This is a genomic window from Rosenbergiella epipactidis, from assembly GCF_018494055.1.
Lineage (GTDB): Bacteria > Pseudomonadota > Gammaproteobacteria > Enterobacterales > Enterobacteriaceae > Rosenbergiella > Rosenbergiella epipactidis.
Genome location: NZ_JABBFQ010000003.1, coordinates 115,343 through 510,141 on the forward strand (window position 1 = coordinate 115,343; position 394,799 = coordinate 510,141).

The following is a 394,799-nucleotide window of genomic DNA, read 5'->3' on the forward strand; positions in this document are numbered from 1 at the left end:
AAAGTTCCGAGGAGATATCTCGGCTCTTGTACAGTCTCCGGATCAACATTCGCAACTCATGGCCAAGCTTGTTTTACCGCCAGAAATCGGGGGTTTTACCGTTAGGGAAATTGGACTACTAACCGATAAAGGTGAACTTTATGCTTTAGCTAATTGCGCGGCGATTGAAAAACCTAAAGGCGGTGTGAGTATACATATCCAGTTCAGATTAGCGGTTTCCGAGACGGCGAATATTTCGTTGAATGTGGCAACCGGTGAAGGTTTATTTCTCCGTATTGATCAAGCATTAGAGGAATTAGCTGTACAAGGGCCAGAGATTCAGCAAAGGGCTAGGGAAGCACTGGCGGTATTAGAAGGGAAGGTAGGCAAACGCGGTTTAGTCGAGTTGAGTAATACGATCGATGAAGCAGATGATAAAACAGCCGCTACGCCTAAAGCATTAAGCTCAGTAAAGTCCGTAGCGGATGCCGCGGCCAAATCGGTGAATGACAAGAAACCCGATCCAAAAGGTAATATCCAGCTAGGAAGCGCGGCTGATGCTGAATTAATCGAGTCGGAAGAGACAAGCGCTAAAGGACAGGTGCTTACTGTGGGAGATTTCGGGTTAGGGCTAAAACAAAGTCAGCCGATCTCGATAGATTTTAATACTTATGTGTTTCATAACGGCGCGCATATTCTGCTCGATGTGAGTAACTGCCGAAATGTCCCGCATATCTTAACCGGTGGGCACCTTTATGCATTATGTATAGGTAACGATCACGAACAACGTAGCTGCACTGTTCTATTTATTGATAAAGCGAATATGGCCCGTATTTATATTGGTCTTCGTTCAAGCAAAACTAATGGTTGGAAACTCCTAACGATCGCCAATCAAGATTATGTAAAAAATTATCTCCCCCTGATTGGAGGCAATATAGAAGGTGACCTATCTATCTCGGGAACTCACACCGTCAGTGGTCGAAGTTATATTGAGAAATCCGGAGTAGGGTTAGTTTTTGATAATCAGCGTCAGACTAATGGTTTAAGGGTTGCGGGCTATGGGAACCTAAAAGCTGAGATTTTTCATCTAGAAAATATTGGGCATTACCATTGCTTGGGGATCCACGTAGCAAATGGTGGGGCGAACGGTTGGTTTGAGTTTCGCAATAACGGCGAATTCGTTGCGAATGGCAGTGGGTACTTCGGCGGAAATGTAGTCCTCAACTACGGTGGTCAAAGTCATTGTCTTCAATCAAATGGAGATATTGTAGAAACTCAAGGAAGGGGGAGTGTATTTCGCGCATTTTGGAACGCTACTACCTTACAACAAGCGCTGCAGCACATAACCAACAGAGCGAACGATGCATGGAACAAGAGTCACGACGCACAGGTGAATCGTGTCCAAGATATTAGACTATCAGGCATCGCTTATTTGTACGCCGGTAGGAATACGGGGAGAAGCATAGTTCCTGAAGGCGCCGTTTTCATTGGTTGTGATGTACAGGGTGAATGGGACAATAACGAAGGGTTTTACTATAGCTATATTCAAAAACTTATAAATGGAAATTGGGTAACCGTAGGACGCGCTTAAATGAAATTACTCACTATCAAAAACTTCGAAAAAGTACACCCAAGTACACCTGAGCAGCTAAGGCACTCCGAGGAATGTGGGGTATCTTACTTGCAATCCGCAGATGGCCAAGATTGGTATGAATGCCAAAAGAGGTTTAGGCAAGATACGATGAAGTTGTGCTTTGATGCAAATAACGTCATCCGCATGATAACCCGTGCAGAAACAGGAAATGACATATCTAGTCTTTGGCCAGAAGGAATGAGTGTAACCGAGCTCAAAGATACCCCACAAAATCGCTGCGCTGATATTACAGGGGGGTGGGTCTACATTGATGGAAAAGTCGTGGAAAGAGAGCTAAGCGATGCAGAACGTCTCGAGCGAGCCACCGACCAGCAAAGAAAGTTAATTAAAACCGCTGCAGAGAAGATAGCGCCATTGCAAGATGCCCAGGATCTAGAAATAGCGACTAACGAAGAGATACAGAGATTGAAAGAGTGGAAAAGGTATCGAGTAATGCTTAGTCGGGTAGAGCTGGGTACTGATGCAGTGACATGGCCAGATAAGCCGGCTGACAGCTGAGAAACATTTAGGCTCTTCACACTCATTAACTCCCGCCCATAAAAAAGGCCTTAGACCGAATCTAAGGCTCTTCTCAAGCTTTAAAAATGATATCCAATATTAGTAGGGGGGAGGGTTTTATCTTGATTTAGAATTATTTTTTCTAAAAAATATAAAAATCTAGTCATCGCCAGATGATAATGCTTAATGTAATCAAGCTTTCATTATGGTCGTGTTGGGGTTATGTTGTGAAGTATTAAGTCAGTGTAATCTCTAGGGTAAATCTGTAAATCAAATACTTCGAATGAGTTACTCTCATCAAATAGTAACGAATACTCATTTTCATCATGAGTTTCAAATTGAGCTGAAACATCATCTATACCTAAAGGCTTTAAGAATCTATCGAATGTTTTTTTGTATGATTCCATTATATCAAAATTAACAACTTCATATGAAACCCCTTCAACTAAGTTACTAGATCCATTCATTATTTCACATCCATTTTTACCTACTGCACAATAAATTTTAGCATGGAAATTGTTTTTATTTTTTAATTCCTTGATGATTTTAGACCCTAAGTTAAACCTTACCATTTCATCATAACTATTTTTATTTGTTTTTGAAAATGATTCTTTAAATATTTTTACCTGGCCACTTTTAACTAATATAGATGTTTTTTCATCATCTAACCTATTTATTATCGATAGCCAAGCATCAACTTTTTTTTCGTCGCTTAGAAAAAGATGGCCGACATAAGGAGATATGATATAAACTTTTTTAAAAAGTATATTCCATCGTATTATTAACTTATGAAGCCACGTCATTATATTTGATTTTGTATAAACACCAAATATAACATCTGGTAATGACCTTGCCCCGAATATGTTAACAAGCGCAAAAACATGCTTTTCAAATGATATATTTTCTTGATATAGACTGACAAAGTTGGCTGTATGTTCTTGGCCGCAGTTGCATAAAAAAGGGAATTTTATAAATATATATTTTGGACTCGGTCCCCTAGATTTTCCCAATGACCAATTTATATAACCCCAATATTCTTCTGATATTAACCCCCATTTTTCTTTCAATATTTTAAACGAGATGGTTTCTAAGTTTTGTTCGCATTCATTACAAATGTAAAGTGGGTGGTTAAAGAAATCATAATCGGTTTTCCTGTCTATTAGTATATTGTTCTGATCAATGAAATCGGTTAAAGAAGGTGTTTTTTTATACATCATCTCCTTTTGTTTATCATTATCAAAGTAAAAATCCGTTTTAATGTATTCCAACTTAAATCCAGAGCAATCTGGGTTTGCAATGTTTACCTTGAAGATTTCTTTACAATTATTACAGGTCCCTATTATAACACCATAATCCTCTTCTTCGGGTACAGTTATATTGTACTCTCTAATTGCGGATAAAGATGTATGAGTTTCGTGATATTCGATAGTGACTTCACAGTGAGGGCACTTGCCATGATATTGTAGTGTTTTTTCTCTATCCACTAGCAGGTGTTTTAACTTTCTTAACTTTTCGGTATCTAATTTAAAATTCATTTTATTTTCTTGCGTTGTTAGGTTAAGGCTAAAATTCTATCTTACTAAGTTAAGAAAGAATAACCTAAAAATTAAATCAAATTATAGTATTAATAACTATAATTTCGAGATTTAGTCGAATAATTTTTTTCGTGGAAAATTTCTGTGCTAGGGCTGTTTTCAAGAAATATGCACGCTTTCTGGCATACCTGCCAAAGGAATCCATAAACCTCTGTACTGCCAACAGGGTGAGCCGGAGTAAGCGTTTAATTACCAAGATGGTAGTGATGGCAAATTCAGAATAACGTTTAAGTCGTCTACATGATGTGAGAGCTGCAGACTTATACCATGACTGCGTGGCATCTTAATCCAATCACTGATTTCGAATTTCTGTTTTGCCACAGTAGTACCAATGTTATCAGGATGACAGGAGGTCCGATACTTCCATTAAACTAAAGTTCGATTTATTCAACGAAGCTCTCACCAAAACGAGAATAACTTATGCTAATTTTCAAGCACTTAGTTTAGCTGGTCACTAACCAGTTTTATGGTGATTTTAGTGATAAAAATACGAGGTAGACAATCGGTTATAGAGATAATGTGATCCTACTGCTCCGTAATATCTGATGAGATTTTTGATAGAGTAGGGGGGGCGTTCGACAAACATAAAAAAAGCCTTAGACCGAAATCTAAGGCTCTTCTCAAGCTTCAAAACCAAGTGCATTTCAAGTGCAGATTGTTTTCACTTCTCTGTCTTTTTATCGTCCAACCTATTTCACTAAGTTGTTGATTCTTAATGCACTGTCCTGTCGCTGTCCTACTATATTTGGTGGAGCTGGCGGGAGTTGAACCCGCGTCCAGAATTACTACACCGTCGGCACTACATGCTTAGTCCAGTCTTTACATTCGCCAGTTAGCTGCGGATGGACACGCCACTAACGGACTAGCCTGATTAAGTTTAATGCTTCAACCCCAGGCAGGGCATCCACACGATCTCTTTTGGGTTTGACCTCTCTTGATCCCCGTCCTAAGAGCGGAGGCTAGGGAGAGAGGGCTCTATGCAGGTTATTAAGCTGCTAGTGCGTAGTTTTCGTCGTTTGCGACTATTTTTTTGCGGCTTTTTACGAGGCCAACCGCCCCTCGGCATGCTCCTAGGGCTTCGCGAATCCTGTCGAATCCAGAATCAGCCCCAAGTACTAATACGTAGTGTAGCAGAAAATTACGCTGCTGCACCAGTAATTTAACGATTTGCGTTCTTCATAATACGTGCTTTATCTAACTGCCACTCGCGGTTTTTAATATCATCGCGCTTATCGTGTTCTTTCTTACCTTTCGCTACGCCGATTTTAAGCTTACACCACGCATTCTTCCAATAAAGAGAAAGGGCAACGATAGTGTAGCCTTCGCGGTTGACGCGGCCATACAGTGAATCAAGTTCACGTTGCTTCAGTAGCAGCTTACGGTTACGTGTGGGGTCGCATACCACGTGGGAAGAGGCGACCGTTAACGGCTGAAAGGTGGAACCGAACAGATAGGCTTCGCCATCGCGTAATAAGATATAGCTTTCGCTAATGTTTGCTTTGCCTGCACGTAGGGATTTGACTTCCCATCCCTGTAGTGAAAGCCCCGCTTCAAACTCTTCTTCAATGAAATATTCGTGGCGGGCACGTTTATTCATTGCAATGGTCGCGGAACCAGGTTTGTTTGATTTTTTCTTTGTCATAGTATCCCTATTCTACACCACTTTTTGAAGGCGTCGCTGACTTCCTAATGTAAGAAAGTTAAGTATTGGTGCTATTCTAGCACGCTGATTCCGATTAGACATTTCTGTTTATTTGCTGAAACTGCTATGATCAAGGTGTTTTTTTTAGACCAGGAACTCCTATGGCCCAGATCACTCGTTCAGCGTTGGTCCCTTTCAGCGCGGCTAAAATGTATCAACTTGTCAACGATGTTGATAGCTATCCACAATTTCTCCCTGGCTGCACCGGTAGCAAAATTTTAGAGCAATCCGAGCAGCAGATGACCGCATCGGTCGATGTCTCCAAAGCGGGCATTAGTAAAACCTTTACGACACGTAATACCCTGACAGAAAATCAACGTATTGCGATGCAGCTGGTGGATGGTCCTTTCCGTAAACTTACTGGTGGCTGGAGCTTTACGCCTCTCGGTGACGAGGCTTGTAAGGTAGAACTTAGCCTCGATTTCGAATTTTCGAATATGTTGGTGGAAATGGCCTTCGGTCGCATCTTTAAAGAGTTAGCGAATAACATGGTGAAAGCTTTCAGCGAACGAGCTCAAGAGGTTTATCGTGGCTGATATTCGTGTTGAGGTGGTTTACGCATTACCTGAAAAACAATATCTCCGACCGGTTACCGTGCCAGAAGGCAGTACAATTGAAGAGGCGATCATAGCCTCGGGTCTATTAGAACTGCGCAAAGATATCCAATTAACGGAGAATAAAGTTGGCGTATACAGCCGTCCCGTTAAGCTTACTGATCAGGTTGAAGAGGGAGATAGAGTTGAAATTTATCGTCCACTCTTAGCGGATCCAAAAGAGATGCGTTGTCAACGAGCAGAACGCTCCGCCGCCAATAAAAAATAACAATATCGCTACCCGAACAGTGATCGAGTAGCGAATTGATTTATTTGGTCTTGCTTAAGGCTGGCTTGTTATCGATATTAGTCAGAATACCACTGCTGTTGAAGGTCAACGTCAGAGTTTGTTGCGTGACTTTTTGATGACCTGGCTCTTGACGGAAGACGTAATACCACACATTGCTACCAAAAGGATCGCTCATCATCGGCGTGCCGAGGGTGTAAGCAACCTGCTGCTGTGTCATACCAGTATGAATTTTACTGACATCGGTCGCGACCAAGTAATTACCTTGGTTGATATCCGGGCGATAAACTACACGTTCCAACGTTGAGCAACCGGCGGTGGTTAATAATAGCGCCGCGGTCGCAGCAGTCAGTATTTTACTGCGCATGAATCGTTTCCTTTTTCTTGACCAGTTGCCGACAGGCATAACTTGCCATCACAATAAGTTCACCCTGATCGCAGGGAAGCTAGATGTCGATAATAATAGACCTTACGCCAGATGAAAACCTCTGGCGCAAGATATGACTGTTATACAGAGAAAAAGTGCCCGATTAGGCGGCTAAAAGTTCTTTAGCGTTGGCTAAGGTGTTGCGGGTAACTTCACTGCCCCCCAGAAGGCGAGCTAATTCTTTTAAGCGAGCGGCTTTATCTAAATTCACCATGCGAGTCTCTGTCATCGCACCATCGGTGAGTTTACTAATGTAGAAATGACCATGACCACATCCAGCGACCTGCGGTAAGTGAGTGACGCATAGCACTTGGGTCGACTCGCCTAATTTACGTAACATTTTGCCAACGATGGCAGCAGTTGGACCACTAATCCCGACATCAACCTCATCGAAAATCATGGCAGGCGTTTCCATTTTCTTAGCCGTAATGACCTGAACAGCTAAGGCAATACGCGAGAGTTCCCCACCTGAAACAACTTTACCTAAGGGTTGAAGTGACTGCCCCGGGTTTGCCGAGACGAGAAACTCGATACTGTCAGCACCCTCGGCGGTAAGTTTCTCTGGCGCGTGGGTAATCACGATATCGAACTGACCATGCGGCATCGCGAGCTGCTGGATAGACTCGGTGATCAATCCTGCTAATTCGCTGGCGAAGTGCTGCCGTTGCGAAGAAAGTTGTTCAGCCACTGCCACTGCACGTTGATGATAATGGGCGACTTCGGCAGTCAGTTGCTCGATATCCGACTCTACATTCTCTAACTGCGAATATTCATCCAACAATTGTTGATGCGTACTGTACAGTGTTTCCGGCGTGACATGGTGTTTGCGCGCGAGTGAAACATAACGAGATAGCCGCTGTTCTAGGCCTTGCAAACGATTAGGGTCTAAATCGATCGCTTCATGATAATGGCGTAGCTCATCGCTCATTTCGCTCAATAAAATAGCGGCATTATCCATCATGCCCTGCACGGGAGCTAAGCGATCATCCAACGAAACCAGTTCTTGTAAAAGCTGTTGAGATTGGTAAACAAGAGACTGTAAAGAGGCCTCTTCACTCTCAGAAACCAAATGGACAATTTGTTGGCTTAACGTAATACGTTGGCCACTGCTGGCAAGTTGTTTGTACTCTTCGTCGATTTGCTGATATTCGTCTTCAACCGGCGCAAACTTATTGAGTTCTTGTAATTGATAATCAAGCAACTCACGGCGTGCCGCGCGATCATTTTTTTGTTGTGTAAGAGCCGCAAGATGGCGACAGCTTTTGTGCCAGTGATTATAAGCATCACGCATTGCTTCAAGCAGTGAGGGATGGTGGCTGTAAGCATCGAGCAAAGTACGTTGATGATCGGCCTTTAGCAGGAGTTGGTGGGCATGTTGGCCGTGGATTTGAATAAGCAATTGGCCCAGTTCACGCAATTGTGAGAGAGGGACTGCCGTACCATTGATAAAGCCGCGTGAACGGCCATCGGCACTGATCACTCGACGCAGCAAACATTCACCTTGGTCATCGAGATGATTATCAATTAACCACTGTTGAGCGGAAGGCGATTTTTTAAGCTGAAATCTGGCACAAATATCTGCACGTTGCGCTCCTGGACGAACGGTGTCGGCGTCAGCACGGTTGCCTAAACATAATCCTAAGGCATCGATTGCGATAGACTTACCCGCACCGGTTTCGCCAGTGATGGCTGTCATACCCTGTTGGAAATCGATATCCAGTTCGCGAACAATAGCAAAATTACTGATAGTAAGTTGTGCCAGCATATAATCACCTGTATAGAAAAACATGACTGTTTTTTTATACAGTATAATCATCTTTTTTACTGAGTAAAGACCCGCAGAGAGATTTTCAGAATAATTTTTCTGACCATCCCAACTTCCCAGTAAGCGTGGTGAAATAGTTGTAATCTTTTGGATGAAGGAGGAATAATTCATCTGGACTACGACGAATAATGACTTCTTCACCTTCTTGAACGGGTAGGGCAAGCTGGCTATCACAACTCACCTCCAGCTCGCTGCGTAAACTGGCAAACCGCAAGCTTATAGTACTACGACTATCGATGACCAAGGGACGGGCAGAGAGGGTATGAGGAAACATCGGTACGATAGCTATCGCTTCCAAAGATGGCATCAGAATTGGGCCGCCAGCTGAGAGCGAATAGGCGGTTGAGCCTGTCGTCGTCGAGATAATTAGACCATCGGAACGCTGCGAAAAGGCAAACTGATTATCGATATACACTTCAAACTCGATCATATGCGCGACCTTACCGGGGTGCAGGACGATCTCATTTAACGCAGCAGCGACTCGGGGCTGAGGTTGACTACCGCGTACTGAGGCTTCCAGTAACGCCCGAGAGTCAGTGATGTACTCTCCGGCTAGCACTTTACTTAGTTCTTCAATTGCGTTGTCCGGATTTAGGTCGGTGAGAAAGCCTAGGTTACCCCGGTTAATCCCTATCACTTTGATATCGTAACGGGCTAAGACTCGCGCGGCACCCAGCATATTGCCATCACCTCCGATCACCACGGCGAGATCCGCGCTTTGGCCGATTTGGGAAAGGGTAGCAGTACGTACATTGGGTAATTGCATCTCTCGAGCAATTTGCTCCTCGACGATGACGTCGTATCCTTGTTCACTCAGCCAACAACATAATTGTTCATGCGTAGACAGTGCGCTCAGATTCCGCGGGTGGCCAACAATTCCGATACAATTAAACAACTTATTCATTAGGTAAGGCTTCCTCTTTACGCAAAACTCTCGACAATCGATGAGAGTCCCTTGAATCCCAGAATTTCATCCCCATAATAGCCTTATTGCCGAGATGACTATGAAATGCGGAGATTTTCATGAGTAGTAAAGAACAGAATACCCCGAATCAACAAGATCCTGAAGTGCTGAATGCCGAGCAAGCTGAGCAGCAAAATCAACAGGATGCATCAGAAAGCATCGATCCTCGCGACGAGCGTATTGCTGAGTTAGAAAAAGCGCTGGCGGAATCACAAGGCGGCGTGCGTGAAGCACAAGTTCGTGCGCAGGCTGAAATCGAGAATATTCGTCGACGCACTGAAATTGATATCGAGAAAGCGCACAAATTTGCGTTGGAAAAATTCGCTAATGAATTATTACCGGTCATCGATAGCCTAGAGCGCGCGTTAGAAGTGTCTAATAAAGAGAATCCAGAACTGGCTTCGATGGTAGAAGGGATTGAGCTGACGCTTAAGTCTCTGTTAGACGCGGTACGTAAGTTTGGTGTGGAAGTTGTGGGTGATACCCATGTTCCCTTTAACCCAGATGTACACCAAGCGATGTCGATGATCGAATCGGCTGACGTTGCCCCGAATCATGTCATTATGGTGATGCAGCGTGGCTATACCTTAAATGGTCGTTTATTACGTCCAGCCATGGTTGCCGTTTCTAAAGCTTAATGCTGGTGAAAGATAAGAAAAGCTGCCCTAGGCAGCTTTTTTTTTGCTAGTAAACTGACCAATCGATCTCTGCCAAACCTTGTGTAGCGAGGATAGCGTTGGTTTTAGAGAAATGCTGACAACCGAGGAATCCGCGGTGTGCCGAAAGCGGAGAGGGGTGCGGTGCTTTTAAGACATGGTGACGTGTCGTGTCGATAATTTGCCCTTTTTTCTGAGCATGTGCGCCCCAGAGTAGAAACACCACACCATCATGATGCTGATTAATCATACTAATCACATGAGAGGTGAAGGTCTCCCAGCCAAGCCCTGCATGGGAATGGGCTTGACCCGCTCTGACCGTGAGCACAGTATTGAGTAGCAAGACTCCCTGCGAGGCCCACGACGCAAGATAGCCATGATTGGGACGGGTAAATCCAGGGATATCGGTCACGAGCTCTTTATAGATATTTACGAGCGAGGGCGGTGGGGCAATGCCGGGTTGCACCGAAAACGCCAAGCCATGTGCCTGGTTCGGACCGTGGTAAGGATCTTGCCCTAAAATTACCACGCGAATATCGGCAAAATTGGTCAGTTTAAATGCGCTAAAGACTTCAGCTGCGGGAGGATAAATCACTGTCCCTTCGCTGCGCTCTTGCTGCACCTGTTGCAAGGTATCGGTGAAATAAGATTTTTGTTTTTCATCGCCCAGCACGTCGTGCCAAGTCAGGGTTGTTTTCATCACTGACTCCTGTCATCGGATATAAAAAAAGAGGCGCGATGCGCCTCTGCTTTCTACTCGCTACGTCCTGACGTCTCTTTCACGTCCTGAACGGCGACTTTCTCGGAAGGTTTACGACGCTTACCAACGTTTTTCGCATCACGATGACGGTTTTTAACGCGAGGTTTATTGTCGTCTTTTAACGCGTCACGTTTTTGTTTGCGGCGTTCCATCTCTTTCTTCGAGGCTTTCTTCGGCCCTTTATCCGATGGTGCGCGCGTGGTTGGGCGGAGCTCGTCGATGGTTCGTGCTTTCAGCGGCTCGTTAATGTAGCGGCTGATCTTGAGTAACAGCGCGTTATCGTGTGCTTCGACAAGGGATAATGCCGTTCCTTTACGTCCTGCGCGTCCCGTCCGACCAATACGGTGCAGATAGATGTCAGCGGTGCGTGGCATATCGAAGTTAAAGACATGGCTGACGTCATCAATGTCGATACCACGGGCGGCAATATCGGTCGCCACCAGAACGTTTACAGTTCCTTCTGCGAGACGCTTAATAGCTTCGTTGCGTTTGATCTGTACCATTTCGCCTTCAAGATAGGTACAGCGAATACCGGCTTCACGTAACCATGCTGCCACTTCATGCACACGGTCTCTTTTTCTAATAAAGACGACTGAGCGAGTGACATCTTCTTGTTTAAGGAGATGAATCAATAATTTACGCTTGTGATCTAAATCATCGGCACGGTAGTACCATTGAAGAATTTTTTTACGTTCGCGGCGGCTTGGATCGGCATCTAAGGTAACCGGTTCGTTTAAAATGCGCTGTGCGAAATCTTCAATGTCATCGCCCTCTAGGGTTGCAGAGAACAGCATGGTCTGCTTGCGCCAGCGAGTCTCAGCGGCGATAGTTTCAATATCGTTAGCAAACCCCATATCCAGCATACGGTCTGCTTCATCAAGGATCAGCGTTTCGACTGCGCGGCAGTCAAAGTTCTCTTCTTTGATATATTGTAAAAGACGGCCAGTGGTCGCGACGACAACATCTTGGTTGGTACTGAACACTTCAGCGTGGTTCATGTACGCGACGCCACCTGTGATGGTAGAGATATCTAAATGCGTGTGCTTCGCCAATTCTTTGGCTTGATCCGCAACCTGCATCGCCAATTCACGCGTAGGAGTCAGGATCAGGATGCGCGGAGGCCCTGACTTTTTACGCGGGAAATCGAGTAAATGTTGTAAGGCAGGCAATAAGTAAGCCGCAGTTTTTCCAGTGCCGGTAGGGGCTGAACCAAGGATGTCACGGCCTTCGAGGGCGGGTGGGATCGCAGCTGCTTGGATAGCCGTCGGGCGCTGGTAATTTTTATCCTGTAGGGCTTCTAGCAGGCTTTCATCAAGTTCTAATTCGGAAAATGTGGTTACAGTCATGTTCTACCTCTGGTTGGGGCGCCGATTATAGACATTTCACCGCAATTGTTCACCTTTTCCTGCCGATTAATTCTGCGTCATACAGGTAAAAGGGCATGAATACTGATAAAGTTCGCGCAAAAAGGGTGACCATTGGGCGAATAGAGACGTTTTGGAGACCGATATGACAGCCAGCATAGCATCGCCACCGCGACGTGGGGGCTTTACCTTCAAACAATTTTTCGTGGGGCATGATCGATGTGGCATGAAAGTGAGCACGGATGGCGTATTATTAGGGGCTTGGGCGCCACTTCCTACCACACGCCGCGTATTGGATATCGGTACTGGCAGTGGATTACTGTCCTTGATGTTGGCGCAGCGTTTAGCAGCCGAGGTTGCCCCCTTCGAGATTGATGCGATTGATATCGACCTCGCTGCAGTCCGACAGGCTGAAGAGAATTGTGCCCAGTCTCCTTGGCAAGGGCATATCAATGTCTGGCAACAGGATTTACTGACGTGGGATACCTCATCTCGACAATCTTATGGGCTGGTGATCTGCAATCCGCCATATTTCGAACATGGGGCGGCCTATCGAGACGCTCAGCGAGAGAAAGCCCGGGATAGTCGTACGTTGGACCATCGTTCATTATTACGAAAGGTCGCGGAACTGCTTACCGATGAGGGTTTTTTTTCGGTGGTATTACCCACTCAAGAAGCCGAGTACTTTGCTGAGTATGCGCGCACGACCGGGTGGTTTTTATATCGCCAGTGCGATATCTGTGAGAGGGCAGGGCGTTCAGCAAAACGTCGTTTGATGGTTTGGCGACGTTGCCCAACAGAGTGTAGCTTAGAGTGTTTGGTGATCCGCGCTGAGCATGGGCAGTACAGCACTGATTTTCAACGCTTAACAAAAGAATTCTACTTAGCGTTCTAGTCCATCAACTATACTGATAAAAACATGAAACTTCATGGTTAATCAGGTAAATTGGCCTGCAGATAACGCGATTGTTGTTAGGATTAATTCATTGCTAAAACTTTAAATAGCAATTTACCTAAATTTTAGTGAACTTTTGATCATTATTCAGTTCCAACCTTGGGCTCGCCAATGGCAGTAACGTTATGGCACTGGGTGGTTTTACATTGAATATTTTATGAGGACAGAGCCTCAGATGAGCGAGCAGTTAACGGATCAAGTTCTGGTGGAACGGGTCCAAAAAGGCGATCAAAAATCGTTTAATCTACTGGTGCTACGCTATCAGCATAAAGTGGCCAGTTTAGTGACGCGCTATGTTCCGCCGGGGGACGTGCCAGATGTTGTGCAAGAGTCATTTATTAAGGCTTATCGTGCTATAGCCTCTTTCCGTGGTGAAAGCGCCTTCTATACTTGGCTTTACCGTATTGCAGTTAATACAGCAAAAAACTATTTAGTCGCGCAAGGTCGCCGTCCGCCGTCCAGCGATGTCGATGCGAGCGATGCCGAAAACTATGAAGCAGCGAGTGCTTTAAAAGAAATTTCGAACCCTGAGAACTTAATGTTGTCAGATGAACTGAAGCAGATAGTTTTTAGGACAATTGAAACTCTTCCTGAAGATTTACGGATGGCGATCACGCTTCGTGAATTAGATGGGTTGAGTTACGAGGAAATCGCTGAGATCATGGAGTGCCCTGTCGGCACTGTTCGTTCACGTATCTTCCGCGCACGAGAAGCGATTGATAATAAAGTTCAACCACTGCTGCAGCGCTAATCGCGTAGCAGAGTGACTACCTAAAGGGTATTAAGGTATGCAGAAAGAGCAACTTTCCGCTTTAATGGATGGCGAAGCCTTAGATCAGTCTTTACTCACTGAACTTTCTAAAGATGCTGAGTTGCAAGCGAGTTGGGAGCGTTACCATCTGGTTCGTGACACGCTTCGCGGTGATTTGGGTCAGGTCGTGCATTTCGATATCTCGGCTAAAGTGGCTGAGGCGATTGCAGCAGAACCCGTTTCCGCTACCACGGTCACACCGCTTATTGTTGAAGAGCAACCTGAACCGTCTCGCTGGCGCAAGATGGGCTTTCTCTCGAAGACGGGTGGCTGGGGCGCGCAACTTGCTCAAGTCGGTGTCGCAGCTTGCGTCTCGATGGCGGTTATTGTCGGCGTACAGCACTACAATCATGGCGGCGATGCAGCGCTATCTGATAGCCAAGATACCCCTGCTTTTAATACCTTACCCATGATGGGTAAAGCTTCTCCTGTAAGCTTAGGCGTACCGGGGGATATGTTTGAAAACTCGTCCACCACCGGACAAGTACAAGAACAACGTGCTCGCATTAATGCGATGCTGCAAGATTACGAGTTGCAACGCCGTCTTAATGATGGTGATAGCTTGCCACCGACATCTTCGGTTCTTGATAAACAACAGTATTCGGGCACTGTCCATCAATAATGAAAGAAAAATTTCTTCTCTCTGCCGCATTATGCGGCAGTCTGCTTTTTTCCATCTCAAGTTTTGCCGATAATAGCGCCGCCTCGTCGGACACAAAGCCCATCCAACCCTTTGTGATGCTAAAACAGATGGATAAAGCGACTAATATGCTCAATTACCAACTCTCCTATATCACTATCAGCGAGCAAGGTATTGAGTCGTTACGCTACCGTCATGCGCGGGTGAATAATCAAGTCTTTGCTCAATTGCTGCAGATGGACGGCCCACGTCGAGAGGTTATCCAACGTAATCGAGCGATCAGTTATTTCGATGCCAGTTCGGGCGTTGATCCTTTCACGCTCCCCGGCGACCATATTATCGATGGTCTACCCTCGATTTTGTTCGCGAATTTTGATCAACTGAAAGACTACTACAACTTTATCAGTGTCGGGCGTTCTCGGGTGGCAGACCGGTTGTGCGATGTGGTGCGTATCGTCTCGAAAGACGGTACCCGTTTCAGTTATGCCGTTTGGTTAGACAGCGATAGTTCGCTCCCTTTACGTGCTGATTTGTTATCACAGGAAGGGGAAACCATCGAGCAATTCCAAGTTGTTGATTTTGCTGTTGATGATCAACTACAACAAGTCATGGCACCGCTGGTGGATGCGAAGCTTCCTCCGGAAATGACCTCATTGCCGAAAAATTCACACGCAAAACTAAGTTGGACGCCGGGATGGCTACCGGCAGGGGTTCAGGTGTTGTCACAAAGCCAGCGTCAAGTGCCCGCTTTAGCGAAAAAAATTGAATCTCGTCTCTATTCCGATGGTCTCTTTACCTTTACTGTCAATGTTTCTGCGGCGACAGGGGCAACCCCTCCGCAATCCTATAGCACTGGGCGTCGCACGCTCTACGTTGAAATACGTAATAATAAGGAAATTAGCGTTGTCGGTGAGCTACCTCGTGAAACGGCAAAGCGTATTGCAGATTCGGTTAATACGGGTACTTAATAATGATGAGAGAATGGGCGACTGTCGTGTCGTGGGACCAAGGTGTAGCGACACTGCATACTGAGGCGAAAACAACCTGTAACAGTTGTTCTGCGCGTAAAGGGTGCGGTAGCCAAATGCTGAATAAACTTGGTCCTAAAAATGCGCATGTCATGCAAGTGAATAGCGATAAGCCTTTGCAGCCCGGTCAACGTATTGAGTTAGGGATTAAGGAAAGTAGTTTATTGAGCTCAGCCTTGATGGTCTACATAACGCCATTAGTCGGTCTCTTTATCGGTGCAGGCTTGCTGCAATATTGGTTTAACACCGATATGGCCAGCGCGGGAGGGGCCCTGCTGGGGGGCGTGGGGGGGTTCCTCATCGCCAAGTTGTTATCTAAGACCTTGGGTGAAAAGCACGCCTTTCAGCCTGTGATATTAACGGTTGCATTAGGCCCAGATCAATTACGCGTCGACTCGGTTCATCCTTCTCATTCTTCGTGACATATCAATTTATGTCGGCAAGCAAGCGGTATAATGCCATTTCAGGGTTTGCTTGCCGAACTCCTTGGGAATTCTTCCCGTAAATTGTCTTAAAAAAAAGCCATCCAAGGCTGTTGATATGCTGACGTCTTTGCCGCTGTCGTGTAATATGCTCCGCAGTAAAAAAGTGGGTACATGCATCATGGGTCCATTTATGTGTCCACCTGAATAAATTTTGCAGGAAACTATGAAAAAATCCCCGGATATGAAGAATATAAGAAATTTCTCCATCATTGCGCATATTGACCATGGAAAATCCACGTTATCTGATCGCTTAATCCAAACCTGTGGTGGCTTAAGTGACCGTGAAATGGCTGCCCAAGTTTTGGACTCCATGGATCTTGAGCGTGAGCGTGGAATCACTATCAAAGCACAAAGCGTGACCCTTGATTATCACGCACAGGATGGTGAAATTTATCAACTTAACTTCATTGATACGCCGGGGCACGTAGACTTCTCCTATGAAGTCTCCCGTTCTCTTGCCGCCTGTGAAGGTGCGCTACTCGTTGTGGATGCAGGGCAGGGCGTAGAAGCGCAAACCCTGGCTAACTGCTACACCGCAATTGAAATGGATCTGGAAGTTGTACCTGTATTAAACAAAATTGACCTCCCGGCAGCAGACCCTGATCGCGTTTCTCAAGAGATTGAAGATATCGTCGGGATTGATGCAACGGACGCGGTAAGATGTTCAGCTAAAACAGGATTAGGTGTTCCTGAAGTATTAGAACGCTTAGTACGTGATATTCCCCCACCGGAAGGCGACATTGATGCACCGTTACAAGCGCTGATTATCGACTCATGGTTCGACAACTACCTAGGCGTTGTCTCCTTAGTCCGTGTTAAAAACGGCGTGCTGCGTAAAGGTGATAAAATCAAGGTGATGAGTACTGGGCAGGTCTATAATGCGGATCGCCTAGGTATCTTCACGCCAAAACGTGTTGACCGTGATGAGTTACGCAGCGGGGAAGTTGGCTGGTTAGTGTGTGCCATCAAAGATATCCTCGGTGCGCCAGTCGGAGATACCCTGACTGCAGCGAAGTATTCGGCGGATAAACCGTTACCAGGATTTAAAAAGGTTAAACCTCAAGTTTATGCGGGACTTTTCCCTGTCAGCTCTGATGATTACGAAAATTTCCGTGATGCGCTGGGCAAACTGAGCCTAAACGATGCCTCGTTATTCTACGAGCCAGAGAGTTCGACCGCTTTAGGCTTTGGCTTCCGTTGTGGCTTCCTTGGGTTACTGCACATGGAAATCATCCAAGAGCGTTTAGAACGCGAATACGACTTGGATCTGATTACCACGGCCCCTACCGTAGTCTATGAAGTGGTGACGACCAGTGGTGAAACACTGTATGTGGATAGCCCGGCTAAATTACCCCCACTTAACAATATTGAAGAGCTGCGCGAACCGATTGCAGAATGTCATATGCTGTTGCCACAAGAATATCTCGGTAACGTGATTACGCTTTGTGTTGAGAAACGTGGCGTGCAGACCAATATGGTTTACCACGGAAACCAAGTTGCGTTGACGTATGATATTCCAATGGCTGAAGTTGTCTTGGACTTCTTTGACCGAATCAAATCCACGTCACGGGGTTATGCATCGCTTGATTATAACTTTAAGCGTTTCCAAACCTCAGACATGGTACGTGTTGATGTCATGATTAACTCAGAACGTGTCGATGCGCTTGCACTGATCACTCACCGCGATAACTCACAATCTCGTGGTCGCGAGTTAGTCGAAAAAATGCGTGAACTGATTCCGCGTCAACAGTTTGATATTGCTATCCAAGCCGCAATTGGTAACCACATTATCGCCCGTTCTACCGTCAAACAATTACGTAAAAACGTCTTGGCGAAATGTTATGGTGGTGACGTGAGCCGTAAGAAGAAATTATTACAGAAACAGAAAGACGGTAAGAAACGCATGAAGCAAGTGGGTAACGTAGAGTTACCACAAGAGGCGTTCTTAGCAATTCTGCATGTTGGGAAAGATTAATTAATTAAGGATTGGTCATGGCAAATATGTTTGCACTGATTTTGGCAGTTGCGACCTTACTCACCGGTATTGTGTGGTGTCTGGATAAATTTAAATGGGCACCGGCGCGCCGAGCTAAGCGTCAACAGGCGCAAGATCACGCGAACACTACGTTAGATAAAGCGACGCTAGACAGCGTTGCACGTCAACCTGGTTGGGTAGAGACCTCAGTATCGGTATTCCCGGTACTGGCTGTGGTGTTTATCGTGCGTTCATTTATTTATGAACCTTTCCAGATCCCATCTGGATCGATGATGCCAACCTTACTGATTGGCGATTTTATCTTGGTTGAGAAGTTTGCCTACGGATTAAAAGATCCCATTACGCAGACTACGCTGATCCCTACTGGGCATCCTAAGCGTGGTGATGTCGTCGTGTTCAAATATCCGAAAGATCCTTCTGTTGATTACATTAAACGTGTGATTGGTTTACCGGGAGATAAAATTGTTTTTGATCCGGAGAGTAAAACCGTAACCGTTACCCCAGGCTGTGGCGAAGGCCATTGTGACAACCCTGTCGCGATTACCTACTCGTCGATGGAAAAAAGCGACTTTCTACAAACCTTCAGTGGTTTTGATGGAAATGAAGTGGGTAATGGCTTTTATCAGATCTCTAAAGCAGGTATGTTACCCGGTGGATTGCAGTTGGGTGAGCGTCAAGAAAGCCTAGGCAATGTCACCCATAACATCCTATTAGTTAACCAAGCACAGAGCCAAGTGGATGCTTACTACCAGCAAGAAGGTCAACCGCAATCAACATGGGTGGTCCCGGCTGGAGAATACTTCATGATGGGTGACAACCGCGATAACAGTGCGGATAGCCGTTATTGGGGCTTTGTTCCAGAGAAAAATCTGGTCGGAAAAGCCGTTGCTATCTGGATGAGCTTCGATAAACAAGAAGGTCAATGGCCAACAGGCGTACGATTAAGCCGTATTGGTGGTATCCATTGATAGGGAGTGAGTTCAAGGACGAACTCAACCCATAATTTTCACTACTGCACATGAAACCGTGAGTTGATACAGCCCTGTTTCATGTGCAATTAACAGACGCAAAGAATAACTGGAACAGCATGAACCCCATTCTTATAAATAAGCTGCAGCGTAAACTAGGCTACACTTTTACTCATCCGGAACTTCTGCAACAAGCCTTGACGCATCGCAGTGCCAGTAGTAAACATAATGAAAGATTAGAATTTCTTGGGGATTCAATCTTAAGCTATGTCATCGCGAACGCGCTTTATTGTCAATTTCCTCGTGTTGATGAAGGGGATATGAGCCGGATGCGTGCGACCTTGGTTAGGGGGAATACCCTTGCTGAGATGGCACGAGAGTTCGAACTGGGTGAGTGCTTACGCCTAGGCCCCGGTGAGCTTAAGAGTGGTGGATTTCGCCGTGAATCCATTTTAGCGGATACCGTTGAAGCACTGATTGGCGGAATTTTCTTGGATAGCGATATCCAAAAAACCGAAAAATTAATCCTCAATTGGTATCAGTCGCGGCTGGAAGCGATCAGCCCGGGTGATAAGCAAAAAGATCCGAAAACACGTTTACAAGAGTATCTTCAAGGGCGTCACTTACCGTTACCGGCCTATTTAGTGGTACAGGTGAGGGGAGAGGCCCATGATCAAGAATTTACGATTCACTGCCAAGTGAGTGGTATGAATGAAGCGGTGGTTGGCATTGGTTCTAGCCGTCGCAAAGCAGAACAGGCTGCTGCAGAGCAAGCCCTGACTAAGTTAGGAATTGAATGAGCGAACAAGTAACGCATTGCGGTTTTATCGCAATTGTCGGTCGCCCGAACGTGGGAAAATCGACACTATTGAACCAGTTATTGGGGCAAAAAGTCTCGATTACTTCACGTAAGCCGCAAACGACACGCCACCGCATTATGGGGATTGATACCCAAGGTGCCTACCAAGCCATCTATGTGGACACCCCAGGTCTTCACATCGAAGAAAAGCGTGCGATTAACCGCTTGATGAACCGTGCAGCGAGCAGCTCGATTGGTGATGTTGAGCTTATTGTCTTCGTGGTAGAAGGTACTCGTTGGACTGAAGACGATGAGATGGTGCTTAATAAGCTGAAATCGGTCAAAGTGCCGGTGATCTTAGCCATCAATAAAATCGACAATATTCAAGATAAAACCATTCTATTGCCACATATCCAACAGATCAGCCAAAAAATGAATTTTGCTGATGTGGTGCCACTGTGTGCAGAAACGGGGCAGAACGTCGATGCCATCGCGCGTATCGTACATAATACGCTTCCTGAAGCGGACCATCACTTCCCAGAAGATTATGTCACTGACCGTTCCCAACGCTTTATGGCGTCTGAGATCATCCGCGAAAAGTTAATGCGTTTCTTAGGGGCTGAACTGCCGTATTCGGTTACCGTTGAAATCGAACGTTTTGTTGCTAATGAACGAGGCGGTTACGATATCAATGGCCTTATCTTGGTCGAACGCGAAGGCCAAAAGAAAATGGTGATCGGTAATAAAGGCAGCAAGATCAAAACCATTGGTATTGAAGCACGTCGTGATATGGAAGAGATGTTCGAATCACGTGTTCACCTTGAACTGTGGGTGAAAGTGAAGTCTGGCTGGGCAGATGACGAACGTGCTCTGCGTAGCCTAGGCTATACCGACGATCTTTAATTGATGGAGGGCTGGCAGCGCGTTTTCGTTTTGCATGCTCGCCCTTACAGCGAAACGAGCCTGCTGCTCGACATTTTCAGTGAAAGCGATGGACGCGTCACTGTACTGGCGAAAGGGGCTCGTTCACGCCGTTCTAACCTCAAAGGGGCTTTACAGCCCTTTACTCCTCTGCTTATGCGATGGGGGGGTAAAGGTGAAGTTAAAACGTTACGCAGTGCCGAGCCTGTCTCGATGGGACTGCCGTTAAGCGGGACTTACCTTTACTGCGGACTGTATGTCAATGAACTGTTGATGAGAGTCCTCGGCCAAGAAATTGGTTACTCAGCGCTTTTTTTTGATTATCTCCATTGTCTGCAATCGCTTGCTGCGCTTGATAGCTCCCCTGAGCCGGCCTTACGACGTTTCGAATTTGCGCTATTGGCGCATTTGGGGTACGGCGTAGACTTTTTACATTGCGCCGGTAGCGGTGAAGAAGTCAGTGATGAGATGACTTATAACTATCGGCAAGAACGAGGCTTTATTGCCAGTGTCATGCCGACAGCACATACCTTCACCGGCCATCAGTTACGCGCCTTTTATCAGCGCGAATTTCCAGAAATTGATACACTGCGGGCGGCAAAACGTTTTACGCGTATGGCGTTGAAGCCGTACTTAGGGGGGCGTCCCTTAAAAAGCCAAGCACTCTTCCGGCAATTCCAGCTTCCAGTGAACAAACCGCAAGAGTGAGTAATAGTGTCCTTTTTCGCGATTATCTATGAGGTTTAGCATGGCGGAAGTTTATTTAGGCGTAAATATTGACCATATCGCTACCGTGCGTAACGCACGAGGTACCCACTATCCGGATCCCGTTCAGGCCGCTTTTGTCGCAGAACAAGCCGGTGCTGATGGCATTACCGTGCACTTGCGTGAAGACCGCCGCCACATCACGGACCGAGATATCGCCTTACTGCGACAAACGATTCAGACCCGCATGAATTTAGAAATGGCGGTGACTGAAGAGATGATTAACATTGCTTGTCAAACACGTCCGCATTTTTGCTGTCTCGTACCGGAAAAACGTGAAGAAGTCACGACCGAAGGTGGCTTAGATGTCGCCGGTCAACAAGCGAAATTAAATGAGGCAGTGGCGCGTTTACAGCAAGCGAATATCATCGTGTCACTCTTTATCGATCCTGACGTTCAGCAGATTGATGCAGCGGTGACTGCGAAGGCGCCTTTTATCGAGATCCACACCGGTGCTTACGCAGAAGCACAGAATCCTGAGGATGTTGCAAAAGAGTTAGAACGCATTCGGGCAGCCGTGAGCTATGCCGCATCGAAAGGCTTGAAAGTGAATGCTGGCCACGGGCTGACTTACCATAACGTTCAGGCCATCGCCGCATTACCAGAGATCTATGAGCTGAATATTGGGCACGCGATTATTGGTCGTGCGTTATTTAGCGGTCTGGCGGATGCCGTACGCGAGATGAAACAGTGCTTACAGGATGCACGACGCTAATGGCTATCGTGGGGCTGGGGACTGATATTGTCGAAATCTCGCGCATCGAACAGGTGATAGAACGTTCAGGTGACCGGTTAGCAAAACGAGTGCTAACCGATAGCGAATGGCAACAATATCAACAACACCATCAACCCGTGCGGTTTTTAGCGAAGCGTTTCGCGGTGAAAGAGGCGGCAGCTAAAGCTTTTGGTACGGGTATTCGTAACGGCTTAGCCTTTAATCAATTTGAAGTGTTTAATAATCCGCTCGGCAAGCCTTGTTTACGATTACTTGGGCAAGCGGAGATTCTTGCTGAGCAATTGGGTATTCAGCACCACCACGTGACGCTCGCCGATGAGCGTCGCTACGCCTGCGCGACGGTGATCTTCGAAAGTTAACCGTTTAGGTTAGGATAGAGCTGTACAAACTTTTCCCACAATTGATCGGGTGTCTCTCGCCATATCGCATCGTGAATAATCGTATGTGAGATGGGGCAGACACTCTGGCAGGTCGGTGCCTCGTAGTGTCCGATGCATTCGGTGCAACGGGTCGGGTCAATTTCATAGATTTCTACACCTAATGCGATGGCCTGATTAGGACACTCTGGTTCGCACATATCACAATTGATGCAGCGTTCAGTGATCAGTAATGCCACGTTTTTTTCTCACATTTATTTTTATCCGGCTTAAATAGTGTTAGTGACCGAAATAAAAAATTAATTAATACGATACGAGTTAATTAAAGTGTAATACAATAAAAATAAATTATTTTGATGTAAATTAATTTCCTCATAAGTTTTTACTTTATTATACTGTCTTATTGATGATTTTTATCTCTGTCGACAATATCAACTAACTATGCGGTGATGTAATTAATATAAGAGAGACGTAATGAATGATTGTTGGTATAAAGATCTTAACGATTACGAGGGTAACTGGCAGGGACTCTAAATAACAGTTATATCGGGAGGATTCCGCTCTCTAGAGATGCGGACAGGGAAAAATGGAAGAATGGCCTTGTATATTAATGGTTCAATACAGTTTTGGGCAACTATGTTGAAGGATCACTCTGGTATATGGCTGGTCAATAATGTAGACCACCCTAATCCAAGATTATCACTCCCACCTATACGCTCATCCGACATTGAGAAAGCTCATAGAGAATCTACTAGCAATACTATTAACTATTGGAGTCGGTATTTTGCGCGGTCTCTGACTGAAGATTCCTCAATGTTTCTATCCAGTGGAAACTGGATACTACAACCTATGGAGCCAACTCGACTCATCACACCCTATGAAATAAAACAAAATAAACTTAGCAAATCTTGGCAATTTTATTCCCCGAAAGAAAAAGCTAATGTTAGCTTACCCTGATCACTTCATAGCGAAGACTTCCCTAATTTACTTAATCCTGAACATATCTATTATATCGACTGGTGGTGGGAAAGAGATAAATTGCTTTCTCGATATTCAGTTTCTTCTGATAGCGCAAGGGTTAAGTGGTGGCGTAAAAAAAGCCGAGAAGGTACACTCCCTCCCATCCTTGTATGGTTTGTTACGGGTTTAGCATCATTTGTAATTCTCGATGGCCACGAGCGTTTACAAGCTGCGTTATTAGAAAATATTCCGCCAAGATTTTTAGTACTTAGCCAGTTAGGTAATAGAGTATATTCACCTAATGAAGATAATAGGAGTAGAGTTCTTAATTCGTTGGCTATTCAACAACAAAAATGTAAAAACAATATATCAGCTATTGATGCCATCAATAATACACTAATTAAACTTTATGATACTCGCTATTTTTTTCCTATAACCTTCAGTCGTGTCTTATTAGGTGATGGTAGTATATGGGAGGATGAAGTTAGAAATTATCTATTACATCATCGCCAAGAAAAACACTTAAAAAATATTTTATGCAGAGAAAGGTAGCTGATCTTGTATGGGAGTAATTCTACCTAAAGGGAAGGAGAAGAAAAATCTATATCTACTGATACATTGCTATATACACAGCCAGTCAAACTCACTTGCGGTATGCTGTCCTATGGCCTAATTAAGGTAATAGTCAATGATAACAAGACGTGCCCCAACAGCGCTAAAAATTCTTATTAGCCTCGTCACTTTTACAGTAACTTTCCTGCTGCTGCGCCCTGCGGATCCGGCCACACCAGAACAGATTGTATTTTGGAGTAATGCTGCACGATTTTTCGGAGTACGTAATCCCGAAGAATTTGTCGGAATTGCGTTACTCATTGTCTGCTCCTTTGTCACCCTCATCGGTTATCAGATCGCAGTTTACCTGACCAAAAAAATGGGTTAACTCGATTGCGACAATTAGATTCAGGTAGGATATTACCGTAATTCAACCTACTAACCAGTGAAACTATAGCCTCTCAGTCCACGTGATTGCTTAGATATAGACTATGCTGAGTAGCAGAGTCCCACTTGTTATGGTGGATATATAATTAAGAGGCAGGCTATGAAAATTCTCATCACCGGTGCAACAGGGTTGATAGGGCAGCGTCTCACCCAGACGCTGTTAAAGCAATCGCATCTTATTACTGCGTTAACGCGTTCGCCTGATCGGGCGACTAAGCTTCTGGGCCCTCAAGTGGAACTGTTGACTTCCCTCGAGGGGTTAGCGTCATTAGACGGTTTCGATGCGGTGATTAACCTTGCCGGGGAGCCAATTGCTGATAAACGCTGGACGACGGCTCAGAAACAGAAACTCTGTGACAGTCGTTGGCAATTAACGGAAAAGATTGCCGAGTTAATTAAGGCTAGCGCCCAGCCACCATCAGTGTTGATCTCGGGTTCAGCGGTAGGCTATTACGGTGATCAAGGGCAGGCAGTGGTGACCGAAGACAGCTCGCCACATCAAGAGTTTACTTGGCAGCTCTGCTCACGCTGGGAAACCTTGGCGCTTGCCGCGCAAAGTCCCCATACACGAGTCTGTCTATTACGAACCGGTGTCGTGCTATCGAGAGAGGGCGGTGCGCTCGCAAAAATGGTGATGCCATTTCGTGTGGGTGTCGGGGGACCTTTTGGGGATGGCCAGCAATATATGCCGTGGATACATATCGACGATATGCTCAATGCGATTCTCTTCCTACTAAACCAGGCTTCCTTGAAAGGGCCGTTTAATATGGTTGCTCCGACGCCAGTTCGTAATGAACAATTTAGTGCTCAGCTAGCGAAAGTATTGCACCGCCCATGCTTTATGCGTGTCCCTGCCGTTGCAGTCCGCTGTCTGATGGGCGAATCTGCTGTGTTAGTGTTAGGTGGGCAGCAGGCTATTCCTCAACGACTTATTGATGCGGGTTATACGTTTCGTTATACCGCACTGCAACCCGCACTCGAAGACGTTGTGGGTAAGTAGAACAGGGGGAGGGTTCTCCTCCTCAAACGAGTTATCATGATGAATCCAGATTTTGTAATAGAGATCATTTTACAAAAAAGGGTTTAACCCTATTATCCCACCAAGCGTTAGTAAACGCTTTCTAAATTGATAACACCCATCTTATTTAACTTAACGACAAGTTATTGTTGGCCCCTCTTTGAAGAATCTCAGGCTATAGCACTTTTATCTACGTCATAATCCGAGGCTTCTCCTTAGATCCTCATGCCACACGTTGCGGTCTGAACAAAGGGCTACATTTCAGCCCCTAACTGCCGATAGGCGACTACCCTGCATCAATAATCTCGCCCTAAAATAGTTAGCAATGCGTATAATGCCCCGTTATTTACTGCTTTAAGGATTGCGACTGTGGACAATACTATTCCCCCTAATGATGACGAAAAATGGATGCGCCATGCAATACAACTCGCGCAACGCGCTCATACATTGGGTGAAGTCCCTGTGGGCGCGGTACTGGTCTATCAACAGCAGGTGATTGGCGAGGGGTGGAATCTGCCGATCAACGACCACGATCCGACTGCGCATGCGGAGATTATGGCAATCCGCCAAGGGGGTCAGGCCCTAGGGAATTATCGCCTACTTGATACAACGCTCTATGTCACGTTAGAGCCCTGTGTGATGTGTGCAGGCGCGATGATCCACGGTCGTATTGGTCGTATCGTCTTTGGGGCCAGTGATGCAAAAACGGGTGCAGCGGGATCGCTTGTCGATATCTTACGCCATCCTGGAATGAATCATCAGCCGACTATTTGTGGGGGAGTGTTGGCAGAAGAGTGTGGTGCTTTACTCAGTGATTTTTTCAGGCAACGCCGGGCCGAAAAAAAAGCCGCACGCCTTGCGGCGCGGGCTCAAAAGAGTTAGTTCATCACTAATTGTGGTTCTACCGGGGTGGTAGAGATACCACTTGGTGTATGAGGCGGATCAAGAGGTAGTTGTTCCATCTCTTGTAGATAACCGACTAAACTCAAATTGTATTTACGTACTTTTTCAACATAATCGTAGGCTTCTTGCCCACGGGCATAACCGTAAGTGGTTTGCGAGTAGTAGCGTTTTTTGCTGAGTAACGGCAAACGTACTTTTACATCGCTCCAGCTATTCGGATCGGCTCCTTGATTCACCGTCAATTGCCGTGCATCCATCAGATGGGCTAAGCCGATATTGTAAGCGGCTAGCGCAAACCATACGCGCTCATCCTTTGGTATATCAGACGGTAATCGTTGCATCAGTCGCTGCAGATATTCGCTACCTCCTCGAATACTCTCTTCGGTATCGAGTCGATTACTGACATCTAAGCTACTTGCCGTGGTCTTGGTGAGCATCATGATCCCTCGGACTCCCGTTGGGGAGGTTGCGTGAGGATCCCAATGCGACTCTTGCCAAGCCATCGCGGCCAACAACTGCCAATCAAAGTTCTGGGCATATTTCTCGAAAACCGGCTTAAGTGTCGGTAATCGTGTATCTACGGCTTGCAAGAAACTCCGGGTATCGACGTAGTCGAAATGTCCTGAATGCCCTAAATATTTTTCTTCTAAACGCGCTAATGTCCCTTGCTCGTTTAGTTGACTGAAAAAATCCAACATGGCGGCATGCAGACTGTCACTCTTATTGCCTGCGATGTACCAATTTACCGGTTGTTCTTGCGTTACCGTAAAGGCGACAGCAAGTTTGGGATAAATACGTTGCATCATTTCTACCGTCGCTGAGTCGGCGATGGTGTAGTCAATTTTACCTTCTACTACCTCTCGTAAGATTTGCTGAGGTCCTAGATGCCTTTCGGTTACCCAGTGTAGTGTAGGGAAGCGATTGGCCTTCTCTGCCTCGAGCGTACTCGCAAACGTTGACCCATCGAGAATACTCAAGGTCCCCTGCAAGTCATTTAAGCTCTTAGGTCGCAGTTTATCGACACGATAAACCAGTTGCTGCGAGGTGCTGTAATAAGCCGGTCCAGCGACGTATTCCTGTGCACGATGCTCATCCCAGTTTAAGCCAGCGGCCAAAAGGTCTGAATGTTGCTCAGATAAGTCGTTAAACAAACTCTTTATATTGGGACGGACGGTGACCTCTAACTTCACGCCTAGGTAATCTGCAAAGCGCTTAGCCAGTTCGTAGTCCATTCCCTGCGATTGATCTTTAACCTGTTGGTATGTCAGCGCCGAATTCAGGGTGCTGATACGCAACACTCCGCGCGATTGGATCTGCGCAAGAGAATCTTGTTTCCCAGTGTGCCAGGGTATTGCTGGCCATAAAGCTGATGCTAGTAATAAGGTGACAAGACCGATAAAGAAATAATTAAATTTTATACATTTCAAATAGTTATCTCTCGGTTCTGCTCGCGATTCCCCTAGTGTTAGGGAGTGAATCTTTTGATTTCTTAACGCAAGACGGAGCGTATTCTGAGCAATTTAACGCCAGAGAGCAACTTTTTAAGCAATAAATGTTCATCAAATCGGAGGAGGGCTCATACGATAAATTCCGCGCAAACGGTTTCGTATTGCGAAGAGATTCATTATACTAGCGCCGTTTTCCCACTGTAGCGCCAGTGTATGTCAGCCAGACATACCGACGACGAGAGATGATTAATGATGGAAATTTTGCGTGGTTCGCCTGCCCTGTCTGCCTTTCGAATTAACAAGCTAGTCACCACTTTTCAAGAACTTCAGTTACCTGTCCGTTCACTCTATGCCGAATATGTGCACTTTGCTGACGTGACACAACCGTTAACCGATGAGCAAACAACGCGCTTAGAAAAATTATTACGCTATGGTCCGTCATTGGCCGAGCATACGCCGCAAGGGCAACTGCTCTTAGTCACCCCACGTCCAGGTACCATCTCTCCATGGTCATCGAAAGCTACTGACATTGCGCATAACTGTGAATTACCGATGGTGAAGCGCTTAGAGCGTGGATTAGCTTTCTATCTCGATGCCCCTGAGCTTGATAAAGCACAATTCGAGCAGGTCGCGGCTTTACTTCACGATCGGATGATGGAAACCGTCTTTACTGATCTTGCTGACGCAGCACAACTGTTTACCCAACATACGCCGCACCCGCTAACCACCATTGATATTCAACAAGGTGGTCGCCAAGCGCTCTCTGCAGCGAATGTTCGTTTAGGTCTTGCGCTCGCGGAAGATGAAATTGATTATCTACTCAACGCCTTTACACAGCTGGGTAGAAATCCCAATGATGTTGAGTTGTATATGTTTGCTCAAGCTAACTCTGAGCACTGTCGCCACAAAATATTTAATGCGGATTGGGTGATTGATGGCGTCGCGCAACCCAAGTCGCTGTTTAAAATGATCAAAAACACCTTCGAAACCACGCCAGAGCATGTGCTGTCTGCCTATAAAGATAATGCGGCGGTGATGGAAGGTTCTGTTGCGGGGCGTTTTTACGCAGAAGCAGAGACAGGTCAGTACGATTTCCATCAACAACCTATTCATATCTTAATGAAGGTTGAGACGCACAACCACCCAACCGCAATCTCTCCATGGCCAGGTGCCGCTACCGGTTCGGGTGGCGAAATTCGCGATGAAGGTGCAACCGGTCGCGGAGCGAAACCTAAAGCAGGCCTAACTGGATTCTCGGTATCAAACTTACGTATTCCTGGTTTTGAGCAACCTTGGGAAGAGGATTTTGGTAAACCAGAGCGTATTGTTACCGCACTGGATATCATGCTTGACGGCCCGCTAGGGGGCGCTGCGTTTAATAATGAATTTGGTCGCCCGGCGCTAAACGGTTATTTCCGTACCTATGAAGAGAAGGTGAGCAGCCATAATGGTGATGAGATCCGTGGTTACCATAAACCTATCATGTTGGCGGGCGGCATCGGTAATATCCGTGACGACCATGTTCAAAAGGGTGACATTACCGTTGGTGCAAAACTGATTGTCCTCGGCGGCCCGTCAATGAATATCGGTCTGGGCGGCGGGGCAGCCTCCTCGATGGATTCTGGTCAATCTGATGCAGATCTCGATTTTGCCTCGGTACAGCGAGATAACCCGGAAATGGAACGACGCTGCCAAGAAGTTATCGACCGTTGCTGGCAACGTGGTGAAGAAAACCCCATTCTGTTTATCCATGATGTTGGCGCAGGGGGACTTTCGAATGCCATGCCAGAGTTGGTTTCAGACGGTGGACGGGGCGGACGCTTTGATCTCCGTAAAATTCTAAATGATGAGCCGGGCATGACGCCGTTAGAGATCTGGTGTAATGAATCTCAAGAGCGTTATGTCTTGGCGGTCGACACAGATAAATTAGCCGAATTTGATGCCATTTGTCAGCGCGAGCGCGCACCTTATGCCGTTATCGGTGAAGCGACAGAGCAACAGCACCTAACATTAGACGATCCGCACTTCGATAACCAACCTATCGACATGCCACTGGACGTTCTATTGGGTAAAACCCCGAAAATGACCCGTGACGTACGTCGTCAGCAGGCGAAAGGGGATAGCTTTACTGCCGAAGATATTGATCTGGCCGAAGCTGTAAAACGCGTTCTTCACCTACCGGCGGTAGCGGAAAAAACCTTCTTAATCACTATCGGTGACCGGACGGTAACCGGCATGGTGGCGCGTGACCAGATGGTGGGGCCGTGGCAAATTCCGGTTGCAAACTGTGCCGTGACCACGGCCAGTTTAGATAGCTATACAGGTGAGGCGTTTGCCATGGGTGAGCGTGCGCCAGTGGCCTTACTTGACTATGCTGCCTCAGCACGATTAGCGGTGGGCGAAGCATTGACCAACTTAGCCGCTACGGCGATTGGCGATTTAAAGCAGATCAAACTCTCTGCAAACTGGATGGCTGCAGCGGGCCACCCAGGCGAAGATGCGGGGTTATACGATGCGGTAAAAGCCGTCGGCGAAGAGCTTTGCCCGGCATTGGGCTTAACTATCCCTGTAGGCAAAGACTCCATGTCGATGAAAACGCGTTGGCAGGAGCAGGGGGAAGGCCGTGAGGTTATCTCTCCAATGTCACTCGCGATCACGGCCTTTGCGCGTGTCGAGGATGTGCGCTTAACGGTTACCCCGGAACTTAAAACGGATCGTGATAACTTACTGCTACTGGTTGATCTTGGTCAGGGGCAGCAAGCCCTCGGCGCGACAGCCTTGGCACAAGTTTATCGTAAGTTGGGACAACATCCGGCAGATGTCCGCGATACCGAGAAGCTTCGTGGTTTCTTCAATGCTATTCAGCAATTAGTCAGTGAACGAAAACTACTGGCCTACCATGACCGTTCCGACGGGGGATTATTGGTCACGCTGGCAGAGATGGCCTTCGCCGGCCATTGCGCCATTGATGCAGATATCAGTACGCTGGGTGCTCACTCCGTTGCCGCGTTGTTCAATGAAGAGCTGGGGGCGGTGTTACAAATTGCGCGTGAAGATCTCGATACCGTTCAAGCGGTGTTTGCAGAGCAAGGACTAGGTAACGAACTTCATGTTATCGGCTCCGCTTGCTCAGGGGACCATTTTACGCTGGTCGCCGAAGGGCAACCTGTCTATTCAGAAAAACGCTCACAACTGCGTGAATGGTGGGCGGAAACGACGTGGCAAATGCAGCGTCTCCGTGATAACCCGGCTTGCGCGGATCAAGAACATCAAGCGAAATTAGATGAGCGCGATCCTGGGCTGAATGTGTCACTGAGCTTCGATCCTAGTGACGATATCGCGGCACCGATGATTGCCACAGGCGCTCGCCCGGTATTAGCGGTATTACGTGAGCAAGGTGTTAACTCTCACGTGGAAATGGCGGCGGCTTTCCACCGCGCCGGTTTCGACACGCGCGACGTTCATATGAGCGATTTACTGGCAGGACGCACGAATCTTGATGGATTCCATATGCTCGCGGCGTGTGGTGGCTTCTCCTATGGGGATGTGCTCGGAGCGGGAGAGGGCTGGGCGAAGTCTATCCTGTTCAATCCACGTGTGCGTGATACCTTTGCCGACTTCTTCAACCGTGACCAAACCTTAGCCCTTGGGGTCTGTAATGGTTGCCAGATGGTCTCTAACTTACGTGAGATCATTCCGGGCAGCGAATTGTGGCCACGTTTCGTTCGCAACCAGTCTGAGCGCTTTGAAGCCCGTTTCAGTTTGGTTGAAGTGGTCGACAGTCCTTCACTGGTATTAGAGGGAATGGTCGGTTCACGGATGCCTATCGCGGTTTCTCATGGCGAGGGCTTTGTGGAAGTGCGTAATAACGAACATTTACAGCAACTTGAAAATAGTAAGCTCGCCGCTTTACGTTTTGTGAACAACCAAGGGCAAGTGACGGAACAGTACCCGGCTAACCCGAATGGCTCGCCGAACGGTATTACGGCGGTGACCAATACCTCTGGGCGTGTCACCATCATGATGCCGCACCCAGAACGTGTGTTCCGTACTGTCAGCAATTCATGGCACCCAGAAAATTGGGGTGAGGATAGCCCATGGATGCGTCTGTTCAGAAATGCACGTAAACAACTAGGCTAAGTTGATTCTGGAAAACTCCTAAAGCGTTGTGGGGCTATTCGCCCTGCAAGGCTTTGTTGATATGATTCGCTGAATTCATTTACTGTTATGATGACTTTGTGATTCATAAATAAAAATGATGCCAATAAGGTGCCTTCTGTCCTAGAGTTGATAACGCGTTATCTTATCTGGACATCACAGTCGTGGGGCACCTTATTTTCTTGTCCAGTGACTTCCCTGAGCAATTCAGCAATAATACGCGTCTCTTACCCGCATAACGCATTCACCCTATGAGTAGCCCTTGTTTGGCGACGCAACGGATAATAAGGTTTTGTCATGAAGAAAATAGAAGCGATCATTAAACCGTTCAAATTGGATGATGTCCGTGAATCTCTTGCTGAAGTCGGGATCACCGGAATGACCGTCACGGAAGTCAAAGGTTTTGGACGCCAGAAAGGGCATACCGAACTGTACCGCGGCGCTGAATATATGGTCGACTTTTTACCGAAAGTAAAAATTGAAATCGTGATTGCCGATGATATGGTAGACACTTGCCTAGAAACGATAATGAAAACCGCTCAGACCGGTAAAATCGGTGATGGTAAAATCTTCGTGGTGGATGTGGCGCGCGTAGTGCGGATCCGTACCGGTGAAGAAGACGAAGACGCCATTTAATCCTGATTTCCGTCTTAGCAGCGCGAGGAGTAAGCGTAAATCCTGTTCGTGCTGCTTTGCGTTATCCCCCCGATACTCTGCTTTATCTCACTCCCTCCCATGTGAAGTATTCTTTGTTTTCTTACCCGCTTTCGTATCACTAGATGGCATACTTGGCGGTAATATCAACGCTCAGAATGAAAAGCCAAACGTTTGCGTAAAAAGACGGGCTTCTCTCTACCACCCAGCTTGAAAAGAGTTTACACTAACCGCCATTACCCGTTGTGGGGGAATTTTGATGTTAAAAGCAAGCTGAGTGGAGATGGGAATGTTAAAGCGAGAAATGAACATAGCCGATTACGATGCGGCATTATGGCAGGCAATGGAGCAGGAGAAAGTGCGTCAGGAAGAGCATATCGAACTGATTGCTTCAGAAAACTACACCAGTCCACGTGTTATGGAAGCGCAAGGATCACAACTGACCAATAAGTATGCCGAAGGTTACCCGGGCAAGCGTTACTATGGTGGTTGCGAATACGTTGATATCGTAGAACAACTGGCGATTGACCGTGCAAAAGCGTTATTCGGTGCAGATTACGCTAACGTTCAGCCTCACTCAGGTTCTCAAGCTAACTTCGGCGTGTTTACCGCCCTGTTAACCCCAGGCGACACTATTCTTGGAATGAACCTGGCACATGGCGGCCACCTCACTCACGGTTCTCCCGTTAACCTATCCGGGAAACTTTATAACGTCATCCCTTACGGCATTGATGAAAGCGGCAAGATTGATTATGACGAGCTTGCAGCACTTGCTCAGCAACACAAGCCTAAAATGATCATTGGCGGATTTTCTGCCTATTCAGGCGTCTGTGATTGGGCAAAAATGCGTGAAATCGCGGACAGCATCGGCGCATGGTTATTCGTTGATATGGCACACGTTGCAGGCCTCGTCGCAGCGGATGTCTACCCTAACCCATTACCGCATGCTCACGTGGTGACCACAACGACCCACAAAACCTTAGCCGGTCCACGCGGTGGCTTGATCCTGGCTCAAGGCGGTGATGAAGATCTTTATAAGAAATTGAACTCTGCCGTATTCCCAGGCGGTCAGGGCGGTCCATTAATGCATGTTATCGCGGGTAAAGCGGTAGCATTCAAAGAAGCGATGGAACCCGAGTTCAAAACTTACCAACAGCAGGTTGCTAAGAACGCTAAAGCGATGGTAGAGGTTCTGCTTGAGCGTGGGTATAACATCGTCTCGGGCGGGACGCATAACCACCTGTTCTTATTGGACCTGGTTGAGAAGAATATTACCGGCAAAGAAGCCGATGCCGCGCTAGGTAGCGCGAATATTACGGTCAATAAAAACAGCGTACCTAACGATCCGAAAAGCCCGTTCGTCACTTCTGGTATCCGCATCGGTACCCCAGCAGTAACGCGTCGTGGCTTTAAAGAAGCGGAAGTTCGCGAGCTAGCAGGATGGATTGCCGATGTATTGGATAATATCAACGATGCAGCGACGATCGAACGCGTGAAAGGCCAAGTTCTGGCGCTTTGCGCTCGCTTCCCTGTTTACGCTTAAGAGAGCGAAGCAATAAAAAAGCCGCGATAGGTCACTATCGCGGCTTTTCTTTATTTAGAGGACTTAGCGTTTTAACGCATCACTCAGTTGGTCGCGCATAACCGCTAACATTTCACGTACAACGCGTGAGTTACCCGCGACGATGTTGCCTGATTGCAGGTAACCATGACCGCCAGTGAAATCAGTCACTAAGCTACCCGCTTCGCGAACCAGCAGTTCACCTGCAGCGAAATCCCAAGGTTTCAAACCAATTTCAAAATAGCCATCGGTACGACCTGCTGCCACATAGGCTAAATCCAAAGCAGCTGACCCGGTACGGCGGAAATCTGCACATTTAGTGAATAATGCGGTGACCACGTTGAGGTAACTGGCTGAATGCTGTTTCGCTTTAAATGGGAAACCTGTTGCGATAATCGTACCGTCTAAATCGCGTGCAGTGCTGCCACGTAAACGGTAACCATTAAGCTGTGCGCCTTGGCCACGTACCGCGGTGAAGAGTTCGTTACGCATTGGATCATAAACTACAGCCACTTCAGTACGGCCTTTGATACGCACGGCGATAGAAACGGAGAAGTGTGGGAAACGTTTAATGAAGTTACTGGTGCCATCCAGGGGATCGATAACCCATTGTATGTCCTTATCTTCACCACCTAAATCTCCGCTTTCTTCCGTCACAATACTGTGTTGCGGATAAGATTTACGGATAACTTCGATAATTAAACGCTCGGCGTCACGGTCAACGTTGGTGACAAAATCGTTGGTGCCTTTTTGATTCGTTTCTACTGCGTCAGGCGTTTCATAATTTTTGGCGATAAGATTGCCGGCCTTGCGCGCTGCGCGCACGGCGATGTTCAGCATCGGATGCATCGGTTATTCCCACTGGATGTTAAAGAACGAAAAATCGCGGGCAGTATAGCAGAAGGTTAAATAAAAGTCTTAGTTTATGTTAGTATCCTGTCATTATTTCTTTTGGCGACATGAATCCTGCTTATGTTACAGAATATACGAATTGTCTTGGTTGAAACTTCTCACACCGGGAATATGGGCTCAGTCGCCCGTGCCATGAAAACGATGGGTCTTTCTAACCTTTATCTGGTTAACCCATTGCTTAAACCTGACTCGCAAGCGATCTCGCTTGCTGCCGGTGCGAGCGATCTGATCGGCAACGCTACCATTGTCGACACGCTCGACGAAGCGATCTCAGGGTGTAGTTTAGTGGTTGGCACCAGCGCACGCTCTCGTTCACTGCCTTGGCCGATGCTGGATGCCCGTGAGTGTGGGATGAAAAGCGTTGAAGAAGGGCAGCAAGCACCGGTCGCGTTGGTTTTTGGACGTGAGCGCGTGGGCTTAACCAACGACGAGCTACAAAAATGCCACTATCACGTTGCCATCCCTGCAAACCCTGATTACAGCTCATTAAATCTCGCCATGGCCGTGCAAATTATCGCTTACGAAGTCCGCATGGCATGGCTGGCGAGTGAACAGTCTCCGGCAGCGCCGCAAACGGAAGAGTCGCCTTACCCACTGGTGGATGATTTAGAGCGTTTCTATCAGCATATGGAAGGAATGATGCTGGAAAGTGGCTTTATTCGTCAGGGCAACCCTAGTCAAGTGATGAGTAAACTTCGCCGTCTCTTTACCCGTGCACGCCCTGAACGGGATGAATTGAACATTCTGCGTGGGATGCTCTCTTCCTTTCAGAAGGGTGAAAAGCCTAAAGGTTAGGGTGCCGTGATACGCACATTCGGTTAAATACCTGAGTAATTTAGTCAGGTAAATAGTTGACCAAATCACTCAGGAATGTCAGACTGTCAGCATCAATTATTTAACATTCTGACAACTGTGAAAACCGAGGTCGTATCACAATGAGACTGACATCCAAAGGGCGTTACGCAGTCACCGCTATGTTAGACGTTGCGTTACACTCTCATGAAGGGCCGGTTCCGCTGGCAGATATTTCAGAGCGCCAAGGTATTTCGCTCTCTTACTTAGAGCAGTTGTTCTCGCGTCTGAGAAAACATGAGTTGGTGTCCAGCGTACGCGGACCCGGTGGTGGCTATCTTCTTGGTCAACAAGCGGCTAATATCTCGGTCGGTACCGTGATCATGGCGGTAGACGAGTCGGTTGATGCAACCAAGTGTCAAGGCAAAGAAGGTTGCCAAGGTGGCGAGCGTTGTTTAACGCACGCATTATGGCGCGACCTGAGCGACAGAATTAGTGACTTTTTAAATAATATTTCGCTGGCGGAGTTAGTTAACAATCAAGAGATCTTGGATGTTGCTGGACGTCAAGCGACTGTTGATAATCGTCGATTTCAGCAATCTGGCCGTATCGCCGAGAAAATCGATGTTAAATTGCGTGCAGTAGGCTCGTAATGATTCCATCTTTATCGACTGTCAATTTTAATAAAATATAACATGCAATGAAGTGATGTACGGAGCTTAAGAGCAATGAAATTACCGATTTATCTCGACTACTCAGCGACGACACCTGTTGACGCTCGCGTTGCTGAAAAAATGATGCAATGTATGACCCAAGATGGCAATTTTGGTAACCCCGCATCACGTTCACACCGTTTCGGTTGGCAGGCGGAAGAGGCGGTTGACATCGCTCGTAACCAAGTTGCTGAACTGATTGGTGCGGATCCGCGTGAAATTGTTTTCACCTCGGGTGCAACCGAATCTGACAACTTAGCCATCAAAGGTGCTGCTACGTTCTACCAGAAAAAAGGTAAGCACGTGGTAACGGTTAAAACCGAGCACAAAGCCGTACTGGATACTTGCCGTCAGTTAGAGCGTGAAGGATTCGAGATTACCTATCTTTCTCCGCAAGCTAACGGTCTTATCACCTTAGAGCAGTTCATTGCCGCACTGCGCGACGATACCGTGCTAGCTTCTGTGATGCACGTGAATAACGAAATCGGCGTAGTACAAGATATCGCTGGCTTGGGTGAGATTTGCCGCGCTAAAGGGATTATCTTCCACGTCGATGCGACGCAAAGCGTTGGTAAATTACCGATTGACTTATCAACTCTAAAAGTTGATTTGATGTCCTTCTCTGCACACAAGATCTACGGTCCTAAGGGAATTGGTGGCTTATACGTACGTCGTAAACCACGTATTCGTTTAGAAGCCCAGATCCATGGCGGCGGTCACGAACGTGGTATGCGTTCCGGTACTCTGCCTGTTCACCAAATCGTCGGTATGGGCGAAGCGTATCGTATTGCTAAAGAAGAGATGAGCACTGAAATGGCTCGCCTTAGCAAACTGCGTACCCGTCTGTGGGATGGCCTGAAAGATATGGAAGAAGTGTATCTGAATGGTGATCTAGAAAATGGTGCGCCAAATATCCTTAATGTCAGCTTCAACTATGTTGAAGGCGAGTCATTAATCATGGCGCTGAAAGATTTAGCCGTATCGTCCGGTTCAGCTTGTACGTCTGCAAGCTTGGAACCTTCCTATGTACTGCGTGCATTAGGTATGAACGATGAACTGGCTCACAGCTCAATTCGTTTCTCTTTAGGGCGCTTTACCACTGAAGAAGAAGTCGATTATGCTATTGATTTATGCCACAAATCTATCGGTCGCCTCCGTGACTTATCTCCATTATGGGAGATGTTCAAAGCCGGCGTAGATTTAAATAGCATCGAATGGGCGCACCACTAATTTTTTAGATTTTGGAGAAATATCATGGCTTATAGCGAAAAAGTAATAGATCACTACGAAAATCCACGTAACGTCGGCTCCTTTGATAATGCTGATCCCAGCGTAGGCAGCGGCATGGTCGGTGCGCCAGCTTGTGGTGACGTAATGAAGCTACAAATCAAAGTTAGCGATACAGGTATCATCGAAGATGCGCGTTTCAAAACCTACGGCTGCGGTTCTGCGATTGCATCAAGCTCGCTGATCACCGAGTGGGTAAAAGGTAAATCCCTAGACGAAGCGCAAAGCATTTCTAATATGCAAATCGCTGAAGAACTGGAGCTTCCACCGGTGAAGATCCACTGTTCGATTCTTGCAGAAGATGCGATTAAAGCGGCTATCGATGACTACAAGAGCAAGAAAACCGCTAAGTAAGTTAGGGAGTTAACATGTCAATTTCCCTGAGTGATTCAGCGGCAGCTCGTGTGAGCGCCTTCTTAACCAACCGCGGGCAGGGCGTTGGCCTGCGCCTCGCGGTGCGCACCTCAGGGTGCTCGGGCATGGCTTACGTTCTAGAGTTTGTCGATGAATTACAGCCTGACGATCTTGTCTTCGAAGACAAAGGCGTTAAAGTGATTGTTGATGGTAAAAGTTTAGTTTACCTCGACGGGACGGAATTGGATTTCGTCAAAGAAGGGCTTAACGAAGGCTTTAAATTCAACAATCCTAATGTCAAAGATGAATGCGGTTGCGGCGAGAGCTTTAACGTATAACTTTGATGTCATACACTGATTTAACTCATCGCCCCAGCTCGCTGGGGCGATGAGTTTGTCTTACGCGAACTGATAGCTTATGAACTTTTTTACGCTGTTTGACCTGCCAGAAAGCTTCACGCTCGACACTTCGTCACTCGCCGAGCGGTATCAAGCTTTGCAACGTCGTTATCACCCCGATAACTTTGCCACTCAGCCAGAAGCCGAACGCTTACAGGCACTCACTACTGCGGCAAATATCAATCAAGGGTATCAAGCCTTACGTAAACCGTTACCTCGTGCTGAATATATTCTCTCGCTGCATGGTTATGACATCAATAACGAACAACATACTATGCACGATACCGAGTTTCTTATGGCGCAACTGACGCTTAGAGAAACGTTGGAAACGATCGAACAGCAACAGGATAGCGAGGCGTTAACGCGTTATTTGAGCGATATCAAACAGCAGCATAAATCGTTGATGAGTGTTGTCGCGCAGCAACTTGCCGAGCAACAGTGGCAGCAAGCCGCCGATACAGTCCGTAAACTCCGTTTCTTTACCAGGCTCGCCGAGCATGCTGAGGCACTGGAAGAGAAATGGCTCGATTTTTAAGGATAAACGATGGCGTTACTTCAAATCAGCGAACCTGGATTAAGTTCAGTTCCGCACCAGCGTCGTCTCGCGGCTGGTATCGACTTGGGGACCACTCACTCACTGGTTGCTACCGTGCGCAGTGGCGAAACGACGACCCTGGCCGATGCACAAGGGCGCGATCTGCTGCCGTCAGTGGTACGTTATACCACTGAGGAGACTATCGTTGGCTGGCAGGCCCGTGAACAAGCGGTGACCGATCCGGCTCATACCTTTAGTTCGGTTAAACGTCTACTCGGTCGCTCGCTGGCGGATGTGCAACAGCGTTATCCGCAACTGCCTTACCATTTCTATGCTAGCGAAAACGGCCTACCGCTGATGTCCACTCCCGTTGGGCAGGTGAACCCTATTTCTGTTTCTTCGGAAATCCTATCGACCCTCGCTAAGCGAGCGGAAGAGACTTTGGGCGGAGAATTAGAAGGCGTCGTGATTACGGTTCCTGCTTATTTCGACGATGCACAACGTCAGGGAACCAAAGATGCGGCGCGCTTAGCCGGTCTGAAGGTATTACGCCTGCTGAATGAACCGACCGCCGCTGCCGTCGCTTACGGTTTAGACTCTGGTCAGGAAGGGATTATCGCCGTTTATGATTTAGGCGGTGGCACCTTTGATATCTCTATTTTGCGTTTAAGCCGTGGTGTCTTTGAAGTATTGGCGACAGGGGGCGACTCCGCGCTGGGCGGTGACGATTTCGATCAGCTGGTGGCGCAATGGATTCAACAACAAGCCGGTATTACCGACCTCTCTGACCGCCATTTACTGCGTGAAGTGCTGGATGCTGCGACCCAAGCAAAAATTGCGTTAAGTGACGCGTCAGAAACGACGATTACCGTCGGCGACTGGACGGGCCATTTAACCCGAGAGCAGTTCGAACAGCTGATTGCGCCATTAATTAAGCGTACCTTGCTAGCGTGCCGCCGTACGGTTAAAGATGCAGGTATTGAGGAAGATGAGATCGCGCAAGTGGTTATGGTCGGTGGATCAACCCGCGTTCCCGCTGTCCGTGAGCGTGTAGGCGAATTCTTCTCTCGTGAGCCGCTAACCTCTATCGATCCTGATAAAGTGGTTGCCTTAGGCGCTGCGATCCAAGCGGACATTCTTGCCGGTAACAAACCGGATAGTGAAATGCTGCTACTGGATGTGATTCCGCTTTCTCTTGGTTTAGAGACTATGGGTGGCTTAGCGGAGAAAGTGATCCCGCGTAATACCACGATTCCCGTAGCACGTGCGCAGGAGTTCACTACCTTCAAAGATGGCCAAACAGCAATGAGTATCCACGTATTACAGGGCGAGCGTGAATTGGTGGAAGATTGCCGTTCACTCGCACGCTTTGCCTTACGGGGAATACCAGCAATGCCTGCAGGGGGCGCGCATATCCGTGTCACCTTCCAAGTCGATGCCGATGGCTTGTTGAGTGTCAGCGCGATGGAGAAATCCACCGGAGTGGAAGCGTCAATCCAAGTTAAGCCATCTTATGGCCTGACGGAAAATGAGATTGCGACAATGCTTACCGACTCGATGACCCATGCACGGGACGATATTTCGGCCCGTAAAGTGGCGGAACAGAAAGTCGACGGTTTACGTGTCTTAGAAAGTTTAGACGGTGCATTAGCAGAAGATGCGGCACTGCTGAGTGAAGAAGAACAGCAAGCAATTTCGTCAGCGCAAGCCGCCCTACGCGAAGCCCTCGCTGGGTCTGATGCGCAACCTATTGCAGAAGCAATAAAACAACTCGATCAAGTTACCCAGAATTTCGCCGCGCAACGAATGGATAAGTCTATTCGTCAAGCGTTGACCGGACATTCTGTGGATGAGGTTTAATTATGCCAAAAGTAGTGATTTTACCCCACGCCGATTTATTACCGGATGGCGGTGTTTATGATGCGACACCTGGAGAAACGATTCTGAATGTCGCGTTACGCAATGGAATCGATGTCGAGCATGCTTGTGAAAAGTCTTGCGCCTGTACTACCTGTCACTGTGTGGTACGCGAAGGTTTTGACTCCTTAGCCGAAAGCTCCGAGTTAGAAGATGATATGCTTGATAAGGCCTGGGGACTTGAACCAGAAAGCCGGTTAAGTTGCCAAGCACGGGTGACTGATGAAGACCTCACCGTCGAATTCCCTCGCTATACCGTGAACCACGCACGGGAACACTAATTTATTCCTTATCGGGCCAGACTTATCCTCTGGCCCGATTGCTATGGAGAAAATAAGCATGTCGATAAAATGGACAGATAGCCGTGAGATTGGTGAAGCCTTATACGATCTCTATCCAGATACCGATCCTAAAACTGTAAGGTTTACTGATCTGCATGCCTGGATCTGTGAATTAGACGGCTTTGATGACAATCCTGACGCATCAAACGAAAAAATCTTAGAAGCGATTTTGTTAGTCTGGATTGACGAATACGAATAAGTTTAGGAGTCAGCGATGACCACAGCGATGCATTTACAACTAAGTCAGCAACCCGCAGCAGAATGCTGGGGTGCCAAAGCCTTGATGAGTCCTCATGCTGAAGGGATGACAATCCATCTTGCCGAGGCAGATAAAAATGGTGCGATACAGCGCGCCGCGCGTAAACTCGACCAACAAGGTATTCGCCACGTTGTGTTGAGCGGTGAGGGATGGGATCTGGAAGCCTGTTGGGCGTTCTGGCAAGGTTTCCGCTCGCCGAAAGGGCAGCGTCAGGTCACTTGGCCGACGCTGTCTGAAGCGGATCGCGCCGAACTCGACCACCGCTTGACGATCATCGATTGGGTTCGCGATACCATCAATAAACCTGCGGAAGATCTGGGACCTCAAGAATTGGCCCGTGCTGCGGTTGACCTGCTGAATAATGTTGCCCCCGATGCGGTCACCTACCGTATTCTAAAAGGCGACGAGCTTCGTGAACAAGGCTATCTGGGTCTCCATACCGTTGGTCGTGCTTCCACCCGTTCCCCAGCATTGTTAACCCTCGATTATAACCCGAGCGGCGACGATGCAGCGCCGGTTTTCGCTTGTCTAGTCGGTAAAGGGATCACCTTCGATACGGGCGGCTATAGCCTTAAACCAAGCGTTCCTATGGACTCAATGAAGTCAGATATGGGCGGTGCAGCTACCCTGACCGGTGCGTTAGCCTTAGCGATTGCTCGCGGTTTAACAAAGCGTGTGAAGCTAATTCTTTGCTGTGCAGATAATATGGTCAGCGGTAATGCAATGCGTCTGGGCGATATCATCCACTATCGTAACGGTAAGTCGGTTGAGGTGATGAACACCGATGCTGAAGGCCGTTTAGTCTTAGCGGATGGGTTAATTGATGCCAGCGCACAACAGCCTGAATTGTTGATCGATGCAGCGACCCTTACCGGTGCAGCGAAAATGGCACTTGGTAATGATTATCATGCGCTCTTTAGTTTTGATGATATTGCGGCACAATCACTGCTGCACAGTGCAGGTATCGAAGGAGAGAGCTTCTGGCGCTTACCGGTTGAGGAATTCCACCGTCAGCACTTGCCTTCCAATTTCGCTGATCTCAATAATATCGCAAGTCCAGCGCACACGGCTGGCGCGAGCAGTGCAGCTGCCTTTCTTTCTTGGTTCGTGACCGAGTATAAAAAAGGGTGGTTACATATTGACTGTTCAGCCACCTATCGTAAGGCTGGTGTCGAGCAGTGGTCAGCGGGGGCCACGGGAATTGGCGTACGTACCTTAGCAAATCTGCTATTAAAATAATCTGCGGGGCAGGCGTAATGCCTGCCGATTTTGAGAGCCTATTATGTCCATTGAATTGGAAAAACTGTTGGCGCAGGCGGCCACTGAACCAGCACATCGACCTGCTTTTTTTCAGGCATTATTGGATGCTGATGCCTGGGTTTTAGGTCGTAGCGTTGCACAACAATTGACTGCCGACTCGGGCGTCGAATTAACGCATTGGGAGAAGGCCGATGGCGAAAGCGTCATTCCTTTTTTCACCTCTGAACAAATGCTTAATGAGGTATGTGAATCGGGAGAGCCTTGGGTTAAGCTCCCCGTGAAAACGCTCTTCGAGCTAACGCGAGGCGATAACCTATTCCTCAATCCCAAATGCAGTACAGGCAAAGAATTTTCTGCCAGCGAAATTGCCGCCTTATTAGATAATCGCGGTGATGCGCTCTCTGAACAACAAATTATTGAAGGCGGGGAAACCTTACTGGTCTCGGCAATCGATGAACTGCCTGCACAGCTCGTCAGCTCCCTCACCACCCTGTTTGCGGGACTCAAGCCAGTACGCCGTGCCTTTCTGGCCGAAATACGGGAAGGAGAGGGGTTACCGTCCAATTTACTGCTAGGGATTGAAGCCGACGGTGAGATTGACGCGATTATTCAGCAGGCGGGTCAAGTCGCGGTGGACACCTTAGCCGACGATGCCTTAATTGATCTGTGTGAAATTACTGATCAGCCTTCCGGCGTCAGCCACTTCTTTACAGCGCATATCACCCCATTCTATGAACGACGTTGGGGCAGTTTCCTGCGAGATTTTAAGGGTAGCCAGCGAATTTTATAGAAATGAGCGAACCCCGAAAGTTGGATAACCAACCCTAAGGGGTTTGTCTTAATAGCAAATACGTCCACCGCTTGATCCTAGACTGCTACCGCTATTTATCGACTATCAATGTGATCATCCATGGCTGCCAGCCAAAAACTCTAATACTTCATCAAATTTTGATAAGTAGAGCGACGGCTTACTCGCGCTCTTCGGTGACGGTTCTTTCTAGGGTTTTGACTGCGCCATGGCAGCAGGAGGGGCATCTGCTACCAGTCGGCGTAAGTGAGACGTATCAACCGACGATTCTGCGTGGTATAGGCTGTAGTTAGCTTGTAGATTAAGCCAAAACTTAGGGGTATTCCCTAACACGGCAGATAACTTAACCGCCATATCAGGCGTTACGACTGTTTGGCCGTTAAGTAATCGGTGTGCAGAGGATGGAGAGATGTTCATCGCTCTAGAAAATTCACGAGTGCCTATATTTATGCCCTCAATAATCTCTGCAACAACCTCCCCAACATGAGGGGGATTAAACATTTCGCTCATTAGTGGTAGTCCTCATAGTTAATGATCTAGGCATCGCCATCTTTGAATTCGAAGGTTATACGCCAGTAACCCGTTACCGCTATGGACCAAATGCCTTTTCTGGTTCCCTTGAGTGCGTGAAGATCATAACCCTGAATGTTAATATCCGATACTTCGGCAGCGGCGTGGATGACGGCAAGCCTCAACCTGAGTTTTGAGACGTGATCCGCTTGAATACCTGCTGTCTGACCCGTCTGGAAAAACCTTTTCAATCCTTTGTGCTTAAAAGACTTAATCATGCAAGGACCCTCTTCCTTGATAGGGGATAACCTAGACCGTTCCTTATTAAGGAACAAGCGTTTTTAATCTTCTATACAAAATACACGCCTCCTGTATGAGATAGGTCGAGAAATGGGCGGGAGTAACGATGGGATCCATCAAAAGGGGCGAGTCATTATTAAGTTAACCGAGATGTTAAGGGCGTCTACGCCTCAAGCACCTCGGTCAACAGTACAAAGCCGACTAGCAAACAATGAAAAGAAGGGGATTGAGAAAACGCTGCAGGCGGTCGCCTAATCATTCGCTAGACACTGTTGGAAGCTGCCTCTAAGTGGGTAAGACACGATGGCCATTACCACCGTGCCTAACGCTAACCGAAACGGGATATTTTGAAGGCATAGACCCTTAACGTTCCAAATAAGACATTAACTGGCCCCGTTACGCTCACTTGGTTTCCATCTTAACCACTTGTCATTCCCGCGGTTGCATGCCTAAGGCCTTACAGGTAAATCGTCGCGGCTTCCCCATTCGCCCCAAGAACCATCATAAAGGCTGACCTGATGCTGACCCAGTTGGTATAAAGCGAGTAACACTACCACTGCGGTAACGCCTGATCCGCAGGTGACGACGGCTGGCTGCGTGGTATCGACGCCTGCCTGCTGGAACAGGGCTTGTAACTGTTCGTTCTCTTTTAAACGACCTTCGCTAACCAAGTGATCCCAAGGTAGGTTAAGGCTGTTAGGGATGTGCCCGCGTCGTAATCCGGGGCGAGGTTCATCGGCTTCGGCGTTAAAACGTGGAGCAGAGCGTGCATCGATAATCTGCATGCCACCTTCGTGACTCAGGACTAACATTTTAGTCAGGGGAACGACGGCGTCATCAGCTACTTGAACCTCGAATTGGGTTGGCGGTAAGGTGACTTGGCCGGTGGCAAGCGGTAAGTTCGCTTGTTGCCAAGCCTTCAAACCGCCAGCCAATATCGATACCTTTTCGACACCAAAGTGACGTAGCATCCACCAAGCACGCGGCGCAGAAAAGAGATTTCCCTCATCGTAAACGATAAGATGCTTTTCATGATCGACCCCAAGTTCTCGCATCGCGACGGCAAAATGATCCGCACGAGGTAACATATGGGGATAGGGGCTATGGCTATCAGAGAGATGTTCGATATTAAAGAAGACTGCCTCAGGGAGATGCCCCGCATGATATTCATTCTCAACGTCACGAACCCGATCTTGTCCTGGGGGGAATAATCGGGCATCGATGACCTGTATCCCGGTATCGTTGAGGTGGTCAGCCAGCCAGTGCGGCGTAACGAAAACAGTATGACTCATTGTCTCTCCACTCCTAAAAATATCAAGATGAACAGAGTGACAAAGCTTGCTCAATTTGTCACGGAGCTTTTTAGTCCGCATCGGGTTAAGGTCTGAACACTGTGAGATACCACGAAGGAAGAAGATAATTAGGGCAAAATGATAAAAAATAATGGATTAACCTAGGCAACGAGGCGTTTGCCACCTATAATCGGCGCCGTTTCTCACTATCGTCGTTCGTCAACTGTGACAGGACGGCGTTAGGGTATTTTGCAAGCTCAGACTGAGGTCACTATGACAATCGAACGTACTTTTTCTATCATTAAGCCAAACGCCGTTGCTAAAAATGTAATTGGTGCAATCTACAACCGTTTTGAAAGCGCTGGCTTCAAAATCGTGGGCGCTAAAATGCTGCAACTGACTAAAGAGCAAGCAGAAGGCTTCTACGCTGAGCACAAAGGCCGTCCATTCTTTGATGGTCTGGTTGAGTTCATGACTTCTGGTCCAGTTGTTGTTTCTGTTTTAGAAGGCGAAAACGCTATTCAACGTCACCGTGACCTGATGGGCGCAACTAACCCAGACAACGCATTAGCAGGTACTCTGCGCGCGGATTACGCTGACAGCTTCACCGAAAACGCAACACACGGTTCTGACTCTGCTGAGTCTGCAGCACGTGAAATTGCTTACTTCTTCTCTGCTGAAGAAGTGTGCGCACGTACTCGTTAATTTTTTAACGCGTCGCACGCAGTACATTCGCATCTGATTGCAGATGGATGTACACTACGCACCCCCTTGCTTTGTGAGGGGGTGCGTTTTTTTACATTATCAATTCCTTTTACGTGCCATAACGTGTAACAACGAGGCCAGAGATTATTATGTCAGACTCTATCACCACCCCAGAAATTTTCGCGCCAGCTATTACGCCTGTTAAATCCACCAAGGTTAACTTACTCGACCTGAATCGCACAGAAATGCGCAAGTTTGTCGCATCCCTAGGCGAAAAGCCTTTCCGTGCAGATCAGATTATGAAGTGGATTTACCACTACTGCTGTGACGATTTTGAGCAAATGACGGATATCAATAAAAAATTCCGTCAAAAACTGAGCGACATGGCGGAGATCCGTGCACCAGAAGTCGCGGAAGAGATGCGTTCTTCAGATGGGACGATCAAGTGGGCGATACGAGTCGGCGACCAGTTAGTTGAGACCGTTTATATTCCAGAAAAAGACCGTGCGACATTATGTGTTTCCTCACAAGTCGGCTGTGCTTTGGAGTGTAAGTTCTGCTCGACTGCGCAACAGGGATTCAACCGTAACTTAAAAGTGTCGGAAATTATCGGACAAGTTTGGCGCGCGGCGAAAATTATCGGTGCGGCGAAAGTGACTGGTCAGCGCCCAATCACCAACGTAGTGATGATGGGGATGGGCGAACCCTTGCTTAACCTTACTAACGTCGTCCCTGCGATGGAAATTATGCTCGACGATTTCGGTTTTGGCTTATCTAAACGCCGCGTCACATTATCCACCTCAGGCGTTGTCCCTGCGCTGGATAAGCTCGGTGATATGATTGATGTAGCCTTGGCCATCTCTTTGCATGCGTCGAATGACAAAGTCCGCGACGAAATCGTACCGATTAATAAGAAGTACAACATCGAAGCTTTCTTAGCCGCCGTGAAACGTTATATTGGTAAGTCTAATGCTAACCAAGGCCGAGTGACCATCGAATACGTGATGCTCGACCATGTCAACGATAGCACCGATGACGCCCATGAACTGGCCGAGTTATTAAAAGATACGCCGAGCAAAATTAACTTAATCCCATGGAACCCCTTCCCGGGAGCCCCTTATGGGCGCAGCTCTAATAGCCGTATCGACCGCTTTTCAAAAGTGTTAATGGATTACGGTTTTACTACCATTGTCCGTAAGACCCGTGGTGACGATATTGATGCGGCATGTGGCCAGTTAGCCGGTGATGTTATCGATCGGACTAAACGGACCTTGCGTAAGAAAATGGCAGGTGAACAAATTTCTGTGAAAGCTCTCTAGCCTTAAGCGAAAGGGAACTCCGCCACTGTACTGATTCTGTCATGCTAGCGCTTGGTCAAGGATGATAAGGGCTAGTAAATGACTAAATGGAAAAGGGCAGTGGTGGGGGTGAGTTTACTGGCAGGCTGTCAGCATTACTCAGCGGTAGAACAGAGCGTGGCCATGCGGCTTTATCTTGGGGAGCAATACCTTCAGATAAAGCAACTCAGCCACGCCGAACGGAACTTTCGTAAAGTGGTGGCCCTCCAGCCGAATAATGTTCAAGGATGGTGGGGGCTAGCACAGATAGCCGCACAGCAAGGGGATACCTTAAAGGCTGTTTCGTATTATCAACGTGCTTTTAAGATGGCTCCAGAAAATACCCAGCTAAGTGATAATTACGGTGCTTTTCTTTGTACTTTAGGGCAGTATGATGAAGCTCGACGTATTGTTAAACGTGATGAAAAAACAGTAGGTAATCAAAACAGTGGAAAAGAAAATCCCTGTTTACCGGACTCGTCACGGTAGCGACAGCATCATGCTAGTAATGCCATCGCCAGAATGATTAGTGATGAGTGGGAAGGTAACATGAGTCGTATCCGGATAAGCTTAACGCTATTCTAGAAACGCACTATCATTATACTTATTCACTGAACAGAATGATGTAAACCATGAATTTATCGCCGTGCAACGCCGTACTCGGTCGCCAGCGTCACAGACCCATTACCGTTAGCGCGAACTTTTCACCCTCGATACAGTACTGACGTTATATTGCGAATGAATACTGAAGCCAACCAAGACACCATCAAAAAATCTGCGGGTGAGCGTTTACGTCAAGCCCGTGAAGCCAAAGGTATGACGCAACAGAACGTTGCCGATAGACTCTGCCTCAAGCTCTCTACAGTGCGAGATATCGAAGATGATAAAGCGCCTGCTGAACTTGCCGCGACCTTTTTACGCGGGTATATCCGCTCTTATGCACGCTTAGTGCAGATCCCAGAAACCGAATTACTGCCCGAAGCCACGCAACACGCGCCAATACATCCGGCGAAAATCACGCCGATGCAGAATTACTCGCTCAATAGCCGTCGCAGTAGAAAAAAACGCGATGGCCTACTCACGACGTTCACTTGGTTAATTATTTTTGTCGTGGTGGGACTCACAGTAGCGTGGTGGTGGCAGAATCATAAAGCCGCGCAGAGTGAATTAACGAATAGCGTGTCGACGCAAGAAAACGAAGGAACCGGTACTAGTCAGTCCATTCCGTTGTCCACCGATCCGTCGTCTCAGCAAGCCACACAAAGTGAATCTCAACCTGCGGCGACCGATACGCAGCCAGAACCGGCCGCACAATCCGAAGCGACGCCTTCCGCGTCAACCGCACCCGCTAACGATAATAGCGCAGCAGCGCCAGCGGCGGTGACGTCGACACAAACCTCGCCGACGCCCCAAGCGCCAGCAGTTTCAACGTCTCTTCCTGCGCAACCTGCCACGACGGCTGATAATGCGCAACAGACTCCTGCTAGCCCAGATGCTATCACCTTACAATTTACCGGCGACTGCTGGTTAGAAGTCAGTGATGCGAGCGGTAAAAAATTATTCAGTGGCTTACAACATAATGGTGGTGCATTAAACCTCACTGGTAAGCTTCCCTATCATCTAAAAATCGGCGCTCCTGCATCCGTCTCGGTCCAGTTCCGTGGTCAACCTGTTGACCTCAGCCGTTTTGTTCATCGTAATCAGGTAGCACGTCTGAATGTTGGCGCCTAAGCGCTAACCTTGAGACAAGTGGAGAAAAGCTATGCATAACGAGGCTCCCATTAACCGTCGTAAATCGACTCGTATTTATGTCGGTAAGGTGCCAATCGGCGATGGGGCTCCCATCGCTGTACAATCAATGACCAATACCCGTACCACCGATGTTGAAGCAACGGTCAATCAGATCAGAGCGCTTGAGCGCGTCGGTGCGGATATTGTTCGTGTTTCTGTTCCCACTATGGATGCGGCAGAAGCCTTCAAGCTGATTAAGCAACAAGTGAATGTGCCCTTAGTGGCTGATATCCATTTCGATTACCGTATCGCTCTTAAAGTGGCAGAGTACGGTGTTGATTGCTTACGGATCAACCCGGGAAATATCGGTAATAACGAACGTATTCGTCAAGTTGTGGATTGCGCTCGGGATCATAATATCCCCATCCGTATCGGCGTAAATGCCGGATCATTAGAAAAAGATCTGCAGGAAAAATACGGCGAACCGACGCCACAGGCATTGGTTGAATCTGCACTGCGTCATGTTGAACACTTAGATCGTCTAAACTTCGATCAGTTCAAAGTCAGTGTTAAAGCGTCGGATGTGTTCTTAGCGGTTGAATCTTATCGTCTGCTGGCACAACAGATTAAACAACCGCTGCACTTAGGGATCACAGAAGCAGGGGGCGCACGTGCCGGAGCGGTGAAATCGGCGATTGGGCTAGGTTTACTGCTGTCTGAAGGCATTGGCGATACGTTACGTGTCTCGCTGGCGGCTGATCCAATTGAAGAGATCAAAGTGGGCTTTGATATCTTAAAATCGCTGCGTATTCGTTCACGTGGGATCAACTTTATCGCTTGCCCAACCTGCTCACGTCAAGAGTTTGATGTTATCGGTACGGTTAATGCTTTAGAACAGCGTTTAGAAGATATCATTACGCCTATGGATGTCTCGATTATCGGCTGCGTGGTCAATGGACCGGGCGAGGCGACTGTCTCCACCCTCGGCGTTACCGGTGGTAATAAAAAAAGCGGCTTCTACGAAGATGGTGTGCGTCAACGTGATCGTCTAGATAATAACGATATGATTGACCAACTCGAAGCGCGTATCCGTGCAAAAGCCTCGATGCTGGACGAAAATGCGCGGATTGCGATCCAGCACCTAGATAACTAATCATTTAACTGGGCAGTAATGCCCTGTTTTTTTAGCATTTGAAATAAAGAGATTGTAACGTGGCGAAAAATATTCAAGCGATACGGGGAATGAACGATTACCTGCCAGCAGATACTGCAGTATGGCAGCGCATCGAACAGAGTCTGAAACAAGTCTTGGCAGGCTACGGCTTTAGCGAAATTCGCTTGCCTATCGTAGAACAGACGCCATTGTTCAAACGCGCCATTGGTGAAGTCACCGATGTGGTCGAAAAAGAGATGTATACCTTTGATGACCGCAACGGTGAAAGCTTAACTTTACGCCCTGAGGGCACCGCGGGCTGTGTCCGTGCGGGAATCGAACATGGTCTGCTTTACAACCAAGAACAGCGTCTATGGTATATGGGGCCGATGTTCCGTTACGAGCGTCCACAGAAGGGGCGTTATCGTCAATTCTACCAACTTGGGGCGGAAGTCTTTGGACTAACAGGCCCTGATATTGATGCAGAGCTGATCATGATGACCGCGCGCTGGTGGAAAGTGCTCGGTATTGCTGAGCATGTCGAGCTAGAGCTTAACTCCATTGGTTCACTTGATGCACGCGCCAATTACCGTGAAGCATTGGTTGCGTTCTTAGAGCAGCATAAAGACGTGTTGGATGAAGACTGTTTACGTCGCATGTACAGTAACCCGTTGCGGGTACTGGACAGTAAAAATCCAGAGGTCCAAGCGCTACTGAATGACGCTCCTAAACTGCATGACTACCTCGATGACGAATCTCGTGAGCACTTCGCGGGTGTCTGCCAATTCTTAGACGATGCAGGGATTACTTACCGCATCAATCAGCGCTTAGTCCGTGGATTAGACTACTACAACCGCACCGTTTTTGAGTGGGTGACCAGCAGCTTAGGGGCACAAGGTACCGTCTGTGCCGGTGGACGTTACGATGGGCTTGTTGAACAGCTGGGTGGGCGTGCCACACCTGCCGTGGGCTTCGCGATGGGGCTTGAGCGTTTGGTTCTGTTAGTACAATCTGTTGTGCCAGACTTTGAACCAGTTAACAAAGTGGATGTCTACGTCATATCATCGGGACAAGGCGTGCAATCTGCAGCGATGCAACTTGCCGAAACGCTCCGTGATCAAGCGCCTAGCTTGAAAATTATGACTAACTTTGGTGGCGGTAACTTCAAGAAGCAATTCGCTCGTGCGGATAAAAACGGTGCGAAAGTGGCACTGGTGCTGGGCGAAGATGAAGTCAGCAACGGACAAGTGGTGATTAAAGACTTGGCGCGTGGCGAACAGAAGTTAGTCAGTTCTCAGGATGTACTGGCCGAATTACAGGCGGCGCTTCTCGCTGAGTAAGCGTGTGGCAGGTAGAGAGTAATACAGGAGTAGGACGGGTGGAAGTTTACAACAACGACAATCAACGTGATCAAACTGAAGCAGTTAAACAGTTTTTTGCGAACAACGGTAAGGCCCTTGCAGTCGGTGCAGTGATTGGGATTGCCGCATTAGTGGGTTGGCGCTTTTGGGTGAATCATCAACAAAATGATGCTTTAGCGTCATCGGATCGCTACCAGCAGCTCACGTCAACGCTGAGAGCTGATAACCCTGCGTCAATTCAGGCGCTTGCCAGTTTTGTCGACCACGATAAAACCAGTTATGGTGCTTTAGCGTCACTGACGCTGGCCAAAACCTATGTCGATAAGAACGACCTGCAGAATGCAGCGAAAATCTTAGAGCAAGGGCTGCAAGACTCTGCAGACCAAAGTCTTCAAGCGGTGATTCGTCTTCGTCTTGCTCGGGTCCAGTCTGAGCTAAAAAATCCCGATGCGGCATTAAAAACGCTTGATGCGGTCAAAGGGGATAACTGGACCGGCCTGGCCGCAGATATTCGCGGCGATATCCTGTTAAATAAAGGCGATAAGCAGGGCGCAGCCGCTGCTTGGCGTCAAGGGATAAAATCAGAGGTATCACCTGCAGTGAAGCAGATGATGCAAACTAAATTGAATAATTTTAGCTAAGCCAGTGAGAGAGCGCATGGAATTACGTAAATACCTGCTGCCGGCATTAATTTCGGCCACCCTGTTAAGTGGTTGTTCGCTGTTCAGTGGTGAAGAGGATGTCGTGAAAATGGCCCCTCTGCCCAAAGTACAAAATCAGTTTACCCCTTCTACCGCATGGAGCACCTCGGTAGGTGATGGTGTAGGCAATTTCTACTCTAACCTGCACCCTGCTTGGCAAGAAGGTACCGTCTATGCAGCGGACCGCCACGGTACGGTTAAAGCGCTAGATGCCGCGAGTGGTAAAGAAAAATGGTCGATCGATCTTTCTGAGAAACAGGGCTTCTTCTCCAGTAACCTATCAGCCTTACTGTCTGGTGGTATCACCGTTGACGGCTCAACCTTATATATCGGTAGTGAGCGTGGCGCTGTCTATGCGTTAAACGCGGCGGACGGTAAAACGTTGTGGAAGACCCAAGTCACCGGTGAGGCGATGTCGCGTCCTGTGGTTAGCGATGGTTTAGTCTTGGTTCACCAAAGTAACGGCATTCTGCAGGCACTTGACCAACAAACGGGTGCCATCAAATGGTCAGTTAACCTTGATATTCCTTCGCTGTCACTGCGTGGCGAATCTGCGCCAGCAGTCGCATACGGTGGCGCGATCGTTGGCGGAGATAACGGACGTGTGAGTGCCGTGATCCTAAACCAAGGTCAGATCATTTGGCAGCAACGTATTTCGCAGCCGAGCGGTGCAACAGAAATTGATCGCTTAAGTGACGTCGATACTACGCCAATTATCGCTAATAATGTGGTCTATGCTTTAGCCTACAACGGTAGCTTAACCGCGATGGATTTACGTTCTGGACAAGTTATCTGGAAACGTGATGTTGGCGGCGTAAAAAATATTATTGTCGAAGGCAGCAATATCTATGTGGTTGACCAAGACGACCGTGTGATTGCCTTAAATACTGACGGCGGTGTCGCAATCTGGCGTCAAAGCGAGTTACTGCATCGTAACTTAACTTCGCCAGTTCTGTTTGATGGATACCTAGTCGTTGGGGATAGCGAAGGCTACCTACACTGGATCAATACCGCAGACGGACGCTTTGTCTCTCAGCAAAAAGTTGATAGTTCAGGCTTCCAAACTGATCCGGTTGTCGCGGGCAGCAAATTGCTGATTCAAGCGAAAGGCGGCGAGGTTTACTCTATCTCACGTTAAACATCCTCAGCAATTTCGCTTAGGTGTGTTATATTGCACGGCTCCTGTTCTACAGGAGCCGTTTATTTTTTATGGTAAGCCACTTTTATTTGATTAAGCGTGCTTGCGAATAAAAGTTGGGTTAGCAGATTTATTTTGTCATGAGGCTTTATTATGGTACCTGTGGTCGCGCTGGTTGGGCGCCCGAATGTTGGAAAGTCAACATTATTCAATCGGTTAACTCGCACACGTGATGCGCTGGTTGCGGACTTTCCCGGTCTGACGCGCGATCGCAAGTATGGGCGAGCTGAAGTTGAAGGTCGTGAGTTCATCTGTATCGATACCGGTGGTATTGATGGCACCGAAGAGGGTGTTGAAACGCGGATGGCGGCACAATCGTTATTAGCGATTGAAGAGGCAGATGTCGTCCTATTTATGGTGGATGCCCGTGCCGGCGTGATGCCTGCGGATGAGCAAATCGCTCAACATTTACGTTCACGTGAAAAAGCGACTTTTTTAGTCGCCAACAAAACCGACGGTTTGGATGCCGATGCGGCAATCAGTGATTTCTGGTCACTGGGCATGGGCGAAATCCATGCTATCGCAGCATCGCATGGTCGTGGCGTGACATCGCTATTAGAAACGGCGTTGTTCCCGTGGATGGATAAGAAAGAAGAACAAGCGCCGCTGACTGAAGAAGAAGAAAATGCCGCGTATTGGGCTGATCTGGAAGCGGAAGAGCTAGAACAACTCGAAGAAGAAGAAGAGTTCGATCCAACGACGTTGCCGATCAAATTAGCCATCGTTGGTCGTCCTAACGTGGGTAAATCGACCCTCACCAACCGTATTTTAGGTGAAGACCGAGTCGTTGTGTATGACATGCCTGGCACCACACGTGATAGCGTCTATATCCCGATGGAACGTGACGAGCGCGACTATGTATTGATCGACACCGCCGGTGTGCGTAAACGCGGTAAAGTGCATGATGCGGTCGAGAAGTTCTCGGTAATCAAAACCCTGCAAGCAATCGAAGATGCTAACGTCGTATTGCTAGTGATCGATGCGCGGGAAGGGATCTCTGACCAAGACCTCTCGCTGTTAGGCTTTATTCTTAACAGTGGGCGTTCATTAGTTATCGTCGTCAATAAATGGGATGGCCTATCGCAAGAAGTCAGAGACGAAATCAAAGAAGCACTGGATTACCGTTTAGGCTTTATCGATTTTGCTCGCGTTCACTTTATTTCTGCCTTACATGGTAGTGGCGTCGGCAACCTGTTTGAATCCATTACCGAAGCTTACGATAGCTCGACGAAACGCGTTAATACGGCAATGCTGACCCGTATCATGCATATGGCACAAGACGATCACCAACCGCCTCTGGTACGTGGCCGTCGCGTTAAACTGAAGTTCGCGCATGCGGGGGGATATAACCCACCTATCGTGGTTATTCACGGTAACCAAGTGAAGGATTTACCGGATTCCTACAAACGTTACTTGATGAACTACTATCGTCGGACCTTAAACGTGATGGGAACGCCGATCCGTATCCAATTCAAAGAGGGTGAGAACCCGTTTGCTGGAAAACGTAACCTACTTACGCCAACGCAACAGCGTAAACGTAAGCGTTTAATGGCGCACATGAAGAAGAATAAGCGTTAATCATTAGGGCCACAGAAAGTGGCCCTTTTTTATTGCGAAGAAGTCGATTTTTTCGGACTGCGTTTACGGGTTTTCTCAAGGTTGACGACTTCACTCTCCGCCCAGCCATCTTCCAAACGGGTACGAAGCGTATCACCAACACGTAAATCCTTAGTCTTACGTACGACCTCACCTTGTGCGCCGGTGGTAACACTGTAGCCTCGTGCCAGCGTCCCGAGTGGACTGACTGCTTCTAACTGCACGGCAAGATTTCCAAAGCGCTGCTTACGTTGTTCGACCTGCTGCTGCAGGGCAATCTGCAAACGATAGCGCTGTTGTGCGAGATATTGCTGATGCTGAGCAATTTTGGCTGAAGGCAGGTGGCGGTTCAAGCGACGGGTCAGGCTATCATAACGCTGTTGCGCACTCTGCACTTGACGTTGTAAAGCATCTTGCATGCGGCGTTGTTGTTGTTGCAGCTGTGACTGTTGGCGTACCAGTCGTAATTGTGGGTGCTGCTGTGTCAGACGGTGTGTCAGCGCCGTTAAGCGGCGTTGTTGGCCGGTATGATAATAATCGAACGCCATCTCTAATCGTTGTTGCTGCCCTTGTAATTGCCGTAAAAGTTCAAGTTGATTACGACTCACCATTTCCGCCGCGGCAGAGGGGGTGGGGGCGCGTAAGTCTGCGACAAAATCAGCGATAGTGATATCAGTTTCGTGACCGACTGCACTGACTATCGGGAGTGCGCTGTCGGCAATGGCGCGGGCCACACTCTCTTCGTTAAAGCACCACAGGTCCTCCAACGAGCCTCCGCCACGTCCGACAATCAACACATCACACTCTTTACGTTGATTGGCTAAGGTGATGGCGTTAACGATGGCGGCAGTCGCCTCTCGTCCTTGCACTGCTGTGGGATAGATCACCACGGGGAGCGCGGGATCACGTCGACGTAATACATGCAAAATATCATGTAATGCCGCGCCAGAAGGGGAAGTAATCACCCCCACGCGTGTTGCCGGGACCGGTAAAGGGCGTTTGCGAGATTGCGCGAATAGCCCCTCGCTGTCGAGCTTAAGTTTTAAGGCTTGGAATTGTTGCTGTAACAATCCTTCGCCAGCCGGATGCATCGACTCAACAATCAACTGATAGTCGCCTCGCGGATCATACAGCGTCACCGACGCCCGGACGAGAATCTGCATACCGTTTTGCGGCTGAAAGGTGACGCGTTGATTGCTGCCGCGAAACATTGCGCAGCGGACCTGGGCGGCATCGTCCTTCAGGGTGAAGTACCAATGTCCGGATGACGGTCGGCTAAAGTTCGAGACTTCGGCAGTTAGCCAGATGCGGCCCAGCTGCTTTTCCAGAAGCTGTCGCACGCTACCGTTTAGCTGAGCGACGGAATAAATTGTGCTGTTTTCTGTCGGTAACATGTGATCAAGATCAAACTTTAAATCAGAGGGTTAAGCAGTGATAGTAACCTTCTACTTACAACTATCAAGTTTTTTCTATAAATAAAGCTGGAGCGAAGGGCAATGCGCCTGTATAATGCATCGGCAATATTTTATCCGTTCTCACTAACCTTAGGTTGAGATATTGCCATGCTACGAATTGCAAAAGAAGCCCTCACGTTCGACGATGTTTTACTGGTTCCTGCCCACTCTACAGTGCTGCCTAACACGGCTTCGCTGACTACTCAATTGACGAAAAACATTCGCCTGAATATCCCAATGCTGTCTGCAGCAATGGATACCGTGACCGAAGCCCGTTTAGCAATTGGGCTGGCTCAAGAAGGCGGTTTAGGTTTCATTCACAAGAACATGACCATTGAGCGCCAAGCGGAAGAAGTGCGTAAGGTGAAAAAATACGAAAGTGGTATCGTCACCGATCCACAAACTGTATTGCCGACCACCACGCTACGTGAAGTGAAAGAGTTAACCGAAATTAATGGTTTCGCGGGTTACCCAGTGGTTAACGCACAAAATGAGCTGGTGGGGATCATCACTGGCCGTGATGTCCGTTTTGTGACCGACCTTAATCAAGCGGTTAGCACTTTTATGACGCCAAAAGAGCGTTTGGTCACGGTGAAAGAAGGCGACGCACGCGAAATCGTCCTGCAGAAAATGCATGAAAATCGTGTCGAAAAAGCGCTAGTTGTCGATGATGCCTTCCACCTTCGTGGCATGATTACCGTTAAGGATTTCCAAAAGGCTGAACGTAAGCCTAACGCCTGTAAAGACTCCCAAGGTCGTTTACGCGTTGGCGCAGCCGTCGGTGCGGGTGCAGGTAACGAAGAACGCGTCGATGCCTTAGTGGCTGCAGGGGTCGATGTGCTACTGATCGATTCGTCACATGGCCACTCTGAAGGTGTTCTACAACGTATTCGTGAAACCCGTGCGAAATACCCTGACTTAGAAATCATCGGTGGTAATGTCGCGACAGCAGCAGGCGCTAAAGCTCTTGCTGATGCTGGCGTAAGCGCCGTTAAAGTCGGAATTGGCCCTGGCTCAATCTGTACTACGCGTATCGTCACTGGCGTAGGTGTTCCACAAATCACCGCGGTATCCGATGCCGTTGCTGCCCTTGAAGGGACAGGTATTCCAGTCGTCGCAGATGGCGGGATCCGTTTCTCCGGTGATATCGCTAAAGCGATCGCCGCGGGCGCCGCAGCCGTAATGGTCGGTTCAATGTTAGCGGGTACTGATGAGTCCCCGGGCGAAATCGAACTTTATCAAGGCCGTTCTTATAAATCCTACCGTGGTATGGGCTCTCTAGGCGCGATGTCTAAAGGCTCTTCTGACCGTTATTTCCAAACTGATAACGCGGCAGATAAATTAGTGCCAGAAGGGATTGAAGGTCGTGTCGCTTACAAAGGTCACTTAAAAGAGATTATCCATCAGCAGATGGGCGGCCTGCGTTCATGCATGGGCTTAACCGGCTGCGCGACCATTGATGATTTACGGACCAAAGCAGAATTTGTCCGTATCAGTGGTGCAGGTATCTCGGAAAGTCACGTCCACGATGTTACTATTACCAAAGAAGCACCAAATTATCGTATGGGGTCATAATCCCAACTGATTTTGCGCCCGGCGATTGCCGGGCGCGTCATTTCATAACGCTATCGCCTGGAAAATTTTAATGACGACAGAAAATATTCATAAACACCGTATTCTGATCCTCGACTTTGGTTCCCAGTATACGCAGCTGGTCGCACGTCGCGTGCGTGAGCTGGGCGTGTACTGTGAATTATGGGCTTGGGATGTGACCGAAGCGCAGATCCGCGAATTTAACCCGAACGGTATTATTTTATCGGGTGGTCCGGAGAGTACGACGGAAAACAATAGCCCGCGTGCGCCAGAATATGTGTTTACCGCCGGTGTCCCGGTATTAGGTGTTTGCTATGGTATGCAAACCATGGCGATGCAACTGGGTGGCCAAGTTCAAGGTTCCAACGAGCGTGAATTTGGTTATGCGCAAGTTGAAGTTGTGGCTGACAGTGCATTAGTTCGTGATATCAAAGACAGCCTAACCGAGCAGGGCGCACCGATTCTTGATGTCTGGATGAGCCATGGCGATAAAGTCACCGCCATTCCTTCTGATTTCACCACCGTAGCCAGCACTGAAACGTGCCCGTTTGCCATTATGGCCAACGAAGAGAAGCGTTTCTACGGCGTACAGTTCCACCCAGAAGTGACCCATACGCGTCAAGGCCAGCAACTGCTGGAGCGTTTCGTGCGCGATATCTGCCAGTGTGAAGCGCTGTGGACGCCAGCTAAGATCATCGACGATGCCGTCGAGCGCCTGCGTGAGCAAGTGGGTAACGATAAAGTTATCCTTGGCCTGTCCGGTGGGGTTGACTCCTCAGTGACGGCGCTGTTACTTCACCGCGCCATCGGCGAGCGTTTAACCTGCGTCTTCGTCGACAACGGGCTGTTACGTTTAAACGAAGCGGAACAAGTGATGGAGATGTTTGGTGATCGTTTCGGTCTAAATATCATCCATGTCGAAGCGGAAAAACGTTTCCTCGATGCTCTCGCAGGAATTGATGAACCAGAAGCTAAGCGTAAAACTATCGGCCGTGTCTTCGTCGAAGTGTTCGATGAAGAAGCGTTAAAACTCGAAGATGTAAAATGGTTAGCGCAAGGGACTATCTACCCAGACGTTATCGAATCTGCCGCATCAGCGACGGGTAAAGCGCACGTGATTAAATCACACCACAACGTGGGTGGTTTACCGAAAGAGATGAAGATGGGACTGGTTGAGCCGCTGAAAGAGCTGTTCAAAGACGAAGTCCGTAAAATCGGTCTCGAGTTAGGCCTGCCGTTCGAGATGCTATATCGTCATCCTTTCCCAGGTCCAGGCCTTGGCGTACGTGTACTGGGAGAAGTGAAGAAAGAGTATTGCGATCTGCTGCGTCGTGCTGATGCAATCTTTATCGAAGAGCTGCACAAAGCCAAGCTATACGATAAAGTCAGTCAAGCCTTCACCGTCTTCTTACCAGTACGTTCAGTCGGTGTAATGGGCGATGGCCGTAAATACGATTGGGTTGTCTCGCTGCGTGCGGTAGAAACCATCGACTTTATGACCGCGCATTGGGCACATCTGCCATACGATTTCTTGGGCCGTGTTTCTAATCGCATTATCAACGAAGTTAACGGTATTTCCCGTGTCGTTTACGATATCAGCGGTAAACCGCCTGCTACGATTGAGTGGGAATAATTTAACGTCTAGCAATAGCTTGCACCACTAAGCGGTAAAACACTCTAAGCCCGCGTCATTGCGGGCTTTTTTGTTTTTGTATCTGGCATTTTTATATAACGCATCCAATAACAGAAAGTTAAGTACCTTCTCTGTGTTTTTTACAACATGGCATTTTTGATTAGGGAAAACTCTACGCCTTTACCGAAAGCAGCCCATTATTGTGAGTTGTACTAAAAAATAAAGGGTTAACCAACAGAAACCTGAACAGGTTTACCGATGCGGCTTAACATATCCACCAACGCATCAATAGTAAATTTGTTGGTCTTTTTGTTTACCACATCAGAGACACGCGGACGTGAAATATGTAAAACGGTGGCAACGTCTGCCTGTTTCATGTTTTTGTCAGAGATCCAGAGGGTAATCTCTTCCATCAATTTCTCTTTGATGGCAAGTGTATTTTCAATTTTGCGTAAGGAGTTAGCGTGAAGTGCTTTGGCCTCCTGCTCGTCAAAACCTAGGTCGGCAAAGATGTTGCCGCCACCAGGTGTGATATGACGAATTTCAGTGTCTATTTTTGCGGTCATTTACTGTTTTCTCCGCTGTTGAATTAATGTGTTGTAACGCATTTTAGTGATGTCTTTATCATACTTACTGGTTTGCCGCGTTTTTTTCTGGAAGCTATGTAAAACATAAATAGCCTCTTCAAACTTTGCTACATACATGACGCGATAGATCCCACTGGCATCACGTACTCGAATTTCATTAACACCTGCACCGATATCTGAAAAGGGTTTCCAGTCTTCGGGTTCAATACCGAATTGAATGTTATGTAGTTGAAAACCGGCTTCTTTACGAGCCGAGAGGGGAAAGGTCAAAGATCCTCGAGAGAGGAACCTATCCATATAATATCTTTCTCTTTAGGTGTTGTTGTCTTTTTTGACATATGGCTTTCCATTTGTACAAAATTTTATACACAGACCAAATAAAAGCAAGTGAATTGTTCATTTAATGTACGCCAGAAGAGGGATTAATCAATATAACGTCCAGTGCAACTGGAGCGAGGTTCCAGTCTGTCCACATGCTTGTGCAAAAACAGGCTTTTACCATTGCGTCCCGAATGTGACGGGCTGTGTCTGTCATTGGCCGGATTTGGTGGTATGGATAGACGTTATATCTCCTATAGGTTCTATCGTTGGGAACAAACACTCACTCTGGTGGCGAAGGGGGCCCAGCGCTCAGGCAGGACGGCAGGATAATACATGTCGCATACCTGTACTCATTTATGCCAGGACAAGCATACTACGCAGCTTGCTTAGAATGCTCCACAAGGCAAAAGAAGCGTTAGATCGTCGGCGAAGCCTTCTTTTTTTCCGCCAGTTAGATGCCGTATACGGTAGCATCAAGGTTGCGATAGCATTCCTGTAGGTTAGTGTGGGCAGGCTGTACACGGCGTAAAGCGAGTAGGGTAACCAAAATCATAATAAATATTACCGCTCGTCATGTTAAGCCCAGATTCTTTGACTAAATTATAGTGAGTTCACTCACTATAAAGTATGACCCTTGATGTCGAACTGGCCTCCTCATAACGGTAAGGAATCATCATGACAGATAATCAAAGCAAAGCACCACAAGTCGATCACGCTGAACAAAATGCATACTTTCCATCGCCCTATTCCCTTTCCCAGTTTACGTCGTCGGTGTCTGACCTCAAGGATGCTGAATACCTGAATAAGTACCAAGGTAAAGCAAAGATACTGGTCATTGCGGCCGATGAACGCTACTTAACGACTGATAACGGGAAATTATTTTCGACGGGCAATCACCCTGTCGAAACATTGTTGCCGATGTATCATTTGCATGCAGCGGGATTTGATTTTGATATTGCGACGTCATCGGGAAGGATGACTAAATTTGAATATTGGGCGATGCCTAATGATGACGAAAAGGTTATTCCATTTTTCGAGCAATATAGAGAAAAATTCCTCAATCCATTAGCGCTTTATGAGGTTGTCGAACAGTTATCAGAGCATGACTATGCCGCCGTTTTTATTCCTGGAGGTCATGGCGCGTTAATTGGTTTACCAGACGATCTTAACGTCGCTAAAATCTTACGTTGGGCGGTGGATAAGGATAAATTTATCCTGTCGATTTGCCACGGCCCAGCGGCTTTCCTCTCTCTGCGTGACGGCGATAATCCACTGAAAGGCTATTCAATCTGTGCTTTCCCAGATAGTGCCGACAAACAGACACCCGATATTGGCTATATGCCCGGTGGATTAACCTGGTTCTTTGGTGAGCAGTTAACCAATATGGGACTGACCTTAGTTAATAATGATATTACTGGCAAAGTTTACGCAGACCGAAAAGTCATCACGGGCGATAGCCCCTTTGCTGCAAACGAGTTAGGTAAAGTCGCGGCCAATACGTTACTCGAATTTTTTAATAAAGGATAAGGTATGAGATTCGTTGAGATCACTCAGCCCGGTGGCCCCGAAGTCCTTAAGATTGTCGAGGGTGAACGCCCCACTATTGAAAAGCACGAAGTGTTGATAAAGGTGCATGCTGCGGGCGTTAATCGACCCGATATTTTACAACGTCAGGGTAAATACCCGATGCCTAAGGGGTTAACCCCCATCCCTGGCTTAGAAGTGTCAGGCACCATCGAAGCTGTCGGTGAAGAAGTGACAACCTATAAAGTGGGGGATGCCGTCTGTGCACTGACGAATGGTGGCGGTTATGCTGAGTTTTGTGCCGTTCCTGCCGCACAGACACTGCCGATTCCTATGGGGATAAGCTTCGAAGAAGCGGCAGCGATACCAGAAACATTCTTCACTGTCTGGGCGAATTTATTTCAGCTCGGTAAGGCTCGTTCTCAAGAAACTGTCCTTATTCACGGTGGAGCCAGCGGTATCGGTACAACTGCCATGGCTTTATCTAAAGAATTCGGCCTAAAGGTATTGGCTACGGTTGGAGACGACAAAAAAATTGAGCAATTAGCAGACTCGGCAACGCTAATCAATTACAAAAAAGATGACTTCGAAGAAAAAGTAAAAGCGCTCACTCAGGATCAGGGCGTTGATATTATCTTAGATATCGTCGGTGCATCCTACTTCAATAAGAACATAAATCTACTGAAAAAAGATGGCAGGTTGGTGATTATTGGCTTTATGGGGGGAAACTTAGTCAATAATTTTGATATCACAAACATGATGGTTAAGCGTATTACGATTACGGGTTCAACCATGCGTGGCCGAAACCTAGAGGAAAAAAGAGTTATCGCTGAACAGTTAAAAGAAAAAGTCTGGCCAGCTTTAGAGAAGGGGCATTGTAAACCCATTATTTACGCCACTTATCCATTAGAAGAGATCGCTAAAGCACATGAGTGCTTAGATACAGGTACTCATATTGGAAAAGTTGTCATTACGATGTGATTATTGATACCGCTTATCCCGCACTATGCGGGATGAGTAATAAATTGATAACCGTTCTCACTTTTAATAATAAATATAGAGAGAAAAGCCCCTATATCCCTGGGTTATTAAAAATCGTAGCTTTCAATTATACTCATGGTTTTTTTATCGACCGCTTGAACTGAAAAACATAATGAAAGTGAAATAGGGCAGATTATATATTTAACCATTTCACTCCCTATCTTTCTTCGATGTAATTAACCAAGATAACCAATAAAAAAGAGGCCACAGAAAAACACCAACAGAAGCATTATTATTCGCTCAAAACGATTAAAGAGAATTAATGAAATAATCGAAGATAAAGACACGAAGAAAATAATAGTGGTCATTAATATCGAAGAGATAAATTTTCAACATAGCCTAATTAATCTTAATGTCACCTTTCACACTCCGATAAATAATTTCCTGAAAGTAGTTTATTCAAAAAACCATAATGGTAGATAGGCTTATCAAATAAAAAGTACAGCATATCGAGCTCTAGATTATATAGCTCTATCCATAAATTAGGGTGTTTAACTTTTAAATTCCTCGAAGATTCCGCTGCACGGGAAAGTAATCCCTGAATTAATATCCCCCCAGTCAATGAACCCATTCCTCATAAATCTCGCCTTATTCAATAAAAAAGAGAGTTAAAATAACAGATTGATATATAAATACATACAGGGTATTTGCATTTATCTAAACGTTTTAAATATCAGTAATATGCTTTTTATTTCTTGATTTTTAACTTTTAACCGGTGCACTGTTTCATTATTACACTCTTATTTCACTTTCCCTTAGGACATTAAAATAATACATCTTGTCACATTCAATAGTTACTATTGGTACTCGTGAATGGCTAAATCAGAACGTATAATTCTTTTAATTAATGTGACAGTTATTTATCCACTGCTCTCTTAATAGATAATCATGGTAATAGCTTACCATCGATTATCCATTCTTATTCCATCAGACTCGAACCTTATAAAGGCAGGAATGTTTCGTGCAAATGTCGCCACTGTAATCTGCCTTGTTCATGAGAAAAGACCAAGGTGGAATAGCGTAAGGTACTAGGCTTATCTGGGAAGTCTTGCCGTTCTTTATAGGCAATAATCGCATTTTTTTCGTCTTCAGCGATCAGAATAAAGTCAAAAAGCGTGATCTTCAGCCCAGGGCGTGATCCTTGTTGTTGCTCGAAAAAGTCGACGAGTCGTTGATGGTCAAATATCGCTCCAGTGGGCGCAATCATGGTAAACCCAAGATCGAATCGAGAGAGCAGCTGTAAGCGTTTATCGCCACTAGTCTCCTGTTTACCCAGCACATCACTGATTAGATGGTGGGCATCAATCACTTCTTGGAAATAACGATTCATTATGTCCTCTATTGTTGTCGGAATAGTTAAAAGGGCAGTGGACTTTCCAGCGCCATGGTTATGCCAGAGAGGGGATGCTGGAAGCGTATCGCGCTGGCGTGAAGCATCAGCCGTGGGGGCGGTGCTATGTTTGGATAATCACGGCCACCATACAGGTCACAGCCCAAAATGGGATAGCCCAAATATTGGCAGTGGATCCGTAATTGATGTGTACGGCCTGTTAACGGCGACAGTTTCACTTGAGTAATCGGTAGTGACAGGCCGGTACTCAACGGATATTCAATGCGTTGCTCCACCTCATAACGAGATTGCGCCGGTTTACCTGTCATTGCGTCGATTCGCATGAGTGGGAAATGTTGCGGATCTTTTGCAATAGGTGCATCAATGATCCCGCTATGATTCGAAAGATGGCCGCAAAGCAGAGCATGATAAGTTTTGTCGACAGAACGTTCACTGAATTGCTGGCTAAGGGCCGCCGTAATGGCTTTATTCAACCCAACGAGCATAAGACCTGAGGTCCCAAAATCGAGTCGATGCACCAGCGTACACCCCGGAAACTGTTGAAGTAGACGGTAATGAACCGAATCCCAATTGAGGGGGTTTTTACCTGAAAGGCTCAATAATCCGCTGGGCTTATTAATAATAAGTAATGATTCATCCTGATAGAGGATCTCGATTGCGGCCTCGCAGGGTGGGGCGATAAAAGTATCGATAATACTCGCCATGATGGTCTCAGTGATGACAGATTAAGGTAAAGAGGATAAGTGATTTTACGCTTGAGGTGAAGCCTCGTCGTACACCGTCGAGGCGTACAACAGGTTATCTTTCCACTGTTTTACTGAACTAGACTGAAAATTTTAGCTAATTTAAATCTAATTATTTGAATAAGATTGGCAATTGTTTTCGATATTCAATCCCAATTTCAATGCTTAATATAGCGGGTATCGCAACGATAAATTATTCAAAACCAGTAAAACTAAGGAATATACTCATGAAATCAATCAAAAAAATTGTCGCCATTTTCACCCTAACTCTTGCCTCATTTGCAGCTTCTGCGCAAAGCGTTACCGCATGTGCCGCTACCATCGATGAAGCGGAAAGTATCGTCGCCGCGCAAGCCAAGCAAGCAGGTGCCTCTTACAAAATTACGGAAGCACATTTTAATAATGGCGTGCATATGACCGCTAAATTGCTGCCTAAGCAGTAGGGTATATCTAGCTTGGCATTGTCAGCAAACTATCACCCTTCATCTATACTTATTATTTATACCAATGATTGAGGAGGTAGTATGGCTGGGGGATGGGCGGAAGATGGCGCGGTTCAAAAGCAAATTGATGACACCGTCGACGATGCCATCGCGCAGGCGAGGAGTCAGCTCCACCACGGTGAAAGCGCAGAATTTTGCGAGGCCTGTGGTGAATCTATACCACTCGCTCGCCGCCAAGCATTACCGGGAGTGATCTATTGTGTTAACTGCCAAGATGCACAGGATAAGAAAATGTCTGCGTCGAGTGGTTTCAATCGCCGCGGAAGTAAAGATAGTCAGTTGCGCTAGGCGGCAATATGCCGTTGAGGCGCTCTTTGATGGCTATAATATGCCGATTATTACGGCTTCTCACTTGTTTGTAGTGCAGGATAGATGAGAATAGAAAATTTAAGGTAAATTCACCTTTGGATATATCAATACTCATGCCACGACTTACCAGTGAAAATAAGGGTGATAAAACCTTCTAATTCCTACTCTACATAGGAGGATGTTATAATTAAATAAATATTATTTAATTATAGGGGGTGTTCTGGCGCCTTATCATTTCTCATTCACTTAATAAAAATTTACCGTAATAATATTTTATGGTTTTGATGTAAAAATATATATAGCAGTTATAGATGTTTCCCCTACTGCTTACCAATCTTAGATAGCCCTTCTTCTGCATTTTATTTGAATACACACATGGACGCTTAAGTTAGTCTGATGCTGTACTCTATTGGACGATGAGTCGCTTGATTTTAAAACCGAAACAATAGGTGAAAACAGTATCGGTTATCGATAATTACAAAAATGTTATCTACATCACTTGAAGTCATCGCCTAGCTGAGTTTGCAGTACATGTTGTGTATGAGTAATTAGTATAGCGCTGGATAATGGCTATTGATAATAATTATCAAAACACAGTGTCGATAAGGTAGAGAATATTGCCGATTAAAATCAAGTGAAATGAAAAACTCCTAAAGTATTTTCCCGCAGGTACATTAACTAGCGTGAAATATAATAATGGTTTGATTGATTTACTCTTAACTTTATTAGAAGGGGGCATAAGGATATGCTAGAACCTAAAAAAGGAATCTTAACGTTTAGAGTAGAAGGTAACAATATAAAGTCAAGCAAAGATTACTCACAAAAATTACATTGGCCAGGTATCTCATCCTTATGCAGTAATAGTAATTCTGGCGTGACGATTGGAAGAGGTTTCGATCTTGGTGATAGAACGAAGATAGAAGTATTGATAGCCTTAAAAAAGGCAGGGATAGAAATAGGAAAAGCTGAAGCAATATCTGAAGGAGCGAAATTAAAAGGATGTTCAGCTTACAATTTCGTTGTAAAAAAAGGGATTTAGTTGGCGAGATAACTGAACAACAGCAATTAAATTTGTTTATGATAAGTTATGAAGAGGCGAGGAAGGATGTTGAAAGGATATGTAAGAGTAGGTGGGAAATAAAAAATATCACACTAACCCGAATATATCGCCCATTCAAGCATGGGATAATATTCCTGATAAAATAAAAGAGTTACTCATAGATTTACGGTACCGTGGGGATTACAGTAAAAGGACACGGGGATATATACAAAAACTCGCCTACGATGGTGACGTAAAAGGGTTTGGAAAAGTATTAGTAGATCGGAATGTTTGGTTTACCGTCCCCAAAGATAGGTTCAAAAGAAGGATTGACTTCTATGAAAACAATTAGTTTTATTTTTCTTCTATCAATAGCTTCCTTCAATTTGTCTGCGGCATTTACTGAGCCAGAGATGAGTCAATTAGCGGAAATAAACAAAAAATCGATAGCGAAAACAGAAATGGGCAGAAAATATCTTGATGATAGGGTTAATGTTGCGATTAAGAATCGCCCAAAAGAAAAAAATCAATTAATTGATTTGAGGAATTCATGGGATGCAACGATTAGAAAAAAATGTAGGCTCGCAATATCTGAATCGTTAAATACCGACGCGGAAGTAGCAGAGGAAAACCTTTGCTTATATTCTGAATACAAGTCTGCGGCAGATTTCTTCGAAGGCCTTAATTATTGAGTGATGATATGAGATGCCTAACAACATCTCATTCACCTTTAGCGACTACAGAGATTCTAGTTTCTGTACTTTGCTTTAAACAGTTAAATTGATTTTTAATCCATTTCATAAGCACAGTTGAAATCTCTTATTCAGCTGCTGGCACAAGGGTGATTTTTTTAGCGGTCTAGCACTACTCCCTGGCTGATCTCCTTGTTCAACCCATTTTTAAACATGTACAGAGTGTGGGGTATTACCCTACATTCATTAATGTTATTAACCAACTAAACTGCAATATCCCCACTAACTAACAGCAATAAGAAAATCATATATCCGCTAACTATCTGTTTTTAAATCTATTTAAATTATTTTTCGGAAACTGTGAACTGAAACATTATAAATATAATCCTTTATGTTTTATAAATGGGTTCACCTTTTTGAATGTATTGTGCCAGCGAGAGACTCTACAATGGAAAAATCGACACAACCCCCTGCACAAGGTGCACCGGAAGCTGGTAAAGAACAGTTCCAACGTTCTATTGGGCTTATCTCCAACTTCTCGTTAGGCTTTACTTATCTTTCACCGTTGACGGCGGTCTATTCACTGTTTGCCTTAGCCATTACCCTCGCGGGGCCTCCGGCGATCTGGTGGATCGTTATCGCTGCGGTAGGGCAACTGTTAGTGGCCTTAGTGTTTGGCGAAATCGCCTCGCAATATCCCATCACCGGCGGTTTGTACCCTTGGGCACGTCGGCTTTGGGGTAAAAAATATGCTTGGATTGCGGCCTGGGTCTATTTATGGGCGTTGGTGGTGACCATTACCTCAATCGCTGAATATACCTCGACCTTCGTAGCCAGCCTCGTCTCGTTCAGCGCCACACCGCTTCATCTTCTGATGACCTCGGTTATCTTACTGGCAGTGATGATGGGAGTGAATCTCTCTGGAACTAAAAACCTTGCTCGCGTTGCAAGAATCGGTTTTTGGTGTGAAATTGTCAGCGTGATTGCCTTAGGGATCTATCTGTTAATTTTTCACCGCTCGCAACCTTTCTCGGTCATCTTCGATTCAATGGGGATCCTATCGAGTAGCGGCAGTTACGTCGGAGCCTTTATGGCTGCTTCGCTAATGGGGTTGTTTATGTTCTTCGGTTTTGAGGCCTGCGGTAACGTTGCGGAAGAAGTGCAGGATGCCAGCCGAAAAATCCCGGTCGCGATGATTTTAAGTATTGTCTTCGGTGCCATCTCGGCGATTATTTCGGTATTAGGGTATCTGCTTTCTTCACCTAATTTACGCAATATCGTCAGCGGTAAAGTGAGTGATCCTATCCCAGCCATCCTTAACCAGGCTCTGGGGCCGGTGGGGGCAAAAGTGTTTATCGTTATTGCGATTATCGCCATGCTCTCTTGCATCTTGTCGCTACAAGCTGCGCTAAGCCGCCTTATCTTCTCTTTCTCTCGCGATCAGATGTTACCGGGTAGCCGTTGGATGGCGAAAATCTCCGCCCATAATGTGCCGGATAACGCGATGATCATCAGTTGCTTGCTGCCAGTAATCTTCTGTGTCTGGGTCTATTTCCAACCTGATAATCTGGCTCGAATTACGGCCTTTGCCGTCATTGGTATCTATCTTTCGTTTCAAATGGTCGTGTTGGCTGCGCTTCGTCAGCGGATCAGAGGTTGGAAACCGGCTGGCGAGTGGCATATCGGTGCCTTCGGTTTACTGACTAACGTACTGGCGCTGGCGTATGGCATTGTGGGGATTTATTTACTGGCTCGACCTGCGGATAGCCCCAACTTTATTGATAAATGGACCGTACTGATTGGCTTGGCCGTGGTGTTGATTATCGGCTTGTTTTATATGCTACTCCAGCGGCCCTATGGTAAATCAAACGCACCGGAAAACGATGCGATTGAACACGCGGAAGCGTTAAGGGCGCTGCGTCGCCATGAGGGATCACATCGGTAAGTAGAGCGAAAACAGAGGGTGCTGGTGGATGACGGCCAGCGCCTCACTGTGCAGTATATCGCCCACACGATAACCCGAGAGGGTAGAGAAAATGACCCTTCCAAAGGTATTGGTTAATACCATTTTGGGGCGAGGCTGAGGCAGAACGCTTAAGATTTCGTCCTCGATGCGGCTAACCAGAATATCGACGGCAGCGACCCCGTAAAAACACTGTTGAATAAAGATAGGGGCGGCAGAGGTCATGGTATACGACGTATTACAGATATAGTCGACATAAGGACCATGAAAGTAGGGGCCTTTTAGCGATTTGGTTTTTAGAAACCACTCGAAAGTTCGAAAATCGAGGTGCTGATGGGTAAGAGGTGTAAGTTCGAGTGCAGTGTCGTGACTTGCATCTTTGTACATCCAATAGAGCGACCATATCGCCTGAGGATTCAGCGGCGCATCGGCATGATAGGCAAAGCCTGCACCGGAACAGAAGCGGTTATCAGAAAGCGTACGATTGATAAGGGCCTCTATCGCCGTTTTCGGAAAAGCCGTCGTCTCAAGCTCTGTTGGCGTGGCAGCGCTAACCAGTGGGCTAAGTAATTGAGTCAGTTGTTGCGCTAACTGCTGGCTTGAGTGAGAACACTGGGTGAAGAGCTGTTCAAGCGGCGCAATGACGGCGTGGAGTGGAGTGGATGAGTTCACTTATAACATTCTCCCAGACTTAGAGGCAGTGGTGTTGAGCTTACAGTCAACAAGGTGTTCGGCTAAAAATAGAATAAGCTCACTGACCGCTTTTGCAGCCGCTTCAGTGCATTGTTGAGATAAGGCTTCCATCAATCTTCGATAATGTTGCACGCATTGCTGATGAAGTGTGTCATCACCATAGAGCAGGGCAATAAACGAGGCCCACTCGGTTTGTAGCGTCAACTCACTATTGGCTAAGCGCGCCGACTGTGAGCTGGCAGATAAAAAAAGTAGGCAGCGCATATCCGCTTGGGCGCGTGACTCGGCGGTGTTAGCTTGCTCAAAGTCATCAATAAAAGAGCTGAAGGTAAGCTGTTCCGTTTCGCTCATGCGTTTGGCCGCGAGCCGCGCGCTGTGTGCCAGTATCGCGCAGTGCATCTCGCCGAGATCCAGTAAGTAATCACTGCTCAATAAGTTGAGAGGATGGTAGTTATGGGCACGACTTTCAATATTATCACAGACAAAGCTGCCACCGTGGCGCCCTCGGCTGGTGTAAATCAGCTCCTTGGCGCGCAGGGTATTCAACGCCTCGCGTACCGTGATATGCGAAACCCCCAGCATTTTGGCCAGCTCTGCTTCGTTGGGCAGCTGTTCATGGGCCTGCAACAGCCCAGTCATGATGGCATTGGCGAGGCGGGTCACAATCTGTTCCGCCCGGCTTGCCTGTCCGATTGGCGCGAATATTATCGCATGCGTCATCATCGTTATGCTTTCACCGGTTGTCCACGAGGAAAACAGTCTTAACACAGCAAGGGTATTTTTCAAAGCACTGCGCCACGCCTACCAGTGAGAATTTCCGGCGAGTGTATTTTTCTTAGGTTTGAAGTGAACTTATCAAGGATAAAACGATGCAACGACTGAAACATTTTATTGATGGTCAATACGTTGAGACGGCATCAACGGCCTACTTTGACTTGATTAGTCCGGTGGATGGTAGCTGCTATGCCCAAAGCCCGAAAGGAGAGGCTGCCGAGGTAACCTTGGCGTATCAGGCGGCGACGCGCGCCTTTAAGCAATGGCGGCGCTCCACGCCCTCCGAGAGACAAAAAGCGTTACTGCAGTTGGCCGAGGCGGTGGAGGCCAATACACAGCGCTTTGTCGAGCTACAATGTCGGGAAACCGGGCAATTAAAGCACTTTATAGAGAAAGAAGAGGTCGCCGCGTCCTGCGATGCTTTGCGTTTCTTTGCCGGGGCTGCCCGTCATTTAGAGGGACGGGCCAGCTATGAATATCTGGACGGTTTCACCTCAACCATTCGCCGCGAGCCGTTGGGTATAGTCGGGCAAGTCACGCCATGGAACTATCCTTTTATGATGGCTATCTGGAAAATCGCGCCCGCCCTAGCTGCTGGCAATACGGTAGTGCTTAAGCCGAGCGATACGACGCCAATGAGTACCCTATTATTGGCCGAACTGGCAGCAGCGTTTTTCCCGAAAGGAGCCTTTAATGTGATCTTAGGGCAAGCGGAAACCGGCTCGCTGGTGGTGTCTAATCCCAACGCGTCACTGGTCTCCATTACCGGATCGGTGCGCGCCGGTGTCCAGGTCGCCACCTCTGCGGCGGCCAACCTCACCAAAGCCCATTTAGAGTTAGGCGGTAAAGCACCGGCCATTGTGTTTGCCGATGCAAATATCGAAAAGGCAATTGAGGGTATTACAACCGCGGGCTTCTTCAATGCGGGCCAAGACTGTACCGCCGCGACGCGTATATTGGTCGAGGCCTCAATTTATCCAACATTCTTACAACAGCTGGTCGCCAAGACTGAACAGATCCGTTTCGGCCAGCCCGATGACACCGATGCCTTATTCGGGGCGCTTAATAGCGCGAATCAGTTGGCGCAAGTCGAAGGCTTTATGCAACGGCTACCCGCCCATGCCAAAGTGGAAATCGGCGGCAGTGCGGCGCAAAGGGCAGGGTTTTATTTCCCCGCGACCATTATTTCGGGTTTAAAGCAGGACGATGAAGCGATTCAACAGGAAGTGTTTGGTCCAGTGATGACCATACAACCCTTCGACGATGAAGCCGATGCCCTCGCCAAAGCCAATGATGTTGATTATGGACTGGCGGCCAGTGTGTGGACCGGCTCAGTAGCGAAAGCCCATCGACTGACGCGCGATCTCGACTTTGGCACCGTATGGGTCAATAACCATATTCCGCTTTGTGCAGAGATGCCTCATGGCGGTTTTAAGAAGTCAGGTTACGGTAAAGATCTTTCAGCCTATGCGCTGGAGGAATATACCCGAGTGAAACATGTCATGATCGATCTTGAGCAAGACTAAGCGAGGTGATAATGCGTAAATTTGCAGCGTACACTCTTTTTACACTCTGCCTGACGAGCGGGATAAGCTATGCAGAAGCGACGCCGCTCACGGTCGTTACGCAGTATATGCAGGCGTGGAACCAGCACGACAGTCATAAGGCAGGGACGTATTTCGCGGACAAAGTCAGTTATTACGATGCCTCGGTCGGTGAGCCGGTGGTCGGTAAGCAGCAGGCCACACAACAGGTCGTCAAAACCTTCGTCGATGCGGTACCTGACTTACGCTGGGTGATGACCAGTAAACCGGTCTATAACGGCGATACTATCGCATTTCAATGGCGTTTTACCGGAACTAACGATGGGGCATGGGCCGGTACTCCGGCCACCCATAAAAAGATCAGTTTTGATGGCGTTAGTTTTATCAAAGTGTCACAGGGTAAGATTACTTATCAGGGCGATTATTATGATTCGCAAAAATTATCGGATCAGTTGAAATAGTTGTTAAGGGCTGCCGCTCGCGCGGCCAGCCTACTAAATCAGATTAACGTAGTGCTAACTCGTTCAGTACTTTTGCTACCTCATTCCTCGCTGAATCAGATAGCGGTTGAATTGGGCGAGGCAGGCAATCCCTCTCGGTAAGCCCCATAATACTGGCTGCAGCTGCGATAACACGTAAACTGCCGCGGTATTGAGTAAATAACTGCCAAAGTGGCGAAAGTTGTCGGTTAATTGCTTCAGCGCGTTCGCTCTCCCCGGATAACGCAGCCTGGGCAAGACGCTTAGCCACTGCAGGGAACACGCCCGCGCAGACGGAATACCAGACAGCGCATCCGCTCAATAAGCCATTTTTTGCATAGGCATCGCCACTTATCCCTAAAGCAATATCCGCAGGTAGCTGCTGGCGTAATCCGCTGATTTCATGCTTAGCATCAACTAGCTGTGTCGAGGTGCCAGGGATTTTTATCGAGCGGACCTGCGATAAACTGGCTAACTCAGCATAGAGCTCAGGGGTGAAATGAAAGTGAGTGGTACCGGGATTATCGTAGACGCAAATGGGAATAGAGCTGTTACGGTTGACCGTTTCAAACAGCCCGAAGACTTCTTCGTGGGTTAAACTGTGATAAGAAACGGGGGCTAATAATAGTGCATCGACCCCGAGTCGCTGCGCTTGCTCCACACGTTGGAGAACCTCTTGTGTACTGATTGCTCCTACACCGGCGATAACGGGTGTCGTTCCTGCCAGCGACTTGGCCAGCTGAATAATACGTTCACGCTGCTGTGGGGTGAAGTAAGCATAGCACCCCGTCGATCCCATCAGGCCGATTGAGTCGACTTCTGCCTCAACTAAACGAACAATAAGCTTTTCGAAAGAGACTTCATCAACGTATCCCGCTTTACAAGGCGTGAGTGGGAAGGCACTTAGACCAGAAAACATCTTGTTATCCTTATTAAGGTGAAGGGGAGTATCAGAGTAGTCTTTTTTATTTTTTGGTCAATATAATGATCAACTGTTTGGTTCATGTACTGCCATGGTAAAAATAAGCGCTTCGCCGTGCTGGTTAGCGTAACGATGAGTATGGTCGGTATTCGCAACTACTGCATTACCACGCTTTATCAGATATTCCTGCTCATCAATTGTTAGGGTGAGTGTCCCTTGCTGGACATAAATCAACTCTTTGGTACCTGCTGAATGCGCAGGGGAGTTGTAGTATTCATTAGGGGAAAGCTGCCATTGCCAAAGTTCAAGCATATCGGGGCCAGGGGTTCCTGCTAAGAGACGAGCACTTCCACCTTGTTCTCCTTCCCATAATAGAGGCATCGTATCGGCTGTAATTTGATAGACTTTGGGCGTATCCGCGACGTCGACTAAATCCGCTACAGAGATTTTTAGAATATTTGCAACTTTGCATAGAATGGCGATGCTTGGATTGGCTCGACAAGCTTCGATCTCAACCAGCATACCCTTGCTAACGCCTGACATTCGTGAGAATTCATCTAACGAATATTTTTGCGTTTTTCGGTAGTGCTTAAGCTTAAGCGCTATCGCTCCACTGATCGATGAAGACTGACTAACTAAATCGGTCATTATATTGACTATTCCAGTAGGGGTTATTACCATGGTAAAAATTTACCGATAAAGGATTGTGCTATGTCAGTTGTCTCCCCGTCAATCTCTCCGTCCGTGATAAGTCTTGCTCCCGATTTCACTGCAATCAGTATTGCCGTTACCGCGGCACCGGTTACCGACGAGTCGGTAGGGCGTCGTCGACTTATGCAAGCGGTTGCTGCGGTGCTTGACGGCCAGCCTACTTGGGCATTGGAACATTTTGCGCAATGGGGTGAGGTTTTCCGCGCATTCGGTGCCAAGCCTAAGCGAACCCCCTGTTCTGCTGAGGCTCTGCATAAAAGGGTGATACGAGACGGAAACATGGCGAGTATTGATCCCATCGTCGATTTATACAACGCGGTTAGTCTTTTCTTCGCGGTGCCAGTCGGTGGAGAGAATCTTAGCGCCTATCAAGGTTCCCCTAAGCTACTGCGGGCGACGGGGAGTGAGCCTTTTGATACCGTACAAGCCGGCAATGACGTCATCGAATATCCTGAACCGGGTGAAGTGATTTGGACTGATGATCATGGTGTCACTTGTAGACGCTGGAACTGGCGACAAGGTAGTAGAACGCGTCTCAGCGTAGAGGATCAGCAGATGTGGTTTATTCTTGAAAGCTTGCCCGCAATGCCTTTCGACGCGCTCCAATCTGCAGCCAAAATGTTAACCGATGGCCTGGATGAAATGATGCCAGGGTGCAACTATCAACTCTCGGTTCTCAACGCGGCGTCAGCGAGCTGATTTAATCTGTAAAAGGGTAATCACTGGTTATTACCCTCCTCGAACGGAGGCCTCTTCAGGGTGATAACGCCCATTCCACTCTTCGCGTGTGATCTCCCATAATGTCGAGGGAATATCGCCAATATGGTATTCACCTATCTCTTCTCGGATCATTCGCATACCGCTCTGCTGTGAGATCTTAAGAGAGCGCTGATTCTCCCTCGCTTTGGGTGCACGCAGGACCGGTTGCTTTAGCTGATTAAACCAAAAGTCAGTGGCAGCGTGGCAGGCTTCGCGCATATAACCTTGGCCTTGCCATTCAGGCACTAACCAAAATCCGCGATTATTATCCACTTCTAAGGAGAGCCGGATTAAACCGATAAATTCGGTAGGCGAAGTGAGAGGGCGCAACGTCCAAACCCACTCCGTTTGCTGATGTATCGCGTGTAAGGTCTTTTCACAAAAGAATTCTGCTCCGTTGGCAGGGTAGGGCCAAGGCACTTTACGCGTCAGATATTTCACTATATCCCAACGTGGGAAAGCTTGCTGAATAAGGGGAGCATCTTCTTTCACCAAGGGGGCGAGGATAAGACGAGCAGTTTCTATACGAGGCAGCATAACGACTCCATTCCAAATCAACACTAGACGTTATTTTTACGACACTTATTACCTTTGCTTTGAACTTAGCGCGCGCTTCATTGTATTGGATAGCACCAAGCTCAGGAGCATCACAACAAGTCCCACTTACTGGCCTACTATTAAACTTAATTCCCAAAAGCCCGATTCAGGATTAAACGAGTAATCGTTCGCTGATGCAGTACGGAATAGACTCATATAAAACCCTCTCTCAATGTCACTATCGTGCGTAAGTGCCTAAGGTATTAACTACAATATTCCGGTCCTCGCTTTAATAGACGTCGCGAGTCAAAGACTAGGGTGAGCGTTGGCGGCATGTTTAGAAGTTACCCATACGTTCTATACATAAAAAAGCGTTAACGCTAAAGCAGTAAGAGCATTTTACCCTAGGCTCCGCCCTCTGACGAGTTTCACAACAACGATATGCTTTCGGTACTCAACTCAGTGGGCGGTGAAACTGAACGCTACTTAAAAAAATATACTTTCCGTACGTTTTCGTACGATTGGTTTCAGCCCCCACCAATAGGGCCTGGTGTGTATCCTCATTTAGGATAATTTATTTCTACGATCAGGGCGGGTCATCGGGTAATTGCTGGGCTTTGCGCTGCTGTGCACGGCCCAAAACAACGCTCAATGCTGCCCAGCCTGCTGCCAAAATCATACTAAATAGCGTTAAGGGTAGGGCGGCAACCCCCATTAGGCTCACGGCCTGATAGCTCCACGCCCCGACCTGATCGCCGACACGGTAGACGAGAGTATCGATAAATACCTTGGCATGATATTTCTCTGAGGTGGGGACCACGGTAAATAAGATCTCGCGGCTGGGGCGGGCCAAGGCAAAGTTGATTGACCGTCGCACGATAGTAAAGCCGACCAGAACCGATAAGCTCGGGGCCACCCCTAGCCAGCCGAAGCCTAGGATACTGACTAGCGGTAACAGGGCTAAGCTTAGCGCAACCCCCCAGCGTGAGAGGATCTTACCGCTGGCCGTTAACTGGCAAATCAGGGTTAATACGTTTATCGCCAAATCGACATTGGCAAAAAAAGTGGTTCGTTGTGCTGGTTGGCTAAAGGCGTGTTGCACGATAGCGGCCTGTTGAAAATAGAGCAGGGTTGAGGTGACCGAATAAAATAAAATATACCCGCAAATGCCCAATAAATAGGGGGAGGCTAATGTCTGACGAATACCGATTAACAGCGGCGTGAGTCCACCCGCTGAAGAAGAGTGACTTGCCTTCTCTTCTGTTGCTGACTGCGACAGCCGACGGCCACAATGTGATAAACGTTTAGCACTAAAGACGGACACTTGGATTAGGCCAACGGCAATAATCAATAATACGGGGGTTGAGAGATGGTTGGCGACTAAACTGGTTAGACCGGAACCGCCAATTGCGCCGATCGTCGCCGCCGCGGCCAATAAGCCAAATAGTCGTTTGCCGCGCTCGCTATCAAAAATATCGACAATTAGCGCCCAGAACACGGATACCGCAAATAGATTAAACACCGATATCCAGATAAAAAACGCCCGGCCTAAGAACAGATCGTGCAGCCCACCGTGGCGCGCAAAACCCAGCGCGAAAGCGCAGAGAATCAGCGCACAGGCTTGATAGCTATAGCTAATAAAGCGCTCTCGAGGGAGCCGCTGAGACAGCCTGTTATAAGGCCACTGTAGCAACAGCATGGTGATCAATACCGCCGTAAACAACCAAGGCAATGAGTGTGCGCCGGTGAGGGTACTGACCGTATCGCGGATTGGGCGCAAGATATAGTAAGCGCATAGCAGTGAGAAGATATATAACCAGCCCCAACAGAGGGGGGCCAGTTCTTCTTGCTTAATCGAAACTAGGCGCTGAAAGCGCCCGAGTAACGGCGACCTAGTAGGCTCAGTCATCACTCATTACCGTGCGTCTGCCAATTGCGCGCGAAGCGCTTTCTCGTCTAATACCTGTAAGAACAGCGAGGATCCTGGTTGGAAACGGGTCGCGGTCCCGAGGTCCCCTGTCTTCACTGGCGCAAAACCGGTTTTCTGGATTAACGTTTTGGCCTGCGCCAAGGCTTGTGGGTTATCGCCCGCATAAGGCACAGCAATCAGCGGTGAGTGATGCGCATTCAAGGCAATGGCAGTGGCAGCCAATGAATTAAAGGCTCGCACCACATGTGCGCCCGATAGGTATTGCGCCGATGCCTTGCCGCTTCCCAGACTCAGCGCTTTGGCTGCGGTTGCCCCGTCACGACCAGGATAAGGGTTACTAACATCGATCACGGTTTTCCCAGCAAGTTGCTGATGAAGGGATTGACCCAGTTGAGGCAGGGCGCCATAAGGGATGGCCATCACCACGACATCGCCAAATTGACTGGCCTGCTCGGCGGTGCCCACCTGAGTACCGTGACCGATATTCTTGGCAGTGGATTGCAGACTGTCGGGGTGGCGTGAGGCGAGCATCACGTGGTATCCGGCATCGGCCCAGAGTTTTCCAAGGGTTTCCCCCATATTACCCGCCCCAACAATGCCAATATTATGGACCTCGGGTGCAGAGGAAGGCGTTGCCGCGAGGGCTGCATGGCCTCCTAGCGTGGTGGCGAGTAAAAAGGAGGCAACAGCAGTGATTTTTTTTACAGACATAATATCCTCGTAGTAATGGTATCGGTTCCAATTAAGCGCGAAAAATTAGGCTTTCCACAGGGTTAAGATACCGCCTTGTTTGCCGGTCACCGGATCGGTGGTGGGCATAGCGATATTCGCGATATGGCGCTGAGCTTCGGCCAACTTACTCGGGTCGTCGTGATAGAGATCAGGGCTTAAGCCTTGAGGATAGGCCCCCAGTACTTGGAAATCCTCACTGGCCGAAAGTTGTTTATGGCCAACCCCCGCCGGGATAAGGATAACATCGCCTTGTTTAACCGTTACCGTTGGCCCAGTCTCGCCGCCAAGCTGCACCTTGGCACTGCCCTGGCTAACGCCTAATAGCTCATGGGTGTTGGAGTGGTAATGAGTAAAGGGGAAAATTTGGTAGCGCCACTGTACCGGCCTACCATTCTTAGCGAAGAGATCGCTTAGGTACTCATCGGTATTCGAGGCCGATGCGGGGACCGCTTGCTGATAAATGAGTAAAGGCAGTTTATCGTTCGGCACGCCATTCACCACTTTCGTCAGCGAAAGGGGTTGGATAGCAACATGGGGAGACGCTGATGGCGACTGCGCATAACTGCTTAGCGGCATGGCCAAAGCGGCGAGCAATAATTGGCAGAAGTTGCGTCGAGAAAACTGTGAAGGAGAGGTCATCTTCATCGTTCGCTCCTGTGTGAGATAAAAGGGAATACCTCTTAAAATATGTGACCTAGATCGCTATTCTGTCAAGTTAACTACGGAAATTGCTGCATCAGCAAAACTGACTTCGGGGCAGGTAAAGGGGAATTAAGGGGGTTTCCCCCCTTAGCGGCTCAGCGATGAATGTGTGCGTGCCAGAGCGCAAGACGAAAGGCCACACGTTTTATATATTTGGGATACTTCGCAGAGAGTAGGTAAGCACAGAGACGTTGCATGGTACACCTCACTAGTCATGGGTCAGAGAGAGTACAACAGATAGAGATGTCAGAAATATGGCAATAAAACGCCCAATATTGGGCGTTTTGCTGCGTTAGGCATTTTCAATCGTGGAGGGAACAGCATCTTCCTTACTGTAACGCTTGCGCATCATGGTCTCGATCTCTTCCAGAGATTTATCTTTGGTTTCGGGCAGACAACAGCAGACAAAAATTAACGACACAAGGTTTACGGCGGCGAACACATAGAATGTCTGATTACCCATCGCCGATAACATCGGTGGGAAGGCGAAGGCTACGGCGGCATTACAAATCCATTGGCAGGCTACCGCAGTACCGGTTAACGCACCGCGTAATTTCATCGGGAAGAGTTCAGACATCAACAACCAATAGATTGGCGCGACGCACATCTGCATAAAGAATAAGAACAGCAGGATACACGCGAGCGCTAAGTAACTTTGGGTCAGATCCTTCGGTAGGAAGATCAACACAGAGCCGAGGGCGATCTGCATCAAAATAACCGCGATCAAGCCGAAAATTAGCATCGAACGGCGCTTAACGTGTGAGACGGCTTTTAACGCAATTAAGGCGGCGATCACGGCGACCACACCATTGCCGATGGTGGCGGTAAGTGAGGCGTTAGTCCCCATTCCGGTTGTCTTTAAGATGATCGGGGTGTAGTACATAAAGGCGTTTACACCGGTAAATTGTGCAACGGCCCCCATACCAATACCCAGTAGCAGCAGACGCACCACCCAACGTTCCTTCAATAGCTCTTTGGTCGTTGGCCCTTCGCGTGAGGCTTTAGCTTGTTCACGCATCTGGTTAATCTCTTTACGGACCTCTTTGTGCGAGCGGCGCAGGCGACGCATAATGCGCACGGCTTCACGTAATCGGCCTTCGGCGACTAACCAGTGAGGGGAGCCTGGCACAAAGAAGGTGCCGATAAACAGTAATAATCCTGGGATGGTGGCGAGCGCCAGCATATAACGCCACAGATGATTATCGTGTAGCAATACACTCATCAAGGCGCTGACGATATAGGCGGTCAATTGTCCCGCGACAATCATAAGCTCATTTCGACTCACTAGCGGGGCGCGGTGACGCGGGCCAGCGATTTCGGCGATAAAGACCGGAACAGTGGACGAGCCTCCGCCGACAGCAATCCCCAGTAAGAAGCGCATTACCACCATAATATGGACGTTCGGGGCTAGGGTCGTCCCCAACGCACCTAAGACAAATATCAGGGCCAAAGTGCGTAAGGTGATGCGACGGCCGAAACGGTCGGAAACGAAGCCGCTAATAAAAGCACCGATTGCGGCACCGAAGATCAAGGCTGAGGTGACTAAGCCCTCGGTGAAAGGGGTAAGGTTAAGTCCGCCTTGATCCAATGGTTGGGTCATAAAAGGTAAGGCACCGGAGATAATCCCAGTATCATAACCAAAGGCGAGGGCGCCCATGGTGGCAACCAGAACAATAAAGAACAATCGTTGTTTTATCGTATCCGAAGATACGATTTTTTCGTCGCTAGACGTGGATGGTTTAGGCATCGCTTATCCCTGATGGAGCATTGTTATTATTAGAGAAAGCTTAAGTATAGTTCAGCGCCAAAAACCGAAGGGTTAATTTGTTCGGAATTACCCTATTTCTTTGAGGCGGTATTTTTTAGCCCCCGATGTAATTCTTGTAGTCTTTTCATCGACTTTACCGCCCGTTGCGACATCGAGGCGGCGGTGGAGACCACCAAAATTTCGAGGCAGGCCAATACCGGCCCATGTAATGGCATATTGCCTTGCTCTGTACCACGCGGGACATGAATCACCACATCGGCCTGCTGGACGAATTTAGACTCTTTAGCGCTGGTCAGTAATATAATGGGAACGCCCAAGCGCTGGGCTTCACGTAGGGTAGTCATTCCTTCACGGTGGGCAGATTTTTGCGCCATCATAATCAGCACATCGCCACGTTGCAGTGACAGCAGTTGTTCAGCAAGGCCGATACCAGAGCGATTTAGTGGGAGTGCCGGTAAGCCGTTGCGATGGAATAGGCGTGCCGCATACTCGGCCAGGATCCCTGAGGCGTTAATCCCAAAAATCGCCAACTGTCGGGCATTGACCAGTAACGAAACCGCTTGGGCGATGGCTTGACGATTTTCACTGCCACTCAGCGCTTGGGCGGCAGTGAGGTGACCCTCGACCACATAATCGATCGATTGGTTCACATCTTCGGCCAGATGGCTCAAGGTGGTGTCCATTTTATCGGCAGAGTTTAAGGGCGGATCGAACCATTGCTCTAGGACGGATTTCAATTCTCGTAAGCCGCTAAAGCCGATCGCTTGGATAGCGCGGACCACGGTTGCATCCGAGGTTTGCGTCGCCGCGGCGATCTCTAATGCGGTGCTCTCTATCACTAACGCACGATGTTGATCGATATAGAGCAGCACTTGTTGCAGCCCTATCGAGAGACCATCGATGCGTGCGCGTAAGCGTTCAGAAAATAAGTCGTGTCGCATAGACATAGCATTTCCTCAATGATTGGCTGGCGGTAAAGTCAGTGCGGATAAGCTGGTTTCAACCACGGCGACCATTTTCGACAGCGAAGCAAAGCTATTAACAATGGCATCCTCTCGGGCGACCATTACCCAATGTCCCCGTTGGCACGCTTGCATAAACTGGCACCATCCAGGCAGCACTGCATCCATCGCCTTGCGCTCATCCTGCGCAGTTAAGTCACCGTCTCCTCGCCATGTATCGAAAACAAGGTCGGCATCCAGTGCTGGCAGTTGCTCGGCATTGAGGTTTGCGCGTCCCTCTTCAGGTAATTGATTGATAAGGGATGGGAAGCTAAATCCGGCATCGCGCAATACTTGGCCCAGCGCATGATAGGTATGCAGAATGTTGACCTTACCGTTATTGGCCTGCAGGACGGAGACTGTCACCTTGCGTTCGCCGCGTAAGCGTTGTAACTCAGCGATTTCCGCCTGATAACGGCTGACTAATTGTTGATATTTGGCTTGGGTATGCGTGAGGTCGGCTAACCGTTGGTAGAGCCTCACCGGCCCACCTTGGCGGTTATCGATACTCACCGTTGGGGCAATACTCTGCAATTGTTGAAGGTCGGTGGTACGGCTTGGTTCAGTAATAATCAAATCGGGATGCAATGCCGCGATCTTCTCAAGGTTAATGTCTGCAGTGCCTAAATACTCAATAGAGGTATTACTGAAATCGAGGCCGGTTAAGCGTTTTGCTGAGCGCAGATAGGGTTTTCCCTGCGCCGAGAGGCGGCCATGACTGCCGACAGGCGTGACGCCGAGTTCCAGCAATGGGATGGTAATATCCAAGTCATGTAATGAAACAATACGCAGGGGGTGCTGGGGGATGACCACATCGCGTTGGGCATCATCCAGAAAATGGCGGGTGGGGGGAGAGGCCGCCGAGCAGACGACACTCATACAAAGCCCTAACAATACAATCACTGAGCGCATCCTAACTCCTCGTCACTAACGCTGTGTGGCGCGTTTCCACAATAAGATGAATAAAAAAGGGCCGCCGAGTAAGGCGACGATGATCCCCGCGGGCAGTTGTGCCGGGGCGAAGGCTAAGCGGCCGACGCAATCGGCGAGTAGCAGTAACAAGGCTCCAACCAGTGCGCTGCCACACAATAGGTAGCTCTGCCCACCGTTGACGATTCGCCGCGTGAGGTGGGGGGCCATCAAGCCAATAAATCCTAGGCTTCCGACGGTTGAGACTGTCAGTGCCGTCAAGATCACCGCGCCTATCACTCGTAACCGATTTATCGGTAAGGGGTTGACGCCAAGCGACGTTGCCGTCGCATCGCCGAGTTGTAGAATCGTGCTGGCACGACAGCTATAGAGCAGTAGCGCGACAATAGGCAGCGCGATAACGATCATTAGTTGCGCCGTTTCGAGCGTGGCGTGTTGCAGGCTTCCCGCCATCCACAGCATCAACTGTTGTGCTTGCTTCGGGTCGAGCGTCGTCAGGATAACGCCGAGCAGCGCATTCAGTCCCCAACTGATGCCAATACCAATCAAGATAAACCTTGAACCTGATGTCCCTCGGGCCAGCAACATAACAATGCCGGTCACCAGTAAACCCGCGATCATGGCGGAAATTGGCCGCCATAGCGGGAAAAGCGTTGGGAAAAATAATAATTCGATCCATACCACTAAGCAGGCGGCCTCTTTAATCCCCAAGAGCGAGGGATCAGCAAGACCGTTACGGGTCGTGGATTGCATCACCGCACCGGCGGCACCCAGTACGGCTCCCGCAATGATGGCGACCACACTGCGTGGTAGACGCATTTGCCAAAATAGCGTTTGGTTGAGTGAGGCGGGAGCCTGCGCGTGGGTGAGTTGATAATAAACTTCGCGCAGCGTGAGCGGAAGCGCTCCCTGGGTCAAAGCAAAAACCAGTAACAACGTAATGCTCAGCGCGAGTACGCCTCCTGCTAACAGGGCGTGAGGAGAGAGCAGAATGCTCTTGCCCCCTAAGCGAAGCGCTTTTTCTGCTGGACGGAGTAACGAAGACCTCATCGAAAATACCTTTCCGCTAAGATTACAAAGACTGGTGCACCCAGCAGCGCGGTGACTGTACCGGTGGCCAAAGATTGGCTCTCAAGCAGATGTTGCGCGCAGAGGTCTGCCGCGAGTAACAGCACCGCCCCCATTAAGGCATTGACCCATAAGGCACTCCGCGGTTGTACAGTAATCAGCTGGCGGACGATATTGGGAACGATTAACCCCACGAAGCCAATTGGACCCGCCAATGAAACAGCAATCCCACAAAATAGTGCAATGGCACAAAGCCCGATCATCCGTGAACGCAGTACGCGAACCCCAAGTCCTTCGGCAACCTGTTCGCCAAGAGTGAGTGTGTTGAGTGCCGGTGACACGAGAAATGCCACGACTATGGCCAGCAAAAAGGGCGGTAAAATGGCGTAGACCGCTTGCCAGCTCAAGCCAGCAATATCGCCATTCAACCAGAGTAGCGTTGATTGCAATGTCTGCTCATTGAACAGTAACAGCAGCGAGGTCAGGGAGGCGGCAAAGGCAGAGAGTGTGATGCCACACAGTGTGGTGGTGACGACAGCGAATCCTTGCCGACTGAGATAAGCGGCGAGTAGGACAGCACTGAATAGAACACCGCCGCCTATCGCGGCAATCAATGGACGTAAAAATGGCGAGAATAATAGCGCGTTACCGAGGGCGCTGCAGGCGACGACAGCCAATGAGGCCCCGGCATTAAGCCCAAAAATATGGGGTTCACCTAGGGGATTACCGATGATTGTTTGCAGCAAGTGGCCGGCCATCGCTAAACAGGCTCCGACTACGACGGCGACCACTACATGCAACAAGCGAATATCAATAATAATGCGATCACTGAACACCGTGGGTTGATAGTCGAAAAAAGCGTGCAGGACGGTCTGCAAAGAGAAATGCATCGCGCCTATGCTCAACTCGGCAAAGGCTAACAAGACCAGCAAGAAGAATAAGGTGGCTGCCACCCAGGGCAAAGGTAAGGATTTAGCATTCATTGGCTGACCAAAGCGGAATAACGATTGGCTTCTGGGTGCGCGGATCGGTGACCAAGTGGGTACGTACGCCAAAGGTCTCCTCAATCAACTCGGCAGTACAGTCGTTAGCCTCATCAAGCTCTGCGATGACTTTGCCAGCTTTGATAAATAGCAGCCTATCGGCGAAATGTAGGGCGAAATTCAGGTCGTGTAGCACCATGACCACGGTTTTATTGTGTTGCTGGGTGAGGGTTTGTAATAGGGTCAGCACATCGACCTGATAGCGTAAATCAAGGTAGGTCGTTGGCTCATCCAATAACAGCAGGGGCGTCTGCTGTGCAAGCGTCATCGCAATCCAACAGCGCTGGCGTTGCCCGCCAGAAAGTGACGTGACCGGATAATCCCTAAAGGCAGATAGCCCGGTGAGCTGCAGGGCCTCATCGACTGCCTGCTCATCTTGGCGCGACCATTGATGGAGCAGACCTTGCCAAGGGTAACGTCCACGAGCCACTAAGGTGGAGACGGTTATCGCGTCCGGAATAGGCGAGGATTGGGCGAGAAAGCTCATTCGTTTCGCGATATCCCGGCGTTTACGCTGGGAAAGATCGCTTCCTTCAAGTAACACTTTGCCGCTCTGGGCCGCATTCAGGCCAGCGAGAGTATGGAGCAGTGTCGATTTTCCAGAGCCGTTTGCCCCAACAATAATGGTGGTTTTTTGTGCGGGAATAGTCAGGGTAACATCATGAATGATCTGATGTTTATCGTAACCCGCGCAGAGGTTTTCAGTGGCAAGCGGAAATGACATGAATACATTGACTCTATTTAACTAAGAATGACTCTCATTCTCTTTGTAGTGATTTTGATAATAATGGCTGTAGTAGTCAAGATGTAATTGAATATTCACTACTCAGTTAACTATAAAGATAAATGGAATACTGCTATTTTTTCTGTGGAAAAGCGATGGAATCGGTTTTTTATCCACCGTTTACCGGACGGGAAGGGATGTAGTGAATTAATTTTAAAATAACTATACTACTACATTACTTCATGATTGAATGATTCTCAATTACATCAAGGTTGCTGTTATTTCTGCTAACGATAAACCTTTCAATCGTTAAACCCTTATTCTAAACAGTATGCTTCTGGGTAAGGGACGTTCCTAATTATAAAAAGACCTTTTTCGCCTGGGATATAGTAGATATGAATTACGACAAAGAATTGTCCAATCATCAGCGTTCATTAAGAAAAGTATGGCTTGCGGTTTGTGGCGGAGCATTGGTCTCTTCACCAGTAAGTTATGCTGCCGATAGTACCGAGACAACTAACAATAAAACGATAACGGTTACGGCAACAGCAGCAGACGACGGAGATGGCTATTCAAGTCCAACAACGTCTATTGCTAGTAAAACATCTACTTCAAAATTGGATGAAGCTCAATCGGTCAGTGTCGTGACTTCGAAGCAACTTCAAGATTATCAAACCACAACTGTTTCTGAAGCGATGCGTTTTGTTAGCGGTACTTCAGAGTCGAACACTTTAGGTCAGACTGAAGATGGCATTATTCGTCGTGGTTTTGGACTCAATTCTGATGGTTCTGTGTTTCGGGATGGTATTCGTAGTAGTGAGGGATTAAATTTCGATCAAACCACAGATCATATTGAGGTGTTGAAAGGTTCTTCCTCACTTTTATACGGTATTTTGAACCCCGGTGGCATGATCAACGTTGTCAGTAAAAAACCCGAATATCAATGGCGAACAATTGTTGGTGGCCATTATAACGGCACAGGGGGCGGTGCTGGTAATATCGACATTACCGGCCCCTTAGGAAATGGTTTCGCTTTTCGTTTTATCGCTGAGAAACAAGATCAGGATTATTGGCGCGGTTATGGTAGTAATAAACATAGGTTGTTAGCGCCCTCATTGCAGTGGTACGGTGAGAAGGCGAGCTTTAACATTACCTATGAAAATTTCCAGTACGATATTCCCTATGACCGTGGTACAGCGTTTATCAATGGCAAACCCATTAATATCGGTTATAAAACACGGCTAGATGATTACTCTAACCGTGCTTGGGGTCGTACGCAAACGCTCAGTTCACACTGGGATTATCAGTTCAATGACACTTGGTCGACACGGTTTACCGGTGGATTTAACCAACGAAAATATAACAGCGATATTGTGACAACTACGGCGGTGAATACGACAACCGGAGTAGTGACCCGGCGTGCGGATGCCTTCCGGGGTTTTAACCATCAAACTAAATATTTGTCTTGGGATGTGATTGGGACGCCAAAATTATTGGGAATGACGCATAACCTTGTCGTTGGGGCAGATTATGAAATGGACCAAACGTACCGAGCACACGCTTATAATGGTAAAAAGAACAGCGATTTTACACTCAGCAACCCCGTATATGGCCTGCAGACCATCACTAATAGTACAACAGAAAAAACAGCGGATAAGCACTTACTAAACAGGATCCACAACCATTCTGTTTACTTCAAAGATAATATCGAATTAACTGAAAAGTGGAACCTCGTTGCAGGGGGGCGTTATCAACATTACGAACAACGAGAAACGAGAGGGATTCCAACGACGCTTAGCTATGACGATGAAGGAAATAAATTTCTCCCCCAAGCAGGTCTTGTCTATAAGCTTACACCGGATGTCTCTTTCTACGGTAGTATGAGTAAATCCTTCACACCGTCAACTAACCCCGATGATAACGGGAATGTTAGCGCGTCAGAAGAAGGTACTTCTTATGAAGTGGGGAGCAAGTGGCAGCTGACACCGTCATTATTAGCCACTGTCGCACTTTATCGGATTGATGAGCGTAATCTTTCTTTAACGTTAAACGGCGATACTTATGCAGTGGATAAAGCCCGTTCAACAGGTATTGAGTTTGAACTAAACGGTGAAATTTATCCAGGGTGGGATTTAAGTGCGAACTATAGTCATGGCAAAGCCAAAATAGTTAACGATAAAAATAACTCGGAAAACGATGGCAATCTTCTTCAAAATGCACCAAAAAATTCAGGTGGGATTTATTTAAGCCACAATATCACTATTTATCCATTACCAGGGAGTTTTCGTCTTGGTGGCGGGGTGCGTTATATGGGAACGCGTGCGGGAGACCCTGATAATAGTTTTACCCTGCCGGCTTATACAGTCGCGGACACCTTTATTGGCTGGGATAATCAGTTGTTAGGGAAGAAAACGCATTTACAGCTCAATTTGAATAATCTCTTTAATAAGCACTATTACACATCGAGTGGTGGAAACTTACGAGTTTCAGAGGGACAAACGCGAAATGTAGTACTAAGTGCAAGTGTGGAATTTTAAAGTCAATTCTCAAATAACTGCTTAAAGGCTTAGATGAGATAGGGTGGGGTTATATCATATCTCCTATTTTTTGGATAAAAATTACCAGCAGAAACTGATATAGCTTCCACCTATAGAGGTGTGCAGTATGTGGGAAGTCGAGCGGGTGATCCCGATAACAGCTTTACCTTACCGCATTATTTAGTAGCCGATAGCTTCTTACGCTGGAACTCTCGCGTGCTTGGACAAAAAACGCAGCTACAGCTGAATCTGAATAATCTGTTCAATAAACATTATTACACCTCAAGCGGCGGTAACTTACGCGTGGCAGAAGGGCAAACCCGTAATGTGACATTATCGGCAAGTGTTGAGTTTTAAAGGGTAGAGATGAGGGCAGTAGCGGCATGATGTTAACCCACTGTCCCTGTTACACAGCAAGTATTATTGCAGAATAAAAAAAGGCCCCTAATCGGGGCCTTACTTTTGACTACAGCGTTTTTGCCGTTTGCAAGACTAATGCTAACAGCGTTTTGATGTCGTCTAACGTCACGGTAGGGTTCAGTAATGTCAGTTTTAGACAGGTCACGCCATTGTGTTCAGTGACACCGACATTTGCGCGTCCAGAATCAAGCAGTGCATCGCCAATCTTCTGATTGAACAGCGCGAGCTGCTGATCGTCTAAGCCTTCACGACGCACACGGAACAGGACACTCGCTAGCTGAGGCTTCATCACCAATTCTACTTCGGTCATGCCCTCAACATAGGCGGCAACGTCTTGCGCTAAGGTGACACCATTATCAATGATCGCGGCATACTGTTTTTGTCCTAGCGCTTCGAGTCCCATCCACAGTTTCAACGCATCGAAACGGCGGGTGGTTTGCAATGATTTCGACACCAGGTTAGGGACGCCCTGTGCTTCATCGAACTCTGAGTTAAGGTACGCGGCTTGATAGCGCATTAACTCATAGTGCTTCGGATCTTTCAGTAAGAACGCGCCACAACTGATGGTTTGGAAATATTGCTTATGGAAATCTAACGTGACAGAGTCAGCCTGCTCTAAACCGGCTAACCAGTGACGATATTTCTCCGAAAGCAGTAAGGCGCCACCCCATGCTGCATCGACGTGTACCCAGATACCTTGCTCCGCTGCTAAGGTGGTGATAGCGGTAAGATTATCAATGGCACCTGCATCGGTTGTCCCGGCGGTTGCCACGATAGCCATCACTTCTTCACCTTGGCTTTTCGCGGTTGCGAGCTTTTCCAACAGATCATTCAGGTCGATACGCGAACAGTCATCGGTTTTGATCTGCACCACCGACTGGTAACCATGGCCCATTAGCGCCATATTTTTCTGCACAGAAAAGTGCGCGTGCTCAGAACAGAACACTTTGTAGTTACGCAGGTTATTCGGTAAGCCATCTTGTTGGATTGAGTGACCACGGCGAGCGAAAAACGCATCGCGGGCTAGCATCAGTCCCATCATATTGCTCTGGGTTCCACCACTGGTGAAAACCCCGGCGTCACCCGCCGGGTAGCCGATTTGGCTGCGGAGCCATTCGACCAGTTTTACTTCCATAATCGTGGCAGACGGGCTTTGATCCCAAGAGTCCATACTTTGGTTTGTGGCATTGATAAACACTTCCGCCGCTTGGCTAATCACCAAACTCGGGCAGTGTAAATGCGCCACACACTGTGGATGATGGACCGCTAGACTGTCTTTTAAGAAATATTCGACAGCACGATCAATCGCTTCTTTATTCCCTAACCCTTCAGCCGTGAACTGTAAGGCGATGCGCTCGCGTAGTGTCGCGACGGATTTACCTTGATACATTTCCGGCTGTTGCAGCCAAGCGGCAACCGCTTGCTGGCTCTGGGTCATCACCTCTTGGTAGGCCTGGAGGCTCTCTGGCGATCCCGTCAGAATCGTGTTAGTGGTTGACATTGTTGTCTTATCCCTGAGGTTGAAGGCCAGCGCTTAATAGCGCTTGCTCGAATTTTTCGAGGAATAAAGTCAATTCAACTTGGCTGATCAGCAGTGATGGCAGTAAACGTAACACGCAACCGTGACGTCCGCCGCGTTCTAAGATCAGACCCGCTTCGAAGCATTTCTTCTGTAGTAGCACCGCTAACTCAGGATCAGCAGGGTGGCAACCTAAGTGGTCGGCAGCGTCTTGCGGTTTCACAATTTCCATACCAATCATTAAGCCTAAACCACGGATATGACCGATTTGCGGGAAACGTTTTTGCAGTTGGCTTAACTGTGCCTTTAACCACTCGCCTTTGACCGCGACTTGACCCGCAATATCTTGCTCTTTCAAGATTTTCAGCGTGGTAAGACCGGTGGCCATCGCCAGTTGGTTACCGCGGAACGTCCCGCTGTGGTGGCCCGGGGACCACGCATCGAATTCTTTCTTAATGCCAAGTACTGCGAGCGGTAAACCGCCGCCAACCGCTTTTGACATCACGATAATATCCGGTTCGATTCCTGCGTGCTCGAAGGCGAAGAAACGGCCGGTACGGGCGAAGCCTGCTTGCACTTCGTCGACAATTAACAAGATGCCGTGCTCTTGGGTCACTTTACGAATACGTTGTAACCACTCGACCGGTGCTGGGTTAACCCCACCTTCGCCTTGAACGGCTTCTAAGATCACCGCAGCAGGCTTGCGAACGCCGCTTTCGACATCATTAATCAGGTTTTCGAAGTAGTAGCTTAATGCATTGATACCGGCTTGACCGCCAATCCCCAGCGGGCAGCGATAAAGGTGTGGGTAAGGCATAAACTGAACTTCTGTCATCATGCCGCTGGTGGCTTCTTTCGGTCCCAGGTTTCCGGTAACCGATAGCGCACCGTGGGTCATACCATGGTAGCCGCCAGAGAAGCTAATGACGCTGTTTCGACCCGTGGTCTTTTTCGCCAGTTTCAGGGCAGCTTCGACAGCATCTGCACCGGTTGGGCCGGTGAATTGTAGGCAATAATCTTTACCCTGGTGAGGGAGCAAAGAGAGGAGATATTCTGAGAATTGATCTTTTAACGGAGTCGTTAGATCAAGAGTGTGTAACGGTAAGCCGCTGCTTATAACATTTTGGATGCTTTGCAGGACATCAGGATGATTATGGCCTAATGCTAAGGTTCCTGCTCCAGCCAGACAGTCAAGATAATCTTTGTTCTCAACGTCGGTGATCCAGACGCCGTTGGCCTTAGCAATGGCTAAAGGCAACTTGCGTGGATAACTTCTGACATTCGATTCAAACTCTGCTTGACGCGCCAAGAATTGATCGTTGTTCCCCTTGAAAGAGGTGGCATCTAAAGTTTCAATACGGACCTTATCCGTCATCATATCTCTCCCACAACCAAGACTGCGCTCAGTCCCAATTGATTAAATAAAATAATTAAAAGTGTGTGCTAAAAAAAGCGCGGCCAATATAGAGCCTTTTTAGTGGGGGGGCAATGATTAGTTAGCCTGATTTGGATTAATTATTCATTTATTTGAATAATTAAATTTTGAAACATTTTTGCCACTAAGCGTAGCAATGGTTCTGATGACCAATCACAAACCGGTTCCATTTTTCAGTGAATAAAAAGTTAAAAGCGGGGGCACGGCGCGAACCGTGCCACAGGGGGGATTAGTGCAATAAGAACAGGGTGGCTAATCCTAAGAAAATAAAGAAGCCGCCGGTATCGGTGGTGGCAGTAATCAGCACGCTAGAGCCGATGGCTGGGTCACGTTTTAGTTTGGTCATAATCAGTGGGATCATGACGCCCATAAAGGCTGCGAGTAACAGGTTAAGCACCATCGCCAACATCATCACGCCGCTGAGGGCTAGATTGTGGTACATCAAGTAAGTGATACCGCCCATTACGCCGCCCCAGAGAATACCGTTAATCAGCGCAACGCCAATCTCGCGTAAAAACAGGAAGGAGAAATTACTCGGTTCGATCTGATGCAGGGCCAAGGCACGTACAATCATAGTGATGGTCTGATTACCGGTGTTACCGCCAATCCCGGCGACGATTGGCATTAACGTGGCCAACGCGACAAGGTGAGCAATAGTATTTTCGAATAACCCGATAACGCGCGAGGCGACAAAGGCGGTACAGAGGTTGAGAGCTAACCACGCCCAGCGGTTTCTAACCGACTTAGCCACCGGGGCGAACACGTCTTCTTCTTCACGTATCCCACCCATTTTCCGGATGTTATTCTCGTTCTCTTGGTTAACTAAGTCGATGATGTCTTCAATCGCAATCCGACCAATTAATTTCCCTTCATTGTCGGTCACTGCCGCGGAGATAAGGTTGTACCGTTCAAAGGCACTGGCAGCATTTTCAGCTTGTTCATCCAGCTGGAAGGTCACCGGATGCGGGTTCATGACGTCCAATACCTGCGCATGAGGAGTATGGAGCAGAATATCGGTGAGCAGCAGCTCGCCAAGCAGTTGATTTTGGTGGTCGATAATAAAGATTTTATCGGTACCATTTTGGATTTTCTTCAGGTGGCGCAGATAGCGCTGTACCACGCCAAGCGTAACATTTGGCCGTACAGTGATAATATTGAAGTCCATCACCTGTGCCACGCCACCCCGATCTTTACCGATCAGTTGTAGAATACGCGCGCGTTGTTTCGGCTCGAGACCGGTCAGTAATTTTCCGGTCAGATCGCGTGACAGAAAGCGTGATAACCACGCTTGGTCATCAAGGTCGAGGGGAGCGATAGCTTGTAGGGTCTGCTTATCGCTCATACACTCAATCAGGCTTTCCCATACCGTTTCAGAGGCCTCGACTAAGATTCGCCCGCGACTCTCAACGGGAATAATCTGCCATACCGCTTGCCGCGCTTCTTCAGGCAGTGACTCCAAGATATCCGCAATATCCGCGGCATGCAGCAGCAAAATCGTCTCGACGAGCAATTGCTTCTGTTGGGCGACCTGTTCGATCTGTGAGTCGTTTAATTTTTTTTCAGGCTCAAGCAGGCTATCAACCAACAAAGGGTTGTTAAGCACTAACTCTAAAATTTTCTGGCGGCGTTGAGCCAGTAACTGACTATAGACTTCTGACATATTACATCCTTTGTGATTCTCAGCAGGGCTAAGGTGTCCTTACTGTCATTAATTAGGGGCTAGACTTAGCCTGAGAGGGGGCTGAGACCTTGGTTTCCGTTCCGGTGCTCTCCTGTTTTGCCCGATGATGATCGAACGCAGCAGGGAGGGCCCAAACCAGTCGGGCCACCAGTAATACTAGACTTAACCAGAAGACAATTCGAATCAATGATCCGCTTTTCTTTTTCTGACGACTTAAGGGTGAGTTACTCATCAAAAAGATTCCAAGGTTAGGGATGGGTTGACGCTAAACGGTTTTACCCCTCAAATGATTACAACTCTTTAATCGAGATTTTCTGTGCCAATAAAGTGGCAAAGCGAAGGGTAATTGGCTCAGTCGGTGCGTCGGGGGAAGTCCACGTCGCTCGCTGTTCATGATAGTGAACAATATGCCAACGTCGATAATAGTGGCTTAACTCCCCCGAACGGAAACTAAACGGGAAGGCGATCGACCCGGCTGAGCCTTCATCGTGCATCGGGCAGATAATAAGGTTATAGCCGCCTTTAAGGGTGGCCGCTTGCATATCAGCAATCAACTGGCCGATAGCCGAGGGGTGTAAATACATTAAAGTATCAATGGCCAGAATCGCATGGTATTGGCCGTTGAAGCGATGATGATTCAGGTCCGGGGTTGCAACAGTGATTCCCGCCGCTGCCGCTTGGGGCATCTGTTGCGTTAAGCGTTGTACCGCCAGCGGGTCATTGTCCCATGCAGTGACGGCAAACCCCTGCTGCTGGAGGTAAAGGGCATGCCGACCCGACCCGCAGCCAAGATCCAAAATCTCTCCCTCGATTAATCGAGGCACTAACGCCACCACTTCGGGATGCGGAGCCGTTAGATGATGTTGTTGGAGTGGGCGTGTTGTCATACTTACCTCAGCGTAGCGCTATTTTTCTTCGCTTAGATTTAACTGCCAGCCGGTGACCTCAGACCAATAAGCCTGTTCGCGTTCCAGATCTAATTGCACCAAGGCATTTTGGTTGAAATACTCTTTCGGGAAGATCAGGGTCCAGTGACCTTCGTCGGTATGCAGTAACAGTTTTTCTGGACGAGTCGTGGCTTGGCGCTGGTTATTCAACAAAATAGCTAAGCGTAATAGGAAAATAAGCGGTAAAAATTGCTTACGTTTAAAGGCGGTAAAACGCGGTACATCGTCGGTTTTAATGCCTTTACGGTGAAAACGCACTAAGGTGGCCAGTAAGAGTTGCTGTTGCTGACTGAAGCCCGGCATATTCGAATGCTGTAAAATATAGGCCGAGTGGCGCTGCATGGCGCTGTGATTGATGGTCAGCCCCACCTCATGCAACATCGCAGCCCACTCCAACAACGCAGTGAGTGCCTTGTTGGCCAGCTTCGGATTCTGTTTTTCCCATTGGCGGTGCAGTAAACGGGTCGTTTCCAGTACCTGTTTGGCTTGGTCGCGATCGACGACATAATGCTCAGCCAGGCTCAGTGCGGTGCGTTTACGAATATCCTGATGACGAAAACGGCCTTCCATCTCATAGAGGACACCTTCACGTAGCGCACCATCTGAATAAAGTAGCTCTTTGATTTGCAACGCATCGAAGATACCGCTAAGGATGGCTAATCCCGGAACAAAGACCGATTTTCGGTCGTCTGACAGACCAGGTAAGTCCAGTTCATCCATATTATCGAATTGGCTGATCTTCTCCCAGAGCAGGGCGAGGCTGTCGCGGGTGATCACTTTCTCTTTTTCACCTAACGCGGCCAACACTTCACAGGCAGCCTTAATGCTGCCTGAGGCACCCATTGCCACTTGCCATCCCGCTTGGCGGTATTGGCAGGCGAGGGTTTCTAATTTATGAACTGCCGCGAGGCGAGCACGACGGAAATTATCATGACTGATCTTACCGCCAGGGAAGTAAAGTTTACTAAAACTCACGCACCCCATGCGGCGACTTTCGATAAGCTGCGGTTCGAAATCTTCGCCAATCACCAGTTCGGTCGATCCGCCACCGATATCGATCACTAATTTGCGACCTTTCTCGGGCTGGGTATGTTCTACGCCCATAAAGATAAGGCGTGCTTCTTCGTTACCCGAGATCACATCGATAGGGTAAGGAATCACTTCTTCAGCACGCTTAAGAAATTCTTCTGCGTTATCGACGACCCGCAAGGTGTGTGTCCCCACAATCGACACATTGGCGGGGTCAAAGCCCTGAAGACGTTCTGCAAAAAGCGCGAGCACGCTTAAGCCACGCTCAATCCCTTCTTCGGTGAGTTGATTATCGAGGGTAATCGCATCAGCGAGATGGACGCGTTGTTTTAAACGGCCAAGAACTTGAATGGCACCATCAACCACGCGTGCGATGACCATATGGAAGCTGTTCGATCCCAAATCAATGGCTGCAAATTCTTGAGGTTTTTCAGGGCTATTTTGGCTTATAGGCATAAGTTAGTCGGTGTTTTCAATGGTATTAATATAGTTGTAGATGGCAATCTGCGCCCGAACCTTACGGCGGTTACCGCGCGGACGATAGCGGTTTGTTAGCTCTTTATCAATAATTCTTGCTTTAACCGTGTCACTAAAGAGGATTGCGATGATATCTAAAATCTGCTGTTTGACCTTTGGATCGAGGATAGTCACCGCGACTTCGATACGGTTATCGATATTGCGCGTCATCCAATCTGCCGACGAAAGGAAGACCTTTGGGTCGCCATTATTCTCAAACACATACACGCGGTCGTGCTCAAGATAGCGGTCGATAATACTGTAAATATGAATGTTTTCGCTAATCCCTTCGATATTGGGGATCAGTGAGCACATGCCCCGGACTAAAAGATTAATTTTTACGCCAGCACCGGAGGCAGCATACAGCCGATCGATTAAGCCGTTATCGACGAGGTTGTTAATTTTTAAGGTAATCGCCGCCGGTAGCCCTTGTTGAGCGTGGGCGATTTCGGCATCGATCAGTCGGTAGAGCGTCTGCCGCGTATTCTGCGGTGACACCATGAGGTATTCAAAATTGACCGGTCGATAAGGGTTTTCAATAAAGTTAAAGACCCGCCGCACTTCATTAGTAATCCGCGCATCACTGGAGAGCAAAGAGTAATCGGTATAGGTTCTTGCCGTGCGCTCATTAAAGTTACCAGTACCGATATGCGCATAGCGGATCACTTTGTCGCCTTCTCGGCGAGTAATCAGGAAAAGTTTGGCGTGGATTTTTAATCCAGGGGCAGAAAATATAACGTGAACCCCAGCTTCGGTGAGGCGTTTGGCCCAATAGATATTAGCTTCTTCATCGAAACGCGCTTGGAGTTCGACCACGACCGTGACTTTTTTGCCATTATGCGCCGCATGGATCATCGCATCCATAATGCGGGAGTCTTTAGCGACCCGATAAATATTGATCTTAATGGCTAAGACGCTAGGGTCAAACGAGGCTTGGCGTAAAAACTCTAAAACATGCTCAAAGGTGTGATAAGGGTAATAGAGCAAAATATCCCGGTCACGGATAGCATCGAAGCCATTACGAAACGGATTAAACCCTTTATGACGAATAGGGGGGAGGGCTTTATTTTCGAGATTCGATTTTCCGACATTGGGAAATTTTATGAAATCTTTAAAGTTATGGTAACGCCCGCCGGGAAGAATCGAGTCGAAGTTAGTGATCGAAAGCTTTTCACAGAGCAAGGAGACCATTTCTGACGGCATATCCCGTTGATAAACAAACCGTACTGGCTCGGCAGTAAGACGCTGCTTCAGGCTGGATGACATAAGCTCCAGCAGGCTCGACTCCATTTCCGTGACCAGATCATATTCAGCATCACGGGTCATCTTCATCGAGTAGGCATTGAGCTGGTCGTAATCGAAAAAGCCTTTAAAAATATCGTCTAAGCAGTAGCGCATGATGTTATCTAACAGGATCATCGGCTTACGACGTCGAGGTGGCTCGGCCGGCAGATCGATAAATCGCGGCACTTTATCCGAAGGGATTTCCAATAAGGCGTATTGGCGATCTTGCTGATGAATAATTTCCACTGCGAGATAGGTGTAGTCGTCCTTTAAAAACTGGGTTAAATCGGTTTCGGCATTGAGGACGATAGGGGTGACATGCTGACGTAGCTCTTGGTTGAAATAGATCTTTAACCAATGCTGTTGATTAGCGGAGAGCTGGCGTTCATTTATCAAGAAGATTTGATTTCTTGCCATCTCTAGCAGCAGATCGTTATACAGGATATCAAACTCCTGATCGGCCACCACCACGCGCTGTTGGATTTTCTTTAACAGATGACGAGGAACATTATGGCTACCTTGTTCTTCGCCAATCAAAATGCGCCGTTTTAAATCAGCGAAACGGACTTTGTAGAATTCTTCTAAATTGCTGGAGTAGATCCCCAAAAAGCGCATACGTTCAATAAGCGGATTGCGTTTATCGGCGGCTTCTTGCAGCACCCGCTCATTAAAGGCTAACCAACTGATTTCTTTATCTAGATACAGCTTTTCTTGACCCATCCTGACTCCGTTGGTGATAACAGAACGCAGACTGCAATTTCTCTTCACCATTATGGCGATCAATCACCGCATTTGTCTACGGATGATTAATCAGGCATTTTTATTTGCCAATTACGACGAGTTACGCCACTCTTAAGTCTTGTTTAATTGTTAGGAAATATTAATGAAAAAATACCTAGGGATTACCGCAGCACTTATTTTCAATCACGCAGCCAGCGCCGACGAAGCGCGATTATTAAACCAACAACCTGCCGTGGCTGAACAAACCTTCTTAGTCGGATCTTGGACTGGTGAGGCACAGGGCGCTCGCGTTCAAAAAGCATTTTATCCAAGCCAAGGTATCTATACCGTGCGCCTAGCGGCGAACGGCAGCATGATGCCTATCGCGTTAACCCCGGCAGAAAGCCCTTCGTGGCTGACCATCGATGCCCCACATCAGCGCGTCTATGTGGTTAACGAAGTCGATGACGGTAAGGTCAGTGCTTATCATTTAGAGAAAAATGGTGAGTTAACCTTATTGAATACCGTGGACAGCCGCGGGATGCACCCCACCCATTCTGCGTTAAGCCGCGATGGACGTTTCTTATTAGTGGCAAACTACTCCGCAAAAGATGGTCAAGCGGGCGTGAGCGCCATTCCAGTTATGAGCGATGGCCGCTTAGGCAAGACGCAACAATTCTTCCCTTATAATCAAGGCAGCAATAAAGTGGTTGGGCGTCAATCTTCTGGGCATGCGCACTCTGTGACCTTCAGTATTGATGGCCAGTATGTGTTAGCCGCGGACTTGGGCGCGGACAAGATCCACGTCTATCACTATGACCCGAAAGCGAAAGAACCTTTTAGCCTCTTAAAGGATAAAACGATTAGCTTCCCAGAAGGCGATGGCCCACGTCATAGCTTATTCTCTGCTGATGGAAAATATCTCTACATCACCACAGAGATGTCGGCACAGGTTAAGGTCTACTCCTTTAACCAAGGCAACACTGCGCTGCTGCAATCTGAGAAGTTGACTGACTCGACGAAACCTGACGATATGAGTGGGGCAGGATTGTCACTGTCACCAGATGGTCGTTTCTTATATGTAGGTAACCGTGGCGAGAAGAACCAGATCGTTCGTTATGCGGTAGACAAGGCGACAGGTAAGTTGTCTGCGTCGAAAACCTATTCCGCGGGTGGCGTAGAGCCGCGTGACTTTACCTTCGATGCAACGGGCCGTTATCTATTCGTGGCGAACGTTTATTCGAATAATGTGGTGGAGTTCGCACGCGATCTTGAGACCGGTGAGCTGTCACCAACGGGGGCAACCTTACAAATCGGTACGCCAACGCATATCCGTTTTGTGAATTTAGCCAAGTAGCCGTTAACGGCATAGCTGAATCAATTACCTGCGTAAGGTGGGTGATTTTTTATTAAGACTGAGTGCTGTTTTTGGGGCTCAGTTTTTTTAAGCTTAGTCATAACGTTCTAAAAAAACACCCCAATCTGACTTCTCAGTATAGGGGTGCAGTGAGATCAAGATGATTGCCTTAGGCATCGACTTAATTGGGAGTCGCATTCGCTCCCGAAACACCTAGCGGTTCACCATCAAACCAAGCTTGGTCATCTCTTAAGTTCACGCGTCCCTCAACCCACCACTGAATAACCTGCGGATAGATCAGGTGCTCTTGGCTCAACAAACGGGTGGCGAGATCCTGTTCAGTGTCGCTAGGCAGCACAGGGATGGATGCTTGTAGAATCACCGGCCCGCCATCGAGTTGTTCAGTGACGAAATGAACACTGGCCCCATGGTGGCTATCACCGTTCTCTATCGCCCGTCGATGCGTATGCAAGCCAGGGTATTTAGGGAGTAATGAGGGATGGATATTGAGCAGTCGGCCTCGATAGTGCGTGACAAACGGTGCACTTAAGATACGCATATACCCTGCAAGTACCACTAAGTCCGGCTGATAACTATCGATCTGTTGCAGTAAGGCTTGGTCGAAAGCGTCACGATCCGCATAGTCAGCGATAGCGAGGCTTGCTGTAGCGATACCGGCCTGCTGCGCGCGCTGTAAGCCATAAGCCTCGGCCTTATTACTCAATACCGCGACAATCTCAGCTTTGAGCCTGCCGAGTTGGCAGGCATCAATAATGGCTTGCAAGTTGGAGCCTGATCCGGAGATCAGGACAACAATTCGTTTCATGCAATAACGACCTGCTCAGTTTCGCCGCCTTCGGTGATATGGCCAATCTTCCAGGCGTTCTCACCGAGTTCTTGTAGGTAAGCGATAGCTGCCTCGGCTTCTGCCGCAGGAAGGGCAATGATCATGCCGACGCCGCAGTTAAAGGTACGGTACATTTCGTGACGGCTCACATTGCCTGCTTTTTGTAACCATTCAAAAACGGCCGGCCATTGCCAGCTGCTTTCATCAATGACGGCTTGCGTATTTTCAGGCAGCACGCGAGGAATATTTTCCCAGAAGCCGCCACCGGTTAGGTGAGCGATAGCATGGATATCGAATTTTTCGATCAGCGCGAGGGTATTTTTAACGTAAATACGTGTCGGCGCTAAAAGATGATCGGCTAAGGATTGACCGTTCAGTTGCTCGGTGAGGGGATCGGTCTTGCTCACTTCCAGAATTTTTCTTACCAGTGAGTAGCCATTAGAGTGTGGACCACTTGACCCAAGAGCGATTAATGCATCGCCCGCACCCACTTTAGTGCCATCGATGATTTCAGATTTCTCAACGACTCCGACACAAAATCCAGCTACGTCGTAATCATCACCGTGATACATTCCTGGCATTTCAGCGGTTTCTCCGCCAACCAGTGCGCAGCCTGATTGTTGGCACCCTTCAGCAATACCGGTGATAACTGACGCGGCAGTCTCGACATCGAGTTTTCCGGTAGCATAGTAATCTAAGAAAAAGAGCGGTTCGGCTCCTTGTACCACCAGATCGTTGACGCACATCGCGACCAGATCAATACCGATAGTATCGTGACGGCCTAAGTCCATCGCTAAGCGTAGTTTGGTTCCCACGCCATCCGTTCCAGAGACTAATACCGGTTCGCGGTACTTGGTTGGCAATGAACACAGCGCACCAAATCCGCCTAATCCGCCCATGACTTCAGGACGGCGAGTCTTTTTCACAACACCTTTAATTCGATCGACCAGTGCATTTCCAGCATCAATATCAACACCGGCGTCTTTATAACTAAGAGTGGTTTTATCGGTCACTGCAGAATCCCCACGCGATTTGCGGTTGGTAGTAAAATGAGAGCGGGGCTATTCTAACAGTCGTCGCAAACGTTTGCGAGCCTCAGTTTCGCCGGAAGTGTAAGAAGCAGACAAGATAAGAATCTCCTCTCAGCGAAACCGGCTATTTTTCGCCGTAAGCATACCGCCCAGGGCTTAAAAGCGGTATAATTCGACGATTTTTTTGCAGTATATTTTTTTTAGCTCGGGGAGAAAAGATGAAAATCGTTGAAGTAAAACACCCACTGGTAAGACATAAACTCGGATTAATGCGCGAGAATGAGATCAGCACTAAGCGTTTTCGCGAGTTGGCTTCTGAAGTCGGCAGCTTATTAACCTACGAAGCGACCGCCACCCTTGAAACGGAAGTGGTGACGGTTGATGGCTGGAATGGCCCCGTCGAGATCGAGCAAATTAAAGGGAAAAAGATTACCGTTGTCCCTATTCTGCGTGCCGGACTGGGCATGATGGAAGGGGTCTTAGAGCATGTTCCGAGCGCAAGGATCAGTGTGGTTGGCGTATACCGTGACGAGAAAACCCTTGAGCCAGTGCCTTACTTTCAAAAACTTGCCTCTAATATGGATGAACGGATGGCATTAGTCGTCGATCCAATGCTGGCGACAGGCGGCTCGATGATTGCGACGATCGATTTACTGAAGCAGTCTGGTTGCCAAGCGATCAAAGTCTTGGTTCTTGTGGCAGCACCGGAAGGGATTGCTGCGTTGGAAGCGGCCCATCCCGATGTGGAGCTGTATACAGCGTCTATCGACCAAGGTCTTGATGCGCACGGCTACATCATTCCAGGATTGGGTGATGCAGGCGATAAAATTTTTGGTACTAAATAAGCGCACTATTCTTTAATGCCGACCCAATGGTCGGTTTTTTTATGTCTTTTTCAGGGAGTTACTATGCGTCGTCGTACTATTGAAGTCGATGAGCGTTTGCCGCTGCACCAAACGCTTCCTCTAAGCCTACAGCATCTTTTTGCGATGTTTGGATCGACCGTGCTGGTGCCGGTATTATTTCATGTTAACCCAGCAACAATTTTGCTATTTAATGGAATCGGCACACTGCTCTATCTTTTTATCTGTAAGGGGAAAATCCCCGCCTATCTGGGCTCGAGTTTCGCCTTTATCTCACCCGTACTCTTACTGCTTCCACAAGGTTATGAGGTGGCGCTAGGGGGCTTTATCGCCTGTGGTGCATTATTCTGCTTAGTCGGTCTGATTGTTAAGTTCGCGGGCACGCGCTGGTTAGACGTTTTATTCCCACCTGCGGCCATGGGGGCGATTATTGCCGTGATCGGTCTTGAGTTAGCCGGTGTTGCGGCGAAAATGGCCGGATTAGTGACCGAAGCGGGGGCAGTGAGTGATAGCCATACTCTTATCGTCTCGATGATTACCTTAGGGGTTACGGTATTTGGTGCCGTACTGTTCCGAGGCTTTCTGGCCATTATCCCTATTTTGATTGGGGTGGTAGCCGGTTATGCCGTCGCGGCCAGTCTAGGTATGGTTGATTGGCAGCCGGTTGAACATGCGGCATGGTTTGCCTTACCGACCTTTTATCAGCCGCGTTTTGAGTGGGTCGCTATCCTCACCATACTGCCTGCCGCGCTGGTGGTGATTGCCGAACATGTCGGCCATCTGGTGGTCACGGCGAATATCGTTAAACGGGATCTGATCCGGGACCCCGGCCTACACCGTTCCATGCTAGCGAACGGCCTGTCAACGCTCTTTTCCGGTTTCTTCGGTTCAACCCCGAACACCACTTACGGTGAAAATATCGGTGTGATGGCGATTACCCGAGTTTATAGTACCTGGGTGATCGGCGGGGCAGCGATCATGGCGATTGCGCTATCTTGTGTCGGTAAGCTGGCGGCGATTATTCAAGCCATTCCTGTTCCAGTAATGGGCGGTGTTTCACTACTGCTGTATGGGGTGATTGGTGCCTCCGGCATCCGGGTATTGATTGATGCGAAAGTCGACTACAGTAAAGCTAAAAACCTCATCCTTACTGCAATTATTCTTATTGTCGGGGTGAGTGGTGCCTCGATTCATATCGGTGCAGCCGAACTGAAAGGCATGGCCTTAGCAACGATCGTCGGTATCGTATTAAGCCTGATTTTCTATCTTATCGAACGCTGGTTACCTGAAGCAGCGGTGGAAGAGTAGTGAAACAGGGGGAGGTGAGTGGCCTCCCCCATGTAGCCTAAGATCGAACAGTGATCTCGGCCATTCAACACTTGCCAAAATCTATGCTAAACTGGCTGGGATTTTAACTGGCTCCCATTATTGAGGTTATTCTGAACACGCCAGCACAACTCTCTTTACCACTCTATCTACCTGATGATGAAACCTTTTCCAGTTTTTGGCCCGGGTCAAATTCCGCATTACTTGCGTCGATGACAACGGTACTGAATCAGCCTCAGGGGGGATACATCTACTTCTGGTCGCGAGAGGGGGCAGGGCGCAGTCATTTAATGCATGCCGCCTGCAGTGAGTTATCGGCGCGTGAGCAGGCTGTCGGATACGTTCCACTGGATAAACGGACGTGGTTCTCGCCTGAAGTGCTGGAGGGGATGGAGCAACTCGCCTTGGTGTGTATTGATAATATTCACTGTATAGCTGGGGATGAGGAGTGGGAGATGGCGATCTTTAATCTCTATAACCGTATTCTTGAGGTGGGTAAAACGCGGCTACTGATTAGCGGTAATGCGCCGCCTCGGCAACTTGATCTACAACTGCCCGATTTGGCTTCCCGCCTAGATTGGGGACAGATCTACTGGTTACAACCGCTTAATGACGATGAAAAAGTCCTCGCCCTGCAAAAGCGTGCTGGGATCCGTGGTTTTGAGCTTCCGGAAGATGTTGGACGATTTCTTATTAAACGCCTTGATCGTGAAATGCGAACGCTGTTTGAAACCCTTGATCAACTCGATCGCGCTTCCATCCGTCTGCAACGTAAATTAACGATTCCCTTTGTGAAAGAGGCGCTCGGACTTTAGGCGGCAAAGCATATATACAAACTCTGACGTGTTATCGTTTATCAGTATTCAACCTACAGGATGGCAGAAAAGGCTCCTTAGAAAGGGAATCTTTATGATGATCCTGTAATTACCGAGAGTTTCACTTTTCCCCTACAATAACGATCCTTGCGCCGCTTGTATTGAGCTTAATAAATATTCGTACTAAAAATTCTACCTTTTTTAATAATCGAAAGAAGTATAATTTAGAAACTGGCCATCTATAAATAAATATAAAGGTATTAATTAATTTTCTAATTTATTTTCCATCACTCAATTAATAGTTAATCTGAGTTTTTTAAGAATATTTCTGGGCGTTGGTGTTAATTCCATAATGATAAGATTTGAGAGGTTGGTGCTTGGTTTAGGTTATTAATTAGAATAGTATTCCTTATCTCCCTAATGGAGAAGGAATTCTTTATGGAAATTGGCAATTTTACTGGGACTGGAATATACATTATTGTAGAGAGGTTGTATGATTTCTTGAGCCCAAAATGGAACAATATTGGAATGTCAAATACCCAAGTGCATAGAGTTGTTTACCAACTCTATAAAAAGGTAGATGTCTACCTCGATGGTCAAAAAATTGATACCTCGACACTCTCTTTATGGCAAAGGGTTAAAATATTCTCTGGTCACCCATTAGTTAAGAATCCTTCGTTAGATAATTCGGCACTCTTTTCACTAGATTACTCTGGTTCAATAATCTTTACCTCACCCTTGAGCTTACCAGGTATTCATGAAAAAATTCTTCCAAGATTTATAATGGAAAATTATAGAATCCCTACCGGAAACTTATTCGCTTACGGAACTGATCCAAATCCAACTATACTACTTTACAAGCGTCTGGAAGCGAGGTTTATAAAAGATAATGGAGGGAGGGGTGATCCTATTTGTGCCGCAAAATACGATAGTCACACGAAACAGATTAAATTCATTGACCCTATTAACGAGCTTCCATCGCTGATGAGAGCATTGACTCAATTAAAATAAATGCTTGAGACTCTTATGCAACGGTTACTGGCAGTTTTACGATGTTACAAACGGACGTTTAGTTATCAGGGGGTTGAAGATAGGGGAGTCTATACGCTCTTTTTACTCCTTCAATCCTCTTGGTTTGCGCTCTACCTAAACACTCACACCTCCACGCTGAATAAGATCTCTCTATTACCCTTATTATTTTTTTTACTCCCCCTTATATCTTTAGCCAGTCGAAGAATTAATGATGCAGGGTATTCACACTGGATAATCCTTTTGGTTTTTTTTATTCCCTATTTATTTTTTATTTTTCTCTGTTTTCCAAAAACAGTTGATAAATAGCGCCAAGACATTAACAAATCGTTATTCTCTCTTTTTCTGCTTGAAAGGCTTAGACGTTAATGAAAAAGATCGGCACGGGTTATAGGGGAAGTTAAGAGGGATAGCTAAATACAGAGTTGTTAATTGAACAAACCCGTGCCATTACCCTTTCTGATATTGCCTGAAGCGCTGCTGTAATAACCGCAGTTGATCGATACGCGCATCATAGCGTTGTTGGGCGAGGCTGCCGGTCTTCTCTTGACCGCTAGCATCGCTTAAGGCTCTAATCGCTTGGTCAATCTGACCGCTGAGGGCTAATCCTTGGGCTTGGGCAAAGCGCTGTTCGTTGGTCATCCCTAAATCACCCGTGGCCTTCACCATTAAATCCCACCCAATAGGATCATCTGGATAATTCCATGTATAGCGATTCAACACCTTAAGGGCATCAGCGGGGCGTTTAGCCTCGAGATAGGCATTGGCTAGGTTAACGCTGATGACGGGGTTAGTCTGATCCGCGGAGGCTGCCGTTAATAATTTCACGGCTTGGTCGGGGTGTTTCAGGCCGATATTAACGTCGGTCGCTAAGTCGAGAAACCAAGGGTTGGCCGGTTGTTGGCTGAGTAACTGTGTGACTAAACGTTGGGCATTATCGTAACTTTTTGCCTGCATAAACATCACCGCACGGCCATAGGTTGCCGCTAATTTTTCGCGACTATTACCCTTTTCGTATTGGCTTAACAGATCGTTTAAAAGGCCATTTTCACGTTCTGATGCATACATCGCCAGAATCCTGACCTTAGCAAAATAAAACCCTTGAGAGGATTGGAGTATCCGATGCGGCATCTGGTTAGCACGGTTACGTGCATCGGCGAGTCGGCTGTCTGGTAAGGGGTGAGTCAGTAAAATCTCTGGCGGAGCAGTAGAATAGCGCGTTTGGTCGGCCAATTTTTGAAGGAAATCAGGCATCGCTTGTGGATCGAAGCCTGCACGCTGTAAAACTTGTAAACCGATGCGATCGGCTTCTCGTTCATTTTCTTGGGTAAAACTAATCATACCCTGCTGGGACCCGGCGAGCGTGCCCGTTAAGGCTGCCATACCGACTTGTGGGTTAGCCATCGCCAATAGAATCGAGCCTAGCGCGCCTACCCAAGTTAATGGCGCATTACTTTTTTGGTCCGCCATCGCTCGCGCTAAATGACGCTGAGTGACATGCGAAATTTCATGGGCCATCACCGATGCTAACTGGCTCTCATTATCGGTGTAGCGGAAAAGGGCAGAGTGTAAGACAACGTTGCCACCAAAAAAGGCGAAGGCATTAAGTTTATCGTTTTGGATAAGAAAGAAATGGAAAGGAGTCTTTACCGACCAAGCATGGGCGACCAATCGTTGACCTAAGCCGTTAATATATTGGGTAAGTAATGGGTCATCGATAAGTGGTGCGCTACCGCGTAATTGTCGGACGTAGAAATCGCCCATTTGCAGTTCTTGATTGATGGATAGGGTTTCACCGGCGGTGGTGCCCATATCGGGCAAGGTATCGGTTACGTCTGCCCTGGCAACACTGTTCCAGCTGAGTAACGCAGCGATCACTGTTGTGACCAGCTTCTTATTGAATAAAGCCACTGCGCCTCCCCGCTGGAACACCGTCATTAATGCGTTTGTACGTAGTCTAAAACGATATCATGGTGGTTCGATGTTTTGAAATTATCAAAAACTTTTTCAACCTGTCCTTTGCCATCGATCAAGAAGCTTACGCGGTGGATGCCGTCGTAGGTTTTCCCCATAAAGCTTTTCTCACCCCAAACGCCAAAAGCTTCGCAGACTTTATGATCTTCGTCGGACAATAGGGTGAAGTTCAGCAACTCTTTCTCGGCAAAGCGCGATAATTTCTCGGGTTTGTCTGTGCTGATGCCTAATACCTGTACGCCAGCACTTTTTAATGATGACATATTATCCCGCAGACCACAGGCTTGTACGGTACAACCCGGCGTCATTGCCTTAGGATAAAAGTAGACGAGAACACGCTCACCACTAAAGTCAGATAAACTCACCTCTTCGCCATCTTGGTCGAGTAAAGTAAATTGCGGCGCGGTATCGCCTACAGTTAAAAGGGCCATACGTCATCTCCAATCATTGTTTGCCTAATACTGATGTTAACGATCAGTTTCTACTACTAGATTACGGCGGAAAACGGTTTTTTCAATCGTAAGGATAGAGCCTAATTTTATCTGCTTTCAAGTTAATTATGCGTGTTACTACAGAAAGAGCGCGTTAAAGTCGTTCGGTATCTTGCCGGCCATCGGCTTGCAACGTTCCCTGTGCCGATAACTCAATGCAAAGCTGCTGAAAATTTTTCTCCAAATCTGCCAAGGCTTGAGCCGAACTGCCATAAGCGTGGATTCGAATCGAGAGCATCGCTGGGGTACCGGGCTGGGCGCGGGTCATTAATTCCGCGATATGCATACGATGATGGGTAAGCAGCGCGGTAAAGCGTTCAATAATACGAGGCGAGTCAGGGACTTCGACGGCAAGTGAAAAGCCTTCATGACGCACTGGCGTGGAGCCCGTAGGGGTGCGCTTCATCACGATTAATAATTCCAGTTCCGCGCCTTTAATCGGCAAGGTCGATTCGATCATGTTGATGGCATTAGCCGAGCCAGACAGCAACATCACAAAAGTAAACTCCCCGCCCAGTAGAGCCAGTCGGCTATCTTCGATATTACAGCCACATTGGCTAACATGGCGGGTGATAGTATTGACGATTCCCGCCCGGTCGCTGCCGAGTGCGGTGATGACTAAATGCACAGGTGAGGATGACAATGTGATATTTCCCAATGTTTTACTAATTATCTTAAGGTAAACATAAAAAAAACTGCTGACAAGCAGTTGAGTGCATTCACTGTCTTGCTTTTAGTGTGATTGACACCTTACCATGAAGACCTTGGGAAATGAGGGGATAGCTATGTTTACCGGAAGTATTGTTGCACTCGTCACACCGATGGACGAAAACGAGCAAGTTTGTGAGAGCAGCCTTAAAAAATTAATCGATTACCACATTGATAGTGGCACTTCTGCGATCGTTGCCGTTGGCACGACAGGTGAATCGGCAACCTTAACCCACGACGAGCATATCGACGTTGTCTTGCGTACCGTCGAATTGGCAGACGGACGTATCCCAGTTATTGCTGGAACCGGTACGAATGCTACCGCTGAAGGCATCGCGTTGACACAGCGTCTCGAAAAAAGCGGCGTAGTTGGCTGTTTGACCGTTGTGCCTTATTATAACCGTCCAACGCAAGAGGGCATTTTCCAACATTTTAAAGCGATTGCACAGAGTACCGATTTACCGCAATTACTCTATAATGTGCCCGGGCGGACAGGCTGTGATATGTTGCCTGAAACGGTCGCACGTCTTGCCGAAATAAAAAATATTATCGGAATTAAAGAGGCGACAGGGAACTTATCTCGCGTTAGTCAGATCCAAGCGTTGACCAAAGAAGATTTTATTTTACTTAGTGGTGATGATGAAACAGCGTTAGACTTTATGCAGTTGGGGGGGCAGGGCGTTATTTCAGTAACCTCGAATGTGGCGGCACGGGAAATGGCACAACTCTGTGCACTGGCTGCCACGGGACAATTTACTGAGGCACGTGCCTTAAACCAACGACTCATGGCGCTTCATCAGCACTTATTTTATGAACCAAATCCTATCCCAGTGAAATGGGTGGCTAAACAGCTGGGATTGATCGCAAATGATACCTTGCGTCTGCCTATGACACCGTTATCGGCAACTTCAGAGCCGATACTGTTACAGGCGATTCGTGATGCAGGACTGCGATAAGTTAGGGAGATTTAATGGCTTACTCAGTTAAAAATTCGGCGGTAGTAAAGGTTGCTGGATTATCCGTCGCAATGCTATTAGCGGGTTGTTCGCATGATCAACACTACAAGCGCGAAGTGAATGGCAATGAAGAATATCTCGATGCGCCAGCACTGAGCCAATTGAATGTTCCTCAGGGAATGATTCTACCGCTCGAATCCGCAAACTATGCCGTTCCGCAAGGACGTGCGCAAGGGGCAGTTGGTAAGCAATTAGATATTCGCCCACCGGTTCAGGCTCTGTCTTTGCTGAACGGTAGCCGTGCGCAATTCCAAGGCACCACCGGGATGTTGCAAATTGCCAATACGGGAAGCTCTTTATGGGGGCAAACGGTCGCGGCGCTGCAAGCGAACAAATTTGCCATTGCTCAACAAGATGATGCTCGTCAGCAACTCACCACTGATTGGATTTCTTGGAACCGCCAAGACGAAGATCACCAATACCGTGGTCGCTACCAGGTTGCAGTCGTCGCTCAAGGCTATGAGCAAACCTTGATGGTTAAGCCAATTGCCTTAGAACAGAAAGGCCAAGCGGTCACCAGCAACACTGAAATTCAGCGTTACACCGCTCAGTTACTTAACGATATCTCAGCGCAGCTGAATACCGCAGAAACTGATCGTCTGAACGCGGCAGCGGCTAATCGCGCTGGCAGTGTTGATGTACAAAGCGGTGCCGATGAGACAGGGTTACCTAACTTAATCGTGCGTGCACCTTTTGATGTGACGTGGCAGCGTCTGCCTAAAGCGTTGCCGCTTGCGGGTATGACGATTTCTGACAGCAACCGTGCAGACGGTAGCTTGCAGCTGAGCTACAGTGATCTGAGCAGCAGCCAATGGGCCGCACTGGGAGCGAAAGATCCTGAGCTAGCAGAAGGTAAATATAAACTGCAAGTGGGTGATCTGGATAACCGCAGTAGCCTGCAGTTTATCGATCCTAAAGGGCATATCCTCACGCAATCGCAAAATGATGCGTTGGTCGCTGTGTTACAAGCCGCCTTTAATAAATAAATATGTCATAGGCCGGAAATTTCCGGCCTTTTTTTATTTAATTTTGGCATAATAGCGCCCAGCAAGGTAAACGATTGCGTAGTGATAGATTCAGACGCTGCGCAGAGTCATTTTCAGAGTCGACCATGAGTGGAGTTAACAAGATGCAAAAGCAAGCTGAGCTGTATCGCGGAAAAGCAAAAACAGTGTATAGCACCGAGAACCCGGACCTGCTAATTCTGGAATTCCGCAATGATACATCAGCCGGAGACGGAGCGCGTATTGAGCAGTTTGACCGTAAAGGAATGGTCAATAATAAATTTAACCATTTTATCATGGAAAAATTAGCACAAGCCGGTATCCCAACGCAGATGGAAGCGTTACTGTCAGACACTGAAGCCCTTGTGAAAAAACTCGATATGGTGCCTGTGGAATGCGTTGTCCGTAACCGCGCAGCAGGCTCATTGGTCAAGCGTTTAGGCGTAGAAGAAGGGCGGGTATTAACGCCACCGCTGTTCGACCTCTTCCTGAAAGATGATGCTCATCATGATCCGATGATCAACGAATCCTATTGTGTCACTTTTGGCTGGGTCAGCCCTGAACATCTAGCGCGTATGCGTGAATTGACGCTGAAAGCCAACCAAGTACTGACCGACTTATTTGACCAAGCGGGTCTGATTCTGGTCGATTTCAAGCTTGAGTTTGGACTGTTCAACGGCGAAGTGGTCCTGGGTGATGAATTCTCCCCCGATGGCGCGCGTCTTTGGGATAAAGAAACATTAGATAAAATGGATAAAGACCGTTTCCGTCAGAGCCTTGGTGGCGTGGTAGAAGCCTATGAAGTGGTCGCTCAACGTCTTGGCGTAACCTTAGACTAATGATTTGAGCACTCGCTACCCCTCGGCGAGTGCTATCCTTCCTTCCCATCCCCTTCAGCAACTTTAGTTTTTCTACTGGTTATCTCCGCGTACTGCGATTACTATTTATCATTATACGATAATAGAGATGGAGAGGTGTGCTATGCGTTGGCAAGGACGTAGAGAGAGTGACAATGTAGAAGACCGTCGTGGCGATAGTCCAACGTCAACTGGCGGGGGTTCTGGTTTTCGTATCCCAGCAGGTAAGGGCGGAATTGTACTCTTAATCGTAGTCGTGGTAGCTGGCTACTATGGTTACGACCTAACTCCCCTACTCGGTGGCAGTGGTGGGCAAAGCACCTCCGTGAGCCAGTCGCACACGCCAGCTCCCGCGAATAGCGACGATGCTCAAGCCGCTAAATTTACCTCAGTGATCCTCGCCTCGACAGAAGATACCTGGGGCGAGATTTTCCAGAAGATGGGCAAGCAGTATCAAGCGCCGAAATTAGTGATGTACCGTAACGCCACCCGCACGGGCTGCGGCACGGGTCAATCCGTTATGGGACCGTTCTACTGTCCCGCCGACAAAACTGTTTATATCGATCTCTCTTTCTATGATGAGATGAAGAATAAGCTGGGCGCAGACGGCGACTTTGCACAAGGTTATGTGATTGCGCACGAAGTCGGCCACCACGTGCAAAACCTTCTTGGGATTGAAAGCAAGGTCCGTCAACAAATGCAGCAAGGCTCGCAAACCGATGCCAATCGTCTGTCTGTAAAACTCGAACTGCAAGCTGACTGCTTTGCCGGGGTCTGGGGCCATTACATGCAGCAGAAAAATGTTTTAGAAACCGGTGATCTGCAAGAAGCCTTAAATGCGGCACAAGCCATCGGTGACGATAAGCTTCAACAGCAAAGCCAAGGGCGTGTCGTGCCGGATAGCTTTACTCACGGAACCTCACAGCAACGTTACAGCTGGTTTAAACGTGGATTCGACAGCGGCGAACCGGGCCAATGTAATACCTTTGCTGGGTAGTTGAGTATGCAGTCTGCGTTTATCGCTGAACAAATGCGTCGCAAGGGGTTGCGGCGCATTTGTGTGATAAGCGGTTCACAGCCATTTCGCGATAGGGCGACATTACAGTGGCAAGCGGCGTATCCCGGTGACTGGCTTCGTGTTGCCACAGCGGCCACCGGCCATGCTGACGAGTATCTCGCCCAGCGTGCGCAGCAATTTCTCGGCCAGGAATGGCTACATGCTATTTATGATGCCTCGCAAGGTCTTCACCTCGAGACATTGGCGGCGCTGGCGGGCACCTTAGTGGCAGGCAGTTGGCTGGTTCTGCTGTTACCTGAATCCTCTGCACAACAGCCGCTGATCGATGTCGATAGCCTGCGTTGGGCGGAGTGCCAACAGCCGATTGCTACACCGATCTTTTACCGCCATTTATGGCGTCAACTCCTTAGTGATAGATCTCACCTCATCTGGCGTGAGGGCGAGCCAGCGCCAACCGACTCACCACTGATGATGCCCGATTGGACGCCGCAAGGTGGACAAGCGCAGCAAGCGATTATTGAAGCGTTACGGCAGTTGCCGGCGGGTAACTACAGTGTGACGGCGCCACGGGGCCGCGGCAAATCCGCCTTAGGGGGAATGTTAGCCGCCTTGGAACCGCCTTGTTTGATCACGGGCCCTGCCAAAGTGGCAACGGCCGTGATGGCGCGTCACGCGGGGGAGCACTACCATTTTCAGGCGCCTGACGCCATCTTAGCGGCAGAGGATACTGGCACATGGCAGTGGCTGATTATTGATGAAGCCGCATCGCTGCCGACCCCTCAGCTACACGCTTTGATTGCCCGCTTTCCTCGCTGTTTATTACTGACCACGACGGAAGGGTACGAAGGGACCGGGCAGGGCTTTTTATTGAAATTTGCCGCATCGGGAGCAGTGACGAAGCATTATACCCTGACCACGCCACAGCGCTATTCGGCTCACGATCCACTGGAAAGCTTTATTGAACGATTATTGGTGTTACGCGATCGTCCTGCATCGGTGGTGAAACCCTCTTGCGAGCTGTCACTGCGCGTCTATCAACCAGAAGATTGGCAGCAGCACCCGGTGTTAGCCACGACGACATTTCAACTGCTACAATCCGCGCACTATCGTACGACGCCTATTGATTTACGTCGTATGATGGATGCCCCACAGTGCGGTTACTGGCAAATGGTCGACGATCAGTGCTGTTATGGCGCGCTGGGGTGGGTAGAAGAAGGTGAGCAGTCAGCCGAACTTGCCCAAGCAGTATGGCGCGGCGAAAGGCGGCCTCGTGGTAATTTAGTGGCACAGTCGTTAGCCGCTCACAGTCGTTTTCCCCAAGCGATGTTGCTGGCAAGTCGACGAATTAGCCGTATCGCAGTCAGTCAATCGTTGCGCCGTCAGGGTATTGGCCACCGGTTGGTTGCAGCGTTACGGCAGAGCAGCCAAGATAAGGATTTTCTTTCTGTCAGCTTTGGCTATACGCCAGCGTTGTGGCAGTTTTGGCAGCGCTGTGGTTTCCAGCTGGTAAGAATGGGGACTCAACGTGAAGCGAGCAGCGGATGTTATGCTGCCATGGCGATCGCTCCGCTTACCGAGGCAGGGCAGCAGTTATGTGAGCAGGCCGTGGCGCATTTTCAGCGAGACTGGCCGATCCAGCAAGCGCGTTATTCGCCAGAACTCTCGCTAAATGAACAATCCAGTGGAGATCCTTTATTTTCTGCCGACGATTATCAGGAACTGGTTGGCTTCGCGCAGGCGCATCGTCCGTTGAGTGTTAGCTTCCCCGCACTTTGGCGGGCGTGGCAATGCTATCCCCATTTAGTATTTGGGCAATATTTACAGCATTGTTTACATTCCCCACAGCTTCCCGCTGGCTGGAGTCGTAAACAGTGGCTGGTTCAATTACGCCGTGAAACGGCAGAATTTTTAACACTTTTACCTGATACGTCGTGTTAACCGACTCAGGATGGATTGCCAGAGAGAGGTCATTTATGGCACATATCGATTATGTAATGGTTCAGCAAGGCAGTGGACCGCAACCACAACTTTTTGTGTTATTCCATCGCAGCGGTGATGATCCGCGTTCAATGGCTGAGATCGGCCAGTGGTTTGCCAAAGATTTTCCTGCCGCTTTTGTGGTATCCGTCGGATCACCTATTCCGCTTGCACAAGGTGGCTGTGCCTGGTTTGTTGACGAGGTGCCAGATGCCTCAACCACAGTGACACAGCAGAAGATCGACCAGATTCTGCCGCTGTTTACTCAGACGATTCGTGAATGCCAAAAACAGTGCGGCGTCAGTCCAGAAGCGACGGCACTGATCGGTTTTTCGCAAGGCAGTGTGATGATCCTTGAAGCGCTGAAAAGTGAAGAATTATTAGCCGGGCGGGCGATTATATTCAGTGGTCGCTACAACAGTGCGCCTACCGTGGCGTCTCTGAATACCACTATTCACCTGATTCACGGTGAGGATGATGAGCAGATCCCATTGATCCATGCGGTTAATGCCGAGCAGTGGCTAAATGAAGCCGGGGGGGATGTGACGCTGAATATTATTGAACAGTTACCCCATGCGATCGATGAGCAGGGCATTGCTATCGCATTAAAACATCTTAAAGAGACCATCCCGCAACGTTATTTCGATGATGCTGCGCAAGGGCAGGCACCGGATAACGACGATGTGATCCCGATGATCTAACGAAAATGGACTGCGGTGAGCCCGCAGTCCATCAATAATGGCTTATTTTTTCTTCGGCCAGTCATCCTCTTCGTCATCCCACTTGTCGTTAAAGTCACGATGCGGGGGTAACTTAGGTTTATTATCTAAGTATTTTTTGACATCAACGCGCTTCAAATCTTTATACACATTGACCAATAATCCCACCATAAATAGGATGATTAATACCCACCAATACTCTTTAACCCATTCCATGTAAGGCTCCTTAGGTCAGCAGTAACTGCATAATCCGTTGATACATCCGGCTGAGGGTTTGGAGGTCGGCTGCACTGACACATTCATTAATTTTATGGATGGTAGCATTCACCGGCCCTAACTCAACGACTTGAGTCCCCATTCTGGCAATAAAACGTCCATCAGAGGTTCCCCCATTCGTGAGTAACTCTGGCTTAATTTCATTATAGTGCTGAACGGCGTCGACGACAGCATCGACTAATGCCCCTTTTGCTGTCAGGAAGGGTTGACCGGATAAATTCCACTCTAAGGTATAACGAAGCTGATGGCGATCAAGCAGGCTGGCGACGGCTTCGCGAATTTGCTGGTCGGTGAGTTCGGTACTAAAACGGAAATTGAATTGTGCGAATAAGTCGCCCGGGATCACGTTATTACTACCGGTACCGGCCTGAATATTGGCGATTTGCATACTGGTCGGTGGGAAAAATTCATTCCCTTGATCCCACTCAGTTGCCGCTAATTCCTGCAGTGCAGGGAGTGCACGATGGACGGGATTATCCGCAAGGTGAGGGTACGCGACATGCCCTTGTACGCCATGTACGGTTAAGTTGGCGGTGATCGACCCACGGCGGCCGTTTTTCACCACATCGCCGACGCGCTCAGTACTTGAGGGTTCACCCACTAAGCAATATTCCACGCGCTCTTGTCGCGCCATCAGTTGCTCAACAACTTTGACCGTACCGTTGATACCACTTGCTTCTTCATCAGAGGTGATCAAAAAAGCCAGCCGTCCGCTATGGTGAGGATGTTGCTCTACGAAGCGTTCAGCGGCCACCACCATGGCGGCTAAGGAGCCTTTCATATCCGCGGCACCGCGGCCAAACAACAGTCCATCACGAATCGCGGGTTCAAACGGCGGGTTAATCCATTGGCGCTCATCGCCGACGGGAACGACGTCGGTATGGCCGGCGAAAGCAAGAGTTTGGCCTTGACCCCGAGTCGCCCAGAAATTTTGGGTATCGCCAAAATGCATTGGCTCAATATGAAAGCCTATCGCTTCAAGGCGAGCGATAAGTAACGCTTGGCAGCCCGCATCGTGGGGACTTAACGATGGACAGCGAATCAGTTGTTGTGCAAGTTCGATAACCGGGCAAAACATATTAGTGATCTCCTTGGATAAACGTTGACCACACGGCAGTATCAAAGCCTACCAGCATCTCGCCATCCGCACGGACTAACACAGGACGTTTAATCACAGCAGGGTGTTCAAGCATGATCTGACGGGCCGCCGCCGGATCGCTAGCGCGTTGCTTTTGCTCGTCGGAAAGCGTGCGCCAAGTGGTGCCTCGCGTATTAAGTAATGCCTTGATACCAAGACCTTCAATCAATTGGTCCAGCAAGGCTTCGTCTAAACCTTGCTGGCGGAAATCATGATAAGTGGCTTCACAATGATGTTCAGAGAGGTACTTGCGTGCCTTTCTTACGGTGTCACAGGTTTTAATACCATAGAGGGTAAGGGTCGGCGCGGTTTGTTGAGTCATGAGACAGTACTACCTAATTATTAAGTCAAAAGATCACGGTTAATCAAGGATAATGCCGCATTTAGCCCGTATTTTCTACTCTTCTAGAGGGTGGGTAACCATTATCTCAAGACGTTTTTTGGTCAATGAGGGAACTGTGAACAACATCATGAATTTATACAAAGCTTTTTATAAATAAAAATCTCGTTTTATCAATGGATTAACCTTATTTTTACCTAAAAAAGCAAACGGTAACGTAGATTAATTCTTTACAGGGCTTTACGAATTCAGCGACTTACAGGTAGGATTCATCACCCTCTGGATAAATTCGCCAATATTTACCTGTGCTGATGCGGTAGAGGGGATTAGCTGTAGAAGTGGACAAACAGGAAACCTATGAAAAATACAAAAAAAACAGCGGCTGATTTACAGCACGCCAGACGTAAGTGGTTAAACTCCCATGACTCCGGATATCGTAAGGAGATGGGCAACCGTCAAGTACAGATGATAGCAATTGGCGGAGCAATTGGTACCGGGCTTTTTCTCGGCGCAGGGGCACGATTACAACTCGCGGGTCCAGCCCTCGCACTGGTCTATTTAGTTTGTGGCATCTTCTCATTTTTTATCTTACGCGCATTAGGGGAATTGGTTCTGCATCGCCCATCAAGCGGCAGTTTCGTCTCTTACGCTCGTGAGTTTATGGGTGAGAAAGCCTCCTATGTAGCGGGCTGGATGTACTTTGTTAACTGGGCAATGACCGGCATCGTGGATATCACCGCGGTTGCGCTCTATATGCACTACTGGGGAGCCTTTGGCGATATTCCACAGTGGGTGATTGCATTAGGTGCGCTCGCGATTGTGGGCACCATGAATATGGTCGGCGTTAAATGGTTTGCGGAGATGGAATTCTGGTTCTCCCTAATCAAAGTCTTGGCCATCGTGGTCTTCTTAGTCGTGGGGGTAGTCTTCTTAGGAAGCGGCAAGCCACTGGACGGTAACACGACTGGCTTCCACTTGATCTCTGATAATGGAGGCTTTTTCCCGCATGGGATTATGGCTGCCTTTGTCTTAGTGCAAGGGGTGGTGTTTGCCTTCGCATCAATCGAACTGGTCGGTACGGCGGCAGGGGAGTGTAAAAACCCTAAAATCATGGTGCCGAAAGCGATTAATAGCGTGATCTGGCGAATTGGCCTGTTCTACGTCGGTTCGGTAGTCTTACTTGTTCTATTACTACCTTGGAATGCCTATCAAGCGGGTCAGAGTCCTTTTGTGACCTTCTTCAGTAAATTAGGCGTGCCATACATTGGTAGCATCATGAACATCGTGGTGTTAACGGCGGCATTATCGAGCCTTAACTCGGGCCTCTATTCAACTGGACGTATTTTACGTTCTATGTCGATGGGCGGTTCAGCACCACGCTTTATGTCGAAAATGAGTCGCCAGCAAGTACCTTACGCGGGCATTCTCGCGACGATAGTGATCTATATCTTCGGTGTAGTCCTCAACTATTACGTGCCAAGCCAAGTGTTCGAAATCGTTCTAAACTTCGCCTCACTGGGGATCATCAGCTCATGGGCCTTTATCGTGCTATGCCAGCTGCGGTTGCGTAAAGCGATCCGTGAAGGTAAAGCGGAAGATATTTCCTTTAAGCTTCCAGGCGCGCCATTCACCTCTTGGTTGACGCTACTGTTCTTAGCCAGTGTCTTGGTATTGATGGCGTTTGATTACCCGAACGGGACTTACACCATTGCCTCCGTACCACTGATTATCATTCTGCTTGTTATCGGATGGTTTGGCGTACGTAAGCGTGTTCATGAAGTGTCATTGCGTGAGCAGCAACATATGTCTGCGCATCACGAAGAGTAAGACTAACAGGGATTAACGCTGGGTAGTCAGAAGGTTAAAACGGTGTCGTAGATTACGGCACCGTTTTTTTTATCTCTGTTATTAACGATTATTCACTAACGCCGTCACCAGTTGGTTAGCGCCTTGGCTCATAGGGGTAAAGTGACTGCCTGGTGCACGAGCAACTGCGATAAAGACCCCGACGTTACTGCGTGGGTCCATCACGATATAGGTCATGAAACCGCCGCCGCCACCCGTTTTTTCGACCAATGCCGGTTGGCTACCTATTGCATCCATATGGACCCAGCCTAATCCTAATCCGCTGGCAGGACCGGCAACGTCCATGCCGTTCATTCGCACTAATTGGCTGCGGGGATAGACCACGCGCTGTAAGGTGCTGGCGAGCGGAGAACGAGGCCGGATTGAACTGGATAGGAATTGCTGCATCCAGCGTTCCATATCATCGGCCGTTGAATAAAGGCCACCACTGCCAATAGCCGCAAGGGTATTGTTACAAGGGCTAGCATGGTCGCGTGGAATGATTAATCGACGGCATTGATCGGGAGAAGGGGTGAAGGTCGTATCCTTCATTCCTAATGGACGCGTGATTAATGATTGTACTAACTGAGGATAAGGCTTACCGCTGGCACGGCTCAGGGCATCAGCTAAGTAGTCGAAGCCTAAATTCGAGTACGCGGCAACGGTACCGGGGATCGCTTTCAACTTAGCATGCTGTAACCACTGCCAGCGCGAAGATTTTTCTGGCCAGATAAAGACAGGACGATTTGCCCGTCCGCCTGGCATTTCGCGGGGAAGTCCTGCCGTATGGGTAGCAAGATTTTGTAACTTAATGGTGTAGCCGCGAAAAGAAGGTACCGTCATTCCTTTAGGCGTGTATTTACTGAGCGGATCGGAAAGCTTGACCACGCCCTGTTGGTCCAGTTTAACCAAGGTTTCGCTGGTAAAGAGTTTACTGATGGAAGCGAGGCGGAAAACGCTCTCCTTCGTCGGGCGAACACCGGTTCCTCGCCGAGTCTCTCCCGCACTAGTGAAATAGTGCTGGTTACCATCAATCACCACCATCGTCATGCTGGCCGCTGCGGTTTGTTGATAAATTTGTTGTGCATAGCGCTGCACGATATCGGCGCTAACTTGCGGTGCGACTCTCGGGGCAGCAAAGCTGGTACTGGTTGCAGAGAGAACAAGCGCTGCAACGAGAGCTAATGTTAGTTTTTTCAAGGGAGAGCGGTCCATACACAGTGAATAAAAGTCAGTGATGATAATAGCGGGTTTACTCCATGCTTATTAGAAAAAGGATTAACTATTATGTTTCTTTTTATAAGCAATGGTGATGGCTCGGCGTGCGATACCGAGCCGTGGTTTTATAGCCAGTCACGGACCGTTAAAAAATGCTCGGTCAGTGTCGCTTCGGGTGAGCCAGCGGGCGCTTGATAGTCGTACTCGAAGCGGACAAGCGGCGGCATCGACATCAAGATCGATTCCGTGCGTCCACCACTTTGAATACCAAACAATGTGCCGCGGTCCCACAGCAGATTGAACTCGACATAGCGCCCACGTCGGTAAAGCTGGAATTGGCGTTCGCGTTCACCGTAAGGCGTAGTATGGCGTTTCTTAACAATAGGCAGATAAGCTTCTAAGAAGCCTAGGCCGACTGCTCGCGTAAAGGCGAAGCAGTGCTCGAAACTTGGCGAATTGAGATCGTCAAAGAATAATCCCCCAATCCCGCGCTGCTCGTTGCGATGGCGTAAGAAGAAGTAGTCGTCACACCATTTTTTATAACGTGGGTAGACCTCTTCACCAAATGGGCGGCACAGGTCTGCTGCCGTTTGATGCCAGTGTTGGGCATCTTCTTCAAAACCGTAAAACGGTGTGAGATCAAAGCCTCCGCCAAACCACCAAACTGGCTCAGCACCGGGTTTTTCAGCAATAAAAAACCGTACGTTGGCATGGCTGGTCGGGACATAGGGGTTATTGGGGTGAATGACTAACGATACCCCCATAGCTTGAAAGCTGCGTCCGGCTAACTCGGGGCGATGCGCAGTCGCTGAGGCCGGCATCTGGTCGCCATAGACGTGGGAAAAATTGACGCCCGCTTGCTCGAACAACTTTCCTTGGGTGAGGACGCGAGTGCGCCCACCACCACCTGCTTCACGAACCCAGTCATCTTCGAGGAAGGAGGCTTGGCCATCGAGATCGGCCAATTGTTGACATATCGTATCTTGTAACGATTGGAGGAACTGTTTTACTTGCTCAATGCTTTGCGTGCTCATGATATTTCTACAACCTTCGTTGAACATTACGTGAATCAACTGACTCGGCGGTTACGGCGTTGCTGTTCATTATAAAAGTTGACGATACCATCAGAAATAGCCCCAGCAATTTTTTTACGAAAAGCCGTGGTGCCGAGCAGTTTCTCTTCACTTGGATTAGTGATAAACGAGGTTTCAACTAATACAGAGGGAATAGAGGGGGACTTTAATACGGCAAACGCAGCTTGCTCAGTGTGTTGACTATGCAAGTGGTGCACGGGACGAATCGTATCTAAGACGTGTTTACCCAGTGTCAGGCTATTTTTAATGGTATCGGTTTGAACTAAGTCGAATAAAATTTGCTGTAAATATTGGTCTTTCTGCTGCACTTTAAGGCCACCGACGGCATCGGCATTATTTTCGCGATCAGACAAATACCGTGCCATTGCACTGCTCGCGCCGCGGTTAGAGAGCGCGAACACCGAGGCGCCACGCGCAGAAGGATCGGTGTAGCCATCGGCATGGATTGACATAAAGAGTGATGCACCATGTTGCGAAGCAATCTCGACGCGTTGATAAAGTGGGATAAAATGGTCACTGTCACGGGTTAACCGCGCTTCGATATGCGGGTGGCTGCTTAATAACTGGCGGACGGTATTGGCAATTTCTAATACCACGTGCTTTTCCATTGAGCCTTCTTCGCCGACCGCGCCAGAGTCGATACCGCCATGGCCGGGGTCTAGCATGACAATAAATTTCCCCGATTGACTCTTTTTTGCTGCCGAATGGCGTTGACGAGATACCGGGATCCGCGACTCTTCGGCCAGTACGGCGCGTGGCGAAAGCACTGCCAACGCGAGACCGGAAAAGAGTAATTGGCGGCGATTGACTAATTGTTTCAGTGAGGCCAATTTTTTCATTAGATTCAGATCCGTGAAGAGTTAATGAGAATTACTATTAATAATTAGGTTATATAATAACATTAGCCATATTGCTAACATTGAAATATTTCAGCCTTTTACTGAGTATTGCCTTTTCTAACACCCTCACTCACACGCATAATGGTGTGTTTTCGCCAAGGGGAGGTCAAAAAATGGAAATTCGTGTTTTCGAACAACAAGATATCGACGAGGTTATTACGTTATGGGAGCGATGCGACCTACTACGACCTTGGAATGATCCCGAACTCGATATCGAACGTAAATTACGCCACGATGCTGACCTTTTTCTGGTTGTTGTCCTCTCAGGGCAGATCGTCGGCAGTGTGATGGGCGGCTACGACGGCCATCGGGGTTCAGCCTATTACCTTGCAGTACATCCTGATTATCAAGGCCGTGGCTTTGCCAATGCGTTGATGAATCGTCTTGAAAAGAAATTGATTGCTCGAGGCTGCCCTAAGCTCAATCTGCAAATCCGTGATGATAATGACTTGGTGCTGGGTTTTTATGAAAAACTGGATTACGAAATTAATGAAGTGACCAGCCTCGGTAAACGGTTAATTGAAGACCGTGAATATTAATTCCAACCGATGATGGAAGATTTCGATACCGAAGGTGAGGGGGGAGCAGCCCCTTTACCCTTTTTGCTATGGGCCATTTTGCTGTATCAAGCCCGGGCGTGGATACTGCTGATTATGGCTGGGGCCTCACGACAACAAGGCGATACACTCTTACGTCTTTTTGTACCGGACCCCTCGACGTTTTATATTGGTTTAGCCCTAGGCTTACCCGCGCTGCTATGCATGGCGTTAAGCGGTTACCGTCAACGCTTTCCCCGCAGTTGGCGGCTTTGTCGTATCAGTATACTCATCGGTGGTGCGTTGCTCTGCGCTTGGCAGCTGAGTCAGTGGAACCAAATGGCGTTAGAAAGCTCGCCGTTGTTACTGATTTTGACCTTATTTGATGTATTAACCGAAGCCGCGTTACTGACGATGAGCCGCCTAAAACGGTGTTTCATCCAATAAAAAAACGGTTTACAGTAAACTTTTTACTCGAAGATCACTCCTAGTAGCATTGATCAGCTCTGCAAGAGGAATTGAAATGAAAGCGTTACCCTGTGCACTGCTTGCCAGTGTGGTATTGCTCAGCGGCTGTGCGGGTTCCAGCCATCAGGCAAACACGTCGAACAGTAGCGTCCATTGGTGGAACCCCTTAAGCTATTCGTGGTCCTCCGCACTGCCATGGAACTGGTTTGGCTCCTCAGTCGCCGTGAGTGAGGAAGGCGTGGGGAAAATTACTCGCTCAACCCCTTTTAATGCCGAGGCAATCAGTGAAGGTATTGGCAGCGATTACCGTATCCGTCAAGGAATGGGCACGCGCAATGGGCAAATTGAAAGCTATATTCAAGCGATGAACGATCAACAGGTAGCGATGACCTTTTACGGCGATGGCACGGTGAATAAAATCAGTGTATCGGATACCCAGATTGCTACGCCTAAGGGTATCGCATTTGGCGCACCGTTCTCTGCGTTATTCCAGAAAGCGTATGGTAACTGTCAGCCAGGCCGTGATAGCCAGCATGTGCAGTGTAAAGTCCCGAATAGCCAACATCTTGAGGTTATCTACCAAGGCGAGTTCAGTGGTCCTTCCGGTATCATGCCTGCCGATGCCACGCTCAAGCAGTGGACACTCTCTGAGATCGTCTGGCACGCCTAATCGTTATATATTTTTTAGCAATTACACAGCAGTAATCGGTATATAAAACCATTACTGCTTTTTTATCCTTATTAATACACTGAGAACTTCTAGATTGACTGAGGTTGAGATTGGAATTTTCAGGTATGAAGAGACGTTATACATCATCGGTGGTGGGCCTATTACTGCTCGCTGCACCGTCTGCCTATCCAGCTCAATTACTCAATAGCTCCTACGATGTGTCACGCGAGCTGTATGAACAATTGAACCCGGTATTTATTCAGCAATGGGACGCTCAGCACCCACAAGATACCCTAACAATCCGTCAATCCCATGGTGGTTCGTCCAGACAAGCCCTTGCCTTATTACAAGGGATGCGTGCCGATGTGGTGACGTTTAATCAAGTGCCTGACGTTCAGATACTGCATGACAGAGGGCAGCTGATCCCCAGCGACTGGCAACAACGTCTAGCCAATAACAGTTCACCTTATTACTCAACCATGGCTCTAGTGGTACGTCGCGGTAATCCTTTAGATATCAAAGGTTGGCAGGATCTGGTCAAACCGGGTGTTAAGCTTATCTATCCTAATCCTAAAACCTCAGGCAATGGTCGTTATGCCTGGTTGGCCGCTTGGGGGGCGTTAAGCCTCTCTCATCATCAAGATATTTCAGCGGTGCGCCGGGCAATGCGTCAGTGGGTAAAAAACACTCAGGTCGCCGATATTGGCGGACGTGGGGCGACCCAAAGCTTTGTGAATCAAAAATTGGGCGATGTACTGATCACCTTTGAAGCCGAAGCACGCGCTTTACAACAGCAATACCCCGATGAGCATTACCAAGTCATTATTCCGCAGACTAATATTAAAGCTGAGTTTCCTGTTACTTGGATTGATCGCAATACTGAGCGCGATCACTCCACCACGGTGGCAAAAGCTTACCTTAATTTTCTTTACCAACCCGAGGCGCAAAACATCTTAACGCGTTTTTATTACCGTACTTATCACGCGACACCGAGCGTTGTGGCGCAACAGCATTTTGCGCCGGTTCATTTTTTCACGGTTGAACAGCAGTTTGGCTCATGGCAGAAAGCCATGCAGTCACAGTTCGCACCGCAAGGGGAGTTCGATACATTGCAGGCAGCAGGATCAACACTATGATTTTTTCACGTCAACGTCGCGTTTTACCCGGGTTTGGCCTGAGTCTTGGTACCAGCCTATTCTTTACCTGTTTGATTTTACTGTTACCGGTCAGCGCGTTATTGATGCAGTTATCGCACATGACTTGGGCCGAGTATTGGCGGGTTATCAGCGAGCCGCAGTTAGTCGCCGCCTACAAAATTACACTGCTATCGGCCGCGGTAGCGTCACTCTTTAACGCGGTGTTTGGAACCTTAATGGCGTGGGTATTAACGCGCTATCGTTTCCCAGGCCGGACATTTCTGGATGGCTTGATGGATCTCCCCTTTGCCCTGCCGACGGCGGTGGCAGGCTTAACGCTTGCGGGATTATTCTCGTCGAATGGTTGGTACGGCCATTGGCTGGCGGAGCACGGTATTAAGGTGACTTACACCTGGTTGGGGATCGCGGTCGCCATGGCGTTTACCAGTATTCCTTTCGTGATCCGAACCGTTCAGCCAGTATTAGAAGAGCTTGGCCCAGAGTATGAAGAAGCCGCCGAAACGTTGGGTGCACGGCCTCGACAGGCTTTCTTCAAGGTTATTTTACCGGAAATTGCGCCATCGCTGCTCGCCGGGACTGCGCTCTCTTTTACCCGCAGTCTGGGAGAGTTTGGTGCCGTCATCTTTATCGCCGGGAATATTGCATGGAAGACTGAAGTAATCTCGTTGCTGATCTTTGTTCGCCAACAAGAATTTGATTTCCCAGCCTCTAGCGCTATCGCCTCGGTCATTATGGGGGCATCGTTAATACTGCTATTTACTATCAATACACTACAGAGTCGCTACGGGCGTCGTTTAGGGGGTAAATAATGGCTGTCTCATCACGCCCTTGGACGAAATGGATACTGATCGGTTTGGCCCTGCTCAGCGCCGCACTCTTTCTACTAGTACCACTGATCTATATTTTTTGGCAGGCGCTTAGCGAAGGGGTAGGGGTTGCCTTACACAATTTGCGTGACGGTGACATGTTACACGCCATCTGGCTAACGGTTCTGATCGCATTTATCACCGTGCCGGTAAACTTAATTTTTGGCACCTTGTTGGCGTGGTTAGTCAGCCGCTTTAATTTCCCAGGACGGCAGTTCTTGTTAACCTTGTACGATATTCCGTTTGCGATTTCACCGGTCGTGGTCGGTTTACTCTATCTGCTGTTTTGGGGGATTAATGGTCCTGCGGGGAGCTGGCTGGACGCGCATAATATCCAAGTGATGTTTACCTGGCCGGGAATGGTACTCGTGACAATTTTCGTTACCTGTCCTTTTGTGATTCGAGAGTTAGTGCCGGTGATGCTCAGTCAGGGGAGCCAAGAGGATGAGGCGGCGATCTTGCTGGGGGCCAATGGCTGGCAAATGTTTCGTCGCGTGACGCTACCGAATATCCGTTGGGCATTACTGTACGGTGTGGTCTTAACCAATGCGCGAGCGATCGGCGAGTTTGGCGCAGTGTCGGTGGTTTCTGGCGCGATACGCGGCGAAACCTATACGCTTCCGTTACAAGTAGAACTGCTGAACCAAGATTATAATACCGTTGGGGCCTTTACGGCTGCGGCGTTACTCGCCATGATGGCGATGGTCACCTTATGTTTAAAAAGTGTATTGCAATGGCGCTTAGAACGTCAGCAGCACGGCGCACAGGCAGGCGAAAATGAGCATTAATATTAACCAGATCTCTAAATCTTTTGGTCAGACTCAGGTACTGAACAACATCAGTCTGGATATCCCCTCCGGTGAGATGGTAGCGTTACTAGGGCCATCTGGATCGGGAAAAACCACGTTACTGCGTATTATCGCTGGGTTGGAAAACCAGAATGCTGGGGAGATCATGTTCCATGGACGTGATGTAAGCCAAGTCCATGCTCGGGATCGGCAGGTGGGGTTTGTTTTCCAACATTATGCGCTATTCCGCCATATGAACGTCTTCGATAACATTGCCTTTGGTCTGACCGTGATGCCGCGCACTACGCGTCCGAGCAAAGTCGTGATCCGTGAAAAGGTAATGAAACTCTTGGAGATGGTGCAGCTTAAGGAGTTCGCTAAACGCTATCCTGCTCAGCTCTCCGGTGGGCAAAAACAGCGTGTGGCGTTAGCCCGTGCGCTGGCAGTTGAACCTGCAATTTTATTACTCGACGAACCCTTTGGTGCCCTAGACGCGCAAGTGCGTAAAGAGCTGCGTCGCTGGTTACGCCAGCTACATGAGGAGCTGAAATTTACCAGTGTCTTTGTGACGCATGACCAAGAAGAGGCGATGGACGTTGCTGATCATATCGTGGTGATGAGCCAAGGAAATATCGAACAACATGGTACCCCGCAGCAAGTTTGGCAGCAGCCAAAGAGCCGATTCGTGTTGGAATTTTTAGGTGAGATCAACAAACTCCCTGCGACGATTGCCGGACAATCACTGCAAGTGGGGGGGCAGCAGTGGCAACTGAGTCAACCTTATCCTGCACAGGGCAATATCGACCTCTTTCTTCGCCCTTGGGAACTGACCTTGTCAGCGATACCGGATGCATTACATCGCCTGCCGGCGAAGGTCCTAGATGTCACCCCTCGGGGCCACTTTTGGCAACTCAGCCTAGAGGTCGAGGGCTTAGCCATTGATCCGATCTCTGCCGTGAGTCAAACGGTGATCGCGCCTGAGCGGGGCAGCACAGTCTATCTTAATGTCGCGCAAGCACGGGTGTATCAACAAGACAATCTCTTAGCGCCACTTGCCTTTGATTAACCGTACTGATAATTTCAAGGTTAGCATTGCCATCAGCCTAGGTTTCTACCTAGGCTGATGGCGTTTAAGCGATAGGAAAAAAACGTGACCACCCTAGAAAGCACGATAGGTAATACGCCCTTAGTTCGATTGCAGCGTCTGCCCGCCGCCGGCGCGGGTGAGGTGTGGGTGAAACTGGAAGGTAATAACCCTGCAGGGTCGGTTAAAGACCGCGCAGCCTGGTCAATGGTGCGCAAGGCCGAACAACGGGGTCTTATTAAACCGGGTGATACCTTAATTGAAGCCACCAGTGGTAATACCGGTATTGCGCTCGCGATGATCTGTGCGGTGCTAGGTTATAAATTGAAGCTATTAATGCCCGATAATATGAGTACTGAACGCCAAGCGGCGATGCAGGCCTATGGGGCTGAATTGATTTTGGTCGACCAAGCTCAGGGTATGGAATATGCGCGGGATTATGCACAAATTCTGGCAGCACAAGGCGTGGGAATCGTATTGGATCAATTTAATAATCCAGATAATGCGTTAGCGCACTACCAGACTACTGGCCCAGAAATTTGGCAACAGACTGCCGGCCGTATTACTCACTTCGTATCCAGTATGGGGACAACCGGTACGATCAGCGGCACTGGCCGTTATCTTAAGCAGCAAAACTCGGCCATTCAGATTATTGGATTACAACCTGCCGCGGGAAGCCAGATTGCGGGGATCCGCCATTGGAAAGAGGCGTACCAACCGACGATTTATCAGCCGCAATGGGTTGATGATATCGTGATGATGACCCAAGAGCGGGCGGAGGATTCAACGCGCGCGCTGGCACAGCAAGAAGGGATTTTCGGCGGGATAAGTTCGGGGGCCGCGGTATCGGCGGCGTTAAGCCTTGCTGAATCGCATCCTGAACGGGTAGTAGTCGCGATAGTCTGCGATCGCGGTGACCGATATCTCTCGACCGGCGTTTTTAATCAGTAAGACGATTAAAGCGTAATTATTGTGTAAATCTAACAGAATCTCGGCAGAAAAGACGTCATTATACGCAAAGTGAGTTAGAGGCCATAGTATGAAAATTTTATTAGTTGAAGACGATCAAGAGTTAGGACAGATGCTCAGCCAATACTTGGCGGGCGAAGGAATGAATACTGATGTCATTACCCACGGTAAACGAGCCTTAGAGGTCATTAATCAGACGCATTATGATGCGATGATCTTGGATATCATGCTACCTGATATCAGTGGGATTGAGGTGTTACGTCAGGTACGCCAGCACCACCGATTACCTATCATTATGCTGACCGCGAAGGGCGAAAATATCGACCGTGTGATTGGCTTAGAGATGGGGGCGGATGATTATATGCCCAAGCCGTGTTATCCACGAGAGCTGGTCGCCCGCTTACGTTCGGTTATGCGTCGTTTTGAAGAGATTCCGGTCGCCCCTAGCGATAATCAACCGCTAATCTTAAAAGAACTCGAGCTGAATCCAGCGATGCGTTCAGTGACATGGCAACAGCAACCAATTGATCTCACGGCATCAGAGTTTAACTTACTTGAACTGCTCTTAGTGGCAGGGGACCGTGTGGTATCGAAAGACGAACTTTCGGAAAAAGCATTAGGCCGAACACGTGAAGCCTATGACCGAAGCGTCGATGTGCATATCAGTAATATTCGCCAGAAAATTGCCAAAACCACTCAGGACCAAATCTTTATCGAAACCGTGCGCAGTATTGGTTACAAAATTCGATGAATCAACGTTATCCAAGGCGCTTATTCACCAAGATGCTGGTGGCTTTTCTATTTGTATTTCTATTGATAAGCCAAGTCATCTGGTTAGGATTTTCGCTTTTTTCCCATGATGATGGCTCGCCGTTTGCTAGACAACAGCGTAGTTTACAACAAGTTCAACTGGCGTCTATCACTCAGCTACTGGCGCACTCGTCAGGCCCCGCGGCCGTGAAAGGTTTAGTCGAGAGTTGGGAACCGGAGGTTAGGCCGCAGGTGACGCTGACTGACACCTCGGTTACCCCGAACAATAGCGATGAAGAGGCACGAGGGGTCCCCACTCAGATCAGCCAGCAGCTTCACGATAATGCGGGGCATCGCTATCAAGTCATACTGGATTACAGCGGGTTGGAGCGCTTTGACGAACGAAACCACCGCTCGTGGCACGATTCCTTGCATATCCCTACGCCGATCATGTTTTTCGCGCCTTTTCTTGGCATCTTCTTCAGTTTGCTCTTAGCCTGGAATATGACTCGACCAATTAGACAGCTGCGGGAAGGATTTGCCAAAGTCTCACGCGGTGATCTGACTGCACGACTTTTCCCCGCCATGAAGCGTCGTTATGACGAGTTATCAATAGTGGCAAAGGACTTTGATGCGATGGTTGAACGTATCGATGTGCTGGTTAAAGCCCGGGAAGCGCTACTTCATGATATTTCTCACGAGCTGCGTACACCTTTGGCGCGAGTACAGCTTGCAGTCGGTTTAGCACGACAGAGTGAGTTGAATATCCCTCAATCGCTGGATCGTATCGATCTTGAGACTGAACGGCTTGATAAAATGATCGGCGAGCTACTGACCTTATCGCGCGCTGAGCACGACGGCATTGATATTGACCAGTATTTCGATTTTATAGCGCTGCTAGAGGCGATCTTGGTTGATGTGCGCTACGAGGCTCAACGACCGCAGGTCGATGTGGTGGCTCATTACGATAGTCTTAAGTCGGTAACGGTCCGAGGCAACGCTGAGCTTATTCGTCGTGCTATCGAGAATGTATTACGTAATGCCTTACGCTATTCAACACAGGGACAGGTAATAGTGGTCAAATTAGAGGTCGACCGCGATACACTGCTCCTCACGATTTGTGACAGTGGACCCGGCGTGGCAGAGGATAAAATATCCAGTATTTTTGATCCCTTTGTTCGCTTACAATCTTCGCTCTCTGGTAAAGGTTATGGATTAGGCTTGGCGATCGTGCGCAAGGTGATTACGGCACATCATGGTCAAGTCTCGGCGTCCAACCGTCAGGAAGGTGGGCTTAAAATTTCAATACGTCTGCCACGGTGGCCTGAGTAAAAAAAAGCTCATCCAAGGATGAGCTTTTTTATCACTATTTCTGAATCCGCATAATCGGTGTTTCGCCGACTGTCACGTGCCCCGACAGTTTGGATAGCGACTTGATTTCATCCATATTAGAGATGACGACAGGGGTCAGCGTTGATTTCGCTTTCTCTTCAAGGAAGGCTAAGTCGAACTCGATGATAGGATCACCTTTCTTAACCTTTTGTCCTTCCTCTGCGAGGCGCTTAAAGCCTTCACCTTTTAACTCAACCGTATCGATACCAAAGTGTACGAACAGTTCGATGCCGTTATCCGACTCAATAGAGAAGGCGTGATTAGTTTCGAAAATTTTACCAATTGTTCCCTCGACTGGGGCCACAATTTGGTTGCCGTTAGGACGAATAGCGATACCATCACCAACGATTTTTTCCGCGAAAACAACATCCGGTACATCTTCGATATTGACAATTTCGCCCGAAAGCGGCGCAACAATTTCAATGTTGCTTGAATCGCTATCCGATTTGTCGCCAAAAAGTTTAGAAAACAATCCCATGATCTTCTCCTAAGCAATAACGTCGAAACACTTGTGACAAGTTAGCAAAGTGTTTTTTCTTTAATAAACTTATCAACGATATTCGTTAAGTCTTCGGCAGTTGGTTGCGCAAGGGCTTCCGCGGCTAAAGCTTTAACGTCTTCATAATTAGTGTTACGAATAATTTTTTTAATTCTAGGGATAGAAATAGAACTCATACTAAACTCATCTAGTCCCATGCCTAATAGTAATAGTGTAGCACGTTCATCGCCAGCTAACTCGCCACACATTCCCGTCCATTTTCCAACAGCGTGAGATGCGTCAATAACTTGCTTGATTAAAAGCAGTACGGAAGGGCTCATTGGGTTATATAAATGGGAAATTCGGTCATTCCCCCGGTCAACGGCTAAGGTATATTGCGTCAGATCGTTAGTTCCGATACTGAAGAAATCGACTTCTTTCGCTAAGTGATGGGCAATCGCGGCTGAAGCAGGGGTTTCAACCATAATTCCGACTTCAATCGCTTGATCAAACGCCTTACCTTCTGCGGTTAATTGCGCTTTTAGCGTATCGAGTTCAGCTTTTAAGCTACGCACTTCTTCAACGGAAATAATCATCGGGAACATGATACGCAGTTTGCCGTATGCAGAGGCACGCAGGATAGCGCGAAGCTGTGCGTGAAGGATCTCTTTACGATCCATGCCTATACGAATCGCGCGCCAACCGAGGAAGGGGTTATCTTCTTTGGGCAGGTTCATATAGGGCAGGCCTTTATCGCCACCGATGTCCATGGTACGGATAATAACGGCTTGCGCCCCGACTGCTTCGGCGACGGCTTTATAGGCCTCAAACTGCTCTTGTTCAGAAGGCAGTGACTCACGGTCCATAAATAAGAATTCGGTACGATATAGTCCGACACCTTCTGCACCATTACGCTCAGCACCGGCGACATCACGTACCGTTCCGATATTGGCGCAGACTTCAACGTGATGACCATCTAGCGTAATCGCCGGAAGGTCTTTCAGCTTCGCCATCTCGTGTTTTTCATCTAACCAAGTGGTTTGAATTTCACGCAGTTCCGCGATTTCATCTTCTGAAGGGTTAATCAGAACTTGGTTATTGACGGCATCCAGAATGAGAAAATCACCGTTTTTCACCGATTGGGTGATATTACCAATCCCCACGATGGCAGGTAGCTCTAGAGAGCGGGCCATAATCGAGGTGTGTGAGGTTCTGCCACCTAAATCGGTGATAAAGCCCAAAACTTTCTCAAGGTTTAGCTGTGCGGTTTCGGATGGCGTCAGGTCCTTCGCAACCAATATCGATTCGTCAGCAATTGCGCTGAGGTCAACGATGGTCAAACCAAGAATGTTTTGCAGCAGACGCTTACCGATATCCCGCACGTCTGCCGCGCGCTCTTTAAGGTATTCGTCGTCTAATTCTTCTAACGCAGAGGCTTGGTCTTCGATAACGGCATGTACTGCCGCATCAGCAGTTTGATGATTTTTACGGATAAGATCGATGATTTCTTGTTCAAGCTCTTCATCTTCCAGCAGCATAATATGCCCTTCGAAGATAGCCTCTTTCTCGGTACCAAAGGTTTCGCCTGCTTTTGTTTTGATCGTCTCTAATTGTGCAGAGGCTTTCTGGCGACTTTCAAGAAAACGATTAATTTCTTGATCAACTTGGCTCGGATCGATTTTGTGGCTATTGATGACGATGTCATCTTCTTTTAGAAGGAGTGCTTTACCGAATGCAATACCGGGTGACGCAGGGATACCAGAAATCATAATCTTACCTTTAAATCAACGATGCTTAAGTGTAAATACTGGAAGTAAGCGCCCAAGTGTAGCGGCTCAATGGAGCCATTGAGTGTAAAGCTACGCTTGACCAATAATCAATGGGCTTATCGTATTGCAGGCCAGTTATTCAAGTTCAGCCATTAATTTTACTAAATGTTCGATCGCTTGCTGCTCGTCTTCGCCTTCCGCGCTAAGGGTTACCACGGTTCCTTGAGTTAATCCCAAGGTTTGTAATTTGAAGAGGCTTTTAGCGCTGGCCGTTTTACCTTGAGAGGTAACGGTAATATCAGACTGAAACCCTTTAGCTTCTTTTACGAATTGTGCAGCGGGACGGGTGTGTAGACCATTTGGTGCAGTAATTGTTACTTCTTGCTGAAACATATTTTTCCCCAAGATAATCAAAAGGTTTATTACTTAACGTGATTATTCAAATGTTATAACGCATTGAACCTGCCTAAGGTGACGGTTCAACTAAAAGTTATACTTCAATTGCGACGATAACCCTACCGTTTTTGCAATGTGATGTTGATCAAAAGCAAAAAAACGAGCGCATTATTTTTTGGCTCGAAATAAATCTCATCGTTGATACCAGAATCAGCAGGAGTAAAGCAAATGCGAACCAAGCAAAATTGAGATCTACTGCACAAAAAAAGCACCCTTAGGTGCTTTTATAGACAGCTTTTTTTAAGGCAAGAAGAAAGTCTATTAACCGTTGTCTTTTTCTGTGAACAGGTCTGCAAACAACGCTGTGGATAGGTAACGCTCACCAGAAGAAGGGAGGATAACGACGATATTTTTATCGGCAAACTCTGGCTCTTGTTGTAACTTCAGTGCTGCCGCAACCGCTGCACCTGAAGAGATGCCCGCTAAAATCCCTTCTGACTCCATTAAATTACGGGCAGTGGTGATGGATTCATCGTTGGTAATAGTCATGACGCGATCGACTAAACTCAAGTCCAAGTTGTCAGGCACAAATCCTGCGCCAATACCCTGAATTTTATGGGGGCCTGGCACAACTTCTTCACCCGCGAGGGTTTGTGTAATTACCGGCGAGTCTGTCGGTTCCACCGCCACGGCGTACAAACTGGTTTTACCTTGAGTCTGTTTTAAATAGCGCACCGTACCGGTCAGGGTACCGCCAGTGCCAACACCGGAAATTAAGACATCCACTTCACCGTCAGTATCTTCCCAGATTTCAGGGCCAGTCGTTTTCTCGTGAATAGCCGGGTTAGCAGGGTTACTGAATTGTTGTAGCATCAAATATTTTGCGGGATTACTGGCAACAATTTCTTCGGCCTTGGCAATAGCGCCTTTCATACCTTTTGCGCCTTCAGTTAAGACTAAGTTAGCCCCTAAAGCTTTGAGTAGTTTACGGCGTTCCACTGACATGGTATCGGGCATGGTCAGCGTCAATTTATAACCGCGGGCAGCCGCCACATAGGCAAGGGCAATGCCAGTATTACCGCTCGTGGGTTCGACCAATTCGACGCCCGCTTTCAATAACCCTTTTTCTTCGGCATCCCAAATCATGTTCGCGCCGATTCGGCATTTCACGCTAAAGCTCGGATTTCGTGACTCAACCTTAGCAAGAATACGTCCATTACCGAGGCGGTTTAACCTGACTAAAGGCGTGTGGCCGATTGTTAACGAGTTATCTTCGTAAATCTTACTCATATCCTTTCCTTAACTCTTTGAATTTTGGGGAACCTAGTGAGAATACGCTTTATACGGTCGCAGTGAAGTGACGAAATGATATATCGATATGTCAGAGTGCAATAACTACGGGCGATCATTATTGATGAGCGTTTGACGGTAACGATCTACCCAAAGCGCAGTCGCGCCGCAGACGGCAATCGGCATAATGACTAAATTGATAATAGGGATCATTGTAAGAACACTAATCAGTCCCCCAAATTCTAGATTAATTTTTCGATCACCGGCAAGATTTCTACGCATATTCGCAAAAGCGATCTTGTGGTTATCGAAAGGGTAATCGCAATATTGAATAGCCATCATCCAAGCTCCGAAGATAAACCAAAGAATGGGTGCCAGTAGTTGACCTATCCCAGGAATAAAGTGGATAAGCAGTAAACCCACCGCGCGGGGGAGGTAATAACAGAGCTTGAGCCATTCCCTTTTCATAATTCTAGGCAGGTCGGCAATTAAGGACCACCAGCTCATGTCATCGGGTGTATGACCGGTGAGATGCTGTTCGAGCTGTTCAGCCAATAAACCGAAGAAGGGCGCGGCTATCCAATTGGCGAGGGTGGAAAAAAAGTAGCCAAAGACCAGCACAATAGAGATAACGGCGAGTGGCCAGAGGACGAAATTCAACCACGCCAACCAATGCGGTACGTAGCTCATTAACTGGGGGATCCATTGATGGAGCTTAGTGAATAACCAATAGAATGCAGTGCCGAGTAAAAGAATGTTAATCAATAACGGAACGATGACATAACGGCGAATACCGGGTAAACAAACGAGATGGCACCCTAATCTTACATAGGTGAAACCGGAAGAGGGGAGAGGTTGTTGACGCTGTGTCATATCCAATTACTCATAATTATAATCACCTTCTCATAGTAACGTTTTTTTTGTCTCGGCGTAGGCCTTGCTGCTGTTAATTTAATCAATCGCACCAGATTAGTGATATTATTCAAGATAAATGGCAGTGTATGCTTGCACTTATTCGCGCTGACCAATACATTTAGTGGTATATAGGTGCCTTTTTTAGGCAAAGTGTTTGAACAACAGAGAATATAGTGATGCAGGATTTGCGTCTGATCTTAATAGTTGTTGGTGCTATCGCGATTATCGCGTTACTGGCGCACGGTTTATGGACTAATCGTAAAGAGCGGTCTAGCGTTTTCCGTGATCGTCCTCATAAGCACTTTATGCAACGTCGTGATGAGAGTCTCGACGAAGATGAAGTAACGGCTCCTGCTCAGGAAAAATCTCCTGTTCATACGCCACACTCTTCTACTCCTCGTGACGCTGCACCTGCTCAGCCTCGTGCTAACGTCCAAGAAAAACCTTCTGAACCTCAGCAAAAGATACCAGCGAAAAGCAGTTCATTGCGTGACGGTATCGCTCTACAAGGTGACCCGCTCTTGGGACCTGAAGAGGCTAAGCAGAATCCGACTACACCTCCTGCGCCGACTCATCGCGAAGCGGCGGCTGAACCCGTGGTTAAGCCGACAGCGCCTGTTGATCCAGTTGAAGCACCATCACGTCAACCTGTTGAGAGCGAGACGCCTAAGCCTACGCCTGCACCGACTGTGCAAGAGCAGCCCGCCGCTGAGCCAGAAGAGAGCAAACCTGTTGCGGCTGAAAAACCGCTCACTGAAACTGTCTTGGTATTCCATGTGGCGGCCCATGCAGGCAGCGAATTAAAGGGTGAACCTTTACTGCAAGCTATTTTACAAGCCGGTTTCCAGTTTGGTGAAATGAATATCTTCCATCGTCACCTTAGCCCGACCGGCAGCGGCCCGGTACTCTTTAGTTTAGCGAACAGCGTAAAACCAGGATCCTTCGACCCGGATACGATGTCTGACTTCACCACGCCAAGTGTCTCTATCTTTATGATGGTCCCGTGTTATGGTGATGCACTGCAAAACTTCAAGTTAATGCTCCAATCCGCGCAACGTATTGCCGATGATGTGGGGGGAGTCGTGATGGACGACGAACGCCATATGTTGACCCCGCAGAAAGTGGAAGTTTATAAAGCTCGAATTCGTGAAGTGATTAGCCACTCGTAACTTATCGCTTCTGTCAGACTATCAACCCCCGCCTGTCGGGGGTTTTTTATCATGGTGCATTATGGCTAACCTCCAACAACAGGTAGACGGCTTACGTCGGGTACTTCGTCATCACGAATATCAATATCATGTCTTAGACGCCCCAGAAGTGCCCGATGCAGAATACGATCGCTTGATGCAGCAGTTACGCCAGATTGAGTCAGAGCACCCCGACTTAGTGACGAGCGATTCGCCGACCCAACGTGTGGGCGCACGGCCCCTGAGTGCCTTCGAGTCGGTCCAACATGAAGTCCCTATGCTCTCTCTGGATAACGTGTTTGACGAAACCAGTTTTTTGGCGTTTATTCGCCGAGTGAATGAGCGCCTATCGGGGGCGAGTGGCATCGAATATTGCTGTGAATTAAAGCTAGATGGCTTAGCCGTGAGTCTGCTATACGAAGAGGGGATTTTGACCCGTGCCGCGACCCGAGGGGATGGTGCGACCGGTGAAAATATTACCCAAAATATTCGAACCATTAAGTCCATCCCACTCTCGCTGACGGGGGAAAATTTACCTCGTCGTCTGGAAGTGAGGGGGGAAGTCTTTATGCGACAAAAGGGGTTCGAAGCCCTGAATGAGAAAGCTCGGCTAAAGGGTGGAAAGGTCTTTGCTAATCCGCGCAATGCCGCAGCGGGCTCCTTACGTCAGCTCGACCCAAGTATCACTGAGCAGCGCCCTTTGAGTTTCTATTGTTATGGCATCGGTGTTCATGAAGGCGGTGAACTGGCTGAAAGTCATTATGAGCGATTAACGCAGCTGCGCCAGTGGGGATTACCGATGGAACCGCATGTGACGGTATGCCAATCCGCCGAGCAGGTGATGGCGTTCTACCATCGCGTCATTGCGCAACGTGAGCAGCTTGGTTTCGATATTGATGGTGTTGTGATTAAGGTTAATGCCCTCACCCAGCAACAGCAACTGGGTTTCGTCGCCCGTGCCCCCCGCTGGGCCACGGCATTTAAGTTTCCCGCGCAAGAGCAAATGACCCAGGTCCGTGATGTCGAGTTCCAAGTAGGCCGTACGGGAGCTATTACCCCTGTTGCGCGTTTAGAGCCAGTACAAGTCGCGGGAGTATGGGTAAGTAATGCCACATTACACAACGCGGATGAAGTTGAACGTCTAGGCTTGAAAATCGGTGACCGTGTGGTGGTAAGACGGGCTGGAGATGTGATCCCGCAAATCGTCAGTGTAATTACCGCAGAGCGACCTAGTGATACACGGGAAGTTGAATTTCCCAGCCAATGCCCAGTCTGTGGATCGGATACCGAGCGGGTTGAAGGCGAGGCGGTGCTACGTTGTACCGGCGGTTTAATCTGTGGCGCTCAGCGCAAAGAGGCCTTAAAGCATTTCGTATCGCGCAAAGCACTGGATGTCGATGGCCTTGGCGATAAACTTATCGAGCAATTGGTTGATAAAGAGTATGTCACTACGCCTGCGGATCTGTTTCGCTTAACCGCCGGTAAGTTAACCGGGTTGGAGCGAATGGGGCCTAAATCGGCACAAAATATCATTCAGGCACTGGAGAAATCTCGTCAAACCACGTTAGCGCGCTTTATCTATGCTTTAGGGATCCGTGAAGTGGGCGAGGCAACAGCCCTTGCATTAGCCACTCACTTTGTCACCTTAGAGGCGCTGATCGCCGCCTCGATGGAGGATCTTATTGCGGTTGATGATGTCGGTACGGTCGTAGCCACCCATATTCGTCATTTTATGGATGAAGAGAGTAACCGTGAGGTGATTCGTCAATTGGTGGATGAGGCACAGATTCATTGGCCAGCCGCAGTGGTTGCGCAGGCAACGGAGTCACCCTTCAATGGTAAAACGGTGGTGCTTACCGGGACCTTATACCAGATGACCCGTGACGAGGCGAAGGAACAATTGTTGCAACGCGGTGCTAAGGTAACAGGGAGTGTCTCGAAAAAGACCGATCTATTGATAGCTGGTGAAGCGGCAGGCTCTAAACTCGAGAAAGCGCAGGCTTTAGGGATTACTGTGATTGACGAGCAACAACTTATTGCGATGTTGGAGGCGTAATGCCGGATAAAGAGCAATTAGTTGAGCTGGCGAACTGGCGTATGCCTTTTGGTAAATATCAAGGCAGGCGGCTGATCGATCTCCCCGAAGAGTATTTATTATGGTTTGCTCGAAAAGAAGCCTTCCCAGAAGGGCATCTTGGACAGTTACTGCAGTTGGCTTTAGCGATAAGAATCGAAGGGCTTGAACACCTAGTGACACCGCTTAAAGTCTAAACAATTCGCCCCGGTTACGGGGCGAAAATATTAGGGGGAGGTAACGCTTGTCTTCTCCACGTCACCAAATACCGAATAATGAGGCAGCGTCACTGTAGACTGTTGTTCCCAGCCACCGCCTAGTGCTTTGTACAGCGCAACTAAATCGACGGCCGTTTGCGCTTGCGCCTGGATCGCCCGCTGTTCGGTTTGCGCTAACTGACGCTGTGCATCGAGCACGGTGATGTAGGTGATAAAGCCTTTTCTGTAGTTTTCTGAAGCGAGTTGATAGGCGCGTTGTAATGCATCACGCGACTGCGTTAAGGCTGAGTCTTGTTGTTGCCCCGTACGGTAACTGACTAAAGCATTCTCCACTTCTTGTAGGGCCGTTAACACGGTTTGTCGATAATTGAGCGCGGCGGCGGCTTGTTGCGCACGCGCCAATTTCACGTTGGAAACGAGGCGACCGCCCTCAAAGATCGGCAGATTTATCCCCGGCCCGATGCTGTAAAAATGGCTGCTCCAATTATCCATATAGCTGATATCAGTGTTACGCACACCCAGTTGTCCGGTAAGGGATAGGCTAGGGAATAATTGCGCTACCGAGACACCAATATTCGCCGTTTGGGCATGAAGATTGGCTTCTGCCGCCCGAATATCTGGCCGACGGCGCGTAAGCTGGGAAGGAACGCCGACGGCAACTAACTGCGGTAATGTCGGCAACGGTTTAGTTGCCGCCAACTCGCAATCCAAGGCACCGGGTGGCTGGCCAATCAGTACTGCCAGCGCATTTTTTGCTTGGGCGATTTGTGATTGATATTGCGGCAGTTGCGCCTGTAAAGCGGTCAATTGCGCCGTTGCACTCTCCACATCACTACTCGGTGCGAGGCCGTTTTGCATCTGGCTTTGCGTCAATTCGAGGCTCTGTTGCGCGATAGCGATCTGCTGACCCAATGAGGCTTCGGTCGCCTGAGCCGCGCGCAGTTGAAGATAGGTCCGAGTGACCTCGGCTTCGAGAGAGACCAGTGCATCATTATGCTGTGCAATCTGTTGCTGTTCGCTGGCACGCGCCATCTCGATCTGTCGGCGGGTTTTCCCCCACAAATCAAGTTCCCAGCTGGCATCAAATCCACCCTGGTAAAAGTTTACGCTACCCGTCGCTTGGTTGGCGATATCGCTGGGAATTGCATCATAGATCCCCTGAGATTGTAGCTCTCCTTTTAATCCCAACTGCTGGCGAGAATAAGAAGCTTGACCATTCAGTGTGGGTAATAATCCCCCCTGTACACTGGTCACCTGCTCACGAGCGCCAGCAATACGCAGTACGCTTTGCTGTAAGGTCAAATTGCCCTTTGTCGCCCGTTGGATCAGGCTATTGAGCTGCGGATCGTTAAAGTTTTCCCACCAACTGACCTGGGTGTCGGTCATTAATGGGTGGGAGGCTTGGTCTTGTTGATTCGCGTGCCATGCGCCAGTTAAGTGGTTTTCAGGAGCATGATAATCGGGCCCGACCGCACAGCCGCTGAGGACTGCAATCAGCATCGGCAATAATAATCGCTGCGATTTCATGAGTTTTCCTTTCATTTAGTGGCCTCCTGCGCTGCCTTCACTCTTCACTGGGGCGAGTAAAAGACAGAAGGGGATCATGATCAGGGCAATGATACACAGCCCGGTAAAGACATCGACATACGCCAAGATACGGGCTTGGCTAATCATCTGTTTATAGAGTTGTGCCGTAGCCAATTGGGTACTATTTCCGACCAAGGTGGTGAAATTTTCTATCGCCGCGCTCATCTTTTGAACCATTTGCGAGAAAGGTTCATCAAATACGGTGGTGTGATCGGAGAGATACGCCGAACGCGCCTGTTGTCGCTCAGTAATCGCCGCAGTGGACAGAGAAATACCGATTGAACCGGCCACATTCCGGAACATGGTAAAGAGCGCTGAGGCATCGGCATTCAATTGCTGAGGGATAGTAATGAAGGCGATGGTGGTCAAGGGAACAAATAAGAAGCCTAATCCAATCGACTGTACGCTGCGCATAATGACCAACGATGTAAAATCGAGGGTAGGGGTCATTTGAAAACCTGAGTACAGGAAGGACCCCATCAAGCAGATAAAGCCGAACATAATAATGAATCGGGTCTGGACGATCGGCATTAATTTCAACACCAGTGGAATGGTCAAGATAATAAAGAAGGCGCCGGGCGTTAACACTAACCCTGCCAGAGTGGCGGTATAGCCCAAGTCTTGCTGAGCCAATTGTGGGATAACGACAGAGCTGCCATAGAGGATAAAGGCCATGGCGGCCATTAACAATCCCGCGACCCAGAAGTTACGATCGCGCATCACCAATATATCCACCACCGGTCGGCGTGCGTACATTAGCCAATAGACGGTTCCAACAAGTCCAATCGCCGCGAGCACGGCAAAGGTAATGATAAAGGAGGAGTTGAACCAATCTGCATCTTCACCACGGTCTAGGAAGACCTGCAAGCAGCCTAATCCCAGTGTAATAAGACTGATACCGATATAATCGATACGCAGCTGGCCTTTCTTCGCTTTGCGTTCCCAAGGCGGATCTTCGAGTAGTTGATAAATGGCGAAAGCCGCTAAGATACCGACCGGAATATTGATAAAGAAAATCCAACGCCAACTGAAGTTATCGGTAATCCAGCCGCCTAAGGTCGGGCCAATCACCGGCGCGACAATAATGGCGATTGAAGAGAGTCCGAAAGCCTTGCCACGGTCTTGCTTACTAAAATAATCGAGTAGTACAGATTGCTGGACGGGCTGTAATCCTCCGCCGAAAAAGCCTTGTAAAATACGAAACAGTATCAGTTGCCATAGCTCGGTGGCGATACCACAGAGAAAAGAGCAAAGGGTGAACATCACGACACAGATTAAGAAGTAATTCTTACGGCCAAAGAGGCGACTGAAAAAGGCGGAGATGGGCAGAACAATACCGTTGGCGACCAGATACGAGGTTAGCACCCAAGTCGCCTCATCATAACTGGAAGAGAGTGAACCGGCGACATGGGGGAGAGCAACGTTAACGATAGTGGAGTCGAGAACCTCCATAAATACCGCTAACGTCACCGTAAGGGCAACCAGCCAAGGATTACAGCGTGGTTGCCAGCGTTGTGCTTCACTCATCAACATGAACCTCAGGCTCTACCGATAGGCCCAAGGGTAGAGGGTGACGAGGATCAAGTCCCTTATCGATAATGATTTTTACAGGAACGCGTTGCACAATTTTGACGAAGTTACCGGTGGCATTTTCTGCTGGGAAAGCTGAGAAATGCGAACCTGAACCCATTTGAATACTGTCCACATGCCCCTTAAGTTTTAGGTCAGGCCAAGCGTCAACACTCACCGTCACCCTATTCCCTGGATGCATATGTTCAAGTTGTGATTCTTTGAAATTGGCTGTGACCCAAATTTGCGGCGAGACCAGTGAAAACAGGGCGGTACCGGCTTGAACTAAACTGCCGACCTGAACATTACGCTTGGTGACATATCCATCGTAAGGGGCACGTACTTCGGTATAAGAAAGATTAAGCTTGGCCGTGGCCAGTTGTGCTTCGGCTTGCGCAACTTGTTGTTGACGTGCGGCGATAGCCGTTTCCTGTTGATGTAATTGCAGTGGAACCTGAGAAGCAATCTCAACTTGCGCTTGCGCTTGCTGGTAATCAGCCTGTGCGGCGCGGTATTGTGAGGTCGCACTATCTATATTACTTTGGGTCGTCGCGCGTGGGTCAACGCCGTGCTGACGTTGATACACTGATTGCGCATTGGCCAAATTCGCTTTCGCTTTGGCTTGATCAGCAAGTGCCTGATGCAGTTGTGCGGGATATTGGACTTTAGCGAGTTGGTACTGCGCTTGGGCTTGTTGCAATTGCGCTTGTGCGCTACCAAGTTGTGCTTGAGCCTGTTCACGTTGGGCGGTAGCGTCTCGGGGATCGATGACGACCAATAAATCACCTTGATGGACAAACTGGTTATCTTTTACGTTGAGATTGACCACATATCCGCTGGTCTTCGGCGCAATTGTCGCCGCGTTACCATCGGTGAAGGCATCGTCTGTCGATTCAATCCCGCGATTCATAAGCCAAAAAACGACTGCCACACAAAGAATAATGATGGCGATAATGGCGAGAATAATGAGGGGTTTTTTACCTGGACGTTTTCGCGGTGGCGCATCGTTATTTTCGTTTTCGGTAGACTGTGCATCCTGAGCTTGTTCAGCTGCATCCTGTTCGCGGTCATCTCGCGTATTGTCTGTCATGGTATCTTCCATCCTAAAAATTACCCGAAGGTGACATCTTCAACGTTTATACGTTATGAGTGTAGATAAAATATGACGAGTTGGCGTTAAGAATAGCGATAAAGTCATCACCCAAGGGTAAACCCATTGGGTGAAGGGAGAAAGATTATTATTCGGTAGACGATTGCTCACCGGCTTTTTTATAGCGTTGTGCAATCCACGAACAGGTCATCAGCTGAATCTGGTGAAAGATCATTAACGGTAATACGATAATACCAACGATGCTTGCGGGGAAAAGGATATTGGCCATCGGCACGCCATTTGCCAAACTTTTTTTCGAACCGCAGAATAGAATGGTGATTTCATCGGGACGGCTAAAGCCGAAGAGGCGCGCGACCACTATGTTAATTAATAGTGCGATAGCGAGCAATAGAATACAGCCGACGACGATCCAGCCAAGTGTTGTGGCATCGACCTTATGCCAAATACCATTGACGACTGCTTCACTGAAGGCGGTATAAACTACCAGTAATATTGAGGTTTGATCCGTCTTACCAATCAAACTGCGATGGCGCTCCACCCATCCGCCAATCCAACGACGCGCAATATGCCCCAGCACAAAAGGTAATAAGAGCTGCAGCATAATTTTTCCAATTTGCTCGAAGCCATTCCCCGGCATTGCACTGTGAACATTCATTACCAAGCTGACTAGTAAGGGTGAAATAAAGACACCCAGTAAGCTGGAGGCCGAGGCACTACAAATGGCTGCAGCGACATTCCCCCCCGCTAAAGAGGTAAAAGCAATTGCCGACTGAACGGTGGCCGGAAGAATACAGAGATAAATAAAGCCAGTGTAAATGTCGTTACTGACGTTGACTGGATGCCACCACACCAATAAGCAGCCCAAGATAGGGAATACGACAAAGGTGCTGCACATGATCCATAAATGTAAGCGCCAGTGGCTACTTCCGGCGATAATTTTTTCACGGGAAAGTTTGGCACCATGCATGAAGAATAACAGTGCAATGGCTGCAGTGGTGAGTCCCTCGACAATCGGGACAAATCCCCCGCGCGCAGGAAGAAAGGTGGCGAGTAAAACAGTGATGATCAGTTTCACCATCATCGGGTCGAGTCGCAGAAAGCCCATATATTGTATCCGTGCAATAAGTAATGATTGGATTGTGCTTGAAATCAGATTAGAAATATAATTGATTTATTACATGAATATATGAAGAAAATAGATGAATTATAGTTTACGTCAGCTACGCATCTTTGTCGCGGTCGCCGAGCAGCAGAGTTTTAGCCGAGCAGGGGAGTTGATTGGCTTAAGTCAGTCGGCAGTCAGTCATGCCGTTAAGGAGCTGGAACAAACGCTTTCATTACGGCTTATCGATCGCACGACTCGAGAAGTGGTACTCACCTTAGCAGGTAAACAGTTGGCTTCACGCATGGCGTTATTGATTGATGATATGGATAGTTTAATCAAAGATCTCTATAGCTACGGTGAACAGCGGACCGGCACCGTGAGAGTGGCAGCAAGCCAAACGATTTCTGCGCAACTGATGCCAAAGTGTTTGGCGAGCTGTCAGCAACGTTACCCAGAAATACGTTTACTGTTGCAAGACAGTGTCCAGCAATCGGTAGTTCAGGCGGTAAGGCAAGAAGAGGTCGATTTTGGTATCGTGATAGAGCTTCAGAATACGCGTGAATTCGAGACACAACCCCTGCTGCAAGATCCTTTTCTATTATTATGTCGTGACGATGACCCGCTGGCAGAGAAACCCAGAGTCAGTTGGGCCGATATCGGGCTGCGCCAATGTGTGTTACAAGATTATGCCTCTGGCAGCCGGGTGTTGATCGATGCAATTTTTCAGCAGCAAGGGGGGCATCCTGAGGTGGTTCAGCAAGTCGGCCATCCTAGTACGCTGTTTACCATGGTCGATGCAGGGATTGGCGTCAGTATTCTTCCGGCGCTGGCGCTGCCTTTACCGCAAGAGAGTCGGCTAGTGGTGAGAAAAATTTCACCAGAAAGAGGACGATTGCTGACCTTGATACGCCGTAAAAATCGGTCACTGTCTCCCGCTGCAGAGGTGATTTGGCAACTTGTTGCCGAGCAAGCGCAACAGTTGGCACTAAAACGGCAGATTAGCGTGCGCTAGAAACGAAAAAAGCACCCAGAGGGTGCTTTTTTACTGAATTTGGTGGGTCGTGCAGGATGACTCGCTACGCTCGCCCTGCGGGTCGTTGCCTAGGCAACGTTGTCTCACTGCGTTCGACTCGGCCCTGCAGCAGGTTCTCATCCTGAACGATTTTACTCTTGAGTACTAGAAACGAAAAAAGCACCCAGAGGGTGCTTTTTTACTAAATTTGGTGGGTCGTGCAGGATTCGAACCTGCGACCAATTGATTAAAAGTCAACTGCTCTACCAACTGAGCTAACGACCCGAAGTGGTGGGTGATGACGGATTCGAACCGCCGACCCCCTCCTTGTAAGGGAGATGCTCTACCAACTGAGCTAATCACCCCCGCTGTGTGGAGTCGCATTATAGGGATAGTTGATTTTGAGTCAACGCTTTTTATCACTTAATTTTCTGTTCGGTTTAATTTTCACCACTCTGTCGGCCATTTAAGCAGTTTGGTGAAAATAGCCACATAATTTGCGTTACCCCGCAAGAATTAGTCATGTCTTATTATTGAGGAAAAAGCGCTAACTGTTACACTGTGCGAAGAATAATACGATTCCACAAGGTTTTATCGGGTGTTCTACCCAATGTACGTTAAGGCAAACCTCAAATGAAAATCAAAACACGTTTTGCACCAAGCCCTACAGGCTACCTTCATGTCGGTGGCGCTCGCACCGCTCTCTATTCTTGGCTATACGCCCGTCATAACCAAGGCGACTTCGTTCTGCGTATCGAAGATACCGATCTTGAACGCTCCACACCGGAAGCTATCGAAGCCATTATGGACGGGATGAACTGGTTAAGCCTAAATTGGGATGAGGGTCCTTACTATCAGACCAAACGTTTTGATCGCTATAACCAAGTGATTGACCAGATGCTCGAAGCCGATACCGCTTATCGCTGTTACTGCTCGCGTGAGCGTCTAGACGCATTACGTGAACAGCAAATGGAAGCGGGTGAGAAGCCTCGTTATGACGGTTGTTGCCGAGATACCGAACATGGCCATACTCCTGATGAACCTCATGTCGTACGTTTTCGTAACCCCCAAGAGGGGTCGGTCATTTTTGATGATCAAATCCGTGGACCTATTGAATTCAGCAACCAAGAACTCGACGATCTGATCATTCGCCGTACCGATGGCTCACCTACCTATAACTTCTGCGTAGTGGTTGACGATTGGGATATGGGCATTACTCATGTGATCCGTGGGGAAGACCATATCAACAACACGCCGCGTCAAATTAATATCTTAAAAGCGATTGGCGCAGAGGTTCCTATTTATGCGCACGTCTCGATGATTTTAGGTGACGATGGTAAGAAACTCTCCAAGCGTCATGGTGCTGTCGGCGTTATGCAATACCGTGACGACGGCTTCTTACCCGAAGCATTATTAAATTATCTCGTGAGAATGGGCTGGGCACATGGCGACCAAGAAATTTTCTCTGTCGATGAAATGGTGCAACTGTTCCAGCTTGATGCAGTGAGTAAGTCAGCCAGTGCGTTCAACACCGAAAAATTATTGTGGTTGAACCATCACTACATTACCACGTTGGCCCCTGAATATGTGGCGACACAACTGCAATGGCATATCGATCAACAACAGATCGATACGCGCACCGGTCCAGAGTTGGCTAAATTAGTGACATTATTAGGTGATCGCTGCAAAACGTTGAAAGAGATGGCGGAAACCTGTCGTTACTTCTACGAAGACTTCAATGAGTTTGATGCCGATGCGGCGAAGAAACACTTACGCCCAGTCGCTCGCCAGCCGCTTGAATTGATTTCAGCGAAATTAGCTGCCTTGACCGAGTGGACGACGGAAGCCATCCATAATGCTATCGAGCAAACGGCTGCCGAGCTTGAAGTGGGTATGGGGAAAGTGGGGATGCCGTTACGCGTAGCCGTGACCGGAGCAGGGCAGTCACCTGCCTTAGACGTTACGGTTGAGGCAATTGGTCAACAACGTAGTGTTAACAGAATTGCTCAAGCTCTCGCTTTTATTAGTGAGCGCGAAAACCAAGCGTAGTATTTTAAGCCCCGGCAGTTTAGGCTGCCGGGACTTCCTACGAAGTGATGCCTAATCGACCTAGAATACCACTAATACCTTCTCGTAATAGAAGAGAGGTAAGCTGCGCTTTTTCATCAGGGCTCATTTGCTGGACTGAACTCAGCAAAATCTGGGTGAGTTGATCTTTACGAACCGTATAGTGACTTCGTGGTTCAGCCGCATGGCGCACTGATTTCAAAAACTCAGTGACCTGTTGGTCAATGTGCACTAATCGCGCCTTACCCCCTTGTACACCGGGTTTAGCAACGGTGGTCCATCCTTCACGTTTAATCCACTTATTAATAGTTTGACGCGAGTAGCCCGTTTCCTGCGCAAGTTCTTCAGGTGTCATCCATTCCTTGTTCACAATCAGTTCCTTCTAGTTGATTGTTTTACGTTAACTCGTAATTATGAAAATAACTTGAAGTGGAATAAAATAAAAGAGCTAATCATACAGATTATGCGTTCACTCATACTTTCTCCAATTATCACCGCTAATTAATTAGGAAAGGTCAATAAAATTTGAGGGTGATGGCTTTCGCAGCACTTTGCTGTAATTTTCAGCGATTGCGCGAGGATATAAAAAATGACGTTGACAGTTATCAGCCAGTTACCTATTATTCCGGCGTCAGTGACACTGACACCTTCATTGAAGGGGCTATAGCTCAGCTGGGAGAGCGCTTGCATGGCATGCAAGAGGTCAGCGGTTCGATCCCGCTTAGCTCCACCAAACTCCTCGAGTTTGTGCAATGAAATTCCTAGATGTGGGGGTATAGCTCAGCTGGGAGAGCGCTTGCATGGCATGCAAGAGGTCAGCGGTTCGATCCCGCTTATCTCCACCAATTCTTAATGATTTTCCTTTCGATTTAATCCCTTATTAGATTTTTATTTCTTCAGTTAAGTGAAATTTATTACTTATTAAGCAATAATTACGCGGTGAGCCATTGACGGCTTTACGACACATATCTGAATTTTTATTTGTCAATTGAGATTACGCTATGAAGCTTAAGGGAATTAATGAAGGTTTCTTCATTCTATTACTGTTATTAACGACGATTGCATTTTGCTTTGTCCTTAAGGCCTACTACTCTTCGATTTTTTGGGCAATTATCCTAGCGGTACTGTTTTATCCGCTTAAAACCCGTATCAGAGCATGGTTGGGTGATCGTAATGCGCTCGCTGCGTTTCTTACCCTACTGGTGATATGCCTGATTGTTTTTATTCCATTAGTCATTGTCACTACGTCGCTGGCGTACGAGGGTAACCAACTTTACCAAAGTGTCTCTCAAAACCGAGGGAATTTTGCCGGGGACATCACTCAGCTAATCCAGCATATGCCAGCTTTCGTTCAGAATTTCTTGGAACGCTACGGATTGACCGATGTTAACACCTTGCAGCAGAAAGTCTCCGCATTTGCTATGCAAGGCAGCCATACACTTGCTAACAGTGCGCTAATGATTGGCCAGGGAACGTTTAGTTTCACCGTCGGCTTCGGCATTATGCTCTATCTACTGTTTTTCACCTTAAAAGATGGTTCATACTTAGTTAGCCTACTCTTAGACGCTGTGCCGTTAACGCAACATGCTAAACATCACTTACTTCTAAAGTTTGCGGCAGTCTCAAAAGCAACTGTTAAAGGCACCGTAGTGGTAGCTATCGTTCAAGGTGCTTTAGGCGGCATTGCCTTCTGGTTCTTGGGCGTCGAAGGGAGTGTGCTCTGGGGAGCATTGATGGCCTTCTTGTCCCTAATCCCTGCCGTGGGATCGGCGATTATCTGGGCGCCTGTCGCGATCTACTTCTTGGTATTAGGCCCGGTTTGGAAAGGGTTGTTCCTAATCGCCTTCTTTGTTGTGGTGGTCGGGCTAGTGGATAACTTCCTGCGTCCACTCTTAGTGGGTAAAGAGACCAGAATGCCTGACTACTTGGTATTGATCTCAACCTTGGGCGGAATGGAACTGTTTGGGATTAACGGATTTGTGATTGGCCCGTTAATCGCCGCGTTGTTTATCGCTTGCTGGAATTTACTCTCAGGCCGAGAAAATCAAGATAACGCTGAGCAGATTGATCCTGACTTTATCGCCGAAGGGAAAGATGAAACTGAGGCGTTAAAAGCGAAATTGGCTGAACAGCAGCACAGCGATCAGTCGCCATAATCGCTATTCTTTTTATTGACTCTCTAAGAGCTCATCGTCGATGGGCTCTTTTTTTTGCCTTTGATTAAGCGGACTGAACAGATAAAGACGCTCAGTGCGAAAGGATTATGCGTTCTATGCTAGGCTAAAGTCATGAGTAATGATTAAGTGAATAGAAATGAATACATTTATTGGTTTTAGTCTAGTGGTAGGCATTGGATCAACCTTGGTGTTGGATCTGTGGGGACTCATACTCTTTAGGCTAAAGGGAATGACGCCCACCGATTGGGGCAGCGTTGGCCGGTGGCTATTAGGGCTGCGGCAAGGGAAGTGGGTCGTCACCCAAGGAGATAATCGGCCGCCTTCGGTAGTTGAAAAAGTCAGCGGCTGGTCGTTCCACTATCTGGTTGGTATCGCCTATGCGGTAATAGTCGTGATCGGCTGGGGAATGCCCTTTATCCACACACCGACATTTCCGCCTCTTTTTCTAGTGGGCATAGTGCTGAGCTCTATTGCAGGGCTGACGCTGTTTATGCCTGCGATGGGGGCGGGATTCTGCGGCAGAAAAATACCGCATCAAGCTAAAGCAATTTTAATGATGCTGATTGCCCATACTATTTTTGCGCTTGGTCAGTACGGATTTGCATTGCTCTACGCGAGCACATGAGCGGAGATAAGCGGCTTATTCAGCCGCTTGTAAAGAGCAGAGTGTTAGAGCACCAGGCCGACAATCGCTGCGGAGAGTAAGCTGACTAAGGTTGAGCCGTAGATAAGTTTTAGCCCGAAGCCTGAAACAACATTTCCTTGTTTCTCGTTTAATCCCTTAATCGCCCCGCTAATAATACCGATAGATGAAAAGTTAGCGAAAGAGACTAAGAAGACGGAAAGTATTCCCTCGGAGCGTGGTGACAGCTGCCCGGCCATTTTTTGCAAGTCAATCATTGCCACAAACTCATTCGACATTAATTTCGTCGCCATAATACTGCCGACGCGTAACGCTTCATTGCTCGGCACGCCAATGACCCAAGCGAGTGGATAGAAAATGTAGCCGAGGATATTTTGGAAACTAATACCAAAAATAGCGGTAAATAGAGCATTGACCGCTGCAATAAGCGCGATGAAACCAATCAGCATTGCCGCTACGATCATCGCCACTTTAAAGCCTGCAAGGATATATTCGCCGAGCATCTCGAAGAAACTCTGCCCTTCATGAGTGTTCTTCAGCGACAGGTCTTCTTCTTGTTTAGCCGAGTAGGGGTTAATAATCGATAACACAATGAAGGTGCTGAACATATTGAGGATCAAGGCCGCGACAACATACTTAGGTTGCAGCATGGTCATGTAGGCACCGACGATAGACATCGACACAGTCGACATAGCGGTTGCAGCCATGGTGTACATCCGCCGCTCAGACATCTTGCCGAGAATGTCTTTATAAGCGATGAAGTTCTCAGATTGACCTAAAATAAGTGAGCTAACGGCGTTAAAGGATTCGAGCTTCCCCATACCGTTAATTTTCGAGAGCACTGTCCCGATAAAACGGATGATAATCGGTAGGATTTTGAAATGCTGCAAAATACCGATCAGGGCAGAGATAAAGACTATCGGACACAACACATTCAGGAAAAAGAACGCCATTCCCTTATCGTTTAAGCCGCCGAACACGAAATTTGTGCCTTCTGCTGCATATTTAAGAAGCATGGCGAAGAAGTTTGAGAATCCTTGAACCACACCCAATCCCACGTTGGAGTTGAGGAAAAACCAAGCTAACGCCAGTTCGACCACTAAAAGCTGCAAAATATAGCGGTAAGCTATACTTTTACGGTCTTTGCTAACAATCAACGCTAGAACGGCTATAACTATCAGAGCGAGTACAAAATGAAGTGCTTGTGACATGCATAGTGCCTTAAAACTAAAGGGATAGATCGTAGGGCGCTATTCTAGGGGAGAGTGAAAGTAAAAACGAGTAAAGTTACTTATTATAAGCATTAGATCTCATATTTTTTTGCTAATTGTCGTGGGAAAGATCGATTTGTTATCGATAAAGGGATGTTAGGTTATAGGTAAGCGATCTTCAGTGAGATCAAGTAATAAAACTGTTGCTGATGAGCAAATGAACAGGTACCTTACTACAAGGTATAGCAAAGGCTATACTTTGTAGCGATTGCTATCAGAGTGATTACTTATACCGATTTCTTTTCACTAAGGGGATCGCCTAAAGTTGGACATCATGTTAAACAGGACTCATTTATGTCTAGTCGCCAGAAAACGACAATGCCTTTTATGACTCAACGCAAAGCTAAAATGTCGTTATTAGGTCCGGCTTTTATTGCGGCTATCGGCTATATCGATCCCGGCAACTTTGCGACCAATATCCAAGCGGGTGCCAGTTATGGTTATCAGCTGTTATGGGTAGTCGTATGGGCCAATATCATGGCCATGTTGATCCAATTACTCTCAGCAAAGTTAGGCATCGCGACAGGGAAAAATCTCGCCGAGCATATTCGCGACCGCTTCCCTAAGCCTTTAGTCTGGTTCTATTGGGTACAGGCAGAGATCATTGCGATGGCAACGGATCTGGCTGAATTTATTGGTGCCGCACTAGGGTTTAAACTGTTATTCGGTATAAGTCTTCTTGAAGGGGCAGTGATTACCGGGGTGGTAACCTTCCTGATCTTAATGCTACAAAGCCGAGGACCGAAGCCGCTGGAATGGTTAATTGGGCTGATGCTGCTTTTCGTTGCTGGCGCTTATATTGCTGAATTATTCTTCTCACAACCTAATCCACGTGGATTGCTGGTGGGAATGGCGGTGCCCAAATTACCTGATACTAATGCACTCTATCTCGCGGCAGGGGTGCTTGGTGCAACGATTATGCCGCACGTGATCTATCTTCACTCTGCGTTGACGCAACGTGGTGACGATAAAAATAAAGCGCAACGTTATGCCTCGACAAAACTAGATGTTGCGATTGCGATGACTATCGCAGGTTTTGTGAATTTAGCGATGATGGCGACCGCAGCTGCCGTGTTCCACTTTAATGGTCATACTGGGATAAGTGAACTCGATCAAGCCTATATGACATTAAAACCTTTGCTGGGTAATGCTGCCACTGTGGTGTTTGGCTTAAGCTTAGTGGTTGCAGGGCTTTCCTCAACCGTGGTAGGGACCTTGGCGGGGCAGGTGGTGATGCAGGGCTTTGTCCATTTCAGTATTCCATTATGGCTACGCCGTACTATCACCATGCTGCCTTCCTTTGTCGTCATCTTGGCGGGCATGGACGCAACGAAAATATTGGTATTGAGTCAGGTTGTCTTAAGTTTTGGGATTGCACTTGCTCTGATACCATTGTTGATGTTTACTAACCGAACCGAAATTATGGGTGATCTGGTCAATACCCGCTGGATAAAGCTAGCGGCATGGGGGATCATTCTGATTGTTGTTTCGCTTAATTTGGGATTATTATTCGGCGACTTGATTGGATTATAAGAAAAATTGTCCTCTTAACCTTTTATTGAGTTAACTGGCCTGCGCTTGTTTGGCGTAGGCGTAACGGAGCTCATTGAAACTTAGCTTAGGTTGTTTGACGACTTAAGATGATTTATCCCGAGTGGAGCATTAAAAATAATGACTAAATATGCATTAGTCGGTGATGTGGGTGGCACCAATGCACGGTTAGCACTTTGTGATGTGGCTAACGGATTAATATCGCAAATTGATACTTTTCCAACATCAGACTACCCGAGCCTCGAAGCGGTGATTCGGCACTATTTAGATCAACAACACATCGACGTTGTTGATGCTTGTATCGCTATTGCTTGTCCAGTTAAAGGTGATTGGATTGCAATGACTAACCACCCTTGGGCTTTCTCGATCCAAGCTATGAAAGAAAACTTACACTTCGAACACTTCGAAGTGATTAATGACTTCACTGCAGTTTCAATGGCTATCCCGATGTTAGGGGAGAACGACGTATTAAAATTTGGTGGAGAAGAACCTGTCGCCGATAAACCTATTGCTATTTATGGTGCGGGTACCGGTCTCGGCGTTAGTCATTTAGTGCACGTAGATAAGCGTTGGGTCCCTTTGCCGGGAGAAGGCGGACATGTTGACTTCGCGCCGAACAGTGAAGAAGAAGACCAAATACTTGAAGTCTTACGCGAAGAGATGGGGCATGTTTCAGCTGAGCGCGTATTATCTGGTGCAGGATTAGTGAATCTCTATCGCGGTATCGTTAAGGCCGACAATCGTGAGCCAGCGGAACTCAAACCTCGGGAAGTGAGTGAACGTGCGTTAGAAGATAGCTGTATCGACTGTCGCCGTGCACTTTCTCTGTTCTGTGTCATTATGGGCCGCTTTGGTGGCAACTTAGCGTTAACCTTGGGGACCTTCGGTGGTGTTTATATTGCCGGCGGGATTGTCCCACGTTTCCTTGAGTTCTTTAAGGCGTCAGGCTTTCGCGCTGCTTTTGAGGATAAAGGGCGTTTTCGTGATTATGTTAAGGATATTCCTGTTTACATGATCACCCATGAACAGCCTGGTTTACTTGGGGCAGGGGCGCATATACGCCAAACTCTCGGTTCGATATTGTAAACCGAGAGCTTAACAGGGCTTACGCCCTGTTATTATTTGAGCAGTAGAACGAAAGTCGCTAGCCACAGCACAACAAAAAACGAAATTCCCATCAGTGCATACTTCATAAGATATCCTCTATTATCATTTTATTCCGCTGAATACCTTGGTTACAGCTTATCGTGATCGTACTACGTGATGCATATCACGATTTTGATCCCGCATAATGTACGTTGATTTAACGTAAAAAGAAATATTTCCTTACTGAGAATTAACATCATTGACGCCGCACTGACATGATATGGCTGAACCTCAGCTCATTTTTTTTGATTAAATAACTTGAGAGAGTATTTAAAAAGGCAGTAGAGTAAAAATATCTTCGACTCAGGGATAATGTGATGAATACAGTGGTAATGGCTATCGATCACCATAACAATCTTTCGGCTACGATCGGTCAATTAACGTTACAAGAAGCCCTTCTGCGTAATGCGTCTGTGGTGGTACTTTGCTGCCTACCCACTGAGGGTGGCGTCGAGGGAGAGGTGATGAATATTGAATGCGCGATTGACCAAGTCGTCCAACAGTATGGTCAGCCTAAAGATCCTTTAAACTGTGCTGAGACCGCCGTTCGAGCTGCATTAGTTCCTTTTCAGCAATCTGGTATCCCCGCGCGGGGCCTTCTCTGTCGTGGGGAACCGGCAGCAGTCATTGTTGAGCAAGCGAATAAGCTTTCCGCTTCCATGATTATTATGGGACGTCGGCATCTATCTCCCTTTAACCGACTGTTTAAAGGCTCTGTTAGCGCTGAAGTGCTCGAAACCGCGAGCTGTCCGGTGTTAATTGATTTATGTGCTGGTCTCAGCGATAGTTAGTGGCTCATTTTCCGTGGTTAGAAGAGAAAATTAACAATTTCAGGCTTATTCTCCCGATAAAATTAGCTATATTCTAAAGATTGAGGGCTGGGTTATGATCCAGATTATCTTTCTCGTCTAATGCTCTAATTACCCACTATTTCCTCTTTGACTCATTGTTATGGTGAAGATTAGACAGAGTAGTGAAATTAACGGATATCATTTGTGCGTAAAGCGACTCTTATTGTCATTTTTATCATCATCTTAGGTGCTATTGGTTATCGTTTACACTCTCGTTCAACGGATTCGCACCAGCTTGCGCAGCAACAGGCTTTAGCCCAATTCGCCGCATTACCAGGCTATCGTTTACTTAAACAGCAAGAGCCGCAACTATGGCAAGAAGTGAGAGAGTCTTTTCTCCATTCATTAGCAGCAGGGCATAGTCAGCAACAAGCGATTGGCGAAGTACGTGGCCAGCTAACGGAATTAGTGAATCTTAGAATTGTTAAGGCAGATGACCGTGCGGTAACGGATTACATTGCTGTCGCAGTGCAAGAGATGCAGGCATTAAATTCGGTCTCGGCAGAAAGTTGTTATCGTTTTCTTTATCCGCAGGTCTCAGGTGGCGTAAATATTGGTACCCTCTTGAGCGCTCAGATGAATCAAGCTGATCAACAAGCTTTAGAACAACTTTTCCTTCATAGCCTAGGCAGTGATCGAACACGCGATATCAAGGCCGCGCATACTGCGCTGAACGAGGTAGTGAAAAGGCTTTATCCACACTGGGGTAATCAATTACAGCAACTTAATCAACCGGAAGATTTAGCGACAGATCACCAGAAGCTTTGCGTGATGTCTATAGACCTTTACCGCACGATTTTAAAACTTCCGCAGCCCGAGGCCGCGAACCTCATTCGACAGATGGTCGTCGGCTGATAATTAGTAAGAATCTACTGATAATGAACTTCAGGCCCCTATAACACGGTATTGGGTGCCATTATCTCGGTTATAGTAGCGAGATATCAGGTTTGAACTCATTATGGAAGGCTTACATGTCGAAGAATAGGGCACTTTTGGTCGGAATAGTCGTCAGTGTATGTACCCTGATAGCCGGGTGTGCGAAGCAACAGCCAGGAGGCTTTACCGAGATTGACCACGATAAGGTTGCTCATACTTATCAATTCCGTTATCAATCTCATAAGCTCGATCACGCTGCTCTTAACGCCTACATTACACAACGTTGTGCTCAACAAGGTTTTGATAAAGTGGATCCTTTACCAGAGGAAGCTGGCTCACTACCTGGTTACACGACCCGTTGGTTCCAATGCAACTATAAGATCAAAAATTAAGGATGTTAGCCAGCGCTTCGCTGGCTAATTGTTGAGATTATTCACACTTAACTAACACTGTCGTTCCCCTTACTTCTATTTTCCTTCTTTCCCGCTACACTTTAATTACTTTCCATTTACTGCACATCTTTAGGTAACAGTTGGTCCACTAAAAACTCTTAAATTATTATGATTAATTCTGTTCATATCAGGCGATAAGCGTAAAATAGTTTGATAAAAATCAATGTGTTAAATGATTTTACTATCTGTTAAGTTTTATCATTAATTGTCTTTTAATTGTAATGTAAGAGGTGGCAATGTTCGGGCTTGATGCATTTCATCTGGCAAGATTACAGTTTGCGTTTACTGTATCTTTCCATATTTTGTTTCCGGCGATCACGATCGGGCTAGCGAGTTTCCTCGCCGTGCTAGAAGGGTTGTGGTTAAAAACGAAAAACGAAACCTATCGCGATTTGTACCATTTTTGGATCAAAGCTTTCGCGGTTAACTTCGGTATGGGTGTCGTTTCTGGGCTAGTAATGGCCTATGAATTTGGGACTAACTGGAGCGGATTCTCCCAAGTCGCAGGAAGCATCACGGGTCCCATGTTGACCTATGAAGTGCTGACAGCATTCTTCTTGGAAGCTGGCTTCCTTGGGGTAATGCTATTTGGCTGGAATCGCGTAGGGCCTGGCTTGCACTTCTTCGCAACCTGTATGGTGGCATTGGGTACCATTCTGTCGACCTTCTGGATCCTAGCCTCCAATAGCTGGATGCAAACGCCGCAAGGCTTCAGTATCCAAAACGGTGTAGTGATACCTGAAAGTTGGATGCAAATCGTCTTTAACCCTTCATTCCCGTTCCGATTGCTGCATATGAGTACCGCCGCTTTCTTGGCGACAGCGTTTTTCGTTGGGGCTTCAGCGGCTTGGCATCTACTGCGTGGAAATAAAACGCCTGCCATCAAGAAAATGTTATCCATGTCATTATGGATGGCTTTGATCGTTTCACCTATTCAAGCATTCTTAGGTGATGCACACGGTCTGAATACACTTGAGCATCAACCCGCGAAAATTGCCGCGATTGAAGGTCACTGGGAAAACCCTCCGGGTGAGCCGACTCCACTGATCCTGTTTGGTGTGCCAGATATGCAACAGGAAAAAACCAAATATGCGCTGGAAATCCCTTATTTAGGGAGTTTGATTCTGACGCATAGCCTCGATAAGCAAGTTCCTGCATTGAAAACCTTCCCGAAAGAGGATCGTCCTAACTCGACGATTGTTTTCTGGTCATTCCGTGTGATGGCCGGGTTGGGCATGCTGATGATCCTGTTGGGAGTCGCCAGCCTATGGATGCGTTATAAAAAACGTCTTTATGATTCTCGTCCATTCTTGTGGTTCACTTTGTTAATGGGACCTTCTGGTTTGTTAGCAATGTTAGCTGGTTGGTTCACGACTGAAATTGGGCGTCAGCCTTGGGTTGTTTACGGTGTGTTACGTACGCGTGATGCCGTTTCTCCTCACAGTGCATTACAAATGACCTTTAGCTTGATTGCCTTTATTGTCGTCTACGCATCGGTATTCGGCATTGGGTATGTGTATTTGATTCGCTTAATCAAGAAAGGCCCGGTCGAAGGCGAGGGAAGAGAAGAGATCCATGGTGGTCCAGGTCAACACCACACGCCGGCTCGTCCACTCTCTGCCGTAGATGCCTCTAAGAAACCAGAGGAGAAAAAATAACATGGGTATCGATCTCTCAATTATTTGGTTCACCATCATCATTTTTGCCATCTTGATGTATATCGTGATGGATGGTTTTGACTTGGGGATTGGCTTAATCTTTCCTTTTATCAAAGACCCTGTTGAACGTGACATGATGGTCAATACTGTCGCGCCCGTGTGGGATGGTAATGAAACGTGGCTCATCCTGGGGGGCGCTGCGCTTTACGGTGCATTCCCGCTTGCGTATGCCGTGATTGCTGACGCGTTATCGATCCCTATTACGCTAATGTTATTCGGATTAATTTTCCGCGGTGTGGCGTTCGAGTTCCGTTTCAAAGCGACAGAACATCACCGTCCTTTCTGGGATAAAGCCTTTATTGGCGGCTCTTTCCTTGCGACTTTTATGCAAGGTATCTCGGTCGGTACCATTCTCAATGGTATTCAGGTGACAGGTCGCGTCTTTACCGGTGATGTGATGGGGTGGTTATCACCGTTCCCGTTGTTCTGCGGTGTTGGATTGGTGTTAGCCTATGCTCTATTAGGCAGTAGCTGGCTGATCATGAAAACGCAGCATGCGTTGCACGATAAAATGTCACAGTTGACCAAGCCACTGACTATTGCGCTATTGATTGTTATCGCGATCATTAGTATCTGGACGCCGTTGGCGCACAATGCCATTTCTGAGCGTTGGTTTACTCGCCCGAATCTTTATTGGTTCTTGCCAGTACCTGTTCTAGTGATCATTTGCGGGTTAGGGATCTTGAAGGCAGTGAAACGTCGCGCGGATTACGCACCTTTCCTTTTAACCTTGGGATTAATTTTCCTTGGCTTCACCGGACTGGGTATTAGCTTGTGGCCAAATATTATCCCACCGTCTATCTCCATTTGGCAGGCCGCGTCGCCACCACAAAGCCAAGGCTTTATGTTAGTGGGGGGATTACTGATTATCCCGGTTATTTTGATGTACACCTTCTGGAGTTATTACGTCTTCCGTGGGAAAATTTCTGAAGATGAAGGGTATCACTGAGTTGGCGGCTAAACGTCCAGTCCCAATGTCGGAGGGCGCTAAGCCCTCTAGTCAGCTAGGTCAGCTTCGTTGGTTATTGCTGATCTGGCTAGGCAGTATTGCTGCACTGGGTGTGGTAGCGGTTATCCTTTGGCTACTGATGCACAGTGCAGGGATGACTCGCTGAAAAAAAGGGCTCACACTGTGAGCCCTTTTTTTATTGTAAACTTAAATCGGTATAGCGCTGCATTTTAACAAATTCTACACCGTCTTTAATAAACGGCTCGCTGCAGATCTGAAAGCCCGATTTCTGATAGAAACGGATAGCAGTACGACGGCTATCAAGGCTGACTTTTTTTATTCCTGCTTGGTCAACAATCGCCAAAGTCTGCTGCAGTAACTGAGTACCATAGCCGCGAGACTGATACTCTTCTAGTGTGGCGAATTTACGAATAACCCAACAGTCATTATTGGTCATAAATAATGAAACACAGCTGATTAACTTATCCTGAACGAATAAGCCGAAATGTCGTGCCGTATCATCGTTATCTTCAGCAAGACGCAACGATTCACGAGGGCGGTCCGGCCATAAAACGTGTTGGCGGAGATCTAAACATTGTTCAAGAGTAATCGGCTCAATTTTCACAGTCATCTACCACTAGCAAAGAGTTAAGGACACAGGCTAATGTGGACATAAGTGAGGTAAAATTCAAGTAACTTATGCTCAGAAAAAGAAAATTTAATTGAAGAGTGTGAGAGGGCGAAACTCATTGGGTGAAAAAAGAGGACGAGGAGGGGGCCTCCCCGTCATTAAGATTAGAAATCTGCTTTTAGAACAACACGGAAGTTCGCTTTACCCGCACGCAAATGCTCCAATGCATCATTGATTTTAGACATTGGGAAGGTTTCAATTTTAGGGGTAATTTTTTTACGTGCTGCCAGTTTCAGCAATGAACGTAATTCCCCAGGTGACCCGGTTGAGGAGCCGCCAATTGATTTATCGCCTGCAATCAGGTCAAAAGCCGCAACTTCGATAGGTTTCATCACAGCACCGACGGTGTGGAATTTTCCTTCAGGTGCTAGCGCATCAAAATAAGGTTTCCAATCCAAATCTACAGCTACAGTACTGATAATAAGGTCAAAACGTCCAGATTGGGCCTTTAAGGCTTCCGCATCACGGCTATTGACGACTTCATCAGCACCTAATTCGAGGATAGAGTCTTTCTTGCTTGGGTTGGAGCTGAAAGCGACAACTTCGGCACCCAGCGCTTTCAGTAATTTGACGGCAAGATGGCCTAATCCGCCAATACCAATGACACCAACACGGCTCATCGCATTGATTTGACTCATGAGTAAGGGTTTGAACACGGTAATCCCGCCACAAAGTAATGGACCTGCGAGGGTAGGATCTAACGCCTCAGGTAAAGGGATTACCCATTGCCAATCTGCGCGAATTTTTTCGGCGAAGCCACCACGGTTCAGAATAGTGGGGGTTGTACCCGATTCACAGTTTGAGTGATTACCGCGAATACAAGCATCGCAATGTAAACAGCTTTTCGCCGACCAACCGATACCGACCGCTTGGCCAATTTTTAGGCCTTTATTTTTTGCACTTTCACCCAAGGCTGAGACACGGCCAGACACTTCGTGACCTGCAATCAGTGGGTAGCTCGAAATGCCCCATTCGTTATCGATCATCGATAAATCTGAGTGACACAGACCGCAATAATTAACTGTGACTTCGACTTCTTCTTCACCGAGTGGTGCCGCATCGTATTCATAGAGCTCTAAGGGTTTACCGGCAGCAGGAGCAGCATAGCTTTTTATTTTCATCTCTTTTCCCATTTTGGTGATAAGTATCAAAAATTAGTCAGAATCATTGAACTGATATTTTGCCATCCTCAAAGTGTAGCTGACAAAGTCACTTTGTGCGGCAAATTGCGTATTAGTCGAGCGTCATCTAGCCTTAACGGTAACTGAATATCGAACGACAATTATCGCTTAGCACGGATCGTGCCGAACTTACCTTTAGGAGATGTCATGAGTAAGAAAACTGTATTAATCACCGGAGCGGGTAGTGGATTTGGCCGAGAAAGTGCCTTTCTGTTGGCAAAGCAAGGTTACGATGTTATCGCGACCACCGAAATTGTTGCTCAGATTCAACCTCTGAAAAATGAGGCGAGTTCGCTGGGATTAACCCTGCAAGTAGAAAAGCTTGATATTAGCGATGAGAATGATCGGCTCCGTGCAGCGCAATGGTCAATCGATGTCTTAGTCAATAATGCTGGGATCTCGGAAGGCGGTGCCGTCGTTGATCTACCGGAAGACAAGCTGCGTCGGCAATTTGAAGTCAATGTGTTCGGCACAATATTGCTCACACAACACTTTGCTCGCCAATTCATTGAGAAAAAACAGGGGAAAATAGTATTCATCTCCTCAGTAGCGGGCATCACTACGGATCCCTTTGCCGGCGCCTATTCAGCATCCAAACATGCTTTAGAAGGATTCGCTGAGGCACTCAACAGTGAATTACAAGAATTTGGCGTGCAAGTCGCTACGGTCAACCCTGGACCCATCCTTACCGGCTTTAACGATAGAATGTTTGAAGCCTGGACTCATTGGTGGCCAGAGGACAAAATCGATACGGTGTTTGATTATGAGGAAATTGCTTTCCCTCATGAACAGTTCCATCCTTTCCAAGTATCCGATGTGATTGCGCGAGTGGTTAGCGGTGAGATCTCCCAATATCGAAACGTTGTGCCAGCAGAGATTATCGAAGGGACACAGCAACAGATGAAAGAGGTATGGACCCGCGAAGTCACGACCGAAGCCTCGCGCCATCCGCTGGTTCAAAAAGCTTACGAGATCGATCCTGAAACCCCTAACGGTCGGTAATCTGCCTGCGAAAATTGGGAGAGCGTTGAATGGTTAGCCCTGTTTACTTTGAGCAGTGATACTAATCATTCTTGTACGGGACTTAATGCTCTGATATAGATTATATTTTCTTTTGAGGATCAATCATGAGCGTTAAGATTCGTGCTGTCACTCGAGAAGATGCTGCACGCCTGGCCGAGATTTACGGTCAACCTGCTACTCAGCAAAATACCTTACAGCTACCTTGCCCTTCCGTAGAGCTTTGGGAACAGAAAATCATTAACTACCCTAATGTTGGGCACATTGGGTTCGTTGCAGAGCTCGACGGGGTGGTGGTAGGAAATATTACTTTATTTACAGAAAAAATCGTTCGATTGAGGCATGTTGTTTCTTTTGGCCTTACCGTTGATAGCGATTATGCCCGCCGTGGTATTGCACGCCAGTTAATCAACTTCGGTTTGGATTATGCTTTCAATTGGTTAGCTGCGCAGCGTGTTGAGCTGAGCGTCTTCGCCGATAATCAACCCGCTATTGCACTGTATCAGCACTTAGGGTTCATTGTGGAAGGCACTCAACGACAAGCCGCATTTAAAAATGGCCGCTATCAAGATACGATTATGATGTCCAAGCTCGCCAGTGAGTATTTTGGTGAAGCATTAAGTTAGCCGATAATCGAGCCATTTATTTATCGAAAATAGTAAATGGCTCCATTGCGGAAATTATCGCAATAGTGACGACAGCATGTTAATGCTGATCAACTCGGTTTAGTACATTGCTGATAGTGTAGAAATCAGAATGGCTTAGATATAAGCTATCCCGTTGTTGAGAGAGGTAAAGTAAAAGGTCATCTTTGGTGAGTGTATTATTGATACTAAGTAACGCTACGGTCGCTTGACCGACAAGTGCATTAAGCGTGCTTTTAGTGCTCATAGAATAACCCTTCGTTGAGTCAGATTATTAATGTTATTTTCCTTTTAGTCAGTGACTATTACATAATAAGACATCTTCGTAAACGGTATTCATTATATCGTTACGCTATAAGTGTTATTAACTTTATCCTTAGCACTGCAGAATAATGCTATCTCCCCCTATATCGGGCCTAGGATTAAGTTACACATCCACTCTCGACGAGAATGGCAGGATTTCAAACTGATAGAGGTCTTTTTATGAAGAAAAGTGAGCGTCCAACAAAGATTTGTACAGTCTGCGGTCGTCCCTTTAGCTGGCGAAAGAAATGGGAAAAATGTTGGGATGAGGTAAAAAAATGCTCCGAGCGCTGTCGGCGACAGTAACATAAACTATGTTCTTCTATCCCTAATGACAATTATGCAGGGGCAGTGGCTTGGCGTAATATGCCATCATTGCCGTAAATTTTGCATTATTGTGCTAGCGTACTCATTAATTGAAAATAATTCCCATAAAAATCTTATCAATAGGTTTATTACTTTATAAAAGTATTTAGTATCAACTTTCTGAAATTTATCTACATTATTTTCATATTGTGATTTAACGCTAATGATAGGTATAAATATATTTTTAGTGCTATTTACTTTATAGAAAACGTATTAGTGTATTCACTCCTCATCTTATTAAAAGGAGTTAATATGTCAGAGATCATCAATCCCATCACCGATGTCCATGCCGCAGCCCAACAGCTAATTGTAGAACTGATCAGAGCTGGGATTTTTGCAGGAAAAACGGCCGCCCAAGCGGGTGAGATGGTTAGTACCCTTTATGCAGATATATTGAAAGGGTATAAAGCCAATAATCGCTAGTTCGTACCTCGTTGTTTAACGCGATAACGGAGGAGTTAATGTGTTATGCATTGACACTCCGTTTTTTGGCTATGAAGTAAGCAATCGGAGTCTGTTTTATAGCCATGCATAAGCTTGCGGTAAAAATGGCAGCGTCAATGATTGATAGAAAGCCAACAAACGCGGTATCATTAGCATTCTTCCACGAAGTGAAAGACTTACGTGCAAGGTCTCCTTAGTTAAATGGATATAACGAGCCCCTCCTAAGGGCTAGTTGCAGGTTCGATTCCTGCAGGGGACACCATCTACTCCTCTCCCTTGACTACTCACCGTCTTGGACGGAAAAAATCTGGCACTACGCGACACGCACAGCATAAATTTCACCCTCGCCAACCACTATCTTACTAAAGCTTTCCTCACTGAACATTAACGTTGACGGGCTGTACGAATAATATCGCCAGCGTCAGTGCTGAACTTGATAGGCGGGTAAGCATTAACCGATAGCATGATAGTCAGTGTGACTGCTCAGGAACAGCTTATCGCGGCCGACGAAACAATGGTAACCCTAAGCGTAACCGGCAACGTTTCAGCTAGAAGCGTTAGTCCGGTCATAAAAGTTACCGTTGCACCCGAAGACTCTGATTTTCTAATCATCGAAAATAACCTGTCTGAAATCGCTGATGCCGGTGGTGAGGCACAGGTCGAATCTCGGTAGTAGGTTCAGGGAGCCGCTGATGTTTTCCGCATGAAAAGCAGCATGATAGAAATTCCGAGGGAATGATCCCCTGTAAGCGATCTATGGAAAAAATTCATATAGCATTTTTTCTTTACCCAAAGTGAATATAAAAAAATCACTCTCTTTGAATCTATGTTCTTTGATGAGCTGTTGTTTTACGGTGTTAAATTTTTCCATGTCGGTAAAGAACAGGGCAGTGATATAATCTGAATCGATCAAATTCTTTTTTTCAGAAAGCTGTACAATATCGTCGTAGCAGCTTCTTTCCTTGCCTCCTAATCTTTCTTTTAACATGCATTGTGTCAGTAAATAGGTGCGCATGGGTTTTTTTTCATAGAGGATCTTAAGGGTGTCAATTCCCTCTCTATAGCGCTTTTCGCCGATCAGACTATGAGCATACATTAACAAAATATCGGTATTTTCGGGGTACTTATCTCGGATCGTGTTAATTTTTGAGAGGATTTCAGTACTCTGCTTAGAATCCGCCATAACCAGTTTTTCAACTAAATTCGCTACCTCAGAGGTAGGACTGTTTTCGATCGAAAGAGCTTGGGGATAGGAATTTGTATCACTGCATAGAAGAAAAAACAGTGCCATGACTCTGAAAGGGTATAATATTATTTTCATATTAAACCTGCTTGAATTTATTCAATGAAATATAATGTGTTGCTTTCTTGGGGATTGGCGCCAGCGAACCGGTATATCCTGTGTTTAAAAAATATCCTGTTTCTATTTTTAATACGGGCTGGATGTTTTTGCTCGCTTTAAGAGTGAATTGAGTACCTCCAATAAGAATTTCATTCTGCGTGAGAGCAAAAGCGCTATCCTTTGAATCTAAAACGTACTTTTTATTGTCGATATTATTTTCAACTGTGCACCAAGGTTTAATTACGCCTGAACCATAAGCTCTGGCTGCGTTACATAACATCGATGCAGATAAAAATAGTTTTTTCCCTTCTTTACCCTCGCTTTCCGTTACATTCAGAAGCAAAGTATAAGATGCATGTAAAGCTCCGACCCCTTCGAGAGCCAAATAACCTAAAGTCGAAAACCTAAATGATTTTGTTGTCATGATATCCTCCGTGATAAATCGATATAACGCTTTGCGTCCCTTCCCAGAACGCTAATCCTCTGAAACGCCGAGGTTTACTCTATTACAATTCAGGCAATTGGGCTGTTAAGCAGTCGATGTTTATTGAAGTTATTAACTTCTGCTGCCATTACGCAAAAATTTCACCTACAGATCAGATAATCATAACGATCAGACTGCTGTGTCGATATGCCAAGTTATTGTGACTTTGCAGTTGATCACACATTCCTGACCGGATCAACCAATCCCCGGCCAAAGCCCTTAAGGTTTTTCTTTGACAATGTCGGGGAATAGAAACGCTGCGTTAGAGTCGTTTAATTTTCCCTATTGAAAAGCTATTTCGCTGACTTCTCAGCGTAAAAAGCTGTTAAATATGCCCTCGCTTCAGACCCGTCTTAATTTTCCTCTCTCCTTTGCCACTTTTTAGCCATGTTGGGTCATTGGTTAATTCATTGTTCAGTCTCTAACCATCTGTTTTTATGAAATTAAATAATAGTATTTAGTGAATAGATAGTTTTTAGCGATTGTTATAACTTATTTAATCGGCAATTATTGTTAAATAAGCTCTTTCTGCTCAGTAAAGTGCCTTAAATAGGACTTTATACATTTTCTGAACGGTACTTACAGAAATAATGAAAGGGCAAGGATGAGAAACCTCACTGTATTGACGGCCGGCATATTGCCTCGGCGTTGGCCAGCACTATTATGCTCGCTTCCGCTCCTTTTACTCGCGGATGCCAAGGCAACGTCTTACGACGAGCTGATCTTGCGAGCGCGGGACGGAGAGACTGCCGAGTTGATGAGCTATTTTGTCGATGAATCGCAGCGCCATCCACTGAGCAGCAGTCAGATTGCGGATTGGTTACAGGTCGCGAGCTGGCAACAAGATAATGATACGGTACTTTTGGTGTGGCAGCGCTATGGCACACAGGCGACGCTTCCGGCCAGAGCCTTTGCTGCAGTGGCGTCGGCAGAGCGTAATTTGCACCATTGGCCTAAGGCCATTGCATATTGGCAGCAAGCGCTTAAGCGTGCCCCTAATGAGATCGATTACCTCTCAGCGCTCTCCATGACAGAAGCCGATGCTGGGCAATTCGCTGCAGCCAGTGAAACAGCAGAGCGGATTAATCATTTAGGGAAAACAACTGACTACCGATTAACATTAGCTTATCTGCGTTTACGTGAACGAAAAAACGCAGAGGCTTTACTGTTACTGACTCAGGCAGAGCAACGTGATCCTGATGATCAACGTATACAGCGGCAACTTAGCGAACTTTATGCGATAAATCGTCTTTCCCGGCCCGCGTTACAGGCCGCGCACACTTTATCACTGCCCACGCAAAGATTAAGAGAAATTCAACTTGATAGCGCTGCGGAGCTAGTCCGCAATGCACTAATCCAGACCGACGATTTGCGAACCCGTTTTGATAATGCTGACCGGGCATTAGCCCTTTATCGTCAACTCAGCACAGCGTGGCAAGGGGTAGCCGATGCCCAACTCTCGTTGCAGCGTTTACGTTATGATCGCTTAGGGGCGTTGGTCGCGCGTGAAGACTATAGTCAAGTCATTGAAGAATATCATCGATTGCGGGAGGCTAGGGCACCGTTACCTGACTACGTCAAACCCTGGATCGCGACGGCATTATTGGCACGTAAGCAACCACGTCAAGCATTAACCATATTATCGTCGATTCCGGTTTCCATTGTGCGGCAAGATGATGATCGTTTTTCAACCGAGTTTTACGCACTTTTGGAAAGCGGTCAGTATCACTTGGCCGGAGAAGCGTTAGCCGCGCGCGCGGCACATACCCCGTGGAAAACTCAGGTATGGGGATTGCCACTGCAACAACCCAATGATAGTTGGCTTAGCTTACAGTCTTTGAAGACTGATTACCTCGTTGATACTCAAGATCTTATCGGGGCACAGCAGTTAAGTCAGCGATTAGCGACCAGTGCCCCAGGTAATCAGGGGCTTGCTATTCAATATGCCAGGGTGCTTTCTGCACGGGGAGCTGATCGCCAGGCTGAGAGAATACTCAAGCGTGCTGAATGTCTTATGCCGGATGATATTTCATTAGAAACAGAGCAAGCGTATGTTGCGGGTAATCTGCAAGAGTGGCAGCAAATGGACCTATTAACGGACGATCTTGTTGCCCGTTCGGCGAGTTCACCGGTTATCCAAGAATTAGAGGCGTTTCGTAGCATTCATCATAGTTGGGAGCTGCAAGTAGGGGTAAATCACGGCCTCCACTCCAATAGCCCGGTAACGGGAAGTCGAGACGTCACCACGTCAAGTCGACTCTATACTCCGCCAATCGCGACTAATTTCCGACTTTTTAGTGGCTATCAATTCGAACAGAGCCATTTCGAAGAGGGCAAAAAACATGCCTCGACCCCTTCGGTCGGTGTCGAATGGCGCGAACGAGACTATCAGGCGGAAATTGCGGTCAATCATCAACAGGTTTCCGGAGAAACGCATACTGGCTTTCAGCTAGCAGGCTGGCACGACGTCGATGACCACTGGCGTATCACCGGCCACCTAGCACGTTTCTCAACTCAGGCTCCCTTACGTGCGCGCGCCAATCACGTTACCGCCGATGATGCGGGCTTAGGGCTTGAATGGCGGCAAAATGAACGACGTGAATACCACTTCTCACTGAGCCCGACTCACTTTTCTGATGGAAACCACCGCATTGAATATCAGCTCTCAGGTAAAGAACGGCTATGGACTGCACCGAGAGTTGTACTCGATTTTACCCCGGCACTGAGTGGCAGCCAAAATAGTCAGCAAAACGTCGCCTATTACAGCCCTAAAAACGATCTCTCTGTCATCCCAGCGTTGACGCTAACCCATCAGATTAGTCGGCACTACGCGCGAGTGTGGCGCCAGCAGCTAAGCCTTGGCAGTGGAATTTATCAACAGCATGGGCAGGCAACAGGTTCAACCACACAAATCAGTTACGGCCACGAAATAGAATGGACTAGACGTTTGACTACAGGGCTGACTTTACTCTGGGGCCGTCAGCCTTGGGATGGTCAGTATGAGAATACTCTCTCTGCACAGCTTGATATGACGCTGAGGTTTTAAGGATGAAAAAATTAACGGATTGGGCCTTATCGCTGGTTTTTAGCCTACTGGCCACCTCACATTTTGCTCTGGCCGCATCGGTCCTCTTCGTACCGCCATCCGAACGTGGGCATCCTTTATCTCAACAGTCGTGGCCGACCAACAGTTTTCTCACTATTGCCTACCACGATGTCGAAGATGGTGGGGCGGATCAGCGTTATCTGGCAGTAAGAACCGGCGCGCTGATCGAGCAGATGAATTGGCTTCGTGATAATGGCTATCAGCCAGTGAGTGTTCAACAAATTATTGAGGCACATCAGCATAAAGGTACGCTCCCCCCTAAAGCTGTTTTGCTTAGTTTTGACGATGGCTATAGCAGTTTCTACACGCGAGTCTGGCCAGTGCTTAAAGCCTGGAATTGGCCTGCACTGTGGGCGCCGGTCGGAAGTTGGGTCGATGCACCTGATCATCAGCCGATCGACTTTGGTGGTCTCTCTACCGCAAGGGAGAAATTTGCAACGTGGCAGATGGTGAAAGAAGTCAGTGATTCAGGCTTGGTCGAGATCGGTTCTCATACTTGGAACGCTCACTTTGGTATTCCAGCCAATCCACAAGGCAGCCTAGAGCCTGCCATGACGAGTCGCTATTACGATACGAAAGCGAAGCATTACGAGACGACCACGCAGTTTCAGCAGCGTATCAGTGCCGATATTAAAAAAATTACCGATAAATTAACCCAAGTTACCGGTAAGGCACCGCGGGTGCTGGTTTGGCCTTATGGTGCAGAGAACGGTGCTAGCTTAGCCTTGGCGCAACAACAGGGCTACGAGATGGCCTTTACGTTAAACGATGGACTGGGTAATACCAGTAATATGATGAGTCTACCTCGGGTATTGATTTCAGGGAATCCTTCCTTACAAAGCTTTGTCACCGATATTTCGCAGACTGGCGACAGAGCACCGGTCAGAATGATCCATGTGGATCTGGATTACGTGTATGACCCTAACCCACGACAACAACAGAAGAATATCGATCAACTGATCCAACGGGTCGCAGATCTGCGGGTGACGCACGTATTTTTACAAGCTTTTGCCGATCCGAAAGGCGATGGTCTGGTCAAATCGCTCTATTTTCCGAATCGCCATCTTCCGGTCCGAGCGGATCTGTTTAATTTTGTCTCGTGGCAGTTACAGAATAGGGCGAATGTCAAAGTCTTCGCCTGGATGCCGGTGCTTGCCTTTGGTCTGGATAAAAATCTTCCTCGAGTAGAAGGGGAGAAGGGGCGCTCTACCGAACAGGGCGACTATCAACGTCTGTCACCCTGGAGCCCTGAAGTGAGAAAGCAGATAACCGAGATCTATCAAGATCTTGCAGCAAATACTGCCTTCAACGGTATTCTATTTCACGACGATGGCGTGCTTTCGGACTATGAAGATAACAGTCCGCAAGCGATAAAAGCTTACCAAGAGGCGGGGTTCGCATCATCCATAAGCGACATCCGTCAGTCACCGGAAGCGTTATCTCGCTGGAGTACTTATAAAACCCAAGTGCTGATCGATTTTACCCAGCAACTGATGCATGCCGTCAGGACAATACGGGGACCCCAGATCGAATCGGCGAGGAACCTCTACGCCCAGCCGGTCCTCAACCCAGAGAGTGAGCAGTGGACGGCGCAGAATCTCGCGCTCTTTATCAAGAACTATCGCTGGACGGTGCCGATGGCGATGCCTGAAATGGAAAATATTCCTGCCGCTGAACAAGCTCAATGGCTCAAGCAAGTGGTGGCGCGTATCAAGCAACTGCCTGGGGGGCTCGATAAGACCATTATCGAATTACAGAGTGTCGATTGGCGACATCCTGATGCGGCGCAATCGATAAATGATCGGCAGCTCGTTCAATGGATTGAAGCCTTGCAGTTACTGGGTGTACGAAATTATGGCTATTACCCAGATAATTTTTTAATGAATAAACCGGCACTCTCGACTATTCGTCCTTATATCTCATCGGCTTGGTATCCTGCTCATGACTGATCGCATTTTAACATTCACCATTCTTTGCTTAGTGTTGAGCTTCCCACTGGGATTCGCGGCGACCTTTACTGGCGAAATTATGCTCAACTTCGTCTTTCTGTGGCCACTGTTTATGGCGGCGTTATGGATTACCGGTGGTATTTATTTTTGGTTTCACCGTGAACGGTATTGGTCACAAACACCGGACATTGGCGATCAGGCAGGCCTCGCTTCACCGCTTATCTCATTGCTGATCCCTTGTTATAACGAAGGGCCGAATGTGCGAGAAACTGTGGAGGCAGCGTTACAACAGCGTTACACCAATCTAGAGGTTATCGCGATAAATGATGGTTCTTCCGATAATACTGGGGAGATTTTGACTCAGTTGGCAAGAGAGTTTCCTAAGTTACGGGTGATTCATCTAGCTGAAAACCAAGGTAAAGCTGTTGCCTTACGTACTGCTGCCGCCGCGGCGAGAAGTGATTTTTTAGTCTGTATTGATGGCGATGCACTGCCTGACCCCGATATGGCAGCATTTTTGGTTGCACCACTGATCACCTACCCGCGTGTCGGCGCGGTAACCGGTAATCCGCGGATTCGAACCCGCTCAACATTGGTGGGGAGGATTCAGGTCGGTGAGTTCTCATCAATTATTGGTTTGATCAAACGAACGCAGCGAATTTACGGACATGTCTTTACGGTCTCTGGTGTGATTACCGCCTTTCGCCGAACCGCGCTAGAAGAGGTCGGATACTGGAGCCCGGAAATGATTACTGAGGATATCGATATTAGCTGGAAGCTCCAATTACAGCACTGGTCGATCTTCTTCGAGCCACGGGCTATTTGTTGGATCTTGATGCCAGAAACAATTAAAGGCCTGTGGAAACAACGGTTACGCTGGGCGCAAGGTGGGGCCGAAGTCTTTGTCAAAAATATGAAAAATATCTGGTCTTTTGAACACAAACGCATGTGGGTATTGCTAGGGGAATTTATGCTATCCACCTTATGGGCATTCTCCTACGCCATGAGTGTTTTGCTCTTTGTAGTGGGGCTATTTATAACCTTGCCGACTAATCTACAGGTTGAAACGTTATTTCCTCCGCATTTCACCGGGATTACCTTGGCAGTGGTGTGTTTATTCCAGTTTATCGTCAGTATTATTATCGAACACCGTTATGAAAAGAAAATTTTCCAGTCACTATTCTGGGTGGTTTGGTTCCCTGTTGTGTATTGGATGTTAAGTCTATTTACTACGTTAGTTGCCTTTCCTAAAGTAATGTTGAAAAAACAACAGCAACGTGCGCGGTGGAGTCATTCAGACCGAGGGATCGAGAGGACATCAAAATGAATTCGCAACCTATTATTATTACCGAGCCTCGTCGCTCAATCAGGATAGTCGATAGTATATTAACTCTTATTGCTTGGGGGGGATTTCTTTATCTCATTATCCATGAATATCAGCAATTATTTTCTCGGCAATATCGTCCAGAAGTTTCTCCTGCAATCACGCTGCTTAATTATTTTTTATTCGCTATTATTTATGTTTTGCTCTTTATATTATGGGCGAAATACAATCAGTTATTTTTTAGCAGAGAGAGAAGGAAAAGAAAAGGCATGCCTAATCAAAGAAAATTGGCAAAAAGCTTTGCTATAAGTATTGCTGAATTAGAGAAGTTGGAAAGTCATAAGGTGATAAAAGTGTTTCATTCACCTTCTGGAGAGATAACACAAAGTGAAATAATTATGCTCTCAGCAGAGCCGTGAGAGAAACAGTCTAGCTGAGGACTTCATTATATAAACCCATATAATGAGGATCGGTCAATTCATCAATTGATGGCACTGGTAGCGGTTAAATGATAAAATCTTCTGATGTGGTTCTGAAGGCTATTAAGCGAAAAAATAGTGAAATTTATCAGTAGGCTTTTAATTTTTATCTCTCTTTTTATATCCCACGTTGCTTTGTCGATGACTGGAGACCGAGAGGTGCAAGTCTCTACCAATAAAATAGTTGAGGGAATATTAAGTTTCTCTCATTGGCCGAAGGTTGAAGGACATCCCTTGCTGTGCGTATCAAAGCAGGCAAACTTTTTTAATATAGAGAAGGCCGCGGGTAATCCAGTTTTCAGAGTGGTTGCTATCAGTAATCCCACTGAATTTCTTTCAGCAGGGTGCGATGCTATTTATTTTGGCCGAGAATCGGTTGAAGAACAGAACGGCATTATCAACGCTCTCACAGGTAAAAATATCCTCACGATTAGCGAAAATAATGCCGATTGTGTTGCAGGTGCTGCTTTTTGTCTAAACAGACGTCAACAGCTATTTAAATTTTCGGTAAATTTAGATTCACTGAGTCGCTCTGGTGTCAGAGTTAATTCAGATGTCCTATTATTATCCAAAGATGGGGATGAGTAGAATGCTCCATCTGAAAAGAAAATCGAAAAGTTCAATTAGAAAGAAAATTAGAAAGGTGAGTTTGCTCAATTCACTTTTAAATCTGTTCGCCTGTTGGGTTTTATTATTTTCGACGGCAATCTATTTTATAAAAGATTACGAACAACGTAATATGGATTTGCTTTCGACCAGTTTAAGCAGCAGTTTAATCGCCGCAACCGTTTTTGAAGATAGCTATAACGCTAGTCGTAAAATCAATGCATTAGGTCAACAGCAAATGTTTGACTCTGCGGTACTTTATGCAAAAGATGGCCACGTTATTGCGCGTTGGGAACATAGCCAAAAGATGTCATATTTCTGGAGTTATCTTCATAGTTGGCTCTACCCAAATAAAAAGAAAATTGAAATTATTCATGACCAGCAGGTCGTGGGCTGGTTATTTATTGTTGGGAATGATAGTTACCTGTTTAATTTTATTCTCTACTCAGTGTTAATTTTAACGATTGGAATGGTGCTGATATTTCTATTCTCTTTCGTATTGAGTTCTATTATGTACAGAAAGATCTTGGTTGCGATGAATCAAATCACGACAAAGATAAATCATGTCATCCATACCAAGGATTTTACAAAGCGTTTACCAGATAATTCTTTGAAAGAGTTTCAAAATTTCTCTGATAATGTTAATAGCCTCATCAGCGAAATAGAAAGACTTAATGGCGATCTCGTCCATGAAAATAAATCATTAGCCATTAAAGCTTACCGAGATTCACTGACCGGGCTTGATAATCGTGCCGCGTTCATCAGTCAGTTACAGTTTATGTTAAGTGAGAATGGCCCTTGTCCTTCTTTTTACATCTTATTTATGGATGGAAATAAGTTTAAGCAAATCAATGATACATGGGGCCATGCCGCAGGCGATAAGGTGTTACAGGAAGTCGGTAACAGATTAAAAATCTTGGTGAAAGGTGAGGACTGCGTCGCACGATTGGGCGGAGACGAGTTCGCAATGATTCTGTCTGAAATGGAAAGCGATCATCAAGTGGAGGCCTTTATTTCGGGGCTACATGAGAGATTCCAGTCGCCAATAGAGATTGCTGACGGCCAAACGGTTTCTTTCTCGTTGACGATCGGTTTCACCTTGGCGAACAAGGATGAAGAAGTCAGTGACATATTATTGAGAGCAGATTCTCATATGTATCGGAACAAAAAAACGGAAAGGTAAATGATATGCGAGTTATGTTAATAGGATTTTCTTTAGCTCTGACATTATTATTGTCAGGATGCCAAACTGATGGCCCCTTTAACGCGGCGCAAAAGAAAACGCTGCAGCAGCAAGGATTTCAGTACTTAGGTTCTCGGTGGGAATTGGGACTTAACGATAAAATTTTATTCGGAATTGAGCAATACAAACTCACCCCGGAGAGTCGTCAAAAAATCACGTCAATCGCCAATAATTTGAAGAGAGTCGGTATTTCCCATGTGGCGATTAATGGTCATACTGATAATTATGGCAAGGCCGACTATAACCAGCAGCTTTCATATCTGCGTGCAAAAAGCGTCGCACAGGTATGGATGAGCAGCACTGGCGACGATGCAAGTCATGTCTCGGTGAATGGTTACGGAATGTCTAAACCGATAGCGAATAACAAGACGGCCCAGGGCAGAGCAATGAACCGTCGTGTTGCGATTGTGGTAGAGGCACCTTGATGGGGGGAGAGGGGATGAAGTGTCCCCTCGAGTAATTCTATTCTACTGTTCTTTACTTGGAATCCAACGCTGGGTGGATGAAACCGTCTTTACGCCAGAGGGTAGGGAAACCAGTTCGATAAGCAGGCCCAATGGCGTCATACCAAACCAAATCTGATTGCCTTCGCCTTCTTCACTGCCGAAGCAGTCATTAGGCCCCTCAAACATCGTGGCACCATTTTGCCGCATCCTCTCGCCTGTTGCGGCGATATCGTCGGTATAAAGCGAGATATGGTTGAATCCGCTATCACCGATAGTGCGGTTTTGATTGCTGACAGCCGGGCTAACACCAATAATTTCTATATTGGGACCTTCTGCTAAGCGCAGCATGGTAACTGATGTCATTGCCAGTTCGGGAGGAAAGCCTTGAATAGGGCTTAATTTTTCACCAGGAATATGTTTACTCTCATCCCCAAACGGGATCACCCTATGAAGCACTTCAGCACCAAAAGTGTGTTTAAAAAAGAGTTCTGCTTTATCGGGATCTTCGACAGTTATCCCAATATGTTCGATACCTTTGATCATAACAATTACCTTTTTTAAAGACTCTCTACTAAGGCTAGCATAAGAAGGTATGGTCTGCGTAACAAGGCGGAACATTATCGGAGAAGGGTAAGGCGAGAAATTCGTTGCATTGAAGGGCAGGGGGGGACTGACGCGTTTATTATTCCCTCCATAGTGAAGGGAATAAGGGTTAACGCTATGGATTAGTGTCGAACTGGCCAGTTGATGGCGGGAAGTTTACGCGGCAGAACGCCCGCAAACAGTTCACCTTGGAATGCTTTAACGCCTGCGAGACGTAGCCACGACCACTCTTCAATTTGCGTGATACCTGAGGCGATAACTTGGATTTCAAGCGATGAGCATATTTTAATGATAGATTGATTGATCGCTTGTTTCGGGCCGTTTTTATGGACATCACGTAGCATATCACTGTCAACCATCACCAATTCTGGCTGGATACGAGTCAGTAGCAACAGTCCAGCCATGCCAGCACCAAAATTGTCGATAGCAAGACGGATTCCAGCGCGCTTTAACTTCATTATTTCGGCGTTAAAGGTTTCATCTTCGTTGACTACGCTATCTTCGGCAATTGAGATAACAATCTGTTGCGGGACAAAACCATTAGCTTCGATAGCGGCTAGGAGAAAACTTACCGCTTCAGGGTTTTTGACGAATGTCATCGGCAGCAGTTTCAGTACCAATGTGTAGTCATTTAGCCCCAGACTTTTAGCCATTTCTAAAGCCGTCTGCTTTGACGCGAGATCGACTTCATAAATCTCATCACGCTGCAGGCCAGCGAAGAATTTCAGCGGTGACTGGCCATCGGCGGCCCGCATCTTAGCCTCATAGCTCAAAATTTTACGAGAGCTAGGGTTGATGACCGGTTGGAAACCAAAGGTGTAGGGCAATTCCTCGCTGTGCTCGGCGACCAACTCAGGTTGTTCGTTCAGTTCGAACTGCCACTGCTCGCTTTCACTTAATTCAAGATAACTGGCTTTATTCTCACACTCTACGAAGGTCTTAATAAATTGTAATGTCCGGTCATCGTAGGTGAGTTTAAATTTCGATGTGGCACGGGCGAGCACCGCATCAAGCACAGCGGATTTCTCATAGTTACGCAGATCGAATAATTCCATCCCGGCATTACCGAAATGACGTTCAACTGAATAGTCGCGGAGTAATTCTGTTAAAGAGAAGTGTCGCGAGTCTTCGCAAATTACGCGATAAATCGTCTCAACTTCCTCTTCGGGTCCTTCAAGCAATTGTAAAAAATGCTCACCATCAAACAGTAATATCCCTGTTACTGCTGCTTCAGCGTTGCGTTGGTTAGCCTTTTCAATAAACTTTTTCACTTCAGGTTCTGAAGTATTTTTACCGATATGACTTCTATAGATGATGGTCGTAAGCATTTATTATCCTAACGAAGGATGTTAATTAGTTAGCACTCTAACAAATTTTTTGCGAATAAGATAATGATTGGTAAAACTAATCAATAGCTTACCCATACAGAGCCTTATTCAACCTGATGTTGAGGCGCAAGAGTGTCTGCTCCAAACCGTAATTGTAGTGCGATTTTTTATCTTGCGCAAAATGTGTGAAGTGAGTTTTCGCTAATGCATTAGATTGCGTAACAAATCTTTAAAACTGCTGGTTTTATCGTCAAAGAAACGGTTTTTATAAACCTTTATGTAACATTTGTCCTGAAACTTGATTCGGCAATCAGACGCCTTATGGTATAGTTTCGGCTATTATAATTGCCTATTACTGATTTAATCATGTTGCAAGCCCTCAACCTCAGCTGTTACCGCGATGAACGTGTCTTGTTTAAAGACTTAACGTTCAGGCTCTCTGCGGGTGAAATCATGCAGATAGAAGGGGAGAATGGCGCGGGGAAAACCACTTTACTGCGTTTATTGACTGGGTTAAGCCGGCCAGAGGAAGGCTCTATTCTTTGGAAGGATTGCTCCATTGGTAAACCCTGTGAAGGATGGCCGCAACAGATGATCTATTTGGCTCATCTACCGGGCATTAAGCAGGTCTTAACGGCCTATGAAAATCTTCGTTTCTATCATCCTAATGCCACCTGTGATGCCATCTATCAGGCCTTGGAAGAAGTCGAGTTAACCGGTTACGAAGACACGCCAGTGGCTAATTTCTCGGCAGGGCAGCAACGGCGCGTGGCGCTGGCCCGCTTATGGTTAACCGATGCGACACTTTGGATTCTTGACGAACCGCTCACCGCCATCGATAAGTGGGGCGTAAAAAAGCTGAATGAAAAATTTACCCAACACTTGGCACAACAGGGCATTATCGTGTTAACCACGCACCAAGACCTCCCCGCGTCGACTCAGCCGATCCGCAAACTTCGTCTAGGCGGAGAAGTAGAATAATGCAACGTATACTCTTGCGTGAGCTTAAAATAGCTTTCCGTCATCGCGCAGAGGTGATTAACCCACTGTGGTTTTTCTTAATTATCGTGACGCTTTTCCCGTTAGGAATCGGTCCCGAGAGTACCTTGCTAGCTCGAATTGCGCCTGGAATCGTATGGGTGGCGGCGCTATTGGCCTCATTATTGGGGTTGGAAAGGATGTTTCGCGATGATTACCTCGATGGTTCGTTAGAACAACTGCTATTGCTGCCGACGCCGTTACCCATGGTGGTTTTGGCGAAGGTTTTTGCACATTGGCTAACAAGTGGTCTACCCCTGATAATCCTGTCGCCATTGGCCTCATTATTTTTATCATTAAATTTTACCGGCTGGTGGGGACTGGTACTCACCTTACTACTGGGTACGCTCACCTTCAGCTTCTTGGGGGCAATTGGTGTTGCCTTAACGGTAGGCTTACGGCGTGGAGGGGTATTACTGAGCCTTTTGGTTCTCCCTTTGGCGATTCCTATTCTTATTTTTGCAAGCAGCGCAGTAGATGCTGCCAGTCAAGGTCTAGCAATTTCCGGCTATCTAGCCATTTTGGCCGCCATGTTGGTGGTCAGTGTCGTATTAGCGCCTTTTGCGATTGCCGCAGCGTTACGGGTAAGTTTGCAGTAAAAAATAACAAAATTATAAAGTGAGCATTGTTATGTGGAAATGGTTACATCTCTTGGCTAAACCCGATCGGCTATATCGGCTTTGTGGCCAATGGTTGCCTTGGCTTGCCGTCGCCACGGCATGTACTCTTGCCTTAGGGTGGGGGTGGGGCTTTATCTTCGCACCGCCTGATTATCAGCAAGGTGAGAGCTATCGCATCATGTATATACATGTTCCTGCGGCGATGTGGTCGATGGGTATTTATGCGGCAATGGCGGTGAGCGCCTTTACTGGATTAGTTTGGCAGATGAAAATGTCGGACTTAGTGGCCAGAGCCATGGCACCCATCGGTGCAGCCTTCACCTTAATCGCGCTGGTTACCGGTTCCGCTTGGGGAAAACCGATGTGGGGGACTTGGTGGATATGGGATGCTCGCCTAACATCAGAACTTATTTTGCTGTTCCTCTATATGGGGATTATCGCCCTCTATCATGCTTTTGACGATCGGCGAGCCGCTGGCCGTGCTGCCAGTATCTTGATTTTAGTCGGTGTGGTCAACTTACCTATCATCCACTATTCGGTACAGTGGTGGAACACCTTACACCAAGGCTCTTCTGGTCTATTACAACAAGCTATCGCACCTGAAATGCGTACCCCTTTACGTTGGTCGATCTTAGGTTATTTGCTTTTCTTTATCACCTTAACGTTAAGTCGATTACGTAATCTCTTGCTGCTCACTGAGCAACATCGGCCATGGGCGAGAGAGATTGCCCAACAGGAGAGCAAAAAATGAGTCCTGCATTTCATTCTTGGTCGCAATTTTGGGCGATGGGCGGATATGGCTTTTATGTATGGCTTTCGGTATGCGTAGCCTTATTAGTCATGAGTGTTCTGGTGGGGCACAGTGCTTACCAACGTCGTCACTTATTGACGATGATCGTGACGAAGCAAGATCGTGAGCAGCGGATTCTTGCCGCAAAAAAACGCAAGCAGAACGCGGGAGCTAAACCATGAATCTTCGTCGACGTAAGCGGTTAATGACGGTATTGGCCATCGTGATTGGGCTGGGGATTGCCACGGCGTTAGTGATGTATGCCCTACGGTCGAATATCGATCTCTTTTATACCCCGAGCGAAATTCTTAATGGTAAAGGGGAAGATCATCAAATCCCAGAGCCAGGACAACGTTTACGCGTTGGCGGGATGGTCATGCCCGGTAGCGTTAAGCGCGATCAGACTACCCTTGCGGTAAGTTTTAAATTATATGATGCAAATGGGGTAGTGTCGGTTAGCTATGTCGGGATCTTACCTGACCTGTTTCGAGAAGGGCAGGGGGTTGTCGCACAAGGTGTCTTAGCGCCTAACCATCTGATAAAAGCCGAGCAAGTGTTAGCGAAACATGATGAGAAATATACGCCACCGGAAATTGAGGATGCGATGAAGAAGAATCACCAACAAGCGGGTGTAGCCCAGGCGGGGAATAACCAATGATGCCGGAGATTGGGAGCTTCCTATTATGCTTGGCCACCGGGCTATCGCTGGTGCTGAGTATTTGGCCACTCTGGGGGGCAAAAACCCTTAATTTACGATTGATGGCATTAGCGCGTCCACTCAGTTATGCGCTGTTCCTAGGTATCGCCGCCGCCTTCTTAATCTTGGTGAATGCCTTTGTTGAGAATGATTTTACCGTTGCGTATGTGGTCGAAAATTCGAATACATTACTTCCCGTCTGGTATCGGGTGGCGGCAACCTGGGGGGCTCACGAGGGTTCGTTATTACTGTGGCTGTTGATGCTTAGCGGTTGGACCTTTGCCGTGGCCTGCTTTAGTCGGAAAATGCCGCTAGATTCTGTCGCACGAGTATTGGCAGTGATGGGGATGATTAACCTCGGATTCTTGCTGTTTCTCACCTTGACCTCTAACCCCTTTATCCGCACGTTACCCAACTTCCCGGTTGATGGTAGCGATCTCAATCCGATGCTGCAGGATATTGGGCTGATTTTCCATCCTCCGTTACTGTATATGGGCTATGTCGGGTTCTCAGTGGCCTTTGCCTTCGCCATTGCGTCACTGATGACTGGGCGTCTTGATACCGCATGGGCAAGATGGTCACGGCCTTGGACTACCGCGGCATGGGTATTTTTAACTATCGGTATTGTCTTAGGCTCAGCATGGGCCTACTACGAATTGGGCTGGGGCGGATGGTGGTTCTGGGATCCGGTCGAAAACGCCTCGCTAATGCCTTGGCTGGCCGGTACCGCGTTAATTCACTCCTTAGCGGTCACAGAAAAACGTGGCACCTTTAAATCTTGGACGGTGTTATTAGCGATTACTGCTTTTTCGTTAAGTCTGTTAGGGACCTTCCTGGTTCGTTCTGGTGTGCTAGTGTCGGTGCACTCTTTTGCTTCCGATCCCACACGCGGGATGTTTATTCTGATTTTCCTTGTTATCGTCATTGGAAGCTCATTATTACTCTATGCCTTAAAAGGCGGCAAAGTCCGCAGTCGTGTTGATAATCAACTCTGGTCTCGAGAGTCATTTTTACTCGGCAATAACGTTTTACTGATTGCTGCGATGTTAGTGGTGTTACTCGGTACGCTTCTGCCGTTGGTTCACAAGCAACTCGGGCTGGGTAGCATCTCGATTGGCGAGCCATTCTTTAACACCATGTTTAGCTGGCTGATGGCACCCTTTGCCTTATTCTTGGGAATAGGTCCGCTGGTGCGCTGGCGTCGTGATGAACCGCAAAAGTTAGTCAAGCGTTTAGTCTTGGCTATGCTGGTGACCTTGATAGCCGCGATAATCATTCCTTGGTGGTTACAGGACCGTATTCAAGGGATGACGGTGGTCGGATTAGTGATGTCACTGTGGGTGGTTATCCTGACGGTGATGGAATTACACGAGCGTGCCACTCACCGTCACCGTTTTTGGCAAGGGCTAACAAAGCTCTCTCGCAGCCATTGGGGCATGGTATTAGGGCATCTTGGCGTAGCCGTCACTGTGATAGGGATTGCCTTCAGCACCCAATACAGTGTCGAACGAGATGTTAGGATGAAAGCGGATGACAGTGTCTCGATTCATGATTACCAATTTACCTTCCGCGGCGTAAAACCTCTGCAAGGCGCGAACTACAGCGGCGGCTCCGGGGTTATCGACGTGACGCGTCAGGGTAAGACCGAGGCAGTGTTATATGCTGAAAAACGCTTCTACACAGCAGCGAGAACGATGATGACCGAAGCGGCGATCAGCGGAGGGGTGACTCGAGATCTTTACGCTGCGTTAGGTGAAGAGTTAGAGGATGGCTCTTGGGCCGTCCGTATCTACTATAAGCCTTTCGTCCGCTGGATCTGGTTCGGTGGCGTCTTTATGGCTATAGGGGGGATTTTCTGTATTGCAGACCCACGCTATCGCTCTGCGAAAAAAGCCCAGAAAAAAGGAGAGAAATCATGAGTAAAAAAATCCTTTTTATTCCCTTAGTCCTTTTCCTGTTACTTGCCGCTGCGCTGCTTTGGCAATTAACCCGAAATGCACAGGGTGACGATCCGACGCGGTTGGAGTCTGCTCTGATAGGTAAGCCTGTACCCACTTTTCGACTGGAGTCGCTGTTCGAACCGGGTAAACGCTTCGATCAACAGGTATTAATCGATGGAAAACCGTTACTGCTTAACGTCTGGGCGACGTGGTGTCCGACCTGCCGTGCTGAGCATCAGTACTTGAACCATTTAGCCGAACAAGGCGTGAGAGTGGTCGGACTGAATTATAAAGATGATCGGACTAAAGCCATCAACTGGTTGAATACCCTCGGTAACCCTTACTCATTGAGCTTATACGATGGCGATGGAATGTTGGGGCTGGATCTCGGGGTATATGGTGCCCCCGAGACTTTTTTGATCGATGGCCACGGCATTATTCGTTATCGCCATGCCGGCGATATTAATGAACGCGTCTGGCAGCAGGAAGTGAAGCCATTGTGGGATAAATATTCACAGCAGGGGCAGCACTGATGTTTAGACAATGCTTAATGGCGCTCGCCGGTCTATTACTGACAACCACGGTTTGGGCGGCGATCGATACTTATCACTTTTCATCGGTCGAACAGGAAGAGCAGTATCGAGAGTTGACTCAATCATTACGCTGCCCGAAGTGTCAGAACAACAGTATTGCCGATTCTTCGGCGATGATTGCTGCCGATATGCGTGAAAAAGTCTATCAATTGATGGAGCAGGGGCAATCTCGCCAGCAAATCATCGATTATATGGTCGCCCGATACGGTAATTTCGTCACCTACGAGCCGCCGGTTACCCCTTCAACGCTTATCTTATGGTTGGGGCCTTTGCTGTTTGTGATCGGTGGCGGTGTTGTCATCTTCCTGCGTGCCAAACGCCAACCCCAAGCCGCCAAGCTGTCGGGTGAAGAGCAACAGCGTTTAGAGAGAGTGATTGCCGAAAAGGAGCAACAGTGATGGGAAGTTTATGGTTAGTGCTATTCGGAATATTGGCAGTGGCCTGTATCGTGATCGCTGTTGCCCTTGGCCGGAAACCACGCGACTACGTACAGTTACGCGATGAACTGAATACACTCTTTTACCAACAGCGGTTAAAAGAGATCGAAGAGGATGATGCGCAAGGGATCGTCACCGAAAAGTCAGAGCTGGTGACAGAACTACAGCATTCGTTATTAGCCGATCTCCCTGAGAAAACGACTCATACGGTACGATTAGGTAAGCCTTGGGTAATGCTACCGATTATTCTGGTAGTGATCGGCGTCTCGCTGGCAATGTATTTAAAAACCGGTGGGATAATGCAACAGATGGAGTTGAACCAAGTCGAGCAAGATTACCCGCAGCTTCGCGAAAGGTTAATGAATCCACAGGCTGAGCATCTCACCTTGGGTGAATTACAACAGTTTTCCTTAGGATTGCGTGCTTCATTACAGAAGGACCCTGATAATGTACAAGATTGGGCGATGTTGGGCCGTCTGGGAATGGTATTGAATAACAGCCAGTTAGCCAGTCAAGCGTTCGAAAGAGCCTTACGTTTGGCACCCGATGATGCAGGGTTAAAAAGCGATTATGCTGAAGTATTAGTGCGTTCGCCTGACCCACAAGATAACCGTCAAGCCCAGCTCTTGTTACAAGATATGCTGACAAAACAGCCTCAAGACGCGCGATTACTGACGTTATTGGCGGCAGATTTCTTTGCGCAACAGAAATATTCTGACGCGATCCGCTATTGGCAGCAGTTGCTTCCTCAACTTACGCCGGGCTCTGCTCAGCGGGATGCCGTAGAGAAGGGAATCGAACAGGCTAAAACTAATGCGGGTCAACAAACTAGCCAGCTAACTGTTAATATCGATTTAAGCACTTCTGCTAAAAGAATGTTACCGCAAAATGGTGTATTGTATATTTCTGTAACCGATGGTGTCTCACCTGTTCCTGTCGCGGTTAAACGTATTCCCTCAAGCCATTTTCCTTTGAGTTTGGTTCTGGATGACAGTAACGCAATGGTGCCTGAGCGGCTCCTTTCTGCTCAACATCAGTTACAGGTACGTGCACGAATTTCTCGGGATGGTAGCGCTAAACCACAAAAAGATGATTGGTTTGGCTTGAATTCAGTGACTCACTTTACCGGTAAACAGTCTCTGTCTGTCATCATTGATCAGCAAGAACCTTAAAAATAATAACGGTGCGAAACATGGCAAATAACCTCTCTTACCGGCTTGCAGCATTAAGTCTAGCCACGCTAGTTTTAGCAGGATGTGCGAGTTCAAAACCTGATGAAAATCAGCAGACGTCACAACGTAGTGACCCGCTGCAAGGGTTTAACCGTAAGATGTTTAATTTTAACTATGATGTGCTGGATCCCTATATTGTTCGTCCGGTCGCGGTAGCATGGCGGGATTATGTTCCCGTTCCAGCACGTACCGGAATTAGTAATGTGCTCGGCAACTTAGACGAGCCGTCGTCGATGGTGAACTACCTACTGGAAGGGGACGTCGAACGGGCTGCCATTCACTTTACCCGGTTCTTCCTTAACTCGACCTTGGGTCTAGGGGGATTGATCGATGTGGCGGGTAAAGCCAATCCGCAACTCGCCCGCGAACACTCCCATGGATTTGGTAGTACGCTGGGACATTATGGTGTCGGTTATGGTCCTTATGTGGAGCTACCTGGCTACGGCAGTTTCACTGTCCGTCAAGACGGTGGTGACTATGTCGATAATCTATACGCCCCCCTCAGCTGGTTAACAATTTGGTTATCAGCGGGTAAATGGGTACTCGAAGGCGTCGAAACGCGTGCGCAGTTACTCGATTCTGATGGCATCTTACATCAGCAAAGCGATCCTTATGCCTTTATCCGTAATGCCTACTTCCAGCGTTATGACTTCTTAGCCAATGGCGGCAAACTGAAACCTGAAGATAACCCTAACGCACAAGCCATCCAAGGCGATTTAAAAGATATAGACTCAGAATAATACAGCGGTCACTAGGCTGCATTATTTCAAAAAAACGCCCAATATTGGGTGTTTTTCTTTTTTAAGGGGATTTTTTTTATTCGCGATTACAGCGATTTGCAGGGTATTGGCGCGTACTAGGGTTGACTGTGTTTGAGAGCTAAGGTAAAAAGCAGATTCACGCGCAGACAGTGACAGGCGCTGAATCAATTTCCCTTTCAGTAACGGTGCTTTATGCATGTTTATATAATGCGTCATGGCGACGCAGCGCTCGATGCGGCAAGTGATGCGCAACGTCCGTTGACACATTGCGGTGTTGTCGAATCCCAGCAAATGTCTCGTTGGCTTGCAGTACAACAGCCTGCTTTCGATATGACGTTGGTCAGCCCTTTTTTGCGCGCGCAACAGACATTCAACGCTTTCTCTGAAAACGTCACAACGAGTGGTGAGGTTGAAACCTTAGAGATGCTGACGCCATCCGGTGATGCACAAGCCGTCGGTGACTATCTTCAAGGCTTAGCGAGAGAAGGGGTGGAGAGCGTGATGATCATCTCCCACTTGCCTCTCGTCGGCTACTTAGTCTCGACCCTGTGCCCAGAGCAGTGCCCACCTATGTTTGCCACAGCGGGTATCGCGCATATCGACTATGATGCCAAATCGGCGCGCGGCACCCTATGCTGGCAGGAAAGTCCGTCACGTCTTGCCACAGCAATGTAAGCGTTAATGCTGATCGGAAGATTAAAAGAGGGGCGTTGCTAGCTCGTCAACTTCGATCAGCATCAAAATTGCCGCATTCCCGCCGAACATTTTTGGTGCTTGATGAAACGCCATGACATGTGGATGCTGAGCTAACCACAACGGTGTTTGTTGTTTGAGTATGTGCTTACCATGTCCATGCATGACTGACGCACAAAAAAGACGCTCCCTCCTGCATGCCGCGATCATCGCACCCAACTCTTTTTTTGCTTGTTGCTGAGTCAATCCGTGCAAATCTAAAAAAATCTCAGGGGTATAATCACCTCGACGGAGCTTTTTAACTTCATAGGGGCTGATATCGGATCGGGTATAACGCACTGGGCCATCTTCTGCGAGTAATGGCTGGTATTCATCGGAAAAATAGTGGCTGTTATCGACCTGTTCGCTAATAAGTCTTTTTTGCGGGAGGGCGCGCTCGATTTTCTTCGCTAGCGGATGCAAGACGGTATCTTGTTTGAGACGACGCGTGTCACCCATCAGTGTTCTAAATAGGTCAAGATCGTCTTTATCAAGGGGGGCTTTACGGCTCATCGTCGTTCCAGCTACTGAATTATCATCTTGTCATTTTTAACGGCAATGCATCAAAAATCAAATTTCTCTTATCAATTACCGAGCAGAGGTGAAAATAGCCGTCTATTGAAGCTGAATTTACCATAAGTTCGTGGCAAACTAGGTAAAGTTTTGTTAGTTGCCCTGGAGGGCATGTGGATAAATTTTTTGCCGAAGAGGTGGTAAGCGACCTGCATACCATCCAGGATATGTTACGTTGGACAATTAGTCGTTTTTCCGCCGCCGATATTTGGTATGGTCATGGGACAGATAATCCTTGGGACGAAGCGGTTCAACTCGTTTTACCTACCCTACATCTTCCTCTCGATCTGCCTGAAGAGATGCGCACGGCAAGGTTAACGCGTTCAGAGCGTGAATTGATTGTGGAACGTGTCACCCGTCGTGTATTTGAGCGTATTCCGGTCGCCTACTTGACCAATCAAGCCTGGTTCTGCGGTCACGAGTTCTACGTCGACGAACGCGTATTAGTCCCGCGCTCCCCGATTGGCGAATTAATTAATCATGGGTTCTCTGGGTTAATCAATCGCTCGCCACGCCATATCCTCGACCTCTGCACAGGCAGCGGGTGTATTGCGATTGCTTGCGCTTATGCTTTCCCTGATGCGGAAGTCGATGCGGCCGATATCTCGCCGGATGCCTTAGCCGTCACCGAGCAGAATATTGATGCCCATGGCATGATGCATCAGGTTACCCCACTGTGTTCAGACCTGTTCGATAATATCCCACCGATTAAATACGATCTTATCGTCACAAATCCCCCTTATGTTGATGCAGAGGATATGGACGACTTACCTGATGAGTATCGTCATGAACCGGAATTAGGCTTGGCTGCGGGTCACGATGGCTTGATCCTCGTGAACCGCATGTTGGCACAAGCGACCAAATTCCTGAGTGAAGAGGGCGTGATGATTTGCGAAGTGGGTAACAGCATGGTGCATATGATTGAGCAGTACCCAGAAGTGCCCTTTACTTGGCTGGAATTTGAGCAAGGGGGCGATGGCGTCTTTATGTTGGATTATCAACAGCTTCTGGACTGTAAGCCTATTTTTGAAAAGTATTCGACGAAATAAGTCGATTTTTCAGCATAGATTAACGATAAGGATAAAACATGGCGGGAAATACAATTGGTCAACTTTTCCGTGTCACCACCTTTGGTGAATCACACGGTATCGCACTCGGGTGTATTGTCGATGGTGTGCCGCCGGGCATTCCGTTAACAGAAGCTGATTTACAGCATGATTTAGACCGTCGTCGTCCGGGTACCTCACGTTACACCACACAGCGTCGCGAGCCTGATCAAGTCAAAATTTTGTCGGGTGTGTTTGAGGGGAAAACGACCGGAACTTCGATTGGTTTATTGATTGAAAACACCGATCAACGCTCACAAGATTACGGTGAAATTAAAGAGTTATACCGCCCTGGCCATGCTGATTTTACCTACGATCAAAAATACGGTTTTCGCGACTATCGCGGGGGTGGCCGCTCCTCGGCGCGCGAAACCGCGATGCGCGTCGCTGCCGGTGCTATCGCTAAGAAATACCTGCAACTACAGCATAATGTCGTCGTTCGCGGCTATTTGGCGCAGATGGGTGACGTCTGTTGCGAATTGAAAGATTGGGCACAGGTTGAACAAAACCCGTTCTTTTCACCGGACAGTGATCAACTTGAGGCACTAGACGCGCTACTGCGTGGCTTAAAAAAAGAGGGTGATTCGATCGGCGCGAAAGTCAGCGTGGTCGCTGAAAATGTCCCCGTAGGATTGGGCGAACCGGTATTTGACCGTCTCGATGCCGATCTTGCACATGCCTTAATGAGTATCAATGCCGTAAAAGGTGTCGAGATTGGTGACGGTTTTGAGGTGGTTGAGCAACGCGGTAGTCAACACCGTGATGAGATCCGTCAAGACGGCTTTCAAAGCAATCACGCTGGCGGCATTTTAGGCGGTATCAGTAGTGGACAAACAATTACCGCTTCTATCGCGCTGAAGCCTACGTCGAGCATTACCGTGCCGGGGAAAACCATTACTCGCCAAGGTGAAGAAGTGGACATGATCACGCGCGGTCGTCACGATCCTTGTGTCGGCATCCGCGCCGTACCCATTGCCGAGGCAATGACCGCTATTGTGTTAATGGACCATTTGCTAAGACATCGTGCGCAATGCGCTGATGTCTCACACTCTCAGAAATAAGGCGACGACTATGATGAAACACTGGATGGCCGGCGGAGCTCTATTTATTGCTTCAGCGTGTGCAGCCGTTGCACAGACGCCATGGCAAAAAATTCAGCAACCGATCGCGGGGCCTGTACAACCGATTGGTAGTTATGCAAACGGCTGTATCATCGGGGCGCAAGCACTACCGCTCGAGGCGCAGCATTATCAGGTGATGCGCCAAGATCAACACCGCTATTTCGGTCATCCTTTGTTGATTCAATTTATCCAACGTTTTAGCCAAGATATCGCGCAGCAGACATCCGGTACGGTGTTAATTGGCGATATGGGGATGCCAGCGGGAGGGCGCTTTAGCAGTGGTCATGCTAGTCATCAGATTGGCTTAGATGTCGACATCTGGTTACAGCTTCCTCGCCAGCGTTGGACACCTCAGCAGTTGCTGCATCCACAGCCGCTTGATTTGGTCACCGCCGACGATAAGTCGGTTGTAAGTCGTCTTTGGAGCCGAGATATCGATACGATGGTGCGCCAAGCCGCTGAAGACCCGCAGGTTGCGCGTATCTTTGTTAACCCGGCGATTAAACAGCAATTATGTTTGGATGCGGGGAGTGACCGCCAATGGTTACAAAAAGTTCGCCCTTGGTTCGCGCACCGCGCCCACATGCATGTGAGATTACATTGCCCAGCCAATGATACACAATGCGTCGAACAGGCGCCGCCGCCAGCAGGTGATGGATGTGGCGCAGAGTTACAAAGCTGGTTCGAACCACCAAAACCTGGTGTACATCCGGTGAAACCTAAGCCACCGGTCCTGCCCGCCAATTGCCAAGCATTGTTGGATAAACACTTACTGTAAGGAATCGGCATGGATTGGTTTGTTGTAACGCCTGGACTGGTCGTTGTACTGTTTTTTGTGGCGGTACTTGCCGCCTTTATCGACTCGATTGCTGGTGGTGGAGGGTTATTGACGGTACCGGCCTTATTAGCCGCTGGCTTATCCCCGGCCCAAGTATTGGCCACCAATAAATTACAATCCGTAGGCGGTTCCTTTTCTGCGAGCCTCTATTTTATCCGGCGCAAGGCTGTTGACCTGCGTCAACAGTGGTTAAATATATTATTAACCTTTGTTGGGGCAGTTGTCGGAACCCTTACCATCCAGCATCTCAAGGCGGATATTTTACGTCAGGTACTGCCATTGCTGCTGATCGGTATCGGGTTGTGGTTTCTCTTCATGCCAAAATTAGGCGAGGTGGATAAGGTTGCCCGTCTCGAAGGACTGGCCTACGCCTGTGTAGGCGGGGGCTGTGTCGGCTTTTATGATGGTTTTTTTGGACCGGGGGCCGGCTCTTTTTACGCATTAGGCTTTGTCACCTTGGCGGGCTTTAATCTTGCCAAAGCGACAGCGCATGCCAAGGTACTTAATTTTACATCCAATTTTGCCAGCTTACTGTTTTTTATGATGGGTGGAAAAGTGGTTTGGGGCCTAGGTGCCATCATGCTTATCGGTGCAGTCTGCGGTGCTAGACTAGGGGCTCGCTTGGTGTTAAGCCGTGGGCAAAAGTTGATACGACCAATGGTCGTGGTGGTGTCGATGGTGATGAGTGCCAAACTGTTGTGGGACAGCCATGGGGCGGCGCTGATGCATAGCATCGGTTTATAATTATACGAAGAATACTTTATGACTCAGCAACACGATTATCAGGACATGATCAGGATATTTGATCACTGTTTCTTTGATGATTTCAGTACAAGACTGGTAAAGGGTGAGGATGAACCTATCTATTTACCCGCCGATGAGACGTGTGACTATCATCGAATTGTTTTTGCTCATGGTTATTACGCCAGCACACTTCATGAGATCTCACATTGGTGTATCGCCGGAGCAGAACGCCGATTACAGGTCGATTTTGGCTATTGGTATTGCCCTGACGGGCGGGATGAAACGACCCAAGCGCAATTTGAACAGGTTGAGATTAAACCTCAAGCGTTAGAATGGATCTTTTCGGTTGCTGCCGGATTTACGTTTAATATTAGCTGCGACAATCTTGAAGGCACCTGTGAGCCGGATCGTGTTGCTTTTCAGCGTAAAGTGCATGCACAAGTGATGCACTATCTCGAACAAGGGTTACCTGAGCGTCCTGCTCGATTGGTTGCCGCTCTGCAGGATTTTTACCATACTGAACCATTACATAGCGAACAGTTCCCATGGCCTGAGACGTTATAAATTACGCCAACATTTTTAGGAAAAGTCATGATTACAGATCTCGAAGAGCATATCCTCGATAGTATCGACAAGACGGTAGAACACGGTTCTGACGATGAGCTGTTTGCTGGAGGATACCTGCGAGGGCATTTGACCTTAGCGGTGGCGGAGCTGGAAGATCAGCCGTCCGCCGCCCCCGAAGCCTTGAAAGCTCAAGTTGAACAGAGTCTTGCTCAAGCGATCAAAGCGGGCGAGCTCTCGCCTCCCGACCAAAAACTGGTCACGCAATTGTGGGAAGATCTCTACCACCGCGCGGTAGCAGAGTTATCGTCCACTAACTAATTGGTCTGCCTTTAATGCGTTTGCGTATCCAGAATCGACCGGGATGCAACGCATTTAAGGTGGATAAATCAAGTGGCAGCGCTTCGCCTGCGAGTTGCGAGGCGAGTATTTCCGCCGCTAATGGCGCACTGCACAGGCCCCGCGATCCCAACCCCCCCAGTATTGAGAGACCTGAATGGTAACTCTCCACTATCTGTTCTTTTGGCCTAGCAGGCTGCTCTACGAATTGTTGATAATCGCTTAATACGCCGACCATCGGAAGATGATCGCGTATCGCACAGCGCACGGCGACGCGAGCATGATCACCCATTACCAGCGATGATGCCCAAGTGCTCTGGGGCAGGCACTGTGTTAAGCGTTGTTTATTGGTCCGTTGTTCATCGGCAGAATAATCACAATCTATCTCCCCTCGGCGATAGCTGGCGCCAATACAATGACTTTGGTAAGTCGCGCTTAAAGGGGTTAAGTACCCCTCGTAGCAAAGTACCGTAGCAAGCTGGCTTAAGGGCTGTTGCTTATCGACATGACTCACTTGCCCGGCAACCGGATATACAGGTAAGGCTTCAGTCTGCGTGAAGCGGTTTAACTGATGGCCATTGGCCAAGACCACTTGCGAATGCTGGGCATGGCCACCTTGGGCAAAATCGAGTTGCCAGTCGCCGTTAGGCTGCTGGTGGAGGTTTTCGACGCCGCATCCCCAATGACACACCACGCCTTGCGTGCTTAGCCAATCAAAAATTTTCGCAGTCAATTCGGCGGGTGATAGCCACCCCCCCTCTGGATAGAAAATACCACTATGTTCGATGGCTAATCCGGCGAGGTCACTCGCCTCGTTAGCACTGACGAATGTTGCTAACGAGGCCGGTAATGAGAGCGCCGCGAGTTGGTCAATTTTTTTTCGACTCTTGTCATCCCACCCTAGTTGTAATACGCCACACCATTGATGTTCGAAAGAAAAGGGTAGGGCTTGATAGAATCGTTTGGCAAACGTAAATGCCGCGCTAAAGAAGGTCGCAAGGTGCGGATCTTGTGCGTGCAACAGCGGATACACTGCACCTTGCCGGTTTCCCGAGGCATTTTCAGCGGGTTTGGCATCGGCACAATAATGCGTCACCTGCCAACCGCGTCGTACCAACGCGAGGCAAAGACAGGCGCTGGCAATTCCGCCGCCTACAATAGCGATCTCTTTTTTATTTGCGGCGGGGCGAGGATACCAAGGGGTAGGATGTTGGTAATCAGGCGGAGTCGCTAATTGTCCAATTAGCATTTCGCGTTTATGGGCAAAGCCTTTATGGCGCGTCACGCTAAAGCCCGCTTGCTCCAGCCCGCGCCGTACAAAGCCTGCTGCGGTGAAGGTTGCAAAGGTGCCTGTTTTCTTTACTGTGGTCGCTAATGTCGCGAACAGTTGATGGGTCCACATATCAGGATTTTTGGACGGTGCGAAGCCATCTAAAAACCATGCATCAACCTTTTGAACTAAATTGGCTTTTAGATCCTCTAACATGTCGTTGATATCGCCGAACCACAGGTCGAGAGTAATCTGTCCTTGCGCCAAAATGAGGCGATGGCAGCCGGGCAGGGCGTCGGGCCATTGTTGACGGAGTGCCTGTGAGAAGGTTGCCAACTCAGGCCAATGCGCATGAGCGAGTTCTAGGTCTGCCAGTGTTAATGGGTACTTTTCGCAACTAATAAAGTGTAATCGCGGTAATTTTAAGGTGCTATTCTGACGACCTAACTGCTGATAGCTTTGCCATAATGTCAAAAAATTCAAGCCTGTTCCAAAACCGGTCTCTGCAAGGGTAAAGGTATCCAGTTGCGAATCGAGTAGGCGAGTGGAGAGATGATTACCCTCTAAAAAGACGTAACGTGTTTCTTCTAACCCGTTGTCGTTAGAAAAATAGACGTCATCGAAAAATTGCGAAACAGGTGTACCTTGTTCGTTCCAAACGAGGTCTGCATGGTTAATAGTGGCTGATTTCACGGCGAGGGCTCTTTGCGGAAGACTTGTGAATAGTCTAGCGATATCACAATTTATAGGCAAATTTACAAAGAGTTTGAGTATAGGGGGTTGTTCGGCGTACAACTGTACGCTAAAGTGCACCCCATAAGATGATAGTTGTTATGAGGAATGTGAATGAAACGTGCAGTGATCACTGGCTTGGGGATTGTTTCCAGCATTGGTAATAATCAGCAGGAAGTGTTGGCTTCTCTTCGTGAGGGGCGTTCAGGAATCACTTTTTCCGATGAAATGAAAGATGCAGGCATGCGCAGCCACGTCTGGGGTAACGTTAAAATGGATACCACAGGCTTAATTGATCGCAAAGTTGTGCGTTTTATGAGCGATGCATCAATCTATGCTTATCTGTCTATGGCAGAAGCGGTAAAAGATTCGAAGCTGACCGAAGAGCAATATCAAAATAATCCACGTGTGGGATTAATTGCGGGTTCAGGCGGCGGTTCTCCGCGCTTCCAAGTTTTTGGTGCTGACGCCATGCGTAGCCCACGTGGTTTGAAAGCGGTTGGCCCTTATGTCGTGACTAAAGCGATGGCTTCAGGTGTTTCTGCCTGCTTAGCGACGCCGTTTAAAATTCACGGTGTGAACTATTCCATTAGTTCTGCGTGCGCGACCTCTGCACACTGTATTGGTAATGCAGTGGAACAAATCCAACTGGGTAAACAAGATATTGTTTTCGCTGGTGGTGGTGAAGAGCTGTGCTGGGAACTGGCTTGCGAGTTCGATGCAATGGGTGCGTTATCAACTAAATATAACGACACACCAGAGAAAGCTTCCCGTACTTACGATTCAGAGCGCGATGGCTTTGTTATTGCAGGCGGCGGCGGTATGGTCGTGGTCGAAGAGCTTGAACATGCGTTAGCACGCGGTGCGCATATCTATGCGGAAATCGTTGGCTACGGCGCAACCTCTGATGGTGCCGACATGGTTGCCCCTTCAGGTGAAGGTGCAGCACGTTGTATGAAGATGGCGATGGAAGGTCTGGACACGCCGATCGATTACCTGAATACTCACGGCACCTCGACTCCAGTCGGTGATGTGAAAGAATTAGGCGCTATCCGTGAAGTCTTTGGTGACAATACACCAGCCCTTTCTGCAACGAAAGCGATGACAGGTCACTCCTTGGGGGCTGCAGGCGTTCAAGAAGCGATCTATACCCTACTGATGTTGGAGCACGGTTTTATTGCACCAAGCATTAACATCGAACAAGCAGATGCAGCAGCAGAAGGGATGAACATTATCACTCAACCGACCGAGCGCGCACTGACGACCGTTATGTCAAACAGCTTTGGCTTCGGCGGGACCAACGCGACATTGACGATGCGTAAATTTACGTCATAATCAATTTATCGTTGAAAAAACGGCAGCTTAGGCTGCCGTTTTTATTGGCTTAAATAAAATTCCCCCGTAGTTAAAAAGGAGTCATAGTGATGACAGAGGACAAGAGCCGTCCTGAAGAGCGTTCTGTAAAACCGGTAGCGGTAACCTCTTTTGCTGTATTTCTAACCTATCTCACTGCGGGTATCGCATTACCGGTTATCCCTTTATTCGTTCATGATGGTCTTGGAATGAATAATGTGATGGTTGGTATCGCGGTAGGTATTCAATTCTTCGCGACATTGGCTAATCGAGGGTTTGCCGGGAAAAAAGCTGATCAGCAAGGGGCTAAGCAGACTACCCGACTCGGCATGGGGTTGATTGCCTTGGTGGGCGTGGCGTATTTGCTGTCCGTTTTTGCTAGCCACTCTGTGTGGCTGCAATTTAGTCTACTGCTGTTAGGACGTATTTTACTGGGCTTAGGCGAAAGCTTTTTACTGACAGGGAACCTGACTTGGGGACTTGGCCTTATTGGGCAGCCACGCTCGGGGATTGTCATGTCTTGGAACGGTATGGCTATCTACGGCTCGCTCGCAGCAGGTGCGCCAATTGGGCTCTATCTCTATCATCATTTCGATTTTCTTGGGGTGAGTCTCGCGTGTATAGCCTGTCCAATTGTCGCGCTATTGTGTAATGCCAAAATCCCTGCGGTGCCGGTAAGTGGCGGCGATCGTCCGGGCTTTACCACAGTGTTGAAACAGATTTTGACGCCCGGTGCCGTATTAGCGCTTCAGGGAGTGGGATTTGCAGTGATTGGTGCATTTATCTCCCTCTATTTCGCTGCGGAACATTGGGGAAATGCGGGCTATACCTTAACTATTTTTGGGCTGGCTTACGTTTTAATCCGTGTCTTCTTTGGCGGAATTCCGGATAAAATGGGCGGTATCAAAGTCACCATTATCTCGCTAGGGGTAGAAATGGCTGGCTTATTACTGCTCTGCTTTAGCCAGCAGGCATGGCATGCTTTAGTGGGGGCAGCGTTAACGGGAGCCGGGTGCTCATTAGTCTTCCCAGCTATGGGTGTCGAAATCATGAAGCGGGTAGACGCACAGGTGCGCGGCACCGCGCTAGGGTGTTTCTCTGCCTTTCAAGATGTTGCCTATGGGGCCACGGGGCCTTTGGCAGGGTTTTTAGCAAATAGCGCAGGCTACGGCGCTGTCTACCTAGCCGGCGCTTGTTGCGCGTTGATTGGGGTAATCGTCAGTCTAACGATGTTGCGCTCTGCAACACCTCGTTCAACAGCGTAACCGCTTGAAAAAAGTTTAATCGTATAACCACCGTCCGGCTTTCGCTGATTCGATCAGCATGCGCAGAGTGAAGTCAGGCACTGGTATCGGAGCTCTTTTTTTGAAAGGGTTCAACAAGAAAGGTTCATAAGGATAATAAGTTTGAAGTTTAAAATTACCCCGTGTGACATCAAACTTATCAAAAAAGTTATTCATCAGATCTTCGACTTCAAGCTCGTCAATACTGAGATCTGTATCTAAATCAGTGTCAGGTGTTAGCTCAACTTTCTTTAAGTTGAATAGATAAGTGCCAGCATAAGGGCGCACAAGTTCATAGATTCTTTGCTCAATACTTTCTTCTACCATACTTTATCGCTGCCTCTCGCTATGGTGTTATAGTCTCGAAGGGTTCTGTAGGTAATTTGAGTGACATCAGAGGCAAGGATCATTACTCCGAGCAATGGAATAGAACGGCCAACGAAGGACGCAATGTTGTGAACCATAACGCGACGAACCGTCCAAGGTGTGTAACCACCAAGCCAGGTAGGTAATGATAATCCAAAGGGAAATTTTGTTTTACCGAATATAGCCCTCGCACTTTTGGATGCATAAGAGGTCCCTTTAGTCGTGTTGGCTAATTTTCCTCTTGTACTCAAGTTATTTCTCCCTGAAACAATAGCGATAATTGCACTAAAATCTGCCACACCAATACCGAATTGGACTGCTGTATTTTCACAAAAGATCATGAATAAAAGTTCAGCAGCGGTAAGATTTTGTCTTCCCGCATAGAAATAAGTACCATTTAATTCCTCTACCGTATCCATTGATTCCTTTCCTATTTTTATTCCAAGCACACACTATGATAAGTGCACATTATAAAAATCATCCCCTGAGTGAATGGATAATATTCACGGAGTGGATTGCGACAATCTTCTAGATCTTTTTTAACTATTTCACTCTATATTTATCCGGTACACGCAATGGTGCTGCAAGGTGGAATAGAGACAACGTCCTGTGCGAGCGAGTAAGGGGGATTTTATCACTACATAATCTTCTGCTAAAAACCGATAGGTGAGTTTAGTTCACAAGCTAGAGGCTTTTATTATTTTATATTTTATCAACCGCTAAAAAGAATTTTTAAACCGTTATTAGTCTGTATAGCTAGAAAGTCGATTATTAAGTCATTTACTCCCCGAGTGAAGTTATTACCAGATAGTTTGTTTCAACAACCTCCAACCATATCCTCTGAATTGTTTCTCTGGCAAGATGAAAATTTTATCCAAAGTATAATTTTCTTGAATAATCCCTACTTGCCCTAAAGTTATTACCTCAGGATCTCTATATTAGTTTCTCTTTTTTAGACTACAGCATGTGTATTCAACCTTTAGCTTAATAGGAATAAAGCATCATACGATTTTTTTCGTCTCGTCGTTGACGTTGTGGGAAGAGATAAATATTTCTGAGCCTTAATTTGGTAATTTATTGAGATCCATAAAATGACTATGAAGGAGATAACGCTTGGCCAGTCGTCTGATCTTATTGGGTCAGTCTAACGATGTTGCGCTCTGCAACACCTCGTTCAACAGCGTAACCGCTTGACGTATCGCTTGCGGAGTCAGCGCCGCGAAGCCGAGTATCCAGCCATTAATCACTGGAGTGATCAAACACAGTGGGGCAAGTTCAGCGAGCACATGCCCTTTATGGCTGGCAGCAGCCGTGATCGCAGAGGTACTTCTTCTAAGATATTCGATAGCCAGTTGTAGCCCGCCTTCGGATGGCAGCAAACGAACGGTATCTGCTGGGCACTCTTTCAGTAACTCAATCAGCAGAGCGCGTCTTGCGGCATAGAGTTTTTTCATCAAACGAAGGTGACTCGCAAAATAACCTTCTGAAATAAACGCAGCGACTACGGCTTGTGATAATACCGCGGTGTGACTGTCGAGACGTTGCCGTGCGCTCGCTAACTGGGGGACAAGGGCGGGGGGCACGACCATATAGGCAAGTCGGATACTGGGAAAGAGTGTCTTGGAAAATGTTCCAAGATAGATGACCTTTTGGCCACGGTCGAGTCGTTGCAGGGAGGCCGGAGGGTCATTGCGGTAATGGTATTCACCGTCATAGTCATCCTCAATAATCCAGCTTTGATGGCGAGTAGCCCAATCTAGCCATTGCTGACGTCTAGATTCGCTCATTGTCATCCCTAAAGGGTAATGATGTCCCGGTGTAAGATAAGCCAACTTGGCGTGATGGGTCGGAGGGATCGCACCGTCTTGATCCATAGGCTGCGGGGCAAGAACCGCCCCCGCTTGCCGAAAAGCATTGACCGCTCCTGGGTAGCATAACGCCTCGGTCACAACGGTCTCTCCCTCATCCAGCAGTATATGAGCCAGCCATTGCAGGCCTTGTTGTGAACTGTTGATCACAATAATTTGCGAAGGCGAGCAATTAACTTGGCGGGATAACGCTAAATAATGGCTAATGGCTTTGCGGCACTCTGCCAGTCCCTGCGGGTCACCGTAAAGCAGTTGCTCTGGTGCTAATGATTCCATTACTCGACGAGTCACCTCGGCCCACTGATGTAACGGAAAAGCGTTCACATCGGGTACGCCGGCACTGAATGGCTGTATCGTCCGCGGGTCCAGACACTGAGACTGAGCTAAGAGCTGTTGTCCCCGATTTGATAATGTCGGGGGTAATCCTTGGTAAGTCGGTGACGATAGCGCTAAACCACGTTGTGTCACGAAACTCCCTTGACCGAGATGTCGCGTCAGATAACCTTGTGTGGTTAATCGTTGATATGCCGCTTCCACCGTCGTTCGCGAGCAGCCCAGATCGGTGGCTAATTGACGGCTAGAAGGCAAACGTTCCCCAGGCCCCAATTGCCCCTTTTGAATAGCCGCTCTCAGGACTCGGCATAGCTGTGTGACGCGATTCCCACGTTCGGCTAAGGTCAGGGATAACCAAATTGAAGAGCGCTTTGTCATAGTGGTCTGATACTTTATCGGAAATGGGTCTGATTAGAGCCTTAATAGTGCGATATTCTGTGTAGACCACTCAAGGAGAATGACGATGACAGACTCAATTTTTCATTACGCTGACCCTGCCGACAGTGCAGCCTACTTAACCGCCAAATTGGCGTATTATATTGATGCTTGGGACTTAGCAGAAAGCTGCCAGCGTGATAGCGCAGAATACATAATACTCGATGTCCGTTCTGCCGACCATTACCGCCTCGGCCATATTCCCGGCGCGATAAACTTTCCCCATCGCGAGATGAATGCTCTGACATTGGCGTCGTTATCTAAACAGGCTCATTATGTCACCTATTGCGATGGAATAGGATGTAATGGCTCAACCAAAGGGGCGTATAACCTCGCGCAAGCCGGATTTAAGGTAAAAGAATTGATTGGCGGCTTAGATTTTTGGCGTCGGGATAACCATCCAATTATCGAAGGCAGCGAGCCAAGCACTTGGCCCACTGATGCAGCGTCGATACAGTGTGGATGCTAATTAGAGCCAGACAATAAAGAGAAACAGTAGCACTATCCCAATAATCGTTAGGGTAACCCGGGGAGAGAATGGCCAAAAACTTGTCTGCCCAGTAACAGGCGGCGCGGGATGATAAATCGGAATAGGCCCCGCGGTGAGTGCACCTTGTGGCGGCCGCCAACCGAAGCCAGCACGGTGGCTAAATAGCACATTGAGAAGATCTTGTGCTTGCACACGTGATAAGCAGGCGTCCGCAGCTAAGTGGTAATGCTGTTGGCAGTATACTGCTGCCTGCTCAAGTTCTAGGCTGCTTGCAGGGTGTTTTAAGCCTTGCAATAGCTGTGGCAGTAAAAGACTACCCTGTCCCACCAACTGCTGGCGAGCCTGTAAATATTGAATTAACAGAGGGTAGTGCTTGGCGGGAATCGGGTCGCCGTCTTTTAAGCCGACCAAGCTATGTAACGTTTCCCAGACACTGATGGGTGACTCGCCGTTGGCGACGGATAATTTGACCACTTGCTGGCTAAGTGTCGAATGCTCGGCTGGCAGGAGGCTCCGCGCGGTGGCGGTGGTTTGTACCGGTTGCGGGATCGACATCTGCCCTTGCTGAAGACGGGTTAATACTTGCTGCAGTTGTGCCTGAGTCAGGGCACTTAGCACGGTTTGCCCAAATTGCTGGCGAATGTATTCGCTGACGGCTTGCCGATTATTTCCTTGAGGAAGTAAATCGGTAAGCTGCTGTAATTGGCGGCGTGCTAGATGATTATTCTGTTCTTGCTTAAGGACGCCTTGTAACCACTTTTCTGCTTCTGGAAAGTGAGACGACAGCAGTTCGGCGTCGCCACTGACGTTAACGTGGTGGCGGATTCCGGCCCAAAGCGCCGGCGGTTTAAGGCTACTGATTGCCAAAATTTTAACGATGATGCGTTCCAGCGCAGTACGTTGCGCGGAGGAAAGTACTTCACTGTGCAACGGCTTAGCTTTTAGGCTATTCGGGGAGGTTAAGTCGTGACGGTGTGGACCGTCGGAATATCCGCGAGGGCCGCTGAGTGGCTGCATGGCAACATCCTTACAAAAACTAAGAACCGGATGACCGGAGAATAGCCGGCTATCATAACAATCCCCCAATAAAATCCCAAGCAACAATCTGCCTTTTACCGCATTATTTGTCCTGTTGATGAGAATCGATCTCAGGTGTTTTCAGCCTAAGAATATGACAGAATATCTTAACGCTTTCTTTTTACCTTCTAGGCCAAATCATGAAAATCGTTGTCGATGAAAATATGCCCTATGCGCAAGAGTTATTCAGTCGTAAAGGAGAGGTCGTACGCGTCCCAGGCCGGCCCCTGCCGGTAAGCGAATTACAGGATGCCCAAGCACTGATGGTGCGTTCGGTCACACCGGTTAATACGCAGCTGGTGACCGACACGCCGCTAGCTTTTGTGGGATCGGCGACGGCAGGCACTGACCATGTCGAGTTGGCGGACCTCGAGGCGGCAGGTGTGGCATTTTCCGCAGCACCCGGTTGTAACGCTATTGCGGTGGTAGAATATGTCTTTTCCGCGTTGCTGCTATTGGCTGAACGCGACGGTTATGCGTTATGTGATAAGACGATTGGTATCGTCGGTGTCGGCAATGTCGGCAGTCGCCTGCAAGCTCGCTGTGAAGCCTTGGGAATGAAGGTGCTATTATGCGACCCGCCACGAGCCGATCGTGGTGATCAAGAAACGTTCCTTTCATTAGAAGATGTCGCGGCACAAGCCGATATCTTGACCTTCCATACACCACTCATTAAACAGGGTGCCTACCGAACCTGGCACTGTGTCGATCGCCATCTGCTCGAAGCATTACGCCCTGGCTGTGTACTGATCAACGCTTGCCGAGGCGCGGTGGTAGATAACCAAGCCCTTAAGCAGGTGCTGACTGAGCGCAACGATCTGAGTGTGGTATTGGATGTGTGGGAGCCAGAACCCGATCTCGACCGGCAACTGCTGGCTCAAGTCGATATCGCGACGGCCCATATCGCCGGCTACACCTTAGAAGGTAAAGTGCGGGGAACCACGCAACTTTATGAAGCGTGGACCGCGTTTATCGGCCAGCCAGAACACATTACCCTGAGTGAATTATTGCCTCAGCCGGATATTAGCGCGATTCAGGTCACAGGCGAGTTTTCGCAGTCACTTCTAAAACGTTTAGCCCATCTCGTGTATGATGTGCGCCGCGATGATGCATTGCTTAGGCAGCATATCGCTGATGAAGGGGGATTTGACCGGCTAAGAAAGCAATATCAAGAGCGCCGCGAATGGTCTTCATTAACCGTTAGCTGTTCGACTGCCTCGACGGCTGAACGACTTCGTCAACTCGGATTCAATACCTTGTACTGCGCTTAGGCTCAGTTGTTGTTGGGGTGGGTGTGACTCATCCCGTTAATTTAGTGTGGAGTACCCCATGTCCCAGGGTTGGAATATTGCTATTTTAGGTGCGACCGGTGCCGTTGGCCGTGCGTTAATTGAGTGTTTAGAGCAGCGTCAGTTTGCGGTCGGTAACGTTACGCTACTGGCCACTGAAGAGAGTGCAGGTGAATCTATTCGTTTTGCCGGAAAAAATTACCTCGTTCAGGATGCGCGCAATCATGACTGGAGCGACAGCCAATTAGCCTTTTTTGTCGCGGGACAACAAGCCAGTGCTGACTATGCGGATCTCGCCGCGGACGCAGGATGTATTGTTATCGATAGCAGTGGACTCTTTGCGTTAGCTCATGATGTCCCCTTAGCCGTGGTTGGCGTCAATGACAACACCCTGGCCGACTACCGTAATCGTAACATTATAGCGGTGGCCGATAGCCAAGTGAGCCAGCTGATGAACGCAATAGCCCCGCTTAATGAGGCTGCCAGTGTCCAATCTATCCAGCTAACTGAATTGTTATCGGTTTCGGCTCAAGGGAAATCTGCAGTCGATGCGTTGGCGGGTGAAAGCGCACGCTTACTCAACGGTATCCCGCCTGAGAACTATCACTTTGGTCGTCAATTAGCCTTCAACATGATGCCGCTGGCGATCGATGAGCAGGGCAGTGTCGCGGCAGAACGCCGTGTCGTCGATCAAGTCCGTAAAATATTACAAGACGAAAGTTTCCCATTGAGTGTGACATCGCTCCAAGCGCCGGTGTTTTATGGTAACGCGCAAAGTGTTCGTGTGATCACTGCGCGTCCGCTGGAAGCGGATGAAGCCCAACAAGTATTGAGTGAGCAAGCTGATCTGGCGGTGAGTGAGGAACACGACTTCCCGACCCCGGTAAGCGAAGGTACAGGCCAAGATCAGCTGTATATTGGTGCTATCCGTCAAGATTATGGCCAGCCTGAAGGGTTACAGTTTTGGTCAGTAGCGGATAACGTCCGTTACGGAGGTGCCTTAATGGCGGTGAAAACTGCAGAGCGCCTGATCGAGGATTATTTGTAATGTCGACAGCTGAAGCACCGTACAAAATTGCACTGGGGATTGAGTACGATGGCAGCCGATATTATGGTTGGCAACGCCAACGCGAAGTACGCAGTGTTCAACAGGTTCTCGAAAAAGCCCTGACCCAAGTCGCTAATCATCCCATCGATGTTTTTTGCGCCGGGCGAACGGATGCTGGGGTACATGGGACAGGACAAGTGGTTCATTTCGAAACGCAAGCTAAACGGGCGGATGCCGCTTGGACGTTAGGGGTCAATGCAAATTTACCCGACGATGTTGCGGTGCGTTGGGTTAAAGCGGTACCGGATGAATTCCATGCCCGCTTTAGCGCGACGGCACGGCGCTATCGCTATGTGATTTATAACGAGCGCTTACGTCCAGCTATTCTCGGGAAAGGGTTGACGCATTTTTATCATCCCTTAGACACCGATAAAATGCATCGCGCTGCACAGAGTCTGTTGGGAGAGAACGATTTCACCTCGTTTCGGGCAGTACAATGTCAATCGCGGACGCCATGGCGCAATATTTCACATATTCATGTTGTACGCCAAGGTAGCTTTGTGATTATCGACATCAAAGCCAACGCTTTCGTCCACCATATGGTGCGGAATATTGTCGGTAGTCTGCTAGAAGTGGGGATGGGAAATCAGCCTGAACAGTGGATCGCGGAGCTCTTAGCATTGCGCGATCGGACAAAAGCGGCGGCAACCGCGAGAGCGGAAGGGCTCTATTTAGTTGCCGTTGACTATCCCGAGCATTTTGCATTACCGACACCTGCGTTGGGGCCGCTTTTCCTCGCAGACGATAATCACTTTCATCAATAAGGAGTTATGCAATGCTATCAATGATCATTGATTTTATATTGCATATAGATGTTCATTTAACGGCGTTAATCGCGCATTACGGATTATGGGTCTACGCCATCCTCTTTCTTATCATCTTTTGTGAGACGGGGCTGGTGGTGACGCCATTTTTACCGGGCGACTCCCTATTGTTTATCGCGGGTGCGCTGGCTGTTTTGCCGAGTAATGGGTTAAACGTACATATGATGGTAGGATTATTGGTGATTGCCGCCGTACTGGGCGATGCGCTGAACTACACCATCGGGCGCTTATTTGGCGAAAAACTCTTTAGCCGTCCAAATTCGCGCATTTTTCGCCAGAGCTACCTCGATAAAACGCACCAGTTCTACGATAAGCACGGCGGGAAAACCATTATCTTGGCGCGTTTTGTTCCGATCATTAGGACCTTCGCGCCTTTCGTTGCAGGAATGGGGCGCATGAGCTATCGCCAATTTGGCTTTTATAACCTTATCGGCGGCGTATGCTGGGTGGCATTATTTAGCTACGCTGGGGCAATTTTCGGTGATCTACCGGTAGTGAAAAGCAATATCAACTTGTTGATCGTCGCGATTATTGTGGTCTCGGTACTGCCTGGCATTATTGAAGTAATCCGCCATCGGGCGAAAAAGAATAATACAGATCCTTCAGCATAATGCTGATATCTGTATAATCGCTCCATATTTTTATCCACAGAACCTCACGGTTGTGGTTTAATGAGCGCTATTTATTGGCTGTTGAGTAATCATTCAGCAGAAACACAGTGACTGGTAAAACCAGGTTCAAACAGAAAGGTCCTCAATGAGCTGGATTGAACGCATTCTTAACAAAACAAATGTTGCCCCTGCCCGTAAGGCGAGTATTCCTGAAGGGATTTGGACAAAGTGTACAAGTTGTGGCCAAGTACTCTACCGTGCTGAGCTAGAACGTAATCTCGAAGTCTGTCCTAAATGCGACCACCACATGCGTATGCATGGACGTGACCGTCTGAATACTTTTCTTGATCAAGGAACCACACTTGAGCTGGGAAGCGAATTAGAACCGCGTGACTTACTGAAATTCCGCGATTCTAAAAAGTATAAAGACCGTATTGTCGCGGCGCAAAAAGAGACCGGTGAAAAAGACGCTCTGATTGCAATGAAAGGGCAGCTTCATGGTATGCCTGTCGTGGCGGTTGCCTTTGAATTCTCCTTTATGGGGGGATCGATGGGTGCAGTCGTCGGAGCGCGTTTTGTAAGAGCTGCAGAACAAGCATTAGAAGATGGTTGCCCACTTATCTGTTTCTCCGCGAGTGGCGGGGCACGTATGCAAGAAGCGTTAACATCGTTAATGCAGATGGCAAAAACCAGTGCAGCGTTAGCGAAAATGCGTGACCGGGGTTTACCTTATATCTCGGTACTGACTGACCCTACAATGGGCGGTGTATCCGCAAGCTTTGCGATGCTGGGTGATCTGAATATCGGTGAACCTAAGGCGCTTATTGGTTTTGCGGGTCCGCGAGTGATCGAGCAGACGGTACGTGAAAAATTACCGCCTGGTTTCCAGCGCAGTGAGTTCCTTATCGAAAAAGGGGCGATTGATATGATTATTCGTCGCCCTGAATTACGCTTTAAGCTGGCAAGCTTATTGGCGAAGATGATGAATCTTCCGGCTCCGCTTCCTGAAGAGCTGCCACCAGAGCCTGAGAAGGTCGAGCAAACGCCTAGCGACGCTTAATTCTATATTGCACATTGAAAGACGCTCTGGTAGCGTCTTTTTTATCATTGTTTTAGCGAAAAATTCATACCATGTCTAAGCCTCATCACCCACACTCGTCTTCCTCACTAGAGGAATGGCTGGTTTACCTTGAACAGTTACATGGTCAAGCCATTGAACTTGGCTTAGATCGTATCCGTCATGTTGCGACCGAACTGAATCTTCTCAAGCCAGCGCCATTTGTGTTCACGGTAGGGGGGACGAATGGTAAGGGAACAACGTGCCGTACCTTAGAAGTCTTATTAATGGCAGCAGGGTATCGCGTTGGGGTTTACAGCTCCCCGCACTTTATTCGCTATGCTGAGCGCGTACGAATTAACGGTCAAGAACTGAGTGACCAACAGCATATTTCGAGCTTCGATAGCCTTAACCAAGGCCGTGGGGGAACCTCGTTAACCTTTTTTGAATTTAGCACTCTGTCAGCGTTACAGCTGTTTAAGCAATCTGATCTCGATGTGGTGATTCTTGAGGTGGGATTAGGTGGACGACTCGATGCGAGCAATATTGTTGATGCGGATGTTGCGGTGCTGACATCGATCGCGCTCGACCATACCGATTGGCTAGGGCCGGACCGCGAAAGCATTGGCCGAGAAAAGGCCGGTATATTCCGCCAAGGCAAACCTGCGGTGGTCGGCGAACCGGATATGCCCGTTACCATCAGTAAGGTGGCGCAGGATAAAGGCGCGATTCTCCAAGCCCGGGGTAAAGAGTGGTCCTATAGCGCTTCGTCACACAGCTGGCAGTTCCAAGATATTCAAGGCAAATTGACAGAGTTACCGCTACCACAGATCCCCTTAGCAAACGCCGCTACTGCGCTGGCAGCATTGCGCGTCTCTGGACTTACGCTAAGTGAAGCCGTACTGAGAGAGTCTATTGCCACCGCAACCTTGCCTGGGCGATTCCAGATTGTGCAACATTCTCCTTTGGTGATTTTAGATGTTGCGCATAATCCCCATGCGGCACGTTATCTGGTGGAAAAAATCGAACAGCTCGCCCCCAAGGGAAAAGTTCACGGCGTACTGGGTATGCTTCACGATAAAGATATCGAGGGGACAATCACGATATTATCTGAAGCCGTGGATCAGTGGTATTGCGCTAGCCTAGACGGGCCACGAGGGGCCTCGGCACAGCGGTTACAGCAATCGTTGCCTGAGGCAGAGTGTTATGACCGGGTTGAGCAGGCCTGGCAGGCAGCGTTGTCGCAAGCGGATGCAGACGATGTCGTCTTAGTTTGTGGATCTTTTCATACCGTTGCGGCGGTTATGGCGTTGAGCAATAAGGAGCAGTAACGTGGCCAGTAAATTTCAAAATCGGATGGCGGGAACGATCATTCTGGTGGCACTCGGCGTGATTATTTTACCCGGCTTACTGGATGGTAAAAAAAAGCATTACCATGAAGAGTTCGCGGCCATCCCTTTAGTGCCTAAACCGGGTGACCAACTGAATGATGAGATGGTTCCCCCCGTCACTCAGCCCATCCCGTCAAAAACGATTCGTCAGCAGGCAGCCCAGCGCATCCCGGCTGAGGCTAGCTCGCAAGAGGCTTCTCGTGGTAGTGTGGCGACACAACCTCATGAAACAGGGGCTAATGCCACACAGCTACAGATGCAACGCGCCCAAGAACAGCTAGCACAGCGTGAAGCGCAACGGCTAAAAGATCAAGCGCGCCAACAGCAAGAAGCTCAACGTCAGGCGCAAGCGAAGCAACAACAGTTGGCCGCACAGCAACAGCAGGCTGAGGCGCAGCAACGTCAACAAACCGCAGCGCAGAGTAGCGCCTCGTCAACGCCTACCGGTCAGGCATACGTGATTCAGTTGGGTGCGTTGCGTAATGCCTCACGAGTCTCTGAAGTGGTTGAACAGCTACGGGGTGCGGGCTTCAAAGCCTATTCCATTCCTGCTACACCGGTGCAGGGGCAAATTAACCGTATTTTGGTGGGGCCGGATACGTCGAAGAGCCATCTTCAGTCACAGGTTGCTGAATTGAAGGCGAAAACAGGATTATTTGGGGTGGTCATGCCTTATCGGGTGCATTGATTATCCCAAGATAATCCCCCTTACAGGGGAAAGAACAGGGCAGGGCAATTCCTAAAAATAAGGCATTGCCCTTTTTCAACTTGGCGCAGGAAAACCATACGCAAACGTTTTCTTTTTCTGTTAGAATGCGCCGCGATAGAGGAAACACTGTCATGAGGTGGTATAGGTTACGCGGATGAATTGGATTGATTACGCCATATTAGGCATCATTGGACTCTCTTCATTAGTGAGTCTCATCCGCGGATTTGTGAGGGAAGCCCTCTCATTAATTACCTGGGGTTGTGCATTCTTTGTCGCGAGCCATTACTACCCTTTACTGGCGGATTGGTTTTCGGGTTTTGAACAACCCATGGTCCGAAATGGTATCGCCATTGCGGTGCTCTTTATCACTACGCTAATTGTGGGCGCTCTGGTCAATTATGTGATTGGTAGTTTAGTGGATAAGACCGGCCTGTCAGGAACCGATCGTGTATTAGGGGTCTGTTTCGGCGCGCTACGCGGTGGATTAATCGTCGCGGCTATCCTCTTTTTTCTCGACACCTTTACGGGGTTTTCCAAAAGTGTCGATTGGACGCAATCACAGTTGATTCCACAGTTCAGTATCGTCATCAGATGGTTTTTTGACTATCTGCAGAGCACATCGAGTTTTCTACCCCGATAGTGAGTCGGGACAAGCGGCTATGAGGAAATGACACCATGTGTGGGATTGTCGGTATCAGCGGATTTTTACCTGTAAACCAAGCAATTTATGATGCGTTATCGGTGCTACAACACCGTGGACAAGATGCAGCAGGCATCTGTACGATTGATCAGCTTAATTGCTTTCGCTTACGTAAAGCGAATGGACTCGTTAGTGACGTGTTTGAAGCACGCCATATGCAACGTCTTCAAGGAACAATGGGTATTGGCCACGTTCGTTACCCTACTGCAGGTAGCTCAAGCGCCTCGGAAGCACAGCCTTTTTATGTGAACTCTCCGTACGGTATTACGCTGGCACACAACGGCAATTTAACTAATGCCCATGAGCTGAGAACCCGTCTGTTCGAGCAAGGGCGTCGCCATATCAACACGACGTCTGACTCGGAAGTTCTGCTTAATGTCTTCGCTCAAGAACTTGATCGCTTCCAAGATTATCCCCTGACAGCGGATAATATCTTTACCGCTATCGAGTGTATGCACCGCCAAATCCGTGGTGCTTACGCTGTCGTGGCGATGCTTATTGGTCACGGCATGATTGCCTTTCGCGATCCTAATGGTATCCGTCCTTTAGTTTTAGGTAAGCGCCAACTGCCAGATGGCCGTAACGAATATATGGTCGCCTCAGAGAGTGTTGCCTTAGACACACTCGGTTTTGAATTTATCCGTGACGTTGTGGCTGGTGAAGCTGTTTATATTACTGAACAGGGTGAACTTTTTACGCGTCAATGTGCGGATGCGCCGAAGAATAATCCTTGTTTATTCGAGTACGTCTATTTCGCTCGTCCCGACTCCTTTATCGATAAGATCTCTGTCTACAACGCAAGAATTCGCATGGGTACCAAGCTAGGTGAAAAAATTGCCCGTGAATGGCGTGACTTGGATATCGACGTCGTCATTCCTATCCCTGAAACCTCGACGGATGTTGCACTGGAAATTGCGCGCATCTTAGATAAGCCTTATCGTCAGGGATTTGTGAAAAACCGCTATGTAGGACGGACCTTTATTATGCCTGGACAGCAGCTGCGCCGCAGCGCCGTCCGCCGTAAACTGAATGCCAACCGTGCTGAGTTCCGTGATAAGAATGTACTGTTAGTCGACGATTCAATCGTTCGTGGAACCACCTCCGAGCAGATTATTGAGATGGCTCGTGAAGCAGGCGCCAAACGCGTTTACCTCGCTTCTGCCGCACCCGAAATCCGCTTCCCTAACGTGTATGGCATCGATATGCCAAGCGTCAATGAGCTGATTGCGCATGGTCGTGAAGTGGATGAAATTTGCCAATTAATCAAGGCTGATGCCCTTATTTTCCAAGATCTGAATGATCTGATCGAGGCGGTAAAAGAAGAGAACCCAGATATTACAGACTTTGAGTGTTCCGTCTTTAATGGTGTCTACGTCACGCAAGATGTTAACCAAGAATATCTGGATTATCTGCAATCCCTGCGCAAAGACGATGTGAAAGCCGTGGCACGGCAAAATGAGGTAGAAGGGCTGGAACTTCATAACGAAGGTTAAGCGCTTTTTCTTCTCGTAAACAGGGCGAATATCGCCCTGTTTTGCTTTCTGCTATACTAAGCCTTCGCAAAATAGCGCTCAGTGTGTGGGATACTCGTCATTATGACCAAAAGATTAATCGTTGGCCTGTCTGGGGCAAGCGGAGCACAGTATGGTGTACGGCTGCTCGAGGTATTAAAATCAGTCCCCGAGGTTGAAACCCACCTTGTTGCGAGCATGGCTGCCCGCCAGACCCTCTCTTTAGAAACTGATTACAGTTGGCGAGATGTGCAAGCGCTGGCAGACGAAGTCTATGACGTGCGTGATATTGGTGCATCGATCTCGTCGGGATCTTTCAAAACGCTGGGTATGGTGATCCTGCCTTGTTCGATTAAAACCCTCTCCGCTATCGTCCACAGCTACAGCGATACCTTACTTACCCGTGCCGCAGATGTGGTATTAAAAGAGGGCCGTAAACTGGTACTCGGGGTACGTGAAACGCCCTTACATCTTGGACACTTAAGGATGATGACCACCGCGGCTGAACTTGGGGCGATTATCATGCCGCCCGTCCCGGCGTTTTATCATCGCCCTAACTCTATTAACGATATTGTCGATCAGACCGTTAACCGTATCATCGATCAGTTCGATATCGAGCTACCCGAAGACCTCTTTACCCGTTGGCAAGGTCACTAATGGTGCACGCATGTTTTTTTGCACCACATTCGTGCTAATTTTCGCGCGAATCGCGATAAAACCCCATTAAGCCTTGGCATGTTTTGTGCATTTCCAGTGAGAATCCTCTCTCACTGGTGATATACATGAAAAAGTTGACGGTATTTGCTTCGCTGTTTTTAGGATTAACCCTTTCTAGCCAGGCTTTCTCTGCACTGCCTACGCATCTTCGTTTTGGCACTGACCCGAGCTATCCACCTTTTGAATCGAAAAGTCCCGATGGCAAACTGGTTGGCTTCGACATTGATTTAGTCAATGAAATTTGTAAACGCATTACGACGCAATGCGAATTTGTAACAGGGGATTTCGACGGCCTTATTCCTTCCTTAAAAGCTGAAAAAATTGATGCGATCGTTTCGGCCTTATCGATTACTGAAAAGCGTCTCCAACAGATTGATTTCTCAGATAAATTATACGCGGCCAATGCGCGTTTAGTCGCAGTGAAAGGCTCGCCTTTACAACCAACCGTGGCCTCATTAAAAGGGAAAACTATTGGTGTCGAGCAGGGCACCACTCAAGAAAGCTATGCTGATAAATACTGGCGTGGTGCAGGCGTCACCATCGTACCTTACCAAGCACAGGACCAAGTTTACCAAGATTTAGCCTCAGGGCGCTTAGATGCAGCGTTTCAGGACGAAGTCCAAGCTAGCGAGGGATTCTTAAAATCGGCGGGGGGCAAAGGTTATAGTTTTGCTGGGCCTGCCGTTAAAGATAAGGCTATCTTCGGGGTTGGAACAGGAATTGGTCTTCGCAAAGGGGATACGGAAGTAACCCAAGCCATCAATAAAGCCATCGCCGCAATGCATAAAGATGGGACCTACGACAAATTGGCGAAAAAGTATTTCGATTTCAATATTTACGACGAGTAAGTCCGACAGTGACAGAGCGTCATCTGGCGTGGCGCTCTGTATTCGTAAGTTAAGAGGGGTCGTAGATGCTAGAAGGTTACGGACAGGTGATTCTGCAAGGAACGTGGATGACAATCGAGCTTGCGCTCAGTGCTCTAGTTTTAGCAGTGATTATTGGGTTGGCTGGCGCCGCTGCGCGTCTCTCCCGTTATCCTTGGTTACAGGCTATCGGTGCCACCTATACCACGATTGTGCGGGGTATTCCTGATTTAGTCCTAATGTTACTGATCTTTTATGGTTTACAAATTGCGCTGAACCAAGTCACTCATGGTTTAGACATCGCCCATATTGATATTGCTCCACTGCCAGCCGGAATTTTGACCTTAGGGTTTATCTATGGGGCATATTTTACGGAAACTTTCCGTGGCGCAGCATTATCAGTCCCCCTCGGTCAACGTGAGGCCGCGGTTGCCTACGGGATGACACCTTGGCAATGCTTTGCCCGCATTACCTTTCCCCTGATGATGCGCTTTGCGCTACCCGCAATCGGTAATAACTGGCAAGTGATCTTAAAAGCGACGGCGCTGGTGTCGATTTTAGGCTTAGAAGAGTTGGTCAAAGCGACACAGCTCGCCGGAAAAAGTACCTGGCAACCTCTCTTTTTCGCACTGGTGGCGGGGGCGATTTATCTACTTTTCACCTTGGTTTCACAACTTATCCTAGCTGGGCTGATGCGATTCTACGCTGTTGGCGTGAAGAAGGTGACATTATGACTGCGATCCTTCAACAATATTGGCAGTCGCTGCTGTGGACCAATGGTTACCAACTCAGTGGTTTAGCTATGACTCTGTGGCTACTGGTCTTTTCGATGGTAGTGGGGGGAATACTCGCTTTATTCTTATCGATTGGCCGTATCTCGTCCCGTCGTTGGCTGTCGCTACCTATTGCGCTGTTTACCTTTGTGTTTCGGGGCACACCTTTGTATGTCCAACTATTAATTATCTACACTGGGCTCTATACCTTACAGGTGGTTAGAGATCATCAATTGCTGAATGAATTTTTTCGTAGCGGGTTACATTGTACGCTGCTGGCGTTAACGCTGAATACCGCAGCCTACACCACGGAAATTCTTGCAGGGGCGATACGGGCCGTTCCTGCCGGGGAGATTGAGGCCGCGCAAGCTTACGGTTTTCGTGGCTTAACCTTGTGGCGTTCAATTATTCTTCCCTCAGCATTTCGCACTGCATTACCGGCGTACAGTAATGAAGTCATCTTATTATTACACTCGACCTCGTTGGCATTTACCGCGACGGTGCCGGATATCTTAAAAGTGGCTCGGGATATTAACGCTGACACCTACCAACCTTTTACGGCCTTCGGTATTGCTGCGGTACTTTATCTTTTTATCTCCTGCGTTTTGATTATGGCGTTTCGCCAGCTAGAGAAGCGCTGGTTACCTCATATCAGTTCACGCTAAGGGTTTGCGTATGGTGTCCACCGAAAAATTAAGAATTGAACAGCTACATAAATCTTATGGTCAGCATGAGGTATTAAAAGGCATTAGCCTTACCGCCAATGAGGGTGATGTCATTGCAATTATCGGCGCGTCGGGGTCAGGGAAAAGTACCTTTTTGCGCTGCTTAAACTTTCTTGAGTTGCCGAACAAGGGCAATATTTGGCTCAACCAACGGCAAATCGCGCTCGCCGCCGATCGTACACAACAGTTGCAGGTTTCGGATAAACAGCAGCTGAAGTTATTGCGCAGCAAATTATGCATGGTATTCCAACACTTCAATCTGTGGAGCCATATGACCGTGCTGCAGAATGTAATGGAAGCCCCGTGTAAAGTCCTTGGTATAGCCAATGCCGAGGCGCAAGAGAAGGCGGAATATACGTTGCGTAAAGTAGGGATCGATCCGGTGAATTGGAAAAAATATCCCGTCCACTTATCAGGAGGCCAGCAACAGCGGGTGGCTATTGCCCGGGCATTAGCCATGGATCCTGAGATTCTATTGTTCGATGAACCGACCTCGGCCTTGGATCCTGAGTTAGTGGGAGAGGTGTTGCGGATTATGTTGCAGCTGGCTAAAGAAGGCAAAACCATGATTATGGTGACCCACGAGATGGCGTTTGCCAAAGAGGTCTCCTCACAGGTGATTTTCCTCCATCAAGGCAAGATTGAAGAGCAGGGTTCCCCGGAGGAAATTTTTAATTGTCCTAAGTCGCCACGTTTGCAACAATTTCTCAGTAATCACTTAAAATAAAATGAAAAGCATTTCTTCATAATGCTAGAGATTGCGAAATTAAATTTTACTTATTACTCTTAGGGTAAATCAAAGCACATAGCGTCGAGTAGCGACTCGCGTTAAAAAGGGTTAACCATGGTTGAACAAATGCCTGTAGGTCAGATTGAATGGGTTGATATTGTTGATGAGAATGATGAAGTCGTTGCGACGGCTGCCCGTCAACAAATGCGCGCGGAATCTCTACGCCATCGCGCAACCTATATCGTTGTGACAGAAGGCACAGGCCGTATTTTGGTCCAACGTCGCGCAGAGAATAAGGATTTCGCCCCGGGGAAACTCGATGCGACAGCCGGTGGGGTGGTGCAATCGGGTGAAGAGCTTCTTGCTTCCGCGCGCCGCGAAGCAGAGGAAGAGTTGGGTATCGCAGATGTGCCTCTCGCGGAGCATGGGAAGTTTTATTTTGAAGATGAGGGATGTCGGGTGTGGGGAAGCTTGTTTAGCTGCGTCTGCCATGGCCCCTTTGCGTTACAAGATGGTGAAGTGACAGAAGTGTTTTGGATGACACCCGAAGAGATCACCGCTCGTTGCGATGAATTTACCGATGATTCGCTAAAAGCCTTAGCGTTGTGGTTAACCCGTAACGGCGAAAACCGTTAAGGCATACATACTGAATTGCCACCTGTTACCAAGGTCGCAGGTGGCGTATCGGTTAGCCTCTGTTTTCAGCTTGCTGAGACTGAATAGCAGTGAGCGCAATGGTATAGACGATATCGTCGACCAATGCCCCCCGCGAGAGGTCATTCACTGGCTTACGCATACCTTGCAGCATGGGTCCAATGGAAATCAATTCCGCCGAACGCTGCACGGCTTTATAAGTCGTGTTACCGGTATTGAGGTCAGGGAAGATAAACACTGTCGCGCGGCCCGCCACCCGTGAATTCGGTGCTTTAGACTTCGCCACATCTTCCATAATTGCCGCATCGTATTGCAATGGCCCATCAATGATCAGGTCCGGGCGTTTTTCTTGCGCAAGACGCGTCGCTTCTCGTACTTTATCAACATCGCTGCCGCTGCCAGAATTTCCCGTTGAGTAAGAGATCATCGCGACACGGGGTTCAATACCGAAGGCTGCGGCGGAGTCTGCTGACTGAATGGCAATTTCCGCTAATTGTTCAGCATTCGGGTCCGGATTGATCGCACAATCTCCATATACCAGCACTTGTTCAGGTAACAACATAAAGAACACAGAAGAGACGATGCTGCTGTTCGGCGCGGTTTTGATTAACTGTAGCGGTGGGCGAATAGTATTGGCGGTAGTATGTACTGCGCCAGAGACCAATCCATCGACTTCACCTTTTTCCAACATCAGGGTACCGAGTACAACGTTATCTTCAAGCTGTTCACGGGCCACAACTTCCGTCATGCCTTTGTTTTTACGCAGTTCGACCAGTCGAGAGACATAGTCTTCTCTGACCGCTTGCGGATCCACAATGCTGACACCCTCCCCGAGTACGATCCCTTGTACTGAAGCAACGCGTTGAATTTCTGCGGGATCCCCGAGTAATACGCATTGGGCAATTTTACGTTCTGCACAAATTGCAGCGGCACGTAAGGTTCGCGGTTCGTCGCCTTCCGGTAACACAATGCGCTTACCGGCTTGACGGGCCAGCTCGGTTAATTGATAACGGAATGCTGGTGGTGAGAGGAGGCGGCTACGTTCAGCGACCGATCCAAGGGAGTCAATCCACGGTTTATCAATATAACTGGCGATAAACTCCTGCACCTTCTCAATACGCTGAGTATCATCCACCGGAATTTCTAAGTTGAAACTTTGTAGCGTCAGTGAGGTTTGCCATGTATTGGTTTTCACCAAGAAAACGGGAAGGCCAGTTTGGAATGCCCGCGAACAGAGTTCCTGTACCGCCGGATCAATCTGGTAACCGCCTGTTAATAAGATTGCACCGATTTCTACGCCGTTCATTGCTGCTAAGCATGCCGCCACTAGCACATCGGGGCGGTCAGCCGAGGTCACGAGCAGGGAGCCTGGACGGAATAATTTAAGCATATTCGGTAGGCTACGTGCGCAGAAGGTCACTGATTGAATCCGGCGAGTGGTGATATCACCCTCGTTAATAATTTCAGCCTTAAGATGTCGACACATATCAATGGCACGGGTAGCAATCAGGTCGAAATTCCAAGGGATCGCGCCAAGTACCGGAAGAGGGGAGGCTTGACTAAGCTGCTCGAAGGTAAAATTAGCCACGGTGGCTTCATTGGTATCATCGAACATTTCCGACAGGTCCGGCCTGGTGCGGCCTTCTTCATCGGTTGGGGCATTGATCTTATTAATGATCAACCCAGCGATATTTTTATTCTTACGCCCCCCGAAGCTATTGAGTTGTAGCTCAACTCTCTCTTTCAACTGAGTGGGCGTGTCGGTGCCAGGCGAAACGACAAAGATAATTTCAGCATTGAGGGTTTTGGCAATTTCATAGTTAAGGGTTTGCGCAAATTGATTCTTGCGCGTTGGGACTAACCCCTCAACTAAGACCACGTCCGCATTCCCGGTATTATCATGGAAGTGGGCTATAATCTCTTCCATTAGGATATCTTGCTGATTATTACTCAGTAAATTCTCAACATAGCTTAAGGCCAAGGGTGCCACGGCCGGAATCGAGGATGTCGCGTTGATAATTTCCGTAGTATGGTCCAGTGACAGCTCGGAATCACGCGCTTGGGCGATGGGCTTGAACATGCTAATACGCATGCCTTTACGTTCCATCGCACGGATCACCCCTAAGCTTACGCTAGTCAGACCCACACTTGTGCTCAGTGGCACCAGCATAATAGTACGAGACAAATTAACCCCCTCTACAATTCTTAAAACTGATAGTAAATCTGTTAAGCGGTAAGTGTTGCTGCGTCTTGTGCAATGACCCATTCTTCGTTAGTTGGAATCACTAAGATTGGGCAGCTACCGTCACGTTGAATCGCGCCAGCCTCGCCAAAGCGCGCCGCTAAGTTTTTTGTCTCATCGATAGCGAGATTTAACAGTGCGAGCTTCTGCACCGTTTGTTCACGAATTTTAGCGGAGTTTTCGCCGATTCCACCGGTGAAAATGACCGCATCGAGTCTACCGTCCATCAGCGAGGAGTAGGCACCGATATATTTGGCGAGACGATGGCAGAAGACATCTAAAGCACGCTTGGCCTCAGGCTTGTCGGCGAAGTTATCCTCGACAAAGCGGCAATCACTCGTCACGCCCGTCAGCCCCAGTAATCCGGACTCTTTGGTCAGCATCTGATTAATCTGTGCGACGTCCATTCCTAAATTATCGTGGAGATAGAAGATGATCGCAGGATCGATATCGCCACTGCGGGTGCCCATGACCAGTCCTTCCAACGGCGTGAGCCCCATTGAGGTATCAACACATTTACCTTGGCGGATAGCGGCAACCGACCCACCGTTACCGAGGTGGCAAGTGATAATATTCAGATCGTCTACCGATTTTTCGAGGAGCTTAGCGGCTTGACGAGAGACATAGAAATGGCTTGTGCCGTGGGCACCGTATCGACGAATACCATGTTGCTCATAGAGCGCATAAGGCAGCGCATAAAGATAGGCTTCCTCCGGCATAGTCTGGTGGAAAGCGGTGTCGAAAACGGCCACGTTTTTGTTCGTTAGATGAGGGAAGTTTTTGAACGCCTCGCGAATGCCAATCAGATGGGCAGGATTATGCAGCGGCGCGAAACAGGTCGCTTGTTCAATGGCGGTGATGATTTCATCGGTAATCACTACCGACTGAGTCAGATGCTCGCCACCATGGACAATGCGGTGACCGATAGCGCGAATTTTTTCAGAAAGCTCAGGTGCGTCGACAAGAATACGATTAACGATAAAGCCCAGTGCCTCACTGTGGGCGGCGCCTGCACCCAGTGACGACTCTTGTTTCGCCCCCGCATATTTCCATTTTATACGGGCTTCCGGTAATGAAAAACACTCGGCTAAACCGGAAAGGTATTCTGCGCCAGTAGCGGGATCAAGAATGGCAAACTTCAGAGAAGAACTGCCACAATTTAGAACCAGAACTAAGTTATTCGACATAAACGCACCTGTAAATGTTATATGTAAGCACTCCCCAAAATCCTCTGAATTGGGGGGCGCTATCGTTAATGCTAATATACACTGGTCAATAGGAATAACTATGTTCTGAGGCAACACCCTAGCGATTTATAGGATTGTTCAGAGTAATCAGTGTAAGTTTGTGTCATCTTTCTCATCGATTGACGATCGGGGTGGTATGCTTGACCCATTCATGTACGCAGAGAGTGTGGTGCGAATGGTACTCCCAATTAATCGGGATTTAAAACTTTTTAAACTCTTCGGCTTTTGAGGCAAAAACAATGAACGATACGCATCGACCAGGGCTGTTTGCTACGCTGCGTCTTGGCAAAAAGTACATGAAAAGTTGGCCACAGGAAAAGAGCCTCTCTGCCATTTTTCCTGAAAATAGAGTGTGTCGAGCCACGCAGTTTGGTATTCGTTTTATGCCACCGATAGCGGTCTTTATTCTATGCTGGCAACTCGCGTTCCATGCGCAAATCGGCCCCGCCATTGCGACGGCGGTGTTTGCCTGTAGTTTACCTGTACAAGGGCTGTGGTGGTTGGGCAAAAGGGCGCGTAAACCGTTAACGGGCGGGACGTTAGAATGGTTTCACACTATTCGTGAAAAGTTACAAACCTCTGGCCAAGCCATCAACCTTCCTCAAGGCGAGGTGACCTATCAGCACCTGGCAGAATTATTAATGAAGGCTTTTAAACAGTTGGATAAAGCCTTTTTGGATGAACTGTAACGATAAGGGAAGTAATTATGTATCAAGGATTCCTTTTTGACTTGGATGGCACGTTAGTTGATTCCTTAGCCGTGGTGGAAACTGCATGGTCGAAATGGGGAGAACGCCATGCCATTCCTGCCTCAGAAATTCTAGCGTTTATTCACGGTAAGCAAGCGATTACCTCCTTACGTCATTTTCTCCCGCAAGCAGACGAAGCGACGCTACGTGAAGAATTCTTGTGGCTGGAACATCTTGAGTCGACGACGGTGGAAGGGATCGTCCCGCTACCGGGTGCGAAAGCGTTACTGACTTATTTGACTGAGCAGAAAATTCCTTGGGCAATTGTCACTTCTGGCAGCCTGCCCGTTGCGTCAGCGCGTTTCGAGGTCTTGGCGCTCCCCCGTCCGGCAGTGTTTATTACTGCGGAACAGGTTGCGAAAGGTAAACCGCATCCGGATCCCTATTTGTTAGGGGCTGAACAGCTAGGGTTGGCACCAGAGCGCTGTGTGGTGGTGGAAGATGCTGTGGCAGGAATCGAAGCAGGCTTGGCGGCAAAATGCGCCGTCGTCGCAGTGAATGCGCCGGTCAAGGCCGCTCATTTAAAGGCGACGTACTCGTTGAAGAGTTTAACTGATCTTGTTGTTACGCCAACGGCTCAAGGTTTCACACTGTGAGTCTATAGTGGACTGAGCGAAGACATCGAGTGACTCGATGTCTTGTTAACGCTACTGATAGTTCTCTGAGATACGATCAAGCGTTGTGGTGCAACTCTCCGCAAAAATCTCCATAAAGTCATTCACCTCTGGCATGGTTCGGCGAAGATGGTTAAGTCTCTGCTCAAGGCCTTCTTTGACGTGAATAAATTCATCATTATTGAAGCGCAGCTCATTTAACGTCTTGATATAGGCCGCTAATATATCGGCAGCTTTGACGATTTTTTTATATTCGCTGTCGACATTATCTTGAATAATCAGCCCAGAGAAAGCGTCACGAAGGTCATCGGGAAGGGTGGTTAAACACTCTTGCTCGGCGATTTTTTCGAGATGCTTAAAGGCTTGAGTGAATTCTGGATTATGGTATTTAGTCCGGGAATTAATATCTTGAAGTTTTGTTTCCGACACTTCGTGGTACAGGGCGACGACTGCCGCACGGTCGGGGTTAAGGGTATTCCCATACCGTTTATTACCGATAACCGTCAGTAAATGGGCAATTACCGCGACTTGGTGGCTGTGCTCTGCTACGTTTTCTTTCTGTACACAGTGCATTAAGGCCCAGCGTTTGATCAGTGGCATACGAGTTATCCATGCCATAAACGTACTTTGGATCGCCATGTTATCCTCTTTACAAACCGAGTAAAAAGACGCCTTGCGGCGCCTTAATGAATAATGATTATTGGTGGTAGTGACTGAGAAAGCGACCAAATTTATTAATCGCCATTTCCAAATCATCTACCCTTGGTAAGGTGACGATACGCACATGGTCAGGCCATGGCCAGTTAAAGGCAGTACCTTGTACCAGCAGCACTTTTTCCTGTAGAAGGAAATCGAGGACCATTTTTTGGTCATCGTAGATATTGAACTTCTTGATATCTATTTTCGGGAACATGTATAAGGCGCCCTGAGGTTTCACACAGCTTACCCCAGGGATTTGGTTAACCAGTTCCCACGCGCGCGCGCGTTGTTGATAGAGGCGACCATCAGGAACGATAAATTCACTGATACTCTGGTATCCCCCCAACGCGGTTTGGATAGCATGCTGTGCTGGCACGTTCGCGCAAAGTCGCATCGAAGCCAGCATCTCTAAGCCTTCTATATAACCTTTAGCATGTTTCTTCGGCCCATTGAGTACCATCCAGCCTTGGCGAAAACCGGCCACTCGATAGGTTTTAGACAGACCATTGAAGGTCACGGTTAATAAATCTGGCGCTAAAGCGGCAATCGAATGGTGTTGAGCGGCATCATAAAGAATCTTATCGTAGATCTCGTCAGCAAAAATGATGAGGTTGTGCTCGCGCGCGATCTTCACCACTTCAATTAGCAATTCTTTGCTATAGACCGCGCCAGTCGGGTTATTTGGGTTGATAATGACAATACCGCGAGTGCGGGGGGTAATTTTTGCCCGGATATCGTCAAGATCAGGGAACCAATCACTGCTCTCATCACAAAGGTAGTGCACCGCTTTACCACTGGACAGTGAAACGGCCGCCGTCCACAGCGGGTAGTCTGGTGCAGGAACCAGCATTTCATCGCCCGTATTCAGCAGCGCCTGCATAGACTGTACGATAAGCTCGGAAACTCCATTACCGATATAAATATCTTCGACCGTAATATCACGCATACCCAATGCTTGGTAGTGTTGCATAATAGCTTTACGAGCCGAATAGAGGCCTTTTGAGTCAGAATACCCTTGCGAAGTCGGGAGGTGTTTGATGACATCGACTAAAATTTCATCCGGTGCCTCAAAACCAAAAGGTGCGGGGTTGCCAATGTTTAACTTAAGTACTTTATTACCTTCTTCTTCAAGCCGTTTTGCTTCTTTTAGTACTGGGCCACGAATATCGTAACAAACATTCTCTAATTTGGCGGATTTTTCTATTTTTATGCTCATGCGCTTCATCTCGGCTTTAGGAATAGGAAATGACACTACTATTTCCTGTAAATGTACTCTGGTCAGACAGTTAAATGAAGCGTCTCAATGAGGTCAGCGTTGATTACAGAAGGGAAATCTACTCTTTTGGTGTTTTGTGCTGAATATTTACATCTATTGATATAATATTCTGTATCCTTGGGGCGTTGTCACCAGGAAAGCCAGCTTGAAAGCATTACTGCCATTTCGACGACATTCAACGTCAGAACACTTTTTTAAAGTAGCGTAAATAATAGGTAAGTATTTATAAGAATTTTTGGCGTGACTATTAATAATATTTTTAATTGAGTGATCAAAAGAAATAGCTAAGATTTGTAGGGTTAATTATTAATTTGTCTTAAAGGTTTTTGTTTTATTAATTATTAATAATTTAGGGTGAAAAAATTAATCGTTAGATGATTTCTTATAACTACCGCTACGAGTGGTGAGAGCTAGGGGTTGGGGCTAGATAATATGAACTAAGTCAAAGAATGTTCAGTTTTGTCGAAAAATAATTCCAATTTATGCCTAGAAATGATTAAGTCGAATTAACAAATTAAAACTTATCGTAGAAGGGGTATTAACTTAATTTTTTTGTCCACTATAGACAATTTATTATTCCTAATGGCCAATAACGATGAGTAATTAGCGCGACTCAGAAACAGCAAGGATACGCTTTGGGCTGTTAAAGCGCATTGAGGTTATTGAGTCATTGTAAAATATCGTCTCTCTTGACCAGCAATAAACAACACCAGTAAGTATTAAAATAAAATTAAAAGTGAATAATTATGACAACCCATAACAATATATCGATCAATCTCGATCTGGATCTGCTGCGAACTTTTGTTGCGGTAGCCGATTTAAATACTTTCGCCGCGGCCGCTGCTGCGGTATGTCGTACCCAATCTGCCGTCAGCCAACAGATGCAGCGATTAGAGCAAATCGTCGGCCGTGAGCTTTTCGCCCGTCATGGTCGCAATAAACTGCTGACAGAGCATGGCATTCAATTATTAGGTTATGCCAGGAAGATTCTGCGCTTTAACGATGAAGCCTGTGCCTCATTAAAATACAGCGATGAGCAGGAAAAACTCATTATTGGGGCGACTGAAGATACGTCGGAGAGTTTACTTCCTTTTATGCTTAACCGTATCACTGCACTGTACCCGTCTCTGGAAGTTGAAGTTCGCGTAAATAAAACAGAAACCATACTGTCATTGCTGGATCAGCAAGAAATTGATGTCGCGTTAACCACGCAGGGCGATACCCGTTTCGAACAACAATTATTACGTACGTCACCGACGTTATGGTTTTGTGCAGCCGATTTTGCAATCACTTCAGGCGAAGCGATTCCCTTAGTTATCCAGAATGAAGGGGAGTTATTTAGAGAGATTGCCATTAATGCACTCGACGAGCACCAAGTTCCTTGGCGTTTAGCTTATGTTGCAAATTCCAAAGCGGCCATCAATGTCGCGGTGAAGTCTGGTTTAGGGGCAACCGCTAGACCCGCTGAAATGCTAAATCCAGAGCTACGCGTATTGGGCACGGCTGAAGGCTTACCTTTATTACCGGATACTCAGTATCTCTTGTGCCGCCTACCTAAAACAGAAAAGGCCTTCGTACAATCACTTTTTAACGTTTTAGCCCCAACACCCGACACGGTTCATCGCTTAGCAGAAGTCGCCGTCGTAGAGACCGATGTGTGTGAAGAGGTGGAAGCCGTTAACTGAAGCCCTAGGAATAACCTCGGTGTTTCACCACTCTTGTGCGTAAAGGGATTCGCTAAGAAGAAGTTTCAGCCACAAGGATTACGATCTTCATCGGCGGTTTACCCCACAGACTGAATTGGGAGTAAACCGCCGCTTTAACCATAAACCAGTGAATTTATGAGTCAGATCAAAAAAACCTTACTTATTGTGCGTGAAAATTCTTATAAACCTGCCACACTTATTTGAGATTTCTTGAGAATTTGTGACAGAGATCTAAGGTTAAGTCTTTACATTTCATGTTTGTCAATTGTTAAAAAATATTTATATTTATTCGCTTAGGTTGACAAAAGGTTATGAAAAGGAGTAAAAAAAACCAATAAAAATACTGTTAATTTTTTATTTAACAGACATTACTAAAAGGTGTCACACCTTCCGTAAACTTTTGTGGTCACTCCTTGCGCAGTTTTGCAAACTGTCACCCACACTTGAAGAGTAAGCATGAGTATGTCAACCACTACTGAAGTAATCGCTCATCACTGGGCTTTTGTCGTTTTTGTCGTCATCGCTTTCGGACTTTGTGCATTCATGTTAACCGGCGGTTGGTTACTGGGTGGACGCGCCAAAGGTCGACACAAAGACACCCCATTCGAATCAGGTATCGAGCCTGTCGGCTCCACACATCTTCGCCTCTCTGCCAAATTTTATCTTGTCGCGATGTTCTTCGTCATTTTCGACGTGGAAGCACTATTCCTCTACGCCTGGGCCACCTCTGTCCGCGAAAGTGGGTGGATTGGTTTTGCTGAAGCAACAATCTTTATTCTTATTTTGTTAGCTGGACTAGTTTATCTCGTCAGAACGGGTGCGCTTGATTGGGCGCCAGCACGTCGTCGTATTGTCGTCAAATCAGAGAACGGACGCGGCAATTCTCCTCAAAAGTCATAGAGAGGCATTAAGATGGATTACACACTCACCCGCGTCGATCCCAATAGCAATGGTGAGAACGATCGCTATCCTTTACAAAAACAGGAAATTGTTAGCGATCCTCTTGAACAGCATGTCCACAGAAGCGTTTACATGGGCAAATTGGAGCATGCACTGCACGATATGGTGAACTGGGGGCGTAAAAACTCCTTATGGCCTTACAACTTCGGCCTCTCTTGTTGCTATGTTGAAATGACCACTTCGTTCACTGCGGTTCATGACGTGGCCCGTTTCGGTGCCGAAGTTATGCGTGCGTCACCTCGTCAGGCTGACTTCATGGTTATCGCAGGTACACCTTTCACTAAAATGGCACCGGTTATCCAACGTCTCTACGACCAAATGTTAGAGCCGAAATGGGTTATCTCGATGGGTGCCTGTGCAAACTCTGGCGGCATGTACGATATCTATTCGGTTGTGCAGGGCGTCGATAAATTCCTCCCCGTCGATGTTTATATTCCAGGTTGTCCTCCTCGTCCTGAAGCTTACATGCAGGCCTTATTGCTATTACAAGAATCGATTGGCAAAGAGCGTCGCCCGCTTTCTTGGGTGGTTGGGGATCAGGGCGTCTATCGCGCCAATATGCAATCGGAACGTGAGCGTAAACGCGGTGAGCGTATCGCCGTCACAACGCTACGTACCCCAGACGAAATTTGACCCGAAAACCATTAGGCGGCGTTAGGAACCAAAACAATAATTCTCTCGCCTAAGGGTAGCCTTCTTTGTCGTGCCAATACTGGCCGGAATGGTGAACAACGTATGACAGATATCAACACGCAACAGCAAAACCCCGCTGCTTGGCAGACACAGGATCACCTTGATGATCCGGTGGTCGGTGAGCTGCGTAATCGTTTTGGGCCTGATGCTTTTACGGTCCAACCTACGCGAACTGGGATCCCTGTGGTCTGGGTACGCCGTGAGCAACTGCTCGAAATTATCAGTTTCCTGCGTCAACTGCCGAAACCTTATGTCATGCTGTATGATCTGCATGGCGTTGATGAGCGGTTAAGAACACATCGTCAAGGTCTGCCTGAAGCAGACTTTTCAGTGTTTTATCATTTTATTTCGATCGATCGTAATCGCGATATCATGCTGAAAGTGGCGTTGCTTGAGCGTGATCTCAACTTACCAACGTTGACCAACATTTTCCCGAACGCTAACTGGTACGAGCGCGAGACCTGGGAAATGTTCGGTATTACCTTCGAAGGGCATCCGCATTTAACGCGTATCATGATGCCCGATACCTGGACCGGGCACCCATTACGTAAAGACTATCCGGCGCGTGCGACTGAATTCGATCCTTTTATGTTGACGAAAGCAAAAGAGGATATGGAAATGGAGGCGTTAACCTTCGACCCTGAGAAATGGGGAATGAAACGCGGCACGGCCAATGAGGACTTCATGTTCCTTAACTTGGGACCGAACCACCCCTCTGCGCACGGTGCTTTTCGTATCATCTTACAACTCGACGGTGAAGAAATCGTCGATTGTGTACCGGATATTGGTTACCACCATCGTGGGGCCGAGAAGATGGGCGAGCGTCAATCCTGGCACAGCTACATCCCTTATACCGACCGGATTGAGTATTTAGGCGGTTGTGTTAACGAGATGCCTTATGTTCTTGCGGTGGAAAAATTAGCCGGAATTACGGTACCTGAGAAAGTTGACGTGATCCGCGTGATGCTTTCTGAACTCTTCCGTATCAATAGCCACTTGCTTTATATCTCTACCTTTATTCAAGACGTCGGTGCGATGACGCCGGTCTTTTTCGCCTTTACAGACCGTCAGAAAATTTACGATTTGGTCGAAGCGATTACCGGTTTCAGGATGCACCCTGCATGGTTCCGTATCGGCGGTGTAGCCCATGATTTACCGAAAGGCTGGGAACGTCTGCTGCGCGAATTCTTAGATTGGATGCCTAAGCGTCTGAAAGAATATGACAAAGCCGCGTTACGTAACTCTGTGCTAGTTGGCCGTTCAAAAGGCGTTGCGGCCTATAATCAAGAAGAAGCATTACGTTGGGGAACCACGGGTGCAGGCCTGCGTGCAACGGGGCTAGACTTTGACGTGCGTAAATGGCGTCCTTATTCTGGTTACGAAAACTTCGACTTCGAGATCCCCGTCGGGGATGGTATCAGTGATGCTTACAGTCGCGTGCAATTAAAAATGCAGGAGATGTGGCAATCGCTGCGTATTCTAGAGCAGTGCTTGAAGAATATGCCAGAAGGGCCATTCAAAGCTGATCATCCACTGACGACACCACCGCCGAAAGAGCGCACATTACAGCATATCGAGACCTTGATTACGCACTTCTTACAAGTGTCGTGGGGGCCGGTCATGCCTGCGAATGAATCATTCCAGATGATTGAAGCGACGAAAGGTATCAACAGTTACTACTTAACCAGTGATGGCTCGACCATGAGTTATCGCACCCGGGTTCGTACTCCTAGTTTCCCTCACCTGCAGCAGATCCCTTCAGTGATCAATGGCAGTTTGGTATCAGACCTTATCGTCTACCTAGGCAGTATTGATTTTGTTATGTCAGATGTGGACCGCTAATTATGCACGATCAAACTATTTCCATTAAAACGATCGACACCCAAGCCAGTTTTATGCTGAGTGATGTCGAACAGCAAGCGATTGAGCATGAGAAGCACCATTATGAAGACCCGCGTGCTGCCTCGATTGAAGCGCTGAAAATTGTTCAAAAACACCGGGGCTGGGTGCCTGATGGTGCAATTGACGCCATTGCTGAAGTTCTGGGTATTCCGGCCAGTGACGTGGAAGGCGTGGCCACTTTTTATAGCCAAATTTATCGCCAGCCTGTGGGGCGCCATGTGATTCGCTATTGCGATAGCGTGGTTTGCCATATTACGGGTTACCAAGGTATTCAAGCAGCGCTAGAGGAAACCCTCCAGATCAAACCGGGACAAACGACGGCTGATGGTCGTTTCACATTGTTACCGACATGCTGCTTAGGCAATTGTGATAAGGGGCCGACGATGATGGTTGGTGAACACACTCATGTGCATTTAACGCCTGAGTCCATCGCCTCGCTGCTGGAGCAATACTCATGAGTTTCAAAACTATTGTTCGTACTGCGGAAACGCATCCACTGACCTGGCGTCTGCGTGATGATAAACAACCTGTCTGGTTCGACGAGTATTGCGCCAAAAATGGCTACGCCGGCGCGCGCAAAGCGTTAGGCGGGATGTCACCCGATGAGATCGTGGCGCAGGTAAAAGATTCAGGCTTGAAAGGGCGTGGCGGTGCAGGCTTCTCCACCGGTTTGAAATGGAGTCTGATGCCGAAAGATGAGTCGATGAATATCCGCTATCTCTTATGCAATGCAGATGAGATGGAACCCGGCACCTACAAAGACCGTTTATTGATGGAGCAAATGCCCCATCAATTGGTGGAAGGAATGCTGATCAGCGCCTTCGCCCTCAAGGCGTATCGTGGCTATATCTTCTTACGAGGAGAATACGTCGAGGCGGCTGAGAATTTACGCCGTGCGATTGAAGAAGCGAAGCAAGCAGGCCTACTAGGCGAGAATATTCTGGGCACTGGCTTCAATTTTGAACTCTTTGTCCATACCGGTGCAGGACGCTACATCTGCGGGGAAGAGACAGCCTTAATTAACTCTTTAGAAGGACGTCGCGCCAACCCTCGGTCAAAACCGCCATTCCCTGCCAGTGCAGGAGTATGGGGAAAACCGACCTGCGTGAACAACGTTGAAACGCTATCGAATGTTCCGGCCATCTTAGCCAACGGTGTGGAGTGGTACAAAGGTCTCTCCCAAAGCGACGATGCGGGCACCAAAATGATGGGCTTCTCTGGCCGAGTTAAGAACCCAGGGTTGTGGGAACTGCCTTTTGGGATCACCGCACGGGAAATTTTAGAGGACTATGCGGGCGGGATGCGTGACGGTTTACGCTTCAAAGCTTGGCAGCCCGGCGGGGCAGGGACCGACTTCTTAACCGACTCTCACTTAGATTTGCCCATGGAATTCGCCAGTATCGGTAAAGCGGGGAGCCGTTTAGGTACCGCCCTAGCCATGGCCGTCGACCATGAAATTAACATGGTCTCCTTGGTACGTAATCTGGAAGAGTTCTTCGCCCGCGAATCTTGTGGATGGTGTACACCTTGCCGTGACGGCTTACCTTGGAGCGTCAAGATTCTGCGCGCGTTGGAACAGCGCAAAGGTCAACCGGGCGATATTGAAACCTTAGAGCAACTCTGTCGCCAACTGGGGCCGGGGAAAACCTTCTGTGCCCATGCGCCGGGTGCGGTTGAACCGTTACAGAGCGCAATTAAATACTTCCGCGAAGAGTTCGAAGCGGGCATTGCGCCGCAAGTTTTTGGCAACACACGCAGTATCAGCGGGATTCAACCGAACTTATTAAAAAGCCGTTGGTAGAACGCTCGCCCGTTAAAGCTAGCGATCACACAAAAATAAGTATTAATGTTTAACGCTCGCGTCAAACCGAGCCTTACTTGAGCATGTTGACTATGGCTACAATTCATGTAGACGGAAAAGAGTATCAGGTAGACGGTGCAGAGAACTTGCTACAAGCTTGTCTCTCCATGGGCCTCGATATTCCCTATTTTTGCTGGCACCCAGCACTGGGTAGCGTCGGTGCATGTCGTCAATGCGCGGTAAAACAGTATCAAAATGCCGAAGATACCCGTGGGCGTCTGGTGATGTCATGTATGACACCTGCTGCCGACGGTACCTTTATCTCGATTGATGATGCTGAAGCGCGTGAATTCCGAGAAAGCGTGGTGGAGTGGTTGATGACCAATCACCCGCATGACTGCCCGGTATGTGAAGAAGGCGGAAACTGCCATCTCCAAGATATGACCGTCATGACCGGCCATAACTTCCGTCGCTACCGTTTCACCAAACGTACCCACCAAAACCAAGATTTAGGGCCGTTTATCTCTCACGAGATGAACCGCTGTATTGCGTGCTACCGCTGTGTGCGTTACTACAAAGATTACGCCGGCGGCACCGACCTTGGGGTTTACGGTGCACATGATAATGTCTACTTCGGTCGTACCGAATCAGGCACCTTAGAGAGTGAGTTCTCTGGTAACCTGGTTGAAGTCTGTCCGACAGGAGTCTTTACCGATAAAACGCACTCCGAACGCTATAACCGTAAATGGGATATGCAGTATGCGCCAAGCATCTGTCATCAATGCAGCATCGGCTGTAATACCAGCCCCGGTGAGCGTTATGGTGAACTACGCCGTATCGAAAACCGTTTCAATGGTAGCGTAAACCACTACTTCCTTTGTGACCGCGGCCGCTTTGGTTATGGTTATGTCAACCGTGACGATCGCCCTCGTCATCCACAACTTCGCCATGGCGATAATTGGGTAACGATGAATGCGGAACAAGCGATTACCGCGAGTGCTGATCTGCTTCGTCAGGCAAAACGTGTGGTCGGAATCGGCTCGGGTCGCGCAAGTGTGGAGAGTAATTTCGCACTGCAACAGCTGGTGGGAGCGGAGAATTTCTCTACTGGGATGCCTGCTGCCGAGCAGCGTCGGGTTGAATTAATCATCGACATCCTGCAGAACCGTGGCCTGTATACACCGTCACTGCGTGAAATTGAAAATTATGATGCGGTGTTGGTATTAGGCGAAGATTTAACACAGGTCGGTGCCCGTGTTTCACTCTCTGTCCGCCAAGCCGTTAAAGGCAAGGCGCGCGAATTAGCCGCAGCGCAGAAAGTCGCCGATTGGCAGATTGCTGCCATTCTTAACATCGGACAACATGCAAAGCATCCTCTCTTTATGACCACGGCACAGCCGACACGTCTGGATGATATCGCGGCATGGAATTACTGTGCACCGGTCGAAGATCAAGCCCGGCTGGGCTTTGCCATCGCCCATGCGATTGACGGTTCGGCCCCTGCGGTAGACGATTTTGATACCCGTTTAACCGCTAAGGTCGATGTGATCGTTCAAGCATTGAGTGGCGCAAAAAAACCGCTGATTATCGCCGGTACTCATGCCGGAAGTGACGATCTGTTGCATGCCGCAGCTAACGTCGCGCAAGCCCTTAAGGCGCAAGGTCGCGAAGTCGGTATTACGCTATTGGCCCCGCAGGCCAACAGTATCGGACTGGGATTACTGGGCGGTCAACCGCTAGAGTCGATGTTGGCTAAGCTTACCGAGGGTGAAGCCGATGCGGTGGTCGTGATGGAGAATGATCTCTACCGTCACCTTCCGGCTGATGTCGTTGATGCAGCTTTAAGTCGCGCTGATCAGGTGGTGGTGCTTGACCACCAAGCCACGACAACCTTAGCTAAGGCTTCGGTTATTCTCTCTGCGGCCAGCTTTGCCGAAGCGGATGGTACCTTGATTAACCAAGAGGGCCGTGCGCAACGCTTCTTCCAAGTTTATGACCCAGCCTATTACGATACCACAGTGACTCAACTAGAGAGCTGGCGCTGGCTTCATGCCTTAGAGCGTGCCGTGAACCGTCGGGAAACCGATTGGTCCCAGCTCGACCATGTTATTGATGCCGTGATTGCGGAAAAACCTTTCCTCAATGCCATCAAGGATGCCGCGCCGGATGCGTCATTCCGTATCCGTGGTCAGAAACTCGCTCGTTCGCCGCACCGCTCGAGTGGCCGTACCGCGATGCGTGCCAATATCAGTGTGCACGAACCGCGCCAGCCACAAGATAAGGACACTATGTTTGCCTTCTCAATGGAAGGTAACAACCAGCCGCAAGCGCCACGCTCACAAATCCCCTTTGCGTGGTCGCCAGGTTGGAACTCACCACAAGCTTGGAATAAATTCCAAGATGAAGTGGGTGGACACCTACGCCATGGTGATCCTGGTGTGCGTCTGTTTGAGGGTCAAGGTACCGGTGGCGAGTGGTTTACAACGATCCCTCCGGCTTATCAGCCACAAGCGCACTGGCGTGTTGTACCGTTGTGGCGTCTATTCGGTAGCGAAGAGCTTTCTCAGCGCTCCGAGGTTTTTGCACAACGTGCCGCGCCTGCGGAAGTCGTATTGCATCCAGAAGATGCTCAGAAACTTGGGCTGCAAGCGGGTCAATCCGTTACTTTACAAGCATCAGGGGTTGGGTTGACCTTACCTTTACGTCTCTCTGACACCTTAACGCAAGGTTTAGTGGGACTGCCGGTGGGCATGCCGGGTATCCCTCCTTACTTAAGTGGGGCAGAGGTGGAGATGTTGCAGGAGGCACAAGCATGAGCTGGTTCACACCTGAAGTGATCGATGTCATTCTGCAAGTGGTAAAATCCGTGGTGATTTTACTGGTAGTGGTGGCGTGTGGCGCATTTATGAGCTTTGCAGAGCGTCGTTTGCTCGGCTTATTCCAAAACCGTTACGGGCCTAACCGTGTCGGCTGGGGAGGCTCACTCCAACTCGCGGCAGATATGATCAAGATGTTCTTTAAGGAAGACTGGGTTCCTCCTTTTACTGACCGTGCAATTTTCACTATGGCACCAGTGATAGCCTTCGTTTCATTACTCTTGGCATTTGTCATTGTCCCTGTCTCGCCAACCTGGAAAGTGACTGACCTCAATATCGGTCTGCTATTTTTCCTGATGATGGCCGGTTTAGCCGTCTATGCCGTGCTCTTTGCCGGCTGGTCAAGTAACAACAAATACTCGCTACTGGGTGCGATGCGTGCGTCAGCTCAGACACTGAGTTACGAAGTGTTCCTCGGGTTATCCCTGATGGGGGTTGTGGCACAAGCTGGCTCTTTCAATATGACGGAGATCGTCAACAGCCAGACGCATTTATGGAATATCATCCCGCAATTCTTCGGGTTCGTGACGTTCTGTATCGCTGGCGTGGCGGTCTGTCACCGACATCCTTTTGACCAACCCGAAGCCGAGCAAGAGCTGGCGGACGGTTATCACATCGAATATGCCGGAATGAAATTCGGCCTGTTCTTCGTCGGCGAGTATGTGGCGATCACCACCGTTTCTGCGCTGATCGTTACCCTGTTCTTCGGGGGGTGGCATGGGCCTTGGTTACCGCCGTTTGTCTGGTTCGCCTTGAAAACAGCGTTCTTTATGATGATGTTTATCTTGATCCGTGCGGCGCTGCCTCGTCCACGTTATGACCAGGTAATGACTTTTGGTTGGACAGTTTGTTTGCCACTGACGTTATTGAATTTACTGGCGACCGCAGCCGTCATTCTCTATAGCGCGCAGTAAGGAATAACACCATGAAAATAAAAGATATAGTGGTGGGTTTTGGAACCCAAGTCCGAAGCATTTGGATGATTGGGATGCATGCCTTCGCCAAGCGTGAGACACAGATGTACCCGGAAGAGCCGGTTTATTTACCGCCACGCTATCGCGGACGGATTGTGTTAACGCGTGATCCGGATGGTGAAGAACGCTGTGTCGCCTGTAACTTATGCGCCGTGGCCTGTCCGGTAGGTTGCATTTCGCTACAGAAAGCAGAGATGGATGATGGTCGTTGGTATCCTGAGTTTTTCCGGATTAACTTTTCTCGTTGTATTTTCTGCGGCCTTTGCGAAGAAGCCTGTCCTACGACAGCGATCCAATTGACGCCTGATTTCGAGCTAGGAGAGTTTAAACGCCAAGACCTTGTTTACGAAAAAGAAGATTTATTGATCTCAGGACCCGGTAAATATCCTGAATATAACTTCTATCGTATGGCAGGCATGGCGATTGACGGGAAAGAGAAGGGCTCTGCAGAAAACGAAGCCAAACCTATCGATGTTAAAGGCTTATTACCCTAAGGAGTCGGGCATGGAATTTGCGTTTTATCTTTGCGGCATTATTGCCATTCTGGCAACGCTACGCGTCATTACACATAGCAACCCGATTCATGCGTTGCTCTACCTTATTGTGTCGCTATTAGCCATTGCTGGTGTGTTCTTCTCCCTTGGGGCTTATTTTGCCGGTGCATTAGAAATCATTGTCTATGCCGGGGCGATCATGGTGCTGTTTGTCTTCGTTGTGATGATGCTCAACTTAGGAAAGAGTACCGTGCAACAAGAGCGTGAGTGGCTGAAACCCTCTCTATGGATAGGGCCGGGCGCTATTGCTTTGTTACTGCTAGTCGTTATCGTTCGGTCGATTCTGATCCTTAACGATCAAGGCATTGATGGGACAGTCATTGCGGCGAAAGAAGTGGGAATTAGTCTATTCGGGCCGTATGTCTTAGCTGTTGAATTAGCGTCAATGTTATTACTGGCCGGTGTCGTGGTGGCATATCACTTGGGACGCGAAGAGCGCCGGGGTGAAGTCCTCGCTAACCGCGAAGATGATCGGGCAGATAACGAGAAGGAGAACCGTTCATGATCCCGTTACAACATGGATTAATTCTGGCGGCGATTTTATTCGTCATGGGGTTTACCTCCATTATCCTACGTCGCAATTTGCTGTTTATGCTGATTGGACTTGAGATCATGATTAATGCAGCAGCCTTAGCATTGGTTGTGGCAGGAAGTTATTGGGGACAAGCAGATGGGCAAGTGATGTATATCTTGGCCATCAGTTTAGCTGCGGCGGAAGCAAGTATTGGCCTAGCCTTATTACTCCAACTCCATCGTCGTCGTCAGACACTCAACATTGACTCAGTGAGCGAGATGCGCGGATGAACTTACTCTATTTAACCGTCCTTTTTCCCTTAATTGGCTTCGTATTATTGGCGTTCTCCCGCGGGCGTTGGAGTGAAAATCTCTCTGCGACAGTAGGAATCGGCTCAATTGGTCTGGCCGCGTTAACCACGCTGTATGTGGGAATGGACTTCTTCGCTCACGGACGCGCGGTGTTTGAACAAACACTGTGGACTTGGATGAGCGTGCCACCTTTTACTATTCCTGTGCGCTTTACGTTGGATGGTCTCTCAATGACCATGCTATCGGTGGTGACTGGAGTGGGCTTTTTCATCCATATGTTTGCTTCATGGTATATGCGTGGTGAAGAGGGCTATTCGCGTTTCTTCGCTTACACCAACTTGTTTATCGCCAGTATGGTGGTGTTGGTGCTCGCCGATAACTTGATGCTGATGTACTTGGGTTGGGAAGGGGTAGGGCTATGTTCCTATCTATTAATTGGTTTCTACTATACCAATCCTGACAACGGTAAAGCGGCGATGAAAGCCTTTATCATCACGCGTGTCGGGGATGTATTCTTAGCCTTTGCCTTATTCATTCTTTACAACGAATTAGGAACCCTGAACTTCCGTGAAGTGGTGGAGCTTGCACCGCAACATTTCGCTGCAGACAATCATATGTTGCAGTGGGCAACCTTGATGTTATTAGGCGGAGCAGTCGGTAAATCGGCGCAACTTCCGCTACAAACTTGGTTAGCGGATGCCATGGCCGGTCCAACGCCTGTTTCCGCGTTAATCCATGCAGCAACCATGGTTACGGCAGGGGTTTATCTTATCGCCCGTACTCATGGTTTATTCCTGCTGACGCCGGAAGTACTGCATTTAGTCGGGATCGTTGGTGCAGTCACCCTCGTCTTGGCAGGTTTCGCGGCACTGGTGCAAACCGATATCAAGCGGGTATTAGCCTACTCAACCATGAGTCAGATCGGCTATATGTTTCTGGCTCTGGGTGTGCAAGCGTGGGATGCAGCCATTTTCCACTTGATGACACACGCCTTCTTTAAAGCATTGCTGTTCCTCTCTTCAGGCTCAGTCATTTTGGCCTGTCATCACGAGCAGAATATTTTCAAAATGGGTGGCTTACGTAAATCCATACCCTTGGTCTATATCTGCTTCTTGGTGGGTGGTGCGGCGCTGTCAGCATTACCGATTATTACCGCAGGTTTCTACAGTAAAGACGAAATCCTGTTTGGTGCCATGGCAAATGGTCATCAAGGATTAATGATTGCCGGCCTGGTCGGAGCCTTCTTAACCTCTATCTACACCTTCCGGATGATTTTTATCGTTTTCCATGGCGAAGAGAAGATCAAGGCACATGCAGGTAAAGGGATTACCCATCACCTGCCGCTGTTGGTGTTATTGGTCTTATCAACTTTCGTCGGTGCAATGATCACGCCACCTTTAGCGGGCGTTCTGCCAGAGAATCATTTCTCTTCTGAAGGCAAAGAGATGCTGGAAATGGTGTCGGGTAGTATTGCGATTATCGGTATTCTGATTGCGGCAGCGTTATGGTTAGGCAAGCGCCGTCTGGTCAATGCTGTGGCAGCCAGTGGACCAGGGCGTTTCCTCTCAACCTGGTGGTTTGCTGCATGGGGATTCGATTGGCTCTATGACCTGCTGTTTGTGAAGACATTTAAAGCAGTGGGTTGGTTACTGAAATCCGATCCTCTTAACGCGTTAATGAATCTGTTTGCTGTGTTCTCCCGCTTATTTAATCGTGGATTAGTGGTCGGTGAGAATGGTTATGTGCGTTGGTACTTGGCGTCAATGGGTATCGGTGCTGTGGTTGTGCTAGCGTTACTGCTGGTGATCTAGGGTGCGTAGGTAAGGGCGTATACTGTATCGCCTTTACCTCCAAGCGTAAATTTTTTGAGCAATATGACTCAGAATCACTAAAAAAGGGAACTCTACGCCGTGTTACTACCTTGGCTAATTATCCTCCCCTTCGTTGGCGGCTTACTCTGCTGGCTGGCTGAACGCTTAGGCGTTAAAGTACCGCGCTGGATTGCGCTCGTCACAATGGGGCTAACGCTAGCACTTGCTTTGCAACTTTGGTCGCAAGGCGGGTTTTCATTCACTCAGACTACTGGCGTTGATCACTGGCAGTCTTCATTTACCGCGGCGTGGATCCCGCGTTTTGGCATTACCTTCCACCTCGCGATTGATGGTTTATCACTGTTGATGGTGGTGCTTACCGCGCTACTCGGATTGATGGCCGTACTCTGTTCATGGCAAGAGATCCAAAAACGCCAAGGCTTTTTCTACCTCAATCTGATGTGGATTTTGGGCGGCGTGATGGGCGTGTTCCTCTCTCTGGATATGTTCCTCTTCTTCTTCTTCTGGGAACTGATGCTGGTGCCGATGTACTTCCTGATAGCGTTATGGGGACATAAAGCGTCTGACGGTAAGACACGGATTTCGGCTGCGACCAAATTCTTTATCTATACCCAGGCATCGGGCCTTGTGATGCTGATTGCGATCCTCGGGTTAGTGTTCACACATTACTCGGCCACCGGCGTTTGGACCTTTGCCTATGAGCAACTGCTGAATACGCCGATGTCGCACAACGTCCAGTATTTACTGATGCTCGGCTTCTTTATTGCTTTTGCGGTAAAAATGCCGATTGTTCCGCTGCATGGCTGGTTACCGGATGCACATAGCCAAGCACCGACAGCCGGTTCCGTCGATCTAGCGGGTATTTTGTTAAAAACTGCAGCCTATGGGTTACTGCGTTTTAGCCTGCCACTGTTCCCGCAAGCATCAGCAGAGTTTGCGCCGATTGCGATGGGACTTGGATTAATCGGCATCTTTTATGGTGCGTGGATGGCTTTCACTCAGACCGATATCAAGCGCCTGATTGCATACAGCTCAATTTCGCATATGGGCTTTGTGGTAATCGCCATCTTTACCGGTAGCCAGCTTGCCTACCAAGGTGCAGTGGTGCAGATGATTGCACACGGCCTTTCGTCGGCGGCACTGTTCATTCTTTGTGGGCAGTTGTACGAGCGTTTGCACACCCGTGATATGCGTCAGATGGGGGGATTATGGGCACGAATTAAATGGATCCCTGCGCTGTCACTGTTCTTTGCCGTGGCCAACCTCGGGATGCCAGGAACGGGTAACTTCGCCGGTGAATTTATGATTTTGACCGGAAGTTTCCAAGTGGTGCCAGTGATTATTGTGACTGCGACCTTCGGCTTAGTTTTCGCCTCGGTTTACTCGTTAATCATGATGCAGCGAGCCTATTATGGCGCGCCTAAGTCTGAGACGCCGCTGGCGGCGATGAATGCACGCGAATTCACCATGATTCTGATCTTAGTCGTATTGGTTGTGTTGCTGGGGATCTTCCCTCAACCGATCCTCGATACCTCTTCGTCAACCATGGGTGCCATTCAGCACTGGTTTAACGCTTCACTTACAATGACAAGGCAGTAATCCGCCATGACAATAACTTCTCAACAATTGATCTTACTGCTGCCGATGTTAATCGTTGGATTAACTGTGGTAGTGGTGATGCTATCCATTGCTTGGCGTCGCAATCATTTTCTCAACGCAACGCTAACGGTGATTGGGCTTAACCTTGCGCTATTTTCCATCTGGTTCCCGGCGCATCAACCTGTTACGACGGTAACTGACTTATTAAGAGCCGACCATTATGCCTTTTTCTATAGTGGATTAGTGATCTTAGCGAGTTTGGCGACCTGTACCTTTGCCTATCGTTGGTTAGAGCGCTACACGGACCATAAAGATGAATTCTATCTATTAGTCCTGATTGCGGGCCTCGGTGGGATAGTCTTGGCTTATGCGGATCACTTTGCTTCACTGTTTATTGGCGTAGAACTGCTATCGCTGCCACTGTTCGGCTTGGTTGGTTATGCCTTCCAACAAAAACGTTCGTTGGAAGCGGCGCTAAAATACATGATCCTGTCTGCGGCAGCCTCGTCATTTATGCTATTCGGTATTGCGCTGATTTACGCGGCAAGCGGCAGTCTTGGTTTCCCAGCCTTAGCCAAGGCACTGACGGATGGAGTGGTCGAGCAATCACTCTTGATCACTGGTTTTGGCCTGTTAATTATTGGTCTTGGCTTCAAATTATCCTTAGTGCCTTTCCACTTGTGGACGCCGGATGTGTATCAAGGTGCACCCGCTCCGGTCTCGGCTTTCTTGGCGACAGCCAGTAAAATTGGGATTTTCGCGGTACTGATTCGCTTATTTGTTTCCATTCCGGTCGCTGATAATGAATCGATCCGTGTGGTGCTGATCGTTATTGCCTTAGCCTCGATGCTGGTGGGTAACTTGATGGCGATCTCGCAAAGTAATATCAAACGGTTGATGGGCTACTCGTCGATTGCCCACCTTGGCTATTTATTAATTGCCTTGATTGCAACGCCTTCGCATCAACTCTCTTTAGAAGCGACAGGGATTTACCTGATCGGGTATCTATTCAGTAGCCTTATTGCTTTTGGGGTGATCAGCTTAATGTCTTCACCGGCGAACGGCAGCGATACTGACTCGCTCTACTCTTACCGCGGATTATTCTGGCAGCGCCCTGTGCTGGCCAGTGTGATGGCGGTCTCGATGCTCTCTTTAGCCGGGATCCCGTCAACCTTTGGTTTTATCGGTAAGTTTTATCTGTTAGCGAACGGTGTGCAGGCTCAGCTCTGGTGGTTAACGGCAGCGGTCGTTGTGGGCAGTGCTATCGGCCTTTATTACTACTTACGGGTAACAGTTAGCCTGTTCCTAAAAGGGCCTGAGCAGCGTAGTCGCGATACCAATAATAATTGGGCTTATACCGCTGGCGGTATTGTCGTACTGCTTTCAGCGGTAGTGATTATTGTGGCCGGCTTCTACCCACAACCACTGATTACCTTGGTACAGATGGCACAACCGCTGTTGTAAGGTATTAAAGAATCACTTTGCACCGAAAAGCTGTCGCGCTGAGTAGGTGCTTGATTTACCCCCCTCGTTAAACACGCTTCGTGATCACACACCTCAGCAGCACAGTTTGCCTTGTCACCGTGACAAAACGTATTCTCTCGGAAATTAAAAAAGGGGAGGAAGGCGTGACAGCCCAGCGTCGCTAGGCTGTTGGAGAGGAATTAGATCGACTTATTCTTCAGATGGTGTAGAGATTGCCCCACCAGTTGTTTACATTGATCGACTTTTGCATCGGTTGGGTTCTGTGCCAATTGTGGATGCATTTTCAAGACGTGGTTAAAGGCTAAACGGACTTCATTACCCACATTCATGGTCGCCGCATCGCTCTCTGTGATCGGATGGGTATTCAGTTTTACATGTGTGCAAACATCAGCAATTTGTTCGCCTTCAGATTGACCAGCGGCCATGTTTGCCATTGCGGAACCACTCACTAACACCCCAAGAATTAATAAACCAGCTTTACGCATAGCGATTTCCTTTTGTTATAGTAAAAAATTGAGCGAGATTACAATAATAGTAGGTGATAATTTCGAAGCTTGCCTACTTTTACTATAGCAAATACTTGTGGCTGGCAAAGGGCATTAAAGCGCAAGAGATGGGTGAGGAAACTGCCCCGAATCGCAGAGTTTGCGATTCGGGGAGGGTGATTAATTACCTGCTGTCATCTTACGGTCATCAACGTATTTACGTTGGTCAGCCGTAGGGGGGAAGTATTGATATAACCAGGTTTCAGATAGCGTCTGATCCTTGGTGCGCAGGAACATCCGCATATTTACCGGCGTTGTACTGTCGCTGTTCGGATACCAATCAAAAAGAATACGATAAGTATTGGTAGGTTCGACATAAAGGATCTCAACTTGCTTAAAGGTGCCTGACGAGACGGTAATCACCGGCTCAATACCTTTAGGTGCAGCATCCTTCAATTCAGCGCCGGTAAAGTCGACAGCAAAACGACGACACCAAGTCTCAGGGAAGTGTTCGCCAGGTGCCCAACCTTCTGGGAAGCCACCCATCCCGGTACGGGTAGAAACGACACGAGATAAGTTACTCTCGACCGGCGGTAAGGCACTCCAGTAAAGGTTGTAGGCAAAATCGACTTCGCTGCCCGCTTTAATCGCGGTTGCAGGCTGCCAGAAGCAGACAACGTTATCGAGTGTTTCACCGGTGGTCGGAATTTCCATCAGGTTAATCGCACCTTTACCCCAGCTTCCCACTGGCTCCACCCATAGACTTGGGCGCTTATCGTACCAGCCGATAACATCTTGATAATCGCTGAAGTTGTGGTTGAGTTGCAATAAACCGAAACCTTTCGGGTTCTCATCAGTGAAGTCATTAAAGGATAGCTGACGCGGGTTATTCAGTGGGCGACAGATCCACTCGCCTTTACCTGTCCACATCGCGAGACGATCAGAATCGTGAATTTGCGGGTGATAGGTATTGCACATTCTGCGTTCGTTGGTACCGCAGCCAAACATACTGGTCATCGGCGCGATACCCAGTTGTTCGATGTCCTTACGGGCATAGAGGCTGTTTTCGATCTTCATCACGGTGCGTTTATCTTCGCAGGCAATGGTGAATTTGTATGCGCCGGTTAGGCTCGCACCGTCCAGTAATGCATAGACGACGAAAGTGGTGGCATCGGCTTTTGGCGTTTCGAACCAAAATGCTGTGAAATCCGGGAATTCTTCATGCTGCGTTAAGGTATTGACCGCAACACCACGCGCCGATAGACCGTATTGGAAAGTGTCATCCACGGCACGGAAATAGCTAGCCCCTAAGAATGCGACAATGTCGCGACGTGCCAGTTCAGGCGCTTTAAACGCACGGAAGCCTGCAAAGCCGAGATCTTTTTTGCCCTGTAGCTGTTTTACATCGACATTGGCATCGTGATAGTTGAATAACTCAGGTCGAAAGTGGATCTCTCGTGCATCTTGGCTGGCGGTATCGATTGAAAACATTCTAATCGGACGTTTAAAGCCCATTCCGACATGGAAAAACTGCACATCTAACTTACGATGCGGTACGTTAGCCCATAACGAGTGTTTAGCATCATATTGAATATTATTGTAGGCCTGTGGTGTCAGGTTAGCTAAGGTCTCGGGTAGGGCGCCTGGGGCTCCCGACCAAGGGCTGCTGGCCATTTGTTTGGCGTGCGCTTTAAGCTTATCGAAGCTGAATTTTTTGGCTGTGCCATCGGCAATCCCATCCGCTGCCCACACTTGATTTGACAACAATCCTGAGATCCCAGAAAGGCCACCGAGGGTGGATAATGCGACTGAGGCTTTAACAAACTTTCTACGATTCATGCCGAAAACATTTCCTTAGAGCTATGAAAGAATGGAGGAAGCTCTCCTCCGCGATGGATAACTTTCAGATACTATAGCGTGCTTAAAATTCGTTTTACTACTGCTTTTCAGAGTAATCTTGTCCGCCGATATTCTTGCATAAAATTAAGGGATAAGCAGCGTATGCTAAGATTAATAAAGCGTAGCACTGATCAGTGAAAACGTGCATGACGTCGACAGTTACCCATTGACTATGATCGTATGAGGAGAGTGTATGTCTAAGAAACATCAGCAGGAGCAACTACAGCAGCAATTATCTGCACTCGCAGAGAGTGTTGAGGCGTTACTGGCAGCGGAAGTCGATCTAACCGATACCTACTATCTGGGATTAAAAGCCAAGGCGGAACAAGCGCTTAATCACGCCCGAGAATCACTCGAGGCGAGTAAAGAAGGACTGATCGCAAAAAGCCGCCGTCGAGCGCGTTGTATTAATCAATTCGTGACCGAATCTCCCTGGCGCACGCTGGCATTGGGATGGGCAGCAGGGATGATTTGCGGTATTGTTTCGACTAAACGTTAACGAAAATGAGGTCGTTTCTGTGAAGGTCGAAATGTTATCTACTGGCGATGAAGTACTCCATGGTGAAATCGTCGATACCAATGCTGTCTGGCTTGCCAACACATTTTATGAAGCCGGTTACGCGATGACTTTTCGCACGACCTCAGGAGATTGTCTGCCGACACTGGTGGAGACACTCCAACAACGTAGCCGAGTTGCTGACGTATTAATCGTCAACGGTGGGTTAGGTCCCACAAGCGACGATTTTACCGCCCAAGCCGCGGCACAGGCAGCGGGCGTTGGCCTCGTCCGTAACGTCCAGTGGCTGAGCGAATTGCAGGCCTTCTTCGACCGCCGGGGAAGGGAAATGGCAGCCATTAATCTTAAACAAGCCGATATCCCTGACACAGCAGAAATGCTACCGAACGGTAACGGTACGGCTTGTGGCTTTCGCCTTGAGCTTAATGATTGCCAGATCTTTTTTACACCGGGACCGCCTGCTGAATTCAAGTTAATGATCACCGAGCAGGTATTACCCAGGCTTACCCAATACTTTCCCATGCCAGAGAAATTAGCCTGTTTACGGTTGACCACTTTTGGTCGTGGAGAAAGCGCTATTGCTGCATTATTGGCTGATATCAACCTGCCTGCGGGCGTCACCTTAGGCTATCGTGCCGCAGCGCCTATCGTTGAGATTAAACTGAGCGGTAACCAGACTCAACTCGCCGCTATGCAAGCTTGTTGGAAAATCATCAAGGGCCGCGTCAAAGATTTTGTTCTTTTTGAAGGGAAGGCAGGTTTCGCTGCAGAAATCGCCACGTTACTTAGTCAGCGCCATTATCGATTGCAGTTACAAGAAGGCTTTTCAGCCGGATTGCTCAACTGGACGTTAGCTAATGGAAACGCTGCACTCTGTGGGGCCGAGATCACGGGAAATAACGAAACGTGGGATGTAGAGAACTGGATGCGATCCTTAGCGGTAAAACCCGCGGACCAAACACTCTTCTTGGCGATTAGCCCCTTGGTCAAGGGTCAAGAAGTGGGATTTATTCTTACTACGCCTCACCAAACCTATACTTTTCACGCAGTGATTTCCGACGCGCTATTGACCGCGCCGCAACGTCTTCAGGAAGTGCTTGTGGTGCAGGCGATGTATTTGGTTCATCGTTGGTTAACCGGACAACCGGTAACGCTTATCTATCAAGGCTTAGCGCTGAGTAGCGATTAGGGGAGAGCGGGCTACAGCTCGATCTCGATATCGCCATCGGGCTGGCAACAACAGGGCAAAATTTCGCCCTGTTGAATAAAGGCTAAGGGCTGACTCGCATAGCACACTTGGCCCTTACATAACTTCACTCGGCAAGAGCCACAGTAACCTTCGCGACACTGGTATTCTACCTCGAGCTGATGATGCTCTAAGGTTTGCAATAAACTGGAGTGGTGAAGCTCTGGCTCCACCATTTTCCCAGAGTGGCTGAGTGTGATCCGAGCGGGTTTAGTGGCCATTATTACAGTTCGAAATCGTTAAAACCATCTGTGTCGACAACGCTATCAATCTGGCCGACAAGGTAAGAGCTGACTTCCACTTCTTGCGGAGCCACTTGCACGTTATCGGAGACTAACCACGAATTAATCCAAGGAATTGGGTTAGAACGGGTTTTGAATGGCAGTTCCAGTCCCACGGCATGCATACGAATATTGGTAATATATTCGATGTATTGGCAGAGAATATCTTTATTCATTCCGATCATCGAGCCATCACGGAACAGGTATTCTGCCCACTCTTTTTCCTGCTCAGCAGCCTTTTTAAATAACTCAAAGCACTCTTGCTCACACTCTGCAGCAATCTCTTTCATTTCCGGATCATCTTCACCGCTTCGCAGCAGATTTAGCATATGCTGCGTGCCCGTCAGGTGCAGGGCTTCGTCACGTGCGATAAGACGGATGATCTTGGCATTACCTTCCATCAGCTCACGCTCGGCAAACGCGAACGAACAGGCAAAGCTTACGTAGAAACGAATGGCTTCGAGGGCATTGACGCTCATCAGGCAGAGGTAAAGCTGTTTCTTTAATTCACGCAGGGAAACGGTCACGGTTTTTCCAGCAACCTGATGGTCACCTTCACCTAAAAGATGCCAGTAGTTGGTCATTTCGATCAGGTCGTCATAGTACTTAGAAATATCTTCAGCACGGCGCAGGATCTGGTCATTCGTCACGATATCGTCGAATACCAGAGCCGGGTCGTTCACGATATTACGAATAATATGAGTGTAAGAACGTGAGTGAATCGTTTCGGAAAACGCCCAAGTTTCAACCCATGTTTCCAGTTCGGGAATGGAGATTAACGGTAACAGCGCAACGTTTGGACTACGCCCTTGGATAGAATCCAATAGCGTTTGATATTTTAAGTTACTTAAAAAGATATGACGTTCGTGTTCAGGAAGTTTTTGAAAATCGATCCGATCGCGAGAGACATCGACTTCTTCAGGGCGCCAAAAGAAGGAGAGTTGCTTTTCAATCAGTTTTTCAAAAATTTCATATTTTTGTTGGTCATAGCGCGCAACGTTGACCGGTTGGCCAAAGAACATTGGCTCTTTGAGCTGATCGTTTTTATTTTGTGAAAAAGTGGTGTAAGCCATTGAGGTATCCCAATCATTAGCAAATAAGAAAATGTTGAAGGTAAGCAGGGCATTGCCTGCTTACCTTAAGCCGGTTCAGTAATTAGATCTTACATGCTCCGCCTGCACAGCCATCGTCTTCCGCTTCAGGTAACAGATCTTCTTGGGAATCTTCGGCACCGTCACGCGTGTTTTGATAGTAAAGTGTTTTTACGCCGAATTTGTACGCGGTGAGCAGATCTTTAAGTAACTGCTGCATCGGCACTTTTCCACCAGTGTAACGTGTCGGATCGTAGTTGGTGTTTGAAGAGATCGCTTGGTCGACAAACTTCTGCATAATCCCGACAAGTTGTAAGTAACCGTCGTTAGAAGGCATTTCCCATAGCAGCTCATACTGATCTTGTAAGCGCTCATACTCTGGAACGACCTGACGTAAAATACCGTCTTTCGAGGCTTTGATACTGACATAGCCGCGTGGAGGCTCGATACCGTTTGTAGCATTAGAAATCTGTGAAGAAGTTTCTGATGGCATCAACGCTGAAAGCGTTGAGTTACGTAAGCCATGGGTCTTGATTTCTTCACGTAAGCTTTCCCAATCTAAATGCAGCGGTTCGTTACTGACCGTATCCAAATCTTTCTTATACGTATCGATCGGTAAGATTCCTGCGGCGTAGGTCGTATCATTGAACCATGGGCACGCGCCGGCTTCTTTGGCTAATTGGTTTGAAGCTTTCAATAAGTAGTATTGAATGGCTTCAAAGGTTTTATGCGTCAGGTTGTTCGCCGATCCATCGGAATAACGCTTACCGTGTTTCGCTAAGTAGTAAGCGAAGTTGATCACTCCTATCCCCAGCGTACGACGGCCCATTGCGCCGCGTTCTGCGGCAATCAGCGGGTAATCTTGATAATCGAGCAGGGCGTCGAGCGCACGCACGGCAAGAGTGGCTAACTCTTCCAGCTCACTGAGGTCGTTGATCGCGCCCAAGTTGAAGGCTGATAGCGTACAGAGAGCGATCTCACCACTTTCGTCGTTAATATCGTTTAACGGTTTAGTCGGCAGCGCGATTTCTAAACAGAGGTTTGACTGGCGTACAGGGGCCACCGCCGGATCAAACGGGCTATGGGTATTACAGTGGTCGACGTTTTGGATATAAATACGGCCAGTCGAAGCACGTTCTTGCATCATTAGGGCAAACAGATCAACGGCTTTAATTTTTTGTTTACGAATAGTGTCATCCGCTTCGTACTGAGTATAAAGACGTTCAAACTCTGCTTGGTCAGCGAAGAAGGCATCGTATAGCCCTGGCACATCCGATGGACTGAATAGCGAGATATCGCCGCCTTTTACCAGACGTTGATACATCAGTTTGTTGATTTGTACACCGTAATCTAGGTGACGGACACGGTTACCTTCAACACCACGGTTATTTTTCAGGACTAATAAGCTTTCAATTTCCAAGTGCCACATAGGGTAAAATAGTGTCGCGGCACCCCCGCGCACGCCGCCTTGCGAGCAAGATTTTACGGCAGTCTGGAAATGTTTGTAGAACGGGATACAACCGGTATGGAAAGCTTCACCCCCACGGATTGGGCTGCCTAGCGCACGAATACGGCCAGCATTAATCCCGATCCCTGCGCGTTGTGAAACGTATTTAACGATAGCACTAGAGGTGGCGTTGATAGAGTCTAAGCTATCGCCACACTCGATAAGCACGCATGAGCTGAATTGGCGAGTCGGCGTACGTACCCCAGCCATGATTGGCGTAGGTAAAGAAATTTTAAAGGTCGACACGGCGTCATAAAAGCGACGGATGTAATCGAGACGGGTCTCTTTCGGATAGGCCGAGAACAGACAAGCTGCAACCAGAATGTATAAAAACTGCGCACTTTCGTAAATATCACCGGTAACACGGTTTTGGACTAAATATTTGCCCTCAAGCTGCTTCACCGCCGCGTAAGAGAAGTTCATATCACGCCAGTGATCGATGTAGCTATCGAGTTCCGCAAACTCTTCTTCGGTGTAGTCGCTCAGTAGGTGTGCATCGTATTTACCCAGCCCCACCATTTTTTTCACGTGGTCGAGAAGCACAGGTGGCTCGAACTGGCCATAGGCTTTTTTGCGCAGATGGAAAATGGCGAGACGCGCAGCGAGATACTGATAGTCTGGCGCATCGCGCGAAATCAGATCTGCTGCCGCTTTAATGATAGTTTCATGAATGTCAGAAGTCTTGATGCCATCATAAAACTGGATATGAGAGCGTAGTTCAACTTGTGAAACGGAGACGTTATTTAATCCCTCAGCAGCCCAATCAAGTACTCGGTGTATCTTATCCAAGTTGATACGTTCTTGCTGGCCATTGCGCTTAGTCACGAGCAGACTCTGATTCATGCAGGAGTTTCCTATTGTTACGGAAGTCTTAGGGGGCTACCTATTAACAGAGTTATGCACAGTCGTATTTGTGAATAAGACTGTGGATAAACACTACATGTAGTGTCTTGCTGTCAAAGAGGTAACAATATGGTGTTTTATTGTAGTGAGAATTAATCACTATACAAGTATAAAATTATACGCAGAATGGCTTGTTTTTTTCGAAAACCGCATGGCAAAAGGGAGGAGGGCTTGTCAATAAAATCAGGCTTTTTTTTCATCCTGAATTCGTATGATGAGAATTCGGTCAAATTGATTATTCAGGCGACAACTTCCCTTCCTCTTGAGAAGAAGGGAAGTATTTTTTAGGACGGAAGAGGGTAATGCGTATGAATCATGTAGTTAACATCAACATTGCCGCCCAGCGTGAAACGGTTGGTAAACGGATTGTAGTGCAAACCGGTCATATCGCGTTCTTTTAGCGGGGTTTCATCCACCCAGCCTAATAGCTCGGAAGGGCGAATGCATTTTTTGATGTCGTGGGTGCCCTTAGGGACCATTCGTAACACATACTCCGCACCAAAGATCGCCATCAGCCAAGCTTTAGGGTTGCGGTTGATGGTTGAGAAAAAGACTTCACCGCCCGGCTTAACCAGACGGGCGCAGGCAAGCACGACGGAACGTGGGTCTGGAACATGCTCTAGCATCTCCATACAAGTGACCACATCGTATTGCCCGGCATACTTATCGGCATGCGCTTCAACGGTCTGTTGAACATAGTCGATAGTGACTTGGCTTTCTAAAGCATGCAGTCTTGCCACGGCAAGTGGCTCAGCCCCCATATCAAGGCCAACCACGTTAGCGCCTTCTTTTGCCATGCTTTCGGCTAAGATCCCGCCACCACAGCCGACATCCAAGACTTTTTTACCGTACAGCCCTTGGCATTGTTGGGAGATATACCCAAGACGTAGCGGGTTAATACGATGAAGTGGCTTAAATTCCCCTTCTAGATCCCACCAACGACTCGCCACCGCTTCAAATTTTGCAATTTCTTGTTGGTCAACGTTCTGTTTTTCGGCTTCAAATTGGTCACTCATCGACACTTACTCCTAAGATATGTCAGCTCAGTATAAACGCTTCAACGCACTTCATCACCTAAGGATTACGATAAGTGGAGTAAGTGTTGTTGAGAGGTGCACCTGACAGGTGAAATGTGTTATGATTCCGTTCTTTATATTAGGTAATATTCTAGAGGGATAGCGGCTCCATGAGCGACCTTGCAAGAGAAATCACACCGGTTAATATCGAGGAAGAGTTAAAAACCTCTTACCTCGATTATGCCATGTCGGTCATTGTTGGCCGCGCGTTACCCGATGTCCGTGATGGATTGAAGCCTGTTCACCGTCGCGTGTTATTCGCGATGAACGAATTGAGTAACGACTGGAATAAACCATACAAAAAATCTGCCCGTGTCGTCGGTGACGTTATCGGTAAATATCACCCACACGGTGATTCAGCAGTCTACGATGCGATCGTTCGTATGGCGCAGCCATTCTCCTTACGTTATATGTTGGTAGATGGGCAAGGTAACTTCGGGTCAATCGATGGTGACTCTGCTGCTGCGATGCGTTATACCGAAGTGCGCATGGCGAAAATTACCCATGAATTACTCGCCGATCTCGAAAAAGAGACCGTAGACTTCGTTCCCAACTATGATGGGAATGAACAAATTCCTGATGTCTTGCCGACCCGTGTCCCTAACCTACTGGTGAATGGGTCATCAGGTATCGCTGTCGGTATGGCGACCAACATTCCGCCTCACAATATGACGGAAGTGATCAACGGGACTCTGGCGTATATTGAAGATAACGACATTTCGTTAGAAGCCTTAATGGAACACATTCCAGGACCTGACTTCCCGACCGCGGCGATCATTAATGGACGCCGTGGGATCGAAGAAGCTTACCGTACCGGTCGGGGAAAAATTTATATTCGCGCCCGTGGAGAAGTTCAGGCTGACGCAAAGACAGGCCGCGAAACGATTGTTATCCACGAGATCCCTTATCAAGTTAACAAGGCGCGTTTGATTGAGAAAATCGCTGAGTTAGTTAAAGACAAGCGGATCGAAGGTATTAGCGCACTGCGTGATGAATCTGATAAAGACGGTATGCGTATCGTTATCGAGATCAAACGTGATGCGGTCGGTGAGGTGGTCTTAAACAATCTTTACTCGCTGACGCAATTACAGACCTCGTTCGGTATCAATATGGTCGCCTTACACCAAGGCCAACCTAAAATTATGCCGCTCAAGGATATTCTTGAAGCGTTCGTCCGTCACCGCCGTGAAGTGGTTACCCGCAGAACTATTTTCGAACTGCGTAAAGCTCGCGACCGCGCGCACATCTTAGAAGGCTTAGCGATAGCCTTAGCGAATATCGATCCGGTTATTGAGCTGATTCGCCGTGCACCAACGCCTGCAGAAGCCAAAGCAGGGCTCATCGCGCAAGGTTGGGCATTAGGTAACGTCTCAGCAATGCTTGAAAAAGCGGGCAACGATGCTGCGCGTCCGGAGTGGCTAGAAGAGCAATACGGGATTCGGGGAGACTCTTATTTCCTCACCGAGCAACAAGCTCAAGCTATCCTTGACCTGCGCCTGCAAAAGCTGACCGGTCTTGAGCACGAAAAACTGCTGGATGAGTACAAAGCGTTACTTGAAGAGATTGCTGAGCTTCTGTACATCCTCGGCAGTGGTGAGCGACTAATGGAAGTGATTCGTGAAGAGCTGGAAGCCGTGCGCGAACAGTTTGGTGACGAACGTCGTACTGAAATTACCGCAAACAGCGCTGACATTAATATCGAAGATTTGATTAACCAAGAAGATGTCGTGGTCACCTTATCACATCAAGGTTATGTCAAATATCAACCTTTATCCGACTACGAAGCGCAACGTCGTGGCGGTAAAGGTAAGTCGGCAGCACGTATTAAAGACGAAGACTTTATCGATAGATTGCTGGTGGCTAACACCCACGATACGATCCTCTGTTTCTCCTCACGAGGACGCCTCTACTGGATGAAGGTTTACCAGTTACCGGAGGCTAGTCGTGGCGCACGTGGCCGTCCTATCGTCAACCTGCTGCCGCTTGAGGCGAACGAGCGGATCACCGCTATTCTGCCGGTAAAAGAGTACGCAGAAGGGGTCAATGTCTTTATGGCAACCGCTAGCGGTACCGTGAAGAAAACGGCACTGACCGACTTTAGCCGTCCAAGAAGTGCGGGGATTATCGCAATTAATCTGCGTGACGATGACTCGTTGATCGGCGTCGCCTTAACCAAAGGCGAAGATGAAGCGATGTTATTCTCGGCTGCCGGTAAAGTCGTCCGTTTCTCTGAGCAAGCAGTCAGAACGATGGGGCGTACCGCTGCCGGTGTCCGTGGTATTAAATTGGCAGCAGAAGATCAAGTCGTTTCGTTGATTATCCCTGATGCGGAAGGGGCAATCATGACCGTGACGGAAAACGGTTTTGGTAAGCGGACGGCGACGCAGGAATATCCAACGAAGTCTCGTGCTACCCAAGGGGTGATCTCAATCAAAGTGACTGAGCGTAATGGTCCTGTGATTGGCGCGGTACAAGTGGTGGATAGCGACCAGATCATGATGATCACTGATGCCGGAACCTTAGTCAGAACCCGTGTATCCGAAGTCAGTATCGTTGGGCGTAACACGCAAGGTGTTATCCTGATCCGTACTGCCGATGACGAGAACGTTGTGGGATTACAACGTGTGGCTGAGCCCGTCGCGGAAGAGGAACTTGATACTATTGATGGATCTGTCCCTGAAGGCGAAGACAGTTTACCCCCTGAAGTCGATAACGAGGACGATGAAGTTATCGATGATGAGTGATAAACTCGCACCCTAAATGACAAAGGCATCGTAAGATGCCTTTTTTAATCCTGCCAGAGTCTACTATGCAAAAGAGAGCGTTTTAACGTGAAATATTTAGTCTCTTTTAGAACCGCGTTACGTGTTTCACGCTATCTGTTTCGTGGCCTGGCAGTGGTTATTTGGCTGGTGGGAATATTGATCTCTTTATTCACCCTGACACAAGTCCTTCATGAAAAAGAGAATCGCCTGCGTGAACAACTTTTCAGTTCATTCTCTCAAACTCAGTCACATTTCACACATCTTGCGGAAGCTACTCGTGGTTTAAAATATGTTGCTGAAAACCAACTGAACCGACCCACGTCGACGGGTGGAGAGGTTGCGAAAGACCCTGCAAATGTTCCTGTGTTAAACGATACGGGAGCCGCGATTTTCTCGCTATCAGTCGGTGCCGACTGCCAACAAACGTTTTCACCTTGGCGCAATGCGCTCGCCACACTGAGCCAGTACCTCCACGTGCTCGACAGCCAGTACGCCTCGACCTACGAGTTGAGTAATATCTACCTTGTTGACCAACAAAGTAGTTGTGCGGGCAATTTTATGTTTAACGAAAGTAGTTTAGGACAAGCCGGAAGTAAAACGATTTTACGGGATCACCAAGTCGTCTTTCAAAGCGCTAACGATGACGCTCTACGTAACCCACTCTATTGGATTGCCAGTGGGGCGGCACGTGCCACCGGTAGTGTCTTTATGAGCATGCCAATCTACTCGGGCACGCAGCGGATTGCCGAGATCGTGGTGGAGCAAAATATTAGGCTTGATGATGGGCTAGTGGTCGGGAATATACCGATTGAGTCCTTTATCACCGATAGAAACAATCGTCTGCTCCTCGCCAATAACGATTGGTCGCTGCAATCAATTATCTCATCGCTACCGAGCAGCAAACAGTGGTTTGGTTATGTCGACAATTACCGATATCTGGTACTCAAAAATAGCCTAACCCCTGGCCCCTTCAATATGGTCTATCTGGTTTCTACCTCTATTCTGTTCGACCAGATGCGATTGATGTTACTCAATACGTTATTATTGAATCTGTTTACCGGATTATTTTTAATCTGTTTAACGCTAATGTTTGAAAAACGGATGTTTGTACCGGCCTTTAATAATGCGTTACTGCTTGAGGAGCATGAGCAATTTAACCGTAAAATTGTTGCCTCGGCACCAGTAGGAATCTGTATTCTTCGTACCAGTGATGGCAGTAATATTCTTAGTAATGAGCTGGCGCATAATTATCTCAGTGTATTGACCCCAGAAGACAGAGTCAGAATTGGTGAGATCATTCGTGGCCAAGAAGTTAACTTTATGGATGTGTTAACGGCGTCGAAAACCAATCTCCAGATGAGCTTTGTGCACAGCCGATATCGCAATGAGGACGTTGCGATCTGTGTGCTGATTGATGTGAGTGCAAGGGTGATGATGGAGAAATCGCTTCAGGAAATCGCCGACAGTGCAGAGCAAGCAAGCCAATCTAAATCGATGTTTTTGGCCACCGTCAGTCATGAATTACGGACACCGCTCTATGGCATTATCGGCAATTTAGACTTACTCCAAACCCGCGAGCTGCCAGAAAATATCCATAGCCTTGTACAGGGGATGAATAACTCGTCCGGTCTATTATTGAAGATTATCAACGATATTCTCGATTTCTCGAAGATTGAATCTGAGCAGTTAAAAATTTCCCCGGTCAGTTTCTCTCCGAGCGAAGTACTGTCGCACGTGCAAATGAACTATCTGCCATTGGTGATCCGTAAGCGCTTAACCTTGTGGTGTCTGGTCGAAGCAGATGTACCGGAAACTATGCTCGGTGACCCGATGCGTCTGCAGCAAGTGATCTCTAATATACTGAGTAATGCCATCAAATTTACCCATACGGGGGGAATCATTCTTCATCTGTGGTGCGAGCATGGTTACTTATATGTCAGGATTCGAGATACGGGAATTGGTATCCGTCAGCGTGATGTCCAGCAACTGTTTGACCCCTTTTTCCAAGTTGAAGGAAAAGTGCAGCGAAACTTCCAAGGAACCGGCTTGGGTCTAGCAATTTGTGAAAAACTGATCAATATGATGGACGGTGATATCACCGTGTTATCAGAGCCGGATATCGGCAGTGAATTCACCATACGACTGCCTATTTGGCAGGCAAGTTCACAGCAGAATGATGCTGATCTCCGCGGTAGAACAGCCGCTGTCGTCATTGCAAATCGCTATTTTTCTGATTATATCGTCAGGCGCCTGCAGGCATTGGGGCTGGAAGTGACCACCCAGCTGCCGACAGTGGAGCAGGGGATCGAACTCGTTATTACTGATAACCTGGCGCTATTACCGCACCGTCAGCCGAAACAGCAATGGATCATCTTCTCTGCGTTACATAACGATAAAGCTATTCGTACTACTGAGGGTTATTGGCTGACGTCAACCGCGAAAGCCTATCAACTTCCACAGCTTTTAACGCAACTGTGGCAAAGCTTACCCCAGCTTACTAAAGGTGAACAGCTTGGCATGATGCCTTCGAGAGATGAACAGACAGGACATCTTATCTTGGTCGTCGATGATCATCCGATTAACCGTTTATTACTGAGTGAGCAACTGACCACGCTTGGCTATCGTACCCGTACAGCGAAAGACGGACTCGATGCCTTAGAAGTATTGAGTATTGGCGATATCGATCTGGTGCTTACCGACATCAATATGCCGAATCTAGATGGTTACGGTTTAGCGCGCCGACTGCGGGGCGATGGCTATCGTCATCCGATTATCGGTCTTACTGCCAACGCGTTAGCGAAAGAACAACAACAGTGCTTGGAGGCGGGGATGGATGATTGCTTGTCTAAGCCCATTACGCTAGAAGAGCTGCAGCAAGCACTTGGGGAACATTTACTCAACACACAGGGAGAGTAGAGGCTTTCGTTGCCTCTACTCTCTATTTCTACAAGTTACTCGTCAATACTGGAATTACTGACTGAGGAGAGGTAGTTGAGTAGGGCGATATCGTTATCGACGCCAAGTTTCATCATGGCCGATTTTTTCTGGCTACTGATGGTCTTGATGCTGCGGTTAAGTTTACGTGCGATCTCAGTGACTAAGAAGCCTTCTGCGAACAGACGTAAAACCTCACTCTCTTTTGGAGAAAGACGTTTGTCACCATAGCCGCCAGCGCTGATTTTTTCGAGAAGACGTGCCACGGAATCTGGTGTGTACTTTTTGCCTTTTTGTAACGCCGCGAGCGCCTTAGGCAGATCGGTCGGCGCGCCTTGTTTAAGCACGATCCCTTCAATATCTAAGTCCAGTACCGATCCTAAAATCGCTGGGTTATTGTTCATGGTTAAGACAATGATAGACAAATCAGGGTAGTGGCGTTTGATGTACTTAATCAGTGTGATGCCATCGCCGTACTTATCTCCAGGCATCGAGAGATCGGTAATTAGGACGTGCGCGTCAAGTTTACCGAGGTTATTGATTAGCGTAGTAGAGTCTTCAAATTCGCCGACAACATTTACCCACTCGATTTGTTCTAAGGATTTACGGATCCCAAAGAGTACAATTGGATGGTCGTCTGCGATAATTACATTCATATTATTCATTTTTTTGGCTACCTTGCTGTAACAGCGAATCCACATAATTTTGCAATTCGCTAATACTATTCGTAATGTTCAATTTTTGGTGTTGCTCAATTTGATGCTCAATCTCTTCACAGTATGTTTTGCCTTTCTGCAGATTAAGCATGGCAAAAACACCTTTGAGTCGATGTGCTGTCAGGGCAAGCGCAGAGTAATCGTCTTGCATAATCTCGCTCCGCAGCTTATCCATATCTTCTTTAACGGTCTGTTCAAAGATAGAGTAATACTCTGAACTTTCCCACAATGACGTCGATACTGCTTCCTCTCCCTGTGATAATACATCCTCTCCGATTTGTTGCTCTATCAACACCATAATAGCGTCTAGGACAGAACGGCTAATGTTGATATTAGCTTGCCTATGACGGGGATCACTGACCAACATTTCGCTTTGAGTTGTAAGTAAGACTCCCCAATCGTCGAGTTGTTCCACATCATCGGTAATCATGAGGTCACATTGTTGACCTGAGTAGCGATCTTCGGGGAAGTCATACTTTGCTCCCCAGCGCAGTAGCTGTCGACAGACAATATGTCGAATATCGTCGGCGACAATATTGACCAGCACTCTAACGTCTTCGAGAATCTTTTCTTCATCCTCTGCAACCTCGTTCTCCGGTGGTAGCACGAGCAGCATTTGATAACGGGTACCAATATGACTTTTCGATTCAATGGTCAAGGTACTATCAAATAGCGCCAATAGCTGTTTACAGAAGAACAGGTCGAGGCTCGTTGACGAGTCGGCGACATCAGTACTCACTTCGCTGATAAACGGAAAATCAATATTTTCCTGTTCCTGTGCAGAGAGCCCCGGCCCAGTATCAACAATTTCCAGCAAAAGTCGATCAGCATATTCCGCACTTTGCGAAATTTTTAATTTAATTTTGCCCCACACTGTATTTTCAATTGAATAGCGAAGTATAGTCGTAATTATCTGAAAAATTAGTGTCTTATCACCCAAGCGGGTAGCCTGCGTGAGTTCACTGTTATCGACGACTAAAAGTATTGCCTTTTCCGTAACAATCTGTTGGTTTTCAGCGATCACATCGTCCAAAATTTGCTGCAAATCAACGCTCTGCTTATCTACGCTATATCCCCCTGACTCTACTTTATTAAGCATTTCGATATGACGGGTTAATCGGCTTAGCGAGTGAATACCCTGTAGCAAACGATGGGGGAGTAGCGTCGGGGCAGTGGCCACGACTTCCGCTATCGCCGTATCGACTTGATGCATAGGGCGGCTAAAGGTATTGCTTAACTGCTCGAAGAATTGACGGCGTAAGGTATGATTTTTCTGTAATACGGCTTGAGCATTCTGCAGTTGTTGAGTGACCTGTTGCTCCCGGTTTTGCTCACGGAAGGTGAATATATGATAGTGACTAATGATCTGGCTGGTGTGATGGCGTACTTGATAAATTTCATTATTCACCGTCACCTGTAACAGCTCGAAGGGATTGGATGACATATCAACCATTTTTTTAAAATTCAGGTGCTGCACTAAATGGTCTGACATATCGTTAGAGAGCAGTATTTTTCCTTGATTAGCGTCATAAATCAGATAGCCCATCGGGAAGTTTTTGACGAGTTCATGGGTGAATTGTTGCAGTTTTTCAACCCAGGGGTCGACCTGATGGGGGGAGGAAGATTTATTTTCCCTTACGAAGCACAACGCACCCGTCGTTAGGAGAATCAGGGCGAGTAATATGAGATAAACAGGCAATAGTTCATCGATCATAGCACTGAACACAGTCATTAACGGTAAATGATAAGTGACAGTGAGGGGGACACTCGGCACAGGTCGAAGAAGATCAATATTGAGCGCGGAAAGATTAAGGAAATAACTGCCTTTGGCGCTCTTCTTTGACACAGATTCATCGTTATGAATTTGTAACGCGGAAAGATCTAACGCGTTATTGTTTAGGTCATCAATAGGCAGATCAAAGGCGAGGATGGTGGCAAGGTGCCCAGGCTGATTAAAGGTTGTCCGTAAGGTAATAAAGGCGCCACGTGAAAGTTGCTGGTTACGACGCAACGCGGAAAGGCTCTCTTTTTCATCTAAGGTATTCGCTTGTTGCAGCATTTCGTTCCGCCGGCCAGCGATCGAGGAGGCAATGTTACGTCCCTCGTAGCGGTTAAGCGTTTTGATTAAGTGACCATTGGTGATCACGGCCAAGCTATTGTCTTCACCATTCAGGTAATACAAGGTCCAAGTAAGCTTAGCGGAGGCCCAAAGTGTTTCGGTATATTGGGAGATCTGTGCGGCAAGGTTTGGAGTAGCTAGCTCGTGCTCGCCAAAGATTAAGGTCTCTATTTTCGGTGAGGGAGTACTGATCGCATAGATACCGGGCTGAATGGTCGATTGGTTTATCGGCCCTGGAAGCGTCGCTGTTGTGCCTTGTGTCGCCGAGTCAAAAATCTGCCATGAAATATAACGGTATTTTTCGATACGATTTTGTAGCGAATGTGTAAAGCTACTCAATGCCGAACCCTGTTGCTCGATAATAGCCGAGGTGCTGCTATAGAGTAGGCTGATAAATGAAATGATCAGCAGTGTAAGCAGCAGAATAAGCAGTTTGCGTAAGTTATTCGGCGTCATCTCAGGGATTTTGAACAGCATACGAGTCTCAATTTAGAGGCATTAAGAGGTTTGCTCGATTATGCCAGATCTAAATGGCTGTGTAACGGTAATGAGGGGGAAAGCACGGTGCAGGTAACTAATACAAAAAAAAATACCGAGCTAACGCTCGGTAAGAATGTGGTGAAAACTTATAAAAATAAGTTAAAAAACAATAATGAATATAAATGATGATAGCCAGAGAATAGTAATACTTAGAGGGCTAATTGTTTGTACATTCAGTGCGGAAATGGAATATCGGCTTAGTGGGGAGATCGATAGATTAGGAAAAATTGTCAATTGTCGTCATTTATTGTCATTCAGCCAAAGTATAAATAAAATTTATAGTGATAAATTTACATTTAGACATAAACAGGAAACACATTGAAATATTTTCTGTGCTTTAGTAACTTCCGCATTGAGAATTTTCCGCTTCAATATTTAATTATAGTCATCGAAGCGTTTTTTGCATAATTAGTTGACTTTTTTTCAGGATTAACGGTTTTCGAGGAAAATACAGATGAAAATCCGCGCTCTTTCTTTGCTCGTTCCAGCACTTATTATGGCCGGTTCGGCAAGTGCTGCAGAAATCTACAATAAAAACGGTAATAAATTAGATTTATTCGGTAAGGTCGACGGCTTACATTATTTTTCTAAAGATGATGGTAATGACGGTGATCAATCTTATATGCGCTTTGGCTTCCAAGGTGAAACGCAGGTTACCGATCAACTGACCGGTTATGGTCAGTGGGAATACCAAGTTGGTCTGAATAATACTGAATCGCAAGGAACTAAAAGTAACTATACCCGTATTGGTTACGCCGGTTTACGCTTTGGTGACGCGGGCTCAATCGACTATGGTCGTAGTTATGGTGTGATGTATGACATTGCTGGCTGGACCGACGTATTACCTGAGTTTGGTGGTGATACCTATGGCGCAGATAACTTCCTATTCCAACGCAGTAATGGTCTAGCGACCTACCGTAATAATAATTTCTTTGGTTTAGTCGACGGGCTTAATTTCGCTCTTCAATACCAAGGTAAAAACGGTAATGCAACTGAGTCACCAAATGGCCGCGATGTCTTAGGACAAAATGGCGATGGTTGGGGATTAAGTTCTACCTATGATCTAGGAAATGGTTTGTCACTGGGTGGTGCACTCTTTTCTTCTGACCGGACTAATGATCAAAATGGTCGCGGAAATTATAGCGGTATCCAAGGTAGTGGCGATAAAGCGACAGCCTATTCGGGTGGCTTAAAATACGACGCAAACGGCGTTTACCTTGCGGCGATGTATACCCGTTCTTATAATGCGACGAAATTTGGTGATAGCGACTCTACTGCTTACGGTTATGCTAATAAGGCGGATAACTGGGAATTAGTGGCGCAATACCAATTCGACTTTGGTTTACGTCCATCTTTAGCCTATGTTAATTCACGCGGTTCGGATCTTGGCCAATACGGTTCACAGAACCTTAAGAAATACGTAGATGTGGGTGCGACCTATTACTTCAACAAAAATATGTCGACCTATGTTGATTATCAAATCAACTTAATGAAGAACAACGACTTCACACAAGCTGCAGGCATTACTACCGACGATACTGTTGCGTTAGGACTTGTTTACCAGTTCTAAGTTAGCCTCAACACATAAAAAAGGATGCTTAGGCATCCTTTTTTTATCGCTATACGTTAATTATGCGTAGGGGGTGGCGAATCGACGTCCTCTACCAATGGCGATTCGCGTAAACAATAATGCCCTTCCATAAACATCCCATTAGCACTAAATCCGCCCGCGATAATCCACTGATCATAAAGCGCACGACATTGGGTGAATAACTGCTGAAATTTCTGCATAAGCTATCTCCGCATCAAGGGGGTTTACTTTTGCTGCAAAGATAGTGCCAACCTTAGCACCCCACGACACGTAGGCTGTACCATAATCAGTAAAATAAAGGCCCATTTTTGGTGCAAGTTCTCAGGACATTGCGCCTAGTTCGCTCAACGACTTAGAGATACGCTATGCAATTACCTAGATTCTGCCAAACACTGCTCGTGCTGCTTTGCGCGGGATTAGTTGGCTGTGAGAACTCATCTCCCACCGATCAAGTCTTTCAGGGCAAAACCATGGGAACGGTCTGGCGAGTCACGGCGAGCGGTTTGACCCCTGAACAGGCTAAAGAATTGCCTCATTTAATCCAGCAACGTCTGGACGCAGATGATCAAGAGTTGTCGACCTGGAAAAAGGATTCGTGGCTCTCACGTTTTAATCAGAATCCCAGTCTTGATCCTCAGCCTGTTAGTGATAATGTTGCCGCGATTATCACCAGTTCATTGTATGTTGGGCGGATGACTGAGGGGGCAATGGACATTACAGTAGGTCCGCTCGTCAATCTTTGGGGCTTTGGCCCTAATGCCATTCCATCCCACACGCCCTCAGCTTCACAGATTACGGCAGCGAAGAAACGCGTCGGCTTACAACATCTGACGCTAAATGAGACGGTACAGGGTAATACGCTACGCAAAGATATTCCTGATCTGTACGTCGATCTCTCAACGGTCGGTGAGGGATTTGCTGCAGATCACTTAGCTAGACTGATGGAACAGCAAGGCGTGCGTAATTATTTAGTTTCAGTTGGTGGGGCACTGATTTCTCGAGGCCAGCATCTGCAAGGTCAACCTTGGCGAGTGGCCGTACAGAAGCCAACAGATAAGATTAATCAAGCACAAGTTGTGGTGGATCTCCAAGGGCATGGAATCAGCACCTCCGGTGATTACCGTAACTATTATGAATTAGAGGGTAAGCGGATATCCCATATTATTGACCCTAATAGTGGGCAACCGATTGACCATCATCTTGTCTCCGCCACCGTGATTGCCACGACAGCCTTAGAAGCGGATGCTTGGGATACGGGATTGATGGTGTTAGGAACCGAAAAAGCCAAAGCCTTAGCGAAACGCCTGCATCTCGCGGTCTATCTTATTACCAAAGAGGGCGATCATTTTGTGGGCTGGGCCTCGCCAACATTCAAAACCTTTATGGTTAACGATCAGAGTCACTAACAGGGGAAGGGGATGTTCGATTTTTTCGAAGATGAAGCGCCTTGGCAAGAGCCGCTCGCGTCAGGTGCCGTGATCTTAAGACGATTTGTGCAAGGCGATGATGACGCTCTTTTTGCTGAAATAAATCGTATTGCCACGCAAAGCCCCTTTATTCATCGTATTACCCCGGGTGGTTTTAAAATGTCTGTTGCCATGACAGGCTGTGGTGCAGCACAGTGGCTTTCAGGCAAGGAAGGCTATCACGCCAATACAGAGAGTTTACCGTTGAGCGAGAGCTTAACGGCCTTTGCAAGACGTGCCGCGACAGCGGCGGGTTATCCAGATTTTGTCCCGGATAGTTGTCTGATTAACCGTTATGCGGTGGACAGTAAAATGACCTTACATCAGGATAAAAATGAACGGGATCTCCATCAACCGATCGTCTCCGTCTCCCTCGGTTTGCCTGCAGTGTTTCTATTTGGTGGTCTAGAGCGTAGTGATAGGACGAGTAAAGTATTATTGGAACATGGCGACGTAGTTGTGTGGGGGCAGGAATCGCGTCTCTGTTTTCATGGGATATCACCCTTAAAGCCCGGAATTCACCCACTCACTGGGCCTTATCGCTTTAATATCACCTTTCGTAAAGCGCTATAACGCCCCTTGAACGACCCAACTCATCACTTCCGTATCGGTGAGCCAATAATGAATATCCCACCGCGCCTGCCGACTCGCTTTAGGCAACGCGACGGTCGATAGCTGCACTGTGACTTTGTCAGCGTGGGGATCGATAGCGATGAGGGTGACCTGTTCGAACCCAAAGAGTGTCTGTACCGCGGGATAGACTGCTTTATAAAGGGTTTCTTTCACCGAAAAAACCAGCGTCGTCGCCTGAGAGAGCGAAAGGCCGGATTGGGTAAGCAGTGCCAATTCTTCCGCTGTCATGATCATGGATCGGAGTTCTGCTGCTTTTTCTTGCGTTAGCATCCGCTCGATATCATTGCCTACCCATACCGGACCGCTTTCAATGAGGGCAAATATTTTATGGTCGTGGTGTGAGAGGGAACCGACCTTACCGGTTGGCCATATCGGTGAACGGTCAGGCCGATTAAAAAGCTGAAAATTAGGGAGATTGCCGCGGGCTAATAGTTTCGCCACTAACCAACGGCTCGCCACATATTCCGCTTGGCGTTTTTTTACAGCGTGGCGCAGTGGCTCCGGTAGTACCAAACCAAATTGACGGGCAAGTTGTGGTGTGAAGGCACTGGCATCAAACTGACAGCACGCCGCATGAAACGGGCCAGTGCTGATCTCGGCCTGCAGAATAAAAGGTAAACAGGGCTCGAGTTGGACGGTCTGAAAGCGAGGGGGAAGCAGTTGGGACATAATCCATTTCATCATATTAAGCAGAGTAATAAGGATACCGACTATACGCTCTCGTCGCGAGTGAATGTGTAAGTTTTACGATTGCGGATTATTCTGAAGGTAAATAAGAGGATTTTTGCGAAGCTTAATGAACACCCAAATTAAACGATAGAGGAGTTATCGTAATGAGCGAAGTAGAAAAAACACAACTGGATTATTTTCGTGATGTGACCTCGCAATTAAAAGAGATGCGCCACTACGCACAAAACAACACTGAAACGCTCTCTGCACAATGGTTAGCCTTCGATGCGGGTGAATATAAGCACAAAGAATTTGCGGATCAAATTAATACTTTGCTGAACGAGCAAGGTAAACTGCTCGACAACATTGATGCGACAATTCAAAACATTGAAATTGAAATCAATCATCAAGAGCAAGAAAGCTAATATTTATCGAGCAGCTACGGCTGCTCTTTTTTTCTTCCGTTTAGACTCCGTTAAGATTACGTAAATTCTTCCTGATCCCGTTGAGATAATGTTGAGAATCTTCCTATTACTCTAAGCACAGCATCGCGCATCGCGCGCCACTCTGCAGAGAATACTAGTAGGATATTACGATGGGACGTTTTAGAACTTGGCGTAAAAATAATCCAAAGTGGAATGAAGCGCTTAGAAAATTCAATTTTTATAAACGCGCTTGCCGAACGCTTGTCAGCCACCCAGTGCTTTATTGGCGCTATTTTCAATTGTGCCAGCAGTCATTAATCGCGCAGCAAGTTGCACAGCGTAAAGATGTTGTGAGTCTGGCCGCACGCCCTTTTAATAAATATCTGAATAAACGATGGACGATCAAACAGAAGCTGGCCTCCATGTCGACAACGTTGCAACGTTTCGAACAGAGTATTGATCCACAGTTTATCCCAGCGTTATTTGGTACTCACTCTGCAGGTCTGACACTTGCGACGTTACAATTAAAAAATGACGAGCAAGGGACCGTTAAATTAATGCACTCCCGTTTTGTGCGTGAAGGGGAGATGGGCCTTTATCTTTTTGCACCAGAAAGTGAGTTGCCGCTATACAGTCTGACGTATTCGTTCGATGCTAGCGGAAAAACGCTGTATCTCTGTGGTTTACAAGGTCCTAAGCCGGGTGAAGGCCAAGATCAGGTGAGAGCAATGACTAAAGCGATGTTCGGTTTACGACCCAAGAATCTGCTGCTATCAGCCGCTTATGCGTTAGCCGACAGTTATCAAGTCGAGAAGATTTGTGGGATAGCGGATAGCCACCATATCAAGTCACATCATCTTAAGTCGAGCTATGATGCCTTTTGGTCAGAAGTCACCCAAGAGGTTGATGGACAAGGGTGGTATCAGCTGCCACGCCACGAAGCTGAGCGTAACGTTGAGCAAGTAGAAAGTAAACACCGCTCAGCTTTCCGTAAACGTGAAGCCCTACGTCAACAAATGGCTGCAGATATTGTTTATCAATTAGACCGACTAGCTGACCATTCACAACCTCAAGAAACGGCTCGGACATTGCAAGTGTCCAATGCTTAGCAGCACTATTGCTTGGCTAGGGCTTAAAAAGTCGAAGTGAGCAGACCGTAATAAAATATCTCGCCACCCATTGGGTGGCTTTTTTTTACAAAAGCTTTATGAGAAGGCGGCAAGCCATCCCTTTATTATCCAAATCTCTTTGGTAACCCGCGCTGGCTGAAGCTAATCGTAGTTATTTCTATTTACTGAGGAAGGGGTCGTGAAGGCAGAGGATTGAGGATAAAAAAATCGACGAGCGTGTCACTATGCCCACAATAAATCACAGCCATAAAAAAAGCAGCCGTAAGTGGCTGCTTTTCTTTGGGATTTTTGGTCGGCACGAGATGGGCTGAGTTAGTGTTGTAAGTTATTGAATTGTATATAACGGAATAACTTCAATATTGAAATCTAGTCCTAAGCCTAGTCCCATAGATAATTCTTACCCGCTTTTTTCATCATTTTTATGCCTCGTTATATCCATGCCATCCAGTGAGTAAATTCACTCATATTTTTTTATTGGTTAGATCCTCACGGTACGCTATCGAGTTAAACCTTACCGTTATCTTATCGCCTTCATGGGATAGGGTAGGTCACTGCCTTTTTTGTGTAGTGTGTCGATGGGGTGGGGGGCTTAATTTTAAGCCGGGTATCCCTCCTCAATTTTGAGGCGGGTTCTAAATGTGTGTTAAACACATGATTAAACAGCAAAGCGTAGAACTGCGCTCTGGTCGCCTTGATTTTAAGGGCATCTCTCTAGTGACGGTTACAATAATTTTGTAAGCCCCTGATTATCTCGACAACGTAAATCTGCACTCTCGATCACCGCCTGTATGTGCCTCCGATTTCGGAGCCACCTACTTTGTGCGTTACTGTCGTTAACTCTCAGATAATGAGCTAAGGCAACATTCTGCCTTTGTGAGCCAATATCATTGGTTTGCAACTAACAGGGTAAGCAATGTTTACTCTGTCGATGCTTTCGATTACCAGCTAACAGGGTAACTATCGGTAACTCTGTTGTGAGCCTCTGCTAGTGGCTGGAAAATCCATCAAGCAACGGTCAAGCAACCATCAAGCAAATCGGTACTCGGTATTACGAAATAGTCGTAAAACCTAACTACGGAATTATCGCAGTTATGCACTAATCCCGAATCAGGGCTTTGCTACCGTTACGGGAATTACCGTATCGCTAATCACCACAAATTAGTGGTTTTGCACTTAAAGGGTAAAACTGCCGCCTGATTTGTCGGTAGGTCTTTCGTATGTACTTACGGTAGTTTCGTAGGCCATCACCGAAGCTACGAAAATAGCTTCACCTCTCTTTAATCCCGTTTTGAAATCATCACTGCTCACTCACTCTTTATTATAAATATAGAAAAACACGTTAGTTCAGTTGGTTCAGTTGGTTCAATTTGTAAAGACGTTTGTTTTAATTAGCATTTTTTCAAAAATTGAACCAACCAAAATGCGTTTTGAACCAACATTGAGTATGAGTGAACCAACATTATCACGGCTTATTCACTGTCTTACGGTGGTAAAATTACTCACTATCTCCTTTTGCTGGTGGTCATTATGAGTAAATCCCTGTCCGTTACTTTCCGGATTCCCGCTGAACTGGTCGAATCATTTACCACTGCTGTGAGTGAGTGCGGCACCGATAAAACGACATGGCTCATTGACGCTGTACGCCACAAACTCTGCCAGTCAGATAGCAATCCCGATCACAGTATGATTGGCTTAGTCGAGCGCATGAATATAAACAGCATCTAAATGAAAAAGTTTAATGAAATATCTGCATTGTTGTTGAGCCTGGCGAGAGTTATTAGCTTTATAATGGCCTGGTTAACTACCTGATAAGTGATTTAATAGTCAGCATGGTATTTTGTATTTTTCTTCAAGCCTTAATTTATATTATAGGTCACTGTAAACAATGGAATCATAATAATTTATTTGTTGTTTTGAACTTTTATATTCGGAAGGTGTTCTGTTAATGCTTTCCTTCGATTAACCAGATTGAGTGTCACTATCATGAAAAATATCCTTATTACCGGTTCAACAGGCTTTTTAGGCGGTGCTGTCGTAGCAAATTTATTGCAGAATAGGGTTAAGGATAGACTGCTGCTGCTGGTCAGAGGTAAATCCGTCGAGGAAGGGTTAAACAGACTTAAAGCAAACCTGAAAAACTTTGGATTAAATGAATCAGCAATCAAAACGATAGCACCTGAGAATATTATTTTGGGTGACCTGGCGTTAACAGAGGAATTTATTAATGACTCACGGCTTAGCGACCTCACTCACGTTATTAACTGTGCTGCTGTAGCCTCTTTTGGTAACAATCCCACTATCTGGAAAGTGAATGTTGAGGGTACATTCCAGTTCGCAGAACGGATGAGCCGCGTCAAAGGGTTACAGAAATTTATCCACGTGGGTACGGCAATGTCATGTGTGCCGGAACCAGATTCACTGGTTACAGAGGGCGTACAGGACTCCAGCCGGGAGCAGCATATTGTCGAGTATACTTGGAGCAAGGCCTCGATTGAAAAACAGATGATTGAAAAGCTGCCTACTCTGCCACTGGTCATTGCCCGGCCGTCGATCGTAGTAGGTCACTCCCATCTGGGGTGCCTGCCGTCTGCCAGTATTTTCTGGGTATTCCGGATGGCGCTGGCATTAGGCAAATTTACCTGCGACTTGGACGATCGTATTGACGTGATTCCGGTTGATTACTGCGCTGGTGCGCTGGTGATGCTGCTCGACGCAGAAAAAGTCATCAATGAAGTGATTCACATATCTGCCGGAACACAGAGCAATGTGACCTTCGCAGAAATTGATGAGGCTATGGCCAAAGCATTAGGGCGCAGATCTATGGGTGTTGATTATCAAAAGGTTACTTATAAACAGCTTTCTGACAGCAGAAGAACATTTAAGGATCTGTTTGGCCCGTGCAACGAACGAATCATGCTGCGTGCGATGAACCTTTACGGCCATTTCTCAAATCTAAATGTGGTATTTGATAATTCTAAACTGCTACAGCTTGGTATGAATAAGCCTTCCAGGTTCACCGATTATCTGGATCGCTGTGTGCTGACAACGCGTGACGCAACAATTGCCGAACTGATGCAGGTCGATTTTAAATAGTCAGATATCGGAAAAAAATAAAGACTGAAGTATAAGTGGGGGCAGGGATCGAATTATGTCGCCCTGTAATCGAGCCATCTTTAGCACTGTCATTTCTAGCTTTTCACGGTTTAGCATTGGTCGCCCTCACGATAAAAACGGTAGTGCAGCAATCGCTGATTTTACCACCATAATTTACCTTTTTTCTGGACGTTTTTAATAAAAAGACTGAGAGCGCGGTCTTTAGCCTAAGAGCCTTAGAGTTTTTACCTCCCCCCTTGGCATATCCTTAACGCTTTATTGTCTGCGTTATTATCCGGTCGGTATGCTGCCCCATAAGGCCATTAATCAGCATCATTTCCCGATAGAGTTCAGTGCGTGGCTGTGGGTTCATGGCATAGAGTTCAGCCCATCTCTGAGCCAGTATCAGATTGCGTACTCTGTTGCTCTCTGTGGCGGTGAAGTGTTCCGGTACTACTACCGGGAAGAAAGCCTGTCTACTCCTCTCTCCGTGCTTCACAGCGTTAGTATTCCCTATCGGTGCGCCTGAGCCTTTGCGCTTTCCACCCCAACTTGATTGTTGGTTAGTTGTCATGGTTGGCCTCGCTGGGAGTGTACGAAATATTTCTCACACCTCCGTTCAATGTCAAGTTTTGACAGGTTCTCACTGTCAGCGCGACTAGTATTATTGAGATAGAACTGCTCTGAGTTCTTTACCGTGCGGAAAGGAATACCCTGTGCGCTTGTGCTGTGCTTTCTCGATTGAATCCGCTGCGCCTAATGGTCGATTACCAGATATTTGATCCATCAGTGCCGATATGATGGCTATATCAGTATTAGCATCGTTACTCTGGAAGGCCGATAGCTTCGCTTTAATCTTGGATAAGGTGGCTCTATTACTCATGCGTTACCTTCCCATTTCACACGGCGCGGGTCGCCTTCTGGATAAACCTCTTGCCATGCCTCGCCGCCATGCTTACCGAAAGGAATGTAAGACTTACTCGCAATTACAATATCGCCGTTCGGGTCTTTATCTATGCCCACCAGCTCAAGGCCATTAATGCGCTCATGAGGCGATAGATTGTTAAGCCGGTTCTTTATTGAATCGAGCGTTTTACGATTTGTCATTTTCCATAGCCTCTAGTCGTTCTAGTATCTCTTTCATCTCTCGTCTTACCTCGTCAATCTCAGCCACTCTGGCAACGCTAGCGGCAGCATTGATGATGTGTGCGCCAATATCAGGGGTTACTTCCCCACGGCTGATAGCGGCTAATACAGACATACTAAAGCGGGTGAGGTCGGTAGTGTCTGCGAGGAATTCAACGGTGGGCATTGTTGTTTTACTTACTGGGTCGCAACGGTCAGCCCATATCTTTAAACAAGCAGTATCTCCGGCTTTGATGCCTTCGGTGATTGACCTCATCGCATCGGGAGTGAGATCCATTAGTTGGCGTCTAATCTCTGCGCCTTTACCGGGTCTGCCGCTTGGATTACCGGACGTTCCTTTAGTCCAGCGGGTAGGGTGTTTTCCCTGTTCTTTCCTGCTATCAGGAGGCATGAATATTCCTTAATAAATCGAGATAGCTGTCATTCCATCAGGCCAGTAATGCTTACCTTGCCGCATCTTTCACGGTTCAACGTTCTCGGCGGATTCTCTTTGGTCAGTAGCTCTAGCGTTGAATGTCCGGCAGTCGTGGTTAACTTATACATCCGGTCGGTTACTGTGATTGAGTCAGGTAACAGCGTAATGATTGAATTATCGTAATCACGGGGCGCACCTGTGAACTGTTGGCCTAGTACCTTCACTCGGTCGCCGTTGATGCTTGATTGATAGCGGTCGAGGTGAACGCTGAAACTCCCACATTGAAAGGCATTGGCGGTAAGTGGTGCGAGTATGAGTAGTGCGACTAGCTTTGTTTTTAACTTCATGCTGCTTCACCTCGGTCTATCGTGTCGATGAGTTGATAAATTCTTGCTTCTTTAAGCGATTCCCTAGATTCAAAGAAATTGATTATTTCAGGGTGTGGGGTCATTCGTTTTTGCTCTACAAGGTCAGCCAATGCCTCAATATCCTTCCAGTAAATGCTTACGATGCTCTTGCATAAACTTAACGATCTTAGATACATCCATTCGCTATGGTCTGGTATCCCACACGCCTTTTTTTGAATCTTTTCTAACGCCTTAGATATTTCCTTGCTGTCTGACTTTGCCGTTTTAGTCATCAAGTGGTCGATACTTTGCCCAGTGTAAACGGACTCAGCCGCAGCCCCTGCTATCAGAATGGATAGCATAGCTTTTGGGTCAGGCGTTAATTCATCTCCATGCCATAAGCTATGAAGGCACGCGGCTTTGCAGTCGTTATGTTCATTGCCGCCACTAAAAACAATGGTTCTATTCTCGTCAGCGATGCCTATCTCAATAAAAGATGCGCCCCATAAATAGGCTAAGAGTGCATGCCCTGCCTCATGTATAGACAGGTATCTCTCCCATTTCGGGAAGCGTTGCTGCTCTTTGTTCTCCATTATTTAGCCATGTCCCGTAACGCCTTAGCCATGAGGTGACGGGCGATTTCGTGGATTGTTGGGGCGACATTAAGCGGTGATTTGCTGCGTTCTTCACGCTGAATCGCTTGCAGTGCTTCGATTTGCTCACTACTCAGTAAGACAGGCTTTAGTTCTGATGTAGTCATGGTGATTGTTCGCTACGTTGGTTATTTATACAGCTATTATAATTGTAATTGTTGAAATGATTAATATATTTATGCCGATTTATGAAACGATTATTTGATAGTGAGGATCGAATAGTTAAATCAAAGTAATAAGCTGCTAGACTGCGGCCTTGGTGGGTTTATGACTTGATTATAAATGCATGCCCGTTGAGTTTGGCTATCCCCATGCGGTGATGTGTGGCGGTGGCCTATCAAAGTTTTTACGGTCGATTTTTAGCTGTTATCCGGAGGGTTGAGTGGATTAAACCCCAGAATAACTCTGGGGGGACTGATCAGTGAGAAAAAAGATGGGGAAAGGTAACATGTAATGAGTCAGCCATAAAGATAATGGCTTAATTCGTTAGTTTATTATAGATCGGCATATTCAAGTATATCTTCACCCATTAATGTGCAATTTAATGATGAAGAGTAAGTTAGTCTTATTCTATACTTACCTTTATAAATATATCCCCATGTTTCAAGCACATCGAATATTTGATTTCGGTTTTCAGGGTTATTTATCTTAGGGAGTGATTTCACATTATTATCAATTACTATTCTATCATCGTTTTCTTTATAGAAAATGAGGAATTTTTTTGCATCTATAATTGCATTTTTCTTACACTTTAATGATGATAAGTTATCGCTGGAAAATGAGGTCGATGAGATTACCATTAAAGATATGAAAATAACTATTTTCTTTATACTATTCATTAATATATACCCATTTCTTTCTTAATTCTTTCTAGAGCTGATTGTCTTTGTGATAGGCCATTATAGCCACCATTAACGACATATGTAACTGATCTTATATCATCTTTATCAGCATAACGATTAACTAATTTCTTTTTCCAAAACTCGCATGCTGTTCTCACGGCTATATCAAGATCATTAGCTACCGTGTTGGGGTCTTTGATTAGATTTTTATGCAGTATTTTTCCGTAAGTATCATAATTTTCTCTGCCTGTAAGATGAAGCATCCCCCTTCCAACATATTTTGGACCATCACCAGGGTATTTATTCCCAACCGTTTTACCTGTTTTAGTGCTTGGTTCATATTCCATACCACCATGTTTTGCATGTTCAGTGAGTGACGAGAAGTTTGCAGTTTCAACACAAGACTGGGCAAGAAAATGAGCAATTCTCATTTTTGTATTTATCTGATATATGGGTAGCCAATAATTAAGAGGATTTTTTAATCCTTTCATATTTGTTTTTTGAGAGTGTAATAGAGAATTCTTGCTTATATAATGCTGTGATATTTTCCATAAAAAATCTTCTGTTATACGAAACATATTATCAATTATACCTCTCATGATTTTGATATTGAATTGGTTATTGTTAAGTAATAAATATTTTTGTTGTTAACTTCCTTGATATAGATCATTAAACTTTAAAAATGTATTTTTTAAAAAACGTGGTTGGTTGAGCAAGAGAAAATGTGCTTTGATTATAAGAAAAATATTAGAAGGATTTACCTATAGTATATATATAGATTTTAGGGGTTTTTAATCACAACAATTTTTCACGAGAATTAAGCACAAATCGTGGTAGCTAGTACTATTTTTAGGCAGTCTCTCCGAGTTGATTTGTATTAAAACATTTCGGTTTTTCTTAGCTGAATAGGTAAGGGCTGAGCATTTGTTTGTGCTTGGCGCTCTTCTTCATCTTCTTTTTACTCTTTCCTGCCGCCTGTACGGGATTCTGTGGCGTTTTCTCTGCCTCGGCTGGCTTCTGCGCTGGCTTGAGCTTTAACGATAATACAGGGCGCTTGGCTTCGTTGTTGTCGGTCATGGTTAAAACTCCGGTTCATCGTTAAAAGGATAGTTCTCATACTCAGGCGGCACGTTGCTTTGTGGTTTCGTTGCTTTAGGGGTGGGCTTCCTGCCTGACGGTCTAACGGTTTTAGCACTGATAACAGAATCAGCAATCACCTGAGCCTGTTCCTTCTTCACGCCGTCCTGTCCATTGGTTCAACTGCATATTACCGGACACGCTTATCATGTCGCCCTTTGAGTGCTTCGCCAGTGCCTCAGCCTGTTTACCGAACGCGACTATGCCTAGCCAGTAAGCTGCCTGTCCTTCGTCTGCGTTATTACATGGCAGATTAACCACGAGTCGCGCCATTGCCATCTGATTACCGTTTGCTGTGGTGCGAGTGGTGACCTCTGCCACGATGCGCCTATGCGCTGAAATTTGTGCGGTCACTGTGTTGTCCTCTGATTATTTATTGTTCGTTGGATGGGGGTTTAGCCGTCCAGAGTAGAAATATTCTCAACTTACCCTCCCCGTGGAAAAGTTTTACCCCCTTTATATCTCTACCTTGGTCTACCTAGCCCTCAAAGCCAGCAACCACGAGGCCTGTAGCGAGGTAGAGTATTTTTTTATATCTCTACCTATGTCTACCTATCTCTACCTACTTTTTGCAGTAAGTCTTAAAGATTGGTTTTTCTGGGTAGAGATAGGTAGAGATAAGTAGACTTAAATTTATATATCTCTACCTAGCTGTAAGCCTTGGTGTTACAGGGCTTAACAGTGTTTAGGTAGAGAGGTAGAGATAATTCCTTCCAAAAAAGTTTACTCTCCCTCTTTTTCAATCGGGCACCCGTAAGCCCGTGGCATAAATTCCTCAGCTAATTCGTTAAACGAAACGTTTGTTTGAGTCTTTCCTTTGACTAAGCGCGTCTTATATTCGGCGCGATATTCTTTAGCTGCTGACTTAATGCCTCGTGAAAACTTATTTACTGATAGCGGCTTGCCTAAGCCGTGATAATCCATAAATGCTAGGTAAAGGTGATAGAGGTAGGTTCTAGGCTCTGATTGTCCAGCCCATGTTCCACCGCCCATCATTAGCCCTGTAGGCTCATTGAGGAAATAAAGTGCGGCGCATAAGTCGATAACGGGGTCAGTGCCTCGCTTCACCTCTAACGCCTCTTGGGATTCTCTTTGCTTAATCAGTAGCTGCTTCGCCTTATTCTGGTTGGCAAACAGTGTTAAGAGATGGCGAATAACTACAGGTATCTCTCGGCGGATCTTAATCGTTAAGTCTGGGTCTTTATCTGCGTCTGATACCGGAACGTTAAACGGGAATATCACCCGCCGTCTGGCAATGCCTCCGTTGCGCTCAGTAAAGGTCATCGGGTCGTTATTGGTCGCTAGTACAACGGCATTAATAACAGTTGAGAACTGCTTCTCATATTTTCCGTCAATCTCTACCGCATCACCGCCTGTAATGGCTTTTATTCCTGCGCCTTCTCCAACGTACTTCGTTTGGTCTGGCATAAGTATCAGGCTCTTTCCTACTAACTGCGCTCGGCCTCGTGGGGTGTCCAGTGTCATCATTCCACCGCTTGCCGTGTTATGCTCTCCCGCCAGTGTCGAGGCAATGCTGCTAAAGACTGATTTTCCGCTGCCACCTTCGCCTGTCACCTCAAGGAATAACTGCCAATCGTAGCGATTAGCTAGAACCATAAACAAGGCGGCTTTAATGCGCTCTGCTTTGCGATCATCGCCAGCGGTCGCATGATCTAGCCATTTGGTAAAGTTCGGCGCGTGGCTTGCGAGGGATTCGTTTTGCTCTGGATCTGTGTAGGTGATGCCGTTGTGATTCATTAGCCAGTTACGCGGGTTATGACTACTGAATTGCTGAGTTTTAAGGTCATAAACGCCATTGTCGAACCCAATCAGGTCATTTCTTGGCTCACCAATCGCATCAAGCTGTAATTTCATGGTAGCAACTACGGACTTGATACCCTTTTCTGTATAGTCAGCCTCATATTCTTCGAATATTCGCACCATTGCGCGTTCTATTTCACTGTCTGGCAGCTTCTTCCATGCGCCTGATTGGTACTGATAGACGGCCTGACTCTCAGGATTAACCGCTAGGTCATCCCATTGCTGAGAAAGTAATCGTGCTTTCTGGTTTGCTGGCATCCGTGTAATGTCGCCACTGCTTTTGCGCTTATTCTCTTTGCCACCGTCAATCACCTGTAGCGTTGCTGTCATGCCATCCCCTTGCGGTTGGTACAATCCATCATTAAATGCGCGTGTCGCCTCTTCTAGGCCGTACTGTTGGCGGTAGTCATCCCAATCTGCCTTATGGTCGCCCTGTGGTAGGGTGAGCCATCCAGAAACCGCCTGAGCCGCTTTAATCGCTGCTAACTCTCCTGTATTCGGTTCGTCATCGTGGCAATCGTTATCGGCGGCGATGATGATTTGAGCGTGGGGATATTTGGAGCGCATCACCTCGGCTACGGGTGTAAGGTTCCATGCGTCAATCGCTGCCACCGCTAAGGCTTCTGGACGCATCAGATTAACGCTCAGTGCTGTAGCGTAACCTTCGGCTAGGATTATCGTCTGAACGTTATCAGGCGCGTTGACGGCGTGATATGATCCTTGCTTTGCTGAACCTGATACCAGCTTCTTACTGCCTAGCTCTGAGATAGTCTGTGCTGCGACAATATTCGCATCGCCATCAGTCAGGGGCAGTAAAATAGATCCATCGGGTAAAAGCTGGCACTTGATGTCATTTAAGCCCTTGGCTATCAGGTACTCACTTTCTCCCGTGGTGGACTTAGCTGATAGAACACTGTAATTGCGGGTGAATTGCTCTTTGCGCTCGGCTTTCTCCAGCTCCTCACGCTTGCGCCGTTCCTCGGCTTGTTTGGTGCGCTTGGCAGTGAGTTCACCCCGTCTTTTCTGGTCGGCGATAGGGTTTTATTCTGTCGTCCGGTAATCAATATTCAACACATCAGCAACCATCTTGGCGGCTTCGGTCGTGTCGCAGTTGTTCACCTTCTTAATCAGGTCTAAGCCATCGCCAGCCCCGCAGTGATTGCAGATATGACTGCCTTTTCCCTTATCATCGAATCGAAAGCGGTCAGTGCCTCCGCAATGGGGGCAAGGCGCGTGATTTCTTGGGCTATCAGGAACGTCAATGCTTAGGCTCTGCAAAATGTAAGGCCAGTTGCCCGCCGCTTCGCTGGTCACTTGGTTTATTAGGTCGATATTACGCATTGCTCCCCCTAGTGCTTCACTGTGTCGGCTGGCATACCTTCGGCATTCAGCGTTTCAATAAATCCATCGTGTAGGACTGTCAGCCCATCAAGCCCCCACTCAGACAGGCACAACGCCCCGTCTTTCACCTCAACAAACATTTGATACATCTGTACGGCTGCCGCGCATGGGTTATCTCTGTACATCTCGCAAGCGATAGACTCGATATTGTTAGCCAGTGCCAATCGTTCCGGCGCAGGGTAGATGCTCATGCCTCCATATTCGCCGATATACATCACCGCTTGGCCTTTGCTACCGTCTTCCTCGGTAACTTCAACGGTGCCGTTCTTGGCTAACTGGTCGTGAATAAACAAGGTGGCCACAATCCAGCGATAAATAACCATGTTCTGTTCATCAGTAGGGATGAAGTAACCTAGTGACTGGCCTTCGTAAATCGCTGCGGTGACTCTTAGCCCGTTGTACAGGTCATAGTCATAGCCACCCGCATCTAGCGACTTGATAGCGGTCTTGTAGCCGATTAGCTTTTGATGTTGGTAGTTGCCTGACTCATTACGCTGCATAAAGTTAATGCCGTCAGGGGTGGCCTCGATAACTTGGGTTTTCATGGTTGAGCCTCCGCATGGTCTGGATTTTCGAGCACTAATAGCAGTGGCTCGGCGGCGTCCATTGCCTCCGGTACGCCATCCAGTAAGGTGATAATTGCCGCAATCTTGTTGGCTTCTTCTGTGTCCTTACAGAGTTCTAACCACATTGATAAAACAGTTTGAGCCTGTTCAACTTGGCGCGCTGCGTCTGGTAATGTTTTCATTAGCCGCGCTCCTTCTCTGCCTGTTCTTCGATAAGCCACGCCGCGACATTGCCTGATAAGCGTCTTACCAGTGTCGCCATTGCAGAAACCTCACTTTCAGCCATGCGATGTGGGTAGTCCTCCCACATCCTGCAGACGATTTCCTCTTGATGCGCCATTTCTGCGACTTGCTCTAGGGTATGGTCACGGCTCATTTGCAGCACTCCAACGTTTTAGCGGCGATAGACTCCGCAAGGTTCATCGATTCAAGCTGTAACTCGGTTTCTTCATCGCTTGCGGTCAGATACATGGCGGCAGCTAGGAGTTTTTGGATTTTGCCTAAGGCATCAATTGCTTTGATACCTTGACCAATAGTGGTTTCACTCATTACTTAAAGGCTCCTAGCTCTGGAATGGTTAGCTGAACTAATGCGGTAATACGATCGATAGCGGGGCGGATGACTTTTAACTCACGCTTGCGCTGCGTCATTTCTGCGCTGCCATGTTTGCCGTGTCGCCACTTAGATTTATGCTCGGCTGCTGCGAGTAGGTTCTGCGCTTCGCTCAGGGGCATAGCTTCCAATTCTTCAAGGCTTGGAATGAGGACGGGGCGAATATCCGAGAAATGCGGGTTAGGGCGAAAGTAAGCCTCTACCAGTTGCTCCTGAATCTGCCATGACAGTTCATCAGTGAATGGCTTAACCAGTAGCAGGTAGCCCATTTCAGTAATGACAATCCCGCTTTTGGTATGCTTCGGGAAAAGTTCGTCAATCAACTGCCGACGTTTAACGTCGTTGGTTACTTTTTCTCCTAACTGAGTGCGTTTAACGTCGTCAGTTGATGAATTGCCTGACTGAGTACGCTTAACGTGCCCAGTGATTTTTAATTCATCATGTATCTGGTCAGCATTAAGTGAAAAGTAGTGCTTCCCCTCAGTGAAGCGTTCACGGTTGCGACGAAATGCTGCGGAGGCTGTACCGTTAGGGCGTTGGTGCGCTTGGTCAACCATTGCGAAGTTCACAACACGCTGGCCTTTGTATTCCACTAGCGGCAAGTTTTGATTACTCAGAGTAATGGCGTTCATGCTCGCACCTCCTTAGTTTTGGCAATGCGAACCTGAGTTAACCCTTCCTGTTGGGCTTGCTTCATGGCGTGGGCGGTGGCGTATCGAATATCGCTTGAGAAGACTTGATAATTTATTGCCACGATAGAACCGCGCTTATTGGTCGCGTGTCCGGTCACATTGAAGTAATCACGCATGATTTGCCCCCTCAAGCTCGCAGCCGTCCAGTAAGTGATAAAGGTCGGTTACTGCAAGGCGCATAAGGTCATTCAATGCGGTCAGGGTGCGCTTCTGGTTCGGGCAGTCTTGAGCAATCACGCCATCAATGACGTTAAGCACTTCAAGTATTGTTTCGGCCTTCTCTGCGAGGTCACAGGGCGATTGGTAAACTCTAAGCATGAGCCACCGCCTGATTAATGCGTCCGGCAAAGAAGCAAACGTGTTCTTTGACCAGAGATAAACGGGCTTCGCGCTCAGTAGGTGCGGCAATATGGTGAAGTGTTGCTTTGATTGTCGGGCAATCACGGCGAATAGCGGCGATAATCCAGATAAATGATTGTTGCTCGTTACCTGTTTTTAGGTTGAGCGAGTGCCGCCCTTGTGCGGGTGTGGTATTCTCTTGCATAGCTTCCTCGTTACTGTTGATAACGGTGGTTGTTAGATGCCCTGTTAGCGTTGGCGCGCTTCGGGGCATTGCTGTTTTTAAATCTCGATATTGCTTTAAATAAAAATGGTAGTTACCATTTGAGTTACCATTATAATACTGGTAACTACCAATGCAAGATGAAAAAGAAAAAAAAGCGTTTGACCGTAAAGGAAGCACAATGAAGCACATTCGCTTCGAGGACTCGCTTTTAGAGGATATAAACGCTGTTGCTGGAAAAGGTAATTTCAGTTCATGGGTTAAAGATTCCTGCCGTGATAGATTACGCAGGGAAAAGAAAGAACCAAAGGGCTGATAACTATTGGCTGTAGTCGAAAGGGTGGCCTTTGAAATGCTATCCTTTTTTTTGCCTACTTTCTGACCGAAGCACTTTTTAGTGCTTTGCTTTTTAATATCCTGAGATTTCAGGACATCTCCGGTAAACTCACCGTAAAGATCCCAATTTCGGTACTGTTTAGATGCCTTAATTACGGATATGTAAGACTCGAACATCGGACGAACTTTTGACCGATGCTCGGAACCGCCGCACTGAGCCGATTCTTTGGCTGAGTGACTATCTCCAAAATGTTTTGGATATTGTCGGCATGGAGTACATCCCTGTGATTGAGGAATGTTAAATATTCCTACCAGTAAAGTGAATTTACTCTGGAGGGCTGAGTTATTCGGCATCATGCCAGCACCTCCACTTTCAAGCTGCCAGCGGTGTAGCCTTGAACACGAATACCATCAACACGGTGACGTTTCTTAGTTAAGAATCGAACATGGTCAGCATAAACAAAGAGCCATTTACCATCGACTGCTAGGCGTTTAAAGCCCCTCATCTCTTTATTCGATAGCTGGACAACAGGGCTACAAGCCTTATCGCAAGCGGCATCTGCTGCGACAACCCCCTTATCATTGCCCGTTACTCGGTAAAGCCAGTATCTAGCATCGCTGCCAGTAATCTTGCGAGTGCGAACCGGAATATAGCCAGCCTGTTTCATCGCATTACTGAATAGAGCGTCATTAGCGTAGTACGCTCGGCGAACCTCTTTAGCTACTGAAACTGCAAAGGTGCGTTTAGTTGGGTGCTCCTTCCACTTGTCCACGAACGACAAAGGCAAGCCGTTTACGTCAGGCTCATTAATGACTGTGCCATCGGGCAGATTAAACATCATCTTTCACCTCTACATAATCAGCTTTGAATCGTTCTAGCGGCTGCTGGCAAGGGTGCGGATAACCTTCACGCATGAATACGACACAGCCGTTGCTCATACCTAATGGCGTGACAATATGCCCGTGGGAGTCCTTAAAGCGGCGTTTCTTCTTATCCATGACCCACCCCTAGGCGTTTAGATAACCAACGTTGAGAAAGGCGCGATAACTCTGCTTTGCGTCCGTAGTAATCCATCCCCATATCAATGAGCGTGATATTGGTGCTTTCCAGATAGGCCAAGTGTTCAAGCTGGTCAGTGGTCATATAATCACGCGCTTTTTCTTTCGGGTGTCCGTTCGACAAAGCCCATTGATTAGCGGTCAGGCCACCTAAAGCAATGCGGGTAATCATGTTGCTCTCATTACTGTAATGACGGGGTAGGGTTGCTTTGCCATGCTCTGCGCGTGATAAGTCGAGGGCTTCACACATCGGCTTAAAGTTGCTGGCGGCTTTGATTCTGGCCTTCAAGTGTTGGCGATAGTTAGCCGCGATAGCTGGCGCGGTGCGTGATAATGCTTCTTCACATTGGATAAAGTATTTGCGGACGGCTCGGCCTTGCTCGGTGCGCTCAACCATTGCCAGTTCTTTAGCCATGTTGATTGTTAGGCCATAGTCTTTGCTGCGCCGATCACCTCCGCGCTTTGTAACCCAACCACCGCCAGAGTGGTTAAAATCTGTACTTTGGTTCCTGAATTCTGAGGAATCAAAAATCACAAAGTCGTCACCTAGTACAAACTCGAATTCCTCAATGCGTCCTTTAATCCATGTTGAAAAGTCATTGCCTACGCCTAATGCTGCGTGAAGTGCTTTCGCGCTCACAATATTGGAATCACGCCCACCGATTTGACCGGAAATAACAGGTATCAGGTCGCTAAATACACTTTGAGGCTCGCCGTTAAGCTCTGGCTTAAATACCCCAGCAACGTGCTCAGGGCGTGGGGATACCTCGAAACTTAATTCGCTTTTTTTCATTTTGGTAATCTCCGGTTAGTTGGCTGCTGCTTTCTCTGGGTACTGGTTAATTAAACGCTGTGCCTCGGCTTCGGTGATTGCTTCCTCTCCGCGCTGTGAACGCCAGATATTAATGAGCTTTAACGCTCGTTCTGCTGCGCTCCGGTCTGCGAGTCGGTAGCGTGTGAAGTGCGTAGAGTAGCCATGACGCGAGATATATTTCTCACTCTCTCCCACAATATCGAGGCGGTATTGGTTGCGGAGTTTCGATATATCGCTATGCAGACAGGTAGTGTAGAACTTTGTGCCTGTTCCGATTTGGTCAAAGTCGGAAACTGAACGTGCGTTTGTGTCGAGTGCGGTTAGTCCTTTTGGATTGTGAAGAATCACACTGCATGACGCTTCTACTTTCAAAGCTGGCTTGATAATCGTGGTGATAGCTGTAAAATCATCTCCGCGAATATCTGAATGAGCCATCTGTGACAAGGTGGCTTTTTTTATATCCATTAATTGACCTCCGCAGTATTACGCTCGGCGATACGGGCATCAATCCATGCATCTACTTCATCAGCGAACCAACCCAAGCGGCGCAAACCAATACGAAAGCCACGGGGAAACTCGCCAGTATTAACCATCTCCTGAAATGCGCTATCTGATTTAATGCGTAGAACCTTTTTAACTTCTGACTTGAGTAAAATAGCTCGTTCGGTGTTTTTCATTATTAACTCTCTGAATAAGTTATTAACTGTTGAATACCGAATTATTAAATCATAGGAATGTGTAAGTTGCTGGCATATCAGGTTAAATTGTTGGCATGGCTAAAGTGACTATAAATTCGATAGTTGGTAATGTTTTCAGAGTGATTTTTAAGTCGATTTATAATAGTTGGTAAGGTTTTAATTAACTGGCCTGATAAGTTGGTAATGTTTGGGGTGGGTATCGTGGAGTGTTGGCACTATTTGTTAGGCGCGTTGTCCATCTGCGCCCATCAAGTAGGAAGGTTTCTTATTCTGCTGTAGCTATACCGCTTTTTTTTAAAGCCTCGCCAATTAGTTTCCTATAGCTTGCGGGTGACTTTTCTATCATCTCAGCTACGCTATCCGCTATCGCGCTTGCGCTAACATTTTCACCATAAAGGTATTTACTCCCTGACTTTTCTACAAGTATCTTTGAAATAGCTCCGATAATATCCAATGCTGCGGATCTTCCTGCAAAACTCTTTTCCCACTCAATGTCTGGGCTGTGTCCTGCTGGCGTGTCTATAACAACACTTGTACTGGCATCAGGGGAAGGTGTTGCATATTCTCCCCATCCTAGCGGTTTAGGTATGGCCTTCGATAAATTTGCAGTAGGGAATATGGATTGTAGTTCTTTAATGCTGAATCCGAATCTGAAGAAGTCATTATCAACCCAATCAAAAGGGATTTCTGAGTATTCATCACTGTTGATTGGTAGAATCTTGTTGTTAATTACTAACTTAAACTTCCTTTCGATGAAGTTGAGTTCATCAAAGAAAGGGTCACTTCGTGGGGTGACTCTATAAAACTCGTCGATTTCATAAACACTTACGGGTGATAGTTCTGGAATTGTGATCTTGTTAGTTATTTCTTGGATTATCCAGATACAAATATCCGGCAATGTACCTTTTACTTGAGATCTGATTTTTTCGATGAAATCGTGAATATTAATAAAATCTTTATTAGTCTTTTCAATTTCTGCCCGAACATCAATCATCGCCACCTCGCGTCCTCTTTTAGTAGGAACCATGCCAGCCCGTAGAGGTGTACGGATTTTCGGGGATCAGCCTAGACACGGTTTATTTTTTACTAATAACCTCGGATTATTATACTTCGGATTATTTCGGTTTTGTAGTTTTACTGTTGATTTATACAGCGAGCTTGCTTCTGATACCAATTACGCCATTGGCTAAAGTTGAGCCTGTTGCCGCTGCTTCCAACGTATCAGCCCACCAGCACATTAGAACCTTTCTTCTCTCTAGGTAGTTGCTTCGGTTATAGGCGCGGCGCACTTCGTTTTTATCAGTGTGTGATAGGGCAGCTTCTATTACGTCCGAGTCGAATCCTGCGCTATTTGCAGCGGTACTAAATATCGCCCTGAATCCGTGAGCCACCAATACACCACGAAAGCCCATACGCTTAATGGCAGCGTTTGCAGTCTGGCTATTCATCGGTAGTTTTGGATCTTTCATGCTTGGGAAAATGTAATCACGGTGTTTACTAATCGGTTTCATTTCCTCAAGGATTGCTAACGCTTGGGGTGGCAGTGGGATTATGTGGTCACGGCGCATCTTCATGCGTCCAGCGGGTATCGTCCAAGTTTGATCTACAAGGTCGATTTCATCCCATCGGGCAGACGATGCTTCGGCGGGGCGGGTCACTGTAATTAGCTGCCACTCGATTAATAAACGTGTTTGTCGCTCAATGCTGGCGATTGATAACGCTCGCATAAGTTCGGGCAGCCTATCCGGTGTGATAGCTGGCATTGGCTTTTTAGTTGGAACGGGGAAAGCCTTGCGCACATTGGCGGCGGTATCAACTTCAATGAGTCCACTATTGGCGGCATAGTCCATAACCTCATTCACGCGCTGCAAGACACGTTTCAAGGTTTCCAGATTTCCCCTTGCTCTAATCGGCTCCAACACATTGACGAATATTCGTGCGGTGAGTTCTGTTACTGGACGGTCGCCAATATCAGGGAAGATATATTTTTCTAATGACCGCCATATATCCTTAATCGTGTTGGGTGCTAGGTTCTGTGACTTCTTCAATTCGTACCAATCAGCGGCAACGTTTTTAAATGTGTTACCTGTCCTGAGCTTCTCGGCTTCTTCCTGCTGTGTTCGGTAGGCCTGCGGGTCAATACCTTTATCTAGCATGGCTCGCGCTTCATCTCTGGCGGCTCTTGCATCCAATAGAGAAAAGGAAGGGTAGTTACCGATTGTCATTGTGGTGCGTTTGTTATTGGCTGGCCTGTAATAGCGCAACTGCCACGTTTTCACGCCGGACGGTTTGACCAGTAGGACTAGGCCACCTCCATCAAGTAGAGATAGCTCCTTGTCCGTGGCTTTGGCGTTCTTAACCTGCGTAGCGGTGAGTGGTACGGTCTTTCTTGGCATCGTAGGACTAGCTCTTTTAGGACTATGCGAATTCTAGTCCTTAATCTAGTCCTAAAAAATCCGGTTGTAAATGGGCATAACCGAACACTACAGACAACAAAAAACCCGCAGACTCAGTGAGAATGCGGGTTCTTGTAGGGTTTCCATCAGTATCCGGTACTAACAGAATGATGATTTGGTCGGCACGAGAGGATTTGAACCTCCGACCCCTGACACCCCATGTTAGCTGGCGTTAATTAAATAAGTCCAATTAAATCATGTGGATATGTAGATTTAACTGTATAAACAAACAGTACCTAAAATACAAAAAGTGCATTATATACATCAATGACTTGGGGTGACTTATACCATCGCTTATGCGATCTTTATTTCACCGTGAGGAACACAAACCCACTCAATATGATTTTCAGTGTATATGCGCGTCGACTTGGCATCGCTATGAGCCATTCTTGCCTGTGGGTCGATACCTTGCTGGTTGAATAAGAACGCTGAAAGAGCCCTTATTTCGTGAAACGTAGGGCGCTGATCTTCAGGCAATGTTGAAGCCACGCCAACCTGATCTCTTAATTTCGAGAAAGAACGGCTAATATAATCTGGTGCTACTTGTGTCGGATGCCCAACCTCCTGGCTAATTGGGTTACTTCTTTTTAAAGGTATTCTGTGCACCACATATGGGCTAGCAACATTATCTCGACTACTCTCTATGATGGATTTTAGCGCTGGGCCGATAGGGATCGCTACATGAGAGGCTTCCTTGTGTTGTACTTTCTGCCTATGAATATATAGCGTTCCATATAGATCATTCTCTGGGCTATCTAACCATATACACCCGCAAACACCTTGGGCAGGTTTCTTAATTGAATATTTTATACGTGAGACCTCAAGCCTTGCATGACTCGTCTGAAGAGCTAGATCCATTGCTGTTTTAAGCCAAAGAGGGGCAGCATTATGAATTTTTCTGTAATCGGTAAGGCTAAGTCTTCTTCTGGTCTTTTTATCAACTCTGCGCATTTTCTTTCTTTCAGCAGGGTTATCGATCATCAGGGACTCATCGACAGCATAGCTGAATAGCTTTTTCAGGAAGCTAACTTTCCTATTCTGTACGTTGGCAGAAGAGGTTTGATGGTACTTTGTGATAAAAGCATTTACGTGCTCAAGCTGGATGTCACAGGCATAGATATCGGAGAAGAAATCTTTCACGCGGACGATATCATTTTTCCAAACGGCAACCGTGTCTGAGCTTGGTTTCTCATCAACAATAGCCCGGTCCAATAACTTCTCAGCATAAACAGCAAATGGTTTAGCCTCACCATTCTCTCCACCTGATTCCCTAATCAGACTATCTAAGGATGGTGCGGTATCAGGCCGCATTCTGTTGTTATATTCGCGCGCGATGGCAATAGCCAAGGCTCTATCAGAGCCTAAGCTTTTACGCTTTCCTGTTATGAGTGTGAAACGATAAACATTTGCTGATTTATCAAAAAAAAGATGATCGGGAAGGTGCCTATTTTCTCTTTTGCGGGGACGCCCTAACATTTAAGCCTCATTGATAAGATGATGAACAGCGCTTGATACAACACTGCTAATTCCCCAGCGCTCAGCTGAAATGACCCACACACTTCCGTCAACAATACGGCCTTGTAATACGCCATTTCTTACCCACTTTTTAATGGTGCGATTATCAGGTTCTGACCCCGATTCAAACTCCCTCTTAGCCCATGCGCTGGCTCTCATTAATTTGCTCATACGTCCTCCACATTACCCGCTGCAACGGTTTTGATTAGTCGCTGGTGGTCGGTACCAGCTTTTGCCAAATATCTGATACATACTTAGCTTGATGAATAGCATCATCAAGGGCGTTATGCTGATCACCAACAAACGGCATCTCTCGCTTTGGGTCATAGCCAAGTTGTCTACCGAGCTCAACGATGGTTCTCACATCCCGATCGTTCCAGAAATTCCAGAATGGTCGTAGCTGTGCTCGTCGATAAGCATCACGCAGTAGTACATTATCGAAGTTGGCGCCGTTACCCCAAAGCTGAATGTTTCTAGTTGTGCTCGTTGAAAGCGCAAACGACGATAGAGCCAACAGAACCTCATTGATATGGCTGGGATTGCTTGATAAAGCTTTTCTAGCTTCCTCGCTTTGCTGCATCCACCACATGATGGTATCTGCATCCGGTACCGCGCCGTTAGCCATCTCACTACGCAGAGTTGCCACTTGATAAAACTGTGGACCAAGCTCATCGGTCGACGGCTCGAAAAATACGGCGCCGATCGCGAGGATAGGGGAACCAGGTGCGGTACCCATTGTTTCGATGTCTACCATTAAGTGTTTCATTATCTTAATCCCCCCAACAGCTTAATTCTTCACGTACTGCATCATTTGCGGCCTCTTGTGAATCAAATTGACCATCACTCTCTACCACCGTAACTTCCGCATTTTCCCGACAGAAAGCTTTCCACTCCTTGCGCGGTTGGCTAATTGCATTTGAGTTTTCATAATAACCCTTCTTCTTCCAGTTCGTTTACGATGTCCATCACCTCGGTACCCTTCAAAAAATCAAATGCTGCGCAGGCCATTTCGAACATGAGCCTCTCTTGAGGGTGAGGTGATTGCCAGAATTTAAACCCTTCTCGGCTAACATAACCGTGCTGCTGATAAAATCTATTGGCCAGCTCGATAGCCTGATTAACTATTTCAATTCTACGGTCCATAATTCAATCCTTTCCTTTATGGCTAGGAGATAAGCAGGCTGTTCTATCTTTTGATATAAACCAGCCGTCCTTTTTGGCAGCTCTTGAGCACTCACTCCACGTTTCGCCAACGTACTCTCCAAAATCAGGAGATCCCCATTTTTTAGCTGTGCATTCATCGCAGTCACAGTGAAGATGCAAGGTGTAGCTTGCAGCTATCATCACTCCCCCCATCCGTTTAGGCGTTTGATTTTTTCTTCACGCTTCTCTTGTGTTAATGCAATCATGCTGCCTCCACTCGATTAAACTCGACGACCCACACCCAAGGGTTAGACTGCCAGCTATCTTGGCCGTGGATTGATTTCCAAGTTTCTTCCCATACTAAAAACCCGTGGGTAGCCGGTATGAAGTCATAAAGACCACATCCTATTTCTTTGCAAATATCACCCAACGTAATGGCATGTAACCGCTCTACCCGAATATCAGTAATCTCAAGCGTTATGCGTGAAACCCATCGGGGCATGAGGGTTGATGGCACTTGCTCAGCAACAGCATTACAGTAGTTAAAGAGGGTTTCCCACTTCTCTATGTGTTGATCAGCGTATTCAATAATTTTGATTTCATTGTCTGCCGGATAGGCAACTGCTCTGATTCCATGAGGGGTAGATTTAGTTGCATAGCACGTCTCCCTCACCCATAGGCGGTCACCTGGTTTTCCTAGCTTACTGTTCCAGTAGCACCCTGAATTTATTTCTCCAGCAAGCTCGTTACCTGCAATTTCACAGCCCATGTTGATACCTATCACAGGAAGATTGACCGGAATACGGTGCTGCGTTTTACGCCCATCAAGAATGGCTCTAACCATTTCACCGTTGAAGATAATGCCGCGTTCTTTAGTTTGTTTTTCCACTTTACTCTCCACACTCGACTGCAATCGGTTTAAGCGCTCTCAGTGAGCGCCATGGGTGAATTATTCGCTAGACTCTTCAGGCTCTTTGTATTCAAGCAAACTACAGAGACCTTCAACGGCTTTAGTCATGATGAACAGATCGGCACTAGCGGCATTACGGTATGCACCCGCTTCATCGTCTTCATCTCTTGGAGAATATTCGCTATAAGTAGTAATTTTCTTAAATTGAAATTTATCCGTTAAAACGAAACTAGCTTTACTGAGGCAAAGCTCCATGCTCTCGACTATGAAACCTGTGTTAAGGCTGTCCGACACCTCTTCTGAAACTGAGTCGAGGCCTGCAGAGTAGGTGATAATTTCTTTATCGTCGGCTAGGCGAGATAAACGGATGTAGTTACCAATATTGAACCCATCAAAAGCGTCCGCATCACCGGATAAATGATTTTTTAAACGGGTAGTAAGGCCATTTTTGATGTCACTGATATGGATGGTTTCTGTCTTAATAGATCCCACTACTCTGACTAGCATCGAGCAGGTTAAGGATGCTAATTTTTTGCTGGTTGTATTAACGAATAGCAGCTTTGATTCTTCGTGGTACAGCGCCAAGACCAGAGTGGATTTAACGAAAGCCAGACGGCAAAGATCCACAGTCACGTTATCTTTAATTGCCGCTTTCTCGTCTTTGGTAATTTTAGCTTCTTGTAGCCCTTCAATTGCGGATACACGCTTGTTCACTTCTTCGTTAATCACGTCGGTAGGGATAATTTTCTGATCTACACGCACTACAAACATAAAACCGCCAGTGATCGGCGTTACTAGTTCGCCGGTGACAGGATGCGGTACGAACGACGAGCGAGAGAACTCAGTTTCAGCAACAGGGGAATAGGGCATTTCTTCTAGGTGCTTGGCCAACGGTTCTTGGCTAGGAAGCGTTGCTTTATAAACGATAGCGTTCTTAAAACTTGGTATTTTCACGATTAACTCTCCAATTTCAGGCTGCAGAAAGCCCTTGCCGTAATGGCAATAATTAAATTTGGAAAAATTGGCTGGTGGACCTACTGCAAAAGTCCACAGCCTGGGGTCTCCACACATGGAGGATGTTGTGGTGCTAGGTGCTGATCTCCTACATTTGCCCGGGAGGTTATTGGCCTTAATCCCTACCGTTCCTTACCCTGGCACTGGGTGGCACTCGGTTTTTCTAATCAGCCTTAGCATTCACCACAACGAAGAGAGCTCTATCTCCGGTTCATTTGCCAGCCTGCAAAGCAGGATCCGTCCCCTAAGAACTCTCATCGTTATGTTGCCAGTAACGCTGGCAAGTCGGTGACATCTCAGATAAACAACCTTCTGTGGAGTCGCCCAGCTCCGGGTTAATCGTCAAACCGGTTAGGTCACACGTTCTGCTGTCACTGCCGGTGTTTCTCACCACCGCCGGCTGGGTGCATGGATTACCTTGTTGAACACACTCTAATATTAAATTGCATATAACGCAAACATAAATTGCATTTTATGCAAGTTTGAGGTTAAAAAAATACCGCACGAGGCGGTATTAATTCTTATCCGTGTCTTTTAAATTCTTGCGACTGACTAATCATGACTTTACCAAAGATATGGAATCGATGTTCGTTTTCTGGGGATATACTCCAATCTCGATAATGTGGATTGTCTGAAATAACAATCAGTTTGTCTGGAACCATCTGTAGCCTTTTGACGTGTATTTTTTCATCGAAGCCAAAAACATATACCCCATCACCATCATAGTTAGTCACAGAAATATCGACGAAAATTAGGTCACCGGGCTCTATAGTACCAGACATACTATCGCCCTTTACGGTTATTACTTTCACTGCAGATTCTGGCTTGCTACCGAATACAGCACGGGCATGTTCATTACTGTATTCGATAGATCTAACTATATCTACAACTTCATTCTGGTTATAGGTACCGTTACCAGCGCTTGCTGCTAAATCCATTATTGCTATGTGGTACACGTCGTTTACCTCGGCATCATCGCGAGTGGAGTTACTGTTATTATATACAGTGGTTTCGCGATAAGTCGAAGAAAATAATTCAGATACGCTTATATTTAAAGCAGTTGCAATATTTCCAAGTGATTGAGCAGTAAAAGATTTCTGTTTTCCTGTTTCCAGTCTAGATATGCTCGACGCATCAAGTCCTACCTTGTCGGCAAGATCTTCGATTTTCATATCCTTTTGAATTCGTATTTCACGAACTCTTTTCCCAATATCAACCGTCACGGTTCAGTTCTCTCTGTATGCATATTTTCAGCGAATTACCCTAATTAAAAGTTTTTTTTGCAAGATATGCAAAGTGACTTGCGCATTACGTAAGTCACCCATAAAATGCATAAAACGCAAAAATAAGGTGAAATATGCAAACCCCTCTTAGGAAATTGAGAAAAGCGCAAGGCAAGACGCTTTCTCAGGTAGCTGAAGTTCTCGGCATAGATCCTGCGACACTTAGCCGGATAGAACGAAATGAGCATTCAGTGTCTGCCGTAGTAGCCGAAAGAATCTGCCAATTGTTTGATGGCGAGATTACAGAATTGGAAGTTCTTTACCCAGAGAGATTCTCCGGAGCAATTTTAGAAGAATAGAAACTAAAAATAACCACAGAAGCGAGGTAGTAACCGTGGATCAGAAAAGCTGGAAAGTAGAGAAACAACCCGATTGGTATATCAAAGCAGTGAAGAAAACTATCACTGAATTACCAGGTGGATATGCGGAAGCAGCTGAATGGTTAGGCGTTACCGAAAACTCACTATTCAACCGTCTACGTGCTGATGGTGATCAGGTTTTTCCAATGGGTTGGGTTGCTGTTTTAGAAAAGGCAGGCAACACGAATTTTGTATCTCACGCAGTAGCTAAGGCAGCTGGTGGAGTATTCGTTCCGGTACCGGATGATTTAGACGAGATAGAAAATGCGGACATCAATCAGCGCTTACTTGAAGCACTAGAGCAGGTTTCTGCCTATTCAAAGCAGGTTCGTGACGCAATCAGCGATGGTGTTGTTGAGAGACATGAGAAAGAGGCTATTGAACAAGATCTTTACCAAGTAATCAGCAAGCTTCAGGAACACTCGACACTGGTTTATCAGATTTTTTGTAAGCCAGAAAAGGTGAACGCCCCAAGTTGCAGCTCAGGGCGTCCGGTTGCGACTAAATCATTGTGTGGAGAATCAATCGCATGAGCATTGTAACAGAAGAAAGGAAATTACCACAACTTCGCGTATTACCGCTGAGCGGCGGTCAATCACCTGCTCTCTACTGCTATGTAGTAATGGTACACGGTGAATGGGTACCGGTTAACCACAGTTTTGCTGAATGGCTTGTGGGTGACATAGCGATGACATCTAAGGAGGCTGCTCGTGGAAGCAGAACACATTAGACCTTGGGTCGCGCGCTATAAAGACGTTAACGGTGTTGAAGTAGAAACTGTTGGCGTCGATGTCACCAACAACCGAGTTATTTACCGTCGACCAGGCTACGCAAATGAGTGCGTATGCCCGAGACGTGATTGGTCTAAGAAGTTCAGGAAGGTAGAGTCATGAGTGTCAAATTAAGTTCTTACGTTTGGGATGGTTGCGCCTCAGCAGGTATGAAGCTGACGAGTGTTGCGATCATGGCTCGCCTTGCTGACTTCAGTAACGATGAAGGTGTCTGCTGGCCTAGCATTGAGACTATTGCTCGCCAGCTTGGCGCGGGTGAATCCACGGTGCGCACCACTATTGGTAAGTTAGAGCAAGAGGGATGGCTGACAAGACAACAGCGCCGCTCAGGTAATCGTAATGCGCCAAATATTTATCGTTTAAACGTCACTAAGCTGCGTAAAGCTGCTTTATCTCATGAGTCAGATTCTGATCACTCAAAATCTGACGCATCAAAATTCGACGGGTCAAAATCTGACGCGTCGGAATCGAGCAAAAAACAGGAGTTTCACCCGCCAGAATCTGGGGGGGATCCGTCAGTAACTTCAAAACAAGAACCATCAGTAAAATCAAAACCCCTTTGTCAGGTTGCTGAGCAACCCGACCCCGAGGTGGTTCTTACCGAACAGGCTCGTGACGTGTTAACCCATCTGAACCAAACCACGGGATCACGTTTCACGACGAATAAAACCTCACTGGAGCATATCCGCGCTCGGCTTCGTGAAGACTTCACCGTTGCGGAATTAAACCTCGTCATCGATTACAAGACCGAGGAATGGCGGGGAACTGAGCAAGAGCAATACATCCGACCCAAGACGCTTTTCATCCCAACAAACTTTGCAGGCTACCTGCAGAGAGCGGGCAATTGGGACAAAGCAGGTAGGCCACAACGAATCAACGGCCGCTGGTCTAAGCCGGGGGAGCGAGTTATTACCGAGATTGATACTCCAGACCAATCCACACCAGCTGGTTTCAGGGGGGCGTGATGGACAGAAAAGCCGAGATACTGAAAGTTTTAAGCACTGACAAGCCGCTAACTGCGATTGAAATAAGCGAAAAGACGGGGATCGGACGCAGAGAAGTTAGCAAGTTTATTAGCGATTTGGTCGAGAGTGGCGAAGCAAAAATTTACACCGGGCGCTGGGCATTTTTGTTAGGTGAAAATTTAGCACTGAGTAACTCAGAGTTTTACAAACACGCGCAAGCCGCCGAGAAGTACGAAAGCTCTGGTCGGTACCGTACCGCGCAAACAGCATGGCAAGCAGCGTTCGATAGTACCAGTGAAGTTCATCTTCGCACCAAAGCGGTTAAGCACATTGAGAACTGCGAGAGCAAGGTAAAGCGGGTGTGTTACGAGAGCATGGGCGAGATGGCGGGGCGAATGGCGCTGAACGATATCTCTAGTTGCTTGGGCTCTGGATCAGGAAAATACTAAGGATCAATACGTGACAATAAGTACAGATACATTTAGAGAAACTTTATTTCTAATAAGTATTTAATAAAAAGCAGACTTGACAGGGCAGGTCTGCAAAGTCGAAATTTATATTAAATATATTTAACATATGAGTAATTATAGTAAAGCATTTTTGGCTCTTCTTAAAAACTCTAATCTATCTGGGAAATTGGTATAGCCGCCATTAATCCTATATGTTACCTCTCTTGCATCATCCTTATCGGCAGGCGTATTAATATGATTTCGAGTCCAGTAAATGGCCGATACATTTAATGCTAATCTTATGTCATTTGATAAAAGTTCAGGTCTAGAAATTAAGTCAAGATTAACTATTTTACTTAAGTTTTTATAATTATATCTTCCTGTGATTTGTATGAAACCTCTTCCTCTGTACTTAAAACCATCTCCATCTTGTGTATTACCTAAAATTTTTTTGTGCTCATAACGATTATGTTGAGGATTGATTCCCTCTTCAACCAAAGAACTGTAACCTCTACTTTCCTCGCATAGTTGAGACAGAAAATGACACATTCTTAGGGGGTGTTAATTTTGTAATTATCAATTACATATGGCAGGCATCTAACCATTTCATTTATGATCAGATCTTGATGCCTTCCCTTATTACCTTTAAAGTGGTAAGAAATTGCGTAAAGTATTTTAGCATCTATAGCTTTCACAAAACCTCCAGGAATTAATAATGAAAAAGATTGTTTTGCCTATATTACTAGCTATTATTTCCAAATGTGCAATAGCTGGGGATGATAAGCCTATCCCAGAAAAAAGCTGTATTAATATAAAGAGTTTAGATGTTGGGTCAAGGGAAAGAGTTTATTTTAAAGGTAGTATATTACGATTTCAGCAGCAGTGTTGGTTTTTACCATTAAAGGCAGGTAATAAATTACATATTGAATTGTCCGATAGTGATGGGAATTCTGCAATTTCTTTATATAAACCTGGTGCTAAGATCTCTTACGGTAGTGGTGATTTATCTCTCTTTTCTGAAAATGACGATGGTAGTTACAGAAATCCATCTAACACTTACACTGGAGAGACTATTGATGGAGCATCAGATTATGATAACGCAAGAAATGTTGATACTAAGATAAATACTAGTGGTAATTACCTTATGGTTATAGGGCTCAATAGAGGTCCAGGTTCTGATTTTCAAGGGTTTGTTCAGATAGAGTAAGAATTGGAATTTAAGTATGAATAGCTTTTGTAAAGCATTAGATGTTTATTAATAATCATACATTAGCTTTTTTTGTTATAGATTATTTTTTAATAAATCTTAGGTAAATCAATTGCCTGCGAACGCCATGGGATGCATTATTCAATTAATTTCGCAGGCTAACTATCATTTTCGTGTAGTAGCGATCTAATGGAACTCAATTTATTGAGGGGTAATCTTCTACTAGATAAACACAATATTTTAAGATTATTTTTATAAAACTGGTTGCATGATCAGTTATTTAGTATGATAAACGAGCTGGTGGATTACAGTTCACTGGCTAAGGTTGGTCCCGTTCATTTGCAGATGATGGGGCGGGGCCGATACAAAAACGTGTGGAGAATAGATATGAATCAATTGTTAGTGATTGAAGGTATTACTGTTCGTCGTGACACAGACGGGCGCTACTGCTTAAACGACTTACATTACGCTGCCATTCAAAGTGGCTTGAATGCTAGGACTAAAGAGCCTAGTAAATTTCTTGCAAACTCCCAGACCAATGAATTAGTACAGGAATTGACCGTTACCCAAAATATGGGTATCGCTCCTGTTTCCACTGTAAGGGGAGGCCAGCAACAGGGAACGTATGTATTCAAAGAGTTGGTATATGCCTATGCAATGTGGATTAGTCCGGCATTTAATTTAAAAGTCATACGAACGTTTGATGCTCTCGCTAGTCAGGACAACCACCACCACTTTTCAGAACAAGTGCAGGCTGGCGTAATCATACTTGAATCAGCAGCAAAGCTTCTTAACTTGTCTAACTCCTCGAAACTTGCGGGTCTGCAAAAATTACAACAATTTGCTGGGATCCCAAACATTATGCCGGTCTATTCTATCGACGCGCCGAGCGATGCCGTTGATGGATCCAGTCGGTCCACCAAAGCACTAAGTTATTTGCTCAAAGACCATGGTATCGGGTTATCTGCTAATCAGGTATACCGACAACTGGAGAAGCTAGGGATCATTGAACACAAGCAAAGACCAAGCAGAAGCGGTGTGGGTGGTATAAAACAATTCTGGTCGCTTAGTGCAAAAGGCTGCATGTATGGCAAGAACATCACAAGCCCCGCTAATCCGAGAGAGACCCAGCCTCACTTCTTTGAGTCGAAGTTTCATTCATTGTTGAAGTTACTTGAGACAGTGAGCTGAGGTTTACGTGAGAGCTATATTAACTCCAGACGTAGCGCCGCTGACGGGAACCGTAATTTTCAAGCCGGGTAAAGAACTGCTTTCCATGTTCCGTTCCGGAAAGGTACTGGTCTCTAACGTGCCCGAAAATTTGCGAGATACTCCAGTTGGTCGCCTAAGTGATTCAGCGCAGCCGCTCATGGATAACCCCTCAATTATTGATTTCATGTGCCAGGAAGAGGTAATCGCAGCAGCAGGTGGTAGTGAAGTGCTTCGAGATCACGTAAGGAGATTTCATTGCTGCCAGTTTGAGTCAGAGGAATACCATCATAAGCATTACACGACGTTAAAGTCCGGTACCGGTTATGTTTCTCTGTGCTACACGCACGATAATAATTTTCGCGATGTTCATATTCCGCAACCTCTCCAAGATATTGCAAAACTGAATACAGCTAATTGGGTGATCGGGAGAGTAATTTATAACCTCACTCTTCCTGAAGGCCATCAGCTGACTTTACCAGAGCTATGCTGCTGGGCGTTCGTAAAGGGCTTGGTCCACTTACTACCAGAAGGTGCGGTGCGGGCTATCCTCAAACGACCACCAGCAGAGGTACCGTTTGGCCCACAAAAGGAATCAACGATATTGCCGTTCGATAACTCAGGGCGGCATATCATTGAGGAGGGCGCAGAAGCTGTTAAGCAAGTCTTAGCAATAGGAGTGGATTCCGAGTCACCAGAGTCATTCATGCGCAGGCCTAAGCGCAAGCGTTGGGTTAACGAGAAGTACACCCGATGGGTTAAGTCTCAATCCTGTGCTTGCTGTGCCCAACCCGCTGACGATCCTCACCATATCATCGGGTACGGGCAGGGCGGAATGGGTACCAAAGCACATGACCTGTTTGTGATCCCTCTATGCAGAAAGCATCATGATGAATTACACGCAGACCAGAGTAAGTTTGAAAACAAATACGGAACGCAGCTTGAGCTGTTTTTCCGATTCTTCGATCACGCGATTGCAGTCGGTGTGATTGGTTAATTATTGGGTGTGGAGACCTATAATGATATATCCATCAGAAGTTGGAACGAGTAACGAGCATTGCCACTTAAACACGCTGGACCGCATCTGGGTACAGGGTAAGATAAAGATGTGGGTCCGCTGGTCCACGATAGGAGGTGGTAGCTGCGGGAATATGTTCAACCAAATATTATCCACGCAGAAGGTATCTAAGGATGCGCTGAATAAAATTATTCGAGAGTTACAGAAATCCGGCACTACACGCGAGGACCTGTTGGAGTTCTTCCAAGAAATGCTGAACGGTAATAATAAAAGCTACCTTGCGTTCTGTACCGACGAAGAAGCGTGCAAGATTGATAAGGCAGTAGGGCAGACATTGTCTGGTAATTTAATCAATTTACTGCACGAGAAATACAGGGGTAAAGGCCGAAGCATTCGAAGTCTGGCAGAGGAAATGCAAGCACAACACCCAGAACTAAGTTTCATGACCTGTCGTCGTAGAATTGATACCTGGCTAAAATTTGCTGACTACGCGTTATTCCAGCCTTTATCTGATGCATTTGATAAAAATAAAGCTTGATATTTGAACCAATAAATGATCATATATACGTATGCTTGCAGTGCTGTATCTAGCTGAAGCAACAAAATTCTAAAGCCCGCTCATTGCGGGTTTTTTTATGCCTAAACTTTGATTACTACCAGTCAGGGCACTTATTAGCCTTCTGATTTTCAACATCTACTTCTTATCTTGCTGTGCTTCCAGAACAGAGTTATCTGTACGTCACTTATTTAAAAGGTGATGAAATAATGACTACGCAAAGCATGACAAAAGAGGCAAGTTCTGTACTTTGCCAGATTAACCAAAACCCTATAACGGTTGTTGAGCTTACTAAGTTAACGGGCTTCAGTGAGCCTTACTGTGGTTTAGTTTTAACTCAGATGGAAATGGCTGGGCTGGTGGCTAAAGAAGACGGGTGTTTCATTCGTTGCCAATAAGGCATTTATCTTTGTGGAATGGGCGGCTGGAAGGGTGTTGACGCACTCAACCAGCCATCTGCTCATAATGTCGGATCACAAGCAAACCAAGGCCCATTGCTTTCGCGCAAAAGCGTAGTGAGCCTATCACGTTGATGCTGACTGATCTATGAAAAATACTGTAAAAATAAACAGTGGCGAGCTGTTTAATGCTGACTGCTTAGAAGTTCTCCAATCTTTGCCTGATAACTGCGTCGATCTAATAGTTACCGATCCCCCGTACTTCAAAGTTAAGCCCAACGGTTGGGACAATCAGTGGCGCGGTGATGAAGATTACCTAAAGTGGTTAGATAGCTGTCTTGCTGAGTTCTGGCGCGTTCTTAAACCGGCTGGGAGTCTTTATCTATTTTGTGGTCACCGGCTATCGGCTGATACAGAGATAATGATGAGATCTCGCTTCAACATCCTAAACCATATCATTTGGGCTAAACCCAGTGGGCGATGGAACGGGTGTAGTAAAGAAAGCCTGAGAAGCTATTTCCCTGCAACTGAGCGCATTATCTTTGCTGAACATTATCTCGGACCCTATCGCGGTAAAGATAATGAGTACCAAGCCAAGTGCGTTGATCTTAAGAGGCATATCTTAACGCCTCTTATTGATTACTTCCGTAATGCTAAACAGTCATTAGGGATCAGCACTAAAGAGATTGCAGACGTAACGGGGAAAAAGAATATGGCGTCTCATTGGTTTAGTGCAAGCCAGTGGCAGTTACCCAAAGAGGAAGATTACTTAAACCTGCAGTCCTACTTTAATGAGGTAGCAGCAAAACGAAAAACTGAAAACCCTTTAGGCATTTCACACGATCCACTCGTTGTGAGTTATCAATCACTGTCTAAACAGTATCGTGAGCTAGTTAAAGAATACCGTCAGCTAAGACGCTATTTTGGTGTAACGGTAAACGTTCCGTATACAGACGTGTGGCATCACAAGCCCGTCCAGTTTTACCCAGGCAAGCACCCTTGTGAAAAGCCAGCAGACATGCTGAAACAAATTATTGAAGCCAGTAGCCGCCCAGGCGACTTGGTAGCAGATTTCTTCATGGGTTCCGGATCAACGTTAAAGGCAGCTCTTTCTACTGGAAGAAATGTAATAGGCGTTGAACTTGAAGAAGAACGCTTTAACTCCACGGTTGAAGAAGTTCAGAACCTACTCTCCACACTTCACCCTGCAAAGGGCTAACTATTCCCCTCATCCGAGCGGGATGAACACACCGCACATTGAGGGGGCGTAATGTCCGAACCTATATCCGGTACCGGAGCTGCTGCAACAGCCCTTACCGGGGTAAGTCTCTATGGCTTACTAACTGGCGCTGATTATGGCGTATTATTTGGGGCCTTTGTTGGCGCGACGTACTATATCGCGTCCGCAACCGATCTCAGCCATCTACGGCGAATCGCGTATTTCTTTGTCTCGTACTTATCTGGTGTGCTTTGTTCAGGACTGGTGGGTTCATATCTCACTCACTGGACAGGGTACACCGACCAAAAACTTGATGCCTTGGGGGCGGTAATTGTCTCAGCGTTAGCAGTCAAAGCACTGACGGCAATCAGTAACTACGACCTTACCAACTTCCTAGGACGATTCCGCGGGGGAAACGGTAATGCCAATAAATGACTATGCAGCGATGGTTAATGCGATCTTAAGCTTACTGATTGTACTGACTATCTCGTTTTATCGTCGTGGTGAGGCTAACCATCGTCCGTGTGTATCATGGTTGGCTTGGCTGGTGGTTGTTATCTACGGTAACGTGCCTATCCGCTACTTGGTTGGCTTGTACCACCACACGCACTGGGCCATCGTCCTCGTAAACTTAATAGTCTGTGTCACCGTATTCAGGGTACGGGGTAACTTGGCGCGGATTGTTGATCTGAGAATCTAATATGAATCTTCAACAATTTCAGAAGGCGGCTAATATCAGCGCCGGGTTAGCTACGCGCTGGTTTCAACCGATCACTGATGCAATGGCTGAGTTTGGTATCACCGCAGGCAACGACAAAGCGATGTTTATTGCTCAAGTTGGACATGAATCAGGTGGATTTACGGCTTTAAAGGAAAGCTTTAATTACACGCCAGCGGCCTTATTAACCACATTTGGTTCACGCATCACTAATCAGCAAGCTTATGCACTAGGCCGATCTACTGGCAAGCCAGCTAATCAAGAAGCGATTGCTAATCTTGTTTATTACAACCGCATGGGTAATAAGTCTCGCGATGATGGTTGGAAGTATCGAGGTCGCGGTCTAATCCAGATCACTGGGTTAGAGAATTACGCCAAGTGTGGTGCTGGTATCAAAGCTGACTTGCTGTCAGAACCTCAATTACTTGAGAGCGATATCAATGCAGCGCGGTCTGCCGCCTGGTTCTTTACCAGTAAGAGTTGCACGCTTTATAGCGGTGATATTGAGCGCGTGACATTGATTATCAATGGTGGTCGTAATGGGCTTGATGATCGCAAGAGCCGTTTCAATATTGCTAAATCAGTATTGGCTTAATCATGAAAACTGAGTCGCTGATCGCTGCAGTCATCATGGCGTTGATTATTCTCGTTATCCTCGTTTGCTCGAGTGCTGCGTATCGTTATAAATCAGCTATCGACCAAAAGAACGAGGCAGTTGGTCAAGTAGCCCTGCAGGGTAAAGTAATTCAAGCCCAGCAAGATCAGCAGGTATTGTTCAATGAGCAAGCCAAGGCAACCAGTAGCGAGAATCAAGCCGTTCAGGTTAATTCAGATAATGTGGTGGTTAAATATCGTGAGACGTTACGATTTGAGAAGACCTGCAATTACGCTGTGCCTACTGATATTGCTAACGGGTTGCTCCAGTACACGAACCGTTTACGTTCCAGCGCAGTGCCAGAAGCTACCAGCCAGCCTAACAGATCCGGTACTGACACCGCTGCCGCCGCCAAGCTGACTTACTGCCAGGCTGTGCTTTGGATTAATCCATTACTCGCAGCTATCGAACAGGCCAACAACCAACTCGACGCCATTAGGCAACTCCAAAAAAAAGGGAAACAATGATGACCGGCTTCCAATTATTAATTCTGTACTTCAGTACTGCCGTATCCGTGTTGTTATTGATTAGTGGTGGCTACAAAGTTATTCGTGACTTTATCTCTGCGAAGTTTGAAAGTGCTGTGGCCGCAAAAGCAGCCGCAGGAAATGATAACAAGCAAATTTAAGACAAAGGATATGACAGCAAGAATCTGAGCCAGATAATATTATTGATTCCAGGCTATTATCCGTTCTGAGAGTGCATGAATTTCCTCAAGTATATCGATTGTAGCTTTGATAGATTCAATCGAAAAACCTATCTCATTTATAGCTGACTCTGGATGAAAGTCTTGGGTAAAGGAAGTTAACAATTGATGGTAAAAGATTATATCACTAACTTTATCATTACTGAGTAAGCTTATTTTATCTATGTTTGCATGGTAGAAGGGAGCTATGTTCCCAGGGAATTTTATTTTAATTGAATATGATAACCCGGCTAAACTTTGTAGTTCTCCTAAATATTTATAAAAATCCCCTAAATAGTCACGCTTATAAGATATCTGTAATAAGGCGTTAACTTCAGCAATCAAACCAGCCTCTACGGATTTAGTCTCACGTAAAATGCGGGATTTTTCTGAGCGATTCACTACAAAATAATTTATCGCACCACCTATGATCAAGCCTGCCAATGCCGAACATGCACTGATAAATTGATTAATTGTAGAAGCTTCCAAGTGTCATATCCCTCAAAATTATAGAATTATTGTCATTCATATTAATGGCTAAGGATAATGAAATACCAGCATTAATCCCTCGTGCCTGCCGCAAGCGTGGCTGTCGTGGTACCACTACTGATCGCTCAGGCTACTGCGCAGCTCATATCAATGAAGGTTGGCAGCAGCATCAGCAAGGCAAGACCCGTCATGAGCGTGGCTATGGTTCCAAGTGGGATAATATCCGCGCACGAGTTCTTAAGCGTGATAATCATCTATGCCAATCTTGCTTACAAGAGGGAAAGGTGGTGGCTGCTACCACTGTCGACCACATCATTGCCAAGACTCATGGTGGTACTGATGCCGATAGCAACCTACAGGCGCTCTGCTGGCCATGCCATCGACGCAAAACCGCAACGGAAGGTCGCCGGTCACGGTAATTTCTCAAACCCCATTCAAATGATAATCATTATCGTTTAATGGATGGGGGGGGAGGTAAAATCTCTGGAGGCGATCGCCTTTAGGACCGCGCCCTCAATCGTTTTTTTACACCCGCGAAAAATCAAAATAAATCCGGAGAGCTTATGGCTGGATCGGCGGGCCGTTCTGGGCGGCGCCCGAAACCTACAGCACGTAAGGAATTAGCGGGCAACCCGGGCAAAAGAGCCCTTAATAAAGACGAACCTGTTTTCTCACCACTCAAAGGCGTCGATGTTCCCGAGTGGTTTATCGAAGTAGACCTCCCACTCGCCACAGTAATGTGGCAAATGACAACTAAAGAGCTCTGCGGACAAGGCCTGCTCTGTGTGACGGATCTTTCCGTTCTTGAGCGGTGGTGCGTCGCTTATGAGTTTTGGCGCCGGGCAGTAGTGCAAGTGGCCAAACAAGGTCATGTGGTGACTGGAGCCACCGGCGGCCCCGTGAAGAACCCGCAACTAACCGCCATGAAAGAGCACTCATCAGAATTGAGCACGACCGGGTCGATGCTAGGTTTAGATCCGAGTGCTCGTTCGCGGCTAATCGGCTTGGCGGGAAAAGGGAAGTCGGACAATCCTTTTATGAAGATGATTAACTCATGAGCCGAAAATCTTATCCCAACGTAAACGCGGCGAATCAATATGCCCGTGACGTCGTAAAAGGAAAAATCCCGGCATGTCGGTTTGTTATCCAATCCTGCCAACGTCACATCGATGATTTGGGAGAAGAAAAGGGTAAGAAATCCCGATATCGCTTTGACAAAGATCTCGCGGAAAAAGCTGCAAAGTTTATTCAGTTAATGCCTCACACTAAAGGTGAGTGGGCATATAAAAGAATGCCAATAACTCTAGAGCCTTGGCAGCTATTCATTATCTGCTGCGCGTTTGGTTGGGTACATAAAGGGACAAAACTACGGCGATTCAGGGAGGTTTATACCGAGATCCCGCGTAAAAATGGGAAGTCGGCAATATCCGCGGGGGTAGCGCTATTTTGCTTCACTTGCGACAACGAATTCGGTGCCGAAGTTTATTCCGGTGCGACGACTGAAAAGCAAGCGTGGGAGGTATTTCGACCCGCAAGATTGATGTGTAAGCGAACTCCATTGCTGGTTGAAGCGTTCGGGATCGAGGTTAACGCCTCAAATATGAACCGTCCAGAAGATGGCGCTCGGTTTGAACCGCTGATCGGGAATCCTGGTGATGGCTCTTCACCGCACTGCGCGATTGTTGATGAGTACCATGAACATCAGTCTGACTCGCTGTACACCACGATGCTCACGGGTATGGGCGCGCGGCGCCAGCCTCTTATGTGGGCGATCACTACTGCCGGTTATAACATTGAAGGGCCTTGTTATGACAAACGTCGTGAAGTTATAGAAATGCTCAATGGTACGGTGCCGAATGATGAGCTATTTGGCATTATTTATACCGTTGATGAGGGCGACGATTGGACAGATCATCAGGTGTTAGAGAAAGCCAATCCCAATATCGGCGTGTCGGTTTATCGAGAATTTTTACAGAGCCAACAACAGCGAGCCAAAAACAACCCTCGACTTGCCTCAATCTTCAAAACTAAACACCTCAACATCTGGGTTTCGGCGAAAGCGGCTTTTTATAACCTCATTAACTGGCAGAACTGTGAAGATAAAACGCTCTCATTAGAACTGTTTGAAGGTCAGTCATGCGTTTTGGCATTCGATATGGCCAGAAAATTGGATATGAACAGCATGGCTCGCCTATTTACGCGTGAAATTGATGGTAAGCGTCATTATTACTGCGTCGCCCCAAAGTTTTGGGTGCCATACGAAACCGTCTATGGGGTGGAAAGTAACGATGATCGCCGAACGGCTGAGAGGTTTCAAAAGTGGGTCGAGATGGGCCTGCTTACTGTTACGGATGGCGCTGAAATTGATTACCGCTACATCCTGGAAGAAGCTAAGGCGGCTAACAAGCTTAACCCAGTGACCGAATCTCCCATTGACCCATTCGGGGCGACGGGTATTTCACATGAGCTTGCCGATGAAGGCTTGACGCCGATCACTATCATTCAAAACTACACCAATATGTCGGACCCGATGAAGGAGTTGGAGGCTGCAATCGCATCCGGACGTTTTCATCACGACGGTAACCCGATCATGACATGGTGTATCGGCAACGTGGTCGGTAAATATCTGCCGGGTAATGATGATGTGGTCCGGCCAATTAAAGAGCAAAACGAAAATAAGATTGATGGAGCGGTTGCGCTGATCATGACTATTGGGCGCGCTATGCTCAATGAGCAGAGTGATTTCCTTTCCGGTTTAGACCCTGACGATGACCTTTTATTCCTATGAAAACACTCATTACCGATATATTTGGTCTGTTAGGTATTTGCCTGACGACCTCTGGCGTGTGGATGCGCTTTGGTGTCGCCAATGCACTCATGTATTCAGGCGCATTACTGCTAATCGGCGCGGTATTAACTGCCTGGAGAAAGCGAAATGTTGTTTGATGCCATGTTCCGTTCGGAATCGATAGAAAACCCCTCGGTGCCGATCACCTCAGAAGCTGCCGATTTAGACGGTATTTTCGGTCAAGACGTCTATGTTAGCCCAGAAACGTCAATGAAATTGGCCGCGGTCTATTCCTGTATTTATGTGATCGCATCGAATATTGCACAGATGCCACTGCATGTTATGCGGCGTAGTAATAACACTGTCGAGCCAGCGCGAGATCACCCCGTGTTTTACCTCATTCACGATGAACCGAACGTATGGCAAACCAGCTACAAGTGGCGAGAGCTCAAACAGCGTCATATTTTGGGTTGGGGAAACGGCTATACCTGGGTGAAGAGGGACAGACGCGGTCAAGTCATAGAGCTCGACGCTTGTATGCCATGGGAAACGACGCTGCTACAAACAGGGAATCGATATACCTACGGCGTATACAACCGAGAGGGCTCATTCGCAGTTAGCCCTGATGACATGATCCATATTCGTGCACTAGGCAATAACCAAAAGATGGGCCTTAGTCCTGTTTTGCAGCATGCGGAAACGATCGGCATGGGGATGAGTGGACAGAAATACACTTCAAGTTTTTTTGGTGGGAATGCTAGACCGGCGGGGATCGTGTCGGTTAAGCAAGAGCTAAACAATGATAGCTGGGCACGGCTTAAAAATATGTGGCAGAAGGCGAGTGCCGCACTTCGTAGCCAAGAAAACAAAACGATGCTGTTACCCGCTGAACTCGACTACAAATCTCTCACCGTATCGCCTGTCGATGCGCAACTTATCGATATGATGAAGCTTAATCGCTCGATGATTGCTGGGATATTCAATGTACCGGCACACATGATTAATGATCTTGAGAGTGCAACCTTTAGCAATATCACGCAGCAGGCTATTCAGTTCGTTCGTTACACCATTATGCCTTGGGTGACCAACTGGGAGCAGGAGCTTAACCGACGGCTGTTTACCCGCTCAGAACTTGCGGCAGGGTATTACGTTCGATTCAATCTTGCTGGCCTCCTTCGTGGAACACCTCAAGAGCGTGCACAGTTCTATCACTACGCCATTACCGATGGCTGGATGAGTCGTAATGAAGCTCGCGCCTTTGAGGACATGAACCCGGTTACTGGTCTTGATGAAATGCTGGTAAGCGTCAATGCCTCAAAACCGATAAGCAACACTCCAACCAATGAGGAAGATAACAATGAGTGAGCGTGAAGTCCGCTGTTACTCCGGAGAGGTGCGGGCGGAGCAGCCCACTGACTCACCGACCAAGATTCAAGGGTATGGTTCTATTTTCAATAGTCGATCAGAGCCGATGTGGGGGTTTAGAGAAATCATCAAGCCCGGTGCTTTTGATAGCGTCTTAAATGACGATGTTCGGGCATTATTCAATCACGACCCCAACTTTATTCTCGGGCGCAGCGCTTCGGGAACGTTAGTAATAAGCGTCGATGATCGGGGACTGAAGTACGACATTAACCCACCTGATACCCAAACCATTCGTGATCTTGTGTTATCGCCGATGCAGCGCGGTGACATCACTCAGTCGTCCTTTGCCTTTAGTGTGACCCGTAATGGTGACGATTGGTACGAGGATGATGAAGGGATCATTATTCGCGAAATTAACCAGATTTCACGTCTTTACGATGTCAGTCCGGTGACGTATCCCGCTTATCAGGAAGCCGAATCAACGGTTCGGTCAATGAAAGCCTGGCAGGAGGCGCGTGATAGTGGCGCACTACAGAAAGCTATCAATGAAAAAATGGCGCGCGAGCGTCTTCTGACTCTTCTTAATGCGTAAGGAACCCTTATGAAATTGCACGAAATGAAAGAAAAACGTAACACCATCGCCAAACAGATGCGTTCTTTACACGACAATATCGGCGAAGGTGCCTGGTCGGAAGAACATCGTAAGCAGTGGAAGGATGCAAAGACTGAACTTGACGGACTTGATCAGCGTATTAACCGTGAGGAAGAACTTCGTCGTTTAGATCAGCATCATATTGACGAAAAAGAGCAAGAACAACGCCAGCAGCAACAAACTCCCGAAACTCAGTCTCAGGAGCGACGCGCCCATGCTTTTGACCGCTTTTTACGTCACGGTTTAGGTGAGATGTCAGCGGAAGAAAAGCAAGCTTTACGCGAACTGCGCGCGCAAGGGACATCACCCGATGAAAAAGGCGGATATACCGTCCCCACGCAAATGCGTAATGCAATCGTGGAAGCGATGAAAGCTTACGGTGGGATCGCAAGTGTTGCCCAAATCCTGAGCACTGCTAATGGTCAACCAATTGAGTGGGCAACCTCTGACGGTACCACTGAAGAAGGTGAGTTACTGGGCGAGAACAGCACGGCGTCAGAAGAAGATATTACTTTCGGTACCGCGAATCTCGGGGCGAAAAAGCTATCTTCCAAGATCATTCGCGTGTCGAACGAGCTATTGCAAGATAGCGGTGTTGATATCGAAGCATTCTTGGCGGCACGTATCGCGCAGCGTATTGGTCGCGGTGAGGCTAAGTATTTAGTCCAGGGGACTGGCACCGGCACACCACAACAGCCTAAAGGGTTAGTGGCCTCAGTGACTGGCACGGTGGGGGCTGCGTCTGCCACGGCATTCACTTGGAAAGAGATGAATGCGCTAAAACATGCAATTGATCCGGCATACCGTGGTGGGCCTCAATCACGCTGGGCATTCAACGACTCAACACTCGAGCTAATCGAAGAAATGGAAGATGGTCAGGGTCGTCCGCTCTGGTTACCTAGTATCGCCGGTGGAACGCCTGCAACTGTTCTGAATATTCCCTACGTTGTTGACCAGGCGATCGATAGTATCGGTGCAGGTAAGAAGTTTATCTTCTGTGGTGATTTCAATCGTTTCATCCTACGCCGCGTGACCTATATGACGTTGAAGCGTCTAGTTGAGCGTTACGCTGAATACGACCAAACCGCATTCTTGGCTTTCCACCGTTTCGACTGCGTATTAGAAGATGCGGCGGCTATTAAAGCCTTAGTCGGTAAGCCTGCTGCGGGTGGCTAATTTACGAAAACGAAAAGATGCCGCGTAAGCGGTTTTTTTATGCCCGCAATTCGCGGGCATAAGGAGAATTATGTCGCCGACAGTTGAAGAGGTTCTGCTGCACTGCCGTATTGATGATGACGCCGAGTCGACGTTAATTAGTGATTATATTGAAGCCGCAGTCGATAGAGCCCAAAATTATCTTAACCGTGGGCTCTACGAAGAAGATATCCCAGAGGGCGATCCGGATGGGTTAATAATCACCGGTTCCATTAAGTTGGCATTACTTCTAGCGGTGGGATTTTGGTATGAAAACCGAGAAGCTCAGCAGCTCCCAGAGGGATTCTTTTCGTTATTGTCGCCTTACCGATTTATTCCTCTATAGGTAGTTATCATGGCTTGTGCAGGGTGCGAGCGCCGTCGCGTGTGGGTTAAAGAAATGATGAGGTTAGCTAATGAACGACTCCATGGTCGAAGCGCTAATTCTAGCGATAAACGAACAGACGAAAGCCCAGCAAGCTCAGACAAAGGCAATACTGGCATTGGCTGAATCTAATCAGCAACTAATAGGCCTGTTAATCGATGATTCTGACGTAGCGGAAGACGAACCGAATCGTGTTCAGGTTTACTTGAACGGTCAGCCGAAAGAAGAGCAAGTTGCTCAGATCAGAAAAGCCACTTCTGATGCAGCGCAACAAGACTATTTTCATGGACCAAGGCTCTTAGGAGGTCGGTAGATGAACGCTGGAAAACTTCGTCACCGCGTCGAGCTACAACGATTTATTGAGAATCAAAATCCTGAAACGGGAGCTGTCACTAGAGGGTTTAGTACAGTCGCTAAACTCTGGGCTGAAGTGGTCCCATCCTCCGTGCGTGAGTTTATTGCTGCACAATCAGAGCAGAGCGAAGTAACAGGGCGTATCACGCTTCGTTATCGTCCCGATATCACCAATAAAGACCGTATTGTTTATCGCGGTAAAGTTTACGACATTATTGGTGTACTTCCTGATCCTGAAAGCGGTATTGAATACCTCACTTTGGCGATAAAAGAGGGGGTAAGTGATGGCTGACGGCGTTCAACTTAAAATCGAGGGGCTTGCAGCGCTAAAGGGCAAGCTCAGTGAGATATCGGATGATCTGAGAAGAAAAAGCGGAAGAGCTGCACTGCGTAAGGCCGCTAACGTTATTGCTGCCAAAGCAAGAAGTAATGCGTTACGTGTCGATGATCCTCACACTGGGCGTAGCATTGCCGATAACATCGCTTTGCGCTGGAACGGTAGATTATTTAAGCGTACTGGCAACCTTGGTTTCAGAGTTGGCGTGTTGCACGGTGCGGTTCTAAAAAGTCATCCTGATAAGGGGATGAACGCCCCCACTCCGCACTGGCGATTACTTGAGTTTGGTACCGAGAAAATGAAAGCTCAGCCCATTATGCGTCCGGCAATCGAATCGAGTGTTAATGAGGTTATTTCAACCTTTACCACCGAGTATGAAAAAGGTATCGATCGCGCGATTAAACGAGCACAGAAAAAGGGAGTTGACCCATGATTGCGCCAATATTTGCGGTCTGCAGTAAAGACGCAACGGTTAAGCAGCTAGTAGGGACCTCACCAGTCAGGCTCTATCCCTTTGGCCAGCACTATGACAACGTGGTTTACCCCTACGTAGTGTGGCAGAACGTGGGTGGAGAGCCTGAGAACTATCTAGGCAATCGTCCTGATATTGACCGCTTTAGTATCCAGATCGATGTTTATGCTAATAGCGACTCTGAAGTTTTGGCCGTGGCCAGCGCAATCCGCGATGCACTTGAAAGTGTCGCGTACGTCGTTCGGTGGGGCCAGCAAACTATGGATAGTGAAACTAAGAAGTATCGTTACTCATTCGATGTTGACTGGCTTGCTCATCGTTAATTCAATTTTACTCGTATATAACCCGCTGCGGCGGGTTTTTTATTGGAGAAAACCTTATGTCCATAGTAACTCAGGGGACGCAGTTATATATTTTTGATGGAAAGAAAGTATCTGAAGTTGAATGTATTACCTCATTCACACCTGGAGGAAACTCAGCAGACCAAATTGAAGATACTTGTTTGAATGAGCGTAGTTCAAGAACCTATAAAAAAGGTCTCAGAACTCCAGCTCAAGCCTCTGTAGGTTTAAACGCAGATCCTACCAATACCAGCCATATTAACCTTCACCAATTAGCCGAGTCAGATGATGAAACATTATTGACGTTTGCAGTGGGTTGGTCAGATGGCACTGCCGCTCCCACGATCGGAACGGCGGGAGCTGAGGGGGTGGTTGATGGCCTTTCATTACCTAATACCCGTACTTGGTTTGTGTTCCAAGGCTATGTTAGCGACTTCCCTTTTGACTTCCAAGCCAATGCAGTCGTAACGACTACCGCGACAATTCAACGCTCAGGCGCTAGTGTTTGGGTACCTAAAGCTGCCGCAGCAACAGAAGAAGCTGGCCACTAAACATCGCCCGGTTCGCCGGGCTAATTCAGAGAACCCAAAATGAAGCTTACTCTCGATAGCTTGAAAGAAACAGGCGCGTTTACTGGTCGTCCAGTAGAGAAAGAGATCACTTGGAAGCAAGGTGATAAAGAAATTTCTGCAACGGTCTATATCCGGCCTCTAGGCTACCATTCAGCGAAATCAGACATTCTTTCAAGCAATGGAAAAATTGATAATGTGGCGGGTCGTATCGCCGCGGCAATTTGTGATGAAAATGGTCATCCAGTATTCACTGCTGAAGATATTACGGGTGAAGCCGATCCAGATCGTGGCGCGTTGGATGGTAATCTGACAGTTGCTCTATTAATTGCCATCCATGAAGTTAATGACTTGGGAAAGACAAAGAGCTAACTGCTGAAGAAGAAATATGGTGCGAATTAGTCCTTAACGGTATCGGGGGTCGCACCATCGCAGAGGCTCAAGAAAGAATGACCGTGCCAGAGTATCAGCTCTGGCTGTTGTATCGACAGAAATACGGTGGGCTTAATCCAATGATGCGAACAGAATGGGGCGCCGCGTTGGTATCATCGGTTATTGCCAACGTAAATAGAGGGCCAAATAGCCAGCCTTTTACTGTTACTGATTTTTCTCCGCACCTTGCTAGTAATTCAGAAAAAGAAGAGCTAACTCTAGAAGAAGCTAAGAAGCTGTGGCAATAAAATATAATCTTTCTTTATTTGTAATTTATTAGTCGTTAGGATTTATTATCCTATAAACAAAGGCTAAAGATAATGAAAAGAATTTTTGTATTTATTGCTATAGCTTTCCTATGCGCTGGTTGCAAGCCTCTTGATAGCCAACTTAAAAGGCAAGGCCAGAACACAGTTGAATCATCATTAAAAGACCCTGATAGTGCCGAGTTTCGAGGTATTCATTTTGTCACTAAATCTTCTGGCTATCTTGAGAAAGAAGGATTTGTCTGCGGAGAGGTGAATGGTAAAAATGGGTTTGGCGCGTATGAAGGTTACCAAAAATTCGCAATATTAGTTAGGGCTAAAACACTTTACTACATTCCATTTTTAGGGATTAAGCATGAGGAGTTATCACCAATATTCCTCAATCAACTAGATCCCCAAAGCCGTGATGAGATACAGATGACTTGTAAATTCTAACCCGCTCCGGCGGGTTTTTTATTGGAGTAAATAAATGGCTGGCAAATCATTAGGTACGCTGACAATAGACTTAATCGCTGAGGTCGGTGGGTTTGTCAGGGGGATGGACAAGGCCGAAAGAGCATCTGATGCTTGGCAAAAGAAAATATCGAAAGACGCCGCCATAGTGGGTACAGCTATTGGGGCGGCTGTGTCAGCAGTCTCAGCGGGAACTATCTCGCTAATAAAATCGACATCGGAGCACGTTACAGAAACAGATCGTTGGGCTAAGTCTTTGGGCATATCGACATCTGCCCTTATACAATGGCAGTATGCAGCAGAAAAGGCGGGGCTATCTGGCGATAACATCGCTGATATATTCAAAGATCTAAACGATAAAATCGGAGACGCAGTTTTAAATAAATCAGGTGAGGCAGCCCAAGCACTTGATACGTTAGGCCTATCCGCTAAAAAACTTCAAAGCCTAAGCCCAGATAAGGCGCTACTTGCTATAGCTAAAGCCATGGACGGGATGAATGTTGCTCAAAAGACAAATATCTATGAGAGCTTAGGCAATGACCTAACTAAACTCATGCCATTATTAAATGATGGAGCCAAAGGCCTAGATGAATTAAAAAGCAAAGCTACAGACTTAGGCATTGCTCCTGATGATGCAGACATTGATAAACTTGTCGCAGTAAATAAGGTTTTCCAAGATTGGGGAGATAGTATTGATGGGTTTAAAATTAGATTTGTTGTCGCGCTTGGGCAAATAGATCTATCACCAATCACCGAATCACTTAATAACATTCAAAATGTATTAACCAACCCTGCCACATTGCAAGGGATGTCTAATTTAGTTAGCGGGGCTTTAGATTTAGCTAACTTTGTGTCAAAGGTCGCAGCTGGGTTAGGAAACATAGCCCAACTGACAGGTCAAAGATCGGCAGCACTGTCCGGTAAAATTGACGATACTGATAAAGGCCAAGTCTCCCAGAGAATTCAGTTTCTTGATTCAACTGGCGATGGTGGTTCTGATGAGGCGACAAGGCTTAAAAGCAGACTCGATTTTCTAAATGCTCTACCAAGTAAAATAAAAAATGCTAACCAAGCGGCGAGTGCAGCAAAAGGTCTTCAATCAATGCTCAATGACATGGGCATAACATCTGCCGATAACCCATACGCATTGAATAAAGGGGATAGTAATCAAAATAAGAAACCACCTAAGCCTAAAGTCGACCACGCAGCATTAAAGCTAGACAACTCCTTCGCCAGCACTGAACAAGCCTACCTAAAGCAAATCGCGCTCATTGATACTACGGGAAAAAAGTCAGCCAATGTTACAGAGCAGCAAAAGCTAGCCTTTGACTTGTCAACTGGCAAGCTGGCTGGACTAAATGACCTGCAGAAAAAACGCCTAGAATCATTAGCCCAAGAAGTTGACCGCCTTAACTCAGTGAAAAAGGCTAATGAGGATAACGCCAAGGTGGCGGCTTACGTTGCGACCTTACAGCAAGGAAATCAGAACAATCGGGACACTCTTAATGCTGATTTAATCGGTGCGGGCGCTGGTGATAAGGCTAGGGATAGACTTAAACAAATGGCATCTATCCGACAGGACTTCAATAATCAGCAGTTAGAGTTAAATCGTCAATATAGTGATGATGGCAATAAGGATGTCTACGATAAAGAAACTGCAGCGCTTAGTGACGCATTAAATCAGCGATTGACTGACCAGCAGGACTACTATGACAAGATTGACCAGCTCAATAATGATTGGTCGGCAGGATTTATGGATGGGCTTCAAAACTCAGTGGATTCAGCCAACAATCTTTATCAGCAGATGGGCAGTCTCGCACAAAGCACTTTCAGCGGAATGGCTGACGCACTGACTAACTTTGCGCTGACGGGCAAAGCCAGTTTTAAGGACTTCACCAAGTCTGTTCTCAGCGACCTATCCCGTATAGCTATGCAAAAGGCTCTAGCTGGAATCGTTGGTAGTTTCTTTGGTAGCGGTCTAACTCCAAGCGCGGGGACGGCCATTAGCGGATCTGGCGCATTAGGCTTACCGACAAGTTACACAGGATATGATAGCGGGGGCTTTACAGGTGATGGTGGTAAGTACGATCCAGCTGGTATTGTCCATAAAGGGGAGTTCGTTTTCACCAAGGAGGCTACCAGCAGAATCGGTGTGGACAACCTTTACAAGATGATGCGTGGTTATTCTGATGGGGGCTATGTCAATGGATCGGCGGTAACACCTAAAGCTGTTAGCCAGCTGTCAGGAAGCAGTGGTGTAGCAAGTGTTGGGAACATCACAGTCAATGTCGATAGTAGCGGCAAAACTTCTAGTGGTTCAGCTACTGACGGCCAAGGAATTGGTAAGCAAATACAGGCCGCAGTAATCAACACAATCAACGACCAAGCCAATAGGCAAGGAACTCCACTCTGGCGAGCCATTAAGGGGCGGTAATGGATACATTCAGTTATTGCGTCCAAATAGGCGCGACAGGAACGGTGCCGGTGAAGGTTAACTCGGCACAGTTCGACGATGGCTATAAGCAGGTTAGCGGAGTTGGCATTAACTCAGTTGCCGAAACGTGGAACCTGACGAGTAAGGGGCCGCTGGCAGATATGCAAAAAGTGAGGGATTTTCTCACATCACATTGTGCATCATCTTTCAATTGGAAGAACCCGTGGGGCGAAACCAAGATGTATCGAGTTAAAGCTGATTCCATTACACCTAATTTCGTTACCGGGCAGTATGTAGAACTATCATTCACATTTGAACAGGCCTTTGCGCCTTAGTGATGTTTTATTGGTATTTAATCCGGTGGGCTCTATTTCTGACTTCCTTAAATTTATGAGTTATTTGCTCTCTTGTCATTTTATAACCACACTGATGGCAAGTTGGTAAGTTGGCTAAAAAATACGCTTCCGTAATAACTTTTCCATTAGTGTTGAATCTAAAACCATTACATTTACTGCAGGAAATAGGAGATAGAGTAGTAGTCATTTTTTGCATGTAATCAATTTTGGTAGATAAACATAATATTTTCTTATGAATGTGTTTTTGATCTATATCAATTAATTTTGAAATTATCTTAGATGCCGCCTTCGGGCGGTTTTTTTTATGGGAGAAATATGTCATTCACAGCAGACTTACAGCAATTAGAACCCGGTTCGCTTGTCCAGCTCATTGAAGTGGACGGCACTGAGTTTGGCATAGATAAGGTCCTTCGATTCCATGCCTACAATATTTCCGAAGAGGGTTGGCAGTCTTTTGCAGCCGAAAACCTGCCGTCGATTATCTGGCAGGGTAATGAGTACGACCCGCATCCGTATAAGCTAGAAGGTGTAGATGTATCGAGTGAAGGCTCACAGCCCACACCCACCTTATCGGTCGGGAACGTGATGAACTACGTGACGGCGCTCTGTCTGCAATACGATGACATGGTGAAGGCCAAGGTCAAAGTTCATTACACCTTTAAAAGGTATCTAGATGCAGCTAACTGGAAGCAAGGTAATCCAGACGCTAATCCCAATGAAGAGCGAGAGCGGATTTTCTATATCAACGCTAAAACCTCGGAAACTCGTGCCCAAGTAGAATTCGAGCTGTGCTCACCGTTTAATCTGCAATCCTTGCAACTTCCAACTCGCCAAATAACCCCCATTTGTACCTGGTGTATGCGCGGCTGGTATCGCTCAGGGACGGGTTGTGATTATGCGGGGAGTAAATATTTTACTAAGGATGGAACGCCTACTGATGACCCGTCAAAGGATGTCTGCGGGGGGCTGATGGATGATTGCAAACGTAGAATCGGCGAAAGCTCACCTCTTCCATTTGGTGGTTTTCCGGGGGCCAACTTACAGGGGAAATAATCATGCGTGAGAAATTGCTCGAGGCAATACGCCAGCACGTTATCGCTGAATACCCGAAAGAAGCCTGTGGCGTGATTATCCAGAAGGGTAATAAGCAAACCTATATCCCTTGCCACAATGATGCCGACGACCCTCTGAATACCTTTGTGATGCGTGAGTGTGATTACCGGTCAGCCGAACAAGAGGGCGAGGTGATTATGATTGTCCATTCTCACCCGGATGTACCGGTACTTATCCCCTCAGAAATGGACAGAATTCAGTGCGATTACTCTGGCCTTGAGTGGGGCATTATGTCGTGGCCTGATGGGGATTTCTGCACATTCTCACCGCGCACTGACCGTGATTATGTTGGTCGTCCTTGGGTGCTCGGTCACGCTGATTGCTGGTCGATAATTATGGACTACCACAAGCGAGAGTATGGGATAGAGCTACGCAACTGGTCGGTACCCTATGAATGGTGGGTAGGTGGCAAAGAAAACCGTTACGAAGATAACTGGCGCGATGAGGGATTTATCGAGGTGCAGACCCCGCAGCCCGGCGACATGATAATGATGCAAATCGGCGCGCCAGTGACCAACCATGCGGCGATTTACCTCGGGGACAACCTAATTCTTCATCACAACTTCGGCAATCTCTCAACGCGCGTTCCCTACGGTCAATACTTCCGTGACCGTACCGTGCGCATCGTTCGACACAAGGACATTCCTAATGCTAAAAACCCTTATCCTTAAAGGCCAAGCGGCTAAGAAATTCGGTAAGACTCATCAATTCAACGTTGCTGATTTAAACGAGATGATCCGGGCGATGTGCTCCCAGGTGAAGGGATTTAAAAAATACCTGGCTACCGCGCATCATGATGGTGTTCACTTCGCCTTTTTCTCTGGCAAGAGCAATGTTGGACTAGAAGGTTTCGACCTGACTCGCTCTGAAAATACCTACACCATGCAGCCTGTTCCCCGAGGCGCGAAAAGTGGCGGGTTACTGCAAGTGGTTATCGGTGCGGCTGTTATTGGTGCTGCATTGTTAATTCCCGCAGCGGGAATCCCTGCTATCGGCTTAACTGCTGCCGGTGCAGGTACCGCAGCCACTGCATTAGCCGGTATCGGAATATCGATGTCGCTCGGCGGTGTCGTCCAGATGCTAACACCGCAGCCAAAAATGAGCGTCGGGTCGTCTTCCAGTGCGGACAATAAACCAAACTATGCCTTTGGTGCGCCGGTGAATACGGTGGCAATGGGCTATCCGGTTCCGGTGCTGTACGGTGAGCGAGAGGTCGGCGGGGCGGTGATTAGTGCCGGGATATTCTCCAGCGACCAGCAATAACTTAACGAATTCAATCAGGTCAGTTTGGTGGCCTTTTTTTATGGGTGAAACATGGCATTTATTCAAGATTACCCGATTCAAGGCCGCAAGGGCGGTGCTGCAAAAGCCCATACGCCTGTTGAGCAGGCTGATAACTTATTGTCTGAAGCCAAGCTTAAAATGTTGCTCGCGGTGTGCGAGGGGGAAGTCGAGGGCACGGTCACCGCGCAGCAAATCTACCTCAACGACACGCCGCTGGCCAATGATGATGGGTCGTATAATTTCACTGGGGTAAAGTGGGAGTTTCGACGCGGCACACAAGACCAAGAATATATCCAAGGTATGCCAGAGATTGATAACGAGTTATCAGCCGGGCAAACAATTACTACCACGAATCCGTGGACTCGGCAATTCACCGATACATCGCTAGACGCGGTCCGCATTAAACTCAGTGTTCCAGCGCAATATCAATACAAAGATAATGGCGATATAGTGGGTACCGTCACCGAGTACGCAATTGACCTATCTACCGATGGCGGTAGTTATAAAACTGTTGTACAGGGAAAATTTGACGGTAAAACGACTTCCGAGTATCAGCGTGACCACCGCATCGATTTAGTAAGTGGCGCTAAGTCTTCGGCTATTCGTGTAAGACGCATCACGGCTGACTCTACCGATACTAAGCTGGTCAATGCCTTTAAGATTTTCTCTTTCGCTGAGGTCATCGACAGCAAGCTGCGTTACCCGAATACCTCCTTACTTTTTATTGAGGTTAATTCAGAGCAGTTTACCAACGGCGCGCCGAAAGTCACGGTGAAGATGAAAGGTAAGTTAATCCGCGTACCGGATAACTATGACCCGGTAACACGGACTTATTCTGGTAGCTGGTCCGGTAATTTTAAGCTGGCTTATAGCAATAACCCTGCGTGGGTATTCTATGACCTGATTCTCGATAAGATTTACGGCATGGGTAACCGTGTCGATGCTTCCATGATTGATAAATGGGGCTTGTATCAAATCGCGGTCTACTGTGATGATATGGTATCAAATGGCGCGGGCGGGACCGAGCCTCGCTTTACCTGTAATGCTTATGTGCAATCACAGGAAGAAGCTTTTACTGTGATGCAAGATTTTGCAGCTATCTTTCGTGGCATTACCTTTTGGGGCAACTCACAAGTAATCGTCAATGCCGACGTGCCGGTCGATGATTTGGAGTGGACTTACACCGCAGCAAATGTCGTCGATGGGATGTTTAGCTATGCCGGCGGCTCATACAAGAACCGCAATACTTCCTGTCAGGTAAGCTATTCTGACCCAGCCAATCATTACTCTGACACTATCGAGGCAGTCTACGACTCCGATTTAGTTGAGCGTTACGGCGTGCAGCAAATGAGCTTAACGGCTATCGGCTGTACATCCCAGAGCGAGGCACATCGGCGCGGTCGTTGGGCGCTACTCTCCAACTCGAAAGATGCCACCGTTTCATTTAGTGTCGGGTTAGATGGGCATATCCCACTACCGACTTCAATTATCGGCGTTGCTGACCCTTACCGGGCAGGAAAACAAAACGGTGGGAGAATCTCAGCAGTTAATGGCCTTGCTATCACACTAGATAGAGAGGTTGATTTCACGGCAGGTGACAGGCTTATCCTTAACTTACCTGACGGCACTTCGCAGACTCGCACCATTGCCAGCATCGCGGCAGATAAGAAGACCATCACCGTTAACACAGCCTACAAAACTGACCCTGTTCCCGGGGCGGTGTGGATTATCGATAGTGACAACCTAGCGGCTCAACAATTTCGGGTAACCTCGATTACGGATAATGACGACGGAACCTTTACCGTTGCCGCTGTTCAGTATGACCCGAACAAATTCCGCTACATTGATGACGGGGTGAAAATCCAACCGGCACCCGTGACGGTTACACCAACCAGTGTGATGAGTGCGCCACAAAATATCGTGGTCACTGAAGTTGACCATATCGCCCAAGGTGTCACGGTAGCAACACTGCAAGCGGCATGGGATAAGGTAGACGGGGCAATAAACTACACCGCACAGTGGCGCAAAGATAACGGCGACTGGGTGAATGTTGGCTTGACCAGCGCGCAAGGTTTCTCTGTACAGGGGATTTATGCTGGCGTTTATGATGTACGGGTGAGGGCCATCAACGCCGCTGATGTATCCTCGCCATGGGGGTATGCTCAGGGTGTAACGTTATCAGGCAAAGTCGGAAAGCCAGGCACACCTGTTAACCTGCTCGCTACGGATGACGTGGTGTGGAATATCGACCTAACATGGGCCTTCCCTGATGGCTCGGGTGATACTGCGTACACTGAATTGCAGGTCGCCACCACGCCCGATGGACAAAACCCTCAACTTCTCACGCTGGTTCCTTATCCGGGGAGTAATTATCAGCATGGCCCCATGCCAGCAGGTGTGCGCCGCTGGTACCGGGCTAGGATAATCGACAAAATTGGCAACAAGGGAGACTGGACGGCGTTCGTTGAAGGTCAATCGAGTATCGATGCCTCTGAAATACTCGGCGACATTACCAACCAAGTGCTTCAAAGCGAGGCAGGCAAGCAGTTAGTCGCCAAGATTGACACTAACGTTGAAGGTATTCTACAGAATGCGCTCGATAATAACGCGATTGTCGATCATCAAATGGTCGTGAATGGACAGAACCGCGCTGACATTATCTCGGTGAAAACCACTATCGCCGATAATGACCACGCTTATGCGCAGAAGTTTGACCAAATACAGGCAACTGTTGGCGAAAATACCGCGGCAATCTCTCAGAAAGCCACGACGCAATTCTCTACAGACGGCACGGGTTCAGCGGTATTTAGCGTTAATGCTGGCGTGACCTATAAAGGGACTTATTACTCTGCCGGTATGTCTATCGGTGTGCAAGTTGCCGGTGACGGTGGGGTAAGTTCGCAAGTATTATTCCTTGCGGATAGGGTTGCTGTAATGAGCCAAGCGGGAGGGAAAACTTACTCACCCTTTGCAATACAGAATGGCCAAGTCTTTATCAATCAGGCATTCATTGCCGACGGCACGATCACCTCAGGGAAAATAGGGAGTTACTTACAATCTATTTCGTATGGTTCGAGTGGTGGTTGGCGTCTGAGTAAGGATGAAAATAACCTCACGGTTACTGATAGCAATAATTTACTCAGGGTTGAAATAGGGAAGCTTTCATAATGGCAGATTACGGATTTAGGTTCAGGGATGCTAATGGGGCAGTTACTTGTGAAACTGAAAGTGTTCTCTCGCAGGTTCTAGGTGCCTTTCAGTTATCAGAAACTGTAAATTTCATGACTGGAGTCTCGAGTGGCTCCTTCTGGAAGCCACAGTCTAATAATACAGGCAACATACCCTATAAATTTTCTGGCTTGATAAGTGGACTAAATTTTGGCAATGGAACGCCATACATTTTTTTCCTACCCGCCTCAGTAACAAGCACACAATGGTCACCGGATGTGGTATTCAATGGCAACTCTATCTCACTCACATGGCGTTGGGAAAATCTGTCGTGTATTGATGAGTTGAATGATTCAACCTCAGACCTTATTGCGGTTTATGGAGTTTATAATGGCTAATTATGGAGCGAATATTTATAACTCTAAGGGCTATAAAATAGCGGGTATAGGGGTAGATATTCCTTTTACATTGAGGTCGTCAGGACAGATAACTGATGCAAATTTTACCAATTTTGACTCGGGGGTTGTTAACCCAGGTGGGGACGTAAGAGGGACGATATCTGTAGCTAGACCGGCAACAGAAGGATTCAATTCACCTATTATATTCTTCAAGCCAATTAACTCGACAAGTCGAGTTGGAGTCACTTCACTTGGCGGCATACAAGATAGAAGCCATAAAGACCATTGGCTGATATTTAAATGGTCAAATCTTTCTATCACTGGCCTTCAGTACTATATCTTCGATAGGTGGAATAATCCAACTACTGGTGACTATGGTATGCGTATAAGGGATGAGAAAAACACCTTAACATTTGACTCTAATTGGCCTCTAATGGATTTAAGGGATGTGATATGGATGGAGACGGGCTTTCCAAACTGGGGCACAATTTCTGGGGAGTCAAACGTTACCAATATCTCAACTAAAGCCACAGGAGATTTGGCTTTATCAATACCAAACCCAAGAACCTACGCTTCAACTAGTTATGTATATTACACCGAGACTGGATGGGTGAATGGAAGTAATGTTCAAGTCTCTGTAGTTCCCTTTAGGATTAGTAGCGGTGGCGTTGGCAATCAGAATAACACTTATCTTAGAAGCTCAAGGACACAGTTGATGATTGCTAACGTTGCTCACCTCCCCAAGACATACAACCCAATCTCGTTCAGGGCGATATCTAGTTATGATTCAGCACAAATAGGTGGGTGATTTTTCGCCCAAGCATATGACAACTAACCCGCTTCGGCGGGTTTTTTATTACCTAAATTCAGGAGCCACATATGGCAGCAACTGGCACTATATCGCTTAACGCAAACTCACTTACAGTCACTGGCTCAGGCACTAAATTCACCACAGAAGCACAGGTGGGCGGGGCGCTTGTAACCAATATCGGCAATGTTCCTTACACCTTTGTGATAGGCGCAATTAACAGTGATACCTCGATTACCCTTACAGCTAATTATCAAGGCAGCAAAGTATCAGGGCAGTCATTCTCATTAATCGATCGCGGTGCATACACTGCCATTACCGCAGAACTAGGAGCAAGAACTGCGCAGGCTATAAGAGGACTTAATTACGACAAGGCAAACTGGCAGCAGATTTTGACTGGATCGGGAAATGTGACAGTTAACGTTCCAGATGGAAGCCAGTACACGGGGCCATCTTGGTTGTCGTTGGAAAACTCACTGAAAGATAAAGCTTCCAATGTGGATTTAGAAAAGGGGTTGAAAGGGAAGTTGAGTTTAAGCGGTGGAACATTGACTGGGGCACTACAAACCCTCGGCATAGAAATGCTGGGTAATACACCGTTTATCGATTTTCACTATAATAATGACTCTAGTGACTTTAACGTAAGATTAATAAACGATGCTACTGGTCTTCTTACGCTAAACGGAAATTTTAGAATTTTGAATTCTTTATATTTCGGAAGCTCTTCTCAAACTAGCATCCGTTATGCTGGTGGCTATCTTATTTTTGATGGTGGGCCAGCCTTTGCTGTCCACGGTTACAGATGTGTGGCAGGAAGAGGAGGTGCGTCTGGGTCAAATTCATTCAATTATTTTTGGACAGGAGGTGCTCTACAAGTCTGGATAGACACAACAAACATTGGAACAATGGCATTAAATGCTAACTCAGATAAAGGGTTAAAGAAAAATATTGAATATTTGGGGGCCGAAGCGATACCGAGTGCACTAGAAGAAGTTAACCAATGGAAGCCGGCCACCTTTAAATATAAGGAAAGAGGAATAATCCCGGAATCCGACAATAAGCTTGGTTTTGTAGCTAATGATTTAGTTGCTGTCTCTCCAGCTTGTGTGACGGGGAAGGGGCTGCCTGATGATTATGACATTGAGAGCGATCCAAATGACCCTGATGCTTATCAGCTTGACCAGGTTGCAATGATTGCCAAACTAACGATGGCCGTTCAGGAGTTAACGGCTAAAGTTGAAACGTTAGAAAAAAGTAATTCTCAGGCGACTTAAATCTTAATACTAGTCCATCTACTACAATTAGAATATTCCATATTGTAGAGAGGTAGCCATGGCCTTCCCATCCCCCGCAATAGATTACGTTGAAGCACGACTTACACCTAATTCACTCATGCACATTAATCAATCTTCCATCGTTATTCCGACCGATGAAGGATGGGCTGTGGCCGAGCCGGGCTATAAGGTGACGAAGGGCAGAACTGTTTTGCTCGATGTAAACGGTAAGCTGATGTTTGCCGAAGTGGGGTATGGGAAATTCAAAACTAACGATGGCATTATTGAGGGTAACGATCTTGATGATGCCAGAGTGTTAGGCGTGGTGACTTTTATGGTTAAAAGTCTCGATTGAGGTAGTACTTTTACCAGACTTTTACCATCTTTTTACCCTTGGTAAATCACAGCCATAAAAAAAGCAGCCGTAAGTGGCTGCTTTTCTTTGGGATTTTTGGTCGGCACGAGAGGATTTGAACCTCCGACCCCTGACACCCCATGACAGTGCGCTACCAGGCTGCGCTACGTGCCGACGACTCAAATAATAGTACCGCAGTTTTAGAGAAAATCAATATGTCACTGATCTGACTGGTTTATTAATAATCAATTTGCGATAAAACGCTTCTCTTCGGTCAGTACTTGCAGCAGTAATCCTAGCTCAGGCGTCTCATCATGTAATCGGCGACCTTTCACATCATAGCTGCTGTACTGACCATTGGTATTCAACACAATAGAGCGTGTGGGCGTGGTAATAATCAGATGATTATCCTCACTGCTGGTGACCCAATTATTGCGTCCTTGCGCGGTGAAGAGATCGCGTCCTTGGGTATAGTCATAACTAGGCGTCGTCACATTTAACAGACGCTGCATAATGGTCGCCATAATATCCTGATGGTCAGTGAGATAATCAATCGACTGCGCAGGGGTATTCGGCCAATGGATCACCAGTGGCACATGCAATACGCTACGGCGACTTTCTGATGTGCCGCCAGGTGTTAGCGACAGCCCATGGGCGCCGGTAATCACTACAACGGTATTGTTCAAGGCGTGAGACTGTTCAAGCTCATTTAAGATAGCAGCAAGCTGTTGATCAGTCGTCGCGGAGTTTTGCTGATAGGTTTGGCTACGTTGACCCTCAGTCGCATTGCTTGTCGCGGCCCCTTGCAGTGACACCCACGAGAACCAAGGTTGTGTCGTGTTTTGTTGTTGGCTATACCAATTATGCCATTGCTCAACCGTTTGGCTATCGGACTGACGATGCTGTAACGGAATGGTGTAGTCGGTTAACAGGGCTTGGCGATAAAAAGGCTGCTTGAATCCATCGGTTGAGAACAAACCAAATTGATAGTGGCGATTAGCCAGCGTTGTCAGCAAGCTTGAAGGTGTTCTCGAGGCGAGGACTCCTTCTAAATAGGTTGAGGAAATGCCATAAAAGAGTCCGAATAGTCCATTCTCGCTACTCGGCCCGGAACTGTAATGCTGAGTGAAATTAATATTCTGCTGCGCAAAATTACCCAGCGTAGGGTAGGCCTTGCTGACGGCTTGACTGCTTAAATTATCGATGGTGATAACCAGTAAATTATAACCTGAGGCTTTTGGCGCAACGGTGATCTCATTTAAGGGGTATGCCAGCGACAGCGCATCCGGTTCGCCTTGTTGAATCAGACGACGTTGGTAATCTTCTGAGTCGAGTAGACCATGCTTCTCTAAGAAACGCCGTGCAGTCATAGGGTAAGAGAGCGGTAAATTACTTTTCTGCATGGTAATCGGGCGATAAAAATTCGCATCTGCCCAGATGTACATAATGTGACTGGCGAAAAAGGTTGCGATAAACAGCACGACAAAAGGCCGAGCATAGTGGTGACGATTAAGGCTACGGAGCTTCTGCCAGCTCCATGTCGCGAACAGGAGTTCGGCTAAGAAAATAATCGGGGCGGCAATAAACATCAATTGCCAATCACGCGTCAGTTCGCTCTGTTCGGGATTGATTACCAATTGCCAAACGATAGGGTTTAAATGGAGATGGAAACGTTGGAATACCGCGCCATCAATCAATAGCAAGGTTAACCCGCAGGTAGCAATAATCGAGGCAATGACACTTAAGAGTCGCTGCGATCGAATAAAAAAGGTAATGGGGAAGAGTATCAGCAGGTAGAGGGCGAAGACGATAAAGCTGAAATGACCTAACCAACTGCAATAGGCATAAATACGACCAGCGAGCGACGCTGGCCAATCGTTGATCAATAGGTAACGACTGCCAAGCACCAAGGCCAACAAAATATTAAATAGGGCAAACCAATGCCCCCAGCTAATCATGCTGGAAACTTTTTCGCGATACTGTGGTTGGTGATTGGCCATAAACGTCGTTTTAATGATTAGTGAGCCGAATCTTCGCTGACTGAGGCTTCGAGAGCCGCAGCGAAGGAGCGAGCCAACGCATGGCGCTGAGCAGGTGAAACACTGGAATTAATTAAATTCGTCACCATATTACCGAGCACCATCAACGAGAGATCGGTAGGGGCCTTATCCATTTCAAGGACTTTAGAAAGCTCATCGAGAAGCTTCTCGACGCGGGAATCACTATAACGAGATAACTGTGGCATAGTATCAACTAATATCATTGTAAAAAGTAGCTATTCTACTGTAAAACAGGGTTTATATCTGCAATTTTTCATCAGGATTTACTCAGTAAATGCTGAAAACTGTGTCAGTTTATCTACTCGCCAAGCGCTGATGAACGAAATTCCCATCTTAAGCTTAGCAAATCTCATTGTCAGGTCGAGACCTGCGTGATTCAATAGTGCATCATTCGTTTAGGGAGTTATCTATGAGTCTGGATATTGACCAGATTGTGGTTCATCAGCTAATTAAGCGTGATGAGGACGAGTTATCGCTTATTTTACGTGATTCATTATTGTCGCCAACCCACGAAGTTGAAGTGATGTTGGAAGAGTTACACCGTGTTTATAGCGCGAAGAATAAAGCTTATGGCTTGTTTAATGAAGAGAGTGAATTGCGCGATACGTTACGCGAATGTCGCGGTGGCCAACAAGACTTCCTCGCTTTCACTCGCGCGGCTACCGGTCGCTTACGGGACGAGCTAGCTAAATATCCTTTTGCTGAAGGCGGCATTGTTCTCTTTGCCCAATACCGATATTTGGCGGTTGAATACCTATTGATTTCTGTTCTAAACAGTCAATCAAGCATGCGTGTTAATGAGGCATTAGAAATTAGTATGACCCATTATCTCGATATTAATCACGCCGATATCGTGGCGCGAATCGATTTAACTGAATGGGAAACTCAACCCGATTCAACGCGTTACCTGACTTTCCTACGAGGTCGAGTAGGGCGTAAAGTTTCCGATTTCTTTATGGATTTCTTAGGTGCGAGCCAAGGATTGGATGCTAAGGCGCAAAACAGAACATTATTGCAGGCGGTGGATGACTACTGTGAAGAGGTGAGCCTCGATAAACAATCTCGTCAGGAGTATCGCCAACAGGTTCATCAATATTGCAGTGACCAATTAAAATCAGGTGACGAGATCACCATTACTGAACTGTCACATCAGTTACCAGAAGTGAATGAGCAAAGCTTTGTCGGTTTCACCGAGCAGCAAGGCTACGAATTTGAAGAGAGTTTTCCTGCGGATCGCTCGACATTACGTCAGTTGACCAAATTTTCAGGGAGTGGGGGGGGATTAACGATGAATTTCGATGCGTTATTACTTAACGAACGTATTTTCTGGGATCCCACGACCGATACGCTGACGATTAAAGGGACGCCCCCTAATCTGCGCGATCAATTACAGCGTCGATTAAAAGAAGAGTAAAAAAAACGCCGCGAAAGCGGCGTTTTTTATTTCGGCTTCAGCAATTACGCGCGAACGAAGTCGATGTGGTGCAGTTTTGGCTTGAACGGGTGACGTTGAACAGCCTGAACTTTGACTTTAGTTTCTTTACCGTCGATAACCAGAGTCAGAACGTCAGTGTAGAATTCTGGCTTGGTTTGCAGGTTGTTAACGAAATCGTGATCTAAAACTACAGATGTAGCAGCTTCATTTCCGCCATAAACGATGGCTGGGAATTTGTTAGCTAAACGCAGACGGCGGCTCGCACCCTTACCCTGCTCTGTACGGACTTGTGCTTCGATAGTGAACATAATTTTTCTCTTAGAGTAATTCCGCTACAGGCGACCCAGCAACGGAAGGATTATTCAATGACGCTTTATTGAGATAAAGCGCGCGGCATTATAGCGGGTAACGGGGGGCAGGGCAAATAATCTAACTCGCGGACGTTGCACGCCGAAATCTGCCTTGGTAATCGAAGACTTTGTGACGAATTTTCCAAAAGGTTTTTTGGCGATGTGCCACGACAAAATCGGGGTGCCGTAAAAGGGCCTGTTGGGCAATAATATCACTCGCCGACTGCCATAAGAAAGGAACCCCTGGTGCACGGCTGTGCAAACGAAGGAACTGTTGTTCAAAGACATGACGCTGGGCAGGGGAGTGCAGTCGGAAGGTTTCAGGTACCTCAGCACCATCCTCATCCATATAGGTTATGCGTAACCACTCACCTTTTGCATCTTGCCCGGTATGAAATTGCATGCCTGTGCAGCGTAGGACCGTTGCGTCGCGCAGTTTAAGCGCTGCTTTTAACATATCATCAGGATCGACCAGAACCGCGTCACATTGTTGACAGACTTTGGCTGCAATATCGTTTTCGGCATTACAGTGGGGGCAGGATTTAAAGCGAAAGCGAAAATCACACTGTTGAGGGCTACCGGCGACCTCAACTATTCCCTGGCAACGACGGCCAAAGTGTTCGATAACCGTGCCATCATCGAGGGCTTTCCCCCAAAAAATATTCGCAAACTGACACTGTGGGCAAAAAACTTGTACAGGCTGATTCTCGCTATCTCCCTGAGGGCTACCAATTTCGGGGAGATAGAGGTCGTAATCATTTCCGGCATAATCAAGGATGGCACAGGCGGTTTTACCGGGATACAGACGCAGTCCACGACCAATGATTTGTTGATAAAGACTGACCGATTCAGTCGGCCTAAGGATAGCAATTAAATCGACATGCGGCGCATCGAATCCGGTCGTTAATACCGCTACATTCACCAAGTAGGTAATCTGTTGTGAAGTAAAGCGCTGTAAAATATCGTCACGCTCAGCGCTGGGGGTCATCCCAGAGACTAACGCGCTTTCAGCGGGTAAATAACTGAGGATCTCTTGCGCATGACGCACCGTCGCGGCAAAAATCATGACGCCACGACAGCCGGCAGCATGCTGAATAATTTCGGCAACGATGGAAGGCGTGACACGTTTTTGTTGCGATAAACTTAAATTCAACGCTTTTTCTGGGAAAAGCCCTTGTTGATTAGCGACCAGTGCCGAAAAATCATAACGCAAGATGGGCATATCCAAGCGTTTTGGCTCTACAAGATAGCCATGCTTAATCATATAACGCAGCGGCAGTTCGTAAATACACTTATAAAACAAGGCATCCTCGGTGCCACGTACCATGCCATGATAATGAAAGTGGTATATCCATCCCTTGCCTAACCGAAAGGGCGTGGCGGTCAATCCCAATAGGCGAAGTTGTGGATTACGCTGGGTCAGATAATCGAGGATTTGTTGGTATTGACTTTGGTCGTTGTCACCAATGCGGTGGCATTCATCAACGATAATCAAGGAGAAGGCTGCATCGAATTGGTCAAGATGGCGAGCAACCGACTGAACGCTACCGAACACCACCTTACTCTGACTCTGTTTTTGCGCCAATCCTGCAGAAAAAATATCGGCGTTTAAGCCCAACGCCTGATATTTGGCATGATTCTGCCTAACCAACTCTTTTACATGCGCTAACACGAGAACGCGACCCCGTGCGATACGCGCTAATTCGGCGATCACCAAACTTTTTCCAGCACCCGTGGGTAAAACAATCACCGCGGGGCGTCGTTCTTGGCGGAAATAGTGTACGGCAGCCTCAACGGCTTCTTGTTGATAGGGGCGTAGGGTAAAACTCATCGGTTATGAACTCGATTACAAGCAGGGTTACACACTGACAGTTGGTGTCGCTTCGGGGTATACTAGCATAAATCACTCTATAAACTTCCTAATAGGCTTACAGATCCATGCGACTCGATAAATTTATCTCCCAACAACTCGAAATTAGCCGTGCCATTGCAGGCCGTGAAATTCGAGCACGTAACGTCACAGTCGATGGAGAGGTGGTACGTGAAGCGGCGTTCAAAGTATTGCCAGAACATGAAGTGGCTTACGATGGTAACGTGCTGCATCAACAGCATGGCCCCCGCTATTTTATGTTGAATAAGCCTGTTGGCTATGTGTGCGCGACGGAAGATGAGCAGCATCCGACTATTCTCTATTTTATCGAAGAGCCTATGGCATGGAAGTTACATGCAGCAGGGCGACTCGATATCGATACGACCGGTCTGGTGCTATTAACCGATGATGGGCAATGGTCACACCGTATCACTTCGCCACGCCACCACTGCGAAAAAACTTATCATGTCACCTTAGCCGAAGCAGCAGATCCTGCATTAATAACGCGTTTTGCACAGGGGATAATGTTACAAGGTGAATCTGCACCGACCAAACCGGCTACGCTGGAAATTCTGGACAATAACCAGGCGAGAGTCACGTTGAGTGAAGGGCGTTATCATCAAGTCAAAAGAATGTTTGCCGCATGCGGTAACCACGTGGAAGCGTTACATCGTGAACGTGTCGGTGAAATTGCACTCGATGAAGACTTGGCACCAGGAGAGTATCGCGAGTTAACGCAACAAGAAATTCTGAGTATTAACTTGCCACCAGAGTTACAACAACCACTGGTCTAAATTACGGAAATAAAAAAACGCTGCGAAGGACAGCGTTTTTTTTGGCGAACATTTGTCAGACCTTATGAAAATTAACTGTGTGAGTTGCTCAGAACTCGGCGTGCTTCGCGGTAGCGAGCTTTCCAATAATTGTCATTAAGGTTTGAAATCATGACTCCACTGCTTGTTGAAGCATGAACAAAATCGTTGTTGCCTAAGTAAATACCAACGTGACGTCCCGTAGAACCGGAGCGGAACAACACTAAATCACCGGGGCGAAGCTTACTTTTATTAATGAAACGTCCGGTATCTTGCTGGTCTGCGGTTGAACGAGGCAGCGATAAGCCAAACTGTTCACGGAAAGTGCGTTGCACGAAAGCAGAACAATCGATGCCGCGACGGGACTCACCGCCCATGCGATAACGAACACCTTTCCAACTCGCATATTGATTCATAATTTTCGATTTAATATCAACATTATGAACCAGTTCTTCAAATTGATCCTGAGAAGCTTGAAGTAAAAAACCATTCCGGTTGTTAACGTCATGTTTCTCTAAATTCGCTGTGGTAGTTGGGTGGCTACTACATGCACTTAGCAGCGTTGCTAAGGCAATTGCTGGAACAGCCCGCCACAAGTATCTCACAAATGGTTGAGATTTGACCATATTAAGCAGTTTCCTTCGATGTCCTTACGACAAATACGTCGTTCGCCAATGAACAGATTAAGAGATTATCAGAGATTATCAAGAAGACAATTTATGAATTATATCTAGATGTAAATATCTTTGACACTCATTTAAGCTGAAGCCCCTTATAACAAGGGCTAAGCGTTATTTGAGATTACCGTAGAAAATGTAAACTGGCGAGAGTTTTTAAGATTTTTTTTGATCTTAATAGGAAAAATGTCTGGTAAGCCTATTTTTAATAGAATTCATAAAGAATATCCGGGGAGGATTCCCCCCGGGGAAGGGTAAAATAAGCCGTGTAATTATTAAACACCGGGTAATTTACGATAGATCTTATCAATCAGAATATCAGTGAGCGGCGTTAATAAACACCAGCTCATCCCCACTAATACAACAGAAAGCGATCCGACTGAAATATCGGTAAACCAGTGAGCACCCACCATTACGCGCGGTAATGCGAAAACACCCAGAATAATCAGCCCGACAACAAAGGCCTTGCGGCCAAAGTAACGCCCCATAAAGCAGGCATAAATCATAAGCATCATCCCGTGATCCCCGGGAAAGCTGTCAGCTGAACCATCTTTGGTGTGGATTCCCGTGAGCAGCCCTGCACGTTGTGCATCCGCAAAGAACAGCGAAGGGCTACGATGGCTGACGGGAATAAGGTGGCCGAGTTGATTAAGCACCACTGCGGTAATCAGCATCGTAATCCCCAAGGCTAACATCCACATCCGGCCTTTATGATCTTTTTGCCGCCAGAAAGAATAGAAGTAGGCTGCCATCGCGAGAAACGAAACGATATCAAAGCCACGATAATTGGTGATAGCCACAAATACGGCAAAGGCATGGGATTTCACCATTTCATGGTTAAAACTGTAGAAAATCGATTTATCTAATGAAAACCAGAAACCATGATTGACCGGTAGATACCATGAAAAAAACAGGCAAAGACCGAGCAAATTCAATACGATTATCGCTGGAAAATTAGACTGGCGCATAGTCTGCTCCCTGTAAGGATTAATCGGCACGACTCATATAACGACGTTCAGGGATATGAACGCGGATCTTATCGCCATTACTTAAGTACTCTGGCACTTGAACGGTTAACCCAGTGGAGAGTGCTGCCGCTTTTGTTCGGGCGCTGGCTGAGGCGCCTTTAATGCCAGGGACCGTGTCTACAATCACCAAATCCACGGTTTGAGGCAGTTCTAAGGCTAATACTTGATCGTCCATCAGTAAGACTTGCATACCCGGCAGACCCGCTTCAGGAATGAAGAGTAGCTCTTCTTCTATTTGCTCGCGGTTGAAGCTATAAGGGGTATAGTCTTCATCGTCCATGAATACATATTCATTTCCATCGGTATAGGAAAAACTCACTGCACGGCGATTCAGCTGGATGCTGTCGATAATATCGTCGCCTTTAAAGCGCTCTTCCACTTTTAATCCACTGCGAATATCGGTAAAGCGCATCTTATATAATGTGGCGGCGCCACGTGCACTAGGACTCTGCACATCGATATCTTTGACTAAAAGTAATTTACCGTTCCAGCTTACCGCCATACCGCGTTTAATTTCATTTGCTTTAGGCATTGAAGAGACCTCAAATAGGATAATTATAATAATGCGGGGAAAATACTCGCCCCCGTGGTTGCATACAAGCAAAATAGTGGTGCACTAGGCATCTTTAGCTAAATTTTTCACATTCATTTAGCTGAAATTTATGTTGCATAATAATGATGACATCCAGATACTCTCAACCATTAACCTTATTTAATGAAAGAGCGTCTATGGAATGCCGTAGCCACTGTGGTGCCTGCTGTATCGCGCCTTCAATCTCTTCACCGATTCCGGGTATGCCTGAGGGCAAGCCAGCCGGTGTTCGCTGTGTGCAATTGGACGATAATAACCTCTGCAAAATCTTTACATCGCCGCTGCGTCCAGCCGTGTGTGGAGGGTTACAACCCCATCCTGATATGTGTGCAACATCACGCGACGAAGCAATGACCTATCTGCTCGAGCTTGACGCGGCGACTGCCCCACACTAGTCCTACCCAACAAATTCGGTAAACGCTGATTTAAATTTTAAATTTGTGCGTTAATTCAAAATTATTAATTTCAATTTTTGATATAAAATGCGCTAATTTAGTTGCTGAAACGATTCAACCTATGTGAGGAAAATTATGTTCCAGCTCGAAGTTCAGGCGATTCATACTGGCGCCTCAGCCACCAATAAAGAAGATGCAATTCGTCACGTTGCGGCGGCACTCGCTAATGCGGGCAATGTGGGTGAGGGCTATGTGAGTGGAATGTTAGCGCGTGAGCAGCAGACCTCCACCTATCTGGGGAACGGCATTGCCATCCCTCACGGCACTACAGATACGCGTGATTTAGTGCTTAACACGGGCGTACAAGTTTTCCAATTTCCGCAGGGAATCGAATGGGGTGCTGATCAAACGGCTTATGTTGTTATTGGTATTGCAGCAAAATCCGATGAGCACCTTGCCTTACTTCGTCAGTTAACTCATGTATTAAGCGATGACAGCATTGCTGAGACGATTAAAACCGCCTCCGCCGAAGAGTTGCGTGCCATTTTAATGGGTGAAAAACAGCCAGCGGAATTTCGATTTGATACCTCACTAATCTCGTTGGGGGTTAACGCGGCTGATCTCATCACATTGCAAGCATTAAATGCTGGGCGACTACAAGCTATTCATGCCGTTACCCCGCAATTTGTTGCCAACACGTTGGCACAGAAACCTTTACACCTCGGTCAAGGCATCTGGTTGCAAGATTGTGCACAGGGTAACCTGTTCAGCGCTGTCGCGGTGAGTCGACCGTCTACAACGGTAACGCTGGAGTCTGGCGAAGCGGTTTCATTATTAATCACCTGTTCCACGGCCGATGAACAGCCACTGACGGTCGTCAGTTACCTCACACAATTGATCGATAATAATCAAGCCTCTGCATTATCCAATGCTGATGCCGCAGGTGTCCTGGCGCTGTTAACCAGCGAAGTGAGTCTGGGCGACGATACTGTCACCGAAGAGTTTGTGATTAAGAATGAACATGGCTTGCATGCCCGTCCAGGCACTGCACTGGTCACGGTGATTAAACAGTACGACTGTGATGTTAGCGTAATTAACCTTGATGGTAGCGGTAAGCCAGCCAATGGCCGTAGTTTAATGAAGGTTGTCGCCTTAGGCGTGAAGAAAGGCCATCGTTTACGCTTTACCACCAGTGGTCCACAAGCTGCTGAAGCAATGAAAGCTATCGGCGAGGCTATCGCCAGTGGATTGGGGGAGGGCGCTGAATGAGCCGCCGTGTTGCCACTATCTCCTTAAATCCCGCCTACGATCTGGTTGGTTTTACGCCAGAGATCGAGCGTGGTGAGGTAAATTTGGTTGAGACCACTGGCCTGCATGCTGCCGGCAAAGGGATCAACGTTGCTAAAGTTTTAAATGATCTTGGGGTGGACGTTACGGTAGGCGGACTGCTAGGACGTGACAACCAAGAGGGCTTCGAACAGTTATTTGCTGAGTTAGGCCTACATAACCGTTTTCAGGTCATTGATGGCCGTACGCGTATTAATATCAAAGTGACTGAAGCAGGTGGCGATGTCACCGACCTCAACTTTTCCGGCTTCAACGTCAGCGAAGAAAATTGGCAGCATTTCAAACAAGACTCGCTTAATTGGCTTGGCGACTTCGATATGGTCTGCGTGAGTGGAAGCTTACCTCAAGGGATCGCCCTTGATGAGTTTACCGACTGGATGAAAGCGCTTCGTCAACAATGTCCATGTTTGGTCTTCGACAGTAGCCGGGCAGCGCTCGATGCAGGATTACTGGCAGGCCCTTGGTTAGTGAAGCCTAATCGCCGGGAATTAGAAATGTGGGCGGGCCGCTCACTGCCTGAACTCAGCGATATTATTGCTGCCGCCCATCAACTGCGTGAGCAAGGGATCAGTCACGTTGTGGTCTCTCTTGGAGCAGAAGGGGCGCTATGGGTTAACGCCTCCGGTGCATGGCTGGCAAAACCTCCTGCGTGTGAAATCGTCAGCACGGTAGGGGCGGGTGATTCCATGGTGGGCGGGCTGATTTACGGCTTACTGATGGGTGAAACCAGCGAACATACCTTAAGGTTAGCGACAGCGGTTGCGGCACTGGCAGTAAGCCAAAGCAACGTTGGCATTACGGACCGCTCAGCCCTTGCGGCGATGATGGCTCGTGTCGAATTACACTCCGTTACCGAACAGCAGTAGAGGAAAGTAAAGATGAAAATTGCATTAATCCCCGATGCATCGTTGGGCTTAGCGTCGGCACAGCTGGTTAAACAAGCCTTCGAAAAGGCGATCAGTGAGCAGTCCGAGTATTCATTAGCGACGGTAGCTGAGGCAGAAACCGTGATTGTTGCAGGAGATCCTGCAGCGGCCGCTTCTCACTTAGCCGGAAAACAGGTCGCGGTCACAGAGAGCCAATCACTGTTGACCGACGCGAAAACCGCCATTGGACAAGCATTAGCTAACGCAACGACTTGGCAAGCCCCAGCGGTGGTCTCCACACCTTCAGTGGCCACGACGTCTGCGGTGAAGAAAATCGTTGCCGTCACCGCCTGCCCAACGGGTGTGGCACATACCTTTATGGCGGCTGAAGCGATAGAAGCGGAAGCGAAAAAGCGCGGATGGCCGGTACGTGTTGAAACCCGTGGTTCTGTCGGTGCCGGTAATCCGATCACCCCAGAAGAAGTGGCTGATGCCGATATTGTCTTTATCGCTGCCGATATTGAAGTTGACTTGGCGAAGTTTGCCGGAAAACCAATGTATCGGACATCCACCGGCCTTGCCCTGAAAAAGACCGCGCAAGAGTTCGATAAAGCGCTGAATGAGGCAAAGCCTTATCATTCAGCCAATGGCTCGGCGCAGGCTGCATCAGGCAGTGCGGGGGATAAAAAAGAGAAATCCGGCGCTTATCGTCACTTGCTTACCGGTGTCTCATTCATGTTACCTATGGTGGTCGCGGGCGGTCTGTGTATCGCATTGTCTTTCGCTTTGGGTATTAACGCCTTTAAAGAACAGGGCACTCTTGCAGCCGCCTTGATGCAAATTGGTGGAACCACGGCATTTGCCCTAATGGTTCCAGTGTTGGCCGGTTACATTGCCTTCTCCATCGCTGACCGCCCAGGCTTAACTCCAGGGCTGATTGGCGGTATGTTAGCCTCCACATTAAGCGCAGGTTTCCTCGGCGGTATCATTGCTGGATTTATTGCGGGCTACACTGCAAAACTGATTAGCGGTAAGTTAAAGCTGCCGCAAAGCATGGAAGCGCTAAAACCCATCTTAATTATTCCGTTGGTGGCAAGTTTAGTAACTGGTCTACTGATGATCTACGTAGTGGGTAAGCCTGTTGCCTTTATCATGGAATCATTAACGCATTGGTTAGGGACCATGGGCACAGCAAACGCAGTCTTATTGGGTGCGGTGCTTGGGGCGATGCAATGTAGTGATATGGGTGGCCCGATAAATAAGGTGGCTTATGCCTTTGGTGTCGGCTTATTAAGTTCTTCTACCTACGGTCCGATGGCAGCCATTATGGCGGCAGGTATGGTCCCGCCTTTAGCAATGGGCTTAGCGACCTTGGTTGCGCGTCGTAAGTTTGCCAAAGCGCAACAAGAGGGTGGTAAGGCCGCGATAGTGCTCGGATTATGTTATATCACCGAAGGAGCCATTCCCTTCGCTGCGCGTGATCCCCTACGGGTATTACCTTGCTGTATCGTAGGCGGCGCGCTGACCGGCGCGATTGCCATGGCAATCGGTTCTAAACTGATGGCACCTCATGGCGGGATCTTCGTGTTCTTAATTCCTGGCGCGATCACTCCGGTACTGGGCTATATCGGTGCCATCTTAGCGGGTGCGATTGTCGCGGGTATTGCTTACGCTATTATCAAGCGTCCTGAGCCAATTACCGCCTAAGACGACGGTATCAAAGAAAAAGGCCGCTCCCTGTAGGGGGCGGCCTTTTTTATTGCACTCACTATTATTGCTGGGCTTGGAGCCAAGCGATCTCTTCTGCCCAAATATCCGGATTAATCGTTTCTAAGATAAGCGGGATATGATCAAAACGCGGATCTTGCATTAACCATTTAAAGGGCGTGTGACCAATATTGCCTTCGCCTAGGCTATCGTGGCGGTCGACGCGGCTATTAAATTGGCTTTTCGCATCATTTAAATGCATTCCTCGTAGGTATTGAAAACCGACGATACGTTCGAAAGCATTAAACGTCTTTTCGCACTCTTCTACAGTACGCAGGTCGTAGCCTGCCGCAAAAGCGTGACAGGTATCGATACAGACGCCCACCCGGGATTTATCCTCAACATGATGGATAATCTCCGCCAGGTGCTCGAATTCAAAGCCAAGGTTACTGCCTTGCCCTGCGGTATTTTCGATAACCGCCGTCACGCCAGAGGTTTTATCCAGAGCAATATTAATCGATTCGGCAATACGTTTTAGGCATTCATCGGTAGAGATTTGCTGAAGATGGCTACCCGGATGGAAATTAAGCAAGGCGATCCCTAAGGACGCGGCACGTTCTAGCTCATCAATAAAAGCGACGCGCGATTTCTCCAAGGCTTCAGCCACGGGATGGCCGAGGTTAATTAAGTAGCTATCGTGTGGCAGAATCTGTTGCGGCCCATAACCGTAGTCGCTGCAAGCCTGACGGAAGAGATCGATAGTCGATTGCGGCAGTGGAGGGGCCTTCCACTGACGCTGATTTTTGGTAAATAGCGCAAAAGCCGTTGCGCCAATATCATGTGCCCGCGTTACCGCATTAAAGACACCGCCTGCAGCACTGACATGCGCTCCAATATATTTCATTATTTATCCCTGACATGATAAGTCGAGTGGTGTGTGCATAAATCATAAATTCGTTCACGATTCTATTATTAATCGGTAAAACTGGTAAACTGTTTACTTTAACTGGTTATGTCAAAGCTTATCACAATAGCAAAGGTCAGGGATTTACCCTATGCATATTACGCTACGCCAACTCGCTGTTTTTACTGAAGTTCTTAAGAGTGGTTCGACCACTCATGCTGCGCAAGTTCTTGCGCTATCTCAATCAGCAGTGAGTGCCTCGTTAACCGATTTAGAGGGTCAACTGGGTGTGCAATTATTCGATCGCGCCGGTAAGCGTTTGATTATTAATGAGCATGGTCGGCTACTCTATCCTCGGGCCATGGCGTTGTTAGATCATGCCAAGGATATTGAACTGTTGTTTAAACAAGGACAGGGTGCTTTATCGCTCGCCGCCAGCAGTACCATAGGCAATTATCTGTTACCTGCAGTGATTGCGGATTATCGCCGCGATTTACCCGATGCCCGATTAGAGCTTACGGTAGGAAACAGTCAAGAAGTGATCGATGCTGTCGCGCACTTCAATGCTGATATCGGATTGATCGAAGGACCTTGTCACCAGCACGATATCGTCAGCCAGCCGTGGTTACAAGATGAACTGGTTATTTTTGCTGCACCGGGTGCGGCGATCTTTAAACAGCCCGTTACGCTAGAGGCGTTAGCCAATGCGCCGTGGATCCTTCGTGAGCAAGGTTCAGGAACCCGCGAACTGGTCGACCACCTGTTACTCAGCAAGCTTAGCCACTATCATGTGACGATGGAATTAGGCAATTCTGAAGCGATCAAACATGCTGTACGTTACGGTATGGGGCTAAGCTGTCTTTCACGGCGTGTTATTGCCGACCTACTAGACAGCGGCTTACTACGCGAAGTGCATGCACCTCTCCCCACCATGACCCGTACCCTTTATTTGATTCAACACCAACAGAAGCAGCGCTCCCGGGCGATAGAACGTTTCTTAACCTACTGCCACCAAGTGGTTGAATAGGGTAAGGCTAATGATCGTTGCGTGATTATGAAGGTAACTTATAACAGTGAAGATAGTGCAACGCGGCTGCACTGCTCTTGTTACAATCGCGCACAATTTTAGCCAGGTGAGTTTTATCCTATGAATTCGAGTTCTTCTCAAACGGGCGCGTCGGGCTTAAAACGCTCGCTCAAAGCTCGTCACCTGACAATGATTGCGATCGGCGGTTCGATTGGAACCGGGTTATTCGTCGCGTCAGGCGCCAGTATTTCTCAAGCCGGACCCGGTGGCGCGTTATTGTCGTATGCAGTAATTGGTTTGATGGTTTACTTTTTAATGACCAGCTTAGGTGAGCTCGCGGCGTACATGCCGGTATCGGGATCGTTCTCCACCTATGGTTCGCAGTACGTTGATGAAGGCTTTGGTTTTGCCCTTGGCTGGAACTATTGGTACAACTGGGCCGTAACCATCGCCGTTGATTTGGTGGCCGCACAGTTAGTTATGGGTTATTGGTTTCCCGATGTGCCGGGCTGGATCTGGAGTGCGTCTTTCCTCGCGGTTATCTTCCTATTAAACGTCATTTCGGTGAAAGGTTTCGGTGAAGCAGAATATTGGTTCTCCTTAATCAAGGTGGTTACTGTCGTGATTTTTATCGCGGTAGGGGTCTTGATGATTGTGGGGATCTTACACGGCGCAGAAAACGCGGGGATCAAAAACTGGCAATTAGGCGATGCTCCGTTTGTCGGCGGATTCCCAGCGATGATTGGCGTGGCGATGATTGTCGGCTTCTCATTCCAAGGCACTGAGCTGATTGGTATCGCAGCGGGCGAGTCAGAAAATCCAGAGAAAAATATTCCCCGTGCGGTACGTCAAGTATTCTGGCGTATCTTACTGTTTTATGTCTTCGCCATTTTAGTGATCAGCTTGATTTTACCTTATACCGACCCGCGTTTATTACGTAATGATGTGGGCGATATCAGTGTCAGTCCTTTCACCCTAGTGTTCCAAAATGCGGGGCTATTATCCGCTGCGGCGGTGATGAACGCTGTGATCTTAACGGCCGTTCTATCGGCGGGTAATTCCGGTATGTATGCCTCGACACGTATGCTCTATACCTTGGCAACCGAAGGTAAAGCCCCGAAGATTTTTGCGGTATTGACCAAAAATGGCGTACCCCGCAATGCCTTGATTGTAACCACGGTGATCGCCGGTCTGTGTTTTCTCTCCTCACGGTTTGGTAACCAAACGGTTTATCTGTGGTTATTGAATACTTCGGGGATGACCGGATTTATCGCATGGTTGGGGATTGCTATCAGCCATTATCGTTTCCGTAAAGGGTATATCGCTCAAGGTTATGATCTGAATGATTTACCTTATCGCTCCGGCTTTTTCCCGTTAGGGCCGATGTTTGCCTTTGGTCTCTGTCTGATTATTACCCTAGGCCAAAACTACCAGGCATTCCTCGTGGATAAGATCGATTGGTATGGTGTGGCGGCGACCTATATTGGTATCCCGCTGTTCTTATTGATCTGGCTGGGCTATCGCATCGTTCGTGGCGGACACATCATTCGCTATCAAGAGATGCACTTCCCACGCTTTAAAGCAGGGAAACGCCTCGACAGCTAATGCCAAGGGCCAGGGCGCGCAATGCCCCTGGTCTTAGTCTGGATAGATTTCCACCATCAATGCACTTAATGCCCTGACATTGGGTGACTCCCCTTCATGACGCCATATCAATCCAGTATGTAAATGACTGATATTATCGGGGAGCTGATGAATGGCGACCCGAGTATGGTCGGTCAGCTTATTTAATAAGGAATGCGGGATCACCGCAAGTCCAGCCCCTCCGGCAACGCAGGCTAACATGGCATGATAAGACTGAATTTCCATAATAGGGCCTGGCGTGACGCCCGCTTGCGCGAACCAGTGTTCTAGGCGATGACGGTAAGAACAGCTACTGCGAAAGGCGAAAAAAGTCTCTCCTATCACATCTTGTGCCACGGTGACCGGTGGATGGGCTGGGTTAGTGATTAAGACCAGGCGATCGCGATAATGGTGACCACATATGACATCGGGACGCGGTGAAGGCTGATCGGTTAAGGCTACGGCTAACTCCCCCTTGACGACGCCATCAAGGATTTCGCCAGAGGTCCCGGTTACCAAGGAAAGCTGCACAGCAGGGTAGCGTTGATGGTAAGCAGAGAGCAATGCCGGTAAGCGGGTGGCTGCAACACTCTCTAGACTGCCGAGCGTTAACGTTCCTGAAGGATCAGCGGAGCGTGAAAGCTGCAAAGCTTCTTCACTTAACTGCAAAATTTTACGGGCATAGTGTAAAAATTCATGACCGATCGGCGAGAGCCTTAACCGCTGTTTTTCACGAATAAACAGCGCGTTACCGACTTCCTCTTCAAGCTGTTTAAGACGGGTGGTGAGGTTAGAGGGCACACGGTGTAACTGTTCTGCTGCCTTAACTATCGAACCGTATTCCGCCACTGCACAAAACATTTTTAACTGAACAAGATCCATTACGTCGCCTTGAGTGTCGATCAAGCCTCTAGTGTAGGAGCAGTTGCCGCGGGACTCAAGCCGTAGCTAAATGCGAACAAATGCTGTAAGGGCTGGATTAACCGCGCAGACTGCTTCACAATATGCAAAAGATTACCCGTACCGATATCAACGGGTGTAACACCTGCTGGAGAATTAAGACGATGTCCGAATTAAGTCAGGAAGCGATGCTGGTCCATGATGCATTGCTGGCTCGCGGGCTTGAAACCCCCCTCAATGCGCCGGTAAATAGTCAAGATAGCCAACAACGTAAGCAAAAAATAGCGGAACATATGCGTGAAGTGATGTTGCTGCTTAATCTTGACCTCACCGATGACAGTTTAATGGAAACCCCTAATCGCTTGGCGAAAATGTACGTCGATGAGATTTTCTCTGGCTTGGATTATGCCAACTTCCCAAAGATTACTGTTATCGAAAACAAGATGAATGTTGATGAGATGGTTACCGTACGTGATATTACACTGACCAGTACCTGTGAACATCATTTTGTGACCATAGACGGTAAAGCGACAGTGGCCTATATCCCAAAAGATAAAGTGATTGGTCTATCGAAAATCAACCGTATTGTGCAATTCTTCGCCGAGCGCCCTCAAGTGCAAGAACGCTTAACACAGCAGGTTCTGGTGGCGCTCCAAACGTTATTGGGTACCAACAATGTGGCAGTCTGCATTGATGCGGTCCATTACTGTGTGAAGGCTCGGGGGGTGAAAGATGCCACCAGCGCTACGACTACGACGTCGTTAGGTGGGTTATTCAAATCCAGCCAAAATACGCGCCAAGAGTTCCTGCGCACCATTCGTAATAACTGATCCTGCCGCGGCCAGGTGCCTTCCTGGCCGAATTGAGACGCTCACACTTATGCCTCGTTACCCTCAACTCGATTGTCTGCGAGGTATCGCAATACTGGGTATTCTGCTTCTGAATATCGTCAGCTTTGCACTGCCTTCTGCAGCCTATCTAAATCCTGCGTGGCAAGGGCCACCTTCCGACACCGATACCTTAGTCTGGGGGATAGTAGAACTGTTTGCGGAGATGAAGTTTCTCTCCTTGCTCGGTCTATTATTTGGTGCCGGTATTATCTTTCAACTGCCGCGCGGTTTGCCGTGGATCACCCACCGGTTGCTCTGGTTAGTCGTCTTTGGCGTGTTACACGGTATCCTGCTATGGCAGGGAGATATTCTGTTGTCATGGGGTCTCACCGGCTTAGTGGTCTATCGCGTGATTGCTTATAGCGATCGGAGTGAAAACTTACTGCGTACAGGGGTGATTTTCTATCTATTTGGCGTCGGCTTATTGGCGGGATATGCCCTAGTTTCCGGTCATCAGCCGGGCAGTGATTGGCTACCACAACCCGCTGATATTGCGGCTGAGCGCACTGTTGCGCTAAAGGGTGGCTGGTTAGCCATCCACGACCGCCTTGAACAATTTGATGGACGCTTGTTGGCCTTGGTCACTCAGTATGGCTGGGAATTGGCAGGCCTAATGATGATTGGCGCAGCACTAACGCGTCAGGGCTGGCTGCTGGGACAGCGCTCGGTCAGTCATTACCGCCGTTGTTATCGTTATTTATTACCCATTGGCTTTATGCTGACGGCGACGAGTGTCGCTTTGCAGTATGCGACAGGCTGGGCCTTCCGCTGGAGTGGCTTTTGGTTACAGATCCCTCTGGAGCTGGGCACGCCGTTGATTGCAGTGGGCTATATCGCGCTGTTCCATGCCCATTGGCAGCGCCTTTCGGGATGGCGACTGACCTCGCTGCTGATACGGGTAGGCCGCATGGCGTTGAGTAATTACCTGCTACAGACCCTAGTGTGTACGACGATATTTTCGGTATTAGGCTACTTTATGGCATTGACTCGGAGTCAGTTGTTGGCGGTGGTGCCTCTGGTTTGGTTGCTGAATCTGGCGTTTTCTTACTGCTGGCTGCGTTACTTCCGTCAGGGGCCTCTAGAGTGGTGTTGGCGTCGACTGACACGCTGGACGGCAGGCGTTTAGCTTGCTGATTTTCTAGCTCGACCAGTTGCTCAGGTGTCACGGCTGGGTAGGTTGGGCCGTGTTTTGGTAACTCCGCACGACTCGGAATCGGCACCATTGGGCCGAGAAAATGCGGTTCGCTGTTAAATAGATACAGATCGGCCAAGGCGGCGAGCCGCGCACCGACTTCTCGAATACGAATGCTCAAAATATTCTTAGGAGAAGGCACAGCGAAACATTGCGCTTGGATGCCTTGCTGTAAGGCAATAAACAGCGCACGTTCACAGTGAAAGCGCTGGGTAATGATAATAAAATCGTTAGTATCGAAGACCTTACGGGTTCTGACGATAGAGTCCAGGGTGCGAAAGCCTGCATAATCCAGGACAATATCGCTTGGCCGCACGCCATTTTTAATTAGATCACGGCGCATGGTGCGCGGCTCGTTATAGCTTTGCAGCGCATTATCGCCGCTCAGTAAGAGATAAGAGACTTTGCCGCTGTTGTAAGCATTCAGCGCACCTTGGATACGATAGAGGTAATATTGATTAGGTTCACCGCCGCGATAATATTTGGAAGTGCCTAATACGACGCCAACTTGACGTTTAGGCAGTTGGGAGACGGTATCATAAATGTAAGGCGCTGTTTTCCAGCTGATCCATTGGTCCAGCCCAATCGCTGTTAAGCCCAGCAGCATTACTAGCGCGAATAGACCGATAAACAGTCGCTTTATCATACCGTGCAAAATCCTTTGAATATCTCTGGTCGTAGGGTACTTGAGCGGGCGGGATCAGGCAAGGAGATCAAGGTAAGCCAATGTAATGACTTACCTTTAGTGGCATTAAATGGAGGCTCGGCGGTATTGCCGATAATGCGGTTTCCAGAAATTGGCCTCGACGGCTTCCTTAATCTGCTCCTCGCTGCAGTGTGTTGCCACGCCGTCTTGCTGTGCGGCTAAGGCGACTTTCACGGCTATATGCTTAGATACCGACTGAATCTCGGTAATCGGTGGCAGGATGGGGCCTTCACCCTGTTGGGCTTTCGGTGAACAATCGGCCAGCGCTCGGCAGGCACTGAGTAACATATTTTCCGTGACGCGCTTAGCGCCGCTGGCAATCACGCCTAAGCCAATACCGGGGAAAATATAGGCGTTATTACACTGTGCGATAGCAACCTTCTCACCTTGCCAAGTAACCGTACCAAAAGGGCTGCCCGTCGCGACCAAGGCCTTGCCCTCGGTCCAGGTAAAGATGTCAGTAGGGGTCGCTTCGGCACGAGAGGTCGGGTTCGACAGCGGCATCACAATCGGCGTGTCGCAGTGGTTGACCATCTCACGAATAATCTCCTCAGTAAATAATCCAGGTTGTCCTGACACCCCAATAAGAATTGAAGGGTGGGCATTATGCACCACATCGAACAAGGAATAATCGTCATTATCACTCTGCCAATCGCTCAGTGCGGAGGAGGATTGGCTTAAACGTTGTTGGAAGTCGAGCAGGTTGGTCAGCTTGTCGGTCAGTAGGCCATAGCGGTCGACCATAAAGACACGTGCACGCGCCTCTTTTTCAGAAAGTCCTTCGTGTTGCATCTCTTTGATGATCTGTTCGGCAATCCCACATCCGGCCGACCCAGCCCCCAAGAATGCGACACGTTGGTCTGACAGCTTGGTGCCTGCGGCGCGGCTAGCGGCGACAAGGGTACCGACGGCGACGGCTGCGGTACCTTGAATATCATCATTGAAGCAGCATAGCTCATCTTGATAACGTTCTAATAATGGCATGGCATTCTTCTGCGCAAAGTCCTCGAATTGCAACAGAACGTTGGGCCAGCGGCGTTTCACTGCCGAAATAAACTCTGCAACGAAACTCTCATATTCTTCGCCAGTGATCCGCTGATGACGCCATCCCATATATAACGGGTCGTTTAACAGCTGCTGATTATTGGTGCCAACATCGAGAACGATCGGTAGGGTATAGGCGGGGCTGATCCCCCCACAGGCTGTATAGAGCGACAGTTTGCCAATCGGTATTCCCATCCCGCCGATACCTAAGTCACCCAGCCCCAAGATGCGTTCACCGTCGGTAACAACAATGACTTTAACATTTTGTTTGGTGGCGTTTTGCAACATATCTTCAATATGATCGCGTTGCGGATAGGAGATAAAGACGCCACGCGCGCGACGATAAATCTCAGAGAAGTGTTCACAGGCGCTGCCCACGGTTGGGGTGTAGATAATCGGCATCATCTCTTCAAGATGATCGTCGATTAAGCGGTAAAACAGCGTCTCGTTGGTATCTTGGATATTACGCAGGAAGACGTGTTTATCATTATCGTTACGAAATGCATTGAACTGCTGCCAAGCCCGCTCGGCTTGTTCATCGATGGTTTCGACGTTATCCGGCAATAAGCCATTAAGGTTAAAAGCAGTGCGTTCGTCTTGGCTAAAGGCACTGCCTTTATTCAGTAACGGAAATTCTAATAAAATAGGGCCCGCGTAAGGGATATAGAGGGGACGTTCGCTTTCATACTCCAATTCCATGCTTTACTCCGTAATGGGGTGGGTGTGTGGCGTGATATCGTCTAACTATAGTCCCCTGGGCCGAGCTTTTCCGCGCATTGAGTCACTTTCTTACCAAATTTAACCGAACGTTATCACTTCGGTACTACCGTCACTGTTTCTAACGAATAGCCTCCCAAGGCCGTCAGAATAGCAGCACTGGCCGACTGTTGAGAGAGTGCGGCATCGCTGACTTCAACCAGCACGGCACGGGTAATGGCGCTCACTGAGTAGCCCTGTAACTGCATCATAATCAGCGCGCTTTGAAGGGGAGGCAGGCTCGGATTAAAGGCGGCATTTTCGGCGTAGCGGCCCGTCACCCAGTGATTGTCAGCGATTTGTAACGCGATGCCGCTATAAGCGTGCGTATAAGGGGCATAGCTCTGGCTCGCCGCGTCGACCGCAGCCTGAATCAGTGGGTCAGACTGAGCAGCGAAGGCATGGGTTTGTGGGTCGAACAGGGTATCCGTAATGCCTAAGTCTTTTGGGCCGAAAGCGTTAGGAAGATAATCGTGCAAGGTTTGCGGGGGGCGACCGGGTAAATAAATCGTCAGCTGTTGCGCGCTATTAAGCTCATTCATAAATTGGCGGCAATGACCACAAGGGGTGTAGTTGACCGTGACGGCGGTTAACTGGGGTTCATTACACATCCAAGCATGGTTAATGGCGCTTTGTTCGGCATGGATGGTTTGCTGTATCGGCGCAGAGGCAAACTCCATATTAGCGCCAAGATACCAGCGTCCACTGATCCCCTGCGCAACCGCGCCGACCTTAAAATGAGAGAGCGGGGTGATGGCATAACTTGCGGCAAGTGGCAGCAAGGCGAGTGCTAAGTCTGCAGCGGATAGGCCGCTAGCCTGTTGTAATGCGCTGACCTCTTCGGCGCTGAAACTGGCTTTGAAGGTATCGGCCATGACATAGGGGCGTAAAGCCTGAGCGAGTTCAGGTGTACAGTCTTGGAGGGCATTAAGTAAGCTATCGTTCATGATAGTTTTCTCGTTTTATAAAGGGAAAAAAAACCGGGCATTGCCCGGCTTAAGTATCGTCAACGCTTAACGTACTGGCATGCCTGGCGTTGCACCACTGTCGGCAGACAGAATAAACAGGTCGGCTCCGCCATTACCCGCAGACAGCACCATCCCTTCCGAGACGCCAAAACGCATTTTACGTGGTGCGAGGTTAGCGACGATAATGGTCAAGCGTCCGACGAGCACTGACGGGTCAGGATATGCGGCGCGGATCCCCGAGAAGATCTGACGTTTTTCCCCACCGACATCCAGCATCAGGCGTAGTAATTTATCGGAACCTTCGACCAGTTCAGCCACTTCGATTAGCGCCACGCGCATATCAACCTTGGCAAAATCATCGATAGTGATTGGGCCAGAATCGGCTTCCTCGGTAGCCACCGGCGCCGCGGCTTTTTTCTCCGCTTTTTTCGCTGCCTTCGGTGCAGGGGCGGCGGCCTCGGCATCCTGTTTAGAGGCTTCGATCAAGGCGTCAACTTTTGCCATCTCAATCCGTTGATACAGTGCTTTAAACGGCGCGACACGATGACCAAGCAGCGGTTGAGCGACGGAATCCCAGGTTAAGGTACTTTGTAAAAAGGCTTCAGCACGTTCGCTTAACGCAGGCAGTACCGGTTTTAACCAGGTCATTAATACTCGGAACAGGTGGATACCCATCGAGCAGATCGCTTGCAGTTTGGCATCGCTACCTTCTTGTTTTGCCACAACCCAAGGCGCTTGCTCATCAACATAGCGGTTCGCTTCGTCGGCCAAGGCCATGATTTCACGGATAGCACGGCTGAACTCGCGGCTTTCCCACGCTTCGCCAATCGAGGTTGAGGCCTCAACGAAACGTTGATGTAGCGCAGGGGCGTCGAGCTCTGCGGCTAACTGACCGTCGAAACGCTTAGTGATAAATCCGGCGTTGCGTGATGCAAGGTTCACCACTTTATTGACCACATCGGCATTTACCCGCTGGACGTAATCTTCCAAATTCAGATCGATATCATCGATACGAGAAGAGAGTTTAGCGGCGTAGTAATAACGTAAGCTGTCCGCATCCAGATGTTCTAACCAAGTACTCGCCTTAATAAAGGTGCCACGTGATTTAGACATCTTCGCGCCGTTCACCGTCACGTAACCATGAACGAACAGGTTGGTCGGTTTACGATGGTCACTGCCTTCGAGCATGGCTGGCCAGAATAAGCTGTGGAAGTAGACAATATCTTTACCGATAAAGTGGTAAAGCTCAGTCGTCGAGTCTTTTTTCCAATACTCATCAAAATCGATATCGGAGCGCTTATTACAGAGATTACGGAACGACCCCATATAGCCGATAGGCGCATCGAGCCAGACGTAGAAATATTTTCCTGGTGCATCCGGAATTTCGAAACCGAAGTAGGGCGCGTCGCGGGAAATATCCCACTGCTGTAAGCCGGTTTCGAACCATTCTTGCATTTTATTCGCCACTTGCTCTTGCAGGGCACCCGAACGGGTCCAGGCTTTCAGCATTTCAGAGAACGAAGGCAGGTCGAAGAAAAAATGCTCAGAATCGCGCATCACTGGGGTTGCGCCAGACACCACAGATTTCGGATCGATCAGCTCTGTCGGGCTATAAGTCGCACTGCAGACTTCACAGTTGTCGCCATACTGATCGACGGCTTTACATTTTGGACAGGTCCCTTTGACAAAACGATCGGGTAAGAACATCCCTTTTTCTGGATCGTAAAGCTGAGAGATGGTGCGATTCTTAATTAAACCATTATTTTTAAGGCGACCATAGATCAACTCAGACAGCTGGCGATTCTCTTCGCAATGCGTCGAGTGATAGTTATCGTAGCTAATGTTGAAACCTGCGAAATCGCGCTGATGCTCGGCACTCATTTCTGCGATCATCGCTTCAGGTGTTACGCCCAGTTGTTGGGCTTTCAACATGATTGGGGTGCCATGCGCATCATCGGCACAGATAAACCAGGCAGTGTTGCCACGCATTCGCTGATACCTTACCCATATATCCGCTTGGATATGCTCTAGCATATGCCCAAGGTGGATTGAACCGTTGGCGTAAGGCAGGGCACAGGTGACCAGTAATTTTTTTGTGGCTTGAGTCATAATTTGCGTAGCTTTCTGTAGATGAACAAAAGGAATAATGAATGGTAACTGAAGGCCCCGACAAGGTAAACGGTTAACGTCAACTAACAGCAAGGACGATAAGAATCTGATAAGATTAGCCGATGCGTTACCATCTTATTTGCTTAACTGATGCCTTCTAGGAGCGATGCCATGTCTTTTGCCCCCTCATCCCCGCAGTCCTCTGATTTGCGCGATACCGTTAACCCGCTTCTTGCTCAGTTTTCGCATCCCACCTTACGCCAAACGCTGGTCGACCTTCAGGCACTGCAGCATGCTGTGCGACTGGATCACACCCTACATATTGAATTACAGCTGCCGTTCGCGTGGCCGCAGGGATTTAAGGCACTACAAGCTTGGGCGACCCCGTTATTACAAGACGCGACGGGCGCTAGCGAAGTGGATTGGCACCTTGATTACACTATCGCCACGTTACAACGGGTCAAGCAACTGCCTGGCGCGAAGGGCGTGAAGAATATTATTGCCGTCAGCTCGGGTAAAGGCGGGGTCGGCAAGTCGAGTACCGCGCTGAATGTCGCGCTAGCACTTGCCGATCACGGGATCCGCGTCGGGGTGCTCGATGCCGATATCTACGGCCCCTCACTTCCGCAAATGTTGGGCACCGCAGACCAACGTCCGTCCTCGCCGGATGGTAAGCATATGGCGCCTATCATGAGTTACGGCCTAGCGACTAACTCTATTGGGTATCTGGTCACGGACGATAATGCGATGATCTGGCGTGGCCCTATGGCCAGTAAGGCGTTATTACAGCTGCTCAACGAAACGCTGTGGCCAGACCTCGATTATCTGGTGGTGGATATGCCGCCAGGAACCGGCGATATTCAGCTAACGTTAGCGCAAAATATTCCGGTGACTGGCGCGGTGGTGGTGACCACTCCGCAAGATGTCGCCTTGCTGGATGCGCGAAAGGGGGTGGTGATGTTCAATAAAGTCGATGTACCGGTCTTAGGGATTGTCGAAAATATGAGCGTGCATATCTGTCAAGCCTGCGGCCATCACGAGGCGATATTCGGTCACGAAGGGGCAAAAGCGCTCAGTGACGACTATAACGTGCCGGTGCTTGGAAAAGTGCCTTTGCATATTCAATTACGAGAAGATTTGGATGCAGGCATACCGACCGTGGCGAGGGACCCGGCGGGGACTTTTAGCGAGTTATATCGCGAAATCGCTGAGAATATTGCGACGCAGCTTTACTGGCAAGGTCATGTTATCCCTGAAGATATTTCGATTAGAATCCTTTGATAGGTATCACTGATTAAACCAATACATAGGAGTGATTGGCCTTAGCGAGGCGGCTGCCTTAAGGTAGCCACAACATTCTAGCGGAGGCCAATCATGTCCATTATCAATACCAAAATCAAACCTTTTAGCAATACGGCTTTTAAAGCAGGCCAATTTATTGAACTTACCGAGAAAGTCGTTGAAGGTAAATGGAGTGTGTTCTTCTTCTATCCTGCCGACTTTACTTTCGTTTGTCCTACCGAGCTGGGTGACGTTGCGGACCATTACGATGAGTTCCAAAAGCTTGGTGTGGATATCTACTCAGTCTCCACCGATACTCACTTCACCCACAAAGCGTGGCACGGTAGCTCCGAGACCATTGGTAAAATCAATTATGCAATGATTGGTGACCCGACCGGTACCCTGACACGTAACTTCGATATTATGCGTGAAGCGCAAGGCCTTGCTGACCGTGGCACCTTTATCGTTGACCCAGAAGGGATTATCCAAGCTGTGGAAATTACGGCAGAAGGGATTGGCCGCGATGCGTCAGATCTGCTGCGTAAAGTGAAAGCGGCACAGTATGTGGCGACTCACCCAGGTGAAGTCTGCCCAGCGAAATGGAAAGAGGGTGAGGCGACCTTAGCGCCTTCTCTAGACTTAGTCGGTAAGATCTAAGCAACGCTGAGCAGTACTCTGTTACGGGCGCAATTGCGCCCGTTTTGATATCCGGGGAGAGCATAATGTTAGAGACTCAATTACAAACACAATTAAAAAGCTATTTAGAAAAACTGACTCGACCCGTCGACTTAGTGGCCTCTCTAGACCACTCTGCCGCTTCGACGGATATTCGCCAGCTGCTAACGCAGATTGCGGGATTATCGGATAAGGTGACCTTTATCGAGGAAAACCGTACCGATGTGCGTCAGCCTTCTTTTTTAATTACGCCGCAAGGTCAGCGTCATGGCCCGCGTTTTGCTGGTTCACCCTTAGGGCATGAATTTACCTCCTTAGTGCTGGCGCTTTTACAGACGGGTGGGCATCCGTCGAAAGAGAGCCAGGCGTTACTTGAACAAATTAAAGCCTTACCCGACGAGTTACATTTCGAGACTTACTATTCGCTGTCCTGTCACAACTGTCCGGACGTCGTCCAAGCGCTTAATTTACTGTCGATTCTGAATCCACGTATTCACCATACCGCTATCGATGGCGGGCAATTTCAACAAGAGATTGCTGACCGCAATATCATGGGCGTGCCGGCGGTTTTACTGAACGGCGAAAGCTTCGGTCATGGCCGTATGACATTAGCCGAAATCGTTAATAAAGTGGACAGCGGTGCCGCCGCACGTCAAGCCGCCACCTTATCGGAACAGGCCCCTTACGAGGTATTAATTGTCGGGAGTGGGCCTGCGGGGGCTGCTGCCGCCATCTATACCGCGCGAAAAGGAATTCGGACCGGACTGATGGGCGAGCGTTTCGGGGGGCAGGTGCTGGATACGGTCGATATCGAAAACTATATCTCCGTACCTAAAACTGAAGGCAGTCGCTTGGCGACCGCGTTACGCACCCATGTCGAAGATTATCAGGTTGATATTATTGAAGCCCAACAAGCTAGCCAGCTTATTCCTGCCCGCGAGCAGGGTGGCCTTCATCAACTGACCACCGCTAGCGGTGCGACGTTGCTCGCTAAAAGTATTATTATCGCGACTGGCGCACGCTGGCGGAATATGGGGGTTCCTGGCGAGGACACTTACCGCACGCGCGGGGTAACCTATTGTCCGCATTGTGATGGCCCATTGTTTAAAGGTAAACGTGTTGCCGTTGTTGGGGGCGGCAATTCTGGTGTCGAGGCGGCCATCGATCTGGCAGGACTGGTCGAGCATGTGACTTTGCTAGAATTTGCGGATTCACTGAAGGCTGACCAGGTGCTACAAACTAAGTTACGCAGCCTGCCTAATGTTGAGATTATCGTCAATGCGCACACGCAAGAGGTGTTGGGAGACGGTCAACAGGTGACCGGATTGGTATGGAAAGATCGTCAAACGGCCCAACTCAATACGCTGGCTCTGGCTGGGATCTTTGTCCAAATTGGCTTACTGCCCAATACGGCATGGTTAGAAGGCGTTATCGATCGTAACCCTATGGGGGAAATTATTGTCGATTCGCGTGGTGAGACCAACCAACCGGGTATTTTCGCCGCTGGGGATTGTACCACCGTCCCGTACAAGCAAATTATCATTGCCAGTGGCGAAGGTGCGAAAGCAGCATTAAGTGCCTTCGATTATCTGATCCGTACTCAACCGCTGTAGCATCCTGCACGATTACTTAAGCCCGATTGGGCTTAAGTAATTTTCAGAAATGACCCGCATGACAATTCCCCGCTTTTCGCGTTAACTGTAGGCAAAATAGTTAATGGAAAAGTAAAATGTCCTCTCTCTGGCGCTGCCGTTCTTCTTTGTTTATTGCGATTACGCTCTCCTTACTCCCTAGTGCATGGGCGATCAATACGCCACTCGATTTGGCAACCCAACCTGAGCAAAAAGCCTCGGCGGTAAGCCAACTGCCTGCGCTACAAAAGCCCGAAGGACTTCGACCTTGCTGTGCATTCGGCCATGATTTGCGCGCGGAACTGAAAGGCGCACCGGTACCTTTTTATCGGCTGGATAATATCGTTGAAAGTCATCGGTTAGGGACCCATCGCTACAATGACAGCGTGATCCGGGGACTGACCAGTATGGTAGGTGGCGGCAGTGAAAAAAATGGCATCATCTATACCACGCAAAGCGGATTTATCGATACCGCACATGTGCGAGACAGTATGGATATGACCTACTGGATTGCCAGTCAGTTATTGCAGCATCAGGGGAGTGCTTTTCGTGTCAGCTTAAGCAATGAACTCGCTCGCCGAGATATCGTCATCCGGCCTTATCAAGTGCCGAGCGATCCGCAGAAAGCCTTCAGTGTTGTAGTGTGGACCGCTGCACGGGTGGCATTCGATCTCGCCGCTTGGCATGAGATCGCGCAATGGTATGGGTTCGAATCGGTGCCCGGTTTCTCCGAAGGGGTCTCTGCGTTTTCGCCAGAAGATCTCTGTTCTAACCTGTTGGGCGTTCGTTTAGCCGCCTCGCTGCTGTTGCAGGGAGAAGGCAGTGAAATCAAAGATTATAATTCCCATGCGACTGAGATCATTACGCAAGCCCTCGATCAATTGGGGGCAGTGCCAAAAAACGTCACGGCACAGCAATTTGACCGGCTAGACGGGCAGTGGTGGGATAGCCAGCGCCGAGTACCGAATAAATGGTTGGTCCGCCACCGTAATTACCTGACCCAAAATGCACGACAGCCTAGCGCCATCCCCGGTGAGCCAGGGGCAAATCATGCATTGGCTTTGCCTAAGAAAGTGGCGGGAATAACCTTAGATGACGTGGCCGCACTGGAATTAATACCGATCAAGGCATCCAAACAGTTGCCGACTTTTCATGAGCAGCTTACCCGCGCGGATTTTCAGCGGTTAGCAGAGCAGGCTGAGATCGAGGATACCCGACAACGGCCTGCGCTTAACGCCAAATGATACATTACACCGCGACGCGCATCCCGCCATCAACGAACAGCAGATGACCATTCACAAAGTCGGACGCTTTTGACGATAGGAACACCGCGGCACCAATCAACTCTTCGGGATTCCCCCAGCGGGCGGCTGGGGTACGTTTGGTTAACCAATCGGTGAAGGCTTTATCGTCGACCAAGGCCTGAGTCATCTCTGTCGCGAAATAGCCGGGAGCGATGCCGTTAACCTGAATATTATAGCGCGCGAGCTCCACACACATTCCTCGTGTCAGCATCGTGACCGCTCCTTTTGAGGCGGCATAAGGGGTGATGGTATCGCGCCCCAGTTCGCTCTGCATCGAGCCAATATTGATAATTTTTCCGGCTTGACGCTTGGCCATATAACGGGCGACCGTCTGTGACACTAAAAAAACTGCGGTTTGGTTTACCGCGATCACATCGTTCCAATCTTGTTCGGCAAATTCAAGAAAAGGGCGACGGCGTTGAATCCCGGCATTATTGATTAGGATATCGATTTGCCCCAGAGTCGATTCAATGTGCTCAATGGCCTCAGCCACGTTTTGGGAATCCGTCACATCGAAGGCCACTGCATGAGCGGTGTGGCCCAGTGCACGGAGTTTGGCTGCCGCGCTTTCGGCTCCTGCCTGCTGCGTGGCGTTGATGATGACTTCCGCACCCGCTTCCGCTAACCCTTTTGCCATAAGAAAGCCAATCCCACGCCCTGAACCGGTGATCAGTGCGCGTTTATCTGTTAGCGAGAAGAGTTGGCTCATGCAAGTTTTCCTTATTCATCATTAAGTAAAAATTAAGTGGGGCTTATTTAGCGAAATTAGCGTCGCTGTTAATGTGATCTATATCACTCTTTTTCTATTTTACAAATTGATGATACGCAAAGCGTGCGCTGGGTAAGCTTTCTCGAGCTCGATTACGGAAAACATTCGGTTAAGGCAGGTTCCCCATTTCAAGATAGCGCTGCATCTCCTCCTGCGGCACCATACTGCCTCCCGTGGCCCAGACCAGATGCGTCGCATGGCTAAGCTTCGACACATCGTTACCTATCCATAATGGGCCTTGCATACCGGCTAAGGCCGAAGGCTCGAGTTGAATATTTTCGCTGTGATGGAGCAGCAGTTGTAAGTCTGAGAGCCGCTGATCGCTTAGTGTATAACAGCCATCAATCAGCGATGCCATCGCCCGTCCGACAAATCCTGATGCGCGACCGACAGCCAAACCATCGGCAATGGTATGGTTATCAAGTCCAATATCCTGGACCGAGATAGCTTCGTGGTAGCCGGTACTCAGCCCCAATAGCATACAGGGCGAGTGTGTCGGCTCAGCAAAATAACAGCGTACGGCATCGCCAAAAGCAAGTTTAAGTCCAAAGGCGACCCCTCCCGGTCCTCCACCCACACCACAGGGTAAATACACACAGAGTGGATGCTGCGGATCGACGGTAATTCCCTGCTCCGCTAATTGCGCGGGTAGGCGCAACCCCGCGACGGCATATCCGAGGAATAGAGTAGAGGAATGTTCATCATCGATAAAAAAGCAGTAAGGATCGTCTGCCGCCGTTTGTCGGCCCTGTTCCACGGCGACGCTATAATCATTTTGGTGTTCGATAACCGTTACTTGGTGGTCTCTCAGTCGCTGTTTTTTCCACTCTCGGGCATCGGATGACATATGCACAATCACTTGAAAGCCTAATGTCGCCCCCATTATTCCAATCGATAAGCCAAGATTCCCTGTCGAGCCTACGGCAATCTTATAGCGGCCAAACAATTGCCGAAAGTGGGGGGTGAGCAGCTGTCGGTAATCGTCCTGTTCACTAAACTCCCCTGACGCCAGTGCCAGTTTTTCCGCCAAGACTAATACTTCGTAAATCCCTCCCCGGGCTTTAATCGAGCCGGAGATCGGCAGGTGGCTATCTTTCTTTAGCCAGAGCTTACCCTGTAAGGGGCCTTGTTGTGCTAAAGCTTGCTGCATGGCGGGGATACAAACAATATCCGATTCAATAATCCCCCCTCGTGCGCGGCTTTCGGGAAAGGCTTCGGCGATCAGGGGCGCAAAGCGTTGCAGGCGCTCGGCCGCATCCTGAATGTCCGCTAAGGTGAATCCCACGTGCGTTAACCCCTCGCTGGCAGGAAGGCGGTGTGGGTTCGGCCAAAATAAAGGGGTCTGGGTCGAGAGTTGCTGAACAACCTTATTGTTATTAAGCGCGGGAAATTTATCCGTCATAATCTTATTCACTTAGTCTATACCTAGCGTTAGTAGGGGGTGGTCACTCACCGTTGAGCGGCAGCATACTGTTGCAACTGATACGCTGACAAGTGATCGCTTTTCAGCCTAGGCTGAGGACAAATCATGTGAACCTGTTGTGAATTTATTGCATTATGCCAGCTTAGAACGTGGAGCATAGGAAACCCAAGCGTTGATGATGAGGGCAATATTCTGAACAGTTTTCAAGCAGGGCAGCTTAACCGCTTACAAACCTTCGCGTTGGTAGCAGAAAAAGGGTCTATTGCCTTAGCCGCGAGAATACTCTGCTTAACACCCAGCGCCGTCAGCCACCGTATTCGCCATTTGGAGCGAGAGCTTAATATACCGCTCTTTATGCGTCTGCATCGTAAAATCATCTTAACGGCCGAGGGCGCACGTCTCTTTCAGAAAATTACACTCTCTTTCGATTTATTGAGTAAAGAGCTGCTCGATCTTAAGCATCAAGGCGTCATCGGGCGGTTAAACCTGTATAGTCGGCCCTCATTTGCTCAGGCATGGCTTGCCCCCCGATTAGGGGATTTTTTAGATCGCTATCCCGGTATCGATGTCTGCCTCTCAACGGGCAATGATCTGATCCAGCTGGATGAGCTTGGGGTGGATATTGCCATCAACTTCGGTCTCCTTAGCCTGCCGGGACTTACCTGTACGCCGTTGATGAACGAATCCATCACGCCGGTTTGCTCAGCCCATTATGCTGACAAGTTTGGATTACTGAACCATCCTGAGCGATTACAAGGGTGCCGTTTGCTTCACGACCATCGAGCGTGGCAGAGGAACAGCGGGAACCATGAGTGGCAGCAGTGGACAGAGGCCTTTGCTATTAGCGTCACGCCGGCCTCTCATCTCTATTGTGACCAGATGGCGTTAGCCGTTACCACCGCAGTTCATCATGGTGGCGTTGCCATGGGGCGGATGCGGTTGCTTGAAGAGAAACTTCAGTCCGGCAGCTTGGTGGCCCCCTTTCCCGATAACATCTTGGCAAGCCCCTATGGCTATGCGTTATATACGCAGCAAGGCACCCATTGGCCCAAAGTCCAACTGTTTATGGCGTGGATAGCCGAGCAGGTGGGGAGTCAGGGATAACGGTCGTAACGCCCGACTTATCGCAGTGAACTAAGTTATTTAGATGTTTCTTGTCAGATATCACTCTTCAGTAACACTTTTCTTGCAGCGACACATAACGTCTCTTAAGCTGCCAAGTTATAGAAAAACGCTTTCTCTTCGATTCGGGGTGCTGAGTTTATCAGGCTGAGTAATACTTGAATTAGGGTACCGATTTATAAATTCAGGATTCCATAACTATTTTAAGGTTATCGCATCACTGCCTTCCAAGAAGGAAGCTAACAAAAATATTCTTGGCGTAATTCAATAACGACAAGTTAAGTTGAAAGATGGAATCTACTATGGAGAAAATAAAGTTGAAAAATCTTAATGGATTATTACTAAGCACTTTTGGATGTGTTTTGTTAAGTGCTTGCGCAAATTCCCCTTCACCGCCAAGAACCAAGATTGTCGATACAAGAACGATAGATTTTGATAATTCTTCTAGAATAACTGTACTCACGCAGAATGCTATAAACGGTGACGTTATTGAAGATACAGATAACACATTAAATGTTGTCTCTAAAGCAGATACCGCAACACTTGTAGGTTTAAAAACGTTACAGATTGCAGCTACGCTCCTTGGCGGTGGAAGTTCCAACACTGATGGATTTAGTAAAGAACAGTTAAAGGGTAACTCTATTCCTAGTGTTAAAAATAAAACAATGGATTATTTAAACCCTGAGCTGGATACAATGTTAAAAGGTATGAACACCTATACAGGAAAGGACGCTAAAATTACCGTTCAACCTTACAAGTTTAAGCTTATTTATGAAGGTTTAGGAAACAATAATTACGAATTTAAGTATTCAACCACAATAAGCGTTGGGGACTTTGACCAAGTTTGCTCAAGCAGTGATCTACTATCCTCTGAGCGAATTAAGCCGATTGATGAATGGGAAAAAAATAATTACGAGCTGACCCAAGTGACCACTAAAAAAATCATCAAAAATTGCTTTGAAAAAATCAATCAAGCGGAGAACAAAGAAAAGCTACGAAATGCTTTATTAAAATCCACACTCAACGATCATAAAGAAAACATGCCCAACGTAAGTACGTCAGGTTAACGCTAATTTATATCTGTTGATGACTTGATATAAAAAAAAGAGCTTTTATGTAGTGATAGGCACTTAGAATAACACGTAGAAACTTTTTTATGGGACTTGGCGCAATTCGTCGCCCACTGATATCGATTCTGTCTTCGACATCAGAAAGCGGTGGATGACGCCAATTCATTGTTCTGAATGTTAGGCTAAAAGATAATTTCCAGAGGGTTTTTCTGCACTATAGGCGCTATTTGAGTGGTATTGATGAATGCAGAGGGTAAGGGTTGAGCGGTAAGTGAGAAAACAGGCGAAGTAGCCTTAGCCAGCTGACGCACTTGCGGCGCAAAGCAATTTCCTCTACTCTGCCAGATCTAAGAAGATACAATCTTCATGACTCGGGGTGCCTACTTACTCAGGCTGAGAAATACCCGTATTACCTGAACTGGATAATGCCAGCGTAGGAAAGTCACTCGCCTCATTAGGGGCTGTCTTTCTACCGCCGGTGGGAGACAATATGCCCACAGATACCGTTATGTCCGAGCTTGATGCAGCGATGGCCCAACAGGCTATCGCTCAGCTTGCTGACCATTCGCCGCTTATTCACTGTATCACTAATACTGTTGTGCAGAACTTCACCGCCAATCTATTGCTTGCGGCCGGGGCGATACCGGCAATGATTATCGACCCGAGTGAATGCCAAGAATTTACACCGATCGCCGATGGGCTGTTAGTGAATGTCGGTACCCTGCACCACGAACACTGTCCCACTTATTACCATGCCGCGGAAAATGCTAACCGTTTTGCTAAGCCATGGGTACTGGATCCGGTGGCTGTCGGCGGCTTGACCCTGCGGACTGAATTCTGTCGCAAATTGCTGTCATTAAATCCGAGTGTGATTCGCGGTAACGCCTCAGAAATCAGCGTATTAGCGGGTGAGACGACTGGCGGCCGAGGACCTGAAACGCAACTGAGCGCCGATCAAGCACTCGATGCCGCGCGAAAACTGGCGAAGACGATTGAGGGCATCGTCGTGGTCACCGGAGAAGTCGACCTGATCACTGATGGCGAGAGAACCCTTAAGGTCTCGGGAGGCTCAGTGTTAGCCACTCGAGTGACGGGGGCCGGTTGTGCATTGTCGGCACTCTGTGCAGCCTTCGCCTCGCTAGCGGGCGATAGGCTGAGCAACGTGGCGAGTGCATGTTGGATGCTCTCTCGTGCGGCAGAATTCGCTGCGCGGCAGGCCGCGGGTCCCGGAACCTTTGCGCTACATTTACTCGATGGTCTTGCCCAGCAGAGGGAGGCGAAATGAGCCCCTATAATATTTTAACCATTGCCGGAACCGACCCCTCGGGTGGCGCGGGTATCCACGCCGATTTAAAAACCTTTAGTGCATTGGGGGGGTATGGTACGAGTGTCATCACTACCTTAGTTGCGCAAAATACCTGCGGTGTGCAAGGTATATTTCCTGTTACCGCCGAGTTTGTCCGCCAGCAATTAGACTCGGTCTTGACCGATCTGGATATTGCCAGCGTAAAAATGGGGATGTTACATCACCAAGGGATTATCGAGCAGGTGGCCGCAGGCTTGCAGCATTCGTCAATTCCTTGGCGGGTCTTGGATACGGTGATGCTGGCAAAAAGTGGCGATCCCTTGTTAGATCCAGAAGCGATACGCTGCCTGTGTGAGGTGCTGATCCCTGAGGTGTCGATTATTACCCCGAACATTCCCGAGGCTGCTGCGTTACTGGATTGTCAACCTGCCGAAAATGAGACTCAGATGCGTAAGCAGGGCGAAAAACTGCTTACCTTAGGCTGTGAGGCGGTGTTAATGAAAGGCGGCCATCTGCAGACGGCTGAAAGCCCTGACTGGCTAATGACAACCACCGGCGAGCAGCGTTTTAGCCAACCGAGAATTGCCACCCATAATACCCATGGGACAGGCTGTACATTGTCGGCTGCACTGGCGGCCCTACGCCCGCATTTTACAGACTGGGCGCAGACGACTTGGCAAGCAAAACAGTGGTTGCAAGGGGCGATTGCTCATGCCGATGAGTTAAATGTTGGACAAGGCCATGGCCCCGTCCACCATTTTTACCAACAGTGGCCCGTCAGCTTACCCCAATAGGCCACAGATAGCGGGTAAACGAAAACGGATCGCTTCACCCAACACTTTAAAGTGGAAGTGCGTGCCGCTTTGCGGTTCGCCATCCAAGTTAAAGGTCATCGTATGTTCGCTGGTCAGGGTAAATTCACTGGCGCGTTGGTTGATGATATTAGGATTCTCATCATCACGGGTCAGTGAATGTAGCAGGGAAGGGAACAGCTCCTGCGCTGTGATGACGGTCAAGGCTAACTGTTGATCGTTGATCAAGGCCGTTGGGCAGAGTCGCTGCCCGCCCCCTGCCATGCGGCCATTACCTACCGCAATCACCAAGGCATCGCCTTGCCATTGCCATTGCTCACTGGCAAGGGTGCAGTGATCTGGCTTCAATCGGTCCATCCGTAACAGTCCATGCAGGAAATAGGATGCCCCGCCCAGGGCCGACTTTAATTTTTCTGGCGTCTCGGTGGTAATTCGCGTGCCAAAACCGCCCGTCGCCATATTGATAAAGTAGTGCTGTTGATTGACACAGGCTAAGTCGATAGGCTGCGCCGTGGCGGTCAGCGCTAACCTTAAGGCTGCTTCAATCTCCTGTGGTACGCCGATACTGGTGGCAAAGTCGTTTGCTGTGCCCAACGGCAATACGGCCAGTGGTGGACGTTGGGCTGCCGAGAAACGCATAAGGCTGTTGACCGCCTCGTTCAAACTACCATCGCCACCGCCGATAATCAGGGTTGAACACTCAGCTTCAATGGCCTCGGTGATAAAACGGTGACAGTCACCAAACTCCCAGGTCACTCTGACTTCAAGGCGACTCCCTTCCTCCCGTAGGAGAGTGACAGCGTCACGAATAGTCGGGTCACTGGCTTTTTTGCCATGTAAAATCAGAAACGCTGAACCCATGTTTTATCCCTTCACTTAATAACATTGGCTCCTTTATACCATACCTGCGCCTTGAGTGTTGCAATGGGGCGCTTGGGTGGTCTGCCCCTTTTGCAAATGGCGCACGAGTAGTGCGTAGCGAAGGTCGGTATTGGCGGGGATTGGGATCCACACGCGGTAACCATCACCCGGGGCCACGGTGAGGGGCCTACGCTGTTTATCGTGCAGGGTATCGAGAATAAATGAGAAATTACCGCTGGGGGTCATCACTTCGAGGTTGTCACCACACTGGAATTTATTTTTAACAATCACCTCGGCGAAGCCTTGGTCTTGGGCTTGACTAAATTCGCCGACAAATTGCTGCCGATCAGAAACAGAGTACCCCTGCTGGATATTTTGATAGCTATCATGGGTATGGCGGCGTAAAAATCCTTCGGTATACCCGCGGTGGGCTAATCCTTCCAAGGTGGTGAGTAACGAGGGATCGAAAGGTTTTCCGGCTTGTGCATCATCAATGGCCTTACGATAGACTTGCGCGGTGCGGGCGCAGTAGTAGAAAGACTTGGTCCGTCCTTCAATCTTTAATGAGTGGATGCCCATTTCGACTAAGCGGGGAACGTGCTCTACGGCGCGTAAGTCTTTAGAATTCATAATATAGGTGCCATGCTCGTCCTCGGTCGCACTCATCGGTTCGTCAGGACGCATTTTATCGGTCAATAATAGTGCTTGCGCAGTGGTGGGCCCAAGGCCAAGCGTTGGGACAGGGGCATCACGCTTCACTATATGACCGAGATCGTCCTGCTGAGCGGGGGTAACCTTATAGTCCCAACGACAGGCATTGGTGCAGGTTCCCTGATTCGGGTCGCGTTTGTTGAGATAGCCTGAGAGTAAACAGCGGCCAGAGTAGGCCATACAGAGCGCACCATGTACGAAAACTTCGAGTTCCATATCGGGGACTTGCTGGCGGATCTCACTGATCTCTTCCAATGACAGTTCCCGCGACAAGATTACGCGACGAATGCCTTGTGTTTGCCAAAATTTAACGGTAGCCCAATTCACCGCATTGGCTTGAACAGAAAGGTGGAGGGGGAGGCTAGGGAAGTGTTCACGCACCAGCATGATCAGCCCGGGATCAGACATAATGAGTGCATCGGGTTGTAGGGCAACAATCGGCGTCAGGTCGCGAATAAAGGTCTTGAGCTTAGCGTTATGCGGCGCAATATTACTGACAACATAGAATTTCTTACCGAGCTGATGGGCCTCTTGGATCCCTATGGCGAGATTCTCAAGCGTAAATTCGTTATTTCTGACGCGCAGACTGTAGCGCGGTTGTCCTGCATAAACGGCATCTGCGCCATACGCAAAGGCATAGCGCATATTTTTTAACGAGCCCGCAGGAGAGAGTAATTCTGTTGTCATGATCAACTCCATACTTAAGCAGGGTTAATGGTAACCCTGTAAAAAGTAGGGGATTGTACGACCCGTCCTGTAGCCCAACAACCGTTAACTTTTATTGAATTGATCTGACTACGCAAAAAGCGTATTAGCCCAGCGCGTTAGCCCCAAGGTTACCGATCCAAAATCATCTCCTTGGATAATTTGCGTATCGGGCAGAAGTTGCTCCAACGCTTGGCGTAGTAGTGGTGATCGCGCGCTGCCGCCCGTTAAGTAAATGACTTCAGGTTGAACGGTGGCTTGCTGCATCACCTCCACCACTTGCTGTAGCATTTTCTGTAAGGGTGAGTCGATCGCTTCCCGCAAGGTTTGCGCAGAGAGGCGCAGTTCTAATGCTGTATCGAGGTAGCTTAAATCACAGTGGGTTTCAGACTGTTCGGAGAGGTCGATTTTCGCTTGCTCAGCGCTGCGCACCAGCTGATAGCTTTGCTTTTCTTGCCACAAGGTCAGTAGACGGGTCACCAGCTCGGGGTGTTGCGCATCTTTGACCATTTGTTGAAGCTGCTTACCGCCACTGGCACTGTAAAAGTCGCCTTGAGCCATCACATCATTAATGGCGATGGCATTCCACCAAGGCAGCATCGGTAACGCTTTGCCGGTACGTGAAGGGCTGCCTGCGCCTAATAGCGGCATCAGCTGTTTATAGGCCAGCATAATGTCGAGGTCGTTCCCTCCCACTCGACAGCCACTGTGTGCCAGTAAGCTTTCGCTACGCTCGGCTTTATGCCGCCATTCGGGGCCCATCAGCAGCAGTGAGCAGTCGGTGGTTCCCCCACCGATATCGACGACCAGGACGCGTGTTTCGCGGCTGAGTCGAGATTCATACTCTAAGCCTGCTGCCACCGGCTCGAACTGAAATTCCACCTCGCGGAATCCAGCCCGCAGTGCTGCGCGACGCAAAATACCGACCGCTTGCTGATTCGCCTCTTCACCGCCAGTGCCTTGGAAGTTAACGGGTCGTCCAATAACGGCTTGCTCAATCGGCGCTTGGGTGTGCAGCTCTGCTTGCTGGCGGATATGTAACATCATGGCGCAGACGACGTCATCAAAAAACGCGATTTGTTGCGGCTTGAGTCCCTTGGCGCCGAGAAACGACTTGGGTGATTTCACAAACCAAACGTCTTGCGGGTCGGCGATATATTGGTTGAGCGCAGATAAGCCAAATTGCACACTTTGTGCCGATACAGGCAGATCTTCATCACGATTCGCCCGCAAGGCTTGCTGTAAAAGTGCGGTCTCTTCGGCGGTGTGATAACTGACACCGTGGTGACGATATAACCATTCACTGACGGCTGAGCGAAGGGGGGCGCTCATCATCGAGGGGAGTAATTTTTCTGACCCTGCAAGCGGTAGCTGTTTAAACTGACCTTCTCGTTCGACGGCTACCGAACAGTTTGCTGTACCATAATCGAAACCAATTACCATGCTGCACCCCCTCAATAAAAGGGGCGCACTTTAACGGGTTACGGCGCAAAGTCAATCGTTAACGCTTATCGGCCTAAGGAGAGGAGTTGCTGCCGTGTGTGAGGATGCTCCATTCCGGCGAGTTTTGCCGCCAGCGTACCGAGGAAATGCTGGGTTGTGGCGGGCTTCCCCTGAAACACCAGAAACAGCGGCAGGGCGACAATAAGCAGTAATTCGATAAGGTTTACCGGTTTAAACGCCACTTTCCGCTGTATGGCTAAGAAGAACAGGCTGCAACAACACCCCAATAAAAAGCCGCAGATCACTTCGCTCGGCGAGTGGGCATGCAGCACGAGACGAGAATAGGCGATGGTCAGGGCGAAAAGATAACCAAGGGCTACCCAGAGCAGCGGGTGTTTAAATGAAAATCCACGGGCGATAAACCAAAAAAAGATCGGCCAAAACGTTGTGGACATCGTGGTATGGCCGCTAAAGCCGGTAAAGTTATAGCGCGCACTACCAATAAGAAATCCTAGAAATAAGACTTTAGAGATGCTGACTACTAAACCTGCAGTGCCAAAACTGACTAACCAGTAGAATACGGGTGCGAGTCTCGACGTGTTATAGAGCAGGGCAAATGCTAAGACAACAGCACTCGGTAACAGCAGCATGCTATCGCCAAAATAGGTCAACAATTGCCAGTGCATAAATCCTCTGAAGGTGACAGGGATTGGCTGCCAGTCAGCCAATTCAGCGCGCTAGTGTATCCAACCGCGACCAAAAAAACAGTGTTAAACTCTTAAAAGTACGTCCTTTTCGCTAGCATCACTGCCGTGAAACCCTTATAATCGCCGGCGTTTATCCTCCCATTTTGCTAGAGTGCTTGCGGCACAACGCGGGTATTTCGGCTTCAGTTTCAGGTTGTAAAATAATGACTGACCAGTCTCATCAATGTGTGATTATCGGAATTGCGGGCGCATCCGCATCTGGAAAAAGTTTAATTGCCAGTACGTTGTATCGTGAAATTCGTGATCAAGTGGGCGATGAACATATCGGTGTTATCCCAGAAGATTGTTACTATCGCGACCAAAGCCATCTGACGATGGAAGAGCGTATCAAGACCAATTATGACCATCCCAATGCGATGGACCACGATTTACTCTTGAATCAGCTGCAAGCCATTAAATCAGGTCAGTCGATCGAACTCCCGATGTACAGCTATTCCGAACACACCCGCATGGCAAAAACCCAAACGTTAAAACCCAAAAAAGTGATTATCCTTGAAGGGATTTTATTGTTGACCGATGCCCGACTGCGTAACGAATTAAACTTCTCCATTTTTGTCGATACTCCGTTAGATATCTGTTTAATGCGTCGGATGAAACGCGATGTAAACGAACGGGGACGCTCAATGGATTCGGTGATGAGCCAATACCAAAAAACTGTTCGCCCAATGTTCCTGCAGTTTATCGAACCGTCGAAACAATACGCCGACATCATCGTGCCTCGCGGCGGAAAAAATCGTATTGCGATCGATATTTTAAAAGCTAAGATTAATCAATTCTTTGAATAAGTTTTTTTGCGATATTTTATTAGGGGATCACTATGAGATTATGTGACCGAGACATTGAAGCATGGATGGATGAAGGGAAACTTTGTATCGATCCCCGCCCGCCTGTTGAGCGGATTAATGGTGCCACGGTCGACGTACGCCTCGGGAATGGCTTTAGGACCTTTCGCGGACATACGGCGGCATATATCGATTTAAGTGGCCCTAAAGATTCGGTCAGTGCCTCACTTGAACGCGTGATGAGCGAAGAAATTGTTTTAAAAGACGATGAAGCGTTCTTTTTACATCCTGGCGAGCTGGCGTTGGCCGTGACCTACGAATCCGTCACCTTACCGAATGATTTGGTTGGCTGGTTAGATGGTCGTTCATCCTTAGCCCGCTTAGGATTAATGGTTCATGTCACCGCACACCGCATCGATCCCGGTTGGAAAGGACGAATTGTGTTAGAATTCTTTAACTCGGGTAAACTCCCTTTGGCTTTACGTCCAGGGATGTTAATCGGAGCATTGAGTTTTGAACCTTTATCCGGACCTGCCGCACGGCCTTACAATAGCCGTCAAGATGCTAAATACCGTGACCAACAAAGCGCGGTCGCTAGCCGAATCGATAAAGATTAATTTCGCTTAAAGGGAGATGGCATGAGAAAGCTGATAACCACCTTCGCCATTCTCATTGCGGTGCTGGTCGCAGGAATGACGGCTTTAGTTCTGTTGGTGAATCCAAATGATTTCAAACAACATATGGTCCAACAGGTTAAAAAGCGCAGTGGTTATCAACTCACGCTCAAAGGTGATTTGCGCTGGCATGTTTGGCCAAGACTGAGCATCTTAAGTGGACCGATTGTTCTGACCGCGCCGGGCGCTTCACAACCTGCGGTAACGGCTGACAATATGCGTTTAGATGTTGAGCTTCTCCCTTTACTCTCCCACCAGTTGCACATCAGTAAAGTCTTAGTGATGCATGCGGTGATTCAAGCCACACCGGATGCCGCCGCCAAAATAACTGCCACAGGACCGATCGCGCCGGACGATAACAGTGCCTTTGCCCCCTCTTTAGGTCACTGGTCCTTAGATATCGCACATCTGTCGGTGGCGAATAGTTTACTGATATGGCAAGATCCACAAGGCGAACAACTCAATTTCCGTAATGTCGATCTGAGTTTGCATCAAGACAGTTCGCGGGTTGGCCGCTATCACCTAAGTACCGCTTTAACGCGAAACCAGCAGACATTCTCAATCGATTTCGACGGGCAGATGGATGCGCGTCATTATCCTTATAAATTGGCTTTTTCGGTCGATCGTGGCAGTTATCAGTTACAAGGCGTTTCTATACCCGAGCAGGGTGTTAAAGGAGAAACAACCTTCAGCGCCCAATGGTCACCGATGAGCAATACTTTCGACCTCAACGACTTTAGTCTGCATGCAAACGACAGCGATTTTCATGGTGAAGCCAGCGGTGTATTAGCGCCTGCCTTACAGCTTAACCTTAAGTTACATTCACAGAACGCTAATTTTGACCAGCTGTTATTATCTGGCGGGTCGCAAGTCTCGCAGCAAGTCGCTGCGCAGACCAATAGCCCAAAGCGTGTCGACGTGCAAACTCGCGCTCGTACCCCAGTGGTCGTCGAGAAAAATAATCGCGGTTTTATTGATTGGTTGAATCAAAGCGAGATTACGAGTCAACTTACGGCTGATCAAGCCACTTGGCATGGGGTGACAGTCAAAGGGTTAGCATTGAACGCGCATAATGCGATGGGCATGATGAGCTTGAATACGCTCTCCGGTAAGGTGGATGATGGCCATTTCGCGATTCAAGGCAAAGTGGATTTCCGACCTGATTTAGCTACCGTCGACCTACACACCGATTTACAGCATATTCCTTTGCAAGTTGTGCAGCCATTATTGCAAATACCGCCGGTGCTACGTGGGGAGGTTTCGTTACAAGGCGACTTTAGCGGACAGGGGCTACGCGGTAAAGATATCCTGACTCAGTGGCAAGGCCGCTCGACCATCGATCTTATTGGTCTCGATATCCCGCAAATGAACGTGCAACAAATGGTGATTGATGCCGTGACGCGTGCCAGTAACCGCGTCAACTCTGATCCGACTCTTCATCCGGTTATTCCTGATATGCGGGGTAACTTTAGCTTAGGTAATGGCACGCTACAGCTGACGCGTTTGGAAGGCGAGAATGCGCAAGTCTCATTAAACGCATTGGGCGAGATTAATTTTGCCCAGCATCAGCTCGATATCACTTTCAACCTCTTAACACGTGGCTGGAAAGGCGACCCCGGCATGATTGCTCTATTGGCGAATCAACCTATTCCGTTACGTTTTTATGGTCCTTGGAATCACTTGCAATATTCACTTTCAGTCGATAGGTTATTGAAAAATAATCTTAAGAGTCGATTACAGCAGTGGCTTAAAGATAACGATGAGGCTAAACATCCCTCATCGTGATAGGGCAGGGAGAGTTTCAGACTCTCCCTATGCTTTGAAGGTTTAGGCTCATCGATACTATCGTGCACGTACCCCAACCAGTGGATGAGATATGAAAAATTTGAAAGCGGTTATTCCTGTTGCCGGCCTCGGTATGCATATGTTGCCAGCGACCAAAGCGATTCCAAAAGAGATGTTGCCCATCGTTGATAAGCCGATGATCCAGTACATCATTGATGAATGTGTTACCGCGGGGATTAAAGAGATTGTCTTAGTCACTCATGCCTCTAAAAATGCGGTGGAAAACCATTTCGATACCACTTACGAGCTTGAGGCACTTCTCGAGCAGCGAGTAAAACGCCAACTTCTCAGCGAAGTAAAAAATATTTGTCCCCCTGGTGTGACCATAATGAATGTGCGTCAACCGCAGCCGCTAGGCCTCGGTAACGCGATTCTTTGTGCTAAGCCGATCGTCGGCGATAATCCATTCGTCGTGGTATTGCCTGATGTGATTCTCGATAATCAAAGTGCTGACCCATTACGCTATAACCTGGCGGCGATGTTGTCGCGTTTTGCTGAAACCGGGCGTTCACAAGTCCTCTGCCAGACGCTGCCTCGCGAAGAACTTGCAGAATACTCAGTGATCACCACCGAACGGCCTTTAGCGTCCGCAGGTGATACCTGCCGTATCGTTGATTTTATTGAAAAACCGACTCATGTTGAAAATCTACCGGAAACCGCGCAACTCGCGGCAGTCGGTCGTTATGTACTTTCTGAAAAAATCTGGGCGTATTTAGAAGATACTCAGCCAGGCGCTTGGGGGCGAATTCAATTAACGGATGCTATTGCCGCCCTCAATCAAGCTGAAGCGGTGGAAGCCAGTGAGCTTCATGGCATTAGCTACAACTGCGGGCGTAAGCTCGGGTATATGCAAGCTTTCGTTGCCTATGGATTACGCAATCCACAATCCGGGCAGGCTTTCAGAGATTCGATTAAAACACTTCTTAACTCTTAATTTAGGCTAATCAATCATGGCAATTTTAGTGACAGGTGGTGCAGGGTATATTGGATCGCACACCGTCTTAGCACTGCTGCAACGGGGTGATGACGTCGTTGTATTGGATAATTTGTGTAATGCCTCGCAAGAAGCGCTGGCACGGGTGGCTAAGCTAACCGGACGCCAAGCGGCGTTTGTTGAAGGTGATATCCGTGATAGAGCCTGCTTGCAGTTGTTATTCGCTGCGCATCGCATTACCGATGTCATCCACTTCGCCGCCTTAAAAGCGGTGGGGGAATCGACGCGGATGCCGTTAGAGTATTATGAAAATAACGTGTCCGGTACCTTGGTATTGCTCGAAGAGATGCGCCGTGCAGGGATTTGGAACTTTATTTTCAGCTCCTCGGCAACTGTCTACGGTGCCGATGCGCCAGTACCTTATGTCGAAACGACGCCGATAGGGGGAACGACCAGCCCTTATGGCACATCCAAGCTAATGATTGAATTGGTCTTGCAAGACTTTGCCAAAGCCGAGCCGCAATTTAATACTATTGCTTTGCGTTACTTCAACCCAGTGGGTGCGCATGAGTCGGGCGAAATCGGTGAAGATCCTTCAGGGATCCCGAATAATTTACTGCCGTATATTGCTCAGGTAGCGATCGGTAAGTTACCGCAGTTAGGCGTATTTGGTGGCGACTACCCGACGCCAGATGGCACTTGTCAACGCGATTATATTCACGTGATGGACCTTGCAGAAGGTCATTTAAAAGCATTGGATCACTTACAACAGACTCAAGGCTATCGCGCTTATAATCTTGGTGCGGGCAAAGGCTACTCGGTATTAGAGATGATCCGAGCGTTTGAGCAGGCCTCGGGCTGCACGATCCCGTTTGAGATCAAGCCTCGCCGTGCTGGCGACCTTGCCGCGTTCTGGGCAGACCCTGCCTTGGCTGCGAAAGAATTAAACTGGAGCGTTTCGCGTGGTATCGATGAAATGATGGTCGATACTTGGCGCTGGCAGCAAAAAAATCCCCATGGATATCGTCAATAAGTGTAATTAATAAGCATCTGACCGGGGAGGACTTGATCAAACGTGCGTTAAGCATGGATTTCCCGGCCAGGTTTTTATATAACTTATAGGACAAGGTACGCGCTAACAAACCTAGAACATAATGTTCACATAGGTAAGCTTTCTACCAGACAGGAGAATGTAATGTCTAAGCAGCAAATTGGTGTTGTCGGAATGGCAGTAATGGGCCGTAATCTCGCGCTAAATATTGAAAGCCGTGGCTATACTGTCTCAATCTTCAACCGTTCACGTGAAAAGACGGATGAAGTGATTGCAGAAAACCCAGGAAAAAAACTCGCGCCGTTCTACAGCGTTGAAGAGTTTGTCGAGTCCTTAGAAAAACCTCGTCGTATCCTGTTGATGGTGCAAGCGGGTGAAGCGACAGATAAAACGATTGCCTCACTCACTCCACACCTTGATAAAGGTGATATCCTGATCGACGGTGGTAACACCTTCTACAAAGATACCATTCGCCGTAACAAAGAGCTGTCTGACCAAGGCTTTAACTTCATCGGTACCGGTGTTTCCGGCGGTGAAGAAGGTGCATTAAAAGGCCCTTCAATCATGCCTGGCGGTCAAAAAGAAGCTTACGAATTAGTGGCACCGATTTTTGACAAAATCGCGGCACGCGCAGAAGGCGAAGCCTGTGTGACCTATATCGGTCCAGACGGTGCGGGCCACTATGTGAAAATGGTTCACAACGGTATTGAGTACGGCGATATGCAGCTGATTGCAGAAGCTTACTCAGTACTGAAAGGTTCTTTAGGTCTGTCTAATGAAGAATTAGCGAAAACCTTTAGCGAGTGGAACCAAGGTGAGCTAAGCAGCTACCTAATTGATATCACCAAAGATATTTTCACTAAGAAAGATGATACCGGTAACTACTTGGTTGATGTCATCCTTGATGAAGCAGCGAACAAAGGTACAGGTAAGTGGACCAGCCAAAGCTCACTGGACCTTGGCGAACCATTATCGCTGATCACTGAGTCAGTGTTTGCACGTTACCTTTCTTCACTGAAATCACAACGTGTTGCTGCGTCTAAAGTCCTCACTGGACCAAAAGTTGCTGCGTTTAACGGTGATAAAGCGGAATTTATCGAGAAAGTGCGTCGCGCACTTTACTTAGGTAAAATCGTCTCTTACGCACAAGGTTTCTCTCAACTTCGTGCCGCATCAGATCAATATAGCTGGGATCTGAACTACGGCGAATTAGCGAAAATCTTCCGTGCGGGCTGTATCATCCGTGCACAATTCCTGCAAAAAATCACTGATGCTTATGCAGAGAACCCAGAGATCGCGAACTTACTGCTGGCACCATACTTCAAAAACATCGCTGATGAATATCAACAAGCGTTACGCGATGTGGTGAGTTATGCAGTACAGAATGGTATCCCAATGCCGACCTTCTCTGCAGCGATTGCTTATTACGATAGCTACCGTTCAGAAGTTCTGCCTGCGAACCTGATCCAGGCTCAACGTGACTACTTTGGCGCGCACACCTATAAGCGTACCGATAAAGAAGGTGTTTTCCACACTGAGTGGTTAGACTAAGTCTTAAGTTGAATCTCCTCGCAAGCCAGTGACTAGGTCACTGGCTTTTTTTTTAGCTGGCGATTCGCCCTTTTACTAAATGCAGGTGTCGATTAGCGATACGCGCGGCTAAATGCGCATCGTGGGTGGCAATAACAAGAATGGCGGCCTGCTGAGTAAACTGCTGAAGACGGTGCTCGACTTTATCTTTGAATAGCGCATCGCCGACACTGATCCATTCATCCATCAACAGTATTTCCGGCGGCTGTGCTGTGCAGATGGCGAAAGCTAAGCGTAATACCATACCGCTGGAATAGGTACGCACCGGCAGAGAGATAAACTCCTCAAGTTCACTGAAGGCTATCACGTCCTCAATCAGGCTAGGGAGTTGCTGCTTGGGTATCCCCATAAGTAAGCTTCTGAGTTTGATATTCTCAATACCGGTTAACTCGGGTTCCATGCCCAGCGTCGCATCCAACAACGAACTCATTCGACCACAGGTTTTGATCTGTCCGGCACTGGGGCTGTAAACGCCAGCCAATGCACGCAGTAGGGTGGTTTTACCTGAACCATTATGGCCGAGTAGCGCTAAACGATCCCCTTCATCCAACCTAAAGCTAATATCGTTCAAGGCATTCACGGTCATTGTGCGACCCACCTGACCTAACCGCCCCCCTGCCACAGTGAGCAGTGAGCGCTTTAAGGAACGTTGCTGGGCGTTATAGATTGGAAATTGAATACTAAGATGCTGACAATCGATATACATGAATCATATCCAATAAGCGATACGCTTACGCGTGTGGGAAATAAGGGTCATCGCAATCAAGGCGGCAGCGAGGGCGAACAGGGCGGTGAGTAGCCACTCCAGCAATGCGGGACAGTGACCTAAGGTGGTGCCGCGTAGCAGTTCAATAAAATGCGTAAAAGGATTAAGTCGAGCAAAATATTGTTGCTTCGCCGAGAGCAGTGATAATTGCCATATTATTGGGGTAACAAAGAACAGTAGTGTCATCACACTGGTAATGATCGGTGCAATATCACGGTAGCGGGTACAAATAATGGCCGCAATTAATCCGACGCTACTTAAAAATATCAGGGTAATCAGTAGTGCGGGGAGGAGTAAAAGCATACTCCAAGACCAGTCAGGCGGGTAAATAAGCATCACGATAGGGACAACCGTTAGGTTATGTAACAGGATAATCAGCTGCCGCCATGTGACGCGTAAAATATAAAGCGGGAAAGGTAAGGGGATTTGACGGATAAAATGGGCGGCATCATTGAATGCCGTACTGCTCTCGTTAATCACGCCAGTGCAGAGTGACCAGAAAATTAACCCAAGACAGAGGTGAGGCAAAAAATCCTGCAAGCTGAGGTGAAATAGGCTGCCATAGAGCGGTCCCATAGCTAACAATGTGGTGGCCATACTGATGGTGATCCAGAATGGCCCTAAGATTGAACGACGATAGCGATTCAGGACATCGTTCCAGGCTAAGGTTCGCCATAGTGAGAAAAGCGCAAAACTGTGTTTTATTTCAGAGCTAAGAGAATCCATTCACCGTCTCCAAAGGGGAAAAGGGCGTTAGTATGCAGAGTATTACAGGTCAGTGTGAATAAGATTTCTACGGAGGAAGCGGTTATTAAGGGAAGTATTAACATAAATGGGCGGCATAGCGCCGCCCATCGGTCAGTGTTATGCCTGATGACGCTGACGGAGATTAGCAATAATCGAACTGAGATCAAGATCTTGATCCTGCAATAACACGATTAAGTGATAAAGCAGGTCTGATGCTTCATTGGTTAACTCCTCACGGTCATTGACGGTGGCAGCCAATGCGGTCTCAACCCCTTCTTCGCCAACCTTCTGGGCAATACGCTTAGTGCCGCTGGCATATAAGCTGGCTGTGTAAGAACTGCTCGGATCAGCCGATTTACGACTGGCTAGCAGTTGCTCGAGTTGCCATAAGAAGTGCCAATCGGTGGCAGCAGGAGAGAAACAACTCGACGTGCCGGTGTGACAGGTTGGGCCATGAGGTAAGGCTAAAACTAATAAGCTATCGCGATCACAGTCAGCCGTAATCTGCTTCACCGTAAGAAAGTGTCCAGAGGATTCGCCCTTGGTCCATAGACGCTGCTTACTGCGCGACCAGAACGTCACCTTGCCGCTTTGCTGCGTCGCGGCGAGTGCCTCTTGATTCATATAGCCGAGCATCAAAACTTCCCCGGACACCGCATGTTGAATAACCGCTGGGATCAGGTTATCGGTTTTTTGCCAATCGAGGGCGGCGATTGCTTCGGGCGTTAACATAGACGAACCTCTATCTGATTATCTTTTAGGAACTGCTTAAGTTCACCAATATTAATGATTTGCTTATGGAATACTGAAGCCGCTAGGGCACCATCGACATTTGCTTGGGTGAAGGCATCAAGAAAGTGCTGTTCGGTTCCCGCACCCCCCGAGGCAATTAGCGGCACGTGACAGATTTGGCGGATTTGGGCTAACTGGGTCAAGTCGTAGCCTTGGCGTACGCCGTCTTGATTCATCATATTTAGCACAATTTCGCCAGCACCGCGCTGTTGAACCTCTTTGACCCATTCCGCAGTTTGCCACGAGGTATTACGAGTCCGAGCCTCATCCCCTGTAAATTGCTTAACTTGATAAGTGCCCGTTGTCTCGTCGAACCACGTATCAATACCGACAACCACGCACTGCACACCGAAGCGGTCAGCGAGTCGAGTGATCAACTCAGGATCCGCAAGAGCAGGGGAGTTAATCGAGATTTTATCTGCCCCAAAAGAGAGGATTTCGCCTGCTTCTTCTACCGATTTAATACCGCCCGCCACACAGAACGGAATATCGATGACTTCAGCCACCCGCGCGACCCAGCTTTTATCCACGACACGTCCTGCGGAGGAGGCGGTAATATCATAAAAAACCAGCTCATCTGCGCCTTCTGCCGCATAACGTGCCGCAAGCGGTACAATGTCACCGATCACTTCATGGTCACGGAACTGTACCCCTTTTACCACTTGGCCATCGCGCACATCAAGGCAGGGAATTATCCGTTTTGCCAGCATGAAATTGCCTCCGAGACAGTAAATTTATCTTCTAATAATGCGCGACCCACAATAACGCCTTGTACACCGCTAGTCCGCAGTGCTGCTATATCTTCCAGCGAACCGATACCGCCTGAAGACTGGAAAGCGATCGCTGGCCAGGTCGCGGTAATTTCTTGGTACAGTTCGATGTTAGAGCCAGCAAGGGTGCCATCGCGCGAAATATCGGTACAGAGTACGTGACGTAGGCCATAGGGCTGGTAATCGGCAATCACCTGCTCTAATGTCACGCCAGACGCTTCTTGCCAGCCGCTAATGGCCACTTCTTTACGCTGATGCTCATCGATGCGAATATCCAAGGCGAGTACGATAGCCTCTGGCCCAAATTCCTCGAACCACGCCTTAACCATTTCAGGCTGACGAATCGCGGTCGATCCCACTACGACGCGACTTGCACCGGCTTGTAGTAACGCCACAACGTCGTCACGTTGACGAATGCCGCCACCGACTTGTACAGGTACCGAGACGCCTGCCAGCAGTTCGGATAATAAGCTAATCTGCCGCGCGGCCGGATCTTTTGCACCGGTCAAATCGACAAGGTGCAGCACTTCCGCGCCTTGTTGCTGATAAGATTGCAGACGCGGAAGGGGCTCACGGCCATAATCACGCTGCTGGCCATAATCGCCCTGATGTAAACGGACGACTGCGCCTTCGATGAGGTCTAACGCTGGGATAATCATGACATCTCCAAAAAGTTTTTCAGCAGCTGTGCGCCCGCAGCGCCAGAGCGCTCGGGGTGGAACTGAACGCCGTAAAAATTATCGCGTTGAACCGCGGCGGAGAACACTTCGCCATATTGGCACTGGGCGAGGGTGAATTCGTTAACCGGCATCGCGTAGCTGTGTACAAAGTAGAAATAAGCGTCTTTATCGATATCGCGAAAAAGTGGATTGCCCGCTTGCGCCGTTACTTGGTTCCAGCCCATATGCGGGGTTGGCAGTTCTCCGGTCTCTAGGGCGCGCACCTCTTCCGGGATTAAGCCTAAGGTTTTAATCTCGCCACGCTCTTTACTGTGGCTGCCAAGAATTTGCATGCCTAAGCAAATACCCAAGACAGGCTGCGTACAGCGAGTGATCAGCGCGATCAAATCGCGCTCTTCAAGCTGCTGCATCGCCGCACTGGCAGTGCCGACACCGGGGAGTAACAGTTTATCTGCCGACAGTACTAGGTGTTTGTCGCGGCTGACGGTCGGCTGATAGCCTAAACGCTGTACGGCCCATTTGACTGACGACAAATTGGCACAGCCTGTATCAAGGATAACAACGTCCATTACAGCACCCCTTTTGAACTTGGCAAGGTGTTGCCTTCGACGCGTATCGCTTGGCGCAGCGTACGACCAAAGGCTTTAAACAGGCTTTCTACACGGTGATGGTCGTTTTTACCTTTAGTCTTTAAATGTAAGGTCGCGGCCATGGTATAGGAGAGTGAGCGGAAAAAGTGCTCGATCATCTCTGTGCTAAGGTCACCGACATGCTGGTGAGTAAACTCAGCCTTATATTCCAGCCACGGTCGGCCTGAAATATCCAGCGCGCAGCGTGCGAGGCATTCGTCCATCGGCAAGGTAAAACCGAAGCGTCCAATCCCGCGCTTATCACCTAAGGCTTTAAGCAGTGCTTCGCCCAAGGCTAATCCCGTATCCTCAACTGTGTGGTGGTCATCGATATGCAGATCGCCTTTCGCTTGGATAGCTAAGCGAAGGCCACCGTGAGTGGCGATTTGATCGAGCATATGGTCGAAGAAACCAATCCCGGTTGAAATTTTGTTTTCGCCTTCACGGTCTAACCACACTTCTACCGTAATTTGCGTCTCGTGCGTATTACGCACCACTTTGGCGTAACGGTCTTTACGGCATAGACGTTTAGCAATGGTTGGCCAGGTTTCCCCGTCTGCACCGTAGCGGATCCCTTCAATGCCCATATTTTCGGCTAAGGTAATATCGGTCGCTCGGTCACCAATGACGTAACTCTGTGCCTTATCGAGTTGACCTTCTTGCAGCCATTCCTCAACCAGTTGTGTTTTCGGTTTACGGCACGCGCAGTTATCAGCCGGTAAGTGAGGGCAAATCAGCACCTGCGAAAATTGAATGCCTTGTGACGCAAATATCTGCATCATCAAGTTATGCGGCGGATCGAAATCGGCTTGGGGGAAACTGTCTGTGCCCAATCCGTCTTGGTTAGTGATCATCACCAACTCATAGCCCGCTTTTTGTAAGTCAAGTAGCGCAGGGATCACCCCTGATTCGAAAGCTAACTTATCAAGACGGTCAACTTGAAAATCGAGAGGAGGTTCGCTGATCAGTGTCCCATCACGATCGATAAATAGGGTTTTAGTGGTCATTAGCGTGCTCCCTTCGGACCGAATTGTGTTAAGGCTTGATAAAGTGATTCCATTTCAGCTTCAGTACCAATGGATACCCGCAGACATCCACCGAGAAGTAGGTTTTTATTTTGGTCTCGTAGGATAATGCCTTGATCCCATAACCCTTTAAAAACGGCCGGGGAATCGTGGAAGCGAATCAGGAAATAGTTAGTATCGCTAAGGAAAGCTTGCTCGACGCAAGGTAACTCGGCAAGACGGGGGATAAAGTTATCGCGAATCGTATTGAGTTCCTCGACACGATCGCGCATTGCTTTCAAGCCCTCATCACTTAAGGCTTGACTGGCGATATCGGCAACCGGTGTTGAAAGAGGATAGGGGGCAATCACTTTCAACAGGGTTTGAATCACCTCGGGTTGTGCCAAGGTAAAACCACAACGCAAGCCTGCTAAGGCAAAGGCCTTAGATAAGGTGCGTAGCACCACTAAGTGTGGGAATTGCTGCATCCAACTGACGACAGAGGCTTGCGGGCAGAACTCAATATAGGCCTCATCGACAACCACTAATGCCTTACCAGCGGTCGCCGTCAAGACTTGGCGAATAGCCTCTGCGTTGAGTAGGTTACCGGTGGGATTATTTGGGCTGCAGATATAGACAATCTTTACCGAGTCCAATTGCTGCAAGACAGCGGGGACATCGAGTTGCCATGCCTCAGTAAGCCGCTGCGTCTTGGTCTGTACGCCATAGGTTTCGGCACTGACACTATACATCCCGTAGGTCGGCGGGCAATAGAGAACGGTATCTTGTCCCGGTTCACAGTAGGCGCGGATTAGCAGTTCGATGGCTTCGTCGGCTCCTCGGCTTACTAGCACATTATCCGAACTCAGTCCTGCGTACTTGGCATAGCGGCTGATAACCTCGCGAGGTTGGCATTCAGGGTAACGATTTAAGGTTTGCTGCGTCAGCGAAAAGCTGACCGGTGTTGGGTATTCATTAGCGTTAAGCCAAACGTCACCACAGCCGCCCAAGCGACGCGCAGATTGGTAAGGCGTTAAGTCTCTTACATTTTGGCGGACAAGTTGACTCAGTTGGTCACTCATGAAGACTCCTTAAGCGCCTTAACGCGAAGTGTCACCGCATTCTTGTGCGCATCTAAACGTTCTGCCGCGGCCAATATTTCGATTGTCTCGGCGAGGGAGAGAAACCCTTGCGGGGTTAATTCTTGAAGCGTCATCCGTTTTTGGAAATCGGCTAACCCTAAGCTGGAATAGGTCGCGGTGTAGCCATAGGTCGGCAACACATGGTTGGTGCCCGACGCGTAATCGCCTGCGGACTCCGGTGACCAATCACCGAGGAAAACCGATCCCGCACTGCTAATACTGTCGACCCAGTCACGCGGCGATCTGACCTGTAAGATAAGGTGTTCAGGGCCATATTGATTAGAGATAGCGATACATTCGGCTAAATCTTGGGTAACGATGATCTGGCTGGAGGCTAACGCTTGCGCGGCGGTCTCCGAGCGTGGCAGTTGCGCTAATTGTTGCTCAACCTCTGCGACCACCTGTTGCGCGATCTGTTGATCAGGCGTCAGTAAAATTACTTGAGAGTCAGGACCGTGTTCTGCTTGTGACAGAAGATCAGCCGCCACGAAAGCGGGCGTCGCACCACTGTCGGCGATCACTAATACTTCTGACGGGCCTGCGGGCATATCGATTGCTGCACCGGCTAGGTGCTGGCTGACCTGACGTTTTGCTTCGGTCACCCAAGCATTGCCCGGCCCAAAAATCTTATCAACGCAGGTCAGTGTCTCGGTACCAAAGGCCATCGCAGCAATCGCCTGAGCCCCACCAATCTGATAGATCTCTTCGATACCACAGAGTTTAGCGGCATAGAGGATCTCATCGGCAATAGGGGGCGGCGAACAGAGCACCCGCCGAGCACAACCGGCAATCTTCGCGGGCGTCGCCAACATTAATACGGTGGAAAACAGTGGCGCGCTACCCCCTGGGATATAAAGCCCTACGGCTTGGATAGGACGCGTCACTTGTTGGCAACGGATCCCCGGTTGCGTTTCGATATCGACACCCGCCAGTTGCTGTGCTTGGTGAAAGGTCTCGATATTCTCGCGCGCCACCGCCATGGCTTGCTTAAGCGCAGGACTCACACGCTCACAGGCCTGGTCGACTTGCGCAGGCGTCACTGCGAATTGTTCTATTTCACAGCGATCAAACTGTTGGCTAAAGCGACGTAATGCTGCGTCACCTTCTTCACTGACTTGCGTCAAAATCTGTTCGACTGTTTGACGAACGTTATTCGCCGCCGCCATCGCGGGGCGCTGTAACATTTTTTGCTGCTCAGCGGGTGATAGGGTCGCCCAAGTAACGATAGGATTCAGCGTGCTCATCGGTTACTCCATCATTTTCTCAATGGGTAGGACTAAGATGGAGCTCGCGCCGAGTGCTTTCAATTTTTCCATCGTTTCCCAGAATAACGTTTCACTGCTCACCATGTGCAGGGCAAGACGCGATTGGTCACCGGCCAATGGCAGAACGGTTGGACGCTCAGCACCGGGTAGCAGGTCGATGATTTGCTCAAGTTTCTCACTCGGCGCATGCATCATTATGTACTTCGACTCGCGCGCCTGAATAACGCCTTGAATACGGGTCATCAGTCGGTCGACCAGGGCTTGTTTATCTTCAGAGAGTTCGCCGGCGCGTTGGATCAATACGGCTTTAGAGCGATAGATAACATCAACTTCACGCAGTCCATTGGCCTCAAGGGTTGCACCGGTTGAGACCAGGTCACAGATAGCATCGCTCAGCCCCGCACGTGGTGCGACTTCGACTGAACCGTTAAGTAAACAAGATTTGAAGGTCAGGCCTTTCGAATCAAAATATTTCTTTAATAAGTGTGGATAAGAGGTGGCAATGCGTTTGGTATCTAAGCACTCTGGGCCGGTATAGACACTGTCGGCAGGCATGGCAAGAGAGAGACGGCATCCGCCAAAATCTAAACGACGTAAAATCGAGAGTTGAGGATCTTCGCCTTGCGCGCGACGGGTCAACACTTCTTCTTCTAGTACGTTCTCGCCAATAATCCCTAAATCAACGACACCATCCATGACGAGTCCTGGAATATCGTCATCACGGACGCGTAAAATATCGATAGGCATATTCTCGGCGAAAGCGATCAAACGCTGTTGTTGTAAATTGATTTTTATTCCACAGCGGGTGAGTAGTTCGCGAGATTCATCACTCAAACGGCCTGATTTCTGCATTGCAATTCGTAAACGCGTGTTATCCAACATTACACCAATCCTCTTGATTTACTTTTCTGTCTGTCATTGTTTTGTATTTATTATGGGCATTAAAAAAGCCCTCGGAAGAGCGATCTTCCGAGGGCTTTATACGTTCAAACCAGAGGAAGACCTAATCGTCTTCCAGCCGTCATCGCCTGAAAGACTAGTCAGGATGATGATGGTGTTGATGGCGGGTTTGAACAAAATTCATAATTTTCTTATCCAAATATTGGAAAAAAGTAATGTCATTTAACCTAGCCGAGTTAATTGACCTTGGCAACCGTTTTTTAGTCCATTTGGTGAATTTTTTTACATCAAACTCAGATAACTTTACTGGTGGGGACAGGAGAGTCGCGCTAACCTTGAACCATGACTTTTGACGGTGAGACCGGTATGAAAAAAATAGCGATTATTGGATTAGGGTGGTTAGGGATGCCTTTGGCCTTGGCGCTCAGCCAGCGTGGCTACGATGTGCAAGGGTCGAAAACGTCTGAAGATGGTATTCTTGCCGCCCGACGCTGCGGCATTTCTGCGGTGAAATTAGTCACCACGCCCGATATTGAGTGTGATTTTGAAGAGCTAGAGCAATTGATGTCGGTCGATACGCTGATCATTACTTTACCCGCATCGCGCAGCGGCGATGGGGGAGAACATTATGTTAATGCTGTCCAAAACCTTGTTGACAGTGCTATAGCAAATGGCGTGAAGCGGGTGATCTTTACCAGTTCGACTTCAGTCTATGGCGATCAGCAAGGTGAGATGGTTGAAGCCAGTCCACTTCTGCCTGTCACCCCCGCAGGGAAACGCTTGGTCACGCTAGAGCAATGGCTGCACCAGTTACCGGGTATTGAGGTGGATATTCTACGGTTATCGGGTCTAGTGGGACCGGACCGTCATCCAGGCCGTTTTTTAGCGGGTAAAAAACAGTTAACGCAAGGAAATCAGCCGGTTAACCTTGTACATCTCGACGATGTGATCGAGGCGATCGCACTGCTTCTCGCCTCGCCGCGCTCGGGGACAACCTTCAATCTCTCGGCACACCAGCACCCAAGGCGTGATGAGTTTTATCCCTTTGTTGCTAAGCAGCTGGGAGTCGAGCCGCCAACCTTTGCGGCGATCGATCCTCAAGCACCTGCAGGAAAGTGGGTCAACGGCGAAGCCATTTGCCGCAGCTTAGGGTTCCACTACCGCTATAGTGATCCCTTCACGATGCCGCTTGGTTAGATGGTCTAAAGCCGATAAAGAAAATTCTGAGGTTTTACCCTGAAAGGCTTGTTTTAAAAGCTGGATTTAGGCACAATGCGCGGCCTGCAAAATTCGAGATAACCGACGTAAACTGTTTTAATTAACCGTGCGTCGGTTATTTTTTTGCAGTAAAACTTACTAGTAGTGTTTAATTGGTCGGCCTACGTCGGCTTAGTCACCCTTTCACGCTTGAGCGTATGTTTAGAGGAAAAGTAATGGGGCCATCAACTATTATGCAAGTAGCAGCAGCTGCTCGCTTTCGCGATGACTACGGCGCTAAGGCTATTTCACAGCCTATCAATGTCACTCCTTCTCTCCCTTCGCGGAGTTTCCCTGTGGTGCAGTCCGTGTCGATTGCGGCTATAGGGGGGCAACACCATGCAGACTAATGCATCTCCAGCACAATCACGTGCCAGCTTAAAGAAAACACTGACGCTCTTCCCGGTCGTTATGATTGGCTTAGCCTATATGCAGCCAATGACCTTGTTTGATACGTTCGGTATTGTTACGAATTTAACGGGTGGGCATGTTGCCACGGCGTATGCCTTCGCCCTGATTGCGATTCTGTTTACTGCGCTGAGCTACGGAAAACTGGTTCACCGGTTCCCTTCAGCGGGTTCTGCATACACTTATGCACAGAAATCGATTTGCCCTCATGTTGGTTTCATGGTGGGCTGGTCGTCGCTGCTCGATTATCTGTTTATGCCGATGATCAATATTTTGCTGGCCAAAAGCTATTTTGAGTCGTTGATCCCGGGGATCCCTTCGTGGATTTTCGTCGTGCTATTAGTTGGCTTTATGACCCTGACTAACCTTAAAGGTATTCGTACGGTCGCTAACTTTAACGGTCTGATTGTTGTATTACAGATCTTGGTGATGTTAGCGATAGTCGGTATGGTTATCTATGGCGTCGCGCATGGCACAGGTGAAGGGACATTAGTCAGTAGTAAGCCATTCTGGACCGAGAATTCGCAGGTGGTGCCGATGATAACCGGTGCGACGATACTCTGTTTCTCCTTCTTAGGCTTCGATGGCATCAGTTCATTATCCGAAGAGACGAAAGAGGCTAAGCGTGTAATTCCTAAGGCGATTTTTCTTACCGCGCTGATTGGTGGATTACTGTTTATTGCAGTGTCTTACTTCTTACAACTCTATTTCCCTGATGTCAGCCATTTTAACGACCCTGACTCTTCACAACCGGAAATCATGCTGTATGTGGCAGGGAAAACCTTCCAATTCGGTATCCTGATTTTCTCTTGTGTGACGGTTCTTGCGTCAGGTATGGCGGCGCATGCAGGGGTTTCACGACTGATGTATGTGATGGGACGCGACGGTGTTTTCCCTAAACGTTTCTTTGGCTACATTAGCCCGAAATTCCATACCCCGGTCTTCAACGTCTTATTAGTTGGTGCTATTGCTCTGTTAGCGATTAATTTTGACTTAGTAACGGCCACTGCGTTGATTAACTTCGGTGCATTGGTTGCGTTCACCTTCGTCAACTTATCAGTAATTTCGCAATACTGGATCCGTGAGAAACTGCGTCGCACGTTGAAGGATAATATTCGCTTCCTGATCCTACCCTTATGTGGGGCGATAACGGTCGGTGCGCTGTGGGTTAACTTAGAGAAAAGCTCGATGGAACTGGGCTTAATCTGGGCAGCAATCGGTATTATCTATCTGGCGATTGTGACCAAAGGCTTCCGTCTACCTGTTCCGCAGTATGACGAAGAACGTTAAGCCTTAGTGCTTAGGTAAAACCGACCTCTTGGGGTCGGTTTTTTTTGTTTCCTGCAAAATTCTAAATAGGGTCTATACTTAAGAGGAAGCGATAAATTACATATCTCAAGGAGTGTCATATGAAGAAGTTGATTATCCCTGCTGTAGCAATGATTGCTGTTTGTGCATTATCGGGTTGTACACGTACTAGCTACGCAATCCATACTGTTGATGGGCGCACGATAGTCAGCGACGGTAAGCCAAAAGAAACGGATGCCGGCCTAGTGGGCTACACCGATGCAAACGGTGTGAAACAACAAATTAATAAGAGCGAAGTTAAAGTGGTTTCAGAGATTCCAAATAAGTAATTTCGCCCCTTTAATCGAAAAAGCCTGCTGAGCAGGCTTTTTTTTTAACTTAATAACTCTTGGGCATAACGGGCCAAAGCCTGTAATAGGGCGACTTTATCAGGAGATTCTTGGTGTTCTTGCAGTAATACAGTCAGTTGCTCGAAATAGTCATTGACCTTTTCCGGCGTCAGCACTAAGCGTCGGTGTTCTACCCAGCGTTGCTGTTCCAATTCATCTAATGTGCCCGGATAATTCCTTGCCCGAAAACGAAACAGAAGCTCGTCGATCCGTTTATCACTCCAGCGTAAATCCATTGCCGGTAAATGCTGAGGCTGGGTCTGACGAATAACGTCTATCGTCTGTTTGTCCGCTGCAGAGAAGAAGCCATCATAAAGTTGATTATCGACATCCTGGTTTGCCGGAAAAGGGGCTTTATCTGCGAATAAGGCGACCACTTTTTCACGGATCTCTGGATGTTGGCGCAGTAGTGCAAGATTATCTAAGCAGGCTTGACGATCAATCCCTAAGCGCTCAGCATCCTCGGGACGTAGTACACTGGCGGGGGCTAAGACCGGGCATTTATTGATGTGCACTAGCTTTAGCGGAATGGGCGCATCGTTGCCGCGTGCTTCTTTGGTTTGATAAAGCTTTTCCCGTAATGCATCGCTGCTCAGGGCAATAAGTGGTGCGATCTCGCCGGCTAAGTCAACGGTAATCACGGCATTCTTGTTTTCTGGGTGCCAAGCCAGGGGCACAATCCAACTAGTATTGCCGCGGGCTGCACCAAACATTCCGGACACGTGTACCAAAGGCTTCATTTGCGGGATATCGATTAAGCTGGTCAGGCGATGTTTATTACGATGGGTAAATAGGAAATCGAATAACTTCGGCTGTTTTTCTTTCACCAGTTGCGCCATAGCGATCGTAGCATAGACATCTGACATGGCATCATGCGCTTGAGTATGGCTAATACCATTCGCTTTGGTGAGATGCTCGAGCTTGAAACTAGGTAGCCCTTGCTCATTTTCCGGCCATACAATACCCTCAGGACGTAGCGCATAACAAGCCCGCATCACATCCAACAGATCCCAGCGTGAATTCCCCTCTTGCCAGCTCCAACCGTAGGGATCGTGAAAGTTACGGTAAAAAAGATGACGGGTGACCTCATCATCGAAACGTATGTTGTTATAGCCGACAATACAGGTGTGTGGCTCGCTAAACAGATGATGAATACGTTGAGTAAACGCCGCCTCTGTCACACCTTTTTGTTGCGCTTCTTGCGGTGTGATATGCGTAATCAATACGGCCTCTGGTTGGGGCAAATAATCATCCGCCAACTTACAATAAAAAACCTCTGGCTCGCCGATCACGGTAAAAGTACTGTCTGTACGCACGCCAGCAAACTGTGCGGGTCTATCTAAGGCAGGATGTTTACCAAAGGTTTCATAATCATGGAAGAGGAAGGTGGGTTGGGCGATTTCGTTATTTTTCATACACCATCATCACTTTTATATTGTTAATTATTGAGATCAATAGGTTAGCTGAAATCTTAGCGTGGTTTATACCCTATTGCTGTTTGCCTCATTTTTCCTGTCTATCGGGCTTGAAATTTCTAGGGGCTGTGTAAAACATTCTACAGTGCCATTGGATAGCGACGGCCTAGGAATAATGTTAGAACCTCTTGGTCCTTCAGAAAGAGAGCAGAAGTTACTAAATACTTATAATTCGTCAGCTATCTGCGCACGACGTGATACGCGCACGACGTGATACGCCAACACTCTTCCCATCCACTATAACCTAGTACGTTTAACGCATAATAACAGAGTTAACGGCGTATTACTTTGTTGGCCTAACAGTCACCTAGGCTCTCATAGAGTAAACTATTTGAAGGTTGACATCTTTTGTGAGTTAGTCGGTGGCAAACATGCCGTTTTCAGCCAAGGTATTAAAAAACCTCGGCTATTCTTAATATCTATGACGCTTAAACAGGCAGGAACAAGTCATGGTTATATTATTTTAAGTCATTGAACAGAAAAAATTGTTGAGTAGAGAATAGGTTCATATTATGCCTTCAGCGCTTCAGGTGAGCGAGCTCATTCACCATTCACTAGATTACTTGTTATTAACTTTACCGCAAGGCTGTTACCTACGCCGATAGCCGTTAACTATTTTTCTGTTTAAATTTATCGTTAACCCTCATGTGTTATAACGTTCTAAGGATAAGATGAACGAGCATCTCTCTGAAACGTTAATAGGTATCTTGGCAGGAAAATTGGTTTATTATTTCTTTTTTGTATAAGAGAGGAACTTCCTGCTACCATCATCTTCCACTTAAAAGAGGGCATCAGAATTAGAATGTAAGGCAATTGAAAAGATTATTGTCTTTACCTAATACAAAGTGCAATGATGAAGTCTCTGTTCTAATACAATAATAACAACCATGATCCTCGTTACAACTATCAGGGGCGAAAAGCTCAGTATTTCTATTAATCAAATTATTTCAGCAGCCAGTCATGGCACAAGATCAATACTTACAATCGGTAATGCGCGAGACAAAATCATCGTTAAAGAATCATTTCCGTTAATAATGGAGTTAATTAAGGAAGCTCGATTGAATACTAGCCCAGCCAAATAAATTTTACTGCACCGTCTGGCGTTATCGCGGTGCAGTAAAGAATCACTTCATGCTCCCATTATCGGTTCAATGAGTTTACAGCCAGAGAGTTAGCCCTTATCTCATTTGCAGGTCTCGAATTACACAGTCCATAAGAGGCTGATAAAATCTTTTCTCAAGACGTAGTCACTATCATCCTCCTACTATCATTATTTACTTATTTACTTTTTATATATCATCACAATTTAGAAACCGTTATCTCTTATATATAAAATTCAAATACCGGTTACTAAAAGCCGAAATATTTTTAAAAGTTAATATAAAAATTTATAGATAAAAAATGAACACTCTTTTTCATTTAACTTCTGTTTAGGTTGCTTTGATAACTTGGGATAAAGATAAATCGGTGAGGTGACAACAATGATATTATTAAGCAGTGTCAAAGGTGAGACCTTAAGTGTTGCGGTCAGTGATATAAGCTACGCCAAAAGCCATGGTAAAAAGTGTATGATTTGTACGAAAAATAGTAATGATAAAATTATTGTTATCGAGAGTTTAGAAGAGGTGATTGCTAAAATATCCCATGCGAGGCTTCTCGCTTCTCAACTAAACTAGAGATTTATTTTATACCGGCCATTACTCATTAGCAGTACGACATTCACTTTTTGCGCGTCAAAATAATGGCTTATCTAGTTGAACCTTAGCCTGAGGACCGCAATACCTATCCTCTAGACAGTGGTACCAAAACATTAGCGACTTGCCGCGATACCCTTTTCAGCAACATCATATTTTTGGGAATTAATTAAAGAAAGAAGGGGGGCAGCAAATTCGTAGATCCTTGAGTGTCTTGTAGAGTGAGGTATTAGGTAATCGATTGGCTTTGTTAAGAGGAGCGACAAGGTATTTATCGCATCATAATCGGTTAGCGGCTTCTAGAGTTTATCGAGGTATTTATAAAAGAAATCCTCAACGGGGATATCGACGACCTGTATTTTTCTTTTTAAAAGACCTTGAAAGACCCGATCGAGGATATTAACAGCGAGTTTTTGAAGTTCGAGAACATTAATCAGGGTGTAAACATTATCCGTTTTGATTGGGTAATGGCCATCCCAGGCTAGAGTAGGAGGAGTGATAGCTTCATTCTGGCTGTTACTGTATTTAAATACGGCTAAACTCATATCATTCGCGACATGACAATTCGCAAGACCACCGTCTTTTTGTAAGCATTTGGTTAAGGTGTAGAGCAATTTGGCTTGGGTCGGTGTCAGCGACGTAAAATTAAGAAGGAAGTTGACGAATGCGTTGGTGGAACGGGATGCTCTGAGGGTATAGATACTGCAGAGTTCGTTAATCAGCGATATCACCGTGATCAACATGATAAAGTTTTTATCTTTAGAGGGTGAGGTAACTAAGAGGATCTCGTGAAGTCCATAAAGCCTTGAGTTGACTGAACAGTCTTGAAGTTTAATTGAAGGACTTTGGGTGTTGAGATGAATATAAGCCAATTCGTGCAGGTTAAGCTCTTTGAGATTTTTTGCCGCGAGGTATTTATTCCGTTCAATAGTATTTTTTAGATGGAAAAAACTCATAGCTTACATGCCCTCTATATAAATTCGTTAGCGGGTAAATAAAACAATAATTAGCGATAAAAGGTCAATTTTTTCGTTATCTGAACGCTGTATCCACACATCGAATAGTTACGTAAAGTGAGTAAATTATAGCGTAGAGAATGTAAACTATCTCATTGCTTGAAAAAAATAAATAATATCTTGAGAGCATTTTTGCCGACGAAGCCTAAAGAGAAAATAATTTTATTCATAAATTGTCAAACAGACTAGTTGAAGTAGACCGCTATATCAACTTTATTAATGATTTAGCGTAAATTCATAATACACTGATCATTAAAAGATCAATCCTTGCTTCGCAAAGCTAATTATCACATAAGGTATAAAAAAGGCCGAAACTCGGGCTTGGTTATTTTTAAATGTCTTTTTACGGGTAAGGACTTCTGTAAAATACGAAACCCCTAACCAAATTGCGATAATCCCTAGGATAATTCCAAAAACTAATAGTAGTACGTTACTCATTTAAAACCCTTCTTGTTGTTCGGTAAGTGTAGGATGAACATCACACACAAGGAAGTTCATTAATCCTATTTATCGTACTGAGGCGGGCGAAAGCGTGACTGCAATGTGTTGAGGCGTTTCATGTACTGCTTGCGGTAGAAGCGTATTGGGTGAATGGAGAGAAAGGGACGGCTGTATACCAAATAGACATGTTAATGAGCCGAGTGTTGGCAAAGGTAAGCGTTATGGTTGAAATCTACTCAACCTACGAATTATTCACAAATTCTCACAATTAACAGGTGATAGATGGTTAAAAATACCGTAAAAAGGCCAACTATTCGTACAGTTAAGATATCCGAGGATTATTTTGAAAAGGCGCGCCACGTTAGTTGTTACTTCTTTAGTTTTTTATGCTGCGCATGCATTTGCGCAAGATGATGCATTACCCTTCTCGTTAGCGCCGCCTTCTATCGATGCTGCCTCATGGGTTCTGATGGATGCCAAAACCGGCCAAATTCTCACCGCGGGTAATCCCGATGAGCAACGCAATCCGGCTAGCCTGACAAAACTGATGACGGGCTATGTGGTGGATCGCGCAATCGACCAAAAACGTATCACCCGTGATGATAAAGTGACCGTAGGCCAAGATGCTTGGGGCGCCGGTAATTCAGTATTTAAAGGCTCATCGCTGATGTTTCTAAAACCGGGTGATGTCTTAACCGTCCGTGATCTCAGCCGGGGGGTGATCATTGATTCGGGTAATGATGCCTGTGTGGCCTTAGCTGATTATGTCGCCGGTAACCAAGAAAACTTTGTTGGCTTGATGAACCAATATGTCGCGAAACTAGGTTTAAAAAATACGCATTTTGAAACCGTACATGGCTTGGATGCGCCGGGACAACACTCCACTGCACGTGATTTAGCCATTCTCTCTAAAGCCATCATCGATGGTGAGCCTGATTTTTATCAGATGTATAGCGAGAAAACATTAACGTGGAACGGTATCACGCAAAATAACCGTAACGGTTTGTTGTGGGATAATAGCTTGCATGTCGATGGGCTAAAAACGGGGCATACTGAAACAGCAGGCTTTAATATTATTGCCTCAAACGTTGTCGGTAATCATCGTCTGCTCGCAGTCATTATGGGCGGTAAAAGCTCGAAAGGACGTGAAGAGCAGGCACGTAAACTCTTAGTTTGGGGACAGAATAATTTTGACACCGTGCAGTTGTTCCACGCAGGCCGAGCGATTGGTAACGAAAATGTGTGGTACGGCAATCCTCATACTGTTGCAGTAGGCAGCGATAAAGACCTTTATCTCTCGCTACCTAAAAATGAGATCAATAACGTCAAAGCGAAATATATCATTGACAAAAAAGAGCTCGAAGCGCCGCTTGCGGCCAATCAGCCGATTGGTCAAATCAAGGTTATGGATAAAGATCAAGAACTCGCCAGCTACCCATTGGTTGCGCTACAACCTGTGGCTGAGGCAGGGATCTTCACTCGTGCCATTGATTACATCAAACGGAAATTCTAGCGCTCAAAGCCTCGTTCGCGAGGCTTTTTTACTTTTATGGTTAAAAAATGCGATAAGTCAGGGTACACTGCCTACCATTATCTTCTAACACTTAGCGCGAGCTGTGAAAACCGATAAACCCCTCTCAAAACTCGAATACTGGCTCTATCGACATTATCGTTGGGTGCATGGTGTCCGTATTGCCATCGCATTCTTAGCCTCCTTCATGCTCATCCGGATACTGAATATTCCTGAAGGAAGTTGGCCCTTAATTACCTTGGTGGTCGTGATTGGACCGATTTCGACTTGGGGCAATGTCTTTCCGCGAGCGATTCAGCGGATTATTGGTACAGTGCTCGGATCAATATCCGGGCTGATCGCGCTTAAACTTGAAATGATCTCACTGCCTCTTATGTTAGGCTGGTGCGGGATTGTGATGTTCTTCTGCGGTTATCTGACCTTAGGTAAACGCCCCTATATGGCATTATTGATAGGGATTACCCTAGGTGTGGTGGTCGGTGCGCCTGCGGGCGATTTCCTTACCGCGCTGTGGCGCGGCGGTGATGTCGTATTCGGTTGCTTGCTTTCGATCTTTTTTACGGGGATCTTTACCCAGCGCGCTTACGTTTTCTGGCGGTTACGGTTGGCCGATGCATTAGTGGATAGCCGTAAAATCTATCACACCGGTTTATCGTCTAATCTTCTGGAAAAACCGCGTCTTAATAAGCCGTTACAGAAGCTCTTGACGTCACTGATTAAAATGCGAAGCCTCCTGGAGCCAGCCTGTAAAGAAACACGGATTCCTCGGTCGGTGTTTGAGGGTATTCAGACCATCCAGCGCAATATGGTGAACACCATGGAGATGCAAATTAATGCATGGTGGTCTTCCCGTGAGAGCCATCTTTTATTACTGAATGCACCGACGTTACGTCGTACTCAAGCCACGACAGAACAAATGCTGGACGCGTTGGCCGATATGCTGCGTAATGGCGTCAGTGAAAGTGACCAGCTGGCTTCGAGTAGTGCAGCGATGGACGAAATCACCGGTGAGCTGACCGAACTGCTCGCCCAAGCGGAACATGCCAAGGCAGAGTTAACCCCGGTGTATGGCTATGTCTGGCTAAGTCTTGAATTAACGAAACAATTAGAAAGAATGCGAGAGCTGATACGGTTAGCGCTACGGCGATAAACGGCTTTTGAATCCGATAATCTATCCCCTGCAGAGCAGGTTTAACTAAAGGTGTTGTCATGGAAAATGCAAAACAGTCATTCCAGGATGTACTTGAGTTTGTAAGAATGTTTCGTCGTAAAAATAAGCTACAACGTGAAATTACGGATAATGAGAAAAAAGTCCGTGATAACCAGAAACGTGTATTACTGCTCGACAACCTTAGCGAATATATCAAACCGGGAATGAGCGTCGAAGCAATACAAGAAATTATTGCCAGCATGCGCAGCGATTATGAAGATCGGGTTGATGAGTACATCATCAAGAATGCCGAGCTTTCCAAAGAGCGACGCGATCTATCGAAAAAACTTAAAGTGCTGGGCGAGAGCAAAGCGCACGAAACAAAATAGAGCAAGGGCCTGATGATTCAGGCCTTTTTTTTCGCTCAACGTTAAACGGTCATGCTGATAACGGGATTAACACGATGAAAATTTTAGTGGTAGGCGCGGGGGCGACAGGCGGATATTTTGGCGCAAGGTTAGCGCAAGCGGGGCACGAAGTGGCATTCTTAGTGCGTGAAGGACGCGCTCAACAGCTAGCCGAAGAGGGATTGGTGATCAAAGGCTTTAATGATTCCTTTCGCCTGACGCCTCCTACTCTGACAGCAGAGACACTGAAGGATAATACATGGCAACTGATTATCCTCGCCGTCAAACACCCTCATCTGACACAGGTTATCGAACATATCCGTCCTGCGGTTGGCGACAAGACCTTTATTCTACCGTTACTTAATGGCATGGATCATATCACCGCTTTGCAGCACCATTATGGTGATCGCGTTCTCGGCGGTTTATGTCAGATCTATGCGACGCTCAATAGCAAAAATGAGATTGAGCAGTTAACACCGCTACACCGAATCAGTTTTGGTGCCTTGGCCCCCGCGCAGCAGCAAGGAGTGATGACGCTCGCTAATGAACTCGACGGGGTGGGCTTTACCCTGCAAGCGAGTCAGGATATAGCCAGTGAGATGTGGGAAAAATATCTCTTTCTGAGTACGCTTGGCGCGGTCACCTGTTTGGCCCGGGCAGATACTCAACGGATTCTGTCGACCTCTGGGGGGGCACAGTATATTACGACGCTGTTTAATGAGGTGTTAACCATTATTAAGGCTGCAGGCTACCAGCCGCGCCCACAGGTCGTGGATCACCTACTGACAACCTTATTGAATAACCAGACGCCGCTTGTCTCTTCACTTTATCGAGATGTGATGGCGGGTAATGTTTCTGAAAGCGCTGCAATTATCGGGGCATTAGTCGAACGGGCTGCTGTAACCCAGCAATCGATACCGGTTTTACAAGCGTGTTGGGTTCAGTTGCAGCTGGTAAAGGGGGGAGCGTAGTGCTTTTCAATGATGCTTGTAAATTGGCGTCTTTACGATTTAACTCTCCATTCACTTAAGTTGGCATAGAACCTGCTTTATCCCTGACGTAGGTCACAATAAAAACAAGACAGGGGTAAACGCTTATGGTAAAGGGTGAATTGAAAAAAAGACTCAGCTTAGTCGACTTATCATTACTCGGAATCGGGTCGATGATCGGTTCGGGATGGCTGTATGCAGCATTAAACAGTTCAGGTTATGCAGGCGGCAATACGGGGTGGGCCTGGACCTTAGGCGCTATTATCGTGTTGTTAATCGGGTTGGTGTCGGCCGAGCTCTCAGCGGCCATCCCTCGCGCAGGGGGCTTTGTACGGTATCCCAATTATTCCCACGGTAATATCGTCGGTTTTGTGATTGGGGTCAGTTCATTATTAGCCTACACCAGTACAGCGGGTGTGGAAGTCGAGGCCGTCAGGCAATATGCCCTCTACTGGCGGCCAGCACTGGGCCATAGCGACGGTAACCCGACAACGCTGGGGTTTGCGGTACAGATTGGTCTGCTGGTGATCTTCTTCCTGCTAAACTATTGGAGTGTCAGCGTTTTTGGCCGGGTAAACACGATTATCACAACCTTTAAGTTTATCGTGCCGCTGATTACCATCGTTACGTTGCTGCTCTATTATAACTCTGCCAACTTACAGGTCCCGCCTGCGCCTCCCGGCGGTGCACACGGTGTCTTTACCTCGCTGACTGTGCAGGGATTGTCTTCGCCTACTTAGGGTTCCGGCAAGCGGTCGATTTCGCCAGTGAGGAAAAAAATCCGCAACGCAACGTGCCTATCGCTATCTGTATCGCTATTGCGGTCAGTTTTGTTATCTACCTCGCCTTACAATATGCATTTATGGGCGCGGTGCCGAGCGACGTACTTTCTGCGCATGGCTGGGCGGGATTAAAAGCGATTTTCCAATCGCCTTTTGCGGATCTGGCACGCAGCTTAGGACTGATGTGGTTGATCAACCTTATTTTGGTCGATGCCGTTATCTCTCCTGCAGGCACCGGTAATATCTATCTGGCGAGTGCGGCGCGGGTTCTTTTTGCCCTCGCACGTAACGGACATCTGTGGAAAAGTGCAGGTGAGGTAGACGAAAAGTCAGGTGTACCGCGTGGTGCATTATGGTTAGCGTTGATCTTATCGATTGCGTGGACCTTACCCTCGGAATTCCAAGTCTGGGGCGGACTGATCGGGGCGGTCACTTCTGCCACGGTCTTTACCTATATGCCGGGGCCGGTAACCTTAACCGCGTTTCGTACCCATCTGCCAGGCTTACATCGACCTTTCCGTTTGCCGATGGCGGCGATTTTAAGCCCGCTCTCTTTTGTCGCCAGCACACTCTTAATCTACTGGAGTGGTTGGCCGGTGAACGAAATCCTGATCCCGATCTTTATCGTGGCATGGGTAGGTTATGCACTGTTAAGCAGAAAGAGTCTTACTTATCAGCAAGATATCGCCTGTAGTTGGTGGCTATTAGCCTATTATATTGCAATGTTAACTTTGTCTAAAATCGGCACCTTTGACGGGCTTAATCTGCTCAGCACTCCGATGGATATGATTATTGTCACGATCGTTGCACTGATTTGCTATTACTGGGGAGCCAAAACCAGTATCGCGAAACCGATTATTGTCGAAGAGTAAACTCGAGTTGAGGCCCAGAGAGCGCGCTCTCTGGGCATTGGCTGCGGTGACTCAGTGTAAACGTTGATTTCTAGTAGAACTCCATTCCAGCGTAAGGATGACGTCGACAATAGTCCAAACGACTTTCAATATTTCCGCAATGTATTTCAAGTTTATGACCATCCGGATCACGAAAGTAGAGCGATTCCCCTTCACTTGTATTCATTTTCCACTCAGCGACTTGCTTTGATCGTAACAGCTCCGCTAAGGGAGCAAAAACGTCGGCTGAGACTGTTAACGCATAGTGGGTATAATCGTTGCTTTTGTCGACAGTTTCTAGGCTAAGGCAGAGCCATAACTCCCCTAATAATAGATACGCCCCAGTATTCCATTTTGCCTTAGGGACAAAGCCTAAATATTCGGTATAAAATTCCCAGCTTCTGCCTAGGTCACTGACAGCGAGAGTAAGATGATTTAGGCCGGTTAACATGTCCTCTCCTATGATATAACGCTATAGTCCCAATTCGGATAGCCCAGGGTGGTCTGTCGGCCGCCTTCCTAACGGCCAATGGAAAAGCCTTTCGCTTTCGGTAATCGGCTTATCATTGATGGAAGCATGGCGATCTGTCATCAGTCCCTGATCATTAAATTCCCAGTTTTCGTTACCGTAAGACCGAAACCATTGGCCCGAAGCGTCGTGCCACTCATAGGCGTATCTGACCGCAATACGATGAGTATCAAAGGCCCATAACTCTTTTATCAACCGATAATCGACTTCTTTCTGCCATTTATGTTCAAGAAATTCAGCCGCTTGCTGCCGGCTCTTGATAAAAGTTATACGATTTCGCCAGCGAGTATCCAAAGAATAGGCTTGGGCAACTTGCTGCGCATTTCGGCTGTTCCAGCCATCTTCTGCAAGTCGTACTTTCTGAATAGCCGTTTCCCGGGTAAAAGGCGGAAGAGGGGGGCGGATCAAATTTGCTGTCATACGGGGTATTCCTGTGACAAGTCGGGTCCTTATCTTAATGCAGAATGACACAAAATGGGGAACGATGAAAAAGAATGATATATGGAGCATTATGCGACGCATAAAAAGGAAAAATACAATTTTTACATGTGGTTAGCGTGTTAAACCCGGTTTTATAATGAGTCTAACCTTTGGTTTTTTGGCTAACAAAGGAGCTGAAAAGAACCAGTTCTTCTGTCAATTTTAGCTAAATAACATCCAATTTTTAAAGAGACACAATACTGCCGCACAGCCAGCAAACTTTACGCCAAATCACCATAATTTGAGGGAGGCTCAAAAGAGTCGCATACTGTAGCGGTCTAATATATCTTACCTAAAATAGCAAAAAAAGTAGCAGGAAATACGGATGAGTGATGCGTATCGGATCAAGCCGTAGACGCAAAGATAGGAGGGAACAGATGGTTTTACTAAATTATGGCGTAGATATCGTAACTGAGTATTGATCGAATGACCACACCACCTCTCGTACAGTAAGTAACATTATTAACTTTTCGGAAAATCAGAGCAAAACTTTCCAAAATTTACGAGTTATTACCATCATGCTATAGAAAATTTTTATTCATTAGTCTATCTTATTATAACGATTAATGATATATAAGAAACTATAATGAGTAGGGTAATAGTCCTCAACAATATTGTAAATTTTGAACCAGAAAAAAAATGTCTTTATTCGAGTGAATCACATGTTCAGATCAGTACGCCAGCTTCGTATTGCTTTCAATTATTAATTGAAAAGCAGGGCGAGCTTGTGTCTCACGACGAGTTTTACCAGTATGCATGGCGTCAGTTTGGTATGGAGGCAACGGCGAACACTCTTTATCAGAATATCTCTATTATTAGACGTAGTTTGGATGCATGTGGACTTCATCAAGATATTATTCGTACGATGCCAAGAAGAGGGTTTATCTTATCCCCCTTAGTAGAGATATTTCACAAGCGAGCCTGTGATCTGACTTCAGAAATAGAGCTAGCAAAAGATGAGACGTCTGATTATCTCACAGTCAATCAGCATGTAAATGTGTTAACAAATAGTCCAGATGATAGAAAAAAAGCCGAATTCCAGATATCAAAGAATCACGCAAGTAAGTTAGATATTGTACCTGAAGCACATCAAAGCGAAGAGGGTATTTTATCCGAAACACTTTCCGAACGAGAATCACGGCATAGGGCAGTACCTCAGTTGAAAAAGCGATTTTCTAATGCGCTTATCAACCCTAGTATAGTCTGCAACAGTATCTTGGTGGGGCTAGCGATCGCGGCTTTAGCGAGTGTGATTTATCTCGTCGTTGACCTCAATCTCAATCAACATTTAAAGGGTATAAATTATGTGTACTTAACCAGTGAGAAAGGCTGCGACTATTTTATCAACCGTGATGGTGATAATGATAAACGGTCAATTAAGTTTCTCTCCACGCTACAAAAACAGTGTCTCTTCGGGAAATACGTCTATTTGACTAAGTATACCGAGGGGGGGTTTATTTCAATTATTAGCTGTAAAAAGCCATTAAGTTATCTGGATGGAACACTTTGTATATCAGAATATATTAATAGTGAAAATGGCGGAAAAAATGACTAAAGTTAAGAAATATGTGGCGTTAACAGCAATATTAATTCTTATTTGTACGTTATGCTGCATAGGTTATATCAATTATCTGAGCAAGGATGTTGATTGTCTCGGCAATTTCAGTATTAGTAATAATGTGGAAAAGATGAGCCTCCTGATCAGTCGTAAAATGGTCGATGGCGAAGGAATTGATACTCTATCTGGTGGTCTTTATCGCAAAAATGTACTCATTGCACGGGTAGAACGGACCATTAAGTACCACTATCAAGAAGAACAAGGGAGGTATGTTATGACCTCGACGGCTATAGTGAAAGGTGTGCATGATGATATATCCGATACGCAATTAACAGGTTGTCTTGCCGGGATGTATGCACATCAAGGAGATAAAAATATTGTTGTTTTAAAAAATATCGGTCGCTCTGGCTGGATGGTTTACGACACTCCTGTACCTCTCTATTTTTGTAAAAGAAATACTTAGCAAGTATCGAAGAGGAAGGTTGTACCGTTACTCTCTAGTCATGGTAAAAGTACTGGTTCATAACTCAATTCTATAAGGTAAAGTTGAGTTAGGCGATATGAGTGCTGCTGTACGCGTTGCAGATGACCTTTTATGATCAATTCTGTCAGAGAACTCTCGACTTCTCAGACTAAAGCTGCAAGCCAAGATTTGCTAATGCTTAAAAGATCAATAAGAGTGTTCTTTAGAAGAACGGTTATCATCTGTCACTGGCATTAAAAGGCCTGTTTTCCATCCATACGTTCGCCATCATGTACCGGCTTCTTGCTGGCACGAAGCCTAGCCGTTTTAGCCTACCGATAAACACTCAGCTTAGTCTAACACGCTAGTCATTACCGTATAAATTAGTAACAAGTTCTGTTATCACGACTTGAAACGGTACTTTTACTAATTGAAAAAAATTATTTTTCCCGAAATAAATTCTAATGAAATATTGGGCTCAATGAATAACTAAAACATCTCTAGGTAAATCTCTGAGTAACATCTCATTGCACACGTTAGAGCGGCTGTAGCTTAATACGTGACACTGACCCATCCAAAGAAAGAATAAAAAGGTTAAAAGTTTCATTTTTTGTAAGTCTATTGCACGCGTGAAACATTCGTGGTTGTACTTTAGAATTCTATTAATATCTTTCATTCTCTTAAATGAGACTTTCTTAAAGGATAGAATCGGGGGTGTACTTTTGTGTGTTTTCAACCTCAATGAGTATTCTTAACCTTTGATAGAAAAACGAGAATTTTATTCTCGACTCAGTAGGCAGTGACAGGCTATAGGATGTTTTCTTCTGCAGAAAATATCTGCTCTCGATTTATGTTATGCGTTGTAAGGATGAATAGCTTTTGTCATAGGTAGGAGGATACGTATCTCGTTGATAATGAATTTTCCCCCTTTAGAGAAACCAGCTCAGCCATGAGAGTACAGTTAAAATGATTTCTTTAGTATGAAAAATTCTTAAATAGGAATTATTTTCCTTTAAAATCATAGTGTAACGCCAAATTCTTAATGTTAATAAACCTACCATTTAAGATTAAAAAATAGAACTAAAGTTTGCTCTTGGCCTTTTAACATGTATCTTTGAAAATTATTCAATAACAAAAAATCAATTAGCTTTTGCTAATCGATTGGCTTTTGCTAAAATATAGCCAAAGTCTAGTTTTTTTTCATTCAACTGAATTTCTTTACCTATCGAATTAAAAATCAGTTTAAAAAATAAAGGTGCAATGATGTCAACTCCTGCTAAATTGCTGATCCAAGCTAATGGTGGAAAACCAAAGCTTTTGTCTATATCAGCAGAAAAGCCAGTTAAAATCGCTATCGATAATCAAGACAAAATCATTTTGAAAAATATCCAAAATGATTTTGCCCCAGAAAATATCACCTTAACACGTGATGGAGATAACCTAAATGTTATCTTAGAAGGGGATGATCATGCTGCACTCGTCATTAAAGATTACTTCCAATTAATTTCACCCCCGGAATTATTGGGAATGGCGGAAGATCATCAACTTTATCAATATCAACTAACACAAGTAGCCGATAACGGAACATCATATTCCTTTGCGGCGGGGCAGTTGGAGCCTGCAGCGTTAGGTGGTCAATCGCAAGGGAATGGTGATTCGCTGTTTGCTGCAGCAGAAGAGCCCGATAGTAGTGCTTTAGCTGCGCTTCCTTGGTTCCTCGGAGCTTTAGGTGCAGCAGCAGTTGGCGGTATAGCGGCAATTGCACATCACAATCATGGTGGACATCACAATCTTGGTGGGCATGATAATGTCGCAGCTAAGGCTGCGTTACCGACAGTAGGATCAACGACTCATACCGTAGACGGTAAGCAAGTCCCTATGGCTGCAGGCAGTAATATCAGCGATGGTTTGCCAACTTTCAATGGTAAAGCGGATGCAGGAGCAACCATCCATATTTATGACAATGGTAAAGAAATCGGTACAACGGCTGCTGACGCCAATGGAGATTGGAATTTTACACCATCTGCCCCGTTACCTAACGGCGATAATTCAATTACGTTTTCTCAAGAAACAACGTCTGGGGCTACCAGCGATCAAACTGCGGGTTTCGATTTTACCGTAGATACCAGTACGCCTGACGCGCCTAAGTTAAGTGAGGTACATGATGCCGTTGGAGACTCTCAAGGCGCTATAGCAAACGGAGCGACTACTGATGACAACAATCCCAAGCTCACCGGTACTGGTATACCTAATGGCATGGTTCATGTGTATATCAATGACGTTATGGTCGGTGACGCTAAAGTTGATGCAACAGGGCAATGGAGTTATCAATCACCCACTGCTTTAGCCGATGGTCATTATAAAATTACCTTAACGCAAACTAATCCAGCGGGAACAACCAGCCAATTATCGCCCTCTTTTGACTTTGATGTCAGTACGGCTGCTAATGGCAACGGAAGTAATGATTCTACTAATGGCGATTCGCCTGCACAGCCAACAATTACCGGTGTGGTGGATAAAGCCCATACCGATGTCGCGGTAAAAGATCATGGGACCACTAACGTCAATGAGATGACCTTTAGTGGTAAAGCGCAAGCAGGCGCAGAAATTACCCTGAAAGACGGTGATAAATCTGTGTTGGGTACCACGACGGCAGACCAGGATGGTAACTGGACGTTCACCCCAAGCGTTGCCTTAGCCGATGGGGAACA

The 394,799-nt window shown here is 47.6% G+C and carries 399 protein-coding genes, 6 tRNA genes, 2 other RNA genes, 8 pseudogenes, 1 riboswitch and 1 other annotated feature (1 of these 417 cut by a window edge); of the genes and pseudogenes, 251 read left to right on the top strand and 164 right to left on the bottom strand.

Going from position 1 to position 394,799, the window contains the following annotated elements; all coding sequences use genetic code 11:
- Nucleotides 1-1,570: the 3' portion of a phage tail protein gene (locus tag HGT71_RS06015; protein WP_214217016.1), read on the top strand. It extends 158 nt beyond the left edge of the window; only the last 1,570 of its 1,728 coding nucleotides appear in the window; the start codon falls outside the window, past its left edge; the stop codon is at nt 1,568-1,570.
- Entirely contained in the window at nt 1,571-2,131 is a 561-nt protein-coding gene (locus HGT71_RS06020) for a tail fiber assembly protein (RefSeq protein WP_214217017.1), read from the top strand.
- Nucleotides 2,132-2,334: 203 nt separating this feature from the next.
- Here the strand turns inward: HGT71_RS06020 and HGT71_RS06025 are convergent, their stop codons facing one another.
- The 4 genes and pseudogenes from HGT71_RS06025 to smpB form a co-directional block, all read right to left on the bottom strand.
- Nucleotides 2,335-3,666 (bottom strand): phospholipase D-like domain-containing protein, encoded by a 1,332-nt coding sequence (locus HGT71_RS06025; RefSeq protein ID WP_214217018.1) that lies wholly within the window; start codon nt 3,664-3,666, stop codon nt 2,335-2,337.
- Between the two features lie 196 nt (nt 3,667-3,862).
- A pseudogene (locus tag HGT71_RS15775) lies at nt 3,863-4,006 on the bottom strand (transposase); the annotation flags it as partial.
- 466 nt (nt 4,007-4,472) lie between these two features.
- Nucleotides 4,473-4,836, bottom strand: a transfer-messenger RNA (tmRNA) gene (gene ssrA, locus HGT71_RS06030).
- A gap of 49 nt (nt 4,837-4,885) precedes the next feature.
- Nucleotides 4,886-5,368, bottom strand: coding sequence for an SsrA-binding protein SmpB (smpB, locus tag HGT71_RS06035; protein ID WP_048912487.1), 483 nt, complete (start codon nt 5,366-5,368; stop codon nt 4,886-4,888).
- A gap of 161 nt (nt 5,369-5,529) precedes the next feature.
- Here smpB and HGT71_RS06040 point away from each other — a divergent pair, with 161 nt between their 5' ends.
- Together HGT71_RS06040 and HGT71_RS06045 are read left to right on the top strand one after the other, a co-directional pair.
- Complete coding sequence (locus tag HGT71_RS06040; RefSeq protein ID WP_048912486.1) at nt 5,530-5,964, top strand: type II toxin-antitoxin system RatA family toxin; 435 nt, start codon at nt 5,530-5,532, stop codon at nt 5,962-5,964.
- Nucleotides 5,954-6,250 carry an RnfH family protein gene (locus HGT71_RS06045; protein WP_214217323.1) on the top strand — a complete coding sequence of 99 codons (297 nt, stop codon included), beginning with the start codon at nt 5,954-5,956 and terminating at the stop codon, nt 6,248-6,250. Before HGT71_RS06040 ends, HGT71_RS06045 begins: the two co-directional genes overlap by 11 nt.
- A 40-nt stretch (nt 6,251-6,290) precedes the next feature.
- Here HGT71_RS06045 and bamE read toward each other — a convergent pair whose 3' ends face one another.
- The 3 genes from bamE to nadK all read right to left on the bottom strand — a co-directional run bounded on the left by bamE (nt 6,291) and on the right by nadK (nt 9,424).
- Nucleotides 6,291-6,635, bottom strand: coding sequence for an outer membrane protein assembly factor BamE (gene bamE, locus HGT71_RS06050; protein WP_092676385.1), 345 nt, complete (start codon nt 6,633-6,635; stop codon nt 6,291-6,293).
- 163 nt (nt 6,636-6,798) lie between these two features.
- Nucleotides 6,799-8,460, bottom strand: a complete 1,662-nt coding sequence (gene recN, locus HGT71_RS06055; RefSeq protein WP_214217019.1) for a DNA repair protein RecN — start codon at nt 8,458-8,460, stop codon at nt 6,799-6,801.
- An 85-nt stretch (nt 8,461-8,545) separates the two neighbouring features.
- Entirely contained in the window at nt 8,546-9,424 is an 879-nt protein-coding gene (gene nadK / locus HGT71_RS06060) for an NAD(+) kinase (RefSeq protein ID WP_214217020.1), read from the bottom strand.
- 119 nt (nt 9,425-9,543) lie between these two features.
- On the opposite strand from nadK, the gene grpE reads away from it, so the two are divergent.
- Nucleotides 9,544-10,122, top strand: a complete 579-nt coding sequence (grpE, locus tag HGT71_RS06065) for a nucleotide exchange factor GrpE (RefSeq protein WP_099824725.1) — start codon at nt 9,544-9,546, stop codon at nt 10,120-10,122.
- A gap of 46 nt (nt 10,123-10,168) precedes the next feature.
- Here grpE and ung read toward each other — a convergent pair whose 3' ends face one another.
- Together ung and srmB are read right to left on the bottom strand one after the other, a co-directional pair.
- On the bottom strand, nt 10,169-10,840 hold the full coding sequence (ung, locus tag HGT71_RS06070) for a uracil-DNA glycosylase (protein WP_099824723.1): 672 nt from the start codon (nt 10,838-10,840) through the stop codon (nt 10,169-10,171).
- A gap of 53 nt (nt 10,841-10,893) precedes the next feature.
- Nucleotides 10,894-12,246 (bottom strand): ATP-dependent RNA helicase SrmB, encoded by a 1,353-nt coding sequence (gene srmB, locus HGT71_RS06075; protein ID WP_214217021.1) that lies wholly within the window; start codon nt 12,244-12,246, stop codon nt 10,894-10,896.
- A 163-nt stretch (nt 12,247-12,409) separates the two neighbouring features.
- Here srmB and HGT71_RS06080 point away from each other — a divergent pair, with 163 nt between their 5' ends.
- The 12 genes from HGT71_RS06080 (at nt 12,410) to acpS (ending at nt 22,727) form a co-directional block, all read left to right on the top strand.
- Entirely contained in the window at nt 12,410-13,159 is a 750-nt protein-coding gene (locus HGT71_RS06080) for a tRNA1(Val) (adenine(37)-N6)-methyltransferase (RefSeq protein WP_214217022.1), read from the top strand.
- A gap of 235 nt (nt 13,160-13,394) precedes the next feature.
- A complete protein-coding gene (gene rpoE, locus HGT71_RS06085) occupies nt 13,395-13,970 on the top strand; it encodes an RNA polymerase sigma factor RpoE (RefSeq protein ID WP_214217023.1) in 576 nt (191 codons plus the stop codon).
- Between the two features lie 37 nt (nt 13,971-14,007).
- A complete protein-coding gene (gene rseA / locus HGT71_RS06090) occupies nt 14,008-14,652 on the top strand; it encodes an anti-sigma-E factor RseA (RefSeq protein WP_214217024.1) in 645 nt (214 codons plus the stop codon).
- Nucleotides 14,652-15,638 (top strand): sigma-E factor regulatory protein RseB, encoded by a 987-nt coding sequence (rseB, locus tag HGT71_RS06095; protein WP_214217025.1) that lies wholly within the window; start codon nt 14,652-14,654, stop codon nt 15,636-15,638. The genes rseA and rseB overlap by 1 nt, the downstream gene beginning before the upstream one ends.
- A gap of 2 nt (nt 15,639-15,640) precedes the next feature.
- Nucleotides 15,641-16,120, top strand: coding sequence for a SoxR-reducing system protein RseC (gene rseC / locus HGT71_RS06100; RefSeq protein ID WP_099824712.1), 480 nt, complete (start codon nt 15,641-15,643; stop codon nt 16,118-16,120).
- Between the two features lie 244 nt (nt 16,121-16,364).
- Nucleotides 16,365-18,158, top strand: a complete 1,794-nt coding sequence (lepA, locus tag HGT71_RS06105) for a translation elongation factor 4 (protein WP_214217324.1) — start codon at nt 16,365-16,367, stop codon at nt 18,156-18,158.
- Between the two features lie 17 nt (nt 18,159-18,175).
- Complete coding sequence (lepB, locus tag HGT71_RS06110; protein WP_214217026.1) at nt 18,176-19,147, top strand: signal peptidase I; 972 nt, start codon at nt 18,176-18,178, stop codon at nt 19,145-19,147.
- A 119-nt stretch (nt 19,148-19,266) separates the two neighbouring features.
- Entirely contained in the window at nt 19,267-19,947 is a 681-nt protein-coding gene (rnc, locus tag HGT71_RS06115) for a ribonuclease III (protein WP_092676356.1), read from the top strand.
- Nucleotides 19,944-20,849, top strand: coding sequence for a GTPase Era (gene era, locus HGT71_RS06120; RefSeq protein WP_048912470.1), 906 nt, complete (start codon nt 19,944-19,946; stop codon nt 20,847-20,849). Before rnc ends, era begins: the two co-directional genes overlap by 4 nt.
- Nucleotides 20,850-20,852: 3 nt before the next feature.
- Entirely contained in the window at nt 20,853-21,575 is a 723-nt protein-coding gene (recO, locus tag HGT71_RS06125) for a DNA repair protein RecO (RefSeq protein WP_214217027.1), read from the top strand.
- Nucleotides 21,576-21,615: 40 nt separating this feature from the next.
- Complete coding sequence (pdxJ, locus tag HGT71_RS06130; RefSeq protein WP_214217028.1) at nt 21,616-22,347, top strand: pyridoxine 5'-phosphate synthase; 732 nt, start codon at nt 21,616-21,618, stop codon at nt 22,345-22,347.
- Complete coding sequence (gene acpS / locus HGT71_RS06135) at nt 22,347-22,727, top strand: holo-ACP synthase (RefSeq protein WP_099824705.1); 381 nt, start codon at nt 22,347-22,349, stop codon at nt 22,725-22,727. The genes pdxJ and acpS overlap by 1 nt, the downstream gene beginning before the upstream one ends.
- Here the strand turns inward: acpS and HGT71_RS06140 are convergent.
- Nucleotides 22,724-22,984 carry a YfhL family 4Fe-4S dicluster ferredoxin gene (locus HGT71_RS06140; RefSeq protein ID WP_214217029.1) on the bottom strand — a complete coding sequence of 87 codons (261 nt, stop codon included), beginning with the start codon at nt 22,982-22,984 and terminating at the stop codon, nt 22,724-22,726. The genes acpS and HGT71_RS06140 overlap by 4 nt on opposite strands.
- Nucleotides 22,985-23,783: 799 nt before the next feature.
- Between HGT71_RS06140 and HGT71_RS15780 the strand changes: the two genes are divergently transcribed.
- From HGT71_RS15780 to tadA, 4 genes are all read left to right on the top strand, one after another.
- Nucleotides 23,784-24,257, top strand: coding sequence for a hypothetical protein (locus tag HGT71_RS15780; protein WP_244986424.1), 474 nt, complete (start codon nt 23,784-23,786; stop codon nt 24,255-24,257).
- Nucleotides 24,258-24,393: 136 nt separating this feature from the next.
- Nucleotides 24,394-24,645 carry a hypothetical protein gene (locus HGT71_RS06150; RefSeq protein WP_214217030.1) on the top strand — a complete coding sequence of 84 codons (252 nt, stop codon included), beginning with the start codon at nt 24,394-24,396 and terminating at the stop codon, nt 24,643-24,645.
- Nucleotides 24,646-24,804: 159 nt separating this feature from the next.
- Nucleotides 24,805-25,704, top strand: a complete 900-nt coding sequence (locus HGT71_RS06155; protein WP_214217031.1) for a TIGR01777 family oxidoreductase — start codon at nt 24,805-24,807, stop codon at nt 25,702-25,704.
- Between the two features lie 387 nt (nt 25,705-26,091).
- Entirely contained in the window at nt 26,092-26,604 is a 513-nt protein-coding gene (gene tadA, locus HGT71_RS06160; protein WP_338327761.1) for a tRNA adenosine(34) deaminase TadA, read from the top strand.
- On the opposite strand, the gene mltF is transcribed toward tadA, so the two are convergent.
- Nucleotides 26,601-28,052, bottom strand: coding sequence for a membrane-bound lytic murein transglycosylase MltF (mltF, locus tag HGT71_RS06165; protein ID WP_214217032.1), 1,452 nt, complete (start codon nt 28,050-28,052; stop codon nt 26,601-26,603). The genes tadA and mltF overlap by 4 nt on opposite strands.
- A gap of 270 nt (nt 28,053-28,322) precedes the next feature.
- On the opposite strand from mltF, the gene purL reads away from it, so the two are divergent.
- From purL to glyA, 3 genes are all read left to right on the top strand, one after another.
- The gene (purL, locus tag HGT71_RS06170) at nt 28,323-32,213 is read left to right on the top strand and encodes a phosphoribosylformylglycinamidine synthase (RefSeq protein WP_214217033.1); all 3,891 of its coding nucleotides are present in this window, start codon (nt 28,323-28,325) and stop codon (nt 32,211-32,213) included.
- A 315-nt stretch (nt 32,214-32,528) separates the two neighbouring features.
- Entirely contained in the window at nt 32,529-32,867 is a 339-nt protein-coding gene (glnB, locus tag HGT71_RS06175; protein WP_048912462.1) for a nitrogen regulatory protein P-II, read from the top strand.
- A gap of 307 nt (nt 32,868-33,174) precedes the next feature.
- The gene (glyA, locus tag HGT71_RS06180) at nt 33,175-34,428 is read left to right on the top strand and encodes a serine hydroxymethyltransferase (protein WP_048912461.1); all 1,254 of its coding nucleotides are present in this window, start codon (nt 33,175-33,177) and stop codon (nt 34,426-34,428) included.
- 63 nt (nt 34,429-34,491) lie between these two features.
- On the opposite strand, the gene suhB is transcribed toward glyA, so the two are convergent.
- A complete protein-coding gene (gene suhB, locus HGT71_RS06185) occupies nt 34,492-35,295 on the bottom strand; it encodes an inositol-1-monophosphatase (protein WP_048912460.1) in 804 nt (267 codons plus the stop codon).
- Between the two features lie 123 nt (nt 35,296-35,418).
- Between suhB and trmJ the strand changes: the two genes are divergently transcribed.
- The 11 genes from trmJ to sseB all read left to right on the top strand — a co-directional run bounded on the left by trmJ (nt 35,419) and on the right by sseB (nt 44,004).
- A complete protein-coding gene (gene trmJ, locus HGT71_RS06190; RefSeq protein ID WP_214217034.1) occupies nt 35,419-36,153 on the top strand; it encodes a tRNA (cytosine(32)/uridine(32)-2'-O)-methyltransferase TrmJ in 735 nt (244 codons plus the stop codon).
- 140 nt (nt 36,154-36,293) lie between these two features.
- Nucleotides 36,294-36,803: a Fe-S cluster assembly transcriptional regulator IscR gene (gene iscR / locus HGT71_RS06195; RefSeq protein ID WP_099824685.1), complete on the top strand. Its 510-nt coding sequence runs from the start codon at nt 36,294-36,296 to the stop codon at nt 36,801-36,803.
- A 75-nt stretch (nt 36,804-36,878) separates the two neighbouring features.
- Complete coding sequence (locus tag HGT71_RS06200) at nt 36,879-38,093, top strand: IscS subfamily cysteine desulfurase (protein ID WP_214217035.1); 1,215 nt, start codon at nt 36,879-36,881, stop codon at nt 38,091-38,093.
- A 24-nt stretch (nt 38,094-38,117) separates the two neighbouring features.
- Nucleotides 38,118-38,504 (top strand): Fe-S cluster assembly scaffold IscU, encoded by a 387-nt coding sequence (gene iscU / locus HGT71_RS06205; protein WP_048912456.1) that lies wholly within the window; start codon nt 38,118-38,120, stop codon nt 38,502-38,504.
- Between the two features lie 14 nt (nt 38,505-38,518).
- Nucleotides 38,519-38,842 (top strand): iron-sulfur cluster assembly protein IscA, encoded by a 324-nt coding sequence (iscA, locus tag HGT71_RS06210; RefSeq protein ID WP_062812050.1) that lies wholly within the window; start codon nt 38,519-38,521, stop codon nt 38,840-38,842.
- A gap of 79 nt (nt 38,843-38,921) precedes the next feature.
- On the top strand, nt 38,922-39,437 hold the full coding sequence (gene hscB / locus HGT71_RS06215) for a co-chaperone HscB (RefSeq protein ID WP_214217036.1): 516 nt from the start codon (nt 38,922-38,924) through the stop codon (nt 39,435-39,437).
- A 9-nt stretch (nt 39,438-39,446) separates the two neighbouring features.
- Nucleotides 39,447-41,297, top strand: a complete 1,851-nt coding sequence (hscA, locus tag HGT71_RS06220; protein WP_214217037.1) for a Fe-S protein assembly chaperone HscA — start codon at nt 39,447-39,449, stop codon at nt 41,295-41,297.
- Nucleotides 41,298-41,299: 2 nt separating this feature from the next.
- Complete coding sequence (gene fdx / locus HGT71_RS06225; protein WP_048912443.1) at nt 41,300-41,635, top strand: ISC system 2Fe-2S type ferredoxin; 336 nt, start codon at nt 41,300-41,302, stop codon at nt 41,633-41,635.
- A 58-nt stretch (nt 41,636-41,693) separates the two neighbouring features.
- Nucleotides 41,694-41,894 carry a Fe-S cluster assembly protein IscX gene (iscX, locus tag HGT71_RS06230; RefSeq protein ID WP_099824681.1) on the top strand — a complete coding sequence of 67 codons (201 nt, stop codon included), beginning with the start codon at nt 41,694-41,696 and terminating at the stop codon, nt 41,892-41,894.
- 15 nt (nt 41,895-41,909) lie between these two features.
- A complete protein-coding gene (gene pepB / locus HGT71_RS06235; RefSeq protein ID WP_214217038.1) occupies nt 41,910-43,193 on the top strand; it encodes an aminopeptidase PepB in 1,284 nt (427 codons plus the stop codon).
- 43 nt (nt 43,194-43,236) lie between these two features.
- Nucleotides 43,237-44,004 (top strand): enhanced serine sensitivity protein SseB, encoded by a 768-nt coding sequence (gene sseB, locus HGT71_RS06240; RefSeq protein ID WP_214217039.1) that lies wholly within the window; start codon nt 43,237-43,239, stop codon nt 44,002-44,004.
- Nucleotides 44,005-44,211: 207 nt separating this feature from the next.
- Here sseB and HGT71_RS06245 read toward each other — a convergent pair whose 3' ends face one another.
- The 3 genes from HGT71_RS06245 to sseA form a co-directional block, all read right to left on the bottom strand.
- The gene (locus HGT71_RS06245) at nt 44,212-44,532 is read right to left on the bottom strand and encodes a HigA family addiction module antitoxin (protein WP_214217040.1); all 321 of its coding nucleotides are present in this window, start codon (nt 44,530-44,532) and stop codon (nt 44,212-44,214) included.
- A gap of 26 nt (nt 44,533-44,558) precedes the next feature.
- Entirely contained in the window at nt 44,559-44,810 is a 252-nt protein-coding gene (locus tag HGT71_RS06250; RefSeq protein WP_214217041.1) for a type II toxin-antitoxin system RelE/ParE family toxin, read from the bottom strand.
- Nucleotides 44,811-45,281: 471 nt separating this feature from the next.
- Nucleotides 45,282-46,124: a 3-mercaptopyruvate sulfurtransferase gene (gene sseA, locus HGT71_RS06255; protein ID WP_214217042.1), complete on the bottom strand. Its 843-nt coding sequence runs from the start codon at nt 46,122-46,124 to the stop codon at nt 45,282-45,284.
- Between the two features lie 273 nt (nt 46,125-46,397).
- On the opposite strand from sseA, the gene ndk reads away from it, so the two are divergent.
- The 9 genes from ndk to der all read left to right on the top strand — a co-directional run bounded on the left by ndk (nt 46,398) and on the right by der (nt 55,888).
- On the top strand, nt 46,398-46,829 hold the full coding sequence (ndk, locus tag HGT71_RS06260) for a nucleoside-diphosphate kinase (RefSeq protein ID WP_048912436.1): 432 nt from the start codon (nt 46,398-46,400) through the stop codon (nt 46,827-46,829).
- Between the two features lie 149 nt (nt 46,830-46,978).
- On the top strand, nt 46,979-48,148 hold the full coding sequence (gene rlmN, locus HGT71_RS06265) for a dual-specificity RNA methyltransferase RlmN (RefSeq protein ID WP_099824670.1): 1,170 nt from the start codon (nt 46,979-46,981) through the stop codon (nt 48,146-48,148).
- Between the two features lie 78 nt (nt 48,149-48,226).
- Nucleotides 48,227-48,655 (top strand): tetratricopeptide repeat protein, encoded by a 429-nt coding sequence (locus HGT71_RS06270; RefSeq protein ID WP_214217043.1) that lies wholly within the window; start codon nt 48,227-48,229, stop codon nt 48,653-48,655.
- A 249-nt stretch (nt 48,656-48,904) separates the two neighbouring features.
- Entirely contained in the window at nt 48,905-49,897 is a 993-nt protein-coding gene (gene rodZ / locus HGT71_RS06275; protein WP_214217044.1) for a cytoskeleton protein RodZ, read from the top strand.
- 31 nt (nt 49,898-49,928) lie between these two features.
- Nucleotides 49,929-51,050, top strand: a complete 1,122-nt coding sequence (gene ispG / locus HGT71_RS06280; protein WP_048912432.1) for a flavodoxin-dependent (E)-4-hydroxy-3-methylbut-2-enyl-diphosphate synthase — start codon at nt 49,929-49,931, stop codon at nt 51,048-51,050.
- 59 nt (nt 51,051-51,109) lie between these two features.
- Nucleotides 51,110-52,390 (top strand): histidine--tRNA ligase, encoded by a 1,281-nt coding sequence (gene hisS / locus HGT71_RS06285; RefSeq protein ID WP_099824664.1) that lies wholly within the window; start codon nt 51,110-51,112, stop codon nt 52,388-52,390.
- Nucleotides 52,391-52,428: 38 nt separating this feature from the next.
- Nucleotides 52,429-53,052, top strand: a complete 624-nt coding sequence (locus tag HGT71_RS06290; protein WP_214217045.1) for a YfgM family protein — start codon at nt 52,429-52,431, stop codon at nt 53,050-53,052.
- Between the two features lie 16 nt (nt 53,053-53,068).
- On the top strand, nt 53,069-54,250 hold the full coding sequence (bamB, locus tag HGT71_RS06295; protein WP_099824660.1) for an outer membrane protein assembly factor BamB: 1,182 nt from the start codon (nt 53,069-53,071) through the stop codon (nt 54,248-54,250).
- A gap of 153 nt (nt 54,251-54,403) precedes the next feature.
- Nucleotides 54,404-55,888, top strand: coding sequence for a ribosome biogenesis GTPase Der (gene der / locus HGT71_RS06300; RefSeq protein WP_099824658.1), 1,485 nt, complete (start codon nt 54,404-54,406; stop codon nt 55,886-55,888).
- Between the two features lie 29 nt (nt 55,889-55,917).
- On the opposite strand, the gene xseA is transcribed toward der, so the two are convergent.
- Nucleotides 55,918-57,300, bottom strand: coding sequence for an exodeoxyribonuclease VII large subunit (xseA, locus tag HGT71_RS06305; protein ID WP_214217046.1), 1,383 nt, complete (start codon nt 57,298-57,300; stop codon nt 55,918-55,920).
- Nucleotides 57,301-57,468: 168 nt separating this feature from the next.
- On the opposite strand from xseA, the gene guaB reads away from it, so the two are divergent.
- Together guaB and guaA are read left to right on the top strand one after the other, a co-directional pair.
- Complete coding sequence (guaB, locus tag HGT71_RS06310) at nt 57,469-58,935, top strand: IMP dehydrogenase (protein WP_214217047.1); 1,467 nt, start codon at nt 57,469-57,471, stop codon at nt 58,933-58,935.
- Between the two features lie 70 nt (nt 58,936-59,005).
- Complete coding sequence (gene guaA / locus HGT71_RS06315; RefSeq protein ID WP_099824653.1) at nt 59,006-60,586, top strand: glutamine-hydrolyzing GMP synthase; 1,581 nt, start codon at nt 59,006-59,008, stop codon at nt 60,584-60,586.
- A gap of 227 nt (nt 60,587-60,813) precedes the next feature.
- Here the strand turns inward: guaA and HGT71_RS06320 are convergent, their stop codons facing one another.
- On the bottom strand, nt 60,814-61,152 hold the full coding sequence (locus HGT71_RS06320) for a helix-turn-helix domain-containing protein (protein ID WP_214217048.1): 339 nt from the start codon (nt 61,150-61,152) through the stop codon (nt 60,814-60,816).
- A pseudogene (locus HGT71_RS06325) lies at nt 61,153-61,511 on the bottom strand (type II toxin-antitoxin system RelE/ParE family toxin).
- A 658-nt stretch (nt 61,512-62,169) separates the two neighbouring features.
- Here HGT71_RS06325 and hchA point away from each other — a divergent pair.
- Nucleotides 62,170-63,021 carry a glyoxalase III HchA gene (gene hchA / locus HGT71_RS06330; RefSeq protein ID WP_214217049.1) on the top strand — a complete coding sequence of 284 codons (852 nt, stop codon included), beginning with the start codon at nt 62,170-62,172 and terminating at the stop codon, nt 63,019-63,021.
- Between the two features lie 3 nt (nt 63,022-63,024).
- The gene (locus HGT71_RS06335) at nt 63,025-63,999 is read left to right on the top strand and encodes an NAD(P)H-quinone oxidoreductase (RefSeq protein ID WP_214217050.1); all 975 of its coding nucleotides are present in this window, start codon (nt 63,025-63,027) and stop codon (nt 63,997-63,999) included.
- Nucleotides 64,000-64,999: 1,000 nt separating this feature from the next.
- Here the strand turns inward: HGT71_RS06335 and HGT71_RS06340 are convergent.
- On the bottom strand, nt 65,000-65,389 hold the full coding sequence (locus HGT71_RS06340; protein ID WP_214217051.1) for a DUF4440 domain-containing protein: 390 nt from the start codon (nt 65,387-65,389) through the stop codon (nt 65,000-65,002).
- Between the two features lie 26 nt (nt 65,390-65,415).
- On the bottom strand, nt 65,416-66,114 hold the full coding sequence (locus HGT71_RS06345; protein ID WP_214217052.1) for an RluA family pseudouridine synthase: 699 nt from the start codon (nt 66,112-66,114) through the stop codon (nt 65,416-65,418).
- Between the two features lie 266 nt (nt 66,115-66,380).
- On the opposite strand from HGT71_RS06345, the gene HGT71_RS06350 reads away from it, so the two are divergent.
- The 5 genes from HGT71_RS06350 to HGT71_RS06370 all read left to right on the top strand — a co-directional run bounded on the left by HGT71_RS06350 (nt 66,381) and on the right by HGT71_RS06370 (nt 70,641).
- Entirely contained in the window at nt 66,381-66,596 is a 216-nt protein-coding gene (locus HGT71_RS06350; protein ID WP_099824643.1) for a YdgH/BhsA/McbA family protein, read from the top strand.
- A gap of 81 nt (nt 66,597-66,677) precedes the next feature.
- Nucleotides 66,678-66,944 carry a DksA/TraR family C4-type zinc finger protein gene (locus HGT71_RS06355; protein ID WP_214217053.1) on the top strand — a complete coding sequence of 89 codons (267 nt, stop codon included), beginning with the start codon at nt 66,678-66,680 and terminating at the stop codon, nt 66,942-66,944.
- A 766-nt stretch (nt 66,945-67,710) separates the two neighbouring features.
- Complete coding sequence (locus HGT71_RS15785; protein ID WP_241595449.1) at nt 67,711-68,004, top strand: lysozyme family protein; 294 nt, start codon at nt 67,711-67,713, stop codon at nt 68,002-68,004.
- Between the two features lie 338 nt (nt 68,005-68,342).
- Nucleotides 68,343-68,696, top strand: a complete 354-nt coding sequence (locus tag HGT71_RS06365; RefSeq protein WP_214217054.1) for a hypothetical protein — start codon at nt 68,343-68,345, stop codon at nt 68,694-68,696.
- A gap of 448 nt (nt 68,697-69,144) precedes the next feature.
- Entirely contained in the window at nt 69,145-70,641 is a 1,497-nt protein-coding gene (locus HGT71_RS06370; RefSeq protein WP_214217055.1) for an APC family permease, read from the top strand.
- On the opposite strand, the gene HGT71_RS06375 is transcribed toward HGT71_RS06370, so the two are convergent.
- Both HGT71_RS06375 and HGT71_RS06380 read right to left on the bottom strand, forming a co-directional pair.
- Nucleotides 70,630-71,331: a cache domain-containing protein gene (locus tag HGT71_RS06375; protein WP_214217056.1), complete on the bottom strand. Its 702-nt coding sequence runs from the start codon at nt 71,329-71,331 to the stop codon at nt 70,630-70,632. The two genes, HGT71_RS06370 and HGT71_RS06375, sit on opposite strands and share 12 nt — an antisense overlap.
- Nucleotides 71,332-72,138 (bottom strand): FadR/GntR family transcriptional regulator, encoded by an 807-nt coding sequence (locus HGT71_RS06380; protein WP_241595448.1) that lies wholly within the window; start codon nt 72,136-72,138, stop codon nt 71,332-71,334.
- An 83-nt stretch (nt 72,139-72,221) separates the two neighbouring features.
- Between HGT71_RS06380 and HGT71_RS06385 the strand changes: the two genes are divergently transcribed.
- A complete protein-coding gene (locus tag HGT71_RS06385) occupies nt 72,222-73,652 on the top strand; it encodes an aminobutyraldehyde dehydrogenase (protein WP_214217057.1) in 1,431 nt (476 codons plus the stop codon).
- An 11-nt stretch (nt 73,653-73,663) separates the two neighbouring features.
- Nucleotides 73,664-74,131, top strand: coding sequence for an ester cyclase (locus HGT71_RS06390; RefSeq protein WP_214217058.1), 468 nt, complete (start codon nt 73,664-73,666; stop codon nt 74,129-74,131).
- Nucleotides 74,132-74,174: 43 nt separating this feature from the next.
- Here HGT71_RS06390 and HGT71_RS06395 read toward each other — a convergent pair whose 3' ends face one another.
- Both HGT71_RS06395 and HGT71_RS06400 read right to left on the bottom strand, forming a co-directional pair.
- Entirely contained in the window at nt 74,175-75,068 is an 894-nt protein-coding gene (locus HGT71_RS06395) for a dihydrodipicolinate synthase family protein (protein WP_214217059.1), read from the bottom strand.
- Nucleotides 75,069-75,137: 69 nt separating this feature from the next.
- Nucleotides 75,138-75,719 (bottom strand): helix-turn-helix domain-containing protein, encoded by a 582-nt coding sequence (locus HGT71_RS06400; RefSeq protein ID WP_241595444.1) that lies wholly within the window; start codon nt 75,717-75,719, stop codon nt 75,138-75,140.
- Between the two features lie 63 nt (nt 75,720-75,782).
- On the opposite strand from HGT71_RS06400, the gene HGT71_RS06405 reads away from it, so the two are divergent.
- The gene (locus tag HGT71_RS06405; RefSeq protein WP_214217061.1) at nt 75,783-76,481 is read left to right on the top strand and encodes a B3/B4 domain-containing protein; all 699 of its coding nucleotides are present in this window, start codon (nt 75,783-75,785) and stop codon (nt 76,479-76,481) included.
- A 30-nt stretch (nt 76,482-76,511) separates the two neighbouring features.
- Here HGT71_RS06405 and HGT71_RS06410 read toward each other — a convergent pair whose 3' ends face one another.
- The 10 genes from HGT71_RS06410 to HGT71_RS06455 form a co-directional block, all read right to left on the bottom strand.
- Entirely contained in the window at nt 76,512-77,078 is a 567-nt protein-coding gene (locus tag HGT71_RS06410; RefSeq protein ID WP_214217062.1) for a GNAT family N-acetyltransferase, read from the bottom strand.
- Between the two features lie 586 nt (nt 77,079-77,664).
- Nucleotides 77,665-78,987 (bottom strand): NTP/NDP exchange transporter, encoded by a 1,323-nt coding sequence (locus tag HGT71_RS06415; RefSeq protein WP_214217063.1) that lies wholly within the window; start codon nt 78,985-78,987, stop codon nt 77,665-77,667.
- Nucleotides 78,988-78,993: 6 nt separating this feature from the next.
- Entirely contained in the window at nt 78,994-79,719 is a 726-nt protein-coding gene (locus HGT71_RS06420; RefSeq protein WP_214217064.1) for an NADPH-dependent F420 reductase, read from the bottom strand.
- Nucleotides 79,720-79,764: 45 nt separating this feature from the next.
- Nucleotides 79,765-80,385, bottom strand: coding sequence for a cupin domain-containing protein (locus tag HGT71_RS06425; RefSeq protein WP_214217065.1), 621 nt, complete (start codon nt 80,383-80,385; stop codon nt 79,765-79,767).
- Nucleotides 80,386-80,734: 349 nt separating this feature from the next.
- The gene (locus HGT71_RS06430; protein WP_214217066.1) at nt 80,735-82,189 is read right to left on the bottom strand and encodes a sugar porter family MFS transporter; all 1,455 of its coding nucleotides are present in this window, start codon (nt 82,187-82,189) and stop codon (nt 80,735-80,737) included.
- Between the two features lie 92 nt (nt 82,190-82,281).
- Nucleotides 82,282-83,157, bottom strand: coding sequence for a MurR/RpiR family transcriptional regulator (locus HGT71_RS06435; RefSeq protein WP_214217067.1), 876 nt, complete (start codon nt 83,155-83,157; stop codon nt 82,282-82,284).
- A gap of 9 nt (nt 83,158-83,166) precedes the next feature.
- A complete protein-coding gene (locus HGT71_RS06440; RefSeq protein WP_214217068.1) occupies nt 83,167-84,123 on the bottom strand; it encodes an ABC transporter substrate-binding protein in 957 nt (318 codons plus the stop codon).
- A gap of 15 nt (nt 84,124-84,138) precedes the next feature.
- On the bottom strand, nt 84,139-85,191 hold the full coding sequence (locus tag HGT71_RS06445; RefSeq protein WP_214217069.1) for a FecCD family ABC transporter permease: 1,053 nt from the start codon (nt 85,189-85,191) through the stop codon (nt 84,139-84,141).
- Complete coding sequence (locus HGT71_RS06450; protein WP_214217327.1) at nt 85,188-86,192, bottom strand: FecCD family ABC transporter permease; 1,005 nt, start codon at nt 86,190-86,192, stop codon at nt 85,188-85,190. The genes HGT71_RS06445 and HGT71_RS06450 overlap by 4 nt, the downstream gene beginning before the upstream one ends.
- Nucleotides 86,182-86,976: an ABC transporter ATP-binding protein gene (locus HGT71_RS06455; RefSeq protein WP_214217070.1), complete on the bottom strand. Its 795-nt coding sequence runs from the start codon at nt 86,974-86,976 to the stop codon at nt 86,182-86,184. The genes HGT71_RS06450 and HGT71_RS06455 overlap by 11 nt, the downstream gene beginning before the upstream one ends.
- A 395-nt stretch (nt 86,977-87,371) precedes the next feature.
- On the opposite strand from HGT71_RS06455, the gene HGT71_RS06460 reads away from it, so the two are divergent.
- Together HGT71_RS06460 and HGT71_RS06465 are read left to right on the top strand one after the other, a co-directional pair.
- Nucleotides 87,372-89,513, top strand: a complete 2,142-nt coding sequence (locus HGT71_RS06460) for a TonB-dependent siderophore receptor (RefSeq protein ID WP_214217071.1) — start codon at nt 87,372-87,374, stop codon at nt 89,511-89,513.
- Nucleotides 89,514-89,630: 117 nt separating this feature from the next.
- Nucleotides 89,631-89,870, top strand: a pseudogene (locus HGT71_RS06465) (TonB-dependent siderophore receptor); the annotation flags it as partial.
- Between the two features lie 109 nt (nt 89,871-89,979).
- Here the strand turns inward: HGT71_RS06465 and HGT71_RS06470 are convergent.
- From HGT71_RS06470 to ppk1, 7 genes are all read right to left on the bottom strand, one after another.
- On the bottom strand, nt 89,980-91,434 hold the full coding sequence (locus HGT71_RS06470) for a pyridoxal phosphate-dependent decarboxylase family protein (RefSeq protein ID WP_214217072.1): 1,455 nt from the start codon (nt 91,432-91,434) through the stop codon (nt 89,980-89,982).
- 7 nt (nt 91,435-91,441) lie between these two features.
- Nucleotides 91,442-92,827: a diaminobutyrate--2-oxoglutarate transaminase gene (locus HGT71_RS06475; protein ID WP_214217073.1), complete on the bottom strand. Its 1,386-nt coding sequence runs from the start codon at nt 92,825-92,827 to the stop codon at nt 91,442-91,444.
- A gap of 289 nt (nt 92,828-93,116) precedes the next feature.
- Nucleotides 93,117-94,547, bottom strand: a complete 1,431-nt coding sequence (gene mgtE, locus HGT71_RS06480; protein ID WP_214217074.1) for a magnesium transporter — start codon at nt 94,545-94,547, stop codon at nt 93,117-93,119.
- A gap of 52 nt (nt 94,548-94,599) precedes the next feature.
- Complete coding sequence (locus HGT71_RS06485; protein ID WP_214217075.1) at nt 94,600-94,800, bottom strand: YfgG family protein; 201 nt, start codon at nt 94,798-94,800, stop codon at nt 94,600-94,602.
- A 58-nt stretch (nt 94,801-94,858) separates the two neighbouring features.
- Entirely contained in the window at nt 94,859-95,455 is a 597-nt protein-coding gene (locus tag HGT71_RS06490; RefSeq protein ID WP_214217076.1) for a methyltransferase domain-containing protein, read from the bottom strand.
- A gap of 18 nt (nt 95,456-95,473) precedes the next feature.
- Complete coding sequence (gene ppx / locus HGT71_RS06495) at nt 95,474-97,000, bottom strand: exopolyphosphatase (protein ID WP_099824581.1); 1,527 nt, start codon at nt 96,998-97,000, stop codon at nt 95,474-95,476.
- 3 nt (nt 97,001-97,003) lie between these two features.
- A complete protein-coding gene (gene ppk1, locus HGT71_RS06500) occupies nt 97,004-99,064 on the bottom strand; it encodes a polyphosphate kinase 1 (protein ID WP_214217077.1) in 2,061 nt (686 codons plus the stop codon).
- A 163-nt stretch (nt 99,065-99,227) separates the two neighbouring features.
- Here ppk1 and HGT71_RS06505 point away from each other — a divergent pair, with 163 nt between their 5' ends.
- Nucleotides 99,228-100,421 carry a lactonase family protein gene (locus tag HGT71_RS06505; RefSeq protein ID WP_214217078.1) on the top strand — a complete coding sequence of 398 codons (1,194 nt, stop codon included), beginning with the start codon at nt 99,228-99,230 and terminating at the stop codon, nt 100,419-100,421.
- Nucleotides 100,422-100,602: 181 nt separating this feature from the next.
- On the opposite strand, the gene purN is transcribed toward HGT71_RS06505, so the two are convergent.
- Nucleotides 100,603-101,247: a phosphoribosylglycinamide formyltransferase gene (purN, locus tag HGT71_RS06510; RefSeq protein WP_214217079.1), complete on the bottom strand. Its 645-nt coding sequence runs from the start codon at nt 101,245-101,247 to the stop codon at nt 100,603-100,605.
- Nucleotides 101,244-102,281 (bottom strand): phosphoribosylformylglycinamidine cyclo-ligase, encoded by a 1,038-nt coding sequence (gene purM, locus HGT71_RS06515; protein WP_048912416.1) that lies wholly within the window; start codon nt 102,279-102,281, stop codon nt 101,244-101,246. The genes purN and purM overlap by 4 nt, the downstream gene beginning before the upstream one ends.
- A gap of 236 nt (nt 102,282-102,517) precedes the next feature.
- On the opposite strand from purM, the gene upp reads away from it, so the two are divergent.
- The 5 genes from upp to HGT71_RS16000 all read left to right on the top strand — a co-directional run bounded on the left by upp (nt 102,518) and on the right by HGT71_RS16000 (nt 106,641).
- Complete coding sequence (gene upp / locus HGT71_RS06520; protein WP_048912415.1) at nt 102,518-103,144, top strand: uracil phosphoribosyltransferase; 627 nt, start codon at nt 102,518-102,520, stop codon at nt 103,142-103,144.
- A 63-nt stretch (nt 103,145-103,207) separates the two neighbouring features.
- Entirely contained in the window at nt 103,208-104,470 is a 1,263-nt protein-coding gene (gene uraA, locus HGT71_RS06525; protein WP_214217080.1) for a uracil permease, read from the top strand.
- A gap of 116 nt (nt 104,471-104,586) precedes the next feature.
- Nucleotides 104,587-105,303 (top strand): DnaA inactivator Hda, encoded by a 717-nt coding sequence (gene hda, locus HGT71_RS06530; protein ID WP_099824570.1) that lies wholly within the window; start codon nt 104,587-104,589, stop codon nt 105,301-105,303.
- Nucleotides 105,304-105,741: 438 nt separating this feature from the next.
- Nucleotides 105,742-106,314, top strand: a complete 573-nt coding sequence (locus tag HGT71_RS06535; RefSeq protein WP_214217081.1) for a hypothetical protein — start codon at nt 105,742-105,744, stop codon at nt 106,312-106,314.
- Between the two features lie 15 nt (nt 106,315-106,329).
- Entirely contained in the window at nt 106,330-106,641 is a 312-nt protein-coding gene (locus tag HGT71_RS16000) for a DUF805 domain-containing protein (RefSeq protein ID WP_214217082.1), read from the top strand.
- 141 nt (nt 106,642-106,782) lie between these two features.
- Here HGT71_RS16000 and bepA read toward each other — a convergent pair whose 3' ends face one another.
- From bepA to HGT71_RS06555, 3 genes are all read right to left on the bottom strand, one after another.
- Nucleotides 106,783-108,270, bottom strand: a complete 1,488-nt coding sequence (gene bepA, locus HGT71_RS06545; RefSeq protein WP_214217083.1) for a beta-barrel assembly-enhancing protease — start codon at nt 108,268-108,270, stop codon at nt 106,783-106,785.
- Nucleotides 108,270-108,737, bottom strand: a complete 468-nt coding sequence (gene bcp / locus HGT71_RS06550; protein ID WP_048912411.1) for a thioredoxin-dependent thiol peroxidase — start codon at nt 108,735-108,737, stop codon at nt 108,270-108,272. The genes bepA and bcp overlap by 1 nt, the downstream gene beginning before the upstream one ends.
- Nucleotides 108,738-108,891: 154 nt before the next feature.
- Nucleotides 108,892-109,440 carry an ACT domain-containing protein gene (locus tag HGT71_RS06555; RefSeq protein ID WP_210395116.1) on the bottom strand — a complete coding sequence of 183 codons (549 nt, stop codon included), beginning with the start codon at nt 109,438-109,440 and terminating at the stop codon, nt 108,892-108,894.
- 142 nt (nt 109,441-109,582) lie between these two features.
- On the opposite strand from HGT71_RS06555, the gene dapA reads away from it, so the two are divergent.
- The 6 genes from dapA to ypfH all read left to right on the top strand — a co-directional run bounded on the left by dapA (nt 109,583) and on the right by ypfH (nt 116,078).
- Entirely contained in the window at nt 109,583-110,461 is an 879-nt protein-coding gene (gene dapA / locus HGT71_RS06560; RefSeq protein WP_214217084.1) for a 4-hydroxy-tetrahydrodipicolinate synthase, read from the top strand.
- 14 nt (nt 110,462-110,475) lie between these two features.
- Entirely contained in the window at nt 110,476-111,507 is a 1,032-nt protein-coding gene (gene bamC, locus HGT71_RS06565) for an outer membrane protein assembly factor BamC (RefSeq protein ID WP_099824561.1), read from the top strand.
- 143 nt (nt 111,508-111,650) lie between these two features.
- Complete coding sequence (purC, locus tag HGT71_RS06570) at nt 111,651-112,364, top strand: phosphoribosylaminoimidazolesuccinocarboxamide synthase (RefSeq protein ID WP_048912407.1); 714 nt, start codon at nt 111,651-111,653, stop codon at nt 112,362-112,364.
- A 142-nt stretch (nt 112,365-112,506) separates the two neighbouring features.
- The gene (gene ypfJ, locus HGT71_RS06575) at nt 112,507-113,379 is read left to right on the top strand and encodes a KPN_02809 family neutral zinc metallopeptidase (RefSeq protein WP_048912406.1); all 873 of its coding nucleotides are present in this window, start codon (nt 112,507-112,509) and stop codon (nt 113,377-113,379) included.
- Nucleotides 113,380-113,385: 6 nt separating this feature from the next.
- The gene (locus HGT71_RS06580; protein WP_214217085.1) at nt 113,386-115,338 is read left to right on the top strand and encodes a tRNA(Met) cytidine acetyltransferase TmcA; all 1,953 of its coding nucleotides are present in this window, start codon (nt 113,386-113,388) and stop codon (nt 115,336-115,338) included.
- Nucleotides 115,339-115,373: 35 nt separating this feature from the next.
- Nucleotides 115,374-116,078 (top strand): esterase, encoded by a 705-nt coding sequence (ypfH, locus tag HGT71_RS06585; RefSeq protein WP_214217086.1) that lies wholly within the window; start codon nt 115,374-115,376, stop codon nt 116,076-116,078.
- 42 nt (nt 116,079-116,120) lie between these two features.
- Here ypfH and HGT71_RS06590 read toward each other — a convergent pair whose 3' ends face one another.
- Genes HGT71_RS06590 through HGT71_RS06600 form a run of 3 tightly spaced genes read right to left on the bottom strand, consistent with a single transcriptional unit; the run spans nt 116,121 to nt 117,832 of the window.
- Nucleotides 116,121-116,312 carry a YpfN family protein gene (locus tag HGT71_RS06590; protein ID WP_048912403.1) on the bottom strand — a complete coding sequence of 64 codons (192 nt, stop codon included), beginning with the start codon at nt 116,310-116,312 and terminating at the stop codon, nt 116,121-116,123.
- A gap of 10 nt (nt 116,313-116,322) precedes the next feature.
- Complete coding sequence (dapE, locus tag HGT71_RS06595; protein ID WP_214217087.1) at nt 116,323-117,450, bottom strand: succinyl-diaminopimelate desuccinylase; 1,128 nt, start codon at nt 117,448-117,450, stop codon at nt 116,323-116,325.
- 1 nt (nt 117,451) lies between these two features.
- The gene (locus HGT71_RS06600; RefSeq protein ID WP_214217088.1) at nt 117,452-117,832 is read right to left on the bottom strand and encodes an ArsC family reductase; all 381 of its coding nucleotides are present in this window, start codon (nt 117,830-117,832) and stop codon (nt 117,452-117,454) included.
- A 375-nt stretch (nt 117,833-118,207) separates the two neighbouring features.
- On the opposite strand from HGT71_RS06600, the gene ansP reads away from it, so the two are divergent.
- Entirely contained in the window at nt 118,208-119,677 is a 1,470-nt protein-coding gene (gene ansP, locus HGT71_RS06605; protein ID WP_214217089.1) for an L-asparagine permease, read from the top strand.
- An 81-nt stretch (nt 119,678-119,758) separates the two neighbouring features.
- Here the strand turns inward: ansP and ampH are convergent, their stop codons facing one another.
- The 3 genes from ampH to amiA all read right to left on the bottom strand — a co-directional run bounded on the left by ampH (nt 119,759) and on the right by amiA (nt 122,846).
- Nucleotides 119,759-120,910, bottom strand: a complete 1,152-nt coding sequence (gene ampH / locus HGT71_RS06610) for a D-alanyl-D-alanine-carboxypeptidase/endopeptidase AmpH (RefSeq protein WP_214217090.1) — start codon at nt 120,908-120,910, stop codon at nt 119,759-119,761.
- A gap of 128 nt (nt 120,911-121,038) precedes the next feature.
- Entirely contained in the window at nt 121,039-121,947 is a 909-nt protein-coding gene (gene hemF / locus HGT71_RS06615) for an oxygen-dependent coproporphyrinogen oxidase (protein WP_214217091.1), read from the bottom strand.
- A gap of 35 nt (nt 121,948-121,982) precedes the next feature.
- Nucleotides 121,983-122,846, bottom strand: coding sequence for an N-acetylmuramoyl-L-alanine amidase AmiA (amiA, locus tag HGT71_RS06620; RefSeq protein WP_214217092.1), 864 nt, complete (start codon nt 122,844-122,846; stop codon nt 121,983-121,985).
- Between the two features lie 173 nt (nt 122,847-123,019).
- Between amiA and HGT71_RS06625 the strand changes: the two genes are divergently transcribed.
- From HGT71_RS06625 to HGT71_RS06670, 10 genes are all read left to right on the top strand, one after another.
- Nucleotides 123,020-123,445 carry a GNAT family acetyltransferase gene (locus tag HGT71_RS06625; protein WP_048912396.1) on the top strand — a complete coding sequence of 142 codons (426 nt, stop codon included), beginning with the start codon at nt 123,020-123,022 and terminating at the stop codon, nt 123,443-123,445.
- A gap of 9 nt (nt 123,446-123,454) precedes the next feature.
- Nucleotides 123,455-123,889: a DUF2919 family protein gene (locus HGT71_RS06630; protein WP_214217093.1), complete on the top strand. Its 435-nt coding sequence runs from the start codon at nt 123,455-123,457 to the stop codon at nt 123,887-123,889.
- 76 nt (nt 123,890-123,965) lie between these two features.
- The gene (locus HGT71_RS06635; RefSeq protein WP_214217094.1) at nt 123,966-124,580 is read left to right on the top strand and encodes an RpoE-regulated lipoprotein; all 615 of its coding nucleotides are present in this window, start codon (nt 123,966-123,968) and stop codon (nt 124,578-124,580) included.
- A 125-nt stretch (nt 124,581-124,705) separates the two neighbouring features.
- Nucleotides 124,706-125,716 carry a thiosulfate ABC transporter substrate-binding protein CysP gene (gene cysP, locus HGT71_RS06640; RefSeq protein WP_214217095.1) on the top strand — a complete coding sequence of 337 codons (1,011 nt, stop codon included), beginning with the start codon at nt 124,706-124,708 and terminating at the stop codon, nt 125,714-125,716.
- Complete coding sequence (gene cysT, locus HGT71_RS06645) at nt 125,713-126,546, top strand: sulfate/thiosulfate ABC transporter permease CysT (RefSeq protein ID WP_048912392.1); 834 nt, start codon at nt 125,713-125,715, stop codon at nt 126,544-126,546. Before cysP ends, cysT begins: the two co-directional genes overlap by 4 nt.
- A complete protein-coding gene (gene cysW, locus HGT71_RS06650) occupies nt 126,546-127,391 on the top strand; it encodes a sulfate/thiosulfate ABC transporter permease CysW (RefSeq protein WP_099824541.1) in 846 nt (281 codons plus the stop codon). The genes cysT and cysW overlap by 1 nt, the downstream gene beginning before the upstream one ends.
- Complete coding sequence (cysA, locus tag HGT71_RS06655; protein WP_214217096.1) at nt 127,381-128,457, top strand: sulfate/thiosulfate ABC transporter ATP-binding protein CysA; 1,077 nt, start codon at nt 127,381-127,383, stop codon at nt 128,455-128,457. The genes cysW and cysA overlap by 11 nt, the downstream gene beginning before the upstream one ends.
- Before the next feature lie 84 nt (nt 128,458-128,541).
- On the top strand, nt 128,542-129,426 hold the full coding sequence (gene cysM / locus HGT71_RS06660) for a cysteine synthase CysM (RefSeq protein ID WP_214217097.1): 885 nt from the start codon (nt 128,542-128,544) through the stop codon (nt 129,424-129,426).
- An 88-nt stretch (nt 129,427-129,514) separates the two neighbouring features.
- The gene (locus HGT71_RS06665; RefSeq protein WP_062812146.1) at nt 129,515-130,195 is read left to right on the top strand and encodes a response regulator transcription factor; all 681 of its coding nucleotides are present in this window, start codon (nt 129,515-129,517) and stop codon (nt 130,193-130,195) included.
- Nucleotides 130,192-131,526, top strand: coding sequence for an ATP-binding protein (locus HGT71_RS06670; RefSeq protein WP_214217098.1), 1,335 nt, complete (start codon nt 130,192-130,194; stop codon nt 131,524-131,526). Before HGT71_RS06665 ends, HGT71_RS06670 begins: the two co-directional genes overlap by 4 nt.
- Before the next feature lie 34 nt (nt 131,527-131,560).
- Here HGT71_RS06670 and crr read toward each other — a convergent pair whose 3' ends face one another.
- From crr to cysZ, 5 genes are all read right to left on the bottom strand, one after another.
- The gene (gene crr, locus HGT71_RS06675) at nt 131,561-132,064 is read right to left on the bottom strand and encodes a PTS glucose transporter subunit IIA (RefSeq protein ID WP_048912386.1); all 504 of its coding nucleotides are present in this window, start codon (nt 132,062-132,064) and stop codon (nt 131,561-131,563) included.
- Between the two features lie 41 nt (nt 132,065-132,105).
- On the bottom strand, nt 132,106-133,833 hold the full coding sequence (gene ptsI, locus HGT71_RS06680) for a phosphoenolpyruvate-protein phosphotransferase PtsI (protein ID WP_214217099.1): 1,728 nt from the start codon (nt 133,831-133,833) through the stop codon (nt 132,106-132,108).
- A gap of 135 nt (nt 133,834-133,968) precedes the next feature.
- Nucleotides 133,969-134,226 carry a phosphocarrier protein Hpr gene (gene ptsH / locus HGT71_RS06685; protein WP_062812147.1) on the bottom strand — a complete coding sequence of 86 codons (258 nt, stop codon included), beginning with the start codon at nt 134,224-134,226 and terminating at the stop codon, nt 133,969-133,971.
- 324 nt (nt 134,227-134,550) lie between these two features.
- Nucleotides 134,551-135,519 (bottom strand): cysteine synthase A, encoded by a 969-nt coding sequence (gene cysK, locus HGT71_RS06690; RefSeq protein WP_214217100.1) that lies wholly within the window; start codon nt 135,517-135,519, stop codon nt 134,551-134,553.
- Between the two features lie 105 nt (nt 135,520-135,624).
- Entirely contained in the window at nt 135,625-136,392 is a 768-nt protein-coding gene (gene cysZ, locus HGT71_RS06695; RefSeq protein ID WP_214217101.1) for a sulfate transporter CysZ, read from the bottom strand.
- A gap of 215 nt (nt 136,393-136,607) precedes the next feature.
- On the opposite strand from cysZ, the gene zipA reads away from it, so the two are divergent.
- The 3 genes from zipA (at nt 136,608) to HGT71_RS06710 (ending at nt 139,892) form a co-directional block, all read left to right on the top strand.
- A complete protein-coding gene (gene zipA / locus HGT71_RS06700) occupies nt 136,608-137,603 on the top strand; it encodes a cell division protein ZipA (protein ID WP_214217102.1) in 996 nt (331 codons plus the stop codon).
- 61 nt (nt 137,604-137,664) lie between these two features.
- A complete protein-coding gene (gene ligA / locus HGT71_RS06705) occupies nt 137,665-139,677 on the top strand; it encodes an NAD-dependent DNA ligase LigA (protein ID WP_214217103.1) in 2,013 nt (670 codons plus the stop codon).
- Nucleotides 139,677-139,892 carry a DUF3820 family protein gene (locus tag HGT71_RS06710; RefSeq protein ID WP_092676067.1) on the top strand — a complete coding sequence of 72 codons (216 nt, stop codon included), beginning with the start codon at nt 139,677-139,679 and terminating at the stop codon, nt 139,890-139,892. Before ligA ends, HGT71_RS06710 begins: the two co-directional genes overlap by 1 nt.
- A gap of 30 nt (nt 139,893-139,922) precedes the next feature.
- Here HGT71_RS06710 and HGT71_RS06715 read toward each other — a convergent pair whose 3' ends face one another.
- The 4 genes from HGT71_RS06715 to HGT71_RS06730 form a co-directional block, all read right to left on the bottom strand.
- Nucleotides 139,923-141,455, bottom strand: coding sequence for an efflux transporter outer membrane subunit (locus tag HGT71_RS06715; protein ID WP_214217104.1), 1,533 nt, complete (start codon nt 141,453-141,455; stop codon nt 139,923-139,925).
- Nucleotides 141,456-143,027 (bottom strand): DHA2 family efflux MFS transporter permease subunit, encoded by a 1,572-nt coding sequence (locus tag HGT71_RS06720; RefSeq protein WP_099824520.1) that lies wholly within the window; start codon nt 143,025-143,027, stop codon nt 141,456-141,458.
- Entirely contained in the window at nt 143,020-144,159 is a 1,140-nt protein-coding gene (locus HGT71_RS06725; RefSeq protein WP_214217105.1) for an HlyD family secretion protein, read from the bottom strand. The genes HGT71_RS06720 and HGT71_RS06725 overlap by 8 nt, the downstream gene beginning before the upstream one ends.
- Before the next feature lie 148 nt (nt 144,160-144,307).
- On the bottom strand, nt 144,308-145,285 hold the full coding sequence (locus tag HGT71_RS06730; protein ID WP_214217106.1) for a bile acid:sodium symporter family protein: 978 nt from the start codon (nt 145,283-145,285) through the stop codon (nt 144,308-144,310).
- A 94-nt stretch (nt 145,286-145,379) separates the two neighbouring features.
- Here HGT71_RS06730 and HGT71_RS06735 point away from each other — a divergent pair, with 94 nt between their 5' ends.
- Entirely contained in the window at nt 145,380-146,297 is a 918-nt protein-coding gene (locus HGT71_RS06735; RefSeq protein ID WP_214217107.1) for a LysR family transcriptional regulator, read from the top strand.
- 40 nt (nt 146,298-146,337) lie between these two features.
- Here HGT71_RS06735 and HGT71_RS06740 read toward each other — a convergent pair.
- The 3 genes from HGT71_RS06740 to HGT71_RS06750 form a co-directional block, all read right to left on the bottom strand.
- A non-coding RNA gene (locus HGT71_RS06740) (RtT sRNA) lies at nt 146,338-146,459 on the bottom strand.
- 47 nt (nt 146,460-146,506) lie between these two features.
- Nucleotides 146,507-146,582 (bottom strand) — tRNA-Lys (locus HGT71_RS06745).
- Nucleotides 146,583-146,586: 4 nt separating this feature from the next.
- Nucleotides 146,587-146,662, bottom strand: a tRNA-Val gene (locus HGT71_RS06750).
- A 268-nt stretch (nt 146,663-146,930) separates the two neighbouring features.
- On the opposite strand from HGT71_RS06750, the gene gltX reads away from it, so the two are divergent.
- Nucleotides 146,931-148,346: a glutamate--tRNA ligase gene (gltX, locus tag HGT71_RS06755; protein ID WP_048912374.1), complete on the top strand. Its 1,416-nt coding sequence runs from the start codon at nt 146,931-146,933 to the stop codon at nt 148,344-148,346.
- A gap of 37 nt (nt 148,347-148,383) precedes the next feature.
- Here the strand turns inward: gltX and HGT71_RS06760 are convergent, their stop codons facing one another.
- Nucleotides 148,384-148,734 (bottom strand): YfeC-like transcriptional regulator, encoded by a 351-nt coding sequence (locus tag HGT71_RS06760; protein WP_214217108.1) that lies wholly within the window; start codon nt 148,732-148,734, stop codon nt 148,384-148,386.
- Nucleotides 148,735-149,021: 287 nt separating this feature from the next.
- Here HGT71_RS06760 and HGT71_RS06765 point away from each other — a divergent pair.
- The 4 genes from HGT71_RS06765 to HGT71_RS06780 all read left to right on the top strand — a co-directional run bounded on the left by HGT71_RS06765 (nt 149,022) and on the right by HGT71_RS06780 (nt 151,166).
- A tRNA-Ala gene (locus HGT71_RS06765) sits at nt 149,022-149,097 on the top strand.
- Nucleotides 149,098-149,133: 36 nt separating this feature from the next.
- Nucleotides 149,134-149,209: transfer RNA gene (locus tag HGT71_RS06770), tRNA-Ala, on the top strand.
- A gap of 156 nt (nt 149,210-149,365) precedes the next feature.
- Nucleotides 149,366-150,520, top strand: coding sequence for an AI-2E family transporter (locus HGT71_RS06775; protein WP_214217109.1), 1,155 nt, complete (start codon nt 149,366-149,368; stop codon nt 150,518-150,520).
- A 157-nt stretch (nt 150,521-150,677) separates the two neighbouring features.
- Nucleotides 150,678-151,166 (top strand): DUF2938 family protein, encoded by a 489-nt coding sequence (locus HGT71_RS06780; RefSeq protein WP_214217110.1) that lies wholly within the window; start codon nt 150,678-150,680, stop codon nt 151,164-151,166.
- Between the two features lie 44 nt (nt 151,167-151,210).
- On the opposite strand, the gene HGT71_RS06785 is transcribed toward HGT71_RS06780, so the two are convergent.
- Complete coding sequence (locus tag HGT71_RS06785) at nt 151,211-152,395, bottom strand: NupC/NupG family nucleoside CNT transporter (RefSeq protein ID WP_214217111.1); 1,185 nt, start codon at nt 152,393-152,395, stop codon at nt 151,211-151,213.
- Between the two features lie 354 nt (nt 152,396-152,749).
- On the opposite strand from HGT71_RS06785, the gene HGT71_RS06790 reads away from it, so the two are divergent.
- Both HGT71_RS06790 and glk read left to right on the top strand, forming a co-directional pair.
- Nucleotides 152,750-153,988, top strand: a complete 1,239-nt coding sequence (locus tag HGT71_RS06790) for an Nramp family divalent metal transporter (protein ID WP_214217112.1) — start codon at nt 152,750-152,752, stop codon at nt 153,986-153,988.
- A gap of 138 nt (nt 153,989-154,126) precedes the next feature.
- Nucleotides 154,127-155,092, top strand: coding sequence for a glucokinase (gene glk / locus HGT71_RS06795; protein ID WP_214217113.1), 966 nt, complete (start codon nt 154,127-154,129; stop codon nt 155,090-155,092).
- Nucleotides 155,093-155,124: 32 nt separating this feature from the next.
- On the opposite strand, the gene ypdK is transcribed toward glk, so the two are convergent.
- Complete coding sequence (ypdK, locus tag HGT71_RS06800) at nt 155,125-155,199, bottom strand: membrane protein YpdK (protein ID WP_099824793.1); 75 nt, start codon at nt 155,197-155,199, stop codon at nt 155,125-155,127.
- 270 nt (nt 155,200-155,469) lie between these two features.
- Between ypdK and HGT71_RS06805 the strand changes: the two genes are divergently transcribed.
- From HGT71_RS06805 to HGT71_RS06830, 6 genes are all read left to right on the top strand, one after another.
- Nucleotides 155,470-155,943, top strand: coding sequence for a universal stress protein (locus tag HGT71_RS06805; RefSeq protein WP_214217114.1), 474 nt, complete (start codon nt 155,470-155,472; stop codon nt 155,941-155,943).
- A 204-nt stretch (nt 155,944-156,147) separates the two neighbouring features.
- Nucleotides 156,148-156,858, top strand: coding sequence for a hypothetical protein (locus tag HGT71_RS06810; RefSeq protein WP_214217115.1), 711 nt, complete (start codon nt 156,148-156,150; stop codon nt 156,856-156,858).
- A gap of 116 nt (nt 156,859-156,974) precedes the next feature.
- On the top strand, nt 156,975-157,271 hold the full coding sequence (locus HGT71_RS06815) for a hypothetical protein (protein WP_214217116.1): 297 nt from the start codon (nt 156,975-156,977) through the stop codon (nt 157,269-157,271).
- Between the two features lie 296 nt (nt 157,272-157,567).
- The gene (locus HGT71_RS06820; RefSeq protein WP_214217117.1) at nt 157,568-158,989 is read left to right on the top strand and encodes a cytochrome ubiquinol oxidase subunit I; all 1,422 of its coding nucleotides are present in this window, start codon (nt 157,568-157,570) and stop codon (nt 158,987-158,989) included.
- Nucleotide 158,990: 1 nt separating this feature from the next.
- Nucleotides 158,991-159,998: a cytochrome d ubiquinol oxidase subunit II gene (gene cydB, locus HGT71_RS06825; protein WP_214217118.1), complete on the top strand. Its 1,008-nt coding sequence runs from the start codon at nt 158,991-158,993 to the stop codon at nt 159,996-159,998.
- Complete coding sequence (locus HGT71_RS06830) at nt 159,982-160,164, top strand: DUF2474 domain-containing protein (protein WP_241596859.1); 183 nt, start codon at nt 159,982-159,984, stop codon at nt 160,162-160,164. Before cydB ends, HGT71_RS06830 begins: the two co-directional genes overlap by 17 nt.
- Nucleotides 160,165-160,194: 30 nt before the next feature.
- On the opposite strand, the gene HGT71_RS06835 is transcribed toward HGT71_RS06830, so the two are convergent.
- Both HGT71_RS06835 and ahr read right to left on the bottom strand, forming a co-directional pair.
- Nucleotides 160,195-160,629 carry a GNAT family N-acetyltransferase gene (locus HGT71_RS06835; RefSeq protein WP_092677578.1) on the bottom strand — a complete coding sequence of 145 codons (435 nt, stop codon included), beginning with the start codon at nt 160,627-160,629 and terminating at the stop codon, nt 160,195-160,197.
- A 164-nt stretch (nt 160,630-160,793) separates the two neighbouring features.
- On the bottom strand, nt 160,794-161,810 hold the full coding sequence (gene ahr / locus HGT71_RS06840; protein WP_214217119.1) for an NADPH-dependent aldehyde reductase Ahr: 1,017 nt from the start codon (nt 161,808-161,810) through the stop codon (nt 160,794-160,796).
- A gap of 207 nt (nt 161,811-162,017) precedes the next feature.
- Here ahr and HGT71_RS06845 point away from each other — a divergent pair, with 207 nt between their 5' ends.
- Both HGT71_RS06845 and HGT71_RS06850 read left to right on the top strand, forming a co-directional pair.
- Entirely contained in the window at nt 162,018-162,872 is an 855-nt protein-coding gene (locus HGT71_RS06845) for an SDR family oxidoreductase (RefSeq protein WP_214217120.1), read from the top strand.
- A gap of 125 nt (nt 162,873-162,997) precedes the next feature.
- Entirely contained in the window at nt 162,998-163,516 is a 519-nt protein-coding gene (locus HGT71_RS06850; RefSeq protein ID WP_214217121.1) for a GNAT family N-acetyltransferase, read from the top strand.
- Between the two features lie 79 nt (nt 163,517-163,595).
- Here the strand turns inward: HGT71_RS06850 and HGT71_RS06855 are convergent, their stop codons facing one another.
- Nucleotides 163,596-163,781 (bottom strand): hypothetical protein, encoded by a 186-nt coding sequence (locus tag HGT71_RS06855; RefSeq protein ID WP_214217122.1) that lies wholly within the window; start codon nt 163,779-163,781, stop codon nt 163,596-163,598.
- Nucleotides 163,782-164,017: 236 nt separating this feature from the next.
- Between HGT71_RS06855 and HGT71_RS06860 the strand changes: the two genes are divergently transcribed.
- The 4 genes from HGT71_RS06860 (at nt 164,018) to HGT71_RS06875 (ending at nt 165,320) form a co-directional block, all read left to right on the top strand.
- Nucleotides 164,018-164,143 (top strand): DUF2256 domain-containing protein, encoded by a 126-nt coding sequence (locus HGT71_RS06860; RefSeq protein ID WP_214217123.1) that lies wholly within the window; start codon nt 164,018-164,020, stop codon nt 164,141-164,143.
- A 312-nt stretch (nt 164,144-164,455) separates the two neighbouring features.
- Complete coding sequence (locus tag HGT71_RS06865) at nt 164,456-164,626, top strand: hypothetical protein (RefSeq protein WP_214217124.1); 171 nt, start codon at nt 164,456-164,458, stop codon at nt 164,624-164,626.
- Between the two features lie 208 nt (nt 164,627-164,834).
- A tRNA-Arg gene (locus tag HGT71_RS06870) sits at nt 164,835-164,909 on the top strand.
- Between the two features lie 213 nt (nt 164,910-165,122).
- Nucleotides 165,123-165,320, top strand: a complete 198-nt coding sequence (locus tag HGT71_RS06875) for a hypothetical protein (protein WP_214217125.1) — start codon at nt 165,123-165,125, stop codon at nt 165,318-165,320.
- Between the two features lie 81 nt (nt 165,321-165,401).
- Here HGT71_RS06875 and HGT71_RS06880 read toward each other — a convergent pair whose 3' ends face one another.
- Complete coding sequence (locus HGT71_RS06880; protein WP_214217126.1) at nt 165,402-165,968, bottom strand: hypothetical protein; 567 nt, start codon at nt 165,966-165,968, stop codon at nt 165,402-165,404.
- A gap of 1 nt (nt 165,969) precedes the next feature.
- On the bottom strand, nt 165,970-166,413 hold the full coding sequence (locus HGT71_RS06885) for a hypothetical protein (protein WP_214217127.1): 444 nt from the start codon (nt 166,411-166,413) through the stop codon (nt 165,970-165,972).
- A gap of 664 nt (nt 166,414-167,077) precedes the next feature.
- Between HGT71_RS06885 and pgaA the strand changes: the two genes are divergently transcribed.
- From pgaA to yfiB, 7 genes are all read left to right on the top strand, one after another.
- Nucleotides 167,078-169,519, top strand: coding sequence for a poly-beta-1,6 N-acetyl-D-glucosamine export porin PgaA (gene pgaA, locus HGT71_RS06890; protein WP_214217128.1), 2,442 nt, complete (start codon nt 167,078-167,080; stop codon nt 169,517-169,519).
- Between the two features lie 2 nt (nt 169,520-169,521).
- Nucleotides 169,522-171,528, top strand: coding sequence for a poly-beta-1,6-N-acetyl-D-glucosamine N-deacetylase PgaB (gene pgaB / locus HGT71_RS06895; RefSeq protein ID WP_214217129.1), 2,007 nt, complete (start codon nt 169,522-169,524; stop codon nt 171,526-171,528).
- Nucleotides 171,521-172,855, top strand: coding sequence for a poly-beta-1,6-N-acetyl-D-glucosamine synthase (gene pgaC, locus HGT71_RS06900; protein ID WP_214217130.1), 1,335 nt, complete (start codon nt 171,521-171,523; stop codon nt 172,853-172,855). The genes pgaB and pgaC overlap by 8 nt, the downstream gene beginning before the upstream one ends.
- The gene (pgaD, locus tag HGT71_RS06905; protein ID WP_214217131.1) at nt 172,852-173,271 is read left to right on the top strand and encodes a poly-beta-1,6-N-acetyl-D-glucosamine biosynthesis protein PgaD; all 420 of its coding nucleotides are present in this window, start codon (nt 172,852-172,854) and stop codon (nt 173,269-173,271) included. Before pgaC ends, pgaD begins: the two co-directional genes overlap by 4 nt.
- A 138-nt stretch (nt 173,272-173,409) precedes the next feature.
- Entirely contained in the window at nt 173,410-173,919 is a 510-nt protein-coding gene (yfiR, locus tag HGT71_RS06910) for a regulatory sequestration protein YfiR (protein ID WP_214217132.1), read from the top strand.
- A 1-nt stretch (nt 173,920) separates the two neighbouring features.
- A complete protein-coding gene (dgcN, locus tag HGT71_RS06915) occupies nt 173,921-175,120 on the top strand; it encodes a diguanylate cyclase DgcN/YfiN (RefSeq protein ID WP_214217133.1) in 1,200 nt (399 codons plus the stop codon).
- A 5-nt stretch (nt 175,121-175,125) separates the two neighbouring features.
- Nucleotides 175,126-175,605 carry an outer membrane lipoprotein YfiB gene (gene yfiB / locus HGT71_RS06920; protein ID WP_214217134.1) on the top strand — a complete coding sequence of 160 codons (480 nt, stop codon included), beginning with the start codon at nt 175,126-175,128 and terminating at the stop codon, nt 175,603-175,605.
- A 42-nt stretch (nt 175,606-175,647) separates the two neighbouring features.
- Here the strand turns inward: yfiB and HGT71_RS06925 are convergent, their stop codons facing one another.
- Together HGT71_RS06925 and HGT71_RS06930 are read right to left on the bottom strand one after the other, a co-directional pair.
- Nucleotides 175,648-176,169, bottom strand: coding sequence for a VOC family protein (locus HGT71_RS06925; protein WP_214217135.1), 522 nt, complete (start codon nt 176,167-176,169; stop codon nt 175,648-175,650).
- A gap of 182 nt (nt 176,170-176,351) precedes the next feature.
- Complete coding sequence (locus HGT71_RS06930; protein ID WP_214217136.1) at nt 176,352-177,557, bottom strand: diguanylate phosphodiesterase; 1,206 nt, start codon at nt 177,555-177,557, stop codon at nt 176,352-176,354.
- Between the two features lie 366 nt (nt 177,558-177,923).
- Here HGT71_RS06930 and ccmA point away from each other — a divergent pair, with 366 nt between their 5' ends.
- The 11 genes from ccmA (at nt 177,924) to sixA (ending at nt 186,340) form a co-directional block, all read left to right on the top strand.
- A complete protein-coding gene (gene ccmA / locus HGT71_RS06935) occupies nt 177,924-178,538 on the top strand; it encodes a cytochrome c biogenesis heme-transporting ATPase CcmA (protein WP_214217137.1) in 615 nt (204 codons plus the stop codon).
- Nucleotides 178,538-179,194, top strand: coding sequence for a heme exporter protein CcmB (gene ccmB, locus HGT71_RS06940; protein WP_244986426.1), 657 nt, complete (start codon nt 178,538-178,540; stop codon nt 179,192-179,194). Before ccmA ends, ccmB begins: the two co-directional genes overlap by 1 nt.
- Before the next feature lie 31 nt (nt 179,195-179,225).
- On the top strand, nt 179,226-179,966 hold the full coding sequence (locus HGT71_RS06945) for a heme ABC transporter permease (RefSeq protein WP_214217138.1): 741 nt from the start codon (nt 179,226-179,228) through the stop codon (nt 179,964-179,966).
- On the top strand, nt 179,963-180,187 hold the full coding sequence (ccmD, locus tag HGT71_RS06950) for a heme exporter protein CcmD (protein WP_214217139.1): 225 nt from the start codon (nt 179,963-179,965) through the stop codon (nt 180,185-180,187). The genes HGT71_RS06945 and ccmD overlap by 4 nt, the downstream gene beginning before the upstream one ends.
- Complete coding sequence (gene ccmE / locus HGT71_RS06955; protein WP_214217140.1) at nt 180,184-180,663, top strand: cytochrome c maturation protein CcmE; 480 nt, start codon at nt 180,184-180,186, stop codon at nt 180,661-180,663. The genes ccmD and ccmE overlap by 4 nt, the downstream gene beginning before the upstream one ends.
- Nucleotides 180,660-182,621 (top strand): heme lyase CcmF/NrfE family subunit, encoded by a 1,962-nt coding sequence (locus tag HGT71_RS06960; protein ID WP_214217141.1) that lies wholly within the window; start codon nt 180,660-180,662, stop codon nt 182,619-182,621. The genes ccmE and HGT71_RS06960 overlap by 4 nt, the downstream gene beginning before the upstream one ends.
- Complete coding sequence (locus HGT71_RS06965; protein WP_214217142.1) at nt 182,618-183,175, top strand: DsbE family thiol:disulfide interchange protein; 558 nt, start codon at nt 182,618-182,620, stop codon at nt 183,173-183,175. The genes HGT71_RS06960 and HGT71_RS06965 overlap by 4 nt, the downstream gene beginning before the upstream one ends.
- Entirely contained in the window at nt 183,175-183,633 is a 459-nt protein-coding gene (locus HGT71_RS06970) for a cytochrome c-type biogenesis protein (protein WP_244986427.1), read from the top strand. Before HGT71_RS06965 ends, HGT71_RS06970 begins: the two co-directional genes overlap by 1 nt.
- Entirely contained in the window at nt 183,633-184,844 is a 1,212-nt protein-coding gene (gene ccmI, locus HGT71_RS06975) for a c-type cytochrome biogenesis protein CcmI (protein ID WP_214217332.1), read from the top strand. Before HGT71_RS06970 ends, ccmI begins: the two co-directional genes overlap by 1 nt.
- Nucleotides 184,845-184,864: 20 nt before the next feature.
- Nucleotides 184,865-185,644 (top strand): phospholipid-binding lipoprotein MlaA, encoded by a 780-nt coding sequence (gene mlaA, locus HGT71_RS06980; RefSeq protein ID WP_099824184.1) that lies wholly within the window; start codon nt 184,865-184,867, stop codon nt 185,642-185,644.
- Between the two features lie 213 nt (nt 185,645-185,857).
- Nucleotides 185,858-186,340 carry a phosphohistidine phosphatase SixA gene (gene sixA, locus HGT71_RS06985; RefSeq protein ID WP_214217143.1) on the top strand — a complete coding sequence of 161 codons (483 nt, stop codon included), beginning with the start codon at nt 185,858-185,860 and terminating at the stop codon, nt 186,338-186,340.
- Between the two features lie 21 nt (nt 186,341-186,361).
- Here the strand turns inward: sixA and smrB are convergent, their stop codons facing one another.
- Nucleotides 186,362-186,910, bottom strand: coding sequence for an endonuclease SmrB (gene smrB / locus HGT71_RS06990; RefSeq protein WP_214217144.1), 549 nt, complete (start codon nt 186,908-186,910; stop codon nt 186,362-186,364).
- Nucleotides 186,911-187,083: 173 nt separating this feature from the next.
- Here smrB and prmB point away from each other — a divergent pair, with 173 nt between their 5' ends.
- Genes prmB through HGT71_RS07020 form a run of 6 tightly spaced genes read left to right on the top strand, consistent with a single transcriptional unit; the run spans nt 187,084 to nt 191,664 of the window.
- On the top strand, nt 187,084-188,019 hold the full coding sequence (gene prmB, locus HGT71_RS06995; RefSeq protein WP_214217145.1) for a 50S ribosomal protein L3 N(5)-glutamine methyltransferase: 936 nt from the start codon (nt 187,084-187,086) through the stop codon (nt 188,017-188,019).
- Nucleotides 188,020-188,057: 38 nt separating this feature from the next.
- A complete protein-coding gene (gene aroC, locus HGT71_RS07000; RefSeq protein ID WP_048912355.1) occupies nt 188,058-189,137 on the top strand; it encodes a chorismate synthase in 1,080 nt (359 codons plus the stop codon).
- A gap of 13 nt (nt 189,138-189,150) precedes the next feature.
- Entirely contained in the window at nt 189,151-189,975 is an 825-nt protein-coding gene (gene mepA, locus HGT71_RS07005; protein WP_422047213.1) for a penicillin-insensitive murein endopeptidase, read from the top strand.
- Nucleotides 189,976-189,984: 9 nt separating this feature from the next.
- Nucleotides 189,985-190,779: a TSUP family transporter gene (locus HGT71_RS07010; RefSeq protein ID WP_214217147.1), complete on the top strand. Its 795-nt coding sequence runs from the start codon at nt 189,985-189,987 to the stop codon at nt 190,777-190,779.
- A gap of 18 nt (nt 190,780-190,797) precedes the next feature.
- Entirely contained in the window at nt 190,798-191,343 is a 546-nt protein-coding gene (locus tag HGT71_RS07015) for an elongation factor P hydroxylase (RefSeq protein WP_048912352.1), read from the top strand.
- A 27-nt stretch (nt 191,344-191,370) separates the two neighbouring features.
- On the top strand, nt 191,371-191,664 hold the full coding sequence (locus tag HGT71_RS07020; RefSeq protein ID WP_214217148.1) for a YfcL family protein: 294 nt from the start codon (nt 191,371-191,373) through the stop codon (nt 191,662-191,664).
- Here the strand turns inward: HGT71_RS07020 and mnmC are convergent.
- Nucleotides 191,657-193,645 (bottom strand): bifunctional tRNA (5-methylaminomethyl-2-thiouridine)(34)-methyltransferase MnmC2/FAD-dependent 5-carboxymethylaminomethyl-2-thiouridine(34) oxidoreductase MnmC1, encoded by a 1,989-nt coding sequence (mnmC, locus tag HGT71_RS07025; protein WP_214217149.1) that lies wholly within the window; start codon nt 193,643-193,645, stop codon nt 191,657-191,659. The genes HGT71_RS07020 and mnmC overlap by 8 nt on opposite strands.
- 153 nt (nt 193,646-193,798) lie before the next feature.
- Here mnmC and fabB point away from each other — a divergent pair, with 153 nt between their 5' ends.
- Both fabB and HGT71_RS07035 read left to right on the top strand, forming a co-directional pair.
- Entirely contained in the window at nt 193,799-195,019 is a 1,221-nt protein-coding gene (fabB, locus tag HGT71_RS07030; protein ID WP_048912349.1) for a beta-ketoacyl-ACP synthase I, read from the top strand.
- Nucleotides 195,020-195,108: 89 nt separating this feature from the next.
- Complete coding sequence (locus tag HGT71_RS07035) at nt 195,109-196,302, top strand: arabinose transporter (RefSeq protein WP_214217150.1); 1,194 nt, start codon at nt 195,109-195,111, stop codon at nt 196,300-196,302.
- Nucleotides 196,303-196,317: 15 nt separating this feature from the next.
- On the opposite strand, the gene HGT71_RS07040 is transcribed toward HGT71_RS07035, so the two are convergent.
- From HGT71_RS07040 to pdxR, 3 genes are all read right to left on the bottom strand, one after another.
- On the bottom strand, nt 196,318-196,647 hold the full coding sequence (locus HGT71_RS07040; RefSeq protein ID WP_214217151.1) for a DUF1493 family protein: 330 nt from the start codon (nt 196,645-196,647) through the stop codon (nt 196,318-196,320).
- Complete coding sequence (locus HGT71_RS07045) at nt 196,641-197,105, bottom strand: STM2901 family protein (RefSeq protein ID WP_214217152.1); 465 nt, start codon at nt 197,103-197,105, stop codon at nt 196,641-196,643. The genes HGT71_RS07040 and HGT71_RS07045 overlap by 7 nt, the downstream gene beginning before the upstream one ends.
- A 720-nt stretch (nt 197,106-197,825) precedes the next feature.
- Complete coding sequence (gene pdxR / locus HGT71_RS07050; protein WP_214217153.1) at nt 197,826-199,265, bottom strand: MocR-like pyridoxine biosynthesis transcription factor PdxR; 1,440 nt, start codon at nt 199,263-199,265, stop codon at nt 197,826-197,828.
- Nucleotides 199,266-199,350: 85 nt separating this feature from the next.
- Here pdxR and HGT71_RS07055 point away from each other — a divergent pair, with 85 nt between their 5' ends.
- The gene (locus HGT71_RS07055) at nt 199,351-199,791 is read left to right on the top strand and encodes a rhodanese-like domain-containing protein (protein WP_425328667.1); all 441 of its coding nucleotides are present in this window, start codon (nt 199,351-199,353) and stop codon (nt 199,789-199,791) included.
- Here the strand turns inward: HGT71_RS07055 and HGT71_RS07060 are convergent, their stop codons facing one another.
- Nucleotides 199,792-200,829 carry a flagella biosynthesis regulator Flk gene (locus HGT71_RS07060; RefSeq protein ID WP_214217155.1) on the bottom strand — a complete coding sequence of 346 codons (1,038 nt, stop codon included), beginning with the start codon at nt 200,827-200,829 and terminating at the stop codon, nt 199,792-199,794. It abuts the gene before it with no gap.
- Between the two features lie 200 nt (nt 200,830-201,029).
- On the opposite strand from HGT71_RS07060, the gene pdxB reads away from it, so the two are divergent.
- The 15 genes from pdxB (at nt 201,030) to yfcD (ending at nt 214,536) form a co-directional block, all read left to right on the top strand.
- Nucleotides 201,030-202,160 (top strand): 4-phosphoerythronate dehydrogenase PdxB, encoded by a 1,131-nt coding sequence (pdxB, locus tag HGT71_RS07065; RefSeq protein WP_214217156.1) that lies wholly within the window; start codon nt 201,030-201,032, stop codon nt 202,158-202,160.
- 58 nt (nt 202,161-202,218) lie between these two features.
- On the top strand, nt 202,219-203,226 hold the full coding sequence (locus HGT71_RS07070) for an aspartate-semialdehyde dehydrogenase (protein ID WP_214217157.1): 1,008 nt from the start codon (nt 202,219-202,221) through the stop codon (nt 203,224-203,226).
- Nucleotides 203,226-204,050 (top strand): tRNA pseudouridine(38-40) synthase TruA, encoded by an 825-nt coding sequence (truA, locus tag HGT71_RS07075; RefSeq protein ID WP_214217158.1) that lies wholly within the window; start codon nt 203,226-203,228, stop codon nt 204,048-204,050. The genes HGT71_RS07070 and truA overlap by 1 nt, the downstream gene beginning before the upstream one ends.
- Nucleotides 204,051-204,061: 11 nt before the next feature.
- The gene (locus HGT71_RS07080) at nt 204,062-204,721 is read left to right on the top strand and encodes a DedA family protein (RefSeq protein WP_214217159.1); all 660 of its coding nucleotides are present in this window, start codon (nt 204,062-204,064) and stop codon (nt 204,719-204,721) included.
- Between the two features lie 145 nt (nt 204,722-204,866).
- A complete protein-coding gene (accD, locus tag HGT71_RS07085) occupies nt 204,867-205,781 on the top strand; it encodes an acetyl-CoA carboxylase, carboxyltransferase subunit beta (protein WP_048912333.1) in 915 nt (304 codons plus the stop codon).
- Between the two features lie 71 nt (nt 205,782-205,852).
- Nucleotides 205,853-207,109 (top strand): bifunctional tetrahydrofolate synthase/dihydrofolate synthase, encoded by a 1,257-nt coding sequence (gene folC / locus HGT71_RS07090; RefSeq protein ID WP_214217160.1) that lies wholly within the window; start codon nt 205,853-205,855, stop codon nt 207,107-207,109.
- Nucleotide 207,110: 1 nt separating this feature from the next.
- Nucleotides 207,111-207,857 carry a cell division protein DedD gene (gene dedD / locus HGT71_RS07095; protein ID WP_214217161.1) on the top strand — a complete coding sequence of 249 codons (747 nt, stop codon included), beginning with the start codon at nt 207,111-207,113 and terminating at the stop codon, nt 207,855-207,857.
- 175 nt (nt 207,858-208,032) lie between these two features.
- Nucleotides 208,033-208,518, top strand: a complete 486-nt coding sequence (gene cvpA / locus HGT71_RS07100) for a colicin V production protein (RefSeq protein WP_048912330.1) — start codon at nt 208,033-208,035, stop codon at nt 208,516-208,518.
- Between the two features lie 35 nt (nt 208,519-208,553).
- Nucleotides 208,554-210,071, top strand: coding sequence for an amidophosphoribosyltransferase (purF, locus tag HGT71_RS07105; RefSeq protein WP_214217162.1), 1,518 nt, complete (start codon nt 208,554-208,556; stop codon nt 210,069-210,071).
- Between the two features lie 102 nt (nt 210,072-210,173).
- Nucleotides 210,174-210,746: a UbiX family flavin prenyltransferase gene (locus HGT71_RS07110; RefSeq protein ID WP_214217163.1), complete on the top strand. Its 573-nt coding sequence runs from the start codon at nt 210,174-210,176 to the stop codon at nt 210,744-210,746.
- 125 nt (nt 210,747-210,871) lie between these two features.
- Nucleotides 210,872-211,654 carry a lysine/arginine/ornithine ABC transporter substrate-binding protein gene (locus HGT71_RS07115; protein ID WP_214217164.1) on the top strand — a complete coding sequence of 261 codons (783 nt, stop codon included), beginning with the start codon at nt 210,872-210,874 and terminating at the stop codon, nt 211,652-211,654.
- 65 nt (nt 211,655-211,719) lie between these two features.
- Entirely contained in the window at nt 211,720-212,406 is a 687-nt protein-coding gene (locus HGT71_RS07120; RefSeq protein ID WP_214217165.1) for an ABC transporter permease, read from the top strand.
- A complete protein-coding gene (locus tag HGT71_RS07125; protein ID WP_214217166.1) occupies nt 212,403-213,110 on the top strand; it encodes an ABC transporter permease in 708 nt (235 codons plus the stop codon). The genes HGT71_RS07120 and HGT71_RS07125 overlap by 4 nt, the downstream gene beginning before the upstream one ends.
- Before the next feature lie 13 nt (nt 213,111-213,123).
- Nucleotides 213,124-213,897 carry an ABC transporter ATP-binding protein gene (locus tag HGT71_RS07130; protein ID WP_241596871.1) on the top strand — a complete coding sequence of 258 codons (774 nt, stop codon included), beginning with the start codon at nt 213,124-213,126 and terminating at the stop codon, nt 213,895-213,897.
- A 117-nt stretch (nt 213,898-214,014) separates the two neighbouring features.
- Entirely contained in the window at nt 214,015-214,536 is a 522-nt protein-coding gene (yfcD, locus tag HGT71_RS07135; RefSeq protein WP_048912324.1) for an NUDIX hydrolase YfcD, read from the top strand.
- A 52-nt stretch (nt 214,537-214,588) separates the two neighbouring features.
- Here the strand turns inward: yfcD and pta are convergent, their stop codons facing one another.
- Nucleotides 214,589-216,739, bottom strand: coding sequence for a phosphate acetyltransferase (gene pta / locus HGT71_RS07140; protein WP_214217168.1), 2,151 nt, complete (start codon nt 216,737-216,739; stop codon nt 214,589-214,591).
- A 41-nt stretch (nt 216,740-216,780) separates the two neighbouring features.
- Nucleotides 216,781-217,983, bottom strand: a complete 1,203-nt coding sequence (locus tag HGT71_RS07145) for an acetate kinase (protein WP_214217169.1) — start codon at nt 217,981-217,983, stop codon at nt 216,781-216,783.
- A gap of 299 nt (nt 217,984-218,282) precedes the next feature.
- On the opposite strand from HGT71_RS07145, the gene yfbV reads away from it, so the two are divergent.
- Together yfbV and HGT71_RS07155 are read left to right on the top strand one after the other, a co-directional pair.
- A complete protein-coding gene (yfbV, locus tag HGT71_RS07150; protein ID WP_099824231.1) occupies nt 218,283-218,732 on the top strand; it encodes a terminus macrodomain insulation protein YfbV in 450 nt (149 codons plus the stop codon).
- Nucleotides 218,733-218,746: 14 nt separating this feature from the next.
- Nucleotides 218,747-219,388 (top strand): sugar phosphatase, encoded by a 642-nt coding sequence (locus HGT71_RS07155; RefSeq protein ID WP_214217333.1) that lies wholly within the window; start codon nt 218,747-218,749, stop codon nt 219,386-219,388.
- A gap of 51 nt (nt 219,389-219,439) precedes the next feature.
- Here HGT71_RS07155 and yfbR read toward each other — a convergent pair whose 3' ends face one another.
- Nucleotides 219,440-220,045, bottom strand: a complete 606-nt coding sequence (gene yfbR, locus HGT71_RS07160; RefSeq protein WP_214217170.1) for a 5'-deoxynucleotidase — start codon at nt 220,043-220,045, stop codon at nt 219,440-219,442.
- Nucleotides 220,046-220,103: 58 nt separating this feature from the next.
- A complete protein-coding gene (locus HGT71_RS07165; RefSeq protein ID WP_214217334.1) occupies nt 220,104-221,321 on the bottom strand; it encodes a pyridoxal phosphate-dependent aminotransferase in 1,218 nt (405 codons plus the stop codon).
- Nucleotides 221,322-222,127: 806 nt separating this feature from the next.
- Between HGT71_RS07165 and HGT71_RS07170 the strand changes: the two genes are divergently transcribed.
- The 14 genes and pseudogenes from HGT71_RS07170 (at nt 222,128) to nuoN (ending at nt 238,567) form a co-directional block, all read left to right on the top strand.
- Nucleotides 222,128-223,066: a LysR substrate-binding domain-containing protein gene (locus tag HGT71_RS07170; RefSeq protein WP_214217171.1), complete on the top strand. Its 939-nt coding sequence runs from the start codon at nt 222,128-222,130 to the stop codon at nt 223,064-223,066.
- Between the two features lie 477 nt (nt 223,067-223,543).
- Complete coding sequence (locus HGT71_RS07175; protein ID WP_048912317.1) at nt 223,544-223,987, top strand: NADH-quinone oxidoreductase subunit A; 444 nt, start codon at nt 223,544-223,546, stop codon at nt 223,985-223,987.
- 12 nt (nt 223,988-223,999) lie between these two features.
- A complete protein-coding gene (locus tag HGT71_RS07180; protein WP_099824239.1) occupies nt 224,000-224,680 on the top strand; it encodes a NuoB/complex I 20 kDa subunit family protein in 681 nt (226 codons plus the stop codon).
- Between the two features lie 88 nt (nt 224,681-224,768).
- Nucleotides 224,769-226,582: pseudogene (nuoC, locus tag HGT71_RS07185) on the top strand (NADH-quinone oxidoreductase subunit C/D).
- 2 nt (nt 226,583-226,584) lie between these two features.
- A complete protein-coding gene (nuoE, locus tag HGT71_RS07190; RefSeq protein ID WP_214217173.1) occupies nt 226,585-227,100 on the top strand; it encodes an NADH-quinone oxidoreductase subunit NuoE in 516 nt (171 codons plus the stop codon).
- Nucleotides 227,097-228,443, top strand: a complete 1,347-nt coding sequence (nuoF, locus tag HGT71_RS07195) for an NADH-quinone oxidoreductase subunit NuoF (protein ID WP_048912313.1) — start codon at nt 227,097-227,099, stop codon at nt 228,441-228,443. The genes nuoE and nuoF overlap by 4 nt, the downstream gene beginning before the upstream one ends.
- Before the next feature lie 92 nt (nt 228,444-228,535).
- Nucleotides 228,536-231,259: an NADH-quinone oxidoreductase subunit NuoG gene (nuoG, locus tag HGT71_RS07200; RefSeq protein WP_214217174.1), complete on the top strand. Its 2,724-nt coding sequence runs from the start codon at nt 228,536-228,538 to the stop codon at nt 231,257-231,259.
- Nucleotides 231,256-232,233 carry an NADH-quinone oxidoreductase subunit NuoH gene (gene nuoH / locus HGT71_RS07205; RefSeq protein ID WP_214217175.1) on the top strand — a complete coding sequence of 326 codons (978 nt, stop codon included), beginning with the start codon at nt 231,256-231,258 and terminating at the stop codon, nt 232,231-232,233. The genes nuoG and nuoH overlap by 4 nt, the downstream gene beginning before the upstream one ends.
- 11 nt (nt 232,234-232,244) lie before the next feature.
- Nucleotides 232,245-232,787 (top strand): NADH-quinone oxidoreductase subunit NuoI, encoded by a 543-nt coding sequence (gene nuoI / locus HGT71_RS07210; protein ID WP_048912310.1) that lies wholly within the window; start codon nt 232,245-232,247, stop codon nt 232,785-232,787.
- Between the two features lie 10 nt (nt 232,788-232,797).
- Nucleotides 232,798-233,352 carry an NADH-quinone oxidoreductase subunit J gene (nuoJ, locus tag HGT71_RS07215; protein WP_214217176.1) on the top strand — a complete coding sequence of 185 codons (555 nt, stop codon included), beginning with the start codon at nt 232,798-232,800 and terminating at the stop codon, nt 233,350-233,352.
- Complete coding sequence (nuoK, locus tag HGT71_RS07220; protein WP_048912308.1) at nt 233,349-233,651, top strand: NADH-quinone oxidoreductase subunit NuoK; 303 nt, start codon at nt 233,349-233,351, stop codon at nt 233,649-233,651. Before nuoJ ends, nuoK begins: the two co-directional genes overlap by 4 nt.
- The gene (gene nuoL / locus HGT71_RS07225; RefSeq protein ID WP_214217177.1) at nt 233,648-235,483 is read left to right on the top strand and encodes an NADH-quinone oxidoreductase subunit L; all 1,836 of its coding nucleotides are present in this window, start codon (nt 233,648-233,650) and stop codon (nt 235,481-235,483) included. Before nuoK ends, nuoL begins: the two co-directional genes overlap by 4 nt.
- 99 nt (nt 235,484-235,582) lie before the next feature.
- On the top strand, nt 235,583-237,103 hold the full coding sequence (gene nuoM, locus HGT71_RS07230; protein ID WP_214217178.1) for an NADH-quinone oxidoreductase subunit M: 1,521 nt from the start codon (nt 235,583-235,585) through the stop codon (nt 237,101-237,103).
- 6 nt (nt 237,104-237,109) lie between these two features.
- Nucleotides 237,110-238,567 carry an NADH-quinone oxidoreductase subunit NuoN gene (gene nuoN / locus HGT71_RS07235; protein ID WP_214217179.1) on the top strand — a complete coding sequence of 486 codons (1,458 nt, stop codon included), beginning with the start codon at nt 237,110-237,112 and terminating at the stop codon, nt 238,565-238,567.
- A 200-nt stretch (nt 238,568-238,767) separates the two neighbouring features.
- On the opposite strand, the gene HGT71_RS07240 is transcribed toward nuoN, so the two are convergent.
- Nucleotides 238,768-239,073 (bottom strand): hypothetical protein, encoded by a 306-nt coding sequence (locus tag HGT71_RS07240; RefSeq protein WP_214217180.1) that lies wholly within the window; start codon nt 239,071-239,073, stop codon nt 238,768-238,770.
- A gap of 180 nt (nt 239,074-239,253) precedes the next feature.
- The gene (locus tag HGT71_RS07245) at nt 239,254-240,912 is read right to left on the bottom strand and encodes a glucan biosynthesis protein D (protein ID WP_214217181.1); all 1,659 of its coding nucleotides are present in this window, start codon (nt 240,910-240,912) and stop codon (nt 239,254-239,256) included.
- Between the two features lie 253 nt (nt 240,913-241,165).
- Here HGT71_RS07245 and HGT71_RS07250 point away from each other — a divergent pair, with 253 nt between their 5' ends.
- Nucleotides 241,166-241,471, top strand: coding sequence for a DUF883 domain-containing protein (locus tag HGT71_RS07250; protein WP_214217182.1), 306 nt, complete (start codon nt 241,166-241,168; stop codon nt 241,469-241,471).
- 31 nt (nt 241,472-241,502) lie between these two features.
- Entirely contained in the window at nt 241,503-242,678 is a 1,176-nt protein-coding gene (locus HGT71_RS07255; protein WP_214217183.1) for a CinA family nicotinamide mononucleotide deamidase-related protein, read from the top strand.
- A gap of 11 nt (nt 242,679-242,689) precedes the next feature.
- Here HGT71_RS07255 and yfaE read toward each other — a convergent pair whose 3' ends face one another.
- The 4 genes from yfaE to ubiG form a co-directional block, all read right to left on the bottom strand.
- Nucleotides 242,690-242,956, bottom strand: a complete 267-nt coding sequence (gene yfaE / locus HGT71_RS07260) for a class I ribonucleotide reductase maintenance protein YfaE (protein ID WP_048912300.1) — start codon at nt 242,954-242,956, stop codon at nt 242,690-242,692.
- A 2-nt stretch (nt 242,957-242,958) separates the two neighbouring features.
- Nucleotides 242,959-244,089, bottom strand: a complete 1,131-nt coding sequence (nrdB, locus tag HGT71_RS07265) for a class Ia ribonucleoside-diphosphate reductase subunit beta (protein ID WP_099824260.1) — start codon at nt 244,087-244,089, stop codon at nt 242,959-242,961.
- An 82-nt stretch (nt 244,090-244,171) separates the two neighbouring features.
- Entirely contained in the window at nt 244,172-246,457 is a 2,286-nt protein-coding gene (nrdA, locus tag HGT71_RS07270; protein ID WP_214217184.1) for a class 1a ribonucleoside-diphosphate reductase subunit alpha, read from the bottom strand.
- Nucleotides 246,458-246,801: 344 nt separating this feature from the next.
- Nucleotides 246,802-247,533, bottom strand: a complete 732-nt coding sequence (gene ubiG / locus HGT71_RS07275) for a bifunctional 2-polyprenyl-6-hydroxyphenol methylase/3-demethylubiquinol 3-O-methyltransferase UbiG (RefSeq protein ID WP_048912296.1) — start codon at nt 247,531-247,533, stop codon at nt 246,802-246,804.
- 170 nt (nt 247,534-247,703) lie between these two features.
- Between ubiG and gyrA the strand changes: the two genes are divergently transcribed.
- Together gyrA and rcsC are read left to right on the top strand one after the other, a co-directional pair.
- On the top strand, nt 247,704-250,337 hold the full coding sequence (gene gyrA, locus HGT71_RS07280; RefSeq protein WP_214217185.1) for a DNA topoisomerase (ATP-hydrolyzing) subunit A: 2,634 nt from the start codon (nt 247,704-247,706) through the stop codon (nt 250,335-250,337).
- Nucleotides 250,338-250,424: 87 nt separating this feature from the next.
- Nucleotides 250,425-253,274: a two-component system sensor histidine kinase RcsC gene (rcsC, locus tag HGT71_RS07285; RefSeq protein WP_214217186.1), complete on the top strand. Its 2,850-nt coding sequence runs from the start codon at nt 250,425-250,427 to the stop codon at nt 253,272-253,274.
- 35 nt (nt 253,275-253,309) lie between these two features.
- Here the strand turns inward: rcsC and rcsB are convergent, their stop codons facing one another.
- A complete protein-coding gene (rcsB, locus tag HGT71_RS07290; protein ID WP_062812426.1) occupies nt 253,310-253,957 on the bottom strand; it encodes a response regulator transcription factor RcsB in 648 nt (215 codons plus the stop codon).
- Nucleotides 253,950-256,604: a phosphotransferase RcsD gene (gene rcsD, locus HGT71_RS07295; protein ID WP_214217187.1), complete on the bottom strand. Its 2,655-nt coding sequence runs from the start codon at nt 256,602-256,604 to the stop codon at nt 253,950-253,952. The genes rcsB and rcsD overlap by 8 nt, the downstream gene beginning before the upstream one ends.
- A gap of 517 nt (nt 256,605-257,121) precedes the next feature.
- Between rcsD and ompC the strand changes: the two genes are divergently transcribed.
- Nucleotides 257,122-258,237, top strand: coding sequence for a porin OmpC (gene ompC / locus HGT71_RS07300; protein ID WP_214217188.1), 1,116 nt, complete (start codon nt 257,122-257,124; stop codon nt 258,235-258,237).
- Nucleotides 258,238-258,293: 56 nt separating this feature from the next.
- On the opposite strand, the gene HGT71_RS07305 is transcribed toward ompC, so the two are convergent.
- Entirely contained in the window at nt 258,294-258,458 is a 165-nt protein-coding gene (locus HGT71_RS07305; RefSeq protein WP_214217189.1) for a hypothetical protein, read from the bottom strand.
- Nucleotides 258,459-258,623: 165 nt separating this feature from the next.
- Here HGT71_RS07305 and apbE point away from each other — a divergent pair, with 165 nt between their 5' ends.
- Nucleotides 258,624-259,664, top strand: coding sequence for an FAD:protein FMN transferase ApbE (gene apbE, locus HGT71_RS07310; protein ID WP_214217190.1), 1,041 nt, complete (start codon nt 258,624-258,626; stop codon nt 259,662-259,664).
- Nucleotides 259,665-259,676: 12 nt separating this feature from the next.
- Nucleotides 259,677-260,297 (top strand): DNA oxidative demethylase AlkB, encoded by a 621-nt coding sequence (gene alkB, locus HGT71_RS07315; protein ID WP_214217191.1) that lies wholly within the window; start codon nt 259,677-259,679, stop codon nt 260,295-260,297.
- Here alkB and HGT71_RS07320 read toward each other — a convergent pair.
- Nucleotides 260,292-261,026: a 4'-phosphopantetheinyl transferase family protein gene (locus HGT71_RS07320; RefSeq protein ID WP_214217192.1), complete on the bottom strand. Its 735-nt coding sequence runs from the start codon at nt 261,024-261,026 to the stop codon at nt 260,292-260,294. The genes alkB and HGT71_RS07320 overlap by 6 nt on opposite strands.
- Before the next feature lie 164 nt (nt 261,027-261,190).
- Here HGT71_RS07320 and HGT71_RS07325 point away from each other — a divergent pair, with 164 nt between their 5' ends.
- The 4 genes from HGT71_RS07325 (at nt 261,191) to HGT71_RS07340 (ending at nt 265,674) form a co-directional block, all read left to right on the top strand.
- On the top strand, nt 261,191-261,451 hold the full coding sequence (locus HGT71_RS07325; RefSeq protein WP_048912288.1) for a hypothetical protein: 261 nt from the start codon (nt 261,191-261,193) through the stop codon (nt 261,449-261,451).
- A gap of 170 nt (nt 261,452-261,621) precedes the next feature.
- Entirely contained in the window at nt 261,622-262,560 is a 939-nt protein-coding gene (locus HGT71_RS07330; protein WP_214217193.1) for a DUF535 family protein, read from the top strand.
- A gap of 1,548 nt (nt 262,561-264,108) precedes the next feature.
- Nucleotides 264,109-264,306: a hypothetical protein gene (locus HGT71_RS07335; RefSeq protein WP_214217194.1), complete on the top strand. Its 198-nt coding sequence runs from the start codon at nt 264,109-264,111 to the stop codon at nt 264,304-264,306.
- 258 nt (nt 264,307-264,564) lie between these two features.
- A complete protein-coding gene (locus HGT71_RS07340; RefSeq protein WP_214217195.1) occupies nt 264,565-265,674 on the top strand; it encodes an SDR family oxidoreductase in 1,110 nt (369 codons plus the stop codon).
- A gap of 268 nt (nt 265,675-265,942) precedes the next feature.
- Here the strand turns inward: HGT71_RS07340 and HGT71_RS07345 are convergent, their stop codons facing one another.
- From HGT71_RS07345 to HGT71_RS15945, 19 genes and pseudogenes are all read right to left on the bottom strand, one after another.
- The gene (locus HGT71_RS07345) at nt 265,943-266,248 is read right to left on the bottom strand and encodes a hypothetical protein (protein WP_214217196.1); all 306 of its coding nucleotides are present in this window, start codon (nt 266,246-266,248) and stop codon (nt 265,943-265,945) included.
- 305 nt (nt 266,249-266,553) lie between these two features.
- Complete coding sequence (locus tag HGT71_RS07350) at nt 266,554-266,781, bottom strand: hypothetical protein (protein WP_214217197.1); 228 nt, start codon at nt 266,779-266,781, stop codon at nt 266,554-266,556.
- Nucleotides 266,768-267,211: a hypothetical protein gene (locus HGT71_RS07355; RefSeq protein WP_214217198.1), complete on the bottom strand. Its 444-nt coding sequence runs from the start codon at nt 267,209-267,211 to the stop codon at nt 266,768-266,770. Before HGT71_RS07355 ends, HGT71_RS07350 begins: the two co-directional genes overlap by 14 nt.
- Before the next feature lie 29 nt (nt 267,212-267,240).
- A complete protein-coding gene (locus HGT71_RS07360; RefSeq protein ID WP_214217199.1) occupies nt 267,241-267,582 on the bottom strand; it encodes a hypothetical protein in 342 nt (113 codons plus the stop codon).
- Entirely contained in the window at nt 267,579-268,175 is a 597-nt protein-coding gene (locus HGT71_RS07365; protein ID WP_214217200.1) for a hypothetical protein, read from the bottom strand. The genes HGT71_RS07360 and HGT71_RS07365 overlap by 4 nt, the downstream gene beginning before the upstream one ends.
- Nucleotides 268,175-268,342: a hypothetical protein gene (locus tag HGT71_RS07370; RefSeq protein ID WP_214217201.1), complete on the bottom strand. Its 168-nt coding sequence runs from the start codon at nt 268,340-268,342 to the stop codon at nt 268,175-268,177. The genes HGT71_RS07365 and HGT71_RS07370 overlap by 1 nt, the downstream gene beginning before the upstream one ends.
- A 387-nt stretch (nt 268,343-268,729) precedes the next feature.
- Nucleotides 268,730-269,074 (bottom strand): hypothetical protein, encoded by a 345-nt coding sequence (locus HGT71_RS07375; protein WP_214217202.1) that lies wholly within the window; start codon nt 269,072-269,074, stop codon nt 268,730-268,732.
- The gene (locus HGT71_RS07380; protein ID WP_244986429.1) at nt 269,074-269,568 is read right to left on the bottom strand and encodes a glycoside hydrolase family 19 protein; all 495 of its coding nucleotides are present in this window, start codon (nt 269,566-269,568) and stop codon (nt 269,074-269,076) included. The genes HGT71_RS07375 and HGT71_RS07380 overlap by 1 nt, the downstream gene beginning before the upstream one ends.
- A gap of 406 nt (nt 269,569-269,974) precedes the next feature.
- The gene (locus tag HGT71_RS07385) at nt 269,975-270,154 is read right to left on the bottom strand and encodes a hypothetical protein (RefSeq protein WP_214217204.1); all 180 of its coding nucleotides are present in this window, start codon (nt 270,152-270,154) and stop codon (nt 269,975-269,977) included.
- A 2-nt stretch (nt 270,155-270,156) separates the two neighbouring features.
- Nucleotides 270,157-270,568 (bottom strand): annotated as a pseudogene (locus HGT71_RS07390) (single-stranded DNA-binding protein).
- Between the two features lie 369 nt (nt 270,569-270,937).
- Nucleotides 270,938-273,376: pseudogene (locus HGT71_RS07395) on the bottom strand (phage/plasmid primase, P4 family).
- 8 nt (nt 273,377-273,384) lie between these two features.
- On the bottom strand, nt 273,385-273,981 hold the full coding sequence (locus HGT71_RS07400; protein ID WP_214217205.1) for a hypothetical protein: 597 nt from the start codon (nt 273,979-273,981) through the stop codon (nt 273,385-273,387).
- The gene (locus tag HGT71_RS07405; RefSeq protein WP_214217206.1) at nt 273,978-274,184 is read right to left on the bottom strand and encodes a hypothetical protein; all 207 of its coding nucleotides are present in this window, start codon (nt 274,182-274,184) and stop codon (nt 273,978-273,980) included. The genes HGT71_RS07400 and HGT71_RS07405 overlap by 4 nt, the downstream gene beginning before the upstream one ends.
- Nucleotides 274,184-274,378, bottom strand: coding sequence for a hypothetical protein (locus HGT71_RS07410; RefSeq protein ID WP_214217207.1), 195 nt, complete (start codon nt 274,376-274,378; stop codon nt 274,184-274,186). The genes HGT71_RS07405 and HGT71_RS07410 overlap by 1 nt, the downstream gene beginning before the upstream one ends.
- Nucleotides 274,375-274,551, bottom strand: coding sequence for a hypothetical protein (locus HGT71_RS07415; protein WP_214217208.1), 177 nt, complete (start codon nt 274,549-274,551; stop codon nt 274,375-274,377). Before HGT71_RS07415 ends, HGT71_RS07410 begins: the two co-directional genes overlap by 4 nt.
- Nucleotides 274,551-275,246: an ORF6N domain-containing protein gene (locus HGT71_RS07420; protein ID WP_214217209.1), complete on the bottom strand. Its 696-nt coding sequence runs from the start codon at nt 275,244-275,246 to the stop codon at nt 274,551-274,553. Before HGT71_RS07420 ends, HGT71_RS07415 begins: the two co-directional genes overlap by 1 nt.
- Complete coding sequence (locus tag HGT71_RS07425) at nt 275,243-275,422, bottom strand: hypothetical protein (protein WP_214217210.1); 180 nt, start codon at nt 275,420-275,422, stop codon at nt 275,243-275,245. Before HGT71_RS07425 ends, HGT71_RS07420 begins: the two co-directional genes overlap by 4 nt.
- The gene (locus HGT71_RS07430; protein ID WP_214217211.1) at nt 275,415-275,624 is read right to left on the bottom strand and encodes a hypothetical protein; all 210 of its coding nucleotides are present in this window, start codon (nt 275,622-275,624) and stop codon (nt 275,415-275,417) included. Before HGT71_RS07430 ends, HGT71_RS07425 begins: the two co-directional genes overlap by 8 nt.
- Nucleotides 275,617-276,060, bottom strand: coding sequence for a host cell division inhibitor Icd-like protein (locus HGT71_RS15945; protein WP_342355446.1), 444 nt, complete (start codon nt 276,058-276,060; stop codon nt 275,617-275,619). Before HGT71_RS15945 ends, HGT71_RS07430 begins: the two co-directional genes overlap by 8 nt.
- On the opposite strand from HGT71_RS15945, the gene HGT71_RS15795 reads away from it, so the two are divergent.
- The gene (locus HGT71_RS15795) at nt 276,002-276,184 is read left to right on the top strand and encodes a YlcI/YnfO family protein (RefSeq protein ID WP_241597265.1); all 183 of its coding nucleotides are present in this window, start codon (nt 276,002-276,004) and stop codon (nt 276,182-276,184) included. The two genes, HGT71_RS15945 and HGT71_RS15795, sit on opposite strands and share 59 nt — an antisense overlap.
- A 373-nt stretch (nt 276,185-276,557) precedes the next feature.
- Here the strand turns inward: HGT71_RS15795 and HGT71_RS07440 are convergent, their stop codons facing one another.
- The 15 genes from HGT71_RS07440 to HGT71_RS07505 all read right to left on the bottom strand — a co-directional run bounded on the left by HGT71_RS07440 (nt 276,558) and on the right by HGT71_RS07505 (nt 286,985).
- On the bottom strand, nt 276,558-277,046 hold the full coding sequence (locus tag HGT71_RS07440) for a hypothetical protein (RefSeq protein WP_214217212.1): 489 nt from the start codon (nt 277,044-277,046) through the stop codon (nt 276,558-276,560).
- On the bottom strand, nt 277,036-277,203 hold the full coding sequence (locus HGT71_RS07445; protein ID WP_214217213.1) for a DUF4222 domain-containing protein: 168 nt from the start codon (nt 277,201-277,203) through the stop codon (nt 277,036-277,038). The genes HGT71_RS07440 and HGT71_RS07445 overlap by 11 nt, the downstream gene beginning before the upstream one ends.
- Nucleotides 277,196-278,056 carry an antA/AntB antirepressor family protein gene (locus tag HGT71_RS07450; RefSeq protein ID WP_214217214.1) on the bottom strand — a complete coding sequence of 287 codons (861 nt, stop codon included), beginning with the start codon at nt 278,054-278,056 and terminating at the stop codon, nt 277,196-277,198. The genes HGT71_RS07445 and HGT71_RS07450 overlap by 8 nt, the downstream gene beginning before the upstream one ends.
- A 15-nt stretch (nt 278,057-278,071) precedes the next feature.
- Nucleotides 278,072-278,542, bottom strand: coding sequence for a hypothetical protein (locus HGT71_RS07455; RefSeq protein ID WP_214217215.1), 471 nt, complete (start codon nt 278,540-278,542; stop codon nt 278,072-278,074).
- Nucleotides 278,542-278,754 (bottom strand): helix-turn-helix transcriptional regulator, encoded by a 213-nt coding sequence (locus HGT71_RS07460; protein ID WP_214217216.1) that lies wholly within the window; start codon nt 278,752-278,754, stop codon nt 278,542-278,544. The genes HGT71_RS07455 and HGT71_RS07460 overlap by 1 nt, the downstream gene beginning before the upstream one ends.
- Before the next feature lie 286 nt (nt 278,755-279,040).
- A complete protein-coding gene (locus tag HGT71_RS07465; RefSeq protein WP_214217217.1) occupies nt 279,041-279,775 on the bottom strand; it encodes a hypothetical protein in 735 nt (244 codons plus the stop codon).
- Between the two features lie 145 nt (nt 279,776-279,920).
- Nucleotides 279,921-281,171 (bottom strand): integrase domain-containing protein, encoded by a 1,251-nt coding sequence (locus HGT71_RS07470; protein WP_214217218.1) that lies wholly within the window; start codon nt 281,169-281,171, stop codon nt 279,921-279,923.
- Between the two features lie 354 nt (nt 281,172-281,525).
- Nucleotides 281,526-282,707, bottom strand: a complete 1,182-nt coding sequence (locus tag HGT71_RS07475) for a phage integrase Arm DNA-binding domain-containing protein (RefSeq protein ID WP_214217219.1) — start codon at nt 282,705-282,707, stop codon at nt 281,526-281,528.
- Entirely contained in the window at nt 282,708-282,917 is a 210-nt protein-coding gene (locus HGT71_RS07480; RefSeq protein WP_214195031.1) for a hypothetical protein, read from the bottom strand.
- A 34-nt stretch (nt 282,918-282,951) separates the two neighbouring features.
- Nucleotides 282,952-283,512, bottom strand: coding sequence for a 3'-5' exonuclease (locus HGT71_RS07485; protein ID WP_214217220.1), 561 nt, complete (start codon nt 283,510-283,512; stop codon nt 282,952-282,954).
- Nucleotides 283,513-283,670: 158 nt separating this feature from the next.
- Complete coding sequence (locus HGT71_RS07490; protein WP_214217221.1) at nt 283,671-283,889, bottom strand: hypothetical protein; 219 nt, start codon at nt 283,887-283,889, stop codon at nt 283,671-283,673.
- A gap of 3 nt (nt 283,890-283,892) precedes the next feature.
- Nucleotides 283,893-284,093 carry a hypothetical protein gene (locus tag HGT71_RS15800; RefSeq protein ID WP_241608920.1) on the bottom strand — a complete coding sequence of 67 codons (201 nt, stop codon included), beginning with the start codon at nt 284,091-284,093 and terminating at the stop codon, nt 283,893-283,895.
- A 58-nt stretch (nt 284,094-284,151) separates the two neighbouring features.
- Nucleotides 284,152-284,733, bottom strand: a complete 582-nt coding sequence (locus HGT71_RS07495) for a hypothetical protein (RefSeq protein ID WP_214217336.1) — start codon at nt 284,731-284,733, stop codon at nt 284,152-284,154.
- Between the two features lie 105 nt (nt 284,734-284,838).
- Nucleotides 284,839-285,753, bottom strand: a complete 915-nt coding sequence (rdgC, locus tag HGT71_RS07500) for a recombination-associated protein RdgC (protein WP_214217222.1) — start codon at nt 285,751-285,753, stop codon at nt 284,839-284,841.
- 581 nt (nt 285,754-286,334) lie between these two features.
- Nucleotides 286,335-286,985 carry an XRE family transcriptional regulator gene (locus HGT71_RS07505; protein ID WP_244986456.1) on the bottom strand — a complete coding sequence of 217 codons (651 nt, stop codon included), beginning with the start codon at nt 286,983-286,985 and terminating at the stop codon, nt 286,335-286,337.
- Nucleotides 286,986-287,170: 185 nt separating this feature from the next.
- Here HGT71_RS07505 and HGT71_RS07510 point away from each other — a divergent pair, with 185 nt between their 5' ends.
- The 5 genes from HGT71_RS07510 to HGT71_RS07530 all read left to right on the top strand — a co-directional run bounded on the left by HGT71_RS07510 (nt 287,171) and on the right by HGT71_RS07530 (nt 289,660).
- Nucleotides 287,171-287,395 (top strand): helix-turn-helix domain-containing protein, encoded by a 225-nt coding sequence (locus HGT71_RS07510; protein ID WP_214217224.1) that lies wholly within the window; start codon nt 287,171-287,173, stop codon nt 287,393-287,395.
- 35 nt (nt 287,396-287,430) lie between these two features.
- Entirely contained in the window at nt 287,431-287,988 is a 558-nt protein-coding gene (locus HGT71_RS07515) for a YmfL family putative regulatory protein (protein WP_214217225.1), read from the top strand.
- Between the two features lie 177 nt (nt 287,989-288,165).
- A complete protein-coding gene (locus tag HGT71_RS07520) occupies nt 288,166-288,348 on the top strand; it encodes a DUF4222 domain-containing protein (RefSeq protein ID WP_214217226.1) in 183 nt (60 codons plus the stop codon).
- A complete protein-coding gene (locus tag HGT71_RS07525) occupies nt 288,345-289,211 on the top strand; it encodes a conserved phage C-terminal domain-containing protein (RefSeq protein ID WP_214217227.1) in 867 nt (288 codons plus the stop codon). The genes HGT71_RS07520 and HGT71_RS07525 overlap by 4 nt, the downstream gene beginning before the upstream one ends.
- On the top strand, nt 289,211-289,660 hold the full coding sequence (locus HGT71_RS07530; protein ID WP_214217228.1) for a hypothetical protein: 450 nt from the start codon (nt 289,211-289,213) through the stop codon (nt 289,658-289,660). Before HGT71_RS07525 ends, HGT71_RS07530 begins: the two co-directional genes overlap by 1 nt.
- A 135-nt stretch (nt 289,661-289,795) precedes the next feature.
- Here HGT71_RS07530 and HGT71_RS07535 read toward each other — a convergent pair whose 3' ends face one another.
- The gene (locus HGT71_RS07535) at nt 289,796-290,158 is read right to left on the bottom strand and encodes a glycoside hydrolase family 19 protein (RefSeq protein WP_214217229.1); all 363 of its coding nucleotides are present in this window, start codon (nt 290,156-290,158) and stop codon (nt 289,796-289,798) included.
- Between the two features lie 217 nt (nt 290,159-290,375).
- Between HGT71_RS07535 and HGT71_RS07540 the strand changes: the two genes are divergently transcribed.
- The 11 genes from HGT71_RS07540 to HGT71_RS07590 all read left to right on the top strand — a co-directional run bounded on the left by HGT71_RS07540 (nt 290,376) and on the right by HGT71_RS07590 (nt 297,268).
- Nucleotides 290,376-290,867: a hypothetical protein gene (locus tag HGT71_RS07540; RefSeq protein WP_214217230.1), complete on the top strand. Its 492-nt coding sequence runs from the start codon at nt 290,376-290,378 to the stop codon at nt 290,865-290,867.
- A 387-nt stretch (nt 290,868-291,254) separates the two neighbouring features.
- The gene (locus tag HGT71_RS07545; RefSeq protein WP_214217231.1) at nt 291,255-292,058 is read left to right on the top strand and encodes a KilA-N domain-containing protein; all 804 of its coding nucleotides are present in this window, start codon (nt 291,255-291,257) and stop codon (nt 292,056-292,058) included.
- A gap of 7 nt (nt 292,059-292,065) precedes the next feature.
- Complete coding sequence (locus HGT71_RS07550) at nt 292,066-293,073, top strand: DUF968 domain-containing protein (RefSeq protein ID WP_214217232.1); 1,008 nt, start codon at nt 292,066-292,068, stop codon at nt 293,071-293,073.
- A gap of 22 nt (nt 293,074-293,095) precedes the next feature.
- Nucleotides 293,096-293,632 (top strand): DUF1133 family protein, encoded by a 537-nt coding sequence (locus tag HGT71_RS07555; RefSeq protein ID WP_214217233.1) that lies wholly within the window; start codon nt 293,096-293,098, stop codon nt 293,630-293,632.
- Nucleotides 293,633-293,859: 227 nt separating this feature from the next.
- A complete protein-coding gene (locus tag HGT71_RS07560) occupies nt 293,860-294,048 on the top strand; it encodes a DprA-like winged helix domain-containing protein (protein ID WP_214217234.1) in 189 nt (62 codons plus the stop codon).
- A gap of 148 nt (nt 294,049-294,196) precedes the next feature.
- A complete protein-coding gene (locus tag HGT71_RS07565) occupies nt 294,197-295,267 on the top strand; it encodes a DNA-methyltransferase (protein WP_214217235.1) in 1,071 nt (356 codons plus the stop codon).
- A gap of 51 nt (nt 295,268-295,318) precedes the next feature.
- Nucleotides 295,319-295,702, top strand: a complete 384-nt coding sequence (locus HGT71_RS07570; RefSeq protein ID WP_214217236.1) for a phage holin family protein — start codon at nt 295,319-295,321, stop codon at nt 295,700-295,702.
- Nucleotides 295,689-295,967 carry a phage holin family protein gene (locus tag HGT71_RS07575; RefSeq protein ID WP_071429682.1) on the top strand — a complete coding sequence of 93 codons (279 nt, stop codon included), beginning with the start codon at nt 295,689-295,691 and terminating at the stop codon, nt 295,965-295,967. The genes HGT71_RS07570 and HGT71_RS07575 overlap by 14 nt, the downstream gene beginning before the upstream one ends.
- Before the next feature lies 1 nt (nt 295,968).
- Entirely contained in the window at nt 295,969-296,580 is a 612-nt protein-coding gene (locus tag HGT71_RS07580) for a glycoside hydrolase family 19 protein (protein WP_214217237.1), read from the top strand.
- Nucleotides 296,581-296,582: 2 nt separating this feature from the next.
- Nucleotides 296,583-297,107 (top strand): hypothetical protein, encoded by a 525-nt coding sequence (locus HGT71_RS07585; protein ID WP_214217238.1) that lies wholly within the window; start codon nt 296,583-296,585, stop codon nt 297,105-297,107.
- On the top strand, nt 297,107-297,268 hold the full coding sequence (locus tag HGT71_RS07590) for a DUF1378 family protein (protein ID WP_214217239.1): 162 nt from the start codon (nt 297,107-297,109) through the stop codon (nt 297,266-297,268). The genes HGT71_RS07585 and HGT71_RS07590 overlap by 1 nt, the downstream gene beginning before the upstream one ends.
- A gap of 39 nt (nt 297,269-297,307) precedes the next feature.
- Here the strand turns inward: HGT71_RS07590 and HGT71_RS07595 are convergent, their stop codons facing one another.
- Complete coding sequence (locus HGT71_RS07595; protein ID WP_214217240.1) at nt 297,308-297,814, bottom strand: hypothetical protein; 507 nt, start codon at nt 297,812-297,814, stop codon at nt 297,308-297,310.
- 62 nt (nt 297,815-297,876) lie between these two features.
- On the opposite strand from HGT71_RS07595, the gene HGT71_RS07600 reads away from it, so the two are divergent.
- From HGT71_RS07600 to HGT71_RS07720, 25 genes are all read left to right on the top strand, one after another.
- Nucleotides 297,877-298,233 carry an HNH endonuclease gene (locus HGT71_RS07600; RefSeq protein WP_214217337.1) on the top strand — a complete coding sequence of 119 codons (357 nt, stop codon included), beginning with the start codon at nt 297,877-297,879 and terminating at the stop codon, nt 298,231-298,233.
- Between the two features lie 144 nt (nt 298,234-298,377).
- Nucleotides 298,378-298,872 carry a phage terminase small subunit P27 family gene (locus HGT71_RS07605; RefSeq protein WP_048913323.1) on the top strand — a complete coding sequence of 165 codons (495 nt, stop codon included), beginning with the start codon at nt 298,378-298,380 and terminating at the stop codon, nt 298,870-298,872.
- On the top strand, nt 298,869-300,602 hold the full coding sequence (locus HGT71_RS07610; protein WP_214217241.1) for a terminase large subunit: 1,734 nt from the start codon (nt 298,869-298,871) through the stop codon (nt 300,600-300,602). Before HGT71_RS07605 ends, HGT71_RS07610 begins: the two co-directional genes overlap by 4 nt.
- Nucleotides 300,599-300,760 (top strand): hypothetical protein, encoded by a 162-nt coding sequence (locus tag HGT71_RS07615; protein ID WP_214217242.1) that lies wholly within the window; start codon nt 300,599-300,601, stop codon nt 300,758-300,760. Before HGT71_RS07610 ends, HGT71_RS07615 begins: the two co-directional genes overlap by 4 nt.
- Nucleotides 300,750-301,967, top strand: a complete 1,218-nt coding sequence (locus HGT71_RS07620; RefSeq protein WP_214217243.1) for a phage portal protein — start codon at nt 300,750-300,752, stop codon at nt 301,965-301,967. The genes HGT71_RS07615 and HGT71_RS07620 overlap by 11 nt, the downstream gene beginning before the upstream one ends.
- Nucleotides 301,960-302,559 carry an HK97 family phage prohead protease gene (locus HGT71_RS07625; RefSeq protein WP_214217244.1) on the top strand — a complete coding sequence of 200 codons (600 nt, stop codon included), beginning with the start codon at nt 301,960-301,962 and terminating at the stop codon, nt 302,557-302,559. The genes HGT71_RS07620 and HGT71_RS07625 overlap by 8 nt, the downstream gene beginning before the upstream one ends.
- 9 nt (nt 302,560-302,568) lie before the next feature.
- On the top strand, nt 302,569-303,795 hold the full coding sequence (locus tag HGT71_RS07630; RefSeq protein ID WP_214217245.1) for a phage major capsid protein: 1,227 nt from the start codon (nt 302,569-302,571) through the stop codon (nt 303,793-303,795).
- Nucleotides 303,796-303,865: 70 nt separating this feature from the next.
- Nucleotides 303,866-304,159 (top strand): head-tail connector protein, encoded by a 294-nt coding sequence (locus HGT71_RS07635; RefSeq protein WP_214217246.1) that lies wholly within the window; start codon nt 303,866-303,868, stop codon nt 304,157-304,159.
- Nucleotides 304,160-304,229: 70 nt separating this feature from the next.
- Nucleotides 304,230-304,511 carry a hypothetical protein gene (locus HGT71_RS07640; RefSeq protein ID WP_214217247.1) on the top strand — a complete coding sequence of 94 codons (282 nt, stop codon included), beginning with the start codon at nt 304,230-304,232 and terminating at the stop codon, nt 304,509-304,511.
- Nucleotides 304,512-304,844 (top strand): phage head closure protein, encoded by a 333-nt coding sequence (locus HGT71_RS07645; protein ID WP_214217248.1) that lies wholly within the window; start codon nt 304,512-304,514, stop codon nt 304,842-304,844.
- Nucleotides 304,837-305,322 carry an HK97-gp10 family putative phage morphogenesis protein gene (locus HGT71_RS07650; protein WP_214217249.1) on the top strand — a complete coding sequence of 162 codons (486 nt, stop codon included), beginning with the start codon at nt 304,837-304,839 and terminating at the stop codon, nt 305,320-305,322. The genes HGT71_RS07645 and HGT71_RS07650 overlap by 8 nt, the downstream gene beginning before the upstream one ends.
- On the top strand, nt 305,319-305,684 hold the full coding sequence (locus tag HGT71_RS07655; protein ID WP_214217250.1) for a DUF3168 domain-containing protein: 366 nt from the start codon (nt 305,319-305,321) through the stop codon (nt 305,682-305,684). The genes HGT71_RS07650 and HGT71_RS07655 overlap by 4 nt, the downstream gene beginning before the upstream one ends.
- Nucleotides 305,685-305,740: 56 nt before the next feature.
- On the top strand, nt 305,741-306,253 hold the full coding sequence (locus HGT71_RS07660; protein ID WP_214217251.1) for a phage tail tube protein: 513 nt from the start codon (nt 305,741-305,743) through the stop codon (nt 306,251-306,253).
- 39 nt (nt 306,254-306,292) lie between these two features.
- The gene (locus tag HGT71_RS07665; RefSeq protein ID WP_214217252.1) at nt 306,293-306,643 is read left to right on the top strand and encodes a phage tail assembly chaperone family protein, TAC; all 351 of its coding nucleotides are present in this window, start codon (nt 306,293-306,295) and stop codon (nt 306,641-306,643) included.
- A 77-nt stretch (nt 306,644-306,720) separates the two neighbouring features.
- Nucleotides 306,721-306,951 (top strand): phage tail assembly protein T, encoded by a 231-nt coding sequence (locus HGT71_RS07670; RefSeq protein WP_214217253.1) that lies wholly within the window; start codon nt 306,721-306,723, stop codon nt 306,949-306,951.
- A 72-nt stretch (nt 306,952-307,023) separates the two neighbouring features.
- A complete protein-coding gene (locus HGT71_RS07675) occupies nt 307,024-307,404 on the top strand; it encodes a hypothetical protein (RefSeq protein ID WP_214217254.1) in 381 nt (126 codons plus the stop codon).
- 34 nt (nt 307,405-307,438) lie between these two features.
- Nucleotides 307,439-309,856 carry a phage tail tape measure protein gene (locus tag HGT71_RS07680; protein WP_214217255.1) on the top strand — a complete coding sequence of 806 codons (2,418 nt, stop codon included), beginning with the start codon at nt 307,439-307,441 and terminating at the stop codon, nt 309,854-309,856.
- Complete coding sequence (locus HGT71_RS07685) at nt 309,856-310,191, top strand: phage tail protein (protein WP_214217256.1); 336 nt, start codon at nt 309,856-309,858, stop codon at nt 310,189-310,191. Before HGT71_RS07680 ends, HGT71_RS07685 begins: the two co-directional genes overlap by 1 nt.
- A gap of 336 nt (nt 310,192-310,527) precedes the next feature.
- Nucleotides 310,528-311,265 carry a phage minor tail protein L gene (locus HGT71_RS07690; protein WP_214217257.1) on the top strand — a complete coding sequence of 246 codons (738 nt, stop codon included), beginning with the start codon at nt 310,528-310,530 and terminating at the stop codon, nt 311,263-311,265.
- Nucleotides 311,266-311,267: 2 nt separating this feature from the next.
- A complete protein-coding gene (locus tag HGT71_RS07695; RefSeq protein WP_214217258.1) occupies nt 311,268-311,996 on the top strand; it encodes a C40 family peptidase in 729 nt (242 codons plus the stop codon).
- The gene (locus HGT71_RS07700) at nt 311,974-312,588 is read left to right on the top strand and encodes a tail assembly protein (protein ID WP_214217259.1); all 615 of its coding nucleotides are present in this window, start codon (nt 311,974-311,976) and stop codon (nt 312,586-312,588) included. The genes HGT71_RS07695 and HGT71_RS07700 overlap by 23 nt, the downstream gene beginning before the upstream one ends.
- A 51-nt stretch (nt 312,589-312,639) precedes the next feature.
- Nucleotides 312,640-315,777 (top strand): TipJ family phage tail tip protein, encoded by a 3,138-nt coding sequence (locus tag HGT71_RS07705; RefSeq protein ID WP_214217260.1) that lies wholly within the window; start codon nt 312,640-312,642, stop codon nt 315,775-315,777.
- Between the two features lie 390 nt (nt 315,778-316,167).
- Nucleotides 316,168-316,983, top strand: a complete 816-nt coding sequence (locus HGT71_RS07710) for a hypothetical protein (RefSeq protein ID WP_214217261.1) — start codon at nt 316,168-316,170, stop codon at nt 316,981-316,983.
- Nucleotides 316,984-317,054: 71 nt separating this feature from the next.
- Nucleotides 317,055-318,257 (top strand): tail fiber domain-containing protein, encoded by a 1,203-nt coding sequence (locus tag HGT71_RS07715; RefSeq protein WP_214217262.1) that lies wholly within the window; start codon nt 317,055-317,057, stop codon nt 318,255-318,257.
- Nucleotides 318,258-318,315: 58 nt separating this feature from the next.
- A complete protein-coding gene (locus tag HGT71_RS07720) occupies nt 318,316-318,612 on the top strand; it encodes a hypothetical protein (protein WP_214217263.1) in 297 nt (98 codons plus the stop codon).
- Nucleotides 318,613-318,709: 97 nt separating this feature from the next.
- Here the strand turns inward: HGT71_RS07720 and HGT71_RS07725 are convergent.
- The 3 genes from HGT71_RS07725 to HGT71_RS07735 form a co-directional block, all read right to left on the bottom strand.
- Nucleotides 318,710-318,786: transfer RNA gene (locus HGT71_RS07725), tRNA-Pro, on the bottom strand.
- Nucleotides 318,787-318,857: 71 nt separating this feature from the next.
- Nucleotides 318,858-320,612 carry an LPS biosynthesis-modulating metalloenzyme YejM gene (yejM, locus tag HGT71_RS07730; protein ID WP_214217264.1) on the bottom strand — a complete coding sequence of 585 codons (1,755 nt, stop codon included), beginning with the start codon at nt 320,610-320,612 and terminating at the stop codon, nt 318,858-318,860.
- 17 nt (nt 320,613-320,629) lie between these two features.
- Nucleotides 320,630-320,857, bottom strand: a complete 228-nt coding sequence (locus HGT71_RS07735) for a YejL family protein (protein ID WP_048912285.1) — start codon at nt 320,855-320,857, stop codon at nt 320,630-320,632.
- 224 nt (nt 320,858-321,081) lie between these two features.
- Here HGT71_RS07735 and yejK point away from each other — a divergent pair, with 224 nt between their 5' ends.
- Nucleotides 321,082-322,086 (top strand): nucleoid-associated protein YejK, encoded by a 1,005-nt coding sequence (gene yejK / locus HGT71_RS07740; RefSeq protein ID WP_214217265.1) that lies wholly within the window; start codon nt 321,082-321,084, stop codon nt 322,084-322,086.
- A gap of 44 nt (nt 322,087-322,130) precedes the next feature.
- Here yejK and rplY read toward each other — a convergent pair whose 3' ends face one another.
- Nucleotides 322,131-322,415, bottom strand: a complete 285-nt coding sequence (gene rplY / locus HGT71_RS07745) for a 50S ribosomal protein L25 (protein ID WP_048912283.1) — start codon at nt 322,413-322,415, stop codon at nt 322,131-322,133.
- A gap of 121 nt (nt 322,416-322,536) precedes the next feature.
- Nucleotides 322,537-324,288: a DNA repair helicase RadD gene (gene radD / locus HGT71_RS07750; protein WP_214217266.1), complete on the bottom strand. Its 1,752-nt coding sequence runs from the start codon at nt 324,286-324,288 to the stop codon at nt 322,537-322,539.
- A 107-nt stretch (nt 324,289-324,395) separates the two neighbouring features.
- Here radD and rsuA point away from each other — a divergent pair, with 107 nt between their 5' ends.
- Nucleotides 324,396-325,121, top strand: coding sequence for a 16S rRNA pseudouridine(516) synthase RsuA (rsuA, locus tag HGT71_RS07755; RefSeq protein WP_214217267.1), 726 nt, complete (start codon nt 324,396-324,398; stop codon nt 325,119-325,121).
- Nucleotides 325,122-325,192: 71 nt separating this feature from the next.
- On the opposite strand, the gene mepS is transcribed toward rsuA, so the two are convergent.
- The 3 genes from mepS to yeiP all read right to left on the bottom strand — a co-directional run bounded on the left by mepS (nt 325,193) and on the right by yeiP (nt 327,376).
- Nucleotides 325,193-325,765 (bottom strand): bifunctional murein DD-endopeptidase/murein LD-carboxypeptidase, encoded by a 573-nt coding sequence (mepS, locus tag HGT71_RS07760; protein WP_062814725.1) that lies wholly within the window; start codon nt 325,763-325,765, stop codon nt 325,193-325,195.
- Nucleotides 325,766-326,091: 326 nt separating this feature from the next.
- Entirely contained in the window at nt 326,092-326,784 is a 693-nt protein-coding gene (locus HGT71_RS07765) for a phosphatase PAP2 family protein (RefSeq protein ID WP_214217268.1), read from the bottom strand.
- Nucleotides 326,785-326,803: 19 nt separating this feature from the next.
- Complete coding sequence (gene yeiP / locus HGT71_RS07770) at nt 326,804-327,376, bottom strand: elongation factor P-like protein YeiP (RefSeq protein ID WP_214217269.1); 573 nt, start codon at nt 327,374-327,376, stop codon at nt 326,804-326,806.
- Nucleotides 327,377-327,573: 197 nt separating this feature from the next.
- Here yeiP and HGT71_RS07775 point away from each other — a divergent pair, with 197 nt between their 5' ends.
- The 4 genes from HGT71_RS07775 (at nt 327,574) to fruA (ending at nt 331,751) form a co-directional block, all read left to right on the top strand.
- Entirely contained in the window at nt 327,574-327,831 is a 258-nt protein-coding gene (locus HGT71_RS07775; protein ID WP_214217270.1) for a YkgJ family cysteine cluster protein, read from the top strand.
- A gap of 135 nt (nt 327,832-327,966) precedes the next feature.
- Nucleotides 327,967-329,100, top strand: a complete 1,134-nt coding sequence (gene fruB / locus HGT71_RS07780; protein WP_214217271.1) for a fused PTS fructose transporter subunit IIA/HPr protein — start codon at nt 327,967-327,969, stop codon at nt 329,098-329,100.
- The gene (gene fruK / locus HGT71_RS07785) at nt 329,097-330,044 is read left to right on the top strand and encodes a 1-phosphofructokinase (protein WP_214217272.1); all 948 of its coding nucleotides are present in this window, start codon (nt 329,097-329,099) and stop codon (nt 330,042-330,044) included. Before fruB ends, fruK begins: the two co-directional genes overlap by 4 nt.
- Nucleotides 330,045-330,056: 12 nt before the next feature.
- Entirely contained in the window at nt 330,057-331,751 is a 1,695-nt protein-coding gene (fruA, locus tag HGT71_RS07790; protein WP_214217273.1) for a PTS fructose transporter subunit IIBC, read from the top strand.
- Between the two features lie 64 nt (nt 331,752-331,815).
- Here fruA and nfo read toward each other — a convergent pair whose 3' ends face one another.
- Nucleotides 331,816-332,655, bottom strand: a complete 840-nt coding sequence (gene nfo, locus HGT71_RS07795) for a deoxyribonuclease IV (protein ID WP_214217274.1) — start codon at nt 332,653-332,655, stop codon at nt 331,816-331,818.
- 151 nt (nt 332,656-332,806) lie between these two features.
- On the opposite strand from nfo, the gene yieE reads away from it, so the two are divergent.
- Both yieE and HGT71_RS07805 read left to right on the top strand, forming a co-directional pair.
- Complete coding sequence (gene yieE, locus HGT71_RS07800) at nt 332,807-333,682, top strand: DNA-binding transcriptional regulator YeiE (protein WP_048912273.1); 876 nt, start codon at nt 332,807-332,809, stop codon at nt 333,680-333,682.
- 120 nt (nt 333,683-333,802) lie between these two features.
- Nucleotides 333,803-335,287: an amino acid permease gene (locus tag HGT71_RS07805; RefSeq protein WP_214217275.1), complete on the top strand. Its 1,485-nt coding sequence runs from the start codon at nt 333,803-333,805 to the stop codon at nt 335,285-335,287.
- A gap of 33 nt (nt 335,288-335,320) precedes the next feature.
- On the opposite strand, the gene ptrR is transcribed toward HGT71_RS07805, so the two are convergent.
- Nucleotides 335,321-336,187, bottom strand: coding sequence for a putrescine utilization regulator PtrR (gene ptrR, locus HGT71_RS07810; protein ID WP_214217276.1), 867 nt, complete (start codon nt 336,185-336,187; stop codon nt 335,321-335,323).
- 182 nt (nt 336,188-336,369) lie between these two features.
- On the opposite strand from ptrR, the gene folE reads away from it, so the two are divergent.
- Entirely contained in the window at nt 336,370-337,035 is a 666-nt protein-coding gene (folE, locus tag HGT71_RS07815; RefSeq protein ID WP_048912270.1) for a GTP cyclohydrolase I FolE, read from the top strand.
- 49 nt (nt 337,036-337,084) lie between these two features.
- A pseudogene (yeiB, locus tag HGT71_RS15805) lies at nt 337,085-338,146 on the top strand (DUF418 domain-containing protein YeiB); the annotation flags it as partial.
- Here yeiB and sanA read toward each other — a convergent pair.
- The 4 genes from sanA to metG all read right to left on the bottom strand — a co-directional run bounded on the left by sanA (nt 338,070) and on the right by metG (nt 343,870).
- Nucleotides 338,070-338,933 carry an outer membrane permeability protein SanA gene (sanA, locus tag HGT71_RS07820; RefSeq protein ID WP_214217277.1) on the bottom strand — a complete coding sequence of 288 codons (864 nt, stop codon included), beginning with the start codon at nt 338,931-338,933 and terminating at the stop codon, nt 338,070-338,072. The pseudogene yeiB and the gene sanA sit on opposite strands and share 77 nt — an antisense overlap.
- Before the next feature lie 105 nt (nt 338,934-339,038).
- The gene (locus tag HGT71_RS07825) at nt 339,039-340,736 is read right to left on the bottom strand and encodes an NAD-dependent malic enzyme (protein WP_214217278.1); all 1,698 of its coding nucleotides are present in this window, start codon (nt 340,734-340,736) and stop codon (nt 339,039-339,041) included.
- A 113-nt stretch (nt 340,737-340,849) separates the two neighbouring features.
- Nucleotides 340,850-341,740 (bottom strand): cytidine deaminase, encoded by an 891-nt coding sequence (gene cdd, locus HGT71_RS07830; RefSeq protein ID WP_214217279.1) that lies wholly within the window; start codon nt 341,738-341,740, stop codon nt 340,850-340,852.
- 66 nt (nt 341,741-341,806) lie between these two features.
- On the bottom strand, nt 341,807-343,870 hold the full coding sequence (metG, locus tag HGT71_RS07835; protein ID WP_214217280.1) for a methionine--tRNA ligase: 2,064 nt from the start codon (nt 343,868-343,870) through the stop codon (nt 341,807-341,809).
- Between the two features lie 171 nt (nt 343,871-344,041).
- On the opposite strand from metG, the gene apbC reads away from it, so the two are divergent.
- The 4 genes from apbC (at nt 344,042) to HGT71_RS07855 (ending at nt 348,701) form a co-directional block, all read left to right on the top strand.
- Nucleotides 344,042-345,151, top strand: coding sequence for an iron-sulfur cluster carrier protein ApbC (apbC, locus tag HGT71_RS07840; RefSeq protein WP_214217281.1), 1,110 nt, complete (start codon nt 344,042-344,044; stop codon nt 345,149-345,151).
- Nucleotides 345,152-345,244: 93 nt separating this feature from the next.
- The gene (gene ahpC / locus HGT71_RS07845; protein ID WP_214217282.1) at nt 345,245-345,808 is read left to right on the top strand and encodes an alkyl hydroperoxide reductase subunit C; all 564 of its coding nucleotides are present in this window, start codon (nt 345,245-345,247) and stop codon (nt 345,806-345,808) included.
- A 65-nt stretch (nt 345,809-345,873) separates the two neighbouring features.
- On the top strand, nt 345,874-347,439 hold the full coding sequence (ahpF, locus tag HGT71_RS07850; protein ID WP_214217283.1) for an alkyl hydroperoxide reductase subunit F: 1,566 nt from the start codon (nt 345,874-345,876) through the stop codon (nt 347,437-347,439).
- Nucleotides 347,440-347,555: 116 nt separating this feature from the next.
- Nucleotides 347,556-348,701, top strand: a complete 1,146-nt coding sequence (locus tag HGT71_RS07855; RefSeq protein ID WP_214217284.1) for a DUF4056 domain-containing protein — start codon at nt 347,556-347,558, stop codon at nt 348,699-348,701.
- A 4-nt stretch (nt 348,702-348,705) separates the two neighbouring features.
- On the opposite strand, the gene idnO is transcribed toward HGT71_RS07855, so the two are convergent.
- Together idnO and HGT71_RS07865 are read right to left on the bottom strand one after the other, a co-directional pair.
- Nucleotides 348,706-349,470 carry a gluconate 5-dehydrogenase gene (idnO, locus tag HGT71_RS07860; protein WP_214217285.1) on the bottom strand — a complete coding sequence of 255 codons (765 nt, stop codon included), beginning with the start codon at nt 349,468-349,470 and terminating at the stop codon, nt 348,706-348,708.
- 169 nt (nt 349,471-349,639) lie between these two features.
- Nucleotides 349,640-350,932 (bottom strand): D-serine ammonia-lyase, encoded by a 1,293-nt coding sequence (locus HGT71_RS07865; RefSeq protein WP_214217286.1) that lies wholly within the window; start codon nt 350,930-350,932, stop codon nt 349,640-349,642.
- Between the two features lie 213 nt (nt 350,933-351,145).
- Here HGT71_RS07865 and dsdC point away from each other — a divergent pair, with 213 nt between their 5' ends.
- From dsdC to thiD, 4 genes are all read left to right on the top strand, one after another.
- The gene (dsdC, locus tag HGT71_RS07870) at nt 351,146-352,057 is read left to right on the top strand and encodes a DNA-binding transcriptional regulator DsdC (protein WP_277755788.1); all 912 of its coding nucleotides are present in this window, start codon (nt 351,146-351,148) and stop codon (nt 352,055-352,057) included.
- Between the two features lie 320 nt (nt 352,058-352,377).
- Nucleotides 352,378-353,142, top strand: a complete 765-nt coding sequence (locus tag HGT71_RS07875; RefSeq protein ID WP_214217287.1) for a hypothetical protein — start codon at nt 352,378-352,380, stop codon at nt 353,140-353,142.
- 365 nt (nt 353,143-353,507) lie between these two features.
- Nucleotides 353,508-353,602, top strand: a riboswitch (TPP riboswitch).
- 51 nt (nt 353,603-353,653) lie between these two features.
- Nucleotides 353,654-354,430 carry a hydroxyethylthiazole kinase gene (thiM, locus tag HGT71_RS07880; RefSeq protein ID WP_214217339.1) on the top strand — a complete coding sequence of 259 codons (777 nt, stop codon included), beginning with the start codon at nt 353,654-353,656 and terminating at the stop codon, nt 354,428-354,430.
- Nucleotides 354,427-355,245: a bifunctional hydroxymethylpyrimidine kinase/phosphomethylpyrimidine kinase gene (gene thiD / locus HGT71_RS07885; protein WP_214217288.1), complete on the top strand. Its 819-nt coding sequence runs from the start codon at nt 354,427-354,429 to the stop codon at nt 355,243-355,245. Before thiM ends, thiD begins: the two co-directional genes overlap by 4 nt.
- Here the strand turns inward: thiD and yegS are convergent.
- The 4 genes from yegS to HGT71_RS07905 all read right to left on the bottom strand — a co-directional run bounded on the left by yegS (nt 355,234) and on the right by HGT71_RS07905 (nt 359,669).
- Nucleotides 355,234-356,124, bottom strand: a complete 891-nt coding sequence (gene yegS / locus HGT71_RS07890; protein ID WP_048912255.1) for a lipid kinase YegS — start codon at nt 356,122-356,124, stop codon at nt 355,234-355,236. The genes thiD and yegS overlap by 12 nt on opposite strands.
- A gap of 33 nt (nt 356,125-356,157) precedes the next feature.
- A complete protein-coding gene (trhP, locus tag HGT71_RS07895) occupies nt 356,158-357,522 on the bottom strand; it encodes a prephenate-dependent tRNA uridine(34) hydroxylase TrhP (RefSeq protein WP_214217289.1) in 1,365 nt (454 codons plus the stop codon).
- Nucleotides 357,523-357,630: 108 nt separating this feature from the next.
- On the bottom strand, nt 357,631-358,983 hold the full coding sequence (gene yegD, locus HGT71_RS07900) for a molecular chaperone (protein ID WP_214217290.1): 1,353 nt from the start codon (nt 358,981-358,983) through the stop codon (nt 357,631-357,633).
- A gap of 65 nt (nt 358,984-359,048) precedes the next feature.
- Nucleotides 359,049-359,669 (bottom strand): phosphatase PAP2 family protein, encoded by a 621-nt coding sequence (locus tag HGT71_RS07905; RefSeq protein WP_214217291.1) that lies wholly within the window; start codon nt 359,667-359,669, stop codon nt 359,049-359,051.
- Between the two features lie 224 nt (nt 359,670-359,893).
- Between HGT71_RS07905 and udk the strand changes: the two genes are divergently transcribed.
- The 6 genes from udk to gndA all read left to right on the top strand — a co-directional run bounded on the left by udk (nt 359,894) and on the right by gndA (nt 366,587).
- Nucleotides 359,894-360,535: a uridine kinase gene (udk, locus tag HGT71_RS07910; RefSeq protein WP_062812432.1), complete on the top strand. Its 642-nt coding sequence runs from the start codon at nt 359,894-359,896 to the stop codon at nt 360,533-360,535.
- A 32-nt stretch (nt 360,536-360,567) separates the two neighbouring features.
- Complete coding sequence (dcd, locus tag HGT71_RS07915) at nt 360,568-361,149, top strand: dCTP deaminase (RefSeq protein WP_214217292.1); 582 nt, start codon at nt 360,568-360,570, stop codon at nt 361,147-361,149.
- A 21-nt stretch (nt 361,150-361,170) separates the two neighbouring features.
- On the top strand, nt 361,171-362,991 hold the full coding sequence (gene asmA / locus HGT71_RS07920) for an outer membrane assembly protein AsmA (RefSeq protein WP_214217293.1): 1,821 nt from the start codon (nt 361,171-361,173) through the stop codon (nt 362,989-362,991).
- 91 nt (nt 362,992-363,082) lie between these two features.
- A complete protein-coding gene (locus tag HGT71_RS07925; protein WP_214217294.1) occupies nt 363,083-363,985 on the top strand; it encodes a sugar phosphate nucleotidyltransferase in 903 nt (300 codons plus the stop codon).
- A 16-nt stretch (nt 363,986-364,001) separates the two neighbouring features.
- Nucleotides 364,002-365,018, top strand: a complete 1,017-nt coding sequence (galE, locus tag HGT71_RS07930; RefSeq protein WP_214217295.1) for a UDP-glucose 4-epimerase GalE — start codon at nt 364,002-364,004, stop codon at nt 365,016-365,018.
- Nucleotides 365,019-365,180: 162 nt separating this feature from the next.
- Nucleotides 365,181-366,587, top strand: a complete 1,407-nt coding sequence (gene gndA / locus HGT71_RS07935) for an NADP-dependent phosphogluconate dehydrogenase (protein ID WP_099824322.1) — start codon at nt 365,181-365,183, stop codon at nt 366,585-366,587.
- Between the two features lie 52 nt (nt 366,588-366,639).
- On the opposite strand, the gene HGT71_RS07940 is transcribed toward gndA, so the two are convergent.
- The 10 genes from HGT71_RS07940 to hisG all read right to left on the bottom strand — a co-directional run bounded on the left by HGT71_RS07940 (nt 366,640) and on the right by hisG (nt 375,303).
- A complete protein-coding gene (locus HGT71_RS07940; RefSeq protein ID WP_214217296.1) occupies nt 366,640-367,332 on the bottom strand; it encodes an ABC transporter ATP-binding protein in 693 nt (230 codons plus the stop codon).
- A gap of 3 nt (nt 367,333-367,335) precedes the next feature.
- Nucleotides 367,336-368,118 carry an ABC transporter permease gene (locus HGT71_RS07945; protein ID WP_214217297.1) on the bottom strand — a complete coding sequence of 261 codons (783 nt, stop codon included), beginning with the start codon at nt 368,116-368,118 and terminating at the stop codon, nt 367,336-367,338.
- A gap of 138 nt (nt 368,119-368,256) precedes the next feature.
- Complete coding sequence (gene hisIE / locus HGT71_RS07950) at nt 368,257-368,871, bottom strand: bifunctional phosphoribosyl-AMP cyclohydrolase/phosphoribosyl-ATP diphosphatase HisIE (RefSeq protein ID WP_214217298.1); 615 nt, start codon at nt 368,869-368,871, stop codon at nt 368,257-368,259.
- The gene (hisF, locus tag HGT71_RS07955) at nt 368,865-369,641 is read right to left on the bottom strand and encodes an imidazole glycerol phosphate synthase subunit HisF (RefSeq protein ID WP_048912241.1); all 777 of its coding nucleotides are present in this window, start codon (nt 369,639-369,641) and stop codon (nt 368,865-368,867) included. Before hisF ends, hisIE begins: the two co-directional genes overlap by 7 nt.
- Entirely contained in the window at nt 369,623-370,360 is a 738-nt protein-coding gene (gene hisA, locus HGT71_RS07960; RefSeq protein ID WP_214217299.1) for a 1-(5-phosphoribosyl)-5-[(5-phosphoribosylamino)methylideneamino]imidazole-4-carboxamide isomerase, read from the bottom strand. The genes hisF and hisA overlap by 19 nt, the downstream gene beginning before the upstream one ends.
- Complete coding sequence (gene hisH / locus HGT71_RS07965; protein WP_214217300.1) at nt 370,357-370,950, bottom strand: imidazole glycerol phosphate synthase subunit HisH; 594 nt, start codon at nt 370,948-370,950, stop codon at nt 370,357-370,359. The genes hisA and hisH overlap by 4 nt, the downstream gene beginning before the upstream one ends.
- Nucleotides 370,950-372,017, bottom strand: a complete 1,068-nt coding sequence (hisB, locus tag HGT71_RS07970; RefSeq protein ID WP_214217301.1) for a bifunctional histidinol-phosphatase/imidazoleglycerol-phosphate dehydratase HisB — start codon at nt 372,015-372,017, stop codon at nt 370,950-370,952. The genes hisH and hisB overlap by 1 nt, the downstream gene beginning before the upstream one ends.
- Nucleotides 372,017-373,096, bottom strand: a complete 1,080-nt coding sequence (gene hisC, locus HGT71_RS07975) for a histidinol-phosphate transaminase (protein ID WP_214217302.1) — start codon at nt 373,094-373,096, stop codon at nt 372,017-372,019. Before hisC ends, hisB begins: the two co-directional genes overlap by 1 nt.
- On the bottom strand, nt 373,093-374,400 hold the full coding sequence (gene hisD / locus HGT71_RS07980; RefSeq protein ID WP_214217303.1) for a histidinol dehydrogenase: 1,308 nt from the start codon (nt 374,398-374,400) through the stop codon (nt 373,093-373,095). Before hisD ends, hisC begins: the two co-directional genes overlap by 4 nt.
- 3 nt (nt 374,401-374,403) lie before the next feature.
- Complete coding sequence (gene hisG / locus HGT71_RS07985) at nt 374,404-375,303, bottom strand: ATP phosphoribosyltransferase (protein WP_214217304.1); 900 nt, start codon at nt 375,301-375,303, stop codon at nt 374,404-374,406.
- 59 nt (nt 375,304-375,362) lie between these two features.
- Nucleotides 375,363-375,482, bottom strand: a sequence feature (His leader region).
- 205 nt (nt 375,483-375,687) lie between these two features.
- On the opposite strand from hisG, the gene HGT71_RS07990 reads away from it, so the two are divergent.
- The 4 genes from HGT71_RS07990 to HGT71_RS08005 all read left to right on the top strand — a co-directional run bounded on the left by HGT71_RS07990 (nt 375,688) and on the right by HGT71_RS08005 (nt 378,623).
- Nucleotides 375,688-376,518: an SDR family oxidoreductase gene (locus HGT71_RS07990; protein WP_214217305.1), complete on the top strand. Its 831-nt coding sequence runs from the start codon at nt 375,688-375,690 to the stop codon at nt 376,516-376,518.
- A gap of 236 nt (nt 376,519-376,754) precedes the next feature.
- Nucleotides 376,755-376,928: a hypothetical protein gene (locus HGT71_RS07995; protein ID WP_168174379.1), complete on the top strand. Its 174-nt coding sequence runs from the start codon at nt 376,755-376,757 to the stop codon at nt 376,926-376,928.
- Complete coding sequence (locus tag HGT71_RS08000; RefSeq protein ID WP_214217306.1) at nt 376,918-378,276, top strand: APC family permease; 1,359 nt, start codon at nt 376,918-376,920, stop codon at nt 378,274-378,276. The genes HGT71_RS07995 and HGT71_RS08000 overlap by 11 nt, the downstream gene beginning before the upstream one ends.
- Nucleotides 378,277-378,395: 119 nt before the next feature.
- Complete coding sequence (locus HGT71_RS08005; RefSeq protein ID WP_048912232.1) at nt 378,396-378,623, top strand: YgdI/YgdR family lipoprotein; 228 nt, start codon at nt 378,396-378,398, stop codon at nt 378,621-378,623.
- A 44-nt stretch (nt 378,624-378,667) separates the two neighbouring features.
- Here HGT71_RS08005 and sbcB read toward each other — a convergent pair whose 3' ends face one another.
- Together sbcB and HGT71_RS08015 are read right to left on the bottom strand one after the other, a co-directional pair.
- Nucleotides 378,668-380,098: an exodeoxyribonuclease I gene (gene sbcB, locus HGT71_RS08010; RefSeq protein WP_214217307.1), complete on the bottom strand. Its 1,431-nt coding sequence runs from the start codon at nt 380,096-380,098 to the stop codon at nt 378,668-378,670.
- Between the two features lie 2,053 nt (nt 380,099-382,151).
- Nucleotides 382,152-382,808 carry a hypothetical protein gene (locus HGT71_RS08015; RefSeq protein WP_214217308.1) on the bottom strand — a complete coding sequence of 219 codons (657 nt, stop codon included), beginning with the start codon at nt 382,806-382,808 and terminating at the stop codon, nt 382,152-382,154.
- Between the two features lie 844 nt (nt 382,809-383,652).
- Here HGT71_RS08015 and dacD point away from each other — a divergent pair.
- From dacD to HGT71_RS15950, 5 genes and pseudogenes are all read left to right on the top strand, one after another.
- The gene (gene dacD, locus HGT71_RS08020; RefSeq protein WP_214217309.1) at nt 383,653-384,822 is read left to right on the top strand and encodes a serine-type D-Ala-D-Ala carboxypeptidase DacD; all 1,170 of its coding nucleotides are present in this window, start codon (nt 383,653-383,655) and stop codon (nt 384,820-384,822) included.
- A gap of 103 nt (nt 384,823-384,925) precedes the next feature.
- Complete coding sequence (locus HGT71_RS08025; protein WP_214217310.1) at nt 384,926-385,990, top strand: FUSC family protein; 1,065 nt, start codon at nt 384,926-384,928, stop codon at nt 385,988-385,990.
- A 59-nt stretch (nt 385,991-386,049) separates the two neighbouring features.
- A complete protein-coding gene (locus HGT71_RS08030; RefSeq protein WP_048912228.1) occupies nt 386,050-386,379 on the top strand; it encodes a DUF496 family protein in 330 nt (109 codons plus the stop codon).
- A gap of 74 nt (nt 386,380-386,453) precedes the next feature.
- Nucleotides 386,454-387,368, top strand: coding sequence for a 2-dehydropantoate 2-reductase (locus HGT71_RS08035; protein ID WP_214217311.1), 915 nt, complete (start codon nt 386,454-386,456; stop codon nt 387,366-387,368).
- A gap of 125 nt (nt 387,369-387,493) precedes the next feature.
- A pseudogene (locus tag HGT71_RS15950) lies at nt 387,494-389,040 on the top strand (APC family permease).
- A gap of 70 nt (nt 389,041-389,110) precedes the next feature.
- Here HGT71_RS15950 and HGT71_RS08045 read toward each other — a convergent pair.
- Together HGT71_RS08045 and HGT71_RS08050 are read right to left on the bottom strand one after the other, a co-directional pair.
- Nucleotides 389,111-389,509, bottom strand: coding sequence for a fosfomycin resistance glutathione transferase (locus tag HGT71_RS08045; protein WP_214217312.1), 399 nt, complete (start codon nt 389,507-389,509; stop codon nt 389,111-389,113).
- 21 nt (nt 389,510-389,530) lie between these two features.
- Complete coding sequence (locus HGT71_RS08050) at nt 389,531-390,007, bottom strand: nuclear transport factor 2 family protein (protein WP_214217313.1); 477 nt, start codon at nt 390,005-390,007, stop codon at nt 389,531-389,533.
- 646 nt (nt 390,008-390,653) lie between these two features.
- Here HGT71_RS08050 and HGT71_RS08055 point away from each other — a divergent pair.
- The 3 genes from HGT71_RS08055 to HGT71_RS08065 form a co-directional block, all read left to right on the top strand.
- Nucleotides 390,654-391,622: a winged helix-turn-helix domain-containing protein gene (locus HGT71_RS08055; protein WP_214217314.1), complete on the top strand. Its 969-nt coding sequence runs from the start codon at nt 390,654-390,656 to the stop codon at nt 391,620-391,622.
- On the top strand, nt 391,615-392,088 hold the full coding sequence (locus HGT71_RS08060; protein ID WP_214217315.1) for a hypothetical protein: 474 nt from the start codon (nt 391,615-391,617) through the stop codon (nt 392,086-392,088). The genes HGT71_RS08055 and HGT71_RS08060 overlap by 8 nt, the downstream gene beginning before the upstream one ends.
- A gap of 1,263 nt (nt 392,089-393,351) precedes the next feature.
- Nucleotides 393,352-394,799, top strand: a 1,448-nt coding sequence (locus HGT71_RS08065; protein WP_244986435.1) for an Ig-like domain-containing protein, incomplete at its 3' end; no start/stop codon positions are given.

What these genes read in the sequence shown, in the direction of transcription:
- HGT71_RS06020 (WP_214217017.1), top strand. Translation starts at nt 1,571, where the DNA reads ATGAAATTACTCACTATCAAAAACTTCGAAAAAGTACACCCAAGTACA.
- HGT71_RS06025 (WP_214217018.1), bottom strand. Translation starts at nt 3,666, where the DNA reads ATGAATTTTAAATTAGATACCGAAAAGTTAAGAAAGTTAAAACACCTG.
- smpB (WP_048912487.1), bottom strand. Translation starts at nt 5,368, where the DNA reads ATGACAAAGAAAAAATCAAACAAACCTGGTTCCGCGACCATTGCAATG.
- HGT71_RS06040 (WP_048912486.1), top strand. Translation starts at nt 5,530, where the DNA reads ATGGCCCAGATCACTCGTTCAGCGTTGGTCCCTTTCAGCGCGGCTAAA.
- bamE (WP_092676385.1), bottom strand. Translation starts at nt 6,635, where the DNA reads ATGCGCAGTAAAATACTGACTGCTGCGACCGCGGCGCTATTATTAACC.
- recN (WP_214217019.1), bottom strand. Translation starts at nt 8,460, where the DNA reads ATGCTGGCACAACTTACTATCAGTAATTTTGCTATTGTTCGCGAACTG.
- nadK (WP_214217020.1), bottom strand. Translation starts at nt 9,424, where the DNA reads ATGAATAAGTTGTTTAATTGTATCGGAATTGTTGGCCACCCGCGGAAT.
- grpE (WP_099824725.1), top strand. Translation starts at nt 9,544, where the DNA reads ATGAGTAGTAAAGAACAGAATACCCCGAATCAACAAGATCCTGAAGTG.
- ung (WP_099824723.1), bottom strand. Translation starts at nt 10,840, where the DNA reads ATGAAAACAACCCTGACTTGGCACGACGTGCTGGGCGATGAAAAACAA.
- srmB (WP_214217021.1), bottom strand. Translation starts at nt 12,246, where the DNA reads ATGACTGTAACCACATTTTCCGAATTAGAACTTGATGAAAGCCTGCTA.
- HGT71_RS06080 (WP_214217022.1), top strand. Translation starts at nt 12,410, where the DNA reads ATGACAGCCAGCATAGCATCGCCACCGCGACGTGGGGGCTTTACCTTC.
- rpoE (WP_214217023.1), top strand. Translation starts at nt 13,395, where the DNA reads ATGAGCGAGCAGTTAACGGATCAAGTTCTGGTGGAACGGGTCCAAAAA.
- rseA (WP_214217024.1), top strand. Translation starts at nt 14,008, where the DNA reads ATGCAGAAAGAGCAACTTTCCGCTTTAATGGATGGCGAAGCCTTAGAT.
- rseB (WP_214217025.1), top strand. Translation starts at nt 14,652, where the DNA reads ATGAAAGAAAAATTTCTTCTCTCTGCCGCATTATGCGGCAGTCTGCTT.
- rseC (WP_099824712.1), top strand. Translation starts at nt 15,641, where the DNA reads ATGATGAGAGAATGGGCGACTGTCGTGTCGTGGGACCAAGGTGTAGCG.
- lepA (WP_214217324.1), top strand. Translation starts at nt 16,365, where the DNA reads ATGAAGAATATAAGAAATTTCTCCATCATTGCGCATATTGACCATGGA.
- lepB (WP_214217026.1), top strand. Translation starts at nt 18,176, where the DNA reads ATGGCAAATATGTTTGCACTGATTTTGGCAGTTGCGACCTTACTCACC.
- rnc (WP_092676356.1), top strand. Translation starts at nt 19,267, where the DNA reads ATGAACCCCATTCTTATAAATAAGCTGCAGCGTAAACTAGGCTACACT.
- era (WP_048912470.1), top strand. Translation starts at nt 19,944, where the DNA reads ATGAGCGAACAAGTAACGCATTGCGGTTTTATCGCAATTGTCGGTCGC.
- recO (WP_214217027.1), top strand. Translation starts at nt 20,853, where the DNA reads ATGGAGGGCTGGCAGCGCGTTTTCGTTTTGCATGCTCGCCCTTACAGC.
- pdxJ (WP_214217028.1), top strand. Translation starts at nt 21,616, where the DNA reads ATGGCGGAAGTTTATTTAGGCGTAAATATTGACCATATCGCTACCGTG.
- acpS (WP_099824705.1), top strand. Translation starts at nt 22,347, where the DNA reads ATGGCTATCGTGGGGCTGGGGACTGATATTGTCGAAATCTCGCGCATC.
- HGT71_RS06150 (WP_214217030.1), top strand. Translation starts at nt 24,394, where the DNA reads ATGATAACAAGACGTGCCCCAACAGCGCTAAAAATTCTTATTAGCCTC.
- HGT71_RS06155 (WP_214217031.1), top strand. Translation starts at nt 24,805, where the DNA reads ATGAAAATTCTCATCACCGGTGCAACAGGGTTGATAGGGCAGCGTCTC.
- purL (WP_214217033.1), top strand. Translation starts at nt 28,323, where the DNA reads ATGATGGAAATTTTGCGTGGTTCGCCTGCCCTGTCTGCCTTTCGAATT.
- glnB (WP_048912462.1), top strand. Translation starts at nt 32,529, where the DNA reads ATGAAGAAAATAGAAGCGATCATTAAACCGTTCAAATTGGATGATGTC.
- glyA (WP_048912461.1), top strand. Translation starts at nt 33,175, where the DNA reads ATGTTAAAGCGAGAAATGAACATAGCCGATTACGATGCGGCATTATGG.
- suhB (WP_048912460.1), bottom strand. Translation starts at nt 35,295, where the DNA reads ATGCATCCGATGCTGAACATCGCCGTGCGCGCAGCGCGCAAGGCCGGC.
- trmJ (WP_214217034.1), top strand. Translation starts at nt 35,419, where the DNA reads ATGTTACAGAATATACGAATTGTCTTGGTTGAAACTTCTCACACCGGG.
- iscR (WP_099824685.1), top strand. Translation starts at nt 36,294, where the DNA reads ATGAGACTGACATCCAAAGGGCGTTACGCAGTCACCGCTATGTTAGAC.
- HGT71_RS06200 (WP_214217035.1), top strand. Translation starts at nt 36,879, where the DNA reads ATGAAATTACCGATTTATCTCGACTACTCAGCGACGACACCTGTTGAC.
- iscU (WP_048912456.1), top strand. Translation starts at nt 38,118, where the DNA reads ATGGCTTATAGCGAAAAAGTAATAGATCACTACGAAAATCCACGTAAC.
- iscA (WP_062812050.1), top strand. Translation starts at nt 38,519, where the DNA reads ATGTCAATTTCCCTGAGTGATTCAGCGGCAGCTCGTGTGAGCGCCTTC.
- hscB (WP_214217036.1), top strand. Translation starts at nt 38,922, where the DNA reads ATGAACTTTTTTACGCTGTTTGACCTGCCAGAAAGCTTCACGCTCGAC.
- hscA (WP_214217037.1), top strand. Translation starts at nt 39,447, where the DNA reads ATGGCGTTACTTCAAATCAGCGAACCTGGATTAAGTTCAGTTCCGCAC.
- fdx (WP_048912443.1), top strand. Translation starts at nt 41,300, where the DNA reads ATGCCAAAAGTAGTGATTTTACCCCACGCCGATTTATTACCGGATGGC.
- iscX (WP_099824681.1), top strand. Translation starts at nt 41,694, where the DNA reads ATGTCGATAAAATGGACAGATAGCCGTGAGATTGGTGAAGCCTTATAC.
- pepB (WP_214217038.1), top strand. Translation starts at nt 41,910, where the DNA reads ATGACCACAGCGATGCATTTACAACTAAGTCAGCAACCCGCAGCAGAA.
- sseB (WP_214217039.1), top strand. Translation starts at nt 43,237, where the DNA reads ATGTCCATTGAATTGGAAAAACTGTTGGCGCAGGCGGCCACTGAACCA.
- HGT71_RS06245 (WP_214217040.1), bottom strand. Translation starts at nt 44,532, where the DNA reads ATGAGCGAAATGTTTAATCCCCCTCATGTTGGGGAGGTTGTTGCAGAG.
- HGT71_RS06250 (WP_214217041.1), bottom strand. Translation starts at nt 44,810, where the DNA reads ATGATTAAGTCTTTTAAGCACAAAGGATTGAAAAGGTTTTTCCAGACG.
- sseA (WP_214217042.1), bottom strand. Translation starts at nt 46,124, where the DNA reads ATGAGTCATACTGTTTTCGTTACGCCGCACTGGCTGGCTGACCACCTC.
- ndk (WP_048912436.1), top strand. Translation starts at nt 46,398, where the DNA reads ATGACAATCGAACGTACTTTTTCTATCATTAAGCCAAACGCCGTTGCT.
- rlmN (WP_099824670.1), top strand. Translation starts at nt 46,979, where the DNA reads ATGTCAGACTCTATCACCACCCCAGAAATTTTCGCGCCAGCTATTACG.
- HGT71_RS06270 (WP_214217043.1), top strand. Translation starts at nt 48,227, where the DNA reads ATGACTAAATGGAAAAGGGCAGTGGTGGGGGTGAGTTTACTGGCAGGC.
- rodZ (WP_214217044.1), top strand. Translation starts at nt 48,905, where the DNA reads ATGAATACTGAAGCCAACCAAGACACCATCAAAAAATCTGCGGGTGAG.
- ispG (WP_048912432.1), top strand. Translation starts at nt 49,929, where the DNA reads ATGCATAACGAGGCTCCCATTAACCGTCGTAAATCGACTCGTATTTAT.
- bamB (WP_099824660.1), top strand. Translation starts at nt 53,069, where the DNA reads ATGGAATTACGTAAATACCTGCTGCCGGCATTAATTTCGGCCACCCTG.
- der (WP_099824658.1), top strand. Translation starts at nt 54,404, where the DNA reads ATGGTACCTGTGGTCGCGCTGGTTGGGCGCCCGAATGTTGGAAAGTCA.
- xseA (WP_214217046.1), bottom strand. Translation starts at nt 57,300, where the DNA reads ATGTTACCGACAGAAAACAGCACAATTTATTCCGTCGCTCAGCTAAAC.
- guaB (WP_214217047.1), top strand. Translation starts at nt 57,469, where the DNA reads ATGCTACGAATTGCAAAAGAAGCCCTCACGTTCGACGATGTTTTACTG.
- guaA (WP_099824653.1), top strand. Translation starts at nt 59,006, where the DNA reads ATGACGACAGAAAATATTCATAAACACCGTATTCTGATCCTCGACTTT.
- HGT71_RS06320 (WP_214217048.1), bottom strand. Translation starts at nt 61,152, where the DNA reads ATGACCGCAAAAATAGACACTGAAATTCGTCATATCACACCTGGTGGC.
- hchA (WP_214217049.1), top strand. Translation starts at nt 62,170, where the DNA reads ATGACAGATAATCAAAGCAAAGCACCACAAGTCGATCACGCTGAACAA.
- HGT71_RS06335 (WP_214217050.1), top strand. Translation starts at nt 63,025, where the DNA reads ATGAGATTCGTTGAGATCACTCAGCCCGGTGGCCCCGAAGTCCTTAAG.
- HGT71_RS06340 (WP_214217051.1), bottom strand. Translation starts at nt 65,389, where the DNA reads ATGAATCGTTATTTCCAAGAAGTGATTGATGCCCACCATCTAATCAGT.
- HGT71_RS06345 (WP_214217052.1), bottom strand. Translation starts at nt 66,114, where the DNA reads ATGGCGAGTATTATCGATACTTTTATCGCCCCACCCTGCGAGGCCGCA.
- HGT71_RS06350 (WP_099824643.1), top strand. Translation starts at nt 66,381, where the DNA reads ATGAAATCAATCAAAAAAATTGTCGCCATTTTCACCCTAACTCTTGCC.
- HGT71_RS06355 (WP_214217053.1), top strand. Translation starts at nt 66,678, where the DNA reads ATGGCTGGGGGATGGGCGGAAGATGGCGCGGTTCAAAAGCAAATTGAT.
- HGT71_RS15785 (WP_241595449.1), top strand. Translation starts at nt 67,711, where the DNA reads ATGCTAGAACCTAAAAAAGGAATCTTAACGTTTAGAGTAGAAGGTAAC.
- HGT71_RS06365 (WP_214217054.1), top strand. Translation starts at nt 68,343, where the DNA reads ATGAAAACAATTAGTTTTATTTTTCTTCTATCAATAGCTTCCTTCAAT.
- HGT71_RS06370 (WP_214217055.1), top strand. Translation starts at nt 69,145, where the DNA reads ATGGAAAAATCGACACAACCCCCTGCACAAGGTGCACCGGAAGCTGGT.
- HGT71_RS06385 (WP_214217057.1), top strand. Translation starts at nt 72,222, where the DNA reads ATGCAACGACTGAAACATTTTATTGATGGTCAATACGTTGAGACGGCA.
- HGT71_RS06390 (WP_214217058.1), top strand. Translation starts at nt 73,664, where the DNA reads ATGCGTAAATTTGCAGCGTACACTCTTTTTACACTCTGCCTGACGAGC.
- HGT71_RS06395 (WP_214217059.1), bottom strand. Translation starts at nt 75,068, where the DNA reads ATGTTTTCTGGTCTAAGTGCCTTCCCACTCACGCCTTGTAAAGCGGGA.
- HGT71_RS06400 (WP_241595444.1), bottom strand. Translation starts at nt 75,719, where the DNA reads ATGACCGATTTAGTTAGTCAGTCTTCATCGATCAGTGGAGCGATAGCG.
- HGT71_RS06405 (WP_214217061.1), top strand. Translation starts at nt 75,783, where the DNA reads ATGTCAGTTGTCTCCCCGTCAATCTCTCCGTCCGTGATAAGTCTTGCT.
- HGT71_RS06410 (WP_214217062.1), bottom strand. Translation starts at nt 77,078, where the DNA reads ATGCTGCCTCGTATAGAAACTGCTCGTCTTATCCTCGCCCCCTTGGTG.
- HGT71_RS06415 (WP_214217063.1), bottom strand. Translation starts at nt 78,987, where the DNA reads ATGACTGAGCCTACTAGGTCGCCGTTACTCGGGCGCTTTCAGCGCCTA.
- HGT71_RS06420 (WP_214217064.1), bottom strand. Translation starts at nt 79,719, where the DNA reads ATGTCTGTAAAAAAAATCACTGCTGTTGCCTCCTTTTTACTCGCCACC.
- HGT71_RS06425 (WP_214217065.1), bottom strand. Translation starts at nt 80,385, where the DNA reads ATGAAGATGACCTCTCCTTCACAGTTTTCTCGACGCAACTTCTGCCAA.
- HGT71_RS06430 (WP_214217066.1), bottom strand. Translation starts at nt 82,189, where the DNA reads ATGCCTAAACCATCCACGTCTAGCGACGAAAAAATCGTATCTTCGGAT.
- HGT71_RS06435 (WP_214217067.1), bottom strand. Translation starts at nt 83,157, where the DNA reads ATGTCTATGCGACACGACTTATTTTCTGAACGCTTACGCGCACGCATC.
- HGT71_RS06440 (WP_214217068.1), bottom strand. Translation starts at nt 84,123, where the DNA reads ATGCGCTCAGTGATTGTATTGTTAGGGCTTTGTATGAGTGTCGTCTGC.
- HGT71_RS06445 (WP_214217069.1), bottom strand. Translation starts at nt 85,191, where the DNA reads ATGAGGTCTTCGTTACTCCGTCCAGCAGAAAAAGCGCTTCGCTTAGGG.
- HGT71_RS06450 (WP_214217327.1), bottom strand. Translation starts at nt 86,192, where the DNA reads ATGAATGCTAAATCCTTACCTTTGCCCTGGGTGGCAGCCACCTTATTC.
- HGT71_RS06455 (WP_214217070.1), bottom strand. Translation starts at nt 86,976, where the DNA reads ATGTCATTTCCGCTTGCCACTGAAAACCTCTGCGCGGGTTACGATAAA.
- HGT71_RS06460 (WP_214217071.1), top strand. Translation starts at nt 87,372, where the DNA reads ATGAATTACGACAAAGAATTGTCCAATCATCAGCGTTCATTAAGAAAA.
- HGT71_RS06470 (WP_214217072.1), bottom strand. Translation starts at nt 91,434, where the DNA reads ATGTCAACCACTAACACGATTCTGACGGGATCGCCAGAGAGCCTCCAG.
- HGT71_RS06475 (WP_214217073.1), bottom strand. Translation starts at nt 92,827, where the DNA reads ATGACGGATAAGGTCCGTATTGAAACTTTAGATGCCACCTCTTTCAAG.
- mgtE (WP_214217074.1), bottom strand. Translation starts at nt 94,547, where the DNA reads ATGTCAGAAGTCTATAGTCAGTTACTGGCTCAACGCCGCCAGAAAATT.
- HGT71_RS06485 (WP_214217075.1), bottom strand. Translation starts at nt 94,800, where the DNA reads ATGAGTAACTCACCCTTAAGTCGTCAGAAAAAGAAAAGCGGATCATTG.
- HGT71_RS06490 (WP_214217076.1), bottom strand. Translation starts at nt 95,455, where the DNA reads ATGACAACACGCCCACTCCAACAACATCATCTAACGGCTCCGCATCCC.
- ppx (WP_099824581.1), bottom strand. Translation starts at nt 97,000, where the DNA reads ATGCCTATAAGCCAAAATAGCCCTGAAAAACCTCAAGAATTTGCAGCC.
- ppk1 (WP_214217077.1), bottom strand. Translation starts at nt 99,064, where the DNA reads ATGGGTCAAGAAAAGCTGTATCTAGATAAAGAAATCAGTTGGTTAGCC.
- HGT71_RS06505 (WP_214217078.1), top strand. Translation starts at nt 99,228, where the DNA reads ATGAAAAAATACCTAGGGATTACCGCAGCACTTATTTTCAATCACGCA.
- purN (WP_214217079.1), bottom strand. Translation starts at nt 101,247, where the DNA reads ATGAAACGAATTGTTGTCCTGATCTCCGGATCAGGCTCCAACTTGCAA.
- upp (WP_048912415.1), top strand. Translation starts at nt 102,518, where the DNA reads ATGAAAATCGTTGAAGTAAAACACCCACTGGTAAGACATAAACTCGGA.
- uraA (WP_214217080.1), top strand. Translation starts at nt 103,208, where the DNA reads ATGCGTCGTCGTACTATTGAAGTCGATGAGCGTTTGCCGCTGCACCAA.
- HGT71_RS06535 (WP_214217081.1), top strand. Translation starts at nt 105,742, where the DNA reads ATGGAAATTGGCAATTTTACTGGGACTGGAATATACATTATTGTAGAG.
- HGT71_RS16000 (WP_214217082.1), top strand. Translation starts at nt 106,330, where the DNA reads ATGCAACGGTTACTGGCAGTTTTACGATGTTACAAACGGACGTTTAGT.
- bepA (WP_214217083.1), bottom strand. Translation starts at nt 108,270, where the DNA reads ATGACGGTGTTCCAGCGGGGAGGCGCAGTGGCTTTATTCAATAAGAAG.
- bcp (WP_048912411.1), bottom strand. Translation starts at nt 108,737, where the DNA reads ATGGCCCTTTTAACTGTAGGCGATACCGCGCCGCAATTTACTTTACTC.
- dapA (WP_214217084.1), top strand. Translation starts at nt 109,583, where the DNA reads ATGTTTACCGGAAGTATTGTTGCACTCGTCACACCGATGGACGAAAAC.
- bamC (WP_099824561.1), top strand. Translation starts at nt 110,476, where the DNA reads ATGGCTTACTCAGTTAAAAATTCGGCGGTAGTAAAGGTTGCTGGATTA.
- purC (WP_048912407.1), top strand. Translation starts at nt 111,651, where the DNA reads ATGCAAAAGCAAGCTGAGCTGTATCGCGGAAAAGCAAAAACAGTGTAT.
- ypfJ (WP_048912406.1), top strand. Translation starts at nt 112,507, where the DNA reads ATGCGTTGGCAAGGACGTAGAGAGAGTGACAATGTAGAAGACCGTCGT.
- HGT71_RS06580 (WP_214217085.1), top strand. Translation starts at nt 113,386, where the DNA reads ATGCAGTCTGCGTTTATCGCTGAACAAATGCGTCGCAAGGGGTTGCGG.
- ypfH (WP_214217086.1), top strand. Translation starts at nt 115,374, where the DNA reads ATGGCACATATCGATTATGTAATGGTTCAGCAAGGCAGTGGACCGCAA.
- HGT71_RS06590 (WP_048912403.1), bottom strand. Translation starts at nt 116,312, where the DNA reads ATGGAATGGGTTAAAGAGTATTGGTGGGTATTAATCATCCTATTTATG.
- dapE (WP_214217087.1), bottom strand. Translation starts at nt 117,450, where the DNA reads ATGTTTTGCCCGGTTATCGAACTTGCACAACAACTGATTCGCTGTCCA.
- HGT71_RS06600 (WP_214217088.1), bottom strand. Translation starts at nt 117,832, where the DNA reads ATGACTCAACAAACCGCGCCGACCCTTACCCTCTATGGTATTAAAACC.
- ansP (WP_214217089.1), top strand. Translation starts at nt 118,208, where the DNA reads ATGAAAAATACAAAAAAAACAGCGGCTGATTTACAGCACGCCAGACGT.
- ampH (WP_214217090.1), bottom strand. Translation starts at nt 120,910, where the DNA reads ATGGACCGCTCTCCCTTGAAAAAACTAACATTAGCTCTCGTTGCAGCG.
- hemF (WP_214217091.1), bottom strand. Translation starts at nt 121,947, where the DNA reads ATGAGCACGCAAAGCATTGAGCAAGTAAAACAGTTCCTCCAATCGTTA.
- amiA (WP_214217092.1), bottom strand. Translation starts at nt 122,846, where the DNA reads ATGAAAAAATTGGCCTCACTGAAACAATTAGTCAATCGCCGCCAATTA.
- HGT71_RS06625 (WP_048912396.1), top strand. Translation starts at nt 123,020, where the DNA reads ATGGAAATTCGTGTTTTCGAACAACAAGATATCGACGAGGTTATTACG.
- HGT71_RS06630 (WP_214217093.1), top strand. Translation starts at nt 123,455, where the DNA reads ATGATGGAAGATTTCGATACCGAAGGTGAGGGGGGAGCAGCCCCTTTA.
- HGT71_RS06635 (WP_214217094.1), top strand. Translation starts at nt 123,966, where the DNA reads ATGAAAGCGTTACCCTGTGCACTGCTTGCCAGTGTGGTATTGCTCAGC.
- cysP (WP_214217095.1), top strand. Translation starts at nt 124,706, where the DNA reads ATGAAGAGACGTTATACATCATCGGTGGTGGGCCTATTACTGCTCGCT.
- cysT (WP_048912392.1), top strand. Translation starts at nt 125,713, where the DNA reads ATGATTTTTTCACGTCAACGTCGCGTTTTACCCGGGTTTGGCCTGAGT.
- cysW (WP_099824541.1), top strand. Translation starts at nt 126,546, where the DNA reads ATGGCTGTCTCATCACGCCCTTGGACGAAATGGATACTGATCGGTTTG.
- cysA (WP_214217096.1), top strand. Translation starts at nt 127,381, where the DNA reads ATGAGCATTAATATTAACCAGATCTCTAAATCTTTTGGTCAGACTCAG.
- HGT71_RS06665 (WP_062812146.1), top strand. Translation starts at nt 129,515, where the DNA reads ATGAAAATTTTATTAGTTGAAGACGATCAAGAGTTAGGACAGATGCTC.
- HGT71_RS06670 (WP_214217098.1), top strand. Translation starts at nt 130,192, where the DNA reads ATGAATCAACGTTATCCAAGGCGCTTATTCACCAAGATGCTGGTGGCT.
- crr (WP_048912386.1), bottom strand. Translation starts at nt 132,064, where the DNA reads ATGGGATTGTTTTCTAAACTTTTTGGCGACAAATCGGATAGCGATTCA.
- ptsI (WP_214217099.1), bottom strand. Translation starts at nt 133,833, where the DNA reads ATGATTTCTGGTATCCCTGCGTCACCCGGTATTGCATTCGGTAAAGCA.
- ptsH (WP_062812147.1), bottom strand. Translation starts at nt 134,226, where the DNA reads ATGTTTCAGCAAGAAGTAACAATTACTGCACCAAATGGTCTACACACC.
- cysK (WP_214217100.1), bottom strand. Translation starts at nt 135,519, where the DNA reads ATGAGTAAGATTTACGAAGATAACTCGTTAACAATCGGCCACACGCCT.
- cysZ (WP_214217101.1), bottom strand. Translation starts at nt 136,392, where the DNA reads ATGACACAGCGTCAACAACCTCTCCCCTCTTCCGGTTTCACCTATGTA.
- ligA (WP_214217103.1), top strand. Translation starts at nt 137,665, where the DNA reads ATGGCTAACCTCCAACAACAGGTAGACGGCTTACGTCGGGTACTTCGT.
- HGT71_RS06710 (WP_092676067.1), top strand. Translation starts at nt 139,677, where the DNA reads ATGCCGGATAAAGAGCAATTAGTTGAGCTGGCGAACTGGCGTATGCCT.
- HGT71_RS06715 (WP_214217104.1), bottom strand. Translation starts at nt 141,455, where the DNA reads ATGAAAGGAAAACTCATGAAATCGCAGCGATTATTATTGCCGATGCTG.
- HGT71_RS06720 (WP_099824520.1), bottom strand. Translation starts at nt 143,027, where the DNA reads ATGAGTGAAGCACAACGCTGGCAACCACGCTGTAATCCTTGGCTGGTT.
- HGT71_RS06725 (WP_214217105.1), bottom strand. Translation starts at nt 144,159, where the DNA reads ATGACAGACAATACGCGAGATGACCGCGAACAGGATGCAGCTGAACAA.
- HGT71_RS06730 (WP_214217106.1), bottom strand. Translation starts at nt 145,285, where the DNA reads ATGGGCTTTCTGCGACTCGACCCGATGATGGTGAAACTGATCATCACT.
- HGT71_RS06735 (WP_214217107.1), top strand. Translation starts at nt 145,380, where the DNA reads ATGAATTATAGTTTACGTCAGCTACGCATCTTTGTCGCGGTCGCCGAG.
- gltX (WP_048912374.1), top strand. Translation starts at nt 146,931, where the DNA reads ATGAAAATCAAAACACGTTTTGCACCAAGCCCTACAGGCTACCTTCAT.
- HGT71_RS06775 (WP_214217109.1), top strand. Translation starts at nt 149,366, where the DNA reads ATGAAGCTTAAGGGAATTAATGAAGGTTTCTTCATTCTATTACTGTTA.
- HGT71_RS06780 (WP_214217110.1), top strand. Translation starts at nt 150,678, where the DNA reads ATGAATACATTTATTGGTTTTAGTCTAGTGGTAGGCATTGGATCAACC.
- HGT71_RS06785 (WP_214217111.1), bottom strand. Translation starts at nt 152,395, where the DNA reads ATGTCACAAGCACTTCATTTTGTACTCGCTCTGATAGTTATAGCCGTT.
- HGT71_RS06790 (WP_214217112.1), top strand. Translation starts at nt 152,750, where the DNA reads ATGTCTAGTCGCCAGAAAACGACAATGCCTTTTATGACTCAACGCAAA.
- glk (WP_214217113.1), top strand. Translation starts at nt 154,127, where the DNA reads ATGACTAAATATGCATTAGTCGGTGATGTGGGTGGCACCAATGCACGG.
- HGT71_RS06805 (WP_214217114.1), top strand. Translation starts at nt 155,470, where the DNA reads ATGAATACAGTGGTAATGGCTATCGATCACCATAACAATCTTTCGGCT.
- HGT71_RS06815 (WP_214217116.1), top strand. Translation starts at nt 156,975, where the DNA reads ATGTCGAAGAATAGGGCACTTTTGGTCGGAATAGTCGTCAGTGTATGT.
- HGT71_RS06820 (WP_214217117.1), top strand. Translation starts at nt 157,568, where the DNA reads ATGTTCGGGCTTGATGCATTTCATCTGGCAAGATTACAGTTTGCGTTT.
- cydB (WP_214217118.1), top strand. Translation starts at nt 158,991, where the DNA reads ATGGGTATCGATCTCTCAATTATTTGGTTCACCATCATCATTTTTGCC.
- HGT71_RS06830 (WP_241596859.1), top strand. Translation starts at nt 159,982, where the DNA reads ATGAAGGGTATCACTGAGTTGGCGGCTAAACGTCCAGTCCCAATGTCG.
- HGT71_RS06835 (WP_092677578.1), bottom strand. Translation starts at nt 160,629, where the DNA reads ATGACTGTGAAAATTGAGCCGATTACTCTTGAACAATGTTTAGATCTC.
- ahr (WP_214217119.1), bottom strand. Translation starts at nt 161,810, where the DNA reads ATGAAAATAAAAAGCTATGCTGCTCCTGCTGCCGGTAAACCCTTAGAG.
- HGT71_RS06845 (WP_214217120.1), top strand. Translation starts at nt 162,018, where the DNA reads ATGAGTAAGAAAACTGTATTAATCACCGGAGCGGGTAGTGGATTTGGC.
- HGT71_RS06850 (WP_214217121.1), top strand. Translation starts at nt 162,998, where the DNA reads ATGAGCGTTAAGATTCGTGCTGTCACTCGAGAAGATGCTGCACGCCTG.
- HGT71_RS06855 (WP_214217122.1), bottom strand. Translation starts at nt 163,781, where the DNA reads ATGAGCACTAAAAGCACGCTTAATGCACTTGTCGGTCAAGCGACCGTA.
- HGT71_RS06860 (WP_214217123.1), top strand. Translation starts at nt 164,018, where the DNA reads ATGAAGAAAAGTGAGCGTCCAACAAAGATTTGTACAGTCTGCGGTCGT.
- HGT71_RS06865 (WP_214217124.1), top strand. Translation starts at nt 164,456, where the DNA reads ATGTCAGAGATCATCAATCCCATCACCGATGTCCATGCCGCAGCCCAA.
- HGT71_RS06880 (WP_214217126.1), bottom strand. Translation starts at nt 165,968, where the DNA reads ATGAAAATAATATTATACCCTTTCAGAGTCATGGCACTGTTTTTTCTT.
- HGT71_RS06885 (WP_214217127.1), bottom strand. Translation starts at nt 166,413, where the DNA reads ATGACAACAAAATCATTTAGGTTTTCGACTTTAGGTTATTTGGCTCTC.
- pgaA (WP_214217128.1), top strand. Translation starts at nt 167,078, where the DNA reads ATGAGAAACCTCACTGTATTGACGGCCGGCATATTGCCTCGGCGTTGG.
- pgaB (WP_214217129.1), top strand. Translation starts at nt 169,522, where the DNA reads ATGAAAAAATTAACGGATTGGGCCTTATCGCTGGTTTTTAGCCTACTG.
- pgaC (WP_214217130.1), top strand. Translation starts at nt 171,521, where the DNA reads ATGACTGATCGCATTTTAACATTCACCATTCTTTGCTTAGTGTTGAGC.
- pgaD (WP_214217131.1), top strand. Translation starts at nt 172,852, where the DNA reads ATGAATTCGCAACCTATTATTATTACCGAGCCTCGTCGCTCAATCAGG.
- dgcN (WP_214217133.1), top strand. Translation starts at nt 173,921, where the DNA reads ATGCTCCATCTGAAAAGAAAATCGAAAAGTTCAATTAGAAAGAAAATT.
- yfiB (WP_214217134.1), top strand. Translation starts at nt 175,126, where the DNA reads ATGCGAGTTATGTTAATAGGATTTTCTTTAGCTCTGACATTATTATTG.
- HGT71_RS06925 (WP_214217135.1), bottom strand. Translation starts at nt 176,169, where the DNA reads ATGATCAAAGGTATCGAACATATTGGGATAACTGTCGAAGATCCCGAT.
- HGT71_RS06930 (WP_214217136.1), bottom strand. Translation starts at nt 177,557, where the DNA reads ATGCTTACGACCATCATCTATAGAAGTCATATCGGTAAAAATACTTCA.
- ccmA (WP_214217137.1), top strand. Translation starts at nt 177,924, where the DNA reads ATGTTGCAAGCCCTCAACCTCAGCTGTTACCGCGATGAACGTGTCTTG.
- ccmB (WP_244986426.1), top strand. Translation starts at nt 178,538, where the DNA reads ATGCAACGTATACTCTTGCGTGAGCTTAAAATAGCTTTCCGTCATCGC.
- HGT71_RS06945 (WP_214217138.1), top strand. Translation starts at nt 179,226, where the DNA reads ATGTGGAAATGGTTACATCTCTTGGCTAAACCCGATCGGCTATATCGG.
- ccmD (WP_214217139.1), top strand. Translation starts at nt 179,963, where the DNA reads ATGAGTCCTGCATTTCATTCTTGGTCGCAATTTTGGGCGATGGGCGGA.
- ccmE (WP_214217140.1), top strand. Translation starts at nt 180,184, where the DNA reads ATGAATCTTCGTCGACGTAAGCGGTTAATGACGGTATTGGCCATCGTG.
- HGT71_RS06960 (WP_214217141.1), top strand. Translation starts at nt 180,660, where the DNA reads ATGATGCCGGAGATTGGGAGCTTCCTATTATGCTTGGCCACCGGGCTA.
- HGT71_RS06965 (WP_214217142.1), top strand. Translation starts at nt 182,618, where the DNA reads ATGAGTAAAAAAATCCTTTTTATTCCCTTAGTCCTTTTCCTGTTACTT.
- HGT71_RS06970 (WP_244986427.1), top strand. Translation starts at nt 183,175, where the DNA reads ATGTTTAGACAATGCTTAATGGCGCTCGCCGGTCTATTACTGACAACC.
- ccmI (WP_214217332.1), top strand. Translation starts at nt 183,633, where the DNA reads ATGGGAAGTTTATGGTTAGTGCTATTCGGAATATTGGCAGTGGCCTGT.
- mlaA (WP_099824184.1), top strand. Translation starts at nt 184,865, where the DNA reads ATGGCAAATAACCTCTCTTACCGGCTTGCAGCATTAAGTCTAGCCACG.
- sixA (WP_214217143.1), top strand. Translation starts at nt 185,858, where the DNA reads ATGCATGTTTATATAATGCGTCATGGCGACGCAGCGCTCGATGCGGCA.
- smrB (WP_214217144.1), bottom strand. Translation starts at nt 186,910, where the DNA reads ATGAGCCGTAAAGCCCCCCTTGATAAAGACGATCTTGACCTATTTAGA.
- aroC (WP_048912355.1), top strand. Translation starts at nt 188,058, where the DNA reads ATGGCGGGAAATACAATTGGTCAACTTTTCCGTGTCACCACCTTTGGT.
- mepA (WP_422047213.1), top strand. Translation starts at nt 189,151, where the DNA reads ATGAAACACTGGATGGCCGGCGGAGCTCTATTTATTGCTTCAGCGTGT.
- HGT71_RS07010 (WP_214217147.1), top strand. Translation starts at nt 189,985, where the DNA reads ATGGATTGGTTTGTTGTAACGCCTGGACTGGTCGTTGTACTGTTTTTT.
- HGT71_RS07015 (WP_048912352.1), top strand. Translation starts at nt 190,798, where the DNA reads ATGACTCAGCAACACGATTATCAGGACATGATCAGGATATTTGATCAC.
- HGT71_RS07020 (WP_214217148.1), top strand. Translation starts at nt 191,371, where the DNA reads ATGATTACAGATCTCGAAGAGCATATCCTCGATAGTATCGACAAGACG.
- fabB (WP_048912349.1), top strand. Translation starts at nt 193,799, where the DNA reads ATGAAACGTGCAGTGATCACTGGCTTGGGGATTGTTTCCAGCATTGGT.
- HGT71_RS07035 (WP_214217150.1), top strand. Translation starts at nt 195,109, where the DNA reads ATGACAGAGGACAAGAGCCGTCCTGAAGAGCGTTCTGTAAAACCGGTA.
- HGT71_RS07040 (WP_214217151.1), bottom strand. Translation starts at nt 196,647, where the DNA reads ATGGTAGAAGAAAGTATTGAGCAAAGAATCTATGAACTTGTGCGCCCT.
- HGT71_RS07045 (WP_214217152.1), bottom strand. Translation starts at nt 197,105, where the DNA reads ATGGATACGGTAGAGGAATTAAATGGTACTTATTTCTATGCGGGAAGA.
- pdxR (WP_214217153.1), bottom strand. Translation starts at nt 199,265, where the DNA reads ATGACAAAGCGCTCTTCAATTTGGTTATCCCTGACCTTAGCCGAACGT.
- HGT71_RS07055 (WP_425328667.1), top strand. Translation starts at nt 199,351, where the DNA reads ATGACAGACTCAATTTTTCATTACGCTGACCCTGCCGACAGTGCAGCC.
- HGT71_RS07060 (WP_214217155.1), bottom strand. Translation starts at nt 200,829, where the DNA reads ATGCAGCCACTCAGCGGCCCTCGCGGATATTCCGACGGTCCACACCGT.
- pdxB (WP_214217156.1), top strand. Translation starts at nt 201,030, where the DNA reads ATGAAAATCGTTGTCGATGAAAATATGCCCTATGCGCAAGAGTTATTC.
- HGT71_RS07070 (WP_214217157.1), top strand. Translation starts at nt 202,219, where the DNA reads ATGTCCCAGGGTTGGAATATTGCTATTTTAGGTGCGACCGGTGCCGTT.
- truA (WP_214217158.1), top strand. Translation starts at nt 203,226, where the DNA reads ATGTCGACAGCTGAAGCACCGTACAAAATTGCACTGGGGATTGAGTAC.
- HGT71_RS07080 (WP_214217159.1), top strand. Translation starts at nt 204,062, where the DNA reads ATGCTATCAATGATCATTGATTTTATATTGCATATAGATGTTCATTTA.
- accD (WP_048912333.1), top strand. Translation starts at nt 204,867, where the DNA reads ATGAGCTGGATTGAACGCATTCTTAACAAAACAAATGTTGCCCCTGCC.
- folC (WP_214217160.1), top strand. Translation starts at nt 205,853, where the DNA reads ATGTCTAAGCCTCATCACCCACACTCGTCTTCCTCACTAGAGGAATGG.
- cvpA (WP_048912330.1), top strand. Translation starts at nt 208,033, where the DNA reads ATGAATTGGATTGATTACGCCATATTAGGCATCATTGGACTCTCTTCA.
- purF (WP_214217162.1), top strand. Translation starts at nt 208,554, where the DNA reads ATGTGTGGGATTGTCGGTATCAGCGGATTTTTACCTGTAAACCAAGCA.
- HGT71_RS07110 (WP_214217163.1), top strand. Translation starts at nt 210,174, where the DNA reads ATGACCAAAAGATTAATCGTTGGCCTGTCTGGGGCAAGCGGAGCACAG.
- HGT71_RS07115 (WP_214217164.1), top strand. Translation starts at nt 210,872, where the DNA reads ATGAAAAAGTTGACGGTATTTGCTTCGCTGTTTTTAGGATTAACCCTT.
- HGT71_RS07120 (WP_214217165.1), top strand. Translation starts at nt 211,720, where the DNA reads ATGCTAGAAGGTTACGGACAGGTGATTCTGCAAGGAACGTGGATGACA.
- HGT71_RS07125 (WP_214217166.1), top strand. Translation starts at nt 212,403, where the DNA reads ATGACTGCGATCCTTCAACAATATTGGCAGTCGCTGCTGTGGACCAAT.
- yfcD (WP_048912324.1), top strand. Translation starts at nt 214,015, where the DNA reads ATGGTTGAACAAATGCCTGTAGGTCAGATTGAATGGGTTGATATTGTT.
- HGT71_RS07145 (WP_214217169.1), bottom strand. Translation starts at nt 217,983, where the DNA reads ATGTCGAATAACTTAGTTCTGGTTCTAAATTGTGGCAGTTCTTCTCTG.
- yfbV (WP_099824231.1), top strand. Translation starts at nt 218,283, where the DNA reads ATGAACGATACGCATCGACCAGGGCTGTTTGCTACGCTGCGTCTTGGC.
- yfbR (WP_214217170.1), bottom strand. Translation starts at nt 220,045, where the DNA reads ATGGCGATCCAAAGTACGTTTATGGCATGGATAACTCGTATGCCACTG.
- HGT71_RS07165 (WP_214217334.1), bottom strand. Translation starts at nt 221,321, where the DNA reads ATGAGCATAAAAATAGAAAAATCCGCCAAATTAGAGAATGTTTGTTAC.
- HGT71_RS07170 (WP_214217171.1), top strand. Translation starts at nt 222,128, where the DNA reads ATGACAACCCATAACAATATATCGATCAATCTCGATCTGGATCTGCTG.
- HGT71_RS07175 (WP_048912317.1), top strand. Translation starts at nt 223,544, where the DNA reads ATGAGTATGTCAACCACTACTGAAGTAATCGCTCATCACTGGGCTTTT.
- HGT71_RS07180 (WP_099824239.1), top strand. Translation starts at nt 224,000, where the DNA reads ATGGATTACACACTCACCCGCGTCGATCCCAATAGCAATGGTGAGAAC.
- nuoE (WP_214217173.1), top strand. Translation starts at nt 226,585, where the DNA reads ATGCACGATCAAACTATTTCCATTAAAACGATCGACACCCAAGCCAGT.
- nuoF (WP_048912313.1), top strand. Translation starts at nt 227,097, where the DNA reads ATGAGTTTCAAAACTATTGTTCGTACTGCGGAAACGCATCCACTGACC.
- nuoG (WP_214217174.1), top strand. Translation starts at nt 228,536, where the DNA reads ATGGCTACAATTCATGTAGACGGAAAAGAGTATCAGGTAGACGGTGCA.
- nuoH (WP_214217175.1), top strand. Translation starts at nt 231,256, where the DNA reads ATGAGCTGGTTCACACCTGAAGTGATCGATGTCATTCTGCAAGTGGTA.
- nuoI (WP_048912310.1), top strand. Translation starts at nt 232,245, where the DNA reads ATGAAAATAAAAGATATAGTGGTGGGTTTTGGAACCCAAGTCCGAAGC.
- nuoJ (WP_214217176.1), top strand. Translation starts at nt 232,798, where the DNA reads ATGGAATTTGCGTTTTATCTTTGCGGCATTATTGCCATTCTGGCAACG.
- nuoK (WP_048912308.1), top strand. Translation starts at nt 233,349, where the DNA reads ATGATCCCGTTACAACATGGATTAATTCTGGCGGCGATTTTATTCGTC.
- nuoL (WP_214217177.1), top strand. Translation starts at nt 233,648, where the DNA reads ATGAACTTACTCTATTTAACCGTCCTTTTTCCCTTAATTGGCTTCGTA.
- nuoN (WP_214217179.1), top strand. Translation starts at nt 237,110, where the DNA reads ATGACAATAACTTCTCAACAATTGATCTTACTGCTGCCGATGTTAATC.
- HGT71_RS07240 (WP_214217180.1), bottom strand. Translation starts at nt 239,073, where the DNA reads ATGCGTAAAGCTGGTTTATTAATTCTTGGGGTGTTAGTGAGTGGTTCC.
- HGT71_RS07245 (WP_214217181.1), bottom strand. Translation starts at nt 240,912, where the DNA reads ATGAATCGTAGAAAGTTTGTTAAAGCCTCAGTCGCATTATCCACCCTC.
- HGT71_RS07250 (WP_214217182.1), top strand. Translation starts at nt 241,166, where the DNA reads ATGTCTAAGAAACATCAGCAGGAGCAACTACAGCAGCAATTATCTGCA.
- HGT71_RS07255 (WP_214217183.1), top strand. Translation starts at nt 241,503, where the DNA reads ATGTTATCTACTGGCGATGAAGTACTCCATGGTGAAATCGTCGATACC.
- yfaE (WP_048912300.1), bottom strand. Translation starts at nt 242,956, where the DNA reads ATGGCCACTAAACCCGCTCGGATCACACTCAGCCACTCTGGGAAAATG.
- nrdB (WP_099824260.1), bottom strand. Translation starts at nt 244,089, where the DNA reads ATGGCTTACACCACTTTTTCACAAAATAAAAACGATCAGCTCAAAGAG.
- nrdA (WP_214217184.1), bottom strand. Translation starts at nt 246,457, where the DNA reads ATGAATCAGAGTCTGCTCGTGACTAAGCGCAATGGCCAGCAAGAACGT.
- ubiG (WP_048912296.1), bottom strand. Translation starts at nt 247,533, where the DNA reads ATGAGTGACCAATTTGAAGCCGAAAAACAGAACGTTGACCAACAAGAA.
- gyrA (WP_214217185.1), top strand. Translation starts at nt 247,704, where the DNA reads ATGAGCGACCTTGCAAGAGAAATCACACCGGTTAATATCGAGGAAGAG.
- rcsB (WP_062812426.1), bottom strand. Translation starts at nt 253,957, where the DNA reads ATGAATAATATGAATGTAATTATCGCAGACGACCATCCAATTGTACTC.
- rcsD (WP_214217187.1), bottom strand. Translation starts at nt 256,604, where the DNA reads ATGCTGTTCAAAATCCCTGAGATGACGCCGAATAACTTACGCAAACTG.
- ompC (WP_214217188.1), top strand. Translation starts at nt 257,122, where the DNA reads ATGAAAATCCGCGCTCTTTCTTTGCTCGTTCCAGCACTTATTATGGCC.
- HGT71_RS07305 (WP_214217189.1), bottom strand. Translation starts at nt 258,458, where the DNA reads ATGCAGAAATTTCAGCAGTTATTCACCCAATGTCGTGCGCTTTATGAT.
- apbE (WP_214217190.1), top strand. Translation starts at nt 258,624, where the DNA reads ATGCAATTACCTAGATTCTGCCAAACACTGCTCGTGCTGCTTTGCGCG.
- alkB (WP_214217191.1), top strand. Translation starts at nt 259,677, where the DNA reads ATGTTCGATTTTTTCGAAGATGAAGCGCCTTGGCAAGAGCCGCTCGCG.
- HGT71_RS07320 (WP_214217192.1), bottom strand. Translation starts at nt 261,026, where the DNA reads ATGTCCCAACTGCTTCCCCCTCGCTTTCAGACCGTCCAACTCGAGCCC.
- HGT71_RS07325 (WP_048912288.1), top strand. Translation starts at nt 261,191, where the DNA reads ATGAGCGAAGTAGAAAAAACACAACTGGATTATTTTCGTGATGTGACC.
- HGT71_RS07330 (WP_214217193.1), top strand. Translation starts at nt 261,622, where the DNA reads ATGGGACGTTTTAGAACTTGGCGTAAAAATAATCCAAAGTGGAATGAA.
- HGT71_RS07335 (WP_214217194.1), top strand. Translation starts at nt 264,109, where the DNA reads ATGAGTAAATCCCTGTCCGTTACTTTCCGGATTCCCGCTGAACTGGTC.
- HGT71_RS07340 (WP_214217195.1), top strand. Translation starts at nt 264,565, where the DNA reads ATGAAAAATATCCTTATTACCGGTTCAACAGGCTTTTTAGGCGGTGCT.
- HGT71_RS07345 (WP_214217196.1), bottom strand. Translation starts at nt 266,248, where the DNA reads ATGACAACTAACCAACAATCAAGTTGGGGTGGAAAGCGCAAAGGCTCA.
- HGT71_RS07350 (WP_214217197.1), bottom strand. Translation starts at nt 266,781, where the DNA reads ATGACAAATCGTAAAACGCTCGATTCAATAAAGAACCGGCTTAACAAT.
- HGT71_RS07355 (WP_214217198.1), bottom strand. Translation starts at nt 267,211, where the DNA reads ATGCCTCCTGATAGCAGGAAAGAACAGGGAAAACACCCTACCCGCTGG.
- HGT71_RS07360 (WP_214217199.1), bottom strand. Translation starts at nt 267,582, where the DNA reads ATGAAGTTAAAAACAAAGCTAGTCGCACTACTCATACTCGCACCACTT.
- HGT71_RS07365 (WP_214217200.1), bottom strand. Translation starts at nt 268,175, where the DNA reads ATGGAGAACAAAGAGCAGCAACGCTTCCCGAAATGGGAGAGATACCTG.
- HGT71_RS07370 (WP_214217201.1), bottom strand. Translation starts at nt 268,342, where the DNA reads ATGACTACATCAGAACTAAAGCCTGTCTTACTGAGTAGTGAGCAAATC.
- HGT71_RS07375 (WP_214217202.1), bottom strand. Translation starts at nt 269,074, where the DNA reads ATGAATAGTATAAAGAAAATAGTTATTTTCATATCTTTAATGGTAATC.
- HGT71_RS07380 (WP_244986429.1), bottom strand. Translation starts at nt 269,568, where the DNA reads ATGAAAGGATTAAAAAATCCTCTTAATTATTGGCTACCCATATATCAG.
- HGT71_RS07385 (WP_214217204.1), bottom strand. Translation starts at nt 270,154, where the DNA reads ATGACCGACAACAACGAAGCCAAGCGCCCTGTATTATCGTTAAAGCTC.
- HGT71_RS07400 (WP_214217205.1), bottom strand. Translation starts at nt 273,981, where the DNA reads ATGAAAACCCAAGTTATCGAGGCCACCCCTGACGGCATTAACTTTATG.
- HGT71_RS07405 (WP_214217206.1), bottom strand. Translation starts at nt 274,184, where the DNA reads ATGAAAACATTACCAGACGCAGCGCGCCAAGTTGAACAGGCTCAAACT.
- HGT71_RS07410 (WP_214217207.1), bottom strand. Translation starts at nt 274,378, where the DNA reads ATGAGCCGTGACCATACCCTAGAGCAAGTCGCAGAAATGGCGCATCAA.
- HGT71_RS07415 (WP_214217208.1), bottom strand. Translation starts at nt 274,551, where the DNA reads ATGAGTGAAACCACTATTGGTCAAGGTATCAAAGCAATTGATGCCTTA.
- HGT71_RS07420 (WP_214217209.1), bottom strand. Translation starts at nt 275,246, where the DNA reads ATGAACGCCATTACTCTGAGTAATCAAAACTTGCCGCTAGTGGAATAC.
- HGT71_RS07425 (WP_214217210.1), bottom strand. Translation starts at nt 275,422, where the DNA reads ATGCGTGATTACTTCAATGTGACCGGACACGCGACCAATAAGCGCGGT.
- HGT71_RS07430 (WP_214217211.1), bottom strand. Translation starts at nt 275,624, where the DNA reads ATGCTTAGAGTTTACCAATCGCCCTGTGACCTCGCAGAGAAGGCCGAA.
- HGT71_RS15795 (WP_241597265.1), top strand. Translation starts at nt 276,002, where the DNA reads ATGCAAGATGAAAAAGAAAAAAAAGCGTTTGACCGTAAAGGAAGCACA.
- HGT71_RS15945 (WP_342355446.1), bottom strand. Translation starts at nt 276,060, where the DNA reads ATGTGCTTCATTGTGCTTCCTTTACGGTCAAACGCTTTTTTTTCTTTT.
- HGT71_RS07440 (WP_214217212.1), bottom strand. Translation starts at nt 277,046, where the DNA reads ATGATGTTTAATCTGCCCGATGGCACAGTCATTAATGAGCCTGACGTA.
- HGT71_RS07445 (WP_214217213.1), bottom strand. Translation starts at nt 277,203, where the DNA reads ATGGATAAGAAGAAACGCCGCTTTAAGGACTCCCACGGGCATATTGTC.
- HGT71_RS07450 (WP_214217214.1), bottom strand. Translation starts at nt 278,056, where the DNA reads ATGAAAAAAAGCGAATTAAGTTTCGAGGTATCCCCACGCCCTGAGCAC.
- HGT71_RS07455 (WP_214217215.1), bottom strand. Translation starts at nt 278,542, where the DNA reads ATGGATATAAAAAAAGCCACCTTGTCACAGATGGCTCATTCAGATATT.
- HGT71_RS07460 (WP_214217216.1), bottom strand. Translation starts at nt 278,754, where the DNA reads ATGAAAAACACCGAACGAGCTATTTTACTCAAGTCAGAAGTTAAAAAG.
- HGT71_RS07470 (WP_214217218.1), bottom strand. Translation starts at nt 281,171, where the DNA reads ATGCCAAGAAAGACCGTACCACTCACCGCTACGCAGGTTAAGAACGCC.
- HGT71_RS07475 (WP_214217219.1), bottom strand. Translation starts at nt 282,707, where the DNA reads ATGTTAGGGCGTCCCCGCAAAAGAGAAAATAGGCACCTTCCCGATCAT.
- HGT71_RS07480 (WP_214195031.1), bottom strand. Translation starts at nt 282,917, where the DNA reads ATGAGCAAATTAATGAGAGCCAGCGCATGGGCTAAGAGGGAGTTTGAA.
- HGT71_RS07485 (WP_214217220.1), bottom strand. Translation starts at nt 283,512, where the DNA reads ATGAAACACTTAATGGTAGACATCGAAACAATGGGTACCGCACCTGGT.
- HGT71_RS07490 (WP_214217221.1), bottom strand. Translation starts at nt 283,889, where the DNA reads ATGGACCGTAGAATTGAAATAGTTAATCAGGCTATCGAGCTGGCCAAT.
- HGT71_RS07495 (WP_214217336.1), bottom strand. Translation starts at nt 284,733, where the DNA reads ATGGTTAGAGCCATTCTTGATGGGCGTAAAACGCAGCACCGTATTCCG.
- HGT71_RS07505 (WP_244986456.1), bottom strand. Translation starts at nt 286,985, where the DNA reads ATGAAAATCGAAGATCTTGCCGACAAGGTAGGACTTGATGCGTCGAGC.
- HGT71_RS07510 (WP_214217224.1), top strand. Translation starts at nt 287,171, where the DNA reads ATGCAAACCCCTCTTAGGAAATTGAGAAAAGCGCAAGGCAAGACGCTT.
- HGT71_RS07525 (WP_214217227.1), top strand. Translation starts at nt 288,345, where the DNA reads ATGAGTGTCAAATTAAGTTCTTACGTTTGGGATGGTTGCGCCTCAGCA.
- HGT71_RS07530 (WP_214217228.1), top strand. Translation starts at nt 289,211, where the DNA reads ATGGACAGAAAAGCCGAGATACTGAAAGTTTTAAGCACTGACAAGCCG.
- HGT71_RS07540 (WP_214217230.1), top strand. Translation starts at nt 290,376, where the DNA reads ATGAAAAAGATTGTTTTGCCTATATTACTAGCTATTATTTCCAAATGT.
- HGT71_RS07545 (WP_214217231.1), top strand. Translation starts at nt 291,255, where the DNA reads ATGAATCAATTGTTAGTGATTGAAGGTATTACTGTTCGTCGTGACACA.
- HGT71_RS07555 (WP_214217233.1), top strand. Translation starts at nt 293,096, where the DNA reads ATGATATATCCATCAGAAGTTGGAACGAGTAACGAGCATTGCCACTTA.
- HGT71_RS07560 (WP_214217234.1), top strand. Translation starts at nt 293,860, where the DNA reads ATGACTACGCAAAGCATGACAAAAGAGGCAAGTTCTGTACTTTGCCAG.
- HGT71_RS07565 (WP_214217235.1), top strand. Translation starts at nt 294,197, where the DNA reads ATGAAAAATACTGTAAAAATAAACAGTGGCGAGCTGTTTAATGCTGAC.
- HGT71_RS07570 (WP_214217236.1), top strand. Translation starts at nt 295,319, where the DNA reads ATGTCCGAACCTATATCCGGTACCGGAGCTGCTGCAACAGCCCTTACC.
- HGT71_RS07575 (WP_071429682.1), top strand. Translation starts at nt 295,689, where the DNA reads ATGCCAATAAATGACTATGCAGCGATGGTTAATGCGATCTTAAGCTTA.
- HGT71_RS07580 (WP_214217237.1), top strand. Translation starts at nt 295,969, where the DNA reads ATGAATCTTCAACAATTTCAGAAGGCGGCTAATATCAGCGCCGGGTTA.
- HGT71_RS07585 (WP_214217238.1), top strand. Translation starts at nt 296,583, where the DNA reads ATGAAAACTGAGTCGCTGATCGCTGCAGTCATCATGGCGTTGATTATT.
- HGT71_RS07590 (WP_214217239.1), top strand. Translation starts at nt 297,107, where the DNA reads ATGACCGGCTTCCAATTATTAATTCTGTACTTCAGTACTGCCGTATCC.
- HGT71_RS07605 (WP_048913323.1), top strand. Translation starts at nt 298,378, where the DNA reads ATGGCTGGATCGGCGGGCCGTTCTGGGCGGCGCCCGAAACCTACAGCA.
- HGT71_RS07610 (WP_214217241.1), top strand. Translation starts at nt 298,869, where the DNA reads ATGAGCCGAAAATCTTATCCCAACGTAAACGCGGCGAATCAATATGCC.
- HGT71_RS07615 (WP_214217242.1), top strand. Translation starts at nt 300,599, where the DNA reads ATGAAAACACTCATTACCGATATATTTGGTCTGTTAGGTATTTGCCTG.
- HGT71_RS07620 (WP_214217243.1), top strand. Translation starts at nt 300,750, where the DNA reads ATGTTGTTTGATGCCATGTTCCGTTCGGAATCGATAGAAAACCCCTCG.
- HGT71_RS07625 (WP_214217244.1), top strand. Translation starts at nt 301,960, where the DNA reads ATGAGTGAGCGTGAAGTCCGCTGTTACTCCGGAGAGGTGCGGGCGGAG.
- HGT71_RS07630 (WP_214217245.1), top strand. Translation starts at nt 302,569, where the DNA reads ATGAAATTGCACGAAATGAAAGAAAAACGTAACACCATCGCCAAACAG.
- HGT71_RS07635 (WP_214217246.1), top strand. Translation starts at nt 303,866, where the DNA reads ATGTCGCCGACAGTTGAAGAGGTTCTGCTGCACTGCCGTATTGATGAT.
- HGT71_RS07640 (WP_214217247.1), top strand. Translation starts at nt 304,230, where the DNA reads ATGAACGACTCCATGGTCGAAGCGCTAATTCTAGCGATAAACGAACAG.
- HGT71_RS07645 (WP_214217248.1), top strand. Translation starts at nt 304,512, where the DNA reads ATGAACGCTGGAAAACTTCGTCACCGCGTCGAGCTACAACGATTTATT.
- HGT71_RS07650 (WP_214217249.1), top strand. Translation starts at nt 304,837, where the DNA reads ATGGCTGACGGCGTTCAACTTAAAATCGAGGGGCTTGCAGCGCTAAAG.
- HGT71_RS07655 (WP_214217250.1), top strand. Translation starts at nt 305,319, where the DNA reads ATGATTGCGCCAATATTTGCGGTCTGCAGTAAAGACGCAACGGTTAAG.
- HGT71_RS07660 (WP_214217251.1), top strand. Translation starts at nt 305,741, where the DNA reads ATGTCCATAGTAACTCAGGGGACGCAGTTATATATTTTTGATGGAAAG.
- HGT71_RS07665 (WP_214217252.1), top strand. Translation starts at nt 306,293, where the DNA reads ATGAAGCTTACTCTCGATAGCTTGAAAGAAACAGGCGCGTTTACTGGT.
- HGT71_RS07670 (WP_214217253.1), top strand. Translation starts at nt 306,721, where the DNA reads ATGACCGTGCCAGAGTATCAGCTCTGGCTGTTGTATCGACAGAAATAC.
- HGT71_RS07675 (WP_214217254.1), top strand. Translation starts at nt 307,024, where the DNA reads ATGAAAAGAATTTTTGTATTTATTGCTATAGCTTTCCTATGCGCTGGT.
- HGT71_RS07680 (WP_214217255.1), top strand. Translation starts at nt 307,439, where the DNA reads ATGGCTGGCAAATCATTAGGTACGCTGACAATAGACTTAATCGCTGAG.
- HGT71_RS07685 (WP_214217256.1), top strand. Translation starts at nt 309,856, where the DNA reads ATGGATACATTCAGTTATTGCGTCCAAATAGGCGCGACAGGAACGGTG.
- HGT71_RS07690 (WP_214217257.1), top strand. Translation starts at nt 310,528, where the DNA reads ATGTCATTCACAGCAGACTTACAGCAATTAGAACCCGGTTCGCTTGTC.
- HGT71_RS07695 (WP_214217258.1), top strand. Translation starts at nt 311,268, where the DNA reads ATGCGTGAGAAATTGCTCGAGGCAATACGCCAGCACGTTATCGCTGAA.
- HGT71_RS07700 (WP_214217259.1), top strand. Translation starts at nt 311,974, where the DNA reads ATGCTAAAAACCCTTATCCTTAAAGGCCAAGCGGCTAAGAAATTCGGT.
- HGT71_RS07705 (WP_214217260.1), top strand. Translation starts at nt 312,640, where the DNA reads ATGGCATTTATTCAAGATTACCCGATTCAAGGCCGCAAGGGCGGTGCT.
- HGT71_RS07710 (WP_214217261.1), top strand. Translation starts at nt 316,168, where the DNA reads ATGGCTAATTATGGAGCGAATATTTATAACTCTAAGGGCTATAAAATA.
- HGT71_RS07715 (WP_214217262.1), top strand. Translation starts at nt 317,055, where the DNA reads ATGGCAGCAACTGGCACTATATCGCTTAACGCAAACTCACTTACAGTC.
- HGT71_RS07720 (WP_214217263.1), top strand. Translation starts at nt 318,316, where the DNA reads ATGGCCTTCCCATCCCCCGCAATAGATTACGTTGAAGCACGACTTACA.
- yejM (WP_214217264.1), bottom strand. Translation starts at nt 320,612, where the DNA reads ATGGCCAATCACCAACCACAGTATCGCGAAAAAGTTTCCAGCATGATT.
- HGT71_RS07735 (WP_048912285.1), bottom strand. Translation starts at nt 320,857, where the DNA reads ATGCCACAGTTATCTCGTTATAGTGATTCCCGCGTCGAGAAGCTTCTC.
- yejK (WP_214217265.1), top strand. Translation starts at nt 321,082, where the DNA reads ATGAGTCTGGATATTGACCAGATTGTGGTTCATCAGCTAATTAAGCGT.
- rplY (WP_048912283.1), bottom strand. Translation starts at nt 322,415, where the DNA reads ATGTTCACTATCGAAGCACAAGTCCGTACAGAGCAGGGTAAGGGTGCG.
- radD (WP_214217266.1), bottom strand. Translation starts at nt 324,288, where the DNA reads ATGAGTTTTACCCTACGCCCCTATCAACAAGAAGCCGTTGAGGCTGCC.
- rsuA (WP_214217267.1), top strand. Translation starts at nt 324,396, where the DNA reads ATGCGACTCGATAAATTTATCTCCCAACAACTCGAAATTAGCCGTGCC.
- mepS (WP_062814725.1), bottom strand. Translation starts at nt 325,765, where the DNA reads ATGGTCAAATCTCAACCATTTGTGAGATACTTGTGGCGGGCTGTTCCA.
- HGT71_RS07765 (WP_214217268.1), bottom strand. Translation starts at nt 326,784, where the DNA reads ATGCGCCAGTCTAATTTTCCAGCGATAATCGTATTGAATTTGCTCGGT.
- yeiP (WP_214217269.1), bottom strand. Translation starts at nt 327,376, where the DNA reads ATGCCTAAAGCAAATGAAATTAAACGCGGTATGGCGGTAAGCTGGAAC.
- HGT71_RS07775 (WP_214217270.1), top strand. Translation starts at nt 327,574, where the DNA reads ATGGAATGCCGTAGCCACTGTGGTGCCTGCTGTATCGCGCCTTCAATC.
- fruB (WP_214217271.1), top strand. Translation starts at nt 327,967, where the DNA reads ATGTTCCAGCTCGAAGTTCAGGCGATTCATACTGGCGCCTCAGCCACC.
- fruK (WP_214217272.1), top strand. Translation starts at nt 329,097, where the DNA reads ATGAGCCGCCGTGTTGCCACTATCTCCTTAAATCCCGCCTACGATCTG.
- fruA (WP_214217273.1), top strand. Translation starts at nt 330,057, where the DNA reads ATGAAAATTGCATTAATCCCCGATGCATCGTTGGGCTTAGCGTCGGCA.
- nfo (WP_214217274.1), bottom strand. Translation starts at nt 332,655, where the DNA reads ATGAAATATATTGGAGCGCATGTCAGTGCTGCAGGCGGTGTCTTTAAT.
- yieE (WP_048912273.1), top strand. Translation starts at nt 332,807, where the DNA reads ATGCATATTACGCTACGCCAACTCGCTGTTTTTACTGAAGTTCTTAAG.
- HGT71_RS07805 (WP_214217275.1), top strand. Translation starts at nt 333,803, where the DNA reads ATGAATTCGAGTTCTTCTCAAACGGGCGCGTCGGGCTTAAAACGCTCG.
- ptrR (WP_214217276.1), bottom strand. Translation starts at nt 336,187, where the DNA reads ATGGATCTTGTTCAGTTAAAAATGTTTTGTGCAGTGGCGGAATACGGT.
- folE (WP_048912270.1), top strand. Translation starts at nt 336,370, where the DNA reads ATGTCCGAATTAAGTCAGGAAGCGATGCTGGTCCATGATGCATTGCTG.
- sanA (WP_214217277.1), bottom strand. Translation starts at nt 338,933, where the DNA reads ATGATAAAGCGACTGTTTATCGGTCTATTCGCGCTAGTAATGCTGCTG.
- HGT71_RS07825 (WP_214217278.1), bottom strand. Translation starts at nt 340,736, where the DNA reads ATGGAATTGGAGTATGAAAGCGAACGTCCCCTCTATATCCCTTACGCG.
- cdd (WP_214217279.1), bottom strand. Translation starts at nt 341,740, where the DNA reads ATGAACGATAGCTTACTTAATGCCCTCCAAGACTGTACACCTGAACTC.
- metG (WP_214217280.1), bottom strand. Translation starts at nt 343,870, where the DNA reads ATGACTCAAGCCACAAAAAAATTACTGGTCACCTGTGCCCTGCCTTAC.
- apbC (WP_214217281.1), top strand. Translation starts at nt 344,042, where the DNA reads ATGTCTTTTGCCCCCTCATCCCCGCAGTCCTCTGATTTGCGCGATACC.
- ahpC (WP_214217282.1), top strand. Translation starts at nt 345,245, where the DNA reads ATGTCCATTATCAATACCAAAATCAAACCTTTTAGCAATACGGCTTTT.
- ahpF (WP_214217283.1), top strand. Translation starts at nt 345,874, where the DNA reads ATGTTAGAGACTCAATTACAAACACAATTAAAAAGCTATTTAGAAAAA.
- HGT71_RS07855 (WP_214217284.1), top strand. Translation starts at nt 347,556, where the DNA reads ATGTCCTCTCTCTGGCGCTGCCGTTCTTCTTTGTTTATTGCGATTACG.
- idnO (WP_214217285.1), bottom strand. Translation starts at nt 349,470, where the DNA reads ATGAGCCAACTCTTCTCGCTAACAGATAAACGCGCACTGATCACCGGT.
- HGT71_RS07865 (WP_214217286.1), bottom strand. Translation starts at nt 350,932, where the DNA reads ATGACGGATAAATTTCCCGCGCTTAATAACAATAAGGTTGTTCAGCAA.
- HGT71_RS07875 (WP_214217287.1), top strand. Translation starts at nt 352,378, where the DNA reads ATGGAGAAAATAAAGTTGAAAAATCTTAATGGATTATTACTAAGCACT.
- thiM (WP_214217339.1), top strand. Translation starts at nt 353,654, where the DNA reads ATGTCCGAGCTTGATGCAGCGATGGCCCAACAGGCTATCGCTCAGCTT.
- thiD (WP_214217288.1), top strand. Translation starts at nt 354,427, where the DNA reads ATGAGCCCCTATAATATTTTAACCATTGCCGGAACCGACCCCTCGGGT.
- yegS (WP_048912255.1), bottom strand. Translation starts at nt 356,124, where the DNA reads ATGGGTTCAGCGTTTCTGATTTTACATGGCAAAAAAGCCAGTGACCCG.
- trhP (WP_214217289.1), bottom strand. Translation starts at nt 357,522, where the DNA reads ATGACAACAGAATTACTCTCTCCTGCGGGCTCGTTAAAAAATATGCGC.
- yegD (WP_214217290.1), bottom strand. Translation starts at nt 358,983, where the DNA reads ATGGTAATTGGTTTCGATTATGGTACAGCAAACTGTTCGGTAGCCGTC.
- HGT71_RS07905 (WP_214217291.1), bottom strand. Translation starts at nt 359,669, where the DNA reads ATGCACTGGCAATTGTTGACCTATTTTGGCGATAGCATGCTGCTGTTA.
- udk (WP_062812432.1), top strand. Translation starts at nt 359,894, where the DNA reads ATGACTGACCAGTCTCATCAATGTGTGATTATCGGAATTGCGGGCGCA.
- dcd (WP_214217292.1), top strand. Translation starts at nt 360,568, where the DNA reads ATGAGATTATGTGACCGAGACATTGAAGCATGGATGGATGAAGGGAAA.
- asmA (WP_214217293.1), top strand. Translation starts at nt 361,171, where the DNA reads ATGAGAAAGCTGATAACCACCTTCGCCATTCTCATTGCGGTGCTGGTC.
- HGT71_RS07925 (WP_214217294.1), top strand. Translation starts at nt 363,083, where the DNA reads ATGAAAAATTTGAAAGCGGTTATTCCTGTTGCCGGCCTCGGTATGCAT.
- galE (WP_214217295.1), top strand. Translation starts at nt 364,002, where the DNA reads ATGGCAATTTTAGTGACAGGTGGTGCAGGGTATATTGGATCGCACACC.
- gndA (WP_099824322.1), top strand. Translation starts at nt 365,181, where the DNA reads ATGTCTAAGCAGCAAATTGGTGTTGTCGGAATGGCAGTAATGGGCCGT.
- HGT71_RS07940 (WP_214217296.1), bottom strand. Translation starts at nt 367,332, where the DNA reads ATGTATATCGATTGTCAGCATCTTAGTATTCAATTTCCAATCTATAAC.
- HGT71_RS07945 (WP_214217297.1), bottom strand. Translation starts at nt 368,118, where the DNA reads ATGGATTCTCTTAGCTCTGAAATAAAACACAGTTTTGCGCTTTTCTCA.
- hisIE (WP_214217298.1), bottom strand. Translation starts at nt 368,871, where the DNA reads ATGTTAACGCCCGAAGCAATCGCCGCCCTCGATTGGCAAAAAACCGAT.
- hisF (WP_048912241.1), bottom strand. Translation starts at nt 369,641, where the DNA reads ATGCTGGCAAAACGGATAATTCCCTGCCTTGATGTGCGCGATGGCCAA.
- hisA (WP_214217299.1), bottom strand. Translation starts at nt 370,360, where the DNA reads ATGATTATCCCAGCGTTAGACCTCATCGAAGGCGCAGTCGTCCGTTTA.
- hisH (WP_214217300.1), bottom strand. Translation starts at nt 370,950, where the DNA reads ATGGACGTTGTTATCCTTGATACAGGCTGTGCCAATTTGTCGTCAGTC.
- hisB (WP_214217301.1), bottom strand. Translation starts at nt 372,017, where the DNA reads ATGACCACTAAAACCCTATTTATCGATCGTGATGGGACACTGATCAGC.
- hisC (WP_214217302.1), bottom strand. Translation starts at nt 373,096, where the DNA reads ATGAGTGACCAACTGAGTCAACTTGTCCGCCAAAATGTAAGAGACTTA.
- hisD (WP_214217303.1), bottom strand. Translation starts at nt 374,400, where the DNA reads ATGAGCACGCTGAATCCTATCGTTACTTGGGCGACCCTATCACCCGCT.
- hisG (WP_214217304.1), bottom strand. Translation starts at nt 375,303, where the DNA reads ATGTTGGATAACACGCGTTTACGAATTGCAATGCAGAAATCAGGCCGT.
- HGT71_RS07990 (WP_214217305.1), top strand. Translation starts at nt 375,688, where the DNA reads ATGAAAAAAATAGCGATTATTGGATTAGGGTGGTTAGGGATGCCTTTG.
- HGT71_RS07995 (WP_168174379.1), top strand. Translation starts at nt 376,755, where the DNA reads ATGGGGCCATCAACTATTATGCAAGTAGCAGCAGCTGCTCGCTTTCGC.
- HGT71_RS08000 (WP_214217306.1), top strand. Translation starts at nt 376,918, where the DNA reads ATGCAGACTAATGCATCTCCAGCACAATCACGTGCCAGCTTAAAGAAA.
- HGT71_RS08005 (WP_048912232.1), top strand. Translation starts at nt 378,396, where the DNA reads ATGAAGAAGTTGATTATCCCTGCTGTAGCAATGATTGCTGTTTGTGCA.
- sbcB (WP_214217307.1), bottom strand. Translation starts at nt 380,098, where the DNA reads ATGAAAAATAACGAAATCGCCCAACCCACCTTCCTCTTCCATGATTAT.
- HGT71_RS08015 (WP_214217308.1), bottom strand. Translation starts at nt 382,808, where the DNA reads ATGAGTTTTTTCCATCTAAAAAATACTATTGAACGGAATAAATACCTC.
- HGT71_RS08030 (WP_048912228.1), top strand. Translation starts at nt 386,050, where the DNA reads ATGGAAAATGCAAAACAGTCATTCCAGGATGTACTTGAGTTTGTAAGA.
- HGT71_RS08035 (WP_214217311.1), top strand. Translation starts at nt 386,454, where the DNA reads ATGAAAATTTTAGTGGTAGGCGCGGGGGCGACAGGCGGATATTTTGGC.
- HGT71_RS08045 (WP_214217312.1), bottom strand. Translation starts at nt 389,509, where the DNA reads ATGTTAACCGGCCTAAATCATCTTACTCTCGCTGTCAGTGACCTAGGC.
- HGT71_RS08050 (WP_214217313.1), bottom strand. Translation starts at nt 390,007, where the DNA reads ATGACAGCAAATTTGATCCGCCCCCCTCTTCCGCCTTTTACCCGGGAA.
- HGT71_RS08055 (WP_214217314.1), top strand. Translation starts at nt 390,654, where the DNA reads ATGAGTAGGGTAATAGTCCTCAACAATATTGTAAATTTTGAACCAGAA.
- HGT71_RS08060 (WP_214217315.1), top strand. Translation starts at nt 391,615, where the DNA reads ATGACTAAAGTTAAGAAATATGTGGCGTTAACAGCAATATTAATTCTT.